This window comes from Solwaraspora sp. WMMA2056 (genome assembly GCF_030345095.1).
In the GTDB taxonomy this organism is placed as follows: Bacteria; Actinomycetota; Actinomycetes; order Mycobacteriales; family Micromonosporaceae; genus Micromonospora_E.
In genome coordinates this window covers 3,048,095-3,509,467 of record NZ_CP128360.1, presented here as the reverse complement: position 1 = coordinate 3,509,467, position 461,373 = coordinate 3,048,095, and the positions used below count along the sequence as shown (strand labels likewise).

At 71.3% G+C, this 461,373-nt stretch carries 401 protein-coding genes, 3 tRNA genes, 1 other RNA gene, 5 pseudogenes, 2 CRISPR repeat arrays and 1 riboswitch (2 of these 413 only partly in view); of the genes and pseudogenes, 166 read left to right on the top strand and 244 right to left on the bottom strand.

Annotated features, from left to right (window positions below; genetic code table 11):
* The 3 genes in view from O7608_RS16030 to O7608_RS16020 are tightly spaced (each overlapping or abutting the next) and all read left to right on the top strand, a layout consistent with a single transcriptional unit that may run on beyond the window.
* Positions 1–188, top strand: partial view of an RAMP superfamily CRISPR-associated protein gene (locus O7608_RS16030; protein ID WP_289205339.1) — the 3' end only. The gene continues 1,510 nt to the left of window position 1, outside the view; 188 of the gene's 1,698 nt are visible here — the last part of the coding sequence; its start codon lies beyond the left edge, outside the window; the stop codon is at positions 186–188.
* Positions 185–739 (top strand): type III-D CRISPR-associated protein Csx19, encoded by a 555-nt coding sequence (csx19, locus tag O7608_RS16025; RefSeq protein WP_289205338.1) that lies wholly within the window; start codon positions 185–187, stop codon positions 737–739. The genes O7608_RS16030 and csx19 overlap by 4 nt, the downstream gene beginning before the upstream one ends.
* Positions 732–3,071 (top strand): TIGR03986 family type III CRISPR-associated RAMP protein, encoded by a 2,340-nt coding sequence (locus O7608_RS16020; protein ID WP_289205337.1) that lies wholly within the window; start codon positions 732–734, stop codon positions 3,069–3,071. Before csx19 ends, O7608_RS16020 begins: the two co-directional genes overlap by 8 nt.
* Before the next feature lie 30 nt (positions 3,072–3,101).
* On the opposite strand, the gene O7608_RS16015 is transcribed toward O7608_RS16020, so the two are convergent.
* Positions 3,102–5,501 carry a hypothetical protein gene (locus O7608_RS16015; protein WP_289210727.1) on the bottom strand — a complete coding sequence of 800 codons (2,400 nt, stop codon included), beginning with the start codon at positions 5,499–5,501 and terminating at the stop codon, positions 3,102–3,104.
* Between the two features lie 155 nt (positions 5,502–5,656).
* On the opposite strand from O7608_RS16015, the gene O7608_RS16010 reads away from it, so the two are divergent.
* On the top strand, positions 5,657–6,784 hold the full coding sequence (locus O7608_RS16010) for an SAVED domain-containing protein (protein ID WP_289210726.1): 1,128 nt from the start codon (positions 5,657–5,659) through the stop codon (positions 6,782–6,784).
* A 325-nt stretch (positions 6,785–7,109) separates the two neighbouring features.
* Positions 7,110–7,953: a CRISPR direct-repeat array (repeat unit 36 nt; unit sequence GTCCCCGGACACACGAAAACCGCGCCGGATTGAAAC).
* Positions 7,954–8,005: 52 nt separating this feature from the next.
* Here the strand turns inward: O7608_RS16010 and O7608_RS16005 are convergent.
* From O7608_RS16005 to O7608_RS15990, 4 genes are all read right to left on the bottom strand, one after another.
* Positions 8,006–8,134 (bottom strand): hypothetical protein, encoded by a 129-nt coding sequence (locus O7608_RS16005; protein WP_289210725.1) that lies wholly within the window; start codon positions 8,132–8,134, stop codon positions 8,006–8,008.
* Between the two features lie 266 nt (positions 8,135–8,400).
* Positions 8,401–8,592, bottom strand: a complete 192-nt coding sequence (locus tag O7608_RS16000; protein ID WP_289210724.1) for a hypothetical protein — start codon at positions 8,590–8,592, stop codon at positions 8,401–8,403.
* Positions 8,589–8,837 (bottom strand): hypothetical protein, encoded by a 249-nt coding sequence (locus O7608_RS15995; RefSeq protein WP_289210723.1) that lies wholly within the window; start codon positions 8,835–8,837, stop codon positions 8,589–8,591. Before O7608_RS15995 ends, O7608_RS16000 begins: the two co-directional genes overlap by 4 nt.
* Positions 8,838–8,950: 113 nt before the next feature.
* A complete protein-coding gene (locus O7608_RS15990; RefSeq protein WP_233605957.1) occupies positions 8,951–9,232 on the bottom strand; it encodes a DivIVA domain-containing protein in 282 nt (93 codons plus the stop codon).
* A gap of 137 nt (positions 9,233–9,369) precedes the next feature.
* On the opposite strand from O7608_RS15990, the gene O7608_RS15985 reads away from it, so the two are divergent.
* Entirely contained in the window at positions 9,370–9,576 is a 207-nt protein-coding gene (locus O7608_RS15985; protein ID WP_233605958.1) for a helix-turn-helix transcriptional regulator, read from the top strand.
* A 336-nt stretch (positions 9,577–9,912) separates the two neighbouring features.
* On the opposite strand, the gene tnpC (O7608_RS15980) is transcribed toward O7608_RS15985, so the two are convergent.
* The 9 genes and pseudogenes from tnpC (O7608_RS15980) to O7608_RS15940 form a co-directional block, all read right to left on the bottom strand.
* Positions 9,913–11,400: an IS66 family transposase gene (tnpC, locus tag O7608_RS15980; protein WP_289210722.1), complete on the bottom strand. Its 1,488-nt coding sequence runs from the start codon at positions 11,398–11,400 to the stop codon at positions 9,913–9,915.
* A 481-nt stretch (positions 11,401–11,881) separates the two neighbouring features.
* Positions 11,882–12,706: direct repeats of the CRISPR family, unit length 36 nt; unit sequence GTCCCCGGACACACGAAAACCGCGCCGGATTGAAAC.
* 212 nt (positions 12,707–12,918) lie between these two features.
* Complete coding sequence (locus O7608_RS15975; protein WP_289210721.1) at positions 12,919–13,203, bottom strand: hypothetical protein; 285 nt, start codon at positions 13,201–13,203, stop codon at positions 12,919–12,921.
* Entirely contained in the window at positions 13,203–13,442 is a 240-nt protein-coding gene (locus O7608_RS15970) for a hypothetical protein (protein ID WP_289210720.1), read from the bottom strand. Before O7608_RS15970 ends, O7608_RS15975 begins: the two co-directional genes overlap by 1 nt.
* 356 nt (positions 13,443–13,798) lie before the next feature.
* Entirely contained in the window at positions 13,799–13,927 is a 129-nt protein-coding gene (locus O7608_RS15965) for a hypothetical protein (RefSeq protein ID WP_289210719.1), read from the bottom strand.
* 106 nt (positions 13,928–14,033) lie between these two features.
* A complete protein-coding gene (locus O7608_RS15960; RefSeq protein WP_289210916.1) occupies positions 14,034–14,213 on the bottom strand; it encodes a hypothetical protein in 180 nt (59 codons plus the stop codon).
* Complete coding sequence (locus tag O7608_RS15955; protein WP_289210718.1) at positions 14,213–14,431, bottom strand: hypothetical protein; 219 nt, start codon at positions 14,429–14,431, stop codon at positions 14,213–14,215. The genes O7608_RS15960 and O7608_RS15955 overlap by 1 nt, the downstream gene beginning before the upstream one ends.
* Before the next feature lie 136 nt (positions 14,432–14,567).
* Positions 14,568–14,723, bottom strand: a pseudogene (locus tag O7608_RS15950) (DivIVA domain-containing protein); the annotation flags it as partial.
* Between the two features lie 217 nt (positions 14,724–14,940).
* Positions 14,941–15,135: a DUF397 domain-containing protein gene (locus tag O7608_RS15945; protein ID WP_281550643.1), complete on the bottom strand. Its 195-nt coding sequence runs from the start codon at positions 15,133–15,135 to the stop codon at positions 14,941–14,943.
* Between the two features lie 14 nt (positions 15,136–15,149).
* Positions 15,150–16,010: a helix-turn-helix domain-containing protein gene (locus tag O7608_RS15940; protein WP_289210717.1), complete on the bottom strand. Its 861-nt coding sequence runs from the start codon at positions 16,008–16,010 to the stop codon at positions 15,150–15,152.
* Positions 16,011–16,111: 101 nt separating this feature from the next.
* On the opposite strand from O7608_RS15940, the gene O7608_RS31995 reads away from it, so the two are divergent.
* Together O7608_RS31995 and O7608_RS15930 are read left to right on the top strand one after the other, a co-directional pair.
* Positions 16,112–16,261 carry a Scr1 family TA system antitoxin-like transcriptional regulator gene (locus tag O7608_RS31995; protein ID WP_353850547.1) on the top strand — a complete coding sequence of 50 codons (150 nt, stop codon included), beginning with the start codon at positions 16,112–16,114 and terminating at the stop codon, positions 16,259–16,261.
* Between the two features lie 2 nt (positions 16,262–16,263).
* Positions 16,264–16,461, top strand: coding sequence for a DUF397 domain-containing protein (locus tag O7608_RS15930; RefSeq protein ID WP_289210715.1), 198 nt, complete (start codon positions 16,264–16,266; stop codon positions 16,459–16,461).
* 143 nt (positions 16,462–16,604) lie between these two features.
* Here O7608_RS15930 and O7608_RS15925 read toward each other — a convergent pair whose 3' ends face one another.
* The 9 genes from O7608_RS15925 to O7608_RS15885 all read right to left on the bottom strand — a co-directional run bounded on the left by O7608_RS15925 (position 16,605) and on the right by O7608_RS15885 (position 22,573).
* A complete protein-coding gene (locus O7608_RS15925) occupies positions 16,605–16,943 on the bottom strand; it encodes a type II toxin-antitoxin system Phd/YefM family antitoxin (protein ID WP_421360339.1) in 339 nt (112 codons plus the stop codon).
* A 66-nt stretch (positions 16,944–17,009) separates the two neighbouring features.
* Entirely contained in the window at positions 17,010–17,300 is a 291-nt protein-coding gene (locus O7608_RS15920; protein WP_289210714.1) for a CRISPR-associated endonuclease Cas2, read from the bottom strand.
* On the bottom strand, positions 17,297–17,575 hold the full coding sequence (locus O7608_RS15915; protein ID WP_281550647.1) for a CRISPR-associated endonuclease Cas2: 279 nt from the start codon (positions 17,573–17,575) through the stop codon (positions 17,297–17,299). Before O7608_RS15915 ends, O7608_RS15920 begins: the two co-directional genes overlap by 4 nt.
* Positions 17,576–17,580: 5 nt before the next feature.
* Complete coding sequence (cas1, locus tag O7608_RS15910) at positions 17,581–18,573, bottom strand: CRISPR-associated endonuclease Cas1 (RefSeq protein WP_289210713.1); 993 nt, start codon at positions 18,571–18,573, stop codon at positions 17,581–17,583.
* Positions 18,570–19,478: a reverse transcriptase domain-containing protein gene (locus tag O7608_RS15905; protein ID WP_289210712.1), complete on the bottom strand. Its 909-nt coding sequence runs from the start codon at positions 19,476–19,478 to the stop codon at positions 18,570–18,572. Before O7608_RS15905 ends, cas1 begins: the two co-directional genes overlap by 4 nt.
* An 860-nt stretch (positions 19,479–20,338) precedes the next feature.
* A complete protein-coding gene (locus tag O7608_RS15900) occupies positions 20,339–21,436 on the bottom strand; it encodes a HesA/MoeB/ThiF family protein (protein WP_289210711.1) in 1,098 nt (365 codons plus the stop codon).
* Positions 21,424–21,957 (bottom strand): hypothetical protein, encoded by a 534-nt coding sequence (locus tag O7608_RS15895; RefSeq protein WP_289210710.1) that lies wholly within the window; start codon positions 21,955–21,957, stop codon positions 21,424–21,426. Before O7608_RS15895 ends, O7608_RS15900 begins: the two co-directional genes overlap by 13 nt.
* Positions 21,957–22,211, bottom strand: a complete 255-nt coding sequence (locus O7608_RS15890; RefSeq protein WP_289210709.1) for an E2/UBC family protein — start codon at positions 22,209–22,211, stop codon at positions 21,957–21,959. Before O7608_RS15890 ends, O7608_RS15895 begins: the two co-directional genes overlap by 1 nt.
* On the bottom strand, positions 22,205–22,573 hold the full coding sequence (locus O7608_RS15885; RefSeq protein ID WP_289210708.1) for a hypothetical protein: 369 nt from the start codon (positions 22,571–22,573) through the stop codon (positions 22,205–22,207). The genes O7608_RS15890 and O7608_RS15885 overlap by 7 nt, the downstream gene beginning before the upstream one ends.
* A 220-nt stretch (positions 22,574–22,793) precedes the next feature.
* Here O7608_RS15885 and O7608_RS15880 point away from each other — a divergent pair, with 220 nt between their 5' ends.
* Complete coding sequence (locus tag O7608_RS15880) at positions 22,794–23,942, top strand: hypothetical protein (protein WP_289210707.1); 1,149 nt, start codon at positions 22,794–22,796, stop codon at positions 23,940–23,942.
* A 522-nt stretch (positions 23,943–24,464) separates the two neighbouring features.
* Positions 24,465–25,298 (top strand): hypothetical protein, encoded by an 834-nt coding sequence (locus O7608_RS15875; RefSeq protein ID WP_289210706.1) that lies wholly within the window; start codon positions 24,465–24,467, stop codon positions 25,296–25,298.
* Positions 25,299–25,332: 34 nt separating this feature from the next.
* Here the strand turns inward: O7608_RS15875 and O7608_RS15870 are convergent, their stop codons facing one another.
* From O7608_RS15870 to O7608_RS15850, 5 genes are all read right to left on the bottom strand, one after another.
* Positions 25,333–26,196, bottom strand: a complete 864-nt coding sequence (locus tag O7608_RS15870; RefSeq protein ID WP_289210705.1) for an ABC transporter permease — start codon at positions 26,194–26,196, stop codon at positions 25,333–25,335.
* The gene (locus O7608_RS15865) at positions 26,193–27,197 is read right to left on the bottom strand and encodes an ATP-binding cassette domain-containing protein (protein ID WP_289210704.1); all 1,005 of its coding nucleotides are present in this window, start codon (positions 27,195–27,197) and stop codon (positions 26,193–26,195) included. Before O7608_RS15865 ends, O7608_RS15870 begins: the two co-directional genes overlap by 4 nt.
* A 29-nt stretch (positions 27,198–27,226) precedes the next feature.
* On the bottom strand, positions 27,227–28,072 hold the full coding sequence (locus O7608_RS15860; protein ID WP_289210703.1) for a DUF4097 family beta strand repeat-containing protein: 846 nt from the start codon (positions 28,070–28,072) through the stop codon (positions 27,227–27,229).
* A gap of 92 nt (positions 28,073–28,164) precedes the next feature.
* Positions 28,165–28,707 carry a YlcI/YnfO family protein gene (locus O7608_RS15855; protein WP_289210702.1) on the bottom strand — a complete coding sequence of 181 codons (543 nt, stop codon included), beginning with the start codon at positions 28,705–28,707 and terminating at the stop codon, positions 28,165–28,167.
* Between the two features lie 165 nt (positions 28,708–28,872).
* Positions 28,873–32,070, bottom strand: a complete 3,198-nt coding sequence (locus O7608_RS15850) for a ThuA domain-containing protein (protein WP_289210701.1) — start codon at positions 32,068–32,070, stop codon at positions 28,873–28,875.
* A 248-nt stretch (positions 32,071–32,318) separates the two neighbouring features.
* Here O7608_RS15850 and O7608_RS15845 point away from each other — a divergent pair, with 248 nt between their 5' ends.
* Both O7608_RS15845 and cas6 read left to right on the top strand, forming a co-directional pair.
* Complete coding sequence (locus O7608_RS15845) at positions 32,319–34,334, top strand: cellulase family glycosylhydrolase (protein ID WP_289210914.1); 2,016 nt, start codon at positions 32,319–32,321, stop codon at positions 34,332–34,334.
* Between the two features lie 149 nt (positions 34,335–34,483).
* On the top strand, positions 34,484–35,311 hold the full coding sequence (cas6, locus tag O7608_RS15840; RefSeq protein WP_289210700.1) for a CRISPR system precrRNA processing endoribonuclease RAMP protein Cas6: 828 nt from the start codon (positions 34,484–34,486) through the stop codon (positions 35,309–35,311).
* Positions 35,312–35,452: 141 nt separating this feature from the next.
* On the opposite strand, the gene O7608_RS15835 is transcribed toward cas6, so the two are convergent.
* The 6 genes from O7608_RS15835 to O7608_RS15810 form a co-directional block, all read right to left on the bottom strand.
* Positions 35,453–36,130, bottom strand: a complete 678-nt coding sequence (locus O7608_RS15835) for a C39 family peptidase (protein ID WP_289210699.1) — start codon at positions 36,128–36,130, stop codon at positions 35,453–35,455.
* 251 nt (positions 36,131–36,381) lie between these two features.
* The gene (locus O7608_RS15830; RefSeq protein ID WP_289210698.1) at positions 36,382–37,179 is read right to left on the bottom strand and encodes a hypothetical protein; all 798 of its coding nucleotides are present in this window, start codon (positions 37,177–37,179) and stop codon (positions 36,382–36,384) included.
* Positions 37,169–37,687, bottom strand: a complete 519-nt coding sequence (locus O7608_RS15825; protein WP_289210697.1) for an RNA polymerase sigma factor — start codon at positions 37,685–37,687, stop codon at positions 37,169–37,171. Before O7608_RS15825 ends, O7608_RS15830 begins: the two co-directional genes overlap by 11 nt.
* A gap of 18 nt (positions 37,688–37,705) precedes the next feature.
* A complete protein-coding gene (locus O7608_RS15820) occupies positions 37,706–38,362 on the bottom strand; it encodes a hypothetical protein (protein WP_289210696.1) in 657 nt (218 codons plus the stop codon).
* Positions 38,363–38,627: 265 nt separating this feature from the next.
* Positions 38,628–39,251, bottom strand: coding sequence for a response regulator transcription factor (locus O7608_RS15815; protein ID WP_289210695.1), 624 nt, complete (start codon positions 39,249–39,251; stop codon positions 38,628–38,630).
* A gap of 134 nt (positions 39,252–39,385) precedes the next feature.
* On the bottom strand, positions 39,386–39,715 hold the full coding sequence (locus O7608_RS15810) for a hypothetical protein (RefSeq protein ID WP_502959204.1): 330 nt from the start codon (positions 39,713–39,715) through the stop codon (positions 39,386–39,388).
* 364 nt (positions 39,716–40,079) lie between these two features.
* Between O7608_RS15810 and O7608_RS15805 the strand changes: the two genes are divergently transcribed.
* Positions 40,080–42,335 carry an ATP-binding protein gene (locus O7608_RS15805; RefSeq protein WP_289210694.1) on the top strand — a complete coding sequence of 752 codons (2,256 nt, stop codon included), beginning with the start codon at positions 40,080–40,082 and terminating at the stop codon, positions 42,333–42,335.
* Between the two features lie 55 nt (positions 42,336–42,390).
* On the top strand, positions 42,391–45,951 hold the full coding sequence (locus O7608_RS15800) for an ATP-binding protein (RefSeq protein ID WP_289210693.1): 3,561 nt from the start codon (positions 42,391–42,393) through the stop codon (positions 45,949–45,951).
* Between the two features lie 9 nt (positions 45,952–45,960).
* On the opposite strand, the gene O7608_RS15795 is transcribed toward O7608_RS15800, so the two are convergent.
* The 13 genes from O7608_RS15795 to O7608_RS15735 form a co-directional block, all read right to left on the bottom strand.
* Positions 45,961–47,598: a serine/threonine protein kinase gene (locus O7608_RS15795; protein WP_289210692.1), complete on the bottom strand. Its 1,638-nt coding sequence runs from the start codon at positions 47,596–47,598 to the stop codon at positions 45,961–45,963.
* Positions 47,599–47,811: 213 nt separating this feature from the next.
* Positions 47,812–50,322, bottom strand: coding sequence for a hypothetical protein (locus O7608_RS15790; protein ID WP_502959203.1), 2,511 nt, complete (start codon positions 50,320–50,322; stop codon positions 47,812–47,814).
* A 195-nt stretch (positions 50,323–50,517) separates the two neighbouring features.
* Complete coding sequence (locus O7608_RS15785; protein ID WP_289210691.1) at positions 50,518–50,835, bottom strand: YbaB/EbfC family nucleoid-associated protein; 318 nt, start codon at positions 50,833–50,835, stop codon at positions 50,518–50,520.
* An 11-nt stretch (positions 50,836–50,846) separates the two neighbouring features.
* The gene (locus O7608_RS15780) at positions 50,847–54,173 is read right to left on the bottom strand and encodes a right-handed parallel beta-helix repeat-containing protein (protein WP_289210690.1); all 3,327 of its coding nucleotides are present in this window, start codon (positions 54,171–54,173) and stop codon (positions 50,847–50,849) included.
* Positions 54,174–54,180: 7 nt separating this feature from the next.
* A complete protein-coding gene (locus tag O7608_RS15775; protein WP_289210689.1) occupies positions 54,181–56,919 on the bottom strand; it encodes a hypothetical protein in 2,739 nt (912 codons plus the stop codon).
* A 6-nt stretch (positions 56,920–56,925) separates the two neighbouring features.
* Positions 56,926–58,281 carry a type VII secretion protein EccB gene (eccB, locus tag O7608_RS15770; protein WP_289210688.1) on the bottom strand — a complete coding sequence of 452 codons (1,356 nt, stop codon included), beginning with the start codon at positions 58,279–58,281 and terminating at the stop codon, positions 56,926–56,928.
* A gap of 5 nt (positions 58,282–58,286) precedes the next feature.
* A complete protein-coding gene (eccD, locus tag O7608_RS15765) occupies positions 58,287–59,696 on the bottom strand; it encodes a type VII secretion integral membrane protein EccD (RefSeq protein WP_289210687.1) in 1,410 nt (469 codons plus the stop codon).
* 13 nt (positions 59,697–59,709) lie between these two features.
* Positions 59,710–63,690, bottom strand: a complete 3,981-nt coding sequence (eccCa, locus tag O7608_RS15760; protein ID WP_289210686.1) for a type VII secretion protein EccCa — start codon at positions 63,688–63,690, stop codon at positions 59,710–59,712.
* Positions 63,691–63,760: 70 nt separating this feature from the next.
* Positions 63,761–64,105, bottom strand: coding sequence for a hypothetical protein (locus O7608_RS15755; RefSeq protein WP_289210685.1), 345 nt, complete (start codon positions 64,103–64,105; stop codon positions 63,761–63,763).
* Entirely contained in the window at positions 64,098–66,710 is a 2,613-nt protein-coding gene (locus tag O7608_RS15750) for a hypothetical protein (protein WP_289210684.1), read from the bottom strand. The genes O7608_RS15755 and O7608_RS15750 overlap by 8 nt, the downstream gene beginning before the upstream one ends.
* Positions 66,711–66,777: 67 nt before the next feature.
* Positions 66,778–67,734, bottom strand: coding sequence for a hypothetical protein (locus O7608_RS15745; protein WP_289210683.1), 957 nt, complete (start codon positions 67,732–67,734; stop codon positions 66,778–66,780).
* Positions 67,735–67,830: 96 nt separating this feature from the next.
* Positions 67,831–68,133 (bottom strand): WXG100 family type VII secretion target, encoded by a 303-nt coding sequence (locus O7608_RS15740; RefSeq protein WP_289210682.1) that lies wholly within the window; start codon positions 68,131–68,133, stop codon positions 67,831–67,833.
* A 45-nt stretch (positions 68,134–68,178) separates the two neighbouring features.
* On the bottom strand, positions 68,179–68,499 hold the full coding sequence (locus O7608_RS15735) for a WXG100 family type VII secretion target (protein ID WP_353850546.1): 321 nt from the start codon (positions 68,497–68,499) through the stop codon (positions 68,179–68,181).
* 340 nt (positions 68,500–68,839) lie between these two features.
* Here O7608_RS15735 and O7608_RS15730 point away from each other — a divergent pair, with 340 nt between their 5' ends.
* From O7608_RS15730 to O7608_RS15715, 4 genes are all read left to right on the top strand, one after another.
* Positions 68,840–69,259 (top strand): YbaB/EbfC family nucleoid-associated protein, encoded by a 420-nt coding sequence (locus O7608_RS15730; protein WP_289210681.1) that lies wholly within the window; start codon positions 68,840–68,842, stop codon positions 69,257–69,259.
* 77 nt (positions 69,260–69,336) lie between these two features.
* Positions 69,337–70,242 (top strand): hypothetical protein, encoded by a 906-nt coding sequence (locus tag O7608_RS15725; protein WP_289210680.1) that lies wholly within the window; start codon positions 69,337–69,339, stop codon positions 70,240–70,242.
* 9 nt (positions 70,243–70,251) lie between these two features.
* On the top strand, positions 70,252–80,532 hold the full coding sequence (locus O7608_RS15720; RefSeq protein ID WP_289210679.1) for a DUF6531 domain-containing protein: 10,281 nt from the start codon (positions 70,252–70,254) through the stop codon (positions 80,530–80,532).
* An 86-nt stretch (positions 80,533–80,618) separates the two neighbouring features.
* Positions 80,619–81,557 (top strand): GlcNAc-transferase family protein, encoded by a 939-nt coding sequence (locus O7608_RS15715; protein WP_289210678.1) that lies wholly within the window; start codon positions 80,619–80,621, stop codon positions 81,555–81,557.
* 161 nt (positions 81,558–81,718) lie between these two features.
* Here the strand turns inward: O7608_RS15715 and O7608_RS15710 are convergent, their stop codons facing one another.
* The 6 genes from O7608_RS15710 to O7608_RS15685 form a co-directional block, all read right to left on the bottom strand.
* Entirely contained in the window at positions 81,719–81,997 is a 279-nt protein-coding gene (locus tag O7608_RS15710; RefSeq protein WP_289210677.1) for an endonuclease V, read from the bottom strand.
* Positions 81,994–82,551: a GNAT family N-acetyltransferase gene (locus O7608_RS15705; RefSeq protein ID WP_289210676.1), complete on the bottom strand. Its 558-nt coding sequence runs from the start codon at positions 82,549–82,551 to the stop codon at positions 81,994–81,996. The genes O7608_RS15710 and O7608_RS15705 overlap by 4 nt, the downstream gene beginning before the upstream one ends.
* A gap of 10 nt (positions 82,552–82,561) precedes the next feature.
* A complete protein-coding gene (locus tag O7608_RS15700; protein WP_289210675.1) occupies positions 82,562–83,098 on the bottom strand; it encodes an STM3941 family protein in 537 nt (178 codons plus the stop codon).
* A gap of 62 nt (positions 83,099–83,160) precedes the next feature.
* Positions 83,161–83,289, bottom strand: a complete 129-nt coding sequence (locus tag O7608_RS15695) for a hypothetical protein (protein ID WP_289210674.1) — start codon at positions 83,287–83,289, stop codon at positions 83,161–83,163.
* Between the two features lie 123 nt (positions 83,290–83,412).
* Positions 83,413–84,051 (bottom strand): GOLPH3/VPS74 family protein, encoded by a 639-nt coding sequence (locus O7608_RS15690; RefSeq protein ID WP_289210673.1) that lies wholly within the window; start codon positions 84,049–84,051, stop codon positions 83,413–83,415.
* Positions 84,052–84,140: 89 nt separating this feature from the next.
* On the bottom strand, positions 84,141–84,404 hold the full coding sequence (locus O7608_RS15685) for a hypothetical protein (protein WP_289210672.1): 264 nt from the start codon (positions 84,402–84,404) through the stop codon (positions 84,141–84,143).
* A gap of 378 nt (positions 84,405–84,782) precedes the next feature.
* On the opposite strand from O7608_RS15685, the gene O7608_RS15680 reads away from it, so the two are divergent.
* Both O7608_RS15680 and O7608_RS15675 read left to right on the top strand, forming a co-directional pair.
* On the top strand, positions 84,783–85,640 hold the full coding sequence (locus O7608_RS15680) for a helix-turn-helix domain-containing protein (RefSeq protein WP_289210671.1): 858 nt from the start codon (positions 84,783–84,785) through the stop codon (positions 85,638–85,640).
* Between the two features lie 17 nt (positions 85,641–85,657).
* A complete protein-coding gene (locus O7608_RS15675; protein WP_289210670.1) occupies positions 85,658–85,867 on the top strand; it encodes a DUF397 domain-containing protein in 210 nt (69 codons plus the stop codon).
* A gap of 718 nt (positions 85,868–86,585) precedes the next feature.
* Here the strand turns inward: O7608_RS15675 and O7608_RS15670 are convergent.
* The 4 genes from O7608_RS15670 to O7608_RS15655 all read right to left on the bottom strand — a co-directional run bounded on the left by O7608_RS15670 (position 86,586) and on the right by O7608_RS15655 (position 99,621).
* Complete coding sequence (locus tag O7608_RS15670) at positions 86,586–87,299, bottom strand: hypothetical protein (protein WP_289210669.1); 714 nt, start codon at positions 87,297–87,299, stop codon at positions 86,586–86,588.
* A gap of 228 nt (positions 87,300–87,527) precedes the next feature.
* Positions 87,528–88,148 (bottom strand): hypothetical protein, encoded by a 621-nt coding sequence (locus O7608_RS15665; RefSeq protein ID WP_289210668.1) that lies wholly within the window; start codon positions 88,146–88,148, stop codon positions 87,528–87,530.
* On the bottom strand, positions 88,145–98,845 hold the full coding sequence (locus tag O7608_RS15660; protein ID WP_289210667.1) for a LamG-like jellyroll fold domain-containing protein: 10,701 nt from the start codon (positions 98,843–98,845) through the stop codon (positions 88,145–88,147). Before O7608_RS15660 ends, O7608_RS15665 begins: the two co-directional genes overlap by 4 nt.
* 200 nt (positions 98,846–99,045) lie before the next feature.
* Positions 99,046–99,621: a type 1 periplasmic-binding domain-containing protein gene (locus O7608_RS15655; protein WP_289210666.1), complete on the bottom strand. Its 576-nt coding sequence runs from the start codon at positions 99,619–99,621 to the stop codon at positions 99,046–99,048.
* Between O7608_RS15655 and O7608_RS15650 the strand changes: the two genes are divergently transcribed.
* A complete protein-coding gene (locus O7608_RS15650; RefSeq protein WP_353850568.1) occupies positions 99,589–100,452 on the top strand; it encodes an RHS repeat-associated core domain-containing protein in 864 nt (287 codons plus the stop codon). The two genes, O7608_RS15655 and O7608_RS15650, sit on opposite strands and share 33 nt — an antisense overlap.
* On the opposite strand, the gene O7608_RS15645 is transcribed toward O7608_RS15650, so the two are convergent.
* Both O7608_RS15645 and O7608_RS15640 read right to left on the bottom strand, forming a co-directional pair.
* The gene (locus O7608_RS15645; RefSeq protein ID WP_289210665.1) at positions 100,424–100,927 is read right to left on the bottom strand and encodes a hypothetical protein; all 504 of its coding nucleotides are present in this window, start codon (positions 100,925–100,927) and stop codon (positions 100,424–100,426) included. The two genes, O7608_RS15650 and O7608_RS15645, sit on opposite strands and share 29 nt — an antisense overlap.
* A 167-nt stretch (positions 100,928–101,094) precedes the next feature.
* On the bottom strand, positions 101,095–102,309 hold the full coding sequence (locus O7608_RS15640) for a hypothetical protein (RefSeq protein ID WP_289210664.1): 1,215 nt from the start codon (positions 102,307–102,309) through the stop codon (positions 101,095–101,097).
* Positions 102,310–102,461: 152 nt separating this feature from the next.
* On the opposite strand from O7608_RS15640, the gene O7608_RS15635 reads away from it, so the two are divergent.
* Positions 102,462–103,487 (top strand): intradiol ring-cleavage dioxygenase, encoded by a 1,026-nt coding sequence (locus O7608_RS15635; RefSeq protein ID WP_289210663.1) that lies wholly within the window; start codon positions 102,462–102,464, stop codon positions 103,485–103,487.
* A gap of 20 nt (positions 103,488–103,507) precedes the next feature.
* Here O7608_RS15635 and O7608_RS15630 read toward each other — a convergent pair whose 3' ends face one another.
* Genes O7608_RS15630 through O7608_RS15620 form a run of 3 tightly spaced genes read right to left on the bottom strand, consistent with a single transcriptional unit; the run spans position 103,508 to position 104,502 of the window.
* Complete coding sequence (locus O7608_RS15630; RefSeq protein WP_289210662.1) at positions 103,508–103,918, bottom strand: fibronectin type III domain-containing protein; 411 nt, start codon at positions 103,916–103,918, stop codon at positions 103,508–103,510.
* Positions 103,919–103,921: 3 nt separating this feature from the next.
* Positions 103,922–104,137: a hypothetical protein gene (locus tag O7608_RS15625; RefSeq protein WP_289210661.1), complete on the bottom strand. Its 216-nt coding sequence runs from the start codon at positions 104,135–104,137 to the stop codon at positions 103,922–103,924.
* Positions 104,125–104,502 carry a cellulose binding domain-containing protein gene (locus O7608_RS15620; protein ID WP_289210660.1) on the bottom strand — a complete coding sequence of 126 codons (378 nt, stop codon included), beginning with the start codon at positions 104,500–104,502 and terminating at the stop codon, positions 104,125–104,127. The genes O7608_RS15625 and O7608_RS15620 overlap by 13 nt, the downstream gene beginning before the upstream one ends.
* A 141-nt stretch (positions 104,503–104,643) precedes the next feature.
* Here O7608_RS15620 and O7608_RS15615 point away from each other — a divergent pair, with 141 nt between their 5' ends.
* Positions 104,644–105,585, top strand: a complete 942-nt coding sequence (locus O7608_RS15615; protein WP_289210659.1) for an intradiol ring-cleavage dioxygenase — start codon at positions 104,644–104,646, stop codon at positions 105,583–105,585.
* Between the two features lie 16 nt (positions 105,586–105,601).
* Here O7608_RS15615 and O7608_RS31990 read toward each other — a convergent pair whose 3' ends face one another.
* From O7608_RS31990 to O7608_RS15575, 8 genes and pseudogenes are all read right to left on the bottom strand, one after another.
* Positions 105,602–105,844, bottom strand: coding sequence for an RICIN domain-containing protein (locus O7608_RS31990; RefSeq protein WP_353850544.1), 243 nt, complete (start codon positions 105,842–105,844; stop codon positions 105,602–105,604).
* A complete protein-coding gene (locus tag O7608_RS15605; protein WP_289210658.1) occupies positions 105,841–106,869 on the bottom strand; it encodes a zinc-dependent alcohol dehydrogenase in 1,029 nt (342 codons plus the stop codon). Before O7608_RS15605 ends, O7608_RS31990 begins: the two co-directional genes overlap by 4 nt.
* Before the next feature lie 55 nt (positions 106,870–106,924).
* Entirely contained in the window at positions 106,925–108,148 is a 1,224-nt protein-coding gene (locus O7608_RS15600) for a mandelate racemase/muconate lactonizing enzyme family protein (protein ID WP_289210657.1), read from the bottom strand.
* Between the two features lies 1 nt (position 108,149).
* Entirely contained in the window at positions 108,150–108,977 is an 828-nt protein-coding gene (locus O7608_RS15595; protein WP_289210656.1) for a carbohydrate ABC transporter permease, read from the bottom strand.
* Positions 108,977–109,765, bottom strand: coding sequence for a carbohydrate ABC transporter permease (locus O7608_RS15590; RefSeq protein ID WP_289210655.1), 789 nt, complete (start codon positions 109,763–109,765; stop codon positions 108,977–108,979). Before O7608_RS15590 ends, O7608_RS15595 begins: the two co-directional genes overlap by 1 nt.
* Positions 109,766–109,918: 153 nt before the next feature.
* Entirely contained in the window at positions 109,919–110,362 is a 444-nt protein-coding gene (locus O7608_RS15585) for a type 2 periplasmic-binding domain-containing protein (RefSeq protein WP_289210654.1), read from the bottom strand.
* 84 nt (positions 110,363–110,446) lie between these two features.
* Positions 110,447–110,803, bottom strand: coding sequence for an extracellular solute-binding protein (locus O7608_RS15580; protein WP_289210653.1), 357 nt, complete (start codon positions 110,801–110,803; stop codon positions 110,447–110,449).
* A 5-nt stretch (positions 110,804–110,808) separates the two neighbouring features.
* Positions 110,809–111,183, bottom strand: a pseudogene (locus tag O7608_RS15575) (ABC transporter substrate-binding protein); the annotation flags it as partial.
* A gap of 148 nt (positions 111,184–111,331) precedes the next feature.
* On the opposite strand from O7608_RS15575, the gene O7608_RS15570 reads away from it, so the two are divergent.
* A complete protein-coding gene (locus tag O7608_RS15570) occupies positions 111,332–112,102 on the top strand; it encodes a FadR/GntR family transcriptional regulator (protein WP_289210652.1) in 771 nt (256 codons plus the stop codon).
* Here the strand turns inward: O7608_RS15570 and O7608_RS15565 are convergent.
* Genes O7608_RS15565 through O7608_RS15550 form a run of 4 tightly spaced genes read right to left on the bottom strand, consistent with a single transcriptional unit; the run spans position 112,092 to position 115,863 of the window.
* Positions 112,092–113,147, bottom strand: a complete 1,056-nt coding sequence (locus tag O7608_RS15565; RefSeq protein WP_289210651.1) for a phosphatidylinositol-specific phospholipase C — start codon at positions 113,145–113,147, stop codon at positions 112,092–112,094. The genes O7608_RS15570 and O7608_RS15565 overlap by 11 nt on opposite strands.
* Positions 113,148–113,162: 15 nt before the next feature.
* Positions 113,163–114,029, bottom strand: a complete 867-nt coding sequence (locus O7608_RS15560) for an ABC transporter permease (RefSeq protein ID WP_289210650.1) — start codon at positions 114,027–114,029, stop codon at positions 113,163–113,165.
* Positions 114,029–114,856 (bottom strand): ABC transporter permease, encoded by an 828-nt coding sequence (locus tag O7608_RS15555; protein ID WP_289210649.1) that lies wholly within the window; start codon positions 114,854–114,856, stop codon positions 114,029–114,031. Before O7608_RS15555 ends, O7608_RS15560 begins: the two co-directional genes overlap by 1 nt.
* A complete protein-coding gene (locus tag O7608_RS15550; RefSeq protein WP_289210648.1) occupies positions 114,853–115,863 on the bottom strand; it encodes an ABC transporter ATP-binding protein in 1,011 nt (336 codons plus the stop codon). Before O7608_RS15550 ends, O7608_RS15555 begins: the two co-directional genes overlap by 4 nt.
* 107 nt (positions 115,864–115,970) lie before the next feature.
* Here O7608_RS15550 and O7608_RS15545 point away from each other — a divergent pair, with 107 nt between their 5' ends.
* Positions 115,971–116,981: an EamA family transporter gene (locus tag O7608_RS15545; protein WP_289210647.1), complete on the top strand. Its 1,011-nt coding sequence runs from the start codon at positions 115,971–115,973 to the stop codon at positions 116,979–116,981.
* 10 nt (positions 116,982–116,991) lie between these two features.
* The gene (locus O7608_RS15540) at positions 116,992–117,876 is read left to right on the top strand and encodes a diacylglycerol/lipid kinase family protein (RefSeq protein ID WP_289210646.1); all 885 of its coding nucleotides are present in this window, start codon (positions 116,992–116,994) and stop codon (positions 117,874–117,876) included.
* Positions 117,877–118,082: 206 nt separating this feature from the next.
* Here O7608_RS15540 and O7608_RS15535 read toward each other — a convergent pair whose 3' ends face one another.
* The gene (locus tag O7608_RS15535) at positions 118,083–118,625 is read right to left on the bottom strand and encodes a GNAT family N-acetyltransferase (RefSeq protein ID WP_289210645.1); all 543 of its coding nucleotides are present in this window, start codon (positions 118,623–118,625) and stop codon (positions 118,083–118,085) included.
* 260 nt (positions 118,626–118,885) lie between these two features.
* On the opposite strand from O7608_RS15535, the gene O7608_RS15530 reads away from it, so the two are divergent.
* The 6 genes from O7608_RS15530 to O7608_RS15505 all read left to right on the top strand — a co-directional run bounded on the left by O7608_RS15530 (position 118,886) and on the right by O7608_RS15505 (position 124,278).
* Positions 118,886–119,374, top strand: a complete 489-nt coding sequence (locus O7608_RS15530; protein WP_289210644.1) for a YbaK/EbsC family protein — start codon at positions 118,886–118,888, stop codon at positions 119,372–119,374.
* Positions 119,371–120,135: a monooxygenase gene (locus tag O7608_RS15525; RefSeq protein WP_289210643.1), complete on the top strand. Its 765-nt coding sequence runs from the start codon at positions 119,371–119,373 to the stop codon at positions 120,133–120,135. Before O7608_RS15530 ends, O7608_RS15525 begins: the two co-directional genes overlap by 4 nt.
* Positions 120,136–120,148: 13 nt before the next feature.
* The gene (locus O7608_RS15520) at positions 120,149–120,739 is read left to right on the top strand and encodes a GNAT family N-acetyltransferase (protein WP_289210642.1); all 591 of its coding nucleotides are present in this window, start codon (positions 120,149–120,151) and stop codon (positions 120,737–120,739) included.
* Positions 120,736–121,512 (top strand): carotenoid biosynthesis protein, encoded by a 777-nt coding sequence (locus O7608_RS15515; protein WP_289210641.1) that lies wholly within the window; start codon positions 120,736–120,738, stop codon positions 121,510–121,512. Before O7608_RS15520 ends, O7608_RS15515 begins: the two co-directional genes overlap by 4 nt.
* On the top strand, positions 121,509–122,711 hold the full coding sequence (locus O7608_RS15510) for a glycosyltransferase family 2 protein (protein ID WP_289210640.1): 1,203 nt from the start codon (positions 121,509–121,511) through the stop codon (positions 122,709–122,711). Before O7608_RS15515 ends, O7608_RS15510 begins: the two co-directional genes overlap by 4 nt.
* Before the next feature lie 61 nt (positions 122,712–122,772).
* The gene (locus O7608_RS15505) at positions 122,773–124,278 is read left to right on the top strand and encodes a phytoene desaturase family protein (RefSeq protein ID WP_289210639.1); all 1,506 of its coding nucleotides are present in this window, start codon (positions 122,773–122,775) and stop codon (positions 124,276–124,278) included.
* A 46-nt stretch (positions 124,279–124,324) separates the two neighbouring features.
* Here O7608_RS15505 and O7608_RS15500 read toward each other — a convergent pair whose 3' ends face one another.
* Positions 124,325–125,002, bottom strand: coding sequence for a CDP-alcohol phosphatidyltransferase family protein (locus O7608_RS15500; protein WP_289210638.1), 678 nt, complete (start codon positions 125,000–125,002; stop codon positions 124,325–124,327).
* 44 nt (positions 125,003–125,046) lie between these two features.
* Entirely contained in the window at positions 125,047–125,964 is a 918-nt protein-coding gene (gene metF, locus O7608_RS15495; protein ID WP_289210637.1) for a methylenetetrahydrofolate reductase [NAD(P)H], read from the bottom strand.
* Positions 125,965–126,024: 60 nt separating this feature from the next.
* Here metF and O7608_RS15490 point away from each other — a divergent pair, with 60 nt between their 5' ends.
* Positions 126,025–127,107, top strand: a complete 1,083-nt coding sequence (locus O7608_RS15490) for a polyprenyl synthetase family protein (protein ID WP_289210636.1) — start codon at positions 126,025–126,027, stop codon at positions 127,105–127,107.
* 40 nt (positions 127,108–127,147) lie between these two features.
* Here the strand turns inward: O7608_RS15490 and O7608_RS15485 are convergent, their stop codons facing one another.
* The 3 genes from O7608_RS15485 to O7608_RS15475 are packed head-to-tail and all read right to left on the bottom strand — an operon-like array spanning position 127,148 to position 128,303.
* Positions 127,148–127,528 carry a lycopene cyclase domain-containing protein gene (locus O7608_RS15485; RefSeq protein ID WP_289210635.1) on the bottom strand — a complete coding sequence of 127 codons (381 nt, stop codon included), beginning with the start codon at positions 127,526–127,528 and terminating at the stop codon, positions 127,148–127,150.
* Positions 127,525–127,923 (bottom strand): lycopene cyclase domain-containing protein, encoded by a 399-nt coding sequence (locus O7608_RS15480; RefSeq protein WP_289210634.1) that lies wholly within the window; start codon positions 127,921–127,923, stop codon positions 127,525–127,527. The genes O7608_RS15485 and O7608_RS15480 overlap by 4 nt, the downstream gene beginning before the upstream one ends.
* Positions 127,924–127,928: 5 nt before the next feature.
* Positions 127,929–128,303 carry an Rv2175c family DNA-binding protein gene (locus O7608_RS15475; protein WP_289210633.1) on the bottom strand — a complete coding sequence of 125 codons (375 nt, stop codon included), beginning with the start codon at positions 128,301–128,303 and terminating at the stop codon, positions 127,929–127,931.
* 128 nt (positions 128,304–128,431) lie between these two features.
* Here O7608_RS15475 and pknB point away from each other — a divergent pair, with 128 nt between their 5' ends.
* Entirely contained in the window at positions 128,432–130,507 is a 2,076-nt protein-coding gene (gene pknB, locus O7608_RS15470; protein ID WP_289210632.1) for a Stk1 family PASTA domain-containing Ser/Thr kinase, read from the top strand.
* Positions 130,507–131,430, top strand: a complete 924-nt coding sequence (locus tag O7608_RS15465; protein ID WP_289210909.1) for a deoxyribonuclease IV — start codon at positions 130,507–130,509, stop codon at positions 131,428–131,430. The genes pknB and O7608_RS15465 overlap by 1 nt, the downstream gene beginning before the upstream one ends.
* Before the next feature lie 31 nt (positions 131,431–131,461).
* Here the strand turns inward: O7608_RS15465 and O7608_RS15460 are convergent, their stop codons facing one another.
* Positions 131,462–132,241: an ABC transporter permease gene (locus O7608_RS15460; protein ID WP_289210631.1), complete on the bottom strand. Its 780-nt coding sequence runs from the start codon at positions 132,239–132,241 to the stop codon at positions 131,462–131,464.
* Positions 132,238–133,182: an ATP-binding cassette domain-containing protein gene (locus O7608_RS15455; RefSeq protein ID WP_289210630.1), complete on the bottom strand. Its 945-nt coding sequence runs from the start codon at positions 133,180–133,182 to the stop codon at positions 132,238–132,240. Before O7608_RS15455 ends, O7608_RS15460 begins: the two co-directional genes overlap by 4 nt.
* A gap of 79 nt (positions 133,183–133,261) precedes the next feature.
* Here O7608_RS15455 and O7608_RS15450 point away from each other — a divergent pair, with 79 nt between their 5' ends.
* Positions 133,262–134,008 carry a TetR/AcrR family transcriptional regulator gene (locus tag O7608_RS15450; protein ID WP_289210629.1) on the top strand — a complete coding sequence of 249 codons (747 nt, stop codon included), beginning with the start codon at positions 133,262–133,264 and terminating at the stop codon, positions 134,006–134,008.
* 16 nt (positions 134,009–134,024) lie between these two features.
* On the opposite strand, the gene O7608_RS15445 is transcribed toward O7608_RS15450, so the two are convergent.
* Genes O7608_RS15445 through O7608_RS15430 form a run of 4 tightly spaced genes read right to left on the bottom strand, consistent with a single transcriptional unit; the run spans position 134,025 to position 137,788 of the window.
* The gene (locus O7608_RS15445) at positions 134,025–135,047 is read right to left on the bottom strand and encodes a threonine aldolase family protein (RefSeq protein ID WP_289210908.1); all 1,023 of its coding nucleotides are present in this window, start codon (positions 135,045–135,047) and stop codon (positions 134,025–134,027) included.
* 31 nt (positions 135,048–135,078) lie between these two features.
* Positions 135,079–136,485 carry a class II 3-deoxy-7-phosphoheptulonate synthase gene (locus tag O7608_RS15440; RefSeq protein WP_289210628.1) on the bottom strand — a complete coding sequence of 469 codons (1,407 nt, stop codon included), beginning with the start codon at positions 136,483–136,485 and terminating at the stop codon, positions 135,079–135,081.
* A gap of 10 nt (positions 136,486–136,495) precedes the next feature.
* On the bottom strand, positions 136,496–137,128 hold the full coding sequence (locus O7608_RS15435; protein ID WP_289210627.1) for a nuclear transport factor 2 family protein: 633 nt from the start codon (positions 137,126–137,128) through the stop codon (positions 136,496–136,498).
* A gap of 18 nt (positions 137,129–137,146) precedes the next feature.
* Positions 137,147–137,788: a TetR/AcrR family transcriptional regulator gene (locus O7608_RS15430; RefSeq protein ID WP_289210626.1), complete on the bottom strand. Its 642-nt coding sequence runs from the start codon at positions 137,786–137,788 to the stop codon at positions 137,147–137,149.
* A gap of 185 nt (positions 137,789–137,973) precedes the next feature.
* Between O7608_RS15430 and O7608_RS15425 the strand changes: the two genes are divergently transcribed.
* Positions 137,974–138,879, top strand: a complete 906-nt coding sequence (locus O7608_RS15425; RefSeq protein WP_289210625.1) for an ABC transporter permease — start codon at positions 137,974–137,976, stop codon at positions 138,877–138,879.
* Complete coding sequence (locus O7608_RS15420) at positions 138,872–139,672, top strand: ABC transporter ATP-binding protein (protein ID WP_282228333.1); 801 nt, start codon at positions 138,872–138,874, stop codon at positions 139,670–139,672. The genes O7608_RS15425 and O7608_RS15420 overlap by 8 nt, the downstream gene beginning before the upstream one ends.
* Before the next feature lie 65 nt (positions 139,673–139,737).
* Here O7608_RS15420 and O7608_RS15415 read toward each other — a convergent pair whose 3' ends face one another.
* The 5 genes from O7608_RS15415 to O7608_RS15395 all read right to left on the bottom strand — a co-directional run bounded on the left by O7608_RS15415 (position 139,738) and on the right by O7608_RS15395 (position 144,742).
* Positions 139,738–141,354: a glycosyl hydrolase family 18 protein gene (locus O7608_RS15415; protein WP_289210624.1), complete on the bottom strand. Its 1,617-nt coding sequence runs from the start codon at positions 141,352–141,354 to the stop codon at positions 139,738–139,740.
* A 116-nt stretch (positions 141,355–141,470) separates the two neighbouring features.
* Positions 141,471–141,821, bottom strand: a complete 351-nt coding sequence (locus O7608_RS15410; RefSeq protein ID WP_289210623.1) for a DUF2203 domain-containing protein — start codon at positions 141,819–141,821, stop codon at positions 141,471–141,473.
* A gap of 308 nt (positions 141,822–142,129) precedes the next feature.
* Positions 142,130–142,948: a pyrroline-5-carboxylate reductase gene (gene proC / locus O7608_RS15405; protein WP_289210622.1), complete on the bottom strand. Its 819-nt coding sequence runs from the start codon at positions 142,946–142,948 to the stop codon at positions 142,130–142,132.
* 89 nt (positions 142,949–143,037) lie between these two features.
* Positions 143,038–144,066 (bottom strand): 6-phosphofructokinase, encoded by a 1,029-nt coding sequence (locus O7608_RS15400; RefSeq protein WP_289210621.1) that lies wholly within the window; start codon positions 144,064–144,066, stop codon positions 143,038–143,040.
* Positions 144,067–144,235: 169 nt separating this feature from the next.
* A complete protein-coding gene (locus tag O7608_RS15395; RefSeq protein WP_289210620.1) occupies positions 144,236–144,742 on the bottom strand; it encodes a polyadenylate-specific 3'-exoribonuclease AS in 507 nt (168 codons plus the stop codon).
* A 360-nt stretch (positions 144,743–145,102) separates the two neighbouring features.
* Here O7608_RS15395 and O7608_RS15390 point away from each other — a divergent pair, with 360 nt between their 5' ends.
* Positions 145,103–145,795, top strand: coding sequence for a Crp/Fnr family transcriptional regulator (locus tag O7608_RS15390; RefSeq protein WP_282228339.1), 693 nt, complete (start codon positions 145,103–145,105; stop codon positions 145,793–145,795).
* Positions 145,796–145,882: 87 nt separating this feature from the next.
* Here O7608_RS15390 and O7608_RS15385 read toward each other — a convergent pair whose 3' ends face one another.
* The gene (locus tag O7608_RS15385; protein WP_282228340.1) at positions 145,883–146,074 is read right to left on the bottom strand and encodes a hypothetical protein; all 192 of its coding nucleotides are present in this window, start codon (positions 146,072–146,074) and stop codon (positions 145,883–145,885) included.
* 251 nt (positions 146,075–146,325) lie between these two features.
* On the opposite strand from O7608_RS15385, the gene O7608_RS15380 reads away from it, so the two are divergent.
* From O7608_RS15380 to O7608_RS15370, 3 genes and pseudogenes are all read left to right on the top strand, one after another.
* Complete coding sequence (locus tag O7608_RS15380) at positions 146,326–149,874, top strand: ATP-binding protein (protein WP_353850567.1); 3,549 nt, start codon at positions 146,326–146,328, stop codon at positions 149,872–149,874.
* A 147-nt stretch (positions 149,875–150,021) separates the two neighbouring features.
* A pseudogene (locus O7608_RS32180) lies at positions 150,022–150,291 on the top strand (DUF308 domain-containing protein); the annotation flags it as partial.
* Between the two features lie 1,055 nt (positions 150,292–151,346).
* Positions 151,347–152,759 carry an alpha,alpha-trehalose-phosphate synthase (UDP-forming) gene (locus tag O7608_RS15370; protein WP_289210618.1) on the top strand — a complete coding sequence of 471 codons (1,413 nt, stop codon included), beginning with the start codon at positions 151,347–151,349 and terminating at the stop codon, positions 152,757–152,759.
* A gap of 51 nt (positions 152,760–152,810) precedes the next feature.
* On the opposite strand, the gene O7608_RS15365 is transcribed toward O7608_RS15370, so the two are convergent.
* The 6 genes from O7608_RS15365 to O7608_RS15340 form a co-directional block, all read right to left on the bottom strand.
* Entirely contained in the window at positions 152,811–153,629 is an 819-nt protein-coding gene (locus tag O7608_RS15365) for an alpha/beta hydrolase (protein WP_289210617.1), read from the bottom strand.
* Positions 153,626–155,032, bottom strand: coding sequence for a flavin-containing monooxygenase (locus tag O7608_RS15360; protein WP_289210616.1), 1,407 nt, complete (start codon positions 155,030–155,032; stop codon positions 153,626–153,628). Before O7608_RS15360 ends, O7608_RS15365 begins: the two co-directional genes overlap by 4 nt.
* 37 nt (positions 155,033–155,069) lie before the next feature.
* Complete coding sequence (locus tag O7608_RS15355) at positions 155,070–155,807, bottom strand: endonuclease/exonuclease/phosphatase family protein (RefSeq protein WP_289210615.1); 738 nt, start codon at positions 155,805–155,807, stop codon at positions 155,070–155,072.
* The gene (locus O7608_RS15350) at positions 155,804–156,751 is read right to left on the bottom strand and encodes an ROK family glucokinase (RefSeq protein WP_289210614.1); all 948 of its coding nucleotides are present in this window, start codon (positions 156,749–156,751) and stop codon (positions 155,804–155,806) included. The genes O7608_RS15355 and O7608_RS15350 overlap by 4 nt, the downstream gene beginning before the upstream one ends.
* 121 nt (positions 156,752–156,872) lie before the next feature.
* Positions 156,873–157,601, bottom strand: a complete 729-nt coding sequence (locus O7608_RS15345) for a hypothetical protein (protein ID WP_289210613.1) — start codon at positions 157,599–157,601, stop codon at positions 156,873–156,875.
* Positions 157,602–157,611: 10 nt separating this feature from the next.
* Entirely contained in the window at positions 157,612–158,073 is a 462-nt protein-coding gene (locus O7608_RS15340) for an SRPBCC family protein (RefSeq protein WP_289210612.1), read from the bottom strand.
* A 178-nt stretch (positions 158,074–158,251) separates the two neighbouring features.
* Between O7608_RS15340 and O7608_RS15335 the strand changes: the two genes are divergently transcribed.
* The 5 genes from O7608_RS15335 to O7608_RS15315 all read left to right on the top strand — a co-directional run bounded on the left by O7608_RS15335 (position 158,252) and on the right by O7608_RS15315 (position 165,156).
* Positions 158,252–160,048 carry an AMP-dependent synthetase/ligase gene (locus O7608_RS15335; RefSeq protein ID WP_289210611.1) on the top strand — a complete coding sequence of 599 codons (1,797 nt, stop codon included), beginning with the start codon at positions 158,252–158,254 and terminating at the stop codon, positions 160,046–160,048.
* Between the two features lie 71 nt (positions 160,049–160,119).
* Positions 160,120–161,760: a GAF domain-containing sensor histidine kinase gene (locus tag O7608_RS15330; protein WP_289210906.1), complete on the top strand. Its 1,641-nt coding sequence runs from the start codon at positions 160,120–160,122 to the stop codon at positions 161,758–161,760.
* Between the two features lie 7 nt (positions 161,761–161,767).
* On the top strand, positions 161,768–162,436 hold the full coding sequence (locus tag O7608_RS15325) for a response regulator transcription factor (protein ID WP_123602728.1): 669 nt from the start codon (positions 161,768–161,770) through the stop codon (positions 162,434–162,436).
* A gap of 172 nt (positions 162,437–162,608) precedes the next feature.
* Positions 162,609–163,418, top strand: coding sequence for an SAM-dependent methyltransferase (locus O7608_RS15320; RefSeq protein ID WP_289210610.1), 810 nt, complete (start codon positions 162,609–162,611; stop codon positions 163,416–163,418).
* Between the two features lie 76 nt (positions 163,419–163,494).
* Positions 163,495–165,156 carry a putative bifunctional diguanylate cyclase/phosphodiesterase gene (locus O7608_RS15315; RefSeq protein ID WP_289210905.1) on the top strand — a complete coding sequence of 554 codons (1,662 nt, stop codon included), beginning with the start codon at positions 163,495–163,497 and terminating at the stop codon, positions 165,154–165,156.
* A gap of 21 nt (positions 165,157–165,177) precedes the next feature.
* Here O7608_RS15315 and O7608_RS15310 read toward each other — a convergent pair whose 3' ends face one another.
* The 3 genes from O7608_RS15310 to O7608_RS15300 all read right to left on the bottom strand — a co-directional run bounded on the left by O7608_RS15310 (position 165,178) and on the right by O7608_RS15300 (position 167,864).
* The gene (locus O7608_RS15310; RefSeq protein ID WP_289210609.1) at positions 165,178–166,302 is read right to left on the bottom strand and encodes a glycosyltransferase family 4 protein; all 1,125 of its coding nucleotides are present in this window, start codon (positions 166,300–166,302) and stop codon (positions 165,178–165,180) included.
* Positions 166,299–167,561, bottom strand: a complete 1,263-nt coding sequence (locus O7608_RS15305) for a M48 family metallopeptidase (RefSeq protein WP_289210608.1) — start codon at positions 167,559–167,561, stop codon at positions 166,299–166,301. The genes O7608_RS15310 and O7608_RS15305 overlap by 4 nt, the downstream gene beginning before the upstream one ends.
* Before the next feature lie 72 nt (positions 167,562–167,633).
* Positions 167,634–167,864 (bottom strand): hypothetical protein, encoded by a 231-nt coding sequence (locus O7608_RS15300; RefSeq protein ID WP_289210607.1) that lies wholly within the window; start codon positions 167,862–167,864, stop codon positions 167,634–167,636.
* A gap of 241 nt (positions 167,865–168,105) precedes the next feature.
* On the opposite strand from O7608_RS15300, the gene O7608_RS15295 reads away from it, so the two are divergent.
* On the top strand, positions 168,106–168,606 hold the full coding sequence (locus O7608_RS15295) for a DinB family protein (RefSeq protein ID WP_289210606.1): 501 nt from the start codon (positions 168,106–168,108) through the stop codon (positions 168,604–168,606).
* A gap of 25 nt (positions 168,607–168,631) precedes the next feature.
* On the opposite strand, the gene O7608_RS15290 is transcribed toward O7608_RS15295, so the two are convergent.
* The gene (locus O7608_RS15290) at positions 168,632–170,032 is read right to left on the bottom strand and encodes an NYN domain-containing protein (protein WP_289210605.1); all 1,401 of its coding nucleotides are present in this window, start codon (positions 170,030–170,032) and stop codon (positions 168,632–168,634) included.
* A 177-nt stretch (positions 170,033–170,209) separates the two neighbouring features.
* Between O7608_RS15290 and O7608_RS15285 the strand changes: the two genes are divergently transcribed.
* The 6 genes from O7608_RS15285 (at position 170,210) to O7608_RS15260 (ending at position 176,701) form a co-directional block, all read left to right on the top strand.
* The gene (locus O7608_RS15285) at positions 170,210–171,910 is read left to right on the top strand and encodes a DEDD exonuclease domain-containing protein (RefSeq protein WP_289210904.1); all 1,701 of its coding nucleotides are present in this window, start codon (positions 170,210–170,212) and stop codon (positions 171,908–171,910) included.
* Positions 171,911–172,103: 193 nt separating this feature from the next.
* Positions 172,104–173,885: a RelA/SpoT family protein gene (locus O7608_RS15280; protein WP_289210604.1), complete on the top strand. Its 1,782-nt coding sequence runs from the start codon at positions 172,104–172,106 to the stop codon at positions 173,883–173,885.
* Positions 173,886–173,928: 43 nt separating this feature from the next.
* Positions 173,929–174,465 carry an NUDIX hydrolase gene (locus O7608_RS15275; protein ID WP_289210603.1) on the top strand — a complete coding sequence of 179 codons (537 nt, stop codon included), beginning with the start codon at positions 173,929–173,931 and terminating at the stop codon, positions 174,463–174,465.
* Positions 174,462–175,325: a nucleotidyltransferase family protein gene (locus O7608_RS15270; protein WP_289210602.1), complete on the top strand. Its 864-nt coding sequence runs from the start codon at positions 174,462–174,464 to the stop codon at positions 175,323–175,325. Before O7608_RS15275 ends, O7608_RS15270 begins: the two co-directional genes overlap by 4 nt.
* Positions 175,326–175,460: 135 nt before the next feature.
* Positions 175,461–175,748, top strand: a complete 288-nt coding sequence (locus tag O7608_RS15265) for an Lrp/AsnC family transcriptional regulator (protein ID WP_289210601.1) — start codon at positions 175,461–175,463, stop codon at positions 175,746–175,748.
* An 83-nt stretch (positions 175,749–175,831) separates the two neighbouring features.
* Positions 175,832–176,701, top strand: coding sequence for an alpha/beta hydrolase family protein (locus O7608_RS15260; RefSeq protein WP_289210600.1), 870 nt, complete (start codon positions 175,832–175,834; stop codon positions 176,699–176,701).
* A 63-nt stretch (positions 176,702–176,764) separates the two neighbouring features.
* On the opposite strand, the gene qcrB is transcribed toward O7608_RS15260, so the two are convergent.
* From qcrB to ctaE, 4 genes are all read right to left on the bottom strand, one after another.
* Complete coding sequence (gene qcrB, locus O7608_RS15255; RefSeq protein WP_289210599.1) at positions 176,765–178,414, bottom strand: cytochrome bc1 complex cytochrome b subunit; 1,650 nt, start codon at positions 178,412–178,414, stop codon at positions 176,765–176,767.
* Positions 178,411–179,514 (bottom strand): cytochrome bc1 complex Rieske iron-sulfur subunit, encoded by a 1,104-nt coding sequence (gene qcrA / locus O7608_RS15250; protein WP_289210598.1) that lies wholly within the window; start codon positions 179,512–179,514, stop codon positions 178,411–178,413. Before qcrA ends, qcrB begins: the two co-directional genes overlap by 4 nt.
* Positions 179,511–180,371 (bottom strand): cytochrome bc1 complex diheme cytochrome c subunit, encoded by an 861-nt coding sequence (gene qcrC, locus O7608_RS15245; protein WP_289210597.1) that lies wholly within the window; start codon positions 180,369–180,371, stop codon positions 179,511–179,513. Before qcrC ends, qcrA begins: the two co-directional genes overlap by 4 nt.
* Positions 180,372–180,450: 79 nt before the next feature.
* Entirely contained in the window at positions 180,451–181,050 is a 600-nt protein-coding gene (ctaE, locus tag O7608_RS15240; RefSeq protein WP_282228363.1) for an aa3-type cytochrome oxidase subunit III, read from the bottom strand.
* Between the two features lie 108 nt (positions 181,051–181,158).
* Between ctaE and O7608_RS15235 the strand changes: the two genes are divergently transcribed.
* The 5 genes from O7608_RS15235 (at position 181,159) to O7608_RS15215 (ending at position 185,267) form a co-directional block, all read left to right on the top strand.
* On the top strand, positions 181,159–182,100 hold the full coding sequence (locus tag O7608_RS15235) for a cytochrome c oxidase assembly protein (protein WP_289210596.1): 942 nt from the start codon (positions 181,159–181,161) through the stop codon (positions 182,098–182,100).
* Positions 182,101–182,195: 95 nt separating this feature from the next.
* A complete protein-coding gene (locus tag O7608_RS15230; RefSeq protein ID WP_289210595.1) occupies positions 182,196–182,603 on the top strand; it encodes a transcriptional regulator in 408 nt (135 codons plus the stop codon).
* A 38-nt stretch (positions 182,604–182,641) separates the two neighbouring features.
* Complete coding sequence (gene trpD, locus O7608_RS15225) at positions 182,642–183,724, top strand: anthranilate phosphoribosyltransferase (protein ID WP_289210594.1); 1,083 nt, start codon at positions 182,642–182,644, stop codon at positions 183,722–183,724.
* A 166-nt stretch (positions 183,725–183,890) separates the two neighbouring features.
* On the top strand, positions 183,891–185,096 hold the full coding sequence (locus O7608_RS15220; protein WP_289210593.1) for a glycosyltransferase family 2 protein: 1,206 nt from the start codon (positions 183,891–183,893) through the stop codon (positions 185,094–185,096).
* A gap of 27 nt (positions 185,097–185,123) precedes the next feature.
* The gene (locus O7608_RS15215) at positions 185,124–185,267 is read left to right on the top strand and encodes a hypothetical protein (protein WP_282228368.1); all 144 of its coding nucleotides are present in this window, start codon (positions 185,124–185,126) and stop codon (positions 185,265–185,267) included.
* A 13-nt stretch (positions 185,268–185,280) separates the two neighbouring features.
* On the opposite strand, the gene O7608_RS15210 is transcribed toward O7608_RS15215, so the two are convergent.
* Both O7608_RS15210 and ctaC read right to left on the bottom strand, forming a co-directional pair.
* On the bottom strand, positions 185,281–185,706 hold the full coding sequence (locus tag O7608_RS15210) for a cytochrome c oxidase subunit 4 (RefSeq protein ID WP_289210592.1): 426 nt from the start codon (positions 185,704–185,706) through the stop codon (positions 185,281–185,283).
* 9 nt (positions 185,707–185,715) lie between these two features.
* Entirely contained in the window at positions 185,716–186,696 is a 981-nt protein-coding gene (gene ctaC / locus O7608_RS15205; RefSeq protein ID WP_289210591.1) for an aa3-type cytochrome oxidase subunit II, read from the bottom strand.
* 205 nt (positions 186,697–186,901) lie between these two features.
* Here ctaC and O7608_RS15200 point away from each other — a divergent pair, with 205 nt between their 5' ends.
* The 3 genes from O7608_RS15200 to O7608_RS15190 all read left to right on the top strand — a co-directional run bounded on the left by O7608_RS15200 (position 186,902) and on the right by O7608_RS15190 (position 189,169).
* A complete protein-coding gene (locus O7608_RS15200; RefSeq protein WP_289210590.1) occupies positions 186,902–188,041 on the top strand; it encodes a cysteine desulfurase family protein in 1,140 nt (379 codons plus the stop codon).
* Positions 188,038–188,304: a sulfurtransferase TusA family protein gene (locus tag O7608_RS15195; protein WP_421360222.1), complete on the top strand. Its 267-nt coding sequence runs from the start codon at positions 188,038–188,040 to the stop codon at positions 188,302–188,304. The genes O7608_RS15200 and O7608_RS15195 overlap by 4 nt, the downstream gene beginning before the upstream one ends.
* Before the next feature lie 250 nt (positions 188,305–188,554).
* Positions 188,555–189,169: a class I SAM-dependent methyltransferase gene (locus O7608_RS15190; protein WP_502959202.1), complete on the top strand. Its 615-nt coding sequence runs from the start codon at positions 188,555–188,557 to the stop codon at positions 189,167–189,169.
* An 11-nt stretch (positions 189,170–189,180) separates the two neighbouring features.
* On the opposite strand, the gene O7608_RS15185 is transcribed toward O7608_RS15190, so the two are convergent.
* On the bottom strand, positions 189,181–189,480 hold the full coding sequence (locus O7608_RS15185) for a hypothetical protein (RefSeq protein ID WP_289210588.1): 300 nt from the start codon (positions 189,478–189,480) through the stop codon (positions 189,181–189,183).
* 102 nt (positions 189,481–189,582) lie between these two features.
* On the opposite strand from O7608_RS15185, the gene O7608_RS15180 reads away from it, so the two are divergent.
* From O7608_RS15180 to O7608_RS15170, 3 genes are all read left to right on the top strand, one after another.
* Positions 189,583–190,431, top strand: coding sequence for a helix-turn-helix domain-containing protein (locus O7608_RS15180; RefSeq protein WP_289210587.1), 849 nt, complete (start codon positions 189,583–189,585; stop codon positions 190,429–190,431).
* A 14-nt stretch (positions 190,432–190,445) separates the two neighbouring features.
* Complete coding sequence (locus O7608_RS15175; protein ID WP_289210586.1) at positions 190,446–190,646, top strand: DUF397 domain-containing protein; 201 nt, start codon at positions 190,446–190,448, stop codon at positions 190,644–190,646.
* 90 nt (positions 190,647–190,736) lie between these two features.
* A complete protein-coding gene (locus tag O7608_RS15170) occupies positions 190,737–191,651 on the top strand; it encodes an aminoglycoside phosphotransferase family protein (protein ID WP_289210585.1) in 915 nt (304 codons plus the stop codon).
* 126 nt (positions 191,652–191,777) lie between these two features.
* On the opposite strand, the gene O7608_RS15165 is transcribed toward O7608_RS15170, so the two are convergent.
* The 3 genes from O7608_RS15165 to O7608_RS15155 form a co-directional block, all read right to left on the bottom strand.
* Positions 191,778–192,755: a carbohydrate kinase family protein gene (locus tag O7608_RS15165; protein ID WP_289210584.1), complete on the bottom strand. Its 978-nt coding sequence runs from the start codon at positions 192,753–192,755 to the stop codon at positions 191,778–191,780.
* A 159-nt stretch (positions 192,756–192,914) separates the two neighbouring features.
* Positions 192,915–193,283, bottom strand: a complete 369-nt coding sequence (gene erpA, locus O7608_RS15160) for an iron-sulfur cluster insertion protein ErpA (RefSeq protein WP_289210583.1) — start codon at positions 193,281–193,283, stop codon at positions 192,915–192,917.
* A 139-nt stretch (positions 193,284–193,422) separates the two neighbouring features.
* Positions 193,423–194,568, bottom strand: coding sequence for a glycerate kinase family protein (locus tag O7608_RS15155; protein ID WP_289210582.1), 1,146 nt, complete (start codon positions 194,566–194,568; stop codon positions 193,423–193,425).
* Between the two features lie 69 nt (positions 194,569–194,637).
* On the opposite strand from O7608_RS15155, the gene nadA reads away from it, so the two are divergent.
* The 3 genes from nadA to O7608_RS15140 all read left to right on the top strand — a co-directional run bounded on the left by nadA (position 194,638) and on the right by O7608_RS15140 (position 198,182).
* On the top strand, positions 194,638–195,807 hold the full coding sequence (gene nadA, locus O7608_RS15150) for a quinolinate synthase NadA (protein ID WP_289210581.1): 1,170 nt from the start codon (positions 194,638–194,640) through the stop codon (positions 195,805–195,807).
* 267 nt (positions 195,808–196,074) lie between these two features.
* Entirely contained in the window at positions 196,075–197,430 is a 1,356-nt protein-coding gene (gene murA, locus O7608_RS15145; protein ID WP_348775158.1) for a UDP-N-acetylglucosamine 1-carboxyvinyltransferase, read from the top strand.
* Between the two features lie 173 nt (positions 197,431–197,603).
* Complete coding sequence (locus O7608_RS15140) at positions 197,604–198,182, top strand: DUF3043 domain-containing protein (protein ID WP_421361525.1); 579 nt, start codon at positions 197,604–197,606, stop codon at positions 198,180–198,182.
* Between the two features lie 31 nt (positions 198,183–198,213).
* Here O7608_RS15140 and O7608_RS15135 read toward each other — a convergent pair whose 3' ends face one another.
* Both O7608_RS15135 and O7608_RS15130 read right to left on the bottom strand, forming a co-directional pair.
* A complete protein-coding gene (locus O7608_RS15135; protein ID WP_289210578.1) occupies positions 198,214–198,525 on the bottom strand; it encodes an AzlD domain-containing protein in 312 nt (103 codons plus the stop codon).
* Entirely contained in the window at positions 198,522–199,205 is a 684-nt protein-coding gene (locus O7608_RS15130; RefSeq protein WP_289210577.1) for an AzlC family ABC transporter permease, read from the bottom strand. The genes O7608_RS15135 and O7608_RS15130 overlap by 4 nt, the downstream gene beginning before the upstream one ends.
* Positions 199,206–199,273: 68 nt before the next feature.
* Here O7608_RS15130 and O7608_RS15125 point away from each other — a divergent pair, with 68 nt between their 5' ends.
* The 3 genes from O7608_RS15125 (at position 199,274) to O7608_RS15115 (ending at position 204,355) form a co-directional block, all read left to right on the top strand.
* Positions 199,274–199,849, top strand: a complete 576-nt coding sequence (locus O7608_RS15125) for a helix-turn-helix domain-containing protein (RefSeq protein WP_353850566.1) — start codon at positions 199,274–199,276, stop codon at positions 199,847–199,849.
* Between the two features lie 267 nt (positions 199,850–200,116).
* Positions 200,117–203,239, top strand: coding sequence for a WG repeat-containing protein (locus O7608_RS15120; protein WP_289210576.1), 3,123 nt, complete (start codon positions 200,117–200,119; stop codon positions 203,237–203,239).
* A gap of 117 nt (positions 203,240–203,356) precedes the next feature.
* Positions 203,357–204,355, top strand: coding sequence for an aldo/keto reductase family protein (locus O7608_RS15115; protein WP_282228385.1), 999 nt, complete (start codon positions 203,357–203,359; stop codon positions 204,353–204,355).
* 97 nt (positions 204,356–204,452) lie between these two features.
* On the opposite strand, the gene O7608_RS15110 is transcribed toward O7608_RS15115, so the two are convergent.
* The gene (locus tag O7608_RS15110) at positions 204,453–204,653 is read right to left on the bottom strand and encodes a hypothetical protein (protein WP_289210575.1); all 201 of its coding nucleotides are present in this window, start codon (positions 204,651–204,653) and stop codon (positions 204,453–204,455) included.
* 150 nt (positions 204,654–204,803) lie between these two features.
* On the opposite strand from O7608_RS15110, the gene O7608_RS15105 reads away from it, so the two are divergent.
* From O7608_RS15105 to O7608_RS15095, 3 genes are all read left to right on the top strand, one after another.
* On the top strand, positions 204,804–206,633 hold the full coding sequence (locus O7608_RS15105; protein WP_289210574.1) for a bifunctional adenosylcobinamide kinase/adenosylcobinamide-phosphate guanylyltransferase: 1,830 nt from the start codon (positions 204,804–204,806) through the stop codon (positions 206,631–206,633).
* Entirely contained in the window at positions 206,630–207,427 is a 798-nt protein-coding gene (locus O7608_RS15100; RefSeq protein ID WP_289210573.1) for an adenosylcobinamide-GDP ribazoletransferase, read from the top strand. The genes O7608_RS15105 and O7608_RS15100 overlap by 4 nt, the downstream gene beginning before the upstream one ends.
* An 87-nt stretch (positions 207,428–207,514) precedes the next feature.
* A complete protein-coding gene (locus O7608_RS15095; protein WP_289210572.1) occupies positions 207,515–208,825 on the top strand; it encodes a DUF2314 domain-containing protein in 1,311 nt (436 codons plus the stop codon).
* A gap of 41 nt (positions 208,826–208,866) precedes the next feature.
* On the opposite strand, the gene gcvT is transcribed toward O7608_RS15095, so the two are convergent.
* Positions 208,867–209,994, bottom strand: a complete 1,128-nt coding sequence (gene gcvT, locus O7608_RS15090) for a glycine cleavage system aminomethyltransferase GcvT (protein ID WP_289210571.1) — start codon at positions 209,992–209,994, stop codon at positions 208,867–208,869.
* A 134-nt stretch (positions 209,995–210,128) separates the two neighbouring features.
* On the opposite strand from gcvT, the gene O7608_RS15085 reads away from it, so the two are divergent.
* The gene (locus O7608_RS15085; protein WP_289210570.1) at positions 210,129–211,712 is read left to right on the top strand and encodes a leucyl aminopeptidase; all 1,584 of its coding nucleotides are present in this window, start codon (positions 210,129–210,131) and stop codon (positions 211,710–211,712) included.
* A 66-nt stretch (positions 211,713–211,778) separates the two neighbouring features.
* On the opposite strand, the gene O7608_RS15080 is transcribed toward O7608_RS15085, so the two are convergent.
* Entirely contained in the window at positions 211,779–212,114 is a 336-nt protein-coding gene (locus O7608_RS15080) for a hypothetical protein (RefSeq protein WP_289210569.1), read from the bottom strand.
* Between the two features lie 237 nt (positions 212,115–212,351).
* On the opposite strand from O7608_RS15080, the gene lpdA reads away from it, so the two are divergent.
* The 3 genes from lpdA (at position 212,352) to O7608_RS15065 (ending at position 216,611) form a co-directional block, all read left to right on the top strand.
* The gene (gene lpdA / locus O7608_RS15075; RefSeq protein WP_289210568.1) at positions 212,352–213,740 is read left to right on the top strand and encodes a dihydrolipoyl dehydrogenase; all 1,389 of its coding nucleotides are present in this window, start codon (positions 212,352–212,354) and stop codon (positions 213,738–213,740) included.
* Positions 213,741–213,759: 19 nt separating this feature from the next.
* Positions 213,760–215,535, top strand: a complete 1,776-nt coding sequence (gene sucB, locus O7608_RS15070) for a 2-oxoglutarate dehydrogenase, E2 component, dihydrolipoamide succinyltransferase (protein WP_289210567.1) — start codon at positions 213,760–213,762, stop codon at positions 215,533–215,535.
* Positions 215,536–215,708: 173 nt separating this feature from the next.
* Positions 215,709–216,611, top strand: coding sequence for a TIGR01777 family oxidoreductase (locus O7608_RS15065; RefSeq protein WP_289210566.1), 903 nt, complete (start codon positions 215,709–215,711; stop codon positions 216,609–216,611).
* Here O7608_RS15065 and O7608_RS15060 read toward each other — a convergent pair.
* From O7608_RS15060 to O7608_RS15050, 3 genes are read right to left on the bottom strand one after another with little or no spacing between them, the layout of a single operon-like run.
* Entirely contained in the window at positions 216,585–217,640 is a 1,056-nt protein-coding gene (locus O7608_RS15060; RefSeq protein WP_289210565.1) for an LLM class flavin-dependent oxidoreductase, read from the bottom strand. The genes O7608_RS15065 and O7608_RS15060 overlap by 27 nt on opposite strands.
* Positions 217,630–218,022 carry an SCO5389 family protein gene (locus tag O7608_RS15055; RefSeq protein ID WP_282228397.1) on the bottom strand — a complete coding sequence of 131 codons (393 nt, stop codon included), beginning with the start codon at positions 218,020–218,022 and terminating at the stop codon, positions 217,630–217,632. Before O7608_RS15055 ends, O7608_RS15060 begins: the two co-directional genes overlap by 11 nt.
* A gap of 21 nt (positions 218,023–218,043) precedes the next feature.
* Positions 218,044–219,024: an ATP-binding protein gene (locus O7608_RS15050; protein ID WP_289210564.1), complete on the bottom strand. Its 981-nt coding sequence runs from the start codon at positions 219,022–219,024 to the stop codon at positions 218,044–218,046.
* Between the two features lie 114 nt (positions 219,025–219,138).
* On the opposite strand from O7608_RS15050, the gene O7608_RS15045 reads away from it, so the two are divergent.
* The 6 genes from O7608_RS15045 (at position 219,139) to O7608_RS15020 (ending at position 225,403) form a co-directional block, all read left to right on the top strand.
* Positions 219,139–221,103, top strand: a complete 1,965-nt coding sequence (locus tag O7608_RS15045) for a DUF6311 domain-containing protein (protein WP_502959201.1) — start codon at positions 219,139–219,141, stop codon at positions 221,101–221,103.
* A 70-nt stretch (positions 221,104–221,173) separates the two neighbouring features.
* Positions 221,174–221,815 (top strand): lipoyl(octanoyl) transferase LipB, encoded by a 642-nt coding sequence (gene lipB, locus O7608_RS15040; protein WP_289210563.1) that lies wholly within the window; start codon positions 221,174–221,176, stop codon positions 221,813–221,815.
* Positions 221,816–221,893: 78 nt separating this feature from the next.
* The gene (gene lipA / locus O7608_RS15035) at positions 221,894–222,835 is read left to right on the top strand and encodes a lipoyl synthase (RefSeq protein WP_289210562.1); all 942 of its coding nucleotides are present in this window, start codon (positions 221,894–221,896) and stop codon (positions 222,833–222,835) included.
* Positions 222,836–222,868: 33 nt separating this feature from the next.
* A complete protein-coding gene (locus O7608_RS15030; protein ID WP_289210561.1) occupies positions 222,869–223,558 on the top strand; it encodes a DUF4191 domain-containing protein in 690 nt (229 codons plus the stop codon).
* Between the two features lie 24 nt (positions 223,559–223,582).
* Positions 223,583–223,810 carry a cation:proton antiporter regulatory subunit gene (locus O7608_RS15025; protein ID WP_289210560.1) on the top strand — a complete coding sequence of 76 codons (228 nt, stop codon included), beginning with the start codon at positions 223,583–223,585 and terminating at the stop codon, positions 223,808–223,810.
* A 12-nt stretch (positions 223,811–223,822) separates the two neighbouring features.
* On the top strand, positions 223,823–225,403 hold the full coding sequence (locus O7608_RS15020; protein WP_289210559.1) for a cation:proton antiporter domain-containing protein: 1,581 nt from the start codon (positions 223,823–223,825) through the stop codon (positions 225,401–225,403).
* On the opposite strand, the gene O7608_RS15015 is transcribed toward O7608_RS15020, so the two are convergent.
* Positions 225,305–225,715, bottom strand: coding sequence for an RDD family protein (locus O7608_RS15015; protein WP_502959200.1), 411 nt, complete (start codon positions 225,713–225,715; stop codon positions 225,305–225,307). The genes O7608_RS15020 and O7608_RS15015 overlap by 99 nt on opposite strands.
* Positions 225,716–225,912: 197 nt before the next feature.
* Here O7608_RS15015 and glnA (O7608_RS15010) point away from each other — a divergent pair, with 197 nt between their 5' ends.
* Positions 225,913–227,337 carry a type I glutamate--ammonia ligase gene (glnA, locus tag O7608_RS15010; RefSeq protein ID WP_289210558.1) on the top strand — a complete coding sequence of 475 codons (1,425 nt, stop codon included), beginning with the start codon at positions 225,913–225,915 and terminating at the stop codon, positions 227,335–227,337.
* A gap of 111 nt (positions 227,338–227,448) precedes the next feature.
* Here the strand turns inward: glnA (O7608_RS15010) and mptB are convergent, their stop codons facing one another.
* The 3 genes from mptB to O7608_RS14995 are packed head-to-tail and all read right to left on the bottom strand — an operon-like array spanning position 227,449 to position 232,812.
* Positions 227,449–229,086: a polyprenol phosphomannose-dependent alpha 1,6 mannosyltransferase MptB gene (mptB, locus tag O7608_RS15005; protein ID WP_502959199.1), complete on the bottom strand. Its 1,638-nt coding sequence runs from the start codon at positions 229,084–229,086 to the stop codon at positions 227,449–227,451.
* Positions 229,007–232,045, bottom strand: a complete 3,039-nt coding sequence (locus tag O7608_RS15000; RefSeq protein ID WP_289210556.1) for a bifunctional [glutamine synthetase] adenylyltransferase/[glutamine synthetase]-adenylyl-L-tyrosine phosphorylase — start codon at positions 232,043–232,045, stop codon at positions 229,007–229,009. The genes mptB and O7608_RS15000 overlap by 80 nt, the downstream gene beginning before the upstream one ends.
* Positions 232,042–232,812 (bottom strand): type 1 glutamine amidotransferase, encoded by a 771-nt coding sequence (locus O7608_RS14995; protein WP_289210555.1) that lies wholly within the window; start codon positions 232,810–232,812, stop codon positions 232,042–232,044. The genes O7608_RS15000 and O7608_RS14995 overlap by 4 nt, the downstream gene beginning before the upstream one ends.
* Positions 232,813–232,931: 119 nt before the next feature.
* Between O7608_RS14995 and O7608_RS14990 the strand changes: the two genes are divergently transcribed.
* Positions 232,932–233,867: a S66 peptidase family protein gene (locus O7608_RS14990; RefSeq protein WP_289210899.1), complete on the top strand. Its 936-nt coding sequence runs from the start codon at positions 232,932–232,934 to the stop codon at positions 233,865–233,867.
* Between the two features lie 53 nt (positions 233,868–233,920).
* Here the strand turns inward: O7608_RS14990 and O7608_RS14985 are convergent, their stop codons facing one another.
* Positions 233,921–234,346, bottom strand: coding sequence for a DUF350 domain-containing protein (locus tag O7608_RS14985; protein WP_289210554.1), 426 nt, complete (start codon positions 234,344–234,346; stop codon positions 233,921–233,923).
* Between the two features lie 109 nt (positions 234,347–234,455).
* Positions 234,456–235,808 (bottom strand): type I glutamate--ammonia ligase, encoded by a 1,353-nt coding sequence (glnA, locus tag O7608_RS14980; protein WP_289210553.1) that lies wholly within the window; start codon positions 235,806–235,808, stop codon positions 234,456–234,458.
* Positions 235,809–236,033: 225 nt separating this feature from the next.
* Here glnA (O7608_RS14980) and O7608_RS14975 point away from each other — a divergent pair, with 225 nt between their 5' ends.
* From O7608_RS14975 to panB, 3 genes are all read left to right on the top strand, one after another.
* Positions 236,034–236,852, top strand: coding sequence for a hypothetical protein (locus tag O7608_RS14975; RefSeq protein WP_289210552.1), 819 nt, complete (start codon positions 236,034–236,036; stop codon positions 236,850–236,852).
* A 103-nt stretch (positions 236,853–236,955) separates the two neighbouring features.
* Positions 236,956–238,755, top strand: coding sequence for an NAD+ synthase (locus O7608_RS14970; RefSeq protein ID WP_289210551.1), 1,800 nt, complete (start codon positions 236,956–236,958; stop codon positions 238,753–238,755).
* A gap of 119 nt (positions 238,756–238,874) precedes the next feature.
* Complete coding sequence (gene panB, locus O7608_RS14965) at positions 238,875–239,747, top strand: 3-methyl-2-oxobutanoate hydroxymethyltransferase (protein WP_289210550.1); 873 nt, start codon at positions 238,875–238,877, stop codon at positions 239,745–239,747.
* A gap of 96 nt (positions 239,748–239,843) precedes the next feature.
* On the opposite strand, the gene npdG is transcribed toward panB, so the two are convergent.
* The 5 genes from npdG to O7608_RS14940 all read right to left on the bottom strand — a co-directional run bounded on the left by npdG (position 239,844) and on the right by O7608_RS14940 (position 244,265).
* Complete coding sequence (gene npdG / locus O7608_RS14960) at positions 239,844–240,539, bottom strand: NADPH-dependent F420 reductase (protein WP_289210549.1); 696 nt, start codon at positions 240,537–240,539, stop codon at positions 239,844–239,846.
* A gap of 87 nt (positions 240,540–240,626) precedes the next feature.
* On the bottom strand, positions 240,627–242,126 hold the full coding sequence (locus O7608_RS14955) for an RNB domain-containing ribonuclease (RefSeq protein ID WP_289210548.1): 1,500 nt from the start codon (positions 242,124–242,126) through the stop codon (positions 240,627–240,629).
* 97 nt (positions 242,127–242,223) lie between these two features.
* Positions 242,224–242,946, bottom strand: a complete 723-nt coding sequence (locus O7608_RS14950) for a hypothetical protein (protein WP_289210547.1) — start codon at positions 242,944–242,946, stop codon at positions 242,224–242,226.
* An 89-nt stretch (positions 242,947–243,035) separates the two neighbouring features.
* A complete protein-coding gene (locus O7608_RS14945; protein WP_289210546.1) occupies positions 243,036–243,239 on the bottom strand; it encodes a hypothetical protein in 204 nt (67 codons plus the stop codon).
* Between the two features lie 276 nt (positions 243,240–243,515).
* On the bottom strand, positions 243,516–244,265 hold the full coding sequence (locus O7608_RS14940) for an HAD family hydrolase (protein ID WP_289210545.1): 750 nt from the start codon (positions 244,263–244,265) through the stop codon (positions 243,516–243,518).
* A gap of 195 nt (positions 244,266–244,460) precedes the next feature.
* Here O7608_RS14940 and O7608_RS14935 point away from each other — a divergent pair, with 195 nt between their 5' ends.
* On the top strand, positions 244,461–245,552 hold the full coding sequence (locus O7608_RS14935) for a LacI family DNA-binding transcriptional regulator (protein ID WP_289210544.1): 1,092 nt from the start codon (positions 244,461–244,463) through the stop codon (positions 245,550–245,552).
* Positions 245,553–245,612: 60 nt separating this feature from the next.
* On the opposite strand, the gene O7608_RS14930 is transcribed toward O7608_RS14935, so the two are convergent.
* From O7608_RS14930 to O7608_RS14910, 5 genes are all read right to left on the bottom strand, one after another.
* Entirely contained in the window at positions 245,613–247,631 is a 2,019-nt protein-coding gene (locus O7608_RS14930; RefSeq protein WP_289210543.1) for a beta-galactosidase, read from the bottom strand.
* 76 nt (positions 247,632–247,707) lie between these two features.
* Complete coding sequence (locus tag O7608_RS14925; RefSeq protein ID WP_289210542.1) at positions 247,708–249,039, bottom strand: ABC transporter substrate-binding protein; 1,332 nt, start codon at positions 249,037–249,039, stop codon at positions 247,708–247,710.
* 32 nt (positions 249,040–249,071) lie between these two features.
* On the bottom strand, positions 249,072–249,938 hold the full coding sequence (locus O7608_RS14920) for a carbohydrate ABC transporter permease (RefSeq protein ID WP_289210541.1): 867 nt from the start codon (positions 249,936–249,938) through the stop codon (positions 249,072–249,074).
* Positions 249,938–250,867, bottom strand: coding sequence for a carbohydrate ABC transporter permease (locus tag O7608_RS14915; protein WP_353850541.1), 930 nt, complete (start codon positions 250,865–250,867; stop codon positions 249,938–249,940). The genes O7608_RS14920 and O7608_RS14915 overlap by 1 nt, the downstream gene beginning before the upstream one ends.
* A gap of 88 nt (positions 250,868–250,955) precedes the next feature.
* A complete protein-coding gene (locus tag O7608_RS14910) occupies positions 250,956–253,412 on the bottom strand; it encodes an ATP-binding protein (RefSeq protein ID WP_289210540.1) in 2,457 nt (818 codons plus the stop codon).
* Between the two features lie 471 nt (positions 253,413–253,883).
* Here O7608_RS14910 and O7608_RS14905 point away from each other — a divergent pair, with 471 nt between their 5' ends.
* From O7608_RS14905 to O7608_RS14895, 3 genes are all read left to right on the top strand, one after another.
* Positions 253,884–255,764 (top strand): heavy metal translocating P-type ATPase, encoded by a 1,881-nt coding sequence (locus tag O7608_RS14905; protein WP_289210539.1) that lies wholly within the window; start codon positions 253,884–253,886, stop codon positions 255,762–255,764.
* Positions 255,765–255,975: 211 nt separating this feature from the next.
* Entirely contained in the window at positions 255,976–257,268 is a 1,293-nt protein-coding gene (locus O7608_RS14900) for a hypothetical protein (RefSeq protein WP_289210538.1), read from the top strand.
* 16 nt (positions 257,269–257,284) lie between these two features.
* The gene (locus tag O7608_RS14895) at positions 257,285–257,887 is read left to right on the top strand and encodes a DUF4232 domain-containing protein (RefSeq protein ID WP_289210537.1); all 603 of its coding nucleotides are present in this window, start codon (positions 257,285–257,287) and stop codon (positions 257,885–257,887) included.
* A gap of 7 nt (positions 257,888–257,894) precedes the next feature.
* Here O7608_RS14895 and O7608_RS14890 read toward each other — a convergent pair whose 3' ends face one another.
* The gene (locus O7608_RS14890) at positions 257,895–259,244 is read right to left on the bottom strand and encodes an amidohydrolase family protein (RefSeq protein WP_289210536.1); all 1,350 of its coding nucleotides are present in this window, start codon (positions 259,242–259,244) and stop codon (positions 257,895–257,897) included.
* 67 nt (positions 259,245–259,311) lie between these two features.
* Complete coding sequence (locus O7608_RS14885) at positions 259,312–260,079, bottom strand: Atu4866 domain-containing protein (RefSeq protein ID WP_289210535.1); 768 nt, start codon at positions 260,077–260,079, stop codon at positions 259,312–259,314.
* Positions 260,080–260,211: 132 nt separating this feature from the next.
* Here O7608_RS14885 and O7608_RS14880 point away from each other — a divergent pair, with 132 nt between their 5' ends.
* Positions 260,212–261,039, top strand: a complete 828-nt coding sequence (locus O7608_RS14880; RefSeq protein WP_289210534.1) for a helix-turn-helix transcriptional regulator — start codon at positions 260,212–260,214, stop codon at positions 261,037–261,039.
* A 166-nt stretch (positions 261,040–261,205) separates the two neighbouring features.
* Here O7608_RS14880 and O7608_RS14875 read toward each other — a convergent pair whose 3' ends face one another.
* The 5 genes from O7608_RS14875 to O7608_RS14855 form a co-directional block, all read right to left on the bottom strand.
* Positions 261,206–263,434, bottom strand: a complete 2,229-nt coding sequence (locus tag O7608_RS14875; RefSeq protein WP_289210533.1) for an Hsp70 family protein — start codon at positions 263,432–263,434, stop codon at positions 261,206–261,208.
* A 29-nt stretch (positions 263,435–263,463) separates the two neighbouring features.
* The gene (locus tag O7608_RS14870) at positions 263,464–265,851 is read right to left on the bottom strand and encodes an outer membrane protein assembly factor BamB family protein (protein ID WP_289210532.1); all 2,388 of its coding nucleotides are present in this window, start codon (positions 265,849–265,851) and stop codon (positions 263,464–263,466) included.
* A gap of 73 nt (positions 265,852–265,924) precedes the next feature.
* Complete coding sequence (locus O7608_RS14865) at positions 265,925–266,155, bottom strand: hypothetical protein (RefSeq protein WP_289210531.1); 231 nt, start codon at positions 266,153–266,155, stop codon at positions 265,925–265,927.
* Positions 266,152–266,400, bottom strand: coding sequence for a hypothetical protein (locus tag O7608_RS14860; protein WP_289210530.1), 249 nt, complete (start codon positions 266,398–266,400; stop codon positions 266,152–266,154). Before O7608_RS14860 ends, O7608_RS14865 begins: the two co-directional genes overlap by 4 nt.
* Positions 266,372–266,752, bottom strand: coding sequence for a DivIVA domain-containing protein (locus tag O7608_RS14855; RefSeq protein ID WP_282231625.1), 381 nt, complete (start codon positions 266,750–266,752; stop codon positions 266,372–266,374). Before O7608_RS14855 ends, O7608_RS14860 begins: the two co-directional genes overlap by 29 nt.
* A gap of 357 nt (positions 266,753–267,109) precedes the next feature.
* On the opposite strand from O7608_RS14855, the gene O7608_RS14850 reads away from it, so the two are divergent.
* Together O7608_RS14850 and O7608_RS14845 are read left to right on the top strand one after the other, a co-directional pair.
* Positions 267,110–267,991: a helix-turn-helix domain-containing protein gene (locus O7608_RS14850; RefSeq protein ID WP_289210529.1), complete on the top strand. Its 882-nt coding sequence runs from the start codon at positions 267,110–267,112 to the stop codon at positions 267,989–267,991.
* Positions 267,988–268,188 carry a DUF397 domain-containing protein gene (locus O7608_RS14845; RefSeq protein ID WP_282231627.1) on the top strand — a complete coding sequence of 67 codons (201 nt, stop codon included), beginning with the start codon at positions 267,988–267,990 and terminating at the stop codon, positions 268,186–268,188. The genes O7608_RS14850 and O7608_RS14845 overlap by 4 nt, the downstream gene beginning before the upstream one ends.
* Positions 268,189–268,439: 251 nt before the next feature.
* On the opposite strand, the gene O7608_RS14840 is transcribed toward O7608_RS14845, so the two are convergent.
* From O7608_RS14840 to O7608_RS14830, 3 genes are all read right to left on the bottom strand, one after another.
* On the bottom strand, positions 268,440–268,763 hold the full coding sequence (locus tag O7608_RS14840) for a hypothetical protein (protein WP_289210528.1): 324 nt from the start codon (positions 268,761–268,763) through the stop codon (positions 268,440–268,442).
* 165 nt (positions 268,764–268,928) lie between these two features.
* Positions 268,929–270,332, bottom strand: coding sequence for an IS66 family transposase (gene tnpC / locus O7608_RS14835; protein ID WP_289210527.1), 1,404 nt, complete (start codon positions 270,330–270,332; stop codon positions 268,929–268,931).
* Between the two features lie 1,269 nt (positions 270,333–271,601).
* Positions 271,602–272,087 carry an NUDIX domain-containing protein gene (locus tag O7608_RS14830; protein ID WP_353850540.1) on the bottom strand — a complete coding sequence of 162 codons (486 nt, stop codon included), beginning with the start codon at positions 272,085–272,087 and terminating at the stop codon, positions 271,602–271,604.
* 164 nt (positions 272,088–272,251) lie between these two features.
* Between O7608_RS14830 and O7608_RS14825 the strand changes: the two genes are divergently transcribed.
* Together O7608_RS14825 and O7608_RS14820 are read left to right on the top strand one after the other, a co-directional pair.
* Positions 272,252–272,695, top strand: a complete 444-nt coding sequence (locus O7608_RS14825) for a DUF1801 domain-containing protein (RefSeq protein ID WP_289210526.1) — start codon at positions 272,252–272,254, stop codon at positions 272,693–272,695.
* A gap of 185 nt (positions 272,696–272,880) precedes the next feature.
* A pseudogene (locus tag O7608_RS14820) lies at positions 272,881–273,573 on the top strand (alpha/beta hydrolase family protein); the annotation flags it as partial.
* 243 nt (positions 273,574–273,816) lie between these two features.
* On the opposite strand, the gene O7608_RS14815 reads toward O7608_RS14820, so the two are convergent.
* The 10 genes from O7608_RS14815 to O7608_RS14770 all read right to left on the bottom strand — a co-directional run bounded on the left by O7608_RS14815 (position 273,817) and on the right by O7608_RS14770 (position 282,911).
* Complete coding sequence (locus O7608_RS14815) at positions 273,817–275,229, bottom strand: pectate lyase family protein (protein WP_502959215.1); 1,413 nt, start codon at positions 275,227–275,229, stop codon at positions 273,817–273,819.
* Positions 275,230–275,716: 487 nt separating this feature from the next.
* On the bottom strand, positions 275,717–275,872 hold the full coding sequence (locus O7608_RS14810; RefSeq protein WP_281550818.1) for a hypothetical protein: 156 nt from the start codon (positions 275,870–275,872) through the stop codon (positions 275,717–275,719).
* Positions 275,873–275,972: 100 nt separating this feature from the next.
* An RNA gene (gene rnpB / locus O7608_RS14805) (RNase P RNA component class A) lies at positions 275,973–276,390 on the bottom strand.
* Positions 276,391–276,564: 174 nt separating this feature from the next.
* Positions 276,565–277,179 carry a histidine phosphatase family protein gene (locus O7608_RS14800; RefSeq protein WP_289210523.1) on the bottom strand — a complete coding sequence of 205 codons (615 nt, stop codon included), beginning with the start codon at positions 277,177–277,179 and terminating at the stop codon, positions 276,565–276,567.
* Positions 277,180–277,228: 49 nt separating this feature from the next.
* Positions 277,229–277,990, bottom strand: coding sequence for a sulfite exporter TauE/SafE family protein (locus O7608_RS14795; RefSeq protein WP_289210522.1), 762 nt, complete (start codon positions 277,988–277,990; stop codon positions 277,229–277,231).
* Positions 277,991–278,121: 131 nt separating this feature from the next.
* Entirely contained in the window at positions 278,122–279,363 is a 1,242-nt protein-coding gene (locus tag O7608_RS14790; RefSeq protein ID WP_289210896.1) for a bifunctional RNase H/acid phosphatase, read from the bottom strand.
* An 8-nt stretch (positions 279,364–279,371) separates the two neighbouring features.
* Entirely contained in the window at positions 279,372–280,112 is a 741-nt protein-coding gene (locus tag O7608_RS14785) for a zinc ribbon domain-containing protein (RefSeq protein ID WP_289210521.1), read from the bottom strand.
* 12 nt (positions 280,113–280,124) lie between these two features.
* Complete coding sequence (locus tag O7608_RS14780; protein ID WP_289210520.1) at positions 280,125–281,036, bottom strand: Nif3-like dinuclear metal center hexameric protein; 912 nt, start codon at positions 281,034–281,036, stop codon at positions 280,125–280,127.
* A gap of 42 nt (positions 281,037–281,078) precedes the next feature.
* Entirely contained in the window at positions 281,079–281,633 is a 555-nt protein-coding gene (locus tag O7608_RS14775) for a flavoprotein (protein WP_289210519.1), read from the bottom strand.
* Between the two features lie 45 nt (positions 281,634–281,678).
* Positions 281,679–282,911: a helix-turn-helix domain-containing protein gene (locus O7608_RS14770; protein WP_289210518.1), complete on the bottom strand. Its 1,233-nt coding sequence runs from the start codon at positions 282,909–282,911 to the stop codon at positions 281,679–281,681.
* A 280-nt stretch (positions 282,912–283,191) separates the two neighbouring features.
* On the opposite strand from O7608_RS14770, the gene O7608_RS14765 reads away from it, so the two are divergent.
* A complete protein-coding gene (locus tag O7608_RS14765) occupies positions 283,192–283,938 on the top strand; it encodes a bifunctional DNA primase/polymerase (protein WP_289210517.1) in 747 nt (248 codons plus the stop codon).
* Between the two features lie 360 nt (positions 283,939–284,298).
* A complete protein-coding gene (locus O7608_RS14760; RefSeq protein ID WP_289210516.1) occupies positions 284,299–284,550 on the top strand; it encodes a DUF3040 domain-containing protein in 252 nt (83 codons plus the stop codon).
* On the opposite strand, the gene O7608_RS14755 is transcribed toward O7608_RS14760, so the two are convergent.
* The 5 genes from O7608_RS14755 to O7608_RS14735 all read right to left on the bottom strand — a co-directional run bounded on the left by O7608_RS14755 (position 284,507) and on the right by O7608_RS14735 (position 293,261).
* Positions 284,507–285,484: an SWIM zinc finger family protein gene (locus tag O7608_RS14755; protein ID WP_289210515.1), complete on the bottom strand. Its 978-nt coding sequence runs from the start codon at positions 285,482–285,484 to the stop codon at positions 284,507–284,509. The two genes, O7608_RS14760 and O7608_RS14755, sit on opposite strands and share 44 nt — an antisense overlap.
* Positions 285,481–288,660, bottom strand: a complete 3,180-nt coding sequence (locus tag O7608_RS14750) for a DEAD/DEAH box helicase (RefSeq protein WP_289210514.1) — start codon at positions 288,658–288,660, stop codon at positions 285,481–285,483. Before O7608_RS14750 ends, O7608_RS14755 begins: the two co-directional genes overlap by 4 nt.
* A gap of 60 nt (positions 288,661–288,720) precedes the next feature.
* Positions 288,721–290,460 (bottom strand): ABC transporter ATP-binding protein, encoded by a 1,740-nt coding sequence (locus tag O7608_RS14745; protein WP_289210513.1) that lies wholly within the window; start codon positions 290,458–290,460, stop codon positions 288,721–288,723.
* A complete protein-coding gene (locus O7608_RS14740; RefSeq protein ID WP_289210895.1) occupies positions 290,457–292,184 on the bottom strand; it encodes an ABC transporter ATP-binding protein in 1,728 nt (575 codons plus the stop codon). The genes O7608_RS14745 and O7608_RS14740 overlap by 4 nt, the downstream gene beginning before the upstream one ends.
* Positions 292,185–292,319: 135 nt before the next feature.
* Positions 292,320–293,261, bottom strand: a complete 942-nt coding sequence (locus O7608_RS14735) for a pyridoxamine 5'-phosphate oxidase family protein (protein ID WP_289210512.1) — start codon at positions 293,259–293,261, stop codon at positions 292,320–292,322.
* A 191-nt stretch (positions 293,262–293,452) separates the two neighbouring features.
* Between O7608_RS14735 and O7608_RS14730 the strand changes: the two genes are divergently transcribed.
* The 6 genes from O7608_RS14730 (at position 293,453) to O7608_RS14705 (ending at position 299,870) form a co-directional block, all read left to right on the top strand.
* Complete coding sequence (locus O7608_RS14730; protein WP_289210511.1) at positions 293,453–293,779, top strand: DUF6403 family protein; 327 nt, start codon at positions 293,453–293,455, stop codon at positions 293,777–293,779.
* Positions 293,776–295,149, top strand: a complete 1,374-nt coding sequence (locus O7608_RS14725) for a hypothetical protein (RefSeq protein ID WP_289210510.1) — start codon at positions 293,776–293,778, stop codon at positions 295,147–295,149. The genes O7608_RS14730 and O7608_RS14725 overlap by 4 nt, the downstream gene beginning before the upstream one ends.
* Complete coding sequence (locus O7608_RS14720; protein ID WP_289210509.1) at positions 295,146–296,120, top strand: hypothetical protein; 975 nt, start codon at positions 295,146–295,148, stop codon at positions 296,118–296,120. Before O7608_RS14725 ends, O7608_RS14720 begins: the two co-directional genes overlap by 4 nt.
* Positions 296,121–296,206: 86 nt before the next feature.
* Positions 296,207–296,866, top strand: coding sequence for an acVLRF1 family peptidyl-tRNA hydrolase (locus O7608_RS14715; protein ID WP_289210508.1), 660 nt, complete (start codon positions 296,207–296,209; stop codon positions 296,864–296,866).
* Between the two features lie 185 nt (positions 296,867–297,051).
* Positions 297,052–298,437, top strand: coding sequence for an MFS transporter (locus tag O7608_RS14710; protein ID WP_289210507.1), 1,386 nt, complete (start codon positions 297,052–297,054; stop codon positions 298,435–298,437).
* Between the two features lie 41 nt (positions 298,438–298,478).
* The gene (locus O7608_RS14705; protein ID WP_289210506.1) at positions 298,479–299,870 is read left to right on the top strand and encodes a GH1 family beta-glucosidase; all 1,392 of its coding nucleotides are present in this window, start codon (positions 298,479–298,481) and stop codon (positions 299,868–299,870) included.
* Here O7608_RS14705 and O7608_RS14700 read toward each other — a convergent pair.
* Together O7608_RS14700 and O7608_RS14695 are read right to left on the bottom strand one after the other, a co-directional pair.
* Positions 299,846–300,451, bottom strand: coding sequence for a TetR/AcrR family transcriptional regulator (locus tag O7608_RS14700; RefSeq protein WP_289210505.1), 606 nt, complete (start codon positions 300,449–300,451; stop codon positions 299,846–299,848). The two genes, O7608_RS14705 and O7608_RS14700, sit on opposite strands and share 25 nt — an antisense overlap.
* An 81-nt stretch (positions 300,452–300,532) precedes the next feature.
* Positions 300,533–301,795 carry an ATP-binding protein gene (locus tag O7608_RS14695; protein ID WP_289210504.1) on the bottom strand — a complete coding sequence of 421 codons (1,263 nt, stop codon included), beginning with the start codon at positions 301,793–301,795 and terminating at the stop codon, positions 300,533–300,535.
* Positions 301,796–302,446: 651 nt separating this feature from the next.
* On the opposite strand from O7608_RS14695, the gene O7608_RS14690 reads away from it, so the two are divergent.
* The 11 genes from O7608_RS14690 to O7608_RS14640 all read left to right on the top strand — a co-directional run bounded on the left by O7608_RS14690 (position 302,447) and on the right by O7608_RS14640 (position 313,920).
* On the top strand, positions 302,447–303,280 hold the full coding sequence (locus O7608_RS14690) for an isocitrate lyase/PEP mutase family protein (RefSeq protein WP_289210503.1): 834 nt from the start codon (positions 302,447–302,449) through the stop codon (positions 303,278–303,280).
* A gap of 161 nt (positions 303,281–303,441) precedes the next feature.
* Positions 303,442–304,698, top strand: a complete 1,257-nt coding sequence (locus O7608_RS14685; protein WP_289210502.1) for an acyl-CoA dehydrogenase family protein — start codon at positions 303,442–303,444, stop codon at positions 304,696–304,698.
* Positions 304,699–304,847: 149 nt separating this feature from the next.
* Positions 304,848–306,134 carry a lysine N(6)-hydroxylase/L-ornithine N(5)-oxygenase family protein gene (locus tag O7608_RS14680; RefSeq protein WP_289210501.1) on the top strand — a complete coding sequence of 429 codons (1,287 nt, stop codon included), beginning with the start codon at positions 304,848–304,850 and terminating at the stop codon, positions 306,132–306,134.
* Positions 306,135–306,139: 5 nt separating this feature from the next.
* A complete protein-coding gene (locus tag O7608_RS14675; RefSeq protein ID WP_289210894.1) occupies positions 306,140–306,511 on the top strand; it encodes a cupin domain-containing protein in 372 nt (123 codons plus the stop codon).
* Positions 306,508–308,049 carry a class I tRNA ligase family protein gene (locus tag O7608_RS14670; RefSeq protein ID WP_289210500.1) on the top strand — a complete coding sequence of 514 codons (1,542 nt, stop codon included), beginning with the start codon at positions 306,508–306,510 and terminating at the stop codon, positions 308,047–308,049. Before O7608_RS14675 ends, O7608_RS14670 begins: the two co-directional genes overlap by 4 nt.
* A gap of 1 nt (position 308,050) precedes the next feature.
* Positions 308,051–309,157: an FAD-dependent oxidoreductase gene (locus O7608_RS14665; RefSeq protein WP_289210499.1), complete on the top strand. Its 1,107-nt coding sequence runs from the start codon at positions 308,051–308,053 to the stop codon at positions 309,155–309,157.
* A 31-nt stretch (positions 309,158–309,188) separates the two neighbouring features.
* The gene (locus O7608_RS14660) at positions 309,189–310,487 is read left to right on the top strand and encodes an ATP-grasp domain-containing protein (RefSeq protein WP_289210498.1); all 1,299 of its coding nucleotides are present in this window, start codon (positions 309,189–309,191) and stop codon (positions 310,485–310,487) included.
* Entirely contained in the window at positions 310,484–310,834 is a 351-nt protein-coding gene (locus O7608_RS14655) for an avidin-fold protein (protein WP_289210497.1), read from the top strand. The genes O7608_RS14660 and O7608_RS14655 overlap by 4 nt, the downstream gene beginning before the upstream one ends.
* Entirely contained in the window at positions 310,827–312,182 is a 1,356-nt protein-coding gene (locus O7608_RS14650) for an FAD-binding oxidoreductase (protein WP_289210496.1), read from the top strand. Before O7608_RS14655 ends, O7608_RS14650 begins: the two co-directional genes overlap by 8 nt.
* 5 nt (positions 312,183–312,187) lie before the next feature.
* Positions 312,188–312,685 (top strand): flavin reductase family protein, encoded by a 498-nt coding sequence (locus O7608_RS14645; RefSeq protein WP_289210495.1) that lies wholly within the window; start codon positions 312,188–312,190, stop codon positions 312,683–312,685.
* Between the two features lie 41 nt (positions 312,686–312,726).
* Positions 312,727–313,920, top strand: coding sequence for a GNAT family N-acetyltransferase (locus tag O7608_RS14640; RefSeq protein ID WP_289210494.1), 1,194 nt, complete (start codon positions 312,727–312,729; stop codon positions 313,918–313,920).
* A gap of 124 nt (positions 313,921–314,044) precedes the next feature.
* On the opposite strand, the gene O7608_RS14635 is transcribed toward O7608_RS14640, so the two are convergent.
* Positions 314,045–315,469 carry an AAA family ATPase gene (locus O7608_RS14635; RefSeq protein ID WP_289210493.1) on the bottom strand — a complete coding sequence of 475 codons (1,425 nt, stop codon included), beginning with the start codon at positions 315,467–315,469 and terminating at the stop codon, positions 314,045–314,047.
* A gap of 263 nt (positions 315,470–315,732) precedes the next feature.
* On the opposite strand from O7608_RS14635, the gene O7608_RS14630 reads away from it, so the two are divergent.
* Together O7608_RS14630 and O7608_RS14625 are read left to right on the top strand one after the other, a co-directional pair.
* The gene (locus O7608_RS14630; protein ID WP_289210492.1) at positions 315,733–317,307 is read left to right on the top strand and encodes a peptide ABC transporter substrate-binding protein; all 1,575 of its coding nucleotides are present in this window, start codon (positions 315,733–315,735) and stop codon (positions 317,305–317,307) included.
* Between the two features lie 89 nt (positions 317,308–317,396).
* Positions 317,397–318,209, top strand: a complete 813-nt coding sequence (locus O7608_RS14625; RefSeq protein WP_289210491.1) for a dimethylarginine dimethylaminohydrolase family protein — start codon at positions 317,397–317,399, stop codon at positions 318,207–318,209.
* Between the two features lie 16 nt (positions 318,210–318,225).
* Here the strand turns inward: O7608_RS14625 and O7608_RS14620 are convergent, their stop codons facing one another.
* The gene (locus O7608_RS14620; protein WP_289210490.1) at positions 318,226–319,590 is read right to left on the bottom strand and encodes an MFS transporter; all 1,365 of its coding nucleotides are present in this window, start codon (positions 319,588–319,590) and stop codon (positions 318,226–318,228) included.
* 71 nt (positions 319,591–319,661) lie between these two features.
* On the opposite strand from O7608_RS14620, the gene O7608_RS14615 reads away from it, so the two are divergent.
* Entirely contained in the window at positions 319,662–320,672 is a 1,011-nt protein-coding gene (locus O7608_RS14615; protein ID WP_289210489.1) for a GlxA family transcriptional regulator, read from the top strand.
* Positions 320,673–320,768: 96 nt separating this feature from the next.
* On the opposite strand, the gene O7608_RS14610 is transcribed toward O7608_RS14615, so the two are convergent.
* From O7608_RS14610 to O7608_RS14475, 28 genes are all read right to left on the bottom strand, one after another.
* A complete protein-coding gene (locus tag O7608_RS14610; RefSeq protein ID WP_289210488.1) occupies positions 320,769–321,035 on the bottom strand; it encodes a hypothetical protein in 267 nt (88 codons plus the stop codon).
* Positions 321,036–321,065: 30 nt separating this feature from the next.
* Positions 321,066–322,649 (bottom strand): ricin-type beta-trefoil lectin domain protein, encoded by a 1,584-nt coding sequence (locus O7608_RS14605; RefSeq protein ID WP_289210487.1) that lies wholly within the window; start codon positions 322,647–322,649, stop codon positions 321,066–321,068.
* A gap of 16 nt (positions 322,650–322,665) precedes the next feature.
* Entirely contained in the window at positions 322,666–323,292 is a 627-nt protein-coding gene (locus tag O7608_RS14600; protein WP_289210486.1) for a phage tail protein, read from the bottom strand.
* Positions 323,289–324,278, bottom strand: coding sequence for a baseplate J/gp47 family protein (locus tag O7608_RS14595; RefSeq protein ID WP_289210485.1), 990 nt, complete (start codon positions 324,276–324,278; stop codon positions 323,289–323,291). The genes O7608_RS14600 and O7608_RS14595 overlap by 4 nt, the downstream gene beginning before the upstream one ends.
* Positions 324,275–327,841, bottom strand: a complete 3,567-nt coding sequence (locus O7608_RS14590) for a putative baseplate assembly protein (RefSeq protein WP_289210484.1) — start codon at positions 327,839–327,841, stop codon at positions 324,275–324,277. The genes O7608_RS14595 and O7608_RS14590 overlap by 4 nt, the downstream gene beginning before the upstream one ends.
* Positions 327,838–328,239: a GPW/gp25 family protein gene (locus O7608_RS14585; protein WP_289210483.1), complete on the bottom strand. Its 402-nt coding sequence runs from the start codon at positions 328,237–328,239 to the stop codon at positions 327,838–327,840. Before O7608_RS14585 ends, O7608_RS14590 begins: the two co-directional genes overlap by 4 nt.
* On the bottom strand, positions 328,236–328,634 hold the full coding sequence (locus tag O7608_RS14580) for a PAAR domain-containing protein (RefSeq protein ID WP_289210482.1): 399 nt from the start codon (positions 328,632–328,634) through the stop codon (positions 328,236–328,238). Before O7608_RS14580 ends, O7608_RS14585 begins: the two co-directional genes overlap by 4 nt.
* Before the next feature lie 17 nt (positions 328,635–328,651).
* On the bottom strand, positions 328,652–329,296 hold the full coding sequence (locus tag O7608_RS14575; protein WP_289210481.1) for a phage baseplate assembly protein V: 645 nt from the start codon (positions 329,294–329,296) through the stop codon (positions 328,652–328,654).
* Positions 329,293–330,348, bottom strand: a complete 1,056-nt coding sequence (locus O7608_RS14570; protein ID WP_289210480.1) for a phage late control D family protein — start codon at positions 330,346–330,348, stop codon at positions 329,293–329,295. Before O7608_RS14570 ends, O7608_RS14575 begins: the two co-directional genes overlap by 4 nt.
* A gap of 15 nt (positions 330,349–330,363) precedes the next feature.
* The gene (locus O7608_RS14565; RefSeq protein ID WP_289210479.1) at positions 330,364–331,146 is read right to left on the bottom strand and encodes a CIS tube protein; all 783 of its coding nucleotides are present in this window, start codon (positions 331,144–331,146) and stop codon (positions 330,364–330,366) included.
* A complete protein-coding gene (locus O7608_RS14560) occupies positions 331,143–332,360 on the bottom strand; it encodes a hypothetical protein (RefSeq protein WP_289210478.1) in 1,218 nt (405 codons plus the stop codon). Before O7608_RS14560 ends, O7608_RS14565 begins: the two co-directional genes overlap by 4 nt.
* A 13-nt stretch (positions 332,361–332,373) precedes the next feature.
* On the bottom strand, positions 332,374–332,916 hold the full coding sequence (locus tag O7608_RS14555; protein ID WP_289210477.1) for a phage tail protein: 543 nt from the start codon (positions 332,914–332,916) through the stop codon (positions 332,374–332,376).
* Positions 332,913–333,086, bottom strand: a complete 174-nt coding sequence (locus O7608_RS14550) for a DUF6760 family protein (protein WP_199757663.1) — start codon at positions 333,084–333,086, stop codon at positions 332,913–332,915. Before O7608_RS14550 ends, O7608_RS14555 begins: the two co-directional genes overlap by 4 nt.
* Entirely contained in the window at positions 333,083–333,469 is a 387-nt protein-coding gene (locus O7608_RS14545; protein ID WP_199757664.1) for a hypothetical protein, read from the bottom strand. The genes O7608_RS14550 and O7608_RS14545 overlap by 4 nt, the downstream gene beginning before the upstream one ends.
* Entirely contained in the window at positions 333,460–333,897 is a 438-nt protein-coding gene (locus tag O7608_RS14540) for a phage tail protein (RefSeq protein ID WP_123602846.1), read from the bottom strand. Before O7608_RS14540 ends, O7608_RS14545 begins: the two co-directional genes overlap by 10 nt.
* Positions 333,898–333,942: 45 nt before the next feature.
* Positions 333,943–335,109 carry a phage tail sheath family protein gene (locus O7608_RS14535; RefSeq protein WP_289210476.1) on the bottom strand — a complete coding sequence of 389 codons (1,167 nt, stop codon included), beginning with the start codon at positions 335,107–335,109 and terminating at the stop codon, positions 333,943–333,945.
* 13 nt (positions 335,110–335,122) lie between these two features.
* Positions 335,123–336,412 (bottom strand): phage tail sheath family protein, encoded by a 1,290-nt coding sequence (locus O7608_RS14530; RefSeq protein ID WP_289210475.1) that lies wholly within the window; start codon positions 336,410–336,412, stop codon positions 335,123–335,125.
* A gap of 19 nt (positions 336,413–336,431) precedes the next feature.
* Positions 336,432–337,025, bottom strand: coding sequence for a Pvc16 family protein (locus O7608_RS14525; protein WP_289210474.1), 594 nt, complete (start codon positions 337,023–337,025; stop codon positions 336,432–336,434).
* Positions 337,026–337,224: 199 nt separating this feature from the next.
* The gene (locus O7608_RS14520) at positions 337,225–339,084 is read right to left on the bottom strand and encodes an eCIS core domain-containing protein (protein ID WP_289210473.1); all 1,860 of its coding nucleotides are present in this window, start codon (positions 339,082–339,084) and stop codon (positions 337,225–337,227) included.
* A gap of 21 nt (positions 339,085–339,105) precedes the next feature.
* Positions 339,106–342,183, bottom strand: coding sequence for an AAA family ATPase (locus O7608_RS14515; RefSeq protein WP_289210472.1), 3,078 nt, complete (start codon positions 342,181–342,183; stop codon positions 339,106–339,108).
* A gap of 340 nt (positions 342,184–342,523) precedes the next feature.
* On the bottom strand, positions 342,524–343,126 hold the full coding sequence (locus O7608_RS14510) for a phosphotransferase (protein WP_289210471.1): 603 nt from the start codon (positions 343,124–343,126) through the stop codon (positions 342,524–342,526).
* A 1,560-nt stretch (positions 343,127–344,686) separates the two neighbouring features.
* Positions 344,687–345,634, bottom strand: coding sequence for a UTRA domain-containing protein (locus O7608_RS14505; RefSeq protein WP_289210470.1), 948 nt, complete (start codon positions 345,632–345,634; stop codon positions 344,687–344,689).
* A complete protein-coding gene (locus O7608_RS14500) occupies positions 345,621–346,547 on the bottom strand; it encodes a DMT family transporter (RefSeq protein ID WP_289210469.1) in 927 nt (308 codons plus the stop codon). The genes O7608_RS14505 and O7608_RS14500 overlap by 14 nt, the downstream gene beginning before the upstream one ends.
* Positions 346,548–346,559: 12 nt before the next feature.
* Complete coding sequence (locus O7608_RS14495) at positions 346,560–347,342, bottom strand: GntR family transcriptional regulator (RefSeq protein ID WP_289210468.1); 783 nt, start codon at positions 347,340–347,342, stop codon at positions 346,560–346,562.
* A 245-nt stretch (positions 347,343–347,587) separates the two neighbouring features.
* Positions 347,588–347,659: transfer RNA gene (locus O7608_RS14490), tRNA-Val, on the bottom strand.
* Between the two features lie 225 nt (positions 347,660–347,884).
* Positions 347,885–348,349, bottom strand: a complete 465-nt coding sequence (locus O7608_RS14485) for a peroxiredoxin (RefSeq protein WP_289210467.1) — start codon at positions 348,347–348,349, stop codon at positions 347,885–347,887.
* A gap of 14 nt (positions 348,350–348,363) precedes the next feature.
* Positions 348,364–348,801 (bottom strand): DUF3052 domain-containing protein, encoded by a 438-nt coding sequence (locus O7608_RS14480; RefSeq protein WP_282228497.1) that lies wholly within the window; start codon positions 348,799–348,801, stop codon positions 348,364–348,366.
* Between the two features lie 109 nt (positions 348,802–348,910).
* On the bottom strand, positions 348,911–351,262 hold the full coding sequence (locus tag O7608_RS14475) for a transketolase C-terminal domain-containing protein (protein WP_421361516.1): 2,352 nt from the start codon (positions 351,260–351,262) through the stop codon (positions 348,911–348,913).
* 356 nt (positions 351,263–351,618) lie between these two features.
* On the opposite strand from O7608_RS14475, the gene O7608_RS14470 reads away from it, so the two are divergent.
* From O7608_RS14470 to aceE, 6 genes are all read left to right on the top strand, one after another.
* On the top strand, positions 351,619–351,921 hold the full coding sequence (locus O7608_RS14470) for a GbsR/MarR family transcriptional regulator (RefSeq protein ID WP_289210465.1): 303 nt from the start codon (positions 351,619–351,621) through the stop codon (positions 351,919–351,921).
* Complete coding sequence (locus tag O7608_RS14465) at positions 351,922–352,107, top strand: hypothetical protein (protein ID WP_502959214.1); 186 nt, start codon at positions 351,922–351,924, stop codon at positions 352,105–352,107.
* Positions 352,100–353,011 carry an ABC transporter ATP-binding protein gene (locus O7608_RS14460; protein WP_289210463.1) on the top strand — a complete coding sequence of 304 codons (912 nt, stop codon included), beginning with the start codon at positions 352,100–352,102 and terminating at the stop codon, positions 353,009–353,011. The genes O7608_RS14465 and O7608_RS14460 overlap by 8 nt, the downstream gene beginning before the upstream one ends.
* On the top strand, positions 352,998–353,795 hold the full coding sequence (locus O7608_RS14455) for an ABC transporter permease subunit (RefSeq protein WP_289210462.1): 798 nt from the start codon (positions 352,998–353,000) through the stop codon (positions 353,793–353,795). Before O7608_RS14460 ends, O7608_RS14455 begins: the two co-directional genes overlap by 14 nt.
* Before the next feature lie 102 nt (positions 353,796–353,897).
* On the top strand, positions 353,898–354,302 hold the full coding sequence (locus tag O7608_RS14450; protein WP_289210461.1) for a YjbQ family protein: 405 nt from the start codon (positions 353,898–353,900) through the stop codon (positions 354,300–354,302).
* Between the two features lie 171 nt (positions 354,303–354,473).
* Positions 354,474–357,236 carry a pyruvate dehydrogenase (acetyl-transferring), homodimeric type gene (aceE, locus tag O7608_RS14445; protein ID WP_353850539.1) on the top strand — a complete coding sequence of 921 codons (2,763 nt, stop codon included), beginning with the start codon at positions 354,474–354,476 and terminating at the stop codon, positions 357,234–357,236.
* Positions 357,237–357,362: 126 nt separating this feature from the next.
* Here aceE and O7608_RS14440 read toward each other — a convergent pair whose 3' ends face one another.
* Positions 357,363–357,815, bottom strand: coding sequence for an SRPBCC family protein (locus O7608_RS14440; RefSeq protein ID WP_282228503.1), 453 nt, complete (start codon positions 357,813–357,815; stop codon positions 357,363–357,365).
* Positions 357,816–357,980: 165 nt separating this feature from the next.
* On the opposite strand from O7608_RS14440, the gene gltX reads away from it, so the two are divergent.
* Positions 357,981–359,417 carry a glutamate--tRNA ligase gene (gene gltX / locus O7608_RS14435; protein WP_289210460.1) on the top strand — a complete coding sequence of 479 codons (1,437 nt, stop codon included), beginning with the start codon at positions 357,981–357,983 and terminating at the stop codon, positions 359,415–359,417.
* 30 nt (positions 359,418–359,447) lie between these two features.
* On the opposite strand, the gene O7608_RS14430 is transcribed toward gltX, so the two are convergent.
* Positions 359,448–359,999 carry a copper resistance CopC family protein gene (locus tag O7608_RS14430; RefSeq protein ID WP_289210459.1) on the bottom strand — a complete coding sequence of 184 codons (552 nt, stop codon included), beginning with the start codon at positions 359,997–359,999 and terminating at the stop codon, positions 359,448–359,450.
* A gap of 303 nt (positions 360,000–360,302) precedes the next feature.
* Here O7608_RS14430 and O7608_RS14425 point away from each other — a divergent pair, with 303 nt between their 5' ends.
* Entirely contained in the window at positions 360,303–360,950 is a 648-nt protein-coding gene (locus O7608_RS14425) for a hypothetical protein (protein WP_289210458.1), read from the top strand.
* Positions 360,951–361,251: 301 nt separating this feature from the next.
* Here the strand turns inward: O7608_RS14425 and O7608_RS14420 are convergent, their stop codons facing one another.
* Entirely contained in the window at positions 361,252–361,944 is a 693-nt protein-coding gene (locus O7608_RS14420; RefSeq protein WP_289210457.1) for a phosphatase PAP2 family protein, read from the bottom strand.
* Positions 361,945–362,086: 142 nt separating this feature from the next.
* Here O7608_RS14420 and O7608_RS14415 point away from each other — a divergent pair, with 142 nt between their 5' ends.
* The 5 genes from O7608_RS14415 (at position 362,087) to fabF (ending at position 367,134) form a co-directional block, all read left to right on the top strand.
* Positions 362,087–363,271 (top strand): PucR family transcriptional regulator, encoded by a 1,185-nt coding sequence (locus O7608_RS14415; protein WP_289210892.1) that lies wholly within the window; start codon positions 362,087–362,089, stop codon positions 363,269–363,271.
* 134 nt (positions 363,272–363,405) lie between these two features.
* Positions 363,406–364,611 carry an acyltransferase domain-containing protein gene (locus O7608_RS14410; RefSeq protein WP_289210456.1) on the top strand — a complete coding sequence of 402 codons (1,206 nt, stop codon included), beginning with the start codon at positions 363,406–363,408 and terminating at the stop codon, positions 364,609–364,611.
* Between the two features lie 28 nt (positions 364,612–364,639).
* A complete protein-coding gene (locus O7608_RS14405; protein ID WP_289210455.1) occupies positions 364,640–365,584 on the top strand; it encodes a beta-ketoacyl-ACP synthase III in 945 nt (314 codons plus the stop codon).
* A gap of 87 nt (positions 365,585–365,671) precedes the next feature.
* Positions 365,672–365,911, top strand: coding sequence for an acyl carrier protein (locus tag O7608_RS14400; RefSeq protein ID WP_289210454.1), 240 nt, complete (start codon positions 365,672–365,674; stop codon positions 365,909–365,911).
* Positions 365,908–367,134: a beta-ketoacyl-ACP synthase II gene (fabF, locus tag O7608_RS14395; RefSeq protein WP_289210453.1), complete on the top strand. Its 1,227-nt coding sequence runs from the start codon at positions 365,908–365,910 to the stop codon at positions 367,132–367,134. Before O7608_RS14400 ends, fabF begins: the two co-directional genes overlap by 4 nt.
* Positions 367,135–367,211: 77 nt before the next feature.
* Here the strand turns inward: fabF and O7608_RS14390 are convergent, their stop codons facing one another.
* Entirely contained in the window at positions 367,212–368,954 is a 1,743-nt protein-coding gene (locus O7608_RS14390) for a glycoside hydrolase family 3 N-terminal domain-containing protein (protein WP_289210452.1), read from the bottom strand.
* 115 nt (positions 368,955–369,069) lie between these two features.
* Positions 369,070–369,561 (bottom strand): DUF3145 domain-containing protein, encoded by a 492-nt coding sequence (locus tag O7608_RS14385; protein WP_282228514.1) that lies wholly within the window; start codon positions 369,559–369,561, stop codon positions 369,070–369,072.
* A 389-nt stretch (positions 369,562–369,950) separates the two neighbouring features.
* On the opposite strand from O7608_RS14385, the gene O7608_RS14380 reads away from it, so the two are divergent.
* The gene (locus O7608_RS14380) at positions 369,951–370,280 is read left to right on the top strand and encodes a hypothetical protein (RefSeq protein WP_289210451.1); all 330 of its coding nucleotides are present in this window, start codon (positions 369,951–369,953) and stop codon (positions 370,278–370,280) included.
* A 131-nt stretch (positions 370,281–370,411) separates the two neighbouring features.
* Here the strand turns inward: O7608_RS14380 and O7608_RS14375 are convergent, their stop codons facing one another.
* Positions 370,412–371,095, bottom strand: coding sequence for a carbonic anhydrase (locus O7608_RS14375; RefSeq protein ID WP_289210450.1), 684 nt, complete (start codon positions 371,093–371,095; stop codon positions 370,412–370,414).
* 135 nt (positions 371,096–371,230) lie between these two features.
* On the opposite strand from O7608_RS14375, the gene O7608_RS14370 reads away from it, so the two are divergent.
* From O7608_RS14370 to O7608_RS14350, 5 genes are all read left to right on the top strand, one after another.
* On the top strand, positions 371,231–372,205 hold the full coding sequence (locus O7608_RS14370; protein WP_289210449.1) for an alpha/beta fold hydrolase: 975 nt from the start codon (positions 371,231–371,233) through the stop codon (positions 372,203–372,205).
* Between the two features lie 131 nt (positions 372,206–372,336).
* Positions 372,337–374,469, top strand: a complete 2,133-nt coding sequence (locus O7608_RS14365) for a HelD family protein (protein ID WP_289210448.1) — start codon at positions 372,337–372,339, stop codon at positions 374,467–374,469.
* Between the two features lie 119 nt (positions 374,470–374,588).
* On the top strand, positions 374,589–375,497 hold the full coding sequence (locus O7608_RS14360; RefSeq protein WP_289210447.1) for a cation diffusion facilitator family transporter: 909 nt from the start codon (positions 374,589–374,591) through the stop codon (positions 375,495–375,497).
* A 168-nt stretch (positions 375,498–375,665) separates the two neighbouring features.
* Positions 375,666–375,796: riboswitch (cyclic di-AMP (ydaO/yuaA leader) on the top strand.
* A 6-nt stretch (positions 375,797–375,802) separates the two neighbouring features.
* Positions 375,803–376,990 carry a coiled-coil domain-containing protein gene (locus O7608_RS14355; protein ID WP_421360092.1) on the top strand — a complete coding sequence of 396 codons (1,188 nt, stop codon included), beginning with the start codon at positions 375,803–375,805 and terminating at the stop codon, positions 376,988–376,990.
* Positions 376,991–377,574: 584 nt separating this feature from the next.
* A complete protein-coding gene (locus O7608_RS14350) occupies positions 377,575–380,466 on the top strand; it encodes a glycosyl hydrolase (protein WP_353850538.1) in 2,892 nt (963 codons plus the stop codon).
* 67 nt (positions 380,467–380,533) lie between these two features.
* Here the strand turns inward: O7608_RS14350 and O7608_RS14345 are convergent, their stop codons facing one another.
* Entirely contained in the window at positions 380,534–381,406 is an 873-nt protein-coding gene (locus O7608_RS14345) for a serine/threonine-protein kinase (RefSeq protein WP_289210445.1), read from the bottom strand.
* A 160-nt stretch (positions 381,407–381,566) separates the two neighbouring features.
* The gene (locus O7608_RS14340; protein ID WP_289210444.1) at positions 381,567–381,926 is read right to left on the bottom strand and encodes an STAS domain-containing protein; all 360 of its coding nucleotides are present in this window, start codon (positions 381,924–381,926) and stop codon (positions 381,567–381,569) included.
* A gap of 490 nt (positions 381,927–382,416) precedes the next feature.
* On the opposite strand from O7608_RS14340, the gene O7608_RS14335 reads away from it, so the two are divergent.
* The 3 genes from O7608_RS14335 (at position 382,417) to O7608_RS14325 (ending at position 383,974) form a co-directional block, all read left to right on the top strand.
* Positions 382,417–382,815 carry a hypothetical protein gene (locus O7608_RS14335; protein WP_289210443.1) on the top strand — a complete coding sequence of 133 codons (399 nt, stop codon included), beginning with the start codon at positions 382,417–382,419 and terminating at the stop codon, positions 382,813–382,815.
* Positions 382,816–382,940: 125 nt separating this feature from the next.
* On the top strand, positions 382,941–383,372 hold the full coding sequence (locus tag O7608_RS14330; RefSeq protein ID WP_289210442.1) for a hypothetical protein: 432 nt from the start codon (positions 382,941–382,943) through the stop codon (positions 383,370–383,372).
* 185 nt (positions 383,373–383,557) lie between these two features.
* The gene (locus O7608_RS14325; RefSeq protein ID WP_289210441.1) at positions 383,558–383,974 is read left to right on the top strand and encodes a hypothetical protein; all 417 of its coding nucleotides are present in this window, start codon (positions 383,558–383,560) and stop codon (positions 383,972–383,974) included.
* A gap of 213 nt (positions 383,975–384,187) precedes the next feature.
* Here O7608_RS14325 and O7608_RS14320 read toward each other — a convergent pair whose 3' ends face one another.
* From O7608_RS14320 to O7608_RS14310, 3 genes are all read right to left on the bottom strand, one after another.
* Entirely contained in the window at positions 384,188–385,534 is a 1,347-nt protein-coding gene (locus O7608_RS14320; RefSeq protein ID WP_289210440.1) for a hypothetical protein, read from the bottom strand.
* Positions 385,535–386,192: 658 nt separating this feature from the next.
* Entirely contained in the window at positions 386,193–386,882 is a 690-nt protein-coding gene (locus O7608_RS14315) for a S1 family peptidase (RefSeq protein WP_421361513.1), read from the bottom strand.
* A gap of 271 nt (positions 386,883–387,153) precedes the next feature.
* Entirely contained in the window at positions 387,154–388,236 is a 1,083-nt protein-coding gene (locus O7608_RS14310) for a response regulator transcription factor (protein ID WP_289210438.1), read from the bottom strand.
* Positions 388,237–388,306: 70 nt separating this feature from the next.
* On the opposite strand from O7608_RS14310, the gene O7608_RS14305 reads away from it, so the two are divergent.
* The 3 genes from O7608_RS14305 to O7608_RS14295 all read left to right on the top strand — a co-directional run bounded on the left by O7608_RS14305 (position 388,307) and on the right by O7608_RS14295 (position 392,499).
* Positions 388,307–390,841, top strand: coding sequence for a VWD domain-containing protein (locus O7608_RS14305; protein ID WP_289210437.1), 2,535 nt, complete (start codon positions 388,307–388,309; stop codon positions 390,839–390,841).
* A 32-nt stretch (positions 390,842–390,873) separates the two neighbouring features.
* Positions 390,874–391,464 carry a hypothetical protein gene (locus O7608_RS14300; protein ID WP_289210436.1) on the top strand — a complete coding sequence of 197 codons (591 nt, stop codon included), beginning with the start codon at positions 390,874–390,876 and terminating at the stop codon, positions 391,462–391,464.
* A gap of 108 nt (positions 391,465–391,572) precedes the next feature.
* On the top strand, positions 391,573–392,499 hold the full coding sequence (locus O7608_RS14295; RefSeq protein ID WP_289210435.1) for a DUF559 domain-containing protein: 927 nt from the start codon (positions 391,573–391,575) through the stop codon (positions 392,497–392,499).
* A 79-nt stretch (positions 392,500–392,578) separates the two neighbouring features.
* Here O7608_RS14295 and O7608_RS14290 read toward each other — a convergent pair whose 3' ends face one another.
* Positions 392,579–394,648, bottom strand: coding sequence for a prolyl oligopeptidase family serine peptidase (locus O7608_RS14290; RefSeq protein WP_289210434.1), 2,070 nt, complete (start codon positions 394,646–394,648; stop codon positions 392,579–392,581).
* A gap of 168 nt (positions 394,649–394,816) precedes the next feature.
* Between O7608_RS14290 and O7608_RS14285 the strand changes: the two genes are divergently transcribed.
* Complete coding sequence (locus tag O7608_RS14285) at positions 394,817–396,409, top strand: restriction endonuclease (protein WP_289210433.1); 1,593 nt, start codon at positions 394,817–394,819, stop codon at positions 396,407–396,409.
* 30 nt (positions 396,410–396,439) lie between these two features.
* On the opposite strand, the gene O7608_RS14280 is transcribed toward O7608_RS14285, so the two are convergent.
* Positions 396,440–397,198 carry an SDR family oxidoreductase gene (locus O7608_RS14280; protein ID WP_289210432.1) on the bottom strand — a complete coding sequence of 253 codons (759 nt, stop codon included), beginning with the start codon at positions 397,196–397,198 and terminating at the stop codon, positions 396,440–396,442.
* A 163-nt stretch (positions 397,199–397,361) separates the two neighbouring features.
* Here O7608_RS14280 and O7608_RS14275 point away from each other — a divergent pair, with 163 nt between their 5' ends.
* Positions 397,362–397,772 (top strand): hypothetical protein, encoded by a 411-nt coding sequence (locus O7608_RS14275; RefSeq protein WP_289210431.1) that lies wholly within the window; start codon positions 397,362–397,364, stop codon positions 397,770–397,772.
* Positions 397,773–397,917: 145 nt separating this feature from the next.
* Positions 397,918–398,679, top strand: a complete 762-nt coding sequence (locus O7608_RS14270) for a hypothetical protein (protein ID WP_289210430.1) — start codon at positions 397,918–397,920, stop codon at positions 398,677–398,679.
* A gap of 39 nt (positions 398,680–398,718) precedes the next feature.
* On the opposite strand, the gene O7608_RS14265 is transcribed toward O7608_RS14270, so the two are convergent.
* The gene (locus O7608_RS14265) at positions 398,719–399,975 is read right to left on the bottom strand and encodes a D-arabinono-1,4-lactone oxidase (protein WP_289210429.1); all 1,257 of its coding nucleotides are present in this window, start codon (positions 399,973–399,975) and stop codon (positions 398,719–398,721) included.
* Positions 399,976–400,088: 113 nt separating this feature from the next.
* Here O7608_RS14265 and O7608_RS14260 point away from each other — a divergent pair, with 113 nt between their 5' ends.
* Together O7608_RS14260 and O7608_RS14255 are read left to right on the top strand one after the other, a co-directional pair.
* Positions 400,089–401,093: a 2-hydroxyacid dehydrogenase gene (locus O7608_RS14260; protein WP_289210428.1), complete on the top strand. Its 1,005-nt coding sequence runs from the start codon at positions 400,089–400,091 to the stop codon at positions 401,091–401,093.
* Between the two features lie 149 nt (positions 401,094–401,242).
* Positions 401,243–402,205: a discoidin domain-containing protein gene (locus O7608_RS14255; protein ID WP_289210427.1), complete on the top strand. Its 963-nt coding sequence runs from the start codon at positions 401,243–401,245 to the stop codon at positions 402,203–402,205.
* A 5-nt stretch (positions 402,206–402,210) separates the two neighbouring features.
* On the opposite strand, the gene O7608_RS14250 is transcribed toward O7608_RS14255, so the two are convergent.
* Both O7608_RS14250 and O7608_RS14245 read right to left on the bottom strand, forming a co-directional pair.
* Positions 402,211–403,470, bottom strand: coding sequence for a bifunctional glycosyltransferase family 2/GtrA family protein (locus tag O7608_RS14250; RefSeq protein ID WP_289210426.1), 1,260 nt, complete (start codon positions 403,468–403,470; stop codon positions 402,211–402,213).
* Positions 403,471–403,659: 189 nt separating this feature from the next.
* Complete coding sequence (locus tag O7608_RS14245; protein WP_289210425.1) at positions 403,660–405,837, bottom strand: ArnT family glycosyltransferase; 2,178 nt, start codon at positions 405,835–405,837, stop codon at positions 403,660–403,662.
* 224 nt (positions 405,838–406,061) lie between these two features.
* Between O7608_RS14245 and O7608_RS14240 the strand changes: the two genes are divergently transcribed.
* The 9 genes from O7608_RS14240 (at position 406,062) to O7608_RS14200 (ending at position 414,015) form a co-directional block, all read left to right on the top strand.
* Positions 406,062–406,982: a ribokinase gene (locus O7608_RS14240; protein ID WP_289210424.1), complete on the top strand. Its 921-nt coding sequence runs from the start codon at positions 406,062–406,064 to the stop codon at positions 406,980–406,982.
* Complete coding sequence (locus tag O7608_RS14235) at positions 406,979–408,007, top strand: ABC transporter permease (protein ID WP_289210423.1); 1,029 nt, start codon at positions 406,979–406,981, stop codon at positions 408,005–408,007. The genes O7608_RS14240 and O7608_RS14235 overlap by 4 nt, the downstream gene beginning before the upstream one ends.
* 55 nt (positions 408,008–408,062) lie before the next feature.
* Positions 408,063–409,088: a substrate-binding domain-containing protein gene (locus tag O7608_RS14230; protein ID WP_289210422.1), complete on the top strand. Its 1,026-nt coding sequence runs from the start codon at positions 408,063–408,065 to the stop codon at positions 409,086–409,088.
* A gap of 6 nt (positions 409,089–409,094) precedes the next feature.
* Entirely contained in the window at positions 409,095–410,660 is a 1,566-nt protein-coding gene (locus tag O7608_RS14225) for a sugar ABC transporter ATP-binding protein (protein WP_289210421.1), read from the top strand.
* Entirely contained in the window at positions 410,657–411,112 is a 456-nt protein-coding gene (gene rbsD / locus O7608_RS14220) for a D-ribose pyranase (protein ID WP_289210420.1), read from the top strand. The genes O7608_RS14225 and rbsD overlap by 4 nt, the downstream gene beginning before the upstream one ends.
* Positions 411,113–411,212: 100 nt before the next feature.
* Positions 411,213–411,920 carry a deoxyribose-phosphate aldolase gene (gene deoC / locus O7608_RS14215; RefSeq protein WP_289210419.1) on the top strand — a complete coding sequence of 236 codons (708 nt, stop codon included), beginning with the start codon at positions 411,213–411,215 and terminating at the stop codon, positions 411,918–411,920.
* A gap of 73 nt (positions 411,921–411,993) precedes the next feature.
* The gene (locus O7608_RS14210) at positions 411,994–412,761 is read left to right on the top strand and encodes a GntR family transcriptional regulator (protein ID WP_289210418.1); all 768 of its coding nucleotides are present in this window, start codon (positions 411,994–411,996) and stop codon (positions 412,759–412,761) included.
* Between the two features lie 182 nt (positions 412,762–412,943).
* Positions 412,944–413,765, top strand: coding sequence for an alpha/beta fold hydrolase (locus tag O7608_RS14205; RefSeq protein WP_289210417.1), 822 nt, complete (start codon positions 412,944–412,946; stop codon positions 413,763–413,765).
* A gap of 176 nt (positions 413,766–413,941) precedes the next feature.
* A tRNA-Ile gene (locus O7608_RS14200) sits at positions 413,942–414,015 on the top strand.
* A 195-nt stretch (positions 414,016–414,210) separates the two neighbouring features.
* On the opposite strand, the gene O7608_RS14195 is transcribed toward O7608_RS14200, so the two are convergent.
* The 3 genes from O7608_RS14195 to O7608_RS14185 all read right to left on the bottom strand — a co-directional run bounded on the left by O7608_RS14195 (position 414,211) and on the right by O7608_RS14185 (position 416,507).
* Positions 414,211–415,452, bottom strand: coding sequence for an ATP-binding protein (locus tag O7608_RS14195; protein ID WP_289210416.1), 1,242 nt, complete (start codon positions 415,450–415,452; stop codon positions 414,211–414,213).
* Positions 415,453–415,700: 248 nt separating this feature from the next.
* Positions 415,701–415,871: a PIN domain-containing protein gene (locus O7608_RS14190; RefSeq protein ID WP_289210415.1), complete on the bottom strand. Its 171-nt coding sequence runs from the start codon at positions 415,869–415,871 to the stop codon at positions 415,701–415,703.
* Positions 415,872–415,874: 3 nt separating this feature from the next.
* Complete coding sequence (locus O7608_RS14185; protein ID WP_289210414.1) at positions 415,875–416,507, bottom strand: DeoR/GlpR family DNA-binding transcription regulator; 633 nt, start codon at positions 416,505–416,507, stop codon at positions 415,875–415,877.
* Between the two features lie 168 nt (positions 416,508–416,675).
* Between O7608_RS14185 and O7608_RS14180 the strand changes: the two genes are divergently transcribed.
* Both O7608_RS14180 and O7608_RS14175 read left to right on the top strand, forming a co-directional pair.
* Positions 416,676–416,903 carry a hypothetical protein gene (locus O7608_RS14180; protein ID WP_289210413.1) on the top strand — a complete coding sequence of 76 codons (228 nt, stop codon included), beginning with the start codon at positions 416,676–416,678 and terminating at the stop codon, positions 416,901–416,903.
* Between the two features lie 426 nt (positions 416,904–417,329).
* Positions 417,330–418,196, top strand: a complete 867-nt coding sequence (locus O7608_RS14175; protein ID WP_421361511.1) for an alpha/beta hydrolase family protein — start codon at positions 417,330–417,332, stop codon at positions 418,194–418,196.
* Between the two features lie 77 nt (positions 418,197–418,273).
* On the opposite strand, the pseudogene O7608_RS14170 reads toward O7608_RS14175, so the two are convergent.
* The 3 genes and pseudogenes from O7608_RS14170 to O7608_RS14160 form a co-directional block, all read right to left on the bottom strand.
* Positions 418,274–418,758 (bottom strand): annotated as a pseudogene (locus O7608_RS14170) (QsdR family transcriptional regulator).
* A 575-nt stretch (positions 418,759–419,333) separates the two neighbouring features.
* Complete coding sequence (locus O7608_RS14165) at positions 419,334–420,575, bottom strand: FAD-dependent oxidoreductase (protein WP_289210412.1); 1,242 nt, start codon at positions 420,573–420,575, stop codon at positions 419,334–419,336.
* Positions 420,576–420,584: 9 nt separating this feature from the next.
* Positions 420,585–420,657: transfer RNA gene (locus O7608_RS14160), tRNA-Asn, on the bottom strand.
* A 318-nt stretch (positions 420,658–420,975) separates the two neighbouring features.
* Between O7608_RS14160 and O7608_RS14155 the strand changes: the two genes are divergently transcribed.
* Entirely contained in the window at positions 420,976–421,395 is a 420-nt protein-coding gene (locus tag O7608_RS14155) for a hypothetical protein (protein ID WP_289210411.1), read from the top strand.
* A 104-nt stretch (positions 421,396–421,499) separates the two neighbouring features.
* On the opposite strand, the gene O7608_RS14150 is transcribed toward O7608_RS14155, so the two are convergent.
* The 4 genes from O7608_RS14150 to O7608_RS14135 all read right to left on the bottom strand — a co-directional run bounded on the left by O7608_RS14150 (position 421,500) and on the right by O7608_RS14135 (position 426,052).
* Positions 421,500–422,507: a sugar phosphate isomerase/epimerase family protein gene (locus tag O7608_RS14150; protein ID WP_282228563.1), complete on the bottom strand. Its 1,008-nt coding sequence runs from the start codon at positions 422,505–422,507 to the stop codon at positions 421,500–421,502.
* Between the two features lie 283 nt (positions 422,508–422,790).
* Complete coding sequence (locus O7608_RS14145; protein ID WP_289210410.1) at positions 422,791–423,696, bottom strand: sulfotransferase family protein; 906 nt, start codon at positions 423,694–423,696, stop codon at positions 422,791–422,793.
* 2 nt (positions 423,697–423,698) lie between these two features.
* Positions 423,699–424,805, bottom strand: a complete 1,107-nt coding sequence (locus O7608_RS14140; protein WP_289210409.1) for a sulfotransferase family protein — start codon at positions 424,803–424,805, stop codon at positions 423,699–423,701.
* Positions 424,802–426,052 (bottom strand): glycosyltransferase, encoded by a 1,251-nt coding sequence (locus O7608_RS14135; RefSeq protein WP_289210408.1) that lies wholly within the window; start codon positions 426,050–426,052, stop codon positions 424,802–424,804. Before O7608_RS14135 ends, O7608_RS14140 begins: the two co-directional genes overlap by 4 nt.
* A gap of 262 nt (positions 426,053–426,314) precedes the next feature.
* Here O7608_RS14135 and O7608_RS14130 point away from each other — a divergent pair, with 262 nt between their 5' ends.
* The 4 genes from O7608_RS14130 (at position 426,315) to O7608_RS14115 (ending at position 430,167) form a co-directional block, all read left to right on the top strand.
* Positions 426,315–427,301, top strand: a complete 987-nt coding sequence (locus tag O7608_RS14130) for a sulfotransferase family protein (protein WP_289210407.1) — start codon at positions 426,315–426,317, stop codon at positions 427,299–427,301.
* Positions 427,294–428,106 carry a sulfotransferase family protein gene (locus O7608_RS14125; RefSeq protein WP_289210406.1) on the top strand — a complete coding sequence of 271 codons (813 nt, stop codon included), beginning with the start codon at positions 427,294–427,296 and terminating at the stop codon, positions 428,104–428,106. The genes O7608_RS14130 and O7608_RS14125 overlap by 8 nt, the downstream gene beginning before the upstream one ends.
* Positions 428,107–428,111: 5 nt before the next feature.
* Positions 428,112–429,617, top strand: coding sequence for a hypothetical protein (locus tag O7608_RS14120; RefSeq protein WP_289210405.1), 1,506 nt, complete (start codon positions 428,112–428,114; stop codon positions 429,615–429,617).
* 88 nt (positions 429,618–429,705) lie between these two features.
* Positions 429,706–430,167 carry an NUDIX hydrolase gene (locus tag O7608_RS14115; RefSeq protein ID WP_289210404.1) on the top strand — a complete coding sequence of 154 codons (462 nt, stop codon included), beginning with the start codon at positions 429,706–429,708 and terminating at the stop codon, positions 430,165–430,167.
* Between the two features lie 6 nt (positions 430,168–430,173).
* Here the strand turns inward: O7608_RS14115 and O7608_RS14110 are convergent, their stop codons facing one another.
* Positions 430,174–431,118: an endonuclease domain-containing protein gene (locus O7608_RS14110; RefSeq protein ID WP_289210403.1), complete on the bottom strand. Its 945-nt coding sequence runs from the start codon at positions 431,116–431,118 to the stop codon at positions 430,174–430,176.
* Between the two features lie 179 nt (positions 431,119–431,297).
* Positions 431,298–432,083 carry a helix-turn-helix domain-containing protein gene (locus O7608_RS14105; RefSeq protein WP_289210402.1) on the bottom strand — a complete coding sequence of 262 codons (786 nt, stop codon included), beginning with the start codon at positions 432,081–432,083 and terminating at the stop codon, positions 431,298–431,300.
* Between the two features lie 161 nt (positions 432,084–432,244).
* Here O7608_RS14105 and O7608_RS14100 point away from each other — a divergent pair, with 161 nt between their 5' ends.
* Positions 432,245–432,436: a hypothetical protein gene (locus tag O7608_RS14100; protein WP_289210401.1), complete on the top strand. Its 192-nt coding sequence runs from the start codon at positions 432,245–432,247 to the stop codon at positions 432,434–432,436.
* A 40-nt stretch (positions 432,437–432,476) separates the two neighbouring features.
* Here O7608_RS14100 and O7608_RS14095 read toward each other — a convergent pair whose 3' ends face one another.
* The 23 genes from O7608_RS14095 to O7608_RS13985 all read right to left on the bottom strand — a co-directional run.
* Complete coding sequence (locus tag O7608_RS14095) at positions 432,477–432,902, bottom strand: hypothetical protein (RefSeq protein WP_289210400.1); 426 nt, start codon at positions 432,900–432,902, stop codon at positions 432,477–432,479.
* Positions 432,903–433,031: 129 nt separating this feature from the next.
* A complete protein-coding gene (locus O7608_RS14090) occupies positions 433,032–433,883 on the bottom strand; it encodes a sulfotransferase family protein (protein WP_289210399.1) in 852 nt (283 codons plus the stop codon).
* Positions 433,880–435,511: an oligosaccharide flippase family protein gene (locus tag O7608_RS14085; protein WP_289210398.1), complete on the bottom strand. Its 1,632-nt coding sequence runs from the start codon at positions 435,509–435,511 to the stop codon at positions 433,880–433,882. Before O7608_RS14085 ends, O7608_RS14090 begins: the two co-directional genes overlap by 4 nt.
* Complete coding sequence (locus O7608_RS14080) at positions 435,480–436,601, bottom strand: Wzz/FepE/Etk N-terminal domain-containing protein (RefSeq protein ID WP_289210397.1); 1,122 nt, start codon at positions 436,599–436,601, stop codon at positions 435,480–435,482. Before O7608_RS14080 ends, O7608_RS14085 begins: the two co-directional genes overlap by 32 nt.
* 14 nt (positions 436,602–436,615) lie before the next feature.
* Positions 436,616–438,127 (bottom strand): O-antigen ligase family protein, encoded by a 1,512-nt coding sequence (locus O7608_RS14075; protein WP_289210396.1) that lies wholly within the window; start codon positions 438,125–438,127, stop codon positions 436,616–436,618.
* A 108-nt stretch (positions 438,128–438,235) separates the two neighbouring features.
* Positions 438,236–439,489, bottom strand: a complete 1,254-nt coding sequence (locus O7608_RS14070) for a glycosyltransferase family 4 protein (RefSeq protein ID WP_289210395.1) — start codon at positions 439,487–439,489, stop codon at positions 438,236–438,238.
* Positions 439,490–439,512: 23 nt separating this feature from the next.
* Positions 439,513–440,583 carry a polyprenyl synthetase family protein gene (locus O7608_RS14065; RefSeq protein WP_289210394.1) on the bottom strand — a complete coding sequence of 357 codons (1,071 nt, stop codon included), beginning with the start codon at positions 440,581–440,583 and terminating at the stop codon, positions 439,513–439,515.
* Positions 440,580–441,995 (bottom strand): alkaline phosphatase family protein, encoded by a 1,416-nt coding sequence (locus O7608_RS14060; RefSeq protein ID WP_289210393.1) that lies wholly within the window; start codon positions 441,993–441,995, stop codon positions 440,580–440,582. Before O7608_RS14060 ends, O7608_RS14065 begins: the two co-directional genes overlap by 4 nt.
* Positions 441,992–443,158, bottom strand: coding sequence for a metabolite traffic protein EboE (eboE, locus tag O7608_RS14055; protein ID WP_289210392.1), 1,167 nt, complete (start codon positions 443,156–443,158; stop codon positions 441,992–441,994). The genes O7608_RS14060 and eboE overlap by 4 nt, the downstream gene beginning before the upstream one ends.
* Complete coding sequence (locus tag O7608_RS14050; RefSeq protein ID WP_289210391.1) at positions 443,158–444,009, bottom strand: TatD family hydrolase; 852 nt, start codon at positions 444,007–444,009, stop codon at positions 443,158–443,160. The genes eboE and O7608_RS14050 overlap by 1 nt, the downstream gene beginning before the upstream one ends.
* The gene (locus O7608_RS14045; protein WP_289210390.1) at positions 444,010–444,681 is read right to left on the bottom strand and encodes an EboA domain-containing protein; all 672 of its coding nucleotides are present in this window, start codon (positions 444,679–444,681) and stop codon (positions 444,010–444,012) included.
* Complete coding sequence (locus O7608_RS14040; RefSeq protein ID WP_289210389.1) at positions 444,678–445,655, bottom strand: sugar phosphate isomerase/epimerase family protein; 978 nt, start codon at positions 445,653–445,655, stop codon at positions 444,678–444,680. The genes O7608_RS14045 and O7608_RS14040 overlap by 4 nt, the downstream gene beginning before the upstream one ends.
* Positions 445,652–446,590, bottom strand: coding sequence for an SCO3242 family prenyltransferase (locus O7608_RS14035; RefSeq protein WP_289210388.1), 939 nt, complete (start codon positions 446,588–446,590; stop codon positions 445,652–445,654). Before O7608_RS14035 ends, O7608_RS14040 begins: the two co-directional genes overlap by 4 nt.
* On the bottom strand, positions 446,590–447,753 hold the full coding sequence (locus tag O7608_RS14030; RefSeq protein ID WP_289210387.1) for an inositol-3-phosphate synthase: 1,164 nt from the start codon (positions 447,751–447,753) through the stop codon (positions 446,590–446,592). Before O7608_RS14030 ends, O7608_RS14035 begins: the two co-directional genes overlap by 1 nt.
* Before the next feature lie 370 nt (positions 447,754–448,123).
* Entirely contained in the window at positions 448,124–451,378 is a 3,255-nt protein-coding gene (locus tag O7608_RS14025; RefSeq protein WP_289210386.1) for a ThuA domain-containing protein, read from the bottom strand.
* Between the two features lie 294 nt (positions 451,379–451,672).
* A complete protein-coding gene (locus tag O7608_RS14020) occupies positions 451,673–452,893 on the bottom strand; it encodes a Gfo/Idh/MocA family protein (protein WP_289210385.1) in 1,221 nt (406 codons plus the stop codon).
* A gap of 21 nt (positions 452,894–452,914) precedes the next feature.
* On the bottom strand, positions 452,915–454,000 hold the full coding sequence (locus tag O7608_RS14015; RefSeq protein ID WP_289210384.1) for a substrate-binding domain-containing protein: 1,086 nt from the start codon (positions 453,998–454,000) through the stop codon (positions 452,915–452,917).
* Positions 454,001–454,118: 118 nt separating this feature from the next.
* A complete protein-coding gene (locus O7608_RS14010) occupies positions 454,119–455,198 on the bottom strand; it encodes an ABC transporter permease (RefSeq protein WP_289210383.1) in 1,080 nt (359 codons plus the stop codon).
* Positions 455,199–455,253: 55 nt separating this feature from the next.
* The gene (locus tag O7608_RS14005) at positions 455,254–456,762 is read right to left on the bottom strand and encodes a sugar ABC transporter ATP-binding protein (protein ID WP_289210889.1); all 1,509 of its coding nucleotides are present in this window, start codon (positions 456,760–456,762) and stop codon (positions 455,254–455,256) included.
* Positions 456,763–456,857: 95 nt separating this feature from the next.
* Positions 456,858–458,036: an ROK family protein gene (locus O7608_RS14000; protein ID WP_289210382.1), complete on the bottom strand. Its 1,179-nt coding sequence runs from the start codon at positions 458,034–458,036 to the stop codon at positions 456,858–456,860.
* Positions 458,037–458,381: 345 nt separating this feature from the next.
* Positions 458,382–459,497, bottom strand: a complete 1,116-nt coding sequence (locus O7608_RS13995; protein WP_289210381.1) for a sugar phosphate isomerase/epimerase family protein — start codon at positions 459,495–459,497, stop codon at positions 458,382–458,384.
* Between the two features lie 413 nt (positions 459,498–459,910).
* Entirely contained in the window at positions 459,911–460,723 is an 813-nt protein-coding gene (locus O7608_RS13990) for an ABC transporter permease (protein WP_289210380.1), read from the bottom strand.
* A gap of 11 nt (positions 460,724–460,734) precedes the next feature.
* Positions 460,735–461,373: the 3' portion of an ABC transporter permease gene (locus O7608_RS13985; protein ID WP_421360021.1), read on the bottom strand. It continues 171 nt past the right edge of the window; 639 of the gene's 810 nt are visible here — the last part of the coding sequence; its start codon lies off the right edge, out of view; its stop codon occupies positions 460,735–460,737.

Below are 461,373 nucleotides of genomic sequence, written 5' to 3'. Positions count from 1 at the left end.
TCCGGGTCGACCCGGCCGCGGTGACGTTGCGGGCCGGCCCACGGTCCGGCTGGTGCACCACGCTGGACGGCCGGTCGTTGGCCGACATGCTGACCGATGACGAGGTGACCGCGCCGTTGACGGCGGCATGGCAGGCCACGGCGCGGCGGACGGCGGCGCGGCTGGCGACGGCAGGAGGGCACGCATGAGCACCACTGGACGGGTCGTCGTCGACCGGGGGCACGGCCCGGTCGGCCCGGCCCTGCGAGACTTCGCCAGCGGCGGTACGGCGGGTGTCGGGTTCTGCTACCGGCCGGCCGACGTCCGCTGGTTCCGGTTCGGCGTCGACGGGGTGCCGACCGGCCCGGACGGGGCGGCCCTGGACCTGACTGGGGTGTTCGAGCTGCGGGCGTTCACCGCCGCCGAGGAGCTGCGCTGGCGGCACGTCTCCGCCGGGTCCGGTTCCGCGACCGGTGTCGGCGGCGACGGGCTGGCGGAACACCGGCGGCTGCTGTGGGGCACCGTCGTCGGCCCGGCTCCCGGGCCGGGCTGGGTGGCGTTGCACGACGCCCGGATCGGGGTGCTGCACGTCCCGGTCGACGGCCCGGCTCCCGCCGACGGCCATCTCGTGTGGCTGCGGGTCGTCGAGTACGTCGAGCAGGACCGGCACGGCAACGTCGCCGTGGTCGACGAACGACTCGTCGGGCTGACCGCCAGCCCACACCCCAACGCGGACCAGGAGGAAAAGCCCGATGAGTGACCAGCGCCCACCCGTCGACGCCGACGGTCCGAAGGAGTTGCGGCCCGCCGAGCGCAGCTTTCTCAACCCGTACGGCTTCGTCCCGATCCCCGACCGCGACGGCCTGCCCGAGCCGCTGCGCGACGGACCACCCGCCGGCCACGACCGGTACGACGCCACCCGGTGGAGCGGCACGATCGCGGTGCGGGTCACCACCCGTACGCCGATGTTGATCCCGGACCACGGGCGGCGCGCGGCCGACGGCGACGGCCCCGACGCGCCGCTGCCGGTACGGGTCGACCACGCCGGCCGCCCTCAGCTGGCCGGATCGGCGGTCAAGGGTGCGCTGCGGTCGGCGTACGAGGCGATCACCAACTCCCGGTTCGGTGTGTTCACCGGCCACGATCAGCAGTTGGCGATCCGGGCCACCGCCGACAAGTCGGCGCTGCAGTTGCGCCCGGCCGTGGTCGACGAGGTCGGCGACGGTACGGTCCATCTGCAGGTGATCCGCGCGTTGCGGCCGGACGGCCATTCCGACGAGCCGGTCCATCCGGCGGCGTGGCTGCCCCGGCGGCTGGCCTGTCACCGCCCCGGCGGCTGCCGTGGGCGGTCGAACCACAACGAAGGTCCGCACCCGCCGCGGTGCAGCGAAGAGCGGGGCCGGGAGGTCGACGCCTGGATCTATCTGGCCCGGCACCGCCGTCGGAATTTCCTGTTCTGGCGGGTGGCCGGGTACGTCGAAACGGGCCGGGAGGTCCCCCGCGACCGGGCGGAGTGGGACCGCGACCGGGCGGAGCAGAACCGCAGCCGGGACGCACAGCACATCGCCGATCATCCGCTGGTCCGGGTTCGCGGTGTCGTGCACTGGACCGGCAGCACCTTCCCTGCCGGCGGAGTCCGAGGAAAGGGCAAGCACGACGAGCGGTTGTTCGTCACCGACCTGCTCGACGACGACAGCCCCGTCGAGCTGGACTACAGCCTGATCAAGGTCGACGAGTCGCTGGTCACCGGCTGGTCGGCGGTGATCGACTCCTACCAACGCGCCCACGACACGGAGCGCGATCTGAAAGGCAACTACGGCGGCTACGTGTGGGACGCGAAACGGTGGCGGACCCTGCAGGTCTGGGACACCCTCTACGTCGAGTACGACGAGCACGGTAGTCCGAGCGGGCTGTATCCGGCGATGATCGGCCGCAAGCCGTTCCCCGGGGCACCGCTGACCAGTCTGCCGGTGTCGCACCGGCCGGCGACCGACCGTACGCTGCTCTCCCCCGCCGACCGGGTGTTCGGCTGGGTCCGGCAGGGCCGCGACGACGACGGGGTGGCCCACCGGGGTCATCTGCGGGTGCTGCCGCCCGACGGCGACGACGCCCCCGGCGCCGACTCGGTCCACCGGCTCCCGCGCCCGTTGACCCTGGTCACGCTCAACTCGCCGAAGCCGTCCCAGTTCCTGTTCTATCTGGGCGACCGCGCCGGTGCGCCGCTGCGCAACCCGCGTCGGCATCCGGCGCAGGGGTTCCCGGACGCGGCGGACGTGCGGCGGCTGCGGGGCCGCAAGACCTACCTGACCCACGCCGAGGTGCTCGACGACGTGCCGGGCGCGCCGGCGTACTGGACGCCGCCGGCGGAGACGGCCGACCCCCCGCAGCAACCGCAGGTCGGCGGGCGGCCCCGCTACCGGGAGTACGCCGCGCCGGACGGCGCGAAACCCGACGTGAGCACGGTGGTGTCGCACTGGGTGAAACCCGGTGCCACGTTCCGGCTGACACTGCAGGTCGACAACTTCAGCCGGATGGAGCTGGCCGCGCTGCTGTGGCTGCTGTCGCTGCCCGACGGGGCCTGTCTGAAGCTGGGGCTGGGCAAGCCGTTGGGCTTCGGCGCGGTACGGGTCGAGGTCGACTGGGCGGACACCCGGCTGTTCACCGGCGACCGGCTGCTGGACCGGTACCGCACACTGTCGCTGTCTCCGACGGCCGACGGCGCCGAAGTGCCCGGACGGCTGGCCGCCGCGTACGACGGGATGTTGAGACAGCGGATGCCCGAGGTCCGCGACGGGTTCCTCAACACGGCGTACGGTTTCGTCGGTGTCCCGGTGCACTACCCCCGGTACGCCGCCGACGGCCCGGACCAGGCGGCGCAGACCGGGCCGCGCGCCACCACCTACGACTGGTGGGTCGCCAACGACAAGATCGGCAACCAGCGGGACAGCCGCCGGGGTCGGCGGCTGTCCCTCGGCACATCGGCGGATCCGGACTCGTTGCCGCTGCCGTACGACCCGACGACGGACCAGCCGGCCAATCGACGTACCGGCGGCTACGGCCACCGTCCCGGGCCGGGCAACCACCGCCGGTAAACAGGCCGCCGGGCTCCGGTGGAGGTCCCGCTACCGGAGCCCGGCCCCGGCCCGTCCTGACTGGGCGGCGTCGCGCGACCGGCGGGCCTGTTCGGCGTCGCGCAGCCGCCGTACGTCGGCACGCAGCCCGTCGAGCAGGTCGACCAGCTGGGGGCCGTCGCCGGGCCGGTCACCGAGGACGTCCCGGACCGCGCCGGCCATCTCGGTGAGCAGACCGCTGACGGTGTGCTGCGTTCCGCCGGTCCGCTGCCGCACCAGCTCGGCCAGGGCGCGGTTGTCGAACGGACCACCGCCGTGGGTGATCGTCAGCCGGTTGCGGACCTCGAACATCGGCCGCAGCAGTTTCTGCCGGACCCCGGCCTTGAGCTGATCGTTGTCCAGGGAGTGTTCGAAGCTGGCGCAGGCGCCGACGACGGCCCGCATCCCGGTGGCGGTGTCGGTGTCGACGCCGGGCAGCGCAGCCCACACGTCGATCCGTTCGGCGATCATCCGGATGGTGCAGTCCTCGGTGGCGGTGGCTGTCGCCTGGATCTGCGCCGGCCAGCTGCGCAGCCGCGCCCTGGCGCAGCGCAGCGCGTCGGACAGACCCAACGCGCGGGCGCTCAGCGGCGCTCCCCCGGCGAGGGTGCCGAGCAGCCGGGCGGCGGTGTCGAGTTCGGCGATGTCCAGCGCGTGGCCGGCGGCGGTGAGGATGGCCTGGTCGGTGCCGAAGCGCAGCGGCAGCCGGTGGGTGCCGGCGGTGAGCACGTCCCGGTCGCTGGTGACGAGTTGCCGCAGGAACAGCGGGATGCCCCGGGCGGCGGCGGCCCGTTGCGCGGCGGCGAGCACCGTCAGCACGTGTTCCTTCGGGCCGGTGGGGATCAGCACGATCGCCCCGATGTCCTCGCCGAGGTGCCGCGCCAGCAGCTCGGCGGCGGCCTGTTCGGTGAAGGCTGCCGGGTCGTCGGCGGCGGTGCCCACGTCGGCGACCGGGGCGGCGACGGCGGGGTGCCCGGCGGCCTGCAGCCGGCCGGCGACCGCCTCTGCGTACGGGTAGGTGCGTGACGCGGTGCCGAGCACGATGGCGCGCACCGGCACCGGGTGGCCGGCCGGCACTCCCAGGTAGGTGCGGACCGCCGGGTCGAGGTCGTTGCGCCGGTCGCGGTCGACGGCGGCCGCCGCGACCTGTTCGACGATGAACGGGCTGCCGTCGCGGGGCGGGTCACCGAGGACGGTGAGGTAGCAGACGGTGTCGCCGGGTGCCAGGGTCACCGGTCCGAGTCCGGGCGGGGCCGGCGGGGCGTCGGGGCGGGTGGCGTCGTACGCGGCGAGATGCTCACGCAGCGCGGCGAGCATCGCCGGCTGCGGCGGCGCGAGTTCGTGGGCGCTGGCTTTGCCCATCTCGTTGAGCTGCGCCACGACCGGGGAGGTGAGCCACTGGCCGCTGGCGGCGGCTTTCGCGGCGAGCACATCGGGGTCCTGCTGTTCCTCGCGAATGGTCCGCAACATCTGCCCGAGGGTCGCGATCCGCCGCCCGTTGCGCCGCCGTGCCCAGTCGAGCAGGTCGAGAGTGCTCCCGTCGTGCTCGCGTAGCTCCTGGTAGCGGTAGACGACGTAGACCCGGACGGCGAATCCGCTGCTGCCGTCGCCGCGCATCAACGCGGCGGCCATCGCTGCGCGGACCCGGTCGGCGGTCGGCGCGGTGTGGGCCCGACCGTACTGGTCGGCTTCGACGTCGATGATCCGCCGCTGGTCGGCGGTGAGGCTGAGCTGGCCGGCATCGGCGAGGTCGCGCAGCAGGTCGTGGTAGCGCCAGCGGCGCAGCAGCGGCACGACCGGGTCGACGGGAAGATTGGCGGTCGGGTCGTAGACGGCGTGCCGGGGCGCGGCGGTCGGCCCGATGCGGATCAACGACCAGGGCATCCCGGAGACGATCACGGCGTCGAGCGCGCCGAGGGCGGACTGGGTGGCGCCGCTGCCCCAGACGACGTACGCCCGGTCGGTGGCGGTGTCGGCGCGGGTGTCGAGAACGCGGCCGACGGCGTCGGCGACGTCGACTTCGTCAAGGCTGTCGGCTTCGGCGATCGTGACGGCGGCGACGTGACCGCCGTACAGGTCGGGCCGGTGGTCGACGGCGTCGGAGATCGCGGCGGCGATCGGGCGGACCTGCGCGGTGCTGACCAGCACCAGGTGTACGGCGACGATGTCCGTGCCCGGGTCGACCGCGTTGGGGTCGGTCCCCAGTGCGGCGAGCGCGGCGGCGAGCGGCGCGGTGTCGCCGGTGGTCTGCGCCGGGAGACGCAGCAGCAGAATCTCCGCGACGCGGTCGTCCTCGGGTGACAGGTGGCCGAGCCGGGCGAGCAGCTCGGCGGCGCCGGTCTTGTCCGGCGGGGGTACGCCCAGGTCAGCGTGGCCGACGGCGTGTAGCAGGTAGACAGTGCGAGGGAACACGGTCCGTCCTATCCCGATCACTTTCCGATGATGACGTCGAGCCGGCCGACGTTACCAGCGAGTCAGCGACCCGTCCCGCCGTGTCGGAAATCTGATCGTCGGCGTGTCCCGGCAGCTGATTCCACAGTGGCAGACTCTGCGCCGAAGATGGCACCGTGACGGACGATCGCTGGGACGGGCCACGGTTGACGGTGTTCGGCTCGGCCACCGGTGGTGGCGGCCGGGCGGGCCGGGCCGGTGGCGGGTCGGGCGGTGACCGGGGCGGCTGGGCGGGCGGGCTGCGGGCGGCGTTGTCGGACGGGACGGCGGCGGTGGCGGTCGGCGGCGCGCTGGCCGGCGGGTTCGGTGTCGAGGCGGCCAAGTCGGTGATGGTCGGTGAGGCGGCCGGCCGGTGGTGGTTCGTGGTGGGCTGCGTGGCCGGGGTGGCGCTGCTGGTGGCCGGGTTCGGGCTGCGGGAGCGGGCGCACCGGCAAGTGCAGGTGGGGATCGTGGTGACCGCGCGCGACGTCGGGCGCGGGCTGGCCAGGGCCCGGCAGTACGAGCAGCAGGCCGAGGAGTTCAGCCGGTCGACGTGTGCGGTGACGGTGGCGACGGCGGTCACCTTGTCGGGCGATCCGGCGGTGGACAAGTCTCGGGTCGAGGAGCTGGCGGATGAGACGTTCAACGCGTTGATGCTGGCGCAGCGGCTGACGCCGGAGGCGACCCGGGTCAATCTGATCCCGACGATGCCGCTGCATCTGGCGTTCTGGTTCGGGGCCCGGCTGGGTCACACCCATTCGCGTGAGGTGCGGGTCCACGCCGTCCGCCAGGCCGACGGCTCTCCCCCGTATTTCGCGGCGACGGCGTTGCGGGCCACCGAGTCGACGGCGGCTCCGCTGTCGGCGAGCCTGGAGGTCGTGGCGGGCGGGGATCCGTCGCGGGCGGCGCTCGCGCTGGATCTGCAAGGCTTCGGGCACCAGTTCGCCGATCCGGTACGGGAGACCTGCCGACAGCACGGCATCGGTCACCTGCTGGTGCTGCGCAGCGCGGGTTCGTTGCTGACCGAGGACGCGCCCACTTATACGGGTGTGGTGGAGCAGGCCCGCCGGGAGTGGCTGGCCGCCGCGTTGCCGAGTGCCGCCCGCACCGGCCGGTATGCGGTGTTCCTCAGCGGCTCGGTGGCGATCTCGCTGGCGTTGGGTGCCCGCCTGGCGGCACCGGATCCGGGGCGGTGGACGGTCTTTTCGTTCGACCGGGAGACCCACTCGTACCAACCGTTTCCCTTGCCGGAGCCGACCCGGTGAGCGACAATTTCCACATCGGCCTGTCGACGACTACCGGACGGGAGGTGAGACAGCCACGCCGGGCACTGCAGCATCCATCGAGGACGGACAAGCCATCGATGTACGCAAGATTAAGTGCCGGAGTTGCGGCGAAATGTCGATTGCGACAACCTCCGACACGCCCGGGATCCGGGGGAGGTTGGCGGAAAGATCCCAAAGTACGCCCGAGCTGCGAAAACCCACCTCACAGAGATCATCTGAGCCGACACCGAGATCATGACGATCATGAGGTTGCCCTCGGAGCAGCACGTTTGCCCAGCTCAGACCGCCCGACATTTCGGACACGGTCCCCGGACACACGAAAACCGCGCCGGATTGAAACAAGCCAGATCGCCGGTACGACGGCGCAGCAAAGCGTCCCCGGACACACGAAAACCGCGCCGGATTGAAACTGTAGTAACGCATGGCCCCTCCTTAGGGGTCCGGGTCCCCGGACACACGAAAACCGCGCCGGATTGAAACTTTCAGGACGAGCTAATTGAAACGACAAGATCGCAACTGTCCCCGGACACACGAAAACCGCGCCGGATTGAAACCTGGGGCGCCTGAGGGTGTCGGAGCCGGATCCGTCGTTGTCCCCGGACACACGAAAACCGCGCCGGATTGAAACTCGGTTGCGAACTCGTGGACCTTCAGGCTTCCGACGGTCCCCGGACACACGAAAACCGCGCCGGATTGAAACGTCACCTCGACGGGCTTCCCGCACACCGTCGTATTCTCGGCCGTCCCCGGACACACGAAAACCGCGCCGGATTGAAACGTCACCTCGACGGGCTTCCCGCACACCGTCGTATTCTCGGCCGTCCCCGGACACACGAAAACCGCGCCGGATTGAAACACTTGCACTCGTAAGTGCGGGGATTTCTCCCTTCAATATAGTCCCCGGACACACGGAAACCGCGCCGGATTGAAACCGTACCTCTACCGACAACAGTGCCGCCGATAGCGGGCCCCGGACACACGAAAACCGCGCCGGATTGAAACAAGGCGATGGTGTGCAGGCGCTTGCCAGGCTCCGGTCCCCGGACACACGAAAACCGCACCGGATTGAAACGCCCCCGCGACCGTGTCACCCCAGAACACCCAGAGGTGTTGTCCCCGGACACACGAAAACCGCGCCGAATTGAAAGCCGTTTCAAACGTCACGGCCGAGAAGCCCCAAGTCGAATTTGAGGCTGGGTATCAGCGTGGCGGTGGTGGAGTGGTGGTCAGCTCGCCACACTTGGGGCACCAGCGGATCTTGACCCGGAAAGAGAACAGGCCAGCCAGGAAGCCGAGCAACGCGGCGCTCGTCAACGCGCAGATGCCCATGATCCTCTGCCTTCTCTACGGATGAGGATGGTGGGATCGGGTCGGTGGTTGCCGCCACCGGCCCGACCCCCGAGGTCCGCCCGGTCGCCCAAGCGGAATGGAAGGCCCGGAGCGCGCCCGGCCGTACGACGCCCGTCGGCGTAGGCGTTGGGCACCAGTGACCGGCCATGAAGCCGGGGCGCCGTACGACGTAACCGCCCGAACCAGTTCCGGCCACCTCACCCACACGGACGGCGGAACGCCCGGCCAGAATTACCCGGGTTCGGTCACTCCCGGCAGTAGTACGACTCGTACTCGTACAGCGCCGCCCGGCCCTCCCCACGGTCGCGCTCGGAGAGGGTCAGCAGCTTCACGGAGACCATGACGCGCTGCCCCGTCCCGCCGGAACCCGCGTCACACCACACCTCCACCGTGTCCGTCTTCGGCAGCTCACGCGGGCCGATCACCAGGATCGTCACGACGTACGCCCTCCACTCGAACCGGTGGGATCGAACCGGGCGAGCACGGCGGCCCGCTCCCGGCGAGACAGCTCCGGCGTGTGTGCCCACATGGACAGCAGACGTTCGGCGCTGGGTCGGTCGATGGCCTCGAACGCCCGGAGCGCGTTCTCCACGCGGTCGATGACAGGGCTCTTACCGGGCGGGTAGAGCGCCATCAGCCGGGCGGGTGCGGGTTCGTCTGGTGGGGCGGGGAAACTGTTCATCGGGTCGGACCTCCCGTGTCCGATCAAGGCCCCGGGTTGGCGTGTCCGCGCCGCTCGGGGCCGCCTTGTCTGGCCAGGGGTGGGTACGCGGATCGTCCAGCGAACTCCGCCGTTCACCACCGACCCCCGTTCCGGGCTTGCCGACCGGGCTCCGGATCACCCGATGCCGGCGGCGGGTCGTCAAACCGGCAGCCGATGTGCCGTTGCCGCCACTGCCGCAGTCCTTCCCGGAGCCGTTCGGACTCGGTCCGAGCGGCATCGCTCTGTCGGACCAGCCGATCCAGCTCGTCGGCGAGAAGCCCCAGATAGACGTACACCTCGTCGGGGTCCAGCCCACGCCACCGCGACCCGAACCGGACCGCCCTGACCTGGTGCGGTTCGACCTGATGCCTCACGCCCTCGAACACTGCGCAACCCCGATCCCGCGTCTCCCGATCCCTGCTGGCACACGCGAATCATGAGCCACACTTGCAGGAGTAGTCAATAGGGTAGGCCCGATTGGGTAGACCCGAAGATGCCTACCGTTCGGCTCATGACCGGAGGACCGGGCGAGTTGATGGGTCCGTACGAGATCGCCGAGTACCTCGGCGTGTCTCGACAGCGGTTCCAACAGATCGCTCGCCGACCCGGCTTTCCGAAGCCCTACCAGGAGCTACGCGGCATGAAGGTGTACCTCGCTGCCGAGATCACCGAGTGGGCGAAGCACAACCGGCCGCCGCGCCCGGACGCCGACGAGTAGCCTTTCCGCCCTCCGAGTCGGCAGCGCGGACCCGGCCGGCTCGGGCGATGTACTGATCTACGTCCTTCCATGTAGGTCGTAACCTGTCGACGGCGCGCGCCGGCACGTCACACGCTCGGCACTCGGCCAACCGACTCGGCATGTGCCCGGCAACGGTCTCCCGCGCCTGGGCCAGCACATCCGCGTCCGGCCGGTTCCGCATCGCCGCCGCCACACCGTCCAAGGGCGTCCGCTGCGGGTCTTTGTCAGGTGCCGCCGCCACCCCACGGGCGGCCAGCAACCGGAAACGCGGATCACGCCCGATGGTAAACATTCACCTCTTGTGAGGGCGCGGGGTCAGCCCTGGAGGATGTGGGCGGTCTGCGGCATCCAGGGGTTCCCTGTGACGGCGTCGCGGAGTGCGGTCATGGCGTTGACGCCGTGTTTGACCGCAGTGGATAGGTAGCTGCGGATGGTCAGCCGGTCGCGGGTGGCTTTCTCGCTGGTGAGCCGGCCGGAGATCTTCTGCTGGGTCTTGTTCGGCCGTAGGTCACGCTCGGCGAGGTTGTTCGTCGGCGGAATGGTGGTGTCGTAGCAGAACCGCAGGACGTCGTCGTGGCGGTGGTGGAGATCCTCGAGTAGGTTGCGGCCGGGCGGCTGCCTGTCGCGGGGGCCGCCGACGCGGGGGACGTCCTTACGGCCGACGATCACGCCGTCGCGGAACTCGCGGACCAGCGGGTCACGCACGGCGGGGTCGATCTCGGCCTGTCCGGCGGCGCGGGCGAGGTTCGCGGCGTGGATCAGGCCGCGTAGCGCCCGCTGGCACTGGACCGGCCAGACGTGGTCGGGGTAGGTCTCGGCCGCGTCTTCGAGATCGCGGAGCAGATGTGCGCGGCACAGTTGGTGCCGCACCCCGTCGGCGAAGTTGCCGGCCTGGTCGTAGACGGTGTACCGGTCGTGCACGGCGACCCCGGTGAACGCCGGCCCGATCCCGATGGTGCGGAACTGTTCGCCGCTGCGACGCTCAGCCAGCGCGTACAGGGTGTACCGGCCGGTCGACGCGGACCATACGTACCCGTTGCGGCCCGCGGCACCCGCCCGGATCGTGGTCTCGTCGAAATGGACCACCTCGGCCAGGGTGATCAACGCCTTGATCATCGTGACGATGTCGGTCACCGCCGCCGCGACGGCGGCGAGGACCTTGTGGACGAACCCGGCCGACACGCGGGTGCCGGCCAGATCGGCGATCAGCCGCACGCACCGCTCGACCGGCACGTGCTGCACGATCAGCAGGTACACGGCGAGAGCGCGCAGGTTCGCCCCGTACACCCGGGTGTTACCCACCCCCGCCTGCTTCGGCGGGGCGGCGACGTGCTTCCGGCCGCAGCCGCACCGGACCCGGTACTGCCGGTACTCCACCGTCGACGCGGTGACCAGCGGCACGTCGGTGACCTGACTGGCCGACACCACCCCCTCGTCGACAGCCCCCGCCAGGTCCGTCCCGCACTCGCACGGCCCGCACGGACGCTGGTCAACCACCCGGACGTCGGCCTCGTCCAACCAGGGCAGATACGATCCCGGCGCACCGGGCTGTCTACCTCGCCCCGGCTTCTTCCCGCCCGAGCGCCCACCGCCGGCGGGCTTGCTCCTACCCGACCGGCCAGGCAGATCATCGGTCAAGGGCGGCATCGAGGAGTTTCGGCTGTTCCGCGAGATCAACCGCTTGATCTGCTCCAACTCCGCACGTAGCCGTTCCACCTCGGCCGTCTGATCCGCCAACTGAGCGGCCTGATCACGGACCACCGCGATCAGCTCGTCCCGCGACAGCGCCTCCGGATCAACCACCCGGGCACAAGATCACGATCGGTCCGAGACGGCAACCACCCCCAGCTCGGCCCGGCGAGTCACGCTACCCAACAGCAAACCCGCCAGCAAGACGTGAATGTTTACGATCCGCTGCCCGAGGACGAGTCGTTTCCTCTTGCCGGAGCCAACCCGGTGAGCGACAATTTCCACATCGGCCTGTCGGCGATTACCGGACGGGAGGTGAGACAGCCACGCCGGGCACAACAGCCTCCATCGAGGACGGACAAGCCATCGATGTACGCAAGATTAGGTGCCGGAGTTGCGACGAAATGTCGATTGCGGCAACCTCCGACACGCCCGGGATCCGGGGAGGTTGGCGGAAAGATCCCAAAGTGCGGCCGAGCTGCGGAAACCCACCTTACAGAGATCATCCGAGCCACCACCAAGATCATGATGATCATGAGGTTGCCCTCCGAGCCACCTGTTTGCCCAGCTCAGACCGCCCGACATTTCGGACACGGTCCCCGGACACACGAAAACCGCGCCGGATTGAAACGAAGAACATGCCCGATCATGGGGGTTCACGAAAAAAGTCCCCGGACACACGAAAACCGCGCCGGATTGAAACTCTCGGCCATTTTTCACCTCCTTCCCTCTCTCAGTCCCCGGACACACGAAAACCGCGCCGGATTGAAACCACAACTGGCGAGGGGGGGCTGACCAGCAAAAAAAGTCCCCGGACACACGAAAACCGCGCCGGATTGAAACCTTCCAAGAGCTCCGCGTAGTAGCCGTATATCCTGTTGGTCCCCGGACACACGAAAACCGCGCCGGATTGAAACTTTGGGTGGTGGTGGAGCTCCACTAGTGATGGAAAGTCCCCGGACACACGAAAACCGCGCCGGATTGAAACAGCCGCCAAGGGAGCCCCCGACGGCTGCGCATAGCTGTCCCCGGACACACGAAAACCGCGCCGGATTGAAACTTGGTAGGGACACGGCTTTCACGAACTTGGTCAGTGTCCCCGGACACACGAAAACCGCGCCGGATTGAAACCCTCAGAACCCTCACTAGTTCTGAGTGTTCATAGTGTCCCCGGACACACGAAAACCGCGCCGGATTGAAACCTCGATGAGCGGACGCTTGCCGTCGTCCTTCCAGTGTCCCCGGACACACGAAAACCGCGCCGGATTGAACCATGGGCCTGTCGCCAGCCCGCGTCGGAGGCGAACCTGGTCCCCGGACACACGAAAACCGCGCCGGATTGAAACGTCGTCCACATCCCCGCCGAAGCTGCGGAGATCCTCGTGTCCCCGGACACACGAAAACCGCGCCTGAATGAAATCAGCCAAAAACGTCAGGGATGAGAGGACCCGAATCGACTTCAGAGCTGAGTGTCAGCGCGGTGGCGGTGGGGTGACCGTGTAGACGGCGGTAGGGCACTGGGCCGAGCGGTCGTCCGTGTGCCCGGAGGCGGACGTGGGGGGGCGTCACCGCCCGTCGGGTACCCGGTGCCCAATCGCCCACCAGGGCTACGGCGGTTACGCGCCCCGGTGTCTACGGCTGCTCGGTGGCCGGGAAGTCGACGCCGTTGGGCGGCCGCCGGCGCTGCACCACACCGGGGCGGGTCAGCGCTGACTTGTAGACGCCGATCGCGGCCATCCGTCCGTCCCTCCCCGCCAACGTGATCGTCGCCAGGATCCCGACCACCGGGGAGTCGGCGTCGTCCAGGCCGTACCGGATGTCGGAGACCCGGACCGTCATCGACCGGTCGCCGAACACCCAGTCGGCCTTGCCGAGATGCAGCGTGTCGCCCACCCGGATCAGATCGCGGTCGATCATCAGTCGTCCCGCCCGTCGTGCACGTACCCGTCCGGCCACAACCCGGCGTACTGCAACACCGCCCGCACCCGACGCGCCTTGACCTGATCCCAGCGATCCAGCAGCGCCAACGCGCTGGTGAACGGCGGACAGAACGCCGCCACGTCACACACCCGGCACTCGGCCAACCGACTCGGCATGTGCACGGCGACCGCCTCCCGCGCACGGTCCAACACATCGACGTCCGGCCGGTTCCGCATGGCCGCCGCCACACCGTCCAAGGGCGTCCCCTGCGGGTCACCGTCAGGTGCCGCCACCCCACGATCGGCCATCAACCGGAAGCGCGGATCACGCTCGATGTCCGTCTGCCCCGGCGTCCGTCGCGGCAACGGCGGCCGATCCGGCGTCGGACCCGAGTTGACCCTGACGTACGGGTGCAGATGGTGTCTGCTGGCGGGGCCTTGGTTCCCGGTCACGTTTCCCTCCTGGATAAGCGTGTAGTAATCCTCTTCGTACTTCCTATGTGGATCGGTCAGGTCGACTCCCACTCGGCCACCAGCCAGGCAGCCACGACCCCCGCTGCACTGGCCATCAGCAGGGAGTCGGTGCGAGGACGTCAGTACGGCGGCGGTGGAGTGGTGGTGAGTTCGCCGCATTTGGGGCACCAGCGGCTCTTGACCCGGAACGAGAACAGCCCGGCCAGGAAACCGAGTAACGCGGCGCTGGTCAACGCGCAGATGTCCATGATCGTCTGCCTTCTCTCGTAGCAGTGCGGGGGTAGGGTCGGACCGGTGGTTGCCGCCAGCGGCCCGACCCCAGCTCAACAAGGGCATTGGCGCTCAGCCCGGCGATCAGATCGACCGTCGCCGCCACCGCCGCCGGGGCGGGTTCTCCTCACGGTGCTGCCGCTGGTGTTCGCGCACCCGCTCCTCCCACGCCTGCTGGTCCTGGTCGTCCGGGTCGAACGGGTACCAGCGGTGCGAGCCGTCCTCGAAGTGCATGTCCTCGTCCCCGGGCCGGATGACCGACATCAGCGCCACCACCCGATGAACCGCGAGTACAAATAGCCGCACCGGTAGTCGGGCAGGTCCGCCATCGCGTCCAGCAGGCACGCCGCCATGTACACCGACAGCGACACCACCGTGCCCGCGTACTCGGCCAGCAGCTCCCGCCGCCACGTCTGACACGGCCACGGCAAGCCGCAACCAGCGCACATCCAGGTCGGACGTACGGGACGATGCAGAGTCATCCGAGCCTCCTCCAAACTGGACCTGGGACGTGGGCGAGCCGAAGCGCACCCAGACGGGGCAGCATTCGACGCTCACCACCGCCCCCGATTCGGTGGGTAGCGCCCTTGACCGGCGCTGCCCACCGACGGATCCGGCCAGCCGATCCAGCTCATCGGCGACCTGGTGCAGGTACGCGTACACCTCCTGCGGGTCCAACCCGCGCCACCGCCGGCCGAACCGGACCGCCCTGACCCGCCACGACTCGGCCTGCCCGGCTGTCGCGCCGCTCTCCGCCGTCACCGCAACCGCCACCTACCGACCACGTCTCGCGGACGAGACGGCAGCAGACCGCGAAACTGTGTCGCATCTGTGGAATGTTCCAGCGTCGACACCGTTACAGGATGCATCCGGCGGACACCCGACGCAAGAGGCATCCACCACCGTCTCCCCCACCCGGACAGACGAAAGCGGTGCCCGGGATAACCCGGACACCGCTCGGTGTGGCCTCAGTCAGCTGCGTTAGCGCAGTTCACCCCCGCCCGGCACGCAGACTGTGGATCAATGAGGCAAACGACGTACGGCTGAAATCAAGGACCGGACCCGCCGGACCCGCCTTGCTGTCCCGGACGCCCACCCGAGCATCCGTGACGTTCACCTCCACGCAGTTGTCGTCGCCGCCGGACCGCGTGGACTTGCGCCAACCTGTGGCTGGAAAGCTGCTCATGCTCTCGATTCTCCTCACCGACCCGCCCCCGCCACACCCCGGAGCAGCCTGGCGCTCTCCTCAGCAGGCAACGCCGACTCCCACACCCGACCGAACAGATCCGCATAGGGCGCCACCTCATCCGGCTCGGTATAGACCAAGTCGACCGTTTCGGTGTCCACCGCGACCGCGTCCGGATCACCACCACCGAACCGATACACCGTGAACGGCGACCTCGGCAGCCAGTAGTCCCGCAGCTCAGCGCCCTGCGGCAACACCCGCACCGACACCCGCCCGGACCCCTCGGCCAACATCGCCAGGTGCAGCAACTGCTCCCGCATCACCTCCGGCGGCGCCGCCGGCCGCCGCACCGCGACCTCCTCAACCACCACCTCGTACCGAGGACCGTCCGGCCGCGCCAACATCCGCTGCCGCATCATCTTCGCCTCCACCGTCCGATCCAGGTCGGCCGACGGCAACCGGGCCTGCTTGAACGCCAACTCCGACCGCGCCCGCGTGTACGCCGGCACCTGCAACAACCCCGGCACCACGAACGACTGGTACTCACGGATGCTCACCGCACCGTGCTCCAGGTTCGCGTAGACCGCCTGACGCCGGCCCATCCCCGACCCGTACGACTCCCACCAACCACGCTCGGCGGCGTCGTTCGCCATCCGCACCAGCTCGTGCCACCGCTCACCATCGACCGACAACGCGCCCAGGATCGCGCTCACATCCGACACCGACGGCACCCGATCCGCCGTCTCGAACCGGGACAGCTTCGGCCGCGACATCCTTGCCGCCCGCGCCAACTCGTCGGCGGTCAGCCCGGCCTCCTCCCGAAGCCGCCGCAGCTCCTTCGCCAACCGACGCCGACGCACCAACGGACTACTCAACCCCACACCCCATCCGTTCCACCTACCAGCGATGTTCCACCACTCGGCAACGAGCGAACCTACCGGCAATCACGGGCAGCCGACACCCCGGGAACCTCAACGTGGAGACCCTCGCCGACGCCGATTACCTCGACGGCCCCGACGCGGTCCGGGCATACACTCGGCTCTGGGAACGACTCACCGCCGCCGCACTCGGCCCGGTCGAGTCCCGCACCCTCATCCAACGGATCGCTGACGACACCGGAGGCTGATCATGAACACGCCCCACCCCACCTGGCGCAAGTCCAGCCGCAGCGACAACAACGGCGGCGCCTGCGTCGAGGTCGCCAGCCTGTCCTCCACCACCGCAGTCCGCGACAGCAAAGACCACACCGGCCCAGTCCTCACCTTCACCACCACCGGCTGGACCGCCTTCATCCACGCGGTCAAGACCGACGCGTTCAACGCCTGAAGCAGCCCGCGCCCGTACGGCGATCGGCGGTCGAGACAGCCGGAAGTTACTCGGCCGCACCTGCCAGGAGCAGGTCCCGCCCGAGCGGCCATCGGTCCCGACCCCGTCGCGGCCGATGGCGGCGTCCCCGCTGTCAGGCTGATTCAGGAGTAGACATCCTTGCGGTGGCCGACCGCGTGGATGATCAGGTCGTCGCCGTCGGTGCGGTCGGCCAGCAACGCTTCGACTTCCCGAGGATCGACCCCGAGCGATTCCAACGCCGCCGACAGCGGAACGAACTGTCCCTCGGCACGGGAGCGGGCGATCACCGCAGCGTCCTTGCTGTCCCGGAACGCTTCGAGCTCTTCCCACTCGTCGATCCCGACCAGTACGGCCACCGGCCGCTCGTACCGAGTGATGACGGCCGGCTCACCGGTGCGCCCGACCGATTCCAGCGCCCTGCCCGCGTCATCGCGGAGGTCTTGCAGCGAGATCCGCTCCACACGGGCACCGTACCGCCCGGTGCCTTGCCAGCCACGTTGGCGACCCCTGTAAATCGGCGGCCACGTTCAGTGGGCGGTCCAGCCGGGTTGGCGAGTGAGGCGGTGTGGCTGGCGGACCGGCAGCCACCTGGCCCGGCGGGCGCAGCCGGGGCACGGGGCGTGGCCGTGGATCCGGTCCGCCGGGCCGGCGACCGCGGCCAGGTCGGCGACGACCCGGGCCGCGGTCAGATTGACCTCCGGTGGCACCAGCCACCCGCTGTACTGGAAGCGGTCGGCGATCGGGCCGAGCCGGGCGCGTACCTCGGCGCGGCGGCGGTCGTTCACGATGTCGTAGACGACGAGCACCGGCCGGTTCACCAGCCGGCCCAGCCCTGCTCGGGGAGGACCTCCAGCGGTACGCCGTACCCGGCGGTTTCGCAGTCCGGGCAGGACGGCAGGGCCAGCAGGTGCCCGCCGCCGGTGAACCGTTCGGCGCTGGCGGCGAGCAGCCGGTCCAGGTGTGCGTCACCGATGTGGATGGTGAAGACGCTGTACAGCACCCGTACGCCGTGGCGGCGCAGCAGCGTCGTCAGCTGCCGGCGGTCGCGGTCGTCGGGCAGGTCGAAGGTGACGGTCCACCAGCTGGGCTGCATGACGGTCACCTCCAGCGGAACGGCCGGTACCGCGCCTGCTCGTCGAGCAGCCAGCCGCGCAGCCGCAACGCCTGGCGGCGTACCAGTTGGTGGTAGGTCGGCTGGTCGGCGGGGGCCGGCCATTCGCGGGCCGGCATGGCCAGCCGGGCCTGATACCGCGAGATCAGCGCGGACGTCGCGCCGGGTGTCAGGTGGGTGCCGTCGAAGTCGGCGTCGGTCACGGTACGCAGGCCGAGCATCGCCAGTACGGTGCTCTCCAGCAGCGCCGGCCGCCACTCCTCCATCAGGTCGAAGGCGAGCGTGGGCCGGCCCCGGCTCGGAGTGTGCAGGAACGACAGGTACGGGTCGAGCCCGGCGGCGAGGACCGCCCCGTGCACGGTTTCCCGCAGCAGCGCCGAACAGTAGTTGATCAGTGCGTTGATCACGTCGCGGCGGCTGCGGTCGCGGGCGGCGAAGCCGTACTCGGCCGGGGTCATCACCCGGATGGCGCGGAAGTACGCGCCGGCCGCCGCGCCTTCGATGCCGATCAATTGTGCCAGATCGGTCGCGGCGCTGGCGGCCTGCTCGAACTCGGCGAGCCGGGTGACCGCCGCCCACACCGTCGCCGGGTCGTCGCTGCGTTTCGCGCGGCGGCGCAGCAGCGTCGCCTGGTTGGCGATCTTGGCGGGGATGACGGCGCGGGCCAGGTCGAGCCGGGCGGCCGGGTCGCGGTGCCGGTCGAGTTGGCGCACCCGGGCGGCGATGTGCCCGGCGGTGGGCGGTTCGAGCCGACCCAGCGGTCGGCCGTTGCGGCTGAGCAGGATCAACGGGATGTCGTGGGCGAGCATGCTGTGCATCGCGTGCGGGGTGACGGTCACCCGGCCGGTGGTGACGACCTCGCCGACCATGGTCAGCGGCGCGGAGGCACGCAGCACACCGTCACGGTGCACGACGAGCCGACCGTCGCGCCGGCCGAGGACGCAGTCCGGGCCGATCACGTGGAACGCCTTGCCGATCATCGCCGGCTCCCGTTGCTGGCCGGCAGCTTGCCCCGCTGCGGAGTGTTGAGCAGCGGGTGGGTCCAGTCCGCGTTGGGCTGCTCGGGCCGGCCGTGTTCGCCGTCGAACACCCAGCCGAGCATGCTGAACCCGGCGTCGAACGTGGTGATCTGCGTCTTGCCCGGGTGCAGCCGCAGGTTGAGCGCGGCCAGCTCGGCGCCGATCTGCCGGGCACCGTTGACCGCCGCGTCGAGGTCGAGGCAGAACAGCGCCAGGTCGTCGGCGTAACGCACCAGCCGGCCGTGCCGGCCGTCGACCCGGGCGTCGAATTCACGCAGGTAGAGATTGGCCAGGGTTGGACTGATCGGCGCGCCTTCGGGAACACCCCGACCCCGGGTACGCAGACCGGCGGCGGTCAGCATCGGCGCGGTGAACCAGCCGCGTACGATCCGGCTGACCGCCGGGTCAGCGAGACTGCCGCTGACCATCTCGTGGAGGAGCTTGTGGTCGACGCTGGCGAAGAAATCGGCGATGTCCGCGCGGACCACATAGCGCAACCCCTTGTCCCGGTACGCGAGAGCCATCGTCAACGCATCCACCCAGGAACGACCCCGCTGGTACGCGAAACTGACCTCGGCGCGGCGGGTCTCCCACCGGTCGCCGGCGACGTGCAGGAAAGCGCGCTGGGCGACCCGGTCGGCGACGGTCGGAATGCCCCGGTCGCGGCGCTCGCCACCACGGTTGACGGACATCAGTCGAAGGGGTTGCGGGGTGTATTCGCCACTGCGCAGCAGCGTGGACAGCGACTCCAGTCGTGGGCCGAGGTGGTGGGCGAACTCGGCGACGGTCACGCCGTCCGCTCCGGCGAGTGCGGTGCCGGCGGCGACCCGCGACCACGCGGCCCACAACGTCGGCTGGTCAGACATCCGACTCAACAGCCGGGAAGGAGAGGTATTCATGCCGAGATCGGACGGACGAACTCCGATAGAATCGGTGGCATCGACGTCACCGCCGAGATCAACAGGAGCTTATGTCCGGAAATGCCCCTTGCGACAACCCCCGACACGCCCGGGATCCCGGGTAGGTTGGCGGAAAGATCCCAAAGTGAACCTGAGCTGCGAAAACCTTCCCCATGGAGATCATTTGAGGCTCCCTCAAGATCATGATCAACAAGAGGTTGCCCCCGGAGCACCATGTTTGCCCAGCTCAGACCGCCCGACATTTCGGACACGGGTCCCCGGACACACGAAAACCGCGCCGGATTGAAACTCTTGAATGGATCGGTTTGTGGGCTTGATTTCTCGGTCCCCGGACACACGAAAACCGCGCCGGATTGAAACCACCGGAAGAATCGGGTGTCAGGGGCGCCGTAGGGTCCCCGGACACACGAAAACCGCGCCGGATTGAAACCACCGGAAGAATCGGGTGTCAGGGGCGCCGTAGGGTCCCCGGACACACGAAAACCGCGCCGGATTGAAACTTACAAGAACTGCCCCACCCCAGATGTTACCATCAAGGTCCCCGGACACACGAAAACCGCACCGGATTGAAACCTGCGGCTGGTTTCCCGACTGCGTCATCCAGAGTCCCCGGACACACGAACACCGCGCCGGATTTGGGCAAGCAAAATGCCCGCCGTGGTGTCCGCAAGTGGCGTACCACAACGGTGCAGCATTGATCCCCGATGCACCGCAGCGCGTGATCCCGTCAGGGGATCAAATCCCGTGACGGGATCACGCGAAATCGCATCGGGTCTATCGAGAGCCGGCGCCAGGTCGGGCTGGGATCAGGTGTCGTGGTGGCGGGACTCGTTGCGAGGGCCTGGCTCGCCGGGTGACGGATATCGGGATGGCTGGGTGTTCGGGCTCTGCGGTGCTCCGGCAGCGTCGTGGGCCGCTGGTGGCGCGGTCGTCCGGGCCACGGACGGTGGGCCGGCGGCGTCGCTGAGCCCGCGTGGCGAGTCCGGCCCGCAGGCCAGGCACTCCGGGTCGCGGTCGGCGTCCAGCACCGTCGTTTCGTTCGCCGCCGCGTCCACCAGCAGATACCGCACCGGTGACCGCCACGGCGAGACATAGTTCAGCAGCTCGCCGACGGCGTACCCGGCGATGATCTGGTTGAGGAAAACCACGCTGGGCGTCGGCTCGGCCGGATCGTCGACCCGGTATCCGGCTGCCCGGCGCGCAGCAGCCAACCCCGGGTCAAGCTCGGCATCCACCAGACGCGGGTCGTAGCCGGACAGGCAGAGCAGGCACGGGCCACCGGGGCGGACCACCGCCAGATGCCCGCCGGCTTCCAGCCGTACCCGGGAATTGGTTTCTTGGTTGTGGTCGTCGGGCGGCTCTGGGCGGGGTGCCGGCCCCAGCTCGACCCCGACGTCGAGATAGCAGCGGGCGTACTGCACGGCCAGCCGGTTCAACGCCCAGCGTGGCGCGTGCCCGTCGACCGCGCCGACGATCACCTCGGCCGGGCGCACCTGCTGCCAGACGACCGGGTCGAGGATGCTGCCGGCGATGCCGCGTACCCGTACCTGCGGGTTGATGGTCCGGACCGTGCGTGCCGCGACGGTGACCTTGGTCGCCGCCCGCGCCACGTCGGCCGGCTTGGCGCCGACCAGACGGTTCAGGTTGGTGGCGGTGACCGTGTCCGGGTCGACCAGCAGCAGGCCGCCCACCCCCAGGTGGGCCAGTGACTGGACGACCTGGCTGCCGACGCCGCCGAGACCGACCACGGCGACGGTCAGCTCGGCGAGCCTGCGCTGCGTCTGCGGACCGAACGCCCGCACCTGCCGGTCGTAGCGGTCCGCCGGGGTCGGCCCAGTGGCACCGGCCTGCGGGTCCGGCCCACCGGCCGGTGCGGTCAGGATCGGCGTGGTCAGAATCGGCACAGTTTCACCTCGGTCAGGTCGTCGTCGCCGAGCAGCACCAACCGGTCGAGCATCTGCAGCGTCCCGTCGTCCGGGTCGGTGTACGCGCCGGCCACCGACGCCTGCCCGAGCACCAGCGACGCCACCCCGACCGGCGGCGCGGCCGGCATCCGGTCAAGGAACTCGGTGTGCGTCTGGCGCATGTTCTCCACGTCCAGGCCAGAGAACCTGACGGTGTCGTCGGCGAAAGGATGGCTGTGCACGTCGACAAGGGACAGGCCGGTCTCGAAGCAGGCGATCAGCACCTCCCGGGTCAGCCAGGCGGCGACTTCGATCCGTACGCCGTTCTGCACCGACAGCGCGTCGTCCGGGATCGGGATGGCCCGGGTGACCAGCAGGTCGGTGACGGCCCCGGTGCCCCACGGGTCGGTCCACCGGCCGGCGCGGGCCAGCAGGTAGGCGCCGCGTTCGTCGTCACTGTCGCGCAGATGCCGCCGTACGGTGTCCCAGGTGTCGTGGCTGATCCGCAGCACGCAGGTCATCAGTCGACCGTGCCGAGGTAGGTGCGGATCGCTTCGACGTAGCTGACCAGCGAGTCGAAGCGCGGATCCCAGTTGCGTTCCGGGTCTTCCAGGCAGTACCAGCGGTAGCCCAGCTCGGCGTATCGGTTCTTGTAGGCCGAGAAATAGTGGGCGGGTTGCACGAGCGCGCGGCCGTCGCGGCGGCGCAGGTGGTCGCCGAGGAAGAAGCCGTCCGGTGCGGTCTCCGGGTAGGTGGCCGGCGGCACGATCAGCACGGTGGTGCGGTCCGGCTCCCAGTGTGGCGGGAGCCGGAACTCGGGATGTGCAGCCAGGATTCGTCGTCGGCGACGGTCAGCCCGGGGTACGCGTACGCGAGCTGGGCTGCTTCGTGGCGGATGCGCAGCCGCCTCGGGTCGAGCGTCGTCATCGCCTTGGAGTGCCGGGCGTGGTGGGTGAACTGCTGCTGATCGGCGACGCGGATCCGCTGGTCGTCGGGGACGATGACGTTGCGGTCGTCGTCCTGGCGGACCAGGACCCGTTCCTGCGGCAGGCCGGCCGCCCGCTTGATGTCGCGGCCGGACAGCATGTCGTCGATCACCGGTACGTCGACCCCGTTGATCCTGATCGTCTTGCCCATGTCGTCCTCCGGTTGCCGGGGTTGCTCCTACCTGGAACAGATGGACGAAGTGGCAGCGCAGTCCACCAGCTGGACGTGTGTGGACGGTCACCGGCTCTCGGGCCGGCGCCCTGGACGGTCGCTCCCCACCACATCACGACACCGGTGTCGTCCGGCGGGCACCCAGCCCGCCTGCTCATCCACCCCGCTGTTCTCCTGCGTCGCAACGGGAGGCACCTCGATGGACACCGCACTGCGCTCACCGGAAGACCCGCAAGACACGTACGCCTTCTTCTTCCTCGCCGTCGTCCGCGCCATGACCCACCACCTGGGGATGGTCATTGCCCGCACCGTGCACGGCACCAGCCACTGCGTCGACAGCCCGCGCGCCGCCAACTGGTGGCTGCACCTGTGCGCCAACTGCGCCGACGTACGCGACGAGCACATCCGCCGCCAGTTCGACCGACTGCGGCGCAACGCCACCGACCACGGCACCGCCAGCGGCAGCGCCCGCACCGGCGTCGGCGGCCCCAGCCGGATCGAGGAGATCAACCAGGTGGTGTCCTTCCTCTACGGGCCACAGGCGTCGACGGTCGACCCCGACGCCGCCGGCGCGGACCTGCTCCGCTACGCCCACCACCCGGACCGGGCCAACGCCGACATCGCCCCCTGGCTGCGCGCCATCTACTGGCAGTTCGTGCACCAGGACCAACGCCAGGCCATCGCCGAGCTGCGCCGCCGGTCGGCGACCGCGCGCGGCATGCACGCCCGCCCCGAACGCGACCTGACCACTGCCCGCTGGGCAGCGCCGCTCGCTGCTGACCCGGTCGGCCTCGACCTGCTGATCAGCTTCGTGATCGGGTTACGCGACCAGGTCGCCGACCCGTGGCGGATCCCGCACGCGGCGGCCAAGCACGGACTCACCGACCAGCAGGTACGCCTGCGTCTGACGGCGGCCGTCGACCAGCTCCGACGGATCAACCCGAGTTTCTACGAGGCGAACGTCGCCGCCGCACTGCACCGCCGCGCCGACCGACTCGACCCGTGCGACGACCTGCCGGGTGCCCGGCCGATCCGCGGCACCGCCCCGGGCGACCCGGCCGAGCGGTACGCCGACCCCGGCGACACTCCCCAACGGCGTCGCCGCCGCCAGGTGCTGCTGCGGCTGCTGGCCAACCCGGCCGTACGCCGCAGCGGGCTGCCGAAGCTGCTCGCCGAGATGTGCGATGTCGCGCTCGAACGATCCGCCGTCGACCTGGAGAGGTCCTGCGCGCGACGACTGCGACTGCCGTCCGGCACAGCCCGTCGGCGACTGGAAATCCTCGCGGTCCTCGTCGCCGGTGCCGGTGTCGAGTGGCTGGATGCTCTCCTATCGGAACCGCCCGGATAGTCCGGTATCCGGGGAGTGGGTGGGGCGACGGAACCCCACCGCCGCCCCACCCACTCCCCTATTCCGTCACTGTGGACGAGCGAATAGACTGGAGCCCGGCAGGCCCACCAGAGCCACCCAGGGAGGTGATTGGTCCGGAATGCCCGTTGCGACAACCCCCGACACGCCCGGGATCCCGGGTAGGTTGGCGGAAAGATCCCAAAGTAGACCTGAGCTGCGAAAACACGGTCTCCAGAGGTCATCTAGCCACTTCTCAAGATCATGATCGACAGGAGGTTGCCCTCAGGCACCCCTGTTTCCGCAGGTCAGACCGCCCGACATTTCGGACACGGTCCCCGAGCACACGAAAACCGCGCCGGATTGAAACATCTCCTCGTCGCTCTAGAGGAAGCCTTAGCGCTAAGCGCATTTGTCCCCAAGCACACGAAAACCGCGCCGGACTGAAACCTGGTCACCAGATTCAGTTGACCTGCAGCTCTACTCGCTGGACACAAGGTGAAGATCACTTATTTGATTCTTGCGATGTCGGCCGGTCTTGTCGGTGCCGTGTTCGGTTCGTGGCTGGGCTGGCAGGCGGCAGGGCCGACCACCGATACGGCGGCAGCCCGACAGGTGGCCGCTGTCGCGTTTCCCGACGTCGAGGCGGGTGAGCCGACCCGAAACGGTGACCGGCACGGGTTTCCGCCGGCTGTCGACGGTGCCTGGACCCTGCTCGTCGGAGGTGACGGCTACGTCGCCGGGACCGTCAGGGTGCCGTTGCCGTTCGGTCCGGCTTCGACCACCGACGGCCGTCTGGTCAGCGAGGCGGTCGACCGGCTCACGGCTGCCGGTTGGGATGCCGAGCGATTCCGCGCCAACGGCGACTACGACGCTTTCACGGCGACCCGGGACGGTGTCGCCGTGCGTCTGTCTGCGCGGGACGCCACGAGCTTCGTGATCGACGTTGGCCGCGCGCGGCCGTGGTGGGTCTGGCCGCTGGCGGTCGCCGGATTCCTCGTCGCCCTGATCACCACGTTGCTTGCCCTCCGGCAGCTCGATGCGCACACCAGCGGACGCGCCTGGGTCCGAGTCGTCGCCGTCTCCTTGCTCGGAGCTGCCGCCGTATTGAGCCTGCCCGCTCTGGCCGTGGGTGGGCTGGCCGCCAGCCATGCAGCGATCACCGGCGGCGACCCGTGGGCGCCGCCGTGGCTCGGCTTCACGATGGTCGGCCTGCGCCCGATGGCGTGGCTGGCCGGGCTGCTCACCGTCACGGCGGTCCTCGTCGCCGCTGCGTCACCGACGCGAACGCCGGCGACCGCCGGCACACCGAGCCGGGGACGCCGTACCGCAGAAGGGTCTGATCCTGCTGCGGCATAGTTGTGCCGCAGCAGGCATCAGCCACAGTCAGGGTTCAGGGCTCGCGGTTGAACAGCCGTTTCGACCAGAGGTATCCGCCGAGCGCGATGGCCGTGCACCAGGCGAGCGCGATCCACCCGTTGCTGCCGACCGGCTCGGCCATCAGCAGGCCGCGCAGGGTTTCGATGATCGGGGTGAACGGCTGGTACTCGGCGAACCAGCGCAGCCCGGCGGGCATCGAGTCGGTGGGGACGAACCCGCTGCCGAGCAACGGCAGCAGGATCAGCGGCATCGGCAGGTTGCTGGCGGTCTCGACGCTGCGGCTCACCTGGCCGAGCGCGACGGACAGCCAGACGAGCGCGAAGGTCACCACCAGCAGGAAACCGGCGGCACCCAGCCACCCGACCGGCCCGGCGGTGGGCCGGAAGCCGACCAGCAGCGCGACGCCGACGACGACCGCCACGCTGACCGCCGCCTGGATCATGCTGCCCAGGACGTGTCCGGTCAGCACCGAGACGCGGGCGATGTGCATCGTACGGAATCGGCCGATGATGCCTTCGGTCATGTCCATCGCGATCGAGATCGCCGTCCCCTGGACGGTGGTCGTCACGGTCATCAGGATGATCGCCGGTGCCACGTAGTTGACGTACGCGGCGCGCCCGCCGGCCCCGCCGCCGGGGAGCGCCCCGCCGGGCATCATGGCACCGAGTTGACCGAGCCCGGCGCCGAGGGTGCCACCGAAAACGTAGACGAACAGCAGCAGGAAGACGACGGGCATCCCGACGAGGGTCACCGTCATCGACGGGTAACGCAGCATGCGTCTGAGGTTGCGGCGCAGCATCGTCACCGAGTCGCGCAGCGGGTGGGTACGCAGGCCGGCGGCGGCGGTGGCCGGGCCGGTCAGGGCGTGGGCACTCATCGGGTGGTCACCTTGTCGTTGTCGGTGGGTTCGCCGGTCAGGGCGAGGAAGACGTCGTCGAGGTCGGGGGTGTGTACGGACAGTTCGTCGACTTCGACGGCGTGGTCGTCGAGCCGGCCGATCAGGGTCTTCAGCGCCTGCAGGCTGCCGTCGCTGGGCACCCGCAGAGCGAGCGGGTCGGGGTCACGGGTGACCTGACCGAGTGAGTGGGATGCCTGGCCGAGCGCTCCGGGTGTCTGGCCGAGGACGCGGGTGGCCGCCTCGAGGCGTCGCTGGTCGGCGAAGCGCAGCCGGACGTGCCCGCCGGGGATGCGGCGTTTGAGGTCCTCGGCGGTGCCCTCGGCGACCACCCGCCCGTGGTCGAGCAGCGCGATCCGGTCGGCCAGTTCGTCGGCTTCGGCGAGGTACTGGGTGGTCAGGAAGATGGTGACGCCGTCGGCGACCAGGTCCCGGACGATCTGCCACATGGTGCGCCGGCTGCGCGGGTCGAGCCCGGTGGTCGGCTCGTCGAGGAAGATCACCCGGGGGTCGCCGACCAGGGTCATCGCCAGGTCGAGCCGCCGCCGCATGCCGCCGGAGTAGGTCGACGCCGGTTTGCCGGCCGCCTCGGTCAGGTCGAACTGGTCGAGCAGTCCGGCGACGCGCCGGCGGCGGTCGGCCCGGCCGAGGTGGTGCAGGTCGGCCATCAGTCGCAGGTTCTCCGCGCCGGTGAGCAGGTTGTCCACCGCCGAGAACTGGCCGGTGACGCCGATCGCGGCGCGTACCGCGTCGGGGTCGCGGGTGAGGTCGTGCCCGGCGACCCGGGCGTCCCCGGCGTCCGGTCGGATCAACGTGGACAGGATCTTGACCGTGGTGGTCTTCCCGGCACCGTTCGCGCCGAGCAGCGAGAAGACCGTTCCCGCCGGTACGTGCAGGTCGATGCCGTCGAGCACGACGTGATCGCCGTACGCCTTGCGGAGCCCGGTGGCGGCGATCGCCGGCCGGGGCTGCGTGGAGGTCATGGTGTCCCTCTCTTGGAGCAAGGAGTGGGTCAGGAGCGGCGGATGGTGATGTCGCCGTAGGAGACGCGGGCGCGTACCTCGACGGTCTCGTCGGCGTCGTCGGGCCGGGTGGCGGTCTCCAGCAGGTTGTGGACCTGCCCGAAGTCGGTCTTCACTTCCAGCCAGGCGGCGGTGCCCTCGGCGATGCCGACGTCCAGGTTGCCCATGGCGGTGCCGAGCACGACCGAGCCGCGCACCACCTCGCCGAGGCGGATGCTGCCGTTGGATGTCTTCGCGTCGACGCCGGCGCCGGCCCGTTCGACGCGGATGTCACCGTTGGCCGCCCGCACCCGTACGTCGCCGGTGACCGCGTCGATGGTGGTCTCGCCGTTGGAGTTCTTGACCACGGCGGTGCCGTCGATCTCGCCGAGCTGGATCTTGCCGGAGCCGGTGGTGATCCGGGCGTCGCCGGTGACGCCGTCGACGGTGACGTGGCCGGCCGAGGTGTCCACGCGCAGCGGGCCGGTCAGTTCCAGCCAGGCGTTTCCGGCGGCGGTCCTGACCCGGCACTGCCCGAGCCGTCCGGTGCAGCGGACGTCGCCCAGTTGCGTCTCGGCGGAGACCTGGGAACCGCTGGGCAGTTGGATGGACACCTCGACGGACCTGGTCCGGCGGGAGAAGTCGAAGGCGGGTGATTTCGGGCCGGTGATCCGCAGGGTGCCGTTGGCGTAGTCGACGCGTACCCGGGCGGCGGCGGCCACGTCGGAGTCGTCGGTGTCGTCGCTCGGGCGGACCTCGACGACGGTGTCGGTGCGCTGGGTCGCGGCGATCTGTACGTTGCCGCTGCCGAGTTCGAGAGTGACGGAGATCGGTTCGGGCGTGTCGAAAGTAGGCATGGTTGTCCCCGCATCATGGGTTGGTGGGCCGTCCCCGCAGGTCGGGGACGTGAGGTGTGGAAGGTGGACGGTGGGTGGGAGGGGCGGTGCGGCTAGCGCACCCAACCGGTGAAGGTCTGCGTGCTGCGTTTCCCGGTGCCGCGTTCGTCGCCGCGCCGGTCCCGGTCGGACCGCTGCAGACCGGCGGCTGCCGCCCGGACCAGCCAGGCGTTGACCGAGCGCCCCTCCTTGGCGGCGGCCTCCTCGACTGCGGCCTTGAGCTGTTCGGGCAGGCGTACGTTGATCCGCGTCACCGGGCCGTCCTCGGTGATCAGCAGGTCGTTGTCGGGTGGGCCGTCGGCCGTCGCCGCGCCATCCCCGGCGGTGGTCCCGGTCGGATCGGACGGTTCGGCGGGTGGCGTGGTGACGACGAAGTGCGGGTCGCGGCCGCGTAGCCGCAGCTCGACCGAGCCGGGTGCCAGGTCGCGGGTGATCTCGTCGGCGGCGGCCGACAACGCGTCCAGCAGGGTCATCCGGATCGCCGACTCGAGCGACCCGGTCAGGCGCTCGACCAGTGCCCGCGCCTCGTCTCCGCCGGTTTCGGCGAGGGTGGCGAACTCCCGCCCGAGGTTGCTCACGTACGACGTCAGGTCCATGGTGCCATCATGGCACAGGATGGCACCATCAACAAGCCATCTTGGCACCAGAATGCTGCCAGATTGGCACCTTGTGGCACCTGAGCCGAGGAAGTGCCGCTGCGGCCGACAGACGAGGGCTGCGCGGCACCCACCAGCCGGTGGGTGCCGCGCAGCCCTCGTTGATCAGCTGGCGGTGCAGCTCAGCGACGACACGCTGTTCGCGCCGTTGCCGGAGCCGATGAAGCCGAACGTCGTACTGGCGCTGGCGCCGAGCGACCCGTTGTAGGACACGTTGCGGGCGGTCACGTTGGCGCCGCTCGACGTGACGGTGGCGCTCCAGGACTGGGTGACGGTCTGTCCCCCGGTGAACGTCCAGGTGACCGTCCAGCCGCTGATCGACGTGGATCCGGCGGTGACCCGTACCTCACCTTGGAAGCCACCCTGCCATTGGCCCGTCACCGAGTACGTCGCCGCACACGACGGCCCGGTGGGCGGCGGCGTGGTCGGTGGCGCAGTGGTAGGCGGAGCCGTGGTCGGCGGCGCGGTGGTCGGTGGTGCGGTCGTGGGCGGTGCGGTGGTCGGCGGTGCGGTGGTCGGCGGGGCGGTGGTGGGCGGCGGTGTCGTACCGCTGCTGCGGAAGGTGAACTCGTCGACGTCGAACAGGTAGCTGGAGCCTCCGGTGAAGACGAGGAACAGGTTGTGCGTACCGCTTGGTGGGCTGACCGTGCCGGTGACGGTGGTCCAGGTCTCCCAGCTTCCGGTGGGGGCGACGGTCGCCGTACCGATGACGGGCCCCGACGCCGAGCCGGTGCGCAGCGAGATGGTGCCCCCGGATCCGGCGGAGGCGACCCGGGCGGTGAACGACGTGGCCCCGGCCAGGTTGTACGGGGTGAACGAGATCCAGTCGCCGTTCTCGATGTAGCCGACCGCGCTGCCACCGTTGGCGGAGGCCTTCTCCACCAGGGTGGTGCCCTGCTGGCCGCCGTAGTGCTCGGCCTGGCGGGTCCGGGGCTGCATGACGGTCTGCGTCGAGGTCACCGGGATGGTCGCGCCCACCGGGGTGTACTCGGCGACCATGACACCGAAGATGTTCGCGTTCGGGTCGTGTTCGCCGTCGACGGTGGTCTGCAGGGTGCCGGAGCAGCCGGTGGCGCTGGTGATGCCGTGGCCGTGGCTGTCGTGCCCGAGCAGGTAGTTGACCTTCACCCGGCTGCAGTCGATGGTCGCCGCGTTCGGGTCGGTGACCGTGACCTGGAACGGGATGGCGTCACCGAAGTCGAACAGCCGGCCGTTGGTCGGTAGGTCGAGGGTGACCGTCGGCCGGCCCACTCCGATCACCACGCTCGCGGTGGCGCTGCGGCCGGTGCTGTCACGCACCGTGAGCGTCGCCGTGAACTCGCCGTTGCTGGTGTACGTGTGCGACGGGTTCGGCTGCGTCGAGTCGGTGCTGCCGTCCGTGGTGAAGTCCCACGCGTACGTGATGGCGTCGCCGTCCGGGTCGCTGGTCCCGGCCGAGCTGAACTGTACGGTCAACGGGGCGTTGCCGGTGGTCGGGTTGGCGGTGGCGAGCACGGTCGGGGCCCGACCGCCGCCGGAGTTGTACTCGATGCGGTACACCGCCGAGCTGGCGTCGCCGCTGCCCCAGCCGGTGCCGTAGTCGAGCACGTAGAGTGCACCTTCCGGCCCGAACTCCATGTCCATCACCTGGGTGCCGGTGTAGGCCGGGAACGGTTCGATCGCGCCGACCCCGCCGGAGCCGGTGACCGTGACCGTCTTGATCCACCGTCGGCCGAACTCGCCGATGAACACCTTGCCGTTCATCGACGCCGGGAACTTCACTTCGGAGGCGAGCGAGGCGTCGTAGTTGTAGACCACGGCGTCCATCGGAGACAGGCTGCCGCAGCACAGCTCCGGCGGGTTCTGCTCGCCACCGTACGGCAGCCAGGCCCGCTGGGACGGGGGCAGTTGGGTGATACCGGAGTTGTTCGGGGAGTTGTTCACCGGGCCGCCGGAGCAGTTGAACGGTGCACCGGAGGGGCCGGACGGGAACGTGAAGTCGATGTACGGGGTGTTGTAGTTCGAGCAGTACGGCCAGCCGTAGAAACCGGGCTGGGCGATGCCTTCGAACGCGACATGGTTGGCCGGCCCTCGGTTGGGGTTGGCGGTGCCGGCGTCCGGGCCGTACTCGCCGAGGTAGACGATGCCGGTCGCCTTGTCGACGGACATCTTGAACGGGTTACGGAAGCCCATCGCGTAGATCTCGGGCTTGGTCCTGGCCGTGCCGGCGGGGAACATGTTGCCGGCCGGGATGGTGTAGCCGCCGTTGGCGCCCGGCCGGATCCGTAGGATCTTGCCCCGCAGGTCGTTGCTGTTGCCGGCGGTACGCTGCGCGTCGTACGCCGGGTTGCGGTTGGGTCGCTCGTCGATCGGGGTGTAGCCGCTGGAGTCGAACGGGTTCGTGTCGTCGCCGGTCGACAGGTAGAGGTTGCCGGCGGCGTCGAAGTCGATGTCCCCGCCGACGTGGCAGCACATGCCCCGGCTGGTCGGGACCTCCAGGATCGTCACCTCGGACGCCCGGTCAAGGGTGTGGTCGGCGTTGACGGTGAAGCGGGCCAGCCGGTTGTAGCCGTTGAACGGGGCGAACTGTGCCGCCGACCCGGTCGCCGGTGCGTCGCCGCCGGGGGTGTTCAGGGGCGGCGAGTAGTACACGTACACCCAGCGGTTGGTGGCGAAGTTCGGGTCCACCTCGATGCTCTGCAGTCCTTCTTCGTCGTGGGTGTAGACCGGGATGGTCAGCGCCACCTTGGTGTTGCCGGCGGCGTCGGTGTAGCGGATGGTGCCTTCGCGGGAGGTGTGCAGCACGCCCCGGTTGGGCAGCACGGTCATGCCCATCGGTTCACCGACCTCGGCCACCCCCTTGGCCAGGGTGATCTGGCTGTAGCCGGCCGGGGTCTGGCTGGTCGAGCAGTTGCCGGTGCCCTGCGCGGCGTAGCGGATGCCGCCCAGCACGTGGCTGCGGAAGTTGGCGTCGCTGAAGCTCTCGTTGGTGTGGCCCATGCCGGTGTACCAGGATCGGCCGCCGTCGTAGTTTCGACACCACGCGATCGGGTGGTCGCTGCCCATGGTGCCGCCGGTGTAGGTGCTCTCGTCGACGGTGGCCAGGATCCGGTTCTGTGCCCGGGGGTTGGTCCGGTAGTTGTACCACTCGTCGTACCGGTTCCACGCGGTCGGCAGCCCGGCGGTCGACGGGTGGGAGCTGTCCTCGATCCGTACGGTGGCGTTCTGGTTGGCGGGGTGGCTGGAGAAGTACGCGCCGACCAGGTCGCCGTACGGGCGGGCTCGCCAGGGCGGCCCTGCTCGCCTTCGCCCGGGGCGACACACGATACCGGCTCCAAGTCACCGCGTCGCTATCGAAGGCCGTCGTTGCAACTCTACGGGAGCCACAAAATGGAAGTCAATGGATCTGCAACAGCCCGGACGGGCCCAGCGGTACGCCCGCCGGGACCACGTCCTTCCATTACGACCTTGGTACGTCGTAATCTCTGTCGATGGAAGCGCTCCCACGATCGCCCAACCCACGACAGGAGAACCTCTACATGCCGTCGATACGGACACGGTGGGCCGCCACAATGGCGGCCGGCCTGCTGCTCGGAGCGGTCGCCGCCGTCCCGACCACCCCCGCCACGGCAGCCGCCGCCCCACCGGCTGCCCGCACCGACACGTCAGCCACCACATCAGCCACAGCCACCACATCAGCCGCGGCCGCGGCCGCCCAGGCCGCGCCGGAGAACGACTGGCTGCACACCGACGGGAACACGATCGTCGACGAGGCCGGCAACCAGGTGTGGCTCACCGGGGCCAACTGGTTCGGCTACAACGCCACCGAACGGGTCTTCCACGGCCTGTGGTCGGCCAACATCGAGGCGGTCACCCGCGCGATGGCGCAGCGTGGCGTCAACATCGTCCGGGTGCCGATCTCGACCCAGCTGCTGCTGGAGTGGAAGGCCGGCCAGCCGCTGGCCCGGCCCAACATCAACGCGTACGTCAACCCGGAGCTCGACGGGCTGAACAACCTGCAGATCTTCGACTACTGGCTCGACCTGTGCGAAAAGTACGGCCTGAAGGTCATGCTGGACGTGCACAGCGCCGAAGCCGACAACTCCGGCCACCTCTACCCGGTCTGGTGGAAGGGCTCGATCACCGTCGAGGACTTCTACCAGGGCTGGGAGTGGGTGACCGCGCGCTACCGCGACAACGACACGATCGTCGCGATGGACGTCAAGAACGAGCCGCACGGCACGCCGAACGACCCGCAGCGGGCCAAGTGGGACTCCTCGACCGACCAGGACAACTTCAAGCACGCCTGCGAGACCGCCGGCCGGCGGATCCTGGCGATCAACCCCGACCTGCTGATCCTCTGCGAAGGTATCGAGGTCTACCCGCGCCCGCACGCCGACTGGGACTCCCCCAACACCAACCCGGACCTCAGCCCGAACTACTTCTACAACTGGTGGGGCGGCAACCTGCGGGGCGTCGCCGAGCACCCGGTCGACCTGGGCACCAACCAGGACCAGCTGGTCTACTCCCCGCACGACTACGGCCCGCTGGTCTACGAGCAGCCGTGGTTCCAGGGCGAGTTCGACAAGGCGTCGCTGACCGAGGACGTGTGGCGGCCCAACTGGCTCTACATCCACGAGGACGACACCGCGCCGCTGCTGATCGGCGAGTGGGGCGGCCGGTACGGCCAGGACGCCCGGCAGGACAAGTGGCTGCACGCCCTGCGCGACCTGATGATCGACTACGGCATCCACCACACGTTCTGGTCGCTGAACCCCAACTCCGGTGACACCGGCGGCCTGCTGCTCGACGACTGGACCAGCTGGGACGAGGTCAAGTACAACCAGGTGCTCAAGCCGGCACTGTGGCAGCACGACGGCAAGTTCGTCAGCCTCGACCACCAGGTGCCGCTCGGCGGGGCCGGCTCCACCACCGGGATCAGCCTCGCGCAGCGCTACAGCGACGGCGGCGGGGACGACGACGTGACCGCGCCGACCGCCCCCGGCCAGCCGACCGCGAGCGACGTCACCGCCGACTCAGTGACGTTGACCTGGGCGGCGTCGACCGACAACGTCGGCGTCACCTCGTACCAGGTGCTGCGGTCCACCGCCGGCGGCCCGGCCACCCCGGTCGCCACGGTCTCCGGCACCACGTACACCGCCGCCGGCCTGACCCCCGAGACCAGCTACACGTTCACGGTCCGGGCCCGCGACGCGGCCGGCAACGTCTCACCGGCCTCACCGGCGCGAACGGTCACCACCGCGGCCGACGACGGCGGCCCCGGCGACGGCGGCTGCACCGCCACCTACACGGTGACCAGCAGCTGGCAGGGCGGCTTCCAGGGCGGCATCGAGGTGCGCAACACCGGCACCTCGGCGATCTCCGGCTGGACGCTCACCTGGACCAACCCGAGCGGTACGTCGATCGGGTCGCTGTGGAACGGCCGGTTGACCACGTCCGGCGGGGTGAACACGGTACGCAACGAGCCGTACAACGGGGCCCTCGCGCCGGACGCCGCCACCACGGTCGGCTTCGTCGGCTCCGGTCCCGGCACCACGCCGACCGATCTGAGCTGCACCGCGTCCTGAGCGAACCCGAACTCGGACCGAATCCGGACCCGATCCGCTGCCCGACCCCGACCGGGTGGGGCAGCGGATCCCCCGGCCCGTTGGCGCCGGTCTGCTTGAGTGGGGGGGCATCCACCGACCACACCAGACCGAGAGGGTACGCCGGCCCGATGCCCACCCAGATCGTCGTCTCCCTGGTGCCGACCGCCGCCACGGCGGTCCCGCCGCCGCACACCGGCCCGGCCGTCTACGCCGCGTTCCTCAAAGCGGTCCGCGCCGTCGACCCGGAGCTGTCCGCGATCATGCACGACAGCCCCCGGTACAAGCCGTTCACCCTCAGCCCGGTCCTCGACGAGCAGGGCCGGCCACCGTCGGCACCGGGGCAGCCGGGCCGGATCGTGGCCGGCCTGCTGATCGACGCGTACGCCGCCCCGGTGCTCGCCGCGCTGCACCACGCCGCCGGGCATCAGATCGCACAGACCCGGTACCGCACCGTCGACGTCGCCGTGCACGCGGTGTCGTACGCCGAGCTGGCCACCGGCGCCGACCCGGCCGGCACCACCTGGGCGTACGACCTGCTGACCCCGGTCGGGTTCGCCACCGGACGCGGGGACGGTGCCCGCCGCCAGCGCCCCTGGCCGGACGCGGAGCGGGTGTTCACCAACCTGACCCGGCGCTGGGACGCGTTCGCCGGGGAGGTGGCGTTGCCGACGTCGGCGGAGCCGGCGGTCGTCGACCATCTGGAGGTGGTCGACGCCCAACTGCGGATGGTCACGCACCTGGTGGAGCCGGGGCAGCGTAACCCGCAGCACCGGTTCCGCCGGGGCACGGTCGGCTCGGTGACCTTCCAGTTGGCGGAGGCGTCGGGGGTGCCCGGCGACGCGCGGCGGGCGGTGGACGCCCTGGCGGCGTTCGCCAGCTACGCCGGCTTCGGTGACCGGACCGCGATGGGCATGGGCCACGTCCGGCGCAGACTCAGCCCGCCACCGCAGCAGTGATCCGCTGCGGTTCATTGGACTGGCGACGGCGTGTCGGGTCGATGAACCGCAGCGGATCAAGGCCAGCCGGTGACGACCGTTGGCCGGGTCTGCCGCGTACGCGGCAGACCCGGCCAACATGGTCAGGGCGAGGTCAGGACGTCAGTGCGAGTAGCCGCGCGTGGCGATCCAGTGCGCCAGGGTCTCGGTGCTCACCCAGTAGTGTTCGGCGCCCAGGAAGGCCGGGTCGGCGATCTTGACAGCGTCGCCGCCCTCGCCGTAGCCGACCACGGTCACGTAGTGCCCGCCCGGGTACGAGTGGGTCCGGCCGTCGATGTCGCTCACCGTACCGATGATGTTGGCCACCACGGCTCGGCCGTCGTCCACGGTCGCCCGCACGTCGTCGCGCAACTGGTCGATCTGCGCCTGGCTCGCCTTGGACGCCTCGATCGCGGTGGTCCGGTACTTGTCGTCGCCGGTGAGCTCGTTGAGCACCCGGGTGGTGTCCTCGGCCGAGTCGGTGCCGGCCTCGGTGGTGCCCAGCTTCTCGGCGACCTCGTCCTGCGACAGCTCGTGGCCCTGGGCGGTCAGCGCGATCCGGGTCGCGGCCGGCCCGCAGTAGTAGAAGTTCGGCTGCCGCTCGTAGCGGGTGTTCAGCACCCGGTCGCCGCCGGTACGGTCGCCGTGCTCGCCGCCACGGTCGGCGGTCGACGCCGCGGCGACGTTTCCCGACGCGCCCGACGGGGCGGCCTGGGCCGCGACGGCGGGGCCGGCCACCACACCACCGGCGACGAGCAGACCAGCAACGGACAGCGCAGACTTACGGAAGATCGTGTTCATCAGAAGACTCCGTTCCGAGGGGTACGGGGGATCCGGACGCCGCCACCAGACGGGCATCGGACCCCGCGAACGGGACAGAACAGATGCTCGGTCGGAAAATCGCCCCGCCGACCGGTGTCGCATCCGCCGATTGGGCGGGGCAGTCTTGCGGGCGTACCGGATACAACCGCCGGGGGGTGCCCGGCATTCCGGCGGCCTGCCCCGCTCCGGCCGGCACGGTCGGTCAGCCGCGCCAGCCGGGGCGAGCCCGGTCAGCCCGGCGCCGCACCGTTGTCGACAAATCGGAAGAACGTCGTCAACGTCGCATTACCCAGCTCTTCGAGGATCAGCCCCCGGGTGCTGGAGTACTGCAGGTAGGCGGCGCTGCTGCTGATCGCGTACGCATCCTCGCCCGGCGCCTGCACGACGGTGATCTCGAACCGTTGGCGTGGTTCGTCGGCCGCGCAGACCGCCGCGCCCACGGTGAGTGGTGCGGACCCGGCCGACCCCACCTGCCAACAAGTGTCCGATCCGTCCTGGTCCGGGTCCGGGTCCGCTGTCCGGATCCGGTAGCTGTCCTCGTCGAGCGGCTCGATCACGAACAACCGCCGGCCCTCGACCCCGTCGACCTCACCGAGCCGGCCCTCGTCGAGCAGCGACACCGCCGACTCGAAGCCGTCCGTACGCACGATCGCCACCTGCCGCTGCCCGGACAGCAACGGGTCGTCCCCGGGCGGCTTACCGACTGTCGGGTCGGAACCGTCGTCGGACGCCGGGCCGGTCGGCGAGGCGGACGGTGAACCGGTCGGTGCCCCCGGGGTCGCGGTCGGGGTGGGGCCGGCCGGGCCGACCGGCAGCGGCGGCGCGGCCCGGTTGGCCTGGACGGCGGCGACACCGGCACCGAACGCACCGATCAGTACCACACCGAACACAGCGGTGGCGGCCTGCCGGCGACGGCGCAGCGTGTCGCCCCGGCGGCGGATGTCGGCGGCGGGGGCGAGCCGACCGGCCCGCCCGGCGTGCTCGGCCATGTCCCGCAGCACCCGCTCGGGATTGGGCTCAGACCGCATAGCTCCTCCCGTCGCCGGTGGTCTGCTGATCGCCGTCGGCCAACTGCGCGGCGAGGGCCTTGCGGCCCCGGGCCAGCCAGGTCTTGACGGTGTTGACGTTGGTGCCGGTCTCCGCAGCGACTTCGGCGACGCTGAGCCCGGCCAGGTAGTGCAGCACGACGACCCGGCGCTGGTCGACGGTGATCTGCCGCAACGCCGCCACCAGCGCGACGTGGTCGACCGACACGCCGTCGACCGGCTGGGCGCCAGCGGTGTCCCGACGGTGGGCCTTCCACCGGTTCACCGCCTTGCGCCACGAGCTCACCGCGATGCGGTACGCGACCGTGCGTACCCAGGCTTCAGGGCTGTCACAGTCGCGCACGGACGCCCACCGGTCCCACGCGCGGGCGTACGCCTCGGCGACCGCGTCCTCCGCGTCGGACCGGTTGCCGAGCACCACGTACAGGTGGCCGAGCACCCGCTTGGACGACGCCGCGTAGAAGGCGTCGAACTCGTCGGCGTCACGCATCCGTCAAGCCTCCACCGGTCACCTCGTCGGTGCCGGCCCGTTGTCGTTGAACCGGAAACCGTCCGGCGCCGGCGAACCGTCGCCCTGCTCCTCCAGGATCAGCCCGGACCGCGCCGAGGTACGCAGGTACGCCGAGCTGTTGCTGATCATGAAGGTGTCGTCGGTGTCAGTATCGGCGGCGACGATCTCGAACCGCTGCCGGGGGTCCCCGGCGTCGCACTCCGCGCCCTCGACCGACAACGGCTGGCCGTCGCCCGGGTTGCGCACCCGCCAGCAGACCGGCTCACCGATGCCGGGGCCATCACCCACGCCCCGGTACGACTCGATGAGGAACAGCCGTCCCTGCATCGGGATCGGCACGAACACTTGCCGACCCTCGTCGCCGTCGACCTCGGCCAACCTGCCGTCGTCGGTCATCGACAGCCCGCTTTCGAAGCTGCCCACCCGCACAATGGTCACCTGCCGGGTGCCGGACAGCACCTCGGGCAGGCCGGTCGCCGTCGGCTGCGGGGTCGGTGCCGCGCTGGTGGCCGCGACGCCGGAGGCCGGGGCGGGGGCGGCCGACATCGGCCCCGGGCCGGTCGCCCCGTCACTGGTCGGTTCGGTCGTCGTACAGGCGGTCAGGGCACCGGCCATCACAGCGATGCCCAGACCCGCGATCCGTTGACTCGTCAAGATGTCGTCACCCTCATTCGGTCATCGCCGACCGGCGGCGGGGCTCGTGCCGGCACGCCAACGCCGGTCCCGGTCAACCATTCCGTGTCGACCGACGTATCCAAGACGTGCGGCGGGGGCACCTGGTTTCAGCAGTCGCGGAAATGTTCCCCCCGCCCGATGGCCGCAGCGGTCCGGAGCGTGGCACCGCCGGTGACCTCGGCCGGCGGTGCCCTGTCCACGACGTTCCCCATCACACGCGAGGTGCCGCCGCAGGCGCACAGACTCAGATCAGCCCGGCTCGCAGCGCGTAGGCGACGGCATGTGAGCGGTTCCGCAGTTTGAGCCGATGCGTGACGCCGTAGATCACGTTCTTGACCGTGCGCTCGGAGTAACAGAGCTTTCCGGCGATCTCGTTGGTGTCGAGCCCGTCCGCCATCAACCGCAACACGTCGACCTCGCGTGGCGTCAGGCCGGCGGCGTTGAGCCCATTCGGGGCGAGGACCTCGCGTTGCAGTCGCTCAATGTGCTTGAGCAGTTCCCCGACGAGATTCGACGGCATGACTCCGCCGCCGTTGGCCGCCGTCAGCACACTGTGTACCAGACGCTCCCGGGTGACCGCCGCTCTGGGCAGGATGGAGACCACCCGACACTCCACCGCTATCAGCAACTCACTCTCGGTGATCTCACGGAGCACGAGAACCACCGGCAGACGCGTCACCACTGCCGTACGGCGCAGCATCGCCACCACGTCCACTGTGAGCTGCTCACAGGCGAACACGACAACCTGCGCCCCGGCCCGCTCCTCGGCCGGTAGCAGCTCGACCTCCGGGCAGCAGCGCAGGAAACTGGCGAGTCCTGCGTGACTGAGCGGTTCGGATGCCTGCAGGATCAGCTTGACACACTCCACCGATGCCTCCCGTCGTCGTCGGTCAGCACGGAGTCTGCGCAGCGGGTCTTCAGAGAATCTCCACACCGATCTCCAGCGGAAACCGTCGATGTGAAGATCCGCTCGCCGAGGTCGGCCCGGCCAGGAAGGTCCGGCTAGGAAGGTGTAGTGTCGCCTGCCGGTGGCGGCGGTTCCCCCCGTGCCCGGCGAAGTGCCTCGATGTACTTGGGGATCTCAACTACGGCGAGCTCCAGCCGACCGGGCGCGAGTTGATCGGCGAATACGGCCTCGACAACGTCTCGGCCAACGTCATCGGGGAGATCGTCGACCTGTCCGGCAGGGGCGCACTGCCAGATCCGGATGAGACGGAGCCGCGCCCGGACCTCGGAGAGGGTGCGTTCCAGTCCGGCTATCGCCTCGTCGGCCCGCGCCGCGTCCAGCACGAGCCGCCCCTCACCGGCGAGCATGAGCAGCAGCTCACCCACGAACGGGTTCGGCGTGGCAGGAGGACGGGCCGGCACCGGTCGAGTCCATCAACGCGACGGCGGCAAGGGAAGGCTCCGATCGGGCGGCTGCCCCGGACTCCGGTGCGATCTGCCCGGACTGCCGTCCGTGGCACCGGTCCGCCGACGGACAGCGCCCACCGGGTCCGCCACCGGGCAGCCCCGCCCGAACGTCGACGGCAGCGCGAGGCAGACTTGACCCGGGTGGTTCCCGCAGGAGGGCCGGGTGCGGCGTGGCCGACCTGCTCCGATCCGGGTCACCGGCGCCGGGAGCGGGTACGTCGGAGGCGGGGACCGTTTCTCGGAGCGGTGGATGAGGGCAACGGTGTCGATCGAAAACACGAACGTGCGTCTTCACCTGTTAGGCCCCGTACGGGTCGAGCGCGACGGAGCCGACCTGCCCCTGGGGTCGGCGCGGCGGACGGCCGTGCTGTGCGTACTCGCCCTGCGGACCGGGCACCGCGTTTCCCGGGAGCAGCTCGTCGCCGCGCTGTGGGGTGAGGACGCACCGGCCAGCGCGATCGGCAACATCTACACCTATGTCTCGGCGTTGCGGCACATGTTGGAGCCGGACCGGGGCCGGTGGGCCGGTGGGCAGATCCTCAGCTCGGGCGGAGGAACCTACCAGTTACATCTGCCCCCGGAGGCGGTCGACGCCATCCGCTTCGAGACGCTGCGGGAGGCCGCCCGGCGGCATCGGGCCGACGGGAACACCGTCGCCGAGTTGGCTACCGTGGAGTCCGCGCTCGGCCTGTGGCACGGCGAGGCCCTGACCGGGGTACCCGGGCCGTTCGCCGAGGCCCAGCGGGTGCGGCTGGCCGAACTGCGGTTCGCCACCACCGAACGGTACGCCGCCCTGCTGGTCGGGCAAGGCCGGCACGAGGAGGCTGCGGCGGTCCTGCGACGCCTCGTCGAGGCGTACCCCGACCGGGCGCACCTTCGGGTGATGCTGGCCGACGTACGGCAGACGAGCAGCCACGGCCCGGGGCAGGGCCAGGACGCCGGAGCGCCCGCCGGCGCACGACCCGTCGCCGGGACAGCTGACGGAACAGCGACGACAACCAGGTCCGGCGGGGCAGCCCTCGTCGGCCGGGATGCCGAGCTGTGTCGCCTGCGCCGGGCCACGGCGGAGGCGGCCCTGGGACGCGGACGCAGCGTCCTGGTCAGCGGCGCGCCTGGTCTGGGCAAATCGGCACTGCTCGCGACGGCCATGTCCGCTGCCGCACCGGGGCACTACCGTGTCGGATGGGCGGTCGGCGACGAGGTCACCCGATCCAGTCCACTAGGTACCTTAGCTGAATGCCTTGAATCCGTGCTGGGCGAGGACTCCACCCGCCGCCTGATCGACCGTTTCCCCGCCAGCGCGCACCAGGTTCCCGGCCAGGCCGTCGCCGAGGTGGTGGACCTGGTATGCCAGGCCGCGCGGGCGACGCCACTCGGGCTCGTCATCGACGACCTGCACTGGTCCGATCCTGCGACGCTGCGGGTCTGGGCCGAGCTCAGCGGACGCGTCGCCGAGCTGCCGCTGCTGTTGGTGGCGACGGTCCGGCCCGGTGCGTCGGACCGGACCGTGCCGTCCGTCGACGAGGTCGTACGGCTGACACCGTTGGACGTCACGGCGGCAACCGCCGTCGTCCGTGCCTCGGCACCGCAACCGCCCGAGGCCGAGCATCTGACATGGATCCTCGCCGAGGCCGGTGGCCACCCCGGCTACCTGCGACAACTCGCTGCGGGTACCGCCGCCACGTCGTCGTTCGACGCGTTGTCAGCCATGATCGAGGCACATCTCGCCCCGTTCACCGAGGAGACCCGGCGGTCGTTGCGGGCGATCGCCTTCCTGAGCGCGTACGAGTTGCGGGCACCCGGCACCCAACCAGCGGGCGCCACCCCGGCCGAGCTCGGTGCGGTCACCGGCCGTACCCCCGACGATCTCGACCGGACGCTCGCGCCGGCGCTGGCCGACGAGGTCCTCGCAGTCGAGGGCGACCGGCTCGTCTTCCGGCACCGAATCGTGGCCCGGACCCTGCACGAGGCCACCCCGGTGGCCCTGCGGATCACCCTGCACCGCTCCTACGCGGAGCGGCTCGTCGCGGCCCGCGCGCCGGTCGAGCAGGTCGTGGCGCAGTTGCTCGTCGGCGAGGTGCCGCTGGTCGGCCGGGCGGGCGCCTGGCTGGTCGAGAACGTCGAGGCGCTCGTGGACCGTGCCCCGGCGACTGCGATCGCCGTGTTGCGCCAGGCCCATGCCCAGCACGCTCTCGACCCGGCTCAGCGGCTTCGTCTCACCGCCTGGCTGGCCCGGATGCTGCTACGTCAGCAGCAGGTTGCCACGGCGGAGGCCGGCTGGGTCGCCGCCCGGACATCCGACCCGGACCTGCGTGGCGAGATGCACTGGGTTGCGGCGCACACCCACGAACGGCGGGGCGAGTTCGAGTCCGCTGCGGAGATCGCCCACACCGCGTTGCGAGAACGCCGAATCACGCCGGAGTGGATGCACCGGCTACGGGTGTTGCTCGCCCGGGTGCGTCCGCACCTGCCGGGACAGGCGACCGAGCCGCACCTGCCCCGCTCGACGGCGCTCGACGGTGGGAACTCCCCTAGCTGACAGATGCCGGCGGGTCGACCGGAGGTAACCTCTGACCTCTCACGATGGAGGGTCCGTGCAGACAACACCGGACGACCGGCTGCGGGTGTCGGTCCTCGGCCCGGTCCGGGCCTGGCGCGGCGGACACGAACTGCACCTCGGACCGACCCGGCAGCGGCAGGTCTTCGCGGCGCTCGTCGTCGCTGGACGCGCGGTCAGGCGGGACGAGCTGGTCGCAACGGTCTGGGACGAGGCGCCGCCGACGACCGCGACCGGCAACGTCTACACGTATGTGTCCGGTCTTCGTCGCAGTCTTGGGCGCGACGCCCTGACGCTCGGATCGGCGGGGTACGCGCTCGCTCTGCGCCGGGCGGATCTGGACAGCGAACGGTTCGCGGCGGCGTGCGCCGAGTCGGCGCGGCGGCGTGCGGCAGGGGATCTCGCCGCCGCCGTGGCCGCCCTCGACGAGGCGTTGGCGCTGTGGCACGGCGAGCCGTACGAGGGGCTCACCGGTCACCGGCTGGACCTCGATCGGGTCCGGCTCGTGCGGCAGCGGCTCGACGCCATCGGTCGGCGTGCCCGGATGCTGATCGAGCTGCGCGACGACCGGGTGGTGGCCGAGTTGACCGGGCTGGTACGCGACCACCCGCTGCATGAACCCCTGCACGAGTTGCTGGTGCTCGCTCTGCATCGCGGCGGCCGGCGGGCCGAGGCGATCGAGGCCTATCGGGTAGCCCGGCACATCCTCCGTACCGAGCTGGGAGTCGAGCCGGGCAGTGCCCTGAACGGACTGTACGGTCAGGTGCGGCGCGCTCCGGCGGCTGCGATCCGTCGGAACGACCCGGTGTCGACGCGGCGATCCCACACGACCGCAACCTCTCGATCGACGTCGCCCGTCGCGTTGCGCTCACCGACCTGGTCGACGCCTCGCCTCGCTCAGTGGGGATTCGTGGAAGCGTCCGGGGTCGGACCGCAGGCGGGGTCGACCATCGGCCGCACTCAGGCGGGGTCGCTCGTCGGCCGAGCCGACGAGCTCGACCAGCTGCGGGCCCTGTTCGACGCGCTCGCCGACGGTCAGGGCGACGTGCTCTGGGTCGAAGGTGAACCGGGCGTGGGCAAGACCGCGCTGGTCAGAGCCGCGACGGCCGATCTGGACGATCGGGGCTGTCAGGTCGCCTGGGGCGGCACCCGGGAGCTGGACCGGGACGCGCCGTTGCAGGCGGTGGCCCGGGCGTTACGGCCGCTGACCACCGGACACCTCCGGGCCGCCCGGCCCGACGGACCACACCTCGATGTGGCCGACGACGACAATGCCGTCGACGATGCCCCCGTCACGTCCGATCGGGTGTTGGCGCAGGTACGCGCCGCCTGCGCCGTCGCGCCCGTCGTGCTGGTCGTTGACGACCTCCAGTCGGCCGACTCGGTCGGCGAGCCGTTCTGGAACCGGTTGGTCGCCGCCACCCGACGGTTACCGTTGCTGTTGGTGGCCGTGGCACGGCTGGAGCCCGGCGGTACGGCCCTGGCCCAGCTGCGCCGCGCGGTGGGCTCCCGGCGGGGGCAGGTGCTCCGGCTGGATGCCCTACCACCCGGGGTGGTCGAGCAGCTCGCGGTACGTCTGGTGGGTGCTCCGCTCGGGCCGAACCTGGCCGAGGCGATCTCTACCTCGGCCGGTAATCCCTTCTACGCCCGCGAGATGACCAGCGCGTTGCTCCGGCGGGGTGTGGTCCAGGTGGCCGACGGGGTGGCCGACATCCCCGACTCCGCTCCCGTCGATTTGCCGCGGCCCCTGCTCGCCGTGGTACGGAGTTCGGTGGATCTCCTGTCACCGCGTGCTCAGGACGTCCTGCGGACGGCCGCCATGCTCGGTACCCGTTTCTCGGTGGACGACCTGGCCGAGGTGAGCGGGGAGTCCGCGGTCGACCTTGTCCCCAGCCTGGAAGAGGCGATCGCCGCGAACGTCGTCGTCAGCGACGACACGACTCTGGCCTTCCGATACTCCGCTCTGCGTCGGGTGTTGTACGACAGCATCCCGGCACCGGCGCGGGCGATGCTGCACCGACACATCGCCGAGGTTCTGGACCGGGGCGCGGGTCCGGCGACGCGGGTGGCCGCACAGCTCGCGGCGGTGCCGTCGGTGGCCGACGAGTGGACGGTGTCCTGGCTGGTCGACCACTGCGCCGAACTGGCCCGCCGCGCTCCCCGACTCGCCGGTGAGCTGATCCGACGGGCACTGGACACCGGTGCCACCGACCCGATACACCGCACGCCGTTGCTGATCGCCCTGGTGCGGCTGGAGTTCGCCGAGGATCACTGCCCGGTCGACGAGGCCCGGGAGGCGGCCGGTCTGGCGACCGATCCGGCGGAGCGCGCCGAGATGCGTCACCTCCTCGCCACGATGGTCCACCGGCGGGGTGGTGTGTCGTCGGCGATCGGCATCGTCCGGAAGACGCTGTCCGACCGTACGGTGCCCGAGTTCTGGCGTACCCGGCACTGGGCGCTGCTGGTCGAGCTCCGCAGGGGCAGCCTGGACGACCTGCACCAGGCCGATCGGCGAGCCGGGGCGGCGCACGCCGAAGCACTCGCCGCCGGGCGGCCGTACGACGCGGCTGCGGCGCTGCAGACCGGGTGGCTGACGAACTCCGTGCGCCGTGACCACGAACGGGCGCTGGAGTTCGCCGACCGGGCGTTGGACATCATGCGCGACAATCCGTCCTTCGGCGGGCTGTATCTCGACCTGCTCGACAATCGCGCCTTCACCCTGCACAACCTGGACCGGCTACCGGAGGCCGAGCGGACGCTGCGGGAGGGTCGTCTCTTCGCCTACCGGCACCGGTTGCCCACCGACCTGCACACGGCCTCGGCGGTGCTGCGTTTCTGGACCGGTCGCTGGGACGACGCGCTGGCCGAGATCAGCGCGGTCACCGACGACGTTCCTCGCTACACCTTGTTGGGCATGCGAGACCCGCGATCGGCGGCCACGTTGTTGCACGGCCTGGCCGCGCTCATCGCTGCCCATCGTGGCGACGCGGTGCTCGCCGCCGGCCACCTCGACGCGGCCGATGCCCTGACCACCGGCGACGCTGACCGAACAACCGATGGTTTCCTGCTCGTCGCCCAGGGGTGTCTCGCCGAGACGCGGGGCCGGCCGGACGAGGCGCTACGGACGCTGAGTCCGCTGCTGTCGCCGGACCACGCGCCGCTGGCGATGCGGCACCAGTGGCTGCCGGAGCTGACCCGGCTCGCGCTGGAGTTGGACCGGCGGGACATCGCGGAGGGGGCGGCGGCGATCTGCGCCGACGAGGCGCTCCGCGAGGTGCGACCGGCCCGGGCGCACCGGGCCGCCGAGCGCTGCCGGGCGATGATCACGAACGATCCGGAGCCCGCCCTGGCCGCCGCGACCCGCTACGGCGAGTTGGGCTTGGTGACGGAGCAGGCCGCGAGCCTGGAGGACGCCGCCGTGCTGCTGGCGGCGAACCGGCGCCCGCACGAAGCGGCGACGACCGGCGGTGCGGCTGTGCGGCTGTACACAGCGCTGGGTGCCCGCTGGGATCTTGGTCGGGTCGAGCGCCGGCTCGCCGGGTACGGCGTCGAGCCGAGTCCGGGACGGGCCCCGGACGGCCAGCTCGACATGATGTGACGTGGCCGTTCAGCGTACCTCCACTTCGTACAACGAGTAGCCGTAGTGACCGGAGCGTCGGGTCGCGTACATCCGGACGAAACGACCGGGCGTCCCTTCGGCAGCGATCACGGCGTCACCGCCCTGGCCGCTGGCTGTGCTGTACACCGTCGTCCAGCTGTCTCCGTCGAGGGACACCTCGACGCGGTAGCTGACGGCGTACGACCTCTCCCAACGGAGGACGATCTCGTGGATCTGCCACTGGCCGCCCAGGTCCACCGTCAACCACTGGACGTCGCTGAAGGCGCTGCCCCACCTGGTGGCGAGATCACCGTCGACGGCGTTGGCCGCCGCCTGCACGGCGCCCTCGGCGCTGGAGGCGGTGACCGGTCGACCGAGAGCCAGGTTACGGCCGGTCGGGTTCGCGGCGGCCGGTACGGCGGCGCCGGCCGGCGGTGGTTTCTCCGAGGCCGTGGCCTGGCCGCCCTGGGGCCGGGTGTCGGGCGTCCGGCCGGGCGGCGCGGGCTGTTGGCTGGAGACGGCTGAGGGGTACGGGGCACCTGTCGTCGCCGCCGCGCTGGCCCCGCTGGCTGCGGAGGCCGGGGCGGTCGGGGTGGGGGGCACCGGGTGGCTGGTCTGTGGTGTGGTGGCTGTCTGCCGGCGGGCGTCGGTACCTTCCGCCGCGTAGTTCGCCACCGCCACCGCCATCGCGACCGCCGCTGCGGCGACCAACGCACCGACCGTCACTCGCCGGCGGCCGGTCGGCCGACGCGCCGGCACCGGGGAGGTTTCCGGCGCGGTGTCGCGCTCACCGGCGGCCGGCGGCTCCGGTTCGGGCGACCGGTCCAGAAGCATGGCGATGAGTTCCTGGGCTGTCGGCCGGTCGACCGGATCCTTCGACAGCGCGCGTGACAACGGCTCCCGCAACGAGGCGGGTATCCCGTCGAGGTTCGGCGGCTGGGTCAGGATGCGCCCCGCTGTCGCGGATGGGGAGTCGCCGTGGAACGGTGTACGTCCCGTGCCGGCGTAGGCGATCACGCAACCCCACGCGAAGATGTCCGCCGCCGCGGTCACCGGGGTGCCCGGTTCCCCAGAGAATCGTTCGGGTGCCATGTACGCCACCGTGCCGACCATGACGTCCGGTCGAGTGTGCGCGCTGGTCGCGTCGGTCGGCCGGGCGATGCCGAAGTCGATCACCTTGGGGCTGCCTGGCGGCAGCAGGACGTTGTCCGGTTTGAGGTCGCGGTGGACGACGCCAGCGCCGTGGATGCCAGCCAGCGCGGTCGCGACCCCCACCGCCAGCGAGTGCAGGGCTCCGCCCTGCATCGGCCCGCGTTCGAGGACCACTTCCTCCAGGCTCGGCCCGTCGACGTATTCGACGACCAGGTACGGCGGGTCGTGGTCGAGGTTGGCGTCGACGAACTCGGCGGTGCAGAACGGAGGCACCTGCCGGGCACGGTCGACTTCGCTGCGGAACCGGCCGATGAATTCCAGATCGGACGCGAGGGCGGCGTGGATCAACTTGACCGCCACGTAGGTGCCGTCGTCACGCTCGGCAAGGTACACGACACCCATTCCACCCACGCCGAGTCGACCGACGAGCAGGTAGCCGTCCAACCGCTCGGGATCGGTCGAGCTCAGCGGGCTCACCCGGTACGCAGTGTCCACAACGCCTCTTTCAACCTGGTCGCGACCGTGCGGCGACCGGACAGTGTCGTCTACCTCCGGTATATCAGGTATTAAGCCAATCTTGGCGAAACGCATCCTGCACCACGTCGGGCGGCGGCCGTAGGTGCACTCACGGCGCACCTGCGCCGCGCGCCCGCAGCTGCCCGGCCGACCTGACCGGGCACCGTCCTGAACGGATCATATCGGCCGGGATCAGATCGTTCCTGGCAGGATGGCGAACCGGGCGCCGGCGGCTCCGACCGGTGTCCGGCGACCGGCGGTCGCCCACTGCTCGACGCTGCGGTACAGGGAGTTCAGCGCGAGATCGTCGAACGGTCCGCGCTCGCGGGTCGGCTCGTCGGCAGACAGTTCCCGCAGCAGTACGCGGCCGGGTTCGGCATCGATCGGCTCCGTCGCCTCCAGCACCTTGAAGCGGGTGCCGGGCAGGAAGAGCACCCGGGCCTCGACCCGCTGGTCGTCCGCCGGCTCCAACAGTTGGGTACGGCGGGCCGTCATCGACCAGAGCAGCACGTCCACCGCGCCGGGCAGTGACACCGGCGGCTCGACCAACGCGTGCGTGAACGCCCAGTTCGTCAGCACACTCCTGGCCCGTATCTCGGCGAAGGCGTCCCCGGTGAGCGTGGCCGTGGCGCAGGTCGCGCCCCGGTGCGACGGCAACCGGCCGACTCCAGCGGCGACGCAGCGTGCGAACGAGACCGCCCCGCCGCTGTCTCCCTTCCGCAGGGCGTCGTCCACGTCGATCCCGTACCCGGACAGATACAGACGTACGGCGACCGCGTCGGTCAGCGAGTCGTCGTCCGGGTTCAGCCGGGGGTGTTCGGACAGGATCCGGGCGACCGTGCTGGCGGCGGCGTCGAACTGCGGGCCGAAGCGTTCGCGGAGCCAGGTCCGTTCGACGTCGAGGCCACGCGCGGTGGGCAGGCCCCGCGCCTGCGGTGCCGGAGTTGTCTGGAACAGCACCGCGGGCCGGGCGTCGGTGGCCGTCCCGCTCGACGCGACAGCGTCGGTACCGGCCGGCCCGGGCGGCACCGCGCCGGCGTCACCCCTCCGAGGCGGCGCACCGGCGATGTCACCGTCCGGGCGCGCCGCCGTCGCTGCCGGTTCCGTGGTCGCCGGAGACCTGCCGTCGGCGGCGGATTCGACGGGAACCGGGGGTGGGAGGCGGAGCACGGGCGCCGCGACGACGGTCCGGGTGGGAGCGTCGCCGGAGCTGGTCTGGGTCCAGAGCGGCGTGTCGACGGTGCCGCCCGGCCCGCTGCCAGCGGTCCTGCGGACGGCGGGTCGTGGGCTGTTGCGGGCGACCATCGGCACCGCCGAGCCCGCCGGTTGCGGCGTCGCCGAGTTTGCCGGCTCCGGCGCGGTCCGGCCGCTGGCCGGCGCGGTCGGACTCAGCCGTCCACCGGCCGGACGAGCCGACCCGGAACCGAGCAGGGTGGCGCCGAGGGTCGTCGGGGCGGTCGTCTCGACCGGTAGTGCAGCGGTTTCGGTCTCGTTCAAGGCGAGATCCGCCGTGGTGAAGCGGTAGGTGAGCCCGTCCTCATCGACCACGGCGGCGGGGCCGCGCCCGCTCACCGCTACGGCCGAGGCGAGTTGGAGCGCGCTGCGGGCGCGGGTGGCCGGATCCAGCCGGGCGGCCAGGTCCTCGGCGAGTTCGCGTAGACGGGCGACCCGGGACGGGTCGGCGTCGTCGACGATCAGGGCGTGACTCGCCGGGTCGGCTGGGCGGGCACGGATCCGGCCGGCGTGCCGTGGCTCGTCGGTGGCGCGGATCCAGAGCCCGGACTGGACGACCTCCACGACCGCGTCGTCCGCGTACCGGAACGTGCGGGGACCGACGGGGGTGCCGAGCAGCGCTGGCGCCTCGTGGTACAGGATGCGCGCCGGCGCGGCCGGCCCGGCCGGTCGGCTCCGTGGACGGTAGCCGAGTTCGTGGACGAGCAGTCGCCAGCCGAGCCGGCCGTCCCGGGTCACCGTGTGCATCTGACGCCGTTCCGGTCGGCCCACAGGTATGCCGGTGAAGCACGCGACCGGTGTCTCCAGCAGGTCGGCCAGCCGTTGGCCGATCGGCTCGCCGACGGGGACCTGGACCGGGCCGTACTGGACGAACCGCGCGTACGGTCGGTGAGTGGGCGCGAGCCCGCGCCAGAAGCGGGCAATGTCGTCGAGGGCCAGGGGCGGGGTGCCGGGACAGCCCAGGACCACGGTCATCGTCTGCCGCTGACAGGGCACCGAGGCGACCAGCCATCGCCAGCGCTCGCTGACCACGAGCGGGTCCCGGGTGTCCCGAAGCCACACCCCGGCGGGGATGGGCTCGGCCGCGCCGACCGCGCTGGTCGTCGAGAACTCGGCGGCACCGTCGTCCCAGGGCGGGGCGGGATGCCGCTTCGACTCCCTCATCGGTGGACGTCCGGGTCGGTAGCGCACCCAACCGCTGGCCTGCCCCGAATGGGCGAAAAGGGTACCGTCCGACCCCCGGAACACACGCCCGTGCGGGGTGACGACCGTACGGCGCAGCCGGTCGCAAAGCCACTGGGCGGCGAGAGCGGCGGTGTCCTGGTTCGTGCCGCAGACCACGAGTCGGATACCGCGTCGACGCCACCGCAGCGTCGCGGCCACCGCCTTCCAGATTCCCACCGGAAGATCGTCGTGCAGGTCGAGGACGACGATCTCGTTGTCGGGGTCGTCGGCGATTGCCATCGCCACCGCGCGAGCCGACGAACTGATCCGTTCCCTGGCATGCAGAACCAGAGCATTTCCGACGGTGTGCCGGAATACCGTGACCGACGGCTGCCCGCGCAGAGAGCCAACGACGTCCACTCGGCTGTCTCTTCCTCGCAGCGCGCGGCGACCAGCCGGCTGCGATGATCGGGACCGGCGGGCCGGCAAGGCCCCACCCGGTCAGTGCACGTTGATCTCGATCGCGCCCATCATTTCCCCCGCGAGCGCGGCGGCGTTCGCTCCGGCGGCCCTGATCGACTGGACGATCGCATCCTGCAGACCGGTCAGGTCACGCCTGTCGAAGACCGCCGGGCTGACCCGGACCGCTTTGACCTGGCCGAGGCCGCTGGCCAGCACCACGACCGTGCCGTCGACGGAACGACCGGTCACGAGGGCCTGCCCGAGCTCGGCCTGCGCGGCGCGCATTCGCTGCTCGAATGCCCGGCCCGCCGCGACCATTTCCTCGAGGGTGGGCCGCTGCTGCTGCGGTTCCGACATGACGACTCCTCTCAGCCGACCGCCGCGAGGCCGCCGGAACGGCGGGCGCTCAGGGCGTCCGGGTGGTGACGGGCGGCCAGTCCGTGCAGGTCGGCCAGCGCGAGGGTACGGGACCCGGTGGCCCGGGTCAGTGCTCGCGAGAGCTGGTGGGCGGCGTGGACCGTACGGTCCGGAAGTCGTTCGACGAGCCCGGTCAGCGCGGCCCGTACGTCCTCGGGGACGTGGTGTCCGTGTCGCACGAGGTGCCGTACGACGATCTCGGCGAGTTCGGCGACGTCGTACTCGGGGATCGTCCACCGTTCACCGAACACGTCGGCGAGGCCGGGCAGCGCCGCGCCGAGGCGGGCCAGCGCCGACGGTTCACCGAGCAGGACCACCACAGGGTCGCCGAGGCTGGACCGCAGCTGCGCGACCAGCGACTCGACGGTCTCCTGGCCGTCGTCGAAATAGTCGACCACCAGCGTGCCCCCGGCGGCGTCGTGCAGCGCGGCCTCAGCCAGACTCATCGCCTGTCCGGGCCATTGCGGTGCCAGCTGGTCGGCGGTGGACACCCGTACCAGGTGTCCGACCGGCACCAGACCCAACTCGGACAGCCCGGCGGCGTAGTGGCGGGCGATCTCGCTGCGGCCGCTGCCGGGCGGGCCGGCGAGCAGGACGTTGCCGTGCCGCCCCGGCGACCGGCGACGGTTGCGCAGTTCGCAGAGACGCAGCAGGGTCGCGCCGACCGCGTCGCGGACCTCGGAGGCGCCGACCAGGCCGCAGATCCGCCGCCAGGTATGAGATCCGTCGATGGCACCGGCCGGGTCGCTGCTCGCGTCGGCCGGCTTGCGCTGCTCGACCGGCAGCTCCTCCAGCAGTTGCAGCTCGGCGGCGAGGTCGTCGGCGACCAGCCGGTTGAGTTCGGTGTCCTTCGTCGGCGGCGTCGTGGCGAGCCGGGACGCCTGATTGTTGATCATCGCCTCGAAGAGTTTGCGGGCGACTCGGCCGTTGCCGAACGTGGCGTTCCTCGGCACCCGCTCGAAGTACGTTGTCAGGGCGTCGATCGCGTCGTCGGTCAGTTCGTAGTAGTGCTTGCGGCACAGGTTCGAGGTGATGGTGACCAGTTCCTCGACCGAGTAGTTCGGGAACTCGATCGTCCGGGTGAACCGGGAAGCAAGCCCAGGGTTCGAGGCGAGGAAGCTCTCCATGAGTTCCGAGTACCCCGCGACGATCACCACCAGATCGTCACGGTGGTCCTCCATGATCTTCATCAGAGCGTCGATGGCCTCCTGGCCGAAGTCCGGGCCGGAGCCGCCAGAGCCGGCCGACAAGGTGTACGCCTCGTCGATGAAGAGCACACCGCCGATCGCCTTCGTCACCAGCTCGGTGGTCTTGATCGCCGTCGAGCCGATGTACTGGCCGACCAGATCCGCCCTGGCCGCCTCGATCATGTGCCCCTTGGCGAGGATGCCCAGCTCCGCCAGGACCGAGCCGTATAGTCGGGCGACCGTGGTCTTGCCGGTGCCGGGTGGGCCGGCGAAGACCAAGTGCCGACTCATCGGCGGCATCGGCAGGCCCATCTGTTGCCGGACCTGCGCCATCCGGATCAAATTGATCAGCGCGTTGACCTCCTGCTTCACCCCGCGCAGGCCGATCAACCCGTTGAGCTCGCGGAGCGGTCCGCTCAGCTCCCCCGCCGTCGCCCGTTCCTCCCCGGCCGGGTCGGCCGGGTCGGCCGACCGTTCGGCGGCGTTCCCGGCCGGGGGCGTCGCCAGCGAGACGTCAGCCATGGCCCTGGCCGCCCCGTCCGTGGTCAGCGACATCACGGCCACCTGCGCATCGGCGACCCGGCGGAGATCCTCGTCGCCGCTGCCGCGAACCACACACCGGGTGATCGACACCGGGTCGGCGGTCTCCACCTCGATCCCGGCCGCGCCGCTGTCCAGTACCTCGCAATCAGTGAAGCTGCCTTCGGAACCGCGTTCGAGCCGGATCCCCGCCCGACGGGCACCGCGCACCCGGACCTGGCTCGCGGTCACCGTGCCGGCCGCACCCACCGACAGACCATCGCCGCTGGCGTCCACCAGCTCGGTGTCGCGCAGCCGCAGATCGCCGCTGCCGGTCACCTGCAGTCCCGCGCCGCGCAGCTCGGCCGACTGCAGGGAGAGAACGCACGAGGAACCGACCGCCACAGCGCTGGACGCCGTACTGGTGAAGCGTGCCTCGCGGATCGTCGCCCGAGCCGACTCGCGAAGCTCGAGGGCGTTGGCGCCGCTGGCGTCGATCGTGAGGTCCACGCCGTTGACCTCGGCTCCGTCACGTACCAGCAGTCCGACGCCAGCGGCAACGGTGGCGTGTAGCCGGTGCACGGTCATCGACGCTCCGTCCGCGACGACCACTGCGTGCTCACTGCTGCCCCGGACCGTCATGGTCTCGAAGCTCGGCGCGCTGTTCGACTCGACGGTCACGCCGACCGGGGACTCGGCGAAGATGCAGTCCTTGAACACGGGTCTGGCCTCGCCGGTGACATGCGCGGCGCTTCGTCCCGCCGGGCCGAACGAACAGTGCTCGAACCTCGGTGCGGCGCCACCGGCTATGTGAACGGACTGCAGGGCCGCGCCGGTGAAATGGGAGTGGGTGACGAGCACGTCGACCTCGCCACGGATGAAGACATCGACGTTGCTGCTCCGCTCGACGCGGAGTCTGCTGATCCGAGCCTGGCCCCGCTGCTCCACCACCAGCGCGGGTTTACCGGCTCCGACGATGTCGAACTGCTCGACGATGATCCGTCCGTCGCCGTTGACACAGATGCTGTTCGCCCCCGTGCGCTCCGCGCGGCAACGGCGCAGGGTCACCGAACCCTGGTCGCTGACCACGATGCCGGAGGTGGCGACGTCTCGGACCACGGTGTCCTCGACCGTGCTGGGGCGCGCAGCGGTGACCACGATCCCGGCCCCTGCGGCGGAGGTGATCTCGCAGTGGCGAAGCGCCAGCGAACCTTCCAGCCGGGCCAGCAGGGTCACCCAGGCAGCTCCGTCGACACGGCAGTCGTCCAACGCCGCCTCGCCGGAGTAGACGTCGACCGCAGCCAGCTTGGGGTCGCCGCTCGACAGTGAGATGCCGCGTAGGTGGGCCCCTTCGCCGTGAACCGCGAGAACGCTACCCTCCTCCACCGCGACCTCGACCCGGCCGCCCTGTTCGGCGACGATCGTGATCCGGTTGCCGACGACCAGCTTCTCGACGTACCGCCCGGCGTGCACCGTGATGGTGGCACCGGGCTCGGCGCGGGCGATCGCCGCGCCGATCGTCGGGAGCGCGCCGGGCCGGCCGCCCCCGACCGTCAGGACCTGTCGACTCATCGCCAGGTCACCTCCCCTCTTCAGACGATGGCCGCAGGAGACCGGGAAGGGTGCCGAAGCGGCCGGTTGCCGCGTGGCCGACACGCCTGCGGCCGTCGGTGCCGGTCCACCGCTCGATGCTGCGGCGCATCGACGTGACGGCAAGTTCGTCAAGCGACAACCGGTTCGGGTCGACGCGGCCGTCCTCGTCGACCTCGTTGGTACCGAGCTCGCGCAGCAGAATGCTGCCGCGACGCCCCCCGTCCGGCTCCCTCAGTTCAAGAATCTTGAAGTGGGTGCCGGGCAGGAAGACGACCCGGTCGTCGACGTGGTCGTCGCCCTCCGGCTCCAACAACGCGGTACGGCGGGCGGTCATCGACCAGATCAGCAGATCAGTGTCGCCGACCTGCGCGGCGCAGGGCGCGGTCAGCATGGTGACGAAGCTCCAGTCACTGACAAGGTTCCGCTCGCGGTACATCGCCCATTCCTCGGCGAGCGGGCTCAACCGGGCGACGGTGCTGCCACGGAACGACGGCAACCGGGACAACCCGGAGACAGCGCAGCGGGCGAACGGCACATGCGGACCGTTCACGCCGGTACGCAGGCCGGCGTCGACGCCCACCCCCCGGGCAGTGAGAAACAGCCGGGCCGCGACGGAGTCGACGAGAACGTCGTCCGGGGTGCCGGCACCAGCTGACTTCATACCGGGGTGCTCGGACATGATCCGCGAAACCGAGCTGGCCATGACGTCGAAGTCCCGGCTCAGCGAACGACGCAGCCAGGCCCGTTCCTCGGTGATGCCGCGCCGGGGCAGCAGAGCTGCGGAGTCCGCCCCCGCCACGGGCTGCAGCCGGACACCGGGGGACGCCGACACCGGGGCGGATTCCTTCGCGTCGACGGGCCCCACCGCCGTGGCGACGGGCGAGTCCATCCCGGCGGCATCCGGCGCCGGTGCGGACCCGGCGGACCCGTCGATCCCGGCAGGCTCGGCACCCGGATCGGGTACCTCGATCGACGACTCGGTCGGTATCTGGATCGGAGCTGGTGGGGGCGGCGGGGGAAGGTCAATCGACGGGGTTCCCGGCGGCTGGCCCGGCACGTCAGGTCGCGGCGCGCCGGACTCGTCGGCGACCGGCCCGATCGCTGACGGGGCGCCCGGCCCGACACGCCCCTCGGCCGGCAGGGCGGACGAGGCAACGAGCGACTCCGGCATCGGCCGGGGGAGCCGTAAAGTCGGCGCGGATCCCAGGGAGGCTTGCGCCACCGACGGCGCGGAACCCAGGGCGGCCTCCGCCACCGACGGCGCGGCGCCCAAAGCGGCTTCGGCCGCTGGCTCCGTCCGCGCGATCGCAGGTGCCGGCGGCTGTGCGATCGCGACCACGGTGGTCACCGAGATCGGGTGCGGCCGGGGCGTGATCACGGTAGGTTCCGCGCCGCTCGGGTGCCGATCGCCTGGCCGGTCCGGCGCCGAGGTGAGGACCGCGTGGGCGCGGCCGGCCGGCCGGAGCTCCGGCACCAGCACGGACGCCGCCACCAGGTCGGTGATCTGGCCCAGGTTCCCGTCGACCCGAGCGGTCAGATCCTCGGCCAGCTCACGCATCCGGGCCGCCTGACCCGCCTCGGTGTCGTCGAACACCATCGTCGCGCTCTCCGGGTCGAGCGCCGATCCTCGGATCCGTTCCGCGTTGCCCGGCTCGTCCACCGGGCGGATCCACAGCCCGGCCTCGACCACCTCGACGACGGCGTCCGGCGCGTACCAGTAGACCCGGGGACTGATCTCCTCGGCGTCGGGTAGCGGTCCGCGGTGGCTCAGCACGACAGGACGGCGGGCGCGTGAGTTCGGATGCGCCCGCGGTACGTAGCCGAGCTCCAGAGCGAACGGTGGCCAGCCGAGCACGCCGTCGGCGCGTACGGTCCGGATCTCGACCTTGCCGGGAGCACCGATCGGGACTCCCGTGTAGCAGACGACGTTGGTGCCCAGCAGATCGGCGAGGGTCTGGCCGAACGTTTCACCGGCCGGCATCCGCACGTCGCCGTACCGGACGAAACGGGTACGGAGTTGACTCTCCACGTCCAGCTCACGCCAGAACCTGACGACGTCGTCGAGTGCCAACGGCGCGGTACCCGGGCAGCCCAGAAGCACGGTCATCGTCTCCGGCTGGCACGGCACGTCGACGACGAGGCGACGGCGGTGCTCGTCGGTGACCTGCGGGACGCGCACATCGTGGATCCACACCCCGCCGGGCAGCGGCTCGATCTCCCCCGTCGAACTGGACGGCCGGCGTTCGGTCGCGGCAGCGTCCCACGACGGGGTCGGATAGCGTTTGGATTCCCAGGCCGGTGGCTTACCGGGGCGGAAGCGTACCCAGCCGCTACCAGGTTTGGAATGGACGAACAGCGCCCCCGCCGCGCCACGGACGAGGTCGCCGTCCGGTGCGATGACCGTACGGTTGAGCCGCTCGGACAGCCACTGCCCGGCCATCGCCGCCGTATCGTGCCGTTGCCCGCAGGTGACCAGTCGGATCCCGCGACGGCGACGCGGCAGCACCCCCGCCATCGACTCCCAGGAGTTGATCGACATTCCGCTGCCGAGGTCGAGAATCACCACGTCGTTGTCGGCGTCCGCCACGACCGAAAGTGCGAGATCCTGTGCCTCGCCGCTGATCTCGTCGCGGTGGTGCAGGACGAGCGCGTTGCCGACGGTGTGCCGCGCCACGTCACCGGGGTCGGGTCGTCCGCCGCGCAACAGGTCTCTGATGGATGCCATGGACAGCTACCCCCTTGCCAGACTGAGGACGCCGGTACGGCTGAGCGCGGGCCCCTGGGGCAGGGCCGCCAGCAGCTCGCTCGGGAACGGGACGGCGCTCGCCGTACCGAGTCGGAGCGCGGCGAGCGTGTCCGAGCCGACGAGCCGGTGGGCCACGCCGTTGTCCGAGATCAGTGTGACCTCCGTACCCCCGTCGGTACGGGGGCTCGGGGTCACCGTCATGCCGGACCCCGGCTCGACCAGCACGGTGGTCTCGCCGTCGGCACCGACCGCGGCCCAGTGCCGTCCGGTGAGGACGACTTCGCTGGTCACCGCGTCCGCACCGAACGGTCGTTGCCGTACGCAGAGCACCTGGTCGCCCGGGTCATGCCAGTGATGACCGGTCAGGTCGGGCAGCCGCCCGGTCAGCGTCCGGTCAGCGGAGCGGGGGGCCGAGGCGACGGTGGCCGCGTCGAGCTCCACCGCGGTGTCGCCGCCGCTGACCGTGGCGAGGACGAACTCCATCCGGTCGATCGGGGCCAGCCCGTCGGTACGGAGCACGAAGAGCTGTTCCTCGCCAACGGCCGGACGCTGCCGGAAGAGCGTGCCTACCTGGTAGGACCGGTCGCCGATCCGCGGGCCGGAGCGCCCAGCGTCGGGGATCTTCGCCGGCCCCAGGGTGACTCCGGTCGGCAGCCAGTCGAGCCACTCCGTCGGTGCCATCGGCACCCGGGCGTTCGTGGCACCGAGCGCGACCAGCACCGAGTCGTCCTGCACCGGAAACTTGTAGAAGTCGGCGAGCAGGTACAACCCGCCCCTCGCGTCTCGTACCACCGCGAAGGTCCGCTCGGCCAGCGGTGTGGCCGGGGCGTGCGGATCGAGGTTCACGCCGAGTCGCGAGCCAGGCTGGTCCACCACCGAGCCGGGCAGGCAGGCGAGCCACGGGCCCGCAGCCAGGGCGGCCGCGTCGGGTACGGTCTGCGGCGCGTCGGGGATACCGATCTCCGGGCCGCGCGGCAGGTCCTTCAGCGACTTCCCGGAGATCAGCTTCACGGTGGCCGATGGACCTTGCAGCAGCAGGGCGGAGGTCAGGTTCGACGTCGGGTACAGCACCCCGGCCCGGTAGACGTACCGCGTCCCGGTCTCCTTTTCCACCAGGATCACGCCTGCCTGCAGGTACGCCTTGCTACCGCCGGGCACGATCCAGCCGTACACGGCGAGTCCGCCGCCGATCAGCAGGACCAGGATGACCCCGATCATCAGTCCGGTCAGGGCCCGTTGACCCGGGATCCGGGCGCTGGTCGGGTCACCTTCGACGAGGGCCGAGCTGAGCCGGCCCATCATGAAGGTGTGGGCGTGGACGTGGTCGCGTTGGGTCTGCACGGCGGTTACCCGAACAGTCCGCGGGCCCAGGCGTAGATTCCGAGGATCTGCGCCAGGATTGGAAGCACGGCGACGCCGGTGGTGACGTCGAAGAAGGTCGCCGAGTACTCCCAGAACGGCAGCATCCGCCGGGGCCAGGGACGCAACGCCGCCATCACCAGCGGCACCACCAGCACGACAAGCGAGCCGAGCAGGATCCAGAGCCCTGCTGGCGGCATCATCTCGGAGAGCTTCACGACGACCATGAGGTAGCCGACGCTACCCGCGACGACGAGTGCGATCCGTTGCCAGACGCCGAGGAAGGTACGCGAGCGCAACAGGATTGCACTCGCGACCACCAGCACGAAGGTCCAGCCAGCCCACCCGTTCTGGCGCATCGTTAGGTGGAACAGCACAGGCAGGACGACCGCCGAAGCGATCAACGCCACGGCCAGGTACGTGTCCGCGTCGTCGGTGCGCCCCCGGACCAGACCGGGCGGGGCGGGCTCGATGTCGTAGGACATGTCTTCGCTGCTCTTCGGCAGTTGCGGACCGCGCAACCGGGCGAGCTTCACGACGATCCTGGGTGCCAGCACGATCAGGGCGAAGATCATCGTGACCGCCGTGGCCGCAGTACGTGGCACGCTCATGCCGCTGACCGCGCCCAGCAGCATGACCAGTACGGTGACCAGACCCACCAGCCCGGCGGTGAGGACGGGACGGACCGGCAGGGACGGGGCGACGGTCCGCTGGGCGACGAGCAGCAACGCGGCGACTGTCGACAGGGCCACAGCTGCGGCGAGACCGCCCTCGGCGGACAGCGCGAGATGGCCCGGCGTGTCGTCGACCGCTCTCGACGCGGCCAGGGCGGTGAAGCCTGCGGCGGCGGCACCGAAGAGCAGCGAGAACGCGCCGTCGGCCAGGCGTCGGCCACAGATCAGCGCGGCGGTGGTGAGCATCGCGCCGAGCACGCCCGCCGCGACCACCTGCGGCAGCTGTTGGTGGTGTCTGGTCAGCACCACGGCGGTGGCGGCCATCCCGACGGCCGCCAACGCCAGGAACAGGCTCCGGCGGTACTCGGGCTGCCATCGGTCGTCGCGGCGGTTGACGGCGATGGCCACCCCGTCGGCGAGGTCGTCGAAATCGAGCTCGGGCAGGGGACTCTCGGCCGGCCGTAGGTGCAGTTCCTCTCCTTCCAACCAGTCCAGGCTCTCCGGTGTACCGGTCAGTTCGAAGGGTGCCTGTCCGAGGCGCTGCAGGACCCATGCCCCTCCTGCGGTGCCCGCCTTTGCGAGGTAGCCGGTGTCGGTGGTCCGCTCGACCAGCAGGGGCAACAGGGCGGCCACCGTGGTGGTGACCGGAATCGCCAGATCGACTCGGCGAGCCGGGCCGATCACGGTGATCCGGCAGAGGTCGACGTTGAGTGTCGCAGTCACCCGTGCATCCCTTTCATATGACATGGCCCGTCTGAATCAGCTTCACGCCGCGACGGGTGACCAACTGGGCACGCCCGGGCGGCAGGCGACGGGGAGCCGCCTCACCAAGGAACTTGCCCTCTTCCTTCGGATAGGACAGCAGGGTCGCCGGCGTACCCAGCTCCCACATGCGACGTAGGACCGGGTCCATCATGGCTCGGATCGCGCCGGAGGTACTGCGGGCGATCACCAGATGAAGTCCGATATAGACCCCCTGGGCCAGCAGCGGCAGTACCGGGTCGAGGACCGATCCCGGCCCCGACGACCGGGTCATCAGGTCGTAGTCGTCGACAATCAGGAACAGCTCCGGACCTTCCCACCAGTCGCGGCGGCGCATCCGTTCGGAGGAGACGTCCGGGCCGGGTACGCGTCGGTCCATCGACACCGCGGTCTGTCCGGCCAGCTCGTAGAGCTTGTCTCCGGTGAAACCGAACCCGACCTGGTACTCGGGGGTGATCGCGGTGTCGAGATCCCGGCGCGAGTCGCCGAGGACGACCTTCGCACCGGACGGCGGGTAGTGCTGCTGGATGGCCCGTAGCACCAGCCGGAGCATGTTCGACTTGCCGGTCTCGTTGTCTCCGAACACCAACAGGTGCGGGGTGACCAGGAAGTCGTGCCAGACCGGGGCGAGTCGCTGCTCGTCCAGTCCGAGGCAGATCCTGAAGCTCGGCTCGGGTGCCGGCAACTTGTCCGCCGGAAGCTGGGTGGGGAGCATCCGTACGCCCGGCACGGGCGGGCCGGTCCAGAAGGTGGCGACTTCCTCCACCGCCGACTTGGTCGCCTCGGCGAGGTCGTCGGCTCTCGATACGCCGTCCATGCGGGGAAGCGCGGCGAGGAAGTGCAGTCCGTTGTTGGTCAGGCCGCGCCCCGGCAGGTTCGGCACGGTCGCCGCCTTACGCGAACCCACCTCCGACTCCATGGAGTCAGCGAGCCGAAGCTCCAACCGGGTGCCGAGCAGGTCCCGCAGCCAGGTACGCATCTCGGACCACCGGGTGGCGGAGACGATGACGTGGATGCCGTAGGAGAGCCCACGCGAGGCCAGTTCCTGGAACTTCGGTTCCAGGTCGGCGAAGTCCTGCTTCATCGTGTACCAGCCGTCGACGACCAGGAACACGTGCCCGTACGGGTCGTCGATCTCACCACGGGCGCGAGCCGCCAGGTAGGTGGTCACCGAGTCGAGCCCGCGCTTGGCGAACTCGTACTCCCGGCGCTCCATGACCTGCGAGACCTCCTCGATGGTACGGACCACCCGGTCTCGCTCCATCCGCGACGCGATGGAGCCGATGTGCGGCAGCCCGGCGATGGAGGCGAGGCCACCGCCGCCGAAGTCGAGGCCGTAGAACTGCACCTCGCGTGGGGTGTTGGTGAAAGCCAGGGCGAGGATCACACTGCGCAGCAGGGCGGATTTGCCGCTCTGCGGCGCACCGGCGATGCCGATGTGCCCGTCTGCGCCGCTGAGATCGATGATGAGCAGGTCGCGTACCTGGTCGGCGGGCCGGTCGACGATGCCGACCGGAACCCGCAGCCGTCCATGGGCACCCGGGTCGTCGACCGTCATCCCGCGCTGCGGATCCGGCACGACGCTGGGTAGGAGCGTGTCCAGGCTGGGTGCGACGGACAGCGGCGGCAACCAGACCTGCCGGGCCGGCGGGCCGGCGCCGGCGAGCCGGTCGAGCAGGACGTCGGCGAGACTCGGGCCGGTCGCGGCCTCGACCTTCTCGGCTGTCTGAACGGCTTCCGACGCGGTGTCGTGCCCTGGCTCGGTCACCCGGGCCCGACCCGGATCGTGCCGGACGTCGACCTGACCGGTGACGAACGGGACGACTTCGGCGATCATCGGCCGTTCGTCTTCCGCCTCGTCGGCTCTGTCCCGTCCGGCTCCGTGGTACGGCCCGGACACGTAGGCGGATTTGAACCGCACCAGATTGGTGGTATCGATCTTGAGGTAGCCGTTGCCGGGCTCGGGCGGCAGCTCGTACGCCTTGCCGACGCCGATCACCGACCGCGACTCCATCGACGAGAAGGTACGCAGCGCCAGCCGGTACGACAGATGCCCCTCGACCCGGTTGATCCGGCCCTCGTCGAGGCGCTGCGAGGCCAGCAGCAGGTGCACGCCGAGTGACCGACCGAGCCGACCGATCGAGACGAAGAGATCCATGAACTCGCCCTTGCTGGACAGCAGCTCACTGAACTCGTCGACGACGATCAGCAGGACGGGGAACGGCACGAGGTGCGCACCAGCGGCGCGAGCCTTCTCGTAGTCGAACAGGGAGGCGTAGCCGCTGGAGCGCAGCAGTTCCTGACGCCGGGTCATCTCACCGTTGAGCGCGTCCTGCATCCGGTCGACGAGCGGCAGTTCGTCGGCGAGGTTGGTGATGACCGCCGACGTGTGCGGCAGTTTCTCCATGCCGAGGAAGGTCGCGCCGCCCTTGAAGTCGACCAGGACCAAGTTGAGGATCTCGGACGAGTGGGTGGCGGCCAAAGCGCAGACGAGGGTACGCAGCAGCTCGCTCTTGCCGGAGCCGGTCGCACCGATCAGCAGGCCGTGCGGTCCCATCCCGCCCTGTGCGGACTCCTTGAGGTCCAGCTCGATCACCTCACCACCCTCGGTCACCCCGATCGGTACGGTCAGGCGGTTGCGCTGCGGCGCGTGGCTACGCCACAGGGCCGCTACGTCGAAGGTCCTGGCGTCCCGGATGCCGAGCAGGGTGGTCAGTTCGAAGTCGCTTTCCAACGGCTCCTCAACCACGTCGAGGGTGCCGCTGGTCCGTTTCGGCGCGATGATTCTCGCCAACGCCTCGCACTCCGTGGCGGCCATCCCGTCCGCCAGCGCGGATCCGACGCTCTCCCCAGCGGGGAAGGTGACCCGGTCCGACTCCAGGGTCAGCCGTAGCACCTTGGGCCCGCCGGGCATCTGACCGGTCAGGTCGAGCAGCACCAGGTTGCGGATGCCCGCGCCGAGCAGCCGCGAGCTGTCCGGTAGGTCGGTCAGGTGAGCAACGACCACCACGAACGGCTCGGTGGACGATGGACGGGACTCCCGGTCGTGGTCGCCCCGGTCGGTGATCTCCGACCCGAGCAGGTCGATCAGCTCGTCGTGGTCGGCGGCGAACAGACGCACTGGCCCGGCAGCGTCGATGGCAGTCGGATGGGCGTTGTGCGGCAGCCACTTGATCCAGTCCCACTCCCCCTGGTGCACCTCCGGCGTAAGGACCGCCACCCGCAGCTCGTCCGGGGCGTGCAGGGTGACCAGGGCCGCCACCATCGACCGGACCAGACCGATCGCCTTGTCCGCCTCGCCCTCGAACTCGACGCTGGTGAAGCTTCGCAGGCCGACCGAGGTCGGAATACCGGACACCGTGCGGTACGCCTCGGAGAACCGTCGCAAGGAGATCGACGAGAGCGGTTCCAGGTCCTCGATCGGTTTGGTCTGCGGAGGCAGGAACCGCAGCATCGCGTTCTGCCGGCCGAGCCCGATCCGGACCCGGCCGAAGTCGTCGTGGCTGGGGCGTCGTTCCCACAGTCGGCTGCTCATCGCCACCGACCACAACCACTGCGGCTGCGGATGGTTCCACACGACCGCCTGGCGCTGATCCTCAGCCGCCTTCCGGGCCTGCCGACGGAGCTGGGCGATGTAGCGCAGGAAGTCCCGGCGCTCGCCACGCATCTGGCGCTTGCGCTCCGCGGCGGCCCGACCGATCTGCATGACGCCCATCAACAGCATGCCGACGGCCATCGCTCCGCCCATCACATACATGACTGGCGCCCGGCTGTAGAGGCCGAACATGGCCATCATCGCGCCCATGCCCAGACCCATCGGCACGATCATGGCGAACGAGCGGAAGTCGAGCGGCGCCTCCTCCGCCATCAGCGGAGGCTCCTGCAGTTCCACCTCCCCTTCCGGGTCCGCCGGTCCGGCCGCGCGCGGTGGCCTCTTGACAGTGATGGTGCTCATGCCAGCACTCCATAGTGCCGGCGACGGTCGCCGGACGATGTCAGGCCCGAGTGCCGTTGCCTCGGGACGCTCATCCGAGCCCCCCAGTTCCGCAACCGGTACCACCCCATGCCGCGTCGTCCTGGCGAAGCAGCCCGACCGCGTACCGGTCGGCGCGGCGCTCGGACGGGTACTCGTCGTCCCCGTCGCTCTCGCTGATTCCCCGGCGCCGGGTGGACTGGCGGGACTCGGACTGCTCCCGCTCTCGCCGCGCCGCCTCGTCCATTTCCCGCTGCCGCTGGCGCATCAGCTCCAGCCGTTCGGCGTTGGTGTAGTCCGGTCCCCCGCAACGCAACGGTCTGGCCTCAGGCTCCGGCGCCGCCGGTCGCCCCCGTCGCCAGGCTTCCAGCGGCCTCGGCTCGACGTCGTCACGCATCTCTTGCCTCCATCTCACGCTCGGGTTCCGGACCGCGTAGCCACCAGATGCCGTCCGGGTCGTCCCAGTGCGACGGGTCGGCTGCCTCCTCCGCCGGCCGCACGATCGGTACCCGGTCGTCCGTTCTCTTCCGCTGGTCCAGGTCGGCGCCGGCCCAGACGACCTCGTCCTCCTGCAGCAGATCCGCGGCGTCCGGGCGGTCGACCGGCTCACGGTCCTCAGCCGTGTTGACCACCGGAGGTACGCCGAAGGCGACTGGCGCGGCTGGTCGGTCCGCACCCGTCTGCCGGGCCGGCACCGCTGCGGGGCGCTGCCCGGCGGCGGGTCCCGGCACGTCGGATACGGACGTCCCGGCCGACGCCGCCGGGTCGGTCGGGGCGCTTGACTCGTCGCGAGGCGCTTCGACCGGTACGGTGCCCAACCCGGCACCGCCGGCCGTCGCTCCGCCGGGTGCCTGCGGGCCGGCGGGCAGGTCCGGCCCGACAGCGGCCCAGTCGTCGATATCTCCCTCGACCAGTCCTGCGGCGTCCGGACGGTCCGGCTGGCCGTTGCCGCCCGACTGCGCTCCGGGTGACCCGGGTGCTCCCGGCATGGGCGGCACCCCACCGACCGGTCCGGAGTGGGTGCCGGGAGCGAAACCCGCGTCGGGCTGTCTGGACGACTGTGACGGCGTCGCGATCGGGGGCGGGGTCGAAAAGCCAGTCGGATTCGCGGGTGTTCCTTCGCCGCCCAGTCCGGCACCCCCGGCACTGGCCCCGGCAGGCGCGTCGGGTACGTCGACCGTACCGGTGGGCGGTTGCCAGTCCTGCAGGTCGCCGTCGACCAGCCCGGCGGAGTCCGGACGGTCCGGCACGCCGGAGCCACCCCCGGCACCCGCCCCCGGAGCACCCGGCGCTCCGGGCATCATCGGTGGCACAGCTCCTGGTGGAGCCGATCCTGGTGGAGCCGACCCCGCTGGCGGTTGTTCGTTCCGGGGCACCGGGCTGATTTCCGGGACCTGGTCGAGGCCGCCACCGCCCGGGCTGACTCCGCCGGGCGCGTCCGGAGCCGCCGACCCAGGTTCGCCCGGGGTCCAGTCCGACCGGTCACCGTCGACCAGACCTGAGGAATCCGGGCGGTCCGGTGCCGCTTCCCCGCCGCCGAGGCCGGGACCGGGCGCGCCAGGTGCGCCCGGCATCGGTCCGGGCACTGGTGAACCAGGATTGGACGGGCTACCCGCAGGGGGCTCGACGACCGGTGGCTCGGACCCCGGAGCGGGAACCTCCGGCAAATCCACCCCACCACCCGGAGCGGGAACCTCCGGCAAATCCACCCCACCGCCGGGGGCGGGAGCCTGCGGTGCGCCGCCGTTCGGCGGTTGGCTGCCGCCACCCGGCGCGGGGGTGTTCGGCACCGGAGTGACGATCGGTGGGACGACGGGCGGCACCACGCCGGAACCGCCGCCGCCGACCTGGCCAGGATCGGCATCCGGCGAGGTGCCGGGTGGGGGAACCGCCGGGGCATCGAACCCGGGTAGCCCGTCGCTCGGCGGCTCGGTGACGACAGGGGCTGCTACGTCCGGGCCGCCACTGCCCACAGATCCGCCGACCGGACTGTCGGGTAGTGCCTCGGGTCCGGTGACCGGTGGGCTCTCGACTGCAGGAGGTTCTGCCACCTCCGGTGGCGGCTCGACCGACGGTGAAACGGGCGGCGGCTCTGTCGAGGGTGGAGTAGGTGGCTCCGTCTGGGGCAGAGTCGGAGGCTCGGAGGGTGGCTCGGTGGGAGGCTGGGTCGGAGGTTCGGTGGGAGGCTGGGTCGGCGGTTCAGCCGGTGGTTCGGTCGGCGGCTCGGTCGGAGGCTCGACGGGTGGTTCCGTTGGTGGCAGGGTCGGCGGGCCGGTGGGCTCGGGAATGCTGTCCGGGCTGAGGCTGCCGTCTCCGCTCGGTGACACGACCTTCGGCACGGTCAGTACGTACTGGTCTGCCAGCGTCAGCGCGACCTCCAGCATCTGGTTGGTCATCGGACGGGCGAACCGGGTCGAACTGATCGCAACGTTCCCGCCGTCCGTGTGGGCGACGTCGTCTTTGGAGGCCGCGGCGATCTTCGCCCACGCTTTGTCCAGATAGTCGAGCTGCTCCTGCGCCCAATGGAGGTAGTGTGAGTCTTTCATAAGCTGGTTCGGCAGGGTCGCCGAGCCGCTCATGCCAGCACCGCCACGCAGGCGCTCTGCCTGGTTGCCGAGGAACTTGGCGTAGTAGTCCATCTTCGCAAGGAAGGCATCGGCTGCGGTTCCCTGCCACGCCTTCTCTTCACCGGCGATCGCGTGCGACTGCACGCTGATGAAGGTTTCCAGCCACTCCAGGGTGTTGACCGCCTGCTGGAAAGCGCCGGCCGCGTCGGCCAGACTCTGTGCACTCACCAGGGTGCTGGCGTAATCGGCTCCCGCGTCGGTTTCGAGTGCGGAACCCCCGTTCACCGCTGCCTTGATCCGCCGCCAGCCGGGAGGGTCGGACTGAGCCCACAGCTCCAGGTCGTTGATCGGCTCAGTCGCCGTCGTCAGCGGAGGAAACGTCGCCTTGGGGTCGGAGTGGTGCGCCCACTCCTTGTCGTCTTCATCGTCTGCCATCGACTATCCACACCTGTCCGCCATCGTGCCGTCCGCCACCGCGTGCCCCGGAAATCAGGGAGCGCGCCTACTCGTCGCCGCCCGAGTCCCCGGTTTTGGCACCATCAGTGGAGACCTGGCCGAAGTCGCCGGTGTCCCCGAGGTACCCCCACGTGTCACCCATGTGTTGACCGAACTGCGCCTCGGTCATCTTGTTGAACTCTTCGGTCCGCTCCTCGAGGTCCTTGCCCGTGCGTTCGTTACCCTCTTCGGTACGCTCGTATGAGTTGGCCATCTGCAACAGGCTCTCGCGGAGCGAAAAAAGCGTCCGGTGCACCTGCACCAGCAGACCTTTGGTGTCACCTATCAGGCCGAGGTTATCGCCGCCGTTACCGGCGAGCTTCTGCCGCATCAGCTCCGCTTTGGCGAACTTGCCGGGCCGGATGTCGAGCTCGTCGAATCTGTTACTGGCGTCAAGCAGCATCCCGCCGCCTTCCCAGGCGATCTTGTCGATCTGATGCACGAAGTGCCGGATGGCCTCGGTGCTGACCTTGAGCTGACCATTCTTGTTGTCACCCCCGGTATAGGCCTTGACCTCCGGGGCATCGATGTCTCCGTCTATGTCGTACGAATCAGGCTCCTCGAAGTCAGCCCAGGAGACATTGTCCTCGTTTGCGGCGGTAGCGTGGTATTCGTCGACGAGGTCGTCCCACTTGTCCCGATCGATGACCTCGCTCTTGTACCATTCGTAGGCAGCCTTCTCGTCCGCACTGTAGGTAGACCAGTCGATGGTGTCGCTCAGGTAGGGATAGCTCTTTCCGTCATTCTCCGCCGCAATGTCGTCGTTGACCTTGTCAATGACCGCTTCGATCCATCCGGGTGGGTGCTTGTTCGGGAATCCGTCGACCTCCCCACTGTTGAACTTATCGAAGATCCCCATTTGATCTGCGGCTGGCCGATTGGGCTTATCCCAATTCAGGGACGAACTGTAGGGTTTTTCCCAATCGACGAGTGGCTCACCGTCCCCATCCCACATCGTGTCCATTTTCGTCAATTTCCTTTCTTGGTTTGGTCACGGGTCGGTCGGTCCGGCGGCGAGCCGGCTGCCGGGGGACGTACCGTCCCGGCAGCCGGCAGGAACTCAGCCGCCGCGGACGTCGTTCCAGATCTTGGTGTGCCGTTGCTCAGTCGTGCCGTAGTTCTCAGAAATCATCATCAACGTCCGGCGCGCCTGCTCCAGGTAGGTGCTCATGTCCTGCGCGGCCTGGTTCCACTGGACCTTGGCCGCGTAGTAACTCGTCCGCGCGTCACCGGTCCATTCCTCGAGACTGCGTTCGACGTTGCGCTCCATTTCAGCGAGCGCACTGGCGATACGGCCGTTGATTTGATTCATGTCATACAGTGTTGCGTCGGCCTGGTTGAAGTCGAAACGGTAGTTGGACACCGTCGGGTCCTTCCTGAGAAGCGTGGTGGTTGACCGGTCAGCGGGTCAGATGCCGGGCAGTGCCGCCCCGAAGTCCCGGGCGGCCTGCGAGGCGTCGTCCTCCGCGGCTCGGTATCCGGCGGTCGTGACGCCCATGACGTCCATCATGTGCATCAGCTCGTTGATCACGGTCTGGAACGACCTCTCCCAGTTGTCCATCGCCTGGTTGAAGCTGTTCGAGGCGTCGCCTCGCCAGCTCGCCTGCAGCGTCGCCATCTGAGTGTTGACACTGCGCAGGTGGCCGGTGAACTCCTGGGTCTTGGCGGCGAACTCGGTGGCCGCCGCCTGCATCCCGGGATCGGTGGTCTGGACCACGGGCATGGTCACAACGACACTCCTCTCGTCGTACGTCGAAGGTGTGACGACGTCGAACTCCCTGCTCGGCGATCGCCGACCCGAGTGTTCCCGGCCGCCCCGTACGACGGGCAAGCCCAGCGGTCAGCGGATGTCCGAAATGACGGGGAACTCTGCCTACTTCCCCCTAGCTCGAACGGCGGCGTCACCGTCGTGTCACCTTGCGCTGTCGCATGTCGGGAATGGACGGTGGAGCATGGAGGCGTGCGACGGGGTAAAAGCCATGCACGTTCGTGCCCGTGAACCACGATCACGCTTCCAGACCTGGCTCCGTCGGCCTGTACTGAGGGCCGCAGGGAAAGGGAGCCGGCCCATGAGCTTCGACGATCACATCGAGAAGTTGTTCGCGGAGTACCAGCGTCAGCGCAGCAACGTGCTGGACCTCCAGGAACGGATGAGCAAGATCAAGGCCACGGCCACCTCGCCGAGACGTGAGGTGACGGTGACGGTGGGGCAGAACGGGGTGCTCACCGACATCGCCTTCCCGACCGGCGCGTACCGGCGGATGCCGCCCGCTGAGCTGCAGGCAACCATCCTCCAGACCTTCGCCGAGGCCAAGGAACTGGTCATGGAACAAGCTGCGGACCTGCTCGCTCCGCTACTACCCGACGGGATGAACGCCGCCAAGATGGTTCGAGGCGAGGCTGGTGTCGACATGTACCTGCCGCCTGAGGGACCACGGATGACCAGCGGCGTCCGGCAACTTCTCGGCCTCGACCCGGAGCAGCCGTGAGCGACCTCAACGGTGCACTGTGGGTGGACCCGGAGGGCGTCATCTGGGTGAGCCGTTCCTACGACGGGCATCTCGCCATGTTCGACGGCGAGCTACGGCGTCTCGATGGCCTACGGACCCGGTACGGCGGCGCGTGGGGCGACGACGAGATCGGCAACGAATTCAGGAAGCAGTTCGACCAGACGATGGATGTGGTCGAAGGCATCATCCTGGGTGTACGAGGAACCCTGGAGTACGCCGCGACGGGCCTACGGATCAGCGGTGAGGGTTACCAGCAGGCCGAGGACGAGGCCAACGAGGCTGGCCGTGCCATCGGTGACGAGTTCGCCGTACTGCCGACTCGGTCGGCGGTGCACCCTGATCCGTCCGGTACCGACAAGCCACCGGTACAGCTCTCCCCGACGCAAAACTTCACCGTCATGGAAGAAACCCCTGACCGCACCGACAACCCAGCCACACAACTCACCCCAACACAGAATTTCATAGTCATGGAGGAAGCCCCCGACCATGCCGACGAGCCACCGGTACAGCTCTCCCCGACACAGAACTTCACCGTCATGGAAGAAACCCCTGACCACACCGACAACCCAGCCACACAACTCACCCCAACACACAGTCTCTCGATCAGAGCCGAAGCGCCGGGCGACTCCGCCGCCGCGATGCCGCTGCTGTCCTCGCATGTCACCTACCGCACCGACGGGGTCCTCATCGACGGAGCCCCGGTTCCCGAGGGTTACGAGCTGCAGAAGCTGAACACGTTCGGAGACGGCGTCGCCCGGCTAGACCTCAACTGCTACGACTCGGTCCAACCGCTGGTGGACCACCACGTCGTCGCCGGACCGGACAACCGACCCGTCGACCCGGGAGACGGCCAGTTGTTCCTGGTCAGGACCCGGGATGACGCCGACTTCGACCCGGCGTCCCCTGGATACCAACCGATGTTGGTCAGCTTCCTACCCGACGGCACCGCCGTTCCGATCTGACCCGCGCTCATGGTCAGCTTCAACATTCCCAACGATCCGAACTGGCAGTGGGCGTACGACGCGATTCTGTACACGGTCGGCGAGAGGTTCCCCAAGGGCGATCCGCCAGAGCTGAAGGCGTTGAGCGTCGAACTCGACGCCTTCGGGCGGGACCTGCTGAGCACCGTCGCGGCGATCCAGGCCCTCGGCGCGGGACTGCACGGCAAGCTCGACGGCCCGGCGGCCGACGCGTTCACCCAGTTCCACCGCACTATCACCGATCCGGTGCCGCAGGGAACGCGGCGGGCGCTCGTGGCGAGCAACATCGCCGACCAGGCCAATCAGCAGATCGACTACGGGCAGGTCCAGATCGTCGTCGCGGCGTTCGTGATCGTCCTCGACATCGCCCTGGCGATGGCCTCGGGCTTCGGCGCCTCGCTGGTCCCGTCGTACCTCAAGATCGGCCAGGAGATCACCGAGAAGCTGCTCGACAAGCTGGAGAACCGGCTACACCAACTCATCGCCCGGCTCGCGCTGGAATCCGTCGAGGAGGGGGTCCAGGAGAGCGCCGAGAACGTCGCGGCGCAGGGCATCGTCCTCGCGAAGGACAACAAGAGCGGCGGCTTCGACTGGACGGACCTCGGCCTTTCCGCCGCCGGTGGCGTCACGATCGGTGCCTTCGCCAGCGGCTTCCAGCTTGTCGGCGGACGGTACTTCCCCAAACTCGCGAAAACCTCGCATGGGAAGGCCGGTCTGGGGGCGGGAGGCGAGACGCTGGGCGAGTTCGCCTTCATGGCGATGCTCGGCGCGGCAAGCGGGTTCAACCCGTTGGCCACCGCGGTCTCGTCAGCCATCGGCACGTATGCCAGCCACAACGCGTACAAGTTCGGCAAGGCGATCGGTGGCGACGACAAGAAGACTCCCGATGCCGACAGCATCTCCGATTCTGGAGACCGCAAGAATCTGGTTGAGCGCGGCAGCGGCGCGAAGGGCGAAGCCGTCGGCGGTGGCGGCGGTTCCGAGTACGGTCAGGACCCGTCCGGGAAGGGCGGGGGGCTCCAGGCCGGCTCGGAGAAATCAGCAGGCGGCTCCACCGATCCGGCGGCCGTCGGCGGGTCGGACGGGGTCGATCTACCAGCCGGAGGTGCCCAGCTACCTCCCTACAGTGCGACGCCCGGCCAGGGTAGGCCGTCGCCCGAGGGCGCACCGCCGAATCAAGCAGGACTGCCGCCGCCCGAGAGTGCGCCGCCGCCGTACGACGGCTCACTGCCCGGGGGCGCGCCCGCACCGTACGACGGTTCGCCCGCCGGGCAGGCGCCGCCGCCCTACGATGCCGCGACGGGACAGGGGCAGCCGACCGACGATGGCCTTGCCCCGACGCCGGTCGGAGCCGGAGTGGGATCGCCCCAGGGAGATCAGCATCCGCCGGCCGACAGCCCCGCTTCGCGGGCTGTTCCGAGTGGCACCGCGCCTCCGCTCGTTCCCGGCGGTGCCGCCGCGCCGGAGGGAGGCGACTCCTTGGCATCGGGCCAGGTGCCCGTAGTGCCGAACGGCGGAACCGTCGGCGGCGTAGACCCGTCGCCCGATGTCGTCCAGCCGTCAGGCGACCGACCGGGGAGCGTCGGGCAGCCGGACAGCCAACCTGTTGTCCCCGCCCCGGCCAACGACGGGCGGGGCGGGCTACCGGGTTTCGACACCACTCCTGTGGGTCAGCCCACACCTGGCGTGGAGGACTCTCCGCCACCGTTGAGTCCGGTTGCTCCGTCGGGCCCGGTGCCGTCCGCCGCCGGCATCGTCGTGGAAGCAGGCCCACAGCCGACCGGTACGCAGCCGGTGAGCCCGGCTGCGCAGAGCGTCGGCTCATTCCCAGCCGGGCCGCAGCACGACGTCGACCGGGCCGGTACGCAGCACGACGCTGCTCAGGAGAGCCCGAGCTCCGCGCACCGGGGCAGTCAAGACGTTACGCATACCGATTCGCCTCCGGCCGCGGCGGTCGTTGCGCCTACCGTCGGATCCGCCGGCGTCATTCCTGGACTGGACGGCAGCGTACCTGGACTGGACAGCGACGTCGTGGCACCGGCTGCCGCCACGTCATCGGGTACCGCCCCACCGCCCGGCGTCACTGCCCCGGTCGCACCTTCCACCGCCACCACGACCAGCGGGTCACCCGGGGGGGCCACATCCTCCTCGGCGGCCACGCAGAGCGGGCCGGCCGGCGCCCGGACAGAAAGCCCATCGACGACCGGACTCGCGCTGGGTACGTCGGGCCGACCGTCACCGGTGCCGCTCGCGCCGCTGGACACAGCGGTGGGCCCAGCCACCCAGGACCAGGTTGTGTCGCCGCTGACCTGGGACGAGATCAACGGTGCGTACGGCCGCGAGCCTGTCTCCCCGGTAGACACGTCAGCCACCCCAGCAGCCCTGGCAGAGACGCCGGCTGCGCCGGTAGACAGCTCGGTTGCCTCGGCGCACTCGTCGGTTCCCCCGGTGGACCCACCGGCTGCCGTTCCAGGACGGACCGATCGTGCGGCCGGGCACCGACCGCAGTCGCGGTCCCACGCGGACCCACCCGAGCACGGGTCCGCTGAGCAGGCCGCGCCCGCAGCGCACACGGAGCCGCAGTCGCCGTCCACGCAGCCCCAACGTCCGCCTGCCGGGCCTGTCACCGACCGGGTCGAGGCATCGCCACCGGTGGTCGCGGTCGACGGTCCCGCGATCGAGGCTCGGTCTACGCCACCTGCCGTCGCGGGCACCGAAGCTGCGGTGCCGGCTGAGGCCGACCACGCGCCGGAGTCGGTCGCCGCGTACGAGCATGGCCGAGGACGGTCGTTGCGCGACGTACCGCCTGCGGTGGTCGTGAAATCGACCGCCGAGACGCTGTGCGTCGGTGACCCGATCGACGTGACGACCGGTCGCATGATCTTGACCGAGACCGACATGATCCTGCCCGGCCTGCGCCTCACCCGTACCCACCGCTCGGACTACCGCTGGGGCCGCTCCTTCGGGCCCAGCTGGGCCTCGACGCTGGACCAACGGGTGGTGACCGACGACCGGCACGCCTGGTTCCTGGCCGCCGACGGCTCGATCCTCACCTATCCGTTGCCGGCCGAGAGCGACGAGGTGCTGCCGGTCCTCGGCCGCCCAGATCGACTGCGTCGGCTGGTCGGCGGTGGCTGGGCACTCGTCACCGACGGAGCCCTGCTGCTGTTCGCCCCCGCCGGGGGCGACGGTGCGGCGATGCTGTCCGATGTCGCGGCGGCTGGTCGACGGTGGCACGTCGTCCGCGACGACACCGGCGCACCGGTGCTCCTGGCGTCATCCACCGGGGACCAGGTGGAGCTGCGTACCTCCGGGGAGCTGGTGACCGGGGCGCTGTTCGTGCCCGCCGACGGCGACGACGAGGTAGAGCTGCCGTCGTTCGGGTACGACGAGCGACGCCGGCTGGTCGAGGTACGGAACTCGTCCGGTGACGCGGTGCGGCTCAGCTACGACGAGGACGGCCGGATCGTCCGGTGGGACGACCGCAACGGGGAGTGGTACACGTACGTCTACGACCGCGCCGGCCGCTGCGTGTCCACCGATGGTGCCGGCGGGCATCTGCGGTACGCGTTCGAGTACCTCGACGGTCGCACCGTCGTGACCGACTCACTCGGCGGCGTGCACCAGTACGCGTTGAACGACCGGCTCCAGGTCGTCGCCGAAGTCGATCCGCTCGGCGGCGTCACCCGGTCGCGGTGGGACGCGGCGTACCGGCTGCGGGAACGGACCGACCCGCTCGGGCGGACGACCCGCTTCACGTACGACGACAAGGGGCGGCTGGCCGCGACGATCCGCCCGGACGGCAGCCACCACCCGGCCGGTGACGACGAGCCGCCGACCGATCTCGTACCCGGAACCGAACTGGTCCGCGACGGCCTCGGCCGAATCAGGTTGGCGCGCCGGCCCGATGGCACCGTCACCGAGTTCGGCTGGACGGCCGAGGGTGACCTGGCCTGGCGCGCGACCGCACATGGTTCCACTCAGGAATGGCATTACGACGGCGAAGGGAATCTGGTGGAGACTATCGACGCTCTGGGGCGTTCCGTGCGGATAGAGTACGGCTCGTTCGATCTACCGACGGCGCGGATCGACGAGGCGGGCAACCGTACCGAGTTCAGCTACGACACGGAGTTGCGGCTGGTCGCGGTGACGAATCCGGGTGGCCGGGTATGGCGGTACACCTACGACGCGGCCGGTCGTCTCGTCACCGAGACCGACTACGACGGTCGCACCCAGCGCTACGCCTACGACGCCGCCGGGCAGCTGACCAGCCGGACGAACGCGGCGGGCGAGACCGCCCACTACCGCTACGACCTGCTCGGCCGGGTGGTCGAGCGCCGCGTCGGCGACCTGGTCACCCGGTTGGAGTACGACGCGGACGGTTATCTCGCCGAGGTGACCAGCCCGGACGCGGTGGTGCGGTTCGAGCGGGACGACCAGGGTCGGGTGGTGGCGGAGAGCATCAACGGCCGTACCGTCCGCACCAGTTACGAAGGCGACGAGGTGGTGGCCCGGACCACGCCGTCGGGTCGGGCCAGCCGGTGGACCCTGGACGCGGATGGCCTGCCGGTCATGCTTGTCACCGGCGGGCACGTGGTGCGCTTCGGCCACGACGCCGCGGGCCGGGAGATCAGCCGGACCGTCGACGAGGTGGTCGCGCTCCGTCAGACGTACGACGCCGCAGGCCGGCTGTCGGCGCAGCACATCGCCGACGTCGCCGTACGCGGGTTCGACTACGACGGCAACGACCGGGTGGTCGGCATCACCGACACCCTCGGCGACGACCTTTCGTTCGAGGCCGACGAGGTCGGACGGATCCGCACGGTCACCGCCGCCGGCGGGGCGCGGGAGCGCTATCACTACGACGTGGCCGGTGGCCTCGCCGGCGTGGGCGACGGGCGCTGGGAGTTCGACGGCAGCATGCTCCTGCGGTCGGACGACGCGCGGTTCGACTACGACGACAGCGGCCGGTTGATTGCCCGGACCGACGCCGGGGGCACCTCGCGGTTCGTATGGGACGCGGAGGACCGGCTCGTGCGGGTCGTCACGCCGGGCGGGGACCAGTGGCACTACCGGTACGACGGTTTCGGTCGGCGGGTCGCGAAGCAGCGCCTCGCCGGTGACGGTTCGGTCGCCGAGGAGGTGTACTTCGCCTGGGCGGGCGACCTGATGGTCGAGCAGACCGACGGTGCCGACACCATCTCGTGGGACTACTGGCCCGACGGCTCGGCACCGGTGACCCAGACCGGCGGCGACCAGGGGGTGGACACCGTCGTCACCGACCTGATCGGGACACCGACCCATCTGGTCGAGTCCGGCGGTCAGCTGCGCTGGTGGTCGCGCGGTGACCTGTGGGGCCGTGGCGGTGACCCGGCGGGCACCCCGCTACGGTTCCCCGGCCAGTACCACGATGTCGAGACCGGACTGCACTACAACCGGTTCCGCTACTACGATCCGGCGACGGCCCGCTATCTGAGCCCGGATCCTCTCGGCCTGGCCGGCGGACCCAACCCGACCGCGTACGTCGACGACCCCCTCACCATCGCCGACCCGCTCGGCCTGACCGGCTGCGGCGTGGGCAAGAACAAGAGCAGCGGCAGCAGCAGCGGCAGCAGTCGACGGAGCTCACGTGAATCGGACAGCTCCAGCCGGGACGGCGGGTCGCACCGGAGAAAGCGCCATTCGCACAGCGAACCCAGCCATCATCCGAGACATGGGCGCCCTCCATCGAATAACGAACTGATGGGAATACCTGGCTCCAGCCTACTCCCAGCCGAGGACCCCACCGATCAAGTGGTTGATTCGCCCACGAGCTACTCGAATTCACCAAGCAGCTCGACATATTTGGACTTGCGACGCGAACCGCCACCAGACATCAATCCCAACTCCAGAGTCGGGAAAGCCCAGAAAGACTGGGACGAAGTCCGGGCCCGCCTGGCTGCGTACAATAGACTCCAAAAAAACAGGCGCCTACAAAGGCGTCTCGCAGCCTTCGAGGAACAGGTCAATTACGAACTGTCCCTGCAGGATGACGGCTATTCTTCGCAGCAGATCTCGGCAGCATCGGAAAAGCGCTTTGGCTCGGCCTACGACAGAGCCAAACGCTTCGCCGAAGAGTTGGCGAACAGTTATGCTTTTTCCGTCAATTCGGATTGGTGGGTGAAGCACCAAGGCGATCGAGATTTCGAGAAGAAACTCAAGAAGGAAGTTGGGCGACTTAAATCAAATCTTGCACTATGGGGCAAGCTTGGACCCGCGGTGGCCGAGCGCATCACCAAGAGTGCGGGTCAGCGAATCCTCGAATCCACCCCCGGTGGGATCATCTTTGACAATCTCATGTTCGGCACTTCCGGATACACCGACTACCCACCGATATTGGGGCGCATGTGGGAAGCATTTTCACACAAACTCGTCGATGTCTCCGGAGGGGTAATCGACGCTCATGTCTTTCGAGCCGTCATGGTCCCGAGCGTATTGCACGACGTGGAGTTTGAGGCGCTATTCGAACTTGTCAAGCAGGGTCGGATCGATGGTTTGCGCATCGTTGCCTGGGAATTCGTAAGCAAAGGCACGATAGCAAAAAGCCACGAGTATCTCATAAGCAACAGAAGCGAATACGAAGCTGTCCCCAAGCTTTACAAGGGAAAGACCACTCAATCCTTCGATGCGCAACAGAACGACCTGTATCAGCAATTTACATATCGAGAGGCAGAGAACAACCGGAAAGGATTGCAATTCACAATCCCCAACGTAACCCCAAATGAACGACGAGGCAGCGATTACATATACATGCTGTCCCAATTGTTTGAGGGCACTGACGCCAACCAGCGAAGGGAGTCGATCCTCGGAGCGGATCAAAATGCTGAATCCTTGATTGCACACTTAACTCACTTCCATACGACGTTCGGAAAATCCCCAGAGACACGCGACCTGAAGAGAAAGCTGATGGAACTTCAGGTCGCGCATCAAGACGAGGAGTCGTCCATCAACGACACGTCTGTCGGCGACATCACCGCGGGGATGTCGCGGGCACGCCTCGACTCAGATGGAAGCATCTACGTCCCCCCAACGCGACAGAATACCGGGACATGGGCCGATGCTTCGGACTTGAGTAAACCTCTTGGCTATTTTCCTAATCGTTCTATTATCGAAAACTGGGAAGCATTTTCCGAGGATTACACCTTCTCGCAACCTGCTCACCCTCAGCGCCAGGATTCGATGGCAACATCACCGAAGCGCCACTCGTGGTCACGTAGGAGGTCGAGCAAGGACTCCAACTCTTCCTCTCGAAGCTCGCGCTCGGGATCCGGTAGCCCTGGATATCATTCGAGCCGAGGAAAATCCACCTCATCGTACGCCGCCATTCAAGAAGAGGGGTACACCCAACAGGACTACACCCAACAGGGCTACACCCAACAAGATCAACCACAAGATAGCAACTCGCAACTAGCAAACTTCGGAACGAGGTACAAAGAGGGTGACGTAACATATGACCATAGATTGCCAGCAGCTACACATCCAAACGCAACCTGGACTACTTCGTCGAGCAGCGACTCGTATTACGGTGGCGCCTACGCGGGACCGTCGTTCGGTGACAATTCGCCGTACTACACAGCGAAGAGCACCGAGGAGACCGACTGCGAGGGCGACCCGATCGACGTCACCACCGGCCGCATGATTCTCACCGCGACCGATGCCGAGGTGCCGGGTCTGCCGCTGGTGCGCACGTACCGCTCCGACTACCGCTGGGGACGGTCGTTCGGCCCGAGCTGGGCCTCGCCCCTCGACCAGCGGGTCATCATCGACGGTGAGCAGGTGCGCTACCTGGCGTCCGACGGATCCATCCTGAGCTATCCGCTGGTCGGTGAGGGTGAGACGGCGCTGCCGACGATCGGGCGGGCATGGCCGCTGCGTCGGCTCGTGGGCGGGGGCTGGTTGCTCACCGACCCGGTGTCCGACCGGGTGTCGCTGTTCGCCCCGGCGGTCCACGGAGAATCGCTGGTCAGCGACATCACCGACGGCGGTCTCCGGTGGTCGATCGCCCGTGACGACGACGGCACGGTCACCGAGCTTCATTCGTCGGCCGGCGCCACGATCGAGATCTCGTCGTCCGAGGGGCTGGTGACGGCGCTGCGACTGCCGGACCATGACGGGCTGCTGGTGGAGGCGACCAGGTACGGATACGACCAGGACCGTCAACTGACCGAGGTGATCAACTCCTCGGGCGACCCCGAGCGCTTCGAGTACGCCGACGGCCGGGTGGTGCGCTGGGAGGACCGCAACGGTGAGTGGTACACCTACACCTACGACGACGCTGGCCGCTGCGTCGACACCGACGGCAAGAACGGCTACCTGCGCTACCGGTTCGAGTACTCCGACGGCCGGACCGTCGTCACCGACTCGCTCGGCGCGATGCACACCTACGAGCTCAACGACCGCCTGCAGGTGGTCGCGGAAATCGACGGGCTGGGCGCGACGACCCGTAGCGAGTGGGACCACGCGTACCGGCTGCTGACCCGGACCGACCCGCTGGGCCGGACGACCCGCTACGAGTACGACACCGAGGGACGGCAGACCGCTGTCGTCCGCCCCGATGGCAGCCGCTCCACGACCAGCTACGACGAACACGGCCGGGAAATAGCCAGGACGGACTTCGACGGGTCCACGATCACCCGGGAGTTCGACATCGATGGCCGGGTGCTCGCGGAGGTCGACGCCAGCGGCGAAGTGGTGCGGTTCGACCGGCCGACCGACGACGGCCAGGGCACGGCCGTCCAGGTCGGTCCGTCGGTCGTCGTACGCAACGCGGTACGTCAGGTCACGTCGATCACCACCGGCGAGGGCGAAACCCACTACCGCTACGACGAACTGGGCCGAACCATCGGAGTCCGCACCGGTCAGGGCATCACGCGACTCGGCTGGACCTTGGAGGGTGAACTGGCCTGGCGGGCACACCCGGACGGTAGCGTCGAGGAGTTCGGCTACGACGCCGAAGGCAACCTGGTCGAAGCGGTCGCCCGGGACGGCCGACGCACCTACTACGAGTACGGCGCGTTCGACCTGGTGACGGCACGTGTCGACGACGACGACAACCGCACCGAGTACGCGTACGACACCGAACTGCGGCTGACCACCATCACCGACCCGCAGGGCCGGACCTGGCGGTACTCGTACGACCCGAACGGCCGGCTTGTCGAGGAAACCGACTTCGACGGTCGCACCCAGCGGTACGCGTGGGACGCGGCCGGTCAGCTGGTCGAACACACCAACGCAATCGGTGAGGTCACCCACTACACGTACGATCTGCTCGGCCGGGTGATCGAGCAGCGAACCGGAGAGTCAGTGACCCGGCTGACCTACGATCCGGCCGGCCGGATCGTCGCAGCCGACGACGCCGACTCGAAGATCCGACTGGAGCGTGACGCGCTCGGCCGGGTCATCGCCGAGACGGTCAACGGGCACACGGTGTCCAGCGTCTACGACGAGCAGGCCGGTGTGGTGACCGTGCGGACCCGACCGTCCGGGGCGGTGACGCAGTGGTCGTACGACGAGTCCGGCCGGCCCCTGCTGCTGGCGGCCGGTGGGCAACGGCTCAGGTTCGTCTACGACGGCGGGCGTGAGGTGAGCCGGTCCTGGGACGCGGGTCTGTCGGTCGAACCGCCGGCGGACGACGAGGCCGCAGCCGACGAGACCCGCGACGGCGACGGCGACGCTCCGGCCGAGGTCCGGTACACGCTGGACGACGCCGGTCGGCCCAGCATCCGGTCGGGAGCCGACGGCGACTGGCGGCTCACCTGGGACCACCTGGACCGGCTGACCACGGTCACCACTCCCGACGGGAACCACTGGCGGTACCGGTACGACGCGTTCGGCCGGCGGATCGCCAAGCAGCGCCTGGACGGAGACGGCACCGTGCTGGAGGAGACGGGGTTCGTGTGGTCCGGTGACCTACTGGTCGAGCAGCACCACCGGGACGGCACCGGCCAGGTGACCACGACGGCGTGGGAGTACCACCCGACGCTGGCGTACCCGGTCGCACAGCTGACCGACGGCACGGTGCACGCGGTGGTCACCGGCGGCGCGGACGCCCCGCCGGAGCTGGTCGGCACCGACGGCAGCCGGTCGGGCGACCGCCCTGGCACGCCGGTACGGCTCGGCGGCCGGTACCTGGACGTCGAGACCGGTCTGCAGTACGACGGTCTGCGGTACTACGACCCGACGACGGCTCGTTACCTGCCCGAGTCGCGGACGGCCGCGTCAGCGGTCCGCTGATTCCCCGCCTGCCCCGCCCACCCATGGGTGGGCGGGGCAGGTCCACCCCCGAGACCTGTCGCGACAAACCTGGTTGGAGTCGCCCGGTGAGCATCTTCGTATCGGTCGCCGCGTACCGCGACCCGGAGCTTGTGCCGACGGTGCTGGACTGCCTCGCGAAGGCCGACCGCCCGGACGAGCTACGCGTCGTCGTGAACTGGCAGCACCTCGGCGACGAGGACGTGTCGCCGTTGCGCGCCGATCCCCGGGTGACCGTGCTCGAGTTCGACGCCCGACACAGCCGGGGCGTGTGCTGGGCGCGGGCCGAGATCCAGCGCAGCTACGTCGACTCCGACTGGTATCTGCAAGTGGACAGCCACACCCGCTTCGCACCCGGTTGGGACACCCGGCTGGTCGCGATGGCCGAGCGAACCGGGGCGGCCAAGCCGATCCTGTCCTGCTATCCACCAGCGTACGACCCGAACCTGGAGTTCGTCGGAGCCGGCGAACCGACACTCATCTTCCTGACCGGGTGGACCGACGACGGTCTACCACGCTTCGGTCACTTCCGCATTCCCGGCTGGCGGGAGGCGACGACCCCGATCCGGGCACGGTTCGTGGCGGCCGGGTTCCTCTTCGCTGCGGGTACACTCGTCCGCGACGTCCCGTACGACCGGCACATCTACTGCCAGGGCGAGGAGATCAACCTCGCCACCCGGGCCTTCACCTGGGGATATGACCTGTTCCACCCGGTCGAGGTGCTGGCGTGGCACTACTACGTCCGCCCCGACCGGGTACGGCACTGGATGGATCACGGCGGGCCGGGCGACGACCACTGGTACGCGTGGGACCGGGCCGGCCGCCGGCGGGTGGCGACCCTGCTGCGCTACCCGATGGTCGGAGGGTTCGGTTCGGGTCCGGTCCGCAGCATGGCTGCCTACCAGGAGTACGCGGGCATCGACTTCCGGACACGCACCGGCACCCCGGACGCGATGCTGGGCCGCGTTCCGGGCCCTACGCTGTCACCGCCACCACCAGCGCGGTGATCCCAGGAACGCGATCCATCGGCTGTCGCGTACGTCGTCCACCCTCATCCGGTCGTCGATGGCCCCGGCCCGCGAGGAATGTCCCCGCCCGCCGTCGGGGTTTGGTCGATGTTCCTGTTCCGACCGACGTACCCCTTGACGTGCGACGGTGACACCTGGTTTCAGCGGCTACGGAAAAGGTCGCCGCGCTGCCCCCGCAGGGCTTCCCGGCTGGCCCGGTCGGCCCGCCGGGTGGTCTCCGGCAGTCGGAAACTGGGCGTCAGACACAGGGTGATCGCCGCCGCCTGGTCGAGGTCGATGAGATGCCCGGCCGACACGTCGACACCGGCGACGAACCTCGGCGGTACGGGCATCGGCTGGTCGACCCGGACCCGGCGGGCCAGCTCCCGCTGGATCTCGATCGCTTCCTGCTCGGTACGCGGTGTCCCCGGCGTCGTCACCGGACCGGCCCCGACGCTGCCGGCTGGTCGGACAGGGTGATCCAGTAGCGGCGGGTACGGCCGAGCTCGGTGTCCCGTACGTCCTCCAGCACGCCGCCGTGGCGTTCGATGACCCGGGCCGACGCGGCGTTGCCGTCAGCGCAGGTGATCAGGACCCGGTCCAGGCCGCGGGCGGCGGCCAGCGGCAGCACCGCGCCGAGCGCCCAGGTCGCGACCCCTCGGCCCCGGGCCGACGGCCGTACGCCATAGCCGATGTGCCCACCCGCGCGCAGCAGGAAGTCGTTGAGCCGGTGCCGCAGCGAGATCGCCCCGAGGTAGCTGTCCTGCTCGACGATCCACCAATGGGTGGCGTGCACCCGTCCTTCTTCGGCGGGCAGCGACTCGTCGCCCTGACGGCGCAGCCGGTCGACCCAGGTGGCGAACCCGGCGGCCGCGTCGACGTCGTCGGCCGGCCGCAGCCCACTGCCGTCCTGATGGGTGCCGGGGCCCCACTCCTCGCGGGCGGCGAGCCACGACGCGTACAGCTCAGCGGTGGGTGCGATCAGCTCGGGCACGCCGGGCAGGTTAGCGCGGCGGCCCGCCCGGTGCCACGTCATTGCGGTGTCGCAGCACCGCCTCGGCCAGGTCCTCGACCCGGCACCGCAGGCCGACCGTGCCGATGTGCACCCCGGGGTAGCCGGTCCGCCGGTTGACGCGCAGCAGGATTCGCGCCGAGCGGCTCGACAGGGCCGCACGTTCCGCACCGGGGAACAGGTCGAGGGTCAGGAACCGTTGCCGGCCCACGCCGGTGACCCGGACCGACGCGACCGACAGCCACGGGATGGTCCGGGGCGACAGCCGACGGTCCAGCACACCCCAGGGGCCGATCAGCACGATGGGCCGACGTTGGAAAAGCTGCCAGACCAGGCGCAGCACACCGGCCGAGAACAGGGCCAGGCCGAGGGCACCGAGCAGCAGGTACGCCACGGCGAGCGGATGCGGCAGTCCGTCGAGGCCGCTGACCGCCATCATCAGGCAGGCCGCGATCAGCGCCAGCCCGGCGACGATCCAGCCGAGGGTGCGCCAGAACGACCGGTGGAACGCGGTCGCCGGCTCGCCCACCGCTTCTCCCCTGTCCTGTCGTTGTGCCACCCGACCAGCATGACCGGTGCCGACCGCGGGGCTCAGATGCTCGGCGGCGGCGTGGTGGTCAGTTCGCCGCATTTCGGGCACCAGCGGCTCTTGACCCGGAACGAGAACAGCCCGGCCAGGTAGCCGAGCACCGTGGCGCTGGTCAACGCGCAGATCTCCATCGTCGTCTGCCCTTCTGTCGTCTTCCGTCGTCTTCTGTCGTCGGTGGTGGGACGGGGTCGGGCCGGTGGTTGCCGCCATCGGCCCGACCCCAGCTCGGTGGGCGGCGTCCGGGCCGGCGTCGGTCAGCCCCGGTGGGCGGCGACGGTGCGGCCGAGCGCCGCGCGGGTCTGCCGGGCCAGGTCGGCGATCGGCGGCCAGCCGTGGTCGACCAGGCGGCGCAGGTCGTCGTAGGCGTGCGGCGGTGCGCCGTCGAGGAGGTGCCGGTCGAGGCCGCAGGCCCAGGCGAGAGCGGCGAGGCCCTGGTCGGTGACGTCGAGACGCCGCCGGGCGCGTAGTGCGGTGGCCAGCCGGGCGGTCGGCCAGGCGGCGGTGTTCATGTCCGTCGGCACCCACCGTTCGTCGCGGCCGACGAGGCGCCGGCGGGTCACTTCCCGGCGTACGTGGCCGGCGCGGGCCAGCCGGGTGGTGACCTGCCGTACGGCGGTGTCGCTGAGCACTTCCACCCAGGTCCGCACCGGTTGCGGGGTCGGTGCGGCGCTGATCTGGGCGAGCAGGCCGTGCACCAGATCGTCCGGTGGGACGATCCTCGCCCCGACGGCGACCCGGCCGTGCCGGACGGTGATCCACTGTGGGTAGAACAGTTCGGCGAGCAGGGCGGCGGCCAGGCCGTGGCGCAGTGCCCGGGGGTGCAGCAGTGTTCGGCCGTGGAGCCGGTGGTGGGCCATCCGGAACAGGTCGTCAGCCAGCGGGTACGTGGGCATGGTGGCTCCTCGTCGGCGCAGTGACAGGGTGGGGCTGGTCCGTGGGTGGGGTCGCGTCGGCCGGGATCGCGTGGGGCGGGTGGGGCGGCTCAGGTGCGCCAGACGATCAGCACCTCGTCGGCGTCAGCACCGACGTACACCTGATCGACGGCGTCGCCGATCACCTCAGCCTGGGTACGCGGCGTCGCGGCGACGGCCAGGTCGGGGCGGCGGCGGGCGATGGACAGGCCGACGAGCCGCTCGATCCGGTTGGCGTCGACCGGTCGCAGCCGACAACCACACGGCCCCCGGTACGCCCGACCACCGTCAGCGGTCCACAACGGCTCCAGCCGCCGCCCACACGCCGCGCACATCAGGACCCCACGCAGCGGCCATTGGTCGGACGTGTCGCCGTGCTCGGATTTCCGGTCTGTTGGGTCGTCTTCAGGCAGCTCAAGGCGCAACGGAGGCATCGCGGGACTCCTACAGGGTGCACGAAAGTTGACCGGCGACGGAACGGGCACCACCGGCACAGAGGACTGAAGATCACAGATCGTCGCGATCTAGTAACTCGCTTGGATCGACAGTGGCACGCCGAATCTGGTCAGTCAATTCTTCCATGGAAAAATCTTGAGACCATCTCGGCCTGTCGGCCGTAATGATCAAGCTGGACCACGCTAGTCTGGTTGCGCTGACAGGCATGGATGGTCCAAGATGGCGGAATCCACCTCACCCCCACTGTGGAGGCAGACGTGCCCAAGGTCGTCGGTCCAACCATCCCGCGCTGGCAGCTCGGCGAGGAGCTCACCCGCCTGCGCCGCGCCGCAAACCTCACCGAGGCGACCGTCGCCGACAAACTCGGCTGCTCCGAGTCGAAGATCAAGAAGGTCGAGGCCGGCTACGTCGGCACCAACCGCGCCGAACTGCTGGTCATGCTCGACATGTACGGCGTCACCGACGAGACCGCCCGCAACGACATGATCGAGCTGCAGAAGCGCGGCAAGGAGCGCGGCTGGTGGTCCAAGTTCGGCATGGTGCCCCAGCAGTTCGCAACCTTCCTCAGCCTGGAGTCCTCGGCGACCAGCATCCGCGTCTTCGAGCCGCTGATGGTTCACGGGCTCCTGCAGACCGAGGACTACACCCGCGCCATCGTCTCGACGCATCTGCCGAACGCGCCCGCTGAGGAAGTTGAACGGCAGGTGCAGATCCGCCGCGCCCGCCAGGAACGGCTCTTCGCGGACCCGCCGCAGACCTGGATCATCCTCGACGAGGCGGTCCTGCACCGCCGGGTCGGCGGCACCGACGTGATGCGCGCCCAGCTCACCCACATCCTCGACACCGTCAAGGATGCTCCGTGGCTAACTCTCCAGGTCGTCCCGTACAGCCACGGCAGCTATCCCGGTGAGCTCGGCGCGTTCACGATCTTCGACTTCGAGGAGGACATCCACTCACCGGTCGTCTACGTGGAAGGCCAGGCCGGCGGCCTCTATCTTGAACGTGACGCGGACCTGCGCCGGTGTAACCTGGCGTACAACCACATCACGGCCGCCGCGCTCAGCCCGCCCGAGAGCGCCAAGCTGATCACCGCCCTGACCCGCGCCACGGGTTGACCGACGAGGAGCAGCACGTGACCCCCGACCTCGACCTCAGCACTGCCGTCTGGCGCAAGAGCAGGAAGTCATCCGCGAACGGTGGCTGCGTCGAGGTCGCCAACCTGGGTCAGGCGTACGCGCTCCGCGACTCCAAAAACCCGGACGGCCCCGTCCTCGTCTTCACCCCCGAGGAGTGGGACTGCTTCCTGGACGGCGCAGAAAAGGGCGAGTTCCGCCAACTCTGACCGCGAACTGCGGACGGACTACCCGCAGTGGCAGACACCGTGCCGGCGAGCCAGCTGCACCACCGGCCAGCCCGTACGCGTCAGCGTCGCCAATGATCATCCGCCGTGCACAGCTCAGCGATGTCGACGTCATCATGAGCTGGCGACGCGAACGGGAGGCGTAGCTCGCAGCCCGGGCAGAAGACCAGTGGTCGATCCCACTACCCCGGTCCGCCGTCGCCGCGACCGTGTCCGCCGGGCAAACCTGGATGGTCTTCGATGGTAAACCCCGGCCGCGACCATCACCCTCACCGCCTACGTTGACGTCGACAGGCTCTGGAAACCGGACCGCGACCCCGAAGCCCTCTGGTACCCCGAGGACGACCCGGCTGACGCCCTCTACGCCGCGAAAATGATGCTCCCACTTGATCGTGCCGGCGATGGCATCGGCACCGAACTCCTCGACTGGGCCGCCGGCAGAGCATACGACGCCAGCCTCACCTGGCTACGCCTCGACGCATGGACCACAAACCCACGACTACACAACTACTACCGTCGACAGGGATTCCGACACGTCCGCACCATCTCCACCCGCGTCAGCGGAGCCTGCTTCCAACGCCCTGCCCAGCCTTACGAACCCGGCCGCCGACTCAAACTCGACACTGGATGAGATTCACCATGAGACCGGACGCCATCGCACCAGCACTTTGATACGAAGCAATACATTGAATGGCAAAATTTATCGAACTTGAGCAATTAGACTCGCAATTCTTTCACGAACATCTTCGCCCGTCGCCCAAAATTTCACGAACGAAGGAACTCCGCCGTTCAATAGATTCCATACATCTGTTGCGTAGACCATCGCCGAATCACCAGCGAGCCAGTAGGAATGAAGCCCGGAAGCCTCCGACACAAACTCCAGTCCCAGCACTTCTTCGGCGCGGAGCATCTCTATAACCATCAGCGCAGTTCCGCTATTCAAATAGAGTTGACCCTCGAGACCTAGCGCATCAGCAACCGAGAACATCGCATCACATTCAATCAGACGGTCAAGGCCACCGAACTCCCTCACCCCAGAATAATCCAAACCAACCTCGACCGCTCCATCGATCTTGACGGAAGCACCAACCGGGCTTCCCGTTTCTACCGCGTACGATATCTCCAGCTCCTCATACACGTCTCCAGGGTCACAAGATGGGGCAAAAATGACATCAGACTGGAAAAAGCCACTTGCATAGGAGAGGCCGCCATAGCGCGCCTGCAAGCGATCCAACAGATCCACTATCGCGTCATTCGAGTCGCCATAGATCTTCACAATTTCTCGCCGAAGAATCTCTCCGGTCAACCCTCTTTCAAAGTCAACCCGTCGCGACAACGCCCGAAGAAAACGGACCGCGCGCCCAGAGAGCCCCGCAGGCGAGTCAACAATGTAAGCGCTTAACATCGCGCTCATGGCGCACCTCTCGATCTGATGCCCGGCACCGAAAGAAGGCGACTGCATGACTGGCAGGGTGCCAATAACCTGCCCCTACGCGATCCAGCACTACCCCATCGACGCCGCACCTCGGCGCTCCGGTTTCTGCGTCGCCTGACCCGCACCCCACCCACACCAGCCAAGAACCGTTACCATTGCTCACCCACAAAACCTGGGACCACTTAACACAGAACGACCAAGTTTGGATCAGTGGATCGCAGGGATCAGCACGACCGCCTCTTCCGTCAACTCGCTATATCGAACTTCAGGAAGAGGCACTTCACGCTGAACGCTAAGAACAACTTTACGCAAAAATCTAAAAACGCTTTTTATTGAATTGTCCGCTAGAATTTCCCGTTCCCAGACAACTTCCCCTCGGGAAATCAGAATATCCTCATCTCGGTACTGCAACGAGCTCACCAGAGGATCAAGCGAATACTGGATCCATATACCCTTGCATGAATCAACAACCGAAGAGGCAGCAAGTCCAGCGTCAATACAGGTTAGTGCGGCTTGCGCATACGTGCTCCACGGAGAGTCAAGGTCATGTCCATGCGGTACTGATTCCATCAACCGCCCCCTCAATGCCGCATGATCTTGACCTGCCGATAAACCCAGAACGTATTCCTCTACCTTGGCGATCGCAGCTTGCGCCTCAGGGAAAACCCACTGGCCATATGTACGTGTTTCAACGAGATCCAATAGGGGTGCCAGCCCCCTCCCGCAAACCGCAAAGACGGTAGCCTTTCCACGTGACGGCAAGGTCGAGACCTCATCGGCCAAGCACTTGATCTCGGCGCGCAGGCCGCCTTCGTTAAAGATTGTCATCCGTGTTCGATCCCGCGATCCGTCAGTTGCCGAGCACAGTTGTGTTCAGCCGGACCACATGGTGTCCGTGCATCCGTTCCCACCCGCTTTAGGGGCCACATTGATCCATCGTTATCGGCGATCAAGTTCTCCTCCGCATGCCTGCCTCGACGACTCGGTACACGGCGAATACCCAACGCATCCGCCGCAGCAGCCTGTCCAGCGTCAAATCCATTGCTAGATCCAGCGACCAGATTACCTGCCTCGTCCTGCCCCACAGCGATCACACGTTGGTTGACTGCTGCAGGATGGTCACCCGCTTCGCGAATCTGCTGTGCATAGCCCTTGAGCGTCGGTACATCACACGACGCGTTGTTGTTGTGGACGAGGACGGGGTGGTCTCCTGCGATGACATGGTACGTGTGGGTGTGGGCGACTGTCAGGTCGCGCATCTCCCGCTCGTCCCGGCGTGTCTCGACCGCCACCACTGTGACCTCGCCGTGACCGGCCACCCGCAGCTGGGTGCCGGGTGTGAGGTCGCCGGCGTCGACCCATGCCTGCCGGTCTTCGTCCCAGAAGGGGTGGTTCGGTGTCGTCTCCACCACCGTGGAGGTGCCGTCGCTGGTGCGGACCTGGACGTCGGTGAGTTCGCGGTCGGTGTTGCGGTGCAGTTGGGTGACGGGTTTCGGTAGCGATGTTCCGGACACCGGGTCGGTGGCCACGACCTGGTCGCCGATGTTGATGTCGGCGATGGCGCGGGTGGTGCCGTCGGCCATCAGCACCCGGGTGTCGGGGGCGAAGCTGTGCGTACGGCATCCCGGTCCTGATCCGCCACGACCACTTGAGGCGGATGGGCCGGCGGTGCTTCCGCCGCGTCCCGGTGGAGCGCGTGCCGGGCCTGCTCCGCCGCCCTTGCGGCCGATCAGGTTGAGTCCGGGGACCATGCCGAGCGCGGCAGCTTTCACATCCACCCGTCCGGTGGTGGCGGCCTGGGAGATGATGTCGGAGACGCCGTTCTCGACCGCGTCGCCGGCGAGGCGGGCGGTGATGCCGGAGCCTGCCTTCGCGGCGACCGCCGTGCCGATCTTCGCCGCGATCATCCCGCCCGCACCACCGGCCAATCCCATGACCGCTCCGGTGGTGAGGGAGCCGAGGGCGTCACCGACGGAGTGGATGTCGCCCTGCGCCACATCCTTCGCCAGGTTGATCAACGCACCGGCGCCGACCATGCAGGCCACCGCACCCACACCAGCGGTCACCGCCGTACACGCCAGGCCGGCGACGACCGCACCGGCGATCGCGGCGACCTCCAGGATCGTGTCCTTGTGCTCCACCACCCACTTCTTGGTGGCGTTCGCCGCGTCCTTCACCACACTGACGGTCTTCTTCACCACCCGCGTCGCCTTCGCGGCGACCTTCTTCGCCGCCTGTTTGACCTTGGCGACGGTCTGTTTCACCTTCTGTTTCGCCTTGGCGGCCTTCTGGGCCACGTACTTCTTGGCCTGGTTGACCTTCTTCTTCACCGCCTGTTTGGCCTTGGCGTAGGTCTTCTTCACCTTCGTCTTGACCGCGGCGGCCTTCGCCTTGACCTGGTTGACGGTCTTCTTCGCCACCGTGGTCACCTTCTTCGCGGCGGCCTTCGTGACGGTCTTCGCCTTCTGGTAGGCGGCGCTGCTGTAACTCGACACGCTCGACACCGCCCGGCGGGTCGCGCTCGACACCTTCGACGTCGCCTTCGACACCGCCTTCGCCGCCGCCTTGAACGGGTTCCCCCAGTGCCCCGTCGGGTCGATCGTCGTCAACGGCGTCCCGTCGCCGTACTGGTAGCGGTTCGCCGCGATCGAGTCCGGCACCGGACCGTTGCTGGCCGTGTCACGGGTGTCGAACTGCCCGGTGTCGGTGTTGTACCAGCGGGCATGCATGTTCACCCGCGACGTCACCGCGTCGGTCCACTCCGACTGGAACCCCAGACTCCCGATCACCCCGGTACTCGCCACCACCTTGCCGAGCGGGTCGTACGTCGCCGCGCCCGACAACGACGCCCCCGTCGCGGTGAACTGACCCACCACGTCGGTGTGCAGATCCGTCCACATCAACCGCTGCGTCCCACCCGCCGTCCCGGCCACCACCTCACCCGACGGCCCCCGCACATACGACGCCCCGTCATCAGCCGCCAGATGGTTACCGGCACCCGTGTACGCGAACCCCGGCCGCACCGCCCGACCCAACGCGTCGTAGTCATAGGTACGCGCCGGACCACCACCAGCGGGCTGCTGGCTGTGCACCTGACCGAACGCGTCGGTCGTCGTGGTCACCGTGCCGGCGGTGGCCAGGGTGCCACGAGCCGTGTACGTGTACGCCGTACCGTCGGCGGTCAGCAACCGGTTCCGCTGGTCGTAGCTGAACAGCTTGCTGCCGTTCTGCACCCGGTTACCGGACTTGTCGTACGCGTACACCACCGTCGCCGAGCCGTTGTTCCACGACGTCAACCGGTCCGCCAGGTCGTAGCTGTAGGTGTTGGTGACGGCGGCACCACCGAATCCGGTGGTCGTCTTCGAGACCAGGTTGTCGTTGGCGTCCCAGCCGTAGCCGATCGCCGCGATCTGCGTACCGCCGGAGGTTTTCAGCGTGTCGCCGGTGAGCCGGTGCTGGGCGTCGAAGCTGAACTGGCGACGGTTGCCGGTCCCGCCGTAGGTGATCTGCGAGACCTGCGACAACGCGTTGTACGTGTACCCCATCGCCACGCCGGCGGTCGGGTTGGTCAGGCTGGCCAGCCGCCCGGCGGTGTCGTAGCCGTAGCTGGTGGTGCCGGCCGCGTCCTGCCGGCTGGCCAGCTGCCCGGCGGCGTTGTAGGTGAACGACGAGTTGCCGACCGGGCCGCTGATCGACAGCGGCAGGTCCCGGTCGTCGTAGCTGATCGTGTTGGTGCCGCCGCCACCGGAGAACTCGGTCATCCGGCCACCGAGGTCGTAGTCGAAGACTCGGTCCACGGTGGTCGCTTCCGCGCCAGCGCCTTCCTGGCGCAGCAGCTGGCCCATCTCGTCGTACTCGCTGCTGATGGTGACCCCGCCGGGCAGGTACTGGGTCACCGGTCGGCCGGCGGCGTCGTAGGCGACGCTGAACGTGCGGTCGGCCGCCGACGGGTGCGCCGTGGTGGACGGCTCGATCTGCTTCTCCGGCAGATGCCACGGGTTGTAGCCGGTCCAGAACACGTTGCCGCGTCCGTCGGTGAACCGGGTCCGGTTGCCGGACAGGTCGTAGCCGAAGGTGGTGACGATCTCGTCGGAGCCGGAGATCGGCTGGGTGTGCCGGGTCAACGCGCCGGTGGCATCGTACTCGAAGGTGGCGGTCGTGCCGCGCGCGTCGGTGGCTGCGACGACGTTGCCGGCCCGGTCGTAGCCGGTGGTCTCCACCGACAGCTGGGTGCCGGCCGCGTTGTGGACGGCGGTGGCGAGGACCCGGCCGGTCAGGTCGTAGCTGGTCGTCGTGTACGTGTCGTCGGGCAGGGTGGTGCGCACCGCCCGGCCGGCCCCGTCGTAGGCGTACCGGGTGATGTTGCCGGCCCCGTCGGTGACGGCCAGCGGCTGCCCGACGGCGTTGTACGTCGCGGCGGTGGTCACCCCGGTCGGGCCGGTCACCTGGGCGAGCCGGCCCCCCGGCCCGTAGCTGTACGTGGTGGTGTGGTTGGTGCCGGTCTGCCGGACCACGTCGGTGCTGGTCACCTGCCGGCCCAGGTAGTCGTAGGTGGAGGTGGCGACCGCGCCGGTCGGGTCGGTGGTGGACAGCAGGTCACCGGCGAGGTTGTACGTGTAGCGGGTGGTGCCGTCGTTCGGGGTGACCACCTTGGTCAGCCGGCCCAGCTGGTCGTAGGTGTACTCGGTGGTCTCGCCGAACGGGTCGGTCACCGAGGCCAACTGCCCCGACGCGTCGTAGCTGTGGGTGATCTCCGGGGTGATCGGGGTGGTCGACCCCGGCGGGGTGTACGCCGGCAGCTGCTCGCCGACCGCCCGACCGTCGGCGTCGTAGCTGGTCACCGACCAGTTGCCGGACGGGTCGAGGGTGTCGGTGACCTCCCCGAACGTGTTGTAGCCGACCCAGGAGACCGCATTGGCCAGCACCGGTGACGGGCTGTCGACCGACTGGGCGTACGCCGCCGGCGCGGTCGTCTTGACCGCGTTGCCGTCCTCGTCGTAGGTGACGTACGTGGTGTGGCTGTTCGCGTCGGTGACCGCGACGACCTCGCCGTTGTCGTCGACCCGGTAGCTTTCCCGCACCACGTGGGCGTCAGCGGCGGGCGCGGTGCCGCCGTGCACGGCGGCGACCTCGGCGGGCGTCAACGCCTTCTGGTACGCCTGCACGTCGCTGATCTCGCCGGGCCAGTAGTTGTCGCGCAGCCCGTTCCACTTGCCGGCGCCGATGACCAGCGGGCCACGGGCGGTGAACGGCCGGGCCACGGCGGAGCTGCCCTGCGCGGTGCCGTTGACGTAGAGGGTCATGGTGCCGGCGGCGGCGTCGTACACCCCGGCCAGGTGGGTCCAGGTGTTCACCGCCGGCGTGCTGGTCGACCGTACGGTGGTGCTGGTCGGGTTGGTCACGTCGACGCCGATGGTGCGGAACCGCCACCGGTTGGTCGGCTGGTCGTAGGTCAGGTCGAAGGCGTCCTGCTGGTCGCCGGGCGCGGAGATCGCCTTGCGGAGTGCACCGTTGTCGGCCAGGTACAGCCAGCCGGTGACGGTGAAGCTGCGGCCGGTGTCGATCGCCGGGCTGTCGGTCTCGATGACCGAGCTGGTGCCGTTGAAGCCGGCGGCACCGCCGTGGCCGGTCGTCCAGGTGCCGTCGGCGACCGTGCCGGGGTTGTTGCCGGCCGAGTCGGCGGCCCGGCCGCCGGTGGTCTCGTCGAGCCGCCAGCGGGCCACCGGGGTCAGCGCCGTCGACGGGTACTCGGTGTCGGCGATGACCTCGCCGGCCGGGTCGTACAGGGTTTCGGAGAAGCCGACCGTGGCACCACCGGCGTCGGTCTGCCGCTCGGTGACCACGTTGTCGTCGGCGTCGTAGCCGTAGTGGGTGGTGCGCTTGAGCCCGTCCGGGTCGACGGTGGTCGACGTCTGCCGCCCGGCGGCGTCGAACGTGTGCGTGACGACCGTGGCGCCGTCGTCGCTGACCTCACGGACCAGGTTGCCGGCCGCGTCGTACTCATTCGACTCGACCACGAACGACGAGGTGCCGTCGGTGCGGACGACCTCGGCGATCAGCCCGTTGTCGGTGTACGTGTACTCGGTGGTCCAGCCCATCGGGTCGGTCTCGGCCGCGAGCCGCCCGGCCGGGTCGTACGACTTCGCCGAGATCAGCACGTCGGTGGCGGGCTGCGGGTCGTCCGGGTCGCCGGTGAAGCCGACCACCGTCGTGGTCAGCAGGTTGCCTTCGGCGTCGTACTCATTGGTGGTGACGCCGCCGTCGTGGTCGGTCTCGGTGACGACCCGGCCGTACGCGTCGTAGCCGAGGGTGGTGACCGTGCCGCCGGGGGTGGTGGAGGTGACCTGCTGGCCGTACTGGTTGTAGGTGTGCTGCTCGGTGCGGGGCGAGTCGCCGCCGGTCAGGTCGGCGGTGGTCTCGGTGAGGACGTTGCCGTCGGCGTCGTAGCCGTAGGTGGTGCGGGCGGTGTGCACCGCGCCGGTGACCCGGTTGGTGACCGCCGGGGCGGTCTCGGTCGCCACCCGGCCGGCGGCGTCGTAGGTGTAGGTCGTGGTCAGCCCGGCCGGGAAGGTGTCGCTGAGCTCCGTCTCGGTCAGGGTGCGACCCAACCCGTCGTACGTGAACCGGGTGACCTTGCCGCCCGGGTCGGTGACCTGGGCGAGGTCGCCGTTGGCGTAGTACTCGACGGTCTGCACCGCGCCGCCCGGGGTGGTGACCCGGGTCGGCAGGCCCGCCGGGGCGATCCCACCGCCGTACGCGGGGGTGCTGGTGCCGTCGGTGTAGCCGGTGGTGGTGACCCGGCCCAGCGGGTCGGTGATGGTCGTCTGGTTGCCCCGGGTGTCGTAGGCGTACGACGTGCGGTACGTGTTGTCGGTCTCCGACGTCGACCGGCCGTCGCGGACGGTGAGCAGCAGGTCGTTGCGGGCGTCCGGGGTCAGCGTCGTGGTCGTCGCGTCCGGATAGTAGGTGTAGTACACCGACGAGCATTTGTTCGCCGACTGGTCCTGACAGCTGACGCTCTGCTTGGTGTTGCCGCGGACGTCCTGGAACGTCTGCGACCACACGCCACGGGGGTCGTAGACGAGACTGCTGTAGCCGCCGACGTCGTAGCCGAACTTGGTGACGTTGCCGAGCGCGTCGGTCTGCGCCACCGGCCGGCCGCCGTTGACCAGGTCGTAGCTGTAGGACACCGTTTCGCCGGTGGGTCCGGTGACCGCGATCTGCGACACCGGCATCGGGATCGCGGTGGCCACCCCGGAGATCATCGTGATGGCGACCGGCGCGGTCTGCTGCGACGCGGCGTAGTGGGCGGTGACCTGCGCCTGGCTGAGCTCGCTGGTGAAGAAGGCCGCTTCGGCGATCTGCCCCGGGAAGTAGCTGACCGATCCCGACAGCGACGGCCAGGTGCCCGGGGTAAGCCCGGCGCCGAGGTAGGCGTGCGCTGCGGTCGTGGCCTGACCGGCCAGGTTCAGTGTGCCGACGAGGTCTCCGTCGAGGTACATCCGCTGGGTGCTGCCGGACAGGGTCAACGCGACGTGGTGCCAACTGCCGTCCCGGACACTGCCGGCGGTGGTGATCGGCGGGTTGGTGCCCAGACACCAGCACCATTTGCCGCGCAGTTTGCCGTCGGCCCCGACGTAGAGCGCCGGGATCCGTTCGCCGCCGGCGACACCGCTGGTGATCGAGTTGGTCTGGAAGCTGTAGAGGATGCTGCCGGCGGTGCTGGCCGTGGGCATCTTGAACCACATCGACACCGACGCCGGACCGGTGCCGACGATGCGTTCCGGCGGCAACTCGACGTACGAGTCGCTGCCGTTGAAGGAGGCGGCGGTGGCACCGGCGAACGGACCCGCCGCCCCGAGGGTCACCTGGTTGAAGGTGGCGACGCCCCCGTCGACCTGGTTGACCGCCTCGGTGGCCGACACCTCGCCGAACCGCCAGTAGTCGGCCGGTTTGGCACCGAGCACCGACGCGGCGTACACGTCGGCGCTGCCGGCCACCGTCGGGGTGCCCATCGTCCAGACACCGCCGTTCTCGTCGGTGACGGTGGCGACCCGGCCGGTGCTGCCCTGGTAGGTGACCTGTGCGGTGACACCGCCGGACGGCCGGGTCACCTGCGACAGCACCGGATGGGTGCGGGTGCCGGCGGTGTGCAGCGCGGCGACGGTCGCCGCCGGCAACGCCTGGTTGTGGAACGCCACATCGGAGATCGAGCCGGAGAAGTAGCTGGCCGCCGCCGGGCTGACCCCGCTGTTCTGGTGGCCCGGCCAGTTGCCGCCGATGAAGCCGGCACCGACGTGGATGTTGTCGGCGTTGTCGGGCAACTGCATGATGATGCCGCCGAGGCTGCCCTGGGCGACGCCGTCGAGGTACAGGGTCTGGGTGCTGCCGGCCCCGGCCAGCGCCACGTGGTGCCAGTTGCCGTCGTTGACCGGCGCGGCGGTGGTGATCGCGGCGGCGGCGTTGCCCTGCCAGAACTGTCCCCGCAGCTTGCCGTCACTGCCGACGTACAGGGCCGGCACGTAGGTGGTGGGCGTGGTGCCGGCGGTGACCGGCGCCGCGCTGTAACCGAACAGCACCCCGTTGACGGCGGTGGTCCGGAACCACATGCTGACCGTCTGGTACTGGCCGTCCGCGACCAGGTCACCCGGCAACTGCAGGTACGACGAGGTGCCGTCGAACGCGGCGACGGTGGCCGTCGAACCGGGGCGGGTCGCCGGCTGGCCGAGGTTGACGGCGGCGTACCGGGCGTTGTCGATGCCGGCGTTGGCGAGGACGGCGCTGCGGGCCACGCTCGCCCCGGACGGCTCCGACAGCGGCCAGTACGAGTACGGTCCGGTGTCCAGCACGGTGTTGGCGTACGCGGAGATGCTGGTGTGCTGATAGCCGTGACAGGCGCTCGGGCCGGTCGGCGGACAGACCTGCACCAGGGTGTCGTCAGGCCCGTAGCCGTACTGCCAGGTCTCGGCGCTGGCCGGGATGCCCGGCTGTGCCGGGTCGGTGGCGACGGTCGCGACGTGCGGGTGGGCCGAGCCGGCCGGGGTGGACCAGGTCAGCCACAGCGACCGGCCGGCGGCGCTGACGACCCGGCTGGCCAGTCCGTTGGTGTACTCGATGGTCAGGGTGCGACCGTTGGCGTCGGTCACCGCGGTCAGCCGGAACACTCCGCCGCCGGCGGACTGCCCGAACGTGTAGACCGAGGCGTCCTTGTCGGTCAGGGTGTAGCCGATCAGGGTCGAGCCGCTGCGGGTCTCGGTGAAGGTGGCGAACCGGCCGGACGGGGCGGTGAAGGTGCCGTTGGCGTTGCGGCCGAACGCGATGTCCTGCCCGGTCGGGTAGGTGACCAGCACCGACTGGACGCTGCCGGCGGCGTCGGGCACGGCGGTGGCGCGTACGTCGAGCAGACTCGACCAGCCGGTGCCGAAGGCCGACGTACGCCGGGTGTCCAGGCTGTTGTAGTTGCGGGTGATGGTCAGCGACGGGCCGACGGTGGCGACGGTCGCGTCGGTCGCCGAGGTGGTGTAGTTGCCGATGCCCGGGTCGTAGCCCTTGCCGGCGTTCTGGCTGAGGTTGCTGGCCAGGGTGGGTTGCGGTACGCCGGTCGTGAACGCGTACGCCGGGTAGACGGCGCTGTAGCCGGCCTTGTCGTAGACCCGGACCGTGTACAGGTAGGTCTTGTTCCAGGCCAGGGTGCCGGTCGGCACCCGCCACGACGGGCTGGCCACCCAGCCGGAGTTGGCCACGGTCGTGGTCCCGGTGGCGTCGTAGACGACGTAGTTGTAGGTGAACCCCTTGTTCGGCCAGTTGTCCGGGTCCTTGGCCCGCACCAGCAGTTCCGGGGTGAGCGTCGGGGTGACCGCGTTGTTCGCCGGGTAGCGGACGTTGACCTGCGGCGCGACGTTGTTGGTGTAGGTCAGTTCGACGTACGGCTTGTAGGCGCCGCCGCCGTAGTTGGCGGAGGTGAACCGCTTCCAGCCGTCCGAGTCGGTCTCCGAGGCGGTCAGCGCCAGACCTTCGTTGACGCCGCCGGTGGACCAGTCGTTGAAGGTGGCGACGTTGAGCGGCACCGTCACCCATTTGCCGATACTGCGGACACCGTCGCTGTTCTGGCAGGACGGGTAGTTGTTGGTGACGGTCAGCGAGCCGATCGGGGCGGAGATGTCCGGCCCGGGGTGGCTGGCCGTGGACAGGTTCGCGACCGTCCACGCCTGGTTGACCCGGTGCACGTTGAAGGCCCGATGCTCCGTGCAGCTGTAGGTCCAGGTCAGGTAGAGCTTCAGGTTGGCGGCGGTGATCCGCTTGCCGAGGAAGCCGTCGTCGTCGAACTCGTCGAAGTGGATGAACGAGCGGGCCTTGACCCCGCCACCGTCGTAGGTGCCGACCGGCAGGTTGTCGCCGTTGTGGTTGGTGGTGAGGGTGTCGCTGTCGACGTACACGTCGCCGGTGGTGCCGGTGGTGGCGGTCGGGTCCACCCGGACCGGGTAGACCCGGGCCGGGTCGTCGAGCCAGGCCCGGTCGGCGGTGACCTGCAGTGCCTGGCCGCCGTCGGGCAGCTCGACGATGGCGAAGTCGACGTCGGGTGACTGCGCGGGTGCGCCGGACTGCGGGTGGACGTTGCTGTCCTCCATGAAGCCACGCGGGAACCAGGCGCGTGGCGTACCTCCGGAGTCGACCAGCTCCACCCAACCTTCGGCGGTGAGCCGAGGGGTCAGGCCGGTCAGGTTCAGCGGGAACGTCCAGGTCGACTGGGCCTGCGGTGAATGCAGGATCAGGGTCTCCTTGAGCCCGGCGTCGAACGTGATCAACTCGAGGTCGGTGTGCGGCAGGATGCCCCGGTAGGTGGCGGTGTTGCCGTCGACCTCGGCGTCGACGTCGGCCGCGCCGGACAGCTCGTAGGCGACGCGTTGCCCGCCGGGCAGCGCCAGCACACCCAGGTCGGTGTCCCCGGTGGCGTCGGCGACGCTGACCTGCAGGCTGTTCGCCCGCATGTGCAGCCGACCGTCGGCACGCCTGACCAGGCCCGTGTCGATCGGGCGCCAACTGCCGTCCCCGGCCCGGTAGTTGACCGGCCGGCTGTAGGTGCGCACCGTGGTCGACCCGTCGGCGTTGTCGTACACGTCGGTCCGGGCGGTGGCTTCGCTGGCGTCCCGGCGGCTGGTCGCCGCGTCGAAGCCGGGCTCGGCGACACCGGTCGGGGTGGTCGGGACCGCCGGGTCGTGCGGCTGGTACGGCGGCAGCGTGCCGGCCACCTGGTCGGCGGCCCGACCGGCACCGCCGTCGGCGTCGGTCGCGTCAGCCGGGACGTGATGGTCACCGGTGAACGGTGCCGGTCCGGCCATCGCCGGCGCACCGAGCGCGGCCGCCGCAGCCGACCACAGCGGACGGGTCGCCGTCCATGACCAGAGCCAGGAGACCGGCCAGTTGTCGGCCGGCACGGCACCGGCCGGCACGGCGACGGTCAGCCCGAACAGCAGCAGCGTGACGATGGCGATCCGACGGGACGCACGACCGATGGCACGGCGCATGGCCGCCCTCCCCCGTGTACCGAGAACTGTCCGACATCGATCATGCCGACGTCGGACAGTCTCCGATGGCACATGCGGAGCGCACAAGCATCCGTACGGAGGGTTGACCACACATCGCCGTCGGCGATTTAATCCCCGGCTCAGCCGATAGCCCGGTCGCCGACCGAGTCCTCAGCCCGGTCCCCGACCGAGTCCTCAGCTCAGTCCTCGGCCGGGTCACCGACTGCCGCGTCCACCAGTTCCCGGATCCGCTGCTGCAGCACCGCATCGTCGGTCTCGGTCACCACGGTCACGTTGCCGGCGTCGACCGCCGACGATCCATCATCGACCAACACGAAGCTGGCCTGCGGGTAGCGGGCGGCGTCGCGGACCGTCGCCGCCACCGGCCCCTCGCCCACCGCGAGAATCAGTTCACACCCGCTGCTGGCGAGGCTGGCGAGATAGCCGGCCGCGTTGTCGGCGGTCTGCGGGCCGTCGACTTCGAGGAACTGCACCCTGGCCAGCGTCCGCAGCGACGACTCCTGCATTGCGGCCCACACCGGCGCGGCGGCCGGGTCGGTCACCCCGGCCGAGCCGGTGAGCAGGCATACGGTGACGTCCCGGTACTCGCGGGCCCGAGGCTCAGCCGGATCGTCCGGCCACAGCGCCGCCACCAGCACCGCCAGAACGACGACGACCAGCGCGGCAATGACAGCGAGTAGTACGATCCGGGCCCGCCGTCCACTCAGGCGACCCGGTGTCGGCTGGCGGTCTCGACCGCCCACACGCTTCGGCACGGTCGCACCCTACCCGTCGGCAACCGCCGCTCCGCCGCACTGCTGCCGGATGAGACACGACCCTGGGCGGGTGCGGCGACGTACGACCCGCTCGGGAAGGTGGTGGCGAGTACCGGGGTGATCGGGAGTCTGGGGTTCCAGTCGGAGTGGACCGACGCGGTGACGTCGCGGGTGAACATGCATGCCCGCTGGTACAACACCGACACCGGGCAGTTCGACACCCGTGACACGGCCAGCAACGGTCCGGTGCCGGACTCGATCGCGGCGAACCGCTACCAGTACGGCGACGGGACGCCGTTGACGACGATCGACCCGACGGGGCACTGGGGGAACCCGTTCAAGGCGGCGGCGAAGGCGGTGTCGAAGGCGACGTCGAAGGTGTCGAGCGCGACCCGCCGGGCGGTGTCGAGCGTGTCGAGTTACAGCAGCGCCGCCTACCAGAAGGCGAAGACCGTCACGAAGGCCGCCGCGGTCAAGACGAAGGTGAAGAAGACCGTCAGCGTGGTGAAGGACGCGGCGAACGCCACGAAGAAGTGGGTGGTGGAGCACAAGGACACGATCCTGGAGGTCGCCGCGATCGCGGGTGCGGTGGTGGCCGGGCTGGCGTGTACGGCCGTCACTGCTGGTGTGGGTGCGGTGGCCTGCATGGTCGGTGCCGGGGCGTTGATCAACCTGGCGAAGGATGTGGCGCAGGGCGACATCCACCCGGTCGGTGACGCTCTCGGCTCCCTCACCACCGGTGTGTACCAAAGTTGGCAGCGGGTGCCTACGCACCTCGTCGCGCAGGCACCCGTACCGCAGGTCATTTCACCGCGCGGATGTCCTGGATGACGCCGTACCCGTCTGCGTTGTGTGTCACCTGGTGGGGGCCGAATACGTCCTGGAGGGCCTGGTCGAGGTGCCCACCCGGGTTGATGGTCCCCAGACCCGCACGGATGACCACCCGCCCACCCGCCTGCAGCAGCCGGTGCGCGGCTCGCACTGCGGTCAGGCACCAGCCGCGGTTGGCGAACAGCGGGCCGGGCAGGTTCTCGAAGAATATGACGGAGAATCTGCCGCCCGGCAGGTCCTCGGTGTGGTCGGCGACCCAGAAGTCGCCGACCCGGTGCGGCCCCTGGGCGTGATTGACGTCGATCGTGTAACTCAGGTGTGCAGGAATGAAGATGTCGGCGTGAGTGTTCGGATTCCCGAGCGGAATCCGGTGCCCGGGAAGCTGGTTTCCACCGACGTTGACGACATGGGTGGTCCCACATCCGACAATGATGATCGGCTCGTTGTTGTAAGGCAGATTGTCGACTGCGGGCATGAGGGCAGGCTGCATGGTGACCTCCGGGCTCTGAATGGACGCAGGCCAACGCTATGCCGAATCCCACCCGACCCCTACTGTCTGTCCGGGACCGGTCACACAAATGCCCTCAATGCACGATGTGTCGAGTCCTGGGACCGGGTTCCCCTGGCGAAGGACCCTGTCCGTCAGCGCTGTGCTCCGACACCACCGATGGTCGGCCCGGCCGGCCACAGTGCAGCCAGGTCGGCGGGGGCCAGCGGCCCTCGGTACGCGGCCCGCAGCACGGCCGTACGGGCGGCCGGACCACCGGTGTCGGCCAGTGCGACGAACCAGTCGATGCCCGCCGGGTACGCCCACAGGTACGACCGCAGTTGCGGGTCGACGCTGCGGTCGGCCAACGCGTTGCCGATCTCCTCGTCGGTCCAGAACGGCACCCGCTGTTGCGCCCACCGCACACAGTCGGCCACCGGCACGCCGTCGTTGACCGCCCGGTGCAGACCGGCCCGGACCAGCTGGGTGTAGTGCGCCAGCCGGACCCGCGCCACCGCCGGGGCGTCGTCGCCGATGACGAACAGCGGTAACGCCTGTGCCAGCCCTTCCAGCAGCACCTGGGTGTCGGTGTGCACCGACAGCAGGCGTACCGCGCCGTCGTCGACGGCGGTCCACCGCGCGTACCAGCTGGCCGACTGCAGGGCGTGGCCGAGCACTTCGTGCAGCGCGAACACCCGCGCCTGGGTCTCGGTGAACTCGGCGCGGTGCCGGTTGAGCCGCAGCCGGGCGGCCGTGCCGGCGCCGTCGAGCCAGTACGACCAGTAGGCGTCGACCTCGACCTGTTCGATCGTCAACTGGTAGGGCGCGTCGGTGCCGGTCGCCGCCCGTACCAGTGGTTCCAGGTCGGTCGCGGCCTGCTCGATGGCGTCGGCGGCGTCCTGGCCGCGCAGCCGACCCTCGACCCGGGTGAGGTGGGTGAGGGTCCGGTCGTCCCAGTCGACGTCGAGGTCGGCCAGGCAGGCGCGGGCCCGGTCGCCGACCTGCGCGAGGTGGTCCTCGGTCCAGCCGGCGGCGGAGCAGCCCTGGGTGCGCCGTACGTAGTCGGCCAGCGGCTGCCGCTCCCCCAGCATCGCGGCCAGGTAGGCGCGGTCGGCGGCGACGCGGGTCCGCAGCCGGGTGTCGGCCCGGCAGGCCGGCTCGTCGGCGATGGCGGTCAGTTCGGCCAGTACGGCGACCCGGCTGGTGGCCGGCGGCGGCGCGGCAGGGTCGGGCTGCGGTGGCCCGGCCCGGTCGGGCTGTGCTGGACAGCAGTCGTAGTCGATCACCGGGGTGGTGCCGCGTCGCCGTTCGTAGCCGTCCCAGGCGCGCAGCGTCGCTTCGATCCGGTCCCGCACCGCTGTCGTCGTCATGGTCCCCATCCTGTCGCACCGCGACCGGGCGGCAGCTGGGCACAGCGGATCCACAGGGACGGCACAGCGGGCTGCTGGGGCGGGCGGCCAGGGTTGGTCACAGCCAAGGCACGACACCGATGACATGTCGTCGTCACGAACGGAGAAAACGGATGCAGCGCGACCCCCGCCGGGACGGCACCGCACGGTACGAAGGCCGGCCGTTGCCCAGGCCGGACGAGGAACTCGTCGACCAGGGCCTCGGCTTCGACCTCGGCACCCTGATGGGCCGCCGGCAGATCCTGCGGGCCTTCGGCCTGGGCGCGGCGACCCTCGGGCTCGCCGCCTGCGGCAGCACCGCCGCCAGCAGCGGCAGCAGCGGTTCGACTGCGGCCGCCGCCGCGACGTCGGCCGGTGAGATCCCGGACGAGACCGCCGGGCCGTACCCCGGTGACGGATCCAACGGCCCCGACGTCCTGGAGCAGAGCGGTGTCGTGCGCAGCGACATCCGGTCCAGCTTCGGCGACGCCGACGGTACGGCCGAAGGGGTGCCGCTGACCCTGGAGTTGACCATCACCGACCTGGCGGGCGGCGGTACGCCCTTCGCCGGCACCGCCGTCTACGTCTGGCACTGCGACCGCGAGGGCCGCTACTCGATGTACTCCGACGGCATCACCGACCAGAACTACCTGCGCGGCGTACAGATCACCGACGACGCCGGCAAGGTCAGCTTCACCACGATCTTCCCCGGCTGCTACTCCGGCCGTTGGCCGCACATCCACTTCGAGGTCTACCCCGACGAGGCCAGCATCACCGACGCGGCCAACGCCATCGCCACCTCGCAGGTCGCGTTGCCGCAGGACGTCTGCGACACCGTGTACGCCGAGTCCGGCTACGACGCCTCGGTCGGCAACCTGGCCCAGATCACTCTGGAGTCGGACAACGTCTTCGGTGACGACGGTGGCGTCCTGCAGCTGGCCACCGTCACCGGGGACGTCTCCGGCGGCTACGCCGCCGCGCTCACCGTGGCGGTCGACACGACCACCACGCCGAGCAGCGGCTCCGCCCCGTCAGGCGGTGGCGGGCCGGCGGGTGACGGTGGTCCGGCGGGTGGCGGCGAGGGCGGGCCGGGCGGTACGCCGCCCAGCGGTGCCCCGGGTGGTCCCGGCGGGGCCCCGCCGAGTGGTGCTCCGGCCTGATGGGTGTCCGCCGGCGCGGGTTACGGAGTCGGCGGTGGCGGTGGGATGGACGGCACCGGGTCGACGGCGATACCGACCGTGGCGGGCGTGGAGAAGTTGCCGGCGCTGTCGAACGCCCGGACCCGGAACAGGTAGGTGCCGTAGCCGCGTGACTCGCCGTACGCGAAGGTGTCGCCGACCAGGGTGACCGCCGAGACGGTCCCCGACTGCTGGATCTCGTAGCCGGCGACGAGGACGTTGTCGTCGGACGGGTCCCAGGTGATCTGGTAGTGGCCGTCGCGTGGGCCGGTGAGCCGCAGCCGTGACGGCGCGGTCGGTGGTTCGTCGTCCGGTACGTCGCCGATGGTGATGATGGCGAGGGGTGACGAGTTGCCGGCCGCGTCGACGGCGCGGACTCCGAAGACGAAGACTCCCGGCGGTGGGGGCGGCATCGTCTAGCTGGTGCCGGTCGTGGTGGCGAGCTGGCCGCTGTGGGAGAAGATGTCGTACCCGACGACTCCCCGGTTGTCGGTCGAGGCGTCCCAGCGCAGGTTCAGCTGCTGGTTCTCGAAGGTGTGCCGAGGGTTCGCGGGGATCGTCGGTGGGTGCACGTCAGGGCCGGTGTCGTCGTCGCCGGGGGCGCACGGCTGGTTGTCGATCAGGCAGTGCACGGGGCTGCCGACGCCGGATGCGATCCAGCCGAAGCTGGTCGTGGCGCCGGCGGCGAGGGTGCCGTTCCAGCCGAGATCCTGAAGACGTAGCGGGTCCCGACCCGGGTGAGTTGGGCGTTCCAGTGGCTGCTGATGCTGGTGCCGGCCGGCAGTTCGAGGTCGACCCGCCAACTGGTGATCGGGACCGGGGCGTTGTTGTGGACGGTCAACTTCCCGACGTAGCCGGTCGACCATTCGCCCTCTTTCGCGAAGTGGGCGATCGCCGCGTGGGCGGCGGTGGGGGCGAATCCGACCGTGGCGGTGCCGACGAGCAGCGCGACCGTCAACGCACCGACCCGGGTCCAGAAGGAGCGAAGTTTATTCATGTACTTCGATACTACGCTTCCGGATCCCGCCAATCAATCGACCTTCCCGAATCCGCCACCCCGCATCTGAGGACGGATTTGCCGAACGGCCCTCCGGGACCACGGTGCGAAAACTACCGTGTGTCACGAACGGAGGGACGTATGCGACACGACCAGCTTCCCGGCACGGACACCACCTACCAGGGCCGCCCACTGCCACGGCCGGACGAGGACCTCGTCGACCAGGGCCTCGGTTTCGACCTGCGCACCCTGCTGGACCGCCGGCAGGTGCTGCGGGCGCTCGGCCTCGGCGCCGCCACCGTCGGGCTCGCCGCCTGCACCCGCAACACGGTCACCGAGCCGACCACGTCCCCGTCGGCGGCAGCGGCCACCACCGAGATCCCGGACGAGACCGCCGGACCGTACCCGGGTGACGGCTCCAACGGCCCGGACGTCCTGGAACAGAGCGGCGTCGTCCGCAGCGACATCCGCTCCAGCTTCGACGGGGCGAGCGCGACCGCCGAAGGCGTACCGCTGACGTTGGAACTGACCATCACCGACCTCGCGGACGGCGGTACGCCGTTCGCCGGTGTCGCCGTCTACGTCTGGCACTGCGACCGCGAGGGCCGCTACTCGATGTACTCCGAAGGCATCACCGACCAGAACTACCTACGCGGGGTCCAGGTCGCCGACGAGGCCGGCAAGGTCAGCTTCACCACCATCTTCCCCGGCTGCTACACCGGCCGCTGGCCACACATCCACTTCGAGGTCTACCCGAGCGAGGCGGACATCACCGACGTCGGCGCGGTGATCGCGACCTCCCAGATCGCGTTGCCACAGGACGTCTGCGACGCGGTGTACGCCGAACCTGGCTACGAGGACTCGATCGACAACCTGGCCCAGCTCAGCCTCGACACCGACAACGTCTTCGGCGACGACCGGGCCGAGCTGCAGCTCGCCACGGTCACCGGTGACACCGCGAGCGGCTACACCGCGACCCTGCCGGTCGGCATCGACACGAACACGACGCCGACCGGCGGGCAGCTCGACGGCGACGGGCAGCCGTCCGGAGCGCCGGTGCCGCCGAGCGGCCGCCCGTCCTGAGGTGCACCTGCGACGATCAGTCGCGCAGGGTCCACTGCTGGTTGGTGCCGGTGTGGCAGGCCCAGAGGATCAGCTTCGTGCCGTTGGCCGTCGCGGCGCCGTTGGCGTCCAGGCACAGCCCGGACTGCACGCCCCGGATGGTGCCGCTGGCGTCGACGGTCCACTGTTGGTTGGGCTGCTCGGCCATGGCCAGGCCGATGCCCCGTCGGGCACCGGTCACGACGGCGGTCCGGCCGGTCAGGTCGAAGGGTGTGCTCATCGGGCCGGCGCCTGCCAGTCGATCAGCACCTTCAGCACGCCGGCACGCCGGTCCAGCGCGTCGAAGGCGTCGGTGACGGCGTCGACGGGCACGGTCCGCGAGATGAGCGCACCCACCGGCACCGCTCCCGACGCCACCAGCCGGATCGCTTCGAGCATGTCGTCGCGCTGGTAAGGGCGGGCACCGCGCAGTTCCAGTTCGCGCCAGAAGAACCGGTGCAGATCGACGGCCCGTGGCTGGGTGTGGATCGCCACCAGCACCAGCCGTCCGTGGGTGGTCAGGACGTCGACGGCGGTGGCGACGCCCGGCGCCGACCCGGACACCTCGAACGCGACGTCCGCGCCCGCACCGACGGTCCACTCGGTCACCGCCGCCACCGGGTCGACCGTCTGCGGGTCTATCGTCTCGATCCCGATCCGTCCGGCGACGCCCCGCCGGAACGGATCCGGCTCGACCAGCAGGACCGGTGCGCCCCGCTGCTTCGCCACGGCGGCGATGAGGACACCGACCGGCCCGCCGCCGACCACGACGACGTGGTCCGTGGCGGCCACGCTCGCCCGCCGGACGTCGTGCACGGCGACGGCGAGCGGTTCGACCAGCGCCGCGTGGTCGAGCGGGACTCCCTCCGGCAGTGGCAGGACCAGCTCCGCCGGCACCGTCCAGGACGACTGCATGGCACCCGGCGAGTCGATGCCGAGGAAGTCCATGGCGTGGCAGACGTGCGACCGGCCGCGCCGACAGGCGACGCACCGACCACACGACCGGGTCGGCATAACCGTGACGGCCTGACCGACGGTCCAGCCGGCCACACCTGCCCCGACGGCGGCCACCCGCCCGGACATCTCGTGCCCGAGCACGGCGGGTACGCCGACCCGGGCGTCCATGCCGCCGTGGTAGATGTGCAGGTCCGTGCCGCAGATGCCGGTGTAGGCCACCGCGATGGTCAGCTCGCCGTCGCCCGGCGGCCGGCCGGCGCGGTCCTCGACCGCCAGGTTTCCAGCGGTACGGTAGACCACTGCTTTCATCGCACCTGCCTCTCGGTCTCGGTGGGCACCGGCCACGCCGGCGCCGTACGTCGACTCAGCTCGCCGTGGTCGGGGACACCTCGTTGCGGATGGCGGCTGGCCCGCCGTCGGGCTCCCCCAGCAATGGCCCGCCGTGGGGCTCGCCCAGCAGGTGCCGGCCGGCGCGCTCCGGCCGTACCAGCGGACCGTCGGCGGTCAGCGGGCGCGGTCGGCCGGCCGCCGCGCCGATCGCCGCCTCGTCGAGGCGGATGCCCAGGCCAGGGCTGTCACCGAGGACGAAGCAGCCGCCCTCGACGGACAGGTCGATGGTGGTCCCGACCGGCAGGTGCAGGTCCTGCAACTCGCTGACCAGGTGGTTCGGCACCGCGGTCGCGGCGTGCAACAGTCCGACCGGGCTGTTGCCGATCGGGCTCACCGGCAGGTCGTTGGCGTGGGCCAGGACGCTGACCCGGAGGAAGTGGGTGACCCCCCAGGCCGCCGACGTCTGGACCACGTCGACCGCTCCGGCCGCGATCAACGGCCGGAACTGCTCGAGGCCGGTAAGGTTCTCGCCGGTGGCGACCGATGCCCGGATCCCCCGGCTGACGACCGCGAGCCCTTCGGCGTCCCAGCGGCGCACCGGCTCCTCGATCCAGATGAGATCGAGGGTGCGTTCGATCTCGCCGACGTGCCGGACCGCCTGCTTGCGCGTCCACGCCTCGTTCACGTCGAGCATCAGACCGGGCCGCAGCCCGTGCGCCGCCTCGGTCAGCACGTCGCGGACCAGACACAGCCGCCGCAGATCCCGCTCGATGTCGAGGCCGCCCTTGAGCTTGGCGGCCCGCAGACCGTACGAGGCGTAGACCTCGTACTCGGCGACGAGTCGCTCGTCGGTCAGCCCGATGTCGAGGCCGGAGGCGTACGCCGGCACCCGCCGGTCGCGGCCACCGAGCAGTCGCCAGAGCGGTTCGCCGGCCGCCTGCGCCTTGATGTCCCACAGCGCGGTGTCGAGCGCGCCGATGGTGCCGAACACCGGCCCGGTGTGGCCGGCCTTGAACGCCTGCCGCAGCATGCGGTCGTAGAGTGCCGTCACGGCGCGCGGATCCTCGCCGTCGATGGCCGGGAAGATCCGTTCGATCTCGACGTGCGACCCGATGCCGACCCCGGAGATGCCCTCGTCGGTCTCCACGACGACGATCGGCACCGAGGTGACGCCGTCGGTGAAGACGCCGTTGGCGTCGCCGACCGGTCGGCCCCACTCCTGCACCGTCGTCAGGGTGCGATAGCCGGTGATCCGCATGTCAACCCTTCGTCGCGCCAGCGGCCACGCCGTCGGCGATCTGCCGCTGAAGAAAGAGATAGATCACCAGTACGGGAGCCGCGGCGATCAGGACTCCGGAGGCGAAGGTGGGGATGTCGTCGGAGTACTGGCCGCGCAGTGCGGTCACTCCCACCATGAGTGTCCGGTTCTCGGCCGACGGCATCAGCAGCAGCGCGATGAGCACGTCGTTCCAGCAGAACAGGGCGTCGAGGATGCCGACCGACAGCAACGCCGGCCGGCCCAGCGGCAGCATGATCCGGCGGTACACGCCGTACACGCTGCTCCCGTCGATCCGGGCCGCGTCGACGATCTCCGCCGGGATGGTCCGGTAGTAGCTCGTCAGGAGAAACACCGTGAACGGCAGGAACTGGGCCACGTAGGCGGCCACCAGCCCGGGGTAGGTGTCGACGAGGCCGAGGTCGGCCATGGTCCGGGCGATCGGCACCATGATCACCTGGAAGGGAACGAACAGTGCCGCCAGGCAGCCCAGGAAGATCACCGACGATCCCCGGAACCGGATCTGGCTCAGCGCGAACCCCGCCATCGACCCGATCAGCAGGAGCAGGACCACCGAACAGGTCACGACGAGCAGGGAGTTGGCGAAGTAGCGGCCCATCCCGACGGAGTTCCACGCGGTGCCGAGGTTCTCCCAACGCACCGCGTCCGCGAGGGAGAACCGGTCGAGGACGTACTCGCGCCGGGTCTTCGACGCGACGTTCGCGGTGAAGAACAGCGGGTAGACCGTCGCCAGCGCGAGCAGCGCCATCGGGACGGCGACCACCCACCCGACGACCCACCGGCGGCCCATCAGTCCTGCCTTCCCGCGCGCCGCAGCAGGCTGATCTGCGCCAGCCCCACGACGAGCATGACGGCGAACAGGACCGTCGACGCGGCCGACGCGAGGGCGGGACGGTTCATCTGTCCCTGCTGAATCCAGATGTAGTACTCCGGCAGGTACGTCGAACCCTCCGGGCCGCCGCTGGTCATCACGTACAGCAGCCCGGACATGGACGTCAGCATCCCGATCATGGTGGTGACGAAGACGAACTGGATCGTCCGGATCAGGCTGGGGACGATCACGTGCCGGATGGTCTTCGGCAGCGACGCCCCGTCCACCCGGGCGGCGTCCAGTAGCGCACCGTCCAGAGTGGCGAATCCGGCGAGGAACACCACCAGCGCCATCCCGAACGTCGCCCAGACGTGCACGCCGACGACCGCGAACATGGCCACCGCCGGGTCGCCGAGCCAGTCGACCGGACCCAGGCCCACCGTCGCCAGGGCGGCGTTGACCGGGCCGTCGAAGGCGAGCAGCAGGTTGAAGATCGCACCGACGATGACCGGCGAGAGCACGGCCGGGAAGAAGTAGACGCTGCGGTACCAGCGGTGTCCGGGAACCCGCAGGTAGATGAAGGTCGCGATCAGGCCCGGGATCGCCACGGCCACCGGCAGGAGCAGCACCAGCAGCCCCACGTTGCCCAGTGCCCGCTGCAACAGCGGGTCACCGAACAACTCGAGGTAGTTGTCGAGGCCGACCGCCGTACCGTCGCGGTCGCCGTCGCCGGTGAAGGAAGAGTTGACCCCAGCAGCAGCGGCCACAGCCGCAGCACGACGATGACGAGCACCGCCGGGGCCACCAGGACGTACGGGGCGTCGGCCGCCGGAGCGCCACCTGGATGGCCGCCACCGGTCGACGCGCCGGTCGTCGGGTCGCCGCCGCAGCGCCGGCGGGGACTCGGTGATCGCCACGGCTCAGCCCGCGCGGTCGGAGTCAGCCAACTGCCGTACGGCCTCGTCCACGGTGACCGAGCCGCTGAGCAGTTGCTGGGAGAGTCTTCCCATCAGGTCCAGGGTCTTCGAGGAGAGCGCGACGTGCAGGGCGGCCTTCCCGGAGTCGAGCTGCGGCACGATCGTGGCGACGGCCGGTCCGCTGCCGGAGACGTCGATCGTGGTGTCCGAGGCGATCGCGCCGGCCTCCTGGTAGAAGGCGGTCAGCGCGTCGGTCGAGGTCAGGGAGCGCACCAGGTCCGCCGCGACCTGCGGGTCGGCCGTCCACCTGGCGACCGCGTAGCCGATGCCGCCGTCGTAGGGCAGGCTCGCGACGGCGCCGGTGGTGGCGACCGGGGCCGCCATGACGCCGAGGGTGTCGGGTGCCAGGAACTCGCTGAAGTCCTTCCAGTGCCCCACGTCGGACATCAGTCCGATCACGTGCGGCCTGACCGGACTGGAACAGCGCGAACGAGTCGTTGAACATCGCGGTCGAGTTGGCGCCGTCGTTGTTCAGCCCTTTGTCGCCGGCCTCTTTCCACAGCTGGAAGATCCGTTTGACGTTGGGCGACTCCCAGTCGCGTTCTCGTCGATCCAGGCGTCGTACTCGTCGGGGGTGAGGATCCCCGACGCGAGACCGGACAGGAAGAACTGGATGCCGAACCCTTCCTTGTTGCCGAGGGCGATGCATTTCGCGCCGGTCGCCCCGGTGATCGTCGCGCAGTCGTCGACGAACTGGTCCCAGGTCGTGGCCGGCGCTGTCGGGTCGAGCCCGGCCGCCTCGTAGAGCGCCTTGTTGTAGTAGATCGGATGCCCTGCAACGTCACCGGCGCGGCGTAGGTCCGGTCGTCCTTGGTGAACGCCTCCCAACCCGCCAGGCGCTGCCGGTCGTCGGTCACGAACTCGTCGAGCGGCAGGAGCGCGTCGACGCGGTCGCGGATCTGACCGCCTCCGTTGAAGAAGATGACATCGGGCCCTTTGCCGGCCTGGATGGCCGCGCCGAGCAGGGTGTAGTACTGGTCGAATGGCTGCGCCACGAATTCGACGGTGACGTCCGGGTGGGTGCGGGCGAAGTCGGCTTTCGCCTTGTCGATGTAGGCGGCGGACGCCGGGTCGCCGGATTTCCAGTCCCAGACCACCAGTGTGTCGTCCGACCCGCTGGACGGGGAGCGTGATCCCGTGGCGCTCCCACAGCCGGCCAGGGCCAGACCCGCGACGAGGGCGACCGACACGACAGTTCGGTACTTCATCGCTACTCACTTTCGAAGAGGGGGCCGGGACGAACCGGTCTTCGGGCGAGACAATTCACATGAACGTGACTCGTATGACGTGTGACGTCAAGAGGTGGACGTACACTGGCCACGGAGGTCGTGGGACGGCGACCACCCGGAGGAAAACATGACGGCAACGCAGCAGACCGCGCCGAACGCGTCGACACCCCCGGCCTGGACGCGACGACCAGCCAATCTCGCCACGGCGGTCACCGCCGAACTGGTGGAACGCATCGTTCGTGGGGTGCACCCGTCGGGCACGACACTGCCCGCAGAACCGGTCCTCTGCGAAACCTTCTCGGTGAGCCGCACCGTCGTACGGGAAGCGGTGAAGATCCTTCAGGAGAAGGGCCTGGTGCAGATCCGCCAGGGCAGCGGCACCATCGTCACCCCGACGTCGATGTGGGACATGCTCGACGAACACGTCCTCGCCGCGACCATCGCCGAGGACGACAGCCTGTCGATCCTCGACGATCTCGTCGTCACCCGACGCGTACTGGAGTCGGACATGGCCAACGTCGCCGCCCGCCTGGCCGACCAGGACACCGTCGATCGGCTACGCGCCCTGGTCGAGCGGATGGACGAACTCGTCGACGACCACGTCACCTACCACGACCACGACCGGGCCTTCCACGACACGATCATGCAGGCGTCCGGCAACCGCATCGCCCGCGGCGTGATCCGGGCGTTGGAGAGCCAGGTCGTCAACACCGCCCGGTACATGGGCCGGACCGAACGGTCGCTCTGCGTGGCCTCCAACCGCGGCCACCGGCGGATCTACGAACGCATCGCCGCCCACGACCCGGACGGCGCGGCCGCGGCGATGTTCACCCACATCACCGAAGCCTGGCTCGTGCGCCGCAGCGGCCCGGACAAACCCGTACGCCTCAAGCGGTGAGATCCCCACTGCCGTTGACCGCGATGATCCGGTCGATCAGCCCGCCACCGGGGAAGTCCAGCATCAGCAGCCCGGTACGGCGTACCGGCGGATGCACCTCGGGGCCCTCGTTGAGGTAGATCAGCAGGAACGGGTCGACGCCCTGCACACCGAGCGCGCCGCCGGCCACCGCCGCCGGAGTGGCGAAGACACTGGAGCCGCTGGCGAAGTTGACGTACAGCTTGGTGGGGTCACCGGCGCTGGTGGCGTCGAGGTGCCGGCGGACCTGGTCGCGTTTGGTGGCGATCGCCCCGACGTTCGGCACGTCGTACTCGTCCTGCACGTACGTCGACGAGCCGTGCCCCCAGTCGGCGAACTGGGCGAGCCCGTACTGGCCGTACCGACCGCCGCGCGGACCGTGCGCCACGGCCAGGACGACCCTGCCGCGGACCGCGCCCAGCGTCGGGGTGGCGGCGGCGGTCGACCGGTTCACCGACGGCGCCCAGAACAGCCCCGGACGGGCATCCCGGTAACGGTCGAAGATGTCCGCGAAGGCGAGCTGGCCGCCCGCGTCCGCGCAGGAGCCCAACTCGCCGGTGCACTCGTGCTTGAGCCGCATGATCACGGTCTCGCTCGGCCGCTGGGCGAGGAACCCGCCGAGCACCCGCAGCACGTCGTCGAAGTTGGCCTGCTGGTAGACGGCGCCATGATGGACGGTGAAAGTGTTGCCGGTGTTGATCCGTACCCGGATGTCGACCACCCGGATGCCGGCGTCGAGCTGGGCGGTGAGGGTGGCCGCGCTGTTGCCGTGGTTCTCCTGGGTCTGGGTCCAGGCACCGCCGTGAATCGACAGGCTCTGGTGGGTGCCGGGCAGCGACAGCGCCGCCAGGTTGGTGCCGTCGGGCACCCGACGCAGCCAGTCCGGGTTGCTGGCGGTACGCAGCGTGCGGTAGCTGGCGTCGGCGGCGAACGCCGGAGCGGGCAGGGCGACGACCGCGACGATGGCGGCGAGCAGGGACGCGGCGAGCCCGGCGACGGCGCGTCGCCAACGGGCCGGAGACACCATGGCAGGAAATATAGATCAGTTTCCGGCCGACTCGTAGCGGCGCAGCCCGGCCCGGAAGACCAGCGCCGCCACCGCCACGCAGTAGGCGGCGACCAACGGGGTCAGCCAGCCCAGCCAGGCCGGGCCCACCCCGACCCGGTCGCCGGTGCCGCCACCACCCCCGCCACCGAGGATCACGCTGGTCGGAAAGAAGCTGACGAACGCGAACGGCAACCCGACGACCAGCACCAGCCGTACCCCGAACGTGTAGACCGACACCGGGTAGCGGGCCAGGTCGCCGATCTGGTGCACCGCGTACGCGAAGATCGAATGCGGACTCTGCAACCAGAACGCCGACGAGTTGGTGGCCAGGTTGATCGACAGCTTGACCGCCATCCCGCTGACGAACAGTCCCAGCCCGCCGGCCACCAGCGCCGGTGACCAGGCGACGTCGACGCGCCACAACGCCCAACCGAACATCGCCCCACCGGTGACCAGGTTGCCCAGGCCGTTGATGCCGACGTCGTCGCTGAGCACCTGCAGCACCACCGGGTACGGCCGGACCAGCTTGTAGTCCAGCTCCCCCTTGTTGACCAGCCACGGCAACCGCCACATGCCCTCGAACAGCAGCGGCCCGACCGCGTCGGAGAGCACCACCACCGAGTAGATCAGCACCACCTCGGCGAAGGTCCACCCGTTGACCTGCGGCACCCGGGAGAAGACCGCGCCGAGGAACGCCAGGCCGACCAGCTGGGTCAACGCCGAACCGGCGACCAGGATCCAGAAGTCGGCCTCGTACTCCAGAGTGGCCCGAAGGTGGGCGCCGAGGCTGCGCCGGTAGAGCCGCACCCCCCGGCGCAGGCCGCTCCGGCGCGGGCCAGCGGCGGTCCGCGTTCGCATCATCAACCCCCGTGTACGGTCAGTTGGCGCACCGCCGCCCGCCAGGCCAGCCGGGCACCCCACCACAGCGCCACCGTCCACACCGCCTGGATGCCGATCAGCCGCCACGCGTCGGCCCCGGTCGCCTGCCCGAGATAGATCGTCGCCGGGGTGAAGGTCATCCCGGCGAACGGCAGCACCGCCGCGATCGCCTGCAGCCAGCCGGGCAGCAGCGTCAACGGCACCAGGGAACCGGAGAACAGGTTGGTGATCGCCTGCCGGGCCAACGACACCCCGAAGATGTTCTGCGTCCAGAAGCAGAGCAACGCCGTCAGGTAGACGGTGGTGAACCGCAACGGCAGCACCAGCGCGACGCTGACCGCGAACAGCGCCGCCTGCCCCGGCGGCGGCACCGGGACCGGCCCGGTGATCGCCAGCACCACCGCGCACACCAGCAGCGAGAAGGCGACCTCGACGACGGCCACGCCGACGGTCTCGGCGAACCGGGCCCGCTGGTAGTCGACCGGCCGGGTCAGATCGACCGCGACCATCCCGTCGCGGATCCGGGCGGCCATGTCCCAGTCGCCGAACGACATCAACGCCCCGGTGACGTAGGCGACCAGCAGGTACGCCTTCATCTGCGGCCAGGTGAACCCGCCGATGCTGCTCCCGGAGCCGAGCAGCACCGCCCAGATCGACAGCATGGCGAGCAGTTGCAGCAGCACCCCGGCCATGCCGAGGACGAAACTCAACGGGTACGCCAGGGTGCTGCGCGCCGCCACCCGGGCCAACGCCCGGTACGGACGGACCGCCGCCGGCCGGGTCGGCGTACCGGCCGCGACGGTGGTCACGGGGCCGGCTCCAGGCGCAGCTCACCGGCGTACACCTTGCGGACCACGTCCTCGATCGCCGGCTCGTCGATGCGCAGGTCGCGTACCTCGGACACCGCCGACACGGCCGCGATCACCTGGCCGGCGGTGACCGCGAACCGGTCGAACCGGACGGTGAACTCCCCCGGCGTCTGGCCCGCCGTCACCTCGACGCCGGGCAGCGTCGCGGCGACCGCCCCGTACGGCAACGGGTCGGCCAGGTGCAGATGCATCGACCGGTGCCGGGCGAACTGGTCCTTCACCCCGGCCAGCGGCCCGTCGTAGATGATCCGCCCCTGGTCGATGATCACGATCCGCTGGCAGACGTCCTCGATGTCGCCGAGGTCGTGGGTGGTCAGGATCAGCGTGGTGCCGTCGGCGCGCAGCTCCCGCAGGAACGCCCGGACCCGGTCCTTGACGGCGATGTCCAGCCCGATGGTCGGCTCGTCGAGGTAGACCACCCGGGGCCGGTGCAGCAGCGCGGCAGCCAGGTCGGCGCGCATCCGCTGGCCGAGGGAGAGCTTGCGGGCCACCACCGGCAGCAGCTCGCCGAGGCCGAGGACGTCGTCGAAGCGCGCCAGCTGCTCGCGGTAGGTGGCGGCGTCGAGGTCGTACAGGTCGCGCAGCAGGGCCAGGGACTCGCGCACCGGCAGGTCCCACCACAACTGGGTACGTTGGCCGAACAGCACGCCGATCTGCCGGGCGTTGGCGACCCGCTGCCGGTGCGGCACGACCCCGCCGACCCGGACCTCACCGGCGGTCGGCACCAGGATGCCGGCGAGCAGCTTCACTGTGGTCGACTTGCCGGCGCCGTTCGGGCCGACGTACGCCACCGCCTCGCCCGCCTCGACCCGCAGGTTGATGCCGTCGACGGCGGCGTGGTCGGAGAACCGTCGGGTGAACAGGTGTTTCAGCGCGCCGCGCAGACCCGGGTCCTTCACCGGCCGGCGGAACCGTTTGGTCAACCCATCAGCTTCGATGAAGGCCATATGCGGATCGTGCCGTAGAGACCCGTCGGCCGCCCAACGATTTTCCTCGCTCGGTAAGGAGCCATACCCGTCAGGGCGCTGACATGCGCGGCGGTAGCCTCACCGGCGTGACAACTGCGTACCTGCGCCGGCCGCTGCTCGGCCTGGCCCTCGTCATCGGGGCCAGCGCCCTGTTCGCGGTCAACGGCACCGTCTCGAAGCTGGTGCTGCGCGCCGGGCTGGACGCCCCGCAGCTGACCGTGCTGCGGGCGGTCGGCGCGTTCGCCGGGCTGCTGGTGCTCAGCGTGGTGCTGCGGCCCGGGGTACGCCGGCTACGGGTACGCCGCCGCGAGGTGCCACTGCTCGTCGCGTACGGCCTGACCGGGTTCTTCCTGGTGCCGATGCTCTATTTCGTGGCGATCGCCCGGCTGCCGGTCGGTATCGCCCTGCTGTTCGAGTACACCGCGCCGCTGATGGTGGCGCTGTGGGCGTGGGCGGTGCAGCGCCAGCAGGTACGGTCGCGGATCTGGGCCGGGCTGGGCCTGAGCCTGGTCGGGCTCGCCTGCGTCGCGCAGGTGTGGGGCGGGCTCACCCTGGACGCGCTCGGGGTGGCCGCCGGGCTGGGCGCGGCGGTGATGCTCGCCGCGTACTTCCTGATCGGTGCCCGTGGCGTACGCGACCGCGACGCGCTGTCGCTGACCACCCTGGCGTTCGGCGCGTCGGCGGTCGCCGGGCTGATCGTGCGCGGGGCCACCGCCGGGCTGGACGGCTGGCAGCCGCTGCTCACCCGCACCGACGGCGGCGTACCGGTCGCACTGCTCTGCTGCTACGTGGTGGTCCTCGGCTCGATCGTGCCGTATCTGCTGATCACCGCCGCGCTGCGGCACCTGCCGGCCACCAGCGTCGGCATCGTCGCCATGCTCGAGCCGGTGCTGGCCGCCGCGGTCGCCTGGCTGGCCCTCGGCGCCGGCGAGGCGTTGACCCCGGTCCAGTTGGCCGGCGGCGCGCTGGTGATCGTCGGCGTCGTGCTGGCTGAGACGGCCCGGCCCGGTGGTCCGCCGGCCACCCCGCCGGTGCCCGACGCCCCACCACCGCCGCCGGTCGCCCGGGTCGGCGTAACGGGGCCGTCCGGCGGGTAAGAGCGCCGGCATGAGTGCACCGAAACGCGTCGCCGTCGTCGCCCACCGCAAGAAGACCCTCGGTGGCGGCCTGGACGAGTTGCGGGCGGCGATCGCCGGACACGGCGCAGCGGACATCGACTGGTACGAGGTGCCGAAGAGCCGCAAGGCACCGAAGAAGGCCCGACGGGCCGTCGAACGCGGTGCCGACCTGATCTTCGTGTGGGGCGGCGACGGGATGGTACAGCGCACCGTGGACGCCCTCGCCGGCTCCGGGGCCACGGTGGCGATCGTTCCGGCCGGTACGGCGAACCTGCTCGCCGGCAACCTCGGCATCCCGGATGACCTGGGCGAGGCGGTCCGGATCGGTTTCGAGGGCCGGCGACGCCAGCTCGACCTGGGCAAACTCAACGGCGAGCACTTCGCGGTGATGGCCGGGGCCGGCTTCGACGGCCGGCTGATCCGCGACGCCGACCGCGACCTCAAGGACCGGGCCGGCAAACTGGCGTACGTCTGGACCGGCCTGCGCCACGTCCGCGGCGTCGCCCCCACGGTGCGGATCAAGGTCGACGGGACGACCTGGTTCGACGAAGCGGCCAGCTGTGTCCTGGTCGGCAACGTCGGCAGGATCACCGGCGGGATCCACGCCTTCGACGACGCCCAGCCCGACGACGGCTGGCTGGAGGTCGGGGTGGCAACGGCGCAGGGCGCGGTGGAGTGGGCGCGCACGCTGGGCCGGATGGCGGTCGGGCGGTCCGAACGCTCACCGTTCGTACGGGTCACCCGGGCGAAGCGGATCTCCGTCCGGCTCGCCGAGCCGATGACCTACGAGCTCGACGGCGGCGCCCGCGCCCAGGCCAGGAAGATGAAGGTACGGGTGGTTCCCGCCGCGATCACCGTCTGCGTCCCCGCCTGACCGACGCGTCACTGGCACGGCATGTCACTGGCACGGCGCGTCACGGAGCGTCACCACCCGAGGAGCAACTACGCGCGTGAACGATATTCCTCTGAGGAATAATTATTCCTCAGAGGAATATCGTCGTGACGCAGTACATGCGCGGGCCGGCCCGGCGACCGAGGTCGCGAGCGCACCTGACCGGGAAGGTTGTCGGCGACCCGTGCTCAGGGTCGGTGCGACGGTGCCTGGATGCGGAACAAGGTGTGGCGGCGCACCGGGCCGTCGGGCACGTTCGGGTGGTCGAAGTCGCCCGCCGGGTCGCGGGTCATCCCGATCCGCCGCATCACCGCCTGCGACCGTAGATTGCCGACAGCGGTCAGGGCCACGATCTCCGGCAGCGCCAGCTCATCGAAGCCGTACGCCAGGCAGGCGCGGGCCGCTTCGCTCGCGTACCCGTGGCCCCAGGCGCCACGGCGCAGCCGCCAGCCGATCTCCACCCCGTCGAACGGCATGTTGGCGTCCACCGGATCCAGCCCGGTCATACCGATGAACTCGCCGGTGTCGACCACCTCGACCGCCCACCAACCCCAGCCGCGCTGCTCCAGACCAGCCTGGCAGCGCAGCATGGTGGCGGCGCTCTGCTCACGGGTCGCCAGGCCGGGGAAGAACTCGCGGACCTGCGGGTCGGCGTTCATCGCCACCCAGGGCTCCAGATCGGATTCCCGCCAGTGCCGCAACAGCAGCCGTTCGGTGCTCAACTCCCCCATGCCGGCACTGTAACCGCCGCCCCCAGCGCCAACAGCCGGTCGGGCGAGACCAGGATCGACACGGGGTCGCCGGGCCAGTTCGGGTTGTCGATCAGGCCGGCACGGGAGGCGCGCTCGAAGTCGGATACATCGACGACACCTCCTCTCCGGCTCGGGACACCGCCGCCAGTGTCCCAGCCGGGCGGGGCCGCCCGCAATCCGATACCGGTGACCTGCTCCCGGCCTCAGCCGGCAGACGGTCAGCGAGCAAGATAGAGGGCATGCAGACACATCCGAACGTGCAGGCGGTGCAGGACGCGCTGAACGCCACCGACGCCCGGGACGGCTCCGGCGCTGGCTGCCAGGTCCAACTGTTGCCGGACGCGGTGCACACCGCCGCCGCAGCGGCGGCGGCGCTCGGCATCGAGGTCGGCCAGATCGCCAACTCGTTGATCTTCGACGCGGACGGGGAGCCGTTGCTGGTGCTCACCTCCGGCGCGCACCGGGTGGACACCGCGAAGGTCGCCGCCGACCTCGGTATCGGCAAGCTGCGCCGGGCCACCCCGGAGTTCGTCCGGGAGCACACCGGCCAGCCGATCGGCGGCGTCGCCCCGCTCGGACACCCGAAACCGGTCCGTACCCTGGTCGACGTCGCGTTGGAGCAGTATCCGCAGATCTGGGCCGCCGGCGGCGTACCCCGGGCGGTGTTCCCGACGACGTACGCCGAACTGCTGCGGATCACCGCCGGCACCGCCGCCGAGGTGGCGTGAACGACCCGGTCGACCCGCCGGGCCCGGTGCCCGGACTGGTCACCCTGCACGTCTGGCGGGTGCCCCGCCGACGGCTGCCGCGTGTCCTGGCCCGGATGGCCGTCGACGCCCGCCGGCTACGGCGCGTCGACGGCGTACGGTTCGCGAAGCTGCTCGGCACCGGGACCGGCACCGGGTTCGGCCCCACCGACGCCGACCCGACCCGGTGGGCGGCGCTCGTGGCGTGGGCCGACCCGGCCGCCGCGGCCGGATTCGACACCGGTCCGGTCGCCCGGTCCTGGCGACGGATCGCCGACGCGGCCGTCCGCGTCGACCTGCGGCCGCTGCACAGCCGGGGACGCTGGTCGGGTGTCGCCCCGTTCGGTACGCCGAGCGGCGGCCAGCCCGACGCCGGGCGGCCGGTGCTGGCGTTGACCCGTGCCCGGCTCCGACCGGCGCGGGCGCTCACCTTCTGGCGGGCGGTGCCGCCGGTCGCCGCCGCCCTGGCGCAGGCCGACGGGTTGCACTGCCGGTTCGGCATCGGCGAGGCACCACTCGGCTGGCAGGGCACGGTCAGCGTGTGGCGCGGTACGGCGGACCTCACCCGGTTCGCGTACCGTCACCCGCAGCACCGGGCGGCCATCACCCAGACCCCGGTGAAACAGTGGTACGCCGAGGAACTGTTCGCCCGGTTCGAGGTGCTCGGCGTCGCCGGTGACCGGGCTGTGCTGGGCTGGCTCGGAGAGGACGTGGACAGGACATGCGGTGCTGGCGGCGGATGAGGGACGGACACCGATGAGGCTGGTGCCGTGGCTGCCGGACGACCTGCTCCGCCGGCTCGACGACGTGGTCGCCGTCTACGGCGAGGCGATGAACTACCGGGCCGAGTTGCTGGAGGTCCGGCGCGGCTACATCGCCACCCACGTGCGACGCCCCGGGTTCCGGGCGGTCGCCACCCTCACCGACGAGGGCGCGCTGGCCGGGTTCGGCTACGGTTACCACTCCGCCACCGGTCAGTGGTGGCACGACCAGGTGCGCGGCGCGCTGCCCCGGTCGCAGCGGCAGACCTGGCTCGCCGACTGCTTCGAGGTCGTCGAACTGCACGTGCATCCGCAGGCGCAGGGCCACGGGCTCGGCGCACACCAGCTGCGTACCCTGCTGCACATGGCCGCCGGTGCGACGACCCTGCTGTCCACCCCTGAGGCGGACGAGCAGCGGTCCCGGGCCTGGCGGTTGTACCGCCGGTTCGGCTTCGTCGACGTGCTGCGCCACTTCCACTTTCCCGGCGACGAGCGGGCCTTCGCCGTGCTGGGCCGTACGTTGCCGTTGCCGCAGCCGCAGCCGGCCGCGCACCCGGACGCGGCCCCGACCCCGCGACGCTCATGAACCTGCGGCGAACGCTGCCCTGGGCGGTCCTGGCGCTGCTGGTGGCCGCCCAGATCGGCTACCCGCTGACCGGCGGCGGCGTACGGGCGGGGCTGACCGTCGCCACCGTGGTGATCGGCTTCGTCCTGTCGGTGGGCCACGCCGTGCTCAGCCGGGGGCCGCGCAGCGCCGCCGCGCTGGTGCTGGTCACCACCGGCGGCGGGCTGGCGGTCGAGGCCTGCGGGGTGGCGACCGGGTTCCCGTTCGGCGGCTACGACTACGCCGGCACGCTCGGGCCGAAGCTGCTCGGCGTACCGGTGATCATCCCGCTGGCCTGGACCTGGATGGCCTGGCCGGCCTGGCTGGTCGCGACGCGGCTGGTCGCCGGCGCGGCGGTCCGCAGCGCGGCGGCCCGGGTCGCCGTCGGCGCGGTCGCGCTGGCCGCCTGGGATCTCTTCCTCGACCCGCAGATGGTCGCCGAAGGCCACTGGACCTGGCTGGACACCGAGCCGGCGCTGCCCGGGGTGGCGGACATTCCGGTCGGCAACTACCTGGGCTGGCTCGCCGTGGCGGCGGTGATGATGGCGTTGTTGCAGCTCACCGGTGCCGCAGGCAGGGCCGAGCCGGCGGCGGACCAGCCGATGTACGCGCTGTACCTGTGGACGTACGCGTCGAGCGTGCTCGCCCACGCGGTGTTCCTCGGGCTGCCGGCGTCGGCCGGCTGGGGCGGGCTGGGGATGGGACTGGTCGCGGTCCCGTTCGCGGTGGCGCTGATCCGCGCCCGCCGACGATGAGTGGGTGGACGGCGGCCGCCGGCGGCGCCACCGCCATCGTCGCGGTGCTGCTGGCGCTGACCGCGCTGACCCTGGTCAACGCGCTGCGCTGGCTGCGTCGCCCGGTCGCGGTGACGGCCCCGGTGACCGAACCGGTGTCGATCCTGCTGCCGCTGCGCGACGAGGCCGACCGGGTCACGCCGTGCCTGCGGGCGCTGCTGGCCCAACGGTGGCTCACCGACTGGCGGATCGTCGTACTCGACGACGGCTCGACCGACGGCACCGCCGAGGTGGTCGCCGGGATCGCCGGTGCCGACCCCCGGGTCCGGCTGCTGACCGGCACCGGCCTGCCGCCCGGTTGGCTGGGCAAACCGCACGCCTGCCAGCAGCTGGCCGACGCCGCCGCGCCGGACGCCCGCACGCCGGACGCCGGCACGCCGACCGGCGTACTGGTCTTCGTCGACGCCGACGTGGTCCTCGCCCCGGACGCGGTGGCCGCCGCCGTCGCCACCCTGCGGGCCGTGCCGGCCCAGTTGCTCAGCCCGTACCCCCGGATCGTCGCCGGTTCGGCCGGTGAACGGCTGGTGCAGCCGCTGCTGCAGTGGACCTGGCTGACGTTCCTGCCGCTGCGGGCGATGGAACGCTCGCCGCGTACCTCGCTGGCCGCCGCCGGTGGCCAGTTCCTGCTGGTCGACCGGGCCGCGTACGACCGGGCCGGCGGGCACGCGGCAGTGCGTGACCAGGTGCTGGAGGACATCGCGCTGGCCCGGGCGGTCAAGCGGGCCGGCGACCGGATCGCCCTGGCCGACGGGTCCGCGCTGGCGACCTGCCGGATGTACGGGTCGTGGCGGGAACTGTCCGCCGGCTACACCAAGTCGCTGTGGGCGTCGCTGCCGTCGCCGGTCGGTGCGGCCGCCGTCGTGGCGACGCTGCTGATCCTGTACGCCGTACCGCCGGTGCTGGCCGTGGCGGGCCTGGTCGGGCTGGTCGCCGGTGCCGGGCCAGCGGCCGCCGGGCTGGCCACGGCCGGGGTGGCCGGCTACGCGCTCGGGGTCGTCGGCCGGGTGGTGGCGGCGCGGGCCACCGGTGGCCGGCCCGTCCCGGACGGATTGGCACATCCGGTCTCGGTCGCGCTGCTCGGTTGGCTCGTGATCCGGTCCTACTATCTGCGCAAGCGGCGGCGCCTCACCTGGCGCGGTCGCCCTGTGCTCATGCCCTGAGCGCCGTGGGCCGGCCGGTGCCGGCCGGATCGGTGCCTGACCAGCTGCGAGGAGGACACCGTTGAGCCGGGTGGTGGTGATCGGTGCCGGGGTCGGCGGGCTCGCCGCCGCGATCCGGCTGGCGCACGGCGGACACGACGTGACCGTCGTCGAACAGGCCGACACCGTCGGCGGGAAACTGGCCCGCTGGACGCGGCAGACCCCCGACGGCGAGTTCACCTTCGACACCGGGCCGAGCCTGCTGACCCTGCCGCAGGTCTTCGCCGACCTGTTCGACGCCACCGGTGAGCCGCTGGAGAAGGTGCTGGACCTGGTCGCGCTCGACCCGATCGTGCGGCACCGGTTCCCCGGTGTCGGCGACGCCGACGCGACCTGGCTCGACTCGTGCGCCGACCCGGCCCGGTTCACCGACCGGATCGTCGCCGCCCTCGGCGAGGGTGCGGCCGCCGACTGGCAGCGGGTGTGGCGGCGGGCGCAGCGGATCTGGGACGCCTCCTGGCGGGACGTGCTGCGCCGGGAGGTCGGCTCGCCGCTGGCGATGGCGCGGCTGGCGTACCGCCTCGGTGACCTGGCGGCGATCGCACCCGGCCGGACCCTGCGCGGGGTGCTGCGCCGCGACGTGCGCGACCCGCGACTGCGGACCCTGCTGGAGCGGTACGCCACCTACACCGGCGCGGATCCGCGCCGCGCCCCGGCGGCGCTGCTCGCCGTGCCGTACGCCGAGTTGACCTTCGGCGGCTGGTACGTGCGCGGCGGGCTCGGTGCGCTCGCCGACGCGCTGCTGTCGCGCTGCCTGGACCTGGGGGTGGTGGTGCGGACCGCGACGACGGTCACCGCGATCGACGCCGCCGGCGGCCGGGTGCACGGGGTACGGGTGGCCGGGGAGTCCCGGCCGGTGCCGGCCGACATGGTCGTGGCCAACGTGGACGCGCTGCGGGTCTACCGGGAACTGCTGCCGCACGCCGGACGGCTGGCCCGGCTCACCGACCGCAGCCTCGGCGGGTTCGTGCTGCTGCTCGGGGTACGCGGCCGGACCGAGCAGCTGGCACACCACACGGTCTTCTTCCCGGGCGACTACGACGCCGAGTTCGACGCGGTCTTCGGTGACCCGGGGCGCGGTCGCCCGGCCCGGCCGGCGGCCGACCCGACGGTGTTCGTCACGGTGGCCGACGACCCGGCGGCCCGCCCGGACGGCCACGAGGCGTGGTTCGTGCTGGTCAACGCGGCCCGCCAGGACCTGTCGTTGGCCGGGGTGGACTGGCGCCGGGAGGGTCTGGCCGACGCGTACGCCGACCACGTGCTGCGGGTGCTGGCCGAGCGCGGCGTCGACGTACGGGACCGGGTGCTGTTCCGCGAGGTCCGCACTCCGGCGGACCTGGCCAGCATGACCGGTACGCCGGGCGGGTCGATCTACGGCACGGCCGGTGGTCTGCTGCGGCCGGCCAACCGGGGGCCGGCGGCCGGACTGTTCCTGGTCGGCGGGTCGGTGCACCCCGGCGGCGGGCTGCCGATGGTGACCCTGTCGGCGCAGATCGTCGCCGAGCAGATCGGCCCGGCCGGGCGCTGACACCGGTGCCGGGTGGCGTCGACCCGGACATCGGGCGATGCGGGCGTCAGCTCAGGGTACGGCGGACAGCGGTGAGCAGTTGGCTGAGCCCGAACAGGGCCAGCAGCACCCACACCGCCGTGACGACGGTGAGCACCCCGGCGGCGAGATCCGGGGCGATCAGCGCGGCCGCCCCGGCCAGCAGCAGACCGACCAGGGCGGCACTGACCCGGGTCGGCCGCTCCCCCATGGTCACCGCACCGATCTCGCGCATCCCGGCCGCCGCCGCCCGGGCCCGCAGGTACTCGTGCAGCCAGGACAGCGCACCGGCGGCGACGACCAGCGGGCCGGGCGCGCCGGCCAGCCAGAAGGCGAGCAGCCAGAACGCCTCACCGGCCCGGTCGGCCAGCGAGTCGTAGACGTAGCCGAGCCGGGTGGCGCGCCCGGTGACCACCGCCAGGGCCCCGTCGACCGTGTCGGCGACCGCGGCCAGCAGCACCAGTGCGGCGGCGGCCAGCAGCCCGTACCCGCCACGGGCGGCGGCCACCGGCGTGGCGGCGCAGAGCACCAGCCCGGCGACGGTGACCGCGTTCGGCCCGACGCCGGCCCGGCCGAGCAGGTCGGCGACGGTGTGCGCGGCGCGCAGCCAGTAGCGCACCACCGGGGTGGCGGTACGCGGATCGAACCCGCCGTGCAGCCGTGCCCAGGTGACGGCGTAGTCCTGCCAGTTGAGCCGGGTGTCCACGACAGCTCAACCGTGGCCGGGCGCTACCGGTGGCGGGGCGGCGGTCACACCCGGGTGCCGGCGGCGACGCTGAGCCACACCTCGCGGGTGGCCGTCGACCTGTTCATGGTGATGAAGTGGATGCCCGGCACGCCCTCGTCGATCAGCCGCCCGCAGAGCAGGTTGGCCTGCTCGATGCCGAGCTGGCGGACCGCTTCGTCGTCGTCGGCGACCTCGGCGAACTGGGCGGCCAGCGCGGGCGGGAACGGCGCACCGGACAGCTGCTCGGAACGCTCGATGGTGGCCAGCCTGGTCACCGGCATGACCCCGGGCAGGATCGGCGTGTCGCAGCCGGCCGCCGCGACCCGGTCACGCAGCCGCAGGTAGTCGTCGGCGTCGAAGACCATCTGGGTGATCGCGAAATCGGCACCGGCGCGGCACTTGCGGATGAAGTACGCGGTGTCGGTGGCGATGTCCGGCGACCGGGGATGCTTGTACGGGAACGCGGCGACGCCGACGCTGAAGTCGCCCGACTCGCGGACCAGCCGGACCAGGTCCTCGGCGTAGTGCACCCCCTCGGGGTGCGGGATCCATTCGCCGGTCGGGTCACCGGGCGGGTCACCGCGCACCGCGAGCACGTTGCGTACGCCGACACCGGCCAGCCGGCCGATGACGTTGCGCAACTCGGCGACCGAGTGGTTGACGGCCGTGAGGTGCGCCATCGGCAGCAGCGTGGTCTCGGTGGCGATCCGTTCGGTGAGGTCGACCGTGGTGTCGCGGGTGGTGCCGCCGGCGCCGTAGGTGATCGACACGAACGACGGCTGCAGCGGCTCCAGCTCGCGGATCGCCTGCCAGAGCAGCCGCTCGCCGGCCGGGGTCTTCGGCGGGAAGAACTCGAACGAGAAGGTCGGCGCACCGGCGCGGATCAGGTCGCCGATCGACGGCTGGGAGCCGGGGAGTACGGACGGTAGACCGAGAGCCACGGATGTGACTGTACCGGGTGGCGGGTGAGATGCGTACCGGCCAGCCGATAGCGTCAGGGCGTGACAGAGAGCATCGCGGTCGCGCCGACCGACCGGGCCGACCTGCGTCAGCGGGTCGACCGCGCGCTGGCCGACTTCCTGCGCGAGCGGCGGCGCTGGTTGCGCGACGTCGACGAGGCCCTGATCCCGGTGGCCGACGCGATCGAGGACTTCGTGCTCGGTGGCGGCAAGCGGCTGCGGCCGGCGTTCGGCTACTGGGGCTACCGGGGCGCGGGCGGCGCCGACTCGGCACAGGTGGTCACCGCCCTGGCGGCGTTGGAGTTCGTGCAGGCCAGCGCGCTGATCCACGACGATCTGATGGACGGCTCGGACACCCGTCGGGGCGAGCCGTCGGTGCACCGACGGTTCGCCGCGGCGCACCGCCGGCACGGCTGGCGCGGCCCGGCGGACGGCTTCGGCGCGTCGGCGGCGGTGCTGCTCGGTGACCTGTGCCTGGTGTGGTCGGACGAGCTGCTGCACGGCTGCGGGTTGACCGCCGCGATGCTGCGGCGGGCCCGGCCGGTCTTCGACGAGATGCGTACCGAGGTCACCGTCGGGCAGTACCTGGACGTGGTGACCCAGTTCACCGGGGACACCTCGGTGCGCCGGGCCACCCAGATCGCCCAGCTCAAGTCGGCGAAGTACACGGTCGAACGACCACTGCTGCTCGGCGCGGCGCTGGCCGACGCGCCACCGTCGCTGGCGGCGGTCTACTCGGCGTACGGCCTGCCGCTGGGTGAGGCGTTCCAGCTGCGCGACGACGTGCTCGGGGTCTTCGGTGACCCGGACCGGACCGGCAAACCGGCCGGTGACGATCTGCGGGAGGGCAAGCGGACCTTCCTGGTGGCCTCGGCGTACCAGGCAAGTGGGCCGGCGGGCCGGGAGCTGCTCGACGCCCGGCTCGGCGACCCGGCGCTGGCCCCCGACGGCATCGACCAGTTGCGGGAGCTGATCGTCGCCAGCGGCGCGTTGGCGGTCACCGAGGCGCGCATCACCGAGCTGACCGCGCGGGCGTTGGCGGCGCTGGAGCCGGCAGCCGTCGAGCCACAGGCGCGGCAGGTACTGGTCGACCTGGCGGTCGCCGCGACCAGCCGCACCGGCTGACGGCACGCGACCGACCGCTGAGCGGTCAGCCGGTGGACGGTCAGCCGGCGGGCGGCTGTGTCGGCGGGCGGCGCTGGCGCAACCAGGTCAGCAGCCAGTCGCCGGTGCCGGCGGCCGGGGTGCGCCCCACCCCGCGACGCCCGAGCCACACCCACGTCGACAGGGTGAACAGCACCATGGCGAAGCCGAAGAGCAGGTCCTCCACCGGCGCGTACGCGATCCGCAGGCCGATGATCGCCCCGGGGTCGTAGGTGACGATCTCGCGGCCGGTCAGGATGCCGTTGGACAGCAGCTGGAAGCCGACGATGATCGGGTAGGTCGCCCAGAAGACCGCCCGCAGCACCAGCCGGGTCCGCAGCACCAGCAGGTCGACCAGCACGGCGGCCAGTACGCCGGTCACAGCCGCCAGGGTGTAGCTCATCGGGTGACCGGCCGCTGCTCGCGGGCCTCGTCACTGACCTCGTCGCCGGCCGACCACCGGTCGTCCGGCCGGCGGGGCCGGCCCGGCGGGGTACGCACCGCCCGGACCGCCTCGAATCCGAGCACGGTGCAGATCGGCACGACCACGAAGAACAGCAGCTCGTCCAGGGGCAGCCGGCCGGGCAGCAGGATCCCGGTGGTCTGCGCCGGGTCGAAGTCCCAGTGACCGGCGGCGATCGCCGCGATGTCCCACGCGACGAAGACCACGATCACCGGCAGCAGGGTCAGCAGCAGCCGGCGCCACCGCCGCAGTACGTTGACCCGCAGGATCGGTTCCAGCCAGAGCGCGGCGAGCAGGCAGCCGGCGAGCACCGCCAGGTAGCTGAGCCGGGCCATCGACGTCAGAAACCTTCGGCCTGGGCCCGGCGTTTCACTTCGCGGGCCCGGTCACCGCCGAGCGCCGCCGCCGGGATGCCGGGCAGCGTGTCGTCGGGGCGGTACAGCCAATCGAGGGTCTCCTCGTCGGAGAATCCGGCGTCGTGCAGCACGGTCAGCACCCCGGGCAGGTGCTTGCGGACGGTGCGGTTGGCGACCAGTTCGGCCGGCACCCGGCGGACACCTTCGCGGCGTACCGCCAGCAGCTCCCGGTCCCGGATCATCTGATGGACCTTGCTGATCGTCACCTCCAGCCGCTCGGCGACCTCGGGCAAGGTGAGCCAGTCGGTGGGACCGCCGGGGGTCGGTGTCGCGGACGCGGCGGTGGCGGGATCTGTCACATGACTACCCTGCCACGCAGCACACGCACGCCACCACGTACCCCGCAGGTAACGGTTTGGCCCGGTTCGGTCCGCCCGGGTCGATCAGTGTTCTGCCGCCACCCCCCGGCCGCATAGACTGCCTGCCGATGGACACACAGGTCGCCGATTCGCTGATGGGCTCGTTGATAGGCGGGCGCTACCGCATCCGTGCCCTCGTGGCCCGGGGCGGCATGGCGACCGTGTACACCGCCACGGACGAACGGCTCGAACGTACCGTCGCACTGAAGATCATCCATTCGACGCAGCTCGATGAGGTCCGCAGCCGCGACACGGGTTTCCTCGACCGGTTCACCGACGAGGCGAAGACCATCGCCCGGCTCACCCACCCCAATGTCGTCGCCGTCTACGACCAGGGCGTGCACGAGGGGCTGCCGTACCTGGTGATGGAGTACGTCCGGGGCCGGACACTGCGTGACGTGCTGGCGGAACGTCGCCGGCTCAACCCGGGTGAGGCGCTGGCCATCCTCGACCAGATGCTGGCGGCCATCGGTGCCGCGCACCGGGCCGGCCTGGTGCACCGCGACGTCAAACCGGAGAACGTACTGGTCGCCGAGGCACCGACCGGTGGCGCGGGCAACCTGATCGACAGCGTGGTCAAGGTCGCCGACTTCGGCCTGGCCCAGGCGGTGGAGGCCAGTTCCGAGGCGGGCGCCGGGCAGCTGATGGCGACGGTGGCGTACGTGGCACCGGAGCTGGTCACCGAGGGTCGGGCGGATCCGCGTACCGATGTCTACTCGGCCGGGATCGTGCTGTTCGAGATGCTCACCGGCCGGGTCCCGTACGACGGCGACCAGCCGGCCGTGGTGGCCTGGCAGCACGTCGACCAGGACGTACCGCCGCCGTCGCAGACGGTGCCCGGGATTCCCGCGATGGTCGACGACCTGGTCGTGCGGGCCACCCGCCGGGACCCGGGGCAGCGACCGACCGACGCCGGGGCGTTGCTGACCCAGGTGCAGGCGGTCCGCGACGATCTCGGCAACGCCAGCGCCAACACCGCGGTGCTGCGCCACGTGGCCCAGCCCACGATGGCGATCAGCCCCGTGCAGCCGGCCGACCGGCCGGCATGGGCCCGGCTGCCCGAGCCCAAGGAGAAGCGCGACCGGCCAGGGCAACGCCGCCGGTCCTCGGCCAGCACCGTGGTCCGGTCGACGGCGGCCGGTGGACCGCCGATGGCGGCGGTCACCGGCGACAGCTACACCCCCGGCACCTACCGCAGCGGTGACGCCGGTGCCGGCACGTACCGCAGCGGTGACGCCGGTGCCGGCGCCGGGCGCGGCGGGTGGCTGCGGGACCCACAGAACCGGCTGGCGGTGATCGCCGGCGTGGTGGTGCTGGTCCTGCTGGTGGGCATCGGCGGTTGGTGGTTCGGGGCCGGCCGGTACACGGCCGCGCCCGAGCTGGTCAGCCTCGACCGGGCGCAGGCCCAGGCACTGGCCAACGAGCGGGGCCTGACCGTCCGGTTCACCGACCCGCGCCACGACGACACGGTGGCCCGCGATCTGGTGCTCGCCCAGGATCCGCCGGGCAACGGCCGGGTCGTACGTGGCGGCGAGATCGTGCTCACCCTCTCCCTCGGCCCGGAGCGCTACCAGGTGCCCGACGTGGTCGGCAAGACCCTCGACCTGGCCCGGGTCGACCTGGAGAAGGCACTGCTCGTGCTGGAGCAGGGCCCCGACCGGTACGACGACAACCTGCCCGCCGGCAGGGTGATCGCCGTCGATCCGCCGGTCGGCGCCGAGGTCACCGCCGGCGACGTGGTGACGGTGACGGTCAGCAAGGGTCGGGCGCCGATCACCGTGCCGAACGTGGTCGGGCTCGACGTCAACGAGGCGCGGCGGGTCCTGGAGGATCTCAAGCTGGAGCCGTTGGTCGCCTCGGAGGAATCGGACAAGCCGAAGGACCAGGTGATCGGGCAGGAGCCGGCGGACGGTGCCGGGGTGGAGGAAGGCGCGGAGATCAAGCTGCGGGTGAGTGAGGGTCCGCCCGCTGTCACGGTGCCACGGATGATCGACCGTCCGTGTCCGGAGGCGCAGGCCGAACTGCAGGGTCTGGGCTTCACGGTCCGGGTCGACTTCAACCCCAACGGTACGGTCCGCTATCAGAGCCCGGGTGAGAACTCCCAGGTGCCGCCGGGCACCGAGGTCGTGATCGGGTGTCTGTAGTGCGGCCGGGGCACGGCGCCGACGGTCACCGGCGGGTCGGGTCGCACACGCCGACCTCGGGCGGGCTGGCGCGCGCCGCGCTGCCCTACGCCGACGCCGCCGGATCCGAGGTGGTGCAGGTCTACGTCGGCAACTCGCGCGGCTGGGCGATGCCCGACGGTGACCCGGCGCAGGACGCGGCGTTCCGGGACGGCTGCGCCGAGCGCGGGCTGCGCGCGTACATCCACGCCTCGTTGCTGGTGAATCTCGGCTCGCCGACCGCCGCCACCGTCGAACGCTCCACCGCGACCCTGGCGCACGCGCTGCGCCGGGGTCGCGCGATCGGCGCCGAAGCGGTCGTCTTCCACGCCGGCAGCGCCGTCGACGACGGGTACGCCGACACCGCGATGCGTCAGGTACGTGCGGCGCTGCTGCCGTTGCTGGACGCCGCCGAGGCCGCCGGTGGGCCGATGCTGCTGGTGGAGCCGAGCGCCGGCGGCGGCCGTTCGTTGGCGTCGCGGGTCGAGCATCTGCAGCCGTACCTGGCCGCGGTGGACTGGCATCCCCGGATGGGGGTCTGCTTCGACACCTGCCACGCCTGGGCGGCCGGGCACGACGTGGCCGCACCGGGTGGCATGACGGCGACGGTGGACGCGCTCGTCGCTGCGGTCGGCGCGGACCGGCTGCGGCTGGTGCACGCCAACGACTCCCGTGACGGTTGCGGATCCACCCGGGACCGGCACGAGACGATCGGCAAGGGCATGATCGGTGAGGCGGCGTTCGCCGAACTGATGCGGCATCCGGCCACGGCCGGGGTGCCGGTGGTGGCGGAGACCCCGAGCGACAAGCACCTCGGGCACGCCGCCGACATCGCCACGCTGCGACGGCTGGCGGACGACCCGGCCGCTCTGGCGACCGTCCGCCACCCGTCATCGACGCACTGACCTGGAGCTCAGGTACCGAACGCCCGGCGGATCAGGTACGGAGCCCGCGGTAGGCCCGCCCGGCGAGCGGAGCGAAGATCGCGGTGATCAGCAGTGGCCAGCCGATGGCGAGCCACACCGCGCCGTCAACCAGCGGACCGGCGGTGACCCCGGTCGGGCTACCGAAGAGTTGCCGGGCGGCGGTGGCGGTGGCCGACAGCGGATTCCAGGCGGCGATCGCGCCGAGCCAGCCGGGCATCGTCTCGGCGGACACGATCGCGGTGGAGAGGAAACCGACCGGCCAGACCAGCACCTGCACGGCCATTGTCGCGCCCTCGCCGCGTAGCAGCAGGCCGAGGTAGATGCCCAGCCACAGCACGGCGAACCGCAGCCACAGCAGCAGCCCGACGGCCAGGGCGACCGACGCCGGGCCGGCGTCGATGCGCCAACCGACGGCCAGCCCGCCGGTGATCAGCACGAGCAGTTCGACCGCCGAGGCGGCCATGTCGGCACCGACCCGGCCGAGCGAGACCGCCGCGCCACCGATCGGCATCGAGCGGAACCGGTCGGTGATCCCCTTGCGGGCGTCCTGGGCCATCGCGATGCTGGTCGCCTCGACGCCGAACATCATGGTCAGGGCTAGCATCCCGGGGAGCAGGAAGGCCAGGTAGTCGCCGCCGCCGGGGACGGTGATGGCGCCACCGAACAGGAATCCGAAGATCAGCAGCAGCATGATCGTGAAGAGCAGGTTGAAGATCGGGGTCCACGGTTGGCGTACCCAGTGGGCCAGGTCCCGTTGAGTGATGATCCATCCGGCGCGCAGGGTGGTCACCGGCCGGCCTCCTTGTCGGTCAGCGCGAGGAACACCTCGTCGAGGGTCGGGCGGCGCAGTTGCAGGTCCTCCGGGGTGATTCCGAGGTCGTCGAGGGTGCGCACGACGGCGGCCAGCGCGGTGACGGCGGCGTCGACCTCGACGGTCACCCGGCGGGCGTCGGCGTCGACGGTCGCGGGCGCGCCGACCGCGCGGGACAGTCGATCGGCGAGTGGCTCCAGCGGTTCGCCGGCGGCCAGGGTGAGGCTGACCCGGTCGCCGCCGATGCGGCGCTTCAACGTGTCCGGGGTACCGCTGGCGGCGACCCGACCGTGGTGCAGCACGGTGATGTCGGTGGCGAGCTGGTCCGCCTCGTCGAGGTACTGGGTGGTCAGCAGCACGGTGGTGCCCTGCTGCGCGACTTCGCGGACGCCGCGCCAGACCTCGGCGCGGGCCCGGGGGTCCAGCCCGGTGGTCGGTTCGTCGAGAAACAGTACGGCGGGCCGCACGATCATCCCGGCCGCGATGTCCAACCGGCGGCGCATCCCGCCGGAGTAGGTGGCGACCGCCCGGTCGGCGGCGTCGGTGAGGTCGAACTGGTCGAGCAGCGCGTCGGCCCGCCGCCGGGCGTCGGCGGCGGTCAGGCCGTACAGCCGGCCGAACATGACCAGGTTCTGCCGGCCGCCGAGGATCTCGTCGACGGCGGCGTGCTGACCCACCACTCCGATCCGTTTCCGCACCTGCCGGGCCTGGGTCCGGACGTCGAGTCCGGCCACCCGTACGTCACCGGCGTCCACGTCGATCAGGGTGGCCAGCGCCCTGACCGCAGTGCTCTTGCCGGCACCGTTGGGGCCGAGCAGGCCGTGGATGGTGCCGGCCGGGACCTGCAGGTCGATGCCGTCGAGCGCGGCCCGGTCGCCGTACCGCTTGCGCAGGCCGTGGGCTGTCAGGGCGTGTTCCATCGCCACTCGCTCCTAACTCCGTACTGGTTACGGAATATACCGCTGCAACACCGTACACCACACGGCGTATCCTGCGCACATGGCTGATCAGGACGTCGACCGCACGCTGACGCTGCTCTGGCGCCGTACTCTCGGCACCCCGCAGGGCTCGCGGGGGCCGAAGCAGCGGGTCAGCGTGGACGACGTGGTGACGGCGGCGATCGCGGTCGCCGACGAGGCCGGCCTGGCCGCCTTCGCACTGCGCAAGGTCGCCGACCGGCTCGGGCTGAAGCTGATGTCGCTCTACACCTACGTGCCGGGCCGCTCCGAGCTGATCGGCCTGATGGTCGACGAGGTGCTGGGCGAACGGGAACTGCCGGCACTCACCGGTGACCTGCGGCAACGGCTGCACACCGTCGCCCGGCACCAGTGGGACGAGGCACACCGGCACCCGTGGCTGCTGCAGGTCGACAACAGCCGGCCGTGGATCGGGCCGAACGGGTCGGACCGCTACGAGTGGCAGCTCACCGCCGTCGAGGGCGCCGGCTTCACCGACCTGGAGATGGACCAGATCGTCACGTTGATCAGCGGGTTCACCGCCAGCGCCGCCAAGGCGTCCATCGAGGCGCGTCAGGCCGTCGACCGGTCGGCGATGACCGACGCCCAGTGGTGGGAGATCAACGCACCGGTTCTGGAGCGGGTGATGCCGCCGGGCGCGTACCCGATCTCGTCACGGGTCGGCACCGCCGCCGGCCAGGAGTACAGCTCCATCGGCGACCCGCAGCGGTCCTTCCGCTTCGGCCTGGACCGGATCGTCGACGGCCTGGAGCGCCTACTGGAACGCTGACGCGGTAGGACCAGCGCTAGCGCCGCAGAATGCCGGTGAGGACGGCGACCGCCCGGTCCACCGCGTCGTCGTCGACGTCCAGGTGGGTGACCAGCCGGGCGGTGTCCGGCCCGACCACCGAGACCAGCACTCCCTCGGCACCGGCCGCCTCGGCCAGCGCCGGCCCACCCAGCGCCGTCGCACTCAGGTCCAGCGCGACGATGTTGCTGCGGACCTGCTCCGGGTCGACGACGCCGTACGGCGCCAACGCCTGTGCCAGCCGGGCGGCCCGCGCGTGGTCGTCGGCCAGCCGCTGCACGTGGTGCGCCAGCGCGTACCGCCCGGCGGCGGCGAGCACCCCCGCCTGCCGCATCCCGCCGCCCATCCGCTTGCGCAGCTGCCGGGCGGCGGCGACCCGCTCGGCGCTGCCGACCAGCACCGAGCCCACCGGTGCGCCGAGTCCCTTGGACAGGCACACCGACACGGTGTCGAACAGCGCACCGTAGCTGGCCAACGGCACGCCGTCGGCGACGTGGGCGTGCCAGATCCGCGCCCCGTCGCAGTGCAGCGCCACCCCGGCCGTGGCGGTCAGCTCGCGGAGGCGACGCAGCACCGGCGTACCGATGATCTGCCCGCCGGAGCGGTTGTGGGTCTGCTCGACGGCGACCGCCCGGGTCGGCACCGCCCCGTACCCGGCCGGCCGCAGCATCGCCGCGACCAGGTCCGGGTCCGGCGCACCGCCGGCGGCGGGCCAGGTCCGCGAGGAGATCCCGCCGTACGCCGCCGCCGCACCGACCTCGTAGGTGACCACGTGGGCGTCGGCGTCGCAGAGCAGTTCCCCGCCGGGCGGCACCAGGGTCTGCAGGGCGAGCTGGTTGGCCATCGAACCGGTCGGGGCGAACAGCCCGGCCTCGTGCCCGAGCATCGACGCGACCTGTGCCTCCAGCGCGTTGACCGTCGGGTCCTCGCCGTACACGTCGTCGCCGACCTCGGCGGCGGCCATCGCCGCGCGCATCCCCGGTGTCGGCCGGGTGACCGTGTCCGACCGCAGGTCCACCACGGTTCCCGCCGACGGACCGGGTCGGGCCGGGTCAGCCACGCAGCATCTCCGCGACCAGGAAGGCCAACTCGAGGGACTGCTGGGTGTTCAGCCGCGGGTCGCACGCGGTCTCGTACCGGTCGGGCAGATGGATGTCCTCGATCGCCTGGGCACCGCCGAGGCATTCGGTGACGTCCTCGCCGGTCAACTCGACGTGCAGGCCGCCGGGGTGGGTCTGCAGGCCCCGGTGCACCTCGAAGTAGCCGAGCACCTCGTCGACGATGCGGTCGAAGTGGCGGGTCTTGTAACCGTTGGACGACTCGTGGGTGTTGCCGTGCATCGGGTCGCACTGCCACACCACCCGGGCACCGGCGGCGGTGACCTTCTCCACGATGGGTGGCAGAGCGTCACGGACCTTGTGGTTGCCCATCCGGCTGATCAGCGTGAGCCGGCCGGGAACGTTGTCGGGGTTGAGCTTCTCGCAGAGCTCGAGTGCCTGCTCCGGGCTGGTCCCCGGGCCGAGTTTGACGCCGATCGGGTTGGCGATGCGGGAAATGAAGTCGATGTGCGCGCCGTCGATCTGCCGGGTCCGCTCGCCGACCCAGAGGAAGTGCCCGGACAGGCCGTAGGCGCGGTCGTCGGAGATGCGGGTCAGGGCGCGGTCGTACTCCAGGGCCAGCGCCTCGTGCGAACAGTAGAGCGTGACGGTGCGCAGCGCCTCGTCGTCGGTCATCCCACAGGCCCGGATGAACGCCAACGCCCGGTCGATCTCCCGGGCGATCGCCTCGTAGCGCTCCCCCGCCGGGGACCGCTTGACGAACCCCTTGTTCCAGTCGTGCACGGCGTGCAGGTCGGCCAGCCCGCCGGCGAGGTACGCGCGGAGCATGTTCATCGCGGCGGCCGAGTTGGCGTACGCCCGGATCATCCGCTGCGGGTCGGCGACCCGGGCCTGCGGCGTCGTCTCCAGCGAGTTGATCATGTCGCCGCGGTACGCCGGCAGCCCGAGCGCGTCCGTCGGCGCCGAACGCGGCTTGGTGTACTGGCCGGCCACCCGGGCCACCTTGACCACCGGCAGCGACGCGCCGTACGTGAGCACCACCGCCATCTGCAGGATGGTCCGGGCGTTGGCCAGCAGGTGACTCTCGGTGTTGTCGCTGAACGTCTCGGCGCAGTCGCCGCCCTGCAGCAGGAAGGCCTTGCCGTCACAGACCAGGGCCAGACGCTGCCGCAACTGGTCGACCTCGTACGGGGCGACGACCGACGGCACGTTGCCCAGCACCTGGCAGACCTCGTCGACCGCGGCCGGGTCCGGCCACGGCGGGGTCTGCGCCCGGGGCAGCTCCCGCCACCGGTCCAGGCCGAGCGCCACGTCCTCGACCGAGTCGATGGCGGGTCGGCTGGTCTGCAGGCTGGGGTGCCCGACCGACGGGTAGCTCAGCTGATGCCACTGTTGGCCCATGCGCCAAAGACTAGTCTGCGGTCGGGGCGCCGGGGTCGCCGGCCGGGGCGGTGAGGTCGCCGGCCGGGGGCGCTCCGACGGCGTCGTCGAAAACGGTGCCGACGTCGTCGGCCGGGTCGTCAGAGTCGACCGGCGGGTCGTCGGGGTCGACCGGCGGGTCGTCGGTGCCGGTCTGCGGGACGTCGGGGTCGGCCGCGCGGCTGGTCTCGTCGTGGATGCACCAGGTGCCGTCGTCGGCCGGGGTGACGGTGAACACCAGCTCGACCGGCACGGTCGTGCCGCCGGTGACGACCGTCACGCGGGTGGTGACCTCGTACCCGACCGTGGTCTGCCGGGTGCCGGCGATCTCCGCCTGCGGCACGGTGAACTCCTCGGCGAAGTCACCGTTGGGCCCGGTCGCGCTGGCCTCGAAGATCGGCTGGGTGGCGGGGCAGAACTGGGCCCGGCCCTGAGCGACGTCCTTGCTGCGCATCGCGTCCAGGTAGGCGTGCACCACCGCTTCGGACTCGCCCTGCCCGGTCGGCGTCTGCGCGGCCGACGGTGTGGGGGCCTGCGGCGCGGGAGCCTCGGTGGTGCAACCGGAGATCGGCAGGACGAGTACGACGAACGCCGGCAGCGCCACCCGTACCGCCTGGAACCGCATCCGCGTCCTCCTCTGTGACTACCCGGGCCGGGACGAGTCTACGGCGGCGGGCCGCCCCGACCCGGTGACGGTGAGCGCGGCGGCCACCGCGTCGGCGACCTGGCTGACGTACCGGGCGGGCAGCGGGGTCCGGGCGACCGCCAGGCGCCAGTAGAGCGGACCGACCATCAGGTCGACGAGCAGATCGGGGTCGGTCTCCGCCGGGATCTCCCCCCGGGCCACCGCGCGACTGGTCACCAGGCTGCCGATGCCCCGCTGGCTGTCGCGTAGCGCGGTCTGCAGGGTCTGCGCGATCGCCGGGTTGCGGGCCGCCTCGGCGAGCAGGTCGGGCACGATCTGCCCGGCCAGCGGATGGCGCAGGGCACGGGCCGCGATGGCGAGCACCACTTCGAGGTCGCCGCGCAGGGAGCCGGTGTCGGGCACCCCGGTCACCCCGACGGCCACCTCGGAGATGATCTCGATCACCATCTCGAGTTTGGAACCCCATCGCCGGTACACGGCCGTCTTGCCGACGCCGGCCCGGCGGGCCACCGCCTCGATCGACATCCGGCCGTATCCGACGGCGGCCAGCTCCTGGAAGACCGCAGCCCGGATCGCCTGTGTCACGTCCTCGCGGAGCACCGCCGCTCCGGCGGGTGCGCGTTTGCCGTCGCCCTGCATCCGTCGGAGTGTAGCCGAACGACGATACGGTTGCGTATCGTCGTTGGCTCCCCTACCGTTTCCGTCAGGACGCGACGGTATCGTTCCGTGCCACCGGGCACCCGAGGTGAAAAATCGGACGGGCAGCTACGGAAGGGGTCGGAGGTGCGCGAGTGGCAGCGCTGGCTGAGGGAAGGACGGACGGGATGCAGCAGCCAACCAGCGGCACGACCGTGACGCTGGAACCGGAGAGCGGGCCGACGCTCGCCGAACTGGCCGAGCGGCACGGGCTGGCTGTCAGCGGAGCCCGGCCCGGCCTGGGCACCTACCTCAGGCAGGTGTGGTCCCGGCGGCACTTCATCTGGACGTTCGCCAACGCCCGGCTGATCGCCACGTACACCAACGCCCGGCTGGGGCAGATCTGGCAGGTGATCACGCCGCTGGCCAACGCCGGCGTCTACTTCCTGGTCTTCGGGGTGCTGCTCGGCACCAACCACGGGATCGACAACTTCATCGCCTACCTGTGCACCGGCATCTTCATCTTCAGCTTCACCCAGCAGACGGTGAGCACGGCGGCCCGGTCGATCGCCGACAACCTGAACCTGATCCGGGCGATGCACTTCCCCCGGGCCAGCCTGCCGATCACCTCGGTCCTGGTCCAGGTGCAGCAGCTCGCCCCGTCGATGCTCGTCCTCGTGGTGATCATGCTGGTCACCGGCGAGTGGATCGACCTCAGCTGGCTGCTGCTGATCCCGGCCCTGATCCTGCAGATCCTGTTCAGCACCGGGCTCGCCCTGATGGTGGCCCGCTGGGCGTCGCGCACCAGCGACCTGTCCCAACTGCTGCCGTTCGTGATGCGGACCTGGCTGTACGCCTCCGGCGTCTTCTACAACATCGACCGCTTCACCGCCGACCTGCCGGGCTGGGTGGCGGTGGTGCTGCAGTTCAACCCGATGGCGGTCTACATCGACATCGTCCGGTACGCGCTGATGGACTCGATGGGCACCGCGCCCGGCTACCTGTGGCCGGCGGCAGCCGCCTGGGCGCTGGTGATGATCGTCGCCGGCTTCGTCTACTTCTGGCGTGCGGAGGAGGAGTACGGCCGTGGCTGAACCGCTGGTCGCACCGGCACCCGGCACCGACACCCGGGTGCCCACGGTGATCGTCGACAACCTGCACGTCGTCTACCGCGTCACCGCGGGTGGCGGCGGACGTACCAGCCCGGTCGCCGCGCTGCGGCGCATCGTCACCCGCCAGCCCGCCCCGTCGGTACGCGAGGTGCACGCCATCCGGGGCGTGAGCTTCGTGGCGTACCGGGGTGAGGCGATCGGGCTGATCGGCAGCAACGGCTCCGGCAAGTCGACCCTGCTGCGGGCGGTGGCGGGGCTGCTGCCGCCCCGCCGGGGCAAGGTCTACACGCAGGGCCAGCCGTCGCTGCTCGGGGTGAACGCCGCGCTGATGAACGACCTGACCGGCGAACGCAACGTGGTGCTCGGCTGCCTGGCGATGGGGATGAGCCCGGCCGAGGTACGGGCCAGGTACGACAGCATCGTGGACTTCTCCGGCATCAACGAGCGGGACGACTTCGCGTCGCTGCCGATGCGGACCTACTCGTCGGGCATGGCCGCCCGGCTGCGCTTCTCCATCGCCGCCGCGAAGAGCCACGACGTACTCATGATCGACGAGGCGTTGGCCACCGGTGACGCCGCCTTCCAGAAGCGCAGTGAGGAACGGGTCCGCGAGCTGCGGGCCGAGGCCGGCACGGTCTTCCTGGTCAGCCACTCCAACAAGTCGATCCTGGACACCTGCGAGCGCAGCATCTGGCTGGAGTCCGGGGTGATCCGGATGGACGGCCCGAGCGCCGACGTGGTCAAGGCGTACCAGGACCACGTCAACCGCAAGTAGGCCGCCCGGTCTGTCGCAGGACCGTACGGTCCTGCGACAGACCGGGCGCCGACCCTGTCTGCGGGTCAGCCGAGTCCGCTGCGGATCGCGGTGACCAGTTCACCGTTGCCGGTGTCGCCGGAGAGCTCCCAGAAGAAGGCACCGCCGAGACCCTGGCCCCTGGCGTAGTTCATCTTGCCGCCGATGGTGGCCGGGGTGTCGTAGCTCCACCAGTTGCTGCCGCACTTGGCGTACGCGGTGCCACCGACCGTGCCGGTCGCCGGGCAGGTGTTCTTGAGCACCTTGTAGTCCTCGATGCCCTGCTCGTAGGTGCCCGGTGCCGGCCCGGTGGCGCTGCCGCCCGGGGCGGTCTGGCTGACCCCGGTCCAGCCCCGGCCGTAGAAGCCGATGCCGAGCAGCAGCTTGCTGGCGGGGATTCCCTTGCTCTTGAGTTTCTGGATCGCCGCGTCGGACCAGAAACCCTGCTGCGGGATGCCCGGGTAGGAGGTCAGCGGCGAGTGTGGTGCCGTCGGCCCCTGCGCGTTGAAGGCGCCGAAGTAGTCGTAGGTCATCGGCATGATCCAGTCGAGGTTGCCGGCCGCGCCCGCGTAGTCGGTGGCGTCGATCTTGCCACCGCTGCTGCCGTCCGCGGTGATGGCGGCGGTGACCAGGGCCGACGGCCCGAACCGGGTGCGCAGCGCCGAGACCACGTTCTTGAACGCGTTCGGGCCGCTGGCGTCACAGGTGAGTCCGCAGGCGTTGGGGTACTCCCAGTCGATGTCGATGCCGTCGAACACGTCCGCCCAGCGGGGGTCCTCGACCAGGTTGTGACAGGATTCGGCGAACGCGGCCGGGTTCTGCGCCGCCTGGGTGAAGCCGCCGGACCAGGTCCAGCCGCCGAACGACCAGATCACCTTGAGGTGCGGGTACATCTGCTTGAGCTTGCGCAGCTGGTTGAAGTTGCCGCGCAGCGGCTGGTCCCAGGTGTCGGCCACCCCGTCGACGCTCTCCGCCGCCGTGTACGCCTTCTCGTAGTCGGCGAAGCTGTCCCCGATCGTGCAGCGTCCGCCGGTGGTGTTGCCGAAGGCGTACAGGATGTGGGTCATCTTCGCCGCGGACCCGCTGGTGTGGATGTTGCGCACGTGGTAGTTGCGGGCGTACACGCCCCACTGGGTGAAGTAGCCGACGACCTTCTGACCGGGCGGCGGCGGTGGTGGCGGCGCGGTGGTCGGTGGTGGCGTCGTCGGGGGCGCGGTGGTCGGGGGTACGCTCGTCGGCGGCGCGGTCGTCGGGGCCGGACCGCCGCCGCAGGCGACGCCGTTGATCGTGCAGTTCTGCGGGGCCCGGAAGGCGCCGGTGCCGATGTAGCCCCAGCTGATCGAGGCACCGGGGGCGAGGCTGCCGGCCCAGCTCTTCTTGACCGCGGTGTACCGGGTGCCGCTGCGGGTCACGTCGGCGTCCCAGAAGCTGCTGATGGTGGTGCCGGCGGGCAGGTCGAACTCGATCCGCCAGGTGCTCACCGGGGCGTCGGAGCCGTTGGCGACGGTCACCTTGACCTCGTGGCCGGTGCCCCAGTCGGAGGTGGCGACGAAGCTGGCGGAGATGCTGCCGGCGCCGAACGCCGCGGTGACCGGCACGGCCGCCGCAGCGGTCACCACTGCCAGCGCGCCGGCCCACACGGCACGGCGCAGGGATGTTCTCATGAGGCGTCTCCCTATTAGTTAGGAAACTTTCCATAAAGTGTCTGAGACGCTACTCACCTGTCCAACCGTTCGTCAAGATGTCGATATCTCGATGCGGTGGGCGACCGCGCCGCAGCTCAGACGCGCCGACGCCCAGAGAAGCCGCACTCCAGCCGGTGATACCAGCGGATCTCGCCGTCACCTTCCAACCAGCACCAGAGCACGGGGCGCCCGTCGAGCTCGCCCGGGAAGTCCAGCAGCACCGGGGCGACACCCTTGACCTGGATGTCCTGCTCGTTGACCTCGTCGATGATCCCGTAGATCCGGGCTTCCAGCCCTTTGACCTCGGCCAACCCGCCGTGCGGGCTCGGCACTCCGGCGGCCAGGTCGGCCCGCAACTCGGCCAGGTCCGCCCGCAGCGACACGAGCTCGTCGATGCGGGGTCGCAGGGTTGCCATCAGGTGCCGCGCCTGGGCGAGAGTGAACACGTCCGACAGTATGGTCCACCGAGCGGACCGGCGGACACCACCACCGCTGCCCCCGGGCCGCCGCCGGACGCCCGAGCGCCGGCGGCGGCACAGGGCGCGTCGGCGGAACGCGCCCCGGTCGGCCGGCCACCGGGGGGCATCCAGGGCCGGCACCACGACGTCGCCGCAGGGGGAAGTGTCGATGCGACGTCGGTACGGTGGTCCCGGCCGCGAACCGGTTCCGCTGATCAGGCGCCACAACCACCGTTGTTGCATACGGTAGCCACATCGCCACGTTCGGCGGAAGTCCTGGAACGTGAATGAATGCCTCAGGTGTGCTGCGCGGCCAGCTCACGGGCCCGGTCGCGGGCCGCCTCCAGCGCCGCGAGCAGGGCCGCCCGTACGCCGTGGTTCTCCAGCTCCCGGATGGCCGAGATCGTGGTGCCGGCCGGCGAGGTGACGGCCTCACGCAGCTTGACCGGGTGCTCGCCGGAGTCGCGCAGCATCACGGCCGAGCCGATCGCCGTCTGCACGATCAACTCGTGGGCCACCTGGCGGGGCAGCCCGAGCAGGATCCCGGCGTCGATCATCGCTTCCACGAGCAGGTAGAAGTACGCCGGCCCGGACCCGGACAGCGCGGTGACCGCATCCTGCTGGGACTCCGGCACCCGCAGCGTGGCGCCGAGTGGCGTGAACATCTCCTCGGCCAGGGCCAGGTGCGCGGCGGTGGCGTACCGGCCCGGCGAGATCGCCGTCATCGCCTGGTCGACCAGGGCCGGCGTGTTGGTCATCACCCGGATCACCGGAGTGCCCTCGGGCAGCCGCCGGGCGAAGAACTCGGTCGGCAGCCCGGCGCACAACGAGATGACCAGCTTGTCGGCCGGCACCTTCGGGCCGATCTGGTCCAGCAGAGCGGCGGCGTCCTGCGGCTTGACCGCCACCGCCAGCACCTCGGCCTCGGTGACCGCGACGAGGTTGTCGACCACCGGAACGCCGTACCGCAGGGCGAGGTCCTCGGCCCGCTCCCGACGCCGGGTGGTGGCCAGCAACTGTGCGGCCGGCCAACCGGCGCGCAGCAGTCCGGACAGGACCAGCTCACCGATCTTGCCGGCACCGATCACCGCGACCTTGTGCGCGCCGGGAGGCATCCGTACTCCGCTCTGCTGATGCGACACGCCCGGCGACGGACGGGCACGCGCGGACGTGTGCCGCGCGCCCCCACCCGTCGCCACGACGGTCAGCTGCCGAAAAAGACCTCGGCCTCGGTGTACCGCTCCAGCGGGACGGTCTTGAGCTCCCGGGTCGCCTCGGCCAGCGGCACCCGGACGATGTCGGTGCCCCGGATCCCGACCATCTTGCCCCAGTCGCCGTCGTTGGCGGCGTCGATGGCGTGCAGGCCGAGCCGGGTGGCGAGGACCCGGTCGAACGCGGTCGGGGTGCCACCGCGCTGAATGTGGCCCAGCACGACGGTCCGGGCCTCCTTGCCGGTCTTGGCCTCCAGCTGCTCGGCGAGCCACTGGCCGATGCCGCCGAGCCGGACGTGGCCGAAGGAGTCGAGCTCCTGGTTCTGCAGAACCATCTGGCCCTCCATCGGCTGGGCGCCCTCGGCGACCACGACGATCGGGGCGTACTGCTTCTGGAAGCGCTTCTCGACGTAGGTCGCGACCTGCTCGACGTCGAACTCACGCTCCGGCAGCAGGATCACGTTCGCGCCACCGGCCAGGCCGGCGTGCAGCGCGATCCAGCCGGCGTGCCGGCCCATGACCTCGACCACCAGGGTGCGGTGGTGGCTCTCGGCGGTGGTGTGCAGCCGGTCGATGGCCTCCATCGCGATGTTGACCGCGGTGTCGAAGCCGAAGGTGTAGTCGGTGGCGCCGAGGTCGTTGTCGATGGTCTTCGGCACGCCGACCACCTGGACACCGAGCTCGTGCAGCTTGGTGGCGACACCGAGGGTGTCCTCACCGCCGATCGCGACCAGGGCGTCGACACCCTGGGCGGCCAGGTTCTCCTTGATCCGCTCGACCCCACCGTCGATCTTGAACGGGTTGGTCCGGGACGACCCCAGGATGGTGCCGCCACGGGGCAGGATGCCCCGTACGTCGTCGATGCCGAGAGGCTTGCTCAGCCCCTCCAGCGGCCCGCGCCAGCCGTCGCGGAAACCGATGAACTCGTGACCGTAGCTGGCGACGCCCTTGCGCACCACCGCCCTGATCACGGCGTTCAGGCCGGGGCAGTCGCCACCACCGGTGAGCACGCCGATACGCATGATCCGCTCATCCTCCAGGAATCTGTGACCCACTCGAGCCCCAGGAACGAAGTCCGGTCAGACCGTCGGCGTCATTGCCGGCCCGGGGCGGGCCGTCAGTGCGCACTTTATCGGCCCACCCGGCGGCGAGGCGACCAGACCCCGAGGATCACCGTCGAGACGGACCCGGTCACCGGCGGTACGCCTGGCTGATCACCTGCCACCGGGCCAGGTTGTGCCGCGCGTCGACCAGCGCGTCGTGACGCTCGGCGACCGCCGTCGGCAGTGCCGGGCGGCCCGCGTCGTCCCACCGTTGCCGCAGATCCTTGGTGAACCGCGGCACCGGGCGGGGCAGCGCCGGCATCGCGCCCCACAGCTGCGCCAGGGCCACGTGGTCGTACGCGGCGTACCAGGCCCACAGCTCCAGCTCGTCGGCCGTACCGGCGCGCAACGGTGCCACCAGGAACTCGTACAGCTCGTCCCGGATCCGTTCGCGGGAGCGCCAGGCCGGGTCGGCCGGCGACGGAAGCTTGTCGAGCACGTTACGGCGCACCCAGGGGATCGCCCGGGCGGCGTCGAACTCGGTGGAGACCGCGTAGAACTCGCGGCCGTGCTCGTCGACCACGCCGATCGAGACGAGGTCGATGATCCGGCCGTCCTCGATGAACTCGCAGTCGTAGAAGTAGCGGTACGTCATCGCCGTCATCCTCGCCGATCGGCGTCGACGGCGGCCCGTCGGGGTACCGGCCGGGGCCACACCGCCCCACGGACGGACCCCGGCCGGCACCGCTTCCCCACGGCCGGATCCACCGGGCCCCCGTGTCGGCCCCCACCCGTCGGTGGATCTGGCCACCAGCCTGCCGGTTTGTCGGGCACAGGACTGTCACAGAAATGATTGTGGGGGTGTACACCACGCGACAGGCCAGCCATGATCTGATGTTGACACCGTTCTCCGAACGGTATCTATTTCATGTTCGCCCGCGTCGGTGCTGCATCCCCGGCCGGGTGCGATGGTGCCCTCGGTGGGATGGTGCCCTTGGTGGGGAGGGGTTGGACCGTGGAGATGCGCCTGCCGGAGCCGGGTGACGCGCTCACCGGCGTGGACATGTTCGCCGGCCTCGAACCGGAGGTCCGACAGCGGGTGATCGCCGCCGCCGTGCCCCGCACCTACCGTAAGGGGCAGTTGCTCTTCGTGGAGAACGATCCCGGCGATTCGCTGATCGTGCTCAAACGAGGCGCGATCGCGGTCTTCCGGACCGCGCCCACCGGCGAACGTGCGGTGCTGTCGGTGATCCGCCCGCCCGACGTTCTCGGCGAGGTGTCACTGCTGGACGCCTCCACCCGCTCGGCGTCGGCCGAGGCCATCGAGGACTGTGCCGCGCTGGCCCTGTCCCGCGGCGCGTTCATGGACCTGGTCCACTCCAACCCACGGATCCTCGACGCGGTGATGCGCTCGCTCGGCGCGCTGATCCGCCGGCTCACCGAGCAGAACGCCGACCACGTCTTCCTCGACCTGCCCGGCCGGGTGGCCAAGACCCTGGTCCGGCTGGCCGGGGAGAGCCACGCACCGATGATCACGATCGAGTTGAACCAGAGTCAGCTCGCGGAGATGGCCGGCGGCTCCCGGCAGAGCGTCAACCAGGCCATCGGCTCGTTCAGCAGCCGCGGCTGGCTGCGTACCGAGGGGCGTCGGATCGTGGTCACCGACGTCGCCGCGTTGCGTCGTCGGGCCGGCATGGCCGACCGCTGACCGGCACGCGGCCGCGGTACGGCCGACCGCCGACCGGCCGCAGGGCGGTACCCGTCGGCTGACGCGTACCGCCCTGCCCCTGCGTGATCAGGGTTGGGTGCTGGTCGGGCCGATCCAGTTGGTGCCGACCTTCTCGCTGGTCGGGCCGATCCACTCGGAAACGACCCCTTCCTCCTCCAACTTGGCCAACGTGCCGGCGTCGAGATCGACCATCTCCCCTGCGGAGTGGTCGACGCCGGACGGGTCGGTCCAGTCCTTCTCCAACCTCGCGTACACCATCTCAGGACTCCCCTGCTCGGTCTGAACTGGCGGAATGAATGTAGCCCGGTTCCACCCACCGATGGACTGTCCATTAGCCAACAGCCCGGTTATGGACAGTTGACCGGACCCGCGATACTCGGCGTGAAACACGGCGGTGAGCTGCGGATGCGGACCATCCCGCAGTGCCGGACCACCCGCCGCCACGCCCGAATCGTGAGCCGCTGGCCAGGGTGGTCGGCCAGATGCGACAGTAGGCTCCCGACTCGACGATCCGCGAGGAGGCCGACATCGCTGCTCCCTGCGAGAAGTGCGGCCGAACCGCAGCCGACACCGACCGCTTCTGCGGCGGCTGCGGTGCGCCGCTGACCGCCATCTGCGCCCACTGCGACCGGCCGCTGCCGGCCGATGCGAACTTCTGCACCTCATGCGGACAGCCACAGGGTGCCCGACGAACGGTCACCGAGCCGAGCCACGAGGACCGTCGACGGGTCAGCGTCCTGTTCATCGACCTGATCAACTTCACCCCGTACGCCGAACGCGCCGACCCGGAACAGGTCCGGCGGACCCAGACGGCCTACTTCGCCGTCGTGCGCCGCGTCGTCGGTCAGTACGGCGGCGTGGTCGAAAAGTACATCGGCGACGCGGTGATGGCCCTGTTCGGTGCCCCGGTGGCCACCGAGAACGACGCGGTCCGCTGTGTCCGGACCGGGCTCGACCTGCGGCGCGCGCTCGACGACTTCACCGACGGCGCCGGCGAAGGGCTGCGGTTCCGGATCGGCGTGGCCACCGGTGAGGCGCTGGTCGACATCGCCGCCGCCCGTGACGGCGGCCAGGCCTTCGTCGCCGGTGACGTGGTCGTCACCGCCTCCCGCCTGCAGTCGGCAGCACCGCCCGGCGGCCTGCTCGTCTGTGGCGTGACCCACGCCCTGACCAGGGACGCGATCCGGTACGACGCACAGCCGACGGTGACCCTGCGGGGCCGGTCGTCGCCGACCGAGGTGTGGCTCGCGCTCGCTCCGCTGCGTCCGCCACCGGTCGACCGGCAGACCGACGCCACCCCGTTGATCGATCGGGAGCACGAGCTCGGTCTACTCGTCAACGCCCTCTACCGGTCGATCCGGGAGCAGCGGCCCCAGGTGCTGACCGTGCTCGGTCAGGCGGGGATCGGCAAGAGCCGGTTGGTACGGGAACTGCTGCGGCACACCGAACGGATGGTCGACCAACCGGTGACCTGGCGGATCGGCCGTTGCCCGCCGTTCGGGGAGAACGTCACGTTCGCCGCGCTCGCCGACATCGTCAAGGCCGAGGCCGGCATCCTCGACACCGACCTGGCCTCCGTCGCCGCGCAGCGGCTCGCTACGGCGGTCGGTGACCTGGTCGGGCCGGAGGCCGACCGACTGGTCGACGCGCTGCGCCCACTCGTCGGGCTCCCGCACCGCAACCTGCCGGCCGAGGAGACCGAGTCGGCCTGGCGACGGTTCCTGCTGGCGCTGGCCGCCCGCCAACCCACCGTCCTGGTCTTCGAGGACCTGCACTGGGCCGACGAGGCGATGCTGCGCTTCGTCGAACTGCTCGGCGCCACCGCCCGGCAGGTGCCGTTGCTGCTGCTGTGCACCGCCCGGCCCGAGCTGATCAGCCGGGACCCGGCCTGGGCCGGGAGCACCGTCGGCGCGCTGACCGTCACGCTGCCGCCGCTGCGCGACAGCAGCGTCGCCACCCTGTACGCCCACATGTTCGGCGGCGTACCGTTCTCCGCCGACCTGCTCGGCCCGCTGGTCGAGGTGGCCGACGGCAACCCGCTGTACGCCCACGAGTACGTCCGGATGCTGATGGAACAGGGGTCGCTGCGGCGCAGTGGTCGCGGCTGGGTGCTCGACCACGACGCGGGCCTGGCGATCCCGGACAGCGTGCACGGGGTGATCGCCAACCGGGTCGACCTGCTGGACGCCGCCGACCGGGCGGTGCTGCTGGCCGCGGCAGTGGTCGGCGTGCAGTTCTGGCCGGGGGCCGTGGCCGCCGCGCTGGGACAGTCGGTGGAGCTGGTCGACCGGGCGCTGCGTCGGCTGGAACACCGCGACTTCGTCCACGAGCAGACCAGTTCGGCGATGGCGCAGCAGCCGGAGTTCCGGTTCCGGCACGTCCTCGTCCGCGACGTCTGCTACCAGCGGCTGCCGCGCAGCGAGCGGGTGGCCCGGCACGCCCGTACCGCCGACTGGCTCGACACCCTCGCCGGCGACCGCGACACCGACCTGGCGGAGGTCCTGGCGCACCACCGGTGGGCCGCCCACGAGATCGCCGACACGCTGGGTCTGGACACCGGTGTCTACGCCGGCCCGGCCCGTGACGCGCTGCACCGGGCCGCCCGGCGGGCCTACGCGCTGCACGCTCTCGACGTCGCCGCCGGGCACGTCGAACGGGCGCTGAACGCGGTCCGGCTCGCCGACACCGACGAGGCGGGGCCCCGGCTGCAGCTGGAACTGCTCGGCGCCGAGATCGCCTTCTTCCGCGACGGCCCGGCCTTCCTCGCCGCCGGTGGCGCCGACCAGCTGCGGGCCCTGGCCGACGCGCTGTCCGCCGTCGCGGACCAGGGCTGCGCGGCGCGGGCGTGGACGCTGTTGGGGCGGGCCGCCTGGCTACGGACCGACCGCGCCGGTGCGCTGCGGTGCCTGGACCGGGCGGTGGAGCTGTTCGACGCGCTGCCCGACAGCGACCAGAAGGCCGACGCGTACGCCGAGCTCGGTCGGTTGCACATGCTCAACCTCGAGCGGGATCCGGCGATCGCGGCGGCGGGGGCCGCCGCCGAGATCGCCGAGCGGCTCGGCCTGACCGAGACGCTGGTCGACGCGCGGATAACGGTCGCGATGGCCCGCTACCAGTCGGGCGAACGCGACGGCCTCGACCAGCTGCGGGCGGCCACCGCGATGTGCCGCGAGCAGCAGTTGCTGGCCCTGCCCCGGGCGCTGCAGAACCTGTCGTACGCGTTGTGCGAGGAGGGCGACTGGTCCGGCGCGCAGGAGCTGATGGCCGGTGCCGCCACCGGGTCCGGGCAGAGCACCGGGTACTCGGGCGAGGCGATGCGGGCCTACTTCGCCGGCGACTTCACCGCCTTCCTGGCCGCCGCCGACGCCTTCGTCGAAACCCCGAGCGGGCGGTGGGACATCCAGGTCCGAGGGCTGCGCTGCTGCCTTCGGGTGCTGCGCGGCGAGCCGGTGCCCGGCGCCGAGGCCGGTGACGTCGACGACGTGGCCGACGCGGTCCGGGCGGCCCGCGACAGCGGGTTCCGCCGGCCGTACTGGAACAGTCTCGGCCTGGGTGCGCTGTGCCGGGCGTTGCAGGGGCGCGACGCCGAGGCGGCCGCCCTGCTGGCGGAGCTGGACGACTCCTGGTCGAGGGTGCCGGCCCTGGCCAGCGGCGAGTGGATCGCCGCGGCCGCGTTCGCCGCCGCGACCGCCGGGCGGGCGGCCGCCGTACGGGTGCGGTCGATGCTCGACCGGGTGCGCCACCGTACGCCGTGGGCGCAGGCCGCGCTGGCCACGGTCAGCGCCGCGGTGGCGGCCGCCGACGGCGACCACCGCCGGGCCAACGAGTTGTACGCGGCGGCGGCGGCCGGGTTCGGCGAGATCGACGCCGTCACGGACCGGATGATCGCGCTGGCGCTGGCCGTCGGTGCCGCCCGGCGGGCCGGGGACCGGGAGGCGGCGATCCCGGCGTTGCCCGAGGTGCAGGGATTCGCGCTGCGCAACAAGGCGCCCGGGTTGCTGGGCCTGGGTGAGCAGGGCGCCGACGACTACGGCTGGTCGCCGACGCTCGCTTCCTGACCTTCGGCGGGCCCCCGGGCGCGAACGGCGCGCCCGACGCACTCCCGCAACCGGCTCCCGGCGTGTCACGATTCAAGGGCACGGCACGCCCCGGCCGGGGCCGCCGGTGGGACAGGGCGCGACGGCGACCGGTGAGGAGAGGGTTCGGTGTCTGCGGGTGGCGCGCGCCGGGGGCGGCGGGACAACGGCCTCGACGCATCCGAGTACGCGGTGGCCGGCGACGTCGATCCACGGGTCGGCGAGCACCTGCTCGACGTGCTCGCCGCCGGTGGGATCGCCGCGTACCTGCAGCCGTCGTCGGACGTCAATCCGGTGACCCGGACCACGACCGTGCCAGCACGGCCGATCGACCGGCTCTTCGTCGACCGGGTGCACCTGGACACGGCCCGGGGCTACCTGGTGCAGCTCGCCGAGGACGGCCCGGCCGCGCCGGGCGGCCGGGCGACGACCGGGCCGGCGGGTGGCGCCGGGTCCACCGGTGCTGACGGGTCGGGCGGTACGGCCGCAGCGGGCGGCGCAGCCGGCGGCGCAGCGGGGCCGTTCGGCGCTGACGGGTCCGGCCCGACCGGTTCGCCCGACCGGCGGGCGACGCCGGATGCCGATGTCGAGGCCGCCTGGGCCGGGATCATCGCCAACTACCATCGGAGCGCCCCGACGGACGTGGGCCCCGCGCCCTGGCCGGCGGCCGAGAATCTTCCCACCGGGCAACGCGGGCCAGCAGCCGGGCCGGTGGGCGACGGCACCGCCGACGCGACCCCGGCTGACCGCTCCGGCACCGACGCCACCGGCACGACACCCCCGCAGCGGTACCCCGGGCAGCTCCCCGACCCGGGCCGTAGCGCCGGCGACGACCGTACCGCCGGTGACGTCACCGACCCTGCGGGCCGCACCGGGGCCGAGCGTCCCGGACCGGCGGACACCGGGCCGACGCGGGGCGCGGGTGCCGACGATCCGCTGCCGTGGGCGGTCGGCTTCACCAACATCTCGATCGGCCGCCGGGGCGACGAGCCGTCCCTGCTGGACGGGTTGGACACGTTCGGCAGCCGACTGCCCGACGAGCCGGAGGAGGGCTACACCCCGCCGCCGCCACCGCCGCTGCCCCGGCTGTCGTCCGCAGCGGTGCTCGGGGTGCTCGCGATCGTCGCGGGGTTCATCCTGTTCGTCTTCCCGACTGTGCTTCCGGTTGACCGTGGGTTGGCCATCCTGCTCGGTTTCGCTGGCGTCGTCGGTGGCTTTGTCACGTTGATCTGGCGGCTGCGCCCGGATCACGACGAGGATGACGACATCGACGACGGTGCGGTCGTCTGAACCTGACCACTGGATGGCGGAAATTCTGATTCATTGACGACTGTGGTCACTCTGTAACAGTCGCGTAACTTGGTCTCAGTAGGAATAATTCCGGTAGCCGACCCCTCACACGTTCGCGATCACTCGCCATGCGCGGCCCTGCCGCAGCGAAACGAGGTCCCCTCATGCGTCAAAGTTCCCTCGTCGTGGTGGCCAACCGGCTGCCGGTGGACGACAGCGTCGCACGCGACGGCGCGTGCGAATGGCGTCGAAGCCCCGGCGGACTGGTCAGCGCACTGCACCCGATCCTGCAGCACACCCCGGCCACCTGGGTCGGGTGGGCCGGTGGCACCGGGCCCGCGCCGAGTCTGCCGGACATCGACGGCGTCCGGATGCACACCCTCGCGCTGTCCGCAGAGGACATTCGGGACCACTACGAGGGCTTCGCCAACGCCACCCTGTGGCCGCTCTACCACGACTCGGTCGAGCAACCGGCGTACCACCGCCGCTGGTGGGAGGCGTACCAACGGGTCAACCAGCGGTTCGCCGACGCGGCGGCCGCCGCCGCCGAACCGGGCGCGATCGTCTGGGTGCAGGACTACCACCTTCAGCTGGTGCCGGGGATGCTGCGGGCGTTGCGCCCGGACCTGCTGATCGGCTTCTTCCTGCACGTACCGTTCCCGCCACCGGAGCTGTTCATGCAGCTGCCGCGCCGAGCGGAGTTGATGCTCGGCATGCTCGGCGCCGACCTGGTCGGCTTCCAGCGCGCCCAGGCCGCGCACAACTTCGCCCAACTGGCGACGAAGGTACTCAAGGTGCCGGCCACCGACCGCCGGATCGCGATCGACGACCGGGTGGTGCGCATCGGCGCCTTCCCGGTCTCGATCAACATGTCCGAGATGGAGTCTCTCGCCGCCCGACCCGACGTGGTCGAACGTGCCCGGCAGCTGCGGGCCGACCTCGGTGACCCGCAGCACGTGATCCTCAGTGTAGACCGGATGGACTACACCAAGGGCATCGAGCAGCGGCTCAAGGCGTACAGCGAACTGATCGCCGACGGGCACATCAAGGTCCGCGACACGGTGATGGTGCAGGTCGCGGTACCCAGCCGGGAGCGCGTCGAGCAGTACCGGATCCTGCGCGACCGGGTCGAACGCGAGGTAGGCCGGATCAACGGCGAGTTCGGCCGGGTCGGCGAGCCGGCGATCCACTACCTCAACCAGTCGTTCAGCCGGGCCGACCTGGCGGCCCTGTACCGGGTCGCCGACATCATGGCGGTCACCCCGCTGCGCGACGGGATGAACCTGGTGGCCAAGGAGTACGTCGCCGCCCGGGTCGACGACGACGGTGCCCTGCTGCTCAGCGAGTTCGCCGGGGCCGCCGCCGAGTTCCAGCAGGCGTACCTGGTCAATCCGCACGACCTCGACGGTCTCAAGTTGACCCTGATGCACGCGTTGGAGGCCGCGCCGACCGACATCGCCGACCGGATGCGGTCGATGCGCGAGCACCTGCGTCACCACGACATCCGGGCCTGGGTCCACGGCTACCTGACCTCGCTGGACCGGACCGGCTCGCTGGCCGCCCGGCTCACCGCCTGAGATCGCACGGCACCGGGCGGGCCCGCACGTCACCGGCTGAGCCGCGTGGGCTCAGCCGGTGCCGGCGTCCAGCCAGTCGAGGATCGCGTCCACCGGCTCGGTCCAGCGGGCGTCGAGCATCAGGTCGTGTCCCATGCCGGGAAAGAGCAACGGCGCCCCACCGAAGCGCCGGGCCACCCGGTTCAGCGCGGCCACCGGCACCACCTGGTCGTCCGGGCTGCCGAGCACCAGCACCGGCGGATCGCCGACCGGGGGCTCGAAGCGTTGCCGCACCAGCAGCTGCCACTGGGCGCGCGCCGAGGCGGAGCCCAGTCGGTCCACGTACGACCGGGCGACCTCGTCTGCCAACTCCCGGCTGAACAACTGGCGGGCCCGCAGCCGCAGCCCGCCACCGAACAGCGCCGGTACGGTGCCGAACGGGTGCCGCCGCAACGCCGTACCGAGCAGCGGCCAACCGCTGAGCACCGGCGCGGCCAGCACCGCCGCCCGCGCCGGGTAACGGGCCAGCGCGTGGGCCACCACCAGTGCCCCGGCGCCGTGCCCGACCAGCACCGCCTGGCGGGGCAGTCCGGCGGCCGCCTGCACCACGTCGTGAACGTACGCCCGCAGGTCCGCCCGGGGTGCGGGGGCGCTGCCGCCGTGTCCCCGCAGGCTCACCGCGGCGGCCGGGAAGCCCCGCTCGGCGACCCGGTCCAGCCAGTGTTCGGCGAACACCCACGCGCCGTGGCCGAACCCGGGAACGAACAGCAGCGGTGGCCGGCCCTCGTCGCGCAGCACTTCGCCGTGCAGCACCTCACGGCGGACACCCGGGACCGGGTCGGCCCATTCCCGGGTACGCAGGATGCGGGTGGTCTGCGGACGCGGGCTCACCGGACCGACACCTCCAGACTGTCCAGGGACGATTGCAGGGCACCCAGGTAGCTGCGGTGGCCGACCTCGAACCAGTGCCGGGGTGAGTCGTCGCGCACCGCCACGTCGTGCCAGTCGCGGCCGCCGGCGGCCGACAGCCGCTGGGTCAGCGCGGCGGCACCCGCCGGATCCGCCGTCCGGGCCCGCAGCCAGCGGGCGAACAGTACGGTCTGCCAGTGGACCAGCGGGAAGATCCCGATGTCCGGCTGCGGCAGGCCGACCACCGACAGGGTCGGCCGCTCGGGCGCGAACAGGTGCAGGTGCAGCCGGGGCCGCCCGTCCGGACCGGCGCCGAGCAGCCCCGGGTCGAGGAAGTCGAACCGCGGCCGGTAGCCGGTGGCGAGCACGACCAGGTCGGGGTCGATCTCACTGCCGTCGGCGAGTTCGACGGTGTGGCGGCGGAATCTGGCCACGTCCGGCACCGGCGCGACGCTGCCGTGCCCGATGTGGTGCACCAGCTGACTGTTGACGATCGGATGGGTGGCGAGGACCTGGTGGTCCGGTGCGGGCAGCCCGAAGCGGGTCAGGTCCCCCACGGACAGCCGCAGCACCCGTTGGCGGATCCACTGCCGCAGCCAGCGCGGTAGCGGCAGCGCCGACAGCCGGGCGTGCAGTTGGTCGAGTGGTCGGCCGGAGACGTACTTGGGCAGGTACCAGTAGCCGCGCCGGGTGGAGTGCCAGCACCGCGCTCCCTGCTGGCCGGCCTCCACCGCGATGTCGCAACCGGTGTTGCCGCCGCCGACCACCAGCACCCGGCGGCCGCGCAGTTGCGCGGCGTCGTGGTAGGCCGCGGCGTGGATCACCTGACCAGTGAAGTCGGACAGTCCATCGTAGGTGGGTTCGTGCGGGGCCCAGTTGTGCCCGTTGGCGACGACCACCGCCGCGTACCGCTGGGTGCGGCTGGCGCCGCTGCCACCGGTGCTGCGGGTGGTCACGTCCCACCGGTCGCCCTCGGCCGGGGTGATGCGGACCACCTCGGTGCCGAACCAGATGTGTCGGCGCAGGTCGAAATGGTCGGTGTAGCGCTGCAGGTAGTGCAGCAGCTGGCTGTGGTGCGGATAGTCCGGCCAGTCGTCCGGCATCGGGAAGTCGGGGTACTGGCTGAACGGCTTTGACGAGATCAAATGGGTGCTGGCGTACACCGGGCTGCGGTCGTGGCGCCAGTTCCACGCACCGCCGACGCCGGTTTCCCGCTCGTAGCAGTCGACCCCGAACCCCAGTTCCCGCAGATTCTTCACCGCGCACAGCCCGCTGGCGCCGGCGCCGATCACACAGACGTTCTCGCTCTGCTCGGAGATCGAACGGTCGTCGCGCCAGTCGGCGGCACCGGCGACGGGGTGGGCGCGGTCAGCGGAATCAGGCACCGGCAGTCTCCTTCGTACGGCTGCGAAATCCTGCCGGTTAGCCGCCCCGCTTGTCCAGCCCCGTCCCCGGTCCGGTGAGTACCAGATCGGCGACAACCGGGAAATGGTCGCTGGCCCGGCGGGCCGCCGGGGTGTCGACCACCGTCGCGGCGGCGACCCGGATCCGGGGGTCGACGAAGATCGCGTCGATCCGCCGCCGGGGTCCGGCGCACGGGAAGGTGCAGACGTCGCCGGCGCCGGCGATCGCCGCCGCGTCGGTCAACCCGGCCGCGACCTCGCGCCATACCGGCGAGTCCGCCCCGGCCGCCGGTGGGGTGTCGTTGACGTCCAGACCCAGGATGATCGGGTCGTCGACGTCGGCGCAGGCCTGCCGCAGCAGGCGGGCCTGCCCGGGGCGTTCGGCGGGATCGGTGGACAGGTGGGAGCCGACGACCACGAACCGCACCGGGCCGACGGCGCAGCGGGCGAACACCGCCGCGCGCAGATGCCGGCCGGGGGTCAGCGGGAACCGCACCGTCCAGCTGTCCAGCACCCGGACCCGCAGGCTGGTCAGCAGCAGGTTGCCCATCCCCGGCAGGCCACCGGCACCGACCACCATCGCGAACGAGTCGGCAAGCGCCGCGCTCCGGGCGCGCCAGCGCAGGCGCCGTGGTGCCTCCTGCAGGATCGCCACGTCGGGTGCGACCGACCGGACCACGTCGGTCAGCGCGGCCCGGTCGTCACGTTGGCCGTGGATGTTGTACGTCAACACCCGCAGCCGCAGCTCGTCGCTCACAACCGGCGGGCCAGGTCGGCGGCCCCCACCACACCGGCCGTGTTGCCCAGTTCGGCCGCCCGCACCTCGGCGACCGGGATCCGGACCCGCTGGGCCAGGGCTTCGGTGTACGCCCGCTGGGCCGGGCCGAGCAGCAGGTCGCCGGCGTCCACCACGCCACCGCCGATGACCATGACCTCCGGGTCGAGGATCTGCGCCAGGTCGGCCAGTCCGATGCCGAGCCACCGGCCGATCTGGGCGAACGCCTCGCAGGAGACCGGGTCGCCGGAGCGGGCCGCCGCCGTCACCATCGGTCCGGTCACCGCTTCGGCGTCGCCGCCGGCCAGGGCGAGCAGCGCGCCGGCCCGGTCCGGTTCCTGGCGGGCCCCGGCCCGGGCGAACCGGACCAGGGCGTTGCCGCTGGCGTACTGCTCGATGCAGCCGTGCCGCCCGCAGCCGCACAGGTGGCCGTCGGGTACGGCGAGCATGTGGCCCAGCTCGGCGGCGATGCCGTGGGCGCCCCGGATCAGCTCGCCGCCGTAGACGATGCCGCCGCCGATGCCGGTGCCGACGGTGAACATGACCATCGAGTCGGTGGCGTGCCGGGCGGCGCCGTACCGGAACTCGGCCCAGGCGGCGACGTTGGCGTCGTTCTCGACGGTGACCGGCAGGTCGACCGCCGCGCTGACGTACTCGCGCAGCGGTTCGTTGCGCCAGGCGATGTTCGGGGCGAACAGGACCGTGGAGCGCAGCGCGTCGATCCAGCCGGCGGCACCGATCCCGACGGCGGTGACCGGGTGCGTCGCGGCCAGCTCCAGCACCACCTCGACGATCACGTCCCGCGTCTTGGCCACGTCCTCGGCCGGTGTGTCGTGCCGGGTCTGCGCCACGACCTCACCGTCCGGATCGACGACGCCGCCGGCGACCTTGGTCCCGCCGATGTCGACTCCGATGGTCAGCGTCACCGCTGCCGCTCCCCTCTGCTGTGTTCCTCGCGCGCCGGTTGTCGCACCCGGTCGGGTCCGTCGACGCGGCGCCCCGGCCGGCCCGGTGGGGCCGGCCCGGGTGGCCGTGGTCGGTGTGGGCCTATCCCGGCAGTCCGTGCTCCGGCGCGGCGGGGCCCGACCCGTCCCCGTCGGCCGCGTCGGCGCGCGGGTCCCGGGCCGCCACGTCGGCACCGCCGCCGCGGCGCTCGACCGGTGGTGTGTCCGCCCCGGCGACGTCGACGGGGGCGTTCGTTGCGGCTGACCAGACGTCCCGATCACCCGCTGAGTCCGAATCATTCCCGGTGCGGGTGGCCCGGCGCCACACCTCGTCGTCCGAGGTCGTCCGCCCGGACGGGGGATCGTGCGCGCCGCCACGGGTGTTCCTGACCTGCGGATCGACGCCGGCCGGCGCGGTCGGACCCGGCTGCGGACCGGCGTCGGTCCCGGCCTTGGGCGCGTCGGGAGCAGCCCTGCCCGGGTCGGGTGCGGTCTGCTCCGGGTCGGGTGCGGTCTGCTCCGGGGCGGGGGCGAAGGCGCGCAGCAGGCTGGCCACCCCGGCGGCGAAGTCACCGGCGCCGGTGGCGAGCCGCTCGGCCAGCTCCGGACTCGGGTCGCGCAACGCGCTGACCGCCCGGCAGATCGGGCAGACGCAGCAGGCCGGCTCACCGGTGGCCAGCGGGCCGGTGGCCCCGCCGAACAGGTCCCGGAGCATGCCGAGCCCGGCGGCGCCGTGGCGCTGCCCACGTGCCGCCAGTTGCGCCATCGCCAGGGCTGTCGCCACCAGGCGTTCCGCCTCGGCGCGCGCCGAGCCGGGATCCGGTCCCGCCATCTGCCGCCCCCTACCCGGCTTCCGCCGCGCCGAGCTGCTCCACCCGGCGCTTGAGCTGCGTCAACGCCGCGTCCATGATCATCTTTTCGGCCTTGCGGCGGAACATGCCCAGCATGCCGACGGAGAGGTCGACCTCCAGGGTGTAGGTCACCGTCGTAGTGCCGTCACCATTGTCCTCGATCTCGTACGAGCCGTCCTGGCGGCGCTGCATCCGCGACGGCTGCGCCAACCGCCATTCGATCCGGGAGATGTCCTCGGCGTACTCGTAGATCAACGTGTACTCGTCGGCGAGCACCCCGGCGTCGAGCACGAAGAAGACCTCGTGGGCGTAGCCGTCCTCGTACTCCTGGCGCACCTCGACCCGCTCCAGCGCCTCGGTCCATTCCGGGTACCGCGCGAAGTCGCAGATCACCGCCGTGACCCGGGACGCGGGCGCGGTGATCACGATCGACTTGGTGGAGGACTCCGCCATGTGGGGCAGGCTACCCGGTGCCGGGCCAAGATCAAGCCGGCGGCCGGCAACGACAGCCGGCGAGGTACGCGACAGGCAGCCGGCGCAGGTCGGCCGCCGGCCCGGTAGGTTGCGGGTAGCCGGACGCCGCGCCCGCAGGTCCGGCCCCACCCGAGTCCCCCAGCGCAAGGGAGTGCAGGTGCGCGAGTTCTCCGTACCACCGGTCGTCACCGTCGGTGAAGCCGCCACCCTGACCGACCCGGTCTGGGACAACGCCGAGCAGGCCCCGGACGCGGTGCAGTTCACCCGACCCGGGCCGACCGGGTACGTCGACGTGACCTGCCGACAGTTCCGCGACGAGGTGGTCGCCCTGGCCTGCGGCCTGATCGGGGCCGGCGTGCAGCCGGGTGACCGGGTCGGGCTGATGAGCAAGACCCGGTACGAGTGGACCCTGACCGACTACGCGATCTGGTCGATCGGGGCGGTCACCGTACCGATCTACGAGACGTCCAGCGCCGAGCAGGTCGCCTGGATCCTGGCCGACTCCGGCGCGGTGGCCTGCGTACTGGAGACCAACGCGCACGCGATCACCCTCGCCTCGGTCCGCGACCAGCTGCCCGCCCTGCGCGAGGTCTGGCAACTGGACACCGGCGGCGTGGACGAGATCGTCGCGCGCGGCGCGACGGTCGACGCCGCCCAGGTCGACCAGCGTCGACGGGCCCGGCACGCCGGCGACGTCGCGACGATCATCTACACCAGCGGGACCACCGGGCGGCCGAAGGGTTGCGTCCTGACCCACCGCAACATGTACGCCGACATCGCCAACGCGATCCCCGGTCTGCCGAACCTGTTCCACGAGGGCGCCTCGACCCTGCTGTTCCTGCCGCTGGCCCACTCCTTCGCCCGGTTGATCCAGATCGGCGCGGTGCACGCCCGGGCCACGATGACCCACGCCGCCGACCCGAAGAACCTGGTCGCCGATCTGGCCCAGGTCCGACCCACCTTCGTACTGTCCGTACCACGGGTGTTCGAGAAGGTCTACAACGCCGCCAAGCAGCGTGCCCACGGCGACGGCAAGGGAGCCATCTTCGACCGGGCCGACCGGGTGGCGGTCGCCTACAGCGAGGCCCTGGACGCCCCGGGTGGGCCGGGGCTCGCGCTGCGGGCCCAGCACGCCCTGTTCGACCGGTTGGTCTACCGCAAGCTGCGGGCCGCCCTCGGCGGGCGGTGCCGCACCGCGATCTCCGGTGGCGCGCCGCTGGGCACCCGGCTGGCGCACTTCTTCCGCGGCGTCGGGGTCACCGTCTACGAGGGGTACGGCCTCACCGAGACCTCCCCGGCGGTCTCGGTGAACCTGCAGCACGCGATCCGGATCGGCACGGTGGGCCGGCCGCTGCCCGGGGTGAGTGTGCGCATCGCCGACGACGGCGAGGTGCTGATCTCCGGCGACCTGGTGTTCCAGGGCTACTGGAACAACCCGGAGCAGACCGCCGAGGTGCTCACCGAGGACGGCTGGTTCCGCAGCGGCGACCTCGGCGGACTCGACGGCGACGGGTTCCTGCGCATCACCGGCCGCAAGAAGGAGCTGATCGTCACCGCCGGCGGCAAGAACGTCGCACCCGCCGTCCTGGAGGACCGGGTGCGGGCCCACCCCCTGGTCAGTCAGTGCGTGGCGATCGGTGACCGCAGGCCGTTCATCGCCGCGCTGATCACCATCGACGAGGAGGCCTGGCCGGGTTGGCTGGAACGCAACGGCCACCCGGCCGGGCGTACCGTGGCGCAGCTGTGCGACGACCCCGCGCTGCGGGCCGAGATCCAGCAGGCCGTTGACGACGCCAACCGGGCCGTCTCCGCCGCCGAGTCCATCCGACAGTTCCGCATCCTGAGCCAGGACTTCACCGAGTCCACCGGCGAGCTGACCCCGTCGCTGAAGGTGAAACGGGCCGTCGTGCTGACCAACCACGACGCCGCGATCACCGAGATCTACGGGAGCTGACTACCATCCGTCACGTGTCCGCACCGACGTCCGACGTGCCCCGCCCGCATCCACTCGCGGTGGTGGCCCGCCTGGTCATGCTCGCGCTCGTCGCGGTACTGACTCTGATCACCACCCGGGATCCCGCCGAATTGTGGTGGGTCGCGTTGTTGGCGGTCGCCGGCGTCCCGGCCGTCGTGGCACCCCGGCACCCGATCGTCGCCCCGGTCGGCCGGGTCGCCGAGGTGATCGTCGTCGGGCTGGCCACCAGCGAGGTGGCTGCGGCGGCGAACGCCCGTGGCGCGATCGGTGCCGGGCTGGGCGCGTCGGCGATGCTGCCGTACCTGTCGGTGCCGTTGACCGTGGCAGTGCTGCAGCGGCGGACCCGCCAGGCCGCCGGGCTGCTCGCCGTGGCCGCCGGCACGCTGGCCGTCTGCGGGCTGTTCACCGTGATCGACGGTGAGCGGCAGATCACCCAGCTGGGCTACGTGGCGGTCAGCACACAGTGGTTGATCTTGGCCAGCCTCGGCATCCTGGCCGCCGGCACCCTGCAACAGGTGATGCAGGCGCGCGGTGACACCAAGCCGGCACCGTACGCCGAGGCCACCCGGCTGCTCACCCAGCTGCGCAGCGTCGCCCGCCAACTGCCCGGTGCCACCCTCGACCCGGGCAGCATCTCCGAGCACCTGATCGAGGAGCTGCGCACGGTGGCGCCGACCGGGCGTACCGCCGTGTTGTCCGGCAGTGGCGGCGGCCGGCTGGTGGTCCTGGCCCAGGCCGGGCTGGAGCGGGTGGACTGGGAGACGACGCTGGACGCCGACTCCGCCATCGCCGACGCCTGGGCCAGCCAGTTGCCGCAGACGGCGGCCCGCTCGCAGGCCCGGTCGCACCCGGGTGGGGACGTCTCGGCGCTGGTGGTCCCGCTGGTGGCCGGGGTGCGGACGGTCGGCCTGGTGATCCTGGAGACGGACAGCGCCAACGCCTACCCGCCCCCGGTGGTGGCCCGGATCACCGCACTGACCCGGCCGGCGGCGCTGCGGCTGGAGGCGGCCCTGCTGTTCGACGAGGTCCGCTCGCTGGCCACCAACGAGGAGCGGCAGCGGCTGGCCCGGGAGATCCACGACGGGGTCGCCCAGGAGCTGGTCATGGTCGGCTACGGCATCGACAACGCGCTGGCCACGCTGCCGGACGGGGCCGACGAGACGGCCGATGACCTGCGGACGCTGCGCGGCGAGGTCACCCGGGTGATCACCGAACTACGGCTGAGCCTGTTCGAGCTGCGCAGCGAGGTCGACCGGCACGGCGGGTTGGCCGCCGCGATCGCCGAGTACGCCCGCACCGTCGGCTCGTCCGGCCGGCTACGGGTGCATCTGTCGCTCGACGAGTCCGGCGCCCGGCTGCCGGCGGCGACCGAGGCGGAACTGCTGCGGATCGCCCAGGAGGCGATTACCAATGCGCGCAAGCACGCTGGCGCGGCGAATCTCTGGGTCACCTGTGACATAGACCCCCCCTATGCGCAAATAGAAGTGTCGGATGACGGTCAGGGGATCGCTGACCAGCGTCCGGATGGCCGCTACGGTCTTGCGATCATGGCGGAGAGAGCGGAACGTATCCGGGGCCGGTTGGAGATCAGGCCACGACACCCGAGCGGAACGACCGTGGCGGTGGTGCTCGGAACCTCGCCCCGGCGCGATAGCGTGCGCGATAGCGTGACAGCATCAGAAGGGGAGTAGCCAGAGCATGACCACCAGCCCCACACCGACCACCCGGACCAAGGTCCTGCTTGTCGATGATCACGACCTCATCCGCAAGGGCCTGCGGCACGCATTCGAGCGGGACCGGCAGTTCGAGGTCGTCGGTGAGGCCGCGACGGCAGCGGAGGGCGTGCGCCAGGCCGGCGCGCTCCAGCCCGATGTCGTGATCATGGATTTGCGACTGCCGGACGGCAGCGGACTCGAAGCGACACGGGCGCTGCGCAAGTCGAGTTCCACGATGGGCATCGTGGTGCTCACCATGTACGCCGGTGACGACCAGCTGTTCGGGGCACTGGAGGCAGGTGCCAGTGCGTTCGTGCCGAAGACCGCGCCCGCGGACGAGGTCGTCGCGGCGGCACGGCACGCGGCCTCCTCCCCCAGCGCGTTCACCGCCGCCGACCTGGCCGAGGCGATGAAACGCCGGCTCGCCCCGTCGGGTCCGCAACTGTCGCCCCGCGAGGGCCAGGTGCTCCGGCTGCTCGCCGACGGAATGAGCGTCGCCGGCATCGCCAAGCAGCTGTTCGTCAGCGAGTCGACGGCGAAGACGCACATCTCCAAGCTGTACGAAAAGCTCGGGGCGGCCAACCGTGCCCAGGCGCTGATGACCGCGCTGCGGCTGGGCCTGTTGGAGGCCCCGGACGCGCCGAAGTTCTGACCCCGGTCACGTGGTGCCGGCGACGGGTGGGCCGGCCCACGTCACCAGGGGCACTTGGTCGAGCAACGATCGTCCCAGTTCGGGCGGTCTGGATACCGCGGCATCCAGCGGGCAGAATTACTACCGCTGCCAGCCAGGCATCAAACGCCGATCAAGGGACAAAGGGGCAGAAATGGATCGCCCGCACTGGGTATCGGAGGACATCGACGTCGAGCGACCGAGCGTCGCCCGGATGTACGACTACTACCTCGGTGGTTCGCACAATTTCGCCGTCGACCGGGCCGCCGCCCAGGCGATGATCGCCGCCGTTCCGGACGCGCCGCTGATGGCCCAGGCCAACCGCGCCTTCCTCCGGCGGGCCGTGCAGTTCCTCGTCGACGCCGGCATCCGCCAGTTCCTCGACATCGGATCGGGGATCCCGACCGTCGGCAACGTCCACGAGATCGCGCAGCGACTGGCGCCCGAGTCGCGGGTGGCCTACGTCGACGTCGACCCGATCGCGGTCGCCCACAGTCGAGAAATCCTCGCCGGCAACGATCAGACCACCATCCTGCAGGAGGACCTGCGCAACCCGGAACGGATCCTGCACGATCCACAGGTGCGCAAGCTGCTCGACTTCGACCAGCCGATCGCGGTGATGGTCGTCGCCGTACTGCACTTCGTGCCGGACTCCGACGACCCCGCCGGCATCCTGCACACAGTGCGCGACGCGCTCGCCCCCGGCAGCTACCTGGTCCTGTCCCAGGCCAGTGACGACGGCCGCAGCGACGCCGAGCGACGCGAGGCCGACCAGATCTACCGACGCACCGACAACCCGCTCAACGTCCGCTCCCGGGCAGCGTTGACCGGCCTGTTCGCCGGATTCGACCTGGTCGAACCCGGTGTCGTGTGGGTGCCGCAGTGGCGGCCGGAGACGCCGGACGCCGCCGAGGACGCCGAGCGCGCCGTCTTCATGGGCGGGGTGGGCCGGCTCAGTGGCTGAACAGCCGGATCCGCCGGGTGTCACCGCCGTGGCCCGTGCCTGGGCCAAGGCGGTGACGGGGACCAGTTACCTGCCGATGACGCAGGCGCAGCTGGAGGAGTTCCTCGCCGGTCTGACCCGCCGTCTCATGGCCGCACTGCGCGCCGAGCCGTTCAGCGTCCGGCCCGGTCACCAGGTCGGGGTCGAACTGGTCGCCGCCCACATCGCCTCGGCGGAAGGGCTCGGTCGTACCGTCGAGGTGCTCGACCTGCGGCTGCTGCGGGACCTCGACGTCGACCACCCCGACGGCCGCGACCGGATGGCACGGCTGCTCGGGGCCGTCACCACCGGGTACGCCCGGGCGCTACGCGACCGCACCCTCGACGAGCAGGAGACGATCCGCCGAGCTGCCCTGGTCGCCCGGGCACAGGCCGAGACGGCACTGCGCGACAGCGAGGCCCGCTACCGGCACCGCGCCACCCACGACCCGCTCACCGACCTGCCCAACCGCAGCCTGTTCACCCAGCGGCTGGACGCCGTCTTCGCCGCGCCGGGCGCGGCGACGCGCCGGCTCGGGGTGTGCTTCGTCGACCTGGACGGCTTCAAGGTCGTCAACGACACCCTCGGGCACCACATCGGCGACCTGCTGCTGACGTCGGTCGCCGACCGGCTGCGCCGCGGCGTCGGCGACCATCTGGTCGCGCGGATCGGCGGCGACGAGTTCGTCATCCTGGTGGCCGACACCACCTGCACCGACGACGCCCTCAAGGTCGCCGACGCGGCGTTGGCCGCGATCAACCAGCCGGTCGTCGTCGAGGGGCACGAGTTGCGGGTGACCGCGAGCATCGGCATCGTCGAGCGACCAGTGGCCGGCACCACCCCGAGCGAGGTGATGCGCGCCGCAGACGTGACGCTGCACTGGGCCAAGTCGGCCGGCAAGGGTCGGTGGGCGCTGTTCGACCCGGTCCGAAACGAGCAACAACTCGCCAGGTACGCCCTGTCCGCGGCCATGCCGGCGGCCCTGGACCGGGGCGAGTTCTTCCTCGACTACCAGCCGCTGGTCTCGCTGACCGGCGGCGCGCTGCTCGGCGTGGAAGCGCTGGTCCGCTGGCGGCACCCGGAGCTCGGAGTGCTCGGGCCGGACCAGTTCATCGCGCTGGCCGAGGACTCCGGGCTGATCATCCGACTCGGCGCGTGGGTCCTGGCACAGGCCTGCCGGGAGGCCCGCCGATGGCTGGATCACAGCCCCGGTGCCCCGTTCGTCAGCGTCAACCTGGCGGTCCGGCAGGTCAACGACCCGCACCTGGTGCAGTACGTCACCTCGGTACTGGCCGACACCCGGCTGCCCGCCGATCGACTGCAGTTGGAGATCACCGAAAGCACGTTGATGAGCACCGCCGACGGTCCGGTACGGACCCTGCGGGAGCTGGCCTCCCTGGGAGTCCGCATCGCCATCGACGACTTCGGCACCGGGTACTCCAACCTGTCGTACCTGCGGTCGCTGCCGGTGCAGGAGCTGAAACTGGCCGGCAAGTTCGTCGAAGGGCTACGGGTACCCTCCAGCAGCAACCAGACCGACGAGAGCATCCTGCTCACCCTGGTTCGTCTGGCACACACTCTGCAGCTGACCGTCACCGCCGAGGGCGTGGAGACCGCCGGGCAGGCGGAACGTCTGCGGGCGATCGGCTGCGACGCCGGGCAGGGCTGGCACTTCGGCCGGCCCGGCCCGCCGACCGGGATCACCGACCTGCTCGGCTGAGGCCGGGGCTGGGCGGCGCGGTCAGCCGGCCAGGAGCGAGGCCAACCGATCGGCCTGGGTGTCCCAGCGCCATTCACGCTCCACCCAGGCCCGGCCGGCGGCACCCATCCGACGGGCGAGGTCCCGGTCGCGCAGCAGCTCGGTGAGCCGGTCGGCGAGCTGGGCGGGATCGCGGCCGTCCACCACGTACCCGGTCTCGCCGTCGCGGACCGCGTCCGGCGCACCGCCGGAATCGCCGGCCACCACCGGCAGCCCGGTGGCCGACCCTTCCAGGTAGACGATGCCGAGCCCTTCCACGTCGAGGCCGCCCCGACGGGTGCGGCACGGCATCGCGTAGACGTCCCCGGCGGCGTAGTGGGCGGGCAGGTCCGCCCAGGGCACCGCGCCGGTGAAGACCACGTTGTCGCCGACCCCGGCCCGCGCGGCGAGTCGCGTCAGCCGGGCCCGGTCCGGGCCACCACCGACCACCAGCAGTGCCGCACCCGGCACCCGGCTGCGCACCGACGGCCAGGCCCGGATCAGGGCGTCCTGCCCTTTGCGGGGTACGAGCCGGGACACGCAGACGACCACCGGCCGGTCCGACAGCCGGTGGCGGCGGCGCACCGGCGTACCGTCGACCCCCGGATGGTAGGCGTCGGTGTCCACGCCGGGCGCGAGCCGACGCAGCTCGGTCAGCCCGCCCACCGCACGGTCGAGCCGGACCCTGGTGTACTCCCCCAGATAGGTCACCACATCGGCGGCCCGGGCGATCCGGCGCAGCATGGACCTGGCCCCGGGCAACGCGGCCCAGCCCACCTCGTGACCGTGGGTCAGAGCCACCACCCGGTGGATCCCGCCGCGTCGGCGCAGACCCTCGCCGAGCAGCCCGAGCGGCGCCGCCGCGCCGAACCAGACGGTGTCACAGCCCCGGGCCCGGGCCAGCGCGGCGGTCTCCCGAGCCACCGCCGGAGTGGGCAGCAGCATGCCGGTCGGATTGCGGACCACCTCGAACGGCTGCTCGGCGTCGAATTCGGCAGCCCCGGCGTGACTGGACGCGTAGACGACCACACTGGACGCCGGCTGACGCAACGCCAGGTTGTGCACGAACGACTGGATGCCGCCCGGTCGGGGCGGGAAATCGTTGGTGACCAGCAGGACCCGGTTCATCCGCCCGCCCCGTCGGCGGCGGCCGCCCGCGCTGCCGCCATCCGCTGCACCGTGGACGGGTGAGTGGCCGAGTAGAGGTACTCCCAACGCGGCGGATCCGGATCCGCCAGGTTGACCGCCGACAGCCGACGGTGCACCGCCTCGTACGCCGCCGGATCGCCGTGCAGCGTCAATGCGTGGGCGTCGGCCCGCTGCTCGATGCGGCGCGACACCAGCGCCTGCGCGGGTGTGGCCACCAGTCCGGCGACCGTGACCAGGGCCAGCAGCAACGCGACCGCACGCGGCTCGGCGATGCTGGCCGCGCCGGCGGCCCGCACCAGCGGGCCGACGCCGCCCAGCAGATAGATCCCGACCACCGCCGTGGCCGCGCCGAGGGCACCGAGTGTGGTGCCGGTGAGCACGTCGCGGTCCTTGGCGTGGCCGAGTTCGTGCGCCACCACGGCCGCGACCTCCACCGGCGGTGCCTCCCGCAGCAGGGTGTCGTAGACGACGATCCGCCGGGTCGGCCCGAACCCGGAGACGTAGGCGTTGACCGCCCGGGTCCGCCGGGACGCGTCGGCCACCAGCACGTCCCGGACCGGTACGCCGTCGCGCTCGGCCAAAGCCAGCAGCTCGACCCGCAACGGGCCGGGCGGCATCGGGGTGAACTTGTTGAACACCGGTTCGACCAGCACCGGCAGGATGAACGACATGAGCACCACCAGCCCGGCGGCACCGGCGGCGGCGAACGCCCACCACCAGCGCGGCGCGAGCCGGGTGATCGTGTAGAAGCCCAGTAGCGCGACGGCCGCGATCACCGCGCCGACGACGTACGACTTGACCAGGTCGACGGCCCAGCCGGACCAGCCCTGCGTGGCGAGGCCGTACTCGGTGAGGATCCGGTGCCGCCAGGCGGCGAACGGCAGGGTCAGCAGGTCGGCGAGCAGCACCACCGCCAGCCCGCCCAGCAGTGCCTGGGCCACCCAGTGGCCGCCGAAGGGCCGGCCGGCGAGCTCGACCAGTCGGGCGCCGATCGGGGTGAGCCCCAGCAGCAGCGCGACGACGAGGCCGGTCACCAGTGCCGCGTAGCGCGGGTGACGCAGGGCCGCACGGAACGCCCGGCCCCGCTCGACCTGGTCGGCGGGCAGGTCCCGCAGCGCGGCCAACTGCTCGGACCGGGGCACCGACGGCTGCTGCCAGGGCACCAGCACCGCCGCGGTCACCGCGATGGCCACCAGCAGCAGGACGAAGGCGAGCAGCGCCCAGGAACGAGGGGACATGTCCACAACCTCCCGGCAGCCGCTTGCCGGTCATCCTAGGCCGTGCGGGTCGCGGTGCCGGTGGCGACGCACTCAGGCGGCCCGTCTTCGCCGCCGTGGCCGCTGCTGACGGCCGCGGGCCGACCTCGGCGCCACGGCCAGCACCTCGACGTCGAAACCGGCGCGGGCCAGCGCCTCGATCGCGTAGCGCTCGCCGGCGTCGAGGGCACCCAGCTCGTCCGGTGTGTCGAGCAGTGCGCTGACCAGGCAGCCGTCACAGGCTGCGCCACGGGCCACCGTGCAGCTGCCGCAGTCGATGATCATCGTTGACCTCTCGTGTCGACGGACGTGGACGGTCGGCAGCGGTGGCCGGCCCCCGTGCCACGGATCGCCAACTGTCAGGCCGACCTGCCGACCCGACCACCGCAGTGACCCGACCACCGCCAGTGACATCGACGATAGGCAGCGGGTACGACATTTCCCGGCCGACGTTGTCGGTCCCCCTCGTAGCCTGTGCCGGTACGGCCGGATCGGCCGTCGTCCATCCAGTCGGACAGGAGCTCCCATGTCCAGCACGCCCACCGGTGAACGGGCCGATCTGCTCGCCACGATCCGCGCGCACCGGGCGTTCGTGCGGTTCACCACCAACGGTCTCGACGACGCGGCCGCCGCGACCCGCAGCACGGTCAGCGAGCTGACCATCGGCGGCATCGTCAAACATCTCGCCGCCACCGAGCGGAGCTGGATGGGCTTCGCCGTCGGCGGTGCGGTCGAAATGGAACGTCACCAGGTCGACTGGCTCGACCAGCACCGGATGCGGCCCGACGAGACCCTCGCCGGTCTGCTCGACCGGTACGCCGCCGTCGCCGCGCACACCGACGGGCTGATCGCCGAACTGCCCGACCTGGACACCGCGCATCCGCTGCCGCAGGCGCCCTGGTTCGAGCCCGGGGCGAGCTGGTCGGTCCGGCGGGTGGTGCTGCACCTGATCGCCGAGACCGCGCAGCACGTCGGGCACGCCGACATCATCCGCGAGGCGATCGACGGACAGCAGACGATGGGCTGACCGACGCGTCGGCCACCAGCTCCGGTCAGGAGCGGGCCAGCCGGCGCAGCAGGGAGTCGGCCCCCATCGGGTACGCACCGTGCCGGCGGACCCCGTCGGCCACCTCCCGGTCGGAGGAGACCACCACGATCGCCCGCCCCGACGGTTCGGCCCGGACCAGCCGACGGATCAGCTCGTCGGCGGTCTCGCCCTTGCGGGAGAACAGCACCCGCACCCCGCGTGGTGCCGGCGGCAGTCCGTGCATCCGCTCCGCGCCGTCGAAGACCACGGTCACCTCGTCACCGGTCTGGGCGGCGATCCCCCCCAGGCCGGTGATCAGGCGCTTACGCTGCTGCTCCAGCGGCATCTCACCGAACCCGCGTTTGGTCACGTTGTAACCGTCGACGATCAGGTGCGCCCGGGGCAGCGCGAGCAGGTCGTCGAGGCGGGCCGGGTCGTCGGTGTCCCGGGCGCGGGTGGTCGTGGCGGCCGCCGGCCGGTCGGTGAAGGTGTCCGCCACGTAGTCCGCCGGCAGCTTGTCGGCCGGATCGAGAGCCAGCTCCCGGCGCAGCCCCTGCGCGGCCTGGCCGATGGTCTCCAGCAGCAGCCACAGCCGGGCGTCGTCGACCGCCCGGTTCTCCTTGGCGAGCTGGCGGGCGGAGCCCGCCGACAGCTCCGCGTCGGCGAGCTTGGCCCGCAGCCGGCGCAGCTCGGCGTCGTGGTCGGCGGCGGCGCGCGCCGCCCGGCCTCGTTCGGTGGCGAGCAGTTCGGTGGCCCGCCGCTGCTGTGTCTGACTCTCCCGTAACGCGCGGGCCAGCAGCCGGGACTCCTCGCGTAGCTGGCCGAGCTCCTCGCGTACCCGGGCCAGTTCGTCGCGGAGCTTGTCCGCCTCGACCCGGGCGACGGTCCGGTCGTGTTCGGCCCGGTTGGCCCGCGCCTCGGCCTCGCGGATCGCCGCGGCCACGGCGGCGCTGTCGGCCTCCGCCCGTACCGCCGCTCCGGCCGCCGAGACCAGGTCCCGCCAGCCGGCGGGCCGCATCAGGTAGGCCAGCGCCGCGACCTCGACCGGGTCGGCCGCCCCCGGGGTGACCCCGGCGGCGATGGCCTCACCGAGCTCACCGGCGTCGGCCAGGGCCCGGGCGGCGGCCCGTTGGCGAAACGACGGATCGTTGGTGAGCTGGGCGGCGATCAGGCCCGCGCCGAAGCGGGCCCGCCGGTGCGGCGCGAACTTGGCGACCTTGCGCAGCGGAGCTGGCAGCTCGTCGGCCGGGATCTCCGGCAACGCGGCGGCGGCGAAGGCCACGATCCGGTTCCGTACCCCTTCCGGCAGGACCGGCTCAGGAGGCGGTACGGCGCCGTCCGAGGCTGCGGTGGTGGGCGAGTTCTGGGCGCCGGTCGTCGGCGCCGCCCCCTCGGGACGAGCGTCGGTCGGATCCGGTGCGGCCATGCACCCCAGTCTCCCACCGGTGGCCCGTCGCGTGCCCGACAGGAAGAATGATCTCTCTGGGTCGATCGGATCGTTACCAACGGTACGGATGGGGCCGGTGTGTCGTACCCGCGTCCTACGGTGTGCGCCGTGGTGACCCCCGAACCCGTTTCCCGTCCCGGTTACACCCAGGGCACCCTGGACGCCCTGCTGGGTGACCGGCACGCGGTACCGCTGCGGGACACCACGTTCGTGGTGCTCGACCTGGAGACCACCGGCGGCGCACCGGACGGCGGCGGGATCACCGAGGTCGGCGCGGTCAAGGTCCGTGGTGGCGAGGAGCTCGGGGTCTTCGCCACCCTGGTCAACCCCGGCCAGCCGATCCCCCCGTTCATCACCGTGCTGACCGGCATCACCCAGGCGATGCTCGTCCCCGCGCCGCCGATCGAGCAGGTGCTGCCGAGCCTGTTGGAGTTCCTCGCCGACGCCGTGCTGGTGGCGCACAACGCGCCGTACGACATCGGGTTCCTCAAGGCCGCCTGCGCCCGGCACGGGTACCGCTGGCCGGCGCCGACCGTGCTGGACACCGCCGCGCTGGCCCGGCGGGTGCTCAGCCGCGACGAGGTGCCCAACCGCAAGCTCGGCACCCTGGCCGGGTACTTCCGCGCCACCCACCAGCCCACCCACCGGGCCCTCGCCGACGCCCGGGCCACCGTCGACGTGCTGCACGGACTCATCGCCCGACTCGGCGGCCACCAGGTGACGACGATCGGCGACGCGGTCGAGTTCAGCCGGGCCGTCAGCGAGGTGCAGCGCCGCAAGCGGCACCTCGCCGACGGCCTGCCCCGCAGCCCCGGTGTCTACATCTTCCGGGCCGCCGACGACCGGCCGCTCTACGTCGGCACCTCCGGCGACATCGCCACCCGGGTCCGCAGCTACTTCACCGCCGCCGAGCGGCGCGCCCGGATGTCGGAGATGCTGGCGGCGGCGACCCGGGTGGAGGCCATCGAGTGCGCGCACCGGCTGGAGGCGGAGGTCCGCGAGCTACGGCTGATCGCGGCGCACGCACCGCCGTACAACCGTCGGTCGAAGTATCCGGAGCGGGCGGTCTGGCTCAAGCTGACCGACGAGCCCTACCCCCGGCTGTCCACCGTACGGTCGACGTCGCCGCAGGACACCGCGCTCGGGCCGTTCGCGTCCCGGCGGGCGGCGGAGCTGGCGGCGGCCGGCATCCACGACGCGCTGCCGCTGCGCCAGTGCACCCACCGGCTGTCCACCCGGACCCGTTTCCCGGCCTGCGCCCTGGCCGAGCTGGGCCGCTGTCCGGCCCCCTGCGAGCACCGGATCGACCCGGACGGGTACGCCGAGGCCGCCGTCGATCCGCTGCGGGCGGCGATCACCGCCGACCCGCAGGCGCTGGTGGACACCCTGCTCGCCCGGATCGACGGCCTTTCGGCGGCGCAGCGGTACGAGGAGGCGGCGGTGGTCCGTAGCCGACTCACCGCGCTGCTGCGGGCCACCCTGCGGATGCAGCGGTTGACCGCGCTGAGCGTGATCGCGGAGCTGGTCGCGGCCCGACGGGCCGCCGACGGTGGCTGGGAGCTGGCGATCGTGCGGCACGGCCGGCTCGCCGCTGCCGGAGTCTCGCCACCCCGGCAGCACCCACGGCACACCATCGACCTGCTGCGGGCGACCGCGGAGACCGTCCCACCCGGGCACGGGCCGACCCCCCGGGCCAGCGCCGAGGAGTCCGAACGGATTCTGTCCTGGTTGGAACCACCGCAGACCCGGCTGGTCAGCGTCACCGGCGGGTGGGCCTCGCCGGTACGCGGTGCCGGCCGGTTCCACCAGTTGCTGGTCAAGGCCGAGGAGGCCGCGCGGACGACAGGCAGCGGTTGACGGCACGGCAGCCGGCGGTTGACGGACGGGTCAAAGACTCGACCGATCGCCCACCCGCAAGTAGCCGATAGTACGACGCCCGCTCGCTTAGGCTGTTAGAGAAGTGCAGTCCTGTCAGCCAACGCCCGATTCGTGGCGTGCGGCCCCGGGCCGGGCGACCGGCCGGGGGCGGTGGGTGAGGAGGTGTCTCCGCGTGGACGTCGACGCCGGTCCCGGCGCCGCCATCGGACGTTTCCTGCCCACCGCGACACCGCTGTCGGCCCGACTGCGCGCCTGGCTGTCCTGGTCACCCGGCGCCCCTGACCCGGTCGCCGAGCTGATCCGCATCCACCGGTCGATCCACCCCTCGGCCGAGGCGGCCGTGCTGCGCCGCGGCTACCAGATCGCCGACAGCATGCACGCCGGGCAGTACCGCAAGAGCGGCGAGCCCTACATCACGCACCCACTGGCGGTCGCCGAGATCTGCGCCGGCCTGGGCATGGACACCACCACGCTGGTCGCCGCCCTGCTGCACGACACGGTCGAGGACACCACGTACGACCTGCCCACTCTCGCCGCGGACTTCGGCGACGAGGTCGCCCACCTGGTCGACGGGGTCACCAAGTTCGACAAGGCGTTCTACGGCAAGGCCGCCGAAGCCGAGACCATCCGCAAGATGATCATCGCGGCGGCCAAGGACGTCCGGGTCCTGGTCATCAAGCTCGCCGACCGGCTGCACAACATGCGGACCCTGGGGGTGCGCTCCCCTGCCTCCCGGGCCCGGATCGCCAAGGCCACCCTGGACGTGCTGGTGCCGCTGTGTGACCGGCTCGGTATCCAGAAGCTCAAACGCGAACTCGACGACATCGTCCTGTTCCACCTCGAGCCGGAGGCGTACCAGCGCATCGAGGAACACCTGGCCAACCGGCCGGGCTGGGCCGAGTACCTCGACGAGGTCTGCCGGCAGGCCCGGGTGGCGCTGCGCCAGGAGAAGGTGACCGCGAAGGTCGACCCGCGCCCACGGCACCGCTACTCGATCTGGAAGGACACCGTCTCCGGCGGCCACCAGGCACCGTTTGACCTGCCCCGCATCGAGGTCGTGGTGACCGGCCCGGACACCGACTGCTACGCCGCCCTCGGCGCGGTCCACTGCCGGTGGCGGCCGGTGCCGGGCAGGTTCAAGGACTTCATCGCCTCCCCCAAGAACAACCTCTACCGGTCGCTGCACACCACCGTCATCGGCCCCGGCGACCGCCCGGTGGAGGTGCTGATCCGGACCGAGACGATGCACCGCTCCGCCGAGTTCGGCATCGCCGCCCCATACCACTTCCCTACCCCGGGCCGCAGCAGCGCCGCGACCCGCGCCGACGAACTGGCCTGGCTGCGCCGGGCGCTGGACTGGTCACAAAAGACCACCGACGCCGACCAGTTCGTCCACTCGTTACGCTGCGATCTGGTCGACGCGCAGATCCAGGTGTTCGCCGAGGGCCGCCCGATCGTGCTGCCGGCCGGGTCGACCCCGGTGGACCTGGCGTACGAGTTGGACCCGGCGAAGGGCGCGCACTGTCTCGCCGTACGGATCAACGGTCGACTGGCACCGCTCGCCTCGGAACTGACCGACGGTGACGTCGTCGAGATCTTCACCGAGACCGACGACCCGACGGCCGGGCCCCGGCCGGACCCGCCCGGCCCACGCCGGGAATGGCTGGGCTTCGTCAAGTCGCCGCAGGCCCAGATGCAGATCAACCGGTGGTTCGCCGAGCACTCCGAGCCGGGCATCAGCATCGCCGACAAGGTCCGGCTCGGTCGCGCCACGGTAAGCCTGATCCTGCGCAAACACGACCGGGCCCTGTCCAACGACAAGCCGCTGCGCCAGCTCGCCGAGCGGCTGAACTATCCGGACATGGAGACCCTGCTGGTCGCCGTCGTGGACCGGAGCATCGCGCCGGAGGCGGTGGTCGACCAGCTGATCGAGATGGTCGACAAACCGAGCTGACCTGACCCGGCGGCGGCTACCGGCTACCTCTAGCCTGGTCCGTATGATCACCCGTCGATCGCCCGCGCGCGCACTGCTGTACGGCGTGTTCTACCGCCTGCCGCACCCGGTCCGTCGGCGCCTGGTACGGATGGCCGTACCCAAGTACATAGTCGGCGCGGTGACCCTGGTTACCGACTCCGAGGCGACCGGTCACGGGGCGGGCCGTCTGCTGCTGCTGCGCCAGCCACCGGGGCGCAGCTGGTCGCTGCCCGCCGGTCTGCTGCGTCGCCGGGAGGAGCCGATCGTCGGCGCGGCCCGGGAGCTCGCCGAGGAGACCGGTATCGAACTGCCGGCGCAGCAGCTGCGCCCGGCGTCACCGAACGCGGTGGTGCACGCCAAGGGATGGGTGGACGTCGTCTTCGAGGTCGCCGTGCCGGCGTCGCAAACCGAGCTCGTCGTCGACGGCGCCGAGGTCTACGAGGCCGCCTGGTACCGGCTCGACGCGCTGCCCCGGCTCAGCCCGGCGACCGCCCGGCTGTTGGCCTACTACGGCATGGGGCCGCTCGCCGAGCCGGCCGTGGACCCGGAGCCACGGTGACCGGGTCGCCGGCGGTCGACCCGGACCAGGTCTGCGCGCTCATCCTGGCCGCTGGCGAGGGCCAGCGACTGCGACCGCTGACCACGGTCCGACCGAAGGCGTTGTGCCCGGTCGGTAACGTACCGCTGTTGGACCGGGCACTGCGGCGGGTCGGGGCGCTCGGTTTCGTCGGCCCGGCCCGGGTCGCGGTGAACGCCTGCTACCTCGGCGAACAGGTCGTGGCGCACGTCGGCGACCGCGCCCACCTGTCCGTCGAACCCGGTTCGCCGCTGGGCACCTCCGGCGGCGTCGGCCGGCTCCGGAGCTGGATCGACGGCCGCGGCGTCCTGGTCGGCAACGCCGACGGGTACCTCGCCCGGCCGGACGCGCCGCCCGGAGCGGACATCGCGGCGCTGCTCGACGGCTGGGCCGGCGACACGGTACGGCTGCTCGGTCAACGGCTGACCGATCCCACCGAGACAGGCGGGTTCGCCGGTCACCGGTTCGCCGGCTTCTCCCTGCTGCCCTGGCGGTACGTCAGCCGGTTGTCCGCCGAGTTCGGCAACCTGGTCCGCACCGTGTGGCGGCCGGCGGAGGCGGCCGGCGAACTGGAGGTGGTCACCTTCGAGGGGACGTACCTGGACACCGGGACGCCGCGCGACTACCTGGCGGCCAACCTGCACGCGGCCGGGGGCGCCAGCTTGGTCGATCCGACGGCGACGGTCACCGGCGTGGTGGACCGGGCGGTGATCGGCGCGGGCGCCATGGTCCACGGCTCGGCGGTACGGTCGGTCGTGTGGCCGGACGCGCAGGTGGCCGCCGACGAACAGTTGACCGACGTCATCCGGCTCGGTGCCGACCTGACCGTCCCCGCCGGCTGACCCAGCCCCGGCCGGCACAACGGTACGGACCCCCGGTGCGGCCCGGGCGCGGGACGCCGCTCGGGACCGGCCGGTGGGTGGGCGACTAGCATCAGCGGCAGGGCGGGTGTCGCCCGCTGAGGGACGGAGGACCCGGTGATCACCGCGATCGTGCTGATCGACTGCGCAACGGATGCCATCCCCGAGGTCGCCGAGACGCTCGCTGACCTGCCCGGGGTGAGCGAGGTCTACTCGGTGGCCGGGCACGTCGACCTGATCGCCATCGTGCGGGTGCGCGAGTTCGACCAGGTCGCCGAGGTGATCGCCGGTCGGATCTCCAAGGTGCCCGGGGTGCTGAACACCGAGTCGCATCTGGCGTTCCGGGCCTACTCCCAGCACGACCTGGAGTCGGCGTTCGCGATCGGGCTGGCCGACGCGGACTGACCCGCCCCCCGGGCCGGCCAGCGGCCACCGCCTGACCACCCCCAGACCTACCCGTCGGTAACATATTCTCGTACGCTGGTCGGGTGACGGAATCCGGCCCGGCGCTCGCGTACCAGCAGGACCATCTCGATCGCGGCAGCGACCGCCTCGGCCTGCACCTCTACCCCGAGCCGGACGGGCGGCCCGACGCACCGGCCGTGGTGATCTGCCCGGCCATGGGAGTGCCGGCCCGCTACTACCGGCCACTGGCGGGCGCGCTGCGGGAAGCCGGACTCGCGGTGGTCGTCGTCGACCTGCGCGGCACCGGGTCGAGCACCCCGCCGGCCAGCCGCGCCTCCCGGTACCGGTACGCCGATCTCGTCGCCGACGTCGGCGCGGTCCTCGAGTCGCTGAAGTCCCGGCTCGACGGCCGGACCCGCGTGCTGCTCGGCCACTCCCTCGGCGGTCAGGCCGCGCTGCTGCACACCGCGCTCACCGACGGCGTCACCGTCGACGGCGTCGCGCTGGTCGCGGTCGGGCTGCCGTACTGGCGGGTCTACCCCGGCCGGACCGGGTACGGGGTGCTGCCGATGACCCAGACCGTGGCGCTCGCCACCGAACTGCTGGGGGTCTGGCCCGGCTGGGGCTTCGGCGGCCGGCAGGCCCGCGGAGTGATCCGGGACTGGGCCTACACCGCCCGCGTCGGCCGGCTGCCGCACATCGACGGAGTCGACCCGGCACCGGCACTGCGGCAGATGCGGACCCCGGTGCTCGCGGTGAGCATCGAGGACGACTGGCACACTCCGCCGCAGACCCTCGACCACCTCTGTGGGTTCCTCGACGCGGCCCCGGTCCGGCGGGAACACGTCACGGCAGCCGAGACGGGTCGCCGGATGGACCACTTCACCTGGGTACGTAGCCCGGTGCCGCTGGCCCGGCGGATCGCCGCGTTCACCGACGGGCTGCCCCGGTGACGGGCTACGCCCGCCGGAAACTGATCCGGCGGGCGTAGCGGGTCGTACTGTCGGCCCGATCGATCAGCGGCTGCCGCTGCTGATCTCTTCCCGGTCGTCCTGAGCGGCGGCGGTGACGCCAGCCGGCTCCTCGGCCGGGTCGAGCGGCACGTGCGGCGGAGGTGCCGCCTGCACCGGCTTCTCGATCGGGAAGAAGAAGCCCTTGACCGCCGGGCCGAGTGCCCCGAGCCGGTTCATCTTCTTCGGCACCACCCAGCCGACGTAGTCCAGCTTGCCGTGGCCGTGCTCGTCGGTCGGGCCGAGCGGCTGGTGCACCTCGACGAACCGGCCGTCCGGCAGCCGCCGGATGATGCCGGTCTCCACGCCGTGCGCCAGGACCTCCCGGTCGTGCTGCTGCAGACCGAGGCAGATCCGGTAGGTGACGTAGTAGGCCAGCGGTGGCAGCAGGATCAACCCGATCCGGCCGGCCCAGGTCATCGCGTTGAGGCTGACGTAGAACTTGTCGGCGAAGACGTCGTTGCCGCCGGAGATGGTCAGCACGATGAAGAAGGTGACGGCCATGGCGCCGACAGCGGTCCGGGCCGGAACGTCCCGGGGCCGCTGCAGCAGGTTGTGGCTGGCCTTGTCCTTGGTGTAGCGCGCTTCGAGGAACGGGTACGCCAGGGAGAGCATGACCAGGATGCCGGGGAGCACCACGGTCGGCCAGAACAGCGGCGGGATGACGTACCCGTCACCGATCGGGATGGTCAGTTCCCAGGCCGGCATCAGTCGGGTGCTGCCGTCGAGGAACATGACGTACCAGTCGGGCTGGCTCGCCGCCGACACGACGGCGGCCTCGTAGGGTCCGAACAGCCAGACCGGGTTGATCTGGAACACACCCGCCATCAGGGCGACCACCCCGAAGACGATCATGAAGAAGCCGCCCTGCTTGATGGCGTAGCGGGGGAACATCCGCTCGCCCACCACGTTGGTGTTGGTCCGCCCCGGCCCGGGCCACTGGGTGTGCTTCTGCTTGAAGACCAGGCCGAGATGGACGCTGATCAACGCCACCAGCAGGCCCGGGATGAGCAGCACGTGGGCGATGTAGAACCGGCTGATGATGATCGTCCCGGGGAACTCGCCACCGAAGATCGACGAGGTCACCCAGGAGCCGATCACCGGGATGGAGAGCATGATCGCCGAGGCGATCCGCAGGCCGGTGCCGGACAGCCCGTCGTCGGGCAGCGAGTAGCCGGTGAACCCGGCGAGGAAGCCGACCCAGAACAGCAGCGAGCCGACGATCCAGTTGGCCTCACGCGGCTTGCGGAACGCGCCGGTGAAGAAGACCCGCAGCATGTGGACCACGATCGAGGCCATGAACAGCAGCGCACCCCAGTGGTGCATCTGCCGCATGATCAGACCGCCCCGGACGTCGAACGAGATGTCCAGCGTCGAGGCGTACGCGGCCGACATGTGCGCCCCACGCAGCGGCGCGTAGCTGCCGTCGTAGATGACCTCCTCCATCGACGGGTCGAAGAAGAAGGTCAGGTAGACGCCGGTCAACAGGACGACCACGAACGAGAAGAGCGCGATCTCACCGAGCAGGAACGACCAGTGGTCCGGGAAGACCTTGTTCAGCAGCTTGCGTAGCGGAGTGGCCGCCTGGAACCGGTCGTCGATCTGCCCGGCGGCCTTGCCGGGCAGCGCCCGGGCATCGAACTTACGGCGTTTCATGGCCGCTCCCAGAAGTCGGGCCCGACGATCTCGGTGTAGTCGGAGGTGGCGACGAAGAAGCCCTCGTCGTCGACCGTGATGGGCAGCTGCGGCAGCCGACGACTGGCCGGTCCGAAGATCGGCTTGGCGTTGTCGGTGATCAGGAACTGCGACTGGTGGCACGGGCAGAGCAGCCGGTTGGTCTGCTGCTCGTACAGGCTCGCCGGGCAACCGGCGTGGGTGCAGATCTTCGAGTACGCGAGGTAGTTGCCCCACATGTAGTCGGACTTGCCCTCGGCCTCGTTGTTGTCCCGGGCGGTCTGCGCGTCGTCGGCCCGCAGGTGGATCAGCAGGGTCGGCGAGTCGGCGTACCGGTTGGTGTGCCCGCCGGGGATGCCGGGGAAGACGGTCATCTGGCCGCCGGCGCTGACGTCCTCGGGCCGGATCGGCGAGCCGTCCTCCCGGGTCAGCCGGACCAGTTCGGTCCCGCCGCCGGCGGTCTCGACCGGCGCCCACCCGGTGGTGGCCATCTGGTTGTTCTCGTGCGGGTTGCGGATCAGACCGCCGACCAGCGGCGCGGCTGCGACTGCGGCGACCGGTGCCAGGCCGGCCAGCAACGACACCCCGAGCAGCGGCCGACGCTTCACGCCGAGCTCGTCGGCCATGTAGGTCAGCGTGCTGCCGGTGATCTTGCGATCCTCGGCGCTGGACGGGCCGTCGTGGCGGTCCTGGATCGCGACCTCGTGCGGCAGCAGCTTCTTGCCCCAGGTGAGGATGCCGACACCGATGGCGAGCAGGGTCAACCCGAGGCTGATGCCGAGCAGCGGGGTGTAGTACTTGCTCATCCCGGTGCCGAGCTCGTACTCCCAGGGCCACCAGATGTAGACCACCAGGAAGCCGGTCGAGGCGAGCCCGGCGAACAGGAACAACGCGGCGACGAAGCGGCTGATCCGACGTTCCGCCCTGGTGCCGGGCACCGGGAACGGCGGCTCGTAGTGCACGATCTCGATGTCGTCGCGACGGGCACCCTCACGGAGCACGTCGAACGAGGTCAGCCGAGGGTCGTCCAGGCTCACCGGCTCGGGCTGCGCACGGTGCGCGGTGCTGGTCTCGATGCTCATGACTTCCCCGCAATCCACAGGCTCGCGAAGACCAACGCGGTGATGCCGACCAGGAAGACGGCGATGCCCTCGGTCACCGGGCCGTACCGGCCGAGGGTGGCCAGGCCACCCGGGTCCTGGTCGGCCTTGAGCCCGTCCTGGACGAAGGCGATGATGTCGCGCTTCTGCTCCGGGGTCAGCTGGTTGTCGCCGAAGACCGGCATGTTCTGCGGGCCGGTCAGCATCGCGGCGTAGATCTGCCGGTCGGTCGACGGGGCGAGGCTGGGGGCGTACTTGCCCGACGACAGGGCGCCGCCGCCGCCGCTGAAGGCGTGACACGAGGAGCAGTTGATCCGGTAGAGCTGGCCGCCGACGGCGATGTCACCGCCGTTGCGCAGCATCTCGCCGTCGGGCAACTGCGGCCCGCCGCCCAGCTCCTGGATGTACTGGCCGAGCTGGCGGATCTCCTCCTCGGTGTAGACCACCGGCTTGCGCTCGGCCTGGGCCTCCTGGCGGGCCATCGGCATCCGGCCCGAGCCCACCTGGAACTCCACCGACGCCGAGCCGACCCCGATCAGGCTGGGTCCGCGCCCCTCGACGCCCTGGGCGTTGCGGCCGTGGCAGGAGATGCAGCTCTGGTCGAACAGCGCCTTGCCGTCCTCGGCGGCCCGGGACAACTGCGGGGTGTCCTGCGCCTGCAGGCCCGGCGCGAACACGGTGTACACACCGCCGGCCAGGAACAGCGCGACGAGCAACCGGACCGCGGTGCCCACCCGGCGGCGGCCCCGGCCGCGTGGCGTGGCCCGCCCGCTGCGCAGCCGCGCGAGGAGACCGCGGGAGCGGTCGGCTCGCCGGTCGGCGGGGGTGTCAGATGTCATGGCCTGTAGTCCTTAACGGTTTTGCGACCTGTCTGAAGGTTGCGACACGGCGTCAGCACGGAGCGTGACCGCAAGTCGATCATTGCAGCCAGTAGATCATGAGGTAGAGGCCGATCCAGACCACGTCGACGAAGTGCCAGTAGTAGGACACGACGATCGCGGAGGTGGCCTGCGCCGGGGTGAAGCGGCCCATCGTGGAGCGGATCATGTAGATCAGGAAGGCGACCAGCCCGCCGGCCACGTGCAGCCCGTGGAAGCCGGTGGTGAGGTAGAACACCGAGCCGTACCCGTCGCCGTTGATCTTGATGCCGTGGTGGACCAGCTCGCGGTACTCGTTGATCTGCCCCAGCAGGAAGATCAGGCCCATCACGAAGGTGATGGTGAACCAGCGGCGCAGCGCGTGCACGTCACCCCGCTCCGCCGCGAACACCCCGATCTGGCAGGTGACCGAGGACGCCACCAGGATCGCGGTGAACACCGTCGCGTACGGGATGTTCAACGAGACGGTGTGCTTCTCCCACATGCTGTAGTCCGCCGCGCGGATGGAGAAGTACATCGCGAACAACGCCGCGAAGAACATGAGTTCGCTGGAGAGCCACACGATCGTCCCGACGCTGACCATGTTCGGTCGGGTCAGCGAGTGGATCCGGCTCTTGTCAATCGCTGGGGCCGCAGTCACGCGGTCATTATTGCTGCCGGTCAGCGCCCACGATCGGCGGGGTGGCAAACCCGACCCGGTAGCGGGCCGGATGAAGCCGACCGGCTGCGTTGACATAGCCTCGACGGCGTGGCAGAGGCCGAGCTGATCGTCGCCGTGGAGCCGTTCACCGTCTCCGCGTTGTTCACCGAGGTCCAGTTGAACAACTGGCTGGCGCTCGGGCTCGTGGTCGCCGCCGGGCTGTACCTCTACGGCGTCCACCGGCTGCGGCTGCGCGGGGACCGCTGGCCGGTGTCGCGGACCGTGCTGTTCATCGGCCCGGGTCTGGGCGGTATCGCGGCGGTCACGGTCAGTGGGCTGGGCGCGTACGACACCACCCTGCTGTCCGTGCACATGGTCCAGCACATGGTGCTGTCGATGATCGCGCCGATCTTCCTGGCCCTCGGCGCACCGGTCACCCTGGCGCTACGGACGCTCACCGGCGCACCCCGACGGCGGCTGCTCGCCGTCCTGCACAGCCGGTACGTACGGGTGGTCACGTTCCCGCTGGTCGCGTTCGGCCTGTTCGTCATCAACCCGTTTGTGCTGTATTTCACTGATCTGTACCGGTTGACCCTGGAGAGCACCCTCGCCCACGAGTTCGTCCACGCCCACTTCATCATGACCGGCTGCCTGTTCTTCTGGCCGCTGGTCGGGCTCGACCCGCTACCCGGCCGCTGGCCGTACCCGGCCCGGGCGCTGCTGATGGTGCTCTCCGTACCGTTCCACACCGTGCTCGGACTGACCGTCATGCAGAGCACCACCCTGTTCGGCGGCGACTGGTACCCGTCCCTCGGCCTGACCTGGGCCGACCCCTGGGCGGACCAGAAGGTGGCCGGCGGCGTCCTGTGGGCCGGTGGCGAGTTCGTCAGCGTCACCATGCTCGCCGTGCTCGTCGTGCAGTGGATGCGCCAGTCCGAGCGGGAGGCCCGGCGCGTTGACCGCGACCTCGACCGCCAGGAGGCCCGACTCAGCCGTGACCTCGAAGGCCGGGCAGTGCCGCAGGCCCCGGAGACGGTCGCCAGCGAGTGACGACGGTGGCCGCCGGGCCGGCCACCGGTACCGACCGCGACGGTGCCGGGCGGTACGATCGGCGCGCAGCTACGAGGTGGGAGTCGAGCGAGAAGATGACCGAACGCGTGCACACCGTCCTGCTCTACAGCGACGACCCGCAGGTGCGGGACCGGATGCGCCTGGCCGTCGGCACCCGACCCGCCAGCGACCTGACCGTCGAGTTCGTCGACGCCGCCAACTACGCCGAATGCATCCGGCTGGTCGACGAGTACGAGATCGACCTGCTGCTGCTCGACGGCGAGGCCACCCCCGGTGGCGGGCTCGGCATCGCCCGACAGATCAAGGACGACCGCGCCGACTCCCCGCCGACCTGCGTGGTGATCGCCCGGGCCGCCGACCGCTGGCTGGCCGCCTTCGCCGAGGTCGACGGCACCCTGATGCACCCGCTCGACCCGGTGACCACCGGGCAGACCGTCGCTGGCCTGCTCCGCCGGCGGGCCGGCAAGCTGCCGGCCGCCTGAGCCGCACCACCCACCCCCATCGCACCTGGGAGGCCCCCATGGGTGACCGGTCCTGGCCGAACCTGCTCCACACCCTGATCACGGGCGAGCAACTCCCCACCGCCGACACCAACTGGGCGATGGGCGAGATCATGGCGGGCTCCGCCACCCCCGCCCAGATCGCCGGGTTCGCCGTCGCGTTGCGCGCCAAGGGCGAGACCCCGGCGGAACTGGTCGGGCTGGTGGAGGCGATGCTCGCCAACGCCGTACCGGTCGGCCTGCCGGACGCGCTGCGCGCCGACGCGGTTGACGTGGTCGGCACCGGCGGCGACCGGGCACACACGGTGAACATCTCCACGATGGCCGCGCTCGTGGTGGCGGCCGCCGGCGCCCGGGTGGTCAAGCACGGTAACCGGGCCGCCTCCTCCTCCTGTGGCGCCGCCGACCTGCTGGAGCACTTCGGCATCCCACTGGATCTGGGCCCCGAGGGGGTCGCCCGGTGTGTCGCCGAGGCCGGCATCGCGTTCTGCTTCGCCGCCCGGTTCCACCCGGGGATGCGCCACACCGGCGTGACCCGGCGGGAGATCGGTGTGCCCACCGTGTTCAACTTCCTCGGTCCGCTGAGCAACCCGGCCCGGCCGAGGTCCGGTGCGATCGGTTGCTTCGACTCCCGGATGGCGCCGGTGATGGCCGAGGTGTTCGCCGCCCGGGGCGACACCGCGCTGGTGATGCGCGGCGACGACGGGCTCGACGAGCTGAGCACCGCCGCCCCGACCCGGGTCTGGTTCGCCGCCGACGGCCGGGTGCAGGCGATGGTCGTGGATGCCGCCGACGACCTCGGGGTGGCCCGCAGCGCCCCCGGTGACCTGCGTGGCGGGGATGTCCGCTTCAACGCCGAGGTGGCCCATCGGCTACTCGCCGGCGACACCGGCCCGGTCCGGGACGCGGTCCTGGTCAACGCGGCGGCCGCGCTCGCCGCGCACGCCGTACAGACCGGCGCGGCGTCGGCCGACACGCTGCTGCCCACGATGCGCGCCCAACTGGACCGTGCCGCGAAGGCGATCGACGACGGGGCGGCAGCGGCGTTGCTGGACCGCTGGGTGCAGGTCGCCCGGGCCGCCCGCGACGCCAGCGGGGACTGACCACGCACGGGACCACTGGGACCGATGAGCCTCCAGCGACATTTTCACAGCAAGTTACGTGGATATTCCCAGTAACGCCCCTTTTATCCACCAATCCAGTGACGTAGCGTAGTCGCTGACCGCAAGGACGCGGCGTCCACCGCTCCCTCCCCCCTTGAGGTCAGCGATGCTGCGGATCTTCCTTACCGCACTGATCGTCCTCGGCGCACTCTTCCTCGTTTCCCTGCTGGTCGCCTTCGGCTACGGCCTGCTCCGCCCCGAACGGGTCCGCCGCCGGGCCCGGACCGCCGACGCCGACCACCCCCGCTACGGCCCGGTACGCCACGACCAGGTCGCCGTCCTGATCGCCTGCCGCAACGGGGCCGGTACCATCGCCGCCGCGGTCACCGCCGCCCGCCGTACCGGGGCACCGGTCTTCGTCGTCTCCGACGCCTCGACCGACGACACCGCCCGGCAGGCCGCCGACGCCGGCGCCGAGGTGCTCGACCTGGCCACGAACGTCGGCAAACCGGCCGCGCTGCACGCCGGTTACCGCCACTTCCGGCTCGGTACGCGGTTCCGGGCGGTCGCGATCCTCGACGACGACGTGATCATCGCCGAGAACTTCGTCACCGAGACGTTGGCGACGATGACCGACCAGGTCGCGATCGCGGTCGGCCACAACGTCACCTGGTGGCCACGCGAGCACCGGTGGAACCCGTGGCTGGCCAAGCGGGCCTACAGCTACTGGAACTATCAACTCTTCCTGCGCCGGATCCAGAGCCACTTCAACGTGATGAACTGCATCTCCGGCTCCAACTCCCTGTACCGGGTGGAACTGCTCGACCGGGTCCTGCCGCAGCAGCCGCCGTACATCGTCGACGACACGTACTGGGTGTTGGAGACCCACCGTCGCGGGCTCGGCCGGGTCGTCTACGCCCCCCGCGCCACCGCGCTGCTGCAGGACCCGACCACGCTACGGGACTGGTACAAGCAGAACCTGCGGTGGCTCTGGGGCACCTTCCAGGGCATCCTCGGTCACCGGGTGGGCCGGCGGGTCAGCACCTTCGACTACGCGTACGTGCTGCTGATCCTGCACTGGGCGCTGTACGTGCTCGGTGCCCCGGTCACGCTGTGGGTCCTGGCCAGCGCCGGACCGGGCCTGGGCACCGGCCTGCTGCTGCTCGCCGCCGGGCAGGGCATCTGGGTGGCGTTGGTCGCCTGGCGGCTGCGCCACCCGCAACTGCTGCTCATGCTGCCGCTGATCATGGTCGCCGACCTGATCTACCGGGTGATCTTCGTCCACGCGGCGGTCAAGGCGGTACGGCAACCCACCGTCGACCGCTGTGTCTGGTCCTCACCGGAGCGGATCGGCACCCCCGCGACCGCATGAACCGCGCCCCTCGAAGGAGGTGAAAACATGTCCGCCAGCCAGGACCTTCCGGTCACCGGAGCGCCGGCCGCCGCCCTCGGGCTGATCGGTGCGCTCTCCCTCGCCATCGGTACGGCGCTGGTCACCGTCGCCCGCTGGGGTGCCGCCCTGCGTCGCCGCCGGGACCGGTGAACCAGTGTCGGTGTCAGTGCTCGGCGGTACGCCGGGTGCCCGTGTAGTACTCGAAGAGCAGGCCGGCCGCTGCCGCCGTCACCGACACCAGACCGAAGATGATCAGCCACCACTGCCAGAAGACCAGGCCGAGCCCGGCGATCGTGGCGGCCAGCGCCACCCCGAACGGCCAGTAGCTGCCGGGGCTGAAGAAGCCGACCTCACCGGCACCGTCGGCGACCTCGGCGTCCGGCCGGTCCTCGGGCCGCAGGTCGATGCGGCGCGACACGAACCAGAAGAACCCGCCGCACATCGTGCAGAGCAGGAACGACAGGATCAGCGCCACGGTGCCGATCCACTCGACGTGCCCCAACTGCCCGTACGTCCAGGCCGGGTAGACCCCGGACACGACGAGCAGGAACGCCGCGACGACGGCGAAGATCCGCCACTCGGTCTTCATTGCGGCTCCTCAGTTCCCCGCGCCCTGGGGGGCGCTCGCGTTGCCGAAGTTCTGCGCGTCCCGCTTGGTCTCGAACGGGAAGGTGGTGACCGCGTACGGCTCCTCCCCGATCGCCCGCAGCGCATCCTGGGTGGAGGCACCACCCTGCTTCTCGTCGAGGAACCGGTCGTACTGCTCCGGGCTGACCACCCGCAGTTCGAAGTTCATCATCGAGTGGTACGTGCCGCAGAGCTCGGCGCAGCGGCCGACGTAGGCACCGTTCTGCTGGATGGTCACCTCGAACTGGTTGCGGATGCTGCCCGGGAAGACGTCCCGCTTGAACAGCAGCTCCGGCACCCAGAACGAGTGGATCACGTCGGTGCTGGTCTCCTCGAACCGGACGGTCCGCTCGGAGGGGACCACCAGCACCGGGATGATGTCCGACGAACCGACCGTCGACGCGACCGTATTGGCGTCCTCGCCGACCCCGTCGCGATAGTTGAACTGCCAGTTCCACTTGAAGGCGACGACCTCGACGGTGACGTCCGGGTCCTCGCTGAGCCGGTCGACGTCGGTCTGCACCACGGCCGTGTAGTAGAACAGCACCGACACGACCAGGATCGGGGCGATGGTGTAGAGGAACTCCATCGGCATGTTGAACCGGGTCTGCACCGGCAGCTGGTCGCCCCGCTTGCGGTAGCGGATGATGCACCAGAAGATCAGGCCCCAGACGAACACACCGACGGCGAGCGCGGCGATGACCGACCCGATCCACAGGTCGTACATCTGGTTGGCCTGCGGGGTGATACCGCCCTGTGGCCAGCCGAAGCCGTCGAAGGCCGCGCCGACGTCACAGCCGGTGAGCAGGGTGAGCAGTGCGGCACCGCCGAGGCCCAGCCCGGCCACCCGCTGCGGCCGGCTGCGCCGACCGCGCCCCTGCCCGGCCCGCGCACGATCACCAGCGTCGGGCCGTACGCCCGTGCGCTGCGCTGCTGAATCCCTCGCGACCACCTGGTCCTGCCTCCCTGACGGCGTCACCGATGCCACCTGCGCGCCGGCGCGCGAGCACCGGGCACGTGTGGCGACATCAGCGACCAAAGGCGTCACCGACGGTCGCAGATTACTCGACCAGTCACGCCGAGATCGGCGAGGGGTCTTGATTGTCACCTGCCACGACTGCCGACGGTGGTCGAGGTAAGGCGTACCGTCGAGGGCTGTGAGCTATCTCGACGCAGCGACCGCCGCGCCGCTGCACCCGGTTGCCCGCGAGGCCCTGACGGCGGCGTTGGCCGACGGCTGGGCCGACCCGGCCCGGCTCTACTCCCAGGCCCGCCGGGCAGGTCAACTGCTGGACGCGGCCCGCGCGGCCACCGCCGAGACGCTGCGGGTCCGCGCCGACGAGATCTCGTTCACATCCAGCGGTACGGTCGCCGCGCACGCCGCCGTACTCGGCGGTCTCGCCGGGCGGCGCCGGGTCGGCCGGACCCTGGTGCACTCGGCGATCGAACACTCGGCGGTGCTGCACGCCGCGCGGCGCCACACCGACGCCGACGGCGAGGCGGTGTCCGTACCGGTGGACCGGCTCGGCCGGCTCGACCTGACCGAGTGGTCGGCGGCGGTGGCCCGGCCGGGTGTGGCGTTCGCCGCCCTGATCAGCGCCAGCCACGAGGTCGGCACCGTTCAGCCGGTCGCCGAGGCGGCGCGGGCCTGCGCCGCACACGGGGTGCCGTTGTACGTCGACGCAGCCCAGTCGGTGGGCCGGGTGCCGGTGCCCGACGGCTGGTCGGTGCTGTCGGCCAGCGCCCACAAGTGGGGCGGGTTGCCGGGCGTCGGGGTGCTGGCGGTCCGCAAGGGCACCCGCTGGGAGTCGCCCTACCCGGCCGACGAGCGCGAGTCCGGCCGTACCCCCGGGGTGCTGAACCTGCCGGCGGTGGTGGCGTCGGCGGCGGCCCTGCGCGCGGCGGCGGCCGAGGCCCACGCGCAGGCCGCCCGACTGTCGGCGCTGGTGGACCGGATCCGCGCGACGGTCGCCGCGACCGTGCCGGACGTGGAGGTGGTCGGCGACCCGACCGACCGGCTGCCGCACCTGGTCACCTTCTCCTGCCTGTACGTCGACGGCGAGGCACTGCTGCACGCGCTGGACCGGCGCGGGCACGCCGTCTCCTCCGGTTCGTCGTGTACCGCGTCGACGCTGCGCCCGTCGCACGTGCTGGAGGCGATGGGGGTGCTGTCGCACGGCAACGTCCGGGTCTCGCTGCACTCCGACACCACCGAGGCCGACGTGGACCGGTTCCTGGCCGACCTGCCGCAGGTGGTGGCCGACCTGCGGGCCGAGGCCGGAGTGGTCGGCCTGTGACCGACGACGACGCGGTGCTGCGGCCCTCAGGTGACGCGGCGGTGGAGACCATCGACTGCCTCGGTCAACGCTGCCCGCTGCCGGTGATCGCGCTGGCCCGGCGGCTGCCGCAGCTGCCGGTCGGGTCGGTGGTGCGGGTGCTGGCCGACGATCCGGCGGCTGCCCTGGACATCCCGGCCTGGTGCCGGATCCGCGGCCAGGAGTTCGTGGCCGCCTCGACCGTCGGCGGCTCCCCCGCCTTCGACATCCGCCGCACCCACTGACCAACGCCGGACCCACTGGCCAACGCCGGACCCACTGGCCTCCGCCGCACCCATTGGCCTCCGCCGGACTCACTGGCCGACGCCCGGGACACCTACTGCGACATGTCGGTATACCTGTAAGGAATAATTATTCCTTACAGGTATACCGCTGGGATCCGTACCTGGCCCGGGTCGGCGCGCTGGACCTTGGATCGGCGCGCTTGGCCTGGACCGGCGGCAGCTGCTCCGGGCCGGCGTCATGCGTGCGAGGATGGCGGGCGTGAGTGCGGAAAACGGGTGGAGCAAACTGCTGGAGTCCAACCCAGGGCACTCACAGTGGTACGTCGACCGGTTCCGGTCGCTGGCGCGCGACGGTGTCGACCTCGACGGTGAGGCACGGCTGGTCGACGCGATGCTGCCGCGTACCGCGCGGGTGCTCGACGCCGGCTGCGGACCCGGCCGGGTCGGCGCGGCGCTGGCCGCCGCCGGTCACGACGTCGTCGGCGTCGACCTGGACCCGGTGCTGATCGACGCCGCCCGCCACGACCATCCGGGCCCACGGTGGCTGGTCGGCGACCTGGCCGAGCTGGACCTGCCGGCGCAGGGCATCGCCGACGGCTTCGACGCGATCGTCAGCGCGGGCAACGTCATGACGTTCCTGGCACCGGACACCCGCCGCGAAGTGCTGCGCCGGCTCCGGCGTCACCTGCGCGACGGCGGCCGGATCGTGGTCGGGTTCGGCACCGACCGGGGTTACCCCGTCACCGAATTCCGCGCCGACGTACCGGCCGCCGGCCTGGCCGAGGATCTGCTGCTGGCCACCTGGGACCTGCGTCCGTACCGCGACGACTCCGATTTCCTGGTCGCGGTGCTGCGACCGACCTGACCCTCGAGCAGTCAGGTCAGCTCGCGACCATCGGGCGAGTCGACCCACACCAGTCGGACGTCGCGGAGCTTGCCGTACAGCCGCATCGCTCCTTTGATGCCGCTGAACGGATTGGGGAGACCGCCGTTGGTGGGCACGACCACGGCTTCGTCGTCAAACGCCAGACCCCATCCGAGCACCCGACTGTCCTCGCTGCCCTCGGTCTCCTCGCAGATAGCGAAGCGCGCCGGCGGCTCCCCGTGTAGGTCTTCCAGCAGCCCGCGCTGCTCGTCATCAAACCCAGACAACCATGGCCCTTCGTTCCCGTCCACTACACGCTCCCCTCCATCGGCGGCTAGACGTCTAGCGTAAGTAGTTGCCTCGAGATTGGCAATAGGCAATGATGACTGCATCGCTAGCGGAAGGCGGGAGTGATGAGCACACGGATGGACCCCTCGGCGCTGCGCTGGCTGATCGGCGCCGAGCTGAGTCGCTACCGGCGCGACGTGCCGATGTCGCTGAGCGAACTGTCCGCCGAGACGGGGATCGGCAAACCCAAGCTCGGGCACATGGAGACCGGCCGCTACCAGCAGTTCCCGGACGACATCGCCAAGGTGCTGCGGACCTGCGGCGCCGATCAGCCGACGATCGAGCGGCTCACCTCGCTGGCCGGCCGGTCGGATGCCAAGACCTGGTGGGCTCCCTGGGCGAACGTCGTGCCCGACTGGTTCCGGACCTACGTCGGGCTGGAAGGGCTGGCGGACGGCGCGTTCGTCTTCGAGTCGATGGTGATCCCCGGCCTGCTCCAGACCGAGGAGTACGCCCAGGCGCTCACCCTCGGCACCGGGTTCGTCCGGCCCGACCACGCTGAGCGGTTCGTGTCGTTCCGGCAGGCCAGAGCCCGCCGGCTCACCGACGACGAGCCGCTGACGCTGCACGCGGTGATCGGCGAGGCGGCGTTGCGGCTACGGGTCAACGGCGACGCCACCCGGCGCGCGCAACTACGGCACCTGGCCGACCTCGCCAGTCTGCCCCATGTCACCGTCCAGATCCTTCGGCCCGAGGACGGCCCGCATCCTGCTACGCCGCTCGGCAAGTTCGTGGTGCTGGACTTCGACCGGGTCCGGCCGATCGCCTACACCGAGCTGCTCGACGGGGCCATGTACATCCAGGACCCGGACGGAGTGCGCACTTATACGATGGTGGCGGACAACCTGCGTCAGGTCGCCCTCTCGCCCGCCGATTCCCGCGCGCTGATCCGGGAGCTGGCCGACGCGGCATAGCACCGGAGGCTGTCATGCCCACCCCCGACCTGGCCACCGCGCGCTGGTTCACCAGCAGCCGCAGCGCCAACAACGGCGACTGCGTCGAGTGCGCCGTACTGCCGGACGCTGTCGCGGTCCGCGACAGCAAGGACCGCACCGGGCCGACGCTGCTCTTCTCCGCTGACCAGTGGACCGCGTTCGTCACTCGATTGGCTGCTGATCATGTTGGCTGACCCGACAGCGACCGCCCCGACCTGCGCGACGCCCGAAGTGCCCGCGTAAGCAGGCCCCAAGGGCGGTTGCGGGGACCTGAAAGGACGGTGATGGCGACGGTCCCCGATCACGCTGTGCTCGACTGGGTCGCTGGAATGATCGGCGGCGACGCTACCGTCCGGGTGGTGCGCGGCCTGCGGGCAGGCGACAATCCGTGGCTGCTGCGGATCACGCAGCGCGGCCGGACCACCGAAGCGGTGCTCAAGACGGTCGACCCGGCGCGTCCCGCCCGGCTGTTCACCGAGATCGCCGCACTCCGGCTCGCTGAGGAACAGGGCGTAGCGGCACCGAGGATCATCGGATACGACACCGGCGACACAGGATCTGGGAGCGCCGCGCTCCTGCAGACCGTTGTGCCTGGTCGTAGTGCGATACCGATCGAGCCGACCGCCGCCCGGCTACGGGCCATGGGCGCGGTGGCAGGGGCCCTACGCACCATCGCCGTCGAGCCTTCGCCGCAGTTGCCGGTACGCACCCGACCGATCGCGGCGCGGGACTTCGCCCGGGAGCGGGCCGCCGGCACCGACCGTACGACCCCGCTGCTGCGCTACGCCGACGAGCGGATCCGGCGGCACCCGGTGCCGGTCGGCGATCTGGTACTGGTACACGGCGACCTGTGGCAGGGCAACCTGATGTGGACCGGCGACGCCGTCGCCGGGCTGATCGACTGGGACATGGCCGGAGTCGGCGACAACGGCATCGACCTGTCCGCGCTGCGGCTGGACGCGGCGCTGATGTTCGGCGGGAACGCAGCAGACCAGGTTCTCGCCGGCTGGGCCGACGTCACCGGCGTACGCCCGCAGTCACTCGCCTACTGGGACGCGGTCGCAGCGCAGAACCTGCCCAGCGATCTGGCGCTGTCTCTCGCCACGATCCACGCCCAGGGCCGCGACGACCTGTCGGCGGCGACCCTCAACGCCCGCCGTGACGCCTTCCTCACCGCCGCGCTGAACCGGCTGGGATAGCTGGCCGATCAGGTTGAAGATCAATGTGAGCGCTATGGGTGTCAACCAGCGTGGATGAGACCCATGGCGCTCACATTGATCTTGGCGCTGACCCGCGACGGGCCGACGGCCGAGCTGCTACGTACGTCAGGCGGGCAGGAAGGGGCGGACGTCCTCGGCGGCGGCGTCGCCGTAGGAGTCGGCGAGACGCTTGAGGAAGATGTCCGGCTTGACGTCGTACTCCTGCGGGCCGGTGGTCTCCAGCACCAGCGCGGCGACCAGGCAGCCGACCTGCGCGGCCCGCTCCAGGCCGAGACCCCAGCCGAGCGCGGCGAAGAAACCGGCCCGGAACCCGTCACCGACACCGGTCGGGTCGTCGGCGACGACGTCGCGGGCCACCGGTACGTGGATCCGCTCGATGCCCCGGCCGGTGATCTCCACCCCGTCGGCGCCGAGCGTGGTGACCCGTACCGTCACCAGGTCGAGCAGCTGGTCGCCGCTGAGGCCGACCTTGCTCTCCAGCAGCGACCGCTCGTACTCGTTGGTCAGCAGATATTCTGCTCCGTCGATGAGCTGCCGGACATCCTCGCCGCTCATCCGGGCCAGCTGCTGCGACGGGTCGGCGGCGAACCGGTAGCCCCGGTCGCGGCACTCGGCCGAGTGGCGCAGCATCGCCGCCGGGTCGTTGGCGCTGACCAGCACCAGGTCGAGCCCACCGACCCGGGCGGCGACCGGAGCCAGCTCGATGTTGCGGGCCTCGCTCATCGCGCCGGCGTAGAAGGAGGCGATCTGGCACAGGTCGTCGTCGGTGGTGCAGACGAACCGGGCCGTGTGCGCCAACTCGCTGACGTGTACCGAGTCGCAGTCGACGCCGTGGCGTTCCAGCCAGGAGCGGTAGTCGGCGAAGTCGGCACCGACCGCACCGAGCAGGACCGGCCGCAGGCCGAGCTGGGCCATCCCGAAGGAGATGTTCGCCGCCACCCCGCCCCGGCGGACGACGAGGTCGTCGACGAGGAACGACAGGGAGACCTTGTCCAGCTGGTCGGCGATCAGCTGACCGGCGAACCGGCCCGGGAAGTGCATCAGGTGGTCGGTGGCGATCGAGCCGGTGACGGCGATCTTCATGAGGGCCCTCGTGTGTCGGGGGTATGAAAAACGTGCGTCGGCCAGCTTACCGGCACGGGGGCGATCAGAACCCGTACCAGTCTCAATTGAGCACGATCTCCCCACACGTGACCGTCCGGTGCCGGCGGACCGGCCCGGACGGTGACGCGACCGACGGGATCAGTGGAAGGAGTCGCCGCAGGCGCAGGAGTTCTGCGCGTTCGGGTTGTCGATCGTGAAGCCCTGGGCGTCGATCCGGTCGGCGAAGTCGATCTTCGCGCCGGCAAGGTACGGGGCGCTCATCCGGTCCACCACGACCTCGACGCCGCCGAAGTCACTGACGACGTCCCCGTCCAACGAGCGCTCGTCGAAGAACAGCTGGTACCGCAGGCCCGAGCAGCCACCCGGCTGGACGGCGACCCGCAGCCGCAGGTCGTCGCGGCCCTCCTGGTCGAGCAGGGCCTTGACCTTCTCGGCCGCCATGTCGGTGAGGACGATGGTGGTCGAGGCGGCGGTCTCGGCCGTTTCGGACTGGGCTGATGTGCTCACGAGTTGGTCTCCCCTGCGACGGTGCGTATTCGTCCGTATCAGGTAACGCTAACCGCCCCGGCGGCGATTCCCAATCCGGCACCGACAATCTGTCCGTGACGAGCCACCAGTGTCACGCTCCTCATGACCGGACGGCCGGTCAGCGGCTCCACTGACCGGCCAGCCGAGCGGCGATCCGGCGCAGCCCCTCGGCCGGGCGGGCCAGCGCCTGCTCCAGCCCGCCACCCGTCTCCCCCCCGAAGTGGTCGACCAGGGCGTACGTCTCGGTGACCCCGGCCGCGGCGGCCTCCCGTCGGCCGGTGGCAACCTGGCCGGCCAGCACCACGCAGGGCAGTCCCCGGTCCCGGGCGGCACCGGCCACCCCCGCGACCACCTTGCCGCGCAGCGACTGGTGGTCGAACGACCCTTCGCCGGTGACCACCAGATCCGCCGCGTCCAGCGCGGCGTCCAGCCCGATCAGCCCGGTGACCAGCGCGATGCCGGATTCGCAGCGGCCGCCGAGGGCGAGCAGGGCGGCCCCGAGGCCACCGGCGGCGCCGGCTCCGGGCAGCGCCGCCAGCTGCGGGGGGCAGCCGGGCAGGCCGGCGACCAGGACGCCGGCGAAGCGTTCCAGCGCGGCGTCGAGCAGCAGTACGTCGGCCCGGTCGGCGCCCTTCTGCGGCCCGTACACGTTGCTGGCCCCGTGCAGCCCGGTCAGCGGATTGTCGACGTCGGTCGCCGCGACCAGTTCGACGCCCCGCAGCCGGGGTACGCCGTCCAGGGACTCGGCGGCGGCGAGCGCCGCACCGCCGTACGGCAGGGCGTAGCCGGCAGCGTCCAGCGGGGTGACGCCGATCGCGGTGAGCATGCCGGCCCCAGCGTCGTTGGTGGCCGACCCGCCGAGCCCGACGACGACCCGACGGGCCCCGTGCTCGACCGCAGCGAGCAGCAGCACGCCCAGGCCGTACGAGGTGGTGTGTTTCGGGTCACGCTCGGTCGGGGTCAGCAGGTGCAGGCCGCACGCCTGGGCGCTCTCCACGTACGCGGTACGCCCGGCCGGGTCGTCGACCAGCAGGATCTCCCCGGCGACCGGCCGGCCCAGCGGGTCGACGGTGGGTACGGCGATCCGCCGCCCGCCGGTCGGCCCGGCCAGGGCGTCGACGAAGCCCGGTCCCCCGTCGGACAGCGGCAGCTCCACGAGTTCGTCGGTAGGTGCCCGGTCCCGCCAGCCGGCGGCGACGGCGGCCGCCACCTCGGGAGCGGTGAGGGTGCCGGCGAACTTGTCCGGACAGATCAGGACCCGCATGGTCTGGCAGTGTGGCAGGCCACACGCTGACTGGTCGCAGGCGGGCGGACCTGTGCGAGCATGGATCTCGTGACTTCGACGTGGGTTGAGCCGTCCAGCACCGCGACCGCCCTGTTGCTGCTCGGCCGGGGTGCCGATCCGGCGACCGAGCGCGGCGTGGAGTGTCCCGGTGACCTGCCGGCACCGAGCGACCCGGGCCTGGTCGCCCGAGCCACCGCCGCCAAGGCGGCGCTGGGTGACCGGGTCTTCGTCCTCGGGCACCACTACCAGCGTGACGAGGTGATCCAGTTCGCCGACGTGACCGGCGACTCGTTCAAGCTGGCCCGGGAGGCCGCCGCCCGGCCGTCGGCGGAGTTCATCGTGTTCTGCGGTGTGCACTTCATGGCCGAAAGCGCCGACATCTTGACCAACGACGCCCAGCGGGTGGTCCTGCCGGACCTGGCCGCCGGCTGTTCGATGGCGGACATGGCGGTGCTGGGTCAGGTGGAGACCGCCTGGGAGGCGCTGGCCGACGCGGGTGCGGCCGACTCGACGGTGCCGGTGACGTACATGAACTCGTCGGCGGACATCAAGGGTTTCGTCGGCCGAAACGGCGGGGTGGTCTGCACCTCGTCGAACGCCAAGCGGGCGCTGGACTGGGCGTTCGAGCGGGGCCAGCGGGTGCTGTTCCTGCCGGACCAGCATCTGGGCCGCAACACGGCAGTGCTGGAGATGGGGCTGGACGCCGACGACTGTGTGCTCTACGACCCGCACAAGCCCGGTGGTGGGCTGACCGCGCAGCAGTTGCGCGAGGCGAAGATGGTGCTGTGGCGGGGGCACTGCTCGGTGCACGGCCGGTTCACCCGCAGCAGCGTCGACGAGGTACGGATGCGGGTGCCCGGGGTCAATGTGCTGGTCCACCCGGAGTGCCGCTACGAGGTGGTCACCGCGGCCGATCAGGTCGGCTCGACGGAGTACATCATCCGGACCATCGAGGCGGCGCCGGCCGGTTCGGCGTGGGCGGTCGGCACCGAGCTGAACCTGGTCCGGCGGCTGGCGCTGGCCCACCCGGACAAGCAGGTCATGTTCCTGGACCGCGCGGTCTGCTACTGCTCGACGATGAACCGGATCGACCTGCCGCACCTGGTGTGGGCACTGGAAGAGCTCGTCGCCGGTCGGGTGCCGAACCAGATCACGGTCGAGGAGCGGACGGCACACTTCGCCCGGGTCGCCCTGGATCAGATGTTGGCGCTGCCCTGATCGGATGCGCGACACCACAATTCAGTCACCGTACGTAATGTAGAACCTACATTTACGTACCGTCGTTCCCGAATTCGTGCCAATCGCAGCGCTTGCGGGATCCCACTCTCATCACAGAGCGCTATGCTGCCCCAGGCGACGAACGGGCAACGCGGATCTTCGATGCCCGTGGTTTCGCCCACCGCCGGCCGGGACACATTTCTCCCCGCATCGCCGGGCAACCGCTCCACCCCATACGACGGCAGCATCGACGCGCTGGAGGTTTCGTTGACCGACGACGTCCTGATCGTGCATGGCGGCACTCCGCTGCACGGACAGATCCGGGTCCGAGGTGCCAAGAATCTCGTCTCCAAGGCGATGGTGGCCGCCCTGCTCGGTGACGAGCCGAGCCGGCTGTACGACGTACCGCGGATCCGCGACGTCGAGGTCGTGCGCGGTCTGCTCGAACTGCACGGAGTCAAGGTCAGCGACGGCGCCGAGGACGGCGAACTGCTGCTGGACCCGGCAAACGTGGAGAGCGCCTCGTTCGACCAGATCAACGTGCACGCCGGATCCAGCCGGATCCCGATCCTGTTCTGTGGTCCGCTGCTGCACCGGCTCGGCCACGCCTTCATCCCGGACCTCGGCGGCTGCCACATCGGCCCGCGCCCGATCGACTTCCACATGCAGGCGCTGCGCGAGTTCGGCGCGGTCGTCGAGAAGACCCCGCAGGGGCTGCACCTGACCGCCCCGAACGGGCTGCACGGCACCAAGTTCGAGCTGCCGTACCCGAGTGTCGGCGCCACCGAGCAGGTGCTGTTGACCGCGGTGCTCGCCGACGGCGTCACCGAGCTGCGCAACGCCGCCGTCGAGCCGGAGATCATCGACCTGATCTGCGTCATGCAGAAGATGGGCGCGATCATCAAGGTGCACACCGACCGGGTCATCGAGATCCACGGGGTGCCCCGGCTCGGCGGCTACTCGCACCGGCCGATCCCGGACCGGATCGAGGCGGCGAGCTGGGCGGCGGCGGCGCTGGCCACCGGCGGCGACGTCAACGTGCTCGGTGCCCAGCAGGCCGACATGATGACCTTCCTGAACGTCTTCCGCTCGGTCGGCGGCGCCTACGAGGTCACCGACGCCCGGCCGCCCCGGGTCGGCAGCACCGGCCAGGAGGGTGGCATCCGCTTCTGGCACCCCGGCAACGAGCTGCGGGCGGTCGCCCTCGAGACCGACGTGCACCCCGGATTCATGACCGACTGGCAGCAGCCGCTGGTCGTCGCGCTGACCCAGGCGCGGGGGCTGTCGATCGTCCACGAGACGGTGTACGAGCAGCGGCTGGGCTACACCGAGGCGCTCAACACGATGGGCGCGACGATCCAGGTCTACCGGGAGTGCCTGGGCGGTACCCCGTGCCGGTTCGGTCGGCGCAACTTCAAGCACTCGGCGGTCATCGCCGGCCCGAGCAAGCTGCACGCCGCGGACCTGGTCATCCCGGATCTGCGGGCCGGGTTCAGCCATCTGATCGCCGCACTCGCCGCCGAGGGCACCTCGCGGGTGTACGGCGTCGACCTGATCAACCGCGGGTACGAGGACTTCGAGGCGAAGTTGGCCGATCTCGGCGCCCACGTCGAACGCCCCTGAATCCCCAACGATCTTGCGCTTATCGAGAGACATTCACGACAAATCTTCTCGATAAGCGCAAGATCGTCGGAGCAGGGTGCCGGCCGTACGGGTGCGAGGTGCGGCTGACGCCCCTGGTTGGCTACCCTTCACGCGTGCCGTCGCTGTTTCGCCGCAAAGCCGCCGCCGATGTCGTGGAAGCCGACCGACCGGAGGACGACCTCCCCACGCCTGAGGAGTCCGGCTCGGACCGCCCCCGGGGCTACACGCCGAGCAAGAAGGAGCTCGGGGTGGTCACCCCGAAGCGTCCGGCCGCCGGCCGACGGCCGGCCGGGGACGCGAAGCCGCTGACCAAGCAGGAGGCCCGTGAGCAACGGCGGGCCCGGCGGGCGGCGATCTCCGAGGAGTTCCGGCGGGAGGGTGGCCCCCGCGACCGCGCCCCCGAACGGGGACTCGCCCGCGACGTGGTCGATTCCCGCCGTACCGTCGGCACCTGGTTCTTCGGTGGCGCGCTGCTGGTGCTGATCGGTTCGGGACCGACCATGCCGCCGGTGGTGCAGTTGGGCTCGAACCTGCTCTGGGTGACCCTGGCGCTGGCCGTCGTCGTCGACTCGGTGCTGATCTCCCGCCGGATCCGCAAGCTGGTCCGGCAACGGTTCCCGAAGTCGACGGAGCGGATGGGTGGCCTGTACTTCTACGCCATCATGCGGGCGATGACGTTCCGCCGGATGCGCACCCCGGTGCCCCGGGTGCAGCTCGGCGACAAGATCTGACGACGACCCGGTCCGCCGGGCACGGCCCGGCTCACGGCACGCCGAGCAGCCGCAGCACCGCCGTGGTCGCGGCGGCAGCCACCACCACCAGGATGAACGGCGCGCGTCGGCATGCCAGGACCACCCCGACCAGCACACCGACGGGGCGGGCGTAACCGGCGAATCCGGCGGACTCGGTCAGCGCGGCGGTCGCGGCGAGCGCCGCCAGCAGGGTCGCCGCCGCGATCGGCAGCAGCCGGCGCAGCGGGGCGGGCAGCGTCAGCCGGTCGGCCAGCAGGACGCCGGTCACCCGGAAGGCGTACGTGTCGACGGCCAGCGCCAGCACGACGGCGAGCACCGTCATCGGACCTCCTGCGGTGGGGCCGGGCGGCGACGGCGACCGGGTAGGGCGAGCGTCACCAGACCGACGAGGGCGAGCAGGACCGGCAGGCCGGCGGGCAGCACCGGGGTGGTGAGTACGGCGACACCGGCACCGACCAGCGCACACCGCCGTACGGTCGGTTCCCGCAGCGCCGGCAGCAGCAGGGCGAGCAGGCCGGCCGGGAATGCCGCATCCAGGCCCAGGTCGGCCGGGTCGGCGACGGTGGTGCCGAGCCAGACGCCGAGTACGGTGCCGACGTTCCAACAGAGAAAGATCGCTGGCGCGGTCAGCCAGAAGCTGCGGTGTCGCCGGGCCGGGTCGGGCTCGGCGAGCGTGAACGCGACCGCCTCGTCGGTGAGCAGGTGGCTGCCGACCAGCCGCTGCCACCAGCGCTCCCCGATGACCGGGGCGAGCGCGAGACCGAACGGCAGGTGCCTGGCGTTGAGCAGCAGGCCGGCGGCGACCGCCGCCACTGGGGCGCCGGCGGCGAGCAGGCCGACCGCCATGAACTGCGCCCCGCCGGCGAAGACCAGGACCGACATCGCCACGGCCAGCCAGCCGGGCAGGCCGGCGGCGGTGGCGATCGCGCCGAACGAGGCTCCGACGGCTCCCACCGCAGCCGCCACGGCGGCGATGTCGCGGAGCCGGGTCGGGCCCGCCACCGTTCAGTGATCCGGCTTCATGTTCGGGATGATGAACAGACCGCAACCCGTTCGTCAAACCGAACGCTATCGACCGATGGAGCGTACATGTCCTCCGAGACCTCCCACTGACGGCGATCCCGCACGCCGTACGCCGGGAACGGGACCGGGCCGGTCTGTCCCTGACCGAACTGGCCCGGCGGGCCGGCATCGCCAAGTCGACGCTGTCGCAACTCGAATCGGGCAGTGGCAATCCCAGCGTGGAGACCGTCTGGTCGCTCGCGGTCGCCCTCGGGATCCCGTTCAGCCGGCTCATCGAGCCGCCCAGCCCGGCGGTGCGGGTCGTCCGGGCCGGCGACGGGCCAGGACTACGCTCCGAACACTCCGACTTCGTCAGCACCCTGCTCTCGGCGGCGGCCGGCACGGTACGACGTGACCTGCACCTGGTCCGTGTCGAGCCCGGCACCGCGAGGGTCGCCACCGCACATCTGCCCGGCAGCGTGGAGCATCTGGTCGTAGCGACCGGACGGCTGCGTACCGGCCCCGTCGACCAGCTGGTCGACCTCGACGTCGGTGACTACGTGAGCTTCACCGCCGACCAGCCACACCTCTACCAGGCGATGACGGCCGGAACCTCCGCCGTGCTGATCATGGAGTACCGGTAGACCGACGACGACCGGAAATCCCACAGCGGAGAACACTGTTTCGATTCAGTCCGGGCGGTTCGGTAGCGTCGACCGAGCCTGCGCGGCTACCCTCCATCCGCAACCATGCTGCCACCGGGCCGGGGGACTCAATCGGGTTGCCACGGTTGCCGAGCGAGTATTGCGACGAGGTGACATCGCCGTGAGCGAGCCACGTGAACCGTTCACAGGGCTCCCGCCTGCCCGGCGACCGGTACGGACCACCGCAGCTCTCGACGGGGTGCGGGCGTGACCGAAGGCTACTTCGACCGCCGCTGGCAGTCCTGGCGTTGGGACGACGACGGTAACCCGGACGACGCTGATCGCGCCGGCGCGGACCGGACCGTCGCCGCCTGGGACGACGACGACCGGTGGGAGGCGATGCGTCGGGCCCGGGACCGTCGTCCCGAGGAGCCGACCTGGGTCACCGACCCCACCAACGAATGGGCTCCGCTGCCCGGTCAGCGCTACCCCGGCGACCCGTCGTCGCGCCGCCGCCCGCGCCGTGACCAGGACCCGCCGCCGCCACCACCGACGGCCGGCGTCGGCCGGGCGACCGTGTACCAGCCGGGCCCCGGCCGTGGTCGGCCGGGTGCCGAGGAGCAGCCCGAGGAGTACCGACGCCGGGAACCAGCCACCCGCCGTCACCCCGACGACGCTTTCCGTCAGCGACCGCACTCCGACGACGTCTTCCATCGGCGACCGCACCCCGACGATGTCTTCCATCAGCGCGGACCGGCCCCGGACCGGTACCGTGGCGCACCACCGCCGGACCGTGGCGCACCACCGCCGGACCGTGGCGCACCACCGCCGGACCAGGGGCAGCGACGGGGGCCAGCGGAGCCGTACACCGCCCGCCGGATCACCGAGCCGGGCCGACGCCCCGAGCCGCAGCCAGGTCGCGAGCCGCCCGCGCGCCCGCCGCACCCCGACGGCCAGCCGCAGCAGTGGGAAAGGCCACGGGAACGTCCAGCGGAGAGCCCACGGCGCGACGACCGTACCCGCAGCCAGCCGGACCCCCGCGCCGAGCAACCCTGGTGGCCGACCCGGCCCCCTGAGGCGGCCGGCCCGCCCGCGCGCCCTGAACCGGCCCGCCCACAGTCGGCCGAGGTCTACCGGGCGATGCCGGCGACCCCGCCACCGCCCGCCCGCCAGACCGCACCGCAGCGACCGTCGGTGCCGCCGCGCGATCAGCTGCCGCCGGCGGCACGGGCGGCCGCCCCGCCGACCGGGCGGGTCGACGGTCCTGAACGCCGCCCCACACCGCCGCCACCGCCGCACCGAACGACGCCGCCCCGCCCCCTGCCCACGGCGCCGGACCAGACCGGGGAGCAGCTGCCCATCCCGGTCTCCGCACCGGCCGGTCCGCCGCCGGAGTTCCGGGTCAGCACGGCCACCGGCGAGCATCCGCAGGTCCGACCGGTACGCCGGGAGCAGGCTGCGGACGCCACCTACGTCGTACGGGCCAAGCCCGAGCCCCGCCATGCTCCCCCGCCGTACATCGTGCGTGACCAGCCGGAACGCGAGGTGCCACCGTCAGCGGTGGTACGCCGTACCGCGCCGACAGCCACGCCGACGTCGGCCCCGCCCGCTGCCGAGGCACCCGTACCCGTGTCCCCGGCACCCCCCGCGCCGGTGTCGGCGGCACCGCCCGTGGCCGAGCAACCGGCACCGCCCGTGGCCGAGCAACCGGCACCGCCCGTGCCGGTGTCGGGGGCACCGGCGGATGGCGGCGCGGACGCCGACGACCGCGAACAGGTCGGGCACGAGCCGGCGCGACACCCGGTCGACGCCGACCTCGACGCCGCCGGCACGGCCGGAGCCGACGGACACCGGCCGGTCGATGGACACCGACAGGTCGAGGTCGAACAACCGCCGGGAGAGCCGCCGGCGGCGAGCCCGGACACGGTCCTGCCGGTCACCGGTACGGCGGCCGGGGCCGCCACCGCCCTCGGTGCGCCGACCATGCTGGCACCGCTGGTGCGCCCGGACGAACCGGCCGCCGCCGATGCCACCGACCAGACCCGACCGCCCACCGACCCGCCGGCACCGGCCGAACCCGCCCCGGCCGACCCGGAGCAGGTGCTGTCGGCGTACCGGTGGCGATTCCACCACGAGACCCTGCGGGAGCTGGTGGAGAATCCCGACGATCTGCGGGCGATCCGGGACCGGCTGACGGAGAAGATCGCCCCGGCGACCGACAACGCCACCCGGGCCCGGCTGCTGAGCCTGCGGGCGGTGGTCTCCCGCATCCTCGGCGACCTCGGCAAGGCGCTGGCCGACGCGAAGCTGGCGCTGGCCCACGCGGAAGCCACCGGTGAACTGCGGCGGATCGCGATCGCCCAGGCCCGGCTGGCGCACGTACTGCAGTGGCGTGGCGACTTCGCCGAGGCGGACCGGTTGTTCGAGGAGGCCAACTCGGCCGAACTGCCCGACCGGTTGCGGGCCACCATGCACGAACACGCCGGCCGGTCCTGCTACGACCAGGGCCGCTACATGGAGGCGTGCAACCATTTCGAACGGGCGTTGGAGCTGCGCAAGGTCGAGGACCCGGACCTCATCGCCCGCACCGAACTGGCGTTGGACGCGGTCTTCGCCAAGGTCGCCGAGAATGGCTGGGGGCCGTATCCACGCCAGCGTGACGAGATCCTCCAGCTGCACCGGGCGCCCCGGCCGACCTTCAGCGACCAGGCCCAGTGCTGGGGGTACGCCGACGCCGACGGTCAGCTGGTGATCGCCCCCGCCTTCGCCGACGTGCAGCCGTTCCACGAGGGTGTCGCCTGGGTACGCCGCCCCGAGTCCCGGTTCTGGGAGTTGATCGACGAGTCCGGAGCGGTCCGGATCGCCCAGGCCGCCGGGTACATCAGTGTCGGCTCGTACTCCGACGGGCTCGCCTGGGTGACCGCCGACGGCACCGGCAGCTGGATCGCGATCGACCGGGACAACACCGTGGTGATCGGGGCCGGGTTCGACGACGTGCGGCCGTTCCGTCGAGGTGTGGCGGTGGTCCGCCGGGGCGGCTGGGGCGCGGTCGACAAGACCGGCCGGCTGCTGCTGCCCACCCGGTACGGCGGATTCCCGACCGCCTTGACCGACGGCCGGTACATCGACGGATTCACCGACGAGGGCCTGGCGATCATCGACGCCGGCGGGCGCAAGGGGGTGGTCGACCGGTCCGGACGGGTGATCGTGCCGCCGGTACATCCGGCGATGGCGATCCATCCGGTGGCGTTCCTCGTCGCGGTACCCAGCGGCCGGTGGGGGGCGTTGGACCGACGCGGTGAGCCGCTCATCGACCCGGTGCATCCGAGCCGGACGGCCGTGATGGACGAGATCGACCGGCTGTTGGCGGACACCAAACCGGTGCTGTGACGTGCGTCGCCCGGTAACCGGACAACCGGTCCGCCGCCGGCACCGCGAGATCGATTTACCGCTGTACGCGAGGCAGAGCGTGCAGCCGGAACGCGAACCGACGACTAGGGTTGGGCCATGGAATTCCGACACCTAGGCCGCTCCGGCATGCTCGTCAGCGAGATCTCCTACGGAAACTGGATCACCCACGGATCGCAGGTGGAGGAAGAGGCCGCCCACGCCTGCGTACGGGCCGCGCTGGACGTGGGCATCACCACCTTCGACACCGCGGACACGTACGCCGGCACCAAGGCCGAGGAGGTGCTCGGCCGGGCCCTGCGCGGTGAGCGGCGCGAAGGCCTGGAGATCCTCACCAAGGTCTTCTGGCCGACCGGCCCCGGCCCCAACGACCGGGGGCTGTCCCGCAAGCACATCATGGAGTCGATCAACGGCTCGCTGCGCCGGCTGCAGACCGACTACGTGGACCTTTACCAGGCGCACCGCTTCGACCACGCCACCCCGTTGGAGGAGACGATGGAGGCGTTCGCCGACGTCGTGCACTCCGGCAAGGCGCACTACATCGGGGTGTCGGAGTGGAACGCCTCGCAGATCCGGCAGGGCCACGCGCTGGCCCGCGAGCTGAAGATCCCGCTGGTGTCGAACCAGCCGCAGTACTCGATGCTGTGGCGGGTGATCGAGGCGGAGGTGGTGCCGGCCAGCGAGGAGCTCGGCCTCGGGCAGATCGTCTTCTCGCCGCTCGGTCAGGGGGTGCTGACCGGCAAGTACCAGCCGGGGCAGCCGCCACCGGCCGGTTCCCGGGCCACCGACCAGTCCGGCGGTGCCACGTTCATCTCCCGGTTCATGACCGACCAGACGCTGAGCACCGTGGCGCGGCTCAAGCCGCTGGCCGAGCAGGCCGGCCTGACGATGGCGCAGCTGGCCGTCGCCTGGGTGCTGCAGAACCCGAACGTCTCGTCGGCGATCATCGGTGCGACCCGCCCCGAGCAGGTGCGGGACAACGTCAAGGCCAGCGGCGTCCAGCTGGACAGCGGCCTGCTCAAGGCCATCGACGAGGTGCTGGACCCGATCGTCGAGCGGGACCCGGGCAAGACGGTGAGCCCGGCCAGTCGGCCGTGACGGTCCGGCAGTGACGTGGAGCGGGGCCGGGCGGGCCAGCAGGCCGGCCCGGCCCCGCTCCACGTCGACCACCGGGGCAGGAAGTCCCGGGGTCAGGTCACTGGGCGGCCGGCAGCAGGCTCATCCGGTACTCCGACCGGTCGTCCTCCAGCAGCTCGACGGAGGCGACTCCCGCCGCCGCCAGTTCCCGCCAGGTCTGGCCGATCCAGGACTCGGCGTCGGCCTGGGTGCCGAACGTCTCGGCAGGTCCCTGCGCGGGCTGGCCGTCCGCGTCCTCGTACCGCCAACTCCATGGCATCTCGCTGCTCCCCTCGGCGATGGACGCCCGTAAGCCTAGCCGCGACCGCTGACATGCGGCCGTACCGGTGATGTGGCCCCACGCCGTGACCGCCCGGCCGCCACCCGCCCGGCTGGTCGCGGTGAGGGGCGCGCGCCGTAAGGTACGGGCATGTCCGTTGACGGGTGGAAGTCCGTGCTGGTGCTCGGTGGAATCCGGTCCGGCAAGTCCGGGTACGCCGAGTCCCTGGTCGCCGACACACCGGCGGTGCGGTACGTGGCCACCGGTGCGGTGGACCCGGCCGACCCCGAGTGGCTCGCCCGGGTCGAGGCGCACCGGGACCGCCGGCCGTCGCGGTGGAGCACCGACGAGGTCGCCGGGCACCCGGCCCGCCTGATCGAGGTGATCGGTGCGGCACGGGCGGACGAGACACTGCTCGTCGACGACCTTGGCGGCTGGGTCACCGGGTTGCTCGACCCGGCACATCAGCCGGCCGACGATCGGGCCACCATCGACGAGCTGGCCGCTGCGGTCCGGACAAGCGCCGCGCGACTGGTGCTGGTCAGCCCCGAGGTCGGGTTGGCGTTGGTGCCGGCGACGCCGGTGGGACGGGCTTTCGCCGATGCGCTCGGGGTGACCAACCAGGCGGTGGCCGGGGTCTGCGACACGGTGGTCCTGGTCGTCGCCGGCCAGCCGGTGCGGATCCGGTCGGCCGCGCGGGTCGTCCCTGCCGGGACCGTCCCCGCCGCGACGGTCGAGAGGCCCGCTGACACACCCGCCGAGCCCGCCACCGTCGTCGCCGGGCCAGCCGAGCCCGCCACGGCCGCTCCCGGGCCAGCCGAGCCCGCCACGGCCGCTGCCGAGCCCGCCGCCACCCGTGCCACCCTCGCGCCGCCACCGATCACGCCGGGCATGACGCTGCCGATGCCGGCCGAACGGGTCCGCACCGCCGCTGTCGAACGCCTGGACACCCTGGACCAGCCCGGTGCCGGGTTCGGCGGGCTGGCACGGGTGATCGGCTTCGCCGCCGCCACCCAGGACACCCCGACGCCCCGACCGTGGCAATCCGTACGCGTGGTGCTGGTGCACGGCGACCACGACGGCGGGGTCGCCGCCGGTGACAGCCCGCAGGAGTCGGCCCGCCGCGCCGACCAGGCCCGCAGCGGCGACGGCGCACTCGCCCGGCTGGCCGCCGCCGCCGGCGCCGACGTCACGGTGGTGGACGCGCCGGTCGCCGGTCCGATCGAGGCCGGCCCGGCGCTGACCGCCGACGAGGTCGAGGCGGCGCTGACCGCCGGCTGGACCGTGGCCCGGCAGGCCGCCGACGCCGGAGTGTCGGCGATCCTGCTCGCCGCCTGCGGTGCCGGCGCGGCCGGTGCCGCCGCCGCCGTGCTCGCCGCCACGACGGGGGCGGAACCGGCGGCGGTCCTGGGCCGGGTCGTCGGACCCGGCGCCCGGATCGACGACGCCGCGTGGATGTCACGGTGCGCGGCGGTCCGCGACGCGCTGCACCGTACCCGCCGGGGCACCCGGGGCGCCCACGACGTGCTGGCCGAGTACGGCGGCGGCGACATCGCCCTGGCCACCGGGCTGCTGCTCGGCGCGACCGCGCACCGGATCCCGGTCCTGTTGGACGGGCCGGTCGGGGTGGCCGCCGCGCTGGTCAGCCGGGACCTGGCCGGTCAGGCGCGGCACTGGTGTCTGCTGCCCGACCACGGCCGGCATCCGACCATCCGGCACGCCGCCGACGTTCTCGGGCTGACCCCGGTCGTCGACCTGCGTCTCGATCTCGGCGAAGGCACCGGAGCGTTGGCCGCGCTGCCGCTACTGCGCAACGCGCTCACCCTCGCCGGTGACCTCAGCGGGCATCCAGGGGTCGGTGACGACGACGCCGACCTCGACGAGGATGGCGACAGCGGCGACGACACGTTCGAGGTCACCCCGTTCGTGGAGCCGGAACCGGCCGGTCCGGGGCCGACGGACGGCGTACCGACCCGGTGACCGACGGCCGGTCGGCCGGGGTGCCGCACCGGGTGGCCGCCGGGGTCCGGCTGGCTGTGACCACCTTCACCGTGTTGCCGATGCGGCCCGGACCGGTGGACCGGCCGACGGCCACGGTCGCGATGGCCGTCGCGCCGGTGCTCGGCCTCGGGCTGGGCGCAGGTCTCGGGCTGGCCCTGGTCGCGCTGTCGGCCGCCGGGCTTCCGGCACTGGTCGCGGCCACGGTGGTGACCGGGCTCGCCGCCGCGTCGACCCGGGGCCTGCACCTGGACGGACTCGCCGACACGGTCGACGCGCTCGGCTCGCACCGCCCACCCGCCGGCGCGTTGGAGATCATGCGCCGGCCGGACATCGGCCCCTTCGGGGTGGTCGCGCTGGTCGTGACGCTGCTGACGCAGACCGGTGTGCTCGCGGCCGTCGCGGTGGACCGCGGCTGGCCGGCGGTGCTGGCCACCGTCGCCACCGCCGTCGCGGCTGGCCGGCTCGCGGTGACCTGGGCCTGCCGGCACGGGGTGCCGGCGGCGCGGCCGGACGGGCTCGGCGCGCTGGTCGCCGGCACCCAGGGACGGTCGACCGTCGGGGCCGGGACGCTGCTGGTGCTGGCCGTCGCCACGTTCGCCGTACCCGGCCGGCCCTGGCAGGGGCCGCTGGCGGTACTCGCGGCACTGCTGGTGTGGCTGGTGCTGACGCGGCACCTGGTACGCCGGTTCGGCGGAATCACCGGTGACGGGCTCGGTGCCGGAGTGGAGATCACCACCACGGTCGGCTACCTGGGCATGGTGACCGGTGGGTAGTCCGGCCGTGGCCGGCGGCCCGGCGGAGTAGCGTTCACCTGTCCAGTTCCGCACCACACCAGCGACGTACGACCCCGGGGAGCGTTGATGGCCAGCTCGGACGACCTGTTGCTGCCGGTCCCGGTGCCGGAGTCACTCACCGCCACCTACCTGGTCCCGGTGCCCCCGGGCGCGACGGCACCACCGGCCCCGGCGGCCCTCGACCGGCTCGGGGACCGGCTGACCCCACCGGTGGGCGAGCTCGCCCGGCAACTGCTCGGCGGACCGCTGCTGAGCGTGCAGTCCCGGGCCGTCGACGAGCTGCCCGACCTGCCGTCGGAGCTGCTGGCCGCGTTCGGTGCCACCGGCGGGCAGCTGGCCCGGCTGCGCGACGCACAGCGGTGTCTCGTGGTGCAGGCCAGTTTCCGGCCCGGCTGGCCGCCGGCGCACGAGTGGGGCGCGCGGGCGGTCGCCGCAGCGCTGGCCGACGCGCTCCAGGTCGACCTGATCGACCTGTTCGGCCTGCAGTTTCTGACCCCGGCGGACGCGGTGCGGTCACTGCCTGACGCCGACGGCCGGATCCGGTTGGTCGACTGGGTCCTGGTCCCCTACTCCCCGGACGAGGGCGGACTCTGGTTCACCACCAAGGGGTTGCGCCGGTTCGGTCTGTTGGAGTTGCAGGCGCAGCAGGTGCCGTCCCGGTACGTCCGCGCCTGGGGCGCGATCATGACCGGGGTCGGCCGGCGGCTACTGCGGATCTGGACCGAGGCACTCAGCGAGCCGGAGCCGCCGGCGTTCGTCCAGTTGCCGGTGCACCTGCCGGTGACCGGACACGACATCGCGGTCGCGTACGGCAACCAGGACCGGCACGATTCGGCGGGCTCGGCGCTGCTGCGGATCGCCCTGGATCCGTCGACCGATCCCGACGCCGACTCGTTTCTCACGCTCGGGCCGCCGCAGCACGCCGACGAGCAGGACCCGGCAGCCTACTTCGCCCGGATCTGCGGCGAGCTGTTCGGTGCCGGCCAGCCCGAGATCCACTACGCACGTCCCAGCGACGCGATGGCCAGGGCGGTCGCGTCGGCCCGCCGTTCGCTCGGCGAGATCCGCGCCCGGTTCCTGGCCGACGCCCTGCCCGCCGGGGGCCGGCTGCTGATCAAGTACGGGCTGGCCGCCGCCGACGGTCACGAGTACGTCTGGGCGGGCGTCACCGGCTGGCCCAGCCCTGGTCGGATCGTCGCCGCCAGCACCGTCGACGCCGTCAGCGACCCGTCGGTACGGGTGGGCAGCCCGGTCGAGGTCGACGCCGCCGACGTGGTCGACTGGGCGCTGCTCGACGGCGCCCGGATGGTCGAGGGTGGTTGGACCGAGGCGGTGCTGGACTCCGGCGACGGCACCGGCGGCGTCGGCCGACGCTGACCGGCCCGACGCTGACCGGCCCAACCCTGACGGGCGACGGGTCAGCGTACCGACGAGGTGACGAACGGCGGCGTGACCACCTCCATCGGTGCCCGCCGCCCACGAACGTCGACCTGGACCTCGACCCCGGCGGCGCTCACCGCCGCCGTGTCCAGCAGCGCCAACCCGATACCGACCTTGCCGGTCGGGGAGAACGTGCCGCTGGTCACCTCACCGATCGGTACGTCGTCGCGCAGCACCGGCATTCCCGGCCGGGGGATCGCCCGCTGCGTCGCGCGCAGGCCCCACAGCAGCCGGGCCGGCCCGGCCTGCTTCTCCGCCAGCAGCGCCGCCCGGCCCCAGAACTGTGGCTTGCGCCAACCGACCGCCCAGCCCAGCCGCGCCTGGACCGGGGTGATCCCCACGGTCAGGTCCTGGCCGTGCAGGGCGTACCCCATCTCGGTGCGCAGCGTGTCGCGGGCGGCCAGGCCGCAGGCACGCACCGGCACCGGGGCGTCGGCCGCCAGTACCGCGTCCCACACCTGCCCGGCCTGCGCCACCGGCACCACCAGTTCGTAGCCGTGCTCACCGGTGTACCCGGTCCGGCAGACCACCACCTCGGCGCCGGCGAGCCGGCCGGTGACGAAACTCATGTACGCGTGCCCGGTCGGCAACCCCAGCCCGGCCAGCAGGTCGGCACTGGCTGGACCCTGCACCGCGAGAACGGCGTGGTCGGTGTGTTCGTCGGTGACGGCGATCCCGCCGGGGGCGGCGGCCCGCAGCCGGTCGACCACGGTGGCGGTGTTCGCCGCGTTGGGGATCAGGAAAACGTGGTCGTCGGCGTACCGGTAGGCGATGATGTCGTCGACGACACCGCCGGTGTCCTCGTCGCAGCAGAGGGTGTACTGGGCCGCCCCGGCCGTGATCCGGTCGAGGTCGTTGCTCAGGCACGCGTTGACGAAGGTGACCGCGTCCGGGCCGGTGATCCGGGCCTTGCCGAGGTGCGACACGTCGAACAGACCGACCGCGCCGCGGACCGACTCGTGCTCCCGCAGCACGCCACCACCGGCGTACTCCAGTGGCATCTGCCAGCCGCCGAACTCCGCGAACTTCGCGCCGAGGGCGACGTGCCGGTCATGCAGGGGTGACCGGCGCGGGGTGCCGCCGCCAGTCAAGGTCAGCTCGGTCATAGGTCGCAACTTACCGGCGGCCCCGGCGGTGGTTAGCATCGGCGGGACATCACCCCGTCCGGCGATCATGTGGCGCCGGAGACCGACCCGCCGGCCGCTCACAAAGCGGCCGGCCCTGCCGCCGGAGACGCCGAGTGACATCATCCACCACCACCCTGGACCTGGTCGACACCGATCCCGCCGAGCTGGCCGTCGACGCGCTCGTCATCGGCGTACACAGTCAGGACCGGTCCGACGCCGACCAGGGCGATCCTGCGGCGGGCCCCGCCCTGCTGCTGGCGACCGGGGCGGAGAGCATCGCCGTCGCCTTCGAGGGCCGGCTGACGCAGACCCTCGCGCTGCTCGGGGCGACCGGCGCGGCCGGTGAAGTGATCAAACTCGCCACGCTCGGCACCGTCGGTCCGCCGCTACTGGTCGCGGTCGGGCTCGGTCCGGAGCCGGCCGGGGCGGCGCCGGCCGCCGAGACGCTGCGGCGGGCGGCCGCGGCAGCGGTCCGGGCGCTCGCCGGCACCTCGCGGGTGGCCCTGGCCCTGCCGGTGCCCGACGACGCCGACGGGCCGGTGGCGTTGCGTGCGGTCGCCGAGGGTGCCCTGCTGGGCAGCTACCGGTTCGCCGGCTACAAGACGGGGCCGCAGCCGGGCAGGCGGGCCCCGGTGGCGTCGGTGGTGGTGCACGTGACGGACGCCGGCGACGCGGCGGCACAGGCCGAGGTGGCCCGGGCTAGGGCCGTGACGGCTGCCGTGGTCGCGTGCCGGGACTGGGTCAACGCCGCACCCAACGAGCTACGGCCTCCGCAGTTCGCCGATTCGGTCCGGGCGGCGGCCGACGCCGCCGGGCTCGCCGTGGAGGTCCTCGACGAGCAGGCACTGGCCGACGGCGGGTACGGCGGCATCCTGGCCGTCGGTGGTGGTTCCGCCGCCGCGCCCCGGCTGGTGGTGCTCTCCTACACGCCGCCGGGCGGTGCCGGGCCGGACGCGCCCCGGGTGGCGCTGGTCGGCAAGGGCATCACCTTCGACACCGGTGGAGTGTCGATCAAACCCGCCCAGGGCATGTGGGAGATGAAGTCGGACATGGCCGGCGCGGCGGCGGTCGGTGCGGCGATGCTGGCGATCGCGGCGCTGCGGCCCTCGGTCGCGGTCACCGCCTATCTGCCGATGGCGGAGAACATGCCTTCGGGTACGGCGTACCGGCCCGGCGACGTGGTCACCATGTTCGACGGCAAGCGGGTGGAGGTGCTCAACACCGATGCCGAGGGCCGCATGGTGCTCGCCGACGCGATGGCCCGGGCCTGCGCCGACGGTTGCGACTACCTGCTGGAGACGTCGACGCTGACCGGCGGTCAGGTGGTGGCGCTCGGCAAGCGGATCGCCGGGGTGATGGGCAGCACCGAGCTGTGCGAGCGGGTGCGGGCCGGCGGTGAGGTCACCGGTGAGCCGATGTGGCCGATGCCGCTGCCCGACGACGTCCGCAAGGGCATGGAGTCGGACGTCGCCGACATCTGCCAGGTGAACTCGTCGATGGACCGGGCCGGCCACATGCTGCAGGGCGGGGTGTTCCTGCGGGAGTTCGTCACCGACGGGGTGGCCTGGGCGCACCTGGACGTGGCCGGGCCGGCGTACCACTCCGGGGAGCCGACCGGTTACTGGAGCAAGGGTGGCACCGGTGTACCGGTGCGGACGCTGGTGCAGGTGGTGGAGGACATCGCGGCGAACGGCTGAGGGCGGGCGGGGCGCGGACCGGCGGGTCGGTCCGCGCCTTGCCGCGCTCAACCCCGCCTGCCGCGCTCAACCCCGGTCGGCGCGCCCGGCGCGTTTACGCCGCTCGTTGAAGTCGCGCATCCGCTGCGGGTAGCCGACCAGCGCCACGTCGTAGATCGGGATCGCCATCTTGTGGGCGAACCGGCGGGCGGCCTCGGGGCCGTCGACCCGGCGGCGGGTCCACTCGCCGTCGTGGGCGATGAGCATCACGGTCGTCTCGGTCACCGTGGTACGCGGCTCGATGAACGCCTCCACACCCCGGCGGCTGCGGATGAACTCCTCGAGATGGCCGAGGTCGGCACGGTTCGCCGGCCGTCCTCCCGGCGCCTGACTCGACTGCTTGCGCCGACGGAACCACGCCACCGGTGATCGCCTCCCCAACTGTCGTGCGGCCCCGGGGTCAGGTGCCGCGACACCGTCGGCGACCGATCGTGCACATCGACCGACACGGCAAGCCTACGTTGCGGCCACGTGTCCTTGGGCACCTCGTTGAGCGTTCAGACACTACAAGTGACAAGATGGCCGGGGAAAGTCTGCCCGTTCCATGGGACGACGAATGGGACGGCCCTCCTGTGCAGCGACGCGACCTGGGAGTGAACTGTGAGTGAGCCGAACGGCGGGACCTTCGACCTGGTCATCCTCGGCGGCGGTAGTGGCGGCTACGCGGCGGCCCTGCGGGCCGTACAGCTCGACCTGTCCGTAGCGCTGATCGAGAAGGACAAGGTCGGCGGCACCTGCCTGCACCGTGGCTGCATTCCCACGAAGGCGCTGCTGCACGCCGCCGAGGTGGCCGACACCGCGCGGGAGTCGGAGCAGTTCGGGGTCAAGGCCGACCTGGTCGGCATCGACATGGCCGGCGTGAACAGCTACAAGGACGGCGTGGTCGGGCGGCTGTACAAGGGCCTCCAGGGCATGATCAAGTCTTCGAAGATCACCTACGTGGCGGGCACCGGCCGGTTGGTCGGGCCGGACACCGTCGAGGTCGACGGGGCCCGGTACACCGGTCGCAACGTGATCCTGGCCACCGGCTCCTACTCCCGTACCCTGCCCGGCGTCGAGGTCGACGGCGAGCGGATCCTCACCAGTGAGCACGCCCTGGAGCTGGACCGGGTGCCGACATCGGCGATCGTGCTCGGCGGCGGGGTGATCGGGGTCGAGTTCGCCAGCGTCTGGCGCTCCTTCGGCGTGGACGTGACCATCGTCGAGGCGCTCCCCCGGCTGGTCGCGGCCGAGGACGAGGAGTCGTCGAAGGCGCTGGAGCGGGCGTTCCGCAAGCGTGGCATCGCCTTCAAGACCGGCAAGCCGTTCGAGAAGGTCGAACGCACCGAGTCCGGGGTCCGGGTGACCATCGCCGGTGGCGAGACCCTGGAGGCGGAGCTGCTGCTGGTCGCGGTCGGTCGCGGCCCGGTGACGGCCGACCTCGGGTACGAGCAGCAGGGTCTGAAGATGGACCGTGGCTTCGTGCCGACCGACGAGCGGCTGCGGACCAACCTGCCGAACGTCTACGCCGTCGGTGACATCGTGCCAGGGCTGCAGCTCGCCCACCGCGGGTTCCAGCAGGGCATCTTCGTCGCCGAGGAGATCGCCGGACGCAACCCGGCGGTCATCGACGAGAATGGCATTCCCCGGGTCACCTACTCGGACCCGGAGCTCGCGTCGGTCGGCCTGACCGAGGCGAAGGCCAAGGAGCAGTACGGGGCTGACAAGATCAAGACGTACAACTACAACCTCGGCGGCAACGGCAAGAGCCAGATCCTCAAGACCACCGGTTTCGTCAAGCTGGTCCGGGTCGTCGACGGCCCTGTCGTCGGCCTGCACCTGGTGGGCGCCCGGGTCGGCGAGCTGATCGGCGAGGCGCAGCTGATCTACAACTGGGAGGCCGACCCGGCCGACGTCGCACCACTGGTGCACGCCCACCCGACCCAGGGCGAGGCTCTCGGCGAGGCCCACCTGGCCCTGGCCGGCAAGCCGCTGCACGCCCACGCCTGACTAGAGGAGTCTTGTAGATATGCCGGTATCGGTCACCATGCCCCGGCTCGGCGAGAGCGTCACCGAGGGCACCGTCACCCGCTGGTTGAAGCAGGAAGGCGACCGGGTCGAGGTCGACGAGCCGCTGCTGGAGGTCTCCACCGACAAGGTCGACACCGAGATCCCCTCCCCCGCCGCCGGTGTGCTCAGCCGGATCGTGGTGAGTGAGGACGAGACCGCCGAGGTCGGCAGCGAACTGGCGGTCATCGCCGGGGAGGGTGAGAGCGACGGGCAGAGCGCGCCCGCGCCGGCCGCACAGGCCGCGGCTGAGCCCGAGCCCGAGCCCGAGCCGGCACCGCCGGCCGCGCCGTCGCAGCCGGAGCCGCAGGCCGCGTCGGCGCCCGCCGCACCGGCCAGCGGTGGCGACGCCACCCCGGTCAAGATGCCGGCACTGGGTGAGAGCGTCACCGAAGGTACGGTGACCCGCTGGCTCAAGCAGGTCGGCGACCCGGTGGAGGTCGACGAGCCGCTGCTGGAGGTCTCCACCGACAAGGTCGACACCGAGATCCCCTCCCCGGTCGCCGGCACCCTGCTGGAGATCAAGGTGGCCGAGGACGACACCGCCGACGTCGGTGCCGAGCTCGCCCGGATCGGCAGCCCGTCCGGTGCCGCCGCGCCGGCCGAGCAGCCGCCCGCCGCACCGCAGCCGCAGTCCGCGCCCGAGCCGGCACCGGCAGCCGCGCCAGCGGCCCAGGCCGCGCCCGAGCCGGCGGCCCAGGCAGGTGCCTCCTACGCCAGCCCGGCACCGGCGAACGAGACCGCCGCCCCGCCGGCACCGCAGACCCCGCCGGCACCCGCCGCCGAGTCGGCGAACGCCAGCGCCAACGGTGACGGCGGCGGTTACGTCACCCCGCTGGTGCGCAAGCTCGCCGCCGAGCAGGGCGTGAACCTGGCCGACGTACGGGGCACCGGCGTCGGTGGGCGGATCCGCAAACAGGACGTGCTGGCCGCCGCCGAGGCGGCCCGGGCGGCCGCAGCACAGCCGACGGCGCCGGCCGCAGCGCCGGCGGCCAAGCCGGAACCGAGCCCGCTGCGTGGCCGTACCGAGAAGATGACCCGCACGCGGACCGTCATCGCCAAGCGGATGTACGAGTCGCTGCAGACCTCGGCCCAGTTGACCACGGTCGTCGAGGTCGACGTCACCAAGATCGCCCGGCTGCGGGCCAAGGTGAAGGCCGACTTCCAGGCCAAGCACGGCGTGAAGCTGTCCTTCCTGCCGTTCTTCGCGCTCGCCGCGGTGGAGGCCCTGCGCACCTACCCGGTGGTCAACGCCTCGATCGACATGCAGGCCGGCACCATCACCTACCCGGAGGGTGAGCACCTGGGTATCGCCGTGGACACCGACCGTGGCCTGCTGGTCCCGGTGATCCGCGACGCCGGGGACCTCAACCTCGGTGGCCTGGCCCGGCGGATCGCCGACGTGGCCGAGCGGACCCGGACCAACAAGATCGGCCCGGACGAGCTGTCCGGGGCGACGTTCACCCTGACCAACACCGGCAGCCGGGGCGCGCTGTTCGACACCCCGATCGTCCCGTCGCCGCAGGCGGCGATCCTGGGCACCGGGGCGGTCGTCAAGCGGGCCGCCGTCGTCACCGACCCGGAGCTCGGTGAGGTGATCGCACCACGGTCGATGGTCTTCCTGGCGCTGTCCTACGACCACCGGCTGGTCGACGGCGCGGACGCCGCCCGTTTCCTCACGGCGGTCAAGGACCGGCTGGAGTCCGGCGCGTTCGAAGGTGAGCTGGGTCTGTCCTGAGCACCGTCTGATCCACCGTCATGCGCGAGGGCGCCGGCCAGTGTGGCCGGCGCCCTCCGCCGTACCGCTGCGGGCCTCGCCGTACCGCTGCGGGCCACGTCGGAAGCGGGGTGGTCGGCGACTGATCGCGCCTACCCGCATCCGCCGCCGGCCCGGTAGGCGAAGATGTCGGTATGCGCATCCTTTTGGCCGGCGCGTCCGGCTTCCTCGGCACCCGGCTCGCGGCCCGGCTGCGTGCCGACGGGCACGACACCGTCCAGCTGGTACGCCGGCCGGCGCGCGGCCCCGCGGAGGTCACCTGGTCGCCGTCGTCGGGGCAGCTCGACCCGGCGGCGTTCGACGGCGTCCGAGCGGTGGTCAACCTGGCCGGGGCCGGGGTGGGCGACAAGCGGTGGACCGACAGCTACAAGGCGTTGATCCGGTCCAGCCGGGTGGACAGCACCGGTACGCTCGCCACCGCCATCGCCGCGCTGCCGGCGACCGACCGGCCCGCGGTGCTGCTGAACTCCTCCGCTGTCGGCTGGTACGGCGACACCGGCGACCAGCCTGTCGAGGAGGACGCCCCGGCCGGTGAGGGTTTCCTGTCCGACGTGGCCCGGGTCTGGGAGGCGGCGACCCGACCGGCGGAGGACGCCGGGGTACGGGTGGTGCGGCTGCGGACCGGGTTGCCGCTGCACCGCGACGGCGGTCTACTCAAGCCGCAGTTGCTGCCGTTCCGGCTCGGGCTCGGCGGGAAGCTGGGTAGTGGCCGGCAGTGGGTGCCGTGGATCGCGATCCAGGACTGGCTGTCGGCGGTCGTCTTCCTGCTGGAGCGTGACGACGTCTCCGGACCGGTCAACGTGGTCGGGCCGAACCCGGTGACCAACGCCGCGTTCGGCACCGCGCTCGGCGCGGCGGTGCACCGACCGGCGATCATGCCGATCCCGGCGTTCGCGCTGCAGATCGCGCTGGGCGAGTTCGCGGTCGAGGCGCTGCGCAGCACCCGGGTGCTGCCCGGGGTGCTGACCGGGGCGGGCTTCACCTACCGGTACCCGCAGCTGGCGGGGGCGCTACAGGCCGCCCTGCACGACGACTGATCGGCCGCCGGCCAGTACGGGCAGCAGGTCGTCGCCGATGGCGGTGATCAGCTCGCCGGTGGCGGCCGGCCCGACGCCCTCGACCATCAGCAACTGCCGGTGCACGCCGGTCGCCGCCGCGCTGGCGGTCAGCGTCGCCGCGCAGTCGACGGCGTCGCCGATCGGGTGGATCCGCAGCAGGTGGTCGACGTAGGCGTCGAGGTCGCGGTGCGTCGGCGGCGAGCCGTCGATCCGCACGTACTCCCGGGTGGTGGCCAGCCACGGCGGCAGCTCCCGACGCAGCTGACGCAGCGCGGCCGCCCGGTTGTCGGCGAGCCCGACCAGGTGGACCGAGGCGTGCGGCACCGTCGCCGGGTCGTGGCCGTGGTCGGCGGCCACGTCGGCGTACCGGGCCAGCAGCGCGGCCTTGGCCGTGTCGTCGTCGTGGACGCCGAGCAGCAGGGGCAGCCCCCGGGCGGCGGCGAGGGTGACCGTCGCCGGTGACGTCGCGGCCACCCAGATCGGGACCGGCCGGGCCGGCCGGGGCACCACCGGCACCGTACGGAAGCGGAAGAACTCGTCGTCGGCGGTGACCGTCCTCGCCCCGGACAGCCAGCGTCGTAGCAGGTCCAGGGAGGTTTCGAAGCCCCGCTGGTAGCGGTCCAGCCCGGTGCCGAAGACCTCCAGGTCGACCCAGGGCCCGCCACGGGCGACACCGAGCCGGAACCGGCCGCCGGAGACCGTGTCCAGCAGGGCCGCCTCCTCGGCCAGCGCGACCGGGTGCCGGTTGGACAGTACGGCGGCGGCGGTGCCGACCGTGATCCGGTTGGTGGCGCCGAGCAGGTAGCCGGCCAGGGTGGTCGCCGACGGGCACTGCCCGTAGGTCAGGAAGTGGTGTTCGGCGAGCCACACGCCGCCGAGACCGGCTGCCTCGGCGGCGCGGGCGTAGCCGACGGTGGCCGGCAGTCCGTGGGCCGCCAGCAGGAAGAGGTCCACCGCGGGCGGTCGCGGGTCGCCGGCCACCGGCGAGGTGGTCGGATCAGCAGTCACGCAGCTCGGGTGACTGGTTGCGGATCTGCGCGACCGGGGAGATGAACCGCTGGTAGGTCTCGCCGCCGACGGCGGAGAGCTTGAAGGCGGCGACCCGGTGGCAGTTCTGGAAGGCCAGTTTGACGCCGAAGTGCCGCTCCAGGCCGCCCCGGATCGCGTCGCTGGCCAGGGCCCGCAGCAGCTGACCACGTTCGGCCTCGCTGGGCGGCGGCACCGCGTGGTCGGCAAACTCGGCCGTGGTGCCCTGGGCCTGGGCGGCCACCTCGGACACCACCGACCAGGCGTACGGCAGGGACTGGCGTACGCAGTCGACGAACTCGGCGTCGTCGATCTGGCCGGCTTCGGCCCGCTCCAGCAGAGCGGCGGGTACGTCGAGGGACATGCTTTCTCCTCACGCAGGCGGTCAGCGGACCAGGAGGTCTGGCCCGAGAACGAACTCCGGGTCGACCTGGCCGGCGAGGTCCTCGCCGACCCGGTCGTTGGCCCAGGCGGTGGCGTTGCGCAGGTGGAACTCCACCGCCTGCCGGGTGTAGCTGGCCCAGTCCTTCACACAAGCATCGACGGTCGTACGCATCGTGTCCAGTGCGTCACGGTTGGTTGGCTCCATCGCGGTGATCGGCTGGTGCCGACCGCGTTCGGCCGCCTTGACGAACGCCGACCGACCGATCCAGGTCAGCAGGTCGTCGCCGACGTGCTCGCGCAGGAAGTCCACGTCCGACTCGTCGTCGATCTTGTTGCCGACCACGTGCACCCGCACGCCGTAGTCGCGGGCGTAGCCGACGTACTGCCGGTAGACGCCGACGCTGCGCACGGTCGGTTCGCAGACCAGGAAGGTCGCGTCGAAGCGGGTGAACAGCCCGGAGGCGAAGGAGTCGGCACCGGCGGTCATGTCCACGACCACGTACTCGCCGGGTCCGTCGACCAGGTGGTTGAGCAGCAGTTCGACCGCGCCGACCTTGGAGTGGTAGCAGGCCACCCCGAGGTCGTCGGTGGCGAACGGCCCGGTGACCGCCAGCCGGATGCCGGCGACCTCGCGCACCAGCGCGTCGTAGATCGGGTTGGCCCCGACCACGGTGAGCAGCCGGGAGCCGCGTCCGGGCGGGGTGGTCTTGACCATGGCGGCCGCCGAGCTGATCCGGGGATTGTCCCCGCGTAGGTATTCCTTGATGTCGGCCATGTGGTCGCCGAGCGCCGGCAGCAGCACCGCCTCGTCGTCGCTGGCCCCGAGGGCGGCGGCGAGATGCTGGTTGATGTCGGCGTCGATGGCCAGCAACGGCGACGGCCCGCCGTCGACCCCGACCGCCGTAGCCGCCAGGTGGCGGGCGAACAGCGCCGCGAGGGTGGTCTTGCCACTGCCACCCTTACCGACAAAACAGATCTTCACCGCAGGTCTCCCAAACATCTCAACAGGTACGCTTACATTGGAAGTCATTTCCAATAACTTCGTCAAGTCCAGGTACGGCACGGGCGTGTCGGGCGAAATTGGTAATCTCCGCCGGTGCCGACCGCCCCGTCCCCGCTGCCCGACACCGCCGCGTCCGACCCGCCGGCGACCGGCCGCCGTGCCCGGCCGGTGCTGCCCCGGCTGACCGGTCGACGCGCCGACCTGGCCGTGGTGCTGGTCGCGCTGGCGCTGGCCGGCTGGGTCACCAGCGGCCTGTGGGCCGACCCGAACGACCGGGCGATCACCGTCAACTCCAGCGACCAGGCGCTGTTCGAATGGCTACTCGGCTACGGCGCGTACGCGCTCACCCACGGCGAGAACCCGCTGTTCACGTACCTGCTCAACGCCCCGGACGGGGTCAACCTCGCGGTCAACACCTCGATCACCGTGTACGCGGTGCTGTTCGCCCCGTTGACGTTCCTGATCGGGCCGCCGGCCACCTTCCTGGTGATCCTCACCCTGAACCTGGCCGGCACCGCCGTCGCCTGGTACTGGCTGCTGTCGCGGCTGCGCACCGGGCCCGACGGCACCGGGGCCACCGGCGCCGAGGCCACCGGCACCGGCGACACCGGTCCGCCGTTCGTGCCGTCCCGGCTGGCCGCCGCCGTCGGCGGGCTGTTCTGCGGCTTCGCCCCGGCGATGGTGTCGCACGCCAACGCCCACCTCAACTGGACCGCGGGCTGGCTGGTGCCGATCATCGTCTGGCGGGTGATCGCGCTGCGCGGTCGCCCGGGGGCGCGACCGTTGGCCGCTGGCGGCTGGGCCCGCAACGGTCTGATCCTCGGTGCCTGCGTCGCCGCCGCCTTCTCCATCGCCGCCGAGGGCCTGTTCTTCACCGCCCTGGCCTGCGGGGTCTTCCTCGGCCTGTGGGCGCTGGACCGCAGCCGCCGCGCCGAGGTCCGCGACGCGCTCCCCCGGCTGCTGCGCGGCCTGGCGGTCACCGCCGTGGTGGCGACCAGCCTGCTGGCGTACCCGCTGTATCTGCACTTCCTCGGGCCGCAGGTCTTCCACGGCACCGGCTTCGACGCCCGGATCCACAGCGAGGACCTCCTCGCCTACGGGGCGTTCCCGGAGCGGTCGCTGGCCGGGGTGGCCGGGCTGGGCACCTCCTTGGCCCCGAACGAGACCGAGGAGAACAGCTTCTTCGGCGTACCGCTGCTGGTGTTGACCCTCGCCTGCCTGGCGCTGCTCTGGCGGGCCGCCGACCCCGGCCGCCGGGCCACCCTGCGGGCCCTGGCCGGCACCGCCGCCGTCTTCGCCGTGCTCTCCCTCGGCCCCCGCCTGAAGATCGACGGCACGATCACCGACATCCCGTTGCCGTACGCCCCGTTGGCCGGCGCACCGGTGTTCAACGCCGCGCTGCCCGCCCGGTTGGCGATGGTCGTCACCCCGATCGTCGGCATCCTGCTGGCCCTGGCGCTGAGCCTGCTCCGGCAGCGGCGGGCGGCGGGCGCGGGCACCCCGCGCCGGTGGCGGCTGTGGACCGCCGGGTACGTCGTGGCGCTGCTGCCGGTGGTGCCGGTCAGCCTGCTCACCGTCGAACGCGAGCCGATCCCGCAGTTCATCACCAGCGGCCAGTGGCGCGACCACGTCAGCCCCGGTGGGGTGCTCGCCCCGGTCCCGTTCACCCTCGACGTGCTGCCCGACGGGCAGCGCTGGCAGGCGTACGCCTTCGCCGATCGGCAGGGTGAGTTCGCCATCCCGTCGGGCTTCTTCCTCGGTCCCGGCGGACCCGACGGCCGGGGCCGGATCGGACCGGTCCCCCGCGCCACCGACGCGCTGCTGCACGAGGTCGCCCGCACCGGCGTGGTGCCGCCGGTCACCGACGCCGACCGGGCCGCCGCCCGCGCCGACCTGCGCTACTGGAACACCGAGGTGGTGGTGCTCGCCGACCGGGTGCACGGGGCGAAGTTCCCGGTCGACGCCGACGCCCTGCTGACCGCGACCACCGAACTGCTCGGCCCGCCGCAGCGGGTCGCCGACGTCTGGCTCTGGCCGGCACCCGACGGCGGCTGGTGAGCCGAAGGCGGTCTGGTGAGCCGGGCCACGGATCGGCGCGACCGGCGGGTAACGCACTACGCTGGACGACGTGACCAGCACCGTGTCCCGTCTGCGAAGTGTCCGCGCCGGAGTCGTCGACTACGGCACCGCCTGGCAGGAGCAGCGCCGGCTGCACGCCGCAGTGGTGGCCGGCGAGGAGCCGGACACCGTGCTGCTGCTGGAGCACCCCAGCGTGTACACCGCCGGCAAGCGCACCGAACCGTGGGACCGCCCGGTCGACGGCACCCCGGTGGTCGACGTCGACCGGGGCGGCAAAATCACCTGGCACGGCCCCGGCCAACTGGTCGGCTACCCGATCGTCCGGCTGCCCGAGCCGATCGACGTGGTCGCCTACGTCCGCCGGGTCGAGCAGCTGCTGATCGACGTCTGTGCCGAGTTCGGGCTCGCCGCCACCCGACTCGACGGCCCGAACCACAGTGGAGTGTGGGTGCCCGCCGACGAGCGCGGTCCGGCCCGCAAGGTCGCCGCGATCGGCATCCGGGTCGCCCGGGGGGTCACCCAGCACGGGTTCGCCATCAACTGCGACCCGGACCTCACGGCGTACGACCGGATCGTGCCGTGCGGCCTGCGCGACGTCGGTGTCACCTCGCTCGCCGCCGAGCTGGGTCGACCGGTCACCGTCGCCGACGTCCTGCCGGTCGTCGAGCGGCACCTGCCGACCCTCGGGTGAGCGAGCTCACCGCCACGGTGGCGTGAGCGGGGTCGCCCACGCACGCCGGTCGACCCCGGCCGGCGTAGGCTGACAAGGGTGACCATTGCTCCGGAGGGACGACGTCTTCTGCGCCTGGAGGCCCGCAACGCCGAGACCCCGATCGAGCGGAAACCACCGTGGATCAAGGTCAAGGCGACGATGGGGCCGGAGTTCACCCAGCTGCGCGGGCTGGTGCAGCGGGAAGGGCTGCACACCGTCTGTCAGGAGGCCGGCTGCCCCAACATCTACGAATGTTGGGAGGACCGCGAGGCCACCTTCCTGATCGGTGGCGACCAGTGCACCCGCCGCTGCGACTTCTGCCAGATCGACACCGGTAAACCCGCCGAGTTCGACGCCGACGAGCCGCGCCGGGTCGGCGAGTCGGTCGCGGCGATGGGGCTGCGGTACGCGACGGTGACCGGGGTCGCCCGCGACGACCTGCCCGACGGCGGGGCCTGGCTGTACGCCGAGACCGTCCGACAGATCCATGCCCTGCAGCCCGGCTGCGGCGTCGAGTTGCTGATCCCCGACTTCAACGGCGACGACCGGCAGCTCGACGAGGTTTTCGCCGCCCGGCCGCAGGTGCTCGCCCACAACGTCGAGACGGTGCCCCGGATCTTCAAACGGATCCGTCCCGGCTTCCGCTACGACCGGTCCCTCGACGTGCTCACCCGGGCCCGCGCCGCCGGCCTGGTCACCAAGTCGAACCTGATCCTCGGCCTCGGCGAGGAGCGCGACGAGGTCTCCCAGGCGTTGCGGGACCTGCACGACGCCGGCTGCGAGCTGATCACCATCACCCAGTACCTGCGCCCCACCCCGCGCCACCACCCGGTGGTGCGGTGGGTCAAGCCGGAGGAGTTCGTCGAGCTGCGGGACGAGGCCGAGCAGATCGGCTTCGCCGGGGTGATGAGCGGCCCGCTGGTGCGCTCGTCGTACCGGGCGGGGCGGCTGTACCAACAGGCGTTGCGCCAACGCGAGGCACAGCCGACCGCCGGCTGAACCGACTCGCGTCCGGCAACTAGACTGCCTCGCATGGCGAAACCCCAGGAGAAGGTGTCGTTCGGCCAGCGGCTGAAGCAGATCGGCATGGTGTTCTCGTTCACCGCCAAGCGCGACAAGTGGTTCATGCCGCTGGCGGTGGCCGCCGTCGTGCTGCCGCTGGCGATCACCGTGCCGGTGGTGCTGGCCTGGGGTTGGATGTGGCTGCCGATCGGCATCCTGCTCGCCCTGCTCGCCCTGCTGATCGTGCTCAACCTGCGGTCGAACACGGCGATGATGAACGTCGCCGAAGGGCAGCCGGGTGCGGCTGCCTCGCTGTTGGAGAACATGCGGGGCGACTGGCGGGTGACGCCGGCGGTCAGCTCCACCACCCAGATGGACATGGTCCACCTGGTGATCGGCCGTCCCGGGGTGATCCTGCTCGCCGAGGGCAACCCGCAGCGGGTCCGTGGCCTGCTCGGCCAGGAGAAGCGCCGGCTGGCGAAGGTGATCGGCAGCGCCCCGTTGTACGACTACGTGATCGGCACCGACGAGGGTGAGTTGTCCATCCGGAAGATGCGGATGACGCTGGCCCGGCTGCCCCGCAACCTCACCGGCCGGGACGTCAACGCGCTCGACAAGCGGCTGTCCGCCTTGTCGGCCCGGCCGCAGCTGCCCAAGGGCGCCATTCCGAAGAACATGCGCCCGCCCAAGGGGGCGTTCCGGCAGAGCCGGGGGCGCTGACCACCTGATCAGGGGAGGATCCCGATGGGCCAGGGCGTGCACATGCAGGAGCTGCCGGGTATCGGCCGGCGCTACGACGTCGATCTCGGTTCCAGCAGTCAGCGGGTGTCGGTGGTCGTCCGCCGCGACGGCACCCGTGACCTGTACGTCTTCACCTCCCGCTCGGACGAGCCGACGGCCGTGCTGGAGTTGACCGAGGAGCAGGCCCGCAAGGTCGGCGCGTTGCTCGCCGGCACCTTCTTCGAGGCGTGAGTCCGGACCTTCATGCACGCTGACCTGATCGGTCTGGGCGCCCTGGTGCTCATCGCCGGGCTGCTCGCCCGGGGTGGCCGCCGGCTCGGACTGCCCACCGTCCCCTTCTTCATGCTCGCCGGGATCCTGCTCGGCCCCGCGACGCCCGGTCCGGTGCTGATCGAGCATCCCGAGGACCTGACTCTGCTCGCCGCACTCGGGTTGGTGCTGCTGCTGTTCAGCCTGGGTGTCGAGTTCCCCGTCGAGCAGGTCCTGGCCAGCGGCCGGCGGCTGTTCATCGCCGCCGGCAGCTACATCGGGATGAACGTCGGTGCCGGCCTGGGGCTCGGTTTCGCCCTGGGGTGGGGCACCGCCGAAGCCCTGGTGATCGGCGGGGCGCTGGGCATCTCGTCGTCGGCGATCGCCACCAAGCTGCTGATCGAGCTGCGCCGGCTGACCAACGCCGAGACCCCGGTGATCCTCGGCATCATCGTCATCGAGGACCTGTTCCTCGCCTTCTACCTGGCGTTGCTCACCCCGGTGCTGTCGCCGTCGGGGTCCGCCGCCGGGCTGGTCGTCGACATCGCGGTCAGCTTCGGCTACCTGCTGCTGTTGTTCGCGGTGGCCCGTTTCGGGGCCCGGCTGATCGGCCGGCTGATCGGTAGCCACGAGGACGAGATCCTGGTGATCCTGGTCGTCGGGCTGGTGCTGCTGGTCGCCGGGATCTCCGCCGAGGTCGGGGTCTCAGACGCGATCGGCGCGCTGATGATCGGCCTGGTCATTTCGCGGACCACCGTACGGGAGCGGGTCGAGCGGCTGACGCTGCCGCTACGGGACCTGTTCGCCGCGGTCTTCTTCGTCGCGTTCGGGCTGAGCATCGACGTCGGCGAGCTGGGTGCGGTGGCCGTTCCGGTGGCGGTCGCCGTACTGATCACGGTGGTCGTGAACGTGACGGCCGGGCTGGTGACGGCGGCACTGTTCGGGTTCAACCACCGGGGCGCGGCCAACGTCGGGCTCACCGTACTGGGCCGGGGTGAGTTCTCCCTGATCCTGGCCACGCTGGCGCTGGCGGCCGGGCTGGACGCCCGGCTCGGGCCGTTCATCGCCCTCTACGTGCTGGTACTCGCGGTGCTCAGTCCGCTGCTGGCGGCGCAGTCGCGCTACCTGGCCCGGGTGTTCCCCGACCGGCTGCTGCGCTCGCGCTGGCGGTACGTGCGGGAGGAGACGATGAGCACCGCCTGCCGCCACCTCGACCGGGTGGCGGTGACCGAGACCGACACCCGCGAGTGTGCGTACTGCGCGGAGACCGGCGACGACTGGGTACAGCTACGGATGTGCCTGACCTGTGGGGCGGTCCGCTGCTGCGACGATTCGGTGAACAAGCACGGCACGGCGCACTTCGCCGAGACCGGGCATCCGCTGATGCGCTCGTTGGAGCCGGGTGAGGACTGGTGGTACTGCTTCGAGGACCGGGTGCTGGTCCGCCAGCCGGCGGACCAGGGCGCCCGGTCCGGCTCAGCCCGCGACGGTGACGACGACGGAGCCGGCGGCGCGGTCGTGCAGGCCGCGCCGCCGCTCGTCCATGATCAACGGCGGGACCACCAGGGCGAGTAGCAGTCCGCGTAGCAGAGCCCGGGGTACGCCGATCCGACCGCCGTCGGCGTCGGACACGCACCGGATCCGGGCCAGCCACATTCCGGGCGTCTGGGCGAACAGGCCGAGGAAGATGCCGTACTCGGCGATCAGCACCACGACGGGCGGCCAACCGGACCGGGCCGGGTCGGCGAAGAGTCCCGAGATGAGCACACAGAGTAGCCAGTCAATCACCAGCGCCCCGGTACGCCGGAGCAGACTGGGCACCTGCCCGTCGCCGGCAGCCGGACCCCGGGCCGACCCACCGGCGGGCGTGTTTGCGCTTGCCGCCACGCTGTCCCCCCCTCGCGATACCCACGAACGGCCAGAGTAGTCGGGGCCATCTGCCGTATCCTGCGGGGGACGATTGGCCGGGATCACGCTCCGCACGTGACGTAACACGGCGGAAACATTAGAGACATGGTGGGGCAACCCCACGGCCATAGCGTCGCGACCAGCATAGCCATCAGTGCGACGTGCCAGGAGGACGTGTGTTCGCCAATCCCGAGGAACTACTGCGGTACCTCAAAGACGAGGGCGTGAAATTCGTCGACGTACGCTTCTGTGACCTGCCCGGCGTGATGCAGCACTTCAATCTGCCGGTCGAGTCCGTCGACGAGGACTTTTTCACCACCGGCCTCGCCTTCGACGGGTCTTCGATCCGTGGTTTCCAGGCGATCCACGAGTCGGACATGCTGCTGCTGCCGGATGTCGCCACCGCCTTCATCGACCCGTTCCGGATCGAGAAGACGCTGGCGTTGAACTTCTTCATCCACGACCCGTTCACCCGCGAGCCGTACTCCCGCGACCCGCGCAACGTGGCGAAGAAGGCCGAGTCGTACCTCGCGGCCAGCGGCATCGCCGACACCGCCTACTTCGGCCCCGAGGCGGAGTTCTACATCTTCGACTCGATCCGCCACGAGACCTCGGCGAACCAGGCGTACTACCACATCGACTCGATCGAGGGCGCCTGGAACACCGGCCGCGAGGAAGAGGGCGGCAACCGCGGCTACAAGACCCCGTACAAGGGTGGGTACTTCCCGGTGCCGCCGGTCGACCACTACGCCGATCTGCGCGACCAGATCGTCCGCAAGCTGATCGACACCGGCTTCACCGTGGAGCGCTCGCACCACGAGGTCGGCACCGCCGGTCAGGCCGAGATCAACTACAAGTTCTCCACCCTGCTGCACGCCGGTGACCAGCTGCAGCTGTTCAAGTACATCGTGAAGAACACCGCCTGGGCCGCCGGCAAGACCGCGACCTTCATGCCGAAGCCGCTGTTCGGCGACAACGGCTCGGGCATGCACACCCACCAGAGCCTCTGGCTCAACGGTGAGCCGCTGTTCTACGACGAGACCGGCTACGCCGGCCTGTCGGACACCGCCCGCTGGTACATCGGCGGTCTGCTGCACCACGCGCCGTCGCTGCTGGCCTTCACCAACCCGACGATCAACTCGTACCGTCGGCTGGTGCCGGGCTTCGAGGCGCCGGTCAACCTGGTGTACTCGCAGCGCAACCGCTCCGCCTGCACCCGGATCCCGGTCACCGGCAGCAACGCCAAGGCCAAGCGGGTCGAGTTCCGCGTGCCGGACCCGTCCGCCAACGTCTACCTGGCGTTCTCGGCCATGCTGATGGCCGGCCTAGACGGCATCAAGAGCAAGATCGAGCCGCCGGCGCCGATCGACAAGGACCTGTACGACCTGCCGCCGGAGGAGTGGGGCGACGTCAAGCAGGTGCCGGGCTCGCTGCCGGCCGTGCTCGACTCCCTGGAGGCCGACCACGACTTCCTGCTGGAGGGTGGCGTCTTCACGCCGGACCTGATCTCCACCTGGATCGACTGGAAGCGCGCCAACGAGGTCGACCCGGTCCGCCTGCGGCCGACCCCGCACGAGTTCGCCATGTACTACGACTGCTGATCCACCCAGCAACGGCCGGCGGGGCCGGGTGCGAGCGTGACGCTCGCACCCGGCCCCGCCGCCGTTTCCCCGCCACCCCTCCCCCGCGACCCCTCCCCGACGATCTTGCACTTATCGACGGACAATCCCGACAAATCTTCGCGATAACCGCAAGATCGTCGGGGAACGGGTGGCGGTGCGGACGACAAGGACGGCGAGTAGCCCGCACATCGCGACCGTACCGGGGGCCTTGGTCATCGCCGCGACTCCGGAGCCGTCGGGGAGTACCAGAAAACAGCTCACCGCCGCCGGCAGGAGGAACCACCGGGTGCGGTACGCGGCGGCGGCGAGCAGCGCCAGCGGCCACACCAGATACCACGGGTAGAACACCGGGGCGGCCACCACCGTCGCGGCCAGCGCGACTCCGGCCCCGTACACCGCCTGCCCCCGGTCACCCACCGGCAGATACCGTCCGTGGACACGGCTGACCGGACCACGCCACCGGGCCACCGGTCCGCTGCCCCGCCACACCCACCACCACAGGGCCACCAGGAACGCGGCGAGCAGCACCAGCGCCGACATCCGTACGACGCCCACCGCCTGCGGCGCGCCGCCGACCGGACGGGCAAGATAGTCGATCAGCAGACCGACGGCGGTCGGCGGAGATGTCCACTGTCGAGAGTCACCGCTGCGGGTCAGCCCGACCACCCAGCCCCACCCCGACCCGACCAGCAGCGACGTCGCCACGACCGCCGCCACGACCCCGGACAGCACCGCCGCACCGGCCCGCACCAGTGCGGCGGGGCGGCGCACGCCGCTGACCGCCAGCACCACCGCGAACGGCACCACGACCAGCGCGGTCACCTTCACCGCCACCGCGAGGCCCAGCAGCACCCCGGCGGCCACCGGCATCAGCGCCGCCGCACCGCGCCCCAGCGCCCCGCCGGCGGGCGGGTCACCGTCGGCGTCCGGTGGTACCGGCCGGGCGACGAGCAGCCACAGCCCGGCCACCAGCAGACCGACCATCAACGCGTCGTTGTGCGCCCCGGAGACCAGGTGCACCAGCACCACCGGGCAGCCCAGCGTCAGCCACAACGCCCGCCCGCCCGGCAGACCACAGCGCCGAGCCAGCGCGGGCAGGGTGAGCGCCACCAGCGCCAGACCGGCCACGGCCGCCGCCCGCAGGATCAGCACCGTGCCGGTCAGGCCCACGCCTGCGGCGGCGGCGAGTCCGGCCAGCCAGATGAATACCGGACCGTACGGTGCCGGGGTGTCGCGCCACAGCGGGGCGACCGCGTCGAGCCAGGGGCAGCCCTGCCCGGCGACGCCGGCGTACGGATCCCCACCGGTGTGGTACGTCCACCCCTGGCAGGCGTACGAGTAGATGTCCCGGCTGGCCAGCGGCGGAGCGAGCAGCAACGGCACCGCCCACAGCCCGACGGTGACCAGCGCCCAGCGCGCCGACGGCACCCCGTGCCGGGCCGACCACCACGCCCAGACCAGCGCGGCGGTGCCGGCGGCCCAGGCGAGCACGCTGAGCACTCCGCGACCGCTGGTGAACACCGCCCAGCCGGCGGCCGGCGGGTCGGGCGACGCCCCGCCGAGCACAGCGGCCAACGCCAAGCCGAGCGCGCCGAGCAGCCCCGTCCAGCGGATGAGGTGATAGCGCGCGCCGGTGACCGGGGCGCGCTCAGGCACCAAGGACCCGTTCGGCCGCCGCCCGGCAGCGGCGGGCGGTCCGCAGATAGCCGTCGAGGAACTGGCCGGCATCGGCGGCACCGAGCAGCCGCACCACCCCGGCCAGCTCCGGTCCGTGCCGGGGCAGCTGGTCGCTGGCCCGACCCCGGACCAGCATCAGGGCGTCGCGGACCCGGGCGGCGAGGGTCCAGCCGGCCCGTAGCGCGGCGGCGTCGGCCGCGCCGACCAGCCCGGCCTCGCGGGCGGCGGCCAGGGCGACCAGGGTACGGGTGTCACGCAGCGCCGGCACCGCGTGCGCGTGGCGCAACTGGGTCAGCTGCACCGCCCACTCCACGTCGGCCAACCCGCCGCGCCCCAGTTTGGTGTGGGTGGCGGGATCCGCACCCCGGGGCAGCCGCTCGGTCTCCACCCGGGCCTTGATCCGGCGGATCTCCACGATCTGCTCCCGGCTCAGCCCGCCAGCGGGATAGCGCACCGGGTCGGCGACGGCGAGGAACTCCGCGCCCAGCGACGTGTCGCCGCAGACGAACCGGGCCCGCAGCAGTGCCTGTGCCTCCCACACCTTCGACCAGCGGGCGTAGTACTGCGCGTACGCGGCGAGGCTGCGCACCAACGGGCCGTTGCGGCCCTCCGGACGCAGATCGGCGTCGACGCCGAGCGGCGGGTCGGGGGCGGGCATGCCGAGCAGCCGGCGCAGCTCCTCAGCGACCGCGCGGGCCGCAGCGCTGGCCTTGTCGTCGGCCAGGCCGGCCGGCGGGTCGTAGACGAACAGCACGTCGGCGTCGGAGGAGTAGCTCATCTCGTACCCGCCGAGGCGGCCCATCCCGATGACGGCGAACCGCAGGCCGGCCGGCGGAGGTACGGTCGCGGTCGCCACCTGCAGCGCGGCGGCGAGCGTACCGTCGGTGACCGCCGACAGCCCGGCACCGATCGCGGCGATGTCGAGCGGGCCCACGTCGTCGCGGTCCGGAGCCAACGACCCGGCGCTGCGCAGTACGTCGGCACAGGCCAGCCGGAGCAGTTCCCGCCGGCGCAGGGCGCGCACCGCGCGGACGGCCGGCACACCGTCAACCGGTTGCCCACCGCCGGTACCGAGGTGTCGGGCGGCCACGGCGGCGAACCCCGCCGCGAGCTTCGCCGCGCTCTGCGGGGCCAACTCGGCGTCGACGGCGAGCATCCGCAGCGCCTCCGGCTCGCGGGCGAGCAGGTCGGCGACGTACCGCGACAGGCCGAGGGTACGGGCGAGCCGGCCGGCGACCGGGCCTTCGTCGCGCAGCAGCCGCAGGTACCAGGGGGTGCTGCCGAGTTTGTCGGAGACCTGGCGGTAGCTGAGCAGGCCACGGTCGGGTTCCGGGGCGTCGGCGAACTCCTGCAGCAGCACCGGCAGCAGGGTGCGTTGGATCGCGGCGGTCCGGGAGACCCCGCCGGTGAGCGCCTCCAGGTGCCGCAGCGCCCCGGCCGGGTCGGCGAAGCCGAGGACCTCCAGGCGACGGCGGGCCGCCTGCGGGGTCATCCGCAGCGACTCGGCCGGCACCCGGGCGACGGATTCCAGCAGCGGCCGGTACAGGAGTTTGGCGTGCAGCCGGCGTACCTCGGTGGCGTGGCTGACCCAGTCGGCCCGGAACGCCTCGACGGCGGACGCCCCCGGTGTCGGGGTGTAGCCGAGGGCGTGCGCCAGCCACCGTAGGGCGGCCGGGTCCGCCGGCACCGTGTGGGTACGCCGTAGCCCTTGCAGTTGCAGCCGGTGTTCGACGCCGCGCAGGAACCGGTAGCCGCGCAGCAGCGCCTCCCCGTCGGCCCGCCCGACGTAGCCGCCGGCGACCAGGGCGCGCAGCGCCGGCACGGTGCCCGGGGTACGCAGCGTCTCGTCGACCCGGCCGTGCACCAGCTGCAGCAGCTGGACGGCGAACTCGATGTCGCGCAGGCCGCCGGGGCCGCGTTTGATCTCCCGTTCCAGCTCCCGGGGTGGGACGTTGTCGATGATCCTGCGCCGCATGGCCCGGACGTCCTCGACCGCCTCGGGCCGTTCGGCGGCGTGCCACACCAGCGGCGCGAGCAGCCCGATCCACTCCTGCGCGAGGTCGCGGTCCCCGGCCGCCGGTCGCGCCTTGAGCAACGCCTGGAACTCCCAGGTACGGGCCCACCGCTGGTAGTACGCCAGGTGACTGGTGAGGGTCCGCACCAGCGGCCCACGGTTGCCCTCGGGCCGCAGCGCGGCGTCGACCGGCCAGGCCACCAGCCCGCAGATGTGGATCAGCCGGGTGGCCAGCGTGGTCGCCACGGTCAGGTCGGCGTCGTCGGCGGCGACGAAGATCACGTCCACGTCGGAGACGTAGTTCAGCTCGTCGCCGCCGCACTTGCCCATCGCCACCACCGCCAGGCGCGGCACCGGCGTTCCGGCCGGCAGCTCGGCCACGGCGATGTCGTAGGCGGCGCCGAGCGTCGCGTCGGCCAACGCCGAGAGGGCGGCCATCGTCTGTTCCAGACCACGCCCGCCGGTCAGGTCGGCGGCGGCGATCCGCAGCAGGGCCAGCCGGTACGCCCGGCGCAGCCCGGCGATCGCCGGAGGGCCGGTGGGTTCGCCGAACCATGCCGACCCCAGGTCGAGACTGCCGTCGGCGCACGGGGCGACGCCGTTGCCGCCGGTGGCCAGCTCCAGCCACTGCTGCGGGTTGGCGACCAGATGGTCACCGAGGCTCGACGACGCCCCCAGCACGGCGATCAGCCGCCGACGCAGCCCGGCGTCGGCGTGCAGGGCGGCCAGTACGGGCGAAGCGGCGTCGTCGGCGCGGTGCCGCTGCTCCGCCTCGACGAGCCGGTGCAGCTGCCGCAACGCCAGGTCCGGATCGGCGGCCCGCGACAGCGCGGCGAGCAGTTCACCCGCCGGCGGGTCCACCGGCTGCTGGGCGGTCGCGTCCCACAGTCGCAGCCCGTCCGGACCGAGCAGGTCGTCGGCCCGCACGGTGCCGGTGCCGGTGACGTCGAAGCCGTACCGGGCGAGTCTGCCGGCGGCGCTGGTCGGTCTGCTCATCGGTGCCCCTGGCCGCCGAGCAGCGGCAGGGTCCGGGGGACGTCGGCGCCCGGCAGCTGGCCGAGGGCGAGCGCGGCGAACCGGGCGGCGAACGGCTGCCAGACGTCCTCGATGTCGCCGAGCACCTCGACGCAGGCGTCCACCACGACGTCGGCGGGCAGCCGCAGCTCGGCCAGGACGGTGGAGCCGGCGGCCCAGGCGCTGATCATGTCGCGGTCGCATTCGATGTGGAACTGCAGCCCCCAGGCCCGGTCGCCGAGGCGGAACGCCTGGTGCGGGTAGTGGGTGGAGGCGGCCAGCAGCACCGCGCCGTGCGGTAGCTCGGTGATCTCGTCGATGTGCCACTGCAGCACGTCGGGGGCGAGTGGCACGTACCGGAACAGCGGGTCGGTGCCGGCGGCGTCCCGCTTGCCGACCAGGGCCGGCCCGATCTCCGGCCCGGCCGCGCTACGTTCGACGGTGCCGGCGTGCGCGGTGGCCAGCAGGTGGGCACCGAGCCCGATCGCCAACGTCGGGATCCGCTGGCGGACGGCCTTGCGCAGCAGCCCCTCCACCGCTGGCAGCCAGCCGGCGTCCGGACCGGGGTCGACCGCACTGGGCCGACCACCCAGGACCACGACGGCGGCGTACCCGGCCGGGTCGGCGGGGACCGGGTCGTCGGCGTACGGGCGGTGCACCTCGACGGGCAGACCGGCCTCGGTGAGCCACTCCCCCAGCCGTCGCAGGTCGTCGGTCGGGTCGTTCTCGATCACCAGCGCGCTACCCACGGGTCGAGGCTATCCAATCGGCGGCGGGTACGGCGGCAGGTGGTACCCGGCGCCGCCCCGGTCGCCACTCGTACGCGCCCGCCGACGCCGGCGCGTACCCTGACCGGGTGACCGGTCTGCTGTCGACGGGCGGGGTGCTGCGCCCGCCGGCGCTGCGCCCCGATGACGAGGTCCGGGTGGTGGCGCCGGCCGGCCCGGTGGCTGCGGAGCAGGTCGAGCGGGGAATGGCGGTCCTGGCCGGTTGGGGGCTGCGGCCCCGGCTGGCCCGGCACGCGCTGGGCCGCCACGGTTACCTGGCCGGCACCGACGAGCAGCGGGCCGCCGACCTCGTCGAGGCGCTCGCCGATCCGGCGGTGCGCGGTGTCTTCTGCACCCGGGGCGGCTACGGCAGCCAGCGGATCGCCGACCGGCTCGACCCGGCGGCGGTACGCCGGGATCCGAAGGTCGTCTGCGGCTACTCCGACGTGACCGCGCTGCACCTGGCGCTGTGGCGGACGGCCCGTCTGGCGGGCGTGCACGGCCCGGTGGTGGCCTGGGACGACCAGCGGTGCCCGGCGGAGTCCGCCGAGTCGCTGCGAACGGCGGTGATGGGCGCCGCGCCGACGGTCGTCGCCCGCTCGCCTCTGGAGGCGAGCGCACCGGTCGCCGTACCGGGTCGGGCGAGCGGCACGTTGCTCGGCGGCAACCTGTCGTTGCTGGCCACCTCGGTCGGCACGGCGGACCTGCCCGACCTGTCCGGCGCGATCCTGCTGGTCGAGGAGATCGGTGAGCCGCCGTACCGGGTGGACCGGATGCTGACCCAGCTGCGCCGCAGTGGCGTGCTGGCCGGCCTGGCCGGGGTCGCGCTCGGGCAGTTCACCGGCTGCGCCGACCGGCAGGGGGTCGACGTCGCGCAGGTGCTGGGCGAACGGCTGGGCGATCTCGGCGTACCGGTGCTCGGCGGGTTGCCACTCGGGCACGGACAGACACCACGCACCGTCGGCCTCGGTGTGCCGGCCACGCTGGACACCGTGGCCGGCACGCTGACGGTCGAGCCGGCGGTACGGCCGGCCTGAGCCGTCGGCACCGCACCGCCGGCTCAGCTGACGTCGCTGGCAGCCGGCTCAGCTCAGGTGATGCAGGCGCAGACGATCAGCGCTGCACCGAGGTGGGAGGCGGCGCTGACCCGGGCGGCCGGGTGCGGTTCGTCGGAGCAGATCACCACGCCGAGCCGGCCCGGGGTCAGCCAGTCCAGCACGACGAAGGCCAGCGCCATGACGCCCAGACCGATCAGCCCGAACAGGATGGTCGAGGCGAGTCCCTTCACGAACGACGGGTAGCTGGTGAGGATCGCGGTGAAGACGATCCCGGCCACGCCGAGCTGGTTGGCGGCCAGCAGCAGTCCGGCGTTGGCGTTGCGCTGCACCCAGATCAGCTCCCGCAGTTTCCCAGGAGTCAGCCAGTCGACCACCACGAAACCGGCGGCCATCAGCGCGATGCCGACCACCCCGAACACGATGCTCTGCCAGGCTCCGCTGAGCAGGTCCTCCCACACGCGACGTCCCTCCCCTTCCGCCGCCGGGGCGGCGGCAGTGTCGGGAGGGACGATAGCGGCCCCGCGCCAGCCCTGGCGCGGGGCCGGCGTCAGCCCGGCGGCCGTACGGTCAGAGCGCCCCGAGGTAGCGTCGACGCTCGTACGGGGTGACCTCGCGGCGGTACTGCTCCCACTCGGAGCGCTTGTTGCGCAGGAAGAAGTCGAAGACGTGCTCGCCGAGCACCTCGGCGACCAGCTCCGAGCGGGACATCACCTCGATCGCCTCGGAGAGGTTCTCCGGCAGCGACTCGTACCCCATCGCCTTGCGCTCGGCCGCCGACAGCGCCGACACGTCGTCCTCGGAGCCGGGCGGCAGCTCGTAGCCCTCCTCGATGCCCTTCAGGCCGGCACCGAGCATGACCGCGAAGGCCAGGTACGGGTTGGTCGCCGAGTCCAGCGACCGGACCTCGACCCGGGCCGAGTTCGGTTTGCCGTACGCCGGCACCCGCACCAGGGCGGAGCGGTTGAGGTGCCCCCAGCACACGTACGCCGGGGACTCGGTGATCCGGTCCGGCAGCGCCTGCGGGAACAGCCGCTTGTAGGAGTTGACCCACTGGTTGGTGACGGCGGTGTACTCGGGGGCGTGCACCAGCAGGCCGGCGATGAACGCCTTGGCGACCTTGGAGATCTTCATCGGGTCACTGGCGTCGTGGAAGGCGTTGCGCTCACCCTCGAACAGCGACAGGTGGGTGTGCATGCCGCTGCCGGGCTGGTCGGTGAAGGGCTTGGGCATGAAGGTCGCCGCGACGCCGTGCGACAGGGCGACCTCCTTCACCACGTGCCGGAAGGTCATGATGTTGTCGGCGGTGGTCAGCGCGTCGGCGTAGCGCAGGTCGATCTCCTGCTGGCCGGGGGCGACCTCGTGGTGGCTGTACTCGACCGAGATGCCGATCCGCTCGAGGGCCAGCACCGCCTGGCGGCGGAAGTCGCGGGCCACCGCGTGCGTGGTGTGGTCGAAGTAGCCGCCGGAGTCGACCGGTACCGGGGTGGAGCCGTCGGTCGGGCTGCTCTCCAGCAGGAAGAACTCGATCTCGGGGTGGGTGTAGAAGGTGAAACCCTTGTCCGCCGCCCGCGACAGGGCCCGGCGCAGCACGTGCCGGGGGTCGGCCCAGGACGGCGTACCGTCGGGCAGCAGGATGTCGCAGAACATCCGGGCGCTCTCGCCACTGACGCCGCCCTCGAAGGGGAACACCTGAAAAGTGGTGGGATCCGGCATGGCGACCATGTCGGACTCGAAGACCCGGGCGAAACCTTCGATGGCGGAGCCATCGAAGCCGATGCCTTCTTCGAATGCTGCCTCGAGCTCAGCCGGCGCGACCGAGACGCTCTTGAGCGTGCCGAGCACGTCGGTGAACCACAACCGAACGAAACGGATGTCGCGCTCTTCCAGAGTACGGAGCACGAACTCCTGCTGACGGTCCACGTCTACCCCTCGTGACACTGGTCTGCCCGGACCGGTTCCATTCTCCGCGCTGGTGCCCTCCAACGCAGGACCAGGTGCTGTCGGCTCCCACCTGAGCAGCCCAGTCTTTCCCGACCTCGTTACGCCGACGTTACGGGACCACTCCGGTCACGCACGTGCCGGGGCCGACCCACAACCCACACCGTTCCGGCGCGTTAGTCCCAATCGGCACGAAAGGGGATATTAATGCAACGGCCGCACCGCGTACCGGGATACCACCGTACGGTCACCAACTGGTCGGCACTGACCCGTTACGCGATGAGCCGCTCCGCCCTCGGCGGCGGGCTCGCCGCCGGACTGGCCGTCGGCACCATGGTCGGCGTACCCCCTGCCGCACCGCCCGGCGACGATCCGGTCACCACGCCGTCGCGCGTCGTCGCCACCCAGCCCGATCCCGGTGCCGTCCTGCTCGCCGCCGCCGACCTGCCGGCCGGCTACCGCCCCGTCACCGCGACCGGCCCGACCACGACCGATGGCGGGGGCGGCACGACCCCCACCGCTGACGACGATGGCGACACCGGCTGCCGCCGGCTCTTCGAACGCCCCTGGTCGCCGGCGGCCGACGGCGACCGCCCCGCCACTGATCAGCTGGTGGCCCGGTACCAGGGCCCCGACGGCGCGACGCTGCGCCAGTCGCTGACCCTGCTGGATCCGGTGGCGGCGGGCGCCGCCGCCGCCGACTGGGACACCGTCGCCAGCCGCTGCGTCAGCTTCGCCGCCCACCTCGACGACGGCACCCCGGTGACGGTCCGGGTGCACCGCCGGGAACGGGTGCCGGTCGGCACGGCCTGGTCGCTGCTGATCAGCGTCACCGACCGTACGGATGACGGCCCCGGACCGCAGACCGGCTACCTCGCGCTGGCCCACGACGACGGCCTGCTCGCCACCGTGCGCCACCTCGGCCCGGTCGGCGCGGTCGCACCGGGTGACGCCGCCGCGCTGCTGACCCGGGCCACCGCCAAGGTGGATCCGGCGGCCCCGCTGCTGCGGCACACCGCCGGGTGACCGTTGCGGTACACCGGTGACCCCTGCGGCGGTGGCGTGACCCCGGTGACGCTGCCCGCCGCCGGTGCGATTGACTGCCGCACCGGTGGGGGAAGATAGCGTCATGCCGACGCTGCGCATCGCTCTCGCCCAGGTCAACCCGACGGTAGGCGACCTGTCGGGCAACGCCCGGCTGGTCCGCGACACCGCCCGTACGGCGGTGGAGGCCGGCGGCCAACTGGTCGTCTTCCCGGAGATGATGCTCACCGGCTACCCGGTCGAGGACCTCGTGTTCCGGGAGTCGTTCGTCGCCGCCTCCCGTACCGCCATCGGGCGGCTCGCCGCCGACCTGGCCGCCGACGGCCTCGGCGAGGTGCCGGTGCTGGTCGGCTACCTCGACGCCGACGGACCGGCGGCGATCAGCGCCGAGGCCGACCCGGGTCGCGGGCCGCGCAACGCCCTCGCGGTGCTGCACCACGGTACGGTCGTCGCCACCTACCTCAAGCACCACCTGCCCAACTACGGCGTCTTCGACGAGGACCGCTACTTCGTGCCGGGCACCGCGCTGACCGTCGTCCGCGTCGGCGGCGTCGACGTGGCGTTGACCATCTGCGAGGACCTGTGGCAGGCCGGCGGTCCGTTCACCGCCGCCCGGCGGGCCGGCGTCGGCCTGGTCGTCACGGTCAACGGATCACCGTACGAGCTGGACAAGGACGACGCCCGCCTGCCGCTGGTACGTCGCCGCGCCGCCGAGGCCGGCGCAACGGTCGCGTACGTCAATCTCGTCGGCGGGCAGGACGAACTGGTCTTCGACGGCGACTCGATGATCGTCGCGGCGGACGGCACCCTGCTGGCCCGTGCGCCCCAGTTCGTCGAGCACCTGCTGCTGCACGACCTCGACCTGCCGGCCGCCGACGCCCCGGCGCGCGACGTCGACGCCGCCACCGCGACGACCGACGCCGGGGAGGCCGCCGCCGAGGACGGGATGGACATCGACCGGGTGACGATCGGTGGCCCGCTGCCGGACCCGGGCGGCAACCCGGCCCGTGGTGGGATCGCCGCGCCGCTGCCGACCGAGGCGGAGATCTGGTCGGCGCTGGTGCTGGGCCTGCGCGACTACGTCCGCAAGAACGGCTTCTCCTCGGTGGTACTGGGGCTGTCCGGCGGCATCGACTCGGCGGTGGTGGCGACGATCGCGGTGGACGCGCTCGGCGCGGACCGGGTCGTCGGGGTGTCGCTGCCCAGCCAGTTCTCCTCCGAGCATTCCCGCGCCGACGCCGCCGAACTGGCCAAGCGGACCGGGCTGGACTACCGGGTGGAGCCGATCCAGCCGATGGTGGACCCGTTCCTGGCCAACATCTCGCTGTCCGGCCTGGCGGTGGAGAACCTGCAGGCCCGGGTGCGCGGGGTGATCCTGATGGCGCTGTCCAACCAGGAGGGTCACCTGGTGCTGACCACCGGCAACAAGAGCGAGCTCGCGGTCGGCTACTCCACTTTGTACGGCGACTCGGTCGGCGGGTTCAACCCGATCAAGGACGTGTGGAAGACCCTGGTGTGGAGGCTGGCCCGGTGGCGCAACGACGACGCTCTCCGGCGCGGCGAGGAACCACCCGTCCCGGAGAACTCGATCGCCAAACCGCCCAGCGCCGAGCTGCGCCCCGGGCAGCTCGACACCGACTCGCTGCCCGACTACGCGGTGCTCGACGCGGTGCTCAGCGGATACATCGACGGCGACGCCGGCCGGGACGACCTGATCGCCGCCGGGCACGACCCGCAGCTGGTGGACCGGGTGCTGCGGCTGGTGGATCTGGCCGAGTACAAGCGCCGGCAGTCCGCGCCCGGGGCCAAGATCTCCATCAAGGCGTTCGGCCGGGACCGCCGGCTGCCGATCACCAACCGGTGGCGTGAGCCCGGTGACGGCTGACACCCGGATGAGGTGTGAATTCCTGCACTGAAGCCTCTCCGCGTCGGTGCGGGCGGTGGCACGATCGGTGCGTACCCCGGGGACCGCGACCGCGGCCACGAGGGTGAGAGGAGACGACGATGTCCCGATCGACGCCAGGTGCCGGGCTGCCGGCTGCCGAGCCCACCGAGGTGGTCGCGCTCTACGGCGGCCCGGTCAGCCGCCGGGTCCGCACCCGTGACCTGATCGCCGCGAAGGAACGCGGCGATCGGTGGGCCATGCTCACCTCGTACGACCAGTACACCGCCGCGATCTTCGACCAGGCCGGCATTCCGGTGTTGCTGGTCGGCGACTCCGCGGCGAACAACGTCTTCGGCCACGAGACGACCGTGCCGGTCACCGTCGACGAACTGCTGCCGCTGGTCCGGGCCGTGGTCCGGGCAACCCGGGGCGCGCTGGTCGTCGGCGACCTGCCCTTCGGCTCCTACGAGGAAGGGCCGACCCAGGCGCTACGGACCGCAGTGCGCTTCATGAAGGAGGGCGGCTGCGGCGCGGTCAAACTCGAGGGCGGCCGGCGGGTCGCCGACCAGATCGCGGCGCTCACCGGGGCCGGTATCCCGGTGATGGCGCACATCGGCTTCACCCCGCAGCGGGAACACACCATCGGCGGCTACCGGGTACAGGGGCGCGGCGACGCCGCCGACGAGGTGGTCGCCGACGCGCACGCGGTGGCCGAGGCCGGCGCGTTCGCCGTGGTGCTGGAGATGGTCCCCGGCGAGGTCGCCAAACGGGTCACCCACGACCTGCCGGTGCCGACGGTGGGCATCGGCGCCGGCCCGGAGACCGACGCGCAGGTGCTGGTCTGGCAGGACATGGCGGGGATGCGTTCCGGGCCGACCCAGCGGTTCGTCAAGACCTACGCCGACCTGGCCGGAGTGCTGGCCGACGCGACCCGCAGGTACGCCGACGACGTCCGAGGCGGCCGGTTCCCCGCCGCCGAGCACACCTTCTGACCGTTGCGGCACGGTGCGCCGACCGCTTGGGCACGGCGCGCCGACCACCGCCGACCGTCGCGGCGGGGCCGGGGAGCCGGCCCCGCCGCCACGGTCTCAGACCTCGGTGACCCGTACCCCGGAATGGGTCTTGTACCGTCGGTTGATCGCGATCAGGTTCGCGGTGAACGCCTCGATCTGGTGGGCGTTGCGCAGCCGGCCGGCGTAGATGCCCCGCATCCCCGGAATCCGGGCGGCCAACGCCGCCACCACCGCGACGGCGTCGCGGTCCTCGGCGCAGATCAGCACGTCCAGGTCGATCCGGTCGATCGCCGGATCCGCCAGCAACGGTGCGCTGACGTGGTGGAACGCCGCGCAGACCCGCGAGTCCGGCAGCAACGCGGCGGCCTGCTGCGCGGCGCTGCCCTGCTCGACGGGCAGCGCGTACGGCCCCTGCTTGTCGAAGCCGAGCGGGTTCACGCAGTCGACCACGATCCTGCCGACGAGCTGCTCGCGCAACGCGACGAGGGTGGCCTCGTGCCCTTCCCAGGGCACCGCGATGATCACCACGTCGGAGTCGGCGCAGACCTCGTCGTTGCCGCCCCCGCTGATGGTGTCGGCGGGCACCCCGGGCAGGGCGGCGATCTCGGTGGCGGCGGCGGCGGCGCGGGCCGCGTCACGTGAGCCGATCCGCACCCGCTGGCCGGCCCGGGCGAACCGGTACGCCAACCCGCGCCCCTGGTCGCCGGTGCCGCCGATGATGCCGACCGTCAGCCCCATGACGTCGGGCAGTGTGCTGGCGTCGTATCCCATCAGGCCATCCTTGCCCATCGGGGCACGTCGTGGGTGCTCCCGTGACGCGTTCCACCCACGCTGACCAGCATCGCGACGGCGCGTAGCCTAGGCGGTGCCGGCCGGCGCGCCGGCGGGTCCCTCGGTGGGTGCGCCGGCGGGTCCCTCGGCGGGTGCGTCGGCCGGGTAGCGGAACAGCACCTGCCGGCTCGCCGGGTCGGCCGTCACCAGCCGGACCCGGACCCGCTCGCCCACCGGCGGTGCGCCGACGCACCGGGCGATGACGGCCGGTTCGTCGAGGGCGACGGTGCCGCGCGGCGCGCGGGTGGCGCTGCCCGGGTCCGCGTCCAGCACCGCGACGTCGAACTCGGCACCGAGGCGGTGCTGCAGCAGGACCGCCTCGGTCAGGTCGACCGCCGCGCGGGCGGCGGCCCCGGCGGTCCGGTCAGTGCCGGCCATCACCTCCGGTAGCCGGGGCAACGCCTCGACGATCGCCGTCGGAACCTCCCGTCCCGCGGTCACCGCCAGACACACCTCGGTGGCGTACCGGTCAGCCAGCCGGCGCAGCGGCGCGGTGACGTGCGCGTACGGTGCCCCGACGCCACCGTGGCCGGTCTCGGCCGGCGGCTCACCGGCGAAGGCCGTGTACCGGGCGCCCCGCAGCAACTCGGCGGCGTGGTCGAGGAAAGCGGCACCGCGTGGCTGGGCCGGGTCGACCCCGGCGGTCACGTCACCGACGGCCGCGCCCGGTGGCCACCAGACGCCGAGGGCGCGGGCGGCGGCTCGCAACCGGGCCACCGCCGCCGGTTGCGGTGCCGGCATGGTACGCAGCAGTCCGGTCCCGGCCTCCAGCATGATGCCGGCGGCGGCCATGCCGGTCAGCAGCGAGATCTGCGCGTTGTGTTCCTCGATCGGCAGGGGTGGTCGCAGGACCAGGCGCCAGCCGTCCCCGTCGGACTCGACGTCCTGATCGGGCAACGGCAGGGTCACCGCGCCCCGGGCCACCGCCCGCGCGGTCAGCAGTTCGCCGATCTCGGGCAACAGCGCGATCGGTGCGGCGAGGTCGGCGAGTCGACCGGCGGCCAGCGCGGCATGCGCCGACGGATAGTCCAGCTGGGCCCGGCTGCGCACCCGGGCCCGCTCCAGCCGGGCGGCCACGAGATCACCGTCGGCGGCCAGGTCGAGGGTCCACACCACGGCAGGCCGCACGGCGTCGGGCAGCAGGCTGGCGGCGCCTTCGCTCAGGCTGGCCGGGTGCAGTGGGATGGTGCCGTCGGGCAGGTAGATGGTCTGGCCACGACGCCAGGTCTCGGCGTGCAGCGGGCCGCCATCGGCGACGAACGGGGTGACGTCGGCGATGGCGTACCGGATCCGGAAGCCGCCACCGGGCCGGCGGTCCAGGCACATCGCCTGGTCCAGGTCACGCGACCCGGGCGGGTCGAGGGTGACGAACGGGACGTCGGTCAGGTCGGTGTCCGGCAACGGTACGCGGGCCGCCGCCGCGTCCGCCTCGCGCTGCGCCGCAGGCGGGAACGCGGTGGGCAGTTCCAGCTCGCGGCGCAGCGCGCCGAAGTCGATCCGGGGCGCGGTCAGACGTGGGAGCGGCACGGACCATTCCTAGCAGGCCGTCACCACCGGTGGTACGGCGCTACCGCGGTGCCCCGACGGCAGCGCCCCGTACCGATGGTGACGCGGTCGGGGACGGTCAGCGACCGGCCTTGCGGGCGGTCTGCGTACCGGCCTTCCTGGTGGTCTTCTTCGCGGTCGTCCGGCTGGCCGCCGCCTTCTTGCCGGTGCCCCGCTGCGCCGGGGTGGCGTTCTTCGGCGAGGTGACCTGCTGCAGCCGGCCGGCGGTGCGTGCCACCGCCCCGGCGACCTTCTTACCGGCCCGGCCGGTGGTGCCCTTGGCCGGAGTCGACGTGCCCTTCGTGGTCGTCGACCGCTTGGCCGTGGCGGATTTCGCGGTGGACTTGCGGCCGGTCGTGGACTTCGCGGTGGCCCGCTTGGTCGTCGGGCCGCTGGCGGTCGCCTTCTTCGCCGGAGCGGTCTTGCGGGCGGTCGCGCTCTTCGTCGCCGTGGTCTTGTTCGGTGCCGTCTTCTTCGCGGTCGCCGTGGTCTTCGTCGGCGCTGTCTTCTTCACGGTCGCTTTCTTCGCGGTCGCTTTCTTCGCGGTCGCCGTGGTCTTCTTCGGCGCCGTCTTCTTCGCGGTCGCCGTGGTCTTCTTCGGCGCCGTCTTCTTCACGGTCGCCGTGGTCTTCTTCGGTGCTGTCTTCTTCGCGGTCGCTTTCTTCGCGGTCGCCGTGGTCTGCGCCGCAGTGGTGCGTTTGGCCGTGCCGGTCGACCGCGCGGACGTCGTTCTCGACGAGGTGCCGGTGCTCGACGCCCGCCGGGTGGCGGGGCGGGTCGTGGCCTTGGTGCCAACAACCATGTCTTTCTCCTCCTTGCGGACTTCCTGTGGATTTGTCTCCTTAGGAGACAACGGAGTCTCCAGATCCGACCCGATCGGGACGGACCGGCCTAGCCCTGCTCCCCAGTCCAGCGGGCGTTCTCGGCGTCCCACTCCTCGTTGCGCTCCGACACCCGCTGCAGCGCCTGCTCAGCGTCGGCCTTCGAGGCGTAGGGACCGAGCCGGTACTTGGCGGCACACAGATCCGCCCCGGACTCCACGCGCTGATGACGCAGGCACCAGAAGTACCCGCCATCAGGTCCGCTGTCGCTCATGAGAACACTGTGCACGGAAAATCAACCAAGCGCCACCGTTTCGCCCAAAAAAGTGCTATGCCTCCATGGTAGAGCGATTGCATTAGCCCAGCTCAATCGCGATGACCACTGGTCAATGCTACGGATAATGCTTGCCACACAAGGGATTCGTTGCGATTCCGCCGATCATCCGCCAGCTGCAGCCGACCTCGAGCAGGGGGCACTGCAATTCGCGACGACACACCGGGGCGACCGCCGGTGACACGCGTCGCCGGACCGGGCGGGCCCTTCGCCGGGTCACCTCGACTGGTCGAGCAGCCGGCGCAGGCCGTGTCCGTCCTCGACGGTCACGTCCGGTACGCCGTCGGGCAGCCCGCGTTCCCGCGCGGTGCGCTCCGACACCATCAGCACGGCGGCACCGGCCCCCGCGCGCCGGGCACATGGAACGTCCCGGGCCGGGCTGTCGCCGACGAACCAGCAGCGCTCGACCGGTACGCCGATCGCCCGCGCCGCCAGCCAGGCGACCTCCGGGTTGGGCTTGCGTACCCCGGCTTCGTCGCTGTAGATCTGCACGGCGAACCGGTCGCCGAGACCGACCTCGGCGAGGAAGTCGCGGTGCGCGGCACCGCACAGCGTGTTGCTGACGATCGCCAGCGGCAGGCCAGCCTCTGCGGCGGTGGCCAGTGCCTCGCGGATCCCTGGGCGGACCGCCCAGTCCGGCCGCCGGGTCCACTGGTAACTCAAGGGGGTCGCCTGATCCAGGACGGCGTCGCGTGCTTCGGCCGGCCAGCCGACGGTGAGGAACTCCTCCCACACCTGCCGGTGGCCGTACTCCCGTGGGCGGTCCTGCTCGCCCACCCGGTCACGCCACGCGGCGTACGCGCGCCGCCCGTCGGTCAGCGACCTGGTGATGGCCTCGACGGTCATCCGGCCGCCGGTCAGCTCCCGTAGTCGGTCGGCGAGTCCGGTCGGCTGCGGGGATCGGGCCGGGGCGTCGACGAGGACGCCACCGAAGTCGAGCAGCAGGGCGTGGGGGGTGGCCAGCATCCTGCAATCATCGCGGCTGCCGGCCCGCGGCCACAGTGCCGGCAGCACGTATTGGAACAGGAAGGGATGTTTACGCAAACATCGTCTCCACTGATAGTGTCAGCGCCACTACCGGCACCGGCGTCACGACCGGCCGACGGCGATCGTTCGTCAGGCGCCGGCGACGACCAATGAGAAAGGAACGGAAGGAATCCGATGAGCCCTTCCCGCCCCGACCCGTCACGGGGCGACACCGAACCACCGGCCGGGTCCGCCGGTGACGACCGGCCCCGGGTGCAACGCCGTCGGGTCTCCATGGCGGACGTCGCCCGGCTGGCCGGTGTCTCCGCGCAGACCGTGTCCCGGGTCTCCACCGGGCATCCGGGCGTCGTGGCCAGCACCCGCGAGCAGGTGATCGCCGCCATGCGCCAGCTCGGTTACCGGCCCAACAGCGCCGCCCGCGCCCTCAAGTACGGCGAGTTCCGCACCATCGGCGTCATCACGTTCACGCTCTCCACCACCGGCAACAGCCGTACCGTCGAGGCGATCGCCACCCACGCCGCCGCCGAGGGGTACGTGATCACCCTGATCCCGGTCGCCGCCCCCACCCAGGACCGGGTCCTCGGCGCCTTCACCCGGTTGGGCGAGCTCGCGGTCGACGCCGTCATCGTGATCATGGAAGTGCACCTGCTCGACGCCAGCACCATCGTGCTGCCGCCCGGTGTGCACGTCGTGGTCGTCGACTCCGACGCCGGGCAGCGCTACCGGGTCGTGGACACCAACCAGGCCGACGGCACCCGGCAGGCCGTCCGACACCTGCTCGACCTCGGGCACCGTACGGTATGGCACGTCGCCGGCCCGTCGGAGTCGTACGCCGCCGAGCGCCGTGCCGCCGCCTGGCGGGCCACGCTGGTCGACGCCGGCCGGGACGTACCGCCGCTGCGCCGGGGCGACTGGTCGGCCGGGACCGGTTACCGCATCGGCCTGGAACTGGCCGACGAGCCGGACTGTACGGCGGTCTTCGTCGCCAACGACCAGATGGCGCTCGGCGTGCTGCGGGCGATGCACGAGCGCGGCCGGGTGGTGCCGCGCGACGTCAGTGTGGTCGGCTTCGACGACATCGCCGAAGCCGGCTCGTTCATCCCGCCGCTGACCACCGTCCACCAGGACTTCGCCGAGGTCGGCCGGCACTGCGTCGAGGCGGCGCTGCTGCAGGTCCGCACCGGCACCACGCAGACCGGCACCACGTTGGTGCCGACCCATCTGGTGGTCCGGGCCAGCACCGCCGCCCCACCAGCGGCGCGCTGACCCGTGCCGGCGGCGCACCCGACCCGTGCCGGCGGCGCGCTGACCGGGTCCCACGCCCGGTCAGTGCGCCACTGACACCGCCCGTACCGCGACCGCCCGGGGCGGCAACGTCTCCGCCGGCCCGATCACCGGTTCGCCGGGCAGGTCGGTCAACGCCACCGGCTCGTCGGTGCGGTTGATCAGGAACCGGTACTCCCCCCGGACGGCCAGCTCGACCCGGCCCCGCAGGTGCTCCGGCAGTTCGCTGCCGACCCCGGCGGCGTCGGCGAACCGGGCCAGGACGTCGACCAGCCCGGCGGCACCGAGCCGGGTCGAGACGTAGCCGGCGGAGCCGGCCCCGACCGGCCGGCGGGTGATCGCCGGGCGGCCGGCGTACTCGCCGGTGCGGTACGCCGCCAGCACCTCGACCTGCGGATCGGTCACCGTGATCCGGTCGGTCCACAGCGTCGCGGAGGCGCCGGTGTCCAGCAGCACCTGCTCACCGTCGGGCAGCGGACCGAACTCCTCGATCCGCACACCGAGCAGGTCCCGCAGCGCCCCCGGGTGGCCGCCGAGCCAGATGTGGTCGTGCTCGTCGACGATGCCGGAGAAGTAGGTGGTCACCAGGTGACCCCCGGCGTCGACGTAACCGCGCAGCCGCTCGGCGAGCGCCGCCGGCATCAGGTGCAGGATCGGGGCGACCACCAGGTCGTAGCCGCTGAAGTCGGCGGCGGCCGGCAGCACGTCGACCCGGATCCCGAGCGCGAGGAACGCCGAGTACCAGTCGAGCGCCTCCTGTTTGTAGCGCAGCCGCGACGTCGGGTGGGAGTCCTGCTCACAGGCCCACCAGGACTCCCAGTCGAACAGGATCGCCGCCCGCGCCGGGGTGCGTGGCGTGCCGGCGACACCGGACAGGTCGGACAGCGTACGGCCGAGCGCGGTCACGGCCCGGAACAGATCGCTGTCGCGCCCGGCGTGCGGCAGCATCGCCGAGTGGTACTTCTCGGCACCGGCCGCCGACTGACGCCACTGGAAGAAGCAGACCGCGTCGGCGCCGTGCGCGACGTGGGTCAGTGAGTCGCGGGCCAGCTCACCGTCGCGTTTGGCCAGGTTGACCGGCTGCCAGTTGACGGCGCTGGTGGAGTGTTCCATCAGGAACCAGGGACGGCCGCCGGCCAGGTTGCCGGTCAGGTTGGCGGAGAAGGAGAGTTCGTCGAGCGCCTGCGGTCCGGGGTGCACGTAGTGGTCGTTGGCGACGAAGTCGACCTCACCCGCCCAGTCGGCATAGTTCATCCCGGACGACTCCCCCATCACCATGAAGTTGGTGGTGACCGGCACGTCGGGGGTGACCGCCCGCAGGATGTCGCGTTCGGCGCGCAGGTGCTCGCGCAGCGCGTCGGAGGAGAACCGTTTGAAGTCCAGCTGCTGGGTCGGGTTCGGGTACGACGCGGCCTGCCGGGGCGGCAGGATCTGGGCGAAGTCGGTGTACCGCTGCGACCAGAAGGCGGTGCCCCAGGCGTGGTTGAGCGCGTCGATGTCGCCGTAGCGGGCCCGCAGCCACGCCCGGAACGCCTCGGCGGCGTCGTCGGAGAAGTCGTAGACGTTGTGGCAGCCGAGTTCGTTGGAGACGTGCCAGGCGGTCAGCGCCGGATGGTCGCGGTAACGCCGCGCGATGGCCCGGACCAGCGCCAACGCGTACGTCCGGAAGACCGGTGAGGTGGGTCGCCAGTGTTGCCGGGCACCCGGCCAGACGGTGGCGCCGTGCCGGTCGACCGGCAGGATCTCCGGGTGGGCGGCGGTCAGCCAGGGCGGCGGTGACGCGGTCGCGGTGGCCAGGTCGACGGCGATGCCGTTGCGGTGCAGCAGGTCCATGATGTCGTCGAGCCAGGCGAAGTCGAACTCGCCGGGGCCGGGCTGCAGCCGCGCCCAGGAGAAGATGGCCAGCGAGACGATGTTGACGCCGGCGGCCCGCATCGCCGCGACGTCGTCGTCCCACACGTGCCGGGGCCACTGCTCCGGGTTGTAGTCGGCGCCGTAGCCGATCCGGGGGCCGCCGGTGCCGGGCCAACGCAGCCAGCGGTAGTCGACGCCGAATGCCACGTACTTCTCCTCGTTGGTCGGGGTGGGAACGCCGCAGGCCCGGCACCGCCGTCGCGGCGGTGCCGGGCCGCACGGATCAACTGATGGTGAAACCCTGGTCGGTGCCGTACGTGGCGCAGGTGTCACGCCAGGCGGTCAGCGCCTCGGCGAGCGGGGTGTCCGACACGTACGCCTGCCCGACGGTGTCGTTGAACACGCTGTTGGCGTAGACCTGGAACGGCAGGTAGGACCAGCCCTCGACGACGTTGGCGGCCGACTCGGCGAAGATCTCGTTGGCCTTCTGCCCGCCGAAGTACGGGAACTCGGTGCCGAGGAACTCCGGCGAGGTCAGCTGCGCGGTGGTGGCCGGGAAGGCACCGCCGTCGACCCGGATCTGCACCCCGTCACCGGCGTTGGCGTAGTCCATGAAGCCGTAGGCGAGAGCCTTGTTGGTCGCCGCCGACGGGATGGCCAGCGAGCTTCCGCCGTTCTCCGCGCTGGCGGTGCCACCGGCCTCCCACTGCGGTAGCGGGGCGACCTGCCATTTGCCGGAGCCGTCGGCGACGCCGGAGATCAGGTTCGCCGGCATCCAGGCCCCGGTGGCGAGGCTGGCGATGGTGCCGTTGGCCAGGCCCTGGTACCACTGGTCGCTCCACGGGCTGACCGGGGCGAGCAGGTCCTCGCTGATCAGCTGCTGCCAGATGGCGGCGAACCGGGCCGAGCCGGGGTCGGTGAAGTCGATGCCCACCGACGTGCCGTCGACCTGGAACGGCTGGCCGCCGGACTGCCAGATCAGGCTGGTGGTGAAGCCGGCGTCACCGACGTCGTTGGTGATGTAGACCTGCGGGTCGGCCTGGTGCAGCTTGCGGGCGGCGTCGACGTACTCGTCCCAGGTGGCGGGGACGGCGACGCCGTGACGGTCGAACACCTCCTTGTTGTAGAACAACGCCATCGGGCCGGAGTCCATCGGCAGGCCGAAGATGCCGCCGCCGGTGTTCACCGACGACCACGGCCCGGGGGTGAAGGTGTCGGCAAGGCCGTCGGCGCCGTACGCGGTGAGGTCGGTGACCGACTCGGCGAGGGCGAACTGCGGCAGCGCGTAGTACTCGATCTGCGCGACGTCGGGCAACCCGTCACCGGCGGCGATCGCGTTCTGCAGCGCGGTGTACTGGTCGTTGCCGGTGCCGGCGTTGACCAGGTTCACCTTTACCTTGGGGTACTTGGCCTCGAAACCGGTGACGACCTCGGTCAGCGTCGGTTCCCAGGCCCAGACGGTGATCTCACCGCCGGCTTCGAGGGCCGCGGTGACGTCGCTGGCCGAGACCTGGTCGCCGCCGTCGCCCTCGTCGGCGTCACCGGAGCCGCAGCCGGCCAGGGCCAGGGTTGCTGCTGCGGCGGCCGCGACCGCCCGCAGTGTGGTGCCTTTCATGAGTGTCCCTTTCACAGGTGATGGGAGGGTGGTCACTCCTTGACGCTGCCGGCGGCCAGACCCGACTGCCAGTAGCGCTGCAGGAGCAGGAACGCCGCCAACAGCGGCAGGATGGTCAGTAGCGACCCGGTGATGACGAGGTGGAACACCGGCTGCCCACCGGCGGTGGCGGCCTGTTCGTTCCAGGCGTTGAGGCCCAGCGTCAGCGGGTACCAGTCCGGGTCCTTGAGCATGATCAGCGGCAGGAAGTAGTTGTTCCAGGTGGCGACCATGCTGAACAGCGCGACGGTGACAATGCCGGGGGCCAGCATCGGCAGGCAGATCTGGAACAGGGTGCGGAACTCGCCGGCCCCGTCCATCCTGGCCGCCTCCAGCAGCTCGTCCGGGATGGCCTCGGCCGCGTACGTCCACATCAGGTAGAGACCGAACGGGGTGATCAGCGACGGGATGATCACCGCCCACGGGGTGTTGGTCAGGCCGAGCTGACTGAACATCAGGAACGTCGGCACGGCCAGCGCGGTGCCGGGTACGGCGACCGCGCCGATGACGATCGCGAAGACCGCCTTACGGCCGACGAAGTCGAACTTGGCCAGCCCGTACCCGCCGAGGGTGGCGAGCAGGGTCGCGCCGCCGGCGCCGGCGGCCACGTACAGCATGGTGTTGCCCAGCCAGCGCAGAAAGATCCCGCCGTCGTAGGTGAGCGTGTCGACGACGTTGTCCCACAGGGCGAAGTCGTCGGCGAACCACAGCCCGAACGAGGAGAACAGGCCCTGCTGCGACTTGGTGGCGTTGATCAGCAGCCAGGCCAGCGGGATCAGGCTGTACACCAGCACGATGCCGGTGAGCAGGGTCAGGGTGACACTGCGGACGGGCCGGCGCACCCTGGTGATGGCGGACATCAGCGTCCCTCCCGCATGCCGCGCAGCTGGACGACGTACGCGATGGCCATGGTGATCAGGCCCATCACGATCGCGACGGTGGCCGAGTAGTTGTACTGCTGGCCGGAGAAGCTCAGCGAGTAGGCGTACAGGTTGGGGGTGAAGTAGGTGGTGATCGCGTTGGGTGCCAGGTGCTGCAGGATGCTCGGTTCGTTGAACAGCTGGAAGCTGCCGATGATGGAGAAGATGGTGGCGATGACCAGGGCGCCCCGGATCGCCGGAAGTTTGATCGACCGGATGACCCGCAGCTGACTGGCGCCGTCGACCTCGGCGGCCTCATAGAGAGTGGCCGGCACGACCCGCAGCGCCGAGTAGAAGATCACCATGTTGTAGCCGACGAACTCCCAGGTGACGATGTTGCCGATGGCGATCAGGACGAGGTCGGGGCGCAGCGGGTCGGGCAACGCGGTGCCGAACGCGTCGTTGATGTTGCCGACCAGGCCGAACCGGTCGCCGTACATGAAGCCCCACATCAGGGTGGCGACGACGGCCGGTACGGCGTACGGCAGGAAGATCGAGACCCGGAAGAAGCTCTTGCCGTGCAGCCGGCCGCTGTCGATGGCGAGCGCGACGAGCAGCGCGATGGCCAGCATGATCGGCACCTGGACGACGAGGAAGAGGCCGACCCGGCCGAACGCGGACCAGAACTGCGGGTCGGTCAGCGCCCGCTGGTAGTTGTCCAGGCCGACGAAGGAGTTGCCGCCGATCAGTTGCCGGCGGTACAGGCTCAGGTAGATCGAGTAGCCGATCGGCGCGATGAACACGAGCGCGAAGACCAGCATGAACGGACCGACGAACTGCCAGCCGGCCAGGGGACGTCGCCGGCGGGGCCGGCGGCGGACGCCACCGGCGGCGGCGGCCGTCCGGGGAGGTGTCGGTGGGGTTGCCATTGCGTTCGACCTCGGGTCACGTCGGTAATGTTTGCGCAAACATCGAGGCCTGATGGTGGCACCGGGGCCGACCGCCGTCAACCCCCCGTCAACCCCGCAGTCGCGTCAACCTCGCCCGGATCGGCTCCGCGTCCGGATGCTGCAGGCCGTCGAGGATCTCCACCGCCGCCGACCACCACCGCCGCGCGGCCGACACGTCGCCGGTCTGCGCGCCGATCTCCCCGAGGCTGCTCAGCACCAGCGCCTCCAGGTGCCGGTCCCCCAGCCCCCGGAACAACGCCAGCGCCTCCTGGTAGCAGGCGGCCGCCTCGTCCGGATGCCCGAGATGCTGGTACGCGTACCCCAGGCTGTGCCAGGTGCTGGCCAGCCCCGGCCGGTCGGCGAACCCCTGCAGCACCTCCAACGCCCGACCGCACCAACTGAGCGTCTCGGCGTACTCGCCCAGCCGGGCGTGCTGCCAGCCGACCACGTTCAGCGCCTTGCCCGCCCCCCGCAGGTCACCGGCCGCCTCGTACAACTCGCACGCGGTCCGCCCGTGCGCCAACGCCTCCCGGTGGCGCTCCTGCCGCTCCCGCAGCAGGGCCAGGGCCATCTCGGTGAGTCCCTGCCGCGCCAGGTCACCGCGCCCCTGCTCCACCGTCAACGCAGCCAGCAGATGGGTCTCGGCCTCGGCGTGACAGTTCGTCCGGGTGTACGCCCGGGCAATGTTGCGGTGCGCCGCCGCCTGCGCCGCCGTGTCCCCCAGCCGCCGCGCCACCTCCAGCGCCGCCTGCTGCATGACCAGCAGATCCCGCCAGTGCCCCCGCCGGTCCAGGAAGGTGTAGGTCACCTGGGACAGCGTCACCGCCGCCGCGTCCAGTCCGGCCGCCAACGCGACGTCGAACACCGCCACCAGCACCGGCTGTTCGACGGCGAACCAGGCCAGCGCCGCGCCAGCGTCGGCGAACCGCTCGGCACCGACCCCGGACACCGCCGGCGACGACGGCGGCGACGGCACCGGGTTCGACTGCAGCGCCCGGTCGGCCTGGTACGCGCTGTGCGTGTAATGGTCGACCAGTCGGCGTACCGCCGCCGCCCGGTCCGCCGCGGTCTCCGACCGACGGGCCTGTTCGGCCGCGTACACCCGCAACAGGTCGTGCAGCCCGTACCGGCCGTCGGCCAGTTCGTCGAGCAGGTGCGAACGGACCAGTTCACCGAGCACCCGCCGGACCTCGACCGCCGGCCTACCGGCCAGGCTCGCCGCCGCTGGCAGGCAGATCGTCGGACCGGGATGGTTGCCCAGCAGTCGGAACAGCTGCGCCGCCGCTGGGCTCAACGCCTGGTACGACCAGGAGAAGACCGACCGTACGCCGAGCTCCGGGTCGTCGGCGGCGAGCGCGTCGAGACGTTCGCCAGCGGTCCGCAGCTCGGCCGCGAGCGCCGCCAACGGCATCTGCGGCGCGGTCGCCGCCCTTGCGCCGACGACCGCCAACGCCAGCGGCAGCCCGACACACCGCGCCACGATCTCGTCGACCGCGTCCGGTTCGGCGGCGCAGCGCGCCACCCCGACCCGGTGCCGCAGCAGTTCGGCCGCCTGCGACCCGTCGAGCAGGTCCAGCGTCACCGGGAACGCGCCGTGCGCGGCCACCAACCCGGTCAGCTGGTTGCGGCTGGTCACCACGACCAGGCACCGGGGCGCGCTGGGCAGCAGCATCCGCACGTGCCCGCTGTCGCGCGCGTTGTCGAGCACGATCAGCATCCGCCGCCCGGCCAGCGTCGTCCGCAGCAGCGCCGTCTGGGCGTCGAGCTGCGCCGGCACCCGGGCCGGTGGCACCCCGAGCCCGTCGAGCAGCAGCCGCAGCGCGGCCGCCGGCTCGGTCACCGCACCGTCCGGGTCGAACCCCCGCAGGTTCAGGTAGAGCTGGCCGTCCGGGAACCGGTCCGCGACCTGGTGCGCCCAGTGCACGGCCAGGGTGGTCTTGCCCACCCCCGCCGTGCCGCTGACCGCCACCACCCGTACCGCACCGGCGCCCCGGTCGTCGTCGGTGGCGTCGGCGAACTCGGTCAACCGGGTCAACTCCGCCTGCCGACCGCTGAACCGGGCCAGTGCCGGCGGCAACTGCCGGGGCACGGACCGGGGCACCGGGTCACCGCCGCCGGGGCCGGGGCCGGGGGCGGCCGGCGGGGCCGCGCCGGCACCGGCCGCAACCGTGACCGGCAGCGGCACCTCGACGCCCCGGCGCTGCTCGTCGACCCGGTCCCGGGCGCTGGCCAACGCACCCCGCTCGATCGGGCTCGCGCCGAGCAGGCCGACCAGGACGTCGAAGCGGTCCGTCGGCGGCAGCGTCTTGCCGGTGAGGTACTCGGCGACGGCCGTGTGCGACCAGCCGGCACGGGCGGCCAGCAGCCGGTACGACAACACCCGGTGGCCTTCGCGGCGGGCGTGCCGACGCCGCAGGGCACGCAGCAGGCCGGCAAGATCGTCGACGGTACGGGCAGTGGCGGCGTCACGCAGCAGGCGGTCCGGTGGTCGGGTGTCCACACCGTGCACCATCGCGACTCGCACGATCCTCCACCGGCCCGACGTCACGGCGGCGACCTGACGGCCCCCGCTCCACAACGGATGTTAGTCGATGTACGCCGATGTACGGAGATGAACGAGATCACGGCCACAGCGGCCGGGAACCGGGCACCCTGTACGGAGAACAGATCAGACACCGTACAAGAGGGACGTCCTCGCCCACGCACCGTCGCGTCCGCGCGGGCCGTCCCGGCCGTACGCGACGATCAGGGAAGGACACCGCGATGTACTGGTCCAGGCGCTCCACCCGGTAACCGGCCGACCCGCCGAACCGTGCCACCGTCGCGATCCGACGTCGCGGCGACGACCGCGCCACCACCATCCACCGGTGGCGTCGGCTGGATACGTTCAGGCGGCGGGTGACCGGACGGGGCCCCGGTCACCCGCCCAGCTGCCCGACACCACCGGGCGTCGTTGACACCATGACGGCGACGACCGACCCGGTGCGAGGTGGCGATGTGTGAGTCCCGGCCGACGGGGCGCGGTTCCTGGTGGGCCCGCTGGCGGGACTGGATCCCGCTGGGTGCACTGACCATCGTGGTGCTCGCCGGCGGGCTGGTACAGCTGACCGGCCACCGTACCGTCGCCGACGCCACCTGGGCGGCGGCGACGCTCGCCGCGCTGGTGGTCGCGCTGCGCTGGACCGTCCAGTCGGTACGGCGTCGACGCGTCGGCGTCGACGTGATCGCCGTACTGGCGCTGATCGGTGCGCTGCTGGCCGGCGAGCCACTGGCCGGCGCGGTGGTGGCACTGATGCTCGCCACCGGACACACCCTCGAGACGTACGCGCGGCGGCGGGCCCAGCGGGACCTGCAGGCGCTCGTGGCGCACGCACCCCGTACCGCGCGCCGACGGGCCGCCGACGGCACCGTGGACGTCGTCGACGTCGACGACGTCGCCACCGGCGACCAGCTCGTCGTCGGCCCCGGCGAGGTGGTGCCGGTCGACGGCGTCGCCGAGGATCCGGCCACCTGCGACGAATCGGTGGTGACCGGCGAGTCGCAGGCGGTGCACCGGGCCGCCGGGGACCGGATCGCCAGCGGCGTGGTCAACGCCGGCTCCGCGTTCGGCCTGCGGGCCGTCGAAACGGCGCAGGCCAGCACGTACGCCGGGATCGTGCGGATGGCCGCCGAAGCCGGCGCCGGCAAGGCCGCCACGGTCCGCCTCGCCGACCGGTACGCCGCTGCCTTCGTCCCGTTCACCCTGGCGCTGGCCGGCGCCGGCTGGATCGTCTCCGGCGAGTTCGTCCGCGCCGTCGCGGTGCTGGTCGTCGCCACTCCCTGCCCGCTGCTGCTGGCCACCCCGGTCGCGGTCGTCGCCGGGCTGTCGCGCGCCGCCCGCCGAGGTGTCCTGGTCCGCGACGGCGGCGCGCTGGAGCAGCTCGGCCACGCCCGTACCCTGCTGGTCGACAAGACCGGCACGTTGACCACCGGCCGGCCGGAGACCGCCGACGTCGTCACCGGCCCCGACGGCGGTGAACCGGCCGAACTGCTGCGCCTGGCGGCCTCGGTCGAGCAGCTCTCCCCGCACGTCCTGGCCGGCGCGGTGGTCCGGGCGGCACGCGGACGCGGCCTGCGGCTCGTCGCCCCGACCGAGGTGACCGAGGATCCCGGCCGGGGCGTGCAGGGTCGGGTCGACGGCCGGACGGTACGGGTCGGCCAGCCCGACGACCCGCTGCCGGACTGGGCGGGCGCGGTCCGGGACCGGACCGAAGCCGACGGGCTCTCCACGGTGTGGATCACCGTCGACGACGTACCCGCCGGGGTGGTCCTGCTGCGCGACCCGGTGCGGCCCGACGCCGCCGCCACGGTCACCCGGCTGCGGCAGGCCGGCTTCACCCGGCTGGTCATGCTCACCGGCGACCGGCCGGAGGTCGCCCGGCAGGTCGCCGCGCAGGTCGGGGTCGACGACGTCGTGGCACGCTGTTCGCCGCAGGAGAAGACCACCCGGGTACGCGAGGAGTCCGCCCACGCGGTCACCGTGATGGTCGGCGACGGCGTCAACGACGCACCGGCGCTGGCCGCCGCCGACGTCGGAGTGGCGGTCGGCGGGTCCGGGGCGAGCGCGGCGGCCGGAGTCGCCGACGCCGTACTCGCCGTCGACGAGTTGGGCCGGCTGGCCGACGCGGTCGACATCGCCCGCCGGTCCCGGCGGATCGCCGTGCAGAGCGCCGCCGTCGGCATGGGCCTGGCCGTGGTGGCGATGGTGGTCGCCGCGTTCGGCCTGCTGCCGCCGGTGGCCGGCGCGTTCACCCAGGAAGGCATCGACGTCGCGGTGATCCTCAACGCGCTGCGCGCCCTGCACCCCGGCGGCCGCCGCCGACCCCGGCGGCGATGACCGTCCCGCCACCGTCGGCAGACCTGGCTGGGGCGGCGGGCTGGGACGGCGAGCCGGTGCCCTCCGTCCTGCCCGCAGGTATGTTCTTGAGTCTCATACCTCTGAGGAATAATCATTCCTCAGAGGAATACTCATCATTCGCAATACCCGTCTGGCGGGCAGGCTGCGGACCTGCCCAGTCGGTGGCGCGGCGGCGGTAGCCTCGGGGCGCGTGGACGACGACGCGATCATGGGACTGCTGAGCAGGGTGTACGCCTCAGCCAACAGCCACGTCGACGACGCCGGGCACCACGCCCACCGCGTACCGTCGACGATCCCGGCGCACGCGCTGGCCGCCCTCGGCGCACACGGTCTGACGCCCAACACGTTCCGCCGGTTCGGCCACGACGACGCGGTCACCGGCTTGCGCCGGCTGGCTGCCGCCGTGCCGGGACGGGCTGCGGCTGACTCGTTCGTCGCCGGGCTGGGCAGCGCGTCGCCGCGTTGGCGGGCGATCCTGCCGGCGTGGGCACTCGGCACCACGATGCCGGCGCACCCGGGCCCGACCGGGGAGCACCGCTGCGACATCTGCTTCCTCACCGCGCAGACGACAGTCGACACCACGTATGCCTGGTGGCAGCGGGCCACCTCGGGTTCGCCGCTGCCCGGCGACGTCTGCGGTTACCTGCTGGCGCTGGAATCGGCCATCCCGCCGCTGCCGGCGCCGCAGCCGTACGACGTCTGGGTGCTGCACGAGATCCTCAACGTGATCCGGTCGCTGCCGGCGACCACCCGGGCCGGCGCGGCGGCGCAGGCGCTGCGGGCCGCCGCGCTGCTGCCCGGAGCCGACAAGTGGACGTACCGGTCGCTGTTGGAAGATCTCGCCTTCGTCGGGGTACTGCAGACCCCGCAGCATCCGGGGATGCTGACCGCGTTCACCACCGCCCGGCAGCGCGACCAGCGGCCCAGCGTACGGGTCGAGGTGGACGTGCCGCTGGCGTTCTGGCGGGCCGCCGACGGGGTGACCGAGCCGCTGGTCCAACGGTTGTTCGGGCACCTGCCCCGGCCGGCCGAACCGCCTGCGACGCCGGCGTCGGCCGTGCCAACCCGGCGGGCACGGACCGGCACCCGGGCGGCTCCACTGCCGGCCGCGCTGCGCGGCGAGCCCCGCGCCGGTGACCTGTACGCCGTACGCTGGCGGGAGGACGCCTGGGTCGTGGCGTACTGCCATCGGGTCGACGACCGGGGCGGCCGCCGCTACGGCCTGGTCGAATACCTCGACGGGGTGTTCACCACGCAGCCGACCGCCGCCGATGTGGACGCCACGGTCGACCGGCGGTTACGCGGCCGTGGGCCGGACCGCTGGCAGATGTGGGCGTCGCGGTTGGACGCCACCACCGGCGTACGCCGGATCGCCCGCGACGTCGCCGCTCCCGCCGATGACCGGTCCGCTCCAGATCGGATCAGCAGCGGTGCGGCGAAGGACCTGATGCATCTGGCATCGTGGTGCTTCCCGGACATCTGACAGGAAAGAGACTTCCATGCGTGTGACCCGTACCGTTGTCGCGACCTGCCTGATCCCTGCGGCCTTAACGCTCGCCGCCTGCGGTGACCCAGCGGCCGAGGATGAGCCTGGCGCCGCCACTCCGTCGACCGCTGCCAGCGCCGACCCGACCGACGCCGGCTCCGACACCCCCGGCGACGGCGGTACGGCGGCCTGCGCCAGCGCGGACCTGTCCGTTGACGTGACGATCCAGGACGCTGGGCTGGCCCTGCTGGCGCTGACCAACTCCTCGTCGGCGCCGTGCCAGGTCGACGGGTGGGTGACGCTGGCGTTCGAGCGGGCCGACCGCAGCCCGGTGGAGGTCGACCAGGAGCAGGTGGAGCAGCCGGGGCCGCCGCTGGCAACCGACCTCGATCCGGGCGAGTCGGCGTTCGCCGGAGTCAAGTGGGCCACCTGCGACCCGGCGTTGACCGACTGCGCGGTGGTGACCACGGTCCGCGTCGGTGCCCCAGGCGACAGCGCCACGGTGGTGGCCCGGGTCATCGGCATCGACGGCAACGAGTCCGTCGGCGAGCTGCCGGTCGCCGACGTGCAGATCGGCTCGATCCAACCGTCCACTCAGGGCGTCGTGGCCTGGTGACCCGGGCTCAGGTCTGCGCTACCCGCTGACGGTCGCGGATCGCGTCGCGGGAGGCGGTCACCGTACGGCGCAGTTCGTCGAGGTCGACGTCGACCAGTCGCCCGGCCGCCTTACGGACCCGGCCGGCCACCACGACGGTGTCGATGTTGCGGGCGTCGGCGCCGAGAACCAGGGTGCCGACCGCGTCGTTGAGCGGCATCGTGTTGACGTCGTCGGCCCGCACCACCAGCAGGTCCGCCTGCCTGCCCGGGGTGAGCGAGCCGGTGACGTCGCCGAGGCCGTTGGTCCGGGCACCCTGCGCGGTGGCGAAGTCCAGCACGTCGCGGGTGGTGATCCGGTGCCCCATCGTGCTGTCCGTGCCGTAGCCGGCGTGCACCGCGCGCATCCGTTGGATCGCGTGCAGCGCCCGCATCTGGGTGAACATGTCGCTGGCCAGCGCCACTTCGACGTCGATGCTGAGGCCGGGTCGCACGCCGACGGCCAGCGCCTCGTCGATCGCCGGCACCGCCGTCTCCAGCCCGATCTGCGCCTCCGACGTCGGTGCCAGCGACACGGTGGTCCCTGTGTCGCCGATCGTCTTCCACGCCTGGCCGGTGAGTCCGGTGGCGTGGATCAGCGTCACGGCCGGGCCGAGCAGACCGGCGGCGGCCCAGCGATCGATCGCCGCCGACGACGACCCGCCGAACACGGCGTCGACGCTGACGCCGATGCCGAGATCGCGGGCGAGCGCCGCCAGCTCCGGCCCGTAGGCCAACGCCGGGCCGGCGATCTCGTCGGTGGCCAACGCCGCCAGCCGTACGGTCACCAGGCCGTCGTTGGCGCCGTGGAACTTCTCCCGCAGCCGAACGAGATCGGCGGGCCACTGCTTGTCCCAGTCGCCGAAGTGCGGACCCATCGAGGCGTGCACGCCCCGGATCCCGGTGTCGACCAACGCCTGCACCGCCGCATCGGAGTGCGCCACCGATCGGGAGTTGTGCGAGAAGTCGAGCATCGTGGTGATGCCGGCGTCGAGGGCGGTGAGTGCGGCGAGCCGGGTGCCGACGTACATGTCGTGCGGGGTGTACGCGGGTGCGACGCCGGCCAGCGTCGACATCACGTACTCGCCGAGGTCGTTGACGTCCGGGATGCTGCGGCGCAGCTGCGCCTGCCAGGCGTGCCGGTGGGTGTCGACGAAGCCGGGGCAGACGATGCCGCCGGTGGTGTCGACGACGGTCGCGCCGGCCGCTTCGGGGTGCGACCGCAGGTCCGGGCCGACGGCGACGATCCGGTCGTCGCGGACCAGCACGTCACCGGAGTTCAGGTCACCGATCGTCGGATCCACGGTGACGACCGCGCCACCGCTGAACAGCGTCTTCATCTTCTTCTCCTACTCTTCGTCGAGGTTCACTGGCTCGTGGTCGAGATGCACTGGCTCTCTGTCGGGTTCACCGGCGGTGGAACACGTAGCCGGCGTGGTGCAGCACGTCGTCGACGAACCGGCCGTACGCCCAGAAACCCAGGTCGTCGCGGTAGACGATCCGGTCGCCGTGGATCCAGAACGACCCCTGGTACGCGTGCGGCCGGCCGCCGCGCGTCTCGTCGTAGCGGCCGTCGGCGGTGAGCTCCTGGTGGATGAAGCCGGTCTCGTCGACCCACATGCCGAGGTACGGGCTGTCGACCACCCGGGGGCCGCCGTCGTCGGAGCCGGGCGGGGTGGTCTCGTCGACCGTGCCCGGCGTCAGTCGGCGACCGTTGAACAGGGCGATCTCGCCGTCGACGACGATCGCGGCAGCCTGCTCCGGCCGCCAGATGACCATCTCCACAGCGGAGTCGCCGACGCCTGCACCGGCGATCACGGCGAAGGTGGCGGGGTTGCCGGGGGTCAGGGTGCCGACCCGGTCGGCGGGGCCGGTACGCAGGCCGGCGACAGCGACGCCGTCGACGACCGCCGGCACGATGGTCAGACCGGTGCAGTCGACGACGATCGCCCCGTCGTCCTCAGCCGCGGTGTGCAGGCCGGGGCCGACCGCGACGATCACGTCGCGGCCGAGCAGCAGGTCGGCGGCGGCGAAGTCGCCGATCACCGGATCCAGGGTGTGGATGGTGGCGTCGACGAACATCAGCGGCCGACGACGACCTGCGGTGGTGTCCCCACCTGTGGTGTCGGCGGCGATCTGCGCGAGGACTGTCTCGTCGAGTGTGCGGGTGGTCACGAGAACCTCCGGTGGTCGTTCGGCTTGGTCCTCTCCACCATCGGCCCGGCGACGACGGTCAACCAGGCCGGCCGTTACCAGGGTGTGACGCACCCTGTTTGGCCGTAGCCGGGGCTGGATACCGTGGTCGGCATGCCCACCACCGCACTCGGGGCGTTCCTCGTCGCCCGCCGGGCCCGGCTCACCCCGGGCGATGTCGGGCTGACCACCAGCGGCACCCGACGGGTCGCCGGTCTGCGCCGCGAAGAGGTCGCCGTGCTGGCCGGGGTGAGCGTCGACTACTACACCCGGCTGGAGCAGGGGCGGGAACGCCACCCGTCGGCGTCGGTGCTGGATGCCGTGGCCAGCGCCCTCGACCTGGACGGCGACGCCCGGGACCATCTGTTCCGGCTGGCCGACGTCGCACCCGGGTCGACCCCGACGCCGACCCGCCCCCGGGTCGATCCGGGGCTGCGGGAGCTGCTCGACGCCTGGCCGGACACCCCGGCGATCGTGATCGACCGCCGCCTCGACCTGCTGGCCGGCAACCCGCTGGCGGACGCGTTCTACGCCGACTTCACCGAGCCGGACAACATCGTTCGGATGACCTTCCTCGACCCGGCCGGGGCCACCTTCTTCGCCGACTGGCAGCGCGCCGCGCACGCGTGCGTGGCGAACCTGCGGCTCGCGCTCGGCCACGACCCACACGACCGGCGGGTACACGAGCTGGTCGAGGAGGTGAGCACGGCCAGCCCGGAGTTCCGCCGGCTGTGGCAGCGCAACGACGTACGGGGCAAGACCCACGAGGCGAAGACGTTCCGGCACGGCACGGTCGGCGAGCTGACGTTGACGTACCACGCCTTCGACGTGCGGGGCGCCGCTGGTCAGCAGCTGATCGTGTACCGCGCGGAGCCGAGCAGCCGCAGCGCCGAGGCGCTGCGGCTGCTCGGCAGCCTGGCCGTCAGCAACTGGCTGTCCTGACAGTCCACGTCGCGTGCCAATCGGCAACGTCGGAACCCATGCCGACGCATGTCCCTAGTGCACTCCGGTCGGGCGATGACTGATGGCCGGCCCGAAGGGGCACCAGCCCCTGACCCGTCGACCGCTGTGGCGGTGGTGATCGCCCGACCACCACCGCCACAGCCGCTCAACCCGCCGTCGGCACCGGCCAGAGCCGGATCGTGTGGTCGGCACCGCCGGACGCCAGGTGCCGGCCGTCCGGGCTGAACGCCAACCCCGTCACGTCGTTGGTGTGCCCGGCGAACTCACTGACCAGCTCCCCCGTGTCGACCTCCCAGAGCCGTACGGTGAGATCCGCTCCGGCTGCGGCGAGCAGCCGGCCGTCCGGGCTGAATGTCGGATGGCCCTCACCACCGCCGGTGTCGAACGATCGCACCGGCCGAGCTGTGGCCACCTCCCAGAGCCCGACCGACTCCGCGCCGCTTGAGGCGACAAATCGCCCGTCCGGGCTGAATGCGGGCACCCCACCACCCCCGGTGTACGCCTGCACCACGTCCCCGGTCGCCACGTCCAGCAGCACCAGGGTGCCCTTGTAACCGGCGGCGGCGGCAAGCGTGGTCCCCTCCGGGCTGAACGCGACCCCGCTGGCGTACTCCTCGCTGAGCGACCGGACCAGCTCACCGGAGGCCGGGTCGAACAACCGCACTCCTTCGTTGACCGCGTAGCCGCCCGCGACCGCCAGCAGCCTGCCGTCGCGGTTGAAGGACACGTCGTAGTGGTTGCCGTCGAGGCTGTGTGCCTGCTTCCTCGTCGCCACCGTCCATATCGCGCTGTCGGTGGCGAGCAGGGTGCCGTCCGGGCTGAACGACACGGCGCTGACCACCGACCCGACCGGCAGCACGCCGGTCATCTCGCCGCTGACCGCGTCCCAGATCCGGGCCTTGTGATCGTTGCCACCGGCGGCGGCGATGCTGCGCCCGTCCGGGGCGAACGCGATCGCCCGCACCGCCGAGCCCCCGGTGTCGACGACCGACAGCAACGCCGGGGTGGGGGCAGCCGCTGGCCCCTCCTCCGGAGGTTCCCTGCCGGACAGCACCACCCAGGCGGTACCGATGGACGCCGCCAGGATCAGCGCAAAGGTGACCGCGAACGCGGCCACCGACGGCCGCCACCGGCGCGTCGGCGCATCGGCGTCGGCGTCGGCGTCGGCGTCGGCGTCGATCGCAGCGAGCCGCGTCGCCGTATCCTGTGGCCAGCTGGCAGTCGTGTCCGTCTGCCCGGTCGACGCGAGGACCGACACGGGCACCGATGGCTTCGACACCGCGTCCTGGTCGCGATGCCGGCTCCGGATCGCGCCCCGTGCTACGACGAGCTCCGGCTGATCGGCTGCGACCGGGGCGACACCGAAGCGCTCCTTCAGCATCGTGGCGACCAGCGGGACCCGGCTCGATCCACCCACCAGGAACAGCCCGCCCAGCTGACCGGCGCCCACCCCGGCGGTCCGCAACGCACCGACCACGCAGTCCACCGTACGGTCGATGATCGGCCGGGCCACCCGCTCGAACTCGGCGCGGCGCACCGGCACGTCGACGTCCAGATACGGCACGTGGACCCGCGTCTCGCCGGTACGGGTGAGCATCTCCTTGCCGCTGCGGACGTCGTCCCAGAAGGTCCGGGCGGTACGACGGTCGTCGGTGGACGCCGGCTGGCGCAGCCGCCGCCACGCCGCCGGGTCGACCCGGTCGCCGCAGGTCCGCCGCAGATGGTCCACGATCGCCGCGTCCAGATCCAACCCGCCCAGCTCGGCCAGCCCACTCGTGGCCAGCACCGCGAACCCGTCGGACGTACGCCGAACCACCGTCGCGTCGAACGTGCCGGCCCCGAAGTCGTAGATCACGGCGGACGACCCGACCGGCAGCCTGGCCCCGGCCGTCTCGACGAAGTAGCCAGCCGCCGCGACCGGCTCCGCCACGAGGTACGCCCAACCCAACCCGGCCCGCCCGGCGGCGGCGAGCAACACCGCCCGGCGCGTCGTTCCCCAGTCGGCGGGGCAGCTCAGCGCGACCGGAGCAGGCAGTTCACCGGCGACCCGCCGCGCCTCGACAGCGACCCGGCCCAACACCGCCGCGAACACCTCGACGACCGACACCTCGACCGGGCCGCCCACGCCGTGCAGCAGCACCACGTCGTCGTCGACCCGTCGTTTCGGGTACGGCTCGAAGCCGGCCGGGTTGCTGCGCGCCGCGTGCAGCGCGTCCCGCCCGACGAGCAGCTCGCCGTCCGGCCCGACACAGACCGCCGACGGCAGGATCTCCGAGCCGTCGAACAGCACCGGACGGACCTGGCCGCCCGGTGGGGCGAGCACCGCCGTCGTATGGGAGGTGCCAAGATCGATTGCCAGCCGTACGTCCACCACCGGCCGATGGTAACGACGCACATCAACGTTCAGGCGGTGGCCGGCGCGGCCAGCGCACTGAGCCAGCCGGTCGCGCCGCCGACGTACGCAACCGAGTCGGCGACCCGCACGCCGCTGGTCTGGCCCAGCGGGTGTGCCCAGGCGATCGCACCGGTCGCCACCCGCAGAGCGGTGACCACGGTGGTGGTGGACGCATACACCAGTGGCCCGGCGACGGTCAGCCGACCGAGGACGTAGCCGTCGACCCGGGTGCGCCAACGCGGCCGACCGTCGGCCGCGCCGAGCGCATGGACGTACCCGTCGAAGGAAGCGGTGAACACGACGCCGTCGGCGGCCGCCGGGCCGACCAGCTCGGATCCGGTCCCGTCCCGCCGCCACCGCAGGCCGCCGTCGCGGGCGTCGATCGCGTAGCACCGCCCGTTGGATCCGGTGACGATGATCGCGCCCTCGGTCGCGGCGAGCTGCCGGGACAGCCGGTCGGCACCGGGCGGGGAATGGCGCCAGCGCTGCCGGCCGGTCGACCGGTCGACGGCGTACACCCGGCCGTTGTTGGTGGTGAAGACCGCGAGGTCGCCGGTGAGCAGAGGCTCGCGGGCGGCGGCCGGCACGTCGAAACGCCAACGCGGGGTGAGGTCGGCCGGGTCGTACGTCTCCAGGCCCTCCTGGGCCAGGTAGACCAACCGGTCGTCGACCGCCGGTGACGACGTCAGAATGTTACGGCTGGTGGCCGTGCCGACCACCGCTCCGGTGGCTGCGTCGAGCAGGTGCAGACGGTTGTCGTGGCTGGCGACGTAGACCCGGTCCCCGACGACCGTCGGTGCGCCGACGTCGTTGCGGAACATGCCTGGCGCGACCCTACGGGTCCAGACTGTCGAGCCGTCCGCAACGCGCACGGCATAGCAGACGCCGTCGTCGCAGAGCACGACGACCAGTCCGGCCGCGACGGTCGGCCGGTGCCGGATCCCGGGCAGCTGCCGACGCCACAGCAGGCCGCCGGGTTCGGGTCCGGGCAGCGGGGGCGACGACCGCGCGTTGGACGAGGCGACGCTCGGCCCGGGACCCGGATCTGCGCTCGCGCCGGGACTCGACCGTGGTGCCGGACCTCGGGTCGGGCCGGTCGTGGTCGTCGGCAGCGCCCCGCCGGACACCGGGCGATCGGCGGTGAGCAAGACCGGCGTAGCGCCGACGACGAACGAAGCGGCCGCGACCGACAGCAGCCGACGCCGGTCCCAGCCGTACGGACGTCGTGCCGGACCTGCCGATGCGGTGCCTGCCGATGCGGTGCGGTCGGGCGAATCCTCCGGGACCGGCGGTACGGCGGGCCCCGTCACCGATCGGGCGGCGCCTTCGGCGACGACGGTCTCCGGTTGCTCCAACACCATCGGTGCCACACCCAGTGCCCGCAGCAGCGCGGTGGCCGCGAGCGGCAGCCGGCTACCACCGCCGACCAGGAATATCCCCGGCAGGTCGGTCGGTGCCAGGGCGGCGTCGGCGAGCACCGCTCGGGTCGCCGCCACGGTCCGGGCGACGGTCGGTCCGGCCAGCTCCTCCAGCTGGATCCGACCCAACGGCGCGTCGGTGCCCAGCGACGGGATCGGTATCACGGTCGACGGCTGCCGCGACAGTGACTCCTTCGCCGACCGTACGTCGTCCCAGAGTTGCCGGCTGGCGCGGCGATCCGCGTCGGTGTCCGGGTCCGTCAGTCGTCGCCAGGCCGTCGGGTCGCGGGGTCCGTAGACCGATCCGAGGTACGCCACCACGGCGGCGTCGATGTCCAGGCCGCCGGTACGGTCGAGACCACGGGTGGCGACGACGGACAGTTGACCGTCGACCCGGCGTACCGCTGAGGCGTCGAAGGTGCCGGCGCCCAGGTCGTAGACCAGCACGGTGGTGCCGTCGGCCCGGATCGTCGGACCGTCGGTCAGGAAGTAGCCGGCGGCGGCCACCGGCTCCGCCATCAGCGTCACGGCGGGCAGACCGGCGCGGCTCGCCGCGCGCAGCAGGGTTTCCCGCCGCCGCTCGTCCCAGTTCGCCGGATGGGTGAGGACGGTACGGGCCGGCAGGCCGCCGCCGACGACCCGACAGGCTTCGGCGGTGACCGCGCCGAGGACTGCGGCGATGAGGCCGGCGACCTCGACCTCGGTGTCACCGAGCGCCACGGTCACCTGGTCGATGCGCCGCTTCGGGTGCGGCTCCAGCCGATCGGGCCGGGTACGGGCGGCGTGCAGCGCGTCACGGCCGACGATCAGATCGGCACCGGGCGTCAGGAACACCGCCGAGGGGAGCTGTCGGAAGCCGTCGAAGAACAGCGGCTGGACGCTCCCGTCCGGCCAGGCCAGCGCGGCGACGGTGTGCGACGTTCCGAAGTCGACGCCGAGGGCGGACCCGACGGTTCCCGCTGCCGGAGCGTCCACCATGGTCCGATCCTAGTGTGCTGCCGCTACCAGCACCGGGCGCGGCAAATGACGTTCCGGGGTCGGTGCGATCCGGTCAGATCGCGGCGCGTGGTGGCGGATGGTCGGTCGGCGGGAACCAGTCGACCAGGTCGGCGAGGGCGACCACAGCTTCGACGCCGTACCCCTGCCGCCAGGCCCGGTCCGCGAGCTGGCACATGATCTCGTGGAACTCGCGCTCGCCCGGGGTGTAGTCACCGGTCCAGCCGGCGGGTGGGCCGACCGGCCCGACCCACCCGCCGCTGCCACCGGCGTCGCTGGTGCTCACCGCTGTCTCCGACGGATCTTCCGTAGCCCGTCGCGTTGCACGAAGATCTCCCTCCGCTCGACGGCCGCACCGTCGCGGTCCAGCACGTAGCCGCCCAACCAGACCCAGCCGGCGTAGGTCCAGCGTGTGTCGACGGCGATGACCCGGAACCGGAAGCCCCGGTCACCGGCGAACTGGACGCTGGCGGCGGCCCCGATCAGCAGCACGTCACCCGGCTCAGGTGCCGGGGTCGATGTCGAGTTCACCGACGTACGGCAGCCGAGCCTGATCGCTCTGCCAGTCCCGCAGCGCCTGCTTGAGCAGCGACAACTCGTCGACGAGTTGGGCGATGCTCTGGTCGCGGCGGCGTAGCTCGGCGGCGACCTGGGCGACGTACGCCGCGACGTGCCGTGGGTCGAGGCCCCGCCAGCGGGTACGGAAGCGCACCCGGGCCACCTGCTCGGCGGTCAGCGGGACCGGCGCGGCGTCCCCCTCGTACGTCTCGCCGTTGACGCTGACCACCGGCGGCCGGTGCCGGCCGAATGACCTGGTCACAGTGCTTCTCCCTCCGGTGGCGGCGGTCCGGGCCAGGTCGTCCGGCCGCACCAGGGACACCATCTGACTTTCACCTTGAAGGCGAACAGTCCAGCCAGGAATCCCAGCAGGACCGCGCCGATCAGCGCACCGATTTCCACGAGGACCTTCCCCCTCTTCAGGTCGGGGCACCGGCCGGCCTCCTTGCCGCGACGCCGGCCGGCGCCCAGGTGGGTGGGGATGTGCGTCCCTCCAGCCCTGCTCGGATCTCCAGAGCACTGGCTGCAGGTCGGTAGATCGACACTCCATGATGCGACCACCGAGTGTCATACTGCCTCAGCATGAATCGCGTATGCAAGACTTGCTTTCAAGAGTCTTGAGGATGCCCTGATGTTGTCCCGCCGACACGGGACCCGCACACTGAGAGGGAGTGAGGGGAGCATGGACGTGGCCGCGCGCAAGCACCTGCCGACTGTTCGCCTGCGCCGCCTGGCATACCAGCTGCGCGGGATGCGCAGCGACGCAGGGCTCACCCGCGAAGACGCCGCCGAGAAGACCCACATGAACAGCGCAACCCTGTGGCGGATCGAAACCGGCAAGGTGCGACCGCAGAAGCGGACCGTCCTCGCCCTGCTCGACCTCTACGGCATCAGCGACGGGCAACAGCGCACAGAGCTGCTGGACCTGCTCAAGGACTCGAACCAGCTGGGCTGGCTCCAGGCGTACGAGGAAGTCCTGTCGGACGAGTACAGCGCCTACATCAGCTTCGAGGCCGAGGCCCGCAGCGTCCGCAACTACGAGCCGCTGTTCGTGCCAGGCCTGCTGCAGACCGAGGAGTACGCCCGAGCCGTCACCGCAGGAGTGCTGCCCGAGTGCAGCGAGTCCGACGTGGCGCATCGCGTCGAGGCTCCGATGAAACGCCAGGAGTCGATCACCAAGGACACGCCGCTGAAGCTCTGGGCGATCATCGACGAAGGCGTGATCCATCGCCAGGTCGGCGGGGTCGACGTGATGCGCGGCCAGCTACGCCACCTCGCCGACATGACCAAGCAACCCCACATCACCCTCCAGGTGCTGCCGTACGAGGTTGGTGCCCACGCTGGCATGCACGGCGCGTTCGCCCTGATGGACTTCCCCGACCCGTATGATCCGGAGCTCGTCTACATCGAGAACCGGGTCAACGCGATGTTCCTGGAGAGTCCGTCTGAGATCGCCAGCTACAGCTCGCTGTTCGAGTACCTCCGCGCAGCAGCGGTCGACCCAGCAGGGTCGGTCAGGATGATCAAGAAGTCCATCGACCGCATGGACGAGAAGGGAAGATGACGATGAAGAACTGGCAACTGGAGAAGGCCGAGTGGCGCACGAGCAGCCGCTCCGGCGGCAACGGGAACTGCGTTGAGGTCGCCGACAACTTGGCAGCCGCCATCGCGGTACGGGACAGCAAGGACCGTTCCGGCCCCGTGCTCGCATTCTCCCCCACCGCTTGGGCGTCCTTCACCACGTCGCTGCGGGGCGAGTGAGACCAGCCCGAGTTGCGGATGCGTGACCGCGCCAGGTATCCGGCGCGGTCACGCCAACGCCAGCCATGGCCACTGCCCTGTACGCCGCAGTGTGCCCCGGCTCGCCGCCGGACATCTCGGACCCGTACCGCCCCATCGATACTCCGGCCGGCACCGGAGACCGAGCGAAATCCGGCTGGGAGGCCATGCTCGACCACCTCGCTAATCCCCACATTCTGGCTCGATATGTGGCGACCCAGCAAAATCTGTTTCTACAAATCTACCCATTCTCCATCTTCAACCGAAAAGACCAACTTCTGGGCAGCCGGTTGTGATTGAGCCCATTCAATAACCACTAACCTGTCGCCTTCGATTGCCAACTGCCCTACGATGTTGCCGGTCCCGTCAGGATCGAGAAACTGATCCGACCACATTGCGTGCCAGGCCACTTCTTCGCTACCCGGCTGCGGCGGATAGACGTAGACGATTCCATGACCAATACGTGGTCGCCCAACTGGTAGCGCCGAATCAATCTCAACCCCCCGCAGGTCTTCCGGCAGATAGTCAGCGAACGCTCTTCGCACCTTCTTCTCCACGCACCAGGTATCTCACACATATACCGAGAAGTCAAGCCACTTGGACACCTTCACTCGGAGTAGATATTACGGACGCCGCGATTATTCAGATCAATGACGACCGAAGCAACGACGTGACTGGATAGGTGCGTGGGACCTTGGAATACCGCAAGCGCGCGAGGTGGGTCAGGCGGTTGTGGGGATCCAAGGGCTGCCGGCGGCGGCTCGGGTGAGTGCGTCGAGCATGTTGATGCCGTGTCGGGTGGCGGTGGCGGTGTAGCTGCGGATCGCGGCGAAGTGTTCGGCTCCGGTCATGGTGCGCATACTGCCGGAGACCTTGATCCGGAGTTTCGGCATGCGGATGGTCCGCTCGGCCGGGTTGTTGTCGAACGGCACGGCCGGGTCGGTGAGGAACCGCAGGTAGTCGGCGCGTCGGTCCCGTAGCCGCACGAACAGGGCGTGGTACTTGCGGTGCAGCTTGTCGGTTCGGGCGGCGGTGGCTGCGGCGCCGAGCACGACGGCCGAGCGCAGCAGGTGGGTCTGTTCGGCGAGGTCGGCCGGGTCGGGTTCACCGCCGTCGGCGCGGGCCGTGACCGTCAGGCGGTTCAGTCGCCGCAGGGCGTCGATGGCCTGGCCGGCGAGGTCGGCGACCTGCCCGGTGGCGGTGTCGACCACGTAGACCAGTTCGCGTAGGACGTGGGCGTTGCACAGGGCGTGGACCGCGTCGGTGTAGGTGTCGTACGGGGCCCACGCGTCGTGCACGGCGACGCCGGTGTATCCGGGTAGCACGCCGGCGTCGTCCATTGCGGCGGTGCCGCGCCGGCGGTGCACGGTGAGGAGCACGTCGGTGGGTGTGGAGGCGGAGTGCAGCCAGGCGAGGCGGCCGTCGACGCGTATGCCGGTCTCGTCGAAGTGCGCGACCGGGGCGTGGCGGACGCGGTCACGGATGACGGGGAGCACCGTGTCGATGACGCCGAGGGCGGTGCGGGTGACCCAGGCGGTGATGGTGGCTGGCGCGACGGGCAGGCCGAACAGGTCACGGATCGCGTCGGCGGTGCGGCCGATGGACAGGAACTGTCCGTGGAGCAGGTAGACGCCGATCGCGGCGATCCGTGGTCCGTAGGCGGCGGGCGCGGTGGCCCCGGCGGGTGTCGCGGCGGTGGTGTGGTGCCCGCACGGGCAGGCGACGGTGACGATCTGGTGCTCGGTCACCACGACCCGGGGCTGGGGGATGTCGAACACCTGCCGGCGGGTGACCGTCACCTCGGCGGGGTCGGTCAGGCCGTCACCGCAGCCGCCACAGGTGTCCGGCACGTGCCGGACGACCACGTCCGGTTCGGCCACCTGGGACAGGGTGGTGCCCTCGCCCCCGGCCGGGCGGCCCGGCCGGCGACCCGAACGGCCCCGCAGCGACTTCGGCGCCGGTTTGGCCAGCCCGTCGCTCGACGGCGGTTTCGACGAGTTGCTCGACGACTGCTTCAACCGGGCCTCAAGCTCAGCGATCCGCGTCAGGGCCTGCTCCAGCCGTGCGGCCAGCCCGGCGTTCAACGCCAGCAGCTCGTCATACGACGGCGGCGGATCGGCGGGCATGGCTGGTCAACCTACCAGCATCCACAGCAGACAGCATCACCGGGATCAGGAACCTATCCAGTCACGCAACGACAAGCGTATCAACTACTCCAGCCAGATGCATACCAATTCAACCCCATCTGCGGAGTGCTGTCGAACCGATAGTTACCATTGCTCTGGCGATGGAACTTAGGGCTTTTGACCCACAGGTAGTATCGGCCGGGGTACTGTGTATCGGACCAGTTGTACTGATGAACAATACCGCCATGGGCAACAGTAGCTTCATACGCGGTATACCCAGCTGAACCAAAGCACTGGACAAGTTGATTCGCAGCATACGGTCCAGACCATCCCCACTGATTATACGTACCTCCACTTACTGGAGCACCCTGAGGCTGGGCCGAACTGAAGTACAGTCGTTCACCTTCTGCGAGAACGCGGTAAACCGCGCGGGTCGATTCGAATCTGAACGGCCTTGATCGCGTATTTCCGCCCCCTATCAAATGGTCTTCGATATAGAAGTCCGTGTCACCGAGCTTCGTTCCACCATACCCATATGATCCACTTCCAACAAAGTACGCATATGTGGCGGTACCAATATACCAGCACCCAATCGCAGCACAAACCCCATTGGCAACAGATAGACCATTGCCAGCTTCCGCTTTCATCCTCAACGCTCTAGAGCTAACCAGAGAAGGGCAAACCAAGCCCCCTCTCTGAAATCCTCAGAGACAGCGCACTGATCATTCTTAATCTCCTGACTAAATTGATCCCTAGGATTCAACTCTTGGCCATGCGCTGGCGCAATCAGAAAGGTGAGCAACGACATGATTGTAAAAGCAGAAACTACACTTAACCTACGCATCACACCTCAATCTTGACGAAGGATATTCCTTACCCCAGATGGTAAGGGTCTAATTAATACAAGTGAATGGCACAACTTGAGCAAGTTTCCTGACACCTTCATGACAGCATGACAGCGATGTCCTCAGCAACAAATCGTTCGTGAGGGTCGGAATGCTCGGCCCTCGGTGGCGGCCATCGCCTCTCTGACGCCGCCCTATCAGGGAACCACACCGACGTGAGTGGCGATTTCCCTGATGCCCGGCAGAGCGTTCCGCGTGTCGGGGGCGAGCAGGTCGCGGATGAGGCTCTGTGGCCGAGGACTGTAGCGGACCTCCTGCGGAGTGTCGGATTGCGCCGTGAGGAGTAGTCCATGACAGCCTCTACCGATCGGGCTGCGCGACGTTGCTCCGCGCGCCCTACGGTCCCCCGACCTGATTCCCGCCCTCAAGGTAGACAGTCCCGCTGTCCGTCGCCGTAGACAGTCCCGCTGTCCGTCGCCGCTTCCACAGCGGCGGCGGCCCGCCGGGCCAGCAGCGGCGAGAGCCGCTGCTGCGCCTGCGGCAGGGTCGACCACGCCCAGCTGCGCAACTCCTGCGGCGGCAGCCGGATCGCGTCGGTCTGCGATGCGTCCAGGACACCGCCGTCGTACACGAACATCACTCCCTCGGTGCGGCCGGCGCGAGGCGGCACCCAGTCGACCACCAGCAGCCGGCCGGGAGCGACCGCCAGGCCGAGTTCTTCGGCCAGCTCACGGACCGCCGCGTCGTACGGCGACTCGTCGGCCTCCACCACGCCACCTGGTAGTTCCCAGTAGTCCTTGTACGTCGGCTCGACGAGCAGGATCCGACCGTCACGGTCGCGCAGCAGCACGGCCGCACCCATCCGCTTGCGCGGCAACGTCGCTGTGTAATCGTCCGGCGGGGAGCTCACCACCGGAGGTTAACCGCCTCAATGTCCAGCTGACGGCGGCTTCCGCCCGGCAGGGCCCCGTGGCGTCGGGCCGCCTGTACCGATCAGGAAGCGAGAAGCACCAGCCGCCGCAGCGCGGCTAGCGTGACCCTCGGTCACACCCGACAACGACAAGGAGCGACACGATGAGCAGGGCAGGCACTGACGGTTTCTCCGAGGGCGAGCGCGCCGCCATGAAGGAACGCGCCGCAGAACTCAAGAAGGAGACGACCCGCAGTCGTGGTGGCAAGGCAGCCGCCGAGGAGCTCGACATGCTGTCGAAGATCGCTCAGATGGAACCGTCGGACCGCGCACTGGCCGAACGGGTCCACGCCATCGTCACCACCAACGCCCCCGACCTGTCCCCGAAGCTCTGGTACGGCCAGCCGGCGTACGCGAGGAAGGGCAAGGTCGTGTGCTTCTTCCGCAGCGGACACGCGGACAAGGAGCCGTACTCCACCTTCGGCTTCACCGCTGCGGCCAACCTCGCCGACGACAGCGGCCTGTGGCCGACGTCCTTCGCCGTCGCCCAGCTCAGCGAGCAGGCCGCAGAGACCATCGCCGCCCTCGTCAAGAAGGCCGTGAGCTGACGTGCAGGTACGCCTTCGGCCGAAAGCGGAGCGCCGGTGACGGGGTGGATTGCGGTACGATCGCTGCGCCGTGCATGACTGCTGCCCGAGGAGGTGAGTCCGATCAACGCTGTGACAGGTCGGGACTCCCTCTCCCGCATGGTCTAGGGAGCGCCCGCAGGGACTCCCGAAAGGCGCGTACGCGCATGCACAACATCCAGGAAGAACACTTCGCCGTCGACGGCGTACTCGCTGTGCTCTGGACCTCAGCCGGCAGCGGCGCCGACCGCCCGCCGCTGATCGTCATCGGCCACGGCGGCGGCCAGCACAAGACCGCTCCCGGTGTCCTGCACCGCGCCCACCGTTTCGTGTCCAGCGGATTCGCGGCCGTCTGCGTGGACGCTCCGAACCACGGCGACCGTCCGACCGACGAGCGCTACCAGCGCATCGCCACCGAGATCCAGGCCGCTGCCAGCTCCGGCAGCGACCTGGCCGCGCTGCTCGCCGACTTCCACGCCCTGGTCGCCGAGCAGACCGTTTCCGAGTGGCAGGCCGTCCTCGACCACCTCGACGCCGGGCCGGTCGGCTACTGGGGAGTCTCGCTGGGCTGCGGGCTCGGCGTACCGTTCGTCGCCACCGAACCGCGAGTGCGGGCGGCGGTCCTCGGTCTCGGCGGTGCCGCCGCCTCATCCACGCTGGAAGCTGCGGCTCGCGTCACCGTGCCGGTCGAGTTCCTGATCCAGTGGGACGACGAACGGGTGCCCCGGGAGCAGAGCCTGGCCCTGTTCGACGCGTTCGGCTCGACCGAGAAGACGCTGCACGCCAACCCGGGCCGGCACGCCGACCGGCTCCCGGAACACGAGCTGGACAGCACGGTACGGTTCTTCACCCGCCACCTCATGCCGCACCGATCAGCACTGATCGAAGCTGGCATCCGTCCGGATCGGCTCGACCTCAGCAGACCCGGTTGCCGTCCTCGAGACGGCGGGTCCGGCGTACTTCCGCGAACGCGGCACTCGATCCGCTGCTGCCCCGTACGGCTCCTGACGCGACGCGGACGAACGGTCCGTGACCGGCAGAGCGCTGCTGGGCCAGGGCCTCGGGCAGAGGCATGGGCCGAAGGCACCTGGCCCAGCGGCATCTCACGGGCTGGAACAGGTCAGAGACGGCGAGGACGGTGAGCCGGAGCCGAGGAACCCGAAGGTCGCGGTGCCACCGGCCGGCAGCGTGCCGTTGTAGTCCACATTGCGTACCGTGACGCTGGAACCGCTGGTGCTGAGGCTACCGTTCCATAGCTGACTGATGGTCTGCCCGCTGCCGAGGGTCCAGCGGACGGTCCAGCCGTTGATCGCTGTGCTTCCTGCTCGTACGACCACCTCGCCCTGGAAGCCACCGGGCCACGAGCTGACGGTCTGGTAAGAGGCGCTGCAGGCACCTGTGGTTGGTGGCGCGGTCGTCGTTGGTGGCGTGGTGGGCGGCGCCGTCGTCGGCGGCGCCGTCGTCGGTGGTGCCGTCGTCGGTGGTGCCGTCGTCGGTGGTGCCGTGGTGGGCGGCGCTGTGGTGGGCGGCAGCGGCGTCCCGGACAGTCTCGGGCCCGCGCAGGCGGTGACAATGCCGGGGACGTCGTTTGCCGCGTCGAGCGAATAGCTGTACGGCGGGTTCGTGAACGGAGTGACGCCACTACCCTGGGCGCCTGTGTCACGCCGACCGCTGGTGTTGTCGTAGACGTTTCCCCGCGCGGTGATGTACGTGGGGTTCGAGTCCTGGAACCGGTGCGGGTCCCGTATGTCCTTGAAGTAGTTGTTCTCCACGAGTACGGAGGCGTACGATCCGGTGCCGATGGCGTACGCGTTCCCGGGGGAATTGTAGTAGCTGTTGTAGACGTGGCCTTTGCCGAACAGCATTCGTGGTCCACGCTGGTCAACCAGATCAGCGAACCAGTTGTGGTGGTAGGTGGCGTTCAGCTTTCCGCTGTCGGTGTCGCCGTGGGTCGAGCCTCCACCCACCAGGCTGGCCAGCCTGTGCGAGTGGGAACTGTTGGTGTACCAGAACTTGACCCAGGACACCGTCATGTAGTCGACGCCTCGGGTGAGGTCCAGCAACCCGTCGCTGGCGTCCCACAGGTTCAGGTGGTCGAACCATAGGTGGTGGGCGTTACGCGCGGCGATCGTGTCGGCCGGGCTGCTGCCCTGGCCGCCGCCCTGCACGTTCAAGTTGCGGATGATGATGTTGCTACCGCCGTTGATGTTGATGCCACCACGGATCGTCGCGTTCGAGTCTGCGCCGATCAGGGTCTTGTTGCTGCCGACCTCCACGGCCGACGACCCAGTGCTGATCGTACCGGATATCCGTAGCACGCGTGGAGTCGAGTCGTTGGCGTACTGCCGAAGGTCGCTAAGCGATGTCACCGTCTGCGGGGTGGCGTTGCCGCCGCCGGTCGTCGTGGCGACACCGTTCGCCGACACTGACGCCCAGCCGAACAGCCGGTCATCGCAACTTGCCAACACTGATGCCGCTGGTTCGTCTGCCGGGGCCTGAACAGCGGCAGCCGACATGCCGGACACGGCGAGTGCCCCGACAGCGGCGAAGGTGACAGCCACACCAAGCACGGTCGTCGTACCTGGTGGACGGCGTCTTGTGAAAACGCTGGTCCCAACGTTCTTCACGAAGTGCCTCCTGTTTCTACTGCGATGGAGCGGCCAGAAGTCAGCGGAATCTGACTCAGATGAACACTGTTCCCGAGGTACACAGATCCGTCGGCAATGCCCATGCCGTTCGGATGCGCTGGCGATCCCGGCCCTGTGCCACCGAAAGCCAGCCGGAAGCGGTCGGCCGCACGCCGTTCCGTTCGCGCTGAGCACACAGCCGTGAACCGTCGGTACGGCGGCCCGGTCACCGGCCGACGGATGCCCTCGACGGAGCACAGATCACACACAGTACATAGATGCTCAGCTATGAAGGAGATTAACTGCGGCGACGTCGATCGTCAAGCAGTTCCAGCCACTCGGTAACAGCCCCGGCCGACCGACCCGCCTCTCGGAGCTACTGCCGGTCGCCTGACCGACGCCGGTCGGCGTCTCGGATGGCGTGCCGGACAGCAAGGCGAATGACCCAGTAGAGGACGACGAACCCGACCGCGTAGACGACGAGGGCACCAACGGGGACGGCGAGGGAGCCGATCTGCAGGATGTCGGACACCCCACCGACGATAGGGCTCTGGCACGAACGCCGATGCCCCGCCCTGTTGACGCAGCCGGCGAAGCGCATGTGGTGCGATCTATGCCGAACTTGGGTGGGACGGACGAGTCGACCTGTACGCCGGATTCTGTCCCGTACGCGCCGGTTGCCCGGTCGCGCAGCGGGGGCGGCCATCCATCTCGGCCTACCGTCGCCGGCAGGCTCCAGCGGCCTACCCGCAGGCTCGGGCGGGCAGCCCTCGAACGCCTGCGCAGGTCGGCGTCTCGCGACACCGGCCCTTTTGGCCTTGCTCCGGGTGGGGTTTACCGAGCCATCCCGGTCACCCGGGATGCTGGTGGGCTCTTACCCCACCGTTTCACCCTTACCTGGCGTTTCACCGCCCGGCGGTCTGTTTTCTGTGGCACTGTCCCGCGGGTCGCCCCGGGTTGCCGTTAACAACCACCCTGCCCTGTGGAGTCCGGACGTTCCTCGGCAACAGGGGACGTATCCCCCGCTGACGCGGCCGCCCGGTCGACTCGTCCGTCCAAGGACCAATCGTACGCAGCCCACGATCACCGCCGAACGACAGGCTGGCCGAGGCCTGGGCCAGCGGCGATCTAGAAGGATTGTGGTCGATATACCGGCCAGATCCTTCTAGATCCACGGCGCGACACTCACCCACCACACGACGCTCGCCCACAATCAGGTGCTGCTCAGCTGAGCAGCTCCACCGGTGGCTGGCCGCGCTCGTCCAGCGGCAGGTGGCCGATGTCGTTGAAGCTCACCAGAGTCGGCGCAGCATCGGCACGCCACTGCACGATGGTCAACCCGCAGTTGAACTGGTTGAGCCCGAGCCACCGCCAGTACGGCGCGTCCAGCGCATGCCGGACGAACCAGCCGATCACGAAGTTGTGCGTCACCACCAACTCGTACCGGTCGACGTCACCGACCCGCCCCCAGCGGTTCACCGCTGCCTGGACCCGCACCGCGCCCGGGTCGCGCTCCAGTTCCGGGACCGCGTCGAGGAAATCGGCGTACCGCTGTGGCACCGTCTGGTCGGCACGCCCGGGTGTCGGCACCGGCGTCACGTCGGCGGCGAACCGGCACTCGTGCACCGGGACCTTCGGCAGGAAGTCGGAGAGCTCCTCGGCGGTCTGCGCTGCCCGCGCCGCCGGTCCGTGGTGGACAGCGTCGAACGGCACCGCACGCAACCGGGCACCGAGTCGACGCGCCTGCCGCCGACCGAGCTCGGACAGACCAGGGTCCGGCCCGGTCCCGTCGCTGCTCTGCTCGCCGTGCCGGACCAGATACACCAGCGTTCGCGCCATCCGACCATGATCGTGGGTGGCCGGCGTCGTCGGAGCACGGGCCAGCGGCTCAGCGTAGGGCGCGGGCCAGGAGCAGGACACCGATGCCGACGCCGAAGATGACGATGCCGAAGCGCAGTACGGTCGGCGGAAGCTTGCGCACCACCCGCGCGCCGACGTATCCGCCGACGATGGTGGCGGGGGCGACGACGGCAGCTGCCAGCCAGTCGACCTGGCCGAAGATGGCGAACACGGCGACGGTGGTGACCCCGACCGCCGCCGAGAGCAGGTTCTTCAGTGCGACCACACCGTTGAGGGTTTCGTCGAGCACCAGGGCCAGTCCGGCGACCAGCATCACCCCGAGTGCCGCACCGAAGTATCCGCCGTACGCGGCGCAGAAGAAGGTCATCGCCTGCAGTGACCACTGCTCAAGCCCGGCCGGCAGGTGGTGGGGTTCGCCGACGAGTCTCCGCAGCTGGTTCTGGAAGCCGAGCACCGCCGCCGCGCTGATCACCAGGAACGGCACGATCAGCTCGAAGGCCCGGGGCGGGGTGACCAGCAGCAGGACGCAGCCGAGGATCGCTCCGGCGACGGCGGTCGGCACGAGGCGCCAGATCTTGCGCTGACGCGGCAGGTCGTCGCGGCTGCCGAGGGTGCTGGCGACGTAGCCGGGGCAGACCGCGATCGCGTTGGTGACGTTCGCCGCGACCGGGGGCAGCCCGACCGCGATCAGCGCCGGGAAGGTGATCAGCGAGCCGCCGCCGGCCGCCGCGTTGACGGTGCCCGCCGCCAGTCCTGCTCCGACGAGCAGGGCCAGCTCGGCGATGTCCACCCGTCGGAGCCTAGCCGCCGCGGATCATGGTGACCCGCACCCGCCCAAGATCCCGACGATCTTGCAGTTATCGAAGGACATAACGGAAAAATCTTCGCGATAACTGCAAGATCGTCGGGAAAGAGAGGGGGTCAGGGGGTGGCGATGCCGGCGAGGTGGGCGGTGTCGTTGACGGTGCGCACGGCTACCCCGCCGTCGGGCCAGGTGTCGATCACCGAGATGCCGGTTGGGTCGAGGTAGAGGCGGTGCAGCAGCGCGTCCCCGGCCCCCAGCGCGTCCCGCAGCATGATCTTGAGCGGGGAGACGTGCGAAACGACCACCACGGTCTTTCCCCGGTACGCGGTGAGCAGTCCCCGCACCGCCTTACGTACCCGCGCCGTCACCTGCACGAACGACTCCCCGCCCGGCGGGGCCAGCGCGGTGGAGCCCAGCCACGCGGTCAGCTCGGCCGGCCAGCGTTCCCGGACCTCGGCGAAGGTGCGGCCCTCCCATTCGCCGAAGTCGCATTCGATCAGGTCGTCGTCGGGGCGTACCGGCGGGTCGCCGACCTGCGCGGCGATCGCCGTGGCGGTGGCGACGCAGCGCGACAGCGGCGAGCTGACGATCACGTCGGCAGCGGAGCGGATCACCGCGATCCGGGCGGCAGCGGCGGCGGCCTGCGCGACGCCCTGCTCCGACAGCGGTACGTCGCCTCGCCCGGAGTAGCGGCTCTGCTTGTTCAGCCCGGTCTCGCCGTGGCGGACCAGGATCAGCCGGGTGGCGGTGGCGGTGGCCGGCGGCTCCCAGGAAGCGGTCGGGGTGGGGCCGGAGCCGCTGGTGTCGAACATGGACTCACCGACGAGCTCCGGCGACTTCGGAGCGGCGTCGGGCTCCGGCGACACCCGACCAGCAGCGTCGGCGGCCGCCGAGACCGGACCAGCACCGGTCGCCGGCGGGACCGGCCCAGCATCGGTCGCCGGAGTCGGTTTCCCGGCGGCCCGGTCCATCGCCTGGTTGGCGAGCGCGTCGGCCCGCTTGTTCTTCTCCCGGGGAATCCAGCCGAAGCTGACCAGGTCGAACTCGCGGACCAGGGTGGCGGCCTGCGCGGCGAGCGGACGCAGCCCCGGGTTCTTGATCTGCCAGCGGCCGCACATCTGCTCGACGACCAGCTTCGAGTCCATCCGTACGTCGACCGCGGTCGCGCCGAGTTCGGCGGCGGCGCGCAGCCCGGCGATCAGGCCCTGGTACTCGGCGACGTTGTTGGTGGCGACACCGATCGCCTCGCCCCGTTCGGCGAGCACCGCGCCGCTGCCGGCGTCGAGCACCACGGCCCCGTACCCGGCGGGTCCCGGATTGCCCCGGGCGCCGCCGTCGGCCTCGACGATGACCTTCATCGCGCTGCTCACAGGCCCGACTCGGCGGTCCGCACCATGATCCGGCGGCAGTCCTCGCAGCGGACCACCTCGGCGGGGTCGGCGGACTTGATCCGGCTCCGTTCGGTGGCGGAGAACTCGATCCGGCAGCCGCCGCAGCGGCCGCCACGCAGCAGGGCGGCGGCCAGCCCACCGGAGTTCTCGCGGATCTTGTCGTAGAGGGTGACCAGGTCGGCGGGGAGGTCGTTGGCGAGCGGGGCCCGCGACGAGGTCTTGAACTGTTCCTCGCTGGCGATCTCGGCGAGGGCCCGTTCCCGGGCCTGTTCGACGTCGGCGCGCCGCTGCCGCGCGGTGTCGAGGCGGCCGGTGACCTCGTCGAGGGTCGCCTGGGCGGTCTCCCGCTGCTCCATCAGCTCCAGTTCGGCGTCTTCCAGCTCGGTCTGCCGGCGGGTCAGCGACGCCATCTCGTGCTGCAGTGCCTCCAGTTCCCGGGCCGGGCCGGAGCCGAGGGTGAGCCGGGCCTGGTCCTTGTCCTTGCGGTTGCGGACCTGTTCGATGTCGCGTTCCAGGCGGGCGATGTCACGGTCCAGGTCGTCGACGGCGACCTGGGCGCGGACCCGTTCGTCCTCCAGGGCCGACAGTTCCCGGGCCAGGGCGTCCAGTTCGGCGTGCTCGGGCAGGGTCCGCCGGCGGTGGGCGAGCTGGGCGAGCGCGGTGTCGATCGCCTGCAGGTCGAGCAGGCGGCGCTGGGCTTGCGGGTCTGCCTTCACGGGCGGTGCTCCTTATGGGTGGGTGGCGGCGGCGTGTGCCGCGACGACGGGGCGCCCGGCCGACGGCACGTGCAGCGTCCACGGGTCGGTGTCGAGGTCGGATGCGGTCGCCTCGACCGCCAGGTCGGTACGCAGGTGGGCGGCGAGGTCGTCGAGCCAGGGTCGTTCGGTGGCCCAGTGGGCGGCGTCGAGCAGCGCCGGTCCGGCGCCCGAGGCCTGCTCGCTGACCGGGTGGTGGCGCAGGTCGGCGGTGAGGTAGGCGTCGACTCCGGCGGCGTTCGCCGCGTCGAGCAACGAGCCACCGGCCCCGCCGCAGACCGCCACGGTGGTGATGGTCCGTTTCGGGTCGCCGGCTGCGCGGACCCCCCAGGCCGTGGGCGGCAGCACCGCGGCGGCGTGCCGGGTCAGTTCGGCGAGGCTCAGCGGTACGGCGAGGGTGCCGATGCGGCCGGAGCCCTGCCCGGCGACGGTGGCGGCCGGGCTGCCGGGTGCGGCCGGGACGAGGGGACGCAGGTCGGTCAGGCCGAGTCGGGTGGCGAGGGCGTCGGAGACGCCGGGGTTGGCCACGTCGGCGTTGGTGTGGGCGGCGTACAGCGCGACACCGGCCCGGATCAGCTGGTGGACGATCCGTCCCTGGTACGTGGTCGGGGCGACGGTCGAGACGCCGCGCAGCAGCAGCGGATGGTGGGCGATGATCATGTCGGCGCCGGCGGCGACCGCTTCGGCGACCGATTCCGGTACGACGTCGACGACGCACCACACACGGCGTACCGGCGCGTCGGGTTCGCCGAGGATCAGTCCGACGCGGTCCCATTGCTCCGCCCAGGTCGGCGGGTACCGCCGCTCAAGTGCGGCGATCACCTCGGCGACCCGGACCGGCGGCGCGTCGGTGGCCCGTACCGGTGGTGATGCAGTTGTGTCCACGGCGGCCCAGCTTACCCACCTACCGGTCGGTGCCCGCGACGTTCAGCCGGTGGCCAGTTCGTCGTCGAGCGCGTCGAGGGTCAGCTGCCACGGGATCCGGTCGATGATCTGCTCCCCGGCGCCCGGTGGCTGCAGCGGCAGGACATCCTCGCCGAGCAGGACCCGTACCCCCCAGTCGCGTAGTCGGGCGACGCTGGCCCGGAAGGCGGGATGTCCGGCGAGCGCGGTGTTGGTGAACGGCAGCGCGACGATCGGCAGGCCCTTGCCCTGGGCTTCGACGACCAGGCCGAGGGCGAGGGTGTCGGTGATGCCGGCGGCCCACTTGTTGATGGTGTTGGACGTGGCCGGGGCGACGATGACCGCGTCGGCGGCCGGGAGCACGTCGGGGTCGCCGGGGTTCTTGTAGTCGGCCCGCACCGGGTGACCGGTCAACGCGGCCAGGCCCGGTACGTCGACGAACTTGCGTCCGTCCGGGGTGACCACCACGCACACCCGCCAGGCACGTTGCTGGGCGAGGGTGACCAGCCTCCCGACGTGTCGGGAGGCTGGGCTGCCGCAGGCGACCACATAAAGGGTGCGGGCACCGGCCGGGGTCACGCCACCACCTCTACCATCATCGGTCGGTTCCTGTCGTCCACCTGGTCACACGCCGACTCCCATGTGCTCGGCGAGCTCGGCGACCGGGCCGGCCGGGGTGCCCCGGGTGCGACGCAGCACGTCGGACATGACGGCGTGGGCCACCGGGCGGCAGCGGATCTCGGCCGGTGCCAGCCGATCGCCCTCCAGCAGCATCTCGGTGGCCTTGTCCAGTTCGCCGAACTGTGCGTAGCCACGGGCGATGTCCAGCATGTGGTGGGCCCGCCGCTCCGGCAGCAACGCGTTGAACCCGGGTGCCTCGATGACCGACCGGTGGGTCTCCACCGCTGCCTGACCCTCGCCGAGTTCGACCGCCGCTGCGGCCCGGTGCAGCTGCACGTTGGTCGGGCCGAAGCAGGTCCAGTAGTGGTTGTTGTCCTCGCCGAGCGCCCGGGCGGCGTCCTCGGCACCGTTGATCAGATCGCGAACGGTGGCGCTGTCACCGATGCGGGCGGCGGCCATGGCCCCCTGCAGCAGGAGCAGCCCGTACACCGACAGCTGCTCGGGGGTGCTGGACCGGTCGTCGCCTGGGGCCAACCGGTTGGCGATGTTAACGTTCACCTCCAAAGCCGCGCGTGAGCGGCCCAGGGCGAGCAGGGCGTTGCCGACCCGGCAGGTCGCCACCCCGGTCAGCAGCTGGTCGCCGGCCCGATGGGACACCGCGATCGAGCGGTCGGCGGCCAGCCAGGCGAGGTCGTGCTCGCCGAGCTTGCGCAGGGTCGACGAGGCGATCTGGTAGAGCTGGCCCAGCAGACTCGCCACCTGCCGTGCTTCGTCGCCGCTGGTGTAGTGCGCGTCGGCCGCCTGGGCGTCGCGCAGCAGTCGGGGCAACGCCCGCGCCAGTACGCCGTACTTGGCGTGCTGGAAGGTGAGCCAGGCGTGGTTGGTGGCCTTGCGCATCTCGGCCAGTTGCGGCGGTGTCACCGCGGGGCGGAAGAAGGTGCTGATGGAGTCGTACCGCTCCAGCGCCGCCCGGATCTCCTCGACCTCCACCTGGTCGATACAGCTGACGCTCTCCGGGCGCCGTTCCGGGTCCTTGCCGAGCAGCAGCTGCACGTCGATCTGCAGCACGTCGGCGATCTCGTGGACCACGGAGAACTTGTCGAGTCGCCGGACCCCGCGTTCGACCTTGTCGACCCAGCTCTTGGACTTGCCGAGCCGGTCGGCGAAGACCTGTTGGGACATCTTCCTGCGGCCCCGCCAGTAGGCGACGCGGCGGCCGATGGGTAACTCCTCCACGCTCACTCTGCTCCCCCCTCGGGTCACCCGGCGCCCCCCGGTGCCGGCGTTTGTGCTGGTCGGATCGGCATCCCCCCGAACGCCGGACAGCGGACCGTGCTCATCGCACAGCCAGTGCGTTAGGTCCATCACAGATGCTCGTAGTTTTCGATGCAAGTTGCAAAGGCCTGGCAGCCAAAATTTTCGGCGTGTCGTCGAACGGGATCACCAATCGACCCACGCCGATCCCGGCTGCCCTCATCCGTTCAGCACGACCACAAAGCTTGGGGGAATCTCGATCATGCGGTGGACGGTCCAACCGCCCTCCTTCGGCCGCCTTCGGCTGCGCCGTGCCGCGCTGCGGTACGCCGCGCACGGCTGGCCGGTGACGCCCGGAGCGGTTCTGTGCAAGGGCCGATTCCGGTGCGACCGGCTCAGCTGTCCGATCCTCGGTTGCCACCCGGCGCAGGAGACCTGGGAACGCGACGCCAGCGACCGGCCCGACCGGGTGAGCGCCTGGTGGCGTACCCGCCCCCACCCGGTCCTGCTCGCCACCGGGCACGCCTTCGACGTCCTCGACGTGCCGGCCCGCCTCGGCCTGCGGGTGCTGTGCACCCTCCGGCTGCGCGGCGGTGCCGCGATGCCCGGTCAGGGCCAGCTGCGCGGTCCGGTCGCGGTCACCCCGACCGGACGATGGATGTTCCTGGTACGCCCCGGCGACACGCTGCGACCCGAGCTCGACGACTCGTTGGACGTGATCCAGCACGGGTCCGGGTCGTGGATCCCGGCACCGCCGACGCTGCTGCCCGAAGGGCCGGTCCGCTGGGCGGTCGGCCCGCAGGAGGTCGGCTGGTACCTGCCGCACTCCTACGCCGTACAGCAGCTCGTCGTCGACGCCCGGGAACTGGCCGCACCGGCCGTCCCGGTGCCCCGGTTGCCCCGGCCCCGCACCGCGCCGGCCGGAGCGGTCACCGCACCGCCGCCGGTCGCCGCCCACGTGCCGGTCGCCGTCCCCCGGCAGGTCTCCACCCTGCGCCGCGCCCTGTAGCCGCGATCGGGTCGCAGCCACGATCGGGCACAGCGCCCCCGAACCAGGACCGACCGGACACGGTGCTCGTCCGGGTGAGCGCCGGTGCGGTGGGTGAACCTCCCCGCTGCCGGCGCTCACCTCGCCCGGGGTAGCCGTACCTTCCCGACACCTCGCCGCCGCAGGGTCTGCGCCCTACGGCGGCGCGGCGTATGCCGGTTCACGCATGTACCGCCAGACGTGGGCGGAGTGGGCCGCAGCCGAATGGGTAATGCGCCGATGGTCGTCCGCCCGGCGACCACACACCGCCGGGACAGCCGACGCGGCACGCCTCGGCGCATCGACGCACCGTCGGGTCAGTTCGGGAAGGGAAGGCACGCCATGCTCAGCAGGGAGGACCAGCGCCGGTTCGACCAGATCGCCCGCCATCTGCGGACGACCGATCCGGAATTCGTCGCCCGCCTGGGCGATCAGCCCGCGACCGTACGCAACCGGGCCGTCATCGTCACCAGCGTGCTGCTGTGGGCGATGATCCCGATGCTCGCACTCTTCGGTGGCTGGATCGCTGCCGTCATCTGCACCGTCGCGCTCAGCGCCGCCGGGGTGCTCGCGCTGCGCGCCCGCCGCTGGTGACCGCGCCGTCCGGCGCGGGCCCGGCGTCGGCGGACAGGCCGGCGTCGGCGGACGGGCCGGCGAACCGCCGGTACGCCCGGCCGAGCAGCTCCACCAGACCGGGTCCACCGATCGTCGGTGCCGGCGCGCCGAGCTGACGCAGCAGCAGGTCGGCGCCGGCCGGCAGGACCGGCTCCCGGGCCGGCAGCGGCACCGGTGCACGCCAGAAGTCGACGTCCGCCACCGGCGGCGTCAGGTCGGCCAGTGCCGCCGCGGCACCGACCGGCGAGCCGGCCGCGGCGGGACCGGCCACCGCGGGGTCAGCCACCGCCGGGTCGCCCTCGGGTGCCGGTGCCGTGACGTCACCGCCGGCACGGGCCCGCCGCAGCTGCGCCAGCAACGTTGCCCGGTCCCGCCCCCGCCAGTGCAGGATCTGGAACGGATCGGTGTCGAACTCCTCCGCCAGCAGGTAGCAGGTCGCGGCCAGGTGCTTGCACGGCACCGCCGCGTCCGGGCAGCTGCACCGCATCGTCAACTCGTCGATCCCGGCGGGGAACAGCGGTGCGCCGGCGGCGGCGAACACCTCCTCCAACTCCGGCGGCAGGTCCCCGGCGAGCAGCCGGGCGCTGTACAGCGCCTGACCGGCCAGGGTCTGCTCGATGCGCCGCCACACCGGTGCGCCGAACGGCGTCAGCCCGATCCGCACCTGGTACGGCCGGGGCCGGGAACCCTGCACCTGGGCGGTCACCGCGCCGGGTGCGACCGTCAGGGCGAGCACCTGCCCGGCCCGGGCGTAGGAGCGGCCCCGGGTCAGCCGGGTACCCAACGCGAACGATTCCAGCACGTCGACGAAGCGACGCGACCACCACGACTGCCCGATCGCGCCCCGGGTGCTGCGGGCGCGTAGCCCGCCGTCGACCCGCCGGGGCCGGCCGTAGTCGTCGAACCGGCTCATTCGACCACCGCCCCGGCCTCCAACGCGAACAGCTCCCGCAACTGCGCGGTCGACAGCTCGGTCAGCCACTGCTCACCGCTGCCGACGATCCGTGCGGCCAGGCCGCGCTTGTCCGCCACCATCGCCGCGATCTTCTCCTCCACCGTGCCGGCGCAGACGAACTTGCGGACCTGCACCGACCGCCGCTGCCCGATCCGGAACGCCCGGTCGGTGGCCTGGTCCTCCACGGCCGGGTTCCACCAGCGGTCCACATGCACCACATGGTTGGCGGCGGTCAGGGTCAGCCCGGTGCCGCCGGCTTTCAACGACAGGACGAACAGCGGCGGCCCGGCCCGGCCCGCGCCGTCGGCGTGGCCGTCCTGGAACCGGGCGACGAGGTCGTCGCGCTCGGCCTTGGCCAGCCCGCCGTGCAGGAACAGCACCTCCCGACCGGTGTACGCCGACAGGTGCCCGCGCAGCATCGCGCCGAACTCGGCGTACTGGGTGAACAGCAGCGCCTTCTCCCCCGCCGCCAGCACCTCGTCGAGGATGCCGGTGAGCCGGTCGAGTTTGCCGGAGCGCCCGGCCAGGTGCGAGCCGTCGCGCAGGAACTGCGCCGGATGGTTGCAGATCTGCTTGAGTTTCGTCATCGCGGCCAGCACCAGCCCGCGCCGCTCGACGCCGTCGCTGGACTCGATGCGGCCCATCATGTCGTCGACCACCGCCTGGTACAGCGAGGCCTGTTCGGCGGTGAGGTGGCACAGCACCTCCATCTCCAGCTTCTCCGGCAGGTCGGTGATGATCGACGTGTCGGTCTTGAGCCGGCGCAGCACGAACGGGCCGGTGATCCGGCGCAGCCGCCCGGCGGCGTCGGCGTCGCCGTGGCGTTCCACCGGCTCGGCGTAGCGGCGGCGGAAACTGGCCGCGCCGCCGAGCAGCCCCGGGTTGGCGAACTCCATGATGGACCACAGGTCGGCGAGGCGGTTCTCCACCGGCGTACCGGTGATCGCGACCCGGTGCCGGGCGGGCAGCGACCGGACCGCGACGGCCTGCCGGGTCGCCGCGTTCTTGATCGCCTGTGCCTCGTCGACCATGATCCGGTGCCAGCCGACCCCGGCCAGGTCAACGGCGTCCCGGGCGGCCACCGCGTAGGTGGTGACCACCAGCCGGGCGCCGGTCACCGCAGCGACGAACTCCGGGCCGCGGGGCCGGTCGGTGCCGTGGTGCACGTGCACCGGCAGTTCCGGCACGAACCGGGCCGCCTCCCGCTGCCAGTTGCCGACCAGCGACATCGGACAGACCAGCAGCGTCGGGCCGGCGTCGGGTGCGTCGGCGGCGAGCAGGGCGAGCAGCTGTACGGTCTTGCCGAGCCCCATGTCGTCGGCGAGCACCCCGCCGAGCCCGAGGGACTGCAGGAACCGCAGCCAGGCCAGCCCCCGCTGCTGGTACGGCCGCAGCTGCCCCCGGAAACCGGCCGGTTCCGCCACCGGGGTGAGCCGACGCTCCATCTCACCGCTGAGCAGGTCACCGAGCGCGCCGGTGGCGTCGATGCCCAGCACCGGCAGTCCCACCGCGTCGTCGTCCGCGTCGAGGGCGACCCGCAGCAGGTCCGTGACGGTCAGCGCACCACCGGTGCGCAGCAGCGCCAACCCGGCGGCGATCCGCTTCGGGTCGACCTCCACCCATTCGCCGCGTACCCGCACCAGCGGTGTCTTGGCCCGGGCGAGATCGCGCAGTTCCCGCTCGGTCAGCGGCTGGTCGCCGAGGGCCACCTCCCACCGGTAGTCGACCAGGTCGGGCAGGCCGAACCGGCGGTCGACGGCGACGGTGCCCGGCGCGGTCGGGGTGCCGGCCCGCAGCCGGGCACCGAGCCGGGCCGCCGGCCGCTGCCACCAGGAGGGCAGCAGCACGCCGAACCCGGCGGCGTGCAGGGTGGGCGCGCCGTCGCGCAGGAACCGGTGCGCCCCGGTGACGTCCAGGTCGACGCCGTCCGGGGTGGCGGTACGCAGCGCGTCGTCGATCGCCGGCCAGAGCCGGCTGGCCCGGCCCAGCTCGGCCAGCAGGGTCTCCTGCGGCGCGGCGGTGTGCCGGGCCAGGGCCGGTACGCCGCCGCTGCCCCAGACCGCCGGGGCGTCGACGACCAGGCTCGGTTCGGCGGTGGCCTGCAACGCGAACTCCAGCCGCCAGCCACCGGTGCCGTCACCGGCGACAGCCGGGCCGGCGGCACCGTCACCTGCGGTGACCGGTTCCTCGGTGACGGGGTCGGGTTCGCGCAGCCGGAACAGCGCCCGTACCGGGCCGCCGGCCGCGTCGCGCTGCCACTGCTCCAACTCGGTGACCAGCGCGTCGAGGGCCCGCGCTCCAGCGGTGAAGTCCCGCCGGGGTCCGGTCAACGCGGTCAGCCAGGCGTCGCGGGCGGCCAGCGGCCCGGACCGGGCCCGACCTTCGGCCAGCCGTACGCCGTGCAGCGCGGCGCGCGCGGCGGCGTCAGTCAACGCGTCCAGCGCCTCGGCGACACGTTGGTGCCCGGTGTCGGGCGGCGCGGCGGCCAGCGCCGCCGCCGGGGTGGCCAACGCCAGCGACCGGGCCCACCGCCGGTCGGCACCGGTCAGCAGCGGCAGCCAGCAGGCGGTGGCCGAGCCGGGTGCCGGCCCGGTCCGCACGGCGGGCAGCACCCGGCCCCGGGCGACCAGTTCGGCGGCGAACCCGGCGAGCAGCGCCAGGTGGCGCACTCCGGCACCGATCACCAGCCCGGCCGGCAGACCATCCTCCGGTCGGCCGCCGCTCGGCGCGGCGTCGGCGGCCGGATCGACGTCGTGCAGGGTGCAGAGCACCGGCAACGCCTCGTCTGCGTCGAACTCCAGGGTGGACACCAGCCAGTCGGCGTGGCCGCCGACGCGGGCCGCCCTGGTGCTCGGCGCGTCGGACTGGGTGCGCACCAGCTCCGGTGACTCGACCGGAGCACCGGCGACGGTCGGCAGCCGGACCGCCGTACTGCCGGTGACCGCCTTGACCGCCAGCGGGCCGAGCAGCGGGCTCAGCACGGCGGTCAGGGCCTCGTGTCCGGCGGCGAACGGGTGCGGGCGGCGGCGCGGCGGTCGCCCCGGCCGCCGGGGCGGCGCCGCCGGCAACGTCGAGTCCTCGGCCCAGACGGCGAGCCGACCACCGGGGCCGAGCAGGCCCTGCACCACCAGCACAGCCACTCCTTCACCGTCGGCACCTGCGCCGATGGTACGGCCGACGCCCGCCGCGGCCGGTCAGCCGTGCCAGGAGCGCCACAGCGCGGCGTACGCGCCGTCGGCGGCGATCAGCTCGTCGTGGCTGCCCTGTTCGGTGATCCGGCCCTGGTCCAGCACGGCCACCCGGTCGGCGTCGTGCGCCGAGTTCAGCCGGTGCGCGATGGCGATGACGGTCCGACCGGCCAGCACCGCCGCCAACGCCTGCTCGGTCCGGCGGGCGGTGGTCGGATCGAGGGCGGCGGTCGCCTCGTCCAGGATCAGGATGTCCGGGTCGGCCAGCACCAGCCGGGCGAGCGCCACCTGCTGGGCGTGCGCGGCCGACAGGTCGAGCGCGCCGTCACCGAGTGCCGTGTCCAGGCCGTCGGGCAGCTCGGCGTACCAGTCGGCACCGACGGTGTCCAACGCGGACCGTAACGCCGCGTCGGACGCCTCGGGGGCGGCGAACCGCAGGTTGTCGCGCAGCGTGCCGATGAACACGTGGTGCTCCTGGGTGACCAGAGCGATCCGGCGACGCCGCTGCGCCGGGTCGAGGTCGGTCACCGGGCAGCCGCCGAGGCGCACCGCGCCGACACGGGGCGTCTCGATGCCGGCGATCAGCCGGGCCAGGGTCGACTTGCCGGCCCCGGACGGTCCGACGATCGCCAGCCGCTGCCCGGCGGCGACCGTCAGGTCGATGCCGCGCAGCACGTCGACGCCGGCGCCGTAGCCGAAGGTCAGGTTGGTCACCCGCACCTCGCGGCCGGTCGGGGTGGCGCCCCGGCCGCGCGGTTCCGGCGGCACCTGCCCGACGCCGAGGACCCGGGCGTACGACGCCAGCCCGCGCTGGGCCTGTTCGATCCACTGCAGGATGGTGTCCAGCGGGTCGACGGCCTGCTGCAGGTAGAGCGCGGCGGCGACCACCGCGCCGAGGGTGACGGCGTCCCGGTGCAGCAGCAGCCCGCCGACCAGCAGCGCGGCACCGATCGGCAGCGCGACGCTGGCCTCGGCCACCGGAAAGTACACCGAACGCAGGGCGAGGGTGGCCCGTCGGGCGGCCCACAGGTCGGCGATGCGGGTCCGGGCGGCGCGGATCCGTTCGTCGCCCAGCCGCAACGCCTCCACCGTGCGGGCGCCGTCGGCGGTGGTGGTCAACGTGTCGGTCAACGCGGCCATCGCGGCGCCCTCGGTCAGGTAGGCCGGCCGGGCCCGGCGCAGGTACCACCGGGTCACCGCCACGATCGACGGCAGGCCGATCAGGCCGGCCAGCCCCAGCAGCGGATGCAGCCAGAACACCGCACCGAACAGCAGGACCAGTTGCGCGGTGGCGATCACCACCACCGGCACCACGTCGCGGACCATGGTGCCGACCGTGGCGACGTCGCTGGAGCTGCGGGTGGCGAGGTCGCCGGTGCCGGCCCGTTCGACCACCGACACCGGTAGCCCGAGGACGCGGTGCACGAAGTCCTCGCGCAGCCGGGCGACCGCCCGTTCACCGAAGCGCAGTCCGACGTACCGGGCGAAGCGGGTGAGCAGCCCCTGCAGCAGGACGAAGCCGATCAGGGCCGCCGCCAGCCGGTCCACCGCCGCCACCGACGCGCCGGTGGTGACCACGTCGACGATCCGGCCGAGCAGCCACGGCCCGGCCAGGCCGGCCAGGGCCGCGCCGACGTGCAGCACCAGGATGCCGGCGACCACCCAGCGTTGCTGGCCGAGCAGTTCACCGGTCGCCCGCCGGACGGTGCGTGGGTCGGCCACCGGCAGCCGACCGGAGGCGGTCACGACCGCCCCAGCGTCGCCGTCGACCCGCCGGCCGGGTCTTGCCGCCCGGCCGCGTCGGTCAGTTCGCCGCCCCGGGCGACCAGCGCCCGGTAGCCCGGGTCGCCGGCCAGCAGCCGCGCGTGGCTGCCGACCCCGACGACCCGGCCGCCCCGCAGGTACGCCACCGTGTCGGTGGCCGCGAGCAGCAGCGGGGACGTTGTGACCAGCACCGTGGTCCGGCCTGCCCGCGCGGTGCGCAGCCGGTCGGCGATCCGCGCCTCGGTGTGCGCGTCGACCGCCGAGGTCGGCTCGATCAGGATCAGCACCTCCGGCTCCACCAGCAGCGCCCGGGCGAGCCGGACCCGCTGGCGTTGGCCGCCGGAGAGGGTACGGGCGCGACTGTCGATCGGAGTCGCCAGGCCGTCCGGCAGCGACGTCACCACGTCGTCGGCGGAGGCGACCCCGACCGCCGCCCGCACCCGTTGCTCATCGGCTGCGGCCGGGTCGTCCGCCCGCGCAGCCTGAGCGTCCGGGTCGTCCGCCCGCGCACCGTGCAGGATCTGCCGCAACGTGCCGGCGAACAGGTACGCGTCGTGGTCGGCGACCAGGATCCGGGCCCGTACCTCGTCGCGCGCGACCGCGCCCAGCGGCACCGCGCCCCAGGTCACGCCGGACCGGCGGAACCGGCCCAGCCGGTCGGCCAGCGCCTGCCCGTCGCCCGGGTCGTCGGCCGCCACCCCGATCATCCGCCCGGCCGGCACGGTCAACCCGCTGTCGGGATCGTGCAGGCCGGCCGGCCGCGACGGGGCGGCGACGGTGTGCCGTGTCGGCAGGTCGGTCACCGGATCGGGGGTGAGCCGCAGCAGGGCCACGATCCGGCGGGCCGCGACCCGGCCCCGGATGAACTGGTAGCTGCCCTCCTGCAGGAACCAGACCGGGACGGTCAGCGCGGCCACGTACCCGTAGACGGCGACCAGCTCACCGACGGTGATCTCGTCGGCGACCGCCATCCGGGCGGAGAGCCAGACCACGGCGGCGAGGAACAGCCCGGGGACGGTGACGGTGAGCGCTTCGATCCAGCTGTTGACCGCCGCGACCCGGTAGCCGTGCCCGCGCAGCCGCTGCGACCCGGTGACGTAGCGGTCGGCGAACAGGGTCCGGCCGCCGACGCCGGCCAGCACCCGCAGCCCGGCGACGATGTCACCGGCGCGGGCGGTGAGCTGGCCCTGTTCCCGCCGGTAGGTCTGCTCGGCCCGGTCCAACCGGCGCAGCAGCGGGCCGAGCAGCGCCGCGACCACCGGTACGCCGATCAGGATGACCGCCGCCAGCGCCGGCGAGACCGACCAGAGCAGGACCGCGACCACCAGGTACGCGAGCACCGCGCCGACGCCCGGCCCGGTCAGGGTGAGCACATGCGAGGTGTGGGTGATGTCGGTGCCGCCGACGGTGGCCACCTCACCGGTGGCGAGCCGGCTCGGCAGGACCGCGCCGATGCGCGCCAACTGTCGCGACAACACTCCGGCGGAGCGGGCGGTGGCGTCCTCGCGGATGTAGGTCATGGTGCGGTGCCGCAGCACCCCGACGACGGAGATCAGCACCCCGGCGACCAGGACGGCGCCGACCCACCAGGCCAGTACGGCCCACCGGCCGGGGCGCAGTCCGTCGTCGATCGCCCGGGCCACCAGGTAGGGCCGGCCGGCCAGGCCGACCATCCACACCGTACTGAGCGCGGCACCGCGCAGCACCCGCCACGGTTGGCGGCGCACCAGCCACCACAGGTACCGCACCGGCCCCCGGGTGTCCGCCGTCCCCGGATCGGCGTGGGGGATCGTCGGCGGCACCCGGCCAGGTTACCGGGACCGACCGGGACGAGCGGGGAATTATCCGGCGCGGACGGTCGCGGCGACCTGCTGGAACTCCCGCCAGTGCACCGGGGGCGCGGTGCGGCCGCGCCGGTCGAGGTAACCGGCGGTACGGCGACGGGCGGCACGCAGTGTACCGACTGCTTCGCGCAGGGTACCGGTCGCGCCGGGGTCGACCAGTCGGTGCGGACGCAGCAGCCAACCGTCGGCGCCACGGGTCAGCTCGCCGCGCAGCAGGACGTTGCGCAGCCCGTCGAGCCGGTCGTCGTGGCGGTGGACCAGCAGACTCGCCGGTCCGGCCACCGGCTGCACGTCGTCCGGTCCGGACAGTGCCCGGCCGTCGTCCGGTCCGGACAGCGCCCAGGCGTCGTCGGCGGCGACCGGCCGGACCCGGGTCAGCACCGGGCCGCCGGTGGCGTCCCGGAAGCCCAGCACCGCCGTCGGGAACCGGTCGATCACCCCGGCCCCCAGTGGCGTTCCGGCCGTGACGGAGGCGGCGCGGGGCGGGTCGGCGGCGACGGTGGTCACCCGCTGCGGGGTGATGCTGATCAGCAGCCGGGTGAAGTACCAGCCCATCAGCCAGCGGGCCGGTGGCGTCAGGTAGCGGCGGCTGTGCGGCTGGCGGTCGAACAGCATCGCCCAGTAGTCCTCCAGCCCGGCCGGGCTGGTGACGATCTCCTCCGGGCAGACCGCCGCCCCCTGCACCAGGATCGCCGGTGCGTCGTGCGGCAGTCCGCTCGCCGTCCGATCGGAGAAGAGCAGCGCCACCCGGCCGTCGCGGCGGACGTTGAGCGCCTTCTGCGCGAACGCCAGCGACGTGGTCACCAGCAGGGTGCCGTCGGGACGGCGCGACGCGGCGGTCGGCCAGGCGATCGGCGTACCGTCGCGGGCCAGGGTGGCGAACTCGCAGGTGCGGTAGGCGGCCAGGATGTCGGCCAGGCCGGAGTCGATGTCGATCATGCCGGGAGGCTAGTGCCGTGTGATCTCCCCCGCTCGGCGGCGGCGGGCAGGCACCCCGGTGACCCTGCTCACGGCCGGCCGGGCCACCGCGCGCGGCAGCGGGCCCGGCCCGGTAGCGGCCCGGCCCGGTGGCGGCGATCATGCACAATCAGGCAGGTCAGCACGTTTTCGATCATGGGGGTGGCGCGGCCGTGGGGTGGTGGTCCTGGTTGGTGTGGTGCGGCGGCGGCGCCGTACTGCTGGTCGCCGGATTCGCCGCGGCGATGCTGCCCCGGCACCGGGCGCGCCAGCAGGACCGGCGGATCGCCTGGTCGACGGCGCGGGCCGCGATCGACGCCGCCCAGGTCAGCCGCGACGCCGCTCCCCGACCGGTCGCCGAGGCCGAGCAGCTGCTCACCCGGGCTCAGGCGCTCGCCACCGACCGGGGCGGCCCGACGGCGGCCCACGTGGCAACCGACTACGCCCGCCGCGCCGACCAGCTGTGGCAGGCGGGCACCCGACCGGAGCAACAGCCGTGAGACGACCGCGCCGCTGGCCGACCGAGGTACTGCGGTGGAGCGCGCTCGGCGGGGCCGTCGTCGTCCTGGCGACCTTCCTGCTGGCCCAGCGGCAGAGCGTCGACGTCAGCTATGGGCAGTCGCCGGCCCGCGCGGCGATCACCGAAGGCTCCGCCGGAGAACTCAGCGACGCCACGGTGCCGTCGGTCGAGGAGATGACCGCGCTGGTCGCGGCCGATCCGGTGGTCCGGCTGCCGGGCGCGGTCGCCGACTGGGACACCGACCGGGTGGCCGCCGCCATCGGCGACACCGACGTGCGGATCCTGGTCGCCCCGCCCGGCCTGGACGAGGCGGAGCGCGACCGGGTCCGCGAGGTCGACAACGCCACCGTACGGATCATCGGCACCCAGGTCAGCGGCGGCTTCTACCAGGCGTACTCCACCGACCTGGACAGCTGGCGCGGCCAGTTCGCCACCGGCGACGTCACCGGCCTGCTGACGGTCCTGATCACCGCGCTCGCCGACGAGCCGAAGCCCACCAACGAGGAAGGGTTCACCTGGCGGGACCCGACCCCGGCGGAACTCGCGCCGGTCGTCGGCGACCTGCGTACCGCCGGGTGGCACGCCGCCGACGGCGCGACCCTGGCCGACGTGCCGCGACAGGCCGCGGCGACCGCCTTCCCCGACGGCACCCTGCGGGTGGTCGCCCTGCCGGCGCAGCCGTACGGCGAACCGGTGCCGAACTACGGCCCGGCGCTGGCGGCGGCCTTCCCCGGCGACCCGGTCGTGGTGCAGATCGGCAACTGGATCGAGTACCACGGCCCGTCCGCCGACGAGTTCGCCGAAGTCGCGGCGGCCAGCTTCTACGGCCAGTTCGCCGACCGGCTGAGCCGCTACGACTACCCGCAGGCCACGGTGCTCGGCGCCTATCTGAACCGGATCACCGACGTCCGCTACGCCGGGCTGTTCGACCGCCCGCTGCCGTACCAGCCGTTCGACCCGCTGCGGGTGGCGCTGCCCGCCCTGCCGTGGCTGTTCGCTGCCTGCGTGGTGTTCTTCCTCGCGCTGTCGGTACGCGCGGTGCTGCCCGCCGGACCTCCGGCCGGTGACCGCCGCAACAGCCTCGCGTACGGTGCCCCGGCGGCCCGCGCCGCCGGACTGACCGCGCTGGCGGTCGAGCTGTCCGCGCTGGCCGGCGGTGCCGCGGACGCGCCGCTGACCCGGGGCATCGGCAAACTGCAGGCGGCCCGCCAGGCGTTGGGCGACGACCTGCCCGACCGGCACGTGCACACCCTGCTCGACGACGCGGAGGACGAGTTGGACGCCACCGCCCGGCTGGTCGGACTCGACGGCTACCGCCCGGACGTCTACCTGCGGAGCCGGCTCGGATGAGGCGGCTGCTGCGGTTCACCGGTACGCCGTTCGGCCTGGCCACGCTGGCCTGTCTGGTGCTGGCCGGCTGGGCGCTGTGGTCCGGTGGCGTCCTGGACGGCCCGATCGCCCGCGAGGTCCGGGGCTCCTCGGTCTACGCCGCCCCCGGGGTGGAGCTCGACGAGGCAGCGGCCGAGCGGGTCATCGGCAACCGGCGGCTGGTCGTCGTCCTGCTGGCGCCCGGAGCAGACCTGCGCGACGGCTGCCGGGCGACCGAGCGGGCCGCCGACGGGACCGTGGCGGTGGCGATGAGCCGGGAGGTCGACGACGACGGCTACGACACGTACGGCTGTGCCTGGCTGCCTGACCGCGACGACGCCAACTTCGGCCGGGCGGCCGTCGCCGAGACGACCATCGCCCGGGGCACCGACCAGTTCGCCGACGACCCGGTCGAGGCGCTCAAGGTGATGGTGGTCAACTACGACCTGCTGGTGCGGGCCGGCACCGTCCCGGACGGGGCCCGCACGATCAGCCCGTCGCTGCCGCGCTACCTGATCGCTGCCGCCGCGCTGCTCGCGGTCGGCGTCGGGGCGGCGAGCATCTGGTTGGTCGCCTGGCGGGCGGGGCGGCTGGCCGATCGGCGGCTGGCCCGGCGCCGGGAGTTGGCGGACAGCCGCAGCCGGTTGTCGGCCACCGCCGCCGCCCTCGCCCAGCAGATCATCGACCTGGACCGGGGCTACACCCGGGTCGAGCGGACGCTGGCCCGTACCCGTACCCGGGGCACGTCAGCCGGCGGTGACCTGGCCGCCGAGCGCCGCTCCTTCGTCCGGCGGTACCGTCGACTCACCATGGACTACACGAGGGTGCTGGCCGACATCGCCGCGGCCGACCGCGCCGACCGGGCCGATGTCGACGAGCTCACCGCGCGGTTGGCGGCGTTGAGCCAGCGCGGCAGCGAGCTCGCCGACTCCCCCGCAGTGACCGGCGGCTGAGCGTGCCGCGGCGACGGGCACCCGCACGGGCGGCGCAGTCCCGGCCGACGGCGCAGTCGCGGCCGGCGGCCGGCGGTGGCCGATGGGTGGAGATCTCGCCGGAACGGATCCGGGGCTGGCTCGACGGCTTCTACGGCCGCCACGACGGTGCCAGCGAGGACGGCCTGACCCTGACCGGGACCAGCAACGGCGACACCGCGACCCTGCTGCCGCCGCCGGGCATCGAGGGGGTGACCGACGTCGACGGCCTGCTCACCGCGCTGGTCCGGCCGCCGCGTATCGGTCTGCTACTGGCCCGCAAGGGAGCGGTGGCGGTGGGCGTCGTCGACGGGACCGCAGTCGTGTCCTCCAAGGTGGAGCGCCACTACGTGCAGGGACGCACCGCCGCCGGCGGGCAGTCGCAGCAGCGGTACGCCCGCCGACGTGACAATCAGGCGACAGCGGCCGCCGGCCGGGCCGCCGACGTCGTGGCCCGGGTGCTGTTGCCGTACGCCCCGGGGTCGGCGGCGCGCGCCGGTGGCACCGGGTCGGAGGTGGTGCCGGTGGCCGGCGCCAAGGAGCCGGTGCGCGCCCTGGTCTGCGGCGGTGACCGGCTGATGATCGACGCCGTGCTCGCCGACCAGCGGTTGGCACCGTTGCTGCCGTTGCGTCACCCGCACCTGTTGGAGTGCCCCGAGCCGCGACTCGCCGTCCTGCAGGATGCCGCGGTCACCGCCCGCCGCGTCCGGATCCATCTCATCCCCTGACTACTGCCCCGCCGGCTCCCCCCTCCTCCTCCCCCAAGATCGCGACGATCTTGCAGTTATCGATGTGATTCGTCCGCTATGTCCCTCGATAACTGCAAGATCGTCACGGGCGGGGCCTAGCTGAACCGGAGGGTAACTTCCTAAGCTCGCCTTTGGTGGATCAGACGATCGACCAAAGGAGGCCCGTGACAGCGCCGACCTCACACTCTCCGACGGAGTTGACCCTGCCCCGGGTCCGCACCCTCTGGATCACGGCGTACGTGCTGGCGATGGTCGGGGTGGCAGCCGGCTGGTTCGGCCCGATCCAGATCCTGCTACCCGAGCAGGCGGCGGAACTCGCCACCCACACCACCATGAGCAAGGAGACTCTCCTGGCGGTGGTCACCAGCTACGGTGCGGCCGCCTCCATGTTGGCCAACCCGGTCTGGGGGATCGTCTCCGACCGACTGCGGACCCGCTGGGGGCGACGTCGTCCGATCCTGGTGGCCGGCGCCGCCGTCGGCGCGACCGGGCTCGCCGTGCTCGCCGTCGCCGACACCGTACCTGTGATGATCACCGGCTGGACACTCGTCCAGATCGGTCTGAACGGGCCGCTCGCCGCCCTCGCCGCGATGATCGGCGACCGCGTGCCGGAGGAGCAACGCGGGACCGTCGGGGCGCTGTTCGGAGTGGCCCAGATCGTCGGGGTGGTCGTCGGGACGGCGGTCGCCGTGGTGATCGGCGAGACCGCGCTCGGCTATGCCGCGCTCGCGGTAGCCGCCCCCGCCCTGATGGTGAGCCTGGTGCTGGCGCACCGCGAGTCACCGACCAGTCACCCCACGCCACGGCGGGTCACCTCGGCCGAGGACGCGTCCACTGCGCGCACCATCGCGAACATCCCGTCGGCCGGACCAACGGCGGAGTCGTCGGCTGAGCACCTCGGCGCTGCGGGCCAGAACCCCGTCACGACCGTCGCTGCGGGCGGCCATGGTGCCCCGTCGACGGCGGCGCTACAGGTGCTGCTGCGCCCGGGTGCCGACTTCGGCTGGGCCTGGCTGATCCGGTTCCTGTTGAACCTGGTCAACGCGCTGGTCCTGCTCTACCTCTACTACTACCTGGCCGACCAGGTCGGCGTCGACGACCCGGGCACGCTGGTGCTGGTGCTCACCCTGGTCAACGTCAGCATCGCCGGCGGATGCGCCGCCGTTGGCGGGGTGCTCTCCGACCGCTGGCGGCGCCGCCGTGGCTTCATCGCCGCCGGCGCCGGTGCCCTCGCCGCCGGCACCGCCCTGCTCGGGCTGCTGCCGTACCTGCCGGCCGTGCTGGTCGCCACCGTGTTCATCGGTGCCGGCTGGGGGCTGTACGTCGCCGTCGACATGGCGGTGATGACGCAGGTCCTGCCCGACGCCGGGACCCGGGCGATGATGCTCGGCGTGGCGAACGTCGCCGCCTCACTGCCGCAGCTGGCGGCACCCGTACTGGCCGCGCCGATCGTCACCTCCGCCGGCGGCTACCCGGTGCTGCACCTGGGCACCGCCGGGGTCGCGCTGCTGGCCCTCGCCTGCCTGCCCCGACTGCGCCGCGTCGGATGAACCGCCCGCACCCGGCGTACCGCCCTCTGGAAGGAGCACCCGTGTCCGCCACCGTCCCGCTGCTGCCCGCCGGCTTCCGCTTCGGCATGTCCACCTCGGCGTTCCAGATCGAAGGCGCCACCGATGTCGACGGTCGGGGGCCGAGCATCTGGGACACCTTCACCGCCCGGCCCGGCACGGTCCGCCACGGCGAGAACGCGACCGTCGCCGTCGACCACTATCACCGGTACGCCGAGGACGTCACGCACGTCGCCGACTGCGGGGTGCACGACTACCGGTTCTCGTTCGCCTGGCCCCGGGTGCTGCCTGACGCCACCACCGTCAACCCGGCCGGGCTGGACTTCTACGACCGGCTGGTCGACCGGCTGCTCGCCGCCGGGGTGCGGCCGGTGCCGACGCTGTACCACTGGGACCTGCCGCAGGTGCTGGAGGACGCCGGCGGCTGGCTCTCGCGCGACACCGCGTACGCCCTGGCCGACTACGCCACCGTACTGGTGGAACGGCTCGGCGACCGGGTCCGCGACTGGATCACCATGAACGAGATGAGCGTGCACGCCCTCTACGGCTACGCGCTCACCGAGCACGCCCCGGGGCGTGGGCTCGGGTTGGCCGCGTTGCCGGCGGCGCACCATCAGCTGTTGGCGCACGGACTCGCCGTACAGGTGCTGCGCGAGCACGGCGCGGCGGCCGTCGGGGTCGCCAACCAGCACTTCCCGGTGCTGCCGGCCAGCGACGACGTCGCCGACCGGACCGCCGCCGCGCTCTTCGCCGACCTGACCAACTGGTGCTACTCGGACCCGATCCTGCGCGGCGAGTACCCCAACCCGCTGATCCGCGACGGCATCGGTACGCCGGACGCCGTCCTGGACCGCGATCTGGCGGTCATCGGCACCCCGCTGGACTTCTACGGGGTCAACTACTACGAGCCGACGATGATCGAGTCCCCCAGGGCCGGCAAGGACTACCGGGGGGTGCTGGAGGTCGACATCCCTGACGGGCTGCCCTTCTCGCCGGTGCCGGTGCCGGACGTGGCGCGGACCGACTTCGGCTGGGCGATCGCGCCGAGCGGGCTGACCGACATCCTGCGGACGCTGCACGAGCGCTACCCGGGCATGCCGCCGGTGGTGGTCACCGAGAACGGCGCGTCGTTCCACGACCCCGGGCCGGACGCGACCGGGCGGATCGCCGACAGCCGCCGGATCGCCTTCCTCGACGCGCACCTGCGTGCCGTGGGCGAGGCGGTCGCCGCCGGCGTGGACGTGCGCGGCTACTACGTCTGGTCGGCGATGGACAACTTCGAGTGGGCCGCCGGCTACGACGAACGCTTCGGCCTGGTCCACGTCGACCGCGCCACCCTGGAACGGACCCGGAAGGACTCGTGGTACTGGCTGCGGGACGTGATCGCGGCTCAGCCGGCGGGTGCCCGCAGCTGATCGACGAAGGCGGTGGCGAGCCGGTCGAGCCGGTCGGCGCGGCCCTCCTCGGGGAGGCCGTCGACGAGACTCAGCAGGGTGCTGCCCTCGACCAGGATGATGAAGTCGTCGAGCACCTCGTCGTCGGCGACGCCGGCCCGCAGCTCACCCCGGTCGCGGGCCTCCCGCAGGCAGACCTGAAGCAGTGGGCGGATCCGCTGGTGCGACTCGCGGCGGGCGGCGGCCAGCCGGGGGTGCGACAGCGCGGCCCCGGCGAACGCCACGTTCACGTGGGCGTCGGCGGCCCGCTCGGCGTCGAGCGGCAGGACGGCGTCGAGCGCGGCCCGCAGCGCGGCCAACCCGTACAGTCGGCCGCCGATGCGGAACGCGCGGGCGACGATCCGGTCGTAGATCGCCTGCTGCGCCGCGACCAGGATGTCGTCCTTACCGCCGAGAAAATGCGCCAGTACGCTGAGCGAACAGCCCGCTTCCTGGGCGATCGCCCGGGTGGTGGCGCCCTCCACGCCCCGCTGCCGCACGACCTGCCAGGTCGCGGCGAGCAGCTCGGCCCGCCGCTGCCCGTGGTCGACGAGTCTGGGCACCAGGCCAGCTTAGGTGACCACCGGTCACCGGCGCCGGACCTGGGCGGCCAGCGGACCTGGGCGACCTCCGGGCCTGTCGGCTCAGTACCGCAGCCCGGCGGGGGCCGCCGACAGTCCGGCCGCCGTGACGTCCCGGGCGGGCCAGCCGCCGGGCAGATCGGTGTACGCCGGCACCGGCGCCGGCTCGTCGCCCGGGGTCTCGGCGTCGAGCACGAAGGTACGCACCAGCCGCCCCACCCGGTAGCTGCCGGGCCGGTCGCCGTCGCGCAGCAGACCGGCGTCGATCAGCTCCTCGGCGAGGTCCTGCCCGTCGCGCATGACCGCTTCCGGGTCACATCGGAAGGACAACCGGGCGATCCGGCCGAGCAGCGTCCGCGCGTCGGCGCTGAGTCCCTGGTACGCCGAGCGCAGCGCGGCACGCAGCGACAGGTCGCCGACGCGCAACCAGTCCAGCGCCGTCGCGGGGCGGGCCAGTCGGGCCGTCACCTCGCACAGCGACAGGTCCGGTCGGGCGGTCAGTTTGCGCAGCGTGATGTCCAACGCCAGCGGCAGGTCGCCGCAGAGCGCGGCGAGCCGTTCGCACTCTCTCGGCGCGGTGGCGACACGGTCCGGTACGGAGGCGGCGATCATCGCCAGCGCATCGGCCCGGGGCAGCACGTCGAGCCGGATCCGGGCGACACCGTCGAGTCCCAGCAGTCGGCTGCGGCTGACCAGGATCGTGCGGCTGCGCCGCGACGCGGTCAACAGTGGACGGACCTGTCGCTCGTCGCGCACGTTGTCGAGCAGGACCAGTAGTCGGCGCTCGGCCAGCAGCGACCGGTAGAGCCCGGCGCGCTGGTCGACGGTGTGCGGCACCTGGTCGGCTGGTAGGCCCAGGGCGTGCAGGAAGTCCTCGAGCAACTGCCCGATCTCCGACGGGGTGCCGCGCAGCGCGCCAAGGTCGGCGTACAACTGTCCGTCGACCAGGTCGTCGGCGACCTGGTGGGCGTACTCCAGGGCGAACCGGGTCTTGCCGATCCCGACCGGGCCGGTGACCAGCACCGGGGTCGAGGACGGTGTCCGGACACGGGCCAGTTCGGCTGCCCGGCCGACGAACTCACCGCACCGCCACGGCAGGTGGGCCGGTCGCGGCAGGTCCGCCCCGGTCGGCCGGCCGCAGGCACGGGTACGGGTCGGCGGGTCGGCGGTGGCCGTCCGGGCGACCTGCATCCACCGTCGCCGCCACTGTTCGCGGTCGCCGCCGCAGGCCGCGACGAATCCCAGGGTGACCTGCAACGTCGGTAATCGGGTGCCGCTGGCCGCGCTGGACAGCACCGACGGTGAGTACAGCGCCGAGCGCGCCATGTCGCGGTATGTCGGCTTTCCAGCCTGGGCGCGGAGTTTGCGCAGTTCACTGGCAAAGGCAGCTACCTCTCCTCCTGCGACGTCCACGGGCTTCTCCGGTCTCGCCATGAGGGAATCCCCTCCCACGTCGACCCGATTGAATCTTTGTAGAACATTCGAGTGCCTTCGGGAATCGGGCATCCGCCCGGTACAGCGGGACGCCGTCAGGACACCGTCACCGGTTAGCCATTTCAGCCGATGAGGGCGTTGAACGGCAGGGTTGATCTGCCCGAACAATCAAAGCTGGCGGAAGTCGGACATCGATCCGGCATCCCTGTCGTCCCAGTTGGACGGACAGTCCGATCGCTTGCATCTGGAGACGATCGCAGCGGTTGGCTGATGGGCGTGCCGGTGTGCCGTACCGCCACGAGTGTTCTATCGTACGTGGACTGAAATTCCCGTCGGCACGGCCGGGCCGGGAATCGCCGACCGGGCCGACCGAGGCGCGATCAATGGGGAGGGCGCGATCAACCACGCAGGCCAGCCACGCCGGTCCGGCACCTGACATCTCGCCCGAATCGCCGCTGCGTACCGGCCGGAAGCACCGTAATCAGCACAGTTATTGACGCACGGGGCGAACCGCCCCGTGCCCGAACACCGAGGAGCGACACCGTGGTAGACAGCACGCAGCAGGGCCGGGCCGAGTCGTTGCGGTCGATGCACAGCGGCGGAATCCTCGTGCTGCCCAACGCGTGGGACGCCGGCAGCGCGGCCGCGATCGCGGCCGCCGGAGCCAGGGCGATCGCCACGACCAGCGGCGGCGTCGCCTGGTCGGTCGGGCGCACCGACGGGCACGGGATGAGCCGGCAGGAGATGGTCGACCAGATCCGGTGGATCGCCGACGCGGTCGACGTCCCGGTCACCGCCGACATCGAGGGCGGCTACGGGCCGACGCCGGGCGACGTCGCCGACACCGTCGAGGCGGCCGTCGCCGCCGGGGCCGTCGGGGTCAACATCGAGGACTCGCGGGCCCCGGGCGGCCCCCTGTTCGACCTGGCGGAACAGGCCGACCGGGTGCGCGCGGCGCGCGACGGCGCGACCCGTGCCGGCCTGCCAGGACTGGTGATCAACATCCGTACCGACGTGTTCCTGTTCGGCATCGGCGAGCCGGACGGTCGGCTCGCCGACGTGATCGAGCGGGCCGAGGCGTACGCCCAGGCCGGCGCGGACTGCCTGTTCGTCCCCGGGCTGACCGACCTGGCCACCCTCGCCACGCTGACGGCGTCGGTCCCGCTGCCGGTGAACGTGATGGCCGGGCCGGGAGCCCCGACGGTGGCCGAGTTCGAGGCGGCCGGCGTGCGCCGGGTCAGCCTCGGCACCGCCGTCAGTCAGGCCGCGTACGCCGTCGCACAGCGCGCCGCCATCGAGGCCCTGACCAAGGGCACCTACGACGAGCTCGACGGCGGCCTCGACTACGGCACGCTGAACGGCTACTTCACCCGCTGACGCCTCACCCACCACCCCGGTGGTCGGCGCGGGTCACCAACGACCCGACCACCGGGGTGCGTCATCACCGACGTTGATTGTCCGTGCCGGTCAAACCTTTCGGCCAACTGATCCGCTGACTTCAATCGGTGGCATCAGCACTGCCGAGGGGATGCGATCGAATGACAGCAGAGCATGTGCCACGTGACCCGGTCGGGAACGATGTCGACGGCAACGGTTCGGCGTCGTCGGCGGCCGAGATCCTGGCCCGGGCCAGAGCCGTAGCACCACTGCTACGGGAACGCGCCGGCGAGATCGAACGGGACCGGCGACTACCCGCCGACGTGGTCGAAATGCTGCGCGGCACCGGAGTTTTCCGGATGACCTTCGGGCGCAACTGGGGCGGCCCGGAGTTGAACTCGATGGAACAGACCGAGGTCATCGAGGCGTTGTCGTACGGCGACACCGGTGCCGGCTGGTGCGCGATGATCGGCTCGGACTCCGGACTGTACGCCCAGTTCCTGGACGAGTCGGTCGCCAAGGAAATGTTCACCAGTCTCGACATGGTGACCGCCGGACTTCTCTTTCCGACCGGGCGGGCCGAACGGGTTCCCGGCGGATACCGACTCAGTGGCCGCTGGCCGTTCGGCAGCGGCATCACCCACGCCGACTGGGTCATCTCCGGGGCGTTCATCTACCGCGACGGGCAGCCGGAGCCGGGCCCGGACGGCGACCCGCACGACTCGAAGCTGTTCTTCGTGCCCCGCGCCGACGTCGAGGTCGTCGACACCTGGCACAGCACCGGCCTGGCCGGCAGCGGCAGCTGCGACTACACGATCGACGACGTGTACGTCCCGGACGGGCGGACCGTCACCTTCGACACCGTCCGCAACGGCGCGGGGCCGCTCGCCCAGCCGGAGGTCCACATGCGCAACATGCCGGGTGTCCCGCTCGGTGTGGCGCGGGCCGCGCTGGACCACGTCGGCGACACCGTCGCCGGCCGGGTCGGCCCGACGTCGCGGTCGATCGCCGACGACTACCGTACGCAGGTCGTGCTGGCCGAATGCGAGGCCGACTACGCCGCGACCCGGCACGCCGTGTACGCGGCGCTGCGCCGCCAGCACGAGGTGCTCGCCGCCGGTGGCGCCCTGGACGACCTGAGCCCGCGGGAGCGGGCCGCGCTGCCGCTGTCGCGCTGGCACGCGTTCCGGACCGCCCGGTCGATCGTGACCCGCCTGTACGACCTGCTGCAGACCGCGTCGATCTACCGACGCTCCCCGATGGACCGGTGGCTGCGGGACACCACCACGATGTGTCAGCACGTCGTGGCCCAGGAACGGATTCTGCAGTCGGCCGGCGCGTACCTGCTCGGCGGCACCCCGTCGTTCGCGCTCTCCCTCGGCGTCATCCGGCCCGGCGGTGCCGGCCGACGCGCCTGACCTGCCCCGGAGCAGATCCCTGCGGGCGACCCGTACGCCCGCCCGGAGGGCGACCCGTATACCCCCGTACGCCCGCCCGGAGGGCGACCCGTATACCCCCGTACGCCCGCCCGGAGGGCGACCCGACCCCCAACAGCGAGGTGGAACACGTGTCTGGACAAGATGTCGACGTCCTGATGATCGGAGCAGGCCCGGCGAACCTGGCGCTCGCGGTCGCGATCGAGGAGTCAGGTGCGCCGCACCTGGCGAGCAACGCGCTGATCCTGGAGCAGTATCCCGACGTCAAGTGGCAGCGCAACCTGCTGCTGCCGTGGGCGCGCAGCCAGGTGTCGTTCCTCAAGGACCTGGTGACGCTACGCAACCCGAAGAGCCGGTTCTCGTTCCTGAACTACCTGCACGAGCAGGGTGAGCTCGACGACTTCGTGAACCTGTCGACGTTCAACCCGTACCGCTGGCAGTTGTCGGCGTACCAGCAGTGGGTGGCTGACAACCTGGAGCAGGTGCGGATCCGGTTCAACGCCCGGACCGAGCGGATCGATCCGCGCACCGACGCCGCCGGCGCGATCGTCGGCTGGACGGTCACCCTGGCCGGCGGCGACACGATCACCTGCCGGGACCTGGTCGTCGGGGTCGGCCGGGACGCGCACGTGCCGGACGTCTTCCGGGACCTGCCGGCCGACCGGGTGGTGCACAGTACGCAGTACAGCTCCCGGATCGCCCAGCTGCCCGCCACCGGGCGGCCGCTGCGTCCGGTCGTCATCGGGGCCGCGCAGAGCGCCGCCGAGATGTTCATGGCGCTGCACCAGGACATCCCCGACTGCACCCCGACGATGATCATGCGGTCGATCGGTCTGCAGAACTATCAGACGAGCAAGTTCGTCAACGAGCTGTTCTATCCGTCGTTCGTCGACGAGTTCTACGACATGCCGCCGGAGGCGCGGACCCAGGTGCTCACCGAGATGCACGTGACCAACTACGCCGGCCTGGCCCCGCCGTTCCTCGACGAGATCTACTCGATGCTGTACCAGCAGAAGATGCTGGGCCAGCAGCGGTCGGCCGTACGGCACCTGACCGAGGTCGTCGGCGCCCGGATGGACAACGGCGAGGTCCTGCTGGACCTGCGCAACCGCAAGAACGGCAAGATCGAGCCGTTGCGCTGCGACATGGTCTTCCTCGGCACCGGCTACGACCCCCGGATGCCGGCCATGGTGCGGGCGATGGCCGACCGGATCGGGTTGAGCGACATCACGGTGAGCCGCCGCTACCGGGTGGACCTGGCGGAGACCGCGTGGGGTGCGATCTACCTGCAGGGCGTCAACGAACGTACCCACGGCATCGCCGACTCGCTGATCAGCGTGCTGGCGCACCGCTCGCAGGAGATCACCGAGGACATGCTGGACCGACGGGCCGTGGCGCCGGCCGCGGTGCAGGGGTGAGTGCCATGGTCGAGGTCCGTCCGCTGCACCGCGACAACCTGACCAAGGCGTACGGCCTGGACTCCCAACGGCTGCTGCCCTGGCCGGCGCTCAACGCCCCGTTCGAGGGCGCGTGGTGCATCCTGCGCTCCGGCGACGAGTCCACCCCGCACTCCCACCACGAGTACGAGATCTTCATCGCGATGGCCGGGCGCGCCGAGTTGGACGTCGACGGGGTACGCCACCCGTTTGTCGCCGGCGACATCGTGCACCTGCCGCCGGGCTGCACCCACAAGGTCGTCAACGACAGCCCGGACGACTTCGAGTACTACGGCATCTGGTGGGACGCCGCGATGTCTGCGACGTTCCTCGCCCGGCACTGGGAGCAGCCGCGGTGAGCCGCCGTACGTTGATCATCTCGCCGGCGCCGACGGCCAACGGTGACCTGCACCTGGGCCACCTCGCGGGGCCGTTCCTCGCCGCCGACGTCCACGCCCGGTACCTGCGGGCCACCGGCCGCGAGGCGCTGCTGGCCACCGGGTTCCAGGACACCTCCACGTACGTGGTGACCACGGCCAGGCGGCTGGGCGTGACGCCGAAGGCCCTCGTCGCGCGGTCGGCGGCACAGATCGAGACCACGCTGGCGGCGGCCGGGATCGACGTCGACGGGTTCACCGGCGACGAGGACCAGTTCGTCAAGCAGGTGCTGCGTTTCATGGAGCAGCTGCACGCCGCCGGGCGGTTCGAGCTGCGCACGGTACGGCTGCCCTACTCACCGGCGACCGGGCAGTACCTGGTCGACGGGTTCGTCCGGGGCGGCTGCCCCCGGTGCCTGGCCGACGGCTGCGCCGGGCTGTGCGAAAGTTGCGGTCATCTGCTCGCCGCCGGCGACCTCATCGATCCCCGCTCGACCGCCGACCCGGACGACCCGGTCGAGCTGCGCAACGCCCGCGTGCTGGTGCTGCCGCTGGAGCGCTACCGGGAGCGGATCCGCGAGCACTTCGACCGGTACGGCGCCGCGATGCGTCCGCACATGGCGCAGACGATCGACGAGTTGCTGTCGCGGCCGCTGCCGGACTACCCGGTCACCTATCCGATCTCGTGGGGCATCCCGGCCCCGTTCCCGGAGGTCGCCGGTCAGGTGATCAACCCGAACGCCGAGCCGGCGGCGTGGAGCATCTACTGCGGCACGCTGGCGGCGCGCGGCCGGGGCATCCCCCTGGCCGGTGACGACGAACTCTGGCGGGCCGGGGCCAACACGAAGGTGGTCTACTTCCTCGGCTTCGACAACACCTACCCGTTCGCCGTGGCGGCGGTGGCGATGCTGCTCGCCGCCGACGGCCGCTACCTGCTGCCCGAGGAGTTCGTGACCAACGAGTTCTACGAGCTCGACAACGCGAAGTTCTCCACCAGCCGGGGCCATCTGGTGTGGGGCCGGGACCTGGTCGCCGAGGTACCCCGCGACCTGGTGCGCTATCACCTGGCCGCGACCAGCCCGGAGACGCAGCGGACCGACTTCAGCCGGGCCGCGTTGACCCGGGTGACGACCACCCGGCTGGTCGACCCGTGGAACCAGGTGGTCGACCGGGCGCACCGGGTGCCCCAGGGCGCGCCGCTGCCGGTGTCGGCGTTCTCCCGGTCCGTGGCGGCCCGCGTCGTCGAGCGCTTCGCGGCCTGCTACGAGTTGGAGTACTTCAGTCTCACCCGGGCGGCGGAGACCCTCACCGAGCAGCTGCAGCGGCTGGCCGGGCGGGACGTACGGCCGGGCGAGGAGGGCGACTTCTGCCACGAGGTGGACGTGGTGCTGCGCTGCGCCGCGCCGATCCTGATCGACCTGGCGGCGGCCCTGCCTGAGCCGGGCATCCCGGCGGCGGGCACCGGCCCGACGAGCGTGCTGCCGAGGGCGTTGCCCCGGTTGACCGGACCGGTGGGCTGAGATGGGCACCGGCACCCGGTCGGCCCGGCGGGTGGTCGTCGTCGGGGCCGGGGTGACCGGCCTGGTCACCGCGGTCGCCTGTGTGCTCGCCGGACACCAGGTGACGGTGCTGGACCGGGGGGCGATCCCGCATCCCGGGTCGAGCTCGTTCGACCAGCACCGGGCGATCCGGGCGCTCGACCCCGACGACCTGCCGGGCACCCGACGGGCGGCGCTGGCCCACCAGCGGTGGCTGGAGCTGGAGACCCTGCTCTGCGGTTCCCGCCCCGGCGTCGGCTTCTACCGGCGGGTCGGGGTGCTGACCGGCTGGCCCGGTGGGCAGGTCGAGCGGGTCGCCGCAACCGCCGCCGACGCCGGCCTGTCGGTCAAGCTGGTCGAACCCGACGAGGTCGGGCAGATCCGGTTCCCGACCGGGGCGCGGGCGGTGCTCGAACTCGACGCCGGTGTCCTGCTGGCCGACCGGGTGCTGTGGGCGGCGGCGCGCTGGCTGGCCCGGCACCCGGCCGCCCGGCTGCGCGCCTGGTCCCCGGTGGCCTCGGTGGACACCGACCGCGCGCGGGTGGTGCTGGCCGACGGCGGCTGCGAGCAGGGTGACCTGGTCCTGGTCGCGGGCGGGCCGTGGACGAGGTCGCTGGTGGACGTACCGACCGTGCTGCACCGGCAGACGATGGTCTACCTGCGTCCGCCCGCCGACCTGGTCCGCTGGTGGGACACCGCGCCCAGCGCCGGTCGGGTCGGCGCGGACGGTCGGGCCTGGCTGCTGCCCTCCGGTGCCGGCACACTGCTGAAGGTCAGCACCGACGCGGCGTGCCGGGTCGTGGCCGACCCGGACGACGACGAGCCGGCCGACGAGCGGCACTGGGTCGACCGGATCCTGGCGGCGGGAATCCTGACCGGCACGGACCGGTACACGGTCGCCGCGGTCAAGCGGTGCCACTACGCGGTGGACGCCACCACCGGCGGCGCCCACCTGGTCCGGCTCGGCCCGGCGGTGTACGCCCGGTCCGCCAGCGGCGGCGACGGATTCCGTACGGCGCCGTTGGTCGCCGACCGGATCGTGGCCGCGCTGCGGCCCACGGACCGGCACCCCTCACCCGACATTTTCTGAACCGCACTCCCCTGATCGGAAGGAACACACGATGAGCAGCTCCCCGAACGTGCTGCTGGTGATCGGTAGCGGGCTCAAGCTCTACCGGGAGTACCTGGTCCGCTCGGCGGCGGCCCGCGCCCGGGCGGCGGGTCACCAGCTGGTGCTGATCAACAACCTGCAGCCGACCTGGCAGCACGAGTACTTCGCCGACATCGAGGTGGTCAACGTCTTCGACCACGCGCTGCTGGCCCGCACCGCCCGGGAGATGGCGACCCGCTACACCGTCGCCGGCGTGCTGTGCTGGGACGAGCCGCTGGTGATGCCGGCGGCGGAACTGGCCGCCGAGTTCGGCGTACCGGGGCTGAGCGTCCCCGGCGTGCAGGGCTGCCGGGACAAGTACAGCGCCCGGACCCGGCTGACCGAGGCCGGCCTGCTGCAGCCCGGTTTCGCGATGACGGCCGACCTGGCGCAGGCGCGGGCCGCCGCCGAACGGATCGGCTATCCCGTCGTGGTCAAGCCCCGGGCCCTCGGCGCCAGCATGGGTGTCGTGCTCGCCGAGGACGAGGCGCGACTGACCGAGGCGTTCGAGGTCGCCTCGGGGGCCAGCCTCGTCGGTGACGAGCCGTTCCGCGGCGGCGCCATCGTCGAGCAGTACGCCGTCGGCCCGGAGATCAGCGTCGACGGCGCGGTCCACAAGGGCGAGTACCTGCCGATGTTCCTCGCCCGTAAACGCACCGGCCCGCACCCGTACTTCGAGGAGATCGGGCACGTGGTGGACGCGGCCGATCCGCTGCTGCACGACCCGGTGCTGATGGAGACCCTGGCCCGGGCGCACCGGGTGCTCGGTATCGAGGACGGCATCACCCATTCCGAGGTGCGGTTGACCGACCAGGGGCCGCTGATCATCGAGATCAACGGCAGGGTCGGTGGCGACCTGATCCCGTACCTCGGCAAGATCGCCACCGGGATCGACCCCGGCGAGGTGATGGTGGACGTCGCGCTCGGCCAACGTCCGGAGATCACCCGGTCGCAGCGGGGCGCGGTCGGCATCCGGTTCGGCTACCCGGCGACCGACTGCCTGGTCCACTCGGTCGAGGTACCGCAGGAGGCACCCGGGCTGGTGACGGCGTCGCCGATGGTCGAGCCCGGCACCACGCTGCGGCTGCCGCCGGGCGGCTACATCGCCCGCCACTCGTTCGTGGTGTGCCAGGCCGACGACCCGGTGACCTGTGAGCAGCGGCTCGACGCCGCCGCCGCGCTGGTCGTGGTGACCGCCGAGCAGGTCGCCGCGAAACCACCGGGCGCGGTGCTGGAGATGCCCGCCGGGTTGCTGGACGTGGACGAATGATCAGCTACGAGGGGCGGCTGTTCCGCAAGGCGGGCGGCGGCGACGGCACCGTCGCCCGCTACCGCCAGGACGGCGACCTGGTCTGGGCCGACTTCGGTGGCGGCGCGGTCCGCCGGGGCACCGTCACGGGCACGTGCGCGCCCGACGGCACCCTGCGGTTGGCGTACACCATGGTGCTGGCCACCGGAGAGGTCATCGCCGGGCACACCGTGAACGTGCCACAGTTGCAACCGGACGGTCGGCTGGTGCTGCGCGAGCAGTGGCAGCGCTACGGCGAGCACGCCACCAGTGGAGTGTCCTACCTGGAAGAGGTCGCGCCGGGTGGACGGGAGGGGTCCGATGACTGACTGGGACGGGCTGCGGACGGTCGTCGGCGGGCGGCTGCGGCTGCCCGGCGACGACGGATTCGACCAGCGCACCATGCCGTTCAACGAACGGTTCCGCGACGTGGTGCCGGCGGCGGTGCTGTCGGCCGCCACCGGCGCCGACGTCAGCCGGGCGATCGGCTGGTCCCGCGACGCCGGGATCCCGGTCGTCGCCCGGGGCGGTGGCCACAGCTACGCCGGCTACTCGGCCAACCGAGGGTTGGTCCTCGACCTGCGGGAGCTCGACAGCGTGCACGTCGACGCGTCGACCGGGCTGGTCACCGTCGGTGGCGGCACCCAGATGCGCACGCTCTACGCGGCGCTGCGGAAACACGACCTGATCCTCCCGCTGGGCAACTCCGACGACGTCGGCATCGGCGGCCTGGTCCTCGGCGGCGGCGTCTCGGTGGTGTCCCGGGCGATGGGGCTGACCTGTGACTCGCTGGTCCGTACCGACGTCGTCCTCGCCGACGGCAGCGTCGTGACCTGCGACGCCGACCAGCATCCGGACCTGTTCTGGGCGTGCCGTGGCGGCGGTGGCGGCAACTTCGGGGTCAACGTGTCGTTCACGTTCCAGGCCCGGCCGGTGCCGGCCACCGCCACCTGCCTGGTGCTGTGGGACTGGCCGCACGCCGTCGACGTACTCGCCACCATGCAGGAGGTGATGCGCCGCGCGCCGCGCGAGTTCGCCGCTCGGATCGGGGTGAGCCGCGCGGTGGGCGGCGACGCCGTGGTGTCGGTGATCGGGCAGCACCTGGGCTCCGCCGACGAACTACGGGAGCTGCTCGCCCCCGCGCTGGCCGCCGCGCCGGCGACCCGGATCGACATCGCCGACCGCAGCTACTGGGACGCGGCGGAGTACCTGCACCACACCACCGCCGGCGGGGCCTTCGCCGTACGGACCCGCTGCGTCGGCGAACCGTTGGCCGAGGCGGGGCTGCGGGCCATCGTCGCGGCGGTCGACAAGTGGCCGGGCAGCGCCAACCCCGACGGCGCCGGCGTCGCCCTGTTCACCTGGGGCGGGGCGATCGCCGACGTCCCCGCCGACGCGACCGCCTTCGCGCACCGGGACACCCTGTTCCTGGTGTCGATGGACACCTCGTGGCAGCCCGACGAGCCGGCGACGGTGGTCCGGGACAACCTCGACTGGCTCGCCGCGCTGCATCAGGAGATGGGCGGGTACGCCTCCGACGCCGCCTACGTCAACTTCACCGACCCGGACCTGGAGCAGTGGCGCACCGCGTACCACGGGGTCAACGCGCAGCGGTTGGCGCAGGTCAAACGCCGCTACGACCCGGACCGCGTCTTCTCCTTCCCGCAGGCGCTCTGATCGGCATGGAAGCGGACCTGCGGGCGGTGATGCGACACTTCGCCACCGGCGTCGCCGTGGCGACGACGTACAGCGACCGGGCGGACGGCAGGCACCACGACGCGGTCACGGTCAACTCGCTGACCTCGGTCTCGCTCGATCCGCCGCTGGTGTCGCTGTGCCTGCGACTGGATTCGGCGTTCCTGGCCGATCTGCTGGCCACCAAGAAGTGGGCGGTGTCGATCCTGCCCGACGCGGCCCGCGACCTCGCCCGGCGACTGGCGGTGGACCGGGCGCGCCGGGCCGGCACCGTCGGCACGCTGCCGGCGACCGCCGGGGCACGCACCGGCGCGCTGGTGCTCGACTCGGCCAGTTGGATCGAGTGTGTGCTGTGGGACAGCTTCGACCTCGGCGACCACACCCTCGTCGTCGGCGAGGTGGTCGCGGTGGACGACCGGGCGCACGGCCCGGCGCTGGTGTTCCTGCACGGCCGCTACCACACCCTCGACGATCCGACGCAGTGACCAATGTCCGTCCGTCCCGTGACACACGAAAGGTCAGCGACATGAGCAAGATCCGCCAGGTCTCCGGCGACGAGCGGTTGCACACCGCGTTCACCCTCTACCCGTACGCCTTCGACGCGACCCCGTCGGCGACCGCCGCCGACGAGCTTCGCGGGGTGCTGCCCTACCACGAGGACAACCACACGCTGATCGTCGAGGAGGACGGTCGGACCCTGGCCACCGTGGGGGCGATCCCGATGCGGCAGAACCTTCGGGGTAGGGCGATGGGGATGGCGGCGCTCGCCTGGTTGGCCACCCGTCCCGGTGCCCGTCGGCAGGGCCACGGTCGCCAGCTGATGCAGCAGATGCACCGCGACATGCTCGACAAGGGAAACCTGCTGGCGGTGCTCTACCCGTTCCACCCCGCCTACTACAGCAGGTTCGGCTACATCGGACTGCCACTGAACCGGACCGCCTCGTTCACTCCGCAGGGACTGGCCCCGCTGCTCGACGTCACCCTGCCCGGCGAGGTCTCCTGGCAGAGCATCCGCGAGGGCTTCGACACCTGGCGGGCCTTCCAGCGGCAACTGTTGGAGCACCGGCACGGCTACATGTTCACGCCTGACTTCCGGGCCGCGCGGGCGTCGAACGCCGACGATCGCTGGCTGGCCTGCGCCACCGTCGACGGGGAGGTGGTCGGCCTGGTCACCTACCGCGTCGACGGCTACGGCGGCACGCTGCACGCCGACGAGCTGCTCTACACCAGTCCGATCGGCCGGGCGTTGCTGCTGCAGTTCCTCGCCCAGCACGCGTACCAGGTCAGCCGGATCGTGATCACCGTCGCGCCGGACGAGTTCCCCGAGACCTGGGTGACCGGCCTCGAGGTGCTGACCTCGGCCGAGGCGACGTTCCCCGCGTCGCCGCCGATGATGGGACGACTGCTGTCGATGGACGCGCTACGCGGCCTGCGCTGCGCCGCCGCCCGGGTGGAGGTCGACGTCGTCGACGACGACCTGCTCGCCGGCCGGTACCTGCTCGACGGCACCGACGGCACGATCACGGTGACCGCGACCGACGCCACCGGCCCGACGCCACGGGCGACGCTGACCGCCGCCGGGCTCTCCGGTCTGGCGTACGGCGTCCTCGACCCGCTCGACCTCGTCGCGCGCGGGCTCGGCGAGGTCGACGCCGAGGCGGCGGTGCAGTTGCGCACCCTGCTGCCGCGCTGCACGCCGCACGCCTTCGGCAAGGGCTGACCGGCTCGGCCGCACCTGGGCAGGCCGGGCCGGGTCCGACCGGTGCGACACCGGTCGGACCCGGCCGCTTGCCGTCAGGCGGGCCCGACACCGTCCCCGGGGTGACGGGACGCGGCGGTCGCAGTCAGATGATGTCCGAGGTGGGGACCGGGGCCGCCCAGGGGTTGACCCGGTGCAGGCCGGCGGCGGCCCGGCGGGCCCGACGGCTGGCCAGGTCGACCGGGGCAGCGGCGATGTCGCGCCGCACCTCCTCGGCGAACGCGCCGACCGGCACCGGCACGTCGTAGCTTCCCGGCACGGCGCAGTGCCGGACCAGCCCGGCGTCGACCAGTGACTCGAGCAACTCGTCGGCGCTGTCGGTCGAGACGTTCATCGCCCGGGCCACTCCGGTCACGGTCATCGACCGGACGCCGTCGCCGGCCAGCCGGCAGAGCAGGTCACGGGCCGTGCGGGCCAGTCCCTGGTACGCCGACCCGATGCGGTCCCGTACGGTGACGTCGCCGACCGCGAGGACGTCGAGCAGCCGCCGCCGGTCGGTGAGCTGCCCCGCCGTGTAGCCGAGGGTCCGGCCCGGGCGCGCGGCGATGCGGCGCCCGACGACGTCGACTGCGAGCGGCAGGTCCCCACAGGACTCGGCGATCGCGTCGGCGGCGGCGTACTCGGCCCGCACCCGCGCCTCGCCGACGAGCCGACCGAGCAGGTCCAGCGACTCCGCGCGGGTGAAGACGTCCAGCCGAATCCGATGGGTACCGCACAGGCCCAGCAGCCGGGGCCGGCTGGTCAGGACGACCTGGCTGAACGCGCTCTGCGCCAGCAGCGGACGGACCTGGGCCTCGTGCTGGACGTTGTCCAGCACGACGAGCAGCCTGCGCTGCGCCAGCAGGGACCGGTAGAGGCCGATCCGCTGCACCGGGCTGTCCAGGATCTGGTCGACGGGCACCCCGAGGGCCAACAGGAAGTCCCGCACGATCGTCGGGACCGCGTCGCCGTCCGGGCCGTGGGTGGCGAGGTCGACGTACAACTGTCCGTCGGGGAAGTGCCGCCCGGCCTGCTCCGCCAGGCGCAGCACCACGGCGGACTTCCCCACCCCGGCCAGGCCGGTGATCAGGATGGGGGCGCGCGCGTCGGTGGGCGGGGCGATCAGTCGGCTGAGGTCGGCGATGACGTCGGCCCGGCCGACGAAGGCACCGGGGGCCATCGGCAGCTGCGCCGGGCGGGTGGGAACCGGGGGGCCGGGGGCGTCGCCGCCGTACGGGCGGTCGGTCCACGCCGCCGCCGGTACGCCGGACTGCTCGGCGATGTCACGCCACCGCCGCTCCCACGCCCCGAGGTCGCCACCGCAGGCAGAGACGAACGCCAGGGTCACCGCCAGCGTCGGCAGCCGTCGCCCGTCCGCCGCGCTGGACAGCACCGACGGCGAGAACAGCGCCCTGCGGGCGAGCTCGCGGTAACTTGGATTGCCCGCCCGGCGGCGCAGCAGTCGGAGATCGTGCGCGAATGCCGGGATCGGTCCGCCGGAGGCATCCAGCGGACGTTCGGGTCGTCCCATTTGTTCCTCCCCGATGGGTCTTGCCGTCCAGCCGAATGCTACCTGCGAACTGATCATCTGGGCAGTCCTCAGGACCCCCGTGCGGTAAGTAGAAATTGATTTGGTTGATTGTTTTGTTATCTGACGATGGCAGCCAATCCTAGCGTCTGTTGGACTTCGATCAGCACAAACGCCCTGGCGACTGTGCCCAAATCCAGTGTCATCGGCCAGACGGGTTCAACGGAGGAAGTGTGCGATCATCCCATACCGCCCAAACAACGGCAATGACCGGCACAACGGGCCGGCCCACCGCCACCGACGACACCGTCGCGGACGCTGGCGACGGCGTGATCATCAGCTACCACGGCACCGAGCCGGAGAACGCCCTGATCCCCGGCCACACGACCGAGTCCGGCGGGGTCAAGGTGATCGCCGCCCTGTTCCGCGGCCTGGTCTCGTACGATCCGATCGACGCAAGCCCCCGCAACGAGGTCGCCGAATCGATCGAGACCACGGACTCCACCCGGTTCGTCGTCACGCTTCGCCCCGGCTGGACGTTCCACGACGGCTCGCCGGTGACGGCACGTAGTTTCGTCGACGCCTGGAACTACACCGCGTACGGCCCCCACGGGATGCAGGCGGCGAGCTTCCTCTCCCACATCGAGGGATTCGACGAGGTGAACGCTGCCGACGCGACCGTCAGGGAATTGTCCGGACTGAAGGTGATCGACGAACACACGTTCGTGGTAACCTTGTCCGCACCATTCTCCGAATTCCCGGTCACCCTGGGGTGCAGCGCATTCTTCCCATTGCCCGCAGCATTCTTCGCCAACCGCGAGAAATACGAGGCCCACCCCATCGGGAACGGTGCCTTCCAGTTTGTTTCCCGGGAACCGGAGAAATACATTCTCCTGCGCCGCTACGAGGGGTACGCCGGAGCCGAGAAGCCACACATCGGCGGCGTCGAGTTCCGGATCTACGCCAGCCTGGAGGACGCCTACCACGACGTGATGGCGGACAAGCTCGACTACCTCGACGTCACCCCGTTCTGGGCCTTGACCGACAACCGGTACCTGCGGGACCTGCCGAACCGCACCCACGACCGGACATATCTCGGGATCCAGACGATATCCTTCCCGCTGTACGATTCCCGCTACGCCGATCCCCGATTGCGTCAGGCGATCTCCATGGCGATCGACCGGGCAACGCTGATCGACCGGATCTTCCAGGGCCATCAGGTCCCGGCCGACGGCCTGGTGCCACCGGCCGTCTCCGGGCGGGCCGAGAACCAGGGCGGCGAACTGTGCAGCTACTCCCCCGTCCGGGCCAAGGAACTCTTCGACGCCTGTGACTTCACCGGCGAGATCGAGCTGACCTCCAACGTCGACTCCCCCAACCAGCCGTGGATGGAGGAGGTCTGCGCCTCGGTCACCGCGACGCTCGGCGTACCGTGCCGATTCGTGCCGATCCCCACCCTCGGAGAGTTCCGCCGGCGACTCAACGCCCAGGAAATCACCGCGCTGTTCCGATCCGGCTGGATCGCCGACTACCCGTCGATCGAGAACTTCCTCAGCCCGATGTTCCGCACCGGTGCGTCGGACAACGTCGGCAAGTACAGCAACCCTGCGGTGGACGCCCTGCTGTCCGCAGCGGACCGTGCGCCGACCAGTGCGCAGGCGTGGGATCTCTATCAGCAGGCGGAACGGCTGATCCTGCAGGACATGCCGACGATTCCGATCTGGTACCAGAGCACCCTGTCGGCGTGGTCCACCAGGATGCGCAACGTCCAACCGAACCCGTTCCGCGAGCTCGACCTGTTCAGCGTCAGCGTGGCACCACCAGAGACCACAACGGACTGAGACTGCGGACGGGACGCCGGCGCGGCCGGCGTCCCGTCCGGCCCGATCGACACGTCGAGTCAGTCACCACAACGGTGGAAAGGCGAACCGTGAACCGTGAACTGCTGATGTCCGACGCGACCCATTTCCGCGTCGACTACGAAATCAACCCGTACATGTGCACCGGGGTGCAGCCGGACCCCGCGGCCGCGGTCGCCGAGCACGCCGCGATCGCCGCGGCGCATCTGGCGGCCGGGCGCAAGGTGGAGTACCTGCCGTCCGCCCCGCAGTGCCCGGACATGGTGTTCACCGCCAACGCCGCCGTGGTACGCGGCGGCCGGGCGGTGCTGGGCGACCCGCCCGCACAGCGGCAGGCGGAGCTGCCGTACTTCCGCCAGTGGCTGACCGAGCAGGGCTACGACGTCGTCGCCGCGCCGTACCCGTTCAGCGGTCAGGGTGACGCGCTGGCCTTCGGTGACCTGCTGCTGGCCGGCTACGGCTACCGCACCGACCGGCGGATGCACCCGGTGCTCGCCGCCGAACTCGGCTACCAGGTGGTGCCGGTACGTACGGTGAGTCCCCGCTGGTACGACCTGGACCTCGCGGTCGCGGTCGTCGGCGGACCCACGAACACCCTCGCCTGGTGCCCGGCGGCGCTCGACCCGGCCAGCCAGGGACGGTTGCGCGACCTCGGCGTCGACCTGATCGACGTCGACGTCGACGAGGCCGCCCGGTTCGCGCTCAACCTGGTCAGCGACGGCACCACAGTGACGATGACCCGGGGCAACCCGGGTCTCGCCAGCGCGCTGCGCGAGCGTGGCCTGCAGGTCGTCGAGCTCGACACGACGGAACTGGCCAAGGGCGGTGGCGGAATCCGCTGCACCGCCCTGACACTGGACAACCCGCCGGCCACGACCGGCTGAGGTGCCACCCCGCCGATCAACCACGGTTCGGCTGCGGCTCCCGCTCGTCGTCGGCGACGGCGTCTGCCGCAGCCGGCACCGGCGGCGTCGCCGTCCCGCCCGTCGCAGTTGCGACCGGTGGCGTTTCAAGCGTCGGCGTTTCGAGCGTCGGCCGCATGATCTTCATCGACAGGACCGCCGCGCCGATGCTCAGGAAGCCGGCGACGTACCAGACCGGCGCGTAGCCGCCGAAGCCGTCCCGGGTGATGCCGGCCACCGTCGCCGCGATCGCGGCACCGATCTGGTGGGAGGCGAAGACCCAGCCGAACACGATCGGCGCGGACATCCCGAAGTGCTCCCGGCACAGGGCGACGGTCGGCGGCACGGTCGCGATGAAGTCCAGACCGTAGAAGACGACGAACACGATCATGAACCCGGTCACCTCGTCGGCGAACACGTGCGGCAGCGCCAGCAGCGAGATCCCCCGCAGCAGGTAGTAGACCGCCAGCAGCAGCCGGGCGTCGACGCGGTCGGTGAGCCACCCGGACAGGATCGTGCCGACCAGGTCGAAGACACCGATCAACGCGAGCAGCCCGGCGGCGGTGACGCTGGGCATGCCGTGGTCGTGAGCGGCCGGGATGAAGTGGGTGGCGACCAGGCCGTTGGTGGTGGCGCCGCAGATGGCGAAACCGGCGGCGAGCAGCCAGAACGGCCGGGTCCGGGCGGCGTTCCTCAGTGTGGTCACCGCGAGCCGGGCCGCGTTGCCGGAGGGCGGCGGCGGCTTCACCACCTCGTCCGCCCCGTGCGGCGGAATCCCGATGTCCGCCGGATGCTCGCGGAAGAACAGCAGGATCAGCGGTACCGTCGCGAACGCCACCATGGAGACCACGATCGCGGCGGAGCGCCACCCCGCGGACGACTCCGCCATCGCCGCCACCAGCGGCAGGAAGATCAGGGAGCCGGTCGCGCCGCCGGCCGACAGGATGCCGGTGACCAGGCCGATCCGCTTGACGAACCAGCGGGTGCCGATGGTGGCCACGAAGCCCAGCGAGATCGAGCCGGCGCCGAGGCCCACCAGCACACCCCAGAGCAGGACCAGCTGCCAGGACGCTGTCATGAACACGGTCAGGCCGCTGCCCAGCGCGATCAGGGCCATCGCGCCAGCGGTGACCTTGCGGACACCGAACCGCTCCATCAGGGCGGCGGCGAACGGCGCGGTGACACCGTACAGGGCGAGGTTGACCGACATGGCGAAGCCGATGGTGCCGGTCGACCAGCCGAACTCCTGCTGCAGCGGCTCCACAAGTGCCCCGGGCGTGGCCCGGAAACCCGCCGCGCCGACCAGGGCGACGAAGCCGATACCCGCGATCATCCACGGCCACAGATGCTTGGTGCGAATCATGCGGCAAGCGTCGTCGATCACCGCCGACACGAGGAAGTGGCTCTAGAGCCAACATGTGAAAGAATCAGGCCATGGATCGCCCTCACCTGATCGCGGTGCTCGCGTTGGACGGCGTGGTCGCGTTCGACATCGGCACCCCGCCGCAGATCTTCCACTCCGCCCGCGACGACCGGGACCGACGCCTCTACCAGGTGCGGATCTGCACCCCAGGCGGGGCTCCGGTGCGCAGCGCCGCCGGGTTCACCGTCACCGCCGATCATGGGCTGGAGCTGCTGTCCGAGGCGGACACCGTACTCGTCGCCGGGGTTCAGGACCAGGTCCAGGTCCTGATCGACGGCACAGTGGACAACCAGGTCCGCGACGCGCTGCACGCGGCCGCGGACCGCGGCGCCCGGATCATGTCCACCTGTACGGGAGCCTTCGTCCTGGCCGGTGCCGGCCTGCTCGACGGCCGCCGGGCCACCACTCACTGGGCGCACGCCGACGACTTCCGCCGCCTGTTCCCCCGCGTCGACCTCGACCCGGACGTGCTGTTCGTCGACGACGACGGCATCCTCACCTCGGCCGGTGTCGGCGCCGGCATCGATCTGTGCCTGCAGATCGTGCGGGACGACCACGGCAGCGAGATCGCCAACTTGGCCGCCCGCCGGTGCGTCGTGCCGCCGTGGCGCCCGGGCGGCCAGTCGCAGTACATCGTGCGCCCGGTCCCCCAGGTCACCGACACCTCCACCGCCCCGGCCCGCGCCTGGGCGCTCGAACACCTGCACGAGCCGCTGGACCTGCGGGTGCTGGCCGCGCACGCCCGGATGAGCGTACGCACCTTCACCCGCCGGTTCCGCGAGGAGACCGGCCTGAGCCCCGGCAAGTGGATCACGCAACAGCGCGTCGAGCGGGCCCGGCACCTGCTGGAGACGACGGAGATGGTCATCGACCAGGTGGCCCGCCACTCCGGCTTCGGTACGGCGGCAGCGCTGCGGCAGCAGATGAGTGCCACCGTGGGAGTCCCGCCCAGCGCGTACCGCACCACGTTCCGGTCAGCCGACGCCACCCGCGCGCACCGGGTCTCCGCGCTCGTCCGCTGATACCCCGCGCGTCCTGGTTCGACGTGCAGGGCGGCGTCACCCGCCGCCGATCACCGGGGCGACGTACCGGGCGGTGTCACCACCGCACGCCATCGATCACAGTGGCGCAGGCACACGATCGTCCAGCACCGGTGTCGGTGCCGGACCAGCGTCGTCGGCCGTCGGGCCGGTGCCATCGCCGGCCGCTGGCGCGGCGGCCGGCCCGGCCGCCAGCAACTCGTTGAGCACCTGGATGGCGCCGGTGATCCGCAGCAGGGTCTGCTGAATGTCGGCCCGCCGGGCCTCCACCTCGGCGAGCATCTGCTGGCCGGCGCGCAACTCGGCCTCCAACTCGGCGACCCGCTGCGCCAATTGCTCCCGCATATCTTGATCCGTCCCGTCGAGGGTTCTCTGTCACTGATCGTCGATTTCGAACTGCCAGAAGGTCTTCGTGTGCGAGGCCACCGGCTGCCCCGGGATCCAGGTCAGGGCGTACCGGTACTGGCTGTCGCCACGCTTCTGGCCACTGTCCCAGATGTAGCTGTCGTAGTAGGTGTTCCGCAGCTTGCAGACCAGCTCGTTGTCGGCCAGCTTCTTCAGGATCTTCAGCTCACGCTCACCGATGGTGACGTCACCGATTCGCACCGTCTTCGCGTTCACCTGTCCGACGTGTATACCGCGATACTCGCCATCGCCCGCTCTGAAATGGAACCCGGCCGGGTCCACTTCGAGCTGGTACGCGTACCGGCCACCGTGGTGGAACCGGATGGCGAGCGGCGTGGCCGGCACAGTCGGCGGGGACGCGTCGGCCTGCAGCAGTTCCAGGAAGACGAGTTTGCGGCCCGGCTCGACGTCGCGGGCGTCCCGACGCAACAACAGATGCCGGTGCTCGGCCCGGACAGCCAACTGGTAACCCTCGACGGCGTCCATGCCGACCCCGACCTGGCCGGCCGGGTTGATGGTGAGCCGGGCGGCCTGATTGGTGACCAGCGTCAGCGGGCTCGTCGTGCCGGTGCCCACGATCATCCCCGCCGGCGCACCGAACATCCCGGTGTCGTGCGCCATCACCCGGCCGTCCACCTTCGCCGTGCGTACCGACAGCTTGGTGGTCGCCGTGCCGACCACGTCGACCACCCGCCCCCAGCCGTCGGCACCGGACAGGTCGGTGGTGCCGATGCCGACGTGGCCGTTCGCGCCGACGAAGAGCCGGGTCGTGCCGTCCGGGTCCGAGTCGTGGGTCCGCACGTGCAGGCCGCGTCCGGCGGCCGACCGTCCGTCGTACTCCACGGAGAAGCCCTGGTTGGCCGCACCGGCCCAGAACCGGATTCCGCCGCGACGCTGATCGTCGGCGGCGAACCGGAACGTCAGATGCCGGTCCTGCGGGTCGAAGTCGCCCACGTCCAAGCCGCCACCGACGGAGGCGGTGCCGATCCCGATCCCGCCGGACATCGACAGGCTGGACCGGTGGGCGGCGGTCGGGTCCACCGTGACGTCGCCGTTGGCGGCCACCGTGAGCCGGCCGAGCAGCACCGTCGGACCCTCCAGTTCGGGCGGGGCCTCGGCGGGGGCGACCGCCGTCGCTCCGTTCGGGGCAACCGCCACGACCTTCGGCCGCTCCTCCCAGCGCCGGGCGCCCACCCCGCCGTCCCCGGTCTGTCCCACGTCCGTCGGGGACTCCTGGTAGGCCAGACGCACCTCGACGTTCTGCTGGTTGGCGAATCCCGAACCCAGCGCAATATCGGTGCCGACGGCCAGGACAAGGTGCCGGCCCAGGGCGTCAACCGCCATCCCGGCGGAGACGGTGACCGTCGACGGCTCGTCCGCCGCGGTCAGGGTCAGGCCGTCGCTGACGCCGGTGAGCCGCAACAGTCGGCTCTGCCGACGCTCGCGGTCCAGGTGGAACTTCTGCTCGTCGATGAAGTCCTGGTCCTCCAGGAACTGCCCGTCGAAGAAGCGGACACGCTTCGATACGACGTCAGGTTGGGTGTAGTCCGCCATCGGACCTCCTCCGGTTTCAGGTCGAGTCGCGCGTGCCGAGCAACGTGTTGCGGCCGAGGACGAGCCGCTCCGGCTTGCCGCCTTCGCTTTCCTTCAATTCCTCGGAGACCAACCGCATCGTGGGCACCACGACCTTGAGCGCGTAGAACGTGTGGGCCGGCTTCTCCCGGTCGATGATCGCCCGGGCGGTCTCCTGCACCCGGCGCAGCTCGTCGCGGTCGGCGGCGCCGAGAGTCAACTGGACCTGGAAGTAGTGGGCGGGAGTGTCGTAGTCGTCGAGGATCACCACGTCCTCCCGGGTCACCTGGTCCGCCAGCGGCCGCAGGTAGATCTCCAGCATCCGGCGCAGCCCGGCCAGGGTCCCCCGCTGCCGGTACAGCGGCACGACCTCCCGGATGAAGCCACGCTTGGTGGCCGTGTCCCAGTCCGCCCGCAGACTCAGCGCCACCCACCCGGCCAGCCACGGCAGGAAGTCCTCACCGGTGTGCACCGGGTCGATGTAGTCGGCGGACCGTTCGATGGTCTGCTCCAGACCCTCGACGTCGTCGCGGCCGGTCAGGATCGCCTCGAAGGCGAGCAGGAAGCGGCCGGCGAACGGGTCCTCCCGGAACATCGCCGGCAGGTGGTCGAGGTACCGGCTCATGGCGCGACCGCCCCACTCGGCAGGTGGGTGCGGCCGTACGTGTCGTAGCCGACCAGGTCCAGCCGGGCCAGCCGGGGCAGCTGGTGCACGTCCAACTCGATACTGACCGCCGTACCGCCCCCGCCCCCGGCCGCACCACCTGCGTCGACCAGGGTGAGCCGCACGTTCTCGAGGTAGTCGAGCAGCGGTGACTGTTCGAGTACGGCGTACACCTCGGACGGGTGGATGCCCTGCCCGAAGGGCCAGCCGGTGCCGGCGGCGCCACCGGTGAGCGGGTCGTAGAACCGGTGCAGCCGGGCCTGTGCGTCGGCGAGGGCGTCGGCCGGCGGGGCGTCCTCGCGCAGCGCCAGGTCGGCGGAGACGCCGATGTCGACGTACTGCGGGCCGACGACGTGGTGGCGTACGGTCAGCAGCCGACGCGGCTCGAGAAAATCGTGCAGCTCGGTGGTCAGCGCCTCGGTGGGCACCGGATGGGTGTCGGTCGCCGCACCCGGTTCGGGGACGACGACGACGCTGACGTGCGCCGGGGCGGGCGCGGCCGGATCGGGGCCGGCAAGGTCACGACCGGCGACGCACCGGACCCGTCGGACCGGGGCCAGCCCGGCGGCCTGCGACTGAGTTGGCCAGGTCCGGCGGACCAGGTACTCGTAGTCGTCTGCGGTCGCGGCCCGGTAGCGTTCGTGCAGGTCGGCCAGGCTCTGCCGGACGGCGGCGTCGAGCCCACCGGCGGCCGGCGGGGTCCACTCGGGGCCGTTGAGCAGCTGCAGGAAGTTGCGGGTGTGGCTCGGTGGGATCTGGTTGACCTGGTACAGCTGCATTTCGGTCAGCCAGGCCAGCATCTCGACCAGGATGATGCCGGGGTCGCTGGGGTTGTGGTCGGTCCACTCCGGCAGCAGGACCGGGATCAGCGACCGCGCCTCGCCGACGAGGTCTTCGTAGTCGCGGTCGTCGAGGTTCGGCAACTCAATCGGCACGGCGGTCCTCACGCTGGAAGGGTCACGGTGATCTGGTGCCGCCCGGAGTAGACCAGCGCCCGCGCCAGCCACCGGGCCAGGTCCGCAGCCACCGGCTCGGCCGCACCCTGCGCGAGCGAACGGTCGAGGACGGCCGCCAGACGCTCGCCGAGCACGTCGGACTCGGCCACCTGCGCCACGTCGAGCTCGCGGACATGGTCGACTCCGTCGATCGCGGTGACCGCCGCGTACAGGTCCGAGCGGTGTGGCTTGCGGCCGAACGCCCAGCCGGTGCCGTCCGGTCCGCCGGTCAGCGGATGCAGGAAGCGGTCCAGGGTCTGCACGACCCGCGCCTGGATCAGCCCGGCGGCCTCGGCAGTGGTAGCCACCACCGTGGCGGCGACGGTCACCTCGATCCACTCCGGTCCGGCGACCCAGAGGCCGACGGTCGGCGCGCACCGCGCCCGCAGGTGCTGATCCACCTGGCGCAGCAGTCCCAGGCTGGGCGCCGGACGGGCGGCGGCGGAGACCGGAACCACGATGACCCCGACCCCGCCGACGTCAGCCTGCTGATGCTCACCGCCCGGCTGCCCGTCCGGATCGAGCCACAGGTTGAACGGGTCGAACCCGCTCGGCGGCACCGCCTGGGCCCGAGCCACCTCCGTCGAGGACTCGAACGCGAGGTCCACGAAGTCGTCGACCGTGACCGCCCGGTCGCGGTGGCGCAGCGCCTTCGGTCCCCGGACCCGTACCCGCTCCAACGGCTCCCAGCCCGCACCACCGGAAGCCGGCTCGTGGTTGGTCACCGAGTCCAGGTAGGGCACCGCGGATTTCAAGGTGGTGATGGTGCCCGCCGGTCGGTTGCCCTGCTCACCGCCGCCGGTGCGGTAGGTGATCCGGACGTTGTTCTGCCCGAGCGGCACCACCCGCCCCGCCTGGCCGTCGCCGAATCCGATCTCACCGGTCGCGGCGTCGATGGTGTAGTGGCGGTCACCCGGCCCGGAACGGTGAAAGTCCGTCACCTCGTGCCAGCGTACCCAGATCTGCTCGGCATCGTCGGTGACCGTGACCGCACCCGGGCCGTCGGCCTCGACGAGCGCGGCCTCCTCCGTCGGCGACGGCCGCTGCGGCTCGCGCACGACGAGCCGCTGGCCGGCCAGCACCGGCGTCTGCGCGGTGGTCAGTCGTTGACCGGCCTCGGCGACGCCCGATCCGAGGATCTCCTCGGTGATGGTCGTCGTCTGCGTCGCCCAGGTCGTGTTCGGTGCGACCCGGCGCAGCCGGGGCGGGATCGCGAAGCTGCCGCGCCGGTGCCGTAGGCGCAGCCAGCACCGGTGCTGCCCGAAACGTTCCCGGGCGGCCAGGTCCGGCGGACCGACGAAGCGGACCACGCCACGGTCGCCCAGCGTCCCGGTCTCGTCGATCGCGGCCAACGGCCGCCAGCCGTCGACGCCGCTGTACTCCCACACCAGGTCGGCCCGGTCGGTCAGGTCGGCCCCGGCGAGCCGGTCGGCGGCCACCTCCTCCGGCGCCGGTGGCTCGACCTGCAGGTAGAGCGTGACCGGGCGGTTGCCGAACGGCTGGTCGAAGCCGAGGTAGAGGGCGGGGTCCCGGTGCGGATTGGGGACGAACGGGGTGACCTCCCACGGCTCGTCGCCGGCACGGTGATGGGTGACGAGGCGGAAGTCGTTCTCGGTGACGCAGGCCTGCGCCGGGACCGCGGCCGCGAGACCGGCGCGGGACCGCCAGGACAACGTGGTGACGACCGGCGGCGCGAAGGTCGCGTCGACCAGTTCGTAGCCGCCGTCGTCGTTGCGTGTGTAGTGGGCCGCGACCCCGTAGTCGCCGCCGATCAGCCGGACCCGGACCCAGTACTCCTCCACCCCGTTGACCTCGGTGGGCGCGAAACCGACCGGCGGGGTGAGCGTCACGGTGGCGCTGTCGGTGAACGCGTACTCCGGGTCGTCGACGGTCACCGTACGCCAGGCCACGCCGTCCCAGGCCTCCCAGACGAGCCGTGGGCGACCCTCGGTGCGTACCGGCGGCACTGCGGGACCGGCCGGGTCGTCCGGGTCCGCCGGGTCGGCCGGCCCGTTGGTCAGCGTCACCTCGACGACGAGCTCCGCGCCCGGCCAGACCAGGTTCGCCGGACAGGCCAGGTAGCAGGTGTCGTTGAACCGGGGCTGCTCGCCGAAGGGACGGAAGTCCTTGGTCACGTCGATCGGGCTGGTGTTGCTGACGGCGTGCGGCAGCGCCACCGGGTCCGGTGCCGTCTGCATCCAGACGTCGATGGCGGTGATGACGGGCAGCTCCCAGTCATAGCCGACGGTCACCGCCGCCAGCTGGGGCAGGGTGGCGTACGTCGCCCCGTCGTCGACGATCTCGGCCCGCAACCAGTGGCCGGACCGTCCCTGGAACAGCTCGGCCGGCCACTCGGCCGGCATCCGGAAGCTGATGTCGCCGTCGCGGGTCAGCGCCTGCGTACCGTCGCGCAGCCGGGCGGGAGTGTCGAAACCGGACGCCACCTGCGCCGTGCTGGACCGGCCCAGCGGCTGCCACTCGTCGCCGACCTTGTACGACCACACCACCTGCACCCTGGTGTCCGGGACGGCCGTCGCCGGTCGGGCGAGGGTGACGGTCAGTCGGACGACGGCACCGGGAAACGCCGTCGCCGTCGGGACGCTGAGGTAGCACCGCCGGACCTGGCTGCTCTCACCGAACGGGAAGACCCCCGCGACGTCGACCTGCGGGGCCCGCTGACCGGCCGCGACAGCGTCGAGGGCCAGCCCGGTAACCGGGTGCGGCAGCGGCATGTCGAGCTGCGCGCGTAACCATCCGGCGGTGGTGCCGTTCACGTCGTACGCGGGCAGGGGCGGCAGGCCGGCGAGGGTCACCACCAACGCGGTGTCCGCCAGCACCGTGTCGGCGTCGACCGGCTGCCACCGGGCACCGTCCCAGTACGCCCAGGAAAGCGGCCAACCGCCGAGCACCGCGACGTCCGTGGTGGTCAACCGTACGGTGACGGTCTTGGTCCCCTCGGTGGCGAGGACCGGGTCGCAGGCGACGTAGAACCGGTGCGGCACCGGCTGATCGCCGGTGAAGGCGGCGAACGACTCGTCACGCTGGCCGGTACCCGCAGCGCTGCGGTCGGCGTAACTGTCCTGCGGCGCGTCGTCCACGAGCACGGCCCGCAGCTGGGCCGGGGTGACCACCAGGTCGGTCGCGGTCTCGAAGACGACCTCGTCGTCCTCGCCGTCGCGCGGGGTGGCCGCGACCTGAGTGCCGGCCGGGACCACCGCTTCGGTGCGGCTGCCCTGGGCCAGGGCGAAGGTGAACGGTACGCGGGCCGGTCGCGGCGGCACCGGTCGGGTCCCGATCAGGTTGAGGAACGCGAGGTAGTCGCGTTCGGGCACCTGGTTCAGCCGCTGCACCACCAGTTCGGCGTAGCGGGCGAAGATGCCGATCAGCGCCTGACCGGCGTCGGGTCGCCCATCGGCGGGTGGCCGCCAGTCGCTGTACCGGGTCGCCAACGCGGCGGTCTCGGCGGCCAGCACCTTCCGGTCGCGGGGATCGATGGGTGGGGGCTGTCCGGTCATGCGAGGTAGAAGGGGTAGACGAGGTTGAACCGGCTGTTGGTCGAGCGCACCTGGTAGTTGATCTCGATGAGCAGTCGGCGCCGGTCGGCGGGGTCGGGTGCGGCGTAGACGTCCAGCACGTCGATCCGGGGTTCCCAGCGGGCCAGTGCCTCGCGCACCGACCGGCTGACTCGACCGGCGGTGCCGATGTCGTTGACGTCGAAGACGATGTCGTGGATGCCGCAGCCGAATTCCGGCCGCATCACCCGTTCGCCGGGTGCGGTGCCGAGGATGAGTCCGATCGACTGGCGGATCAGTGCCTCGCCGTCGTCGCTGAGCCGGATGCCCTGCGCCGGCTGGTGGCCGACCGGGAACGCCCAACCGGTGCCGAGGAATCCGTGTTTCACCGTGCCGGTCACCCGATCGTCACCGTGCCCGTGGCCAGGACCGTGCCGCTCGGCAGGTCCTGCGGATCGTTGCAGGTCGAGGCGAGGTCGCCGGACCTGATCGCCGGCTTACCGTTGATCTTCACGGTCGCACTGCCGCCTTCGAGGGTGGCCGTGTTCGACGGCTGCTTCTGGAACGACGTACCTGGCGCGGTGGGTACGTGTGCCGGGGTGTTCTCGGCGGTGGAGCCGGCCACCGCCGCCGGCTTACCCATGATCTTGACATCGGCGCTCAGCCCGCCGTTGATGATCCCGGTGAAGGGATGCGGCAACGGTGTCGGTGTCGGCGCGGGTGCCCCGGGCACCATGACGATGTGGATGTCGGTCGCGTTGACCCGGTCACCCTGCTTCGCCGCGAACTGCCCCATGAGAACTCACCCCCCATTCAGTTGATGTTGACTTGACTGCCCTTGATGTCCAACTGCCCACTGGACTTCACCGCGAGCGCGGACTTCGCCTCGACCTTGACGTCGGCAGTGGAGGTGATCTCGACGCCGGCACCGGCCAGCCGCAGCCGCCCGCCGGCGGAGATCACCACGTCCGCGTCTGCGGTGACGGTGATCTGGTTGTCCTTCGTACTGATCACGATGCTGTTCCTGCCGCTGCCGTCGACGATCTCGATCCGCTCGTCCTGCTTGGTGTCGACCAGCCGGATCACGTGCTTGCTGCGGGAGACCATCACCCGTACGTCGTTGCGGCCGTCGGCGTTGGTGACCGGTGGGGCGTCCTTGCCGTTCCACAGCGCACCGACGACGTAGGGGACCTCCGGATTGCCGTGTTCGAAGGCGACCAGGACCTCGTCGCCGACCTCGGGCAGGAAGTAGCAGCCCCGGCCGGGGCCGGCCATCGGCGAGGCCACCCGCGCCCAGTCGGTCTCGACATCGTCGGCCAGCCAGGGCAGCGCCACCTTGACCCGGGCCAGACCGTCCGGGTCGCTGTTGTTGGTGACGATGCCGATCACCACCCCGTGGTACCGCCCGTCCGGGTAGGCCTGCTCGCCACCCGCCAACTGGTGGTAGACGTCCGTCACGCCGCGTTCCTCCGTACTTCGAGGCGGGACCGGTAGCCGTGTGCCGCGGTCACCGAGTGGTCGACGGAGACGACGTAGTACTCGCCACTGAAGGTCTCACCCGCTCCCTCGATCCGCACCACCTCGCCGGCGTGCAGGCGAGGTTGCCCGCCGCACTCGGCCTCGCCGGTGATGTAGCTCAACGCCAGGTCGTCGAACTGTCCCCGGGCGATCTGGTCGGCGCGGTCCTGGTTCGGCACCGGCAGGTCCACCCTGGTCGATCTGGTCCGGCCGAAGACCCGGCCGACCTCGCGGGGCCCGGTGACGGCGCCCATCGCCGTGGACTCGGATCCGGAGCCGAACGTGGCGACGACGGCCTTCTTCGTGGCCACGTCCCAGCCCCGTACGGAGTGTTCGGCAGCCTGGCCCATGGTCCGTAGCCGGGGGGTGAACTGGGAGATGTCGTCACCGACGCGCAGCTTCGCCGCCGGCACCCGGCCGAGCTGCGGCGGCCGGAAGGACAACACCTTGTCCCGTACGTGGATCTCGTACCCGATCAGCCCCGCCCGCCGCTGCAGGAACTCCAGATCGGTCTGGTTGTTCTGCAGTACGTAGTCGAGGTCGGTGCCGGTGTCGGGTACGTCGGCACGCAGACCGGCTTCCTTGGCCAACTGCCGGGCGATGGTGCTGTCCCTGGTACGGGTGAAGGTCCTGGTCCGCTGCCGGCGGGCCAGCCGGTGTCGCAGGTCGTAACCACGGATCGTCAGCATCGGCGGACGACCTTCCACGAATGACGGTTCCAGACTGGTGATCTCCCCCGTGATCGCCAGGTGCAGGTTCTTCACGTACCCGAGGGAGATCCGCATCTCGGTGCCGACCGCGAACAGCATGGAGTCCGACCAGGTGACCCTGAGCCGCTCCGCATCCCAGTTCTTCAACGTCACGGTGAACATGCTCAGCGCGTTCAGGTCCTCCAGCACGGTCACCGACTCGACGTCCTTGTGTGCGTCCGGCGGCAGTCGCCGGCCACCACACCGGATCTCGAAGTCCGGCCCCGAATCAGCGGTTTCCATCGTCTGACTCTCCGCTCAGCTCAGCCGCGGGATGGTCAGCACCGTGCCGGGACGCAGGTCACGTGGGTTGACGATGCCGTTGGCCGAGGCGATGTGCCGCCACAGGCGTGGATCCCGGTACTCGGCGGCGGCGATGCTGTGCAACGTGTCGTTGCGCCGCACCACCCACGTCTTGTGCACGTCGGAGGAGTGCAGCTCGCGCTCCTTGAGCTGCGCGTCGGTGAGCGACTCCACGAAGCTGCACGAAACGGTCGCCCGCACCGGCGTGCCGTCGGGCAGGAACATGGTGAACCGTTCGCTGATCTGGGTGAGCACGCCGGTGAAGATGTCGGCGAAGGCCCCCCAGGACAGGGTGCACAGCGGTGGCCGGTGCAGTTCCTTGTCGAACTCGGCCAGCCGGGCCACCCGGTTGGTCAGCACGGTGACGTCGGTCGCGTCGCCGGTCTGGAACGGATTGGGTGGCGTCACCAGCGAGGTGGCCCGGGCCCACATGGACGCCTCCGCCCTCGACTCGTAGGTGTCGAAGAACAGCTCGAGCGACAACGTCGCGGGCTGCATGGCCGCGAACTCCTGCTGCAACCCGCTCCACGTCCAGGCGCTGCCCTTGCCCGCGCTTTCGTGCGCGTGCCAGTTGACCGACCGCGACCGGGTGATCTCGTGCGGGTTGAACAGCGCCTCGATCGGGCCGTTGCGATCGAAGTCCGTGCCGTCGTGAGCGATGGTCAGTTTCTGCAACCCGCCGCCGCCGGGGCCGAACCCGAGCGCGGCGCTGGCCAGGCCTGCCTTGTTGAGACTCACCGCCGCACCGCCCGACGCTCGGCCTCGACCGCCAGCCGGCGCATGATCCGGCCGTGCACCTGCTCGGTGACCTGCCCGACGTCGACCTGCGCGGCCGGTTGAACAGGCGGCTGCGGCACACCACGATCGGCCCCGGACGCTGCGGCCCCGAAGCTGCCGGGCCGGGGCCCGGCGCCGTCGCGCGAGCCGAATCCACGGCCGCCACGCTGCGGTACGCCGGTCGCCGTCGGTACGCCGAGAGCGCCGGGTGCCGACCGGATCTGCGGGCCGGCCGCCGACGGCGCGGCCAGCGGAAGCTGCGGTGCCGGTCGGGCCGCCGGGGGCCGCGCCGTGACCACCTGGGACGGCGTCGCAGCGGGCGAGCGCTGCCCGACGGTGGACGGCCCACCGGCAGCGGGCCGGTGGGCGGGATCTGCCGTGGGTGGGAGGCGGAAGGTCAGGTGGGGTCCGCTGGCCATCCGGCCCGGGTCGCCGGTCAGCCCGGTCCATTCGGCGGAGCCGGCCACCGTCGGACCCGCGGCAGTGGGAGTCCACGACCCGGCGGCGGCACCTGGAGCGCCCGTCGGCACCGCCGGCCTGGTGGGCGACGGCCTGCTGGGCGACGGGCCAGCGGACGCCGGCGCTTCGGCCGGGCGGGCCGGCAGTGGCGCGGAACCCTGATCGGTGGGTGCGGCCACCTTGCGTTGAATGGTCAGCGGTCGGTCGGCGCCCGGCCGGGGCGTCACCGGCGGCACGGCCGGGCCGGCGATCCCGGGACCGGTGGCGGTCCACACCGGGCTCAGCGCGGCGGCCGGGCGGGCTGGACGCGCCGACACCACCGGGCTGGACGAGACGGCCGGCGATCCGCCGGCCGGGTCGGCAGCCGGGCGGCGGGCCGCCGCGACCGGCCCGGGGTGCGCCGGGGCAGGTGGCCCGGCGTTCGCCGGGGCGGCGGGCGGGCTGGTCGGCAGAGCACCGACCGGGGCAGGGCTTCCGGCGGACGGTGGCGGTACCGGTTGCGCGTACACGATGGGTGTCGTCGGCCCGGCGTGCTGCTGGGTGGCCAGGTCGACGTAGCGCGAAGCGACCTCGGCCAGTGGCAGACCCGCCGGCATGGTGTGGTGGCGGGTGAGGGTGGACCGGGCCTGGCCCAGGTCGATCAGGCCGGGTCGGCGGGCCGGCCGGGCCAGCCGGTGGACCAGCGCCGGGTCGAAGGTCGTGTCGTCGTCGTTCATCCCAGGCTCCCGGTCAGCCGACCATGCCGGCCACGCCGTGCGCCAGCGCGGCGGCCTGGCCCAGCAGCGGCTTGGTCAGGCCCTCGTGCACCAGCTCCAGCGACTCGAAGCCGACATCGTCGCCGCTGGCGCTGAACGTCGGGCCGGTCCAGCGCACCGGCAACGCGTTGCGGAAGTTCCACCACATCACCGGGATCTGCCGCCGGTCGAGCAGCACGATCGTGCCGCTGCGGCGTTGGATGACGCCCCGGGTGGTGTTGTCGTACCAGCCCCACAGACCGCTGAGTGGGCTCAGCCCCTGCCGCAGCACCAGGTGCGCGGGGGTGGCCGCGCCGGGCAGTTGGTGGACGAAGCCGTTCACTCCGCCCTCCCGGACCGACTCCATCTCGATCTGGCTTTCCAGACCGCTGACCTCGTTGAATCCGGCGAGCAGCAGGCCTTCGATCTCCACCGCGAAGTTGAAGGTCTGGAACGGGTCCGGCAGCCGCAGGCCGGTCCAGTTGCCGACGGCGGCAGGTGCCCAGCTGAGCCCGAGCGGAATCCCGGTCGACATCATCTCCGTGCCCCTCCCTGTTCATTGAGTCGCTCGTTGATCCGCGCGACCTCCGCGACCCAACGCTGCCGTTCCCGGTGGTCCAGCTGCATGATCTCGTGATAAGGCCAGTGAAAGTGATAGGCCAGGTACGCTACTTCCTCGTGCAGCCGGTCCGGGGAGTAGCGCGTCATCCCCCCAGGCTGGGTGGCTCCACTTCGAACGATCCGCTGCAGTGTGGGCAGTCGACCTGCAGCCGGGCGTGCCCGTTGAGGTTGATCCGCTGGTAGAAGTCCTGCAGGTAGGCGAGATCGGCGGAGTAGAGGTTCTCGACCACGTTGGTGTTGATGTACTCCAGCCCGCCCAGCCGGGTGATCACCCGGGCCAGCAGGATGATCACCAGGTAGCCCGGGTTCGACCGTACCCGGGGATCCTTGATCGGCTCGATCTCGTCGAGCGCGGTGGCCATCCGCATGGTTCCCTCGCGGTGCACCGTGCCGTCCGGCGCGACCAGGCCGTGCGGCAGGGTGAACGGGAACTCGGTACGGCGGGCCTCGGCGACGCCGGTCAGCTCCACTGGTCGACCTCGATGCGTTCACAGGCGAGGATGAGCTGCTCCACGGCGATCTCGTCGCTGGTCGCGCTGAGGCTGGGCCCGCTCCACGACTTGGGCCAGCAGTCGAACAGGTTCCAGGTCACCTTCGGGTTTCCCTGCTGGTCGAGCAGGGTGATCGACACGTTGTGCCGTTCCACGGTGCCCTTCATCACCTTCTGCCGCCACTCCCACAGCTTGCTGTCGCTGGTGAGGCCACGGCTGAGCGTGATGTCACCGTAGCTGTTCAGCCCGGGAATCTTGCGCGGCGCCAGGTTCCGGTCCGTACCCTCCCGGTACTCGGCCGCGTTCTGGCTGGTCTCCAGCCCGGAAGCCTCCCGGAAACCGGCCCGGGTGATGCCGTCGAGCTCCACCGCGAAGTTGTACCCGAAGTATGGGTCGAGTCTGTCCACAACCGCACCTCACTGTTTGTCCGCACCGACTGATGTCCGCACCGGTCACGCCACGCCGACCGTCACCCCGCTCGCGCCGTGGATGACGCGAACGGTGATGAACTCGGCCGGCGCGGTCGGTGCCACTCCGATGTGTGTCACTACCACCCCGGCCTCGATGGCCGCAGGTGGATTCGTCTCGTGGTCGCACTTGACGTAGAACGCCTCGGCGGGCGTGCGGCCCTGCAGGGCACCGCGCTGGAACAGCCCGTCGAGGTACGCGGTGAGTTCCCGCATGATCCGCACCCACAGCCGGACGTCGTTGGGCTCGTGGACCAGGCCGGTCATGAACTGTTCGATCCACCGGCCGATGGTGCTGACCAGGCGGCGGGCGGTCACGTCCTGCCAGGCCGGGTCGGCGCCGAGGGTACGCGCGCCCCAGACCCGTACGCCCCGGCCGGGCAACGCCCGCAGGCAGTTGACCCGCTGCCCGTACAGCGTGCCGACCTCGGCAGCGGTGAGCTGCACCTGCAGGTCGACGACGCCCTCGACCACGGTGTTCGCCGGTGCCTTGTGGACGCCGACCCGCTGGTCGGCGGTGGAGTACACGCCGGCCACGTGCCCGGACGGCGGCAGGTGACGCAGCCGCCCGTCGGTGCCGGACGCGCCCAGCCAGGGGTAGTACAGCGCACCGAAGGCACCGTCGGCCCCGGTCAGCGCTGCGGACTGCTCGGCGACTGCCGCCGGGTCCACCGCCGGGACGCCGTCGAGCAGCGCGAACCGGTCACCGCGCTGCCGGCAGTGCCGCAGCATCGCCTGCTGCGCCTGCACGACCGGGGCGAGATCCTTGTCGACCGGCCACGGCGCGGCGGCGACGATGTCGGGGGCACAGACCAGGTCGACATCGTCCAGGTCGTCCAACGTCGCCAGGCCCTCCTGCACCGCCTCGACGGGCGACAGCGCCCGGGGCAGCCGGACCACGTGACACATCGTCCCGCCGTTGTCGAAGAACCCCCGGACCGCGTCGGCCAGGAAGCCGTCCGGGGCGTCGCCGGAGGTCGCACCGCCGAAGATCGCCTCGAACTGCGGCCACAGGGTCAGCCGCTGCGGGGTGTACGGGCCGGCGGCGGCCCGGCCGAGGAAAGCGGGCACCCCGGTGAGCTGGGTCGGTGGCGGCGGCGGGAACACGTCCTGCCGGTGCACACCGGGTGTCACCTGGTGGGTCACGGTCACGTCCGGCTGTCCACTACTGGATTCCGCCGGCCCACTGGCTGATCCGGAACACCACGAACTCGGCCGGGCGTACCATCGCCACCCCGATCTCGACCACCAGCTGGCCGGCGTCGCGGACCGCGGCCGGGTTGACGGTCTCGTCGCAGCGTACGTAGAACGCCTGCTCCGGGGTGTTGCCCACCAGCGCGCCGGAGGCCCACACGGTGGTCAGGAAGGCACCGACGTTACGCCGGATCTTCGACCACAGCTCCGGCGCGTTCGGCTCGAAGACCACCCACTGGGTGCCCTCGTCGATCGACTCACGCAGGAAGTTGAACAGCCGCCGGGAGGAGATGTAGCGCCACTCGGCCTGATCCTTGCCGGCGAGGGTACGGGCACCCCAGATCGTGATGTTGCCGCCGAACTTGCGGATCACGTTGATGTCGTCCGGGTTGAGCCCAGCCTGCTGCTGCTTGCTGACCAGCGCCTCGACGCCCAGCGCACCCCGGATCACCTCGTTGGCCGGCGCCTTGTGCACACCGCGTTCGGTGTCCACCCGGGCGTACACCCCGGCGATGTGCCCGCTCGGCGGCTGGTACACCTTGTTGCCGTCGGCGTCGGTGGTGCCCACGTCGATCCACGGGTAGTAGATCGCCCCGTAGCTGCTGTCCCGGACCTCGCCCTGGATCGCTTCCTTGGTCAACGTGGTGGTCTGCCGACCGTCGAGGATCGCGAACCGGTCCTGCAGGTACTGGTTCTCGCAGTGGTCGAGCAGCGCGGTCTGCACCGCGTCGCTCACCGCGCCGGGAATCGCGACCAGGGCGATCTCGTCGATCGCGGCGAAGGTCGCCAACGCGTCGATCAGGTCGTCGTCCGACGATGCGGTGTCGGCGGCAGCGGGGGCGGTGTCGGCGGCAGCGTCGGCGTCGGCGTCGTCGTCATCGGCAGCGTCGTCGGCGGCGGGGGCGGAGGGGGCGGCTGCGGCGACCCGGGTGATCCAGCAGCGGCCGCCACCGTTGTTGAAGAAGCCGTAGACGGCGTGGGCGAGGGTGCGGTTGCCCGGCTGGATGTCGCCGAAGAGGTTCTTGAACGTCTCCCAGCCGTCGACCAACTGGGCCTCGCCGGCGGGCGCCACCACGTGGAAGTCGGCCGGCACGGGGGTGCCGTCCGCCGTCACGCCGACGCGACCGGGCAGCAGCGGCATTGTGACGTCGTCTGCGACGACACCGACGAACCCGGCGGTGCTGGTCCCTACTCCGGCGATCGGCTTGATCGCCGAGGGGACCTCCTCGACGTACACGCCCGGCGCTAGATACTGCGGCATCTGTGGGTACTCCCCCTCGTCAGGACTCGTGGCCCACGCCCTGGCCGACCCGGACAACCGTCTCGGTCACCTCGGGCCCGACCGGCGTGGATTCGAACACGTCGACGCTGAGCGTGACGCTGTAGTGCAGAACCGCCTTGGGTCGACCGCCCATGGCCTGCCAGAACTCGCCGATTCCCTGCAGCTGGCTCTCGGCGGTGACCATCGCGCGCAGCGGCGGCTGCTGACCGGCCAGGTCACCCCGCAGGTAGTCGGCGGGGATCTCCCGGTGGCGCAGCAGCACCCGCAGTACGTCGCCGAGCAGCCGGTGCTCGTCCTGAGCCGGGTTGGGTGCACTGTCGTTGGGCCAAGCGGTGACCAGATAGGAGCAGTCGACCCGGGCCGGCACCCGCCGGCGGGTGATCATCCCGGACTCCTGCCGGGTGTTCTCCCACTGGTTGGTCCGCAGCTCGTGGTTCTCCCGCACGTCGTAGAGGAAGAACGCGATCGCGGGCAGGGTGACGCCGGAGGGCGGGAACTGGTCGTCAGGCGTGGCGAAGCTGATGGTGATGCCGGGCAACGCCAGCTCGCCCTGCACGAGAGCGGCGAGCGATGCGTCCAGATCGTGAAACACTGCCCTGTCCCGCCCTCAATTGCGTCGTTCGCGCCGGTCGACAGGTCTACCAGGCGGGCGTCCCACGAGCGTCTGCGTCGGCGTCTACCGCACCGCCTCGGAGGATCCTGGGCGACGGGACAAAGGGCTTTTGACCTGGTTATTCACATGTCAATGTGAATAGCGCCACACGAATATCGGGCTGTCCCGACCGCCACAGTCACGAGATGAACAGCCCCCTGAAGATCTCTCCCGCCTTGGAGACCTCCCTCTGCGCGTACCCCTGTCTGTCGCGCAGGCTGTTGCGGACCCGGACCGCCATGTCGGCCCACTCGTTGGGCTGGTACGTATGCAGGTAGGCGTGCCCCTCGGTCTGGGCGAACCGCCGGTTCTCGACGACCACACCGGTCCCCCGCGCGGCTCCCCGGCCGACGCGAGGCGTGACCAGCTCAACGGCGTTCGCACCACCGTTGGCGGAGGTGTCGAAGACCTTGTCGCCCGTTCCGGCGAGGACCCCCTCGACCCACTCGCCGCACATGACGTCCAGGGCGACACCGGGGGCCAACCGCTCCTTCATGCCCGGAAAGACTGGTTGCACATAGTCACGCCCAGTAAGCCGCAGTAGTTCCTCGACGAGATCGTCGTTGCCAAAGAGCCCCTCGAGCTCGGGATACGAATCGACAATCTGGTTTCTGACCGTGGAGAGTCTCGTCTTGTAGAAAAAGATGCCGGCATGGTTCTTGTTCAGCCTGGTCCACCGGTTCATTCTACCGACAGTGAGATAGTAGATGATGAGAGCGAACAGTCCGCGCGCCTCGGCAAGCGCCGCGTCGCTGTAGTCGTCATCGATGTTGTTCTGGATCCACTGAACAACGTCACCAGCTCGGGTGTTGGCCGCACCCAGGGCGACCTTGTACGTCGCCAACCTGTACTGCCCCGTCCCGGGCGCCGTCGGCTGCGCTGCCCGGTCGGCGAATTCGTCGCTGATCTGGGTGACCGACAGTCCGTAGGTCGCCTGCACATGTGCGTGCGCGCCCGTCAGCGTTCCCGCCGGGGCGGTGGATCCGTTCGGGTATCCGACGAAATTCACGCCGGCAGGGTTCGCGGTCAGGCCGGGGACACCGTCCAGCGCCACGTTCGTGTTCGGCGTGAGCGCCTGGTTTTCGATGTGCGTCGCCACCTGCACGAGCCGGTTCATGACGCCACGCACCGTGCTCTCGGAATCCTTGAACTCATCCATCGGTCCGGTCACGAGCTCAAGGATCGGGGCCGGCTGGCCGGCGCCACGAAGCGCATCCGGCACGACGGTGGAGTCCAGGTCCGGGGTGTGGTCGACATGCGCCTCGAAACGTTTGCCGCTGGCAACCGCCGTGGCGTTCTTCCTGGGCGTGCTCTCCACCCCGCCCCGCCGGCTGAACAACGGCACATGATGGAGCTCCAGCTCGAACCCGAACTTACGCTGCGCGAGAGCGGGTCCCACCGTGGGCGTCGGCCCGGTGGTACACGGTCCGGCGGCGCCCTGCTGGACGGTGTGCGTCAGCTCGTGCCCCAGCAGCGCGTCACCCCGCGCGCTGCCCGGCCGGTACTCACTGCGGCGTACGAACACGTCGGCGCCGACGGTGAAGGCCCTCGACCCGAGCGTGTCGTTCAGCCGATCGGACTCGGCACCGACGTGTACCCGTACCCCGCTGAAGTCCGCCCCCGACACCCGCTCCATCCGCTCCCGCACACCGCCGGGCACCGCCCGCCCACCGCTGCCCCGCGCCCGGTCCACCGCCCGCGCGAGGCCAGGATCCGCCGCACCACCGGTAGGCGTGCGCACCCGACCGATCGCCTCCGGGGCACGCTGCACGGACGACCCGAACGCCAGCTGGGAGATCCGGTCCGCCTCCCGCTCGTACGGATCGTCCACCGGCCCGACGTTCAGTTTCGCCTGGATGATCGCCCCCGCGCCACGATTGCCGTACCGCCGCTGCAACGCGTCGCGAGACGCGACGGGTCGACGCGGAGCCGACCCGGACCCGGAGGCCACCACCGGGGACCGGTGCGCCACGCCGCTGTCGTGCTGTGCCGAATGCACGTCGAACCCTCCACAGTCTCGTCAGAAGCGCCGATCAGCGGCGACCTTCCCGTTCAATAGGTCGGCGCCGAATTCCCCCGCCGACAGGATCTTGCCCATCTTTTGATACTCACGTCTGGTCGCGTGGATCAGATGCGCCATGGTCACCTTGCCACCGTCGGCGGCGGCGAGGAAGGCGCTAGCGAGAGCGATGTTGCGGATGTTTCCGCCCGGCAGATCGACCTGCCGGGCCAGCAGATCCAGGTCGAGGTCGACGTCGAGCGGCGCCTGCTCGGGCCAGACCTGCGCCCAGATGCGGCGACGGTCCGCTACCTCGGGGACCGGGAAGTCGACGGTGGCGTGCAGCCGGCGGGTGAACGCGTCGTCGAGGTTCTTCCGCAGGTTCGTCGCCAGGATGACCACTCCCTCGTGCTGCTCCATCCGCTGCAGCAGGTAGCTGACCTCTAGGTTGGCGTACCGGTCATGCGCGTCGCGGACCTGGGAGCGTTTGCCGAACATCGCATCGGCCTCGTCGAAGAAGAGCACCGCGTTGCTGGTGGCGGCCTCGGCGAAGATCTGGGACAGGTTCTTCTCGGTCTCACCGATGTACTTGCTCACCACCGTCGACAGGTCGATCTTGTAGAGGTCCAGGCCGAGCTCGTGCGCGAGCACGTCGGCGGCCATCGTCTTGCCGGTGCCCGACGGGCCGGCGAACAGCACGGCCAGCCCTCGACCGTTGGCCAGCTTGCGCTCGAACCCCCAGGACTCGTAGATCAGAGCCCGGTAGCGGACCTGGTTGGCGATCTCCCGTAGCTGTTGCATCCGGTCGGCGGGCAACACGATGTCATGCCAGCCGTAGTGCGGCGTGATCTGCTGGGCCAGGTCGGCCAGCTTTCGGTTGGACTGCAGCCGGCATGCCGCGTACAGGTCGGCCTGGGTGATCCGGGGCGCGCCGGGTGCACGGGTGTACGCCAGGTTGTGAGCGGTCACCGCGGCGTCGCGGATCTGGCCGCCGGTGAGCCGGAACTTGCCGGCGACGGCGGCCAGGTCCAAGGTGTCCTGGTCCAGGGTGTCTCGGTCCGCCCCGGCAAGCGCGCCGTCCCAGATGCGCAGCCGCTCGGCGTAGCCGGGCGCGGGAAACTCCAGCCGGGCGAAGGTAAGGCCCGCCGGCAGGTCGGCCGGCTCCCACGAGGTGTCACCGGTAAGGAACGCCGGAGCAGGGTACGCCGCCAGGGTGGACAGCAGCAGCGACAGTCGTGGCCGGGCCTGCTCGACGAGCAACGGGTCGACGTCCGCCCAGCACATCACCGCGCCCTGCAGCCGGGCCTCCCGCTCGGCCAGGCCGACCAGGGTGACGAACTCGTCGAACGGGCGGTCGGCCAGCGGATTGGCGGACACCACCAGCAACGGCGCGTACCAGTGGCGCGCACACGCCGCCGCGACGCTGCGCCGGCCGACGCCGTAGTCCCCATGGCAGTAGACCACCAGGTCGTCGCCGGCGTGCTCGCTCAACCGGGCCAGTGCCGCTCCGAACTCCGCCGGGAAGTGCAGGTCGTCGAGGGTCCGGGTCGGTGCGACGATCCGGGCGTACGGCTGAAGCTGCTGGGCGACGTCGTCGTCTTCCAGCAGGAAACCGACGACCCGTGGGTCCAACCGGAGGTTGTTACCCAGCAGTGAGTGCACCGGTGCGGTCGGGTCCTCAGTCGACGTGACGAGCCGATGCCGGAGCAACGGTGCCGACGGCGCGAACCGGGCTCGCGCGGCCATCCGCGACTGACGGTCCGCGCACAACATCGTGAGAACGAGATCGACCGTCGGCAGCCGGCGGGTCAGATCGTCGTGCAGGTAGCCGTACAGCCGTTCGTAGCTCCGGTCGATCTCGGGCGCGAGGCAGGCCACGATCACTTCGACATCGAACGGGGCGAGGTCGAACATTCCGGCCAGCGCGACCAGCCGCAGACCCACGCCGTCCCGCAGGCTCTGCGCCACCCGCTCGCCGATCTCGTGGGACAACTTGTCCAGCTCGGCCGCGGTCCCCGGGTCGTCGTCGCCCGGCGGCGCCCAGTCGGGTACACCGTCCAGCAACGCGTCGGCCTCGGCCTCGGAGACATAGAAGGTGGAAAGCTCACCGCCGGGCCGGGGTCGGGCCTTCCGGACCCGACTGACCTGCCTACCCAGCACCAGGTCGAGCCGGGCGAGTTCGGCCAGCAGGTGCTCCGTCGAGTTGGCGTACCCCGCACCGTCCATGGATCCCCGCACCTCGTCCCGGTTGTCCCCGACCGGTACATCATTGCCGCCGGAAGCGGCCGGCGCGATCGTGGATACGCCGACAGTCTGCACCGATCGGCCGCTTCCCGGTCGGATGTCCGCCGCCCGGTCCGCCCGGATCTGCTCGTAGAGGACCGTGGTGTCCACCGACGGGCGCACCCCGAACTCCTCGTCCACCACCGACGTACACAGATCGTACTGACGAAGCGCGGCGATCCGGTCACCGGCGGCGTAGTGCAGCCGCATCAGCTGGCGGTGGGTCCGCTCACGCGCCGCGTCGTGGCGCAGCACGGTCTGACCGAGGTCCACGCCCTTGGCGTAGAGACCACGGGCCTCGCAGTAGCCCATGAGCTGTTCCTGCATCGACAGGTAGGTGTCGCGTAGCCGGTCCCGTTCGGCACCGCACCAGTCGTGGTACCAGGTGGCGAGGAGGTCTCCACGGTAGAGCTCCAGCGCGTGCTCGACCGTATGGGCCTGGTCGTCGGAGAGCGCTCCGCCGGGCACGTCGCGGACCGCCGCGTAGCTCTCCTCGAACGCGTCCACGTCCAGCCAACAGGACGCCTCCGGGTTGATCCGCACCCAGCCGGGGTCGATGACGACGAGTTCGCTCGCCGGGCGCTGGTCGTTCGGCTGGTCCTGCATGCTCGTGTTGAGCCGCCACAGTGCCTGGCGCAGGTACTTGCGGGCAACGCCGGGCTCGGCCCCCGGCCAGAGCAGTTCCGAGATGGATTCGCGGGTGTGCGTCCGGTTCCGATGAATGAGCAGGTAGCCGAACAGCTCAAGGGCCTTGCCAGGCGGCGCACTGAGTGGTTGACCACGTCGGAGGATCGAGACATCGTCAAAGAGTCTCACCTGCACGACGTGTCTCCTTCGTACCGCAACGGCCCGCCCGGCCGGCCCCGCCAGCGCGGGCGCCGCTCGCCGCACGTCGTCCCCAGCTCCGGTGCCAATCAGGACATAGGGGCGCCACGCTACTCCACGGTGCTCCGACTGGTCATCGCGACTGTCGTCGACCGGCCACTTGGACTGCGGCGACAACCGGGCCGGCAGGTCCTGTCCCGGCCACGGTCTGCGGTCCGTCCTGGAACGAGATCGACGTCGAGACCGGCGACCTGGAACAACCGTCACCGTCTGTGATCGGCGACCACAAGGCCGGACTATGGCCGGCCGTCGTGGAGCATCCACAGCCGGGTCAGGGTCTGCTTGTCGTCGCCGGGCACATGTCCGTTGACCGCGCGACAGACCCAGCCCAGCCGCAGCGCCACCCGAGTAGCGGCAACCAGGTCGCCAGTGAACCGGTCGACACAACGGCGCCAGATACGCGTCCGGGAACGGGGCCGGGGTCTACGGAGTCCTGAACGTCGTCCAACCCCGACGCCAGCACACCTTCGACAGTGACCGACAGGGTGAAGAACGGATGCGACGCGCAGGCGTCACCCCAGTCCATGATGAGGTGGCGGCCGTCGCAAACGAAGATTTGCACGTCGTGCAGGTCGTCGTGCTGCGGCAACTCCGGCAGTCCGTACTCCGCAGGCTCGGCACGCAGCTCGGCCACCATCGGCACCGCGTCGCGCAGACGCCGCAGCGCGCCGACCTCGTCGATAATCCGTGCGTACGCGTCCGGGAGGGTGGCGAGCCGCCGGTCGGGCGACCCCAGCGCGAGCAGGTCGTTGACGTCGTCGGCCAGGTCGAGCTGCACTCCGGCGTGGCGCGGCAGGACATCCCGCCACCGGTCCAGGCTCCGCTCGGACTGCGTCACTACCCGCAGCGTCTCCCCCGCGTCCGCCATCAGCATCCAACCGGCGGCGGGTCGGCCACCAACAACGTCGGCACTGCGTCGGGCTGGCGGGCGGCGATCCGCCGCACCCCGAGCTCGTCGAGCCGGCCGTCGATCCGATCCCGCACCTGGGCCAGCCACTCCGGTCGCGCAAGCGTCTGTCGTCCACTGCCGCGATGCTATTGAGCCCTGCCGCCGAACCAGGGCGAACCATCCCAACGCGGTGAACACGACGAGCAGCGCCACCGCAAACAGGGCGGTTCCGAGCCAATGCGGCATCGGGACAAGGAACGGGACCTGATGGATGAACAGACCCGCGCCGATCAACGCTTGGCACCAACCGTTGCGGACCGGCTGGGACCGTTGGCTCACCGTCGGTCGAACGAAGCGAAACCTAGACAGGGGCGATCGACGCGTCATCGCGGTGTGGACACCGAGTACGACCAGAAGGAGGCCACACACAGTCACCACCAGGTGGACGGCCACCAACAGGGGGTCGGTGTCACTCAAGCTCATCCGGCAATCATTCAGGCGGGAGTCGAGGCCGCGAGTCGATCTGACTCCACCGGGGGCCGGACGGGCGGGCCCTCGAACCTGCCCCGTCGCTGGTCGGGATAGGTGGGCACGGCAGGTTTCGAACCTGCAACCCCTCGCTTGTAAAAGCCACTCTGGCTGTCCACCCTGGTCCGACACCGCCCCGATCATGCGCACCATCGGCTTGAGGACCTCTCCGGACAGTCCCGTACCACAGTGAGCGAGACGGCATACTCGGTGATGTGACAGACAACCTCGGCCGCTCCGGCCGGTCAGGCGATGCACGGGAGATGTTCTCAGGTTTCTATGCCGTGGTGCTCGACCATGCAAAGGGTTCGGGCAGACGAGTTCGCTGGTCGCCAAGCCACGATGCCTGGCTCCGCAGCGAAGGTTACGGCCGATACATGCAGCACCCGTGGCTTAGTGAGCCCGGGGAAACTTACGGTGACGCAGACGCCCCTAGCGAGAAGGATCAAGCTGCAGCAATAGCGCTCGCCAACAGCGTCATCCACGCCGATGGACGACCATTTTTCTGCGAGCGATGCCACAAGAGCGATGCAGGAAGCCATTTTATTGCGCCGAACATACACAGCGAGCCCGAGCTCTATTGCCTTCAAATGCCTACTTGCAGCGTGGTCGATTCATCGGGTGGAGGTGGCCTACTCAAGCACTGGGGAAGTCCATTCGGCTGCCAGTCCGTGAAGCATTGGATTGATACGGGCGATCTCGGTCGGACTCCATTCATCGGCCCACTGGCGGCTTACGTTTTTGGACGACCACTGCCTGCGGATGAAGTAATTAACCGCGAATGGTGCTCTCGCTGTGCCGGAGCCGCAGGAAACATGCGACACAACGCCACCGCACAGGGTGCCGACGAAGTCGAATGGACACGGAAGCAAGTTCGAACGCAAGTTCTATATTTGTCGCGCAGCCTGACGGAGCACTACAGCAGGGAATAGGCTCTCGACGAACTAGCCCTTCAAGTCAGGTCAGTTTTGACCCGCTAAAGGGGGCATCTTCAACGCGTCGTAGACAGTTGCCGCATCAGTCAGAGACCCGCGCCACGTACCGAACCGCCATGGCGTCGGAACGGATGATGTAGCGAGTCGCTTCGAACGAGAAGCCACCGGAGTCGAAGGAGACGTGCAGCAGGACGATGACGGGCACACCGGGCGGGAGTTTCAGCGCCTCTGCCTCGTCGCGGGTCGGGAATCGGGTGCTGAGCTGTTCTCTGATCCGCGCGGTCCGGTATCCGAGTCTTTCGAGGGCAGCGAAGGTCCCGCCTGGCCCCAAGTCCAGTTCGGTCGCAAGGGCCGAGGTTCCGACTACGCTCGTCGGCAGGTAGCTGTAGCCGAGTTGGACGGGTTTGCCGTCGGCAAGGTATCTGTTCTCTCGGAGGGTGACGGGGTCGCCCAAGCCCAGGGATAGCATGGCGGCTACGTCGCTCGGCGGCTGCTGTCGGGATACGGCGAGGCATTCGACACGTGGTGTACGTCCCTGCATGGTTGACTCGGCAGCGAACGGTGTCAGGTTCTGTTCCCGCAGGAAGGGGTTGGCGTACCGATCTGCTCCGAGGCGCATGAGCGGTGGCCGACTGCGGACGAAGACGTCGTAGAGCATCGTCGCGACCTGCGACCATTGGGATGCGCTGACGAGCGCTGGTCCGCTCATCTGCGTGAACCACGTCGAGCGCGTTCTCCCCGCTTCGACGTCGCGGTCCAGACCGTCGCCGGACACTGCGGATCGGGATGGGAATTCGCGCTCCTGGCCATCGGGAGTGGCTTTTACGAGTCGCATGAGCTGGCCTTCGGCGTTGAGGCAGGCGTCCAGCGCTTTGGCGAGATGCAGGCTGGGCGGCTTCTTGCCGTTCTCGACCTCACACAGATACGGGCGTGAAAAGTACGCCTTCTTTGCCAGATCCCGGAACGACATCCCGTGTTCCTGTCGGAGTCTGCGCATCAGTCGGACGAAGTCCGGGTCAACGACGACCATTTCGGTTCCTCCCGAGTGGCAGGGGATCAGCGACTCTGCTCCGTTGAGGTCGGCGCTGTACCAGCGCGACGCCCGCCAGGACCAGGAGCATCCCGAGGACCATGGAGGCTGTCACCTGCTCGTCGACGACCAGGAATCCGAGGATCACCGCGACGACCGGCAGCAGGTAGGTGACCGTGGATGCCACGGTAGGTCCGTCGTCGGTGATGAGCCGGTAGTTGAGCACGTAGGCGGCCCCGGTGCCGAGGACACCCAGGATCAGCAGGCTGACCACCGCGTCGAAGCGCAGGTCTGGCACGGTCAGGCCGCCGAGGGGCAGAGCCAGGATCATCAGGATCGTTCCGGCGACGAACTGTGTGGCAGAGAGCATGATCGGCGGGATTCCCCGGTTGGTGAGGAACTTGCCCATGTAGACGTAGGAGACTCCGTAGCTGGCGGATGCCGCCAGGATCGCCAGCCCTCCCCAGCTGGCGACCTCGCTCGCCGACTTCCACGGCGTGAAGATGACCACCGCGCCGACGAAGCCGAGGGTCAGTCCCGCTCCCCGCGACCACGTCGCCGTGCGGTCGGCTCCGACGACGAAAGCGATCAGCGCCGTCCACAGGGGCGTGGTGGCGTTGAGTACCCCGGCGACACCGGAGCCAACGGTCTGCTCACCGATGCCGAACAGGGTGTACGGGATCGCGTTGGCGACCAACGCCGCGACGAACAGATGCCCCCACGTCGACCGGTCGGCCGGGAACCGCAGCCCCCGGTGCAGGGCGACGGGCATCAGCACCAGTGCACCGAGGGCCAGGCGGACAAGGACGATCTGCACCGGGGTGAAGCCGCGTAGCGCCAGCTTGATCCAGAGGAACCCTGACCCCCACAGCAACGCGAGCATCACCAGCCGGACGAGACTGCCTCGACTCATCAGGCGATCCTGTCAGTCCTCTACGGGTATGTCGTAGTCCAGGCCGTTGAGGTCGCCGCGCATCACGAACCGGGTGACTTCGAACGGAGTGTGCTGCTCGTCGAAGCTGGTGTGCAGCACCTCGATGACCGGTACGCCGGGCGGCATCCCCAACCCGGTCGACTCGTCGTGGTACGGCATCCTCGCCGAGATCTCCTCGCGGACGCGGGTGATCCGGTGGCCGAGTTCTTCGAACCTGGCGTAGATGCTGCCCTCGCCGAGGGTCCGCTCGGTCGCCAGCGGCGACCCCTCGGCGACGTCGACGGGGATGTACGTCACGCCGACCTGCACCGGCTCGTCATCGGCGAAGTACCAGTTCTCCCGGCGGACGACGGTCGCGGTGTTCCCGTCGAGGCCGAGGCGTTCGGCGACGTCCGGTGGAGGCTGGTCGCGGATGACCGACCGGCATTCGGTCCGGGGTACGCGGCCCTGTTTCGTGACCTCGATGCGGAACGGCGACAGTCCCGTTTCGTTGCGCAGCTGGCGGGAGTAGCGGTTGGCCCCGAGGCGCATCAGGGGCCGGTTGGGGCGGACGTAGACGCCTCGCCCGTGCTGCGCGACGACCAGGCCTTCCCCTTGCAGGATGCTGATCGCTTCCCTGGCGGTGTTGCGTGCCGTGCCGTAGCGGGCGGCAAGGTCCCGCTCCGATGGCAGCTTGCCGCCGGGTGGCAACTCCCCCGCTTGGATGCTCAGACGCAGGTCATCGGCTATCCGCCGGCTGGGTGGTCGCTTATCTGTGCTGGTCGGCTCGTCCATTTCTGGCCTGCCTGTCACTGGGGGTCAACAACACGCTCCACGCTACCTCCAACTGGCTCAAGCCAGTAGTGGGCGGCTGTTCGCTATGCACCACAAACTGGCTCAAGCCAGTAGTTTGAGCGGGCCGATCTCCATCGACGGCCTAGGAGCACGGGCGTCCACTGGCGACCATCGTCGCAGGCGAGGAAGTGAGACGACGCAGGGCACCGGGCATCCGGTGCCCTGCTCGCGTGCTGGTCAGAGTGTGGGCGCGGCAGGTTTCGAACCTGCGACCCCTCGCTTGTAAGGCGAGTGCTCTTCCACTGAGCTACGCGCCCGGGCACGGCGGATTGACCGCCCCGGCGGCGGCTAGCTTACCTTGCCACGGTCGGCGGCCCGGCGGCCCCGTCCCATGGTGCGGAACGCGGCGTACCGGACGCGGCCGGCAGGTACGGCGGGACCTGCCGCACAGGGACGGCGGGGCCCGTACGGCAGGGACAGCGGGACCCGCCGAACGGTGGCCGGTCCCGCTGCGTACCGCCGGGATCCGCCGGTCCGGATGCTCAGTCGGACAGCTCGGCGATGGCCTTGCGCCAGGCTGCCTGATCGCGGGCCTGGCCGGGGCCGTTCATCTCGGCGAACCGGACCACGCCGGCCTTGTCGATGAGGAAGGTGCCACGGTTGGCGATCCCGGCGGCGTCGTTGAACACCCCGTACGCCTGGGCGACGGCGCCGTGCGGCCAGAAGTCGGCGAGCAGGGGGAACTGGAACCCTTCCTGCTCGGCCCAGATCTTGTGGGTGTAGACCGAGTCGACGCTGACCGTCAACGTCTGCACGTCGTCGTTGACGTACGCCTCGAGGTTGTCCCGGACCTCCTGCAGCTCGCCCTGGCAGGTGCCGGTGAACGCGAGCGGGTAGAAGATCAGCAGGACGGCCTGCCGACCCCGGAAGTCCGCCAGCCGGACCTCCTGGTTGTTCTGGTCCTTGAGGGTGAACTCCGGTGCCTGCGTACCGACCTCGACTGCCATGTCCGCTCCTTCACTCACTTCTTCGCCTTGGCCCCACGGCGCAGCACCAGCCGGGCGGCACTCCAGTCCTTGCCGGCGTTGACCATGGAAGTCTGCTGGAGTCCGGCGCTGGGGGCGGACTCGTTGATGTCGCTCGGTTCGACGTGGCCGTCGCGCCCGGCCTTGGGCGTCAGCAGCCACACCACGCCGTTGTCGGCCAGCGGGCCGAGGGAGTCGACGAGCAGCTCGAACAGGTCCCCGTCCCCGTCGCGGTACCACAGCAGCACCGCGTCGACGACCTCGTCGGTGTCCTCGTCGACCAACTCGCCGCAGCGGTCGGCCAGGGCGTCGCGGAGATCCTGGTCGACGTCGTCGTCGTAGCCGATCTCCATGACCACCATGCCCGGCTCGATGCCGAACCGGTCCGCCAGGCTCCGTACGCCGTCGGCGGCCTGACCAGCGGTCGCGCTCACTGTTGCTTGCCTCCTCGTCTTGAGCTGCCGGTATCCGTCGGACACCGATAGCGGGTAGTTCACACAGTTGTGCCGGCCGGCGCAAGTGGCGCACCGAGTTCACCGGAATTTACCGCGCCAGCAGCGCTCGGGCACCCTGGGTGATGGCATCTTCGCTGACCAGCACCTGATGTGCGGCGGGGCCCAACGGGATGAGCGAGTCGAGCGCGGCGATGCGGGCGGCGGCACCGACGTACCCGGCTTCGACGAGCGCGGCGAGGACTCCTTCGCCGACTCCGCCGGAGCGGCGGGTCTCGTCGACGATGAGTACCCGGCCGGTGGCGGTGGCCTCCCGCACGATGTCGGCGACCGGCAGTGGGGCCAGCCAGCGCAGGTCGACGACGCGGCAGCCGATCCCCTCGGCGGCCAGTCGGGCGGCGACCCGCAGCGACATCCGTACGCCGTTGCCGAAGGTGATCACGGTCAGGTCCTCGGCGCTGCCGACCGGGTAGCTGCGGGCCCGGCCGACCGGAACGTGTCCGGTGCCCCACTCCCCGGGCGGCGGGTAGGGCGCCAGCCACTGCCCGTCGTCGGCGGCGTACAGGTCGCGGGTCGCGTACCCGGCGACGGGTTCGACGAAGACGCAGACGCTGCCGTCGACGGCGGCGCTGGCCAGGCAGGACCGCAGCAGTCCGGCGGCGTCGGCGGCGCGGGCCGGTACCGCCAGCACGATCCCGGGGATGTCGCGCAGCACCGCGAGGGAGTTGTCGTTGTGCCGGTGCCCGCTCAGGGCGTCCTGGTACGCCAGGCCGGGCACCCGCAGCACGAGCGGGTTGCGGTAGCCGCCCCGGGAGAGGAACTGCGCGGTGGCGGCTTCGCCGCGCAGCTGGTCCTCGCCGCCGTGCAGGTAGGTGAGGCCCGGCAGTTCGACCACCGGCAGTTGGCCGGCCAGGCCGGCGCCGAGCGCGTGGCCGAGAACGGTGGTGGCGTCGCCGGTGGTGTCGAACACCCGGTTGCCACCGAAGCGCTCCCGTAGCCCGGCGGTGACGCCGTACCGGCCGCCCTTGGCCGCCACGTCGGCGCCGAGGACGATCATCCCGGGGTAGGCGAGCAGCCCGTCGGCGAGGGTCGCGTTGATCGTCTCGGCGAGGGTCATCGGGCCGCGTTCCTCGGGCAGCCGGGTGCCCAGGACGCTGGCGCGGGCGGTGGCCGCGGCGCCGGCCGCGCGGGCGCCGGTGTCGGTGACCACCCGGGCGACCCGGATCGGCCGACGCGGCGCGGTGGTGGCGACGACCTGGGCGGCGGTGGCGAGTTTCGGCTCGCCGATGACTTCCTCGGCGACCTTGCGGACCTGCCAGCCGACCTCGTCGTACCGGGAGATGATCTCGTCCGGGGTGGCCAGGCCCGCCGCGACGAGCAGCCGCGCGGTGCCGACCAGCGGGTCGCGGTCGACGTCGCGGTCGATCTCCTCGGCGCTGCGGTACGCCGATTCGACGTCGGTGCCGGCGTGCCCCATCAGCCGTACGGTGGACAGGTGCAGCAGCGCGGGCCGGCGCTGCTCGCGGACCCAGGCGGCGGCCTGCGTCGCGGTGTCGTAGGTCTGGGCGAGGTCGCAGCCGTCGGCGGCGAAGTAGTGCAGGCCGGGCCGGGAGCGCAGCGTCGCGGCGACCCAGCCGTCCGGCGACCGTACGCTGAGGCCGAGGCCGTTGTCCTCGCAGACGAACAGCACCGGGGTCTTCTCTCCGGTGTGGTCGGCGTGGCCGGCGGCGGTGAAGGCGGCGGTGGCGGCGGCGTGGTTGACCGCGGCGTCGCCGAAGCTGCAGACCACGATCGCGTCGTCCGGCCAGGGCAGTCGTGGTTCGAGGTACGGACGGCTGGCCGCTGCCGAGCGGGCGAGCCCGGGTTGGCGTTGGCGCACCGTCGGGACGAGCCGGCGCATCCGTTCGATGGCGAGCGCCAGGCCGACTGCTCGGGGCAGGTGCGCGGCGACGGTGCCCGAGGTGGGGACGACGGCGATCCCAGTGCTGCCGAAGACCGTGGCCCGGCCGCCGGTGATCGGGTCGGCGGCGGAGGCGACCGCACCGCGCAGCACGTCGCGGGCGGCGTCGGAGACGGGGTCGGTCTCCGCGTCGGCGGCCCCGGTGTCGGCGTCGTCGTCGGCGTCGGGTCCGGCCATCCCGGGGGCGTGCCCGACGGGCTGTGCGGCCCGGGCGACCCGGGCGCAGTAGAAGCCGCCGGAGCGGTAGTGCAGCAACGCGGGGTCGGTGACCCGGACGGCCGCGGCCAGCGCCGCGTTTCCTTCGTGTCCGGAGGAGCCGAGGGTGTCGAAGCCCTCGCCGAAGCTGCGCAGCCAGCGCTTGGCCAGGTCGAGGTGGCGGCTGGTGAGTTGGGCGTCGAACAGGGCGAGCGCGGTCTGGCCGGTGAGGACGGTGTCGTCGCGGACCGGTTCCTGCGGTGCGCGGCGGTCGGTGGGGCCGGTCATCTGGGCGACCGCGGTGCGGAACCGCTCGTCGAGGTCCTGCGGGGTGGTCACGTCGGACAGCATTACCGACCCTCGCCAGGTTCGGCCACCGGGCGGCGGGCGGGCCGCGGGGCCGGGTCGGGGCAGGCGGCAGCGCCGCTGGTGGCCGGGGAGGTCATGGTCGCGATGCTACGCGGCGTCGCGGCGAACGGCAGGGCAGCCGCGCCGCCGGGTGCGGCAGGAGGAGGGCGGCGGCCGTTGCGGCGGCGGTATATCATTGAGTTCAGTATGTTCTGAACGTTCGCAACCCTACGAAATCAAGATCGATCCGCGCGGCACGATCCATCCGCGCGGCACGATCGACAGCGAGGAGTGCCATGGTTGCCGACCTGCCCGTCGAGCGGCGCTACGCCGAACACGCCGGGGTGGTCCTCGGCGGGATGGGCCTGCCGCCGGCCGCCGGCAAGATCCTCGGCTGGCTGCTGATCTGCGACCCCCCGAGTCAGGCCAGCAGCGACCTGGCCGCCGCCCTCGAAGTGTCCAAGGGCTCGGTCAGCACCAGCATCCGGCTGCTGGAGCAGGGTGGCCTGATATCCCGGGTGCCGGTGCCCGGGCAACGTGGCGTGGCGTACGAGGTCGATCCGGCCGGCCTCGCCAAGCCGGACATCGCCAAGTTCTGAATCTTCCGGGAGCTGCTCGAACAGGGAGTGGAACTGGCCGGCGGTCCGCAGGCGCGCACCAGCGAACGGCTCGTCTACCTGCGTGACTTCTACGCGTTCATCGAGCGCGAGATGCCGTTGATCGTCAAACGCTTCGAGGCGGAGCGTCGAGGCAACCACACCAAGGAGGCGAGGTCCGATGGCTGACCCGGCCATCCGTACCGAACGACTCGTCAAGACCTACGGCCGCAACCGCGGCCTGACCGGCCTCGACCTTCAGGTCGAGACCGCCGAGGTGTACGGCTTCCTCGGCCCCAACGGGGCCGGCAAGTCCACCACCATCCGACTGCTGCTGGACCTGATCCGGCCGACCAGCGGCACCGTACGGGTGCTCGGGCTCGACCCGCGCACCGACGGCGTGGCCCTGCGGCGGCGGATCGGCTACCTCGCCGGCGACTTCGTCGTCGACGGCCGGCAGACCGGTCACGAGCTGCTCACCTACCTGGGCAACCTGCGCGGCGGCGTACCCCGGGCCCGGATAACCGAGCTGGCCGAGCGGCTCGACCTCGACCTCAGCCGACGGATCAAGGGCCTGTCCAAGGGCAACCGGCAGAAGGTCGGCGTCGTCCAGGCGTTCATGCACTCCCCGGAACTGCTCATCCTCGACGAGCCGACCAGCGGGCTGGATCCGTTCCTGCAGCAGGAGTTCGTCACGATGGTCCGGGAGGCGAAAGCCGCCGGGCAGACCGTCTTCATGTCCTCGCACGTGATGAGCGAGGTCCAGCAGACCGCCGACCGGGTCGGCATCATCCGCGACGGACAACTGGTCGCCGTCGACGGGGTCGAGCAGCTGCGCGACCGCGCGGTCCGGCAGATCGAGATCGTCTTCGACGCCCCGGTGCCCGCCACCGAGTTCGAGGCGGTGCCGGGCGTCAGCGATCTCACGATCAGCGGTCACCGGCTGCGGTGCCGGTTGGACGGACGGGCCGATCCGCTGATCAAGGCGGCGAGTCGGCACACCGTGATCAGCCTGCTCGCCGAGGAGCCCGACCTGGAGGAACTGTTCTTCACCTACTACCGGCGGGAGGAGGCCGACCGTGCTGCTGTCTGACCCGTTCACCAAGGCCCTGCGGGACACCCGACGGTCGATGCTGACCTGGGCGGTGGCGATCACCGCGGTCGGCGCGATGTACGCGTCGTTCTGGCCGACGATGCAGACCCCGGAGATGGCCGAGGCGATGGCGGCCTACCCGGAAGGGATGCTGGAGGCGTTCAACTTCAACGACGTCACCAGCCCGGCCGGCTACCTCGGCAGTGCCGTGTTCGGCCTGCTGATCCCGCTGCTCGTCGCCGTCCTCGGCATCACCGCCGGTGCCCGGACGATCGCCGGCGACGAGGAGGCCGGCTCGCTGGATCTGCTGTTGGCCCACCCCGTCGGGCGGGCCAGCGCCGCGCTGCGTCGCTTCGCGGCGGTGGTGGTGTGGCTGGCGCTGACCGGTGCCCTGCTGTGGCTGGCGCTGGTCGCCGTTCGCGGCCCGGCCGGGTTCACCGCTGTCGGGATCGGCGCGTTGGCCGCGATGAGCCTGCACCTGGTGCTGTTCGGGACGGCGTTCGCCGCCCTGGCGTACGGCGTGGGCGCGGCGACCGGCAGCCGGGCTGCGGCGCTCGGCGTCGGTGCCGTGGTCGCCGTGCTCGGCTACCTGGCCAACGCCGTACTGCCCCAGGTCGACGGGCTGGCCTGGGCCCGGCATCTCTCCCCGTTCCGGTGGTATCTCGCCGGTGATCCGCTGGTCAACGGCGTGCAGGTCGGCGGCGTACTGCTGCTGGTCGGCTTCGCCGCCGTCGGCGTCGCCGCCGGCACCTGGCGCTTCACCCGGCGCGACATCGCGGTCTGAGCTGTGCGCGGTGGGTGGCTGCGGCGGTCGCCGCAGCCACCCACCGCTGGGCCGCCCAACGCTCGGCCGCCCACCGCAGACCGACCTGGCAGACTGGCCGGCATGGACTCCGAGGTCATCTCGATCCGCACCGGCTCCCGGCCGGTCGTGCGGGACATCACCACGCAGGCGCAGCGGTTCGTCGCCGGTCGTGGCGACGGGTTGCTGCACGTGTTCGTGCCGCACGCTACCGCCGGCGTCGCGATCATCGAGACCGGGGCCGGCTCCGACGACGACCTGCTCACCGCGCTGGACGCCCTGCTGCCCACCGACGACCGGTGGCGGCACCGGCACGGCTCGCCCGGCCACGGCCGCGACCACGTGCTGCCGGCGTTCGTCGCGCCGTACGCGAGCCTGCCGGTCCTCGGCGGCCAGCTCGCCCTCGGCACCTGGCAGTCGATCTGTCTGGTCGACCCGAACGGCGACAACGCCGACCGCTCGGTACGGTTGTCGTTCCTCGCCGGCTGACCGGGCCGCCAACTGGCCGGCGGCGGCGCGTGGCGGTACGGTCGACCTGAAGTTACCGCCTGGTACCTGTGTCCCAGATCGCCTCTATGGCGACCACGCGTGACGCAACCGCCCCCCAGGGGGCAGGATGGTCGGTAGAGACCTATCCCACACACAACTGAGGGAACGCCTGTGGCCACGGAACGCAAGCGCCCGGTGATCAGCGACGGCCTGCCGAGCCAGCTTCCGGACATCGACCCTGAGGAAACCAGCGAATGGGTCGAGTCACTCGACGGAGTGATCGACGAACGCGGCGCCAAACGCGCCCGGTACGTCATGCTGCGCCTGCTCGAACGGGCTCGGGAGCGCCAGGTCGGGGTGCCGCCACTGACCACGACCGACTACATCAACACGATCCCGCCGGAGCGGGAACCCTGGTTCCCCGGCGACGAGATGATCGAGCGGCGGATCCGCGCGTACATCCGGTGGAACGCCGCCGTGCTCGTGCACCGCGCGCAGCGGCCGGAGATCGGCGTCGGCGGCCACATCTCGACGTACGCCAGCGCCGCGTCGCTGTACGAGGTGGGCATGAACCACTTCTTCCGCGGCAAGAACCACCCCGGCGGCGGTGACCACATCTTCTTCCAGGGGCACGCCTCTCCCGGCATGTACGCCCGCGCCTTCGTCGAGGGCCGGCTGTCGGAGCAGCGCCTCGACGGTTTCCGGCAGGAGCTGTCGCACGCCGGGGCCGGCGGCGGGCTGCCGTCGTACCCGCACCCGCGGCTGATGCCGGACTTCTGGGAGTTCCCCACCGTCTCGATGGGTCTCGGCGCGATCAACGCCATCTACCAGGCCCGGTTCAACCGCTACCTGCAGCACCGGGGCATCAAGGACACCTCCGACCAGCATGTCTGGGCGTTCCTCGGGGACGGCGAGATGGACGAGCCGGAGTCGCTCGGCGCCATCGGCCTGGCCGCCCGCGAGGAGCTGGACAACCTCACCTTCGTGATCAACTGCAACCTGCAGCGGCTGGACGGCCCGGTACGCGGCAACGGCAAGGTCATGCAGGAGCTGGAGTCCTTCTTCCGGGGCGCCGGCTGGAACGTGATCAAGGTCGTCTGGGGCCGGGAGTGGGACCCACTGCTCGCCGCCGACACCGACGGCGCGCTGGTCAACCTGATGAACACCACCCCGGACGGCGACTACCAGACCTACAAGGCCGAGTCCGGGGCGTACGTGCGGGAGCACTTCTTCGGCCGCGACCCGCGCACCCGCAAGATGGTCGAGGGCCTGTCCGACGACGAGATCTGGAACCTCAAGCGCGGCGGGCACGACTACCGCAAGCTGTACGCGGCGTACAAGGCGGCCACCGAGCACACCGGCCAGCCGACGGTGATCCTGGCCAAGACGATCAAGGGGTGGACGCTCGGCCAGCACTTCGAGGGCCGCAACGCCACACACCAGATGAAGAAGCTGACCCTGGACGACCTGAAGACCTTCCGGGACCGGCTCTACCTGGACGTACCGGACGAGCAGCTGGAAGCCAACCCGTACCTGCCGCCGTACCTGCGCCCGGCCGACGACTCCCCGGAGATGACCTACCTGCAGGAGCGCCGCAAGGCCCTCGGCGGGTACGTCCCGACCCGGCGGACCGTCGCCCGGCCGCTGGCGGTCCCGGCGAGCGAACGCTTCGGCGACGTCAAGCGCGGCTCCGGCAAGCAGAAGGTCGCCACCACTATGGCCTTCGTCCGGCTGCTCAAGGACATCATGAAGGACCGCGAGTTCGGCAAGCGGTGGGTGCCGATCATCCCGGACGAGGCGCGCACCTTCGGCATGGACTCGCTGTTCCCGACGCAGAAGATCTACTCACCGCACGGGCAGAAGTACACGGCGGTCGACCGGGAGCTGTTCCTGTCGTACAAGGAGTCCACCGCCGGGCAGATCCTGCACGAGGGGATCAACGAGGCCGGTTCGGTGGCGTCGTTCACCGCCGCCGGCACGTCGTACGCCACCCACGACGAGCCGATGATCCCGCTGTACATCTTCTACTCGATGTTCGGCTTCCAGCGCACCGGCGACGCGTTCTGGGCGGCCGCCGACCAGATGGCCCGTGGCTTCGTGCTGGGTGCCACCGCCGGGCGGACCACGCTCAACGGTGAGGGCCTGCAGCACGAGGACGGTCATTCCCAGCTGCTCGCCGCGACCAACCCGGCGGTGGTGGCCTACGACCCGGCGTTCGCGTTCGAGATCGCGCACATCGTGGAGAACGGCCTGCACCGGATGTACGGCGAGTCGCCGGAGAACATCTTCTACTACCTGACGGTGTACAACGAGCCGATCCTGCAGCCGGCCCAGCCGGACTCCCTCGACGTCGAGGGCCTGCTCAAGGGGCTCTACCGGTACTCGCCGGCACCGCAGGTGAGTCGGGCCGACGGCGGCGAGGCGCCCCGGGCGACGATCCTCGCCTCCGGCACCGGCATGCAGTGGGCGCTCAAGGCGCAGCAGTTGCTCGCCGAGGACTGGGGGGTGGCCGCCGAGGTGTGGTCGGTGACCTCCTGGACCGAGCTGCGCCGCGACGCGGTCGCCTGCGAGGAGCACAACCTGCTCAACCTGGGCGCTGAGGCGCGGGTGCCGTACGTGCGCACGGCGCTGGCCGACGCGCCGCAGTCGGTGGTCGCGGTCAGCGACTGGATGCGGGCGGTGCCGGACCTGATCGCCCGCTGGATTCCGGGTGACTACACCTCGCTGGGCACCGACGGGTTCGGTCTGTCCGACACCCGGCACGCGTTGCGGCGGCACTTCCACGTCGACGCCGAGTCGGTGGCCGTGGCGACGCTGCGGCAGTTGGCGTTGCGCGGCGAGGTACCGGCCGAGGTGCCGGCGGGGGCCGCCAAGAAGTACGCGATCGACGACGTCAACGCCGCTCCGGTCGGGGAGACCGGCGGCGACTCCTGACCGGTTCCTCGCATCCGACAGTAGGGCCCCGGCGGTGATCCGCCGGGGCCCTACTGTCGGTCGGCGCAGGCCGGTCGGCGGCCATGGACGTCCGGGCCGTCGGGCGGCCATGGACGTCCGGGCCGGTCAGCAGACGTCGGCGGAGTGCCGGGCGGCGGCCAGGTCCGACAGCCGTCCCAGGGAGGTCTCCAGGTCCGCGCCGACCCGGTGCTTGCCGAGCCGCAGCAGGGTCGCGCTGACCTGGCCGGCCGGCCACCGTACGACGGTCAGCCGGACGGCCGTGCCGTCGCCTTCCGGGGTGAGCTCGACCTGCACCTCGGTGCGGGCCTCGGCGCGGATCCCCGGGCCGGCGGCGCGTTCCCGCCAGGCGATCAGCTTCGGCGGCTGGAACTCGATGACCTCGGCCTCGGCCGCCGCGCCGTCGGCGGTGTGCACCCGCATCCGGCGGGTGTCGGTCCCGATCACCTCGGCCTGGCGGACCCCGGCGAGCCAGTCGGGCAGCAGCGCGGCCTGCCCCACCACCTCCCAGACGGTGTCGATCGGTGCCTCCACCCGCCCACTGCGTTCGATGAGGATCATCTGCCCTGCCTGTCTGCCTGCTCGTCGGGACAGGCGCAGCGTAAATCACATTAACCGCAAAAGGTGCAGACTTCGTGGTTCAGGTAGATGCGGACAACACCACGAAGCCGACGTTGCGGGCCCCTGACCACCGGTCGGCCAGCCGCCGGCCGTAGGCTTGAGGACGTGACGGTACGCGTACGCTTCGCCCCCTCCCCCACCGGCATGTTCCACGTCGGCGGGGCCCGCTCCGCGCTGCAGAACTGGATCTACGCCAAGCAGCACGGCGGCGTGTTCGTGCTCCGGGTGGAGGACACCGACGCGGCACGCAACCGCCCGGAGTGGATCGACGGCATCCTCACCGCGCTGGACTGGATTGGCATCCAGCGGGGCTCCTACGAGGGCCCGTACTTCCAGTCCGCCAACGCCGACGAGCAGCGGGCCGCCGCCGAGCGGCTGCACCAGTCCGGTCGGGCGTACTACTGCGACTGCGCCCGGGCCGACGTGCAGGCCCGCACCGGCAGCGAACACCGGGGGTACGACGGCTTCTGCCGCGACCGTGGCCTCACCGCCGGCGCCGGCCGGGCGCTGCGCTTCCGTACGCCCGACACGGGGGCCACCACGGTGATCGACCTGGTCCGGGGCGAACCGACCTTCGACAACAAGTTGATCGAGGATTTCGTCATCGCCCGCGCCGACGGGTCACCGGTGTTCCTGCTGGCCAACGTGGTCGACGACATCACCCAGGGGATCACCCACGTGATCCGCGCCGAGGAGCACCTGCCCAACACGCCCAAGCAGCAGCTGCTCTGGGAGGCGCTCGGCGTGAAACCGCCGATCTGGGCTCACGTGCCGGTGGTGGTCAACGAGAAGCGGCAGAAGCTGTCCAAGCGCCGCGACAAGGTGGCGTTGGAGGCGTACCGGGACGAGGGCTACCTGGCCGACGCGATGCGCAACTACCTGATGCTGCTCGGCTGGGCACCCAGCAACGACCGGGAGATCGTCGCATGGTCGGTGATCGAGCAGGAGTTCCGGCTGGAGGCGGTCAATCCGTCGCCGGCCTTCTTCGACGAGAAGAAGCTGCGCGCCTTCAACGGCGAGTACATCCGGGCACTGTCGGTCGACGAGTTCGTCGCGGCCTGCCAGCCCTGGCTGACCGGGACGCCGCCGGAGCCCGGGACGCCAGCGGGCACCGGCATCCCGGTGCCCCCGTGGCGCCCGGCGGACTACGACCCCGCCACGTTCGCGGCGGTCGCGCCGCTGGCCCAGACCCGGATCGCGGTGCTCAGCGAGATCGTCGCCAACGTGGACTTCCTCTTCCTCGACGCGCCGGCCGTCGACGACGCCGCGTGGGCGAAGGCGATGAAGGAAGGTGCCGCCGACCTGCTGGACGCGACGATCGCCGCCTTCGACGCCCTGCCGCAGTGGTCGGCTGAGCCGCTGAAGGCGGCGCTGGAGCAGGTCGGTGCCGCGCGCGGACTCAAACTCGGCAAGGCCCAGGCACCGGTACGGGTGGCCGTGACCGGTCGGTCCGTCGGGTTGCCGCTGTTCGAGTCGTTGGAGGTCCTCGGCCGGGACCGGACGCTGCGTCGCCTTCGCGACGCCCGCGCGACGCTCGGCTGACCCCGGGTCCGGGCTCGGCTGACCCCGGCGTCAGCTGCTGCGGCGGCGGACGAAGAACGCCCCCGCCGCCCCGGCGACCAGCACCACCAGCCCACCGACCAGCCACGGCCACCAGGGGGTGCTCTCCGTGGAGCTGGTGGCCTGCGGCGTCGCCGGTGCGGCGGACACCTCGGTCGTGGCTGGCGTCGACGGGGCGTCGGTCGGGCTCGGCTGTGCACTCGGCGTCGGGGCGGCCGTCGGCTCGACACCGACCGTCACGGTGAACGCGAGCGTGCCCTTGACCCAGTGCCCGTCGGTCGACAACACGTTGTAGTTCACTGTGTACTCACCGGCGGGACCGGGCTGGACCGCCACGCTCACCGCCGAGCCGTCCACGACCGGTGCACCGGTCGACGCCGCAGCACCGTCCGGGCCGGTCACGCTCAGTTCGGTCTGCTCCTGGTTCAGCCGCGCCAGGAAGGTCAGCTCGACCGTCTCCGGGGCCTGCGCCAGCTCGGCTCCGTCAGCCGGGTTGCTCCCGGTCAGCACGTTGTGCGCGTACGCCGCCGACCCTCCGAACAGCACACTCAGCAGCCCAGCCACCACCGCGAGCAAAACCGCTGGTACGCGTACCACCCTGTCCCCCACATGTTGCGTTCGCCGGATACCATCTGTCGCCAGATACGTGCTGGGCCGCCGTCCGGTCGACCTCCCTAGTTGGTCGGCCACCGGCCCGCGATGGTTCCCGAAAAAAACTGTCCGGTGGGTGCAACCGTCCAGGGTCGCGCGGAGTCTCTCACAGTGAGGGTCCACGGCCTCGCACCCCGTCGGATTATGCCGGGCCGCCGTCGGGTAGTGAGCACGTCGACGACGTACATGACCTCCGCGGGGGCGAGGGAGTTGACCATGAGACAGCGGGCCACCGGCCGACTCGTCGCGGCCACTGCGCTGCTCCTGGCATTCGGCGCGGCCACGCTGACGGCCGGCCGGGCCCAGGCGGCACCACCAGCTCCAACGAGCGTCACCGTCGAAGGTGACGACATGCCGGAGCCGTTGACTGTGACCGCCGAGGCCGACAGCGAACTGTTCACCGCGATGCTGGGGCAGGTGAACTGGCTCACCGGGCCGGGGCAGACCAGCTCGCCGGAGCCGGCCGCGCTCGGCCCGAAATATCAGATCGTGGTGCTGATCGACGACGATCCCAGCCGCAGCTACGAGCTGTACCCGCTGGCTGAGGGGGGTCCTCGGGCGTTCCGGCCGGCGGAGCAGCCTGACGGCAGCAAGACCACGGCCGCCTGGTTCTTCGGCCGGCTGACGATGTCGGAGACGCTGCGGGCGGCCGGCGCTCCCCTGCCGGCCCGCCCGGACAGCATCAGCGGCGGTATCGGCGGCGGCGAGCGGGTGATCCCGCAGGACGCGCTCAACCCGGGCGAGGACCTGGACAAGATGTTCGCCGAGCTACGGCATGTGCTGCTGCTCAACGGAGCTGTGGTGGTCAGCATCACGCTCGGGCTGGCCGCGATCGCGCTACTGGTGCGGCGCCGGACCCGCTGAGCGGGCACACCGGGGCCCGGCTGCGCGGTCGTACCGGGGCCGGACCCCCGGCCCGGTCAGCACCAGCGGTGCGGGGGCCGTTCCCGGCGAGCGCTCCGTTGGCGCGGTCGCACCCCGAGGTGCCGGTGGGCACCCGCCCATCCGCGCTGGCCCGCACAGCACCCCGAGGTCGGGTGCGGCCGGAAAGCGTCGATGCGTTCCTCGCCCGGGCCGGCGAAGGACCGCCCGGTCACGGGCTGGTCGTGCTCCGCCTGCTGATCATGACCGGCACCGTTGCTCTGCCCCGCCCCCACGTGCGCCATCACGATCTCCTCACCTCGCACGAGCCGTCCCGAGACGACACCTTGCCAGGTGGGGTCACCGGCGGTGCCGGCGGACCCGATGGTCCGGGCACCCAGCGTGCGACCAGCGACACGAGCAGCACGGCGAGCAGGCAGCCGCCGATCACGTCGACCGGCCAGTGGGCCAGCAGCAGCAACCTGGTCGCCCCGATGAAGCCGGCACCGAGGCCGACCAGCGTCACGACCAGCAGCCGGCCCCGGCGGCTGGCACCGGGCCAGGCCAGCAGTACCACGGCCACCGCGACGGCGGCGGCGTTCGTCGTGTGACCGCTGGGAAAGCCGTTGGCGGCCACGGTGATGAATCCGTCCACCGGTCGCGGCCGGTGCAGCAGCCACTGCCCGGCGAACCAGCCGGCCGGAACGACGACGGTGACCACCCCGCAGAACCAGGCCCGGGTGCGCTCCCGCCGCAGGGCGAACAGCACGGTCGCGGCCACACCCGCCGCGACGAACGACACCGTGGCGGCCAGATCGGTGGCGTACCGCAGCACCGTCACCAGGGCCGGACGGTCCGCCGCGTACCCGCGCAGCCGCTCACTCAGCGGCCCGTCGACCTGGGCGACGATCGTCGGCTCCACGATCAACAGCACGGTCAGCACCGCCAGGACCAGCCCGGCGGACAGCGGCACCGCGATGGGGGGACGGGCGATCATCCGCCCATGGTGGCACGGCTGCTGTCCCGCCGCAGGCGGAGCGTGACAGGCTGGCAGCGTGGGCAGCAGGAACAACGACCGGTCGGGTACGCCGCCAGCGGACGACACGGCCGGCAACGGGGACGGTCGGCTCACCGCCACGGTGCGTCGGATCGAACGGTCCGCCGGCGCGCTCGCCACCGCCAGCGTGGCCCGGATGGACGAGGCGCTGCCCTGGTTCCGGGAACTGCCGGCCGACCAGCGGTCCTGGGTGATGGTGATCGCCCAGGCGGGCGTGCGGTCGCTGGTCGACTGGCTCCGTGACGGCGGTGGGGCCTCCGGCAGCCCGCAGGAGGTCTCCGACGAGGTGTTCGCCACGGCCCCCCGGGCGCTCGCCCGGTCGATCAGCCTGCAGCACACGGTGGCCCTGATCAAGGTCACCATCGACGTCGTGGAGGCACAGGTGCCGCATCTGGCGGCCGCCGGCGAGGAGTCGTTGCTGCGGGAGGCCGTCCTGCGGTTCTCCCGGGAGATCGCCTTCGCCGCCGCCCGGGTGTACGCGCGGGCGGCGGAGTCCCGGGGCGCGTGGGACGCCCGGTTGCAGGCGCTGCTGGTGGACGCGTTGCTGCGGGGCGACTCGTCGGACGTCCTGGCGAGCCGGGCCGCCGCACTGGGCTGGACCGACGCGACCCCGGTGTCGGTCGTCGTCGGCCGGTCGCCCGGTGGTGAGGTGGCCGCGGTGCTGCAGATCGTCTACCGGGCGGCCCGGCGCCTCGGGGTGGAGACGATCGGCGGGGTGCACAACGACCGGCTCGTGGTGGTCCTGGGCGGCGCGGCGGACTCCTTGGCGGCGACCCGCAACCTGCTGGACGCCTTCGGCACCGGTCCGGTGGTGGTAGGGCCGATGGTGGCGAGCCTGGACGAGGCGACCGAGTCGGCCCGGGCGGCACTGGCCGGCTACCGGGCGGCACCGGCCTGGCCGGGGGCGCCCCGCCCGGTAGCGGCGACCGATCTGCTGCCCGAACGGGCCCTGGCCGGCGACCCGGAGGCGCGGCGGCGGCTACGCCGGGACGTGTACGCCGAACTGGTGCGCACCGGTGGTGAGTTGCTGGACACGCTGGACGCCTACTTCGCCGCCGGCGCGGTGCTGGAGGCGGCCGCCCGGGCGTTGTTCGTGCATCCGAACACCGTGCGGTACCGGTTGCGGCGCATCGGCGAGATCACCGGGCTGTCACCGTTCGCCGCGCGCGACGCGTACGCGCTGCAGATGGCGTTGGCGATCGGCCGGCTCGACCCGCCACCGCCGGTACGCACCGTCCGAAGGCCGGCGGACCCGAGCGCCGGCTGAACGGCCCTAGCCGACAAAACCGGCTCAATCATCACTACTGGGCCGCTCGTTGTAGGGTTCCTCCAACAGCGGTAGTGCGGATTGGTACCTCACCGCACCCAGTTGAACCGTGCGCATCAGGGAGAGTCATAGCCGTGCTCGCCGTACTCTCACCTGGCCAGGGGGCCCAGAAGCCTGGCTTCCTGAGCCCCTGGCTCGACCTGCCCGGTGCCCGGGCCCGCCTTCGGTGGTGGTCCGCGCTCGCCGGGGTCGATCTGGTCCACCTCGGCACGACCGCCGACGCCGACGAGATCAAGGACACCGCCCGGACCCAGCCGTTGCTCGTCGCCGCCGCACTGCTCGCCGCCGAGCACCTGCCCGGTGGCTCCCCCACCGGCCCCCGCCCGGGCGGACTCTACGACGTCGCCGTCGCCGCCGGACACAGCGTCGGCGAACTCGCCGCCGCGTCGCTGGCCGGTGCGCTGCCGGCCGAGTCGGCGATCACCCTGGCCGCCGTTCGGGGCCGGGAGATGGCCGCAGCCTGCGCGATCGAGGCCACCGGCATGGCCGCCGTCCTCGGTGGCGACCGTGACGAGGTGCTCGCCGCCATCGACAGCCACGGGTTGCACGCGGCCAACCACAACGGCGCCGGCCAGATCGTCGCGGCCGGCGCCAGCGACCGGTTGGCGAAGTTCGCCGCCGAGCCGCCGGCCCGCGCCCGGGTCGCGGTGCTGCAGGTAGCGGGCGCGTTCCACACGCCGTACATGGCCACCGCCGAGGAGGCGCTGGCCTCGGTCGCCGCCGGCATCATCCCGGCCGACCCCAACCGCATCGTGTTGTCCAATCTCGACGGCACCGCCGTCGACCACGGACGGGAGCTGCTGCAGCGTCTCGTCCGCCAGGTGACCGCGCCGGTGCGCTGGGACCTGTGCATGCGCACGCTGGCCGAGCTCGGCGTGACCGGGGTCCTGGAACTCCCGCCGGCGGGGACCCTGGCCGGACTGGTCAAGCGGGAGTTCAAAGAGCGCGGCGTGCCAGAGATCGTCACCCTGCGTACCCCCGACGACCTGCCCGCCGCCCGCGACCTGATCGCCCGGCACGGCGTCGCGCCCCGGCACGAGCCCACCCGGCAGTTCCGCGTCGTGGTCTCGGCCAGTGCCGGCACGTTCGAGCCGGCCGCCGGACTGGCCGAGGGTGACCAGCTCACCGCCGGCCAGGTCATCGGACACGTCACCACCCGGCAGGGTCCGGTCGAGGTCACCGCGCACGACGCCGGGGTCCTCACCGAATGGCTCGCCCACCACGACGACCCGGTCGCGCCCGGCCAGCCGTTGGCCCGGATCAGCGGGTCCCCACTGTGATCGCGCACCGCGACGGGAAGGCACCATGATGACCGGATCACGGATCGTAGCCCTCGGGCACTACCAGCCGTCCCGGGTGGTGACCAACGACGAGCTGGCTCAACTGGTCGACACCAACGACGCCTGGATCCGCGACCGGGTCGGGATCGTCACCCGACGCATCGCCGACTCGGAGACCGTCTCCGACATGGCGGCCGCGGCGGCGGACAAGGCGCTGGCCAACGCCGGCCTCACCCCCGACGACATCGACCTGGTGGTGGTGGCCACCTGCACGGCCATCGACCGCAGCCCCAACGTGGCCTGCCGGGTCGCCGCCCGGCTGGGCATCCACGCCCCCGGCGCCTACGACATCAACACCGCCTGCTCCGGGTTCAGCTACGCGCTCGGCACGGTCGACCACGCGGTACGGGCCGGCGCGGCCCGCAACGCGATCGTCATCGGCGCCGAGAAGCTCTCCGATTTCACCAACTGGACCGACCGTTCCACCTGCATCATCTTCGGCGACGGTGCCGGTGCCGCGGTGGTCACCGCCACCAGCGGCAGCGAGCCCAGCGGAATCGGCCCGGTGGTCTGGGGCTCGGCCCCGGACAAGAGCGACGCGGTCCGGATCGAAGGCTGGCGACCCTACATCGAGCAGGAAGGCCAGTCGGTGTTCCGCTGGGCGACCACGGCGCTGGCGCCGCTGGCGCTGCAGGCGTGCGAGCGGGCCGGCGTGGACCCCGGCGACATCGGCGCCTTCGTCCCGCACCAGGCCAACGCCCGGATCATCGACGGCATCGCCAAACGGCTCGGCATGCCCAACGCGATCGTCGCGAAGGACATCGTCGAGTCCGGCAACACCTCGGCGGCCAGCGTACCGCTGGCCCTGTCCAAACTGGTCGAACGGCGGGAGATCCCGTCGGGCGCCCCGGTGCTGCTGTTCGGCTTCGGCGGCGGCCTCACCTACGCCGGGCAGGTTGTCCGCTGTCCCTGAGCGCCAACCGCACCCGTGCGGTACGGCGTACGCCCGCCGATCGGGTGCACGCCAGTGTCAACCCATCCGAGAGGAAAGCAGAAACCCATGACCCGTGACGAGATCACCGCAGGCCTCGCCGAGATCCTCGAAGAGGTCGCCGGAGTCAACCCGGACGACGTGGCCGGCGAAAAGTCGTTCACCGACGACCTGGACGTCGACTCCCTGTCCATGGTCGAGGTCGTGGTGGCCGCCGAGGAGAAGTTCGGCGTGAAGATCCCGGACAACGAGGTGCAGAACCTCAAGACCGTGGGCGACGCCGTCGCCTACATCGAAGCGCAGGCGTGACGATGGTCGACGTCGTCGTCACCGGACTCGGCGCGACGACCCCGCTCGGCGGGGACGTCGCGTCGACCTGGGATGCCATGCTCAACGGCAAGTCCGGAGTCGGCCCGCTCACCCACGAGTGGGCCGCGCAGCTACCGGTCCGGATCGCCGCCGAACTGGCGGTCGACCCCGCCGAACGGCTGGACCGGGTCAAACTGCGCCGACTCGACCGCTCCGAGGCGATCGCGCTGATCGCCGCCGGTGAGGCGTGGGCGGACGCTGGGCTGGCCGACGCCGACGTCGACCGGGAACGCCTCGGCGTCACCGTCGGCTCCGGGATCGGCGGCGCGCTCACCCTGCTGGCCCAGGACGACATCCTGGAAGCCTCCGGGCCGCGCCGCGTCTCGCCGCACACCGTACCGATGTTGATGCCCAACGGCCCGGCGGCCTGGGTCGGGCTCGAGCTCGGCGCCCAGGCCGGGGTGCACTCGGTGGCCAGTGCCTGCGCCACCGGCGCCGAGGCCATCGCGTTGGGGCTGGACATGATCCGCGCCGGGCGCGCCGACGTCGTGGTTGCCGGCGGCACCGAGGCGGTCGTGCACGGCCTGCCGATCGCCGGCTTCGCCGCGATGCGGGCGATGTCCACCCGCAACGACGATCCGGAGCGGGCGTCCCGGCCGTGGGACCGTGCCCGCGACGGGTTCGTCCTCGGCGAAGGTGCCGGCATCCTGGTGCTGGAACGGGCCGAGCATGCTGCCGCGCGCGGCGCCCGCGTCTACGCCCGGCTGGCCGGGGCCGGGATCACCTCCGACGGGTACGACATGGTGCAGCCGCATCCCGAAGGGCTGGGTGCGGCGCGGGCGATCCGGCTGGCGCTGACCGACGCCGGCGTCTCCGGTGCCGACATCGCGCACGTCAACGCGCACGCGACCTCGACCCCGGCCGGCGACCTGGCCGAGCTGGTGGCGCTGCGGTCGGCCGTCGGTGACCATCCGGTGCTGACCGCCACCAAGTCGATGTCGGGTCACCTGCTCGGGGCGGCCGGCGCGTTGGAGTCGATCGCCACGATCCTGACGATCCGCGACAGCGTGGTGCCGCCGACGATCAACCTGGACGACCCCGACGAGCAGCTCGACCTCGACGTGGCCGCGCACAAGGCCCGGCCGTTGGACGTTCCCGCCGCGCTGAACAACTCGTTCGGCTTCGGTGGCCACAACGTGGCGCTCGTCTTCACCCGGCCCTGACGGTTACCAGATGGCCCCGGTCCAGTCGAAACTGGGCCGGGGCCTCGTCGTCGGATGTCGGTGCCCGGACCGGTTCGTCAGCTGGTGCAGCTGGTCGCGGGTAGGCCGTCGACCGGCACCGGCAACCGACCCGGAGCCGGTGCCGCGCCCCGCAGCACGTCCGCCAGTGCCTCCATCGACGCCGGGCTCGACGAGTACGTCGCCAGCAGCGAGGGTGACCGGGAACTGGCGAGCAGGTACGGGGTGTCCATCGCCACGGTGACCGCCGCAGCGGAGCTCAGGTCGGCGGTGCCGTCGCCGTAGCCGACCAGGTGCACCACTGTTCCGCCCCGGTCGACGACCTCGACCCCGCCGGCGCGCAGCGCCTCCACCAGCAACGCCCGGGTCCGGTCCCGGCCACCCGACGCGGTGACCGTGACCGGGCCGTCGACACCGGAGCAGGAGCCGCGTACCTGGGTGATCGCCGCCGCCGCCAGCTGCCGGGCCGCGGCGTAGTGCCCGGCCGCGCCGAGCACGGTCATCGGCGGTACGGCGGCCTCGGCGAGGCGCTGCTTGAGGGTCAGGACCCGGGTGACCGCCTGCTGCAGGCGTTCCCGCGGCAGGGATCCGTCGCGTAGCGCGGCGAGCAGCCCGTCGTAGGCGGCGGAGACGTTCGGTGGCATCAGGATCAGGTCGTTGCCGGCGTTGATCGCGGCGACCGCCGCCTCCCCAGGCGGCATCACCTGGGCCGGGGCCATGTTCATTCCGTCGGTCACCGCGACGCCGTCGAATCCGAGCTCGCCCCGCAGCAGGTCGGTCAGCACCTTGCGGGAGAAGGTGGCGGCCACCCCCGGGTCCACGGCGGTGACGTCGAGATGGCCGGACATCACCAGGCCGGCACCGGCGTCGATGCCGGCGACGAACGGCGGGAGGTCGGCCGCACCGAGCGCGTCCCGGTCCTGGTCGAGCACGGGAAGGTCGCCGTGTGAGTCGACGGCGGTGTGACCGTGCCCCGGGAAGTGCTTGAGGGTGGCTGCCACGCCGGCGGCCTGCAGGCCGCGTACCGCGGCAGCGACCTGCGCGGCGGCAGCGGCCGGATCGGCACCGTACGACCGGGAGCCGATCACCGTGCTGTCGACGCCGAGTACGTCGGCCACCGGGGCGAAGTCGACGTTGACCCCGAGAGCGGCGAGTTCGGCGCCGGCGGCCCGCCAGGCCGCCTCGGTCAGCTCCGGCTGCCCGGCCGCGCCGGCGGCCATGGCACTGGGCAGCAGCGTCACGCCCTGGGTGATCCGGGTGACGATGCCGAACTCCTGGTCGGTACCGATCAGCAGGGGCAGCTCGCCACCGCCGTCGGGCAGTGCTGCGGCGGGCAGCCGCCCGGCCGCCTCCTGCAGCCCGGTGGTCAGCTGCCGGACCTGCGCCGTGTCGTCGACGTTGGTGGTGGGCTGGTTGCTGCCGGTGGGGTCGTCAGCGGAGAAACCGACCAGGATCAGACCGCCGAGCCGGTACCGCTCGATCATCTCGGCGGGGGTGTCCACCCCGGCGAGCTCCCGGTTGCCGGCCGCCGAGCCAGCCGAGACCTCCGTGGCGGAGGCCCCGTAGGCGTACGGCATCAGCACCTGCCCGACCAGATCCTCGTCACTGAGTGTGGCGACCAGGCGGGCGGCGGGGGTCGCCGACTCGGCCGTTGACGTCGGCGCGGCGGACGGCTCGTCCGCACTGCTGGGGGTGGCGTTAGGGGTCCCGGTGCGCGCTTCGGCGCAGCCGGTGGTGACGCCGACGGCAGCAAGCAGCAGCGCAGCGATTGTTACTCGGGGTGAGGGGAACACACCGGCCATCACACCAGGCTACGACCATGCCGGCAAGCTGCGGCCGACGCGAGCGGCGAACTGCTCCTGTGGGTGAGCCGGCTTTCCTGGCCAGCGTGCGCAGGTGGCCCGGCAGCCTCCGTCCTCACCCCACCCGGGTGAGCAACGTCACCGGCGCCCCCTCGCCGGCGTGCCGGTACGGCTCAAGCTCGGTGTCCCAGGCGGTTCCCAGTGCCTTGTCCAACGCGTGGGCGACCGCTTCCGGTGCCGGGGAGGCGGCCATGATCGCCCGGATCCGGTCCTCGCCGAGCTGGATGTCGCCGGCCGCGCCGGTGGTCGCCCGGAACAGCCCTCGTCCGGGCACGTACATGAACCGCTCTCCGTCGGCACCCGGGCTGGGTTCCTCGGTCACCTCGAACCGGATCATCGGCCACTGGCGGAGGGCAGCAGCCAGCTCGGCCCCGGTCCCGGCACGGCCGGACCAGCCGCATTCGGCGCGCCGCCCGTTCGGGTCGAGCGGTTGCGCCGTCCACTGCAAGTTGACCGGCGCGACGAGGACGCGCGATATCGCCCATTCGACGTGTGGGCACACGGCGAGCGGGGTCGAGTGGACGTATACGACGCCACGCGTTGGCACGGTGACCTCCCGGAGAGCGAGGTGCGTCTTCCCCTACGACCTCGGCCACCGAGTGGTGTGACCCATGATGACTGCTGTGACGGGTGGTGCGCCAGTGAATCGACGAACTCGTCGCCGACATTTGTCGCGCCGGTCATCCCGGCGACCCGCCAGGCTCTCGGACAGGCGGGGAATGGCCGGCACCGGGGCGTCGTTGTCCCTGCTGGCCGGCCAGGCCAGCAACGGCCCCCGGTCGACCGTCCGGTAAGATGGACCTGGCGTCTGTCGGCGTGCCGGGCTTCTGTTCGCATCCGCACCAGGCAGTCCGCTCCAGATCGAGCAGTTTGCACCAAGATCAGGCAGTTCGGCTCAATTGTCCGTATCCGTCAGTCCTACAAGGGAGTCCCCCCGTGGCGAGCAACACCTCCAAGACCGCGCGCGCGTCAGTCCGCGCCGGCCAGGCCGGTCAGGGTGGTGCCCTGAGCGTCCTCGGCGAGTTCAAGTACCTGATCCCGCTCAACAGCGGCAAGCACGCCTACGTACGTAACCTGACGACGGGCAAGACCGCCCACCTGCGTACCGACTCGGCGGCCTTCGTCGAGGAGATCCGGTCGCTGGCCGGTGCCGGGCACGCCGCGAAGATCCGCGCCGAGCTCAACGCGCTGGCCAGCACCCACCCGGAGCACGGCTGGGAGCTGACCGAGAAGCGGCTCGTCGAGGCCGGGGTCTTCGAGGCCTGACGTGCCCGCCCCGGGCCACCGCGCCCGGGCGGACGAACTGACGACGGCCCCGCCGGGATGTTTCCCGGCGGGGCCGTCGCGTATCTGCTGCCGTCCCGACTCTGCTGCCGTCCCGACGACGAGCGCCGCCCTCAGTCGAGGATCTCCACCTGTCCGTTGCCCAGGTCGTAGACGCCGCCAGCCACGTCGATCCGCCCGGCGGCCAGGGCCGCCGCGAGCGCCGGCACCTCCCGCAACGCCCGTACGGTCCGCTGCACGTGGGCCCGGACCGCGAGCGGTTGCACGTTCGGATCGTCCAGGCCGACCTGGGCCACCGCCGGGGCGATCTGCTCGACCAGGTAGCCGACGCTGCCGGACGGTCGGGTGCCCGAGCGTTCGGCAGCGATCGTCGAGGCCACCGCGCCACAGCGTTCGTGTCCGAGGACGACCACCAGCGGCACGCCGAGCGCACCGACCGCGAACTCGATCGAGCCGATGATCGCCTGATCCAGCACCTGGGCACCGGACCGGCCGACACAGATCGAGCCGAAGGTCTGGTCGAAGATCGCCTCCAACGGCACCCGCGAGTCGATGCAGCCCAGCACGAAGGCGATCGGATGCTGCTCGCCGAGCGCGGCGCTGGCCGCGGCGGCGGAGATGTCGTGGCCGTGCCGGGGCTGCCCGGTGACGAACCGCCGGTTCCCGGCGAGCAGTTCGGCCAGTGCCTCGGCCGGTCCGGGGTGATCCGGCGGCGGTGGGCCGTTCGGGCGCGGTGTCCGCGACTGCGGCGGCTGAGGTGGCGGTGGCGGTGGCGGTGGCGGTGGCGGTGGCGACATGGTTGCAGCCTGGCGTGCTACCGGCCGGTCGGGAAGGATGTTGCGAATCTTCTCACGGTGGCGGTTCGGCACCGGGCCCGCCGGGGTACGTCGGTCGATGCGGTACGCAGGCACGGACGACCGGCGGAGGTGGGTGTGACCGACGTTGACAGACGGCGGGAGGTCGCCGTACGGCTGCCGGACGCGGCGGTGCTGCACGGCGAGGTCTCCGGTCCGGCGGACGCCGCGCTGACGGTGGTCCTGCTGCACGGCTGGACCCTCGACCTGCACACCTGGCACCGGCAGGCGGCCGCGCTGGCCGGGCACCCCGGCGTACGGGTGGTGGCCTACGACGCCCGTGGCCACGGTCGGTCGACGTCCACCTGTCTGGCCACGATGACCCTGGAACGCCTCGGTGACGACCTGGCCGAGGTGGTCCGCCAGGTCGGTGGCACCGGCCCGGTGGTCCTGGCCGGGCACTCGATGGGCGGCATGGCGATCATGGAGTACGCGCACCGGCACCCGCAGGAGTTCGCCGACCGGGTGGCCGGGCTGGTGTTCGTGGCCACCACCGCGCAGGGACACACCCACACGGTCTACGGACTGGCTCCGCCGGTCGCCCGGCTGGTGCGGATCTGCGAGCTGGCCGGCGCGGGCGTGCTCGCCCGGTGCGGCACCTGGCGACCGCACCAGGACCTGCTGCGTCCGCTGCGTCCGACGCTGCGGTGGCTGCTGTTCGGCGACTCCTGCGATCCGCAGGACCTGGCGCTGACCACGACGGCGGTGAGCCGGGCCACGCTGCGGGCGATCGGCGGCTACCGGACGTCGATCGGCGCCCAGCAGCGGCTGTCCACCCTGGCGGCGATCGGCGACCTGCCGGCGGCGGTGCTGGTCGGCGACCGCGACCGGTTGACCCCTCCGGTCTGTGCCGAGTCCATCGCCGAGGCGCTGACCGACACCGATCTGACAGTGTGCCCCGGCGGCGGACACATGTTGATGATGGAACGGCCGGACGAGATCACCGCGGCCGTACGGGGCGTCCTCGACCGGGTCGGCGTCGGGAGCGGGTCGACGCGGGCCGACGAGCCGGCCGGTGCCCTACACGGCACCGAGGTGGCGCGCGGACGGTAACGTCGTAAGGCTGCCGGGGTCGGCCGGACGTCACGGGGAGCACCCGTGCCCGCCGCGTCCCGCAGTCGTGACCGTACCGCTGACGGTCCGCCGGACACCGGACGGACCGCCCCCGTTCAGGAGCCACTGCGTTGACCGACGCCACCACGCTGGACCAGGAGATCGCCGTCGAGCAACGGCACGTCGACCGGGTGTACGCCCGGTTGGCGCAGATGCGCTCCGACGCGGTGCGCGCCGAGCGCGACGGCTACCGGCTGGCCGGCGTCGGCAACGTCGGCGCCCTGGTCGAGCGCGACGCGATGGTGTTCCACGCGGCCCGACGGCGGCACCTGCTCGACGCCGAACACGAAGGACTGGTCTTCGGCCGGCTGGACCTGCGCGAAGGGACCGTGCTGCACGTGGGCCGGCTCGGGATCCGCGGTGAGCGGGCCGAGCCGCTGCTGATCGACTGGCGGGCGCCGGCGGCGGCGGCGTTCTACCGGGCGACCCCGGCCCGCCCACAGGGGGTGGTGCGTCGGCGCACCATCTCGTCCCGGGGGGAACGGGTCACCGGGGTGTCGGACGACCTGCTCGACCCCGGATCGGCACCGGCGGGGATGCGGGTGGTCGGTGACGGGGCACTGCTGGCCACCCTGGCTCGGGCCAAGGGCCGCGGGATGCGCGACATCGTGGCCACCATCCAGCAGGAGCAAGACCAGGCGATCCGGTCACCCGCGTCGGGGGTGACGGTGGTCTCCGGCGGGCCCGGCACCGGCAAGACCGCAGTCGCGCTGCACCGGGCGGCGTACCTGCTGTATGCCGACCGGAGCCGGTTCGCCGGCGGCGGCATCCTGGTGGTCGGGCCGACAGCGGTGTTCGTCGAGTACATCGCCGCCGTCCTGCCCGCGCTCGGGGAGGAGAGCGCCACGTTGCGGTCGTTGGGTTCGCTGGTGCCGCACGTGTCGGCGACCCGGACCGATCCGGCGGCGGTGGCCGTGGTGAAGGGGTCGCTGCGGATGCGGCGGGTGCTGGAGCGGGCGGTCCGCGACGCCGTACCGGACGGGCCGACCGAGCTGCGGCTGCTCTACCGGGGGCAGCTGCTGCGATTGCGCGAGGCCGAACTGAACGGGATCCGGGCGCGGGCGCTGCCCCGGGGTGCCCGCCGCAACGAGGTCCGCCGGGCCGGCATCGACGGACTCTTCGACGCGCTGTGGGCACAGGCCCGCCGGCTCGTGGCGGCGTCCCGGCTGCCGGGTCAGGCCGAGTTCGAAGACGAGCTGTCCGATCGGGACGATTTCCGGGACTTCATCAAGGCCTGGTGGCCACGGCTGCTGCCCCGGCACGTGCTGGCCTGGCTGGCCCGGCCGGAACGGCTGCGCCGCTACGCGCAGGGGATCCTCGAACCGGCGGAGATCAGGTTGCTCGGGGAGTCGTTGCGGGACCTGGCCGAGCAGGGTCCGACGATCGCCGACGTCGCGCTGCTCGACGAGTTGGCCGAGCTGCTCGGTCGACCGCCGCAGCCCAAGCGCCGCCAGCAGGATCCGTTCCGGCTCGCCGGTGGGGTACGAGAGGTGACGACCTTCGTCGACCGGGAACGGGCCGCGCGGGCGGCGGCGCGGGAACGGCCGGTGGACTACCGGGAGTACGCCCACGTGGTGGTCGACGAGGCACAGGACATCTCGCCGATGCAGTGGCGTATGATCGGCCGTCGGGGGCGGCTCGCGTCGTGGACGGTGGTCGGGGATCCGGCGCAGACGGCGTGGACCGGGGATCCCGGCGAGCTGGCTCAGGCCCGCGACCGGGCGTTGGGTCGTCGGCCCCGGCAGGAGTTCCAGTTGACCACCAACTACCGCAACCCGGCGGAGATCTTCGAGCTGGCGGCGGAGGTGATCCGTACCGTCGCCCCGGACGCCGTGCTGCCGACGGCGGTGCGCTCGACCGGGGTGCCGCCGCGCCGCGAGCAGGTCGACGTCGCCGCACTGCCGGCGGCGGTCCGCCGGGCGGCCACCGCGCTGCTCGCCGAGGTGGAGGGGACGGTGGGGGTGATCGCCGCGGTGGCCCGACGCGACGAGGTCGCCGGCTGGCTGGCCACCGAGCTGACCGACCCACGTCTGCAGGTCGTGTCGAGTCTGCAGGCCAAGGGCATGGAGTACGACGGCGTGGTGCTGGTCGCGGGAGCGGAGATCCGTGCCGAGTCGGCAGCGGGCGTACGGACGTTGTACGTGGCGCTGTCCCGGGCGACCCAACGGTTGGTGACCGTCGATCCGGTGCCGGGCGGCGGCTGACGGGCCTGCTCCGGCGGCTCCCGGCGGGGGTGGTGGGCGCCGCCCGGTCATCTGTTGCACATATCGCTATGTGAGCATTAGTCTTCGGTCGGGGCACCGGGCGACGGAAGGTGACCGGGATGGGCGCGGGACACGATCACGGAGCGGGCACCGCCGGGCAGCGACACTACGGGCGGCTGTGGATCGCGTTCGTCCTGCTGGCGGTCTTCATGGTCGTCGAGGCGGTGGCCGCGCTGCTCACCGGCTCCCTGGCGCTGCTCTCCGACGCCGGGCACATGTTCACCGACGTTCTCGGCATCGGCATGGCGCTGGCCGCGATCGCCGCCGGCCGTCGCGCGTCCGACGATCCGCAGCGCACCTTCGGCCTCTACCGGCTCGAGGTGCTCGCCGCCCTGGCGAACGCGGCGCTACTCGCCGGGGTCGCCGGCTACGTCATGGTCGAGGCGGTCCGCCGGTTCGCCGACCCGGAGCCGGTGCCCGCCGGCCCGATGCTGGCGGTGGCGGTGGCGGGCCTGGTCGCCAACCTGGTCGCGTTCGGGCTGCTGCGCGCCGGCGCCAAGGAGAGCCTCAACGTCCGGGGCGCCTATCTGGAGGTGCTCGGCGATCTGCTCGGCTCGGTCGGGGTGATCGTGGCGGCCCTGGTGATCGCCACCACCGGCTGGTGGTACGCCGACCCGGTGGTCGCCGTCGCCGTCGGGGCGCTGATCCTGCCCCGGACCTGGCGGCTGGCCCGCTCCGCGGTGCGGGTGCTGGTCCAGGCCGCGCCGGAGCACGTCGACGTGCCCCGGGTCAGGGCCCGCCTGGCCGCCGTGCCGGGCGTGTGCGACGTGCACGACCTGCACGTGTGGACCCTCACCCAGGGGATGGAGGTGGTCTCGGCGCATCTGGCCACCGTGGCCGGCGCCGAGGTCGGCGGGGTGCTGCGCGACGCCCGGCGGGCCCTGCACGAAGAGTTCGGAATCGATCACGCAACGCTGCAAGTCGAGCCATTGTCGCCTGCGGACCCCTGCGGACCGACGGACTGGTGATTAGCGGACGCTTAAGTTTCGTGACCTTCCCGCGACGCAAACAACGGCGATGTACCTTTATTTCCGATTTATCTAGACATAATATGTTCATCGATCTCGCGACAGATGGCGACCGGACCGGTAGCCTCGGCCTCGGTCTTCGTCCGGGCGGCGCCCCTCCGGCGCCCGCGAAGGCCGTCGCCTAATCGCCTGTACGGCGAGCCGGGGAACCACGTTCCTGGGGTGCATCCGCGTCAGCGGTAGGGATCTTCCGTCCCGAACCCGTCAGCTAACCCGGTCGGCGGCTGACGGAAGGAACCTGCACGGTGACGTACCCGCTCCCCGAACGACCCCGGCGCGCGACGCCGGGGCGGAAGAACCGCTTTGCCCGCCTGGTGCCGCTGGCCGCGATCCTGATCGCCGTCACCGGAGCGCCGGTCGGTGCCCCGGTGCCGGCCGGTGCCGCGCTACCCGCCTACGCTCCCGCCGGCTCCGACGACGAAGGCGGCACCCCGAGTCTGCGCAAGGAGCTCGACGCGGCCTCGCGCGGCTGGATCGACGCCAAGGCCGCGCTCGACAACTCCGGCAAGCGGCAGAAGCAGCTCACCGCACGGCTGGCCGAGGTCGAGACCGAACTCGAGGTCCGCAACACCAACGTCGGTCAGCTCGTCGACCGTGCGTACCGCAACGGCCGGCTCGGTCCGGTCTCTGCGCTGCTGAACAGCACCTCGCCGGAAGGCTTCCTCGACCGCGCCGCCGCGTTGAGCGCGGTGACCGCCAACGAGGAGAAGCAGCTGCGCGAGCTGTACCGCACCCGCGACCAGGTGACCCGGTCGAAGGCGGCCATCGAGAACGAGATCCGCGAGCAGCGCAAGCAGCTGACCATCATGGATCAGCGCAAGAAGCAGGCCGAACGGGCCCTCGCGGTGGCCGTCGCCGCTGAGGAGCAGGCCCGTGAGCAGGCCGAACGCGAAGCGGCGAACAGCTCCGGATCCGGATCGTCGGGCTCCGGATCGTCGGGCTCCGGATCGTCGGGCTCCGGATCGTCGGGCTCCGGGTCGTCGGGCTCCGGGTCGGCCAGCGCGTCGGCGACGCCGGCACCTCGCAACGCGAACGGCTCCTGGCCGAGCGAGTCCTGCAACGTCGACGACCCGACCACCTCCGGCTGCATCACCCCGCGTACGTTGCACGCGCTCAACCAGGCCAAGGCCGCCGGCTTCACCCGCTATGTCTCCTGCTTCCGCAACGGCGGCTCGGGTGAGCACCCGAAGGGCCGGGCGTGCGACTTCGCCGCCCAGCCCAACGGCTTCGGCGGGGTCGCCAGCGGCGGGGACAAGACCTACGGCGACAACCTGGCCAACTACTACATCGCCAACGCCGACCGGCTCGGCGTGCTCTACGTGATCTGGTTCAAGCGGATCTGGCTGCCCAGCAGTGGCTGGAAGGCGTACAGCGGTGCCGGCGGCGACCCGTCGAGCGACCACACCAACCACGTTCACCTGTCCGTGTACTGATTCCTCCCCCGAACGACGGCGGTCACCGAACGGTGGCCGCCGTCGTCGTGTCCCGGCCCGCGCGATGCGCCGGCTCGGCCCGGCCGACCTGCCGACTCAGCCCGCGCGATGCGCCGACTCGATCCGCGACCCAATGGTCGGCAAATGGCATCGGCGGTATGCGGGCACAACGAATGGACTGATAACGAATGGACTGATTGCGAAAAGCGCCGACGCCGACCGGCGTTCCGGCCGGCAACGACACCGGACAATCAGTGAGAGCGCTCTTTCAGCTCACCGTCACCCCGACCCTACCCCGTGTTGTCGGAGCCAAGGAGGCTGTGAGAGCGCTCTCACGAAGGTAACGAGCAACCCGTGCGGCTGTCAACCGGAACAGCCGACGCCTACCTGATTCACGAAAGTTCATGTCCGGATATTGACAGCAGGGCCAGGTCTCTGGTGACCTCCTGGCAATAACTCATTAATGGGCGTGAAACAGTTTGTGATCTTGGACTACGCCCGATCTGACCGGAGGCACCATGACACTGTCGATCCGAGGCGGGCGCCGAAGCCGCACGCCGCGCCGGATCCTGGCAGCCACCACCGTGACGGCGCTGGCAGCCGCCGGACTGAACTTCGGCGTGCTGCGCACCGCCGACGCCGCCACCGTCGGCGCCGGCAGCTACACCACCACCCGCCCGGCCGGTGCCGCCGCCCCGACCGCCTGCGGCAACATCTCCGCCAACCCCCGGCAGTACGTGACCGGCAACGCGCCTACCGGTGCGGTACCCACCAACGACTGGTGGTCGTCGCTGCTGTTCAAGCGCTACAACTGCGCGTACTCCGATCCGCTGCACGCCCACCCGATGTCGTTCCAGCCGGCCTCCGGTGGGCTCGGGGTCTCGTACACCACCGAGGCGGCGATCTCCGGCACGTCGACCGGCGTCGGCGAGTACCACTACCCGTACACCCGGGAGTTCACCCTCGGCGTCGCCGGACTCAACGCCCCGGACGTCAAGGTCGACGGCTGGACCGACTGGACCGTCAGTCCGTACTGGTCCGACGGCACCCGCACCCTGCGCACCACCGTCGGCCACGGCCTGCCGTTCGTGTACGCCCAGGTCACCGGCGGAAACGCACAACTGTCGTTCCCCGGCACACCGACGGTCTGGCACCACAGCGGCACCCGCGTCGGATTCTTGATGCGCGGCCACGACTACGTCGCCTACGCCCCCAGCGGCGCGACCTGGACCGTCTCCGGGACCACGATCAGCTCCACCCTGGCCGGCCGTGGCTACTTCTCGGTGGCGCTGCTGCCCACCTCGACCGGCACCAGCGCCGCCCGGCGCACCGCGCTGATGGACAGCTACGGCCAGTACGCCCACGCCCACGTCACCGGCACCCGGGTCAGCTGGAGCTACGACCAGGCCAGCAGCACGGTCGACGCCACCTACAGCTTCACCACCACGGCCCGTGAGGGCTCCGCCACCGGCACGGTCGTCTCGCTCTACCCGCACCAGTGGAAGCACCTCGACGGCGGCAGCCCGATCGCGGAGACCTACGTGTCGGCCCGGGGCCCGATGCGCAACCTGGTCGGCGCGACGTCGTTCCGGACCGCGATGCGCTTCCACGGCGTACTGCCGGAGGTGCCGGCGGTGGCCACCAGCACCGGCGCCGACCTCGCGACCCTCACCGCCCACCTCGACCAGGCCGCCTCCGGAGACCCGTTCGCCGGGTTCAACAACGACACCTACTGGACCGGCAAGGCGCTCGGCCGGGCCGCCCGCCTGGCCGAGATCGCCGACCAGCTCGGCCGGACCGCGCAACGCGACCACCTGCTCGCCGCGATCCGGACCCGGCTGACCGACTGGTTCACCGCCAGCCCCGGCAAGGCCGAGCGGGTGTTCTTCTACGACCAGGCGTGGGGCACCCTGGTCGGCTACCCCGCCTCGTACGGCTCCGACACCGACCTCAACGACCACCACTTCCACTACGGCTACTACATCGCCGCCGCCGCGACGCTGGCCAAGTTCGACCCGACATGGGCGTCGACCAGCCAGTACGGCGGCATGGTCAACCTGCTGATTCGCGACGCGAACAGCTGGGACCGCAACGACCCGATGTTCCCGTTCCTGCGTGACTTCGACATCTACGCCGGGCACGACTGGGCGGCCGGGCACGGCGCGTTCTTCGCCGGCAACAACCAGGAATCCTCGTCGGAGGGGATGAACTTCGCCAACGCCCTGATCCAGTGGGGTCTGGCCACCGGCAACACCGCGATCCGCGACGCCGGGCTGTACATCTACACCACCCAGTCGGCGGCCATCCAGGAGTACTGGTTCGACTCCTCGGACACCAACTTCCCGGCCAACTTCGGGCACCGGTCGGTCGGCATGGTCTGGGGCGACGGTGGTGCGTACGCCACCTGGTTCAGCGCCGAACCGGAGATGATTCAGGGCATCAACATGCTGCCGATCACCGGTGGCTCGCTCTACCTCGGCTACCGGCCGGACTACATCGCCACCAACTGGAACGCGCTGGTCAGCAACAACGGGGGTCCGCCGACGGTCTGGCAGGACATCCTCTGGTCGTTCCAGGCGCTCGGCAACGCTGACGCCGCCCTGACCAGCCTGCGGGCCAACCCCAACTACCCGGTCGAGGAGGGCGAAAGCCGGGCGCACACGTTCCACTGGGTGCGCAACCTGGCCGCGTTGGGCCGCGTCGACACCGGCGTCACCGCGAACACCCCGCTGTACGCGGTGTTCAACCGCAACGGTGCCCGCACCTACGTCGCGAGCAACATCACCGCCGCACCGGTCACGGTCACCTTCTCCGACGGCACCCGACTGACCGTGCCGGCCGGGCGGACCGCCACCAGCGGGGCGCACACCTGGAGCGGCGGCAACGCCACCGGTGCCCCGGCCACCCCGAACCCGTCGCCGAGCCTGTCCCCCACCCCACCGGCCTCGCCCACGCCGGGTCCGACCACCCCGCCGGTCACCTCGGACCTGTTCCACCTGCGGTCCGCCGGGGTGCTGAGCAACACCGCCGGGACGGCCGCGACGACGGTGACGGTGCCGTCGGCGGGCGGAGCGAACCACGACGGTACGCCGCACAACCCGGTCACCTTCCGGGCCTGCGGGTTGACCGGTGCGTACCGGTCGGCCGGCACCACGTTCGCCCTGCAGGTGGACGCGGGCACCGCGGTCGGCGCGGGTATCCAGGCCCGGGTGTCGTACGACTTCACCGGCTCAGGCGCCTACAGCCGTACGGAGACCTACCACTACTTCGCCACCGACCCGGTGCCCGGCACCGAGACGTACCGCAACAGCGCCGGCCTGCGGTCGGCCTCGGGTGACTTCCGGGCGATGAGCAACGGCTGCGTCCGACTGGAGTTGTGGAACGCGATCGGCAACGCCGCGACGACGGTACGGGTGGATGCCGCCACGGCGGCCGCCGGTCAGTCGACCGTACGGGTGCCGTTCCAGCTCGGCTGAGCGGACCCATGAGATGCCGCTGCCCCGGGCGGACCACCGCCCGGGGCAGCGACCCGCCGGGAGTGTGTCAGTGGGAGGACCTGCCGGCCAGCACGGACTCGACGGCCGGGCGGTCCAGCAGCTCCCACAGCGCGAAGGCCGCTTCGCTGCTGCTCGGTCTGGTGTCAGCCCGTTTGGCCATCAACGCCCGACACAGTTCTGCGACGGCGCGCGGCATCCCGGTGACGTTCAGTACGGGGGTCGGGGCCAATGCACTGAACCGTACGTCGGCCGCCGACCGGCCCGGGCGGGCCGCCGGGTAGGGCGAGCTGCCGGTGACCATCTGGTAGAGCAGCACGCCCAGCGCGTACACGTCGTCGCTCGGCCGGCCGGGTCCGCCGACCGGGTGCACGGGCAGGTCGGGCCGACGCGGTCCGGAGGTCCACCCGGTACGGTGGCCCGGACCACGCGCTGGCCGGTCCGCGACCGTTGCCAGCCCGAAGTCGATGATCTTCGCCCCGGCATCCGTCAGCATCACGTTGCTGGGGGTGAGATCGCGGTGTACCACGCCCCGACGGTGCGCCACGGCCAGCACGTCGGCGGCGGTGGCGGCGATCCGCACGGCATCGGACCACGGCATCGGGCCGTCGCGCAGGCGGGCGGTCAGCACCCAGCCGGTGAGCAGTTCCATCGCGACGTACGAGGCGGTGCCGCCACCACCGAGCGGCATCTCGCCGACGTCGTACACCCGGGGCACGCTCGGGTGCCGCAACCGGTCGGCGATCATTGCCTCCCGGCGGATGTCGGCGTGGGCACGACGATCGCCCCGGACAGCCGGGGCCAGCAGCTTGACGGCGATGGGACGGGCGTTCTCGATGTCGATCGCGCGGTAGACGACCGAGACACCGCCGCGTCCGATCGGATAAAGCAGGACATAGCGCCGGAGAATAGTGGTACCCACCCGCAACCATGTCACGAGCGACTATTTTCCAGCAAGATCGATAACCCGACAAGCATTGCGGTCGAGTGTTAACCGGGCGCTAACGTGGCCGGCTGCAGGCCGGGTCGCGGAAGCAGGTTGCAGCCGCCTTTTGTGCCGACGGCCGGCGTGTCCTCGGACGTCAGCGCAGTGGCACCTCGCGCTCGGCCGCGTCACCGACGTACGGCTCGGGAGCGCCGAAGAGCCCGAGCAGGCCGGTCACCCACAGCTGCCGGTGCACGAACCGGCTCGGCTCGGTGACCACGAGCTTGATGCCGCTGACCTCGGCGGCCTGGAAGCCGGCGACCATGGCGCTGATGCCGACCGAGTCGATGAAGGTCACCAGACGCATGTTGAGCTGAATCCGGCTGGGCCGGCCCTTGGTCAACACGGCCTGGACCGCCTCGCGCACCTCGTGTGCCGTATCTACGTCGATCTCACCTTGCGGCGCGATCTCCACAATTCCACCGGGCAGGGTCGATGTCACAACCGACAGGCTCACGCGAGCACCTCCACTCGCCCACCAGGGCGTCTCGTCAGTACGCGGGCCGGGACCGAGCGTATTCCCCAGCGCGGGTCGCCGCCAGCCTTCGGCCGGCCGGATCCGCATCCGACGGGCATAACAACCACACACAGCATGACATTCCGCATCATAGCGCCCGACACAGTGAGCTATGCAACGCGTACCGCCTGCAGGCATCTCCTGGCCCCCGCCGCCCGCCAGCCCGACAGGAATCCCAGGTCAGGAAGCCCGGGTAGCGACACATCGCCGGGTGGTGACGCATGACCGACTGTCGCCTCTACCTTAGCCGCCCGGTACGACAGCCAACGGCTGCGACCGACCGGGGCGGCCGGCGGTCGGTGATCCGACCGACGAACGCCGCACGCCCGGCACGTTTGCCCAGGCTGGCCGCTGGGCACGAGAAGACATCGCAGCGCGCCGCGCCGGTCCGGCACCGTCCGGTCGTCACGGCGCTGAAGGAGGTAGCAGCATGTTCGCGACCCACCTGATGGAGCGCCGCCGCAAGCCGCAACGGATGACCGACCAGGCATGGGCTCAACTGGTCTCGGCGGTCGGCTCCGCCGGAGACGCCGCCCGGCTGGCCGGTCGGCGCACCTCACATCTGGCCAACGGTGCCGGCCACCGGATGGGGCCGGCCACCGAGGAGGCCCGGCACCGGGCGATGGCCGCCGTCGACGCGCTCGCCGGTCGTCGACGTCCACCGACGCCCTGGGCGTGGATCGCCGGCGCGGCCGCAGCCGGCGTTGCCCTCGGCTGGCTCGCCGGGGCAATGACCCGATCGGTGATGCGTCCCCGCGACGGCCTCGGCGACGACACCCGGATCGAGTTCGTCGACGTGGACGAACCAACCGGCACACTGCGACGCTGAACGCGCCACGCACGGTCGCACGGTCGCACGGGTGGTACCGAGGTCGGTGCCACCCGTACCGCCGTCTGCGCCGACCACACCGGCACCGGCCGACAGGTCGACCCGGCGGCACGTAAGGTGACCAGGTGGGACAGGACGAGCAGGACTGGGCACGGCAGCGGCAGCAGGCCATCGCCGCCCACGCCGCCGACCAGCACCAGCGCGGCACCGCCGAACAACGACAGGCCGCCGCCCAGGTCGCCGACTTCGTGGCCGCCGCCCGGGACCGGGGCCTGACACCGCAGCCGCTGACCGCCCGACCACACCGCGGCTGGGGACGCTACCGGACCGGACTGTCCGGCTGGTACCTCAAGTCCGACCGGTCGCTGGCCGTCGGCACCGACGGCAATCTCTACCTGCTGGCGGTCCCGGCGAGCCTGCGGGCACGGCTCACCGGAGTCCGGATCGCGCCGATGCGCCCCCGTCTGGTGATCGGGGCCGGCGGGCGCGACGGTGAGTCGATCCCCCTCGCGGTCCTGCTCGAGCGACGTCTCGGCGCACCCGACCAGCAGCCCTGACGCCCGAGACCGGGCCGGCCTCTCCCCGTTGTCCTCGATTGGACATCACGGCCGTCGATTACTCTCCGAGTTTTCGCATACACTTTGAGTTACGTCGCTATCTGATGGGGCCCCACGGGACGACGGTCCATCACCCCCGGCGCGTCACGACCACGCCAAGACGCGCCGTACCCGGAGGAGGCACCATGTCCGAGTCCATCAGCGCGGAACAGGGCACCGCCGTCACCGAACAACCACCGACCACCAAGACCGACCGCGAGCGCGCCAGCATCGCGCTCGTCCCCGCCACCGGCGCCGGCATGCCACCGACGGCGCAGACCTTCTTCGCCGTCGTCAACGCCAGCGGCGGCCTGGTCCGCGGGTTCGGGGTGGTCTCCGCCACTCGCCTGGCCGCTGGCACGTACCAGGTGGTCTTCAGCCACGACCTGACAGGTTCGGCCTACATCGGCACGATCGGCCTGCCCGGCAGTTCCGGCGCGTCCGCTCCGGGTGAGATCACCGTCGTCGGCCGGGCCGGCATCCCGAACGGGGTGTTCGTCCAGACCTTCACCAGTGCCGGCGTGCTCGCCGACCGTTCCTTCCATCTGGCGGTCGTGTCCTGACCCGGGCCCAGCCCGCCCCGCCCGGCCGTGCAGCGGTCCGACGGACCCCGGGGGCCGGTACGCCCGCAGCCGCAACGACGCGGTTCGTAGCCCCCGAGGCGGCGCGTGCCGGCCCCCGGCCCCGAACAGGGTCGACAACGCCGTGACGGGCGTGGACTCCGCGGAGTCCACGCCCGTCACGGGCGGGGGATCGATGCTCTCAGTAGCGGGTGATCAGTTCACCACGATCCGGACCGAGTCGAAGGCCGGGGTCTGGTTGGCCCGCTCCGACATCGGCACCCGGTGCGAGCCGTCGCCGGCCCAGACCGAGCACTGCACGGTACCGGCCTGCGGCATGCCCGAGACCTGGATCGTCACCTGGTCGGGCTGAGCGCCGCCGCCGCCGTCCTCGGTCGCCACGAAGAACTCCGGAACCGGGGCCGGGTCCGGCGCGACGTCGGTGGACTGCAGCAGACGGCAGGCCGTGTGGAAGTGGCCTCGGGTCAGGCCCTGCTCGTTGAGCAGCGAGCTCTCGATGTAGTAGCCGCCCTGACCGGCCGGCAGGAAGCGGTCCCGGATCAGGTTGCGGGTGCTGACCCGGATGGTGAACGGCTCGTTGACGTTGACTTCCTGCGGGAACTCGGTGATCAGCAGCGACGGGTTGTTACCGGCCGAGCCGACCTCACCCATCTCGGTGTCGACGCAGCGGTTACCGATCTGGAAGCCGTCGTGGTCGTCCAGGTTGCTGTTCTCACAGCTGTTGGCCAGAATCTCCAGGCCGTTGTTGCCGCCGTCGTTGTTGCCGTTGTCGCCGCCGTCGTTGTTGCCGTTGTCGCCGTCGTTGTTGCCGTTGTCGCCGCCGTCGTTGTTGCCGTTGTCGCCGTCGTTGTTGCCGTTGTCGCCGCCGTCGTTGTTGCCGTTGTCGCCGCCGCCGTCGTTGCCCCCGTTGTTGTCGCCGCCGTTACCCGGACGGTTGACCAGCTGACAGGTGGCCAGCTCCTCGAGGTTGCGCGGACGCGGGGCGACCCGGCCGATCGCGATCGCGATGCGGTCCAGCGTGGCGACCCGCTTGCTGGCCAGCGGGCCAAGGATCGCGTTGTTGATGAAGTTCGGTCCGCCCTGGCCCGCCCTGTTGACCAGATCGGCGTTGGCGTCGTCGATCTGGGTCTGCAGCAGCTGCAGGTTGCGGGTCACCTCGTTGCGGGCCGCAGCCGGGATCTCCGGCAACTGGTCCTCTACCGAGGGACACTCGATGGTGGGCGTGGCGACCACCGTGTTGCCGCTCTCGCACTCCTCGATCGTGGTCTGACCGTCACCCCAGTGGTGACGCACCTCGCGCCCGTTCTCCCGGGTGACTGTCGTGGTGACGCCGCCCTCGGCGGTCGAACCCGGGCTGGGGGCGACGCATTCGCCCGAGGTCCTCAGCTGATCGTTTGCCGAGGACACCTGGGTGACCGCGACGATCCCCGCGAAGACCGTGACCGTGCCGAGAACAGCGATGAGCCGTTTGTTCCGGGAGCTGACGCCGCGCTGGCCTCGGCCACGCGGGGTCGAACTGCGCCGTTGTGCCGACCTGTACATGGGGTTTACCTACTCCTTCTCGTCGAGGGCGGCGCGGTTGACAGGCGTCGTCCGGTGGAGGCAGCCGTACTCTGTCGTGCTGGTCAAACGGGTGCCTTCAACACGCCCACTTCCTATGCCGGAACGAGATCGCACCACGTTTACGCGATCACACGCTAAAAGCGGGTTTCCGGCACTGTCAAGCAACACCAACCCCACGACTGGGTCGACTCACAGTTAGTGGAAAATTGGCGGGCATCCCTCAACCGGCCGACATCATACTTTCGGTCAATGCTGGAGGTTCAACGTCGCACCAGAAAACTTGTTTCCGCAGGTCAGAGCCGCACAGGACCGATCGTCGGCATTCACCCCGTTCGACCGTCCCGAACCAGCATTTCACCCCCCGCGACTGACCGGAGACGCAACGGATACGATGCAGGTCCGCACAGTCGAGCAGTGAGAAAATCCACGCTGGCGACCCTGATTCGCCCGCGCGGAGAGTGCCGACAAGTCGATGTCACCGGTAGCGGCAATCGTCGACGCAGAGTGCAACCGGGCACAACATCCGAACGGCTGAGCCGACCCGGCACGCCAGCGCCGGGCACCGGTACCCCGGCCGCCCACACACAGGTGCGCCGTGCCGGACGGACCGGCACGGCGCACCTGTCGGTGTCGACGGTCAGGCAGGCAGGCCACCCACCTGGGTGTTGATCCAGCTCCGGATCGACGGCAGGTCGCCGTAGATCGACGGAGCGGTGGCGCAGGTCGAGCTGTTGTTGCCGGCCCGGCTGGTCGCGCCGATCAGGTGCCAGCGGCCGGAGACCATCCGCACCTGCGGGCCACCCGAGTCGCCGTAGCAGGCGCCCGCGTTGCCGTTGGTGTTGTTGGTGCAGATCTCGTAGCTCGCGTCGATGCCGAGGCAACGGCTGTCCGCCACGATCGACGTGTCGAGTTCGTGTGCGATCGTCGGCGCCGAGCCGCAGCCGCGCGGCGCGCAGGTCTGACCCCAGCCGATGATCCGGGTCGCGGTGCCGACTGCGCCGGAGGTGGTCGGGATCGGGGCCGGCGCGTAGCTGACCGAGCTGGCCAGCTGCATCAGCTTGACGTCGATGCGCGGGTGGTTGACCGCCCGGATCACTGAGACCACCGTGCCGCCGCTGCTGCGGTTGACGCTACCGACCCGTACCGAACTGGGCGTCGGGCAGTGCCGGGCGGTGACCACCCAGTTCGCCTTGATCAGCGAACCGGTGCAGCCCGAGGTGTAGACCAGGAACGGGTAGTTCTCGGTCGCCGGACGACCGTTGACCACCAGGATGCCGATGTCGTCGGCAGTGCTCGACGGGGGCGCGGCCTGGGCCGTCGCGGGCATCGCCAGGCTCGCGGCGGCGAATCCGGTCGCCAGCAACAGCCGGGACAGGAGCGGGAATACCTTCATCGTGCGGTGTCCTCATCGTCGGGGGGTTCCGCGCCCGCCTTGTGGGCGGCGCGGCGATACGACAGGTGGTGCGCCTGAGCGACAGGCACTTCGGGTACCCGGCACGAACACTATCGACAAAAACAACAACTTCAATATGTACGGGGATACCGGTCCTGCCCTATTACGGCGTGATGAGGCATCCGCCGTCGACCGTCACAACGCCTCACCGCGACGGCGTACCGTCCAGCAGGGACCGCAGCCGGGCGACCGCCGCCGCCCGGTGACGCACCCCGAGCCGGGCGAACACCGCCTCCAGGTGCTTGCGTACCGTCGCCGGGGCGATGCCCAGCTGGCGGGCGATCTGCTCGCCGGTGGCCCCGGCCGCCAACTCGACGGCCACCTGGCACTGCCGCGGAGTCAGACCGACCGCTGCCAGGCGTTGCGGGCCGTCCGGGCGGGGCCGCAGCAGCACCACGTGCGGGCCGACCGCGCTCGGCACCACCACCGCCTCCAGGGTGCCGGCCGGCCCGGTCACCGGCAGCGGCGCGGACCGGGTGGCCGGCGTCGCCGGATCGTATCCGGTGAGCACCGCACGGACCGCCGCCAGCGGCCCGTCCGGCAGCAGCGTGCCGTCGGCGACGTCGAGTCCGTACCGGGCGGCGCTGGGCACCGCGCCCGGTGAACTCGTCGTCACCCGGCCGTCGTCGTCGACCAGCACCACCACCCAGCCCTGCGCGCCAAGCGTGGAGCCGAGCATCGCCGAGTCGGCCCGCAGCTGCACCGCCCGGTAGGCGTGCACCAGGTGCGGGCGCAGCAACGCGAAGATCCGCCGCTCGGCCGGGTCGAAGCCTTCCGCGCCCCGGTTGACGCCGAAGGCGACGAGCACCCCGGGTGGGGCCGGCAGCACCACCGCCAGCTGGCTGCGGATGCCGTTCGGCTGGTAGAACTCCCGGTCCAGGGTGGTGCCGTGGACGGTGCCGAGGCCATCGTCGCCCCACCCGAGCACCCGGGTGTCACCGGTGGTCAACGCATGCCGGACCAGCGGGTTGTCCATCATGTACGCCTCGAACGGAGGCTGGTAGCGGCGGAACCAGCCCGGGCCGGGGTCCGGGTCGATCAACGCGAAGGCCCGGCCGGCGAGCGGGTTCAACTCGTTGTACGACACGCTCAGCGCCGGGATCAGCTCCCGGATCCCGGCGCACGCGGTCCGCGCGTAGCTGTCCAGGTCGGCTGCGCCGATCATCCGGTCGACCAGGTCCAGCAGGATCTCCGCGCCCGGCGCCGGCGACGTCGCGGTGGTGGTCACCAACCGACCGTACGACGGTACGTCAAACGTCGTATTGCCCGGCCACGGCGGGTCCGACCACGCTGGGCAGATGTCAGCAACGGTCACCGGACGCCGTCGGCGACCGCTACGTGGTCCCCGGGCGGGCGGCGTACCGGTGCTCGTCGCCACCCTGGTGCTGGCCGGCTGCGGCTGGTTCGACCGCGACCCGGACCCGCAACCGGCCGCCGACGGCGGCTACAGCGCCCGGCCGGTCACCGATTTCCTGCCCGCCGGGGTGACCGTCGCGCCGGACACCGGGTCGCCGCGACCGGCGGGGACAGCCGGCGGCTACCGGGTACGCGCCTGGGACGGCCTTACCGGACCGTGGGGCGACGGGGTGCCGTGGTCGGGCACCCTGCGGCTGGCGCTACCGGATCCGTCGAGTCGGCCGACCGCGTACCCGGTGACCTCGGCCGGCGGCATGCCACTGCCGCAACCCGCGATCCACGTGCTGGACCTCGACGGCGGCGGCACCGCGAAGGTACTCACCGACCCCGCCGGACGTCGGGTGGGTGCGCTGGTCGCCTCGCCCGGTCGGTACGCCAGCCTGCTCGACCTCGACGGCGACGACACCGTCGACGTCCTGGACGTGATCGTCGTCGACCCGCCGGGGCGGCTGGTGGCCCACACCGCGACCGGCGAGGCCTACCACGACGCGGTGGCCGCCGGCGGCGCCGACTGCACCGGTGCCGGCCCGGCCGGCTGGGACCGGCGGGTGCGGCTGGTGCTCGACTGCTCCGGCGCCCCGGTGCCGGCCACCGCCCGACCGGCGTTCGCGCCGGTCCGGCACCCCCGGGCGGTCGGGAGCCTCCGGACGGCGGGTCATGCCCAGCCGGACCCGGGGGCCGCCGCCGAGATCGTGGTCACCGCGCGGGACGCGGCGTCGGCGGTGACCGACGCCGGCCGGCCGCCGACCGCCGACGACATCGCCGACGCCACCCGGTTCGCCGAGGACCTCGACCGGTACGGCGGGGCCGTCGTCGCCGGGGCGGTGCTCAACGACCTGCTCTCCGACTCGATGCCGTCCTGGCTGCCGGACGTGCTCGCCTGGGTCGGCGACCAGACCGGGTCCGAGGTCGACGCCGCAGCCGCCGGTCGGCTGCTGTCGCGCTCCACCGACGACCTGCTCGAGTTGGCCCGGATCCAGATCCTGCTGCTCGGCGGCGAACCGACCGGAGCCGACGAATCCGACGCCGGTGCCGGCGGCGGCTGCGCGTTGCGAGACGCGCAGACCGGCACCTGCTACGACGGGTCGGACGGGGTCGGCCAGTCCTGGGGCGACCCGCACCTGCGCACCTTCGACGGTCTCGACTACGACTTCCAGGCGGTCGGTGAATTCGTGCTCGCCCGTTTCGCCGACGACGCCGCCGAGGTGCAGGTGCGCTACCGCCCGTACCGGGACTCGGACCGGCTGTCCACGACCGGCGCGGTCGCCGTCCGGCTGCCCGGCGGGGTCGTCCGGATCGACCACCCCGGGACCGGCGTCGACGCGGTCACGGTCACCGTTGCCGACGGGACCACCGGGCCGGGCGAAACGCTCGACCCCGACGGCCGGCGAACCGTCGGCGACCAGCAGGTGGTCCGCACCGGCCGTCTCGTCCAGGTCGGACTCCCGGGCGGCGGACGGGTCTTCGTGACAGCCCGCGCGGCGCTGCTCGACGTCGCCGTCGTACCGGCCGGTCGGCCGGTCACCGGACTGCTCGGTGACGCCGACGGCGACCGGGCCGACGACCTGCGGACCGCCGCCGGGCAGACCCTCGACCCGGCCGCGCCGTCCGCCGCCGACCTCTACGGCGGGTACGCCGACAGTTGGCGGCTCACCGACGCCACGTCGGTGCTGCCGTACCCGGACGGGACCGGCACCGACGACTTCACCGACCGGGCCTTCCCCGCCGGGCCGACGACGCTCGCCGGGCTACCGGCCCGACAGCGGGCGGCGGCGACGGCGCTGTGCCGGCACCGGGGCGTCACCGACCCGGCGCTGCTCGCCGGCTGTGTGCTCGACGTCGCCGGCACCGGCGAGGCGGACTTCGCCGCCGGTGCGGCCGCGGTTCAACGGGTCACCGGGGACTCCGACGACGACCAGGTCCTGGCGGTCGCCGACCGGCGCTACCCGGTGCGCGGCTGGGCGGACGGGGTCGAGCGGGCCGCCGCCGTCGACGCCGGCCTCGTCGGCAAGGACCCGACCGACGCGCTCGGCCCACGCGACGTCCGCAACGTGCAACTCGGCGAAGGCGACACCGAATGCGAGTTCCCGCTGGTGCTGCGCCTGTCGGCGACGCCACTGACCGACGGTCCCGGTGCCGACCTCGGCGTGGTGCAGATCGGCGCGGGCGACGCCCGCTACCAGGTGTGGGTCGCGGCCACCGGCTCCGACCGCTGGCGGTGGGTCGGCACCGGCGACGGTCCGGCCGTGTTCGACCTGGCCGGGGTGCTCGACGCCGACCAGCGGGCCGACCGGGTGCGACTGTGCGACCCGCCGGCCGGCGTCGACGGGCCCCGCCGCGACGACCGGCAGCTCGGGCCGGCGATCGACGCCGTCGCCGCGCTCGGCATCACCGACGCGGTGACGGTGGCCCGGTGAGACGGGGCAGTGCTCAGTCAGGAGGATCTCCAATGTCGAGGATGTCGATGGTGTGGCGGGCCGGCACGGCCACCGGCGTGCTGGTGCTGCTGGTTTCCGGTTGCGGCTCCGGTGATGCCGCCGCCCCATCACCGGCCGGACCCGGTCCGGCCGCGTCGGCCGTCACGGAGGCGTCGGTGGAACCCCGATCGGGTGACGCGCCAGCGGCCGCCGGGCACCTGCCCGACGAGCAGACCCTGTGCGGGGCGGTCGACGAGGCCCCGGTGGTCGACGTGCTCGGCGGGCCGGTCGCGGTACGCGCGTTCAACCCGCCCTCCGGTAGCGCGGTGAACGTCTCCTGCGTCTGGGAGAACGACAGCGGCACCCGCAGCGTGACGATCCGGTTCGGCAGTACGCCGAACTTCCGCGACGCCGTCGACAACGACCTGCTCGCCGAGTACGGCGAGGGAGAGTTCACCGGGCTCGGCGTCGAGGCACACCGTACCGTCTACAAGGGCGTCATCCTGGCCGGCCCGCACGGCTGGGCGGTCGAGGTGGCCGTCGCCGGCACCGTGACCCCGACCGACGGGCAGCTCACCGCGCTGGGCCGGGCCGCGCTCACCGCCGCCGAGACGACCTCCTGACGCCGTCCTGACGCCGTGGCGTGGTGACGCACCGACCGGGTGCGGGAGCGCCGGTAGCTGTCACGATCGGGACAGCGTCGCCGCGTCACGCCGGGCAGGATCGGGCGGATGTCGCGCCGGGCCCACGTACCGCAGCAGTTGCGGTTCGCACCGTTCCGGGGCAGCGCCGCTGTCGCCGACGGACTGCTGACCCAGCGAATGCTCGCCGGCCCGACCTGGCGACGCATGTTCCAGGACGTCTACCTTCATGCGGCGGCGGCCGACAACGCCGATCATCGGACCTGGTGCGAAGCGGCGGCGCTGTGGCTGCCGGCAGGTGGCGCGATCGCCGGGCTGAGCGCCGCGTACCTGTGGGGTGTCGATCTGCTTCCCCGCGACGCGCCGGTCTCCGTCGCCGTACCACCCGGGTCACGGATCCGGCAGCCCGATCGGATGGTGGTACGGCGCGTCCGGCTCCCGGCAGGGGATGTGACCCGGTTCGGCGGCCTGCCGGTCACCACCGGCCTCCGCACGGCGTTCGACCTCGGCGCTCACCCGTCCCGTACCGATGCGCTGGTCGCCGTCGATGCGCTGCTGCACCGGCGGGTGGTCAAACTGCCCGCGTTGTGCGGGTTGGTCGAGGAACGGGCGGGCTGGCCAGGAGTACGTCGGTTGCGGGAGCTGCTGCCGCTGGCCGAGCCGCGCACCGAGTCGCCGATGGAGACGAGGTTGCGGCTGCTGCTGCACGACGCCGGCCTGCCACCTCCGGTCGCCCAGCACGAAGTGCTGGACCCGCTCGGCCGGCTCGTCGCCCGGGTCGACTTCGCGTATCCGCGGTGGCGACTGGCGATCGAGTACGAAGGTGATCACCATCGGGAGCGGGCGCACTACCAGCAGGACGTTGCCCGGTTCAATGCGCTACGTGACTGCGGGTGGCTGGTCCTGCGGTTCACCGCCGACGATGTCCTGCGGCACCCGGACCGCACCGCTCGGCAGGTCGCCTCAGCGCTCTCGCGACGACGACGCCACCGCAACGACGACGCGGTTTCTACATAGCATACGAATTGATGCGCTCTGAACGTATGCCATGTAGAAAACGCGGTGGCATCCCACCGCCGGCCAAGCGGTGTGGCGGTCACCGCTGGCCGGTCAGGGTGCGCCGGACGAACTCCAACAGCAGCGCCCATTTGAACGCCGCCTGGCCGTTGTCCGCCGCTGCCGAGTGTCCACCTTCGATGTTCTCGTGATAGGTGACGTCGTAGCCGTACTCCCGCAGCCGGGCGACCATCTTGCGGGCGTGACCGGGGTGCACCCGGTCGTCGCGGGTCGAGGTGAGAAACAGCGACGGCGGGTACGCTTGGGCGGGACGGACGTTCTGGTACGGCGAATACTCCCGCAGGAACGCCCAGTCGTCGGGGTCGTCCGGGTCGCCGTACTCGGCCATCCAGGACGCCCCGGCGAGCAGCTTGTGGTAACGGCGCATGTCCAGCAGCGGCACCTGGCCGACGACCGCGCCGAACAGCTCGGGGTAGCGGGTCAGCATCACCCCCATCAGCAGCCCGCCGTTGCTGCCGCCGTAGCAGCCGAGCCGGTCCGGGGTGGTCAGACCCCGGGCGACCAGGTCGGTGGCGACGGCGGCGAAGTCCTCGTACGCCCGGGGCCGTTCGCCGCGCAGCGCGGCGGTGTGCCAGCGGGGTCCGTACTCGCCGCCGCCGCGGATGTTGGCGACCACGAAGCTGCCGCCCCGGGCCAGCCAGCCGGTGCCGATGACCCCGCTGTAGGCCGGTGTCCAGGAGATCTCGAAGCCGCCGTACCCGGTCATCAGGGTGAGCCCGGCGGCGGACCCGGACCCGGCAGAACCGGCGGATTCGGCACCGGTGACCAGGAAGTACGGCACTTCGGTGCCGTCGTCGGATACCGCGAAGAACTGCCGGACGGTCATCGCGTCGGCGTCGAAGAAGGCCGGCCCGGTCTTGACCGGGCGCACCGGGCCGTCGACGCTGCCGTGCAGCAGGGTCGGCGGGCGGGTGAACCCGGAGGTGTCGAGCAGAAACTCGTCGCCGAGATCCGGTTCGGTGTCGGCGATGTCGGTGTGGTCGAACCCGCCAGCGTCGGGCAGCGTCCGCCGCTGCCAGCCGTCGTCGCCCGGCGTCAGTACGGTGATCTCGCTGCGGACGTCGGTGAGGGTGACCAGCAGCAGGTGGTTGCGGGTCCAGGCGTGGTAGCTGAACGCGGTGTGCTCGGTGGGGGCGAAGACTGTGGTCAGCTCGCGCTTGCCGGCGAGGAACTCGTCGACCGGGGTCACCAGCACCGCCCCGGCCGGGTGGGTGACGTCCCCGGCCTGCCACGGGCTGCGCAACTCGATCAGCAGCCACTGCCGGTGCAGGTCGATCTCGGCGTCGTCGGGTACGTCGAGCGGCTCCCACTCGCCGTCGCCGCGTGGCAGGTAGGTCCGGCTGCGGAAGAACTCGGTACGCCGTACCGCCAGGTCACGTTCGTAACCGGGGGTCGGGTCGTGGATGACGGAGACGGTGACGTCGTCGGTCTCGCCGGCGAAGGCCACCGGGGCGTCGGCGAGCGCGGTGCCGCGTCGCCACCGGCGGACGGTCCGGGGGTAGCCGGAGGTGGTCAGGGTGCCCTCGCCGAAGTCGGTGCCGACGTAGATGTGGTCGACGTCGATCCAGCAGACGCTGCTCTTGGCCTGCGGCACGACGAAGCCGTCCGGGACGAAGGCCCGGGTGGTGAGGTCGAATTCGCGAACAACCGCGGCGTCGGAGCCGCCCCGGGACAGAGTGATCAGGGCCCGGTCGTACGCCGGCCGCAGCACCTGGGCGCCCTTCCAGACCCAGCTCTCGCCTTCGACGCGGGCGAGCTCGTCGAGGTCCAGCAGGACCTCCCAGTCCGGCTGCGCCGCCCGGTACTGCGCGAAGGTGGCCCGCCGCCACACCCCGCGCGGATGGTCGGCGTCCTGCCAGAAGTTGTAGAGGTACTCACCGCGCCAGGTCGGGTCGGGAATCTTCTCCGCCGAGTCGAGCACCTGTTTGATCCGGTCGCGCAGCACGCCGAACCCGGGATCGTCGGTCCAGGCGGCCGTGGTGGCGGCATTGCTGGCCCGGACCCAGTCCAGCGCCGCGTCGCCGTGCACATCCTCCAGCCACAGGTACGGGTCGTCGTCGCCCGCCGCGTCGTGGTCCTGCTCCGCCACCGGTCCGCCCTCCCCTGCCCCGGACCGCTCTCCGGGGTACGCACCAGGATAGGCAAACCCGTCGTACGGCACGGACCGCCCGGGCGGTGGAGACTGGACGCTACTGTGACGGTCGGACAAGATTGACGCACGTCCAGTGACGGGCCGGCGCGACGATCGGGGTCGACAATGAGCAGCATGCGGGAGGCGCAGCGGGCGCACGCACAGCAGGTGCACGCCCAGCACCGCACCCAGGCCTTCGCCTACCGGCAGCACCAGCAGATGCTGTGGGAGGCGGAGAACGCCCGGCAGGCCGCCGAGCGGGCCGCCGCCGACGACGAACGCCAGCGCAAACGCCTGTACACCGAGGCCCGTGCGGCCAAGGTCGCGGCGGCCAACGCGAATCTGCGCTCCCGGGTGGCGGAGTTGGAGGACCTGCTCGCCGACACCCTCGCCGTCGACGACCACATCGACCTGAACCGGCTCAAGCGCACCGCCGCACCGCCGCCGTTCGACCCGGGCCCACTCGCCGTGGCGCTGACCCCGCCGAAGTGGTCCGACTTCGCGCCACCGGCACCGGCCGGGCTGGGCAAGATGTTCGGCGGCGAGGTCCGCCACCAGCAGTTCCTCGCCGAGGCACAGCAGGCGTTCGCGCAGGCCACCGCCGACCACGAGGCGGCGGAGGCGCAGCGCCAACGACGGCTCGCCGCCGCCGAGGAGCGCTACCGTGAGCAGTGCGAGAAGCTGGCCGCCAAGGCCGCCGCACACAACGCCGCGATCGACCGCTTCTCCGCCGTCTTCGCCGCCGCCGATCCCAAGGCCGTCGTCGAGTACTTCGGACTGGTGCTGGGCAACTCGGTCTACCCGGACGACTTCCCGCAGCGGTACCGGCTGGCGTACCTGCCCGAGTCCCGGCAACTGGTGGTGGAGTACCAACTGCCGACGGTCGAGGTCATCCCCCGGGTGCGCGAGTACCGCTTCCAGCCGGCCGAGGACGAGGTGACCGCGGTGGGCCGCCCGGCGGACGAGATCGCCCAGCGGTACGCCGACGTGGTCACTCAGATCACCCTGCGCACCGTGCACGAGCTGTACGAGGCCGACCGTACCCGGCTGGTCGAGACGGTCTGTCTCAACGGCATCGTCGACACCCTGGACCCGGCCACCGGGCGGCGGGCCCGCCCCTGCCTGGTCAGTCTCCGGACCACCCGCGACGAGTTCGTCGCGATCAACCTCGCCAAGGTCGACCCGGCCGCCTGTCTGCGTCGACTCGACGCCCGGCTCTCCGCCCGCCCGGCCGAGTTGGCACCGGTGTCGGCCGTGGTCGACTTCGACCAGGTCGACAAGCGGTTCGCCGACGAGATCGACGTCCTCGCCGACCTCGACCAGCGGCCCAACCTGCTGGCCATGCCGGCTGAGCAGTTCGAGCAGCTGATCGCCGACCTGTTCGTCAAGCTCGGGTTGCAGATGCGGCAGGTACGCACCACCGCCGACGGCACGGTGGAGTGCCTGGCGCACGACCCGCGACCGTTGTTCGGCGGCACCGTGGTCGTACTGGCCCGACGCGGCGGTGGCACCGTCGACGTCTCGGCGGTGCGTGACCTGTTCGGAGTCGTCCAGGCGGAGAACGCGTCGAACGGCATCCTGGTGACCACTGCCGGCTATACGCCGGCGGCGCACGACTTCGCCTCCGGCAAGCCGTTGGAGCTGATCGACGGTTCGGCGTTGCTGCACATGCTCGCCGAGGCTGGCGGGGTCAAGGCACGGATCGACAGCCGGACCTGAGCGCCACCGCCGGGACGGCCCGACACCGGATCAGGCGGTGTGGCCGCCGTTGACGGTGATCCGCTGCCCGGTGACGAAGGCGGCGCCGGGCGAGGCCAGATAGCAGACCGCCGCCGCCACCTCGTCCGGCGTACCGATGCGCCGCAGCGGCACCTCTGCGGCGTACCCGCGCAGTGCCTCGTCGGTGGTGCCGGCGTGCCGCTCCACCGGGATCCACCCCGGCGCGACCAGGTTGACCGTGATGTTCGACGGGCCCAGCTCCCGGGCCCAGGTACGGGTGAGGCCGACCTGCGCGCCCTTGGCGGCGGCGTACGCCGACCAGCCGGGAGTGCCCCGGTCGAACATGTCCGAGCCGATCTGGACGACCCGTCCACCGCCGGCCGCCCGCATCCCCGGCAGCACCGCCTGCACCAGCAGGGTCGGGCTCTTGACGAAGAACGTCAGCTGGTCCAGGTGGTCCTGCCAGGTCAGCTCCTCGACCGGCCGTTGCGGCTGCGGGCCGGTGGCATTGGCCACCAGCACCCGGACCGGGCCGAGTCGCGCGGCGACCGCCGCCACCAACTGCGCCACCTCGGCTTCGTCGGTCACGTCGGCGCCGAACGCATCGGCGGTGCCGCCGGCGGCCCGGATGTCCGCCACGACGGCGGCCGCGCCGGCCGTGTCCGACCGGTAGTTGACCGCCACCGCCCACCTGTCGGCGGCCAACGCCCTGGCCATGACCGCCCCGAGCCCCCGGGACGCTCCGGTCACCAGCGCGGTACCCCTGCGTACGGTCCTGTCGTCTGTCACCGGCCCATCCTCCCCTGCCGGGCGGGCGGGCCCGCCGCCTCCCTGCCCAGGCCCGCCGCCTCCCAGCCCAGGTCGGTGGGCCCGCCGTCGACGCCGGTGGACCGCCCGTCGGCTGCGTCACGCTCGACGCCGGCGTCCCCGGCGACGCGTTACATTTGTCGGCATGTCAGGCGACGCCGCGCACCGTGCACCACTGTGGTGGGTGGCACGATGGTGCGGCCGGGCCCTGACCTACCTGGCTCTCGCGGTCCTGGCGCTGTCCGCCGGCGCCGGTGAACAGCCGTACGGGTGGCCACCGGCGGGCGCCACGGTGCAGGTGAGCACCCTGGCGGCGCCGACCGTCGGCATCGCCGCCACGCCGCACCAGGCGTCGGCGACCAGCCAGAGCATCCCCGTCACCCGGCAGGCGACGCCGGTCCACGGCGGTCCAGCCGCCGATGGGGCGCCGGAGGGCCTGCCGTCGGTGCCGACCGGGCCGGCCGACGTCGGCGCGACCTCCGCGTACGCCGCAGCGCCGGCACCGCCGCGTGCTCCGCCACCCCACGCCGACGGCACGCGACCGCAGGCCAACTGACATCTGCAGGCCAACTGACACCTGCTGACCGGTTACGCCCCCGTCCTGCCGCCCACGCTCCGGCGCCGCGCCCGTGCCGACCTGTGCCCGGCGGTGACGCCGCCCCTCCTGTTCGCCGTGACCGATGAGGTGACCGTTGACCGACATGGCACTCCACCAGTTTCTTCTTGACGTGGCTCTGGCAGGTGTCGCCGGGACCGTGCTGCTACTGGCCGCCGCCGGCGCGCTGGTCCTGCTCACTCTCCGTACCCGTTCGGCCGGCGGGGTCGGTCCCCGCCCGGGGCGGCGGAGCCGGCGGGTGGCGCAGGCCCGCGACGCCTACCGCTACGCCGGCGAGGTCGCCGTCGCCGCCGCCCGGGCCGAGCGGACGGTACGCCGCCGACACGACCAGTGGCAGCAGGACCACGCCGCTCTCGACGCCGCCTGGCAGGACTTCGACGCCGCCGACCGGGCGGTACGGCGGCTGGCCGCCGCCGCCACCCTGCCGGCTCCGACCACCGACCGGACCCCGGCCGAGTACGCCGACCGGGAACGTCACCTGCACCGGGCGGCGATGGCCGCGTACTGGCGCCGTGAGCTGACCGTACGGCAGCTGACCGACGCGCTGGCCAACCGCAACGGCTGGGATCCGCGCCGGCATCCGGTGGAGCAGGAGCTGGCGCTGCGCGCAGCGATCCGCGACGAGCGCTACCGGCAGTACCGGGCCGTCGTCGAACGGGAACGCGGCGCCTGGCAGGCGGTGGAGTCGGCCCGTACCGCCGCCCGCAGCCTACGGGCGGAGGCGGTCGCCGCCGACGCCCTCGCATGGCGGCTGCGCCGGTGGCGGCCCCGGGCCGCCGATCCGGTCACCGCCGCCGGCGGCGGTGCGACCGCCGCCATCGGGGCAACCGGCTGGCAGCCGGCGTGAACCCGCTGGTCGGCGCGGGTGCTGCCGACGGCCGGCCGGTCAGCGGGGGAAGTAGCGGTCCAGGAAGTCGTTGTGGAACACCCCGGCCGGGTCGTAGCGGACCAACAGGTCGGCGAAGTCGGACCACCGCTCGTAGCGGCCGGCGAGCACGTCGGCGTCGACGGTGAACAGTTTGCCCCAGTGCGGCCGGGGCGCGTACGGCGCGAGTACCTGCTCGATGGCGGTGACCACCGGCAGCACCGCCGTGGTGTCGGCCACCCAGGTGAAGTGGATCGCGACGGCGTCGCGCCGGTAGTTCATGCTCAGCCACAGTTCGTCGGCGGCGACCGTACGGATCTCGCAGGTCTGCAGCACCGGGGCGATCCGCTCCCGCAGCCCGGCCACCGCGTCGAACGCGGCCACCACGTCGTCGGCCGGCACCAGCCACTCCGACTGCAGTTCGGCACCGCTGCTCGGGGTGAAGTCCAGCCGGAAGTGCGGCAGCCGGTTGTGCCACGGGCCGGCCACCCCCAGCTGGCTGGTGCAGTTCTCGGCCGGCATCCCGGGCACCGGGTGACGCGGCCCGTCGGCCGCCGTCAGCCCCCACCCGTCGGCGTCCACCGGGGCAGCGTCGGCGTCGGTACGCCGTTTCACCCACACCTGGTCGACGTCGGTGCTGCTCCAGTCGGTGAACAGGCTGACGCTCCAGCCGCTGGCCGCGATCTGCGGCCAGTGGGCGACGAGTGCGTCCCGGGTGAGCCCTTCGTAGACGTACTGCGCCACATCGAAGGTCGGCTGGATCGCGAGCGTGACGCTGGTGACGACGCCGAGTCCGCCGAGGCTGACCACCGCGCCGGCGAAGTCCGGGTGGGTGTGGTCGAGCCGGACCAGGTCGCCGTCGGCGGTCACCAGGTCCAGCGCACGCACCGCCGTGGCGAGGTTGCCGTTGTGCTGGCCGGAGCCGTGGGTGGCGGTGGCGCAGGCCCCGGCGACGGAGATGTGTGGCAGCGAGGCCAGATTGTGCAGCGCGTAGCCGTGGGCGTGCAGATGCGCGGCGAGTTCGCCGTAGCGGATGCCGCCGCCGGCGGTCACTGTCGACGACGCGGCGTCGATGGTCACCTCGGTCGGCAGGTTGGCCAGGCTGACCAGGTCGCCGTCGGTGTCGGCGAGCCGGTTGAACGAGTGCCCGGTGCCGAGCACCCGCAGCCGGTCCGCCCCGGCCACGATCCGCCGCAGTTCCTCGACGCTGCCCGGACGGTGGATCTGGCGCGCGGCGAAGGTGACATTGCCCGCCCAGTTGGTGACCGCTGCGGTCATCGGCCCGCACCCCTCTCCCCGACCCCGCTCACCGTACCCTGGATGCGATCCGTCCTCGGGGCGGTCCGGTCGGTGGACCGGTGACCACGACGGTCGAGCACGGAGGTGGCGTCATGCGCGTGGCGGTGTTCAGCACGAAACCGTACGACACGCGGTTCCTGACCGAGGCGAACGCGGCGGCCGGGCACGACCTGGTGTTCCTGGAGCCGAGGTTGTCCCCGGAGACCGCGCCGTTGGCCGCCGCTGCCGACGCGGTCTGTGCCTTCGTCAACGACGACCTCAGCGCGCCGGTGCTGGAAACGCTGGCGCACGGCGGGGTCCGGCTGATCGCGCTGCGCTCGGCCGGGTTCAACCACGTCGATCTGGCGACCGCGCGGCGGCTCGGGCTCACCGTCACCCGGGTGCCGGGCTATTCGCCGTACGCGGTCGCGGAGCACTGCGCCGGGCTGGTCCTGGCCCTCAACCGCAAGATCCACCGGGCGTACAACCGGGTACGGGAGCACAACTTCGCCCTCAACGGGCTGCTCGGCTTCGACCTGCACGGGCGGACCGTCGGCGTGGTCGGCACCGGCAAGATCGGCGTACGGTTCATCCGGATCATGGCGGGTTTCGGCTGCCGGGTGATCGCCGCCGACCCGTACCCGGCGGACGAGGCGGTCGCCGCCGGGGCCAGCTACGTACCGTTGCCGACCCTGCTCGCCGAGTCGGACATCATCACCCTGCACTGTCCACTCACACCCGAGACACATCACCTGATCGACGAGGAACGGATCGCGCAGATGCGCGACGGCGTGATGCTGATCAACACCAGCCGGGGCGCGCTGGTGGACACCGCCGCCGTCATCCGGGGGCTCAAGAGCGGCAAGATCGGCTACCTGGGGCTGGACGTGTACGAGGAGGAAGCCGATCTGTTCTTCGAGGACCTGTCCGACCAGATGCTGCGCGACGACCTGTTCTCCCGGCTGGTGACCTTCCCGAACGTGCTGATCACCGGCCATCAGGCGTTCTTCACCGAGGAGGCGCTGCACAACATCGCCGCGACCACTGTCGCCAGCCTCACCGCCTTCGAGCGGGAGGGTTCCGCCGCCCGGATCGCACCCGACGCGCTGGTGCACTGAGCCGGGGCCGCCGTGCCGTCCACTGCGCTGATTCCTACCTACGGTTGCGCCATCACCCGGGTCGCTTGCTGACTTGCCTGGTTGTTCGTCCGATATGCCCGTCCGCACGTACCGGGCGGCGGTGGTGTCGGCAGTCGCGGGGAGTCATCGTGTCCGTAGAGGAAGAACCGCCGGACGGTCCGGTCGCCAGGCGCGCCAGCGCGTACACCGGTGACCGGGCACACGCCTTGCGGACGTTGTTCCCCGCCGCCACCGCACGCCGGGCGAGACAGGCGCCAGCTCAGCCAGCGGCGCACCAGCCCGTGCCGAAGCCGGCGCAGCCGACGCCGAAGCAGCCAGCGGCAGCGCAGCCGGGCGCGGTGGCGGACACCGGGACGGACCGACCCGGCGGACGCCGACGGCTGCTGCTGCTGTGCTCCGCAGGGGCACTGGTCGCCGTGACGGCGGCCCTGCTGTGGTGGATTCCCCGCGACGACCCGCCCGCCGACGCACCACCGCCGGACCCGCTATCTGCGGTCGCACCGCAGGTCTCTGCTGCGGCCGTCACCCCGCCCGGCTCCACCGGACCGACGGCACCAACGGCGGAGGCGACACCGGTGCCGCCGTCACCCGGTCCGACGGTGTCGACACCACCGGACCGGTCGGCCACGCCGGCCGCCGTACCGCCGCCGTCCGTACCACCGTCCGCGCCGACCGATCCCACGCCTCGGGCCGGACGCCCCAACCCGGACGGGCGCAACCTGGCGCTGCGACGTCCCGTCTCACCGTCCAGCGCGGAGGCTCCACATTTCGGGGCCTCCGCCGCCGTCGACGGCGACCTCGGCAGCCGGTGGAGCAGCGCGTTCCGCGACCCGCAGTGGATTGCGGTGGACCTCGGCGCGCTGTGGCGGATCCGCAGCGTCACGCTGCACTGGGAACACGCGTACGCCGTCGCCTACCGGGTGGAGACCTCGGCCGACGGCCGACACTGGTCGACCGGGTACGCGACCCGCACCGGCACCGGCACCGTCCATCTCGAACTGTCCGGGACCGACGCCCGCTACGTGCGGATGTCCGGCACGACACGCAACGGCCAGTACGGCTACTCCTTGCTGGAGTTCGAGGTGCGCTGACGCCGTCACCGCCGGTCAGCTGCCGCCGCCGGCCAGCGGCGGAACACCCAGCTGCGCAGCAGCAGGAAGCGCGCCACGGTGGCGGCGAGATTCGCCGCCACCAGCACCGCCACCTCGACGGCGCGACCGGCGGCTGGCACGGCGGCGTCGAGCAACGCCAGTGAGCCGCTGGTCAGCGCCAGCCCGACGGCGAACACCGCCAGGCCCTGCAGGTGGTGCCGGCCGACGCTGCCCCGTCCGCTGACGCCGAAGGTGAACCGGCGGTTCGCGGCCGTGTTGCCGACCGCAGTGATCAGCAGAGCCAGCAGGTTCGCCGACTGCGCCGGCAGACCGGCCCGCAACAGAGCGAAGATCACGACGTACGCCAGGGTGCTCGCCGCCCCGACCCCGGCGAACCGGATCAGCTGGCCGGTGAGCCCCTCACCGGCCGGCCGGCCCAGTTCGCGGCGGACCTCGGCCAGCGGCAGGGACCCGGTGGCCAGGTCCCGTCCCACCCGCGCCATCCCCTTGAGGTCCGCGATCGCGGTCGAGACGATGTCGACCCGGCTGTCCGGGTCGTCGACCCAGTCCACCGGGACCTCGTGGATGCGCAGTCCGGCGCGTTCGGCCAGGACCAGCAGTTCGGTGTCGAAGAACCAGCCGGTGTCGCGGACCAACGGCAGCAACCGGTCGGCAACGTCCTTGCGGATCGCCTTGAACCCGCACTGCGCGTCGGAGAACCGGGCGGCGAGGGCTCCGCGCAGCAGCAGGTTGTAGCCCCGGGAGATGATCTCCCGCTTCGCTCCCCGGACCACCCGGGAGCTGCGGGACAGTCGGCTGCCGATGGCCAGGTCCGAATGGCCGGAGATCAACGGCGCGACCAACGGCAGCAGTGCGGCGAGGTCGGTGGACAGGTCGACGTCCATGTAGGCGAGCACCGGAGCGGGCGAGGCGGACCAGACGGCGGCGAGGGCCCGGCCCCGGCCCTTCTGCGGCAGGTGCGCCACGACGACCCGGGGCAGGTCGTCGGCGAGGGCGGCGGCGACCTGGGCGGTACGGTCGGTGCTGGCGTTGTCCGCGATGGTGATCCGGAAGGGGTAAGGGAACGTCTCGACAAGGTGCTGGTGCAGTCGACGCACGCAGGGTTCGAGGTCGCGTTCCTCGTTGTGGACCGGAATCGTGACGTCGAGCACGGGCGGCGGGTCGGTGACGGACCCTGCCTCGTCGGACCGTGGTCGTGGACCGGTCAGCGCGGCGCCGTCGGCGGGAAGCATCGTGGTGGACATGCCTCGACGGTGCGGCGACGGGCTGGGCGGGCGTTCGGACCGGCCTGTGTCCCGGCTGTGCGACTGACGACGTTCAGGTGAACGCCCTCCAGGGTGGGACGGGACGGTTGAGCAGGTGGACGGCACGACGCCGCCCCGGCGGTCGCGGCTGCTGTGCCGTGACCGCCGGGGCGGCGTCGCCGGTGTCGTTCAGTCGGTCGCCGGTGCCGCTGCGCCGGCGGTGAGGTCGTACACGGTCACGCCACCGATCTCGGTCGCGGTGAAGGTCTGCGTCACCCAGGTCGCGATCTGGTCGGCGGTGTCGCTGCCCGAGTCGCTACGCGGCAGCGATCCGGCGATGAAGTAGTGGATCGCACCGTCGGCGACGTACTGCTGGAACTCGGCAAGGGTCGGTGACGGGTCGCTGCCATTGAACCCGCCGAGCGCCATCACCGGCTCCTCGGTGGCCAACTGGTAGCCGGCGGCGTTGTTGGCACCGACCGCTGCGGCGACCCAGGTGTACGCGTCGGCGTCGGTACGCAGCGCGGCCACGAGCTCCTCGGGGGCACTGGCGGCGTTCAGCAGTCCGCCCATTCCCCCGCCCGGTCCGGCCGTACCGCCGGTCGGGCCGCCCATCGCACCGCCGGTCGGGCCGCCCATGGTGCCGTCCGGCTGGCCACCAGCGGGGCCGCCGTCGGCGCCGCCGTCCCGGCCGGTGCCGTCGGGGGCACCGGCCCCGTCGGGTCCGCCCGCGCCGTCGGGCCCGCCGGCCCCGTCACGACCGCCGGCCCCACCCGGCCGGCCCATCCCGCCCGGCCCGGCCATCCCACTGGTGACGGCCGGACCCGCGCTGGGAATCGCTCCCGTGTGGGCGGTGGCGGCGGTCTGCACCGCGTACCCGGTCGGGCCGGCCAGCACCGCGATCAGCGCCGCACCGGCCGCGACCAGCCCGAACCGACCCGCCGACCGGCCTGCCAGCAGCAGTGCCACCACCGCGCCGGCGCCGAGCACCGCGACCGCGACGCGCAGCCAGGGCTGCCAGTCGGCGCTGCGGCTCAGCAGCGTCCATGACCAGGCGGTGCTGACCGCCACCGTGGCGGCGAGCAGCATTCTGATCCACAGCCGGTGGCGGCGCCGCCACAGGGTCGCCGCACCCATGCCGACCAGCGCGCCGACCGCCGGCGCGAGGGCCACCGTGTAGTACGCGTGGTAGATGCCAGCCATCAGGCTGAACACCAGACCGGTGGTGAGCAGCCACCCTCCCCAGAGGAGGAATCCGGCCCGTACCCGATCGGTGCGTGGGGCCCGCGCGCGCAGCACGAGCCCGGCGGCCAGCAGGATCAGCGCCGCCGGCAGCAGCCAGGCGATCTGTCCGCCGTTGTCGGCGTCGAACAGCCGGGCGAGGCCGGTCTGCCCCCAGCCGCCGCCACCACCGACCGAGCCGACCTGCTCCCCGGTGATCCGGCCGAGTCCGTTGTAGCCGAGGGTCAGTTCCAGGATGCTGTCGGACTGGGATCCGCCGATGTACGGGCGGTACCGCGCCGGGACGAGTTCGACGATCGCGATCCACCAGCCGGCGGCACCGACGATGGCGAGGCCGCCGAGCAGCAGGTGCAGGATTCGGCGACGGACCGGGGCCGGCGCGGCGATCAGGTACACCAGCGCGAAGGCCGGTACGACCAGCAGTGCCTGCAGCATCTTGGTGAGGAAGGCGAACCCGATCGCGGTGCCGGCCAGCAGCATCCATCGGGCGCTGGCGGTCTCCACCGCCCGGACGGTGGCGTACGCGGCGGCGACCAGCAGCAGCACGAGCAGCGCGTCCGGGTTGTTGAACCGGAACATCAGGACGGCGACCGGGGTGACGGCCAGCACGAGGCCGGCGATCAGGCCGGCGGCCGGCCCGTACCAGCGCCGGACGGTGGCGTACAGCAGACCGACCGCGGCGACGCCGGCCAGCGCCTGCGGCAGCAGGATCGACCACGAGCTGAGCCCGAACAGGCGTACCGACGATGCCATCAGCCACAGCGACGCCGGCGGCTTGTCGACGGTGATCGAGTTGGCGGCGTCGGAGGAGCCGAAGAAGAACGCCACCCAGCTCTGCGACCCGGCCTGGGCCGCCGCCGAGTAGTAGGCGTTGGCCCAGCCGGAGGCGTCCAGCCCGGTCAGGTAGAGGGCGGCGGTGGCCAGCAGCAGGGCACCCAGCGCGGGTCGGGCCCAGCGCGGCTCGCCCGGCGGGCCGTGGACCAGGCGTCGCCACCGGGTGGCCGGCTGATCGACGGTCGGCTGATCAGCGTACGGCCCTCCCGGCCCGGTGCCGGGTTGCGGACCAGGCGGTCCGTCCTGGCTCGGCGGTCCTGCCGGTACGGGAGCAGACAGTGTCGAGGTCATGCGTGAAGGTTCGGTCGGTCAGCTCGCCGGGCCGTGTGCGACGGCTGTGCGACGGCTGTGAACCTGCGGGCTCGTCCGCGACGAACTGGCATCTGATTTCAGTTCATATCGTTTGAATTACTGCAATGTTACGAAGAGTCGCCGCGCCGACCCTTGACACTGTCGCCGAGCAGTCCCTATGGTCAGTTGAGTTGTACATGGTTGTCCATGAACAAGAGGCCAGGATGAAGATAGCAGTAGTCGGGAGCTACGGTGCCGGACTCACCATGCGGGTGCCCCGGGTGCCGGTCGCCGGAGAGACCCTCACCGGCGGTGACTTCAGTTCCGGGCATGGCGGCAAGGGCTCCAACCAGGCGGTCGCCGCCGCTCGGCTCGGGGCACAGGTCAGCCTGCTGAGCGCGGTCGGACCCGACCAGTTCGGCACCGCCGCCCGACAGATGTGGGCCGAGGAAGGTGTGGACGCCACGGGGGTGCGCACCGCCGACGCCGCGACGATGGTCGGCGTCATCCTGGTCGACACCCACGGCGAGAACCGGATCGTCATCGCCCCCGGCGCCCTCGACCAGCTCACCACGGCCGACGTGGACCGGTTCGCCGACCGGATCACCGACGCCGACACCGTCGTCGTGTCACTGGAGATCCCACTGCCGGTGGCGACCGCCGCGCTGCGCCTGGCGCACGCGAACGGCGTACGAACCCTGCTCAACCCGGCACCCGCCGTCGAACTGCCGGACGAGGCCTGGGCGTGGATCGACGTGCTCACCCCGAACGCCAGCGAGGCCCAGGTGCTGACCGGCCACCAGCCGGACGGCAACGCGCACCCCGACGACCTCGTCGACCTCATCCGCACCCGGTACGCCGGTGCGCTGGTACTCACCCTCGGCGCCGCCGGTGCCGTCGTCGACCACGACGGGCGGCGCGTCGTCGTCGAACCGGTAACCGTGCCCCGGGTCGTCGACACCACCGGCGCCGGCGACGCCTTCACCGGCGCGCTCGCCGTCGGCCTGGCCCGCGGCGACACCCTCACCGACGCGGCCCGGTACGCCGCCGCCGCCGGCGCCCACGCCGTCGGCATCGCCGAGGTCGTCCCCGCACTCGCCTACCCCGACGACGTCGCGGCCCTGCTCAGGAGACGAGACCGATGACCCAGACGACCACCCCGGCGCCCCCGGTCGCCGTACCGGCCGCCCCACCCGCCAACCGGTCACCGCTGCGCCGATTCCTGCACGCCCGCGAGGCGAGCACCTTCGGCGCGTTGATCGTCCTGTTCGCCCTCGGTGCGTTCCTGGCACCCGGGTTCCTCGGCACCAACAACTTCCTCACCGTCGGCCAGCAGATCGCCCAGATCGGCATCATGGCCGTCGGCGTCACCTTCGTCATCATCAACGCCGAGATCGACCTGTCGGTCGGCTCGATCTACGGGCTCGGCGCCATCGTCTGCGGACTGCTGATGACCTCGGACGTCGCCTGGCCACTGGCCGCCCTCGGCGGGGTAGCCGCCGGCGCGCTCGCCGGCCTGCTCAACGGCCTGATGACCGTCGGTTTCGGCATCCCGTCGTTCATCGTCACCCTGGGCACCCTGAGCGTCTACCGTGGTGTCACGCTGCTGCTCAGCGGCGGCGCACCGATCTCCCTGTCCGCCCGGGAACCAGGCGTAGCCGAGTTCAACCTGCTCGGCCAGGGACGACTGTTCGGGCTGCTGCCGATGCAGCTGGTCATCTTCGCGACGGTCGCCGTCGTCTTCGCCATCGTGCTGTCGCGCTCCCGCTACGGCTTCAACACCTACGCGGTGGGTGGCAGCGCCGAAGCCGCCCGGCTCTGCGGCATCCGCACCGGCCGGGTCAAGGTCGCCGCTTTCACCATCTCCGGCACCCTGGCCGCCCTCGCCGGCGTACTCGGACTGTCGTTCCTGTCGTACGTGCAGGGCGTCACCGGCACCGGGATGGAGCTGACGGCGATCTCTGCGGTGATCATCGGCGGTGCCGCGCTGTTCGGCGGATCCGGCACCATGCTCGGCACCGTCATCGGCGTCGCCTTCATCGGTGTCCTGCAGAACATCCTCAACCTGCGCGGCATCTCGTCGTTCTGGCAGACCGTGGCCACCGGCGCGGTCATCATCCTCGCCGTCGCGGCCGACACCTGGCTGCGCAAGCGATCCGGTCGACGCTGACCCCGGTCCAGCTCACCACCCATCCACCCCGACACACCAGCAAGGAGCCTTCGACATGCGGTTCTCCCTCCGGCGACGCACCGCCTTCGCCGCCGTACTCGGCGCGAGCCTGCTCGCCGCCACCGCCTGCGGTGCGGTCACCCCGGCCACCGACTCCGACTCCGCCTCCGGCGACGGCGGCTTCCAACTCGCCGACTACATCCAGGAGGCGGTCGACAACGGCGACCAGCTGAAGATCCGGCTCAGCTACCACGACCCCTCGCTGGCGTTCGCCGTACCGATCCGCGAGGGCATGCAGCGGGCCGCCGCCGAACTCGGCGTCGAGGCCGAAATGATCGGACCCGCCGGAGGCAGTGCCGCCGACCAGGTCGCCGAGCTGCAGACGCTGATCAACCAGCGGCAGATCCACGGCCTGGCCGTCTCCTCGGCCAGCAACGACGCCCTGATGCCGGTCATCGCTCAGGCCTACGACGCGGGCATCCCGATCATCTCGTTCAACACGAACAACCCCGACTCGCAGCAGATGGGCTTCGTCGGACAGGACCTGGTCGCCTCCGGCGCCGCGCTGGCCGAGGAGCTGCTCGGCGTCCTCGACGGCCAGACCGGCAAGGTCGTCGTCGTCTCCGTCGACGCCGGTGCCGGCTGGTCCAACGACCGCTTCTCCGGCTTCCAGTCGGCCCTGGAGGCATCCGGGTTGGACATCGTCGGACCGGTGAACACCGGCAACGAGCCGAGCGCGGCGTACAACACGATCGAATCGACGATGGCGGCACAGAACGACGCGATCGCGCTGGTCTCCCTCGACTGCTGCAGCTTCACCGCCGGTGCGACCTGGCTCCAGCAGTCCGGTAACGCCGGAAAGATCCACTCGGTCGGCTTCGACGTCCAGCCGCAGACCGTCGAGTACCTCAAGGCCGGTGTGGTCGACCTGACCATCAGCCAGGCCCCGGCCGAGCAGGGCTACCAGGCCGTCAAGCTGCTCACCGACTTCCTCAGCGACGGCACCGCGATCAGCGACGTGGACACCGGCGTCCTGGTCGTCACCCCAGACAACGTCGACGACGTACCCGTGGAGGGCTGAGCCGATATGACCAGCCCGGCCACGATCAGCACCCCGACGGCCACCGCCGTCGCGGTGACCGGTCTGTCGAAGCACTTCGGACCAGTCCGTGCGCTGCACGACGTGACGATGGACGTCGCCGCCGGAAGCCTCACCGCCGTCATGGGCGAGAACGGTGCCGGCAAGTCGACGCTCATGAAGATCCTGGCCGGGCTGGACTCCCCCACCAGCGGGACCGTGCAGGTCGCTGACGAGCAGGTCACCCGGTTCGACCCGGCCAATCTGCTCAGTCGGCACCGGGTGGCCCTGGTGCCGCAGGAACTGGCCCTGGCCACCGACCGGACCGTCGCCGAGAACATCCTGCTCGGCGCGGAACCCGGCTCCCGCGTGTTCCCGAACCGGCGCCGCATGGACGACCGGGCCGCCGCGCTGCTCGACCGGCTCGGCGTACGGCTGGATCCCCGCCGTCGCGTCGGCGACCTCGACGCGGCCACCGGGCAACTAGTGGTCATCGCCAGGTCGTTGGCCCGCGACGCCCGCCTGGTGATCCTCGACGAGCCGACGTCGATCCTGTCGCCGGCCGAGTCCGATCGGCTGTTCCGGGTGATCCGCCAGCTGCGCGACGACGGCGTCACCATGCTGTACGTCTCACACCGGATGCCCGAGGTGTTCGCCCTGTCGCAGCACATCCACGTGCTGCGCGACGGTCGGCACGTCGGGCACTGGCCGACCGCCGACGTGACCCCCGACCAGGTGGTGGCGGCGATGGTCGGCCGGGAACTCGCCGGCGAACTCGACCGCGGCGGCGGACACGCCGCCCCGGCCGGCACCACCCCCCGGCTGCGGATGCGCGGCGTCACCGGCACGGGATTCACCGACGTCGACCTCGACGTCGCGCCCGGCGAGGTCGTCGGCATCGCCGGGCTACCCGACAGTGGACGGGTCGAGCTGCTGCGGGGCATCTTCGGCGCCGACCCGGTCAGCGGTGGTGACCTGCAGCTCGACGGCACGTCGTTCACCGCGCGTACCCCCCGCGACGCGATCCGCGCCCGGGTGGCGTACCTGCCCGGCGAACGTCGCCACCAGGGCGTCCTGCCGACGATGAGCGTCGCCGACAACATCAACATCCTGACCCTCGGTCGCCGGCAACGGTTCGGTCTGCTGCCCCGGCGTGCTCTGCGGCGCGACGCCGACACCCGGGTCCGCCAACTGCGGGTCAAGACCGCCGACTCCGCGCAGGGCATCACGCAGCTGTCCGGCGGCAACCAGCAGAAGGCGCTGCTCGCCCGCTGGCTGGCCATCGAGCCGCGGCTGATGCTGCTCGACGAACCCACCCGGGGCGTCGACGTCGGCGCCAAAGCGGAGATCTACCGGCTGTTCCGCGACCTTGCCGCCGATGGGGTCGGCATCGTCGTCTCCTCGTCGGACCTGCCCGAACTGCTCACCGTCAGCGACCGGATCGCGGTGCTGGCCGCCGGCCGGCTCGTCGGGGTCCTCGACGCCGACGACGCCACCGAGGAGAGGGTCATGGCGCTGGCCACCGGCGCCCACACCATGCCGGAGGGCACCCACATCATGAAGGAGAAGGCATGAAACGTCGAGGCATCCTCAACGCCGAACTGTCCGGGGCGCTCGCCACGCTCGGCCACACCGACCTGCTGCTGGTCGTCGACGCCGGGTTCCCGGTCCCCCGTACGGCGCACCGCGTCGACCTGGCCATCGCCGAGGACCTGCCCCGGCTGACCACGGTGCTCGACCTGATCGCCGACGAGCTCATCGTCGAAGGCGTGGTGTACGCCGAGGACGTCGCCACCCACAACGCCCCGCTGGCGGACTGGCTGGCCCGGCGCTTCCCCGGCGTACCGACGACCACCCGGGCCCACGCCGACGTCCTCGGCGAACTCGCCCAGCAGGCGAAGGTGATCGTACGGACCGGCGCGTTCAACCCGTGGGGCAACGTCGGCCTGGTCTGCGGGGTCGACGTACCCCGCTGGTTCGACGAGCCCGGTGTCGTCGTCCCCGACTACTACCGGGACCGGATGTAGCCGGTCCGTCCGCCGCGCAGGCGTACCGCACCGCCGGCCAGTCGCACTCCGCCACCTGCCGCACCGCCGCCAGCCGCACCAGATGAACCTTGGAGAGATCGTGATTCCTGCACCCCGCGCCGACATCGGGACGACCCCCGCAGCGTTGGCGCCCTACATCCAGCACACCCTGATCGAGGTCGGCACCACCCACGACCAGATCGTCGCCCACGCCGAGGAGACCGTCCGGTACGGCTTCAGCGCGGCGATGGTGGCCGGCTCGTGGGTCGCCGAAACCGCCGAGGTGCTGCGCGGCACCGGCGTCGAGGTCGCCTCGGCGTTGGACTTCCCCACCGTCGGCGTCACCACCAGCGCAGGCAAGGCCGCCGAGGCGGAGAGCCTGGTCCGGGCCGGTGCCCAGCAGATCGACATCGGCGTGCAGATCGGCTGGCTGAAGAGCGGCCGGTACGACGCGTTCCGCGACGACATCGCCGGGGTGGTCCGCGCGGCCGGGGTACCCGTCAAGGTGATGCTGGAACTGCCGCTGCTCACCCCGCAGGAACGCGACATCGCGGTCGAACTCTCCATCGAGGCGGGCGCGGCCTACCTGAAGAACGCCAGCAGCGGAGCTGTCGAGGTCGCCAACCCCGACAGCGTCGCCTACCTGGTGGCCCGGGCCCCGCAGGGCGTACTGGTCAAGGCGTCCGGCGGGATCAAGTCCTACCCTCAGGCCGTGGCGCTGCTCGACGCCGGGGCGGTGCTGTTGGGCACCAGCGCCGGGGTGGCTATCGTCACTGACCAGACCACCGCCGCGACGACCAGTTACTGACCCGCCGATCCTCTGTCCTGTGCGGACACCTGACCGGTGTCCGCACAGGATGGCATCATGACGATGAGGCGCCATGTCCGACCAGTTCAGCACCGCCGCACCGGCGGAGCGGCTCGACCGCGACGCCCCGGCACCGCTGCACGCCCAGGTGTCGGAGCAGATCCGCGCCCGGATCGTGTCCGGCGAGTGGCCGCCGCACTACCGGCTGCGCAGCGAACCGGAGCTGGCCGTCGACCTCGGCATCTCCCGTGGCACCCTGCGCCGTGCCCTCGCCACGCTGATCCGCGACGGGCTGCTGGTGCAGGTACGGGGGCGCGGCACCTACGTCACCTCCACCGCGATCGAACCGTCGATCGCGCAGAAACTCACCACCCTGTCCGAGGACTTCGCCCGGCAGGGGGTCACCGTCTCCACCCAGGTCCGCTCGCACCAGGTGATGGCCGCTCCGTCGCCGGTCGCCGCACTGCTCGACCTGCGCCCCGGGCAGTCGGTGCTGCGGCTGGAACGGCTCCGGGCCAGCACTGACGGGCCGGTCGCCTGGCTGGTCAACTACGTACGACTCGATCTGGCACCCGGCATCGAACACGCCGATCTCGCCGACCAGTCGCTGTTCGGGCTACTGGAGAACGAGTACCGGTTGAAGATCAGCACTGGTCGGCGTACCTTCACGGCGACCGCCGCGGCCGGTGACGTCGCCGTTGCGCTCGGCGTACCCGACGGGTTTCCGCTGCTCTACCTGGAGCAGATCACCTACCTTGACGACGGACGGCCGATCGAGTACTCCGACGTCTGGATTCACAGCGAACGGATGCGGGTCACCTCACTGCTGTCCCGGCGCTGACCCCGGAAATGTTTCGCGCCCACCGGCGGCCGGTTCCCCGGATCCGCCCATCCACGCCGGTTATCTGGCTCCCGCAGCGGAGACTCTAGTTCCTGTCCGACGGATGCTCCGCCCACCGCCACCGGCAACGCGGCCGGGACGCCGATGGGACGCCGAGCGCACCGAGAGTCAGGAGTGACGCCATGGGATACCTCACCATGTCCGACGGCACCCAGCTCTACTACAAGGACTGGGGCTCCGGCCCGGCAGTCGTCTTCTCCCACGGGTGGCCGCTGAACGCCGACGCCTGGGACGGACAGCTGCTTTTCCTCGCCCAACAGGGGTTCCGGGTCGTCGCCCACGACCGGCGCGGCCACGGCCGGTCCAGCCAGTCGCCGGACGGCAACGAGATGAACACGTACGCCGACGACCTGGCCACCCTCATCGAGGCACTCAGCATCACCGACGCGACCCTGGTGGGCCACTCCACCGGCGGCGGTGAGGTCGCGCGCTACATCGGCCGCTACGGAACCGACCGGGTCTCCAAGGCCGTGCTGATCTCCGCCGTACCGCCGATCATGGTGCAGACGCCGGACAACCCCGACGGGCTGCCGCTGGCGGTGTTCGACGAGATGCGGGCCACGCTGGCCGCCGACCGTTCGCAGTTCTACCAGGACCTGGCGTTGAAGTTCTTCGGCGCCAACCGGCCCGGGGCGACGGTCTCCAAGGGCGTGCTGGACCAGTTCTGGGCCTGGAGCATGCAGGCCGGCCTGTGGAACGTGTACCAGTGCGTCTCGGCCTTCTCGGAAACGGACTTCCGTGACGATCTGGCCGCCTTCGACATTCCCACACTGGTCATCCAGGGCGACGACGACCAGATCGTGCCGATCCGCAACGCGTCGATGAAGACCGCACAGATGGTGCCGGGTGCGCAGGAGGCGTACTACCCGGGTGCCCCGCACGGCATCACCGCCACCCATCAGGACCAGGTCAACCAGGATCTGCTCACCTTCCTGAAGAGCTGACCCGGGGTGGCGCGCCGGGGACGAACGATCGGCTCCGGCAGGTACGGGTGGTCCGTCGGCGACGGACCACCCGTACTCCGTCATTCGCCGCGTCCGCGGCGCGCCAGTCGCGCCCGCGGACGCTACCGATGCGGGTACGCCCGACAGCGCGGGCACCGGATAGGATTCACCCCGCCGGGGCGGTAGCTCAGCCGGTCAGAGCAGGGGACTCATAATCCCTCGGTCGCGGGTTCGAGCCCCGCCCGCCCCACCTCACGCGATACCCAACGGGGGTAGGGGTCGCAGAGATGCAGGCCACGGCCGCTGTCGTGGCCGCCCTGTCGTACGGCGACCGGGCTCCGCGCCGGGGATTCGTGGGTCAGCCCTGGCCGGGCTCGCTACGGGTAGCCCTGCATCCTTGTCAGGGCGGTCCGGAGCGTCCTCAGCTCAAGGCTGTGTGCTGGGTTCAGCTCGACCAGAGACTGGCGATCGGGACGGCGAGGATCCGTTCGCTCAGCGCGAAGACCCGAGGGCCGGTGTGAACGAGAAGCCCCATGGTGAGCCTTGCGCCGAGCCGGTCGCGTAGCCACTCCAGGTGGCGGGCGTCTGCGTGGGAGGGGGCCGCCGACGCCTTGATCTCGATCGCGATGACCTGGCCGTCGCGTGCCTCGATGAGCAGGTCGATCTCGTGGCGGCCGTTGGCGTCGCGTAGGTGGTACATGTCGGCGCCGACGACGCTGATGGCGCACTCGGCCCGTAGCTGCGCGGCTACCAGGGTGTCCAGGATCCGGCCCAGCAGGTCATTGTCGCGAAGAGTGCGGCGGTGATCGACCCGTAGGAGCGGGCCGAGCAGTCCCGGGTCGATGAGGTAACGCTTGGGCAGGCGTACTGCACGGTCCATGAAGTTGCCGGCCCAGGCCGGTACTCGTTGAGTGATCATCAGACTGTCGAGCAGGTTGTCGTAGTTGACGGCGGTGTTCCGGTCGATGCCGGCCGCGTCGTAGAGCAGCTTGTGAGTCGGAACGCCACCGGTATTGGCGGCGATGACGTGCAGGTATCTCCGCATGCGACCGGGATCGCGCGCTACGCCGAGCGCGGGTGCTTCCCGGGTGACGAGGTGGTCGACGTAGCCGGTCAGCCATCGGTCTCGCGCGCGATCGCCTGACACCCGCAACGCCTCGGGCCAGCCGCTCGTCAGCGCTTCGTCCACGTAGTCGTGCAGGTCCCAGTGGGAGGTCGGGTTGCCGAGGGCGTCGGCACCGTCGCCCAGGATCCGGTCGACCAGCGATGTCGAGGCCGGATCGCCATGGCGTTCCCGGCCAACGAGTGGATACATCGTCAGGCGGACGATCCGGCCGGTAGCAGGCCAGCCCGACGTCGTGAGGTCGGCTTGCGATGAGCCGGTCAGTACGAATCGTCCCGGCCTGGGATCGTCGTCCACGGCCCGCTTGACTGCGCCGAGAACTTGCGGCACCAACTGCCACTCATCGATCAGAATCGGCTCGTCAAGTCCGCGAATTGCGGCGTCGGGGTCGGCTGCCACCACGGCAGCCTGCGCGGGAACATCCAGGCGCAGGACCGAGGCCGTGTGACGTCGGGTCGTGGTCGTCTTGCCGCAAGCGCGCGGACCGACGACGAGGGCGGCGGGGTGTGAGGCCACGACCTCGCGAAGCTCCGAGTCGAGAAGGCGGGGTACGTAGGCGCTCATCGAGAGTTCCAATCCAGATCTAGCACAGCTGGAAATCATAAAATAGCACGCTGCCTGGACATGATTTAGCCCAGCATCGGATCATGATCTGGCACGTCCAGTCCGGGCCGCGTCATCAACGCGTGGGCGACCACTTGCCCCCTCGAAATGGAACGCAGGCCACGGCCGATGTCGTGGCCCGCGTACCGTACGGCGCCGAGCTCCGCACCAGCGCAGTGGATTCGCAGGTCGGTCCTGGCCGGGGCTTGCTACGGGCAGTCCCGCTTCCTTGGCGCATCGAGCAGCCGCCGGTCGTAGGTGACGAAGGCGGTGAGTGCCGTGCCGGACTCGTTGGTCAGCACTTGGGCGGTGGCCAGGTGGATGGCGTCGAGGCTGCGGAGCGTCGGCTCGGCGAACGCGGCTGCGGTCGCACGGGACACCGGCTAGACCGCGCTCCGCACCGCCCGTTGCCGAGGCGAGGTCGTCGGGGTGATCACCTTGACGTCGTTCGCGGCGAGCGCGTCACGCAGCTCGGCGGGGGGTGCGCTGTCGGTGATCAGGTAGTCCGCACTGCCCAGCTCGCAAACCTGGGCGAACAGCCGGCGGCCGAACTTGGAGGAGTCGGCGAGAATCGCCACCCGCCCCGCCCGTGAGATCATCTCCTGCATCATCGCGGCCTCGGCGAGGTTGCTCGTCGTGAAGCCGGCATCCGCGTCCACCGCCCCGACACCGATCAGCGCCAGGTCGCACCTGATGTCCAGTTCGGCGCCGCCGTTGGCCCGGAAGCTCACCGGCCCGATGGTGGCGAGCGTGAGGGTGCGCACCGCGCCACCGAAGACGTAGATGTCGCGGATCGCGGTGGGGCGGTGGCCGGCGAGGGCAGCGTCGCCGGTGAGTGGGACGACCTGCCGGTACGGCAGGGAGACACCCTGCTGGTTCCGTACGCCGCCGGACCGCTTCGGCTGGACGGTACGGTCGAGGTGATCCGTCTGACACCGCCCGAGCGCTGACAGATCCGCCCGGCCCCGCCACCCGCCGAGTTCCCCGCGCCGGAGACGGCATCTGCCGGTCCGCACGTCACGTCCGGCGTCGTTCTTGAGACAGCTGTCTCAGGGTCACCCATACACGTGACGGATCAGGCGTCGACAGGGTCAAATGTCTGGACCGCCAGCGCGTCGGCCCGACCGACGCCGCACCACGGTGCCGCCGGCGTCGGCCGGACCCAGCGCGACCAGGGAGACGACATGCCGCCGATCGGAAACGACCGGCCGGTGCCGATCGGCAACCGCCTCCGGGTGCGACCGGACGCCCGTCGTCGGGACGCCGGCTGGCTGGCCGCAGCCGCAGACGTCGAACAGCACCGGATCGAGGGGCGCTGCCCGGCGTGCGACCCCGACGGCTGCGAGGTGCTCACCGCCGCCGAACTGATCGTCGCGACGGCTGCCGACTCGACGGCACTTCCCCATCACTGAATCCGTCACATTCCGCAATCTCTGATTGACGATTCGCAGTCGATTTCGGTTTACTTTTTCAGCCGGCCTCGACAAGTCTGCGACGGCCGTCTCACGATCGACGTTGTCCCTGGTCAAGGTCCCACAAGCACGGATAACGTCGAATTCACCTGAGGGCGCTCAGGATTTCCACCACCCCGGGGGCCACCTTTCGGCAGCGCCGAAAAGACAACGGCACAGGTTCCCTGACCGCTGCGGCCCATTCGCCGGCCTGCGGCCGATCCGCCGACCTGTGAGCAATTCGCCGACCTGTGGCCAACGGCATGAACGACCCACCAATGAGGAGGACAGGTGTATCCGTCGTCGGCCACGCCCCGCCCGATTCCATCACGAACAGCCCGGAGGTCCGCCGGTGACACAGCCCGGCCGGACCGCGCTCGGCGCCGGATCCGTGCCCTGCTGGTCACCGCCGCAGCCGGAGCACTCGCGGTGGCCGGACTCACCGCGATCCCCAACGCCAGCGCTGCGGACAATCCCTTCGAGCGGGGTCCGGCCCCCAGCGCGGCCAGCATCGCCGCAGTCCGGGGTCCGTTCGCCACCTCCCAGGCCACCGTGTCGTCGCGCAGCGCCGACGGCTTCGGCGGCGGCACGATCTACTTCCCCACCAGCACCAGCAGCGGCACCTTCGGTGCCGTGGCGATCGCTCCCGGATTCACGGCCAGCCGTTCCAGCATGGCGTGGCTCGGACCGAGGCTCGCCTCGCAGGGTTTCGTCGTCTTCAACATCGACACGATCACCCGGTCCGACCAGCCCGCGAGCCGGGGCCGGCAACTCCTGGCGGCACTGGACTTCCTGGTGCAGCGCAGCACCGTCCGCGACCGGGTGGACCCGGACAGGCTGGCTGTGATCGGCCACTCCATGGGCGGTGGTGGCGCGCTCGAGGCGGCCCAGGCCCGCCCGACGCTGCAAGCGGCGATCCCGATGACTCCGTGGAATCTCACCAGGAACTGGTCCGGACTCGAGGTACCCACACTGATCATCGGGGCCGAGAACGACAGCATCGCGTCAGTACGTACCCATTCGAAGCCGTTCTTCGGCAGCTTCCCGTCGGACCTCGACAAGGCGTACCTCGAATTGAACGGCGCGAGCCACTTCGCGCCGAACATCTCCAACACCACCATCGCGTCGTTCAGCATCTCGTGGCTGAAGCGCTTCGTGGACGACGACCTGCGGTACGAGCAGTTCCTGTGCCCGCCGCCACAGCCGGACCGACAGATCTCCGAATACCGGGACAGCTGCCCGCACTCGGCCTGAGCCGGCCGGCGCCGGCCGGCGGTGGCACCAGCCGGCCGGCGTCGACCCGAGTCGGCGTCGGCTGCCGTCGCGACTGCTCAGGTCACCGGGGTGAACAGTGCCCGCAGTGCCTGTTCCATCCGGCCGAGGTCGGCCGGTTGGTCGGTGAGCAGCTCGGCGTAGACCGCAGACTCCACGATGCCGATGTAGAGGTACGCCAGTGCCTGCGGATCGGCGACGACCCGGTCGAGCTCGGGCCCGAGCACCTCCCGGAAGACCTCGACCTGGGCCTGGATGAGCGCTGGTGCACGCCACCAGGTTCGGCGAAGAAGACCCGCGCCGCTGTCTCCGGCTCGGCGGTCACGAAACGCCGCAGCGGCGAGGAGTGCCGCACACCGCTGACGTAGTGCCGGGTCACCTCGACCACCCCGTCGACGCCCGGTAGCCCTCGCGCGCGGCGGGACTCCGCCAGCCGTCGACTACCGAGCTGCCACAGCACCTCGCCGATCAACTGGTCCCGGCCACCGGCCACCCGGTACAGGGTGGCCCGGCTGACGGCCAGCGCGGCGGCGAGCGCGTCCATGTCCACCGTGCCGTGTTCGAGAAAGTACTCGATGCCGCCGCAGACGACCGCTGTTTCGCTGATCACCCGGCGAGGAGCCGGGACCACCGGGGCGGCTGCCGCGCTCGTCCGGTCACCGCGAATGCCCGCTCCGGCAGCCGCCGGCACCTGGTAAGTCATCAGATACCTTCCGTGGATACCCCGGCCTTCAGGCCGGGGAGGAAACGGACTCCTGCGGAGCAGGGCAGGGAAGTCGATTCGCCGCCGAGGCGGATCGTCGTCCACCACCCGCACACCGGAACATGCGGACAGGTGTGCTAATGTGGCGTTGCCTTTCCGGTGACAACCAAGCCGGTCGGGCCTACCGCCGGGCTGGCGGAAAGTGGCGTCTGTGGAGACTGTGTAAGACCGATGGGCGGTATTCCGTCCCTTGCCGTTGATTCGGGTCGGCTGTGGTCGGCGAAGCAGAAAACTCAACCCGTGAGGGTCGAATCTCCCTGCTACAGCAGGGAGAGATGTCAACGGCCCCATGACTGGTTCACGGTCGGCAGCGGCCACAGGTTCATCGTAGTGCCGTTCGTCGCTCCCCGGCACGCTCAGGCGTGCCGGGGCCGGCAGTGCAGGGCCACGCCGGCGACCCGCCAACCGCTGGCCAGAGCACCTTGGATCGACGGGCTGTCCCGGTGGTCGCCAGCGACGAAGACACCCTCGTCGATCCGGGCTGGCTCCCGTAGTCGGCCGTGCGGGGGCAGGGCCGCCGGCAGAGCGTCCGGCACCGCGACCGTACGCAGATGGCGCCAGTCGCGGGTCGGGGTCCGGTACAGCCATTCCAGCTCCGCGCGGACCACCGGCTCGGGCACCGGGTCCGGCCCGACGACCGAGGTGGCGACCAGATGCTGCCCGGGCGGGGCGTACCCGCTCGCCGCCTGGCTGATCACCACGCTGTTGGCGACCACGCCACGGCGGTCTCCGTCGAGCAGCAGGATGGGCTCGTCCGACGGAGGCTGCGCCGTCGCATGGTAGTAGGTGGTCAGTTGACGCATCGCGACCCGACGCACCGTTGGCAGCAGACGCGTGGCGGCGGGCGGATCTGCGGCGACGATGACGTTACGGCAGCGCAACTCTCCATCGACGGTGCGGACCACACCCGGTGCGACGGCGGTGACGTCGACCCCGAGCAGAATCCGGTCGGCGGGTAACGGCGCGGCGACCGCCAGCGGCAACGCCGCCATGCCGGCGGCAGGCACCGCGATACGGCCTCGGGCGAACGAGCGGAGAATCATCGCCACCACGTGGCTGGAGGTCTCCAGGGTCGGGTCCGCGAGCACCCCGGACAGGAACGGCAGCAGCACCTCGTCCACGATGCGGGGCGACAGGCCCGCCCGCCGGAGTTCGTCAAGGGCGCTGGTCTCCGGGCGGGCGAGCAGCCGCGCCGGGTCGGTGGCGGCGTAGCGGGCGAGCAGCAGACCGAGCAGGACCCGGTCGGACAGGCTCCCCACGCCGGCGAACAGCGTCGCGGGGGCGGCGGCGGGCATCCGCAGCGGATGCGCCAGCCGGACCGTGCCCGCACCCTGGCGCACCAGCACGGCCGGGGTGAAGTACCCCAGGTCGAGCCGGTCCAGATCGACCAGGTCGATCAGCCGGGGGTACGCCGTGTTCAGCACCTGGAAGCCGCGGTCGAACCGGAACCCGTCGACGACATCGGTGGCGACCCGACCGCCGATCCGGTCGGACCGGTCGACGAGCAGAAAGTCGGCATTGGCTGAGTGCAGTCGGCGGGCGGCGGCGAGACCGGCCAGCCCGGCACCGATGACGATGAACTCCCGATCGGTGGCCATGTATGGGAGCTCCCCCGTTTGGACTCGAACCAAAAACCTGCCGGTTAACAGCCGGCTGCTCTGCCAATTGAGCTACGGGGGACTGCCAGATCGCCACGGCCCGGATCACTCCGGCCGCCTGCGACGGGACAAGAGTACAGGACATCGTCGCCCGGTGGGTGACCGGGTCGGGTCGAACCCGCCAGCGGGAGCCCACCCCGGCGGCGGCACCGATACGACCGACAGAACCGGACAAATACCGGAGATGTCTGCGCTGACGCGTGAACGGGTAGCAGGATGGGTAGACAGCACCAGACAGACGACGCAGGCACGACCGGGTCGATTCATCGACGGCCGGCACGGACCTCGAGTCCGGCACCGGCCCCGGTGAACGCCCGGGTCAGGTACGGAGGGAGCCGCCATGCGCGGAAAGCTTTGGTTCATCGGCGGGGTGGCCGTGGGTTTCGTCCTGGGCACCCGCGCCGGCCGGGAGAAGTACGACGAGCTGGTGCTCAACGCCCGCAAGGTGATGGACCACCCGACGGTGCAGGAGGCCGCCGGAGTAGCCCAGGCCCAGGCGAACCGCCTGTACGCCGAGGGCCGGGAACGGCTCAGCCACACCCGGCTGGGCGAGAAGCTCAACGGCCACGACCACACCGCCGACCCGTCCGCCCACACCGACAGCCTCAGCAGCGCCGGCGTGACCAGCGGCGCGGCGGCCAACGGCGGCACGACCGGCAGCGGCACGACCGGCGGTGTCGGCACGACGCCCCGTCCCGGCGGCGCGAACAAGGCCGCCGGCACCAGCAAGGCCACCGGTACGGGTGGCACCGGCGGCTGAGCCGGCCCGACCTCGGACGGGTCCGGGCCGGTCACCCAGTGGGTGACCGGCCCGGACCCGTCAGCGTCAGTCGCCGATCCTGGTGCACGGCCTCCGCTGCGGTGTCAGTCGCCGCTGGAGAACGCCGCGTCGAAGGCCGCCGACGGGGCGTCGAACGCGAGCCGCCGGACGAACTGCAACGCCTCCGGGGCACCGACCAGCCGGTCCATGCCGGCGTCCTCCCACTCGACCGAGATCGGACCGTCGTACCCGATCGCGTTCAGCGCCCGGAAGCAGTCCTCCCACGGCACGTCGCCGTGCCCGGTCGAGACGAAGTCCCAACCACGACGCAGGTCCGCCCACGGCAGATGTGAGGCGAGCCGACCGCGTCGGCCGTCGCCGGTGCGTACCTTGGCGTCCTTGCAGTCGACGTGGTAGATCCGGTCGGCGAACTCCAGGATGAAGTTGACCGGGTCCAGCTCCTGCCAGACGAAGTGCGACGGGTCCCAGTTGAGCCCGAACGCGGGCCGGTGGCCGATCGCGTCGAGGGTGCGTCGGGTCGTCCAGTAGTCGTAGGCGATCTCGCTCGGATGCACCTCGTGCGCGAACCGGACCCCGACCTCGTCGAACACGTCGAGGATCGGATTCCACCGGTCGGCGAAGTCCTGGTAGCCGCGTTCGATCATCGACGGCGGCACCGGCGGGAACATGGCCAGGGTGTGCCAGATCGACGATCCGGTGAAGCCGATCACGGTGGAGACGCCGAGCTTGGCGGCGGCCCGGGCGGTGTCCTTGATCTCCTCGGCGGCTCGCTGCCGGACGCCTTCGGGCTCCCCGTCCCCCCAGATCCGGGCCGGCAGGATGCCCTGGTGACGCTCGTCGATCGGGTGGTCGCAGACCGCCTGACCGACCAGGTGGTTGGAGATCGCGTACACCTTGAGGTTGTACTTGGCCAAGGTCTGCAGCTTGCGCTCGACGTAGTCGTCCTCGGCGAGGGCCCGGTCCACCTCGAAGTGGTCGCCCCAGCAGGCGATCTCCAGGCCGTCGTAGCCCCACTCCGAGGTCAGCCGGCACACTTCCTCGAACGGCAGGTCGGCCCACTGGCCGGTGAAGAGGGTGATGGGTCGCGCCATGGTCCTTCTCCCGTTGTCGTTACTGGGATTCCGACCCACGCCGCCGGTGCGGCGTCTGGTGGTGGACCGGTGCGAGGTGACGGCCCGGTGGAACTGTCCGGTGGTACGGCCGGGCCGAGAGCCGACCGGTGGGGCGGTCACGGACACGCCAGGGCACGCCGACGGGGTCGGCGGTGGACACACCGTGACCCGGGCGGGTTGCGCCTCCCGCCCGGCCACCGGCCCACGCGGGGGCCAGCCAGCCTCACTCTAGGCCGGTGTAGCCGACAACGGTAGGCCCGGCTCAGTACCCCCACTCGGCGAGCGGCTTCTCCAGCACCCGGTCCATCGCCGCCAACTGCTGCGGGCCCAACTCCCGCTGGTACGCCGCCCCCCGGTTGCCGTGGAACTCGTACCGGCGGAAGCCCCGGTCGAACCCGGGCGACCAGTCCAGGCCGAGAAAGTCCAGCATCCGCGCGGTCTCCTCGCGGGGGGCGACCAGCAGATCCTCGTACCGCACGTCGAGCCACTGCCCGACCGGGTGCGCGGCGCGGGCCTCGACGAAGGCCGCCATCAGCATCTTCCAGCCCAACGCGGCGAGGACGGGGAAGGACCGGTCGGCCTCCTCCCATTCGGCACGCAGGTCGGACGGCAGCGGGCCGAGGAACCAGTTGTCCGGCCCACGCCAGCCGTCCCACCAGCCCATCTGCAGCCACGAGTTGGCCACCGCGCGGCCGTCGCGGACCACGTTGACCACCCGCAGATCCGGGTACGCGGCGTGCAGCCACCCGGTGCGCGGCCAGCCGGTCACATGCTGCAGCAGCACCTGGCAGCCCTGCTGCCGTACCCGCCGGTCGAAGAAGGCCCGCAGCCGCTGCTCGACGTACGGGGTCAGATCGTCGGCCCGCAGGTCCCGGCACGGCCGGGAGTAGCCGGCCATCACCTGCCGGTCGATCAGCTGGTACGCCTCGGACGGGGCGACCCGCAGCCGACCCCGTTCCAGCAGCCGGCGGCTGTGACTCAACGAGGTCATCCCGGCCGGCCGGGGTGCCGAGCGCCGGTAGAGCCGGCCGTTGCGCCGCCCGGCCAGATTGAGCCGGGGCAGTTTGTCGTCCAGGCCGGAGACGAAGCCGACGGCGGGGTGCCGGGCCAGGATCTCCTGCACCAGGGTCGAGCCGCACCGTCCGGTGCCCACGACGACGGACAGCATGGTCAACCCTCCTTGGTCGGGGCCGGGACGGAGACCGGCTGCGGCGGCACCACCGACCCGGACTCAGGGGACGCCGGCACCGCTGGATCCGACGACGCCGCAGCGGGCGGTACCGGTCGGCGTACCGGGTAGCCGAAGCGCCGCAGCAGCGGCAGGGTCACGGCGGTCACCACCGCGTACGACCGGCCCGGCAGCGCGCGGAGCCATTCGGCGTCGTCGGTGATCGGCACCGCGCCGGTCCGGTGCCGCGACGGGTTACCGGCGACCGAGTGCGTCGGTGCCAGGGTGACCCGACCGGCGGCGTCCAGCGGCAGCCCGGCCGGGTCGAGCCCAGCGAAGGAGGCGATCCGCCGCAGTTGCCCGGCCGGATCGGCGACCACGTCCTCGTAGCGGATCCGCAGGTAGCGGTCCGGGCCGTCGCCGCCGAACAGTCGGACGGTGGCGGCGTTCCAGACCCGCCACAGCAGCGCCGCCTTCCACACCGGCGGCCGGCTCATCAGCTTCTGGTCGCCGGCGCCGTCGAGACCGCGTCGGCGTCGCCAGGAGAAGGTGGTGCCACGGGGATCCCGGACCAGGTGCAGCACCCGCAGGTCGATCCCGGGCAGGTCACGCAGCAGCGCCCCGTACGGCGGCAGTTTCGACGAATCGACGATCACCACCGGGCCGTTGCCGGGCGTGCCGGTCTGGCGGGCGATCGCCTGGTAGATCGCGGCGATCACGGCGTCGTCGGGGTGCGGCGGTACGGCGCGTCGGCCGGTCGCGGCCCGGCGCAGCAGGGCCGGCAGGTCCCGCATCCGCAGCCGGGTCCGCAGCCGCGCGGCGATCCCGGCCGCGTCGGGCGCATCGAGGGCGTCAGGCGTACCGGCGGCGTCAGGCGTACCGAGGGTACGGCGGACCGCCCGCCAGGTGGGGCAGCTGTCGAACGGCTCACCGCAGCCGCACGGGCGGTTGTCGACGATGCCCCGCTGCCACAGGTAGCGCAGCTCGCCGGCGGCGAAACAGCCGTCCAGCTGGCCGAGGACAGTGGTGATCAGCGTGCTGCCGCTGCGTCCACTGCCGGCCAGGTAGAGCACCCGTACCGGGATCGGGTCGCCAGCCGGGTCGGTCATCGCCGGCCTCCGGCGGGCGCGGTCGTCGCGGCGGTCCGGTAGGCCTCGCGCAGCCGGGACAGGTGCAGCTGCGGGGTGAAGTCCCGGTCGATCTTCGCGCGGGCCTGCATCCCCATCGTGTACGCCCGGTCGGGGTCGGCGACCAGTTTGCCGACGGCCTCGCCGAGCGCCGCCGGGTCGTCGGCCGGGACCACCTCGCCGTCGGTGCCCGGGGTGATCAGCTCCGGCAGCCCGCCGAGGTCGGTGCCGACCACCGGTACGCCGCAGGCGAACGCCTCCAGCACCGCCATGGGCTGGTTCTCGTGCCAGCGCGACGGCACCACGGCCACCGCCGCCGACCTGATCAGCTCATGCAGCCGGGCCTTGTCGAGCCGGCCGTGGAACCGCACCCGGCCGGGTGCCACCCGGTCGGCGAGCGCCGTCACCTCGGGAAGCGCCGGGCCGTCGCCGGCCACGTGCACCGGCACCTGACGGGGCAGCCGGGTCACCGCTTCGACCAGCACGTCCACTCCCTTCTCCGGGGCGATCCGGCCGGCGAGGACCACTCCCCCACCCGGCGAATCCTTCACCGCCACGGTGCCGGTGTCCACGAAGTGGTTGATCACCTGCAGCCGGTCCGGGTAGACCCCGGCCCGCCGCATCACGTCGGCGAGGAACCGGCTGGGGCTGACGAACACCCCGACCGGGCCGTACGCCCGTAACTGTCGGTGCAACCAGGTCTCTACGGCGAGTAGCGTACTGGCGGATGCCGATCCGTCCTTGCACCTGCGCCGCGCGGCGTGTAGCGGACCGCCCTCCACGCACGCCTGGCAGACCCTGCCCTGGTCGAGCAGCTGGTAGCTGGGGCAGGCGAGCTTGTAGTCGTGCATGGTCAACACGCACGGCACCCCGGCGTCACGGGCGGCGGCCAGCACCGACGGAGAGAGCTGGTGGTAGATGTTGTGCAGATGGATGACGTCCGGGCCGAAATCCTCGATCACCCGGGTCAGGCCCCGGCGACTCGCCGGTGACCAGACCATCCGACCGACGGCGACCAGCCGGGGTGCCAGGCCGCGCGGGGCCGGTTCCAGTTCGACGTACGGCGGAAAATGCTCCGCGTAGCGCAACGGCCGGTCGTTGTCCGGGTGGGTCATTCCGAAGTACGCGACCTCGTCCCCGGCGGCGCGCTGCAGATCCGCGAGGTCCAGCAGGTAGCCCTCCGCACCACCACGCCGATAGAGAAACTTGTTCACATGGAGGACACGCATCTCATCCGGCCCGCTCGCTCGACACCGGGGTGCGTCCACCCGGTTATGGTGGCCCAGGACTCCCGCCCTGAGCTGCTGCCTCACGCTATGCATCGGCGTCGGGTTAGTCCAGTACCGAATCGCCAACTAGCTGATCGGATGATCTCGTGTGGCTGACCAGCCTTCGTTCTGGCGTTTCGCCCCGATCGGTGGGTAGCCTGGCCCCGGCCCGACCTCGCCCCAGCCTGGCCACGACGGCTGGTGACGTGCCCGAGGAGGACCGGTGAGCAACGACGACGAGCCCTCCACCCTGGCCTGGACCGCCCGGCGGATCGCCCGGCACGTCCGGTGGATCCGCACCGAGGGCCTGCGCCGGCTCGTCGAGGAGGACCGGCTCAACCCGGTCGACCGGGCCGGCACCGCCTGGACCAAACTGCGCTGGCGGCGACGCCACGGCGTACCGCCCGGGCAGGCCATGCCGGTCTACCTGGTCGGCCTGCAACGGTCCGGCACGAACATGCTGGTCCGGGGCCTGGAGGCCGCCGGCGAGTTCGAGGTGCACAACGAGAACGACCGGCGGGTGTTCCACCGCTTCCAGTTGCGCGACGACGCGGTGCTCACCGCCGTCGTGCGCCGCAGCCGGCACGCGTACGTCCTGATCAAGCCGCTGTGCGACAGCCACCGGGTGGACGAACTACTCGCCCTGCCCGGTGTGGCACCGGGCCGGGCGATCTGGGCGTGGCGTGACGTCGACGACCGGGCCCGCTCCGAGGTCGCCAAGTTCGGCGACGCCAACCTGCGGGCCCTGGCCACCATCGCCGACGGCACCATCGGCCGGCGCTGGCAGGGCCAGCGCCTCGACGCCGACACCTACGAACTCGTCCACGGCTTCGACTACCGCACGATGGACCGGTACACCGCCGCCGCGCTGTTCTGGTACGTCCGTAACAGCCTGTACTTCCGGCTCGGCCTGGACCGCCGCGACGACGTCCTGCTCAGCTCCTACGACGCGCTGATCGCCGACCCGGCCGGGCAGGTCCGCCGGCTCTGCGACTTCCTCGGGTTGGCGTACCGGCCGGAGTTGTCCGCGCACATCGCCCCCCGCGCGCCGCGCCGCCAGCCGCTGCCGATCGACCCGGCGGTCCGTACGCTCTGCGACGACCTCACCGTCCGCCTCACCGGCGGCACGCCGGTCCCCGCCACCCCGCCCCGCCAAGTCGACACCGACCGGTGTGCCCCGGTGCCCGTGGAAAGGACCGACCATGGCTGAGACCGCCGCGCAGCCCACCACCACCGCCGACGCGGTGGCGGCACCGACGGCCCCCATCTTCCTGGTCGGCTGCCAGCGCTCCGGCACCACGTTCCTGCGGCTGGTGCTCGACTCGCACTCGCGGATCTCCTGCGGACCGGAGACCCGGTTCCTGCCGGACCTGCGGCGCATCGTCGGATCCGACTGGGAGCGGCTGGCCCGGTTCGGCTTCCCCCGGGAGGACTGGCTGCGCCGCATCGCCGACTTCTTCGGCGGCGTGCACGCCGACTACGCACAGGGTCGCGGCAAGGCCCGGTGGGCCGACAAGACCCCGCTGTACGCGATCTCGCTGGACTTCGTCACCGAGGTCTTCCCCGACGCGCAGATCGTGCACGTCATCCGCGACGGCCGGGACGTGGTGGTCTCGCACCGCAAACGGTTCGGCTACTGGTCGGCGGTGAAGTGCGTGGTCAAATGGCCGCGCTACATCCGTACCGCCCGTGCGATGGCGGCCAGCCTGCCCGCCGACCGGTACTACGAGCTGCGCTACGAGGACGCGGTACGCGAGCCGGAGAAGTCGATGCGGGCGCTGTTCGAGTTCCTCGGCGAACCCTGGGAGGACGGCGTGCTCGACTACGTCGACAAGCCACACGACGTGGCCGGCAAGTACACCACCGAGGCCGACCGTCGGCGGGCGGCCGCCGGCACCGACTCGGCGATCTACGGCTCGCGGGTCGGCAGCTACCGTCGCGAACTGGACCCGTTCCTGCGACTGCTCGTCGCCGTCTTCTCCGGCCGGATGCTGCGCGAACTGGGCTACCGGTGAGCGTCGTGGCCCGACGCGACGCTGCAGGCCGGCGCAACGCCGTAGGCCGGCGCAACGCCGTAGGCCGGCGCGCCGTCGCGGCGGCGCTCGGCGTACTGCTGCTGCTGGCCGGCTGCACCAGCGGCGACTCCGACGTCAGCCCCACCCCGCCGCCGCCGACCGGCGCACCGTTGCCGGACCTGCCGCCGTACCCCGCCGACACCCACCCGTTCGGTGCGCACTGGGACTGGAACCGCTACGACGAGTTCCTGCCGTACCTGCGCAAACTGTCCGGCTCCGCGACGTACCACGAGATCAGCTGGTGCAGCATCGAGCCGGTCGCCGGCCGGCCGGACTGGACGGCGCTGGACCGGATCGCCCAGCGCAGCCAGGACCTCGGCATCGCACTCAACATCAAGATCCGGACCGAGATGTGCTGGGCCACCGGCGGCACACCGGAGTTCCCGCGCGGCGAGGCGAACAAGACCGAGTCGACGATGCCGCTGGACATGGCCGCCTACCAGCGGTTCGTCGGCGAGGTGGTGCGCCGCTACGCGCCCTACGGCGTGCGGCAGTACGCGATCGAGAACGAGGTCAACGCCCAGCAGTACTGGCGCGGCACCCCCGAGGAGTACGTCACCCTGGTCACTGCGGCCGCCGAGGCGGTCCACGCCGCCGACCCGGACGCCGTGGTGGTCGACTCCGGCATCAGCAGCGTGGCGTACGGCTTCGGGGTGGTCGACCGGTTGGTCCGCGCCGGCCGCGACGACGAGGCCATCGCCGCCTACAACGCCTACTTCCAGCGTCGCATCGGCACCCGTGGCCGCAAGATCCCGCAGGTGGAGACGATCGAGACGCTGCGTACCGCGCTCGACAACGAGACCAACGTCCGCAACGTCGCCTTCCTGGCCGCCACCGAGCAGCTGATCGACGACGGCGTCGTACAGCTGCGGCAGGTGCACTACTACGAACACTTCGAGGGCGTACCGGCGCTGCTGGACTACCTGGCGGCGGAGAACCCGGCCGACGTACCGATCGAGGCGTGGGAGGTCGGGCAGTTCTGGCGCGACGGCGACGGCGACGACATCAGCCGGGCCGAGGAGGTCGTCAAGGTCTCCACGATGCTGCTGGCCGGCGGCATCCGGCAGGTGATGTGGCTGCCGCTGGGCTACAACCCGAACAACCGGGCCGGCAGCGAGGTCCGTTACGGGCTGCTGGAACCCGACGGTACGGAACGGGAGGCCGGCCGGATGTTCGAAGGTCTGGCGATCGCGGCGCGGGGTGCCACCGTCACCCCGGTTCGGCGGGACGGGCTGATCGGGGTGGCGTTCCAGCAGGGCGCGGAGAGCACCCTGGTCGTCTGGTCGAGCGAGTTCAACGACGAGCTACGGGTCGCGCCGGTGCCGAGCCTGCGCACGGGTGCGGCCGGAGCCACGCTCACCCCGGCCGGTGCCGAGGTCACCATTTCGGACCGCCCGATACTGCTGCGGGCCACCGGCACCCCCGAATCGATCCTCGCCGACGTCGACTGAGACGGATCATCACCGACACCGACACAGACACAGCACGATCCCCGACCTCGCGGACCGGGTCCCGCAGGGTGAAAGTAATGTCGGTCAGGTGGAGAAGCATCCGTTCTCGGCCGCCGAGTTCGCCGACATCTACGGCAGAGTGCCGCGACTGACCGCCGAGGTGGTGTGCGTCGACTCTCGCGGTGTCGTGCTGACCAGGCGGGCTGTTCCGCCGGCCCAGGGGAAATGGCACCTACCCGGTGGGACGGTGTACTTCGGCGAACACCTCCACGACGCGGTCCGGCGGGTCGCCCGGCGCGAACTCGGGGTTGCCGTGACGGTTGGCCGAATGCTCGGATACATCGAGTACCCGTCACTGTTGCGGGAGGGGTACCGTGGCTGGCCTGTTGGCATCGCGTTCGAAGCGACGCCGAGCGGCGACCGGCTGACCGCCGACGAGCAGGCTGACGAGGTGGGCTGGTTTCGCAGCGTCCCGCCCGGCACGCTGGCGGAACAGGCAGAGTTCCTGGAACGGTTCTTCGCCGCCGAGGTGAGCGTCGGCCGGCACTGAGCCGCATCAGCGGCGGCGGTCGAGGATGGCCAAGATCTCCCGGCGGACCTGCTGCGGTTCGTGGATCAGGCGGCGGTGCGCGAACCGGACCACCTGGATGCCGGCGGCCGCGAGCAGCGCGTCGCGCCGCAGATCGATCTCACGCTGGGCTGGGCTGCCGTGCGACGCCGCCCCGTCGAGCTCGAAGTCGACCCGTTCCCGTTCGGCGTACACGTCCAGGTAGACGGTGCGGCCGCCGTCGACCCGGACCATCTGCTGGCGTCGGAACGCGGGCATGCCGGCGCCGACGAAGACGTGATCGTGTCCCCAGATCTCCAACTGGCTGCGGCAGCCGGCGGCCAGCTTCGCCAGTAGCGTCCACAACGCGGCCCGGTCGGTGAGCCGGGGCAGCTCGTCGAGGGCCGCTATGAGCCGGCCCGCGTTCGTCCACCTGTCGTTGACGGCTCGGATCAGCGGAGCCGGCCGGTCGGCGGCCGGCAGCAGCGGCCAGGACTCGACAAGACTCCGCTCCAGCCGTACCACCGGTTCTCCGCCCCGCACCACCACCTGCGGCGGACCGACGACGAACCCCCGCCGGTGGTGCACCGTCAGCCCGGCCCGGCTGCGCATGCCCGCGCCGTACGGCACCGTCAGGTGCAGTGCCTCGTCAGCGGGTTGCCGGCGCAGCCCCCAGAGCTCGAGTGCGGTGGTGTGGCTGAACGCGGCCCTACCGTCGGCGTAGGCCAGTACCGCACGTCGTCGCGACTGCGGTCCGAGATCGCTCAGTTGCGGAGCTCCGGAACGGTTGTGGTCGAGCAGGTCGGTGGCGACGTAGACGGTCGGCAGCACGTGGCGGAGCCGGCCGGCGGCGACCGCGTTCTCCAGTGCCCAGCGGGGCAGCACCTGGGACACCTGGTTGCGGGTCACCACTCCCCCGGTACGGCGCAGGAGTGCGTCGAGCACTGGGTCCATGACCGTCGACGATGCCCCGGCAGCAGTCTGTGGCACGACCGGATGCGTGTTGGTTGTGGACAAACGCTCGGCTGTGGAGCGGGCGGCGCCGGCCTCGGTGATGTGCTATCGGTCCGTCATGATCAGTTGTCGTATTTACGGGCTCGCAACGGCGTGTCGGCCGTAGATACGACAACTGATCATGAGGCAGCGGTCGGCTGCTCCGGCGCGGGGCGGCGGTCGTAGGCCGCCAGAGTCGCCTTGTTCGTACTGGCGTCCTGGAAGATCAGCTCCCACGGGCCGGTGTTGACGTCCATCTCCTTGCCGAATCCGATCCACTTGCCGCTCAGCCGACGCCCGGTCGGCTCGGCCAGGAGCTGAATCGCACCGTGGTAGCGGGCACCCCGGTAGTAGCCCTGTGGCGCGGTCTGCTCGACCCAGGTCCCGGTGACCACGTTGCCGTCGACGGTGAGGTCCATGGTGAGTGGCGCGTCGGAGGATCCGGGCAGACTGCGTACGGTGAGCCGGTCGCCGTGCTGCAGCAGCACCACGTAGTGCCGACCGGTGAACATGGCACCACGACCTGAGCTGTGGTACTCGTACCGGGACAGCCACACCCCGGAGTAGTTGCCGGTCGGCGCGGTACGCGGGGCCGGCCCGCCGCTCGGCACCGATGGGGTGACGGTCTCCGGAGTAGCCAGGTCACGGCTGCTCTGGCCGTCGTCAGCAGCGCGGGCGTGCGGTACGGCCACGGTGAAGCCGAGCGAGGCGATCGGCAGGCCGGTGACGGACTCCAAGGCACGCGCGTACGCCGGTCGGGGTGACGTGATGGCCCCAGCCTCCCAGCGTTGCACGAGGCGCTTGTTGGCATCGTTGGGCACTCCGGCGCGATCGCCGGCCTGGCGCAACGCCCGGGCGAAATCATCCTGGCTCATGAGCAGACCAATTCGCACGGCCCGCAGCGTCGCGTTCGGCGTGATCGTCATTGGACGATCCTAGCGCCCGTGACGCCGAAATGTCGCCCACTATGTCGCCGGAACGTCGTCCCGAACGCCGTCGCGCGAGGCGACACTTCGGCGACATCATCGAGTTGTCCTCATGGCGGCCAGCAGAGCATCACCGGCGCGGAGCAAACAGGAGACGCGTTATGGCGAGCGGTCAGGTGTTGGTGGTCGGCCCACGGGAGCTACCCGCGAGCGGGACGGTCGAGGTGTGGGCCGACGCCGGCAGCGGCGGGGTCGGGCAGCGGTTCGCCGTACCGGTCACCGACCTCAAGATAGCCGAGGTGGACAGTGGAACCGGCAGGTACGCGGTCTACGCGCTCCGCTCCCGCCGCTGAGGCGACGTCACTCGATCGGCCGCACAGGTGAACGAGGTTGCTACGGGCAGGACACCGCCTTCGTCGTGATGTCCGAGTAGACGGTGGACTTCCGGTAGACGTCCCACCTGACGCACACGGTCACCTCGCCGTCCTCGGAGAACCAGCCGCCGCCGGACGACACGTACTCGGCGAAGGTCGCCTCCACCCGACCGTGGTCGCCGGACACGTCGACCAGATAGACCCGGCCGGTGAGCCCGAGTTGCGGCCGTTCGCGGCCCTCGACGACGGCGACGATCCGGTCGACGTGTCCGGCCGGTGGATCGTCCGCCGGCAGCAGGCTCACCTCCCGGCTGAGCCGCTGCGCCCGATCGGTGAACACCCGCTCCCCCGTCTGCTGCAGCGGATCCTTGCGGAGCTCCAGCACGGTGCCCGTCACACACAGGGCGCAGGAGACCGCCACCACCCCGCAGAACACGAGCAGCAAAGAGGCAACGGCACCCGGCGGCCTACGGGGTCGCGTCGGCACTGACAACCTCCACTCTGGCCGGAGACACCCAGTGTCTCAGCCAGCGGCAAGCCCGGCCGGCATCGGTGAACCGCGACCACGCGCCGGTCAGCTCCGGGGCGACCAGGTGTGCGGCCAGCCGAGCAGGTCGGCGAGGTCGGCGTTGTACGGGGCGAAGTAGTCGCCGAGCTGGGTGCGTAGCGAGTCGGTCAACTCCCCCGGCCCCCGGTCGGTCCGCCGGGTGTGCTGGGCGAACCCCGCCGGGGTGAACGGATCCAGGTCGAGGAAGCGCAGCACCCGGTCGTAGGCGCCGGCCGGGTCGGCGTACATGTCCTCGCTGCGCAGCACCAGCAGCCGGTCCGCCGGCAGTACGGCGTACCAGCGTTGCAACTGCTCGGCGTAACGGCCCCGGGCCAGGTACGAGTGGTTGCGCAGCGCGGTGTGCGCGGCCGGACTGCCCGGCCCGTCGCGCAGCGCGTCGGCCAGCCGCCGCTCCTCGGCGGCGACCGCGTCGGCGAACGACAGTGGTTCGGCGCCGTACGAGCGGGTGTGCAGGTAGTGCGAGTAGGCCCGCTCGACCGGGTCGCGTAGCAGGGCGATGCAGCGGGCCTGCGGCAGGTCGGTGGCGACCCGGGCCGGCACGCTCGGGTGAAACAGGTAGTACGGGCTGGCCTCGAAGCTGCGGACCCCGGCCGGGCGGGCCGGGAAGTGCGCCTGATACCAGCGTTCCCCGCGTCCGTGGTGGATGCTGAAGTACTGCAGTTCCTTGCCGGTGGCCGGGCGCACCTGCGGATGGGCGGCGAGATAGTGGTGCAACGAGGTGGTGCCGCAACGTTGTCCACCGATGATCAGGAAGTCCGGCAGGGCACCCAGCTGGCCGGGCACCATCGTGCGCGCCCAGGCCCGCGCCCCGCGTACCGTACGGCGCAGCCGGTCGGTGGTCCCCCGGTTGCCGGTCATCGTGCCGCCTCCTCCAGGTTCGCCACCGGTGCACCGGGCCGGTCCTGGCCGTCCGCGCCGCCGGGACGGCCGGCCCCGCCGCGCCGGCCGCCCCGGCGCAGGGTACGCAGCACCATGACGTCCTCCCGGCTCAGCCCGAGCGCCAGCACCACGCCCACGTAGACGGTCACCACCACCGGCAGCCCGACCAGCAGCTGCTCCGGCCAGCCGGGCAGCAGCAGCCGGACGACCAGGCCGGCGGCGAACGCGGCCAGCCCGGCGGCGAACCCCTTGAGCATGCCGACGGTGACCGGCACCGCGTGGATCAGGGCCCGGACCTGCAGCACCCGGGCGATGTTGACCACCGCGAGGGAGATCGCCCAGGAGATCGCCGCGCCGATGATCCCGTACGCCGGAATCAGCCAGAGGTTGAGCAGAATGTTCAGCAGCAGGGCGGCGATGTTGTCGTACATGTTGATCGCCACCCGGCCGGACATGTTCAGCACCGTGCCGCACGGTCCGGTGGCCGCGTTGACCAGCTGCCCGACGGCGAGGATCAGGGTGACCGCCGCCCCGGCGGCGAACCCGCCGCCGAAGACCGTCAGCAGGCTCTCCGGGAAGACCAGCAGCGCCACGAACGCCGGCAGCGACAGCCGGACCACCCAGCCGGTCGCGGCACCGTAGATCCGCCGTACCTCGTCGGCCCGCCCCTGGTGGTGCAGGTACGCGAGGTACGGCCCGAACGCGGCGTTGATCGGCGCGAGGACGAAGATCGCGACGGTGACCAGCCGGGTGGCGACGTTGTAGACGCCGATCTCGTCGTTGGCGAAGAAGCCCAGCATCAGGGTGTCGACCCAGATCAGCCCGGTCGACGACAGCGACGACAGCCAGCTGACCGTGGAGAAGCTGAACAGTTGCCGGGGCCGGTAGACGACCGGGCCCGGTGCGACCTTGCGCATCAGCCGGGCCAGGGCGCCGAGGGCCAGCAGGGCGGCCGACCAGCCGGCGATGACCAACGCCCAGTAGCTGCCGGTGACGCCGGCCCCGAGGATCAGGGCCAGGGCGGTCAGTAGGAGCCGGGTACCCGGTTCGTAGATCTGCCCGATCAGGGTGAACGGGCGCTGGGTACGCCAGCCCCGGGTGGCGGCGAGCGCCGCTTCGCAGACGGTCAGCGCCGGCAGGGTCAACGCGACCAGGCGCAGCCCGGTGACCAGTCCGGGGTCGTTGAGCGCGGCGGCCAACGCCGGTGCGGCCAGGGCCAGGGCGACCGCGATCGCGGTCGCCGAGCCGGCGGAGATGGCCAGGCCGAGCCGGATGGTGCCACGGATCGCCGCCGGGTCGTCGTCGGCGAGGTGTACGGCGACGAACCGGGTCAGCCCGGCCCGGAACCCGGACAGCGACAGCAGGCTGAGCAGGGCCAGCACCGCGTAGCACTGGGCGTACTGGCCGACCTCGCTGATCCCGAGGAACCGGGCCAGCAGCAGCATGACCAGGAAGACCGCGCCCTGGTTGAGGACGGCTCCGACCAGGTTCAGTCCGCCGCCGCGGGCCATTCCCCGGATGTGCTGGTCGCCGGACTCGGCGCCAGCGGTCGACGGCGTGACCCCGGCGGGCACGTCACCGCCCCGGCTGCGGTTCGAGCGCGCCACCTGACCCGTACACCCGGCCGCCGCCGCGCGAGAGCTGCCCGGCCGGCGTGGCCCGGCCCACCCGGGCCACCGGGATCTCCCGGGTCTCGTCACCGCCGGTGGGGCGCGGCCCCGGCGGCGGCACCGGGGTGTCGGTGCCCGACGTCGGCGGGTCACCGGCCCGGTTGCGGGCCAGCAGTTCCAGCATCGCGACCAGGACCACGGCGAGCAGCAGTCCGGCGCCGGCGACCGGCACGGTGGCGTTGATCAGGCTGGTGGTCCGGGAGACCGCACGGACCGCGCCGACGCTGGCGACCTCCGCCGGGTCGGCGGCCTGTACCTGCGCCCGCGCCGCCTGCAGGCCCTGCCGGGCCGAGGAGAGCGCGCTGGTGGCGGCGTCGCGTTGGGCGATCAGCGCCTGGTAGTCGGGCAGTTTCGGGCCGATCGTGTCGAGCTGCTTCTGGCCGGCCTCGATGGCGTCGGTGGCGGCGTCGGCGCCCCGGCCGTTGCCGACCGCCTGCATCTGCAGCCGCTGCTGCCGCAGGCTGGCCATCTCGTTGAGGGTCGCCTGGTAGATCTTGTCCGGCTGGGTGACCTTGTTCTCCTTCTCCCAGGCGGTGATCGCGGCGGTCGCCTCGGCCACGTCGGTGCTGGCGGCGGTGACCTGCTCGGTGGCGATCGCGACCTGCGAGGAGAAGAGGAAGGCCAGCGCGCGTTCGGTGGTCGCGGCGAGCACCGGGGCGACCGACGCGCGGTCCGGCGAGGTGTACGCGATCTCCATCTGGCTGCTCGCCCCGACCTGGCTGACCGCCAGCCCGGAGCGCAACCGGTTGGCGGCCACCCCGGTGTCGGCGGCGACCTCGTCGACCACCCGGGGCGAGGTGGCGGCGGCGCTGAACGCGGCCGCGAACTGGTTGGCGGCCTGGTTGCCGGTGTACTGCTGCGCGGCGGCCCCGCCCACCAGGGCCGGGGCGGCCACGTAGGCGGTGGCGGTGTACTGCTGCGGGGCGATCAGCACCAGCGTCGCGGCCGCTCCGGCGGCCAGGACCGGCACACCGACCAGCAGCCACAGCCGCCGGCGCGCGATGCGCAGGTAGTCGACGATCTCCACGCTATGGGCTCCTACTACTCGTACCGGACTGGTGGTGCCGGGGCGGCCACCGACGCAGTGGCGGCCCGGCCGTGGGCGATGGCGCTGGCGGCAGCGGCGAAGGCGACGAAGTACCAGAGTGTCACCACGTTGGAGATGACGTTCGAGCCGAGGCTGACCGCGATGAACGATACGGCGCAGCCGGCGAATCCGACGGCGACGCCCCGTTCCAGACTGCCCGGTGGGGCGCGGCGCAGCGCGGTCCGGGCGGTGTGCAGCAGCAACAGCAGCATCGCCAGGTAGGCGAGCAGGCCGGCGAGCCCGGTTTCCACGTACGCCCGGAGCAGGTCGTTGTGTGGCTTCTTGGCCTGCGGTGTCTCGTGCTGGGTCATGTTGGGCCCGATGCCGGTGACCGGGTTGCGGTTGGCGAGCGGGATGATCTCCGCCCAGTAGCCCACCCGCCACTGCAGGGTGTTGCCGGTCGGGCCGCCGCCGGTCGGCCGGTCCTGGGCGAGTTGGGCGAACCGGTCACCCACCGACGGCAGCAGGCTGACCCCGGCGACCGCGACGATCAGCAAGGTCGCCAGCATCCGGCCGCTGCGGTGCAGCAGCGCGACGACGATCAGGCCGAGTGCCGCGCCGAGGATCGCCGACCGGGTGTTGGTGAGCATCAGGAAGATCAGGGAGAGCCCGAGCAGTACGGCGAGCGCCACCTGGGCCCGCCGGGCCAGGAACCGGTAGATCGCGAACCCGAAGATCACCAGGAACATCAGGTACCGGCCGAAGGTGGTGGACTGGCTGAACGGGCCACTGACCCGGATGAACTCACCTTTGACCTCGGACGGCACCTGCCCGAAGGCGCTGGTCAGCACGGTGTAGAGCAGAGCCAGGGCCAGCGAGGCGTAGCAGGCGATCAGGATCCGCCGGATCGCCGCCCGGTCGGGCATCAACTGCTCGAGAACGACGAACATGACGACGACGGTCATGATCCGCAGCGCTTCCAGCAGGCTCGGCGTCGGCCGGTCCGCACCGAACGCGCTGACCAGGGCGGTCGCCCCGACGAGCAGCATCGCCCAGCCCAGCGGGGAGCCGCGCAGCCGGCCCCGGCGGCGCAACTGCGCGGCGAGCCAGAGCCCGGCGGCGAGCAGGAACAGCACCGCCACCATCGTCGACGGGTCGGTCAGCCGGGACGCCTGCTCGGTGTCTGCCCGCCCGGCCGTGGGTCCGCTGAGTTTGACCACGTCCAGCAGGGGCCGCACGGCGAGCATCAGGATCACGTACCCGGAGAACCGGGTCATCGCCAGGACCCCGACGGCGAGGCCGGCGGTCAGCGCCAGCGGCAGGACCACGCCGCGCCGGTCCCCGGCGGCGAGCGCCAGGCCGGCGGCGACCGCGACGGCGGCGGCGGCCACCGCGGCGAGCAGGCTGAGCACCCGCCCGGCCGTCCGCGCGGGTCGGGCATGACCGGGTACGGCGGAGCCGCCGGACGCCATGGCGTCGTCCGGCACCCGACCCGCTGGCCGGGGCTCGTGTCGTGTTGTGGTCACCGCACGCCGATCCGCTGTTCCGTCGCCTGGAAACGGCCCGTCAGGGTCGCCTGAAATCTAGTCGGGTCCCCGATGAGGGAGTATGGGCCGACACGCCGGGAGTGCGCATCAGCCGTCTGGTTCCGACCGGACCTTACGGCGGGGCCGGATCAGCGGTGTCCGACGCGGTTGCAGCAGTTCGTGGTAGAGCGTCTCGAGTTCGGTGGCGGCGGCGTCCCAGGTGTACTCGCTGGTGACCCGGTCGCGTAGGGCCTGGGCTCCGACCCGCTCGCCGGCCGGGTCGGTGACCAGTTGGCGCAGTGCCCGGACCAGGTCGTCGGTGTCGCCGTCGCGGAAGATCCGGTGGCCGGGTCCGTCGGTGGTGAGCACCTCGACGTGCGGGGTGATGTCGCTGGCGATCACCGGCAGACCGTACGAGGCGGCTTCCAGCAGGGTCAGCGGCAGCCCTTCCAGCCGGGACGGCTGGACGAACCCGGCGGCGTGCGAGTAGAGCTCGGCGAGCAGGTCGCCGTAGGCGAAGCCGGTGAACACGATCCGCGGGTCGTCGACCGCTTCGGCGCGGACCCGGGCGACGAAGTCGTCGCTGAACGACGACCCGCCGACGATGGCCAACCGGATGTCGGTGTCGACCTGACGGAACGCGCGGACCAGCAGGTCCGCCGACTTTTCCGGAACGAGCCGGCCGACCATCAGCAGGTAGCGCCCGGGGGTGAGGCCGAACCGGGAACCGATGTGCCGGGCCGGGACCTGCCGGGGGGTGCTGACCCCGTTGGGGATGTAGTTGGCCAGGCTGCCGAACCGGGTCTGGTAGTGGCTGGCCAGCCCCCGGGAGACGGCGACCCGGGCGTCGGGTACGTAGCCGGAGAGCCAGTGGGCGGTGCCGAGGACGGTCTGAGCGAGCCGGCTCCACTTGGCCCGCTGCTGGTCGAGGCCGTGCACGGTGAGGACGACCTTGCTGCGGGCGAGGTAGCGCGGCAGTGGCGCGACCAGGCCGGGGCCGAGTCCGTGGTAGTGCACGATGTCGGGCCGTTCGCGCATGGCGGCGAGGGTGGAGGTGGTGGAGTGCACGATGGCGTCGAGGTGTTTGCTGGCAACCGTCCGTACCTGACGCAGCCGTACGCCCCGGTATCGGTCCATCGGCACGGAGCCGTAGCTGGGCCGGCAGTAGACCGTGACGTCGTGGCCCCGGCCGGCCAGCCGGCTGGCGAGCTCCTCGACGTGCCGCTCGATCCCGCCGTAGGTCGCGGGCATCCCCTTCTGGCCGATCATGGCGATGCGCAGGGGCCGGTACCCCGTGCCGGTCTCGGCACCTTCCTGGTCGACCGGGCGGGAATTCCCAGTAACCTGATGGGGGATGGCCACGATGCCTCCTTGGGATCTGCTGGTCAGCGCTGCCGCTCAGCCACCGACTCAGCCAGGGCGGTCAATTCCGTACGCGTCTCGGGGGTCAACGACGCATCGACGAGAATGGTCACCGCTTCCTGGGTACGAATCCGGATCATCTGCTCGATCGCCTCAAGCGCCCCGGTGTCGACGATGATCGTGCGCAGCTCGTCGGCCCCGGCGGCGTCCAGCTCCGGGTTGCCGAACAGTTCTCGCAGCCGCACGGTCTGACCACGGTCCGCCATGTTGCGGGCCAGCGCCATCATCACCGTCGACTTGCCCTCTCGCAGATCGTCGAGCACCGACTTGCCGGTGACCGTGGGATCGCCGAACACCCCGAGTACGTCGTCGCGGAGCTGAAAGGCATCGCCCAGTGGATCACCGAAGGCAGCGTACGCGGCCAGCAGTTCAGGTCCAGCCCCAGCTAGGGCAGCACCGATCTGCAATGGTCGGGTAACCGTGTATCTGGCGGCTTTCATCCGGATTACCGTCAGCGCACTGGCCACCGAACCGTCGCCGACACCGGAGACCAGGTCCAGGTACTGACCGGCGATCACCTCGGTGCGCATCCCGGCGAAGACCGCGTAGCCGCGCCGGATCTGCTCCGCGTCGAGGCCACACTCGTGGAACATCTGGTCCGCCCACGCGGCGCAGAGGTCACCGCAGAGCAGCGCGGCACTGTGCCCGTACCGGCCGGAATCGCCCCGCCAGGCCGACCGGGTGTGCAGGTCGGCGAAGACCCGGTGCACCGATGGCTCACCCCGACGGCAGTCGCTGCCGTCCATGATGTCGTCGTGGATCAGCGCGAACGCGTGGAAGATCTCCAGCGCGGCGGCGGCCGCGACGATCTCCCGGCAGTCGGCGCCGCCGGCACCGCGCCACCCCCAGTAGCAGAACGTGGGCCGCAGCCGCTTACCGCCGACCAGAACGAACCGGCGCAATGTGTCGTACACCCCGCGCGGTGCCCCGTCCGGCCAGTGCGGGTCCTGCCGGTCCAGGAACGCCGTCAACTCCGCGTCGCACCGGGCCCGCAGCGGCGACACGCTGCCGGGGCGGGCCGGGGCGACGGTCACCGGGCCGCCTCCGTCGCCGGGGCACGCACCGCGTCGCCGAGGCCGGCCAACTCCAGCAGCAACGACTTGACCTCGGTGGCGGCGACGCGGTCACGGGCCACCGCCGGGTCCGAGCAGAGCAGCACCGGACCGTCGGCGGGATCGGCCGGCAGCCGGCCGTGCGAGCCACGGACCGCCCGCGCGCCGGCGTCCAGTCCGACCACGTTCATCGTGTACCGCAGGCCGACCTTCTTGCGGGCCAGGGCGATCGCCGCCCGCGCCTTCGCCGCGCCCGGATTGGCCGGGTCGAACAGCAGCTCCGCCGGGTCGTAGCCGGGTTTGCGGTGGATCTCCACCAACCGGGCGAAGTCCGGGGCCGCCGCGTCGTCACGCCAGTAGTAGTAGGTGAACCAGGCCTGCGGCTCGGCGACCAGCACCAGTTCGCCGGAGCGCGGATGGTCCAGCCCGGCCGCCGCCTTGCCGTCGGCGTCGAGGACCTGCGCCACCCCGGGCAGCCCGGCGCAGAGCGCGGCCACCGCCGGCACGTCGGCCGGATCCCGTACGTACACGTGGGCGATCTGATGGTCGGCGACGGCGAACGCCCGCGACGTCCACGGGTCGAGGTACTCCATTCCGGCCTGGGTGTAGACCCGCAGCAGACCTTCGGCACGCAGCAACCGGTTGACGTGCACCGGCTGCGACACGTCGGTGATGCCGTACTCGGACAACGCCACCACGGTCGTGCCGCGCGCCGCCGCCGCGTCCAGCAGCGGGGCGAGCACCGCGTCGAGTTCGGCCGCCGCCCGCTGCGCGTGCGGACCGTCGCCGCCGTACCGTTGCAGGTCGTAGTCAAGATGCGGCAGGTACGCCAGGGTCAGGTCCGGCGAATGGTCGGCCATGATCTGCCGGGTCGCCTTCGCGATCCACTCCGACGACACCAGGCCGGCACCCGCACCCCAGTAGGAGAAGAGCGGGAACGTGCCGAGCCGGCCGGTCAACTCGTCGTGCAGCTCCGGCGGGTCGGTGTAGCAGTCCGGGTCCTTGCGCCCGTCGGCGTGGTAGATCGGCCGGGGCGTGACCGTCCAGTTGACGTCCGCACCCATGGCGTACCACCAGCAGATGTTCGCCACCGTGTATTCGGGGCGGACCCGGCGGGCGGCGTGCCACAGCTTCTCCCCGCCGACCAGGGCGTTGTGCTGGCGCCACAGGAACACCTCACCGAGGTCGCGGAAGTACCAGCCGTTGCCGACGATGCCGTGCCCGGCCGGCGTCTCACCGGTGAGGAACGTCGACTGCACCGAGCAGGTGACCGCCGGCAGGACGGTGCCGAGTTCGGCCTGGAAACCGGTGTCGGCCAGCGCCGCGAGCCGGGGCATGTGGCGCAGCAGCCGGGGGGTCAGCCCGACCACGTCGAGCACGAGCAGCGGGTTCATGTGGCCTCCGATCCGGCGGCGGTACGGGTGCGGGCGTCCAGGCCGAGCGCGACCAGTTCGTCGCGGGCCTGCGCGAGCTCGGCGGCGATCCCGGCGGCGAGCTGCGCCGGCCCGCTGGGGCGTTGCCCTTGCGGCAGCACCCCCCAGGTGTAGGTCTCCACGTCGAAGTGGTCGCAGTCGGTGCCGTCGACGACCGCGGCGAGACCGGCTCGCAGCTGCGGCATCGTTGCGGCCAGTGGCGCGACCGGCGCGGCGTGCAGCGGCACGTGGTAGTGCACCCGCCACGGGCCGGGCAGCGCGGCGTCGAGTGCGGCATCGAGATCGTCGGTCGCCCCGGCAACACCCGACCGGGTCTGGTGCAGGAACCGTGGTTCGACGTACCCGGCGATCGCGGACCGGTCGCGGACCGGGTCGGTGACCTCCAGCGCGGCCGACACCTGGACCTTGACCACCGGCAGCCCGGCGGCCCGCAGCCGGCCGACCGCAGCGACCGGCTCCTCCCATGCGCAGGCCAGGTGAGCCAGGTCGACGCAGACGCCGAGCCGGTCGGTGTCGACGCCGGCCAGCAGCTGCGCGGCCTGGGCGGTGGTCTCCACGGCGCAGCCCGGTTCGGGTTCGAAGCCGACCCGGACGGCCCTGCCGGTCTCCCGTTCGACGTCGGCCAGTCCGGCGGCCAACCGGTCCAGCATCCGGGCGCAGGCGTCGGCCCGGTCGCGGTCCCACGGCTCGCGCCAGGCCAACGGCAGGGTGGAGATGGAGCCGCGCTCGGCGTCGTCGGGCATCAGGTCGGCGAGGATCCGGGCCAGCGCCAACGTGTAGTCGAGCCGACGCGGGTCGGCCCAGTCCGGGTGGTAGACGGCGTGTTTGACCACCGGCGCCTGGAACGCCTCGTACGGGAATCCGTTGAGGGTGACCACTTCCAGGCCCCGGTCGGTGAGCGCGGCCCGCAGCCGGCGGCGGGCCGCCGGGTCGGCGTTCAGCGCGGCGGCGGCCGGCGCGGCCAGCCACAGTCCGAGGCAGAGCGGGTCGGCGGCCAGCTGCGCGCGGACCGGCACCGCGTACGTGTCGAGCTGGTCGAGCACCCCGGCGAGGTCCTCGGCCGGGTGCACGTTGGTGCAGTAGCTGAGGTGGACCGTACGGCGGTGCCGGTCGGAGAGCCGCATCAGCCACCACCGCGCATGATCGAACTGCCTTCGAAGGTCGGCGCGGGGGCGACGACGTCGCCCAGGTCCAGCCGACCGGACTGGCCGTAGAACTCCACCGGGTTGCGCCACAGCACCCGGTCGACGTCGTCGTCGCTGAAGCCGGCGGCCAGCATCGCCTCGCCGGTCCTGCGGGTCAGCAGCGGGTCGGAGCGGCCCCAGTCGGCGGCCGAGTTGACCAGGATCCGCTCCGGGCCGTACTGCTTGAGGATCTCGACCATTCGCGGCGGGGACATCTTGGTCTCCGGGTAGATCGAGAAACCCATCCAGCAGCCCGACTCCTTGACCAGCCCGACCGTCACCTCGTTGAGGTGGTCGACGACGACCCGGCCGGGTGCGATGCCGGACTCGGCGACCACCGCGAGGGTCCGTTCGGTGCCCCGGGCCTTGTCCCGGTGCGGGGTGTGCACCATGGCCGGCAGCTCGTGCGCGCGGGCCAACGCCAACTGGGCGGCGAACGCCTCGTCCTCGGCCGGGGTCATCGAGTCGTAGCCGATCTCACCGACCGCGACCACCCCGTCCTTGACCAGGTAGCGGGGCAGCACGTCGAGCACACCCGTGCAGCGGGGGTCGTTGGCCTCCTTCGGGTTCAACGCCAGCGTGGCGAAGTGCCGGATGCCGAACTGGCTGGCCCGGTACGGTTCCCACCCCAGCAGGGAGTCGAAGTAGTCGACGAAGGAGCCGACGTTGGTGCGCGGCTGGCCGAGCCAGAACGCCGGTTCGACCAGGGCACGGACCCCGGCGTCGGCCATTGCCTGGTAGTCGTCGGTGGTCCGCGAGGTCATGTGGATGTGCGGGTCGAAGATGCGCATTCACCCCTCCTGTCGGGTGGTCGTGTCCGCTGCGGCGGATTCCAGTCGCCGCAGCAGGGCGAGCGCGTCGTCGGGCAGGGCCCGGCCGGCGGCGACCCGTTCGTCGTGCAGTCCGGTCAGCATGATCAGCAGCTCGGCGTCGGCGCGGGCGTCGAGGTCGTGCACGGCGGCCAGCGGCACCCCGGTGAAGACGCACTTCAGCACCGCCTGCCGCCACGCCGGCTGGTCCAGGTGGCGGGCGTAGTCGCCGAGCGCGGCGGCCAGCAGGCGGGTGTCGTTGGTACGGATCGCGTCGTGCAGCAGCGGCACCGCCCGGTCACCGATCGGCAGCAACGGCAGTGCGGTGAGCACCGCCCGGCGTTCGGCGGCATCGCCGTACTGGTAGCAGTCGGTCACCGCGACGGCCAGCGTCTGCGCGTCGGTGACGGTGGCCAGATCGGCCAGCAGCACCGCCCGGGCGGCGACGTCGGCGCTCCAGCCGGGCGCGCCGGCCAGGTCGGCACGGCCGCAGCGGCGGCCGACCGCGGCGAACAGCGTCGGCAGGGCGGCCGGGTCGGCCACGATCCGGGTCCGCGCCTGCGCGAGCCAGTCCGGATCGGGTACGTCGTGCAGCGCGGCGACGAGTCGCGCCACGACGGTGGTGGGGTCGGCGGTCGCGGTGGGCTGGTTCACGACTTGCCTCCTTCGTCACGGGTGCCGGCGATGGTGCCGGCCTCTGCGGCGGTGCCGGCTGCCGCGCGGGTGCCGGTGCCGGCGAGGGCCCGGCGCTGGGCGGCACGGAGAAACTCGATGGAGTGGGCGGCGACCGCCGGGGCGGCGTGCGAGTGCCGGGGCAGTTCGACGGCGACCAGGCCCCGGTAGCCGGCCGCGCCGAGGGCGGCCAGCACCGGCGGAAAGTCGATCTCGCCGGTGCCGAACTCGAGATGCTCGTGTACGCCCCGGCGCATGTCGTCGATCTGAACGTTGACCAGGTGCGCGGCCACCTCGGTGACGCACTGCGGCACCGGCAGCGGCTCCAGGCAACGGCAGTGCCCGATGTCGAGGGTGATGCCGAACCGCGCCGGATCACCGAGTGCCGTACGCAGCCGCCGCCAGTCGGCGATGTCGGCCACCAGCATGCCGGGTTCGGGTTCGAAGCCGAGGGTGACGCCGGCGGTGTCGGCGGCGTCGACCACGGAGGCGCAGCCAGCGACCAGCCGTTGCCAGGCGGTGGCGTCGTCGACCTCGGCCGGGCGTACCCCGGACCAGAAGGAGACCGCTTCCGCGCCGAGGTCGGCGCCGATCGCCACGGCCCGGCGCAGGAAGTCGATCCGGTGCGCGGCCGCGTCGTGCAGCAGGGTCGGGGCGTGCTTGTGCCACGGGTCGAGCAGGTACCGCGCGCCGGTCTCGACGACCACCGCGAGGCCCAGGTCACGCAGCCGGTCGGCGACCCGGGTCACCGTGGCGGGCAGATCGGGGGCGTACGGGTCGAGGTGGTCGTGGTCGAGGGTGAGGGCGACGCCCTGGTAGCCGAGGTCGGCGAGCAGGGCCAGCGCGTCGGTCAACCGGTGGTTGGCGAAACCGTTGGTACCGTAGCCGAACCGCAGCCCGGCCAACGTGTCGACGCTCGGGTCGACGCTGAGGGCGGCGCTCGGGTCGGCGCTCATGTCGGCGACACCAGGCGGGCCAGCCGCCGGCCCAGCGGTGCGGCGGCGGCCACGGCGAGCCCGACCAGGGTCGCCGCGCCGGTGGCCGTCGCCGCCGACCGGGCGGTGAGCGCGCCCTGCAGGGCGGGCAGCCCGACGATGCCGGCGCCGACGGCGGCCTGCACCTGGTGCGGTGCGGGATCGCGGGCCACCGCCGCCTGCGCGGCACCGTAACGGGCCGCGTACCAGCCGGCGAGGCCGGCGGTGACCGCCGCGCGCCACCAGCGCCCGGCCCCGGCCGATGTGGATCCTGCCGCTGCGGACCCGGGCGCTGCGGGTCGCCGGACCGCCGGTGCGACGGCGGCCACGGCGATCGCGGCGGTGCCGGCGATCGTCGCCGCCGGCAGCCGGGGGTCGGCCCCACTGACTTCACTGCGGGACAGCTCGGTGACGGTGTAGGTGTGCGCGGCGACCGCCAGCGCGGCGGGCAGCGCCGGCCGCAGCCGGCCGGACCCGGCGGCCCCCAGCAGCACGTCCAGGCCCCGGCAGGTCGCCATCACCGCCGGCCCGGCGGCGGTGTTCTTGGCCCACAGGTCGTACGCCCAGACGGCGGCGGTCAACGGCACCCCGACGGCGAGAGCCCGACGGCCACCGACGGCGGCGGTCACCGCGAGGCTGGCGGTGGTGAGCCCGGCCGCGACGGCGAGCGCGGTGCCCGGCGCGACCCGGCCGGACGGGATCGGCCGGGTCGGCCGTTCGACCGCGTCGAGCTCCCGGTCGGCCCAGTCGTTGGCGGCCATGCCGGCCCAGTAGAGGCAGACCGACGCGCCGGCCAGGCCGGCGGTACGCGGTCCGAGCCCACCGGCGGCGGCCGCGCCGGCCACCACGTCACCCGGTACGGACAACGCCGCCGGCGCCCGGACCAGCTCGGCGAGGTCGCGCCACCGTACCGACATCAGCGTGCCCCGCCGGCGTCGGCCGCCCGGTCCTGCAGGTCGGCGACGAACTCGACGAGCACCCGCCACTGATCGCCCAGGGCGTGCGGGCCGTCGCCGATCGGATCCTTGAAGAAGAAGCCCAGCTCGGGCAGGGGTCCGCTGCGTCCGGCGTGCTGCGCCGCGGCGGTCAGCCGGGCCAGGTCCAGCACCAACGGGGCGGCCAGCGCCGAGTCACAGCCGTGCCAGGTGAACTCCATCCGCATGGCGGTGCCGAGGAAGCCGGAGAAGGTGATCAGGTCCCAGGCGGTCTTGAAGTCACCGATGTCGTCGACGTACTCGATGCGGGTGTGGCCCTGCGGCTGGTAGCCGAGGATCTCGGCGAGCACCCGCTGCTTGCTGGCCGATTTGGCGGCGTTGGCCGCCGGCTCGGCCAGGTTGGCGCCGTCGCCGCCGCCGAGCAGGTTGCTGCCGGACCAGCTGCGTACCTGCAGGTTGCGTAGCGCGAACATCGGCGCGAGCACCGCCTTGACCAGTGTCTCGCCGGTCTTGCCGTCGTGCCCGGCGTACGGCGCCGAGCGTTGCCGGGCCAGTTCGGCGAGGGCGGGCAGCCGGGCGCCGGTCGACGGGGTGAAGTCGACGTAGCCGCAGCCGGCCTGCAGTGCCGCGTACGCGGCGAGCGCGCTCGGTGGCAGCACCGGCTCCGGCCCGGCCAGCGCCTCGACCAGCGCGTCGAGGCGCTGATGTGCCGGGTGCGGTGGCGGCGCCGGCTCGGTGGTGGAGACGTTGACGACGACGACCTGGTCGAGTTGGTGCCGGTCCCGGAAGCCGGTCAGGTCGGCGGTGATGGCCGCCGCCGTCTCGGCCTGGGTGGCCAGGGCCGGCAGCGGTCGGATCTGCGGTTCGATCCCGGCCAGCTCGGTGTGCAGCGCGGTGACCAGCCGGACCGGTACGACTCCGGCGCTGGCCAGCGCGTCGGCCTTCTTGACCAGTGGCGTCGCGGCGATGTCGTGGCCGCCGAAGACCAGGTCGGCGAAGCCCGGCAGGGCCGGGCCGCGCAGCGGCGGCAGCTCCGTGACACATCCGGTGGCGTCCGCCAGCCCGGCGCGCAGTGCCAACGCGCCGACGATGCTGGTGACCGCGACCGAGCCGCGGGCTCCGATCAGCCAGACTCCGGTTCGCATTCCTGCCTCCAAACCCCCGCCGCCGGCGGTTCGTCCTGCGATGGGTCAGCTGACCCCGCCGATTCAGATGAGGCCCCGTCCGTCCGGGCGCGCCAGGGTGGCACCACCGTCGACGGCACCGAAGTCGGCGTCAACGACGCCGTCGCCGGGCCCGGTCGACCGGACGGACGGGGCAGTGGCAGACAGGGACGTTCGGCGTTCGGCCCTGTCTCCCCCGCGTTGGCCGTGCGTGCGGGCCGGCAGGTACGTCGGTCCGCGGTCGTGCTGGTGGTCCCTGGCCGGGGGCGGCTGGTGCGCCCGCCCCCGGCAGTTACCGGGTTGTCACCCGCGCCGCCGGGATCCGTTCGGGTCCCGGCGGCGCGGGCCGGGGTCAGCTCGCCGGGTTGAACTGCACCCAGTTGAGGTAGACCAGGTTGCTGTCGGGACCACCGTCCACCGTCCGGAACACCAGGTAGAGCTGGTGTGTCCCGGCCGGGTGGTCGATCGCGACGTCGTGACTGGTCCAGTCACGCGATCCGGAGGTGGCGTTCAGCGTGGTGCTGGCCACCAACGGTCCGTCCGGCGCGTCGACCCGCACCTCGACGATCGCCTGGGGGTTACCCACGGTCGACGAGGAGCCTCGGCTGTGCCGCAGGGTCAGCGACTCGATCCCGTCGAGGTTGATCGGATCGAAGGCGATGTAGTCGTCGCCGTCGATGCTGGACACGTGCAGGCCGCCGCCGGTGTCGGTGGTGTTGGAGGTTTCGACGCCCTGCTTGATCTGGGCGTACTCGGCCTGCTGCTGGTAGACCTGGATAGTGGCCTGGCCGACTGTGGTCAACGCCGGCTGGCCGCCGCCGCCCAGGTCGGTGTAGCGGGCGCTGATGCCGCCGAACAGGTAGCTACCAGCGTGGTCGGCACCGTCGGCCGGGGTCGGCAAGGTACCGGTGCAGCCGGTGGTGCTGGTCTGCGGGTGGCCGTGCTCGTCGTGGCCGAGTACGAAGGTGACCTCCACCCGGTCACAGTCGATGCTGCCGTCCTCGGGGTCGGTGACGGTCACCGCGTACGGCACCGTGTCGCCCCAGTTGAAGAAGGAACCGGACACCGGGAGGGTGACCTCCACCGTCGGAGCGGTGTTGCCGACCGTGATGGTGCGGCTGAGCGTCGCCTGCTTACCCGTCGAGTCGCTCACCGTCAGCTGGGCGTAGTACACGCCGTTGCTGGTGTAGGTGTACGACGGGTTGGCCTCGGTGGAGTCGGTGGTGCCGTCCCCGTCGAAGTCCCAGGCGATGCTGATCGTCTCGCCCACCTCGGGGCTGAACGAACCCTCGCTGGAGAACTGCACGGTCAACGGGGCCTGCCCGGACGTCGGGCTCGCGTCGAGCTCGGCGACCGGACCGCGGGTGCCCTTGACGTACCGGATCTGGTACAGCGAGGCATCCGGGTTGGCCCGGAAGAAGCCGTCACCGTAGTCCAGCACGTACAGCGTGCCGTCCGGGCCGATCTCCATGTCCATCGGGTTGTCGAAGGTGAAGCCGGGTAGGAACGCCTCGACACCGAAGAACTTGCCGCTGCCGTTGGTCCGCATGTTGAACATCCGGTCCCGGCTGAACTCGCCGAAGAACACCGTGTCGTGGTAGTACGCCGGCAGCTTGTACTCCGACTCCAGCGATTCGTCGTACTTGTAGATCGGGCCGCCCATCGGACCGACACCGCCGGTGCCGATCACCGGCCACTGGAAGTCACAGCTGCCGACCGGGTCGACCAGGTAGCTGTCCCGGCAGGTGGTGGTGGCGTTGAACGTGTACCAGAACTGCGGCTGCTCCACCGGCGGCAGCACACTCAGACCGGTGTTGCGCGGCGAGTCGTTGATCGGCGCGGCGCAGTTGAACGGCTCGCCTGAGGTCTCCGTCTCGAAGTCGTAGTCGACGTACGGCAGGGTCGGCGAGTAGCAGTACGGCCAGCCGTAGTTACCTGCGGTCTTGGTCGCGAACCACCGGCCGGTGCCCTCCGGGCCCCGCTGCGGGTCCGGGTTGCGCGAGTCCGGCGAGTAGTCACCGATGTAAACGAAGCCACGGTCGTCGACGTCGAACCGGAAGGGGTTGCGCAGGCCCATCAGGAAGATCTCCGGACGGGTCTTGTCATCGACGTCCTGCGACTCCCGGAACAGGTTGCCGGCCGGGATGCTGTAGCTACCGTCGTCCTTGACGCGGATCCGCAGCACCTTGCCCCGCAGATCGTTGGTGTTGGCCGAGGAGCGCGCGGCATCATAGGCCGGACCCCGAGTGGCCGACCGGTTGATCGGGGTGTAGCCGTCCGAGCCACTGGCGTTGGTGTCGTCGCCGGTGACGAGGTAGAGCAGGCCCCGACCGTCGAACTTGACCTCGCCGGCCACGTGGCAGCACGCCCCGCGGTCGACGTCGACCTTGATGATTTCCTGCTCGGTCGACATGTCCAGGTGCGGGGTCGGCTCTTCGACGAACTTGACCCGGGAGAGCAGGTTGTAGCCCTTGAACGGCTCCCAGACGCTCGGGTCGTCACTGTTGGCCGGTGCGTCGCCCTCGTTGACCCCCGGGGTGGCCGGGTCGTCCACCGGAGTGTCCAGCGGTGGCGCGTAGTAGAGGTAGACCCACTTGTTCTCCGCGAAGTTGGGGTCCAGGGTCACCGACTGCAGGCCGTCCTCGTCGTGCTGGTAGACGTCGAGGTTGTTGATGACCGGGCTGGCCCCGGTCGCCGGGTCGTACAGGCGGATCTCCCCGGCGCGGGTGTTGTGCAGCACCCGCCCGTCGGGCAGCACCGCGAGTGTCATCGGCTCACCGGGCTGGTCGTTGAGCACGACCCGCTCGTAGTTCGACTCGACGGTCGCGCCACAGTCGCCCTCGGCGATGCCCGCAGCCCATTCGATGCCACCGAGCAGGTGCTTGCGGACCGCCCCGATGGTGAAGGTGTCCGCCGACGCGCCGAGACCGGTGTACCAGGACCGGCCGCCCTGGTAGTCCTGGCACCAGGAGATCGGGTGGTCGGCACCCATGCTGCTGCCGTCCAGCGACGTCGGGTCGACGCTGGCCAGCACGTGCTGCACACCCCGGACGTTGCCGGTGTAGTTGAGGTACTCGTCCTCGACGATCACTTCGCGGGGCATCTTCGCCGTGGACGGGTGGTAGCGGTCAGCGACGTCGATGACACCGGCACCGTTGGCGGTGGTGCCGGTCGAGGTGGTGCCTACCAGGCCACGGTAGAAGGCCCAGTCCGGCTCGGCGTCCACCGCGAGGTGCACGCCGAGGTACCCGCCACCGGCCTTGATGTAGTCCTCGAACGCTTCCTGCTGCGCGTCGTCGAGCACGTCACCGGTGTTGTTGATGAACACCACTGCCGCGTAGTTGGCGAGGTTCTCACTGGTGAAGCTGGTCCCGTTGCGGGACACGTCGATAGTGAAGCCGTTGTTCTTGCCGAGGGTACGGATGGCGTTGACACCCTTGGCGGTCGACGGCTGGGCCGCCTCCTCGCTGTGGGTGTAGACCAGCACCTGGTAGTCGTCGTGGTGCTCGTGGCCGTCGTGGGCTACCGCTGGCGCGGTGGTGATCATGGGTGCGGCGAGTGCCGCACCCGCGGCGACGGCAAGCCATCGCCGGGCGGATCTACTCATCAGTCGTTCCTCCGGGGGTTCGGGAGGCTCATGCCTCACCGTGGGCACTGATTCCGTTGTGGACGGACAGTGACGGTTGGTGCCTCACCCCTGGCGCGGTGCCACGTCCGCCAGAGTCTTCTGGTACGCCCTGCTGGCCGTCCGGCGTGACCGGGGAATCCCGATCCGGTCACGCCGGACGAGCCGTCCTCGTACCCGCGGATCACCCGGCGCGGGGCGCAACCGCGCCGGGCGACCCTCGCCCACGGGACGAGGAGTCTCGGTTTCCAGACCTCTCGACGAAGGTCGAGCCGATCAAACCGGTGCCGTGGTATTCGCCGGATCCACGGTGACCCATTCGCCGAGCCCGGCCGACTCCTCCACCGCGGCCAGCGCCTGCTGGACCTGGAGTGCGTCGTCGAAGGACGGTGTCGGATCGTCTCCGGCCGCCAGCGCCGCGACGAAGTCACGGGCCTGGTGGGTGAAGGAGTGCTCGTACCCGATGCCGTGGCCGGGCGGCCACCAAGCGGACAGGTACGGGTGCTCCGGTTCGGTCACGATGATGCGGGTGAAGCCCTGCTCGGCCGCGGGCCGGGTGGCGTCGAAGAACTCCAGTTCGTTCATCCGCTCGAAGTCGAACGCGACCGACCCGAGCGAGCCGTTGATCTCGATCCGCAACCCGTTCTTGCGTCCGGTGGCGAAGCGGGTCGCCTCGTAGCTGGCCACCGCCCCGCCGTCGAGCCGGGCCATGAACAGCGCGGCGTCGTCGACGGTGACCTCGCCGGTGGCCGGTTCGGCGTCGTCTGCGGACCCGCCGCCGGCCGAAGCGGAAAGCCCGCTGGAACCGGCTGGCAGTGGCCGCCGCTTGACGAACGTCTCGGTCAGCCCGCTCACCCGGGCGATCCGTTGACCCGTGACGAACTGGGTGGCGTCGATGATGTGCGCACCGATGTCACCCAGCGCCCCGGAACCCGCCTTGTCCTTCTGCAACCGCCAGACCAACGGAAAGTCCGGATCGAGGATCCAGTCCTGCAGGTACACCGCCCGCACGTGCCGGATCGTTCCGATCCGGCCGTCGGCGACGAGTTGACGCATCAACGTCACCGCCGGCACCCGCCGGTAGTTGAATCCGCACATCGACCGGACGCCGCCGGCCCGGGCGGCCCGAGCCGCGTCGGCCATTTGCTGCGCCTCGGCCACCGTGTTGGCCAGTGGCTTCTCGCACAGCACGTGCTTGCCGGCGGCGAGTGCCGCGATGGCGATCTCGGCGTGGCTGTCACCCGGCGTACAGATGTCGACCACGTCGATGTCGTCCCGGGCGATCAGCGCCCGCCAGTCGGTGGTGTACGACTCCCAGCCGAGTTGGTCGGCGGCCTCGGCCACCTTGGACTCGTCCCGGCCGCACACTGCGGTCATCCGGACCCACGCCGGCAGGTCGTAGACCCGGTTCACGGTTCGCCAGGCCTGCGAGTGCGCGGCGCCCATGAACGCATAGCCGATCATGCCGACCCGCAGTTCGTTGTGTTCAGCGGACAAGGTAAGCCTCCCCGTTGCAGGTCAGAACCCGAGCGGCAGGTACTCGCTCGCGTTCTCCTTGGTGATGGTCTCCGAGGCCAGGATGATCTCCTTGGGCACCTGCAGCTCGACCAGGTCGGACATGCCCCGGCCCTGTGCGATCAGGCGGGCGAGCGAGATCGCCGAGGAGGCCATCGACGGGCTGTAGGTGACGGTCGCCTTCAGCACGCTGTCGTCGGCCTGGATCGCCTCCATCGCCGCCCGCGAACCGGCACCGCCGACCATGATGAACTCCGACCGGTTGGCCTGGCTGATCGCAGCCAGTACCCCGATGCCCTGGTCGTCGTCGTGGTTCCAGATGGCGTCGATTTCTGGCAGGGCCTGCAGCAGGTTGGCCGCCTCGCGCTGGCCGGAGTCGGCGGTGAACTCGGCCGCCCGCCGGTTGGCGACGGTGAAGCCGTGCACCTCGAGGGCGTCCTTGAAACCGGCGGACCGCTCCTGGGTCAGCTCCAGCGCGTCGATCCCGGCGATCTCGGCGATCACCGGGTTGGCGATGCCCTTCTCCTGCATCTGGGCGGCGATGTAGTTGCCCGCCGACACGCCCATGCCGTAGTTGTCGCCCTTGATCTGGGTGCGGTAGGCGAGCGCCTGGGTGAACGCCCGGTCCAGGTTGACCACCGGGATGCCGGCCTCCATGGCCTGCAGGCCACTCGCGGTCAGCTCGGCTCCGTCGTGCGGCAGCATCACGATGACGTCCGGGCTCTGCGAGATCAGCGTGTCCAGCGCGGCCCGTTGAGCGGCGGCGTCGGCGCCGGCTTCGACCGTGAGGAACTCCACGTCGGAGTACGCCTCGGCCTGGGCCCGGGCGTTGTTGGTGATCGCCGCGAGCCAGCCGTGGTCGGCCGCCGGTGCGGAGAAGCCGATGGTGACCGTCTCACCGGGTTCGGAGTTGGGGTTGCCCTGGTTGGCGGCCTGGGTCTGGGTGTTGGTCGGCGCGGCCTCGTTGCTGGTGCACGCGGACAGCAGCACGCCGGCACCGACGGCGGCACCGCCGATGAGCAGCCGGCGACGGGACGAGTCGGCGGCGCCGCGGGCGCCGAACAGAGCCCGGCGGGACAGTGCGGTCATGACGACCTCCTGGATCGGAAGGTGGAGGGGTTATCGGGGTGTGCGGATCCCGGCGGCCGTCGCGAGCGACGGTCACCGTGTTCGGTGGTGGATCGGAAGCGGCGTTACCCGGGCCGGGTCAGGCCGGTTTTCGGGTCAACAGCTGACTGAGCGAGTTGAACCGGAACTGCTGGATGAGCACGGCCGCCACGATGATCCCGCCCTTGATCATGTTCTGGGATTCGGTGGAGAGGCCGTTGATGGCGAACAGATTGGTGATGGTGGAGAAGACCAGCACCCCGAAGAGGGCGCCGATGATGGTGCCGCGGCCGCCGGTGAGCAGCGTGCCACCGATGATCGCTGCGGCGATCGCGTCGAGTTCGTACATGTTGGCCATGGCGGCCTGGGCCGAGTTCGCCTGGGCGGTCAGCATGATCGCCCCGATGCCGCAGCACAGTCCGGAGAGTCCGTAGATCATAAGGGTGTGCAGCCGGACGTTGATCCCGGCGAGCCGGGCGGCCTCCGGGTTGCCGCCGATGGCGACCGTCCGACGGCCGAAGGTGGTGCGGTTGAGCAGCACCCAGCCGGCGGCGACCACCCCGCCAAGGATGATCACCAGCAGCGGGATACCGAAGATCCGCTCCGTGGCCATGCCGTTGATCGTCGACGAGGTGGAGACCTGCGTCTGCTTGCCGGAGATGAGTGCGGCCAGGCCACGGGCGGCCACCATCATGGCCAGGGTGGCGATGAAGGCCACCAGCCGGCCGTACGAGATCAGGATCCCGTTGACCAGGCCGACGCAGAGCCCGACGACCACCGCGGTGAATATCATTCCGCCGGCACCGTAGCTCTGCGTGGCCACAGTGGTCGCCCAGACGCCGGCCAACGCCATGATCGCGCCGACCGACAGGTCGATGCCGCCGGCGATGATCACGAAGGTCATCCCGACGGTGACCACGCCGATCGCGGAGGCCTGCTGCAGGATGGTGAAGATGTTGTTGCGGACCCAGGTCGGGTCGCTGTAGAGGTCGGGTCGGGTGGCGGCACCGATGACGACCAGCACGACGAGGACTCCGACCAGCCACAGGTTGCGTCGGGCGTACTCACTGGCGTCCGAGCGCCACCAGCTCTGCCGGGGTGGTGCGTCCGTGCCGTGCGCCGGCGACGCTGCCGGCTTCTCCTTACCGGGTACGGTTGCCGTGGCCTCGTCCGCGGTCACAGTCCTACTCCTTCGCTCACCGGCTGGCCGCTGGCCAACTGGTCGGGTCGCCCGGTCACGCCGCGGCGCCTTCCATCAACGACCCCGCCATGACGAGGTCGAGCACGGTCTCCTCATCGATCTCGCCCGCCGGTGCCTCCCGGATGACGCGACCTTCCCGCATCACCAGGACCCGATCGGCCAGACCGAGCACCTCGGGGACCTCGCTGGAGACCAGCAGGACCCCGACGCCCTGCGCGGCCAGGTCGTGGATCACCTGGTACAGCTCGGCGCGGGCACCGACATCGACCCCCCGGGTCGGCTCGTCGAGCAGCAGCAGCCGGGTGTCGCCGAGCAACCACCGGCCGACCACCACCTTCTGCTGGTTGCCGCCGGAGAGTTGCCGCACCGGCCGGTACACCCCCGGCGGCCGCAGTTCAAGCGACGCGGCGACCCGCTCGGCCTCGGCGACCTCCCGCCCGGAGTCGGTGAAGCCGACCCGGGACAGCTGCGCGAACGTTGCAAGGGTCATGTTGCGGAAGATCGGTTCGCCGAGCAGCAACGCCTGGCTCTTGCGCTCCTCCGGAGCCATGCCCATGCCGGCCCGCACGGCCGCGCCGACGCTGCCGGGCCGGACTGCCCGGCCGGCCATCCGGACGGTCCCGGACTGTGCGGTACGCGCTCCGAAGATCGTTTCGAGCAGCTCGGACCGGCCGGAACCGACCAGCCCCGCGATACCGACGATCTCGCCGCGCCGGACGGTCAGCGACACGTCCTGGAACTCCCCCGCGCGGCTCAGGCCGGCGACCTCCAGCAGCTGCTCACCGTGTGAGTTGGGCTCGCGCTGCGGGAAGACGTACTCGATGGACCGGCCGGTCATCCGGCTGACCAGCTCACGGGTCGGGGTGTTCTGCGCCGGCAGGTTCTGCGCCGTGGTGCGGCCGTCCTTGAGGACGGTGACCCGGTCACCGATCTCGCGAATCTCCTCCAACCGGTGCGAGATGTAGATGACGGCGATCCCCTGGGCGGTGAGTTCCCGGATGATCCGGAACAGGTTGTCGACCTCGTCGTGGGCCAGCACCGCGCTCGGCTCGTCCATGATGATCAGCTTCGCCTCGTGCGACAGCGCACGCGCCATGCTGACCACCTGCTTGCCGGCAGCCGGCAGCGACCGGACCATGCGCCGGGGCGGGATCTCGCCGTGCCCCAGCCGGTCGAGGATCTCCCGGGTACGTCGGACCATCTGACCACGGCGGACGAACCCGGCGGTCCGCGGCTCGTGACCGAGGAAGACGTTCTCCGCCACCGACAGGTCGTCGACCAGGTCGAGTTCCTGGTAGATGGTGGCGATCCCGGCCCGCATCGCCGCCTGCGGGTTGGCGAAGCGGACCGGCTGCCCCTGCCACTCGACCCGGCCGGAATCGGGGCGGTGCACCCCGGCCAGCACCTTGATCAGAGTGGACTTGCCGGCACCGTTCTGCCCGAGCAGGCAGTGCACCTCGCCGGCCCGGACCTCCAGCTGGACGCCGTCGAGGGCCCGTACGCCGGGGAAGGTCTTCACGACGTCGGTCAGCCGCAGGACCACGTCGCCGCCCGCCTGGACCGTCGGGGTGGCGGTGGCGGCGTCCGAGGTGTCCGGTGCGACGTCGGTCGGCTGCCCGTCGACGGGCTCGACGGCGCTCACGACGCCTGCTCGAAGGCGACGTCGCTGGCGAGTACGGCGGCGCCGGTGACCCCGGCGCGCGCACCCAGTTCGGACAGGACCACCGGCAGGTTGCCGGTGGCCAGCGGCAGCGACCGCCGGTAGACGACGCTACGGATCTCGGCGAGCAGAATGTGCCCGAGGTGGGCCAGCCCGCCACCGATCACGATCATCGACGGGTTGGCGAAGCTGACCAGGCCGGCGAGGACGCCGCCGAGACGTCGTCCTCCGTCGCGGATCAGACGGATGCAGGTCACGTCGCCCTCCATGGCGCACTCCGCTACGTCGCGGGCGGTGAGTTCGGACCGCTGGGTGAGCCGTTCGGCCAGCGCCGGCGAGGTGCCGGCGCGGGCGGCGACCGCCGCCTCCTTGCCCAGCGCGGCACCGCTGAACAGCGCCTCCAGACAGCCGACGTTGCCGCAGGTGCACATCGGCCCCTGCGGGTCGACCTGGATGTGGCCGATGTCCCCGGCGCAGCCGTCGATGCCCCGGTAGACCTCGCCGGAGAGGTAGATGCCGCACCCGACCCCGGTGCCCAGCTTGACGAAGAGGAAGTCGTCGACCGAGTGGGCGACACCACCGTGCCGCTCCCCGATCGCCATGATGTTGACGTCGTTGTCGACCACCGCCGGGCAGCCGTGCTCCCGGGTGAGCAGCTCGCGGACCGGGAAGCGGTCCCAACCCGGCATGATCGGCGGGGACACCGGCACCCCGTCGCGGTAGCTGACCGGTCCGGGCACCCCGATGCCGATGGCATCGAGGCGCTCGTGCACCCCTTCGACCCGGGCCTTGGCGAGCAACTCGTTGATCCGGTGCAGGATGACTTTCGGCCCCTGCCGGATGTCGGCCGGTTCGGTGTACGCGGCCACCGGCTCCAGCCGGCCGTTGGTGATCTCCACGTCGACCGAGCTGGCGCCCAGGTCGATCGCGGCGAACCGCAGGTCCGGGTTGAGCTCGACCAGGGTCGAACGGCGCCCGCCCCGTGAGGCGGCCATCCCTGCCTCGGTCACGAAGCCGGAGGCGACCAGCCGCTCCAACTCGGACAGCAGGCGAGGGCGGGGAATCTCCAGCTGGTCGGCGAGCTCGGCCCGGGAGACCGGTCCGTTGTCCCGCAGCAGTCGCAGCAGCTGGAGGTGCAGAGGATCCGCCGTACGCATGGGGTCCACCTCCGACAGTGAGTTAACACCGAGGCGACCTCGGCGTGTCGTGACCGAAACACTAAGAGTCTTCTCAGTCTTGTGTCCAGAGTTTCGGTCCGCTGAAGCAAAACTTTTTCTGATCGTGACAGAAGTTGGTGAAGCATGCTCGAACAGGGGTTGACCTGGTCCGATGTATCTGGTTCAGGGCACGAGGGATCGACGGATCGACCCTCGCTCAACGAGTGCGGAACCCGGACACGCGGAACCGGGGTGCCGACCGCCGCCGCGGCGGCGGTCGGCACCCCGGCCGGTTCACGCGGTTGGATCAGTGGCCGCCGTGCCGGGTGGCGGGCGACCGGTGGATCACTCGCTCTGGCTGTAGACGGTCAGCTCCGACATGTGCTGGTAGCTGCGCTCGGCGAACTCCAGCGACTGACCCGGGTTCTCCGATCCACCGGGAGCGGTGTCCTGCTCCCAGTTGGCGTGGTGGAAGTCGTAGTGCCCGATGGTCTGGAAGAACTGCTGGAAGTTGATGTCGCCGTCGCCCATCGGCGTCATCTCGTAGCCGTTGCTCTGCTCCGGGCTCCTGGCGCCGTCCTTGGCGTGGAACAGCGGGAACCGCCGGGGCCGACGGGCCACGGTCAGGATCGGGTCGAACACCCGGGTCCGCTCCCGACCAGCCGAGTTGATGAACGTGTGGTGCTTGTGCCGGGCGACGTAGCCCCAGTAGATGTCCATCTCGAAGTAGACGTACTTCGCGTCGGTCTTGGCCATGAAGTACTCGAGCTTGCGGACACCGGACGACCGGGTCGGCCGTCCCTGCTCGTCCAGCGGGCCGGAGTCGAGCAGGAAGTTGTACGCAGCGTCATGGTTGTGGGTGTAGAGCCGCATCTTGCGTTCCCGGGCTTGCCGGCCGAGCTCGTTCCACAGGTCAGCGGCCTCGTCCCAGTCCGACTGGTAGTCGCTGCGGGTCGGGTCGCTGCCGGTGCCGATGTTCTTCATGCCGAGTTCCTCGGCGATGTCCAGCTGCTCCTGGAAGGTGTCCGCCCGGATCGACACGTGGCAGCCGTTGGCGACCAACCCGTTGTCGTCCAGGATCTTGCGGATCTCGGTCGGCGTGATCTGCCGGCCGAGGATCTCCTCGCTCTGGGTGTAACCAGCGAACTCGATCTCCTTGTAACCGAGTTCCGCCAGGCGGGCCAGGACCCGCTCGAAGCCGTACGGCACGCCGCTGTCGTCCGGGGCAGCCCGGATGCGGTCCCGGACCGAGTAGAGGATGATGCCCCGGTTCTGCTCGGGGATCAGCGGGTCCACGGACCAGCCGCCGCCGGCCCGGGCCGGACGGCTGGTCTGCAGCACCGGCAGCCCGGCTGCACCGAGCACGGCGGCGGCGCCGGCCGATGCGGCGAGGATGTTGCGGCGGGTGAGCGCCGGATTGGGTGGCGAGAGTTGCCCGTTGCGGCGTAGCACCTCGTCCATTCTGTCCACCTTTCTGCAGCGGCTCACAGAGCCGCCGATGACGAGTGAGGAGGGTCGGGGTGTACGGAGCCGCACGCCGCCGAAACGCACGACCCCGGGGCGGGGGTTCGGATGGGTGGGTTCGGGTCGGTGCCGCAGTCGCGGCACCGACCCGAACCGCAGCTGTCACCGCCACGCCCCTGGCGGGTGACAGCTCGGGCCTGGTGGCCCTGGTCGCGACCGGCGTTGACGACGCTGTGTCGCTGGTGTTACGTCTGGAGCAGACATTAACTCCAGAGACCAGAGGAAAGAAAGACCCCGACGAGCCAAACTTTCAGGTGAACTACCGATGGCTTTGTCTTCTACCAGCCAGAAGTCTGTACGACAGGACCTAGTTAGATCGATGATTGTCGCAGAAGGGTGCCTCCAGGACGTCAGTTGCAGAGCAGCCGACCTACCCGACGCCCGGCGACGGTCAGCCCGAGCACCGTCACCGCGACGAGATAGCCGACATCGACCAACTGCATCCACCCGACAGTGTCCACGGCGATCGCCCGGATCAGGTGGACCGACCGGTACAGCGGGGTCAGCTCGACCAGCCAGCGCAGTACCGACGGGTACGCCTCGGCCGGCACGAACGTCCCGGAGAACAGGAAGACCGCGAACTGGGCCGAGCCCATCAGGTCGAAGTCCTGCCAGCTGCGCATGTAGGTGGACAGCGCCATGCCGAGCCCGCCGAAGGCGAACCCGACCAGGATCGCGGCCGGGAACGCCAGCAGCGCCCGGGGGACCGTCGTCAGCCCCATCACGACCATCACCAGCAGGAAGGTTGCCGAATAGATACTGCCCCGCGCCATCGCCCAGCCGAGCTCACCGAAGGCCAGCTCGGTCGGGCGGACCGGGGTGGCCAGGATCCCGTCGTAGAGCTTGACGAACTTCATCTTGGCGAAGAAGTTGAACGTCGTCTCCGACAACGTGCCGGTCATCGCCGAGGCGGCGAGCATCGCTGGGGCGACGAACGCTGCGTACCCGATGACGGCCCCGCTGCCCGGCCGGGTGATGTCCCCGATCAGCCGGCCCACGCCGACACCGATCGAGAACAGGTAGAGCAACGGCTCGACCACCCCGAAGATCATCACCACCCAGTACGTGGACTTCAGGGCGGCCGCGTTGCGCTCCATCACCGACCCGGCCCGCCGCACGGCCGCGCCGACCCCGAGCATCTGCGGCAGGACGAGGGTCACCACTGTTGCCTCCTCTAGTGGATCAGACGCTTGCGGAACCGGGTGACTGCCAGCCACCACCTGGCCGCCGCCCAGAGGCTCAGGTAGCCGAGATGCCCGGGGACGGACCAGGCGGGCGTGATGCCGAGCGAGGCCGCCCGGCACAGGTCGACCCCGTGCCAGAGCGGCGACAGGTACGCCAGCCAGCGCACTGTCACCGGCAGCGACTCCACCGGGAAGAACACCCCGGCGAACAGGGTCATCGGAATGACCGCGAACCGGAACACGATGACCATGTAGCTGTCGCTGCGGATGGTGGCCGCGAAGGCGGCCACCGGCAGGGCGACGGCCGCCGCGAGCAGCATGGCCACCGGCAGGGTCAGCACCGCCCAACCCGAGTGCAGCGCACCGAACGCGGCGGCCACCGCGACGAAGGCCACGGCACTCGCCAGCACCCGCAGCAGGACGAAGGCGAGCAACCCACCGACGATGTCGGCGATCCGTAGCGGAGCGGCTATCTGCGAGTAGTAGGTCCGTTGCCAGGTGAACCCGCCCAGCACCGGCCAGGAGGACTCCCCGATGGCCACCTGCAACGCGGTGGAAGCGATCAGACCGGGGACGATCCAGTCGAGATAGCTGAACCCGCCGACCCCCTGGTCGACGTAGACTCCCAC

Excerpts from the sequence above, each read along its gene's own strand:
- O7608_RS14270 (WP_289210430.1), top strand. The coding sequence starts at position 397,918 with ATGGCACTCCACCAGTTTCTTCTTGACGTGGCTCTGGCAGGTGTCGCC.
- O7608_RS14090 (WP_289210399.1), bottom strand. The coding sequence starts at position 433,883 with ATGACCGGCAACCGGGGGACCACCGACCGGCTGCGCCGTACGGTACGC.
- O7608_RS14450 (WP_289210461.1), top strand. The coding sequence starts at position 353,898 with ATGGACTCCGAGGTCATCTCGATCCGCACCGGCTCCCGGCCGGTCGTG.
- O7608_RS16005 (WP_289210725.1), bottom strand. The coding sequence starts at position 8,134 with ATGGGCATCTGCGCGTTGACGAGCGCCGCGTTGCTCGGCTTCCTGGCT.
- O7608_RS15665 (WP_289210668.1), bottom strand. The coding sequence starts at position 88,148 with ATGACAATCTTTAACGAAGGCGGCCTGCGCGCCGAGATCAAGTGCTTG.
- O7608_RS15480 (WP_289210634.1), bottom strand. The coding sequence starts at position 127,923 with ATGGCCCGGCTCAGCTACCTGGCGGTGCTCGCCGGCTGCCTGCTCGCC.
- O7608_RS14600 (WP_289210486.1), bottom strand. The coding sequence starts at position 323,292 with ATGAGCCGGTACCTCGACCACCTGCCGGCGATGTTCCGGGAGGACCCG.
- O7608_RS15595 (WP_289210656.1), bottom strand. The coding sequence starts at position 108,977 with ATGGGCCGCCGGTGGGTCGTCGGGTGGGTGGTCGCCGTCCCGATGGCG.
- O7608_RS14645 (WP_289210495.1), top strand. The coding sequence starts at position 312,188 with ATGGAAGCGGACCTGCGGGCGGTGATGCGACACTTCGCCACCGGCGTC.
- O7608_RS14040 (WP_289210389.1), bottom strand. The coding sequence starts at position 445,655 with ATGAGCGCCGACCCGAGCGCCGCCCTCAGCGTCGACCCGAGCGTCGAC.
- O7608_RS15320 (WP_289210610.1), top strand. The coding sequence starts at position 162,609 with ATGGATCGCCCGCACTGGGTATCGGAGGACATCGACGTCGAGCGACCG.
- O7608_RS15630 (WP_289210662.1), bottom strand. The coding sequence starts at position 103,918 with ATGCCGCCCCCACCGCCGGGAGTCTTCGTCTTCGGAGTCCGCGCCGTC.
- O7608_RS13995 (WP_289210381.1), bottom strand. The coding sequence starts at position 459,497 with ATGGACGAGGTGCTACGCCGCAACGGGCAACTCTCGCCACCCAATCCG.
- O7608_RS31990 (WP_353850544.1), bottom strand. The coding sequence starts at position 105,844 with ATGAGCACACCCTTCGACCTGACCGGCCGGACCGCCGTCGTGACCGGT.
- O7608_RS14970 (WP_289210551.1), top strand. The coding sequence starts at position 236,956 with ATGCCGACGCTGCGCATCGCTCTCGCCCAGGTCAACCCGACGGTAGGC.
- O7608_RS14800 (WP_289210523.1), bottom strand. The coding sequence starts at position 277,179 with ATGGCGCGAACGCTGGTGTATCTGGTCCGGCACGGCGAGCAGAGCAGC.
- O7608_RS15415 (WP_289210624.1), bottom strand. The coding sequence starts at position 141,354 with ATGAGAACATCCCTGCGCCGTGCCGTGTGGGCCGGCGCGCTGGCAGTG.
- O7608_RS14530 (WP_289210475.1), bottom strand. The coding sequence starts at position 336,412 with ATGCCGCAGTATCTAGCGCCGGGCGTGTACGTCGAGGAGGTCCCCTCG.
- O7608_RS15435 (WP_289210627.1), bottom strand. The coding sequence starts at position 137,128 with ATGCGGTTCCAGGCGGTACGGGTGGCGCTGCCGGCGTTCGTCGTACTC.
- O7608_RS14050 (WP_289210391.1), bottom strand. The coding sequence starts at position 444,009 with ATGCGCATCTTCGACCCGCACATCCACATGACCTCGCGGACCACCGAC.
- O7608_RS14505 (WP_289210470.1), bottom strand. The coding sequence starts at position 345,634 with ATGGTCGTCGTTGACCCGGACTTCGTCCGACTGATGCGCAGACTCCGA.
- O7608_RS15895 (WP_289210710.1), bottom strand. The coding sequence starts at position 21,957 with ATGACCTGCGTGCTGCGGATCAGCCACGACACCTGGGACACCGTACGG.
- O7608_RS14825 (WP_289210526.1), top strand. The coding sequence starts at position 272,252 with ATGAGCAGGGCAGGCACTGACGGTTTCTCCGAGGGCGAGCGCGCCGCC.
- O7608_RS14620 (WP_289210490.1), bottom strand. The coding sequence starts at position 319,590 with ATGATTCGCACCAAGCATCTGTGGCCGTGGATGATCGCGGGTATCGGC.
- O7608_RS15685 (WP_289210672.1), bottom strand. The coding sequence starts at position 84,404 with ATGTGCGCGGCGTGTGGGCGGCGGCTGGAGCCGTTGTGGACCGCTGAC.
- O7608_RS15110 (WP_289210575.1), bottom strand. The coding sequence starts at position 204,653 with ATGCCATGGAGTTGGCGGTACGAGGACGCGGACGGCCAGCCCGCGCAG.
- O7608_RS14060 (WP_289210393.1), bottom strand. The coding sequence starts at position 441,995 with ATGAACCCGCTGCTCGTGCTCGACGTGGTCGGGCTGACCCCCCGGCTG.
- O7608_RS14765 (WP_289210517.1), top strand. The coding sequence starts at position 283,192 with ATGCGGTGGACGGTCCAACCGCCCTCCTTCGGCCGCCTTCGGCTGCGC.
- O7608_RS15210 (WP_289210592.1), bottom strand. The coding sequence starts at position 185,706 with ATGAAGACCGAGTGGCGGATCTTCGCCGTCGTCGCGGCGTTCCTGCTC.
- O7608_RS15960 (WP_289210916.1), bottom strand. The coding sequence starts at position 14,213 with ATGTCGGTCATCCGGCCCGGGGACGAGGACATGCACTTCGAGGACGGC.
- O7608_RS15340 (WP_289210612.1), bottom strand. The coding sequence starts at position 158,073 with ATGGCGGAGTCCTCCACCAAGTCGATCGTGATCACCGCGCCCGCGTCC.
- O7608_RS14195 (WP_289210416.1), bottom strand. The coding sequence starts at position 415,452 with ATGAGCGCCTACGTACCCCGCCTTCTCGACTCGGAGCTTCGCGAGGTC.
- O7608_RS15020 (WP_289210559.1), top strand. The coding sequence starts at position 223,823 with ATGCACGCTGACCTGATCGGTCTGGGCGCCCTGGTGCTCATCGCCGGG.
- O7608_RS14665 (WP_289210499.1), top strand. The coding sequence starts at position 308,051 with ATGGGCACCGGCACCCGGTCGGCCCGGCGGGTGGTCGTCGTCGGGGCC.
- O7608_RS14870 (WP_289210532.1), bottom strand. The coding sequence starts at position 265,851 with ATGGTGGACGCTCCGGCAGCGGGAACCGTCGGGTCCGCCCTCGGCGTC.
- O7608_RS15180 (WP_289210587.1), top strand. The coding sequence starts at position 189,583 with ATGAGCACACGGATGGACCCCTCGGCGCTGCGCTGGCTGATCGGCGCC.
- O7608_RS14335 (WP_289210443.1), top strand. The coding sequence starts at position 382,417 with ATGTTCGCGACCCACCTGATGGAGCGCCGCCGCAAGCCGCAACGGATG.
- O7608_RS14695 (WP_289210504.1), bottom strand. The coding sequence starts at position 301,795 with ATGGCGCGCTCGGCGCTGTACTCACCGTCGGTGCTGTCCAGCGCGGCC.
- O7608_RS14300 (WP_289210436.1), top strand. The coding sequence starts at position 390,874 with ATGTCGAGGATGTCGATGGTGTGGCGGGCCGGCACGGCCACCGGCGTG.
- O7608_RS15870 (WP_289210705.1), bottom strand. The coding sequence starts at position 26,196 with ATGAGTGCCCACGCCCTGACCGGCCCGGCCACCGCCGCCGCCGGCCTG.
- O7608_RS14650 (WP_289210496.1), top strand. The coding sequence starts at position 310,827 with ATGACTGACTGGGACGGGCTGCGGACGGTCGTCGGCGGGCGGCTGCGG.
- O7608_RS15515 (WP_289210641.1), top strand. The coding sequence starts at position 120,736 with ATGAACCTGCGGCGAACGCTGCCCTGGGCGGTCCTGGCGCTGCTGGTG.
- O7608_RS14660 (WP_289210498.1), top strand. The coding sequence starts at position 309,189 with ATGAGCAGCTCCCCGAACGTGCTGCTGGTGATCGGTAGCGGGCTCAAG.
- O7608_RS15865 (WP_289210704.1), bottom strand. The coding sequence starts at position 27,197 with ATGACCTCCACGCAGCCCCGGCCGGCGATCGCCGCCACCGGGCTCCGC.
- O7608_RS14920 (WP_289210541.1), bottom strand. The coding sequence starts at position 249,938 with ATGTCCGCCATCACCAGGGTGCGCCGGCCCGTCCGCAGTGTCACCCTG.
- O7608_RS15830 (WP_289210698.1), bottom strand. The coding sequence starts at position 37,179 with ATGCGGTCTGAGCCCAATCCCGAGCGGGTGCTGCGGGACATGGCCGAG.
- O7608_RS16020 (WP_289205337.1), top strand. The coding sequence starts at position 732 with ATGAGTGACCAGCGCCCACCCGTCGACGCCGACGGTCCGAAGGAGTTG.
- O7608_RS14555 (WP_289210477.1), bottom strand. The coding sequence starts at position 332,916 with ATGATGTCGACCGGGATTCCGCTCGGGCTCAGCTGGGCACCTGCCGCC.
- O7608_RS14025 (WP_289210386.1), bottom strand. The coding sequence starts at position 451,378 with ATGAGTAGATCCGCCCGGCGATGGCTTGCCGTCGCCGCGGGTGCGGCA.
- O7608_RS15745 (WP_289210683.1), bottom strand. The coding sequence starts at position 67,734 with ATGGACACGATGTGGGATGGGGACGGTGAGCCACTCGTCGATTGGGAA.
- O7608_RS14950 (WP_289210547.1), bottom strand. The coding sequence starts at position 242,946 with ATGGTTGTTGGCACCAAGGCCACGACCCGCCCCGCCACCCGGCGGGCG.
- O7608_RS15135 (WP_289210578.1), bottom strand. The coding sequence starts at position 198,525 with ATGACGGTGCTCGCCGTCGTGCTGGCGCTGGCCGTCGACACGTACGCC.
- O7608_RS14495 (WP_289210468.1), bottom strand. The coding sequence starts at position 347,342 with ATGGACGAGCCGACCAGCACAGATAAGCGACCACCCAGCCGGCGGATA.
- O7608_RS14945 (WP_289210546.1), bottom strand. The coding sequence starts at position 243,239 with ATGAGCGACAGCGGACCTGATGGCGGGTACTTCTGGTGCCTGCGTCAT.
- O7608_RS15025 (WP_289210560.1), top strand. The coding sequence starts at position 223,583 with ATGGGCCAGGGCGTGCACATGCAGGAGCTGCCGGGTATCGGCCGGCGC.
- O7608_RS15115 (WP_282228385.1), top strand. The coding sequence starts at position 203,357 with ATGGAATTCCGACACCTAGGCCGCTCCGGCATGCTCGTCAGCGAGATC.
- O7608_RS14460 (WP_289210463.1), top strand. The coding sequence starts at position 352,100 with ATGGCTGACCCGGCCATCCGTACCGAACGACTCGTCAAGACCTACGGC.
- O7608_RS14015 (WP_289210384.1), bottom strand. The coding sequence starts at position 454,000 with ATGACCGCACTGTCCCGCCGGGCTCTGTTCGGCGCCCGCGGCGCCGCC.
- O7608_RS14390 (WP_289210452.1), bottom strand. The coding sequence starts at position 368,954 with ATGGCCGGTGTGTTCCCCTCACCCCGAGTAACAATCGCTGCGCTGCTG.
- mptB (WP_502959199.1), bottom strand. The coding sequence starts at position 229,086 with ATGCCGGCCAGTTCCTCGACGGCTATCTGCGGACCGCCCGCCGCTGCC.
- O7608_RS14610 (WP_289210488.1), bottom strand. The coding sequence starts at position 321,035 with ATGCGGGAGCAATTGGCGCAGCGGGTCGCCGAGTTGGAGGCCGAGTTG.
- O7608_RS15315 (WP_289210905.1), top strand. The coding sequence starts at position 163,495 with ATGACGCAGGCGCAGCTGGAGGAGTTCCTCGCCGGTCTGACCCGCCGT.
- sucB (WP_289210567.1), top strand. The coding sequence starts at position 213,760 with ATGCCGGTATCGGTCACCATGCCCCGGCTCGGCGAGAGCGTCACCGAG.
- O7608_RS14035 (WP_289210388.1), bottom strand. The coding sequence starts at position 446,590 with ATGTCGGTACGGTGGCGCGACCTCGCCGAGCTGGTCCGGGCGCCGGCG.
- O7608_RS15535 (WP_289210645.1), bottom strand. The coding sequence starts at position 118,625 with ATGGGGGAGTTGAGCACCGAACGGCTGCTGTTGCGGCACTGGCGGGAA.
- trpD (WP_289210594.1), top strand. The coding sequence starts at position 182,642 with ATGGGTGACCGGTCCTGGCCGAACCTGCTCCACACCCTGATCACGGGC.
- O7608_RS14205 (WP_289210417.1), top strand. The coding sequence starts at position 412,944 with ATGGGATACCTCACCATGTCCGACGGCACCCAGCTCTACTACAAGGAC.
- O7608_RS15215 (WP_282228368.1), top strand. The coding sequence starts at position 185,124 with ATGTCCGCCAGCCAGGACCTTCCGGTCACCGGAGCGCCGGCCGCCGCC.
- O7608_RS14755 (WP_289210515.1), bottom strand. The coding sequence starts at position 285,484 with ATGAGCCGGTTCGACGACTACGGCCGGCCCCGGCGGGTCGACGGCGGG.
- O7608_RS14155 (WP_289210411.1), top strand. The coding sequence starts at position 420,976 with ATGCGCGGAAAGCTTTGGTTCATCGGCGGGGTGGCCGTGGGTTTCGTC.
- O7608_RS15520 (WP_289210642.1), top strand. The coding sequence starts at position 120,149 with ATGAGGCTGGTGCCGTGGCTGCCGGACGACCTGCTCCGCCGGCTCGAC.
- O7608_RS15170 (WP_289210585.1), top strand. The coding sequence starts at position 190,737 with ATGGCGACGGTCCCCGATCACGCTGTGCTCGACTGGGTCGCTGGAATG.
- O7608_RS14675 (WP_289210894.1), top strand. The coding sequence starts at position 306,140 with ATGGTCGAGGTCCGTCCGCTGCACCGCGACAACCTGACCAAGGCGTAC.
- csx19 (WP_289205338.1), top strand. The coding sequence starts at position 185 with ATGAGCACCACTGGACGGGTCGTCGTCGACCGGGGGCACGGCCCGGTC.
- O7608_RS14940 (WP_289210545.1), bottom strand. The coding sequence starts at position 244,265 with ATGCTGGCCACCCCCCACGCCCTGCTGCTCGACTTCGGTGGCGTCCTC.
- O7608_RS15295 (WP_289210606.1), top strand. The coding sequence starts at position 168,106 with ATGTCCAGCACGCCCACCGGTGAACGGGCCGATCTGCTCGCCACGATC.
- O7608_RS14285 (WP_289210433.1), top strand. The coding sequence starts at position 394,817 with ATGAGCAGCATGCGGGAGGCGCAGCGGGCGCACGCACAGCAGGTGCAC.
- O7608_RS15425 (WP_289210625.1), top strand. The coding sequence starts at position 137,974 with ATGCAGCAGCCAACCAGCGGCACGACCGTGACGCTGGAACCGGAGAGC.
- O7608_RS14935 (WP_289210544.1), top strand. The coding sequence starts at position 244,461 with ATGAGCCCTTCCCGCCCCGACCCGTCACGGGGCGACACCGAACCACCG.
- O7608_RS14605 (WP_289210487.1), bottom strand. The coding sequence starts at position 322,649 with ATGGCGGACTACACCCAACCTGACGTCGTATCGAAGCGTGTCCGCTTC.
- O7608_RS14320 (WP_289210440.1), bottom strand. The coding sequence starts at position 385,534 with ATGTACAGGTCGGCACAACGGCGCAGTTCGACCCCGCGTGGCCGAGGC.
- O7608_RS15635 (WP_289210663.1), top strand. The coding sequence starts at position 102,462 with ATGCAGCGCGACCCCCGCCGGGACGGCACCGCACGGTACGAAGGCCGG.
- panB (WP_289210550.1), top strand. The coding sequence starts at position 238,875 with ATGTCCCGATCGACGCCAGGTGCCGGGCTGCCGGCTGCCGAGCCCACC.
- O7608_RS15430 (WP_289210626.1), bottom strand. The coding sequence starts at position 137,788 with ATGCAGGGCGACGGCAAACGCGCACCCGCCGGAGCGGCGGTGCTCCGC.
- O7608_RS14400 (WP_289210454.1), top strand. The coding sequence starts at position 365,672 with ATGACCCGTGACGAGATCACCGCAGGCCTCGCCGAGATCCTCGAAGAG.
- O7608_RS15905 (WP_289210712.1), bottom strand. The coding sequence starts at position 19,478 with ATGTCTGACCAGCCGACGTTGTGGGCCGCGTGGTCGCGGGTCGCCGCC.
- O7608_RS15730 (WP_289210681.1), top strand. The coding sequence starts at position 68,840 with ATGAGCTTCGACGATCACATCGAGAAGTTGTTCGCGGAGTACCAGCGT.
- cas1 (WP_289210713.1), bottom strand. The coding sequence starts at position 18,573 with ATGATCGGCAAGGCGTTCCACGTGATCGGCCCGGACTGCGTCCTCGGC.
- O7608_RS15345 (WP_289210613.1), bottom strand. The coding sequence starts at position 157,601 with ATGGCGGGACCGGATCCCGGCTCGGCGCGCGCCGAGGCGGAACGCCTG.
- O7608_RS15860 (WP_289210703.1), bottom strand. The coding sequence starts at position 28,072 with ATGCCTACTTTCGACACGCCCGAACCGATCTCCGTCACTCTCGAACTC.
- gcvT (WP_289210571.1), bottom strand. The coding sequence starts at position 209,994 with ATGACCGAGCTGACCTTGACTGGCGGCGGCACCCCGCGCCGGTCACCC.
- O7608_RS14685 (WP_289210502.1), top strand. The coding sequence starts at position 303,442 with ATGACAGCAGAGCATGTGCCACGTGACCCGGTCGGGAACGATGTCGAC.
- O7608_RS15965 (WP_289210719.1), bottom strand. The coding sequence starts at position 13,927 with ATGGACATCTGCGCGTTGACCAGCGCCGCGTTACTCGGTTTCCTGGCC.
- O7608_RS15190 (WP_502959202.1), top strand. The coding sequence starts at position 188,555 with ATGGCGGGCGTGAGTGCGGAAAACGGGTGGAGCAAACTGCTGGAGTCC.
- O7608_RS15620 (WP_289210660.1), bottom strand. The coding sequence starts at position 104,502 with ATGAATAAACTTCGCTCCTTCTGGACCCGGGTCGGTGCGTTGACGGTC.
- O7608_RS15370 (WP_289210618.1), top strand. The coding sequence starts at position 151,347 with ATGCGTCAAAGTTCCCTCGTCGTGGTGGCCAACCGGCTGCCGGTGGAC.
- O7608_RS14890 (WP_289210536.1), bottom strand. The coding sequence starts at position 259,244 with ATGAAGACGCTGTTCAGCGGTGGCGCGGTCGTCACCGTGGATCCGACG.
- O7608_RS14125 (WP_289210406.1), top strand. The coding sequence starts at position 427,294 with ATGGCTGAGACCGCCGCGCAGCCCACCACCACCGCCGACGCGGTGGCG.
- O7608_RS15175 (WP_289210586.1), top strand. The coding sequence starts at position 190,446 with ATGCCCACCCCCGACCTGGCCACCGCGCGCTGGTTCACCAGCAGCCGC.
- O7608_RS14975 (WP_289210552.1), top strand. The coding sequence starts at position 236,034 with ATGCAACGGCCGCACCGCGTACCGGGATACCACCGTACGGTCACCAAC.
- O7608_RS15560 (WP_289210650.1), bottom strand. The coding sequence starts at position 114,029 with ATGATGCGAACGCGGACCGCCGCTGGCCCGCGCCGGAGCGGCCTGCGC.
- O7608_RS15510 (WP_289210640.1), top strand. The coding sequence starts at position 121,509 with ATGAGTGGGTGGACGGCGGCCGCCGGCGGCGCCACCGCCATCGTCGCG.
- rbsD (WP_289210420.1), top strand. The coding sequence starts at position 410,657 with ATGAAACGTCGAGGCATCCTCAACGCCGAACTGTCCGGGGCGCTCGCC.
- O7608_RS15385 (WP_282228340.1), bottom strand. The coding sequence starts at position 146,074 with ATGGTGTACGCGAGGTTGGAGAAGGACTGGACCGACCCGTCCGGCGTC.
- O7608_RS15785 (WP_289210691.1), bottom strand. The coding sequence starts at position 50,835 with ATGTCGGAACCGCAGCAGCAGCGGCCCACCCTCGAGGAAATGGTCGCG.
- eboE (WP_289210392.1), bottom strand. The coding sequence starts at position 443,158 with ATGCGGCTCTCCGACCGGCACCGCCGTACGGTCCACCTCAGCTACTGC.
- O7608_RS14640 (WP_289210494.1), top strand. The coding sequence starts at position 312,727 with ATGAGCAAGATCCGCCAGGTCTCCGGCGACGAGCGGTTGCACACCGCG.
- O7608_RS15930 (WP_289210715.1), top strand. The coding sequence starts at position 16,264 with ATGAACACGCCCCACCCCACCTGGCGCAAGTCCAGCCGCAGCGACAAC.
- O7608_RS14140 (WP_289210409.1), bottom strand. The coding sequence starts at position 424,805 with ATGACCGACCCGGCTGGCGACCCGATCCCGGTACGGGTGCTCTACCTG.
- O7608_RS14145 (WP_289210410.1), bottom strand. The coding sequence starts at position 423,696 with ATGCTGTCCGTCGTCGTGGGCACCGGACGGTGCGGCTCGACCCTGGTG.
- O7608_RS15645 (WP_289210665.1), bottom strand. The coding sequence starts at position 100,927 with ATGCCCGCAGTCGACAATCTGCCTTACAACAACGAGCCGATCATCATT.
- O7608_RS14815 (WP_502959215.1), bottom strand. The coding sequence starts at position 275,229 with ATGTCGGCTGCCGCTGTTCAGGCCCCGGCAGACGAACCAGCGGCATCA.
- O7608_RS14030 (WP_289210387.1), bottom strand. The coding sequence starts at position 447,753 with ATGCGAACCGGAGTCTGGCTGATCGGAGCCCGCGGCTCGGTCGCGGTC.
- O7608_RS14570 (WP_289210480.1), bottom strand. The coding sequence starts at position 330,348 with ATGGAAACCGCTGATTCGGGGCCGGACTTCGAGATCCGGTGTGGTGGC.
- O7608_RS14360 (WP_289210447.1), top strand. The coding sequence starts at position 374,589 with ATGGGCGCGGGACACGATCACGGAGCGGGCACCGCCGGGCAGCGACAC.
- O7608_RS15395 (WP_289210620.1), bottom strand. The coding sequence starts at position 144,742 with ATGACGTACCGCTACTTCTACGACTGCGAGTTCATCGAGGACGGCCGG.
- O7608_RS15995 (WP_289210723.1), bottom strand. The coding sequence starts at position 8,837 with ATGAACAGTTTCCCCGCCCCACCAGACGAACCCGCACCCGCCCGGCTG.
- O7608_RS15290 (WP_289210605.1), bottom strand. The coding sequence starts at position 170,032 with ATGGCCGCACCGGATCCGACCGACGCTCGTCCCGAGGGGGCGGCGCCG.
- O7608_RS15780 (WP_289210690.1), bottom strand. The coding sequence starts at position 54,173 with ATGAGTCGACAGGTCCTGACGGTCGGGGGCGGCCGGCCCGGCGCGCTC.
- O7608_RS15660 (WP_289210667.1), bottom strand. The coding sequence starts at position 98,845 with ATGCGCCGTGCCATCGGTCGTGCGTCCCGTCGGATCGCCATCGTCACG.
- qcrB (WP_289210599.1), bottom strand. The coding sequence starts at position 178,414 with ATGAAACGCCGTAAGTTCGATGCCCGGGCGCTGCCCGGCAAGGCCGCC.
- O7608_RS14135 (WP_289210408.1), bottom strand. The coding sequence starts at position 426,052 with ATGCGTGTCCTCCATGTGAACAAGTTTCTCTATCGGCGTGGTGGTGCG.
- O7608_RS15955 (WP_289210718.1), bottom strand. The coding sequence starts at position 14,431 with ATGACTCTGCATCGTCCCGTACGTCCGACCTGGATGTGCGCTGGTTGC.
- O7608_RS15325 (WP_123602728.1), top strand. The coding sequence starts at position 161,768 with ATGACCACCAGCCCCACACCGACCACCCGGACCAAGGTCCTGCTTGTC.
- O7608_RS15055 (WP_282228397.1), bottom strand. The coding sequence starts at position 218,022 with ATGTCCCTCGACGTACCCGCCGCTCTGCTGGAGCGGGCCGAAGCCGGC.
- O7608_RS14855 (WP_282231625.1), bottom strand. The coding sequence starts at position 266,752 with ATGGTGTCCCTGGTGCGGCCGGACGACCTGGCCCGGACCGCCGCCACC.
- O7608_RS15165 (WP_289210584.1), bottom strand. The coding sequence starts at position 192,755 with ATGAAGATCGCCGTCACCGGCTCGATCGCCACCGACCACCTGATGCAC.
- proC (WP_289210622.1), bottom strand. The coding sequence starts at position 142,948 with ATGCCTCCCGGCGCGCACAAGGTCGCGGTGATCGGTGCCGGCAAGATC.
- O7608_RS15985 (WP_233605958.1), top strand. The coding sequence starts at position 9,370 with ATGACCGGAGGACCGGGCGAGTTGATGGGTCCGTACGAGATCGCCGAG.
- O7608_RS14105 (WP_289210402.1), bottom strand. The coding sequence starts at position 432,083 with ATGACGATCACGCCGAACGCGACGCTGCGGGCCGTGCGAATTGGTCTG.
- O7608_RS14315 (WP_421361513.1), bottom strand. The coding sequence starts at position 386,882 with ATGCCCGCGACGGCCCAGGCCGCGCCCCCGTCGAGCACTGCCGACGAC.
- O7608_RS15835 (WP_289210699.1), bottom strand. The coding sequence starts at position 36,130 with ATGAACACGATCTTCCGTAAGTCTGCGCTGTCCGTTGCTGGTCTGCTC.
- O7608_RS14470 (WP_289210465.1), top strand. The coding sequence starts at position 351,619 with ATGGTTGCCGACCTGCCCGTCGAGCGGCGCTACGCCGAACACGCCGGG.
- O7608_RS15550 (WP_289210648.1), bottom strand. The coding sequence starts at position 115,863 with ATGGCCTTCATCGAAGCTGATGGGTTGACCAAACGGTTCCGCCGGCCG.
- O7608_RS15030 (WP_289210561.1), top strand. The coding sequence starts at position 222,869 with ATGGCGAAACCCCAGGAGAAGGTGTCGTTCGGCCAGCGGCTGAAGCAG.
- pknB (WP_289210632.1), top strand. The coding sequence starts at position 128,432 with ATGGACACACAGGTCGCCGATTCGCTGATGGGCTCGTTGATAGGCGGG.
- qcrA (WP_289210598.1), bottom strand. The coding sequence starts at position 179,514 with ATGAGCATCGAGACCAGCACCGCGCACCGTGCGCAGCCCGAGCCGGTG.
- O7608_RS14440 (WP_282228503.1), bottom strand. The coding sequence starts at position 357,815 with ATGATCCTCATCGAACGCAGTGGGCGGGTGGAGGCACCGATCGACACC.
- O7608_RS14225 (WP_289210421.1), top strand. The coding sequence starts at position 409,095 with ATGACCAGCCCGGCCACGATCAGCACCCCGACGGCCACCGCCGTCGCG.
- O7608_RS14420 (WP_289210457.1), bottom strand. The coding sequence starts at position 361,944 with ATGATCGCCCGTCCCCCCATCGCGGTGCCGCTGTCCGCCGGGCTGGTC.
- O7608_RS14425 (WP_289210458.1), top strand. The coding sequence starts at position 360,303 with ATGAGACAGCGGGCCACCGGCCGACTCGTCGCGGCCACTGCGCTGCTC.
- O7608_RS15565 (WP_289210651.1), bottom strand. The coding sequence starts at position 113,147 with ATGGTGTCTCCGGCCCGTTGGCGACGCGCCGTCGCCGGGCTCGCCGCG.
- O7608_RS15300 (WP_289210607.1), bottom strand. The coding sequence starts at position 167,864 with ATGATCATCGACTGCGGCAGCTGCACGGTGGCCCGTGGCGCAGCCTGT.
- O7608_RS14475 (WP_421361516.1), bottom strand. The coding sequence starts at position 351,262 with ATGACCGGCCCCACCGACCGCCGCGCACCGCAGGAACCGGTCCGCGAC.
- O7608_RS15570 (WP_289210652.1), top strand. The coding sequence starts at position 111,332 with ATGACGGCAACGCAGCAGACCGCGCCGAACGCGTCGACACCCCCGGCC.
- O7608_RS15750 (WP_289210684.1), bottom strand. The coding sequence starts at position 66,710 with ATGGCAGACGATGAAGACGACAAGGAGTGGGCGCACCACTCCGACCCC.
- O7608_RS15775 (WP_289210689.1), bottom strand. The coding sequence starts at position 56,919 with ATGGCATCCATCAGAGACCTGTTGCGCGGCGGACGACCCGACCCCGGT.
- O7608_RS15880 (WP_289210707.1), top strand. The coding sequence starts at position 22,794 with ATGGACACCGCACTGCGCTCACCGGAAGACCCGCAAGACACGTACGCC.
- O7608_RS14915 (WP_353850541.1), bottom strand. The coding sequence starts at position 250,867 with ATGGCAACCCCACCGACACCTCCCCGGACGGCCGCCGCCGCCGGTGGC.
- O7608_RS15725 (WP_289210680.1), top strand. The coding sequence starts at position 69,337 with ATGTTCGACGGCGAGCTACGGCGTCTCGATGGCCTACGGACCCGGTAC.
- O7608_RS14905 (WP_289210539.1), top strand. The coding sequence starts at position 253,884 with ATGTGTGAGTCCCGGCCGACGGGGCGCGGTTCCTGGTGGGCCCGCTGG.
- O7608_RS14925 (WP_289210542.1), bottom strand. The coding sequence starts at position 249,039 with ATGAAAGGCACCACACTGCGGGCGGTCGCGGCCGCCGCAGCAGCAACC.
- O7608_RS14560 (WP_289210478.1), bottom strand. The coding sequence starts at position 332,360 with ATGAACGACGACGACACGACCTTCGACCCGGCGCTGGTCCACCGGCTG.
- O7608_RS14500 (WP_289210469.1), bottom strand. The coding sequence starts at position 346,547 with ATGAGTCGAGGCAGTCTCGTCCGGCTGGTGATGCTCGCGTTGCTGTGG.
- O7608_RS15105 (WP_289210574.1), top strand. The coding sequence starts at position 204,804 with ATGTCCGTTGACGGGTGGAAGTCCGTGCTGGTGCTCGGTGGAATCCGG.
- O7608_RS14325 (WP_289210441.1), top strand. The coding sequence starts at position 383,558 with ATGTCCGAGTCCATCAGCGCGGAACAGGGCACCGCCGTCACCGAACAA.
- O7608_RS14165 (WP_289210412.1), bottom strand. The coding sequence starts at position 420,575 with ATGGCCACCGATCGGGAGTTCATCGTCATCGGTGCCGGGCTGGCCGGT.
- O7608_RS15855 (WP_289210702.1), bottom strand. The coding sequence starts at position 28,707 with ATGGACCTGACGTCGTACGTGAGCAACCTCGGGCGGGAGTTCGCCACC.
- O7608_RS14240 (WP_289210424.1), top strand. The coding sequence starts at position 406,062 with ATGAAGATAGCAGTAGTCGGGAGCTACGGTGCCGGACTCACCATGCGG.
- O7608_RS15000 (WP_289210556.1), bottom strand. The coding sequence starts at position 232,045 with ATGAGCAGACCGACCAGCGCCGCCGGCAGACTCGCCCGGTACGGCTTC.
- O7608_RS15945 (WP_281550643.1), bottom strand. The coding sequence starts at position 15,135 with ATGAGCAGCTTTCCAGCCACAGGTTGGCGCAAGTCCACGCGGTCCGGC.
- O7608_RS14100 (WP_289210401.1), top strand. The coding sequence starts at position 432,245 with ATGGCGAGCGGTCAGGTGTTGGTGGTCGGCCCACGGGAGCTACCCGCG.
- O7608_RS15095 (WP_289210572.1), top strand. The coding sequence starts at position 207,515 with ATGGCCAGCTCGGACGACCTGTTGCTGCCGGTCCCGGTGCCGGAGTCA.
- O7608_RS14180 (WP_289210413.1), top strand. The coding sequence starts at position 416,676 with ATGCCGCCGATCGGAAACGACCGGCCGGTGCCGATCGGCAACCGCCTC.
- O7608_RS14510 (WP_289210471.1), bottom strand. The coding sequence starts at position 343,126 with ATGCTGATGGCGGACGCGGGGGAGACGCTGCGGGTAGTGACGCAGTCC.
- O7608_RS14790 (WP_289210896.1), bottom strand. The coding sequence starts at position 279,363 with ATGAAGGTCATCGTCGAGGCCGACGGCGGCGCCCGGGGCAATCCGGGA.
- O7608_RS15450 (WP_289210629.1), top strand. The coding sequence starts at position 133,262 with ATGGCTGATCAGGACGTCGACCGCACGCTGACGCTGCTCTGGCGCCGT.
- O7608_RS14655 (WP_289210497.1), top strand. The coding sequence starts at position 310,484 with ATGATCAGCTACGAGGGGCGGCTGTTCCGCAAGGCGGGCGGCGGCGAC.
- O7608_RS14405 (WP_289210455.1), top strand. The coding sequence starts at position 364,640 with ATGACCGGATCACGGATCGTAGCCCTCGGGCACTACCAGCCGTCCCGG.
- O7608_RS15975 (WP_289210721.1), bottom strand. The coding sequence starts at position 13,203 with ATGATCGACCGCGATCTGATCCGGGTGGGCGACACGCTGCATCTCGGC.
- O7608_RS15530 (WP_289210644.1), top strand. The coding sequence starts at position 118,886 with ATGCAGACACATCCGAACGTGCAGGCGGTGCAGGACGCGCTGAACGCC.
- O7608_RS14580 (WP_289210482.1), bottom strand. The coding sequence starts at position 328,634 with ATGGGGCAGTTCGCGGCGAAGCAGGGTGACCGGGTCAACGCGACCGAC.
- O7608_RS15585 (WP_289210654.1), bottom strand. The coding sequence starts at position 110,362 with ATGTCCGACGTGGGGCACTGGAAGGACTTCAGCGAGTTCCTGGCACCC.
- O7608_RS14550 (WP_199757663.1), bottom strand. The coding sequence starts at position 333,086 with ATGACGCGCTACTCCCCGGACCGGCTGCACGAGGAAGTAGCGTACCTG.
- O7608_RS15915 (WP_281550647.1), bottom strand. The coding sequence starts at position 17,575 with ATGCAGCCCAGCTGGTGGACCGTCACCTTCGACCTGCCCGACGACCGC.
- O7608_RS15720 (WP_289210679.1), top strand. The coding sequence starts at position 70,252 with ATGGTCAGCTTCAACATTCCCAACGATCCGAACTGGCAGTGGGCGTAC.
- O7608_RS15615 (WP_289210659.1), top strand. The coding sequence starts at position 104,644 with ATGCGACACGACCAGCTTCCCGGCACGGACACCACCTACCAGGGCCGC.
- O7608_RS15640 (WP_289210664.1), bottom strand. The coding sequence starts at position 102,309 with ATGACGACGACAGCGGTGCGGGACCGGATCGAAGCGACGCTGCGCGCC.
- O7608_RS14110 (WP_289210403.1), bottom strand. The coding sequence starts at position 431,118 with ATGGACCCAGTGCTCGACGCACTCCTGCGCCGTACCGGGGGAGTGGTG.
- O7608_RS15845 (WP_289210914.1), top strand. The coding sequence starts at position 32,319 with ATGGCGGCCGGCCTGCTGCTCGGAGCGGTCGCCGCCGTCCCGACCACC.
- O7608_RS14590 (WP_289210484.1), bottom strand. The coding sequence starts at position 327,841 with ATGACCGGACAGCCCCCACCCATCGATCCCCGCGACCGGAAGGTGCTG.
- O7608_RS14720 (WP_289210509.1), top strand. The coding sequence starts at position 295,146 with ATGAGGCGGCTGCTGCGGTTCACCGGTACGCCGTTCGGCCTGGCCACG.
- O7608_RS15875 (WP_289210706.1), top strand. The coding sequence starts at position 24,465 with ATGTCGGCCGGTCTTGTCGGTGCCGTGTTCGGTTCGTGGCTGGGCTGG.
- eccCa (WP_289210686.1), bottom strand. The coding sequence starts at position 63,690 with ATGAGCACCATCACTGTCAAGAGGCCACCGCGCGCGGCCGGACCGGCG.
- O7608_RS14230 (WP_289210422.1), top strand. The coding sequence starts at position 408,063 with ATGCGGTTCTCCCTCCGGCGACGCACCGCCTTCGCCGCCGTACTCGGC.
- O7608_RS15485 (WP_289210635.1), bottom strand. The coding sequence starts at position 127,528 with ATGAGCTACACCCTGGCGGCTGTGACCGGCGTACTGGCCGCCGTGCTG.
- O7608_RS14210 (WP_289210418.1), top strand. The coding sequence starts at position 411,994 with ATGTCCGACCAGTTCAGCACCGCCGCACCGGCGGAGCGGCTCGACCGC.
- O7608_RS14150 (WP_282228563.1), bottom strand. The coding sequence starts at position 422,507 with ATGGCGCGACCCATCACCCTCTTCACCGGCCAGTGGGCCGACCTGCCG.
- O7608_RS15755 (WP_289210685.1), bottom strand. The coding sequence starts at position 64,105 with ATGCGTGACGACGTCGAGCCGAGGCCGCTGGAAGCCTGGCGACGGGGG.
- O7608_RS15670 (WP_289210669.1), bottom strand. The coding sequence starts at position 87,299 with ATGAGCGCGATGTTAAGCGCTTACATTGTTGACTCGCCTGCGGGGCTC.
- qcrC (WP_289210597.1), bottom strand. The coding sequence starts at position 180,371 with ATGACATCTGACACCCCCGCCGACCGGCGAGCCGACCGCTCCCGCGGT.
- O7608_RS15305 (WP_289210608.1), bottom strand. The coding sequence starts at position 167,561 with ATGTCCCCTCGTTCCTGGGCGCTGCTCGCCTTCGTCCTGCTGCTGGTG.
- O7608_RS14245 (WP_289210425.1), bottom strand. The coding sequence starts at position 405,837 with ATGACCTCGACACTGTCTGCTCCCGTACCGGCAGGACCGCCGAGCCAG.
- O7608_RS15065 (WP_289210566.1), top strand. The coding sequence starts at position 215,709 with ATGCGCATCCTTTTGGCCGGCGCGTCCGGCTTCCTCGGCACCCGGCTC.
- cas6 (WP_289210700.1), top strand. The coding sequence starts at position 34,484 with ATGCCCACCCAGATCGTCGTCTCCCTGGTGCCGACCGCCGCCACGGCG.
- O7608_RS15825 (WP_289210697.1), bottom strand. The coding sequence starts at position 37,687 with ATGCGTGACGCCGACGAGTTCGACGCCTTCTACGCGGCGTCGTCCAAG.
- O7608_RS14305 (WP_289210437.1), top strand. The coding sequence starts at position 388,307 with ATGTCAGCAACGGTCACCGGACGCCGTCGGCGACCGCTACGTGGTCCC.
- O7608_RS15310 (WP_289210609.1), bottom strand. The coding sequence starts at position 166,302 with ATGAACCGGGTCCTGCTGGTCACCAACGATTTCCCGCCCCGACCGGGC.
- O7608_RS15400 (WP_289210621.1), bottom strand. The coding sequence starts at position 144,066 with ATGCGTATCGGCGTGCTCACCGGTGGTGGCGACTGCCCCGGCCTGAAC.
- O7608_RS14635 (WP_289210493.1), bottom strand. The coding sequence starts at position 315,469 with ATGGGACGACCCGAACGTCCGCTGGATGCCTCCGGCGGACCGATCCCG.
- O7608_RS14000 (WP_289210382.1), bottom strand. The coding sequence starts at position 458,036 with ATGCGTACGGCGGATCCTCTGCACCTCCAGCTGCTGCGACTGCTGCGG.
- O7608_RS15970 (WP_289210720.1), bottom strand. The coding sequence starts at position 13,442 with ATGCGGAACCGGCCGGACGTCGATGTGTTGGACCGTGCGCGGGAGGCG.
- O7608_RS14850 (WP_289210529.1), top strand. The coding sequence starts at position 267,110 with ATGGACGTGGCCGCGCGCAAGCACCTGCCGACTGTTCGCCTGCGCCGC.
- O7608_RS14260 (WP_289210428.1), top strand. The coding sequence starts at position 400,089 with ATGCGCGTGGCGGTGTTCAGCACGAAACCGTACGACACGCGGTTCCTG.
- O7608_RS14375 (WP_289210450.1), bottom strand. The coding sequence starts at position 371,095 with ATGTCGCCACCGCCACCGCCACCGCCACCGCCACCGCCACCTCAGCCG.
- O7608_RS15275 (WP_289210603.1), top strand. The coding sequence starts at position 173,929 with ATGATCACCCGTCGATCGCCCGCGCGCGCACTGCTGTACGGCGTGTTC.
- O7608_RS15605 (WP_289210658.1), bottom strand. The coding sequence starts at position 106,869 with ATGAAAGCAGTGGTCTACCGTACCGCTGGAAACCTGGCGGTCGAGGAC.
- O7608_RS15540 (WP_289210646.1), top strand. The coding sequence starts at position 116,992 with ATGAGTGCACCGAAACGCGTCGCCGTCGTCGCCCACCGCAAGAAGACC.
- tnpC (WP_289210527.1), bottom strand. The coding sequence starts at position 270,332 with ATGCCCGCCGATCCGCCGCCGTCGTATGACGAGCTGCTGGCGTTGAAC.
- O7608_RS14615 (WP_289210489.1), top strand. The coding sequence starts at position 319,662 with ATGGATCGCCCTCACCTGATCGCGGTGCTCGCGTTGGACGGCGTGGTC.
- O7608_RS15690 (WP_289210673.1), bottom strand. The coding sequence starts at position 84,051 with ATGCCCACGTACCCGCTGGCTGACGACCTGTTCCGGATGGCCCACCAC.
- O7608_RS14485 (WP_289210467.1), bottom strand. The coding sequence starts at position 348,349 with ATGGCAGTCGAGGTCGGTACGCAGGCACCGGAGTTCACCCTCAAGGAC.
- O7608_RS15440 (WP_289210628.1), bottom strand. The coding sequence starts at position 136,485 with ATGGGCCAACAGTGGCATCAGCTGAGCTACCCGTCGGTCGGGCACCCC.
- O7608_RS15230 (WP_289210595.1), top strand. The coding sequence starts at position 182,196 with ATGACCGAACGCGTGCACACCGTCCTGCTCTACAGCGACGACCCGCAG.
- O7608_RS14895 (WP_289210537.1), top strand. The coding sequence starts at position 257,285 with ATGCGTGTGACCCGTACCGTTGTCGCGACCTGCCTGATCCCTGCGGCC.
- O7608_RS14880 (WP_289210534.1), top strand. The coding sequence starts at position 260,212 with ATGCCCACCACCGCACTCGGGGCGTTCCTCGTCGCCCGCCGGGCCCGG.
- O7608_RS15600 (WP_289210657.1), bottom strand. The coding sequence starts at position 108,148 with ATGCGGATCACCGGCTATCGCACCCTGACGACGGTGCAGGAGTGGGGC.
- O7608_RS14735 (WP_289210512.1), bottom strand. The coding sequence starts at position 293,261 with ATGATCGACATCGACTCCGGCCTGGCCGACATCCTGGCCGCCTACCGC.
- O7608_RS15455 (WP_289210630.1), bottom strand. The coding sequence starts at position 133,182 with ATGGAACACGCCCTGACAGCCCACGGCCTGCGCAAGCGGTACGGCGAC.
- O7608_RS15155 (WP_289210582.1), bottom strand. The coding sequence starts at position 194,568 with ATGCGGGTCCTGATCTGTCCGGACAAGTTCGCCGGCACCCTCACCGCT.
- O7608_RS14275 (WP_289210431.1), top strand. The coding sequence starts at position 397,362 with ATGTCAGGCGACGCCGCGCACCGTGCACCACTGTGGTGGGTGGCACGA.
- O7608_RS15695 (WP_289210674.1), bottom strand. The coding sequence starts at position 83,289 with ATGGAGATCTGCGCGTTGACCAGCGCCACGGTGCTCGGCTACCTGGCC.
- O7608_RS14630 (WP_289210492.1), top strand. The coding sequence starts at position 315,733 with ATGACCGGCACAACGGGCCGGCCCACCGCCACCGACGACACCGTCGCG.
- O7608_RS14265 (WP_289210429.1), bottom strand. The coding sequence starts at position 399,975 with ATGACCGCAGCGGTCACCAACTGGGCGGGCAATGTCACCTTCGCCGCG.
- O7608_RS14250 (WP_289210426.1), bottom strand. The coding sequence starts at position 403,470 with ATGTCCACCACGATGCTTCCCGCCGACGGCGCCGCGCTGACCGGTCCA.
- O7608_RS15885 (WP_289210708.1), bottom strand. The coding sequence starts at position 22,573 with ATGGGCAAGACGATCAGGATCAACGGGGTCGACGTACCGGTGATCGAC.
- O7608_RS14845 (WP_282231627.1), top strand. The coding sequence starts at position 267,988 with ATGACGATGAAGAACTGGCAACTGGAGAAGGCCGAGTGGCGCACGAGC.
- O7608_RS14295 (WP_289210435.1), top strand. The coding sequence starts at position 391,573 with ATGTCGCGCCGGGCCCACGTACCGCAGCAGTTGCGGTTCGCACCGTTC.
- O7608_RS14760 (WP_289210516.1), top strand. The coding sequence starts at position 284,299 with ATGCTCAGCAGGGAGGACCAGCGCCGGTTCGACCAGATCGCCCGCCAT.
- O7608_RS14235 (WP_289210423.1), top strand. The coding sequence starts at position 406,979 with ATGACCCAGACGACCACCCCGGCGCCCCCGGTCGCCGTACCGGCCGCC.
- O7608_RS15220 (WP_289210593.1), top strand. The coding sequence starts at position 183,891 with ATGCTGCGGATCTTCCTTACCGCACTGATCGTCCTCGGCGCACTCTTC.
- npdG (WP_289210549.1), bottom strand. The coding sequence starts at position 240,539 with ATGGGATACGACGCCAGCACACTGCCCGACGTCATGGGGCTGACGGTC.